Here is a 455879-nt window from a genome sequence, read left to right on the forward strand (position 1 = left end):
CCAGCTCGATGGACTTGCCGTTGACCTTGCCGCCGAAGTCCTCGATGGCCATGCGCGCACCCAGCACGGAGCCCGAGCCACCCGCACCGGAATACGGTCCGCTGGCGTCGTTCATCACGCCGATGCGGATCACGTCGTCCGAGATCTGGGCCTGTGCCGCACCGCCCATGAGGGCGATGGTGGCGGCCACGGCTTGGGCGCTGCGTTGGAATGTCTTGCTGAGGGTCATGGAGGTCTCCGGGTTCAGGGTGGGTTTATTTCTTGACGAAGTCGCAGCCGCCTTCGGTCAGCGGACGGAAGATCTGGTCGGCTGGAATGGCCGCGCCGACCTTGTAGTAGTCGTATTTGCTCTTGGACTCGGACGGCTTCTTCACTTCGATCGGGTAGACCGCGCGCATCACCTGGCCGTCTTCACGGATGGATGCGTTCTTGGTCATGAAGTCGTTGACCGGTGTGGCCTTCATCTTGGCCATCACCTTCGGGCCGTCATCCGTGCCGCCGTCCTTCACGGCCTTCAGGTAGTGCATGGCGGCGCTGTACACACCGGCCTGGATGTAGGTAGGCACCACGCCGTTGTTGCGTTCCATGAAGCGCTTGCTCCAGGCGCGGGTGGCGTCGTCCTGGTCCCAGTAGAAGGGCACGGTGATGTTCAGGCCTTGCGCCACATCCAGGCCCATGGCGGTCACGCTGTTGATGGTCATGCCGAACACGCTGAGCGTCTGGCCACCGCGCGTGAGGCGGAATTCGGCCGCCTGCTTGAGCGAGTTGGACAGGTCTTGCCCGGCGTTCAGGATCACGATGCCCTTGGCACCGCTGGACTGCGCTTGCAGAAGGTACGAAGAGAAGTCGGTCGCGCCCAGCGGGTGCTTCACCGAGCCCACCACACGGCCACCGGCGGCCTGCACGAACTTCGTCGCCTCGGCTTGCAGCGCGGCACCGAAGGCGTAGTCCACGGTGATGAAGTAGAAGTCCTTGATGCCCTTGTTGATCATCAACTGCACGCCCGCCTTGGGCAGCGAGTAGGTGTCCACCAGGAACTGGATGCCCATGGGCGAGCAGGCCTTGCCGGTGAGGTCGGCCGAGACGGTGCCGGCGATCAGGTAGGGCTTTTGCTTTTCGCGCATGAGCGTTTGCACGCCGAAGGCGATGGACGAGGCCGAGCCGCCGATGATGGTGTCGATCTTGTCGGTGTCGAGCCATTTGCGTGCGGCGTTCAGGCCCACGTCGGGTTTGTTCTGGTCGTCGACTTGCAAGATCTCGATGTTCTTGCCGTTGACCTTGCCGCCGAAATCTTCCACCGCCATGCGCGCGGCGAGCACGGAGCCGGGGCCGCCGTTGCCCGAGTAAGGGCCGCTGATGTCGGCCATGACGCCGATGCGCACCGCGTCGTCAGAGATCTGGGCCTGGGCCGCGCCACCCGCGAGAGCGAGGGCGGTGGCCGCAAGAGCGGCGCGCAGGGTTGGGTTGAGGATCGCTGTGTTCTTCGTCTTCATCTTTGTCTCCAGAGGTGTCGGTGTTGAGGGAAGGGAACAGGGAACGGGAACGGGAACGGGAACGGGAACGGAAAAAGGAACGGTCAGGTTCTTGGGTTTCCTGACGGCAAGGCGAGGATCTGCTTGGCCAGAATGTTTCGCTGGATTTCGTTGGAGCCACCAAAGATCGCCGGCATGCGCGAGTCGAGGTACTGCCCCATCACGTCGGTGGCGATGCCGTCGATCACCACGTCGTCCATCTGGCCGCCTTGATCGCCCGCGAGCTGCACCAGCTCGTCGGCGATGCGCTGGTAGGTCTCGGTGCCCCAGACCTTGAGGTAGGACACGTCGGGACCGAGTTCTTCACCGCCACGCAGCAGGCCCATGAAGAGCTCGAACGCGGCCTTGAGGTCGCGCACGTCGAGCACCAGTTGGGCGTAGCGGTCGCGGAAGTCGGCGCGCTCCAGCGCGTTGGTGGCGTCGGCCAGGCGGTCCAGCTGGGCCAGCGCGCCTTCGCACTGGCGCGGCGTGCCAAAGAAGATGCGCTCTTCGCGCAGGAAGGAGTTGGCCACGTTCCAGCCGTCGTCGATGCGGCCCACCACGTTGCTCACCGGCACGCGCACGTTGTCGAAGAAGACTTCGCTGAACTCGCTCTCGCCCTTGAGGTTGACGATGGGGCGCACCTTCACGCCCGGGGTCTTGAGGTTGATCAGCAGGAAGGTGATGCCGCGCTGTTTCGCGCCGTCGACCTTGCTGGTGCGCACCAGGGCAAACATCCAGTCGGCGCCCGGGCCGAGCGTGGTCCAGATCTTCTGGCCATTGACCACCAGCTCGTCGCCCTCGCGGTCGGCGCGGGTGCGCAGGTTGGCGAGATCCGAACCGGCATTCGGTTCCGAATAGCCTTGGCACCACATGATCTCGCCGCTGAGCACGCGCGGCAGGTGGTAGCCGATCTGCTCGGGCGTGCCGTGCATGAGCAGCAGCTTGCCGATGGCCAGGCCGTGGTCGGGGATGCGTGCGCAACCGTAGCGCGCCATTTCTTCGGCGTAGATCACCTGCTTGGTGGGCGAGAGGCCCATGCCGCCGTGTTCCTTGGGCCACGACGGTGCGAGCCAGCCCTGCTTCGACAGGGACTGGTACCAGTCGGAAATGTCGGCGTAGTAGGCGCGCTTCTTCATGAAGCGTTTTTCGGGCGGGTAGTTGGCGGCGATCCAGTCGGCCAGCACGTGGCGGAATTCGTCGTCGGGCAGCTCTGCGACGTCCGTGCCGTCGGCTACCTGAACCGCTGCGCCGCCGTTGAGCGCGCGCGTGCGGCCGTTCTTCTGCAGTTCGTCGAGGAACTGGCCGCGTTGCCACAGCGGGTTGCCCAGCCAGGCCGAAAGCGTGAGGCCGCGCTTCAGGCACAGGCCAATGTCGGTCTCGTCGGCAATGCCCATGCCGCCGTGCAAATGGATCGCGGCTTTGCCCACCAGCAAGGCGGTGCTGGCGGCGCGGGCGCGCGCGGCGCGCAGGGAGAGCGTGCGTTGCGCAGCGTCGCCTGTGCCGTTCCAGTCGAGCAGCGCGTTCTCGGCCGAGGCGCGCGCGAGTTTGCTGTGCATCCACATGTCGACCATGCGGTGCTGCAGCGCCTGGAAAGACGCGATCGGTTTGCCGAACTGCACTCGTTGCGAGGTGTAGGCCACCGTGTCGGCGAGCGCGCGCTCGGCCACGCCCACGAGTTCGAAGGCCGAGGCCAGGCGCGCGAGTTCGATCGCGTTCGCGACAGCTTCACGCACGGCCGGGCCGCTGGCGAGCAGCGCGTCGGCGGGCAAGGTGATGCCGCTGAAATTCACCGCGCCGAAGTCGGTGCCGTCCACGGTTCGGCTGTTCTGCACGATTGGACCCTGGGCACCGGCAGGCACCCAGAACAGCGCGGTCTCGCCGCCGTTCAGCGCCACCACCAGAAAGCCTTCGGCCGCGCTTGCCAGCGGCACGAAGCGTTTTTGCGCGCCGCTCAGTTGCCAGCCCTCGCCCTGGCGTTGGGCTTGCAGTTGCAGGGCGTCCAGATCCAGCGCGCCAGCGGCTTCCTGCCACGCGAGCGCGGCCAGGGTCTTGCCGGTGACCACGTCTTCGAGCAACTGGCGCACGGCCGCAGAGCCTTCGGCCAGGGGCACCAGCGCCTGCACCACCATCAGGCCGCTGGCCACATAGGGCTCGGGCGCGAGGCCACGGCCGAGTTCGCTGGCGATCAGCGTGGCTTCGGCCAGGCCCAGACCATGGCCGCCGAGCGCTTCGGGCACCAGCACGCCGAGCAGCCCGGCGTCGGCCATGTCGCTCCAGACCGCGCGGTCCAGTGGCACGGCCTGGTCGCGCAGGCGGCGCACGCGCGCCGGTGCGGGCTGGCGTTGGTGGAAGTCCTGCACGCTGTCGCGCAGCATGCTTTGGGTTTCGTCGAGAGTGGTCATGGGGTCGGCAATACGAACGCTCAAGCGTTGTCGGTGGGAAGGGTGTGGCCGCGGAATTGCTCGCGCAGCTTGAGTTTTTGCAGCTTGCCGGTGGCGGTGTGGGGCAGGGCGTCGACGAACACCACGTCGTCGGGCATCCACCACTTGGCGACCTTGCCGTCCATGAAGCCCAGCACCTCTTCGCGCGTGGTCTGCTGGCCGGCCTTGGGCACGATCACCAGCAGCGGGCGTTCCTGCCAGCGCGAGTGCGCCACGCCGATCACGGCGGCTTCCTGCACGGCGGGGTGGCCCATGGCGGCGTTTTCCAGGTCGATGGACGAGATCCATTCGCCGCCGGACTTGATCACGTCCTTGCTGCGGTCGGTGATCTGCACGAAGCCATCGGCGTCCAGCGTGGCCACGTCGCCGGTGGCGAACCAGCCGTCGGCATCGAGCACGCTGCCACCTTCGGCGCGGTAGTAGCCGCTGGCCACCCAGGGGCCGCGCGCCTTCAGGTCGCCAAAGGCCTTGCCGTCGTGCGGCAAGGGCTTGCCGTCTTCACCGAAGATTTCCAGGTCCACGCCGTAGATGGCGCGGCCTTGTTTGGCCTGCAGGTCGTAGCGTTGTTGAATGGGAATGCCCTGGTGCTTGTCGAGCAGGGTGCCGATGCTGGCCAGCGGGCTGGTTTCCGACATGCCCCAGGCGTGGATCACGAAGGCGCCGAGCAGGCTGTCGAACTTTTCGATCATGGCGCGGGGGCAGGCCGAGCCACCGACCACCACGCGTTGCAGCTGAATGTCTTTCAGGTTCAGCGAAGCGCGGTGGCGCTCGATGTGGTCGAACAGGCCGAGCCACACGGTGGGCACGCCGAGCGAGAAGTTGCAGCGCTCTTCCTTCAGCAGGCGGTACATGTTCTCGCCCGAGAGGTTGGGGCCGGGCAGCACCAGCTTGGCGCCGCACATGGCACCGGCGTACGGGATGCCCCAGGCGTTGACGTGGAACAGCGGCACCACCAGCAAGACGCTGTCGCGCGCCGAGAGGCCCAGGCCATCGGTGGTGCAGGCGGTGAACGAGTGCAGCACGGTAGAGCGGTGGCTGTAGAGCACGCCCTTGGGGTTGCCGGTGGTGCCGCTCGTGTAGCAGAGAGAAGACGCCGTGTTCTCGTCGAATTTGGGCCAGTTGTAGTCGGGCGAAGCCGCGTCGAGCAAATCTTCATAGCACAGCAGGTTGGGCAGATCCACCTGCGGCATCTGGTCGCGCCGGCACATGGCCACGAAACCCTTGGCGTGCGTGAGCTGCGGTGCCAGGCCGGCGAGCAGGTCGGCGAACGAGGTGTCGAAGAACACATAGCCGTCTTCGGCGTGGTTCAGGATGTAGGTGATCTGCTCCGGGAACAGGCGCGGGTTCACCGTGTGCAGCACGGCCTGCATGCCCGAGACGCCGAAGTACAGCTCGACATGGCGGTGCGTGTTCCAGGCCAGCGTGGCCACGCGGTCACCGGGCTGCACGCCCAGCGTGGTGAGTGCGTTGGCCAGGCGCTTGGCGCGTTGCTGCACCTCGCGCCAGTTGCTGCGGTGGGTGCTACCGTCCACCATGTGCGACACGATCTCCCGCTCGCCGTGGAAGGCGGCGGCGTGGTCGAGCACGCCGGAGAGCAGCAGCTGGTGTTGTTGCATCAGGGCTTGCATGGGGGCCTCTTTCTCTCTTAGTGGTAGCTGCGGCCGCCATCGACCGCGAGCGTGATGCCGGTGACGAAAGACGATTCGTCGCTGCTGAGGTAGAGCGCGGCCAGCGCGATTTCTTGCGGCTCGCCGATGCGTTCGAGCGCGTAGCGCGGGCCCACCTGGCTGTGCAGCTGTTCGGCGGTGTAACCACCGCGCACCATGGGCGTGTCGACCGCGCCGGGGCAGATGGTGTTCACCCGCACCTGCGGTGCCCACTCCATGGCGATGCTTTTGGAAAACGCGATCACGCCCGCCTTGGACGCGGCGTAGGCGCTGCGCTGCTTGAAGGGTTGCAGGCCCTGACCGGACGAGAGGTTCACGATGGTGCCGGCACCGGCCGCACGCATTTCCGGCAGCGCGGCGCGGCAGACGTTGAAGGTGCCGGTGAGGTTCACGTCGATCACGCGCTTCCAGTCGTCGAGCGAGACCTCGTCGGCCCAGTCGGTGTTGGCGATGCCGGCCGCGTTCACCACGCCGTCGAGCCCGCCGAAGGTGCCCACGGCGCTCTGCACCGCGCGCTCCACGGCTTGCGGGTCGGTGATGTCGGCCTCGCAAGCCAGCCACAGCTCGGCGTCACCTGCAAAGTCGGCCGGGCGGTGGCGGTCCAGCGCCAGCACCCGTGCGCCGGCGCGCAGGAAGAGTTCGGCAATGGCGCGCCCGATGCCCGAGGCCGCGCCCGTCACCAGGATGCGCCGGCCCGCGAGCCGGCCGGCGATGCGCGTGTCATCGGGTTGAAAGGGGGGGTGCGGGTGGCTGTGGCTCATATTCAAAAGTTCGGTGGATTTACCAGCCGGCAGGTAAATGACGGTTGCCAAAAAAAGCCATGAGGTTCCTGGTGCATGGCGGGTGGGTAAAGGGGCCGTCAGGCGGCGGCCTTGCGGCGGCGTGCGGGCGGTGGTGCGGGTTCTTCGAGCACCAGGCCATACAGCAGCATGTCCAGGAACTGCTGCATCACCTGGGCGGCGCTGAGTTTGCCGCCGGGCTTGTGCCAACGGGGCATGTGGTTGAGTGCAGAGAGCAGCAGGCGACCGGCCATGGCAGGGTCCACCGCGCGCATTTCGCCAGCGGCAATGCCGTCGACGATGCACTGGCGCAGCAGGCCTTCGTAGCTGTCGCGCAGCTTGAGCGCGGCCATGCGCTGGCCATCCACAGCGGTTTGCCAGAAGGCGTTGGAGCCGGCGATCCAGCGGTCGCGCCCGCTGTCCTGGATGCGGGCCGAGGCTTCCATGAAGGCGCGCACGCGCGCGGTCGGGCCCGTGGCTTTGGCCACTTCGGCCGCCACCTGGTCGTACAGCAGCTGGATGGACTCGAGCACGATGCGGTCGTAGAGCGCGTCCTTGTTCGGGAAGTAGTAGTACAGCGCGGCCTTGGTGATCTTGGCGGCCTCGGCAATGTCGCGCAAAGACGTGCGGTCGTAGCCGTGCTGCGCGAACAGGTGGCGCGCGATCGCGAGCAACTGGTTCTCGCGCGAGTCGAGCGGATCGGGTGACTCCATCGGGGCGGCAGGCTTCTTGGTGGACATGCAGACTTTCTCTCTGGTGTGGGTTCAGTGGACCATCATAGAAAGATCGCGGACGGGAGGGAAATTTCAGCGGCCCTGGTAGACCGGCTTGCGCTTTTCCAGGAAGGCTTTTTGCGCTTCGCGCGCGTCTTCGGTCTTGGACAGCGCGACCGTGTTGCCTTGCTCGTAGCGGTAGGCCTCGCGGGTGGGCATGTGCAGCGTCATGCGCGAAGCTTCCTTGGCCAGGCGCATGGCAATCGGGCTCTTGGACGCGATCTCGCGCGCGATTTCCATGGCGTAGGGCATGAGCTCGTCGGGCGGCAGGCAGGCTTCCACCAGGCCCAGGCGGTAGAGCTCTTGCGCCGAGACCTGCATGCCGGTGTAGAACATGCGGCGCGCACGCGACTGGCTGAAGTGCTTCTGCAAGAAGGTGGCACCGCCGGCCAGGCCGACGTTGATCTCGGGCATGGACACGTAGGCGTTTTCCGAGGCGACCCAGATGTCCGAACCCAGCACCAGGCCGAAGCCCGCGCCCAGCGCCGGGCCGTTGATGGCCGCGATGATGGGCTTGGAGCACTCGACCATCGCGTTGTGGCATTCGCGGGTGAGGCGGTTGTGGCGGCCGTAGGCACCGGGGGTGGCGCTCAGGTCTTTGCGCTCGCGGATGTCGGCGCCGGCGGAGAAGGTCTTGCCCGCGCCGGTGATGACGATGCAGGCCACTTCGGGCATGTCGCTGAGGGCATCGAAGCAATCGATGATCTCGGCGCGCAGCTCGGCGTTCTGGGCGTTGACGGGTGCGCGGTTGAGCGTGACCACGGCCACGCCTTCGTCGATCTGGAGCTGGATGTGCTGGAGGTTCATGGCTTTGTTCCTGTGAAGGTCAGTGCGTGGAGATCAGTGCATCCAGGCACACACCGCCTTGGGTTTGCACCACGAAGGGGTTGATGTCGATGCCGGCCAATTGGTCCGCATGGCGAACCGCGAATTCAGAGAGTTTGCTCAGCGCATCGCACAGCGCGGGCACGTCGTACTGCGGGCCACCGCGCCAGCCCTTGAGCAGGGCCGAAGCGCGCACCGAATCCACCAGCGCCAAACTCTGCGCAGGCGACAAAGGTGCAGACGCAAACGCCACGTCCTTGTACAGCTCCACCGCCGTGCCACCCAACCCAAACATCACCATGGGGCCGAACACCTCGTCCATGTGGATGCCGATGATGGTCTCCACACCGCCGCGCACCATGGGCGCGATCAGCACGCCGTCGATGCGCGCTCCCGGCGCGCGCTCGGCCGCGCGCGACATGATGGTGTCGAAGCCAGCCGCCACCGCAGCGGCATCGGCCAGACCCACCAGCACACCACCCACTTCGGTCTTGTGCGCAATGTCGGCCGAGACGATCTTGGCCACCACCGGGTAGCCCATGGCGTTCGCTGCCGCCACGGCATCGGCCGCGCTGGTGCAGGTTTTTTCGGGCAGCACCGGAATGCCGGCCGCGCCGAGCAAAGCCTTGGCCTGCGTTTCGGTGGCGGCTTCGGGCAGCTTCTGCGTGGCGCGTTCCACGGCCACATCGGCCGTGCGCATCTCACGGCGCAGGCGGGCCATGCGCGCCGCGCCAGCAATCGCGCGCACCGCACGCGTCGGGTCCGCGAACACCGCCACACCGCCGGCTTCCAGGCGCTGCGTCACGCCCTCGTCGGACAGCATCACCACCACCAGCGCGCGCTCGGGGTGCTCGCGGTGGATGGCGATCAAACGGTCTTCGGTGGACTGGAAACGCGCGGGCGACAAGCCCACGTGCGCGAGATACGCGAACAGGCTGCCGTAAGCGGCGTCTTTGCCCAGCATGGCTTCGATGGTGCGCGCCACGCCATCGGGCACGGCCGTGACTTGTGCCGTGGTGTCGAACGGATTCGCCGGCACCGCGTAGGGCAGCAGTTCTTTCAGCGCCGCGTTGGCGCTCTCGGTGAGCGCGGGCAGCTTCATGCCGAGTTCGGTGGCGTTGTCGGCCATGAGAATGCCGATGCCGCCCGAGCCCGTCATGATGCCGATGTTCTCATCGCTCGGCAGCGTGCCGATCACCGCGCACAGGTGCGCCAAGTCCAGCATTTCTTCCACCGACTGCGCGCGGTGCGCACCGCACTCGGCGAACACCGCGTCATACACCGCGTCATTCCCCGCCAGCGAACCGGTGTGGGTGGCGGCAGCTGCTGCGCCCACGTCGGTGCTGCCGATCTTCATGATGATCAAGGGCTTGCCGGCAGCGGCTGCCTTGCGCAACGCGGCGCGCAAACGGTCACCGTCTTTGCAGGCCTCGAGCGCGGCGCAGATCACGCGCGTGTCGGGGTCTTCGGCCAGGTAGTCAATGCACTCGGCCACGTCCACATCGGCCTCATTCCCGGTGGCGATCACGCGCGACAAACCAATGCCGCGCAGCGTGGCCATGCCATAGGTGGCCGAGCCAAACGCGCCGCTCTGCGTGGCCAGGCCGATCACGCCGTGCTTGGGGCGCAGGCCGTTCAGCGCGGTGGAGAAGGTGGCATAAAAATTCTGCGAAGGGTTCAGCAGGCCCAGTGCGTTCGGGCCCACCATGCGCATGCCGGCTTCGCGGCAAATGGCCACCAGACGCGCCTGCAACTCGGCACCGGCCGCGTCCACCTCGGCAAAGCCGGCGGTGAACACCTGCACCGCCTTCACACCCTTGGCCGCGCATTCCTTCAGCGCCGCTTCCACGCCGGGCACCGGCACGGCGATGATGGCGTGGTCCACCGGGCCAGGCACATCGGTGAGGCTGGCGTACGCGGGCAGGCCTTGAATCTCGGCGGCGCCGCTGCGGTTCACCGGGTACAGCTGGCCCTTGAAGCCGGCTTCCAGCAGAAAGCGCAGAGGGCGGCCACCGATGCGCTCGGGGTCGGACGAAGCGCCGATCAGCGCCACGGAACTGGGGAAGAAAAGCGGGTGCAGGGGGTGCATGGGTTCGGCGCGCATGGTGGCAGTGGTCGTCAATGCATTACAGAAGAGCGTGGGTCGTGCCGCCGTCGACCAGCAGCGATTCGCCGGTGACGAAACTGCTTTCGTCGCTGGCGAGGAAGAGAGACGCGTTGGCAATATCTTCCACCTCGCCCAGGCGGCCCAGCGGTGCGCGCGCAATGCGCTTGGCCACCATCTCGGGGTTGACGTTGATGGCCACACCTTCGGTTTTCACCGAGCCCGGGCACACCGCGTTCACGCGGATTTTCTGCGGGCCCAGATCCACCGAGGCCGAGCGCGTGAGGCCGAGCACCGCCGCCTTCACGCCGCAGTACACCATGCCCGAAGGAATGCCCAGGAAGCTCGCGGCCGACGCAATGTTCACGATGGCCCCGCCACCCGAACGCGCCATGGCGGCTGCACCCACCTGAATGCCCCAGACCACCGAGTGAAAACCCGTGCCCGTCATGCGCGCCAGCATCTCGGGGGTGATGGCGTCGATGGGGCCGTAGCGCACCCAGATCGCGTTGTTGACGAGAACGTCGAACCGGCCGTAACGCTGTTCCAAGTCGCCCACCGCCGCTTCGAAGGTGGCGCGTTGTGCCACGTCGCCTGCGTAGGCGTGGGCTTGTGCGCCCTGGTCGCGCAGCGCCTGGGCTGCGCGCTCGGCGTTGTCGCCTTTGATGTCGAGAACGCCGATGGCCGCGCCCTCGGCGGCGAAGCGTTCACAGATAGCGCGGCCGATGCCTTGAGCGCCGCCGGTGACCAAAGCCACCTTGCCTTTGAGCCTGTTTCCCATGTGTTGCTGTCTCCGTGTTTGTAGATTATTCTACCGGCCGGTTAGTAAAACACGATAGCGCTCAAAACCTAGGAGATACCCTTATGTCGACACCGGATTTGAAACAGCAAGTCACCGAACTGATGGACCGCGAAGCGATCCGCGAATGCATGGCGCGCTACTGCCGCGGCATCGATCGGCAAGACGAAGAAGCGCTGCGCAGCGCCTACTGGCCCGACGCCACCGACCGCCACGGCCCCTACCAGGGCAGCGCCACCGGCTTCATCGACTGGGCGCTGAAGAAGCTCGCCAAGGACAGCGAGCGCTCCATCCACAACATTGCCAACATGTCGATCACATTGGCGGGCACGCAGGCGGCGGTGGAGACGTACTTTTTGGCACTGCAGCGCGACCGCGATGCCGAAGGCGTGGCGCAAGAAGTGTTCATTGCCGGGCGCTATGCGGACCGCTTTGAGAAGCGCGGTGAAGAGTGGCGCATTGCGGCGCGCACGGTGGTGTACGACTGGCTGCGCCCCATGGGTGCGGTGCACAAAACCGAGGCCGAACATTTCGGCACGGTGCGCGCGCCGCTGGGTTCGCTGCGCGACAGCGATCCGATTTATGCGCTGCTTGATGCGGTGCAAAACCAGAAGGGCTGAGCTTCAGCTGACCTTCTAAGCAAGGCTGGTTGTTTGACATGGCATTGCCGCAAGCCACCGTCAAGTCGGCCGCGCGCGTGCTGGAGCTGCTGGAGCACTTCCGCACCGTGCGCGCGCCGCGCTCGCTCAAAGACCTTGTGGACGCGCTCGGCTACCCGCAATCGAGCACCACGGCGCTGCTCAAGAGCCTGACCGCCCAGGGCTACCTGAACTACGACCGCGTACAGCGCGTGTACTTCCCCACGCTGCGCGTGGCTGCACTCGGCGAATGGATCGAACCCGCGCTGCTCGGCGACAACGCGCGCTTGCTCGACGCCATGCGCGACGTGCACAACGCGACCGGCGAAACCGTGTCACTCGGTTTGCTGAACGACGTGTACCTGCAGCACGTGCGCATCATCCAGTCCACCCACGCCATGCGCTTCTACACGGAAGAGGGCAGCATGCGGCCAGTGGTCACGTCATCGCTGGGCTGGTTGTTGCTGTCCACGCGCACACCCGAGCAGATCGAGCGCCTGGTGCGCCGCGCCAACATTGCGATTGCCGACCCCGCGCAACGGGTGGACGTGGCAGCGATGGTCAAACGCATCCTGTCGCTCAAAGGCCAGACCCAGATCCACATAGAAGGCATGCCGTTCGCAGACGGCGCGACGATGTGCGCGCTGCTGCCGGTGACGATCCATGGGCAGCCGGTGGTGCTGGGCTTGGGCGGGAGTCTGGAGAGGGTGCGGGAGAACAGGGTGCGGTATGCGGAGGTTTTGAAGGGGGCTGTGGGCGCGGTATAAGGAAGGGGCGGGTTCCATCAAGTTGGGGGGAACTCCGCCGCCCATACCGATGCAACCAAGATTATTTGCGACACATGATCATGGCGGGTTCACGGTTTCCGATCAACGTGATTTCGGGCGCAAATGAGGATGGATCTGCATCCGGCCGATCTCGTCGCTCAACATCTGAGTTGCCTCGATCAGCTGCTCCGGATTCAACTGGTCAGTTGGCGCAGAAATGCTAACGGCCGACTGCCCGTTGGAGGACGGCACCACCATGCCAACGCCCCTCACGCCTGGAAGAGCCCAATCCGGCGTGATGGCGAACCCGCACCGACGGGTTTCTTCGATGGCCGATCGCAACAGACTGCTGTCGGCAGCCAGCAGAGAGCGCGTGGCGCCTTTCGTCCGAAGTCCTTCTTCGATAGCTGCATCGTCCATGGCTGCCAGCAGGGCGAGTCCCGCCGGGCCCGCGCCCAGAGGACGACGCCCGCCGATGCGCAGCAATACCTTGCGGATCGGATAGTCACCATCCACTCGGTCGAGGCAGATGGCATCGAATCCACTCCGACTCATCAAATACACGGTGCCTTTGGTCATTGCGGCCAACCGCAACATGTGCGGCCGACAGCTTGCGACGAGTCCGCCTTTATCACCCGCTGCCAGGCCCAGCTCGAAACTGAGCGGGCCTAGACGGTAGCGGTTGGTGGTGACACTCTGCACCACCATGCGTTCCTTGATGAGGATCAACAGGATGCGCCGAACGGTGGGATGTGGCAGCCCGGTGCTGGCTGCCAGATCCACCAGCCGCGCGCCGCCCGCTCCGTCTTTGGCAATGGCGCGCAGGACATCGATGGCGCGGGAGATTGCGTGCTTTCCAGACTGCTTGTCTTCTTGATCGCCCATTCTTGTCTCCTTGCCAACCGACATCGCGAGCAACTTGCAGCACAGCGTACTCCAATATCGCTGGCGCTCTCACCCCGAGGCGCGCGGGCTACTCGGGAACATAGCCAGCTCGGCGTGCCGCCTCGGTCCAGAACGAAACCTCGGCACGAACCATCGCGGGCAACTCTTCTGGTGTGCCGGCCACGGGGGCCGCGCCCGCCAATCGCACACGGTCCACAAACGCGGGCGACTTTGCCACCGCCAGCAACTCGTGGTTCAGTCGCTGCACGACTGCCGCAGGCGTCTTTGCCGGTGCCCATAGCCCGCCACTGAAAACCGTCAGAAAGCCAGGATATCCGGACTCCGCGATCGTGGGTACATCGGGAATCTCTTCCAGGCGGCGGTTCGCGCCGACGGCCAGGATCTTCATGGCGCCCGAGGCAGCATGGGCGCGAAAAGACGTGATGCCTTCGAATGCCGCCTGGACTTCGTTCGACAGAAGAGCCGTCGTCACGTTGGCTCCGCCTTTGTAGGGGATGTGCTTGACATCAATGCCCGCCGCAGCTTTGAGAGCCTCCATCGACATCATTGCGTTGGGAGCTGCCGATCCATAGTTCAGCACGCCGGGATTCGCTTTGGCATAGGAGATGAATTCAGCCAGCGTGCGGGCAGGGACTTTGGCCCCCACCGCCAGCACGAATGGACCCTGATACAGCGGCGCGATAGGAACGAAGTCGGTCGCCATGTTGATAGGCGGATCCTTCTGAAACACCTTGGAAAGAACAGATCCGCCGACAAACAGCAGTGTGTATCCGTTGGGCTCAGCGTTGGCCACAAAGCGTGCGGCCACGATGGCATTGCCACCTGGCCGGTTCTCCACCACAACGCCCTGGCCCAGGCGCGCAGCCAGCCCTTCGGCGGCTGCCCGGGCAAGCGTGTCAACCGTTCCGCCAGCAGAGTAGGGCACCACAAGCGTGATGGGGCGGGAAGGGTAGGTTTGCGCAGAAGCGGACAGCACGCCTAACGCGCAGGCGAACACAAGGCCCGCGCGCACCAACTGCTTTTTGAGGTTCGTGATCATGTTTTGTCTCCTTTATGGACAGGACGTACAAGGGCTCTGAATTCAGGCGAGCCAGCTGGGCTTGCGCTTTTCCGCCCACGCCAAAGCGGCTTCTCTCGATTCGGGGAGACCGGCGGCAAGGCCCGTGAACAGTTGTTCAAGCCGATAGCCTTCGTAGACCGGCATTTCAAAGGCCAGCGTGATCGACTCGCGCGCCAGACGCATCACGGTAGGTGCTTTGGACGCCATGCGACGGGCCATTGCCAATGCTTGCGGCATCAACTCATCGTGGGGCAAGACCATATGGACGCTTCCGATGCGATGCAGATCTTCGGCCATCATGTGTTCGCCCGTGAGAACCATGAAGCGAACCATTTTCTCCGGCAACAACGTGGCCGCATGGCGAGCGCCTCCCATTGTGCCGACGGTCACCTCGGGCAGGGCGAACTTGGTTCCTTGCGCCGCCATCACGACATCGCAGCACGCAGCCAGAACCAGTCCCGCGCCGATGGCAGAGCCATTGACAGCCGCGATGACGGGCACCGGTGACTTCCGGATTGCCTCAAAGGTGGCGCGGGTGACCGCCGAACGCTGCATGGAAATTTCGAGCGTCTTCTCACCGAGTTCCTTCACGTCGGCACCCGCGCAGAACACGCGGATACCGGCACCGGTGAGCACGACAGCACGAACGTCTGGAAGCTTGTGCAGACCAGCAAAAAGCTCCGTCATGCGTTCGAACATGGCGAGTGTCAAAGGATTCACGGGCGGCCTGTCGATGGTGACAACCATGACGTGTGGATCGACGGTGTCGCGCGTGACGACGAGTTGGCTGGTGGCATCGTTTTTCAATGGGAGGACTCCTGGTTGGTTGAGGGATACAGATCGATCAGCGCGTCCAGCGCAAGCACGCCTTGCCCTTGCGGCAGGACGAGAACAGGATTGAGTTCCAGCGAGCGCAGTCGACCGGTGTTCGTCAGTGCGAGGTCTGAAATAGCCAGCAGCAGGTCGACAAGCGCTTCGATGTCTGCTGGCGATCGGCCGCGAACGCCAGTCAGCAAAGCCGCACCTCGGATGGAAAGCACGAGTGCGCGTGCGTCGTCGCGCCCAAATCCAGCGCGCAACCAGACAACGTCCCCTAAAACTTCGACGAGCACACCGCCCAGGCCGAACATGACCATGGGGCCAAAAACCGGGTCCTGGTGCAGGCCGACGACGCATTCGACGCCGGTGGGTGCCATCGGCGACACAAGGAAGCCGTCGATGCGCGCAGTGGGCACTTTGACGGACAGATCGCGTTGCATCCGCTCAAACGCCTCTTTTAGTGCGGATGGCGTACGCAGATGCAGGGCGACACCGCCGACGTCGCTTTTGTGAGCCAAGTCATGTGACACGACTTTCAGGGCAACGGGAAATCCCTGTCGCAGCGCGGCCGCATCGGCTTCGGCCGCGTTCTTCACCAACTCGGCCGGAATGAAAGAAACGCCTGCACGCTGCAGCACTGCGCGCGCGTCCGCTTCGTTGTAGCGCTCTGCATCCATCTTCGGCATGCCACGGCGAACGGCCACTGGCTGGGCAGGACGATCAAACCCTTCGCGCATCGAGGCCAGGGCGTTCAGGACCCCCATGGCGCGAAGTGGATCCTCATATTGCAGATACCCGGCGGCTTCGTAGGCTGTTGCAAGCTCGGGTTCTCCCGTGACACTGACCATGTGCAGCATGTCGGGGGCACTGGCTGCGGCTTCCTTCATTTGCCGCAGCAGCGGCGTCCGCATCACGGGGTTCGCGGCGATCTGACCTAGAAAAGTAAACATCGTGTCGGCGGGTCGGGCCGCAATCAGTTCACCCATTACCATGCCCACCAGTCCCGGATCGGACAAAAACTGGCCCGTGACATCGACCGGGTTGCGGGTGGATGCGGCAGGGATATGTCCACGAATGACCTCTTGCGCAGAGGCCGGCATCTCCGGCAAAGTGAAACCTCCTCCGACGGCGGCATCGACGGCCAGCGCCGCGAAGCCCCCCGAGGTAGACACCACACAGAGGCGTCGTCCCGCCGGGTAGCGGCGGCGAGCTGCGGCGCGTGCGACGTCAAACATCTCCTCGATGCTTGCCGCGCGGTGCACGGCGTGTCCACGCAAAACGGCGTCGTACATCGCATCGTCACCGGCAAGCGATGCTGTGTGGGAAGCCGCCGCCTCTGCGCCGGCTGTCGTCGTGCCGACTTTCACCAGGATGACCGGTTTGCGCCGCAAGCGCGCCGTTTCCAAGCCCCGCAAGAAGGATTCACTGCGTCGCAGCCCTTCCACGTAAAGAAGAATGCCGTCGACGGTGTCATCTTCGGCGAAGGTCTCCAGAACCTCGCCAATTTCTACATCGACTTCATTGCCGGTGGTCACGAACTGGTTGATGGACAAACCACGCAGGTGGGCCATGGCCAGAAGATTGGAGCCGACGCCGCCGCTTTGGCTGACCAGCGCGAACTGAAACGAACCTTCAATCCGTGTGGGAACTGCGGCGGTGAAACTGAGCCAGGCTCCAACCTCAAGGTTGAATGCGCCCAGGCAATTTGGGCCCAGCACTCGCATGCCGGTTCGTCGGGTCAACTGGGCCAGCAGCCGCTCGTCTTCGCGTCCGGCGCCTCCCGACTCGGCGAAGCCCGCGGAGAACACTACCGCGCCCCGCACACCACTGTCGGCGCACTCTTCGAGCACCCCCATGACGCGTTCTCTCGGAATCGCAAGAATCGCGCAGTCCACAGGCTCGGGCACGCTGCGGATCGAGCGATAGGCCTGCAACCCCTGTATGTTCTCGTGCGTGGGATGAACGGGATACAAACCACCGCGGAACTTCAGGCCTCGCAACTGAGAGAGTGGCCGTCCTCCGATTCGGGATGGGTTGTCGGATGCGCCGATGACGGCGACAGATTTCGGTGAGAGGAGAGGTGAGAGAACACGGCGCATACGCTTGAACAAAAGAGCTGAAGAGACGGCCGCAGTCTAGGACGTGACATGGTTCGGCAGACCGCCTCCCCAGTGCTTCTGTCCGCCTGGTGGACATTGCAGGTTGTGCGTTTTGGAATGTCCAACCTATGGACATTCGCCCGGCAGTTTGGTTGTCACGAGAGCAGTGCCTCGATAGCCTTGCCTCGTGAACAGCACAAACGCATCCGGGTTCGCCATTCGTCCCACTGGCAGCCAGGCCACATCGAAATCTGACCAAGTAAAACCATGTTGACAGGCTTCACCACACCGCTCTCCCCATTGGGCAAGACCAACCTCGCTCCCATGCCACCCTGGCATTTCGTCGGCGACTTCATGGCCATCGAATACTGGGCAGACCCTTCAGCGGTCGCTGCCGTGTTGCCACCTGGGCTAGCACCGGGCACAGACCCTGGCAAATGCGCCATCTTTTTCTCTGACAACCAATATGTCAGTGCCTCGGGCATCGAACGGATCGACCCTTCGGTCAATCAGTACATGGAGTGCTTCATAGCGGTAAGTGCAACGTGGGAGGGCAAGGATGCCGCTGCCTGTCCTTACATATTTGTCGACAACGACAACTCCATGGTTCGCGGCTTGATCCAGGGGATGCCCAAGCAGATCGGAACTGTGCGTATGAGCCGCAGTTTCTCTCTTGAAAGCAAGGCCGCGCCGCACGAGGGCTCTGGGGGACTTTTCGCTGCCACGCTTGCTCACCGAGACCGCCGATTGGTGGAGGCCACGGTGACGCTGGAGAACCAGGTTGACGATGCGCCAAACAGAATGTTGGCCCGCATGATCAATATGCGGTACTTTCCCAACCTTGCCGCCGGTCTGCACCAGCAGCCCGCCGTACATGAGCTGGTGCGACAAAAGGCGCGCGATGTCGCGCGTTCGCCGGTGTGGCGTGGCCAGGCAACGCTCACCATCAACGACTCGCCCTGGCATGAAATGGGCGCATTGAAGCCTGTCAAGGTCGGCCATGGCTTTCGCTACACCTTTGCGATGACGGTGGATGACCTGACGACTGTGCGCGATCTTCGGACGGCAATGCAGAAATGAAGACCGCCGCAACGCTCTCGTCTCAATGCCGGTCACAGGCCCTGCAGGCGCTGCGTGGAATCGTGGGCGAAGCCAACGTATTCGCCTCGTCGGCCGACATGGCGGGCTACCTGACCAGCGCGCGCCGGATCGCGGGGCACGCACTTGCCGTGGTACGTCCAGCCAATGTGTCGGAGGTGTCGCGTGTGGTCAAGCTCGCTGCCGAGCTCTCGCTCACTGTGGTTCCGCAAGGGGGGAACACGGGGTTGAGCGACGGAGCTACACCCGGCGATGAGCGCTCGATCGTCGTGTCGCTCTCGCGAATGAACCGCATCCTCTCCATTGACCCCGTCGGCTACACCATGGCCTTGGAGGCAGGGGTGGTGCTGGCCAACGCACAAGCTGGCGCGCGTGAACAGGGTTTGATGCTGCCGGTCAGCATGGGCTCGGAAGGGTCTTGTCAGATCGGTGGAAACCTGGCCACCAATGCCGGGGGGCGCTCCGTGCTCCGGTTTGGCATGGCAAGACAGTCCGTGCTCGGCCTTCAGGTCGTATTGCCCGACGGCATGGTCTGGGACGGATTGAAAGCGCTGAGAAAAGACAACTCGGGCTACGACTTGAAGCAGTTGTTTATCGGATCCGAGGGAACGCTGGGCATCATCACGGCGGCTGTGCTGCAATTGGTCCCATCACCGCGCGCCACGGCGACGGCCTTCGTCGCTGTCCCTGGACCTCGTGAAGCGCTTCAATTGCTGGCCGGCTTGCGCGCAGCTAGCGGAGATTGCGTCACTTCGTTCGAAGTCATGAACCGGTTTTCGCTGGAGGTTCCGCTTCGACACATGCCTGGCGCTGCAAGCCCTTTCGAACAACTGCCATCATGGGCGGTGCTCGTTCAACTCGAGTCGAGCCGGCCAGGCGATTTGTTGGACGAGTTGCTGGAGCGTGCGTTGGCACAGGCGATGGAGGACGGACTGGCCACGGACGCCGTGCTCGCACAGAACCTTGCCCAAGCCAATGCGTTCTGGCGTCTGCGAGACGAGGGAACCGCGTGGTACTGGAAAGAAGGTGGCTTTCTTCTGCACGACCCTTCGGTGCCCGTGTCGCGCATTCCAGAGTTCGTTCATTTGGTAGAGACCGACGTCTGTCGCCTTGTGCCGGGTTCCCGAGTGAGCGCTTTCGGACACGCCGGTGACGGCAACATTCACGTGATTGTGAGTCAGCCATTGGGGGCTGACCGCAAGGCGTTCATTGCACGACGCGACGACATCCATCACCTGGTGTACTCGGCGGCTGTCGCACTCGGTGGAAGTTCCAGTGCCGAACACGGCATTGGTCGCCTGAAGGTGAAGCAATCGACGTCGCACGCTTCGGAGGAGAAGCGTTGCTTGCTGCGCGCGGTGAAGAACGCCTTTGATCCCACCGGTTTGATGAATCCAGGCGCCATGCATGGCGCCTGCGGTTGAACCTTCAATTCGAAGAATCGGCTACTGGCAGGCGATCTCTTCCCCACGAGGCAGCCACATGGATGTCGATCTTGCAACGCGACCGGCGAAACCGTGTCGCTCGGTTTGCTGAACGACGTGTACCTGCAGCACGTGCGCATCATCCAGTCCACCCACGCCATGCGCTTCTATACGGAAGAGGGCAGCATGCGGCCGGTGGTCACGTCATCGCTGGGCTGGTTGCTGCTGTCCACGCGCACACCGGAGCAGATCGAGCGCCTGGTGCGCCGCGCCAACATTGCCATTGCCGACCCCTCGCAACGGGTGGACGTGGCGGCGATGGTCAAACGCATTCTGTCGCTCAAAGGCCAGACCCAGATCCACATAGAAGGCATGCCGTTCGCAGACGGCGCAACGATGTGCGCGCTGCTGCCGGTGACGATTCATGGGCAGCCGGTGGTGCTGGGGTTGGGCGGGAGTTTGGAGAGGGTGCGGGAGAACAGGGTGCGGTATGCGGAGGTTTTGAGGGGGGCTGTGGGGGCGGTTTAGGCGGGTGAGTACGAAGGACGGGAAGGCATTTGCTATGAAGAGCAATGTTGAACGCTGATCTCTTTGGCTTGGGAGCATTCGATGTGGGTGCAGCGTAAAAGATCTGACTTAAGAAGGGTCAATCGTCGATACAGTCCAGTACATCGAGTGTCACAGCAGATCCTTAGGAGGAGCGAACAGATGCGAGTTTCTGATGCACAAGGTCCTGGAGTCGATGCATGGTTGCTGCATCGGCTTCAGCGTTGGGGGATCGAATCGCTGACCGACATCCAGCAACGTGCGATCGCTGCTGGGGCGGCATCCGGTGAAAGCCTCGTTGTTAGTGCTCCAACTTCATCAGGCAAGACGCTTGTCGGCGAGATCGCCGTGCTCACAGCCCTTCGTGCTGGGGTTCGCGCAATTTACCTCGTTTCACATAAGGCGCTAGCCGATCAGAAGTACCTCGATTTCGTGGCTCGCTTCGGTGAGAATGCCGTCGAGCCGCTGGGCTCGGTTGGTCTGAACACAGGGGACCGAACCGAAGGCGATATCGACGCTCAATTAACCGTTGCGACCTACGAGAAGGCGCTAGGCCTTTTTTTGAGCGGTCAGCTCAGACCGAATAGTGCGCTTGTTGTCGCCGACGAGTTGCAGATTCTTGGTGAGCCCGGCCGCGGACCAGACATTGAAGCGCTTTGCGGGGCCCTACGGCAACGCGGAATCCGACAGTTTTTAGCATTGACCGCGACTGTAGATAACCCGGAAGACATAGCGGGATGGATGGCGTGCAAACTTGTACGCAGCGCGCATCGAGATGTGCCACTGCATCAAGAGGTTTGGTACGGGGGACGCGTTCATCGCACGAAGTTTGGAGATAGCACCGGACAGGAAATTCGTGGCGGAGCAACTGCAACGAACGACATTTTTGCAGTGGTGGACCACTTGCTACGACTTGACCGCGGGCCCGTACTTGTTTTCACGGAGAGTCGTCGCGAGGCGGTCAATCTTGCAAACACATTCGGACAGAGAAGGCCCCGAGTCGGCATTGGTATCGAGCTGGCGCAGCAGCTTGATTTGTTTTCGGAGCCAACAGAGTCGTCCGATCAACTCAGGGAGAGTGCCGAGCGTCGTGTCGCATTTCACACTGCTGACCTGTCACCACAAGAACGCCAGGTTGTCGAGGGTGGCTTCACTGAGGGAAAGTTCGAGGTGTGTTTTTCCACTTCGACTCTTGCAGCAGGAGTGAACTTCCCGTTTCGCACAATTGTCTTTTCAAAGCTGACGTATCGCTTCGGTGACCGGGCAGGGAATCACATCGTGCAGTCCGACTACCGCAACATGTCCGGGCGTGCAGGCAGGCTTGGGATGCATCCCGACGGGTTCTCCGTTCTGTTGCCGCAAAACAATGTCGAACTAGCGCACGCCAACTTGCTCGTGCTTCCCGAAAACGACCGACTTGGCTCGCAGTTGGTGCACCTGAGTATCCGGAAAACGATCCTGACGCTGATCGCGTCTGGGCTGGCCAGCAGTTTTGCCGAGGTCATGACGTTCTTTGAGAACACCCTTTACTGGTATCAAACTCTCAACCGAAATCCTACGAAGCTTGCACTTTTGACGACCGAAAGTCGCGCTGCGGCAGACTGGTTAGCCGCTAATGGGTTGATCCGCGACGAGGCTGATGCATTACTCGTTACACCACTGGGCAACGCAACGGCGGTGTCAGGGCTGCTTCCGGCTACGGCCGTGCAGCTCGCAGCAATGCTACGTACCTTCGGGCCTCGGCTTTCGGCGAGCTTCGATGAGTGGATTCCCGGATTGATCTACGCGGCCTGTGCCAGTGAGGAATTCAGGGCCGAACGGCCGTCGAGATTCTTTCCCTATCCGTCGCAGACTAGCTACGAGTCTATAACGTTCTGGGGCACGAAGTTGCTACCCGTGGCGATCGACCGAAACGACATGAAGTTGGCGCAGTGTGCTCACGCGATCGTTCTCTATTCTGAAGGTCTGGCGGATCGCAAGATCGCGCACGTCGCACGAGTGCCAGGAGGCACTATTCATCGACTTGCACTGGACGTCGCTTGGGTGCTAGATGGTCTACATAAACTTTCAACGGTCCCCGATCTAGGCTGCCCCCAAACGTTGAGCAACCAAATCGCCATGTTGGCTCGTCGGGTCCGATGGGGTGCACCACCAGAGGTGCTGGATGTGTTGCGGGTCGCCGAACGGCATAGCGTACCCGGCTTCGGCAGGCAGCGTGCAATGGGCCTGGTTGCACAGGGTATTGAAACGCTGCACGATGTGCTGTCAACCGCGAAGGAAAAGCTTGTTCAGCTGCTACGAAGCGAGCCGCGTGCTCAAGCGTTGATCGATGCGGTGTCCAGCACAGTAGGACTGGGGCAGAGCAGGCTGTCTTCAGCCCACCGGAAGTCCGGACATGAATTAGGCATTGAGCATCTGGTCAAGGCTTGCAACGATGCCTTAGGCACGGAGTATGAGGAGGCTGTAGCGACCCTTCTAATGGTCGAAGCTGCTTGGGTAGTGACAGTGCTGGACGATGGTAGGCACCCCAACGTGCCAGATCTCCTAGTCACTCTTGGTGCACAGCAGGTTCTGCTGGAATGCAAAACCTGTACTAAGTCGCCCCCACTTATAAAAAAGGAGGAAGCATGGGCCGTCATGCAGAAGGCGGCGGACTTCGATCCCATCATGAGGCGAGTGACCCTCGGCAAGCCAGCGTTCGACGAGACGTCAAAGAAGAAGGCGGCGGCATCAAAGGACATCACGCTGATCGAACACAGCCTATTTATGGAAGGGCTGTTGCGTGTGCATGGCGGCTCGTTGTCTGCAGCCGACTTTATGGCTTGGCTAGGCAGCCCCGGCGTCGCCGAGCTTGAACGGCTCGCCGGTACTCCGACCTATGCCAACAAGTTGTAGCGATCTCACGGGCAACAGGGCACCTATGCCGCCATCGCCTCAGGTAAACCAGTCGACAGTCGATCGCTAAAGAACATAACCTCCGCCCCTGTGTAGCGGCGTTGTGCGGTGTAATTGAGTCCGTATGTGACCGACCTCGCAAATGAATACATCGTCCTGATGGCTTCTGCGTTGTCGTAAGAGACCACCCAAGGCCTGCGAAAACGGGCGCTGGCGAGTAGCTTTGCTATCTGCGCATGGTCATCGTGCCTGTAGAAGTTCCGATACAGGCCAGCACCTTTAACGTAGTAGGGCGGATCTAGGTAGACCAGCGCCTTGGAAGGGAGGAACTGATGGCATCGCAGCAAAAGTTGGCGTGCGTCTTCTTCGTAGACGAAGATTGAGTGGGCGTGTCGGCCGATACGTTCAAGGCGCTTGCACAGCTCGTCGCGCATGAACCGGGCATCGAGACGATAGGCTCCAGCTTGTCCCTTTCCTCCTATAACTCCGCCTTTCAAGATTCCTGACCGATTCGTGCGGTTCATAAACAGAGTGGCAAAGCCGCGATGCAGCTCTGAGGCATTTACATTCTCCAGCATGACCTCGCGCCAGTGATACCAAGCGTCCATGGTCACAGGTTCGTTCGCAACCATGGCAACGAGCTCTCTGGACTGGCGAGTGGCCGCTCTCCAAAACACCGCAACTGCTGGATCCGCATCGTTGATGTGCGTGCGTGTGACCGCCCCCTCTATCAGCAACTCAAGTGCAACGCCTGCCCCTCCTGCGAAGGGTTCTAGATAATCCCCGCCCTCTAGACCATTCGCCTTGATGAGACTAGAGATAAGAGGCGCGAAGCGAGCTTTCCCTCCCGGATAGCGTAGGGGTGTGTAGAGCTTTTTTGAGTACATGGTGCTGAGGTACTTTAGCGATAGAAAGCCTGCTTGGCCAGCCTCACGCAGTCAGTCGCTTTACTGCGGCTTGGATGGTCTGATCGAGCGCACTGTTGAATGCGTCAATTTCGTCCGTGTGGCAGGCTGCCCACTCGCGTACGACGTTCCAACTCTTTAGGGCTGTCCAGTGAGTTTCCCACCAACTTTTGCTACTTACTCGACCGTTACTGCTGCCAGAGTCCTCTGGAAAAAACTTGGCTTGTATACGGTCACCACTGGCATTGGCCGGACCTATGTTTCGCATGGCCTCGTACAGCTGCCCATCGGTTGCACGCGCTACAGCACGCAAAAATCCTTTGATGGTGTTTTCAGGTGACCGATTCGTGCCGCTGGCACCGTGAACGCATGGGAGCTTCAAAATATTGCCGTAGGCCATCATCTTTGCTGGCACTGGAGTATCGCCATCGACTGCAAGCACCCGAGTCCTAAACATCGGATCTACGCTCGGGAACTTGATCATATTGGTGCCGCCGGCGAACAATGGCACGCACTTGATCGTCACACCGTGCCGGCGCCCCAATCTATTTCTGGCTGCTGTCGGCACCAGTTCCGAAAAGAACTGGGCACCTTCCCTGTCTTCGAAGTAGATGAACAGCGTGGGCTTGCGACGTTTGGAAGTCGGAGTGATGTCGGCGCTCAACTCCATATCACTTCGGATAGCGGCTAGCCTTTGATCCTCTGCCAGTCGCGGCTTTCTTGTGTCCACCAGGTAGACAACCGTGTCTGGAGCATTGACATTGCCACCACCGTCAGGATGTATCGCCTCGATCAACCTAGGCGAATGCGTCGTCGCGATGATCTGAAGTTGCAATCGGCCGGCATAGCGCTTCAGAGCGGTGGCTAATGCCGCAATGGCATGAGGATGAAATCCAGCATCTAGTTCGTCAATGATCAGTAGGCCGCCGGCATACGCTGTTCCAGCTTCTCTCTTCAATCTGTTAAATGAGGCCAAAGCGGTAGCAATGCTGCCGAGGCTGTCTTGTCCCACTGAGATTGCCTGCGCGTCATGGTCTTCGTAGCCAGGCTGTGCACTCCTCTTTTTGGAGCCCTTAATGCTTTGCCGGGTAATGTTTGCATTCGGCGTACTGCTCAATATCACGGAGCGGACAAAGTCGACCATCAAAGTGCTGTCGTCTTCGTGCATCTGTAAAGCGGTGCTTTCAACCTCCTTCTCGTCGGCTTCTCCTATCGAAGTCAGTCGTTTGATGCCCAGGTAGATCGCTGGCAGTGGAATCTTTGCGTCGGGTCCTACGGGATCGTCTTCGCTCCGATTTACAGTCCGCGGCACAACTCGTGCCCGTCTGTGCGCACTTCGACGCGTCATGGCACATCGTTTGACAACCTCCACCCCATGCACCGACGCGGTGATCGTCGGACTGCTAGCAGAGTCGGCTTGATTTCTATCAACCTCCTCAAGTCCCAAATAGACAATCCGCTCGATATTTGCGTAGTACGGCTCGCCGAAGTAGCTCCTTGGTCCGCTGTCGGACGTATCACCGAACGTGTTGGCCACGAGGCCGAGAATGGTGGACTTGCCAATGCCGTTGTGTCCAGCAATGAGCGTGAGGCGAGGCGCGAAGGTTATCTCAAGCGCCTGCAGCTTGCGAAACGGCGTCGCACCAAAGCTGATTGATTTCACTTGGATACCAGTTGTGAGCTGCTTCATCAGTCCCTTTCGGCGCGCGGAGGCTCGCTCGGAAGTCGAATGTAACAAATCGGAAACGTGGCAGAGGAAACCCAACTCTGCTGCGATTCGGCTGCAGCTCCGTCGCTATACTGCGCCCGTCAAGTCGAAAAAACTTGATCGGGATTGGTCTCCCTGAATCGCCCCGGGATTCGCGGAGGCTGTTTGGTTTAAGTCAGGCCACCACCTCGGTGTTCTGACTGGCGAGTTGCCGGTAGTAGTTTGCCTCAGCCTCTGCTGGCGGTATGTACCCGATGGGTTCGAGCAGGCGATGGTGGTTGAACCAGGACACCCATTCAAGGGTCGCCAGCTCCACCGCCTCCTTGGTCTTCCATGGCGCTCGACGGTGAATCAACTCGGCCTTGTAGAGCCCGTTGATGGTCTCTGCCAAGGCGTTGTCGTAGCTGTCGCCCTTGCTGCCCACAGACGGCTCGATGCCGGCCTCAGCCAGCCGTTCGGAGTATCGGATGCTGACGTATTGAGAGCCCCTGTCGCTGTGGCATATCAGGCTTCCATCGCGCTCTGGCTGCCGGGCGTACAGGGCCTGCTCCAGCGCATCGAGCACGAAGTCCGTACGCATTGAACTGCTCACCCGCCAACCCACGATGCGTCGGGCAAACACGTCGATGACAAAGGCCACATAGAGCCAGCCCTGCCAGGTCGAGACATAGGTGAAGTCGCTGACCCAAAGCTGGTTGGGCCGCTCGGCCCGGAACTGCCGGTTCACGCGGTCCAGCGGGCAAGGTGCCTTGGCATCACTGATGGTGGTGCGCACGACCTTGCCACGCATCACACCGCGCAGCCCGAGCTTGCGCATCAAGCGCTCGACCGTGCAGCGAGCCACAGACACGCCTTCGCGGGCCAGTTGCCGCCACACCTTGTCGGCACCATAGACCTGCATGTTGGCCTGCCAGACACGTTCAATCTGTGGCATTAGCATCTCGTCGCGCTGCGCCCGGGCGCAGCGCTTGTGGGGCTCTCGCTGTTGCGCAGCGTGCCTTCGATATGCCGATGGGGCGACCTGCAAGACCTTGCAGAGCGGCTCGACCCCGAAGGCATCGCGATGCTTGTCGATGAAGTCCTTCAGGACTTGAGCCGGCGGTCGAGCTCCGCTTGGGCGAAAAACGCGCTGGCCAGCTTCAATATCTCATTGGCCCGGCGCAGCTCCTTGACCTCGCGCTCCAGCTCCTTCATCCGCTGAGCCTCGCTGGTCGTGACGCCCTCACGCACACCGGCATCGACCTCGGCGCGCTTGACCCATTCGTTCAAGGTCTGCGGCACGCAGCCAATCTTGGGCGCAATGGACTCAATGGCCGCCCACAGCGACGGGTACTCTCTACGGTGCTCTTGCACCATCCTCACTGCCCGCTCACGCACCTCGGGCGAAAACTTGTTCGACTTGCTCATGGCTCAATCCTCTCAGAGTGTTGAGCCTCCTCAAAACCCGGGGCGATTCACCCGGTGAAACCGTTGCGGCGAAAGCCGCAGCATCTTTTTTTAACCTTCAGGGTCTGCGGCTTTTCGCTCGTCCGTCAGTTTTGGCGGCTCGGGTGAGGAGCCTTACGGCTCGCCGGTTTTGGCAACGATTTCCCGGTAGACGAACTTGTCCGGGCCGCCGCCCTTCACATCAGAAGGGCGGCGGCATCCCCAACGAGTCGTCTAGGGAGCCACACAGCATGGCAAGCAAGAAACCGGTCCGTTCCACCGCGCAGCAGCAAAAGCAACTGCAACAACACCTGCAGCCCACAAGAGCCCGCAGCCCGCGCACAGCCTCCGCGCAATCCAGCAGCCCTCCACCCAACGCCGCCACCCCACCACCCACGATGGCCCAATGCATCGCCTGGTCGGGCAATGTCCGCGATCACGTGGCCGATCTGTCGGAGGCGTTCATGCCGTATCTCGTGCTGGAGCGTTTCGTGTCGCCTGAGTACGCGGACGAGGTGCATGCCGACGTGCCCGCTTCGCGCGGTGAGCTGGGGGCGATGCTACGCAACTTCAACGCCGCGATCCAGCAGCAGCTGGACATGCTCGCCAATGCCGCCACGGTGTTCGCCGCGCAGATGGCGGGCCAGGGTCAACCAGGCAGTGACAGTCGCAGCGGTTGAGGGGTAGGCCGTCCAACGCGTGCCGACCGCGCCAGCCTCAGGCGTCGGCCGGCACGTAGGTCAGGCGGAGCACGCCTTCGCCCATCGGGTCGTGCGCCACCAGGCGCAGCGGCGGCCGGGGCCCCGCGAAGTACGGCTTGCCCCGCCCCAGCACCACCGGGTGCAGGTAGATGCGGTACTCGTCGATCAGGCCCAGCTGGGTGAGGCTGTGGGCCAGCGTCGGGCCCGCCACTTCGATCTCGCCCTCGTGCTCCCCCTTCAGCACGCGCATCGCGCGCTCAAGACCGTCGTCGCCGCCCACCAGCGTCGCATTCGGCCCCACCGATGCCAGCGTGCGCGACACCACCCACTTCGGCTGCCGGCGCCACACCACCGCAAAGGCCTGCTCGTCGGCACTCCACTCCGGGTGCTCATCGTCCCAGTAGCGCATGACCTCGTACATTTCGCGGCCGTAGATGCTGCCCGCCTGGCCCTCGGCTTCCTGGATGAAGTGGCGGAACAGCGTGGGACCGGGCGCGAAGCCCATGTGGTCCACGTAACCGTCGAGCGACACATTCATTCCGCACACGAACCGGGCCATGCCATTTCCTTTCTTTGCGCGGCGCCACAGCGCGCCGGGTGTTCATTGTCAACGCAGGCCCGCGCAGCAGAAGTGCCCCGCTTTTTTTCGTAGGCAACAGCCTACGCCGTCTTGGGCAGTCGGCCGGCAGCCGAGGGTGATCCGCATGCCTACATTCGGTTGAACAGAATCAACAACTCCTGGACGAAAGGATGCCCCATGTCATTTGCGATCTACATGATTGGATTAGTGTTGGCGCTCGGAGGCGTTGTATGGGGCCTCGTGGTTGCCGGGGTGCCCCATGTTTATATCGGCATCACATGCCTCATCATCTTGGGCGTCGGGGTCATGCTGGCCGTTTCACGCACTCGCCAAAAGGACTAGCCCCTTACAGACTCGGCGCATGCTCCGTCGAAGCCCTGGAACGTTGCGCTACGCAGCGGCCACCAGTTGCATCACCAGTGGGTGGTGTTGACCACGACGCGATCGAATGGCGTGAATCTCCTCCTTGACGGCGTCGCTTGTGCCGAGCAGGCGCAATCCACGCATCAAACCCACATCGTCCGCTCCGAGGCGGCTGACCGGAAACACACCCAGACCACGGGCCGCAAACACCGCCATCAGTGCGCTGTCTTCAAACTCGCCGACGATGCGTGGCCGCACACCGTGGGTTTCGAACCAATGGTCCAGTATCGGGCGCAGTGCCGAGTGGCCCGTGGGCAGCAGAACGGGCAGGTCTGCGAGGTTGTTGGGGAACCGGTGGCGCTCGGCCTTGCCGACCAACCTGGCAGGGCCGTACCAGTCGATGGGTGAATCGACGAGCCGCACGCTGGTGAGGCGCAGGTTGGGGTTGCGTGGCGCGGCCTGACCCGCGAGAACCAGATCCAGGTGGTGCAGAGCCAGCTCGCCAAGGAGCTGCTCAAACTCGCCCTCATGGCAGAGGAGCCGCAGGTTGGGGGTGTTGAGAATGGGCTCCAGCAGCGCATGGGCAGCGAGCTTGGAAATCCCATCGGACAGGCCAACCGCCAGGCGAGCAACCTTGCCGTTGGCCGCTTCTCGCACCTCGTCGGGAATGCCCTGGCCCAGCTGGAAAATCTCCTCAGCACGTGCAAAGGCGGCTTGCCCCGCCTCGGTGAGGGCCACGCCGCGACCCGATGGCTTGAGCAGTTGGTGGCCCAACGCCTTCTCCAGCTCGCGTACCTGCGCACTGATGGTCTGCACCGCCATGTCCAGCCGCTCGGCTGCACGGGCGAAGCCCCCTTCCTTGGTCACGACCCAGAAGTAGTGGAGATGGCGGTAGTTCAGCATAAGGGATCCGCTTCGGAAAAACCGAAGTCTAAATGCGGTTTGCCATGGTTTGTGCGAACTGCATGTTCTTTCAAACTCCCGCTCATTCGCGCACGCGCTGGGCAATGAAATGCCAATGAAAAGCGCGATGCCGTGTTGCTCGGCGTGTTCATGGGCCTCTTGGCCGCGGGCACGGCCGTATCGGCCATTCTCTGAACTTGAAAGCAAGACATGGATCTCCTGCTCCCCTTCCTTGCAGCCGACTTCATGGGCAAGCCCACCTGGGTCTGGCTCGCTTTTGTCGGCATCGTTGTTGCCTTGTTGGCTTTCGATCTGGGTGTCCTTCACAAGGACGACAGGGAGATCGGCGTTCGCGAGAGCCTCTTGCTGTCGGCCGGCTACATCAGCGTTGCGCTCATCTTTGGCGCCTGGGTGTGGTGGTTTCTGGGCGCGCAGAGCGGCATGGATTACTACACCGGCTTCATGATCGAAAAGTCGTTGTCGATGGACAACGTGTTTGTGATCGCGCTGATCTTCAGCTTCTTTGCCATCCCACGGCAGTACCAACACCGTGTGCTGTTCTGGGGCATCCTGGGCGTGATCGTGCTGCGCGCGATCATGATCGCAGTCGGAGCGACCCTGGTCAGCCAATTCAGCTGGGTGTTGTACCTCTTCGGCGGCTTCCTGATCTTCACGGGCATCAAGATGTGGATCATTGCCGACCACATGCCGGACATCGCCAACAACCCGCTGCTGAAATTCCTCAAGCGGCACATACGCGTGACCGACGGTTTGCGCGGCAATGCCTTCTGGGTCCGGGAAACAGACCCCAAGACGGGCAAACTGGCGCGCTTCGCGACGCCTCTGTTTCTGGCCCTGGTGTTGGTGGAGTTTGTCGATTTGATTTTTGCGGTTGACTCGGTGCCGGCGATCTTCGCCATCACCACCGATCCCTTCATCGTCTACACCAGCAACATCTTTGCCATTCTGGGTCTGCGGGCACTCTACTTTGCGCTTGCGGCCATGATCCACCGCTTCAAATATCTGAAGTACGCCCTGGCTCTGGTGCTGGTGTTCATCGGCAGCAAGATCTTCCTGGTCGGCATCATCGGCAAGATCCCGCCTGTGATCTCGCTGAGTGTGACCTTGGGTTTGATCGCCGGTGGCGTGTTCGTATCCTTGTGGAAGACCCGCGGGCAAACCAGGGCAATCTCCGAGGCCACATGACGCCCCCCATCTGCGTGGCTCAGGCGGGCAGCGTGCGGATCCAGTCGATCACGGCTTGCGCAACAGCGCGCGGTTGCTCGCACGGCAACGCATGGCTGGCGCCCTCGATCAGTTGCACCGTCACCTTGTCGTTGCCCAGCACATCGCGCAGTTCGTTGCGCGTCTGGGGTGGCCGCCACGGGTCGTCTGCCGCTTGCAGATCCAGGATGGGCGCGTGTGCCACGGGCCACCACGCGGCCTTCTCTGGCAAGGCGCCTGCCGCGGAAGAGCGGTACGGCGTTTGCGCATGCGGGTACCAGCCAAGCAGCCATGGCCGAGGGTCGTTGCCCGGCGCAAAGAAGCCTTCGCGCAATGCCGCCAGGCGCTCCGCTTCGGGCCGCCGCGGATCGGAGGCGATGGCGAGCGTCTTCGTGGCGTTGCCGGGAAAGGTGTGCGCCGCCGCTGCGGCCACCACCACGCCGCGCACCCACTGCGCCTGAGTCAGGTCGGCCACCCGCGCCACATAGTGGCCAAACGCGTGCCCCAGCCAGATCGCGGGCCGCGCGCCGCCCAGTTGCTGCAAGGCGAACACGGCATCGTCGACGAATGTGGTCAGCGTCACGCCTTCAATGGGGCCGTTGCTCGCCCCCATGCCCCGTGGCCAGGGGCGCAGCACGCGGTGGCCGGCGGCGGCCAGGAAGGCTGCGCATTCGTCGTAGTCGCTGGCATCGCGCTGGGACGACGGCATCAGGATGATCGGCAACGCACCCTCGGGGCCCTCCACGGTCACCTGCAGGGTGTGGTCGCCGTGCGGCAGCAGCACGTTGACAGGGGCGGCGGTGGAATCGGTCGGGTCTGCCATCGGCTTGCTCACTCAATCACTCAATCAATCACTTGCTCATTCATTCGATGCGGATGCCCGACTTGCGGATCACGTCGCCCCAGGTTGCGATCTCGGCCTGGGCGTAGGCCGCGAATTCTGCGGGCGTGCTGCCAATGGCCTCGATGCCTTCGGTCTCCAGGGTTTGTCGAAGCGCAGGTGCATCCAGCGCGCCATTGATGGCCTGGTTGAGCTTGGCCACGACGGCTGCGGGTGTGCCTGCTGGCGCAGCATAGCCCCACCACGCCACGCTCTCGTATTGGGGCAGGCCACTTTCCGCGACGGTGGGCACGTTCGGCAGGCCCGGCCAGCGGGTCTTGCTGGTGACGGCGAGCACCCGCACACGGCCGGCTTTGATGGCCGCCTTGGCAACGGTCTGGGTGGCAAACGTCATGTCGATCTGACCGCCCATCAAATCCGCCATCGCTGGTGCAGCGCCTTTGTAGGGCACGTGCAGCAGTTCGACACTGGCCTGCTGTTTGAGCATTTCCCCCGCGAGATGGGCGGCGCCGCCATTGCCTGAAGACCCATACGAATAGTGGTTCGGACGCTTGCGCGCCAGGTCCAGGAGTTCTTGCAGATTGCGCGCTGGCATGCGCTCTCCCGTCACCACCAACAGGGGCGCGCGGGCGGCGAGGGTGATGAACTGGAAGCTGCGCAACGAGTCGTACGGCAGCTTCGCGACCAGCGTGGCATTGTTGGCATGCGCCGCCGGCACCTGCAGCAAGGTGTAGCCGTCCGCCGGGGCAGATGCCACGGCCTGCGTGCCGATCACGGCCCCACCGCCGGCCCGGTTTTCCACCACAACGGGTTGGCCGAGAAGGGTCTGCAAGCGTTCCGACATGGCCCGGGCCAGAACGTCGTTGATGGCGCCCGGCGCATAGGGCACGACGATGCGGATGGGACGCTGGGGGAAGTTTGTTGCTGCGTCTGCAGACTGGGCCCAACTGCGCGAGCTGGTGATGCCCGCCGAGGCTGCGGCGGCCATCCAGGCTATGGCATTGCGCCGCGTGGTCGTCTGAGCGGTGGGGGTCTGGGGATGGGGTGGGAACATGTCATTTCCTCGGGTTTTTTGGGGCTGCACAGAGGGGGCGGCGCTGCCCCAGCTTGCCGAGGTGATCAACCGCCGCGTCTCAGCGCACTGTAGGCAGCCTGGCGGGCTGGGAACACGCAGTGGCGCGCAATGCTGTATTGCATTTCGGGGTGTTGGCTGCGCAGAAGGCATTGGGGCCGCAAGGCGGTAGCCAATTTGGGCCTGCCTATGATGTGGCCTTCACCACAAGCGAGGGCGGCACGATGGCACACAACCAGACCAGCGCAGAGAACGAGTCGCGCGTCGCCGTTCTGGTGGACTGCGACAACACCACGCCCGAGATCCTGGAATTCGCGCTGCGCGTCGTCGCCCAGTTCGGCCGCGTGGTGCTGCGGCGCGGCTACGGCAACCACTCGACCTTGGCCAACAAATGGCAGGAAGCGCTGGTCCGCCTGGCCTTCACGCCCTGCCTGCAATACCAGTACGCGGCGGGCAAGAACACGTCCGACATCGCGCTTGCGCTGGACGCGATGGAAGCGCTGTTCGACCAGCGCGCCGACACCTTCTGCGTCGTCACCAGCGATTCCGACTTTGCCTACCTCTGCCGCAAGCTGCGCGAACGCGGCGCCACGGTGCACATCGTCGGCGAGGCCAAGAGCCCCGATGCTTTGCGCAACGCGAGCGACCAGTTCTTTGAGTGGGTGAAGCCCGAGCCTGTTGTTGAGCAACCCAAGGCAGCGGCTGCGGCCAAGGCGGACTCCGCAAAGCCCGAACCCGCAAAGCCAACGCCCAAGTTGCGCCCGAGGTTTGTCGTGGAGGCGGTGACGCTGCTGGCGGCCGATTCACCCGAGGGCAAGGTCAGCATCGGCGGCCTGGGCTCGTACCTCAAACGCGCAGACCCATCTTTCTCACCGAAGAAGTACGGCCACTCTGGACTGCTCGACATGCTCAAGACCTACGACTTGCTCAAGGCGCAACAGGAGCCTGGCGGGCATTGGACGGTTCAGCTGGTGGCTGTTGTGAGTTGATGGAGTCGTTTCGCGCTCCGAAAACCAGCACCGCCGAATCGTGCGGCTCCCAACCAAAATACAAGCTTTTCGGTCTGCACACTTCTTCCGGTGTCCAGGTTCCAGTCCTCTAGCGCATCCAATGCGTTGGAGCGCCCTTGCACCAGCGCATCGTCAAGGCCCTTCCAGACCGCCAGCACATTGCGCCGCGCTCTTTCGTAGATGACCGCGTAGTCCATTGGGCTTTCAGGTGAGTTGAGCTGCGTGGTATACGTTGGGTCAATATCCTTCATCCTCGGGCACGCCAAGTTCAGCGCTGTGCTCTCGATCACGGGGTGAATAGTCATGTCCGTCGCCATGTGGGCGGCGAATCCAAGCAGCCACGCCGTTGCCTTGGGCTGTTGGGAGCCCGAGACTTTCAAGCGTTTCGTCACGCAGTCCTGCCGACTCTGCCAATTTTTGGGCGTCGTTGACAACGCAAATGTGGGCATAGGCACCAGGCATCGATCACTCCGGAGATAGGGGGTTGGAAGATTGGCGTTGTTATGTCGGTGACCAGCGTTGCAGTCGAGCCTTTACCTCAGCGTGGGGCAAACGACAACGCGGATGGCTTGAGATACGTGTCATTCCTTCGAGCAGCAGCGAGATGCCCACGGTCCCGCTGGTTTCCATCTGGTCAAGAATCCACAGCAGCCCATAGACCGTGCATTGCTGCGTGGTCGCCTCTTTGCGCAGCAATTGGTCGCCGCTGACGAGCGCATGGTTGGGCCGCCTGGCGCAGCTCAGGGCAAAGCAGTCCGGCAGTGAAAGCCCGGGGCGCGAGGTGCGCAGTTGTTGTGCAAAACCGACCTCGTCGGGTGCCAGCTCCACAACGCCCAAACCGAGTTGTTTGAGCAGGGGGCCGTTCTCGGAGGCGAGCTCTCGGTCGTACAGGAGGTCTGGCACCACCATGGTCAAACCACAAGAAAAGGCAGGCTCCAAGAGTCCGCCGCGTTCCAGGTCGATCAAAACGGAGGTGTCCGAGACCAGAATGATCATGGTTCACCTGGCCGATTGACCCAGCAGCCGCCGGTCCAGCTCACGCACGCTGATGCACAGCAACTCGGCGGCTCGGGCTTCGGAGATGGCGCCCTCCGCCACCGCACGCATGCACAGGCGCTCCATGCGCTGTGGCACTTCGGGGGGCAGCAAATTCGGTTCGGCCGATGCTGGGCCGTTCCAGCCCAGGGCTTTGACTTGAGCCCAGAGTTTCCCGTAGGCTTGCCTGGGCAGAATGCCGAGCTGCGAGCAGCGCACCACCAGAGACGCGATGCTGATCTTGAAGATCTTCTTGAGTTCGGCCAGCTCGCCGATGGAGATGGACGTTCGGTGCTCGCCGAGCAGGCGCAGAACCATGTCTTTTGCCATCAGGAATGCACCTGCAAAGCGGTCTGCCGCCTTCTCTTGCTCGGCGTCGCTCAAACCGCTGAAGCGCAGCACCAGATGCGCCAGCTCGTGCGCCAGCGTGAACCGTTGACGCTCGCCGTTGTGACCCTGGTTCACCACGATGACGGGCACGTCCCCCCGTTGGGGGCTCTGCACAAAGGCCTTGGAGCCCGAGATGTTCTCGGGCAAGTCCAGCGCGATGACTTTCACGCCTTTGTCTTCGAGCAGTTCGGCCATGAAGGGAATCGGATCAATACCCAATTGCCACAGGTTGCGCAGCGCGTCGGCCGCTTGCTCGGCATCCTCGACCCGGCTGATGGCGAACGCCTTGCTGGAAGGCGCGTCCCAGGCTTGGTCCACGCCTGGCAGGAGTTCTTCCAGTTCCAGGTAGCGCTCGACCTGGTCAAGAACGGACGCCTCGACCGCTCGCTCTTCCTTCACCCCGGCGTGGGGTGCCTTTCGAAAGTCCACGCCCGTGAGTTCGATTTGGCGCTGGCTCAGCAGGTATTCCGGAGAGACTTGTAGTGCCTTGGCCAGTGCGAGGAGGACCGTGGAGCTCGGCATCATCTCGTCTCGCTCGTATTTGCCAATCGCCTGTGCAGAGACATGCCCGTTGATGGCTGCCTCCAGGTCGCGCAGAGACAGCCCCAGGGCATCTCGCGCTCTCTTGAGTCGGTTTCCGATCATGGTTTTCTCCGCAGGAATTGGTTTACAGAATAAGTATATATATTATTGTTTGTAAACTTGCGATTGGCAACCGGGATTGCGACGCCCGTGCGGTGCTGGTGTACGTCATGTCTTCACGCACAGAACCCACAAGCCAAAAAAAAAGGAGCGGCACAGCCGCTCCTTGTCATCCCGTTCCGTTCGACCTTGTGATCAGGCCTCCACCGCCTGCCGCGCAGGTTCCTTCACGTGCCCGGCATACCCGTTCGCCGCCGCTGCCGCACAAGCCTCGCGGTACTTGGCGAAACCGCCAATGAACTGGGTCAGCCCCTGCGGCTTGCCTTCCACGTTCGCGCCCACCCACCAGGTCTTGGCCTTGTTGATGAGCGAATGCTTGGCCAGCGAGTGCACCAGGTCCATCCAGTCGTCTTCGGTCTTCTTCGTCGGCTCGATGCTGCCCAGGCCGTTCTTGCGCAGGTGCAGGATGGCGTCGGCGATCCAGTCCACATCGTTCTCGCTCATGCGGATGATGTTGGCCAGCGCCGCCGGGCCGTTGGGGCCGGTGGTCATGAAGAGGTTGGGGAAGCCTTCGAGCATGATGCCCAGGTGCGAGCGTGGGCCGTTCTTCCACTTGTCCTGCACCGTGCGGCCATCGCGTCCCACCACGTCGAAGGCCATGAGTGCGCCGGTCAGGCCGTCGTAACCGGTGGCGAGAATCAGCACGTCGAGTTCGGTCTCGCCCTTCGCGGTGCGAATGCCCTTCTCGGTGATTTCCAGGATCGGGTCCGCGATGCAGTCCATGAGGTGCACGTTGGGCCGGTTGTAGGTTTCGTAGTAGCCGGTGTCCAGGCAGGGGCGGCGCGCAAAAATCGGGTAGCCCTTGGGCTTGAGCGCTTCGGCGGTGGCTGGGTCGGTCACCACTTCGGCGATCTTCCCGCGCACGAATTCGGCCACGTGTTCGTTGGCTTCTTCGTTGAGCATCAAGTCGCCAAAGGTGCCGAGCATGGCCAGGCCGCCTTGTTGCCACGAGTCTTCCAGCAGCGCCATGCGCTGGGCCGGCGTGACGGTGAAGAAACCGCGCGTGGACTGCGGACGGATTCCGCCGATGGGGCTGTTGCGCGCAACCTCGCGAATGGCCGGGTAGTGGCGCTTGACCTCGGCCATGTACTCGGGCTCCATCGGCACGTTGCGCATCGGCATGGTGAAGCTGGGGGTGCGCTGGAACACGAACAGCTCGCAGTTCTGGCGGCCGACTTCCTGCACGATCTGAATGCCGGTGGAGCCGGTGCCGATCACGCCCACGCGTTGACCACTGAAGTCCACCGGCGTGTGGGGCCAGCGGGCGGCGTACATCGTCTTGCCCTTGAAGCGCTCCAGGCCGTCGATCTCGGGCTTCTTCGGCACCGACAGCGGGCCGGTGGCCATGATGCAGTAGGGCGCTTCGAAGGTCTCGCCCTTGTTGGTCTTCACGGTCCAGAGCTGGCGCTCTTCGTCCCACACGGCGCTTTCCACGCGGGTGCTGAACTGGAAGTGGCGGCGCAGGTCGAGGCGGGTGGCGACGAAGTCGATGTAGCGCAGCAGCTCGGGCTGGGCCGCGAACTGTTCGGACCAGGACCATTCCTGCTCGATCTCGGGCGAGAAGGAATAGCTGTAGTCGATGCTGGGCAGGTCCACGCGCGCGCCGGGGTAGCGGTTCCAGTACCAGACGCCGCCCACATCGGTGCCGGCTTCGAAGGCCTGCAGCTTCAGGCCGAGCTTGTTGAACTTGTAGACGGCGTACATGCCGCCGAAGCCGCCGCCGACGATGATGACGTCCAGCTGTGTGACGCCGCCGTTGGCGTTGGTCGAAGAAGGGGTGAGGGTGGCTGATGCCGCCATGCTGCTTGTCTCCTGGAAATGGGCCCCGGCGCTGCCCTCGGTGGGCGTCGGCCACGGGCGGGGGTTGTTCTCTTGCAGAGATCATGGCTCCGATTTTGCCGGCCGGCAAGTTAAATTTATCGACAGCCCTGAATATCACATGCATGGATTTCGGGTGGGCGCTGGCGCGCCCGCCGCCGCCCGGCTGGGGATTTGGCGGTGGTTTCCCCTGTTGTTCGGGGCCTTGGGGCGCAGCGTGTCATGGGAGATTCACGGTATCTACATCGCCCAAAGAAAGAAGCTCCAGCGTGTCGTCCCCGTCCCTGTCCCCACAACCGAATTCGTCTCTGAACCCGCCCACCCCGGGCTCCCGATCCCCAGCCCGCGCCGCGTCAGCGGTCGCCACCCTCTCCCGCCTGAGCCTGCGCACCCAGTTGCTGCTGCTGGTGGTGGGCGTGGTGTTGCTGGGCTTTGCGGTTACCGTGGTGTCGCTCACACGCCAGGCGGGGAACCTGCAGGAAAACACGGCGCTGCTGTATGCCGAGGAGCTGGCGGCGCGCAACGGCGCGCAGGTGGGGGCCGAACTCAACGCCACCATGACCGCCGCCCGCACGCTCGCGCAGGCGCTGGGTGGTTTGAAATCCACGGGGCAGGCCGATCGCATCGAAGCCGATGCGTTGATCCGCAACGTGCTGGAAGGCTCGCCGCAGTTTCTCGGCGTATGGGTGGCGTGGGAGCCCAACGCGTTCGATGGGCGCGACGCCGAGTACGTCGGCATGCCGGGCCATGACGCCACCGGCCGCTACATTCCCTACTGGAACCGGGGTACGGGCACGGCCCAGCTGGAGCCGCTGGTGGACTACGAGAAGGCCGGCGCGGGCGACTATTACCAGTTGCCCAAACGCACGGGCAAGGAAACGCTGATCGAGCCCTACAAGTACACGGTGGCGGGCAAGGAAGTGCTGATCACCACCACCTCGGTGCCGATCGTGGTCAACGGCCAGTTCGTGGGCGTGGCAGGCATCGATCTGCCGCTCTCCAGCCTGCAGGAAAAGGTGCAGGCCATTCGCCTCTACGACACCGGCTACGCCAGCCTGTTCTCCCATGGCGCGGTGTACGTGGGCGACCGCGACGCCGCCCATGTGGGCCAGGCGCTGAGTGCGCCGACCGAACTCGCCGCCCTGCGCACCGCCTTGAGCGAGCACCGCCCCGAGCGCGTGCGTTTCCTGCACGAAGGTTTGGGCACAGAGGTGACCAGCGTCTACGTGCCGATTCGCGTCGGCAACGGCGACTCCTCGTGGGCCTTCGCGGCCACCGTGCCACAAGACCGCATCCTTGCCGAGGTGCGCGCGCTCAACCTCACCGCCGCCGTTCTCGGCCTGGCGTCGATCGTGGCGGTTTCGTTCGGCCTGCTCTGGGCCTTGCAGCGCCTGGTGCTGCGGCCCTTGGGCGGCGAGCCTGCCGAAGCCGTGGCCGTGAGCGCCCGTGTGGCGCGCGGCGACCTCGGCCAACCGGTGCCCGTGAAGGCTGGGGACACCCACAGCCTCATGGCGCAACTGGCGGTGATGCAGAAAGACCTGGCCGGCGTGGTGGGCCGTGTGCGCCGTGGCGCAGAAGCGGTGGCCTCGGCCAGCGCGGAGATCTCGCAGGGCAACCAGGACCTGTCCAGCCGCACCGAAAACCAGGCCAGCGCGCTGGAAGAAACGGCAGCCTCGATGGAGCAGTTGGGCACGGCGGTGGGCCAGAACGCGGGGCACGCGCGCGAGGCCGATCAGCTGGCGCGATCGGCCACGGCGTTGGCCGAGCAAGGCGGCGCGGCGGTGCAGCGCGTGGTCGACACCATGCAGAACATCGACGCAGGCTCGCGCAAGATCGCCGACATCATCGGCGTGATCGACGGCATCGCGTTCCAGACCAACATCCTCGCGCTCAACGCGGCCGTGGAAGCGGCGCGCGCGGGCGAGCAGGGCCGGGGTTTTGCCGTGGTGGCTGGTGAAGTGCGCAGCCTGGCCACGCGTTCGGCACAAGCGGCGCGTGAGATCAAGGACCTGATCGGCAGCAGCGTGCAGAGCGTGGGCAACGGCACGGTCACGGTGAACGAAGCCGGCCAGACCATGCGCGAGTTGATCACCGCCATTCAGCAGGTCTCACGCCTCATGTCCGACATCAGCACCGCCAGCGGCGAACAAAGCGCCGGCGTGGGCCAGGTGGGCGAAGCGGTGGTGCAACTGGACCAGACGACGCAGCAGAACGCCGCGCTGGTGGAAGAAATGTCGGCCGCCGCCCACAGCCTGCGGCAGCAGGCGGATGAGCTGGTGAAGACGGTGTCGGTGTTCCGCCTGGGGGCATAGCCACCCGCTTCTATCGAACCACCGATTCGTCGTAGATCCGGCCCAGCGGAACCGCGTCGCTCTGGACGATGCCTTGCTCGATGTAGTGGCGGCGCATCTTCTCGATGGTGGACACCCGGATGTCGCGGCCCAGAAAGCGGGACAGCTTCACCACGCTGGAGAGCCGGCTCTCCTTGTCGATCAGGGCCGCTGCAGGCCGATGCGATCGATGATGGGCCGTTCCGACTGCGTGATGTCGTGCGCGAACGCGGTGAACTGCTGGCTGCTCATGTACTGGGGATCGATGTCGAACCTGCGCAGCGCGTCGCGGAAGCTCTCCTGGTCCATGGCTTGTTTGAAGGCGTTGTGCAGGCGCTCGACCACCGCCGGGTCGGTGTTGCCCGGCGCGACCAAGCCGAACGGCGCGTTCTGCACGATGGGGTAGCCCAGCTCCTTCAAGGTGGGGACGTTGGGGAAGCGCGGGCTGCGCGTCTCGCCCGCCATCGCGAGCAGGCGCAAAGCCCCCGATTCGACGAGGCTGGCCCAGCTGGGCCCGTCGGCGAGCGACTTCACATGCCCGCCCCGCACGGCCGTCATGGCCTGTGCGCCGCCAGGGAAGGGAACGTGGGTGAGTTTGACGCCCGCGCGCTGCGCCAGGTCTTCCATCGTGAGGTGCGGTGACGACAGGGTGCCGGGCGTGCCATAGGTCATCTCGCCGGGATGCGCCTTGGCGTAGGCGATGTAGTCCGCCAGCGTCTTGATGTCGGACGTGGCCGGCACCGCCAGGCCGAAGGGGTAGGAAGCCAGGCCGATGATGTACTTCAGGTCCTTGACCGGGTCGTAGCTGGTCTTCGTCAGGTAGTGCTGGCGAAAGACCGAGACGGCCACCTGCGCGATGGTGTAGCCGTCGGCCGGCACGGTCTGCATGAGTTGGGCGGGCATCACCATGCCCGCGCCCGGCTTGTTTTCCACCACGACAGCTTGTCCCAGGATGGCGCTGGCGTTGCTGGCCAGCACGCGAAAGGCCGCGTCGGTGGCACCACCCGGCGCGAAGCCCACGAGCAGCCGGATCGGCCGGGACGGGAAATTGTTTTGCGCGCGCGCGGCCGGCGCGATGGCCAGTGCGGCTGCGGCCACGGAACCGCTCAGGAGTTGACGTCGTTGCATGTGAACCTCTCTCTGTCAGGATGTGCGCGCTTCAGACCGCACAGGGTTGATCGGCGGGGTTGAGCGTTGTGCCCCAGGCGTCGTAGCCGTACACGCTGTCGGCGTTGTTGTCGTTGCGCAGCCAGTCGTTCTTGCCCGAGGCCACCTGGATCTGGCTGGCGCGGGGCTTGCGCAGCGCTTCGTACGTTTGCAGTGCGGACGCGCAATCCGGTCCGTCGGCCAGGCAGCGGGCCAGCACCACGGCGTCCTCGATGCCCATGGCCGCACCCTGCGCCATGAACGGCAGCATGGGGTGGCAGGCATCGCCCAGCAGCGTGACGCGACCCCGCGTCCATTGCGCCATGGGCTCGCGCACGTAGAGCGCGGTCTTGAGCACCACTTCGCAGCCGCGCAGGATGTCCTGCACCTCCGGGTGGAACGGCGCGTAGGCCGCGAGCAGTTCTTCCTGCGTGCCCTTGACCGACCACGACTCGTGCCGCCAGCTGTCTTCGCGCGCGGTGGCGAACACGAACAGCTCGCGCCCACCGTGGATCAGGAAGGTGAAGATCTGGCTCGCGGTGTTCGGCCCCCACCACTTGGTGGTCGGCGTCAGGTCCAGGTGGCCGAGCCTTTGCGTGTCGACGATGGAACGGAACGCCACCTGCCCGGTGAAGATGGGTTGGTCGGCGCCGAACAGGTTTTCGCGCACCGCGGAATGGATGCCGTCGGCGCCCACGATGGCGTCGAAGCGGTGGGTCTGTCCGTTGTCGAGCACCAGCTCGGCGTGCTCGTCGGTCTGCGCCATGCGCTGGACCCGGCTGCCGAGGCGGATCTCGACGTCCGAGGCCGCCGTCTCCAGCGCCGACAGCAAGTCCGCGCGGTGCACCGTGAGCTGCGGTGCGCCGTACCGGCGCTCGCCGGCATCGCCCATTTCGAGGTTGGAGGTCACCTCCCCGCTGTCCCAGGTTCGGCTGATGCGCCGGGTCGGGCGAAACGCCGTGGCGCGCAAGGCCTGGCCGACGCCCAGGCCGTCGAGCGCGCGCACGGCGTTGGGGGTGAGGTTGATGCCGGCGCCCACGCGCCCGAACCGGGCCGCCTGCTCGAACACCACGGGCGTGATGTGCAGGCGTTTCAGGGCCAGAGCGGCCGACAGGCCGCCGATGCCGGCGCCCACGATGGCAATGCGAGGAGAGGTCATGTGGTCAAAAGAATGTTTTGAATACGAAATCTTGTTTTGAATGCTAAATTTCTTTCGCGGTGATCGAGATCGGTAAAAACCCTGATCTGGCGTGCATGAGGGCCGCTTTGGCCGGCTTCAGCGTCGATTTCATAGAATCGCTGCGCAACCGAGGCACCCCGCCTTTTCTGGCGTTGCGCCACCGCCCATGAACCCCACGCCCGAGACCCCTTTGCCCCCGACGCCGCCCGCGAGCGATGAGCCGGACAGTGCCGAGGCCGACAAAAGCCCTTATTGGGTGGAGGCGCTGGCCCAGGGACTGGCGGTGTTGCGGGTGTTCGAGTCCGAGCACGGCAGCCTGACCTTGACCGACATCGCCCAGCGCCTCGGCTGGAACCGCGCCAAACCGTTCCGGTATGTGCAGACGCTCGAGCGCCTGGGTTACCTGAGCCGTGAAGAGCCGGGGCGGCGCTACCGGCCGACGTCGTTGACCATGTCGCTCGGGTACGCCTACCTGAGCCGGTTGTCGATGATCGAACTCGCGCAACCCGTGTTGAACCAGTTGAGGACCACGGTCAACGCGTCGGTGCACATGGGGCTGCTGGACGGCAAGGAGCTGGTCTACGTGGCCAATGCCCGCATTCCTTTGCCGACAGCGATCAACATCCATGTGGGTTCGCGCACGCCGGCCTACGCCACCTCTATCGGGCGCATCCTGCTGGCCTATCTCGCACCCGAGGCGGTGGATGCCATCCTGGGCACCGGGCCCATTCCCGCGATGACCCCCAACTCGACCAGCGACCCGGTGGCCTTTCGGCAGATGCTGGCGCGCGCGCGGGTCGATGGCGTCGTGTTCAACGACCAGGAATTCCACCTGGGCGTGCGCTCCATCGCCGCGCCCGTGTTCGACGCGACGGGCCACGTGGTCGCCGGCATCAACGCCACGGCCATGACGCACGCGTTCACCGACGAGGTGGTGCGCGACGCGGTGCTGCCCGCGGTGTGCGCGGCGGCCAGCGAGATCTCCCGGGGGCTGGGGTACGTGAAGGCTTAGCGCGAGCTGCTTGTGTAGATGCGGTTGCGCCCTTCCACGCAGTACGTCTGCGCGTGGAACACCGGCAGGTCTTGCGCGTAGTGCACGCGGTCGAGCAGCACGTAGAGCTGCGGCGCGCGGTTGCTGCGGCCCCAGCCGATGGTGCTGGAGAGCACCGCGTGGTACTCCACCTCGGTGCGGTCGGTGCGCACGCCCAGGCGTTCGAAGATGTCCACGAAGGACATGGAGAACATCGTTTCGTCCACCACCTCGGGGAACAGGCTGTCCAAGTAGCGGTCGTAACCGTAGCTCAGCAACTCGTCGTCGCTGTAGATCGCGCGCTCGGTGTAGAGCAGGCGCGCGCCATCGGGCAATCCGAGCTTCTGCGCTTCCCCGGCCGTGGCCTCGCGGCGCTCCAGTTTGTGCAGCTCGATGCGCGGCGTGCGGCCTTGTTCCCGGATCGATTCGGTGAGCGATTCGAAGTGGCCCATGCCCATCGGCGCCTGCGGTACCGCTGGCGGGCGCACGATGGTGCCGATGCCGCGCTGGATGCGCAACTGGCCTTCGGTCACCAGGCGGCTGATGGCTTCGCGGACGGTGTTGCGCGACACCGCATAGGCGCTGGCCAGCGCGGTCTCGGCGGGTATGGCCTGGCCTGTGGCCCATTCGCCTTCGGAGAGACGCCGCCGCAGGTCATGCGCGAGGCGGTCGGGCAGGGTCAGGACGTCAGTTCGACCCACGACTTGCGCTCCCCGGAAAAGTTCTTGTAGACCTGCTCGCCGGCCACGATGGGCTCGTAGCGTGGTGGCTCGTCCGTCGGCGCGAAGTCGCGCGGGTCGATCACTTGGTGGTAGTTCGGGTGGATGAACAGCGGAATCGAATAACGCTCGCGGCCCGAGCGGTTGATCACGCGGTGCATGGCGGACTTCAGCCGGCCGTTGCTCCAGCGCGTGAGCAGCTTGGCGACGTTGAGCACGATGGCGTTTTCGTCGGGCACCACGGGCAGCCAGTCCTGATCGGGTCCGAGCACTTCGAGGCCACCGTTCATGTCCTGGATCAGCAGCGTGATCAGGCCCTGGTCTTCGTGTGCGCGCACGCCCACGTCGGCGATGTGCTGCACCACTTCCTGGGGCGGGTAGTGCACCACACGCATGTTGGAGTAGGTGTTGCGCGAGACGTTGGCGAAGAAGTCGGCCGGCGCACCGAGATGCAGCGCGAGCGCCCGCAGCACCGATTCGCCGACCTGGAACATGGCGTGGTAACAGGTCTCCAGCCGCTCGCGGAACTGCGGCACATCGGGCCACGGTGTCGCGGCATAGAACGGCAGCGTGAGCAGCGCCGGGTCCACCGGCGGAATCGGGTGGCCCATGCTGAAGGCCTCTTGCCCGCTGGGCTTCTGGCCTGGCTTGGCGTTGTCGAACATCGGCTGGAAGCCGCGGTTGGTCTTGCGTTCCTGGTACGGCGCCTTGGCTTCTTCGCGCTGGCCGAAAAAAGCTTCGGCGGCGGCGAACGTGTCGGCGATGACCGCGCGCGGCACGCCGTGGCCCACCAGCTTCATGAAGCCGTAGTTCTCGGCGGCGCGGCCCATCTCGTGGGCGATGGCCTGGCGCGCGGCGTCGTCATGGCCGAAGAGCGGCGCGATGTCGATGGTCGGGATCGCGTGCGCGGCGGTGGGTGTGTTGCTCATGCGGGGCGTCTCGCTCGCTCAGTTGGCCTTGATGCCGGGGTTGAAGGCGTTGGTCATCATCTCGGCGGCGGGCGCCACCGACTTGATCTGGTCGTACTCCTTGTAGAAGGCCATGGTCTCGTCCCACACCTTGGGGTCCATCCACAACAGGCCGCGCGCCTTGGTGTCGGCGCTCTGGTTCAGCGGGTTCTGCACCTTCATGCGCCACGCGAGTTTGTCGGCGCGCTCGATCTGCTGCGGGTACGCATCGACCAGCTTCACGGCTTCGGCCGGGTTGTCGATGGTGAACTTCAAACCTTTGGCCACGGCGCGCACCACCTTGCGCACCGTCTCGGGTCTTTCTTTGATCATCTTGCCGCTCGTGAAGAGCGTGTCGCCGTACGAGGCCACGCCGTATTTCGAGAAGCGCACCACCTTCCAGGTCTTGCCCTTGAGGTGGGCGGGGGCGTCGGCCTTGGCCGCTTCCAGTTCGACCTGGTAGGTTTGGTTGTGCAGGTGGCCGGTGAAGTAGTCGACCTTGCCGACCAGCAGCGGCTCGGCATTGGCCAGCACGGTCTCGACCTTGATCTTCGACAGGTCGAGGTGGTTGCGCTTGGCCAGGGCCTTGATGAACATCTCGCCGTCGGCCTGGATGCCCACGCGCTTGCCTTCGAGGTCCTTGGGCGTGGGCTCAGGGTCGCCGGGATGGCCCAAGCCGATGTAGACGTAGGGCACTTCCTGGATCAGCGCGCCAATTGCCACCACGTCCACTGGCGACGGTGCCAGCCGCGCCGACATGATGAACGACTGCGCCATCACGCCGAACTGCGCCTGGCCCACGCCGACCGTGGGAATCGGGTTCTTGCCCGGGCCACCGTCGATGAAGCTCACCTTGAGGCCTTCTTCCGCGAAGTAGCCCTTGGCGTCGGCCACCATGAGCGCGGCGTACTGGCCATTGCGCAACCACGAGAGCGCGATGCGGATGTCTTCCGTCGCGGTCTGCGCGGTGGTATTGCTCCAGGCGGTGACGCCGATGGCGAGGGTGAGAACGAGTCGGATGAAAGGCGCACGCATGGTGTGGTTCCTTGAAGATGAGAAAAGGGAAATGGCGTTCGATGACATGCCTCACGGACCGCCGTTGCGCGCGCGCTCGCTCCAGTTGATGCGCGCGCCGATCACCTGCACCAGCATGTAGATCGCGTACGACAACACGGCGGCCAGCAGCGCCACCGCGTACACCTGATCGCCGCGGTACTGGGCCATGGCGCGGTTGATCACGTAGCCCAGGCCTTCGGAAGAAATCATCCATTCCGCCGCCACCGCCACGATGATGCTGGCGCTGCCGGTGATTTCCTGCGCGGCCAGGATGTAGGGCACCGAGTACGGCAGGCGCACCTGGAGGAAGATCTTCCACGGACTCACGTCGAGGATGCGCATGCGGTCCAGCACCACGGTGTCGACCGCCCTGAGGCCGCGCAGGGTGTTGACCAGCACGGGAAAGAAGCCGGCGATGGTGACGATGGTCACCTTGGTCCACAGGCCATCGCCCACCGCCAGCACCAGCACCGAGGCCAAGGCCACGTAAGGCACGTTGCGGATGGTGATGGCCGCGGGCATCAGCAGACGGTTGAAGATCGGCAGCGAGGTGAACAACACCGCCAGGCCAATGCCAACGACGTTGGCGCACACGAAGCCGATGGCCGCCGCGCGCAGCGTGACCACGAGATGTTGTGTGACGAAGTCGGTCTCGTCGGTCAGCACCGCGAGCACCTGTGTGGGGCGCGGGATCACGAATTCGGGCAGGCCCGAGAAGGCGATGGCGAGGTACCACAGACCGAGGATGGAGACAACGGGAAAGGCGATGCGCGAAGAGATCTTCAAGGCCCGCAGCAACAGGGCGCGCGCCGCGTGGGGCGCGGCAACGGCGGGTGGGGTCACGGTGGTGGTGTTCATGCAGCAGCTCTCCAGGGTCCAAACAGCAGGCCGCGGATGCGGTCGGTGATCTCGATGAACTGCGGATCGGTGCGAAACGCCGCCGTGCGCGGGCGCGGCGAAGGCACGGCAATGTCGGCCAGGATGCGGCCCGGCGCGGGCGAGAACACGATCACGCGATCGGCCAGCAGCACGGCTTCGTCGACGTGGTGCGTCACGAACAGCACGGTCTTGGGGCGTGTGGCCAGTTCGCTGCCCAGCCACAGGCCGAGCTCTTCGCGCTTCATCTCGTCGAGTGCGGAGAAGGGCTCGTCCATCAGCAGCACTTCGGGGTCGTGCGCGATGGCCGAGGCGAAGTTCACGCGCTGCAGCATGCCGCCCGAGAGATGGTGCGGCAGCTTCTCTTCGTGGCCCGCGAGCCCGAAGTCGCGCAGCAGCCCGCGCGCGGGCAGGCCGGCGCGGCCCGTCACCTGCTGCGTGAATTCAACGTCGTCCACCGCGCGCTTCCAGGGCAGCACCGCGGGGCGTTGCGACACCAGGCCGAGCTGGCGTGCGCGGCGCACGGTGGCCGGTGGCTGGCCGCCGATGCGCACGGTGCCGCCCGTGGGCTGCTCCAGGTCGGCGACCATGCGCAACAGCGTGGTCTTGCCGCAGCCCGAAGGCCCGACCAGGGCGATGAACTGCCCGGCGGCGATGTCAAGGTCCACCGCCTCGAGCGCGACGGTGGCGCCGAAGCGGCGCGACAGGTTTCTGAGTTGGATGTCGATGGACATGATGTCTGGACGTCCCCAAGAATGGGCGGGTTGTTGGACGTCCAATGTCCATAGCGAGATCCGTGCCACCGAGCCGAGGTGGCACCGCCTTGCCCGTGTTCGCGCGGCGCAGGTGCCGCGCGCCTGCTACAGCACGGAGTGCTGCGTGCCCATCGCGCCACGGGCTGTGCGCTTGCGCGCAGGCGCCGTCTCCTGGGGGGCCAGCACATTCCACAGCAGATACACCAGGACCACGCCCACCACGGAGAAGACCATGGGCGGCAGGTAGATGCCGCCGATGGCCCACAGGGGTTCGGAGGTGCTGGCCACGCAGATGAACTCCGCGGCTTGCATGCCGGTGTAGTGCATGGCGCAGACGGCCAGGCCCATGACCAGCGACGCCACCACCCGATGCCAGAACCGGCGTACGTGAAACGCCAGCCACAGCGCCGCGGCCGAGGCGGTGACCGCGATCGCAAAGGAGAGCAGCACGACCCCGGTGTCGAGCGACATGTCGGCGCGCAGGTTCATGGCGTACATCCCCATGTAGTGCATCACGCACACCCCCACGCCGGCCAGGATGCTGGCGGCAAGCCATCCCGGTTTGTTGAACTGGCCACCCCGGCCGGCCAGGAGCAGGGCAATGCCCGCAATGACCATCGCGGCCAGCAGCGAGAGCAGGGTCAGGAGCCCGTCGTATTGCACCGGCAGGGGAAGCCGGTAGCCCATCATGCCGATGAAGTGCATGGACCAGACGCCCACGCCGCCCAGCGCCACAGCCGCGCCGATCGCCATCGACGTGTTGATCGAACCGTCGCGGCGGTACAGATGCTGGGTGTGGGCCAGGGCCGCGAACGAGCCGAGTACGGAGATCACATACGACATCGCCACCAGCACCATGTCGTAACGCGGCGAAAGAACATCGCCCACCTGGAAGTTCATGACGGTTTCCTCTTGCCTCCTTGTTGGAATGCGCCTGCGCGGATAGGAGACGTTGTACCGACGAAGACGGCCCACGCGGGCCGACGCTGTCGGGCGCCTGCGCGCATGGGCGGATCGATGGTGGTGGGCGAGGTGCCAGCGGTCAATGGCCTAAAGTCGCAATCGGGCGTGACCGAAGGACGGGGAGCCGATGGCCGTGGCGATCGGGACGATCAAAGGCGGCGGCTGTCTCAGCTTGGCGACACCGCGCCCCGCACGGGGTTGCCGAGCACGCCGATGCCGGCGATCTCGACCTCGATGTGGTCGCCGGGCTTCATCCACACCGGTGGCGTGCGCGCCGCGCCCACGCCTTCGGGCGTGCCGGTGGAGATCACGTCTCCCGGCAGCAGCCGCGCGAAACGCGACACGTAGCTCACGAGTTGGGCGATGGGGTAAATCAGCTGCGAGGTGTTCGCGCGTTGCATCTCCTGGCCGTTGAGCCGCGTGACCAGGGTGAGGTTGTTCGGGTCGGGGACCTCATCGGTGCTCACCAGCCAGGGGCCGCACGCGCCGCTGCCTTCGAAGTTCTTGCCCGCGGTCACCGAGTGCTTCTGGAAGTCCCGCACGCTGCCGTCGTTCAGGCAGGTGTAGGCGGCGATGTGGCGCCACGCCTCGTCGGGCGCGATATGGCGCCCCGTGCGGCCGATGACCAGCGCCAACTCGCCTTCGAAATCGAACTGCGTGGAGCCCTGCGGATACTCCAGCGCCTGATGGGCGCCCACCAGGCTGGCCTGGCGGCGGATGAAGAGCGACGGATGGGGTGGCAGCTCGCGGCCGGCCTCGTTCGCGTGGGCGCGGTAGTTGATGCCCACGCAATAGACCATGGCGGTGGCCGTGAGCGGTGGCAGGAGTTCGACCGAGGACAGCAGGGGCAGTCCGCGGGGGCGCTGGTCCAGGGCATCGCCGGCGGCCTGGCCCGCGGCCAGCAACACTTCGGCGAAGTTCGCGGTGTCGGGCAAGCCCTGCAGCGGCACGATGCGTTCGTCCTGCACGACGCCCCAGGCGGCTCGGTTGGAGTGGTTGTAGCGAACAATTTTCATGGGCGCCCTGTGCATGCAAATGTTGGTTGAATATAGGCTAATTGGCTGGAATTTTCTCTAGATCCCACCTACATTGCATGCACCGCTCGCCGCGCTTCGCGGGGGATCTTGAGGAGCCAGCATGACCTACCGTGTTGCCGATGCCTTGACCGATACCCTGCTGCACCACGGAGTGGACCGCGTCTTCAGCGTGCCCGGTGAGAGTTTTCTGCCGGTGTTGGATGCCCTGCTCGACCGCCCGCAGATCGACCTGGTGACTTGCCGGCACGAGGGGTCGGCGGCCTTGGCCGCAGTGGCCGACGCGCGGCTCACCGGGCGCCCTGGCGTGCTGTTCGTGAGCCGGGGTCCGGGCATGTCCAACGCCAGCATCGGTGTCCATGTGGCGCAGCAAGACGCCTTGCCCCTGGTGGTTTTCGTGGGCCAGGTCGATCGCCCGAACCTGGGGAGGGGCGCGTTCCAGGAAGTGGACTACGCGCGCATGTTCGGCGGGGTGGCCAAGTGGGTGGGCTCGCTGGCGCATGCCGACCACGCGGGAGAGGTGGTGGCCCGCGCACTGGCGCTCGCCCAGGCGGGCACGCCCGGGCCGGTGCTGGTCGTGCTGCCCGAGGACGTGCTGGCCGAGCCTTGCGCCACACCCGCGCGCAAATTGGGGGCGCCGGCGCACGCGGCGCCCGTGGCCAAGGAACTGAGCGAGGTCGCGGCCTTCATCGCGGCCTCCCAACGCCCGGTGACGGTGGTGGGTGGCGAGTGCCGCAACACCGGATTTCGAGATGCCTTGCTCACTTTCAGCGAGGCCTGGCAGATGCCGGTGGCCGTGACCAACAAGAACCAGGACCTGTTTGCCAACGACCATCCGCACTGGCTGGGGCACCTGGGCTTCTTCGTCAGTCCGTCGGTGGCGGCGCTGTTGCAGCACGCGGATCTCGTGCTGGCCGTGGGCACGCGCCTGGGCGACGTGACTTCGCAGGGCTACACCTTTCCTGCGCAGCAGCCCACGCCGCAGGCACTGATCCATGTGTATCCGGACGCGAATGCCATCGGCCGGCACTTCTTGACCTTGCAGGCCGTGGTGTCCACCGGCCACGCGTTCCTGCGTGCCATGAACGCCTTGCCCCGTCCGCCCCTGCCCGCCAGATCGGACTGGTTGGCCGAGGTGGCACAGGCACGCGAGGGCGCGCACGGCTGGGACGCGGCGCGAACGCCCGAGGCCGATGTGTTCGGCCACGTGGTGCAAGCGCTGTCGCAGCACCTGGCCCACGACGCCATCGTCGCCCTCGATGCGGGCAACTTCTCTACCTGGGTGCACCGGGTGCTGCGTTTTCGCCGAACACAGCGCCTGCTGTCCGCGGCGTGTGGCGCCATGGGAATGGGCGTGCCGGCGGCGCTGGCGGCGTCCTTGCGTTACCCGCACCGGCAGGTGCTGGCGTTCTGTGGCGACGGTGGTTTTCTGATGACGGGCAACGAGCTGGCCACTGCGGTCGGGCGCCAATTGCCGTTGAAGATCGTCGTGGCCAACAACGGCGCCTACGGCACCATCCGCAGCTACCAGGAACGGCAGTTTCCCCACCGCGTGAGTGGCACGGCGCTGCACAACCCCGACTTCGCCGTGCTCGCGCGGGCCTACGGTGCGGGCGGCTTTCGCATCGGCTCGTCGAGCGAAGCCTGCGAGGAGGTCGCGCGCTTCCTGGCCCATCCCGGGCCGGCCGTGCTCGACGTGGCTTGCGACATCGAGCAGATCATGGCGGCCACCACGTTGTCGGCCTTGCGGCCCAGGACAGCCGCGGTCCATGTGGAGATGGAGCCGGCATCGGCCTGATGGTGGTCTTGCCGAGTGTGTCGGCAACGCCTCTCAAGTCAACGGGCTTTGAACGGCTATTGGGCGTACGTGTGGGATGACGTGACGTTCTGACGAGGAGGCGGCGCGGGGGGCGACCTGGGAAATGCCCCCTCGATCAACGCAAGGTCCACCCGCTTGATCAAGTGTTGATAGTCCCCCACGCGATGCCCTGCCTTCATGAGCGTTTCGGCACTTTCAAAATCGAGCGGGGAAACTTGGAGAAAGGCCTCGGCACGTTGCACAAGATCGGGCACGATGGGTTTGAGCAATATGCAGAGCAGCCTGAAGCACTCCAGCGAGGCCGAGCAAATGGCGTGCAGGGCCTCATGCTCGTCAGGCTTCTTCGCAAGCTCCCAGGGCTTTCTGCTGTCAAAGAAGGCGTTCGTGGCGTCGGCCATCAACATCGTTTCTCGAATGCACTTGCCAAACTCGCGGGCTTCGTACAGCGCTGCCGCTTGCGCCACGAAATCCTGCAACGACCTGACGAGCCGGGCACCGTCTTCATCCATGGACCCAAGGACGCCTTCGAATTTTTTGGCCAGGAAGCCCGAGGAGCGGCTGGCGATATTCACAAACTTCCCGACCAGGTCGGCATTGACGCGCGCCACGAAATCGCTGGCGTTGAAGTCCGCGTCTTCGACGCCGCTGTTGAGTTTGGTGGCTATGTAGTAGCGCATCCACTCCACATCCAGTCCAAGATCGAGATACCGTGTGAGGTCCAACCCATTTCCCCGGCTCTTGCTCATCTTCTCCTTGTTCACCGTCAAGTGGCCGTGCACGAATATCTTGGAAGGAGCCTTCATGCCACTGAAGTGGAGCAAGGCGGGCCAGAACAGGGCGTGGAAGTAGACGATGTCTTTGCCGATGAAGTGAACCTGCTCCATGGCAGGATCGGCAAGAAACTCTTCGTAGGTTTGAGAGGTTCGGGACGGCACATGCCAGTGGTTCAGCGCCTGCCCCTTGTCGAAGTGATTTTTCAAGCTTGCCAGGTAGCCAATGGGCGCATCGAGCCAGACATAGAAGAACTTTCCCGCCTCGCCCGGAATGGGGATGCCGAAGTAGGGTGCATCGCGCGAGATGTCCCAATCGAGAAGCCCTGCGCCAAACCATTCGGACACCTTCTTCAGCATCTCGGGCTGAAGGCTTCCATGCGCTGTCCATTCTTGAAGAAACGGCAGCACCGAGTCTTCCGAGAGCCTGAAGAACAGGTGGTTTGAGCTTCTGAGCTCGGGTCGTGCGCCGCTCAGGACGGAACAGGGGTTGCCCAATTCGGTGGGCGCATAAATGGCACCACAGGCATCGCACGAGTCGCCGTACTGATCGCTAGCCCGACACTTGGGGCAGACGCCTTTGATATACCGATCCGGCAGAAACATCTGTTTGACGGGGTCGTAGAACTGTTCGACCTGCTTGCTGGCGATAAACCCCTTCGCCTTGAGCTTCAAGTAGATGTCTTGAGCCAACTGCTGGTTCTCGGGGCTGTGCGTCGAATGCCAGTTGTCAAAACGAACGTGGAAGCTGGAGAGAAGGGGTAATCCCCCCGAATTCCACGGCTCCGAGAAGTAGAGCTATGCGGCCATGGCCAGCCGCTGTTTCGGGGTGATGCCGCCCAAGGCCATGTTTGGGCGCTCATGGTTGTAGCGCCACATCCACTGCGTGGCGTACTCGCGAACCTCGTCGAGGTCGCTCCAATGGTACTGGGACAGCCACTCGTAGCGCACCGTTCTGTTGAAGCGCTCGACGTAGGCATTCTGTTGGGGCTTGCCCGGCTGGATGTGCTCGATATGAATGCCTCTGGCACTGGCCCAGTTCAGCAACGTGGCACTGATGTACTCCGGCCCGTTGTCACAGCGAATCACGTTGGGCCTGCCGCGCCAAGCCATGATCTGCGCCAGGGTGCGGATCACACGCTGCGAGGGCAGCGAGAAGTCCACCTCCATGCCCAGGGCCTCGCGATTGAAGTCGTCGATCACGTTGAGCAGCCGGATGCTGCGACCGTCCTCCAGTTGGTCGTGCATGAAGTCCATCGACCAGACCTCGTTGCTGTGCTTGGGCACCGTCAGAGGCTCGGGCTTCTCGCGCACCAGGCGCTTGCGCGGCTTGATGCGAAGGTTGAGCTCCAGCTCCCGGTAAACCCGATACACGCGCTTGTGGTTCCAGGGCAAGCCGCGCACGTTGCGCAGGTGCAGGAAGCACAGGCCAAAGCCCCAGTTGCGGTTGTTGTCGGTCAAGCGCAGCAGCCATTGGGCGATCTCGTCGTCCTCAAGGCCGCGACGGGCCTCGTAGCGGTAGCAGGCCTGGCTGATCTGGAATGCCTGACAAGCAGCCCTGATCGACAGCCCGCGCTGGCGCACAGCTTGTTGTGCCATCTCGCGTCGGCGAGATGGCTTCACCACTTTTTTGCGAGTGCCTCCGCCACGACCTCGGCTTTGAGCTTCTCCTCGACATACATCTTGCGCAGCCGCGCGTTCTCCGCCTCCAGCTCCTTCATGCGCGCCATCAGTGAGGCATCCATGCCGCCGAACTTGGCCCGCCACTTGTAGAACGTCGCCGAGCTGATCCCCAGCTCTCGGCAAAGCTCAGGCACCGTTAGCCCCGCCTCCGCCCGCTTGAGTGCGTCGATGATCTGGCTGTCGGTAAATCGCGATTTCTTCATGGTAGAGATTCTCCTGTCAGAGTCTCTACTTCTCAGCTCAATGGTTTTGCGGGGGGATTACCAAGGGGCGCCCGCGTACTCGCAATTTGCGCTACATACTGCTCGGGTGTCAGGCCGGCACGCTCGGCGGCGATCATGATGGGTGCGCCATGCGCATCGTCAGCACAGACGAACTGAACGGAGTGGCCCGCCATTCGTTGCGCGCGAACCCACACATCGGCCTGGATGTATTCCAGCAGATGGCCCAGGTGCAGCTCCCCATTCGCGTAGGGCAAGGCCGTGGTCACAAACAGCTTTCGGGTGGGTGCGTTGGACGGCATGTGATTTCTTCGATGGGGTCGGACGTTAGGGGAGGCTCGTTTTCGGTCGCGCGTTTGTACTACGCTTTCAGCGAAAAAAATCGACCCGTGTACCACCCACCGTATAGAAAAGATCGAGGGTGACCCCCAGTTCGGCGGACATCAATGGATGCCACGAATCTCGCCCCATGAACCCTGCACGACCCACCATCGAAGACCTCTGGAAACGCTTCGTCCTCTTCGCGATCCCGCTGGTGCTCGGCAATGTGCTTCAAGCCATGTCGGGCACTTTGAACACGATTTATGCGGGTCGACTTTTGGGGGTGACGTCCTACGCGGGCATCGCAGTCATCACACCTGTCCTGGTATTTCTCAGCGCCTTCGTCTTGGGTTTTGGCAGCGGTGTGTCGATCCTCGCGGGTCAGGCATGGGGTGCGAAGAATTTGAGTCGGCTTCGGGAGATCGCGGGCTCAGCCCTGTTCGCAGGCATCGCGTTGGGTGTGGCCTTGGCGTTGGTGGGTGTGTGCACCGGTGACCGTGTTCTTGATTGGATGGGCACCTCTAGCGAGGTGTTGCAACATGCCATCCGATACGGACAGGTGATGGTGGGCTCGTTGCCACTCGTGTTCACCACGATCGTCGCGGCCGCATTGCTGCGCGCAACCGGCGACAGCAAGACCCCCTTGGTGGTCCTGGCGATCAGCTCCGCGGTGGTGTTGGTACTGACCCCCGCCTTGATGTTGGGTCAGATCGGGTTGCCTGCCATGGGCGTTTCAAGCGCCGCCTGGGCAACCACGACTGGCACCTGTATAGCGCTGGCATGGTTGGCCTGGCGCCTGAGAAGGCGCAACCATCCACTGGCTCCCAACCTTGCATTGCTGCGCGCCATGTGGCCCAACCCTTCACTGCTTTGGACGATCACGAAGCTGGGCATTCCCACGGGCCTTTTTTTCGTGGTCGGGTCGATGGCCGACGTGGCGTTGATGAGATTCGTCAATGGCTTTGGCACGCATGCGACGGCTTCCTGGGGTGTGGTGAATCAGATCCTGAGCTATGTTCAGTTTCCTGGGCTGTCCATTGCCATCGCAGCTTCTGTATTCACTTCGCAGGCCATTGGGCGAGGCTCGCCGGAGCAGGTGCGGGCGGTGACCCACACCGCTTTGTGGACGAGCCTCGTGCTCTCCAGCATGGGCGCGCTGCTTGCGGTCGCGTTGGGTGGTCAGGTACTTGTTTTCTTCACATCGGACGAGCGCGTCGTCTCGATGGCAAAAGATCTCATCTGGATCGCGGTTCCGGGCAGCGTGATTCTGGGCATCTCAAGCGTTCTCACCGCGGTCATGCGCGCTTCTGGCACGGTGCTCTGGCCAACGCTGATATCCCTCAGCGTTCTTGCGTTTTTCCTGGTGCCGGCCGGGTGGGCCTTGAGCCAGTTTTTCGACGTTGATGGACTGCGCATGGCGTATCCGCTCACCTATCTTCTGGGCTTGGCGCTGCACGCGGGTTTCTTCCACTTTGTCTGGAAGCAAAGGCCACTGAAGAAGCTGATCTAGAACGGGTGAATCTGACCGCATTGCCGCGCACCCGAACACTGGCGCCGTCAGCGCGCAAACACCGGCACGGCCTTGCGGCTGGCGATGCGCCAGCCTGCCGGTGTGCGCACGAAGACGTCTTCGAAATCCCCCACGGCTTCCAGGCAGGCGGTGGGGCTGGTGTCGGCGGCCGTCGCTGCGCCGTCGCGGCGCAAGAGCAAGAAGGCCGTCGTGCCCACGATGCGATCGGGCGACTCGGCGCGCAGCACGATGTTGGAACACACATGGCGCGTCACCATGCCCGGCGGTCGCTTGGCCATGGCTTCGGCCAGCGCGGCATGGCCGCGCAGCACCGCGCCCTTGCGGTCGAACACACCGTCGTCGGTGAACAGGCCGACCACCTTCGGCGCTTCGCCGTGGTCGATGAAATGACAGAACGCGTGGATCAGCGCCTGGCAATCGCCGCGGTCGGCCTCGGGAATGCGCGGCAGGTTCAAGGCGTCGTGACTCATGGATAGTCCCCATTGTTTGCATGCACGTAAGGCGGTAAAACCCGGAAAACCGGCGTCAACCGACCCGATATTAAGCCTGGTGCATGCAATGAGTGGAAAAAGTGGGGTGGACCGCTTGCTCGTCGGAGGCCTGTTGCTCGGGCTCTGGTGGTGGGCGGCGGCCGTCGTCGGGAGCTACTGGATCAGCTCTCCGCTGGAGACTGTGCAACGCCTGTGGGCCCTGGTGGCCACGGGAGGCTTGTTGCGGCACACCGGCTACACGCTGGCGGCGGCGGCGCTGGGCTTCACGCTCGGTGGCGTGCCCGGCGTGTGGTTGCCCATGGCGCTGCGCAAGTGGCCTTTTCTGCAAGAGGTGCTGGACCCTTTCCTCACCGCCGGCTACGGCCTGCCCAAACTTGCGCTGGCACCCCTGTTCATTCTGTGGTTCGGCATCGGCATGGCGTCCAAGGTGGTGCTGGCGGCCTCGGTGGTGTTTTTCATCGTGTTCTTCAGCACCCAGGCGGGCGTGCGCCAGGCCGACCAGCGGCTGGTGCGCATGGCGCGCGTGCTGGGCGCGCGCGAATCGCAGGTGGCGCGCAAGGTGGTCTGGCCAGCGGTGGTGCCCTATGTGTTCGCGGGCTTTCGCATCGCCACGCCGTACGCCATCGGTGGCGTGATCATCTCGGAGCTGGTGTCGTCCAACCGGGGCCTGGGCTATCTGGTGCAGTACGGTGCGATGAGCTACAGCACGCCCGACATCTTCGCCACGGTGGCGGCGATCACGGTGCTCATCGGCGTGGCCACCTGGCTGGTGGGGCGGCTGGAACAGCGCCTGCTGCGCTGGCGGCCTGAAACCACGGGTCTGCGCTCGGGCGGGGTGGCGCCATGACGCTGCTCGAAGTGCAGGCGCTGGGCAAGCGCTTCCCGGCCCACGGCGAGCAGGACGGTCCGTGGGTGGTGCGCGAGCTGTCCTTCGCTTTGCGCGAGGGGGAATTCGTCACCATGCTCGGGCCTTCCGGGGCGGGCAAGTCCACCATTCTCAACATGATCGCGCAGGTGGATGCGCCCAGCGAAGGCCGCATCCGGCTCGCTGGCGAGACCGTGTTCGACGCGGCGGCCCCCACCGCGCTGCGCCCGGGTCTGGGCCGCAGAATCGGCTACGTGACGCAGGACGACAACCTGCTGCCCTGGCGTACGCTGGAGGAGAACGTGCTGTTCGGCCTGGAGATCGAAGGACGCATCGACGAGGCCGGGCGCGCCCGGGCGCGCGAGATGATGCAGGCCGTGGGCCTCACGCACTACGCGGGCCACTACCCGCACCAGCTCTCGGGCGGCATGCGCAAGCGCGCGGCCCTCATTCGCACGCTGGTGTACGACCCGCCCATCATCCTGATGGACGAACCCTTTGGCGCACTCGATGCGCACACGCGCCAGCAGTTGCAGTCGGACCTGCAGGCGCTGTGGGCGCTCAAGCGCAAGACCATCGTGTTCGTCACGCACGACATCGCGGAAGCGGTCGCGCTGGGCGAGCGGGTGCTCATTCTCGAGCGCGCGCCGGCGCGGCTGGTGGCCGAACACGCGGTGGAACTGCCGCGCCCGCGCGTGGTGGATGCGCTGCTGGTCCAGCCCGACTTCGTGCGCCTCTACGACGCGATCCGCGCGCAGGTGAGGTGATGCGGTGAAGGACGCGCTCGTGTCTGGCACCACCGCCGTCGCGCCGCGCGGGTGGTCGCGGCGCCAGGCGGTTCATGCCGCGCGGCTGCTGTTGTGCCTGCTGTTGCTGGGCGCCTGGCAAGCGGGGCACCGCGCGCTGGGCACGACCTACATCGCCGCGCCGCTGGACGTGGCCGAGCGCCTGGTGCAGATGGTGTCCAGCGGCGCGATCTGGCCCCACCTGGGTGCCACGCTGCTGGCGTCGGCGCTCGGTTTCGCGATCGGCTGGGCCTCGGGCTTTGCAATGGCCACGCTGCTCAGCCTCTCGCCGCGCGCGAGTGCCGCTGTGGAGCCCTACGTGCTGTTCGCCATGGGCATTCCACTGTTCGCGCTGATCCCGCTGCTCATCCTGTGGTTCGGCATCGGCATCACGCCCAAGGTGGTGATCGTTGTCTTCATGGTTTTCTTCATCGTCTTCATCACCACCTTCACCGGCCTGCGCGACGTCGACCGGCGCTGGCTCGACATGGGGCGCGTGATGGGCGCCACGCGCGGCCAGTTGATGGCCAAGGTGTCGTTCCACGCGATGGTGCCGCACCTCTTCGCCGGCCTGAAAATAGCAGTGCCGCGTGCGATCTCGGCGGCCATCGTGGGCGAATTCCTGGTGGCCGACAAGGGCCTGGGCTTCACCATCGAACAAGCACGCCAGACCGCCGACCCCGTGGGCGTGTTCACCGGTATCGTGCTCGTGATGGCGCTGGTGATGGCCGCCGACGCGCTCGTGAGCGCGCTGCAGCGCCGTGCCTTGCGCTGGCAACAGAGCATCTCCCTTCTATGAATCCAAGTTCCATGAGCCTTCCCCGATCCACCGCGCCGACCCAACTGGAGAACGTGCTGGCGCAATTGCGCGAGTCCGTCATGCGGGGGCGTTTCGCTCCCGGCGCCCGGCTGGAAGAAAAACACCTGGCCGAACAACTGGGCGTCTCGCGCACGCCCGTGCGCCTGGCCCTGCAATCGCTGGCGCAGGAAGGCCTGCTGGTCTACAACCCGCACCGCGGCTTCCAGGTGCGTGCCTTCACCCGCCAGGAAGTGATCGACGCGATCGACGTGCGCGGTCGGCTCGAAGCTTTCGCGTGCGAATTGCTCGCCACCCGCGGCGTGAGCGACACGCAGGAAGCCACGCTGGAGCAGAACCTGGCCGACACGCGCGACCTGGTGGCCCAGCGCCACCACACGCCCGCCGACGTGGACCGTTGGGCGCAGCTCAACGAGAGCTTCCACCACGAGCTGCTCGAAGGCTCGGGCAATGGCCTGGTGCTGTCCCTGATCGCGCAGATGCGCACCATTCCCATGGCCTCGGCGGGGATCATTCCGACCACCACGAGCAACGTGGACGACATCATGGCTTATGTGCGCGATGCCCTGGGCATGCACACCCTGGTGTTCGACGCGGTGCGCAAACGCCAGCCTGCGCGCGCGCACAACCTGATGCAGGAACACGTGTACCAGGGGCGCGAGCGCATCCTCATGCAGTTGGAGACGCGTGCCCAACAGACCGACGATGCCAGCCCCTGGCACCGCATCAGCGACGCGGTGCCAAAAGATTCGCCACCACGCGAGCGCCGCTTGCGCGCCGTGCCGGGCAAGCCGACCACTTGAGTTCCGCCCTTCATCCCTCAGGAGACTCCATGCCCATGCAACGCCGATCCGCCCTGTTCACCCTGAGCTCGCTGGCACTGGCCGCGGGCGTGTTGCCGGCGCGCGCGCTCGCGCAGGCCGCGTATCCCACGCGTGCGGTCACGGTGGTGGTGCCGTTCCCACCCGGTGGCCCTACCGACGTGGCCGCGCGCCTGGCCGCGCAGCGGCTGGGCGAGCGCCTGGGGCAACCCATCGTCGTGGAGAACAGGCCCGGTGCCCTGGCCATGCTCGGCACCGACCGCGTGGCCAAATCCGCACCCGATGGCCACACGCTCCTGCTGACGCCGCAGAGCCCCATCACCATCGCCGAGCATTTCGAACCCCGCCCGCCGTACAACGCCGCGCGCGATCTGGTGCCGGTGGCGGCCGTGGTCACCTCGCCGGTGCTCGTGCTCGGCGCGGCGGACGGTCCGCCCGACATGCGTGGCTTGGTGGAGAAAGCGCGCGCGAACCCCGGCAAACTGCTCTATGGCGCGCCCGGCCTGGGCAATGAAATGCACCTGACCTGGGAGCTGATCCGCAGCGCGCTGAACATCGATGTCATGGCCGTGCCCTACCAGGGCACGAACCCGGCGGTGCTCGATCTGATGGCCGGGCGCGTGCAGGTGGTGCTGACCTCGCCCTCGTCGGTGAAAGGCCACATCGCCGAACGCAAGCTGCGCGCGCTGGCCACGCTCACGCCGCAGCGGCTGCCCGAGTTTCCGGACATTCCCACCATGGCCGAAGCGGGGCTGCGCGATCTCAATATGCCGGTTGCCTGGCTGGGCCTGCTCGCGCCGTCGGCAACGCCACCTGCGGTGGTCGCGCGGCTGCGCCAGGAGATCGCGCAGATTTCGGCCGAGCCCGCGTACCGCCAGCGCATGACCGAACTGGGCTTCGAGCTGCCCGCGTTCACGCCCGACGCTTTTCCCGCATTGGTGGCGGGCCAGCGCACCCAGTGGGGCGCGTTGATCCGCGCGCAGAACATCCAGATCGGCAAGTAGGGCAGGGCTCAGGCCACGGCCGCCTGCACCGCCGCTCCGCGCACACGCGCGATCAACGCGCCGGGGTCCGCCGGCATCGCATCGCCGCGCCAGGCCACGTGGCCATCGGGCCGCACCAGCACGTGCCGGTGCTGGTAGAGCCGGCGTGCCTCGGGGTGGTCGATGTGCATCTCCCGCATCGGCATGCCCTGCGCGTGCGCGGCCTGCAGCAATGCCGCGCCATGGTGCGACGTGTCGAAAGTGAGCAGCACGAAACCGTCGCCGAACAGATCCAGGATCGAGCGACCTGGTTGCAGCCACACATGCGGCGCGCGCGATCCCGGTGCGGAAGAGGGTTCGTAGTCCGTGGTGCTGGCCGGTCCGCTCGAAGCACCCTCGGCCGCGATCAGGGGCGATGCGTCGTACACGTAGCCCAGCTGGATGCCCATGGAATTCCATTCCTTGGCGCGCCGCTCGCGGATGATCGCGCCCAGCCGCAGGCGGGCCGCTTCGCCCTCGGGCGTGTCGGCTTCCAGGTGCGCTGGCACCGGCAGGCCCGCGTCTTCGGCGTAGTTGCTCGCGGCTTCGTTGACGTTGCGCGTGGCCACGGGGCGGCGCTCGGTGGCGTAGCTGTCCAGCAGCGCATCGCCGGCCCAGCCTTCGAGCGCGGCCTGCAGCTTCCAGCCCAGGTCAACCGCGTCGCCGATGCCGGTGTTCATGCCGAAGCCGCCGCGCGGCCAGAGCAGGTGCGCGGCATCGCCCGCGAGGAACACGCGGCCGTCGCGGAAACGCTCGGCGACCACGCGGTGCCCGGCCCAGGGCTTGGCGCCGATCAGCTCGTAGGCCACCGAACGCCCCAGCGCCGCGCGGATGCGGCGATCCGGATCGAGCGGCTCATCGGGTTGCGCGTAGTTCATCAGGCGCCAATGGTCGTTGCCATCCACCCAGGACAGGTTGGCGCGGCCTTCGGGGTTGACGATGTCCATCATCACGCCCGGGCGCGAGGCCAGCAGATCGCGCAACTCGGCCGAGCGGAAATAGACCGTGATGTTGTGCCCCTCGGCGAACGCGCCTTCCATGGGGATGTCCAGCGCCTTGCGCGTCGTGCTGGCGGCGCCATCGCAGGCCACCAGGTAGTCGGCGCGCACGCGCGCTTTCACGCCGCTGTCGACCTGCTCGGCGTCCACCGTCACGCCCTGCGCGTCCTGCGTGAAACCGGTGACCTGCCAGCCCGCGCAAAGGCCGACCTGCGGGAAGTTTTCCAGGTGCCGCTGCATCACCGGCTCGAACATCATGCGTGGGCACCAGATGCCGCTCTCGGGCGTGATGGCCGCGAGCTCGGCGCGAAAGCCTTCGTTGGTCGGGCGCTCGAAGCACAGCAGTTCGTGGCCGAGCGCGCGCGTCATGAAGCGCACCGTGCGCGGGATGCCGCGCGGAAAACCGGCGCCGCGGATGTCCTCGGCCATGCCCCAGCGGCGCATGTGCTCCATGGTGCGGGCGTTGATGGCTTCGCAGGTCGGGAAGTCGGGCACGCGGGTGCTGCGTTCGATCAGCAGGCAGGCCACGCCGCGTGAGCCCAGTTCGTTGCCCAGGGCCAGCCCGACCGGGCCCGCGCCCACGACGACGACCGGCACGCGCGTCTCCTGGCCTGCGGTCAACGCGGGCCTCGTTGGGCTGTTCATGTCAGGGTTCCTTCTGTGCGATGTCCCAGGCCGATTCGCCAGCGCGCCAGCGCTGCAGCAGTTCAGCCGGCTTCACCGCGTAGCCCACCGGGTTGGCGGCGAAGGCGGGCGACTTCAGGAACGCCACGAAACCCGCTTCGTCGGGGAAGTTCGCCGCAGACAGCTCGACCATGTTCTCGTCGAGGTCCTGGTAGTAGAACGAGGTCGACGGTCCGTGGTTGAAGCTGCGGTAGGGCTCGATGCCGATCGAGGCCAGGCGCTCGTAGCGCGTGAACAGCGACTCGATGTGGTCGTGGCGCAATTGCATGTGGTGCATGCCGCTGGCGCTGTCCGTGGGCGCGAGCCGGGGGTAGTCGAACAGCGCGATAACCTGGCTGTACGGGTACTCGTGGGACACGCGCATGAAGCACAGGCGCAGGTCGGTGGGCAGCTTCTCGTTCAGTTGCTCGCGGCGCTGTTCCCAATCGGTCGGCGTGTGCTCGAAGTACGGCTTCACGCCCAGGACGTGCTGGTACCAGGCCTTCATCTCGTCGTAGCGCGAGGTGCGCAGCACCACCTCGCTCAGGCGCGGCGGTGCCAGGTCGGCGGTGACCGGCGTGTCCTGGGCGGACAGGGAAAGTGCGCTCACGTTGGTCCTCCGAGCGCTTCAGCGCGCGTACTGATTGGTGAACAGGCCGCTGAGGTTGTCGCGCCCTTCCTCGGGCTTGAGCACCCCGGAGACCAGCGCGAACTTCTGGGTGTTCACCAAGGCCGCTTCGCGCGTGAGCGTGTTGGCCGGCGAGCTGGCGCGGATCAGGTCGAACGACTTGTTCAGCGCCTCGGGCGAGAGCTGCGGGAAGCGGCCCTTGATGATGTCCTTGGCCCGTTGCGGCTCGTCCTTCATCATCTTCAAGGCCTCGTTCAGGCCGCTCACCAGCTTGGCGCAGACCTCGCCGGACTTGGCGCAGAAGTCCGCGCGCGTGGCGATGATGTTGGACGCGTAGGGGTTGAGTTCGGGCTGGTCGTCGCGCGGGTTGCGGATGACCACGCGCGCGCCGTCCTGCACCGCCATGGAAATGAACGGCTCACCGAAGATGAAGCCATCGATTGCGCCCGACTTGAGCGAGGACACCATGTTGGGCGGCTGCATCGGGGTGAGGGTGAAGTCGCGGTCGGCGTCCATGCCCACCTTCTTCGCGATCGATTTGATGAACGCGTGCGGCATGCCCAGCGGCGTGTCGATGGCCAGCGTCAGCCCCTTGAGCGCGGCCGTGCGCGAAGCCAGGTTGCCGGTGAGGTTGATCTTGCGCTCGGCCACAGCCTTGGGGCTGAGCACGACTTCCATGAGGAATTCTTCGTGCGTGGTGGCGATGACCTGCAAGGCCTGGCCCCGCGCCGAGGCGCGCAGCACCGAGGTGACGGCAGTGCTGGCGAAGTCGGCGCTGCCCGCCACCATGGCGTTGGTCGCGCCCGGGCCGGCGATCAGGGGCAGCTTCACATCCAGACCGCGCTTCTTCCAGAGATCGGCATCGGCGGCGATGTAGATCGGCGCAAAGATGATGGCGGTGGCCGGCAGGGCCAGCGTGGTGGTGATGGTCTGCGCGGCGACGCCCCACGAAGCCGTCGCGGCCGCGAACACGGCCAACACCCGGGCCCAGCCGGGAATGCATTTCAGATGCGTCATGCCAAAGCTCCTTTTGAACGGAAGTGCGGTTTGAATTGCATGCATAAAATCCAGTATTCGGCATAAAAACCGAATTTGCATTGGTATTTTCGCCTAGATTGCATGCATGTTGGGGCACTCACGAAGGAAACTCGAAGCGCGGCAACCGCCCATGGACCATGAACACGATGAATCGGGGCGATGCTGCACGTGCCCTACCGCGGTGCGGCCCCCGCGATGAACGGCCTGCTCGGTGGACAGGTGCAGGTGATGTTCGATTCGCCCGGCAGCGTGGCGCCGAACCACGACTCCGGCAAGGTGCGCGCCTTGGCGGCCATGGGCAACAAGCGTTGACCCACGCTGCGCATGTGGACTGCGGCCTATCCCCTGATCAAGACCGCCCACGGCGGGCTGGCCTTTGTGATGGCCCTGGCGTGCTTCGCGATGATGGTCTGTATCGCCCGCGCGCACGACCCACTGGGTTTTCTGCGCTTCGCCTGACGCGCGCAGGCGCCCGCGGCGTCAGCGCCAGCCCAGCTCGCCTTGCAGAAACTTCGCGGCTTGCGGGGGCAGGTCGTCACCACCGAAGAAGGCTTCCGTCGGCCGCTCCACGACCAGGTGGCCCGATTGCAGGTAGGCCACGCGCGTGGCCAGCCGCTTGGCCTGGCCGAGGTTGTGGGTGCTCATCACGATCGTGACCCCGCTGGCAGCGACTTCCTCGATCAGCTGTTCGATCTCGCTCTTGGCATTCGGGTCCAGGTTGGCGGTGGGCTCGTCGAGCAGCAGGATGTCGGGATGCTGCGCCCAGGCGCGAGCCAGGCCGAGCCGTTGCTGTTCACCACCCGAAAGCATGCGCGCAGGCCGGTGCAGGTGGCCGAGCAGGCCCACACGCGCCAACGCCTGGCGCACACGCCCTTCGCGTTCCCGCGCGGGCACGCCGGCCAGCCACAGGCCGATCCACAGGTTGTGCCGCACGGAGAGGTGCAGCAGAAAGGTGCGCTGAAACACCATGGCCACGCGCGGCAGGCGCGCTTCAGGTTGCAGCGGCAGGCGCTCGCACCGTCCGGTGTTGGCCACCAGGCCGTGCAGCAAACGCAGCAAGGTGGTCTTGCCCGAACCGTTGGCACCGACGATGACGAGACGGTCTGCGCGCCGCAGCGTCAACGAGACGTCCTGCAAGGCCGTGACCGAGCCCAGCCGCACGGACGCCCGATGAAGCACCACCAGGGGTGTGGGCACGGCGGGCGATGGCGCTCGGGGAATGGGTTCGGGGGGCGCGGCGGGGTTCGTCGCGGCAGGCCCGGCGCGGCGCGCGAAACCGCTCAACAGGTGTACCAGGCCGGTGGCGCCGTTGATGGCACCCACCACCGCCAGCAGCACGAAGCCCAGCGCCAGCGCCAACGCGAGATCGCCCTTGCTGGTTTCCAGCGCGATGGTGGTGGTCATCACGCGCGTGACGCCAGCGATGTTGCCGCCCACGATCATCACCGCACCCACCTCGGCGATCGCGCGCGCAAAAGCGGTGAGCAGGACGGTGGCCACGCCCATGCGATCGTGCACCAGCATGAGCAAGGCCACCGCCAAGGGCCGAGCGCCGAGCGAGCGCAGCTGGTCGCCGCCATCGGCCAGTGCCGCGAGCACCAGCCGCCGGGACAAGGCGGCGATCAGGGGCGTGACCAGCACGCTCTGTGCCACCACCATCGCCGTTGGCGTGAACAGGATGCCCAGTTCGCCCAGCGGACCGGCGCGCGAGAGCAGGAGGTACACGAACAGGCCCACCACCACGGCTGGCAGCGCGAGCAGGGTATTGACCAGCCACACCAGCAGCGCATGGCCGGGGAAGCGCGCGACGGCCAGCCAGGCCCCGAGCAACAGGCCGACCCCTGCGCCGATGGCGCAGGCGGTGGCACTCACTTGCAAGGACAGCAAGGTGATGCGCACGAGGTCTGGGTCCGCGTCGAGAATGAGGCGCCAGGCCAGGCCCCAGCTGTCGGTCATGGTGTTCATGCTTGGACTGCTTTGTACCGCAGTCCGCGAACTTGCCCGATACGCTCAGTTCTCCGCCGTGACAACGGCGTCGGTTTTTTTCGGTGTGGGTTCGGCGTCGAAGCGCTCGAAACCGGTGTAGCAAAGGAAGCTGCGGTGCGCCGCGCGGCCAAAGAGGGTCATGCCCAGGCGCGAGGCCAGGTCGTGGCCCATGGCGGTCACGCCATTGCGCGAGACCACGATGGGAATGCCCATCTGCGCGGCCTTGATCACCATCTCGCTGGTGAGCCGGCCCGTGGTGAAGAAGACCTTGTCGGCGCCGCGCACGCCATGCAGCAGCATCCAGCCGGCGATGGTGTCGATGGCGTTGTGACGGCCCACGTCTTCGACGAAGACCAGCATGCGCGTGCCCTGGAACAGCGCGCAGCCGTGGACCGAGCCGGCGCGCCGGTGCACCGAATCGCGTTGGCGCAAACTGTCCAGAACCCCGTGGAGCTGCGTCTGCGTGATGCGCGCGGCGCGCGCATCGGGCAAACGGATGTCGCCCAGGGCGTCCATCGCATGGCCGAACACCGTGCCCTGGCCGCACCCGGTGGTGACGACGCGGTGCGTGGTGCGCTCCTCCAGGTCGGCCATCCCCGCGCGCGTCGTAACCGCAGCGGCCTCCACCTCCCAGTCCACGCCAATGGCGGTGACGTCCTCCAGCCGCTCGATCAGCCGCTGGTTGAGCAGGTAACCCAGCACCAGCAACTCGGGGCGCGCGCCCAGGGTCATCAAGGTCACCAGTTCGCGCTTGTCGACGAACACGGTCAGGGGCCGCTCGGCGGGAATCTGGATGGCGCGGCGCTCACCGTCGGAGCCGAGGATCTCGATGTTGCGCAGCAAGGGCACGCGGGCGCGCGTCATGCGCGGCGCGCTGGGCAAGGGTGGCGGACCGTCTGCGCCGGCTTCGAAACCGAGGTCTTCCAGGGGGTCGTGCACGGGCGTGGCGCTCAGGGCTTGGCCCCCTCGGCCGCTGGCTTCGTGGTGCTGGGCGGCGTCGTCGCGGTCTGGGGTGGCGAATGCGCGCCGGCCGCTTCGATCGGCTTGGGCGTGTAGCTGAACGCGCCCGGGTCGGTGCACGCTGGCGTGGCCACTGGTGCCTGCACTGTTTTGCCGGCGGCGCGGCTGCGCTCGAAGTAGGTCGCGGCCACACGGTCCATCGACTGGCACAGCTTGTAGGCCGCGACCTTGTCGCTCCAGGCGGTGCGCGCCGCGGTCTCGGCGGCCTTGGCTTTGGCTTCTTCGGACACGGGAGGCAACTTGGCCATCGCGCTACCGGTCGCGAGGGCCAGGGACAGCAAGGTGATCTGGTGTTTCATCGGGTTCTCCGTGTGCTGCCGGCGCGACGGCTCAGGCCTCGCGCGGCCGGGGTGCCGGTTCCTTCGGTGCCGCCGTGCCCGAGCGTTGTGCCGGAATCTTGCCGGCCTGGATGTCCGCGTACCACAGAGCGTGGTGTTCGCGGGCCCAGCCTTCGTCGACATAACCCGTGCGCATGGCCTTGTAGGCGCCGCGCATGCCGATGGTGCCGAGGTAGATGTGGCCGAAGAAGGCGCACATCATCAGGACAGCGCCGATGGCATGGAACAGGTGGGCCACCTGCATGGTGCCGCGCGTGTAGTCCAGGTTCGGCAGCAGTTGGTCGAGCACGACGCCCGAGGCGACCACGGTCAGCCCCAGCACGAAGACGCCGCCCCAGAAAATCGCCTTCTCGCCCGCGTTGAAACGGTGCGAAGGCACTTCCTGGCCCGAGAGCATGCCGCCACCCTTCTTGATCCACGCCCAGTCGCCCTTGCGCGGCAGGTTGTCCTTGATGAAGGTGACGATGATGACCACCAGAGACACCGCGAACAGCGGGCCGACGAAGTTGTGCAGCGTCTTCAGGCCATAGGTGAGCATGCCGAACAGCGTGCTGCCCAGCACCGGCAGCAGGAAGAACTTGCCGAATGCCATGACGATCCCGGAGATCGCCAGCAGCACGAAGGCGATGGCGTTGAGCCAGTGCGCGGCGCGCTCGAATGGCGTGAAGCGTTCGATGCGCCGCCCGCCCTGCGCATGGTCGTGGCCGATCGCACCCTTGGTGAAATAGAAGATTGCGATGGCGACCAGCACGATCAGCATCAACGAGCCGCCGTAGGGGATGATCACGCGGTTGCGCACCTGGCGCCAGGCTTCGCCGGCCGTGGTGAACTCGGAGCCCGGGTAGCGGACGAAGCGCTGGATCAGCACGCCTTTTTCGACGCCGGGCAGGTTCGTCACGCCCGCCGCTTCGCCCGACTCGCGCACGCCGCGCCAGAACGGCGCGTTGTTGCCGGGCTGCGAGCGCGCGCGCGCCGCATTGTTTTCATCGGGCTGGGGTTCGGGCGGCGCGACAAAGCCCGCGGGTGGACCTTTGGCCGCATCCGCGGCCGCAGGCGCGGGTGTCTGCACCTGCGCGCTCGCGATGCCCACCCATGCGGCCAGCAACCAGAGAAACAAGCACCTTTTCATCATGGATGCCTCCACCGGACGTCACGGCGCGATGCGCGTGTATTCGTTCTGCTGACGGTTGCGTTGCCGGATCTGCTCTTCCCAGCTGGCCTTGTCACCGGGCTTCCACCCGGGGGCGTCGAAAGCGGGTTGAGCACCGTTCCATGCCTGAGATTCGCCGGCATTCCTGCTGGCGGTCTGCGCCTTCTCGCCACAGGCGCCGAGCAGTGCCACCAGCAGCACCAGCGCCGTCGCGCAGAACAGCGTTTGCAGCGTGTTGCGTGGATGGGCCATCACTTGCTCGGCTTTCCGTAGGCCGTGCCCCAGCCCCACACTTCGCTGCCCTTGCCCCGTTGCAGCACGCGGGTGCGGAAGATGTCGGCGACGACGTCCCCATCGCCCCCGAGCAAGGCCTTGGTGGAACACATCTCGGCGCAAGCGGGCAGCTTGCCTTCGGCCAGGCGGTTGCGTCCGTACTTCTCGTTCTCGGCGGCACTGCCATTCTCTTCGGGGCCGCCCGCGCAGAAGGTGCATTTGTCCATCTTGCCGCGCAGCCCGAACGTGCCGTTGCTCGGGAACTGCGGCGCGCCGAAGGGGCAGGCATAGCTGCAGTAGCCGCAGCCTATGCAGGTGTCCTTGTTGTGCAGCACCACGCCTTCGTCGGTGCGGTAGAAGCAGTCGACCGGGCACACCGCCATGCAGGGCGCATCGCTGCAATGCATGCAGGCCACCGAGATGCTCTTTTCCCCAGGCTGGCCGTCGCCCAGCGTGACCACGCGGCGGCGGTTCACGCCCCACGGAACATCGTTCTCGGCCTTGCAGGCAGTGACACAGCCGTTGCACTCGATGCAGCGCTCAGCGTCGCAGATGAACTTCATTCGTGCCATGGGTCGGTCTCCTTCAGGTCGCTTTTTCGATCTGGCACACGGTGGTCTTGGTTTCCTGCATCATCGTGACGCTGTCGTAGCCATAGGTCGTCGCGGTGTTCACGGCCTCGCCGCGCACCACCGGCATCGCGCCTTCGGGGTAGTACTTCGCCAGGTCCATGCCACCCCAGCGCCCGGAGAAGTGGAAGGGCAGGAACACGGTGCTGGCGTCCACCCGCTCGGTGACCAGAGCGCACACCCGCAGCCCCTTGAAGTCGGGCAGTGCCGCCATGGGGGGCGTCTTGACCCACACCGCATCGCCGTCGCGGATGCCGCGGTCGTTGGCGGCGCGCGGGTTGATCTCCACGAACATCTCCTGCTGCAGCTCGGCCAGCCAGGGGTTGGACCGGGTTTCCTCGCCGCCGCCTTCGTACTCGACCAGCCGGCCCGAGGTCATGATCAGCGGGAAGGTCTTGCCGATGTCGCGGTTCTTGTCCTGCACCGATTTGTAGAGCGTGGGCAGGCGCCAGAAGGCCTTCTTGTCTTCGTGCGTGGGGTACTTGTCGATCAGGTCGGCGCGTGTGCTGTAGAGCGGTTCGCGGTGTTGCGGGATCGGATCCGGGAAGTTCCAGACCAGTGCGCGCGCCTTGGCGTTGCCAAAAGGGTGGCAGCCGTGGTTCTTCATGGTCACGCGGATGATTGCCCCCGTCGGGTCGGTCTTCCAGTTCTTGCCCTCGGCCGCTTTCTGCTCGGCTTCGCTGAGCTCGCTCCACCAGCCCAGCTTCTTGAGCAGCACGTGGTCGAACTCGGGGTAGCCGGTGGTCAGGTCCGCGCCCTTGCTGTGTGAGCCATCGGCGGCCAGCAGCGAAACCCCTTCGCGCTCCACGCCGAAGTTGGCGCGGAAGTTGCCGCCGCCGTCCATCACGTGCTGGCTGTTGTCGTACAGGTTGGCCGTGCCGGGGTGCTTCATCTCCGGCGTGCCCCAGCAGGGCCATGGCAAGCCGAAATAATCGCCGTCGAGCGAGTAGCCGCTTTCCTTGTCGATGCCACCCTTGGCGCGCAGCGTCTTCACGTCGAAGACGTTCATGTTGCGCATGTGCGCCTTCAGCCGCTCCGGGCTCTGCCCGGTGTAGCCGATGGTCCAGACACATTTGTTGATCTCGCGCAGGATGTCTTCGGGTACCGGTTCGTCCAGGCCCTTGACCTTCTGCATCTTGTAGTTCTTCACCAGCTCCTGGCCAAAGCCCAGCTTCTCGGCCAGCTGGTACATGATCATGTGGTCGCTGCGGCTCTCCCACAGCGGATCGATCACCTTCTCGCGCCATTGCAGCGAGCGGTTGGACGCGGTGCACGACCCGCTGGTTTCGAACTGCGTGCAGGCGGGCAGCAGGTACACCGCGCGGTTCGGGTTCAAATCCTCGGCCTTGCCCGGCATGGCGGCCATGGCCGCCGTGGCACTCGGGAAGGGATCGACCACCACCAGCAGGTCCAGCTTGTCCAGCGCGGTCTTCATCTCCAGCCCGCGCGACTGCGAGTTGGGCGCGTGGCCCCAGAAGAACAGGCCGCGCAGGTTGCTGTCCTGGTCGATCAGCTCGTTCTTCTCCAGCACGCCATCGATCCAGCGCGAGACGGTCATGCCGGGCTTGGTCATCATGCCCGGCGCGTACTGCTGCTTGATCCACTCGAAGTCCACGCCCCAGGTGGCCGCGAAGTGTTTGAACGAGCCCTCGGCCAGGCCATAGTAGCCCGGCAGCGAGTCCGGGTTCGGGCCCACGTCGGTGGCGCCCTGCACGTTGTCGTGACCCCGGAAGATGTTCGCGCCACCGCCGGACACGCCGATGTTGCCCAGTGCCAGCTGCAGGATGCACGAGGCGCGCACCATCGCATTGCCGATGCTGTGCTGCGTCTGTCCCATGCACCACACCAGCGTGCTCGGGCGGTTCTCGGCCATCATGCGGGCCACCTTCAAGGTGGTGGCCTCGTCGACACCGCACACGTCCTGCACCTTGTCCGGCGTCCACTTGGCCAGCACGTCCTCGCGCACCTTGTCCATGCCGTAGACGCGGTTCTCGATGTACTGCTTGTCTTCCCAGCCGTTCTTGAACACCTGGTAGAGCACGCCGAACAGAAAGGCGATGTCGGTGCCCGAGCGGATGCGCACGTACTCGTCGGCCTTGGCCGCCGTGCGCGTGAAGCGCGGGTCGACCACGATCATCTTGCAGCCGGTTTCCTTGGCATGCAGCATGTGCAGCATCGACACCGGGTGGGCCTCCGCGGCGTTGGAGCCGATGTACAACGCGCACTTGCTGTTCTGCATGTCGTTGTACGAATTGGTCATCGCCCCGTAGCCCCAGGTGTTGGCCACACCCGCCACCGTGGTGCTGTGGCAGATGCGGGCCTGGTGGTCGGTGTTGTTGCTGCCCCAGAGCGAGAGCCACTTGCGCAGCAGGTAGGACTGCTCGTTGTTGTGCTTGGACGAACCGATGACGAAGACCGAGTCGGGTCCGCTGGCCTTCTTCAGTTCGAGCATCTTGGCGGTGATCTCCTGCAGCGCCTGGTCCCAGCCCATGCGCTCGTACTTGCCGTTGACCAGCTTCATCGGGTACTTCAGGCGGAACTCGCCGTGGCCGTGCTCGCGCAGCGCCGCGCCCTTGGCGCAATGCGCGCCCAGGTTGATCGGCGAGTCGAACACCGGCTCCTGGCGTACCCACACGCCGTTCTCCACCACCGCATCGACCGCGCAGCCCACCGAACAGTGGCCGCACACGGTGCGCTTGACCTCGACCTTGCCCGTGCCATTGCCGGCCTGGGCCGGGTCGGCGGCCTCGGCCTTCTTCACCAGGGACAACTGCGAAGCGGCCAGCCCCACGCCAACGCCCAGGCCCGAGCGGCGCAGGAAGGCGCGGCGGTCGATGGTGGGCACGGCATGTGCGAGGCCGCGCGCGAGATGGGACACCAGGCCCGAGGAGGTGGACTCGCCGGAGCGGGCGTGTGATTTGCGGGTCAGCAGCATGGTGGTTCGCCTCCTGCTCAGACCTTGGTGGTCTCGTAATAACGCCGGATGTGCGCGGTCAGGCGATACCCATCGGCCGCTGGCGCGTCGGTGGCAGCGGGTGATTCAGGCGACTGAATCACACCCGGCAGAACAGCGACAGCCGCTGCCGCCGCGCCTGCAGCGCCGGCGCCCGCGAAGACGGTGCGGCGTGAGAGCGTGGGCTGGCGCGTGTCGCGCGAGGGGGTTGGCTTTTGCATGTGGCTCACCTCGTTCCGGCCAGTGCCGGTGCTGCGCGGAAATATGTCCGTGCCAGCATAAGCCGTATCGCCCGATGCGTCCACTCAGGGATTGCACCCATGCGCCCAGGCGTGCAAGCGAGGTCTATACTGGGCCGAACAGCTTCATCGACACGCGCCGTCGAGCGCGCACGGGCCCCACGGTGTTCTCCAGCGATTCCCCTCCCGCGTTGCGCGTTGCGGTGCGCATGGACCGACTGCGGCAACCGACCCGTTGGGAGGACTGGCGCTTCACCGTTGCCGAAGTGGTCTTGGACGACGGTCTCTTCGGCGATGCGCAGCGTGTGTTGCGCGACGATGGCCATTGCACCCAGTGGCTGTTCCCGGATCTGCCGGTGACGCTGCACCGCGACGAAGCCGAAGGCTACTACCTCAATCTCTCCTCCGGCTCGCCGGTCTGGTTCGTGATGTGGCGCGCCGACCATGCGGACGCGTCCAGGGCCTGGCCCGAGATCGTCACGCTGTCGTACAACGAAGCCGGGCGCTGGCTCGACGCGCAGGAGCGCGTGGACAACGTCCCGCTCGATGCGCGGGTGCGCGAGGCGCTGCAGCAGTACGTCGATGTCCACTACCGGCCCGAGCCGAAGAAGCGCAAGCGGCCAGCCTCTTTCGTGGCGCCTGAGGACAGGCGTTGACGGCGGTGAACGAGGACAAAGGTTTTCTCTCGCGCTGGTCCCAGCGCAAGGCGCAGGCGCGCCAGGGCGGGGCGCAGACCGATGTGCAGATCGATGCGCAGACCGAAGCGATGTTGCCCGAGACCCCACGCGCGGCACCGGGCCCGTTGGCGCGCGATGAAGACACCCCCGCGCGGGTGCCTGGCGAAGAGCAGCCACCGCCGCCGACGCTGGACGACGTGGCCTTGCTCACGCGCGAATCCGACTATGCGCGTTTCGTGGCGCGCGACGTGAGCGGCGATGTGCGCAACGCCGCGCTGAAGAAGCTGTTCACCGATCCGCACTTCAACGTGATGGACGGCCTGGACACCTACATCGACGACTACAACACGCCCGACCCGCTGCCCGCCTCGATGCTGCGCCAGATGGCCCAGGCGGTCGCCCTGGGGCTGGCGGATCCCGAACCCACGCCGAACCCGGCGTCCACGGCCGGCAACGCACCGGCCGAACCCCAGGCCGCGGACCTCCACGCGGCCGAGACGAAGACCCACGATGAAAACCCTGCTCTGCGATTGCAACCGCTCGATGCCCCTGGACCGCCAGGCCTTGCATCAGGCGCTGGCGAAGACACCGGGCGCCAGCGCTGAAGGCGTTGGCCAGGCACATTCGCTGCTGTGCCGGCGCGAGGCGCCCGCGTTCCAGCGCGCCGCGAAGACGGGCGAAGAACTGCTGGTGGCCTGCACGCAGGAAAGCCGCCTGTTCCTGGCGCTGGCCGAACAGACCGAGGGCGCGCCCACACTGGCCGAGCGGCCCATCCGTTTCGTCAACCTGCGCGAGACCGGTGGCTGGTCGCGCGAGAACGCGGCGGCCACGCCGAAGCTGGCCGCACTCATCGCCGTGGCCCAGTTGCCACCGCCAGAGCCGGTGGCCACGGTGGGCTACCGCTCGGACGGCCGCTGCCTGATCGTGGGTCCTGCCGCGCGCGCCGAGGCCGCGGCAGCGCTGCTCGCCGACCAGCTGGAGCTCACCTTGCTCGTCGACGCGGGCGAGTTGCCGCAGGCGCACGAACGCGTGGTGCAGCGTGGCCGGCTCGCGCAGCTCAAGGGCTGGCTCGGCGCATTCGAAGCCCAGTGGGAGAGCGACAACCCGATCGACCTGGACCTGTGCACCCGTTGCAATGCTTGCGTCGAGGCCTGCCCCGAAGGCGCGATCGACTTCGGCTACCAGATCGACCTGGCGCGCTGCAAGGCGCACCGCGATTGTGTGGCCGCCTGCGACGCGGCCGGCGCCATCGACTTCAACCGCGGTCCCCGAACCGGGCAAGAGCGCTTCGACCTCGTGCTGGACCTGCGCGCAACGCCCGCCTTCATCCAGCACCAGCCGCCGCAGGGGTACTTCCACGTGCCCACCGAAGCGCAGCTCGCGCCCGCCGTGTTCGCCTTGCGCGAGATGGTGGGCGAGTTCGAGAAGCCCAGGTTCTTCCGCTACGAGCAGCGGCTGTGCGCGCACAGCCGCAACGAGCAGATCGGCTGCACCGCCTGCATCGATGTCTGCTCGGCCGAAGCCATCCGCTCCGATGCATCGCTCAAGGGCAAGACCGCTGGCCGTGCGCGCGGCGCCCACGCGCCGCTCACGGCCGGCATCGTGGTCGAGCCGCACCTGTGCGTGGGCTGCGGTGCGTGCGGCACCGTGTGCCCCACGGGTGCGTTGAGCTACGGCTACCCGGGGCCGGTCGACCTGGGCCAGCGCGTGCGCACCCTGCTCAACACCTACCGGGTCGCCGGCGGCCGAGATCCCGTGCTGCTGTTGCACAGCCAGCAGGAAGGCGCATCGCGCATCGAAGCGCTGGGGCGCGCTGCCAGCACGCGCCGCGCGCAGGGTGTGCCTGCGCGCGTGCTGCCGCTGGCGCTGTGGCACAGCGCCAGCGTCGGGCTGGACGTGTGGCTCGGTGCCATCGCCCACGGCGCGAACCAGGTCTGGGTGCTGGTGGGCGAGACGGAAGCGCCGCAGTACCGCCAGGCACTGGCCGATCAGATGGCCCAGGCGCAAGCCATCTTGCGCGGCCTGGGCTATGCGGGCGAACATTTCCGGCTCATGGATGCCCGTGGCGACGTGGCGGCTCTGGACGCCGCCCTGCGTGCCGCACCCGCACAGAGCGTGGCTCGGCCGGCCACCTTCGCGCTGCAAGCCGAGAAGCGCGGCACGCTCGAACTGGCGCTGGCCCATCTGATCGAACAGATGCCCGAGGCCGCCGCGCTGCCCGACGCCATCGCGCTGCCGGCATCGGGCGCGCCTTACGGCAGTGTGTCGGTCGACAGCGCCAAGTGCACGCTGTGCCTGGCCTGCGTGGGGGCCTGCCCCTCGCGCGCACTGGCCGACAACCCCGACCAGCCGCAACTCAAGTTCATCGAGAAGAACTGCGTGCAATGCGGGCTGTGCGAGGTCACCTGCCCGGAGGACGCGATCGAGCTCGTGCCACGGCTGCTGCTGGCCGAGGAAGGCCGCGCGCGCACGCGCTCGCGCGTGCTGCACGAAGCCCAACCCTTCCACTGCGTGCGCTGTGCCAAGCCCTTCGGTACGCTGCGCGCGATCGAGGCCATGATGGCCAAGCTCGGCGGCCACGCCGCCTTCCAGGGGGCCGCGGCCGAGCGCCTGAAGATGTGCAGCGACTGCCGCGTCATCGACCTGTATTCCAATCCCGACGAACAACGCATCACCGACCTGTGAAGAACGATCCTTTCAGCGAAGAAATCGCCCGCGCCGAACTCTATGGCCTGCTCGCGCGCCTGTGGCTCGCGCCGCCCGACGAGGCGCTGCTGCAGCAGTTCCGCGTGGCGGTGACCGTGGCGCCCGAGCAGGGCGGCTTTCTCGAAGCGCCGTGGCAGGCGCTGGTGGAGCAGATGCGCACGGCCACGGTGGCCTCGGCCCAGGCGGAATTCGTTGCGCTGTTCCAGGGCGTGGGCAAGCCCGAGGTGTTTCCCTATGCCTCCTTCTTCCTGGCCGGCTTCGTCAACGAAAAGCCGTTGGCCCAGCTGCGCACCGATCTGGCCGCGCTCGGCCTCACGCGCGATGCGGCGCAACTCGAAACCGAGGACCACGTGGCCTATCTGTTCGAAGTGATGCGCTACCTGATTGCGGGCGACGACGCGGGCGTGAGCAACCTCGAACAACAGCGGCGCTTCTTCCGCAACCACCTGCAGCCCTGGGTGGATGCGCTCTGCCAGGCCGTGCAGGCCCAGCCGGCCGCCAAGCTGTGGAGCGCCATCGCGGCCATGACCCTGGCCTTCGTGCAAGTCGAAACGCAGGCCTTCGACCTGCTCGAAGCATGAACCCCATTTCTCGCGACCAGATCACCGGCCTTGTCCTGGCCGGTGGCCGCGGCAGCCGCATGGGCGGCGTCGACAAGGGCCTGCAGAACCACCAGGGCATGCCGCTGACGCTGCACGCGCTGCTGCGCCTGCAGCCGCAGGTGGGCGCGGCCATGATCAGCGCCAACCGCAACCTCTCGGCCTACGAGGCCATGGGCGTGCCGGTGTGGCCCGATTCCATCGATGGCTACGCCGGCCCGCTCGCGGGCCTGCTGACCGGGCTGGAGCATGTGCAGACTGACTGGCTGGTGACCGTGCCTTGCGACACGCCCAACTTCCCGACCGATGTGGTCGAACGCCTGGCCACCGCCGCCGCCGCGCAGGACGCCGAGATCGCCATGGCCGCCGCGCCCGAGGAAGGCCGGTTGCGCGCGCAGCCGGTGTTCTGCCTGCTGCGCACCGATCTCATGGAAAGCCTCGTGTCCTACCTGAACGCGGGCGAGCGCAAGTTCGACCGCTGGACCGCGAAGCACCGCACGGTGGAAGTGCCGTTCGACGATGCCCAGGCCTTCTTCAATGCCAACACGCTGGCCGAGTTGAGCCAGCTGCAGCGCTGAAGCCAACGCCGATCAGCGCTTGGGCTTCTGGAAACGCCACCAGGGCAGGGCCTGCGTGAGCGACAGCACCTCGCCCGGCCGGTTCGCGCCATAGCCCGGCAGCCGGCCCAGAGCCTGGGCCCAGGCGGGGGAGGCCAGGCGTGCGCGCAACTGGCGTAGCGCCGGGGTTTCCAGGTCGTCTTTCAGGCACAGCAGGTAGTAGTTCTCGTCCACCAAGGCAGAGAAGGCCAGGCCCGCCTCGGCGGCCGCAGCCTCGATGCCGATGCCCACGTCCGCCGCGCCCGATGCGATGGCCGCGGCCACGGCCACGTGGGTGTCTTCGGTGCAACTGGTGTAGCCCGGCACCTGCTCGGGGCGCAGGCCCGCTTGCGCCAGCAGGTGGTCGGTGAGCAGCCGCGTGCCCGACGCCGGCTGGCGCGAGACGAACCGCCAGTGGCCTTTGCGCAGCGCCTGGATGTCCTCGGGCCGCGTGTCGCCGGGCCGCCAGATCCAGCCCTGGCGCCGCCAGTGGCTGCCGATGAGCTTGTGCCGGCCCGGCTGCAACAGCGGGCGCAGAACCGTGGCCATCACACTGTCTGTTGCGGCGGCGCGCGCCACGTGAAAGCCCGCCACGCGGCAGCGCCCATCGTTGAGGGCGCGCAAGGCCTCCTGGCTGCCCGCGAAGCGCAGGCCGATGTGCAGGCCGTCGCGTTCCTCGGCCAGCGTCTGCAGTTGCGGCAGCGCCAGGTCGTGGCTGGCGAAGATCTCCAGCACCTGCAAGGTGGCGTCGTCGGCCAGCGCGAACACGCGCGCCAGCTCGGCGCGCAGCGCCTCCACATGCGGCGTCATGCGCACGCGCGCCTGGCGCTCGGCCCACATGAGGCGCTGGGCAAACGGGGTCAGCCGCGCATGGCGGCCCTGGCCCCAATGCACCAGCGGCTCGCCCAGCACCTCTTCCCAATGCTTGAGCGAACCCCAGGCGTGGCGGTAAGAGCTGTTCTGCGCCCGCGCGGCCGCGCTGATCGAGCCGTGGGCCTGCAAGGCGAAGAGCAGGTCGAAGAGCGGGTTCTCGATCTGCGCGCCCTGCTGTTGGGTAGCGTCGGTGGTTTCGAAGGTGTAGCGCAGATGGATGCCGCGCGAGGCACTGGGCATAGGTCGGAGCAGAGAGCGAGGCGCCAGGCCCCGGGGTGGGTCGTGCGGATCATATCGACCCGCTCCAGCCCGGCGCGCGGCGCGGTGCGTCCCGCAAAGGCCCGGCCGCTCACGCTCACTGTGTCGCGTTCGGGAAGAACAGCTGCTCGCCGCCGATCTTGTAGGCCGCGATGGCCGACTGCCCGGTGGGCGATACCACCCAGTCGGCGAAGGTCTGGGCCAGCGCCTTCTTCACGTGCGGGTGCTTGACCGGGTTCACCACGATCACGCCGTACTGGTTGAACAGCTTCTTGTCACCCTCCACGACGATGGCCAGATCGCCACGGTTCTTGAAGTTGAGCCAGGTGCCCCGGTCGGACAGCACATAGGCGTTGGTGGACGAGGCGATGTTGAGCGCCGGTCCCATGCCGCAGCCACACTCCTTGTAGCCCGCGGGCTTGGCCGTGGCCAGGTCGATCCCCGCGTCCTTCCACTGGCGCAGCTCGGCCGAGTGCGTGCCGCTCTTGTCGCCGCGCGAGACGAAGGGCGAGCCCTTCTCGCCCAGTCGCTTGAGGGCATTGGCCATGTTGTTGCCGCGCGCGCCGGCCGGGTCGGCCTTGGGTCCAATGAGCACGAAGTCGTTGTACATCACCGCGCGGCGTTCGAGGCCAAAGCCTTCGGCGACGAACTTCTCTTCGGCGGGCTGGTCGTGCACGAAGAGCGCATCGGCATCGCCACGGCGTGCCATGTCCAGCGCCTGGCCTGTGCCCACGGCCACCACGCGCACCTCGATGCCCGAGGCCTTGGTGAACTCGGGCAGCAGGTGCTTGAACAGGCCGGACTGTTCGGTGGAGGTGGTCGAGGCCAGCACGATGAACTTGTCTTGTGCCTGGGCCAGCGGCGCGAGCAGCAGCGCTGCAACGAAGGCCAGGAGGGTGGAGCGTGTGCGCAGGTTCATGGTGGTGTGGAGATGGGAGGATCGGAGGGGCAGGGCGAAACCATTCTGGCAGTCCCCTCCCGCTCAAGCTATATGAACGCTTGAGCATAGGTTGCGGTGGCGCGTGGCGCGCGTGCCGCCTCTCCCCTTCAAACGGGGCCGGTGTCGTGGGCTTCGGTGTCGACGCGAAAGCCGAGCTCGCGCAAGGCCTTGCGCGCGGCCTCGGATTGCAGCAAGGCGATGAACGCCTGCACCGGCGCGCGTTCGAGACGCGCCTTGGGCACCACGAAGTCGTAGCGCTCTTCCTGGATCGGCGTGAAGCCCAGGCCGTACGGGTGCGCCACCGTGTCGATCGCCACCCCCCAGTCCGCACGGCCTTGCGCAATGGCCACCGCCACGGCGTTGTGCGACTTGGTCTGCACGCCATGGCCCGGTGGCCGTGCGTCCCCGAGCAGGCGGTCGATCAGAATGCGTGTGCCGCTGCCAGCGTTGCGGTTGACCATGGTGCAGGTGGGGTCCGCGAGGGCTGCGGCCATCGCGGATGCCACGTCGCGCCCTTCGAAGCGCGCATCGCCTTGGCGGTACACCAGGCCCTGCATGCGGCCATAGCCGGGAATGAGCTCGAGTGCGGGTGTGAGCAGCGGCCGGTTGTAGACCCCCGTGGCCGGGTCCATCAAATGGATGCCCGCCACGTCGCACTCGCCGCGCTTGGCGGCCATCAAACCGCCGGTGCTGCCCACGCTCATGGACTTGATGCGCACGCCCTGACGCATCAACGCGCCGGCCAGCCAGTCCAGCCCCACGCAGTGGCTGCCGATCAGAATGAGGTCTGCCGCGTCCAGGCCCTTGCCGAGCAATTGCACCTCGACCGGTGCGCCCGCTTCGAGCATCTCGGTGTGTTGTCCGATGGTGATGAACCCATCGGCCATGCTGAAGGTGGTCACCGAACCCGAGCCCTTGCCCATGGGGTACGCGGTGAGGCCTTCGGGGCCGGGGACCAGGCCCACCAGCAGGTACTCGGTGCGGCCGCGTTCGGAGTTGATGCGCATCGGCAGCGTGGCGGCCTGGTGTTCGCGCGGCGGCTGCAGGGGACGGCCGGCGAACGCGCGGATCACCGGCGCGAGGAACTCGTGAAACGTGAACACCGCCGACGTGGGGAAACCGGGCAGGATCACCACCGGCTTGCCCTGCGTCACGGCCAGGCACACCGGCTTGCCCGGCTTGAGTGCCACGCCGTGCGCGACCACGCCAGGGTCGGTGAGCGCGCCCACGACACGGTAGGACAGATCGCCTTCGCCCTTGGACGTGCCACCCGAGAACACCACCGCGTCGTGCGCCAGGCCGCGCTGCAACGCCGACCTCAGCGCGGCCTCGTCGTCCGGTACCACGCCCAGGTGCACCGGCGTGCCACCGAGCTCCTCGATGGCGGCGCCGATGATGGCGGCGTTGGAGTCGTACACCGCGCCGGTGGGCAAGGGCTGGCCCGGTGCGACGATTTCATTGCCGGTGGAGAACACGGCCACGCGCGGCTTGCGGTAGACGCTCACCTCGGCCAGGCCCAGGGCCGCCAGCACGCCGATCTCGCGCGAGCTCAGCGGCTGGCCGGCGCGCAACACCGTTTCGCCACGCGCGATGTCGCTGCCCGCGTAGCTGACGTTCTCGCCCGCCGTGGCGGCGCGCCGGATCTGCACGCGGCCATCGCCCGCGAGGTCGGTGTGTTCCACCATCACCACCGCGTCCGCGCCGCGCGGCAGCATGCCGCCGGTGGCGATGGTGCTGGCCACGCCGCTGAACACGGGCGCGCGCGGCACCACACCGGGCGCCAGCACATCGTCGGTGAGCGAGAGCTCGCGCTCCTGCTCTTCCATCGCGCCCCAGGTGTCGGCGGCCTGCACCGCGAAGCCGTCGACGTTGGAGCGGTCGAAGCCGGGCACGTCGATGGGTGCGGTCACGTCCACGGCCAGCACCCGGCCCAGGGCCTGCACCAACGCAAGGTTTTCCTTGCCCAGCGGGGTCAGGCTCAAGTGTTCGCGGAAACGCTGCTCGGCCTCGTCCCGCGTGACGACGTGGAGGAATTGCGATTGGGCTTTCACGGGTTCTCGTAGAGATGGACGGTGACGTCGGAGCCGGGGCCATGGCCTTCGCTTTCGGCGGGCACGACCACGAAACCATCGGCACGGGTGGTGCTGCTCAGCATCGACGCGCCCGAGAGCGCAAGCGGCTCCAGGCCTTCGTCGCCCAGCTTCACGCGCACATAGTCGACGCGCCCGACCTGCGAGACGATCTTGCGTGCGACCGTGGCTTGCGTGCGCCGATAGGGCCAGTCGGCGGGCCGGCCACCGAGCAGGCGGATGGCGCGGCCGGCAAAAAAATCGTAGGCACACAGACACGACACCGGGTTGCCCGGCAACAGGAACACCAGCGTGTCGCCCACGCGCCCCATGCCCGCCGGGCTCGAAGGCCGCATGGCAATGCCATGGATCGCAAGTTCACCGGCCTCGGCCAGCAAGCGCGGCGCATGGTCTTCCGCGCCCACGCTGGAGCCGCCCGAAATCAGCACCACGTCGGCCCCCACCGACGAGAGCGCGGCGGCGATGGCTTGCGGCTCGTCGCCCAGGCGCAGGTGCGATTCGATCGTGCCGCCATCGCGCTCGACCAGCCCGCGCAGCATCATCGAGTTCGCGTCGTAGATTTCGTGCGGGCGTTTGGGCTCGCCAGCGGCGCGCACTTCGTTGCCCGTGACCAGGAGGCGCACGCGCGGCCGGCGCACGACCTGCAGATGCGTGAGGCCGAGCGAGGCGGCCAGGCCCGCGTCCTGCGGGCGCAGCCGCCGCCCGGTGCGCAAGGCCGTGGCGCCCAGGGCGATGTCTTCGCCCACGTGGCCCACGTGCTGTCCCGGCGCCACCGCCCGGGTGATGGTGAGCACACCGTCCACCTCGCTCGCGTATTCGGCCGGCACCACGGCGTCCACGCCCTGTGGCACCGGAGCGCCGGTCATGATGCGGACCGCCGAATGCGGTGCGACCGCGCCCTCGAAAGGCCGGCCGGGAAACGCGGCACCCACCACGGGAAATTCGATCGGGTTGTACTCGCCCGCGCCGGTGGTTTCGTGCGCGCGCAGTCCGTAGCCGTCCATGGCCGAGCGGTCGAACTCCGGCACGGCCATGGTCGCGGTGACATCGGCGGCGAGCACGCGTGCGGTCACGCGCTCCATGGGCACGGACTCCGCAGGCAGCGTGCGCGCGCTGTGGTCGATCCAGGCCAGTGCCGTGGCCACTTCCACGCGTTGCGCGAAGCCGCGCATGCGCACATCGGACGGGGCAGGGGAGGAGGGCATCGGGCCAGTATAGGGGCCATGCCGAACCCGCACCTCAGGGTTTGATGGCCACCTTCAGCACCCCATCGCGCTGGTGGGCGAAGAGGTCGTAGGCGGTCACGATGTCTTCCAGCCTGTGGTGGTGCGTGACCATCAGGCCCAGGTCCACCCGGCCCGAGGCCAGCACATTCATCAGTCGGCGCATGCGCTCCTTGCCGCCGGGGCAGAGCGCCGTGGCGATGCGGTGGTCGCCCAGGCCGGCCGCGAAGGCCGACAGCGGGATCGTCAGGTCGCCCGAGTAGACGCCCAGGCTGGACAGCGTGCCGCCCGGTTTGAGAACGCGCAGAGCGGACTCGAACGTGGCCTGCGTGCCCAGCGCCTCGATCGATGCATCCGCGCCGCGTCCGTTGGTGATCTTCATGACCTCGTCCACGACATCGCAGCGCTGGAAGTTGAGCACGACATCGGCGCCCAGCTGCCGGGCGATCGCCAGTCGGTGGTCGTTCCCGTCCACCCCGATGATGGTGGACGCGCCGAGCAGCCGCGCGCCGGCGGTGGCGCACAGACCGATCGGCCCCTGCGCAAACACCACGACGGTATCGCCGATGCGGATGTTGGCGTTTTCCGCGCCCTTGAAGCCGGTGGACATGATGTCGGGGCACATCAGCACCTGCTCGTCGCTCAGGCCATCGGGAATGGGGGCGAGGTTGGCTTGCGCATCGGGCACCAGCACGTATTCGGCTTGCGTGCCGTCGATCAGGTTGCCGAACCGCCAGCCCGCCGTGGCCTTGAAGCCATGGCAGCCGCACAGCCCCTGGGGCACCAGGTAGCTGCCGTCCTGCGACGGTGCGCCATCCTGCGCCGCATAGGAATTGAAGTTGGGGCAGATGGCGCCGGCGATCACGCGCTGGCCTTCGGCGTAACCTTGAACCGCGCTGCCCAGTTTCTCGATCACGCCCACCGGCTCGTGTCCGACAGTGAGCCCCTTGGCCACCGGGTACTCGCCCCGCAGGATATGCACATCGGTGCCGCAGATCGTGGTGGTGGTGATGCGGACCAGCGCATCGTTCGGCCCCACATCGGGGATGGGTTTGTCGACGACTTCGATGCGGTTCTTGTCGACGAATACCGCGGCTTTCATCAAGGAGACCATGCGAGCTCCTGCAAGGTGGGCGTGGGGTTCAGTATCCCGGCCGTACAGCGGAGGTCCCTTGACGCAGATCAAGACGGGCGCGAGGGCGTGGGCCCATCATGAAACCCTGCCCGCGCTGGAAGACGCGGACCGACCACGCATCCTCCTCACCAGAACCGCATGCCAACGTTGATCTCTCTGGGCGGGGCCGGCACCGTCACCGGCTCCAAGCACCTGCTCACCCATGGCGACACACAGCTGCTCGTCGACTGCGGTCTCTTCCAAGGTTTGAAGAACCTGCGCGAGCTCAACTGGGAGCCCTTGCCGGTGGACCCGCGGTCCATCGATGCGGTGGTGCTCACGCACGCGCACCTGGACCATTCGGGCCATCTGCCCAAACTCGTGCGGGACGGGTTCACCGGCCCTATCTTCTCGACGCCTGCGACCGCCGCCGTGGCCGAGCTGATCCTGGAAGACAGCGCCCATCTGCAGGAGAAAGATGCCGAGTTCGCCAACCGCAAAGGTTTCTCCCGGCACCATCCTGCCTTGCCCTTGTATGGCGTGCGAGAGGCGCGACGCGCCCTGCGGGCGTTCGAGCCGGTGCCGCTGCACACGCCAGTGGCATTGCTAGGTGGGGCGACACTGGTGCTGCGCGGAGCCGGCCACATCCTGGGCGCGTCGACTGCGCAGATCGACATCGGCGGGCGGCGCATTGTCTTCTCGGGCGACCTTGGCCGCTATGGCGATGCCGTGATGAAAGACCCCGAGCCCGTGCCCGAGGCGGACTACGTGGTGATCGAATCCACCTACGGCAACCGGCGGCATGAGGACGTGGACCCGGTGGAGGCACTGGGCGCCGTGGTCGAGCGCACGGTCCGAAGGGGCGGCACGGTGGTGATTCCGGCGTTCGCGGTGGGCCGCGCGCAGTCGTTGATCTACCACCTTTGGCAGCTCCGGCAGGCCGGGCGTTTGCCCCACACAGCGGTTTACCTCGACAGCCCCATGGCGGGCAGCGCCAGCCAACTGCTGCACGACCACCCGCGCGACCACAAACTCAAGACCCGGGACTACGAAGCCGCATGCGGCGCAGTGACCTACGTGCGCGATGCGGATGCATCCCATGCCCTGTCGTCCAACCGCTATCCCAAGGTGATCGTCTCCGCCAGCGGCATGGCCACGGGCGGGCGCGTGCTGCACCACATGGTCGCCTTCGGAACGGACCACCGCAACACCATCCTGTTCTCCGGCTACCAGGCGGCGGGCACGCGCGGGCGCGCCCTTCTGGAGGGCGCGCGCGAGGTGAAGATCCACGGCCAATGGATCCCGATCCGTGCGGAGGTGGCCGAGCTGCCGATGCTGTCTGCCCACGCCGACAGCCACGAACTGCTGCGTTGGCTGGGCGGTTTTCGCCGGGAACCGCAGAAGGTCTTCATCGTGCATGGAGAGCCCGATGCGTCGGAAGCGCTGCGCGTGCGCATCGAACGCGAATTGGGATGGGCGGCGGTGGTGCCGCGGCAGGAGCAGGTGTTTCGTCTGTAGACGGAGGCGGCACGGCCGAGCTGCAACCCTGAGTAGAAGCTCCACAAACGTTCTTCAAACCACGGGCCGTTCGCGCCGCCTAAAGTTCTTTCACAGCGCGCGAAGAGGTGCCATGCCGGCACCGCGCACGCCGGAGAACGAGACCGATGGCAAGCTGGCGCGTGGTCGTCACCCAACGCAATTTCGATGCGCAGACGCGCGAGCACCTCGCCGCCCACGGCTGCAACGTGGTCGAAGCCGAACTGCCCGCTGGCCAGGCCGATGCGGATCTGGACGAAGACACCCTGGCGCACCTGCTGCAAGGCGCGGCGGGCTGGATCGTCGGCCATGCGCACGTCACCGACCGCCTGCTGGCCCGCTTGCCGGCGCTGCAGGTGATTGCGCGGCGCGGCGTGGGCTACGAACGGGTCGACACCCAGGCCGTCGCACGCCATGGCAAAGTGGCCACCATCGCCATCGGCGGCAACGACGCCTGCGTGTCCGACCACGCGCTGGGCTTGATGCTGGCCGTGGCGCACCGCCTGCGCGAAGGCCAGCAGCGGTTGGAAACCGGCTCCTGGGCGATCCCGCTGGGCAGCGACCTCTACCGCAAGACGGTGGGCGTGGTGGGCCTGGGGCGCATCGGGCGCGGCGTGGTGCAGCGCCTGCGCGGTTTCGAATGCCGCGTCCAGGTCTGCAGCCCGCGCGTGGATGCGGCCTGGGCGAAGAGCCAAGGCGTTGACGTGGTCGCGCTGACGCAACTGCTGGAAACCTCGGACATCGTCACGCTGCACGCGCCCCTCACGCCCGACACCCGCTTTCTCATCGACGCCGCCGCGCTGGCGCGCATGAAGCCCAACGGCATCCTCGTCAACACCGCGCGCGGTGGCCTGGTGGAAGACCGGCACCTGCTCGCGGCGCTGGAAGCCGGCCGCTTGCAAGGCGCGGGGCTCGACGTGTTCGTGAGCGAGTCCGACCCGGCCTATGCCGAGGTGACGCGCGCCCTGGTCGCGCGGCCCGATGTGGTGGCCACACCCCACGCCGGCGCGTCCACGCGCGAGGCGCTGGACCGCACCAACCGCATCGCGGCCGAGTCGGTGCTTGCGGTGCTCGAAGGCCGCGCGCCGCGGCCGGAATGCGTCGTGGCCGATGGCCGAAACACACATGAAAAAAACCAAGGCCGACTGGCGGCCTGACACCCGAAGGAAGACAAGCAGATGACCGAGCAAGTGAAGATCCTGGTGCCCTCGGGCGCCCTGGGCGCGGGCAACAACCGCGCGCCCGAGCCGTTCGACCGCGGCGTGCGGGAAAAGCCCGACGTGATCGCGGTCGACGCCGGCTCGACAGATTCCGGCCCGCACTACCTGGGCTCGGCCAACCCAAAACCCTCGCGCGCTGTGCTGCGCTCGGAGCTGCGCCAGCTCATGGTCGCGCGTGCCGAACTCGGCGTGCCCCTGATCGTGGGCAGCTGCGGCACCTCGGGCGCCGACAACGGCGTGAACATCATGCGCGACATCTGCGCCGACATCGCCCGCGAACTCGGGCAGACGGTGCGCGTGGCCTGCCTCTACAGCGAGCAATCGGCCGACACGGTGAAGCAGGCGCTGCGCGAAGGCCGCATCCGCGCGCTCCAGCCCGAGCGCCCGATCGACGAAGCGCTGATCGACCGCTGCAGCCACATCGTCGGCCTCATGGGCGTGGAGCCCATCATCCACGCGCTGGAGCAGGGCGCAGACATCGTGCTGGCCGGACGCACCACCGACACCGCGCTGATGGCAGCGGTGCCCGTCATGCGCGGCCTGCCCGCAGGTGCGGCCTGGCATGCCGCCAAAACGCTGGAGTGCGGTGCGCTGTGCACCACGGCGCCCACGGTGGGCGCGGTGTTGGCCACGGTCGATGGCACGGGCTTCACCATCGAAGCGCTGTCCGAAGGCGGGCGCGCCACGCCGCGCACGGTGCACGCCCACATGCTCTACGAGAACGCCGACCCCTTCGTGCTCACCGAGCCCGGTGGCGTGCTCGACGTGACCGATGCCACCTACACTGCGCTGGACGAACGGCGCTGCCGCGTGGAAGGTTCGCACTGGCTGCCGAGCCAGGCCTACACCATGAAACTCGAAGGCGCGGCGCCGGCCGGTTACCAGGGCGTGATCCTCAACACCATCCGCTCGCCGCGCTACATCCAGCGCTTCGAGGAATGGATCAGCACGCTGGAGGCGCGGGTGCGCAAGACCATCGAGGCCCGCCTGGGCCTGAGCAGTGCCGACTACCACCTGCAGTTTCGCGCCATCGGCCGCGACGGCACCCTGGGCGCACTCGAAACCCAAACCGATACGCAGCCCTTGGAAATCGGCGTGATGGGCATCGTCACCACACCCGACGCGGCACGAACGAAGGAAGTGCTGTCCATGCTCAATTCGCCCATGCTGCACTTCGCGCTTCCCGACGACGAGGAGATGCCCACGCACGCCTTCCCGTTCTCGCCCGCGTCGATGGACCGTGGCGTCGTCTACGAGTTCGTGCTGCACCACGTCATGACCGTGAGCGACCCGATCGCGGCCGTGCGCTTCAACCTTGAAACCCTGGGAGTCCCCGCATGAACGGCAGCACCACCGGTTACCACATCCGCTCCAAGAACGCTGGCCCCTTCTGGCTCACGGTCGACATCTTCTGCGACGATGCGGCCACCTACCAGCGCCTGTGCCGCGACGCGCGCCTGGCGCACGCCACCATCGGCACGCTGCTGCGCACCGACACCCCGAGCATCAAGACCTTCCACATCGACGCGCTCAACGTCATCAAGATCAGCCTGCCGCGCCCCGTGGTGCAAGGCGCGCTGGACGACCGCGACATGCACGGCGCCGCCTGGGCCAACCTGGTGCGCGAATCGCTGGCCGCGTAGTGCGTACCAAGACCCTTCAAAGAAACCCGGAGACAAGCCCATGACTTCCCCTCTCGCATCCCCGCAACGCCGCCGCTTGATGCTCGCCGGCACCGCCGCGCTGCTGGCCGCGCCTTCGCTGCGCGCGCAAGGCAGCTACCCGAACAAGCCGGTGCGCGTGATCGTGCCGAGCTCGCCCGGCTCCTCGCAAGACCTGGTGGCGCGCCGCATCGCCATACCGCTGGCGCAGAGCCTGGGCCAGCCCGTGGTTGTGGAGAACGTGGCCGGCTCCGGCGGCATGATCGGCACCGCGCAGATCGTGCGCGCGCCCAAGGACGGCTACACCATCGGCGTGATCTCCAGCAACTTCAGCATCAGCCCCTACCTGTACCGCCAGCCCTTCGACCCGATCAAGGACGTGACCCCGGTGGCCATCCTCACCTCGGGCGCCAACGTGCTCATGGCCAGCCCCAAGCTGGAAGCGAAGAACCCGGCCGAACTGTTCGCGCTCGCCAAGACCCGCACCGGCGACAAGACCCTGACCTACGCCAGCGCGGGCGTCGGCTCCACCCCGCACCTGGCCGCGGCGATGATGGAAATGATGGCCGGCATCGACCTGCTGCACGTGCCCTACAAAGGCCTGGCCTACCAGCCCGACCTGATCGCCAACCAGATCGACATGGGCTTCATGCCGCTGCCCGTGGCCGTGCCCCTGGTGCGCGCCGGTACGCTGCGCGCGCTGGCCGTGACCACCTCGCAACGCGTGCCCACCTTGCCCGACGTGCCGAGCTTTGCCGAGTCCGGCCTGCCGGGCTACGAGTTCGCGGGTTGGAACGCCGTCATCGTTGGCGCGGGCACGCCACCCGCGATCGTGCAGCGCCTCAACAAGGAAGTGCTGGCCGCGCTGCGCACGCCCGACGTGATCAAGTACGCCGAGAACCTGGGCTCGCGCCTGGTGGGCGGCACGCCCGAGGAAGCCGCGCGCTGGGTGGCGCGGGATCTCGATGTGCTGGGCAAGCTCGCGCACCGCATCGGGCTCAAGCCCGAGAACTGAAGCCTCGACACAAGGACGCCATCCAATGACCGACCGCCGTGCCATGCTCGGCGCACTCGTGGGGGCCGCCGGTGCGTCCCTCGCGGGCTGCGCCAGCCCGTCGCCTGCCGCGCCAGCCGCTGCCGCCACGAAGACCGCGCTGTACCGCAACGTGGGCGATGTGCTCGAACATTTTGAAGTCGATGCCGACGCCGCCACGCTCACCCGCCGGGGCGTGGTGCGCCTGCCGGCCGGCCTGCAGTACGCCTGGCCCCACCCTTCGCGCCAGGTGCTCTACGCCACCTCCAGCAACCGCGGTTCCGACCTGCCCGGCGAAGTGCACCACCTGAGCGCCTTGCGCATCGACCCCGTCACCGGCGCGCTGCAAGCCCTGGGCGCACCCGTGCCCTTGAAGGCGCGCTCGATCCACATGAGCGTGGACCGCGAAGGCCACTTCGTGCTGGTCGCCTACAGCGAGCCGGCCGGCGTGTCGGTGCACTGCATCGAGGCCGATGGCCGCATCGGCGATGAAGTGGCGCAGCCCGCCGCGCTCCAACTGGGCATCTACCCGCACCAGATCCTGGCCGCCCCCGGAAACCGCAAGGTGCTGCTGGTTTCGCGCGGGCACAACGCCCACGGCGGCAAACCCGAAGACCCGGGCGTGCTGCACCTGCTGCGCTTCGAGAACGGCGTGCTCACGCCCCTGCAGTCCGTGGCGCCCAACGGCGGCTACGGCTTCGGTCCGCGCCATCTCGACTTTCATCCCACGCAGCCCTGGGTGTTCGTGTCGCTGGAGCGGCAGAACCGGCTCGACGTGTTCCAGCTCGACGGCGAACGCCTTTCCAGCGCGCCGCTGTTCAGCCGCAGCACCCTGGGCCAACCCGACCAAGTGCGCCCGCGCCAGTTGCCCAGCGCGATCCACGTTCACCCCAACGGCTCGGTGGTCTACGTGGCCAACCGGGGGCTGGCGACCGAGCCCTTCAACGGGCGCAACGTGTTCCAGGGCGGCGAGAACACCATCTCCGTTTTTGCGATCCACCCGCGCACCGGTGAGCCCACGCTCATCCAGTCCATCGACACACGGGCCTACCACGTGCGCACCTTTGCGCTGGACGCCAGCTCGCGCCTGCTGGTGGCCGCGTCGATCGCACCCATGAACGTGCGCGAAGGCGACCGCGTCACGGCGGTGCCCGCGAGGCTCTCAGTGTTCCGTGTGCTCGCCGATGGCCGTCTGGAATTCGTGCGCACCTATGGCGTGGCCACCGAGAAGAACTTCCAGTGGTGGATGGGCATGGTGGGCTTGCCGGCCGTTACGTGAGAGGTGCGATTCGGCAAAGACGTGCACGCGCTATGCTCAAACGTCCCAGCAAGGCGCGCCCGCCGGCATGAAGCAACTTGAATTCACCACCCTGAAACTGTTCGCGGCCGTGGCTGAGAGCGGCAGCGTGTCGGCCGCTGCCGAGAAGAGCCACCTCACCATTGCGGCGGTGAGCAAGCGCATCCGAGACTTGGAGCAATCGGTGGGCAGCCAGCTCTTCCTGCGCCACGCGCGCGGCATGACGCTCACCCTGGCCGGCCAGGCCTTGCTGAAATACGCGCGCGAAATCGTCTTCACTGTCGACCGCATGGAAGGCGAGCTGCGCCAGATTGCCAAGGGCCTGGTGGGCACGGTGCGCGTGGCGGCGGCCGGATCGGCCATTGCGCATTTCCTGCCCGAAGACCTCAAGCAGTTCGCCGACCGGCACCCCAACGTGGCGATCGACCTGTCGGAAGAGTCCACCAGCGACGAGGTGCTGGCCGCGCTGGTGGAAGGCCGGGTCGACATCGGCATTCTGTTCGGCCCGTTGGACAACCCCGCGCTCACGGCCTACGAATACCACCGCGACAGCCTGTGCCTGGTGGTGCCGCGCGGCCACGCCTTGGCGCGTTTTCCCAAAGTGCGCTTTGCCGATGCGCTGGTTTACGACTTTATCGCGCCCGCGCGCCGCAGCTCCGTCATGCAGATGCTGCTGGCCCACAGCGGTGGCGCGCTCAAGACGCGCATCCACGTGCGCAGCAACGACGCCATCTGCCGCATGGTCGGCGCGGGCATGGGCGTGGGCATCTGCCCCACCGAATCCGCGCGCGGCTACCGCCGCCCGCACGAGATTCGCTTTCTCGAACTCGACGAACCCTGGGCCCAGCGCCAACTGGTGATCGCCGTGCGCGCGCCCGAACAAGGCCTGTCGGGCGCGGCCCAGCTCTTCCTGGCGCACTGCCGCGACATGGCGCAGCAAGATCGCGAAGCCTCCGCCCCCGTGGCGCCTGCACCATCTTCTTCTTCCGCCAAACCTGTTCGCTGACATCACCGCACCATGACCCGTTCGCCCGACACGACCGCCCCGCGACCCGAAGGCGATTTCGGCCTCATCACCGACCTCGTGCGCGCCCACGCGGCGCAACGCCCGCAAGCCCTGGCCCTGCGCGACGACCGGCGCACCATGACCTACGCCGAGCTCGACATGCTGATGGACCAGGTGGCCGGCAGCCTGCAACGCAGCGGCGCGGCACCGGGTGACGCCATCGCCATCTGCGCTACCAGCTCGGTGCGCTACGCCGCCGTGTTCCTGGGCGCCTTGCGCGCGGGCCTGGCCGTCGCACCCCTGGCGCCCAACACCACCCCGGCCAGCCTGGCCCGCATGCTGCAGGACAGCGCCGCGCGCGTGCTCTTCGTGGACGCGTCCACCGCCGCACAGACCGCAGCAGGGCAGGGCCTGCCCGATGGCTTTGAGCGCATCGCACTCGACCCCGTGGAAGGGGCCGGCGATGGTCCGCGCGTTTTCGAAGACTGGCTGCAAGCCGATGCGCTCCCTGCGCCCGTCGAACTGCGGCCCGACAGCCCTTTCAACATCCTCTATTCCTCGGGCACCACGGGCGAGCCCAAAGGCATCGTGCAGCCGCACGGCATGCGCTGGGCGCACGTGCGGCGCGTGGCGCGCTTCGAGTACGGCCCGGACACGGTGTCGCTGCTGTCCACCCCGTTGTATTCGAACACCACCCTGGTCACCTTCTTCCCCACGCTGGCCTACGGCGGTTGCGCGGTGCTCATGGCCAAATCCGACGCCACGCGCTTCCTGCAACTGTCGCAAGACCTGCGCGCCACCCACGCCATGCTGGTGCCCACGCAATACCAGCGCCTGATGGCGCACCCCGAGTTCGACAGCTACGACCTGTGCAGCTACCGTTACAAGTTCAGCACCAGCGCGCCGTTCTCGGCGGCGTTGAAAGCGGACGTACTGCGGCGCTGGCCCGGCGGCCTGGTCGAGCAATACGGCATGACCGAGGGCGGTGTGTCCTGCATGCTCGAAGCGCACCTGCACCCCGACAAGCTGCACACCGTGGGCCGCCCCATTGCCGGTTGCGACGTGCGCCTGATCGACGAAGACGGTCGCGAGGTAGCGGCAGGCATGGCCGGCGAAATCGTGGGCCGCTCCGCCGGCATGATGAGCGGCTACCTGAACCTGCCCGAGAAGACGCGCGAAGCCGAGTGGTTTTCTTCGGCGGGGGAGCGCTTCATCCGCACCGGCGACATCGGCCGTTTCGATGCCGACGGTTTTCTTTCGCTCATCGACCGCCGCAAGGACATGATCATCAGCGGTGGCTACAACATCTACCCGAGCGACCTCGAAGCCGTGCTCGCGCAGCACCCGGCCGTGGCCGAGGCAGCGGTGGTGGGCGTGGCGAGCGAGGCGTGGGGCGAAACGCCGGTGGCCTTTGTGGTGCTGCGCGAGGGAGGCTCACACCCCGATGAGGCGGAGCTGCTGGCCTGGGCCAATGCGCGGCTGGGGAAGACGCAGCGCATTGCGGCGTTGCGGTGCGTGGAGCGATTGCCGCGCAGTGAGATTGGGAAGGTGCTCAAGCGGGAGTTGCGGGCGGGGTTTGTTGCGCGGGATTCTGCAATCAGCCCCTTGCGCGAGGCTTCAGGCGAAAGCTGATGCCAAGCCGGTTGATCGCGTTCATGGCTGCGATGGTCAGGGTGAGGTCCACTAGGTCTTTCTCGCCGAACACAGCGAGCGCGGCGGCGTAGGCTTCGTCGGATGCGTGGGTTTCGCTCACGCGTGTGACCTCCTCTGACCACGCGAGCGCGGCGCGTTCTTGCTCGGTAAAAAGATACTGGGCTTCGTGCCAGACAGGGATCAGCACCGTCTTGTCGACCGACACACCCTCCTTGAGCAGGTCGCGGGTGTGAATGTCGATGCAGTGGGCACACCCGTTGATCTGCGATACGCGCAGGAAGACGAGATGAATGAGGGTGCTGGGCAGGTTCGTCTCGTTGAGGACATAGTGATGCAGACCGCCAACGGCCTTTGCACCTTCCGGGGAGACGGCGAACCAATTCGCGCGATTCATGACGCTTCATCCTTTCTAGATGGGGTTTTCGACGGCCGGGGATTTGGCCTGTCCCATTCAAGACGGATGACGCCCGCGTGTTGTGACAGATCGGGAGAGGTCTGCTCGCAATAGCAACCGCTATCGCGAGCAATTTCAGAACGTCTTGTTCACCATCACCGCCAAGCTGTCGGCCCGCGTCTTGCTGGTGCCGGTGTAGCTGTACTGGTAGTACAGGTCGATCACCACGGCGTTGCGGAACTGGTAGCTGCTGCCCAGCGCCAAGCGTGCGGTGTTGCTGTTGTTGCGCGTGCCGTCGATCTGGTAGACCACGCCGGGGAGCCGGTTGACAAAGCTCATCTGCGCCACGCCCGTCTTGGCGAAGTCGTGCAGGTATTCGACGCGGACGTAGGGCCGCGCCACGGTGCCGCCTTGCAGGAATACCGTGGTTTCACCGCGCACGCCCAGGGCCAGGCTGGTGGTGGGAATGTCTTGTGCCGAATAGTGCAGGTCGAACGGGCCGCCGCCGTTTTCGGTGGTGGCTTTCAATCGGGTCCGCACGAGATCCAGGCGGGCGTATGGCGCAATCAGCATCTGGCGGCCGCCCATTTCGAACTCGTGGTCGTAGCCGCCGGTGAGCGAAGAGAACCATTGCGAGCCCGAGCGCTTGGAGTAAGCCATCAAGCCGTTGCCGGTGACGAAGCGCCGCGCATCAAAGCTCAGGCTGCCGTAGCCGAGCAGGCCGTCGATGAAGAAGCCGTCGGCCGGCTGGTAGCTGCCGTAGACGCTCAGCGAGTAGCTGTCGCCCTTGCTGCGTGTGCCGTTGCTGCCGATCTTCTGGCGTTCGTACGCAATGCCGCTGCCCACGCCCAGCACCAGCTTGTCGCTGAAGCGCCGGTCGGCGCCCACGGTGATGCCGGCGGTGCTGAAGCGCGAATCGATGTTGCCCTGCTTGCCCAGGTTGACGAGGCCCGCGCTCCACACGTCGACCCCCGTCCCCATCACGTTCTGCTGCGTGCTGTTCAACGGTATGCCGGAGAGCAGCTGCGAGCCGGACGTCTGCGCCACACGCGGATCGGTGGTGCCCTGCATGGCCAGGGGAGAGAGGCGCGGGTGGGTCCCCACCGTGCCGCCCATGCCCATGCCGGTGCCACCGTCGCTCCCGAGGCCCAGCGTGTTGCGCGGTTGGCCGCGCCCTTGCGGTTCACCCGGAGCGAAGGCGCCGGTGTTGGTCGACACCGGCTTGCGCCGATGCAGGCTCTCCAGGCGGTTCTGGACATTGGCCGTCTGCGCGGCCGCAAACCGTCGCGCGGTATCGGCTTGTGCGGTGAGCAGGCCGATCACTTCCGCGTCCTTGTCCGGATCCGGGCTGCAGGTGTTGGTGCCGATGGCGATGCAGCCGGGGCCGTTCATCGTCAATGTGAAAGGCTGTGAGCCCACGTTGGGGATGTTGAAAGCGATCAGCACGCTGTATTGCACGCCGGGCTGCAGGGTCAGGCCGATGCCGCTGAAGGTGGAGGTGAAAGGTGCTGCGCCTGTGGAAAGTGACGAAACCAGGAAGCGCGAATAGACGGACGGCCCGCACGGCGTGGTGGAAGGGGTGAACGTTCCCTGCAGGAAATAGGTGGTGTTCGCCGTCGTCGGCGTGACGACGCTCGCCGTGTAGGTGCCTGCGGTGTCCACCGTGAAGGTGTACAGCTTGTAATTCCATGTGCCGGAGTTGCACATGTTGAAGTTCGTGTTGTCCGTCCCGGCGATATTGGGCGTTTGGGTGATCGCCGCTGCTGCTTCCGCATTGCCGGTAATGGTCACCTTGGCGGCCATTGCCGGCGCGCTGACGGCCAGCCATCCTGCCCCGGCGAGCAGCAGCCCGCTCAATAGACGCGCCAGGCGCCCTCCACGCTGGTCATTCCTCATCATCTGGATCTCATGGTTGTTGGTACTGGGGCAGGCGCACGGGTGTGGGCCGCGTCGGCGAGTCTAGCGACCGATGCGGTGCATGTTCGCGGCGAAATGCACCCGGAAATGGGGGCATTTCTGAGACGCCTGCCGGCGGGATCACTCAAAGTGATCGCGACGACCAAAAATGGGTAGTTGGACGGGGCGCAGGGCCAGTTCGATAGTCCATGTGCAGGAAAGCCGTGCAGGCGGCCCAAGCCTCTGCGCGCCTCCCATAAATCACATATCTGCGGAGTTGCCGCGACACGTGCGTTTGTCTGGTGATCGCGCATGGCCTTGCCCTACGATCGTCCGTTGATGAGCCTTCTTGGGAATTTGGAGCTGCGATGGAACGCATCGGACATGTGGGTCAGAAGACGAGAACGCGCCGTTTCGACGAAGGAAACTTTCGCGGCTACACGGACTATCTGATCGAGAGCGAGCCTGGCGCGCGCCCGGCGCCGCAGGCCTTCCTGGTGCACCAGGCACCCGAGTGGGTGTTGCCGCCGCATTTCCACCTGGAAGAGCAGTTCCAGGTGGTCACGGGCGGGTCGGGCACGCTGGGCAAGCACGCTGTCGCGCCCATCACGGTGCACTACACCTCGCGCGAGACCGGCTACGGGCCTCTCGTCGCGGGGGGCGAGGGCCTGGACTACCTGTCGCTGCGCGCGGTCACCGACCCGGGCGCCTGGTACATGCCCGAATCGCGGGGAAAGATGCGTCCCGGTTTGCGCAAGTGGCAGACCACCATCGGGCCGATCGCGGTCGGGAGTCTCGATGTGTCGCGCGCCGTGTCCCCGGGCGATGTCGAAGTCCTCAGCGCACCCGATGAACATGGCCTGGCCATCTGGTTGCTCCGGCTGCCGCCCGACGGCGCGACGACGGCGCCACCGCAAGCCCTGGGCGGTGGCCGTTTCCATGTGGTCGTGGGCGGATCGCTGAACGCCGCGCACGAAAGCCTGGGCTACGGCGCGGTCGTGTGGCGCGACGCCGCCGACGCGCCCTTGCACCTGCGCGCCGGCGCACAAGGCCTTGCCTTGCTGGTCCTGCAGTTTCCCGCGCAGGCGCTGGAGCCCGAGCCGCGCCGCATGGACGACGCCTGATTCCTCGACGCTTCTCATCCACATCACCGGTGCCCTGGAGGCACCTTCTCTTCACCTCAAGGAAACCCATGGATTACGCCCAATACCAATACCTCAAGATCGATGTCGACGCGGATGGCATCTGCACCGTCACCATGAACCGGCCGGAAGCGATGAATGCCGCGGGCGGCCCCATGCACCCGGAGCTCGAGCGGATCTGGCTGGACATCAACGAAGACCCGCGCGTGAAGGCCGTGATCCTGACCGGCGCCGGCCGGGCGTTTTCCGCTGGCGGCGATTTGAAAGGCATGGCGCAACGCCTGGGCACGCCCGAGAACCTCAAGCACGGCATGGAGGCACCGGCGCGCACGCGCCGCCTGTGGCAGAACATGCTGGAACTGCAACCCCCGCTGATCGCCGCGATCAATGGCGACGCCATGGGCCTGGGCTGCACGCTCGCGCTGTTCTGCGACATCACCGTGATCTCGCAAGAGGCCCGCATCGGAGACACCCACGTCAAGGTCGGCCTGGTGGCGGGTGACGGTGGCGCGGTGATCGTGCCGCTGCTGGTCGGTGCGGCCAAGGCCCGCGACCTTCTGATGCGCGGGCGCGTTCTCACCGGGCAGGAAGCCTGCGACATCGGCCTGGTGTGCCACGCGCGGCCGAAAGACCAGGTGCTGGAGGAAGCGCGCGCGATCGCGCTCGAACTCGCGGCATTGCCCAAGTACGCGGTGGCGTGGACCAAGCTGTCGGTCAACAAGGCGGTGAAAGAGCGCCTGAACATGGTGATCGACGCGTCGATGGCGCTCGAGATGCTGACCATGAACAGCGGCGACCACGCCGAGGCGGTGCGGGCTTTCGTCGACAAGCGCAAGCCGGTTTTCAAGGGCGACTGAGCCGCGTCTCTCTGGAGCAACCACGGCATGGACCCGAACCCGTACAGCCTTGAGCGCCTCCAGGATCGGGCCATGATCCAGGATGTGATCTACCAACTGTGTCGCGCCGTGGACCGGTGCGACACGCAGGCCATCCGCGCGGCCTATCACCCGGACGCCACCGACAGCCACGGTGCGTACGTGGGCGGCGTGGAAGGCTATGTGCGCTTTTCAGAGGAACGGAACAAGACGATTCCATACTCCATGCACCACGTCAGCAACCTGCTGATCGAATTCGCCGGCGACGACCTGGCGCTGGTGGAATCGTATTTGTGGAGCGTGCAACGCTATTCGCCGGAGAGCGCGGCGAGTTTCGCGCAGTTCGCGGGGCCCGAGGCGGCGCGCGAGGTGGCGAGCAAAGGCATCGACTCCTTCGGCTGCCACCGCTACGTGGACCGGTTCGAGCGCCGCGACGGGCGCTGGCGCATTGCCTACCGCACCGTGGTGTTCGACTGGCGCACCTTGCTGCCCCTGCCCGAGCAGGTCCCGGCGTTTCAATCCGACTGGACCGTGGGGCAACGCACCCCACAAGACTGGCTGCTGCGCCAGCGCGAGGCCATGGGGCTGCCGCCGTACCGCGGCTGAAGAACCGTCAGCGGGGCACCTGGATGCTGTGGCGCAAGGGCGCGTAGCGCGCCTCGATGCCGTGCATGCCGGTTGGTGGCAGTGCGTTGGCGAACTGGCGGTCCAGCGCCTCGGCGATGCGCGCCGCGTCCCACGCGGGGTGCTCCATCACCGGCAGCGTGACGGCCGGATGGCTCATCAGCTGGAGCTGTTGGCCATGCACGCGGAACACCTGGCCGTTGACGTGGCGAGAAAGCGGCGAGAGCAGGAACGCGACCACCGGCGCGTTGCACATCGGATCCACGTGGGGCCGACGGTCGATCAACTGGCCCTGTTGGCGCAGGTAGTCGTCGGTGGTGTGCGACATGGCCGTGGTCGCCACCGGCGAGAGCGCGTTGACGCGAATGCCGTGCGCGGCGCCGTCCATGGCCCAGGCATAGGTGAGCGAAGCCACGCCGCCCTTAGAGGCCGCGTAGGCACCGCCCGCCGCCATGCCGGCCTGCGTGCCCGAGGACACGTTGACGATGGCACCATGCCCCTGGCGCTGCATGTGCGTCAGTGCGTGAACGCCGCTGTAGTAGGTGCCCAGCAGGTTGACTTCGAGCAGGCGGCGCGCGCGTTCGCCATCGGTTTCTTCCCACGGGCGCGCGAGGTACATGACGCCGGCGAGGTTGACCAATCCGTCGATCTGCCCATGTTCGGCCACACAGCGTTCGATGGGTTCGCGGGCGGACGCCCATGAGCCCACGTCGCTCGCGCTGGCCGTGACCCTGTGGCCCTCGGCGCGCAGCGACGCGGCGAGTGGCTCCACGGCCTGCGCGTCCCGATCGGCGACCACCAGCGTCGCGCCCACGCCCGCCAGGTACCGGGCCACTGCCGTGCCGATGCCGCCGGCCGCGCCGGTGATGACGATGGACTGGTTCTTCAGGAGATCGCGGTTCATGGGGGCAAGCGTAGGGCGCGCAGCGCGAGGTGCGCAAGGCGGCGGCTCAATTCATCACGGACGTGTTGATGCCTGGACCTGCGAGGCCCCTGCCATCGGGGTATGAACTCCAACCTTCAGGTCGCGCGATGATCGGTGCAACGCCTGCGTCGACGTCGAGGCCCTGGACGGCCTGGTGCGGTATTCAGCGCGCTCAGGTGCCCTGTCACAGCGGGGGCTGTAGACCGCGGTCAGACAACGAAGAGCCCCCGAGTGGCAGAGGCCACCTGGGCGCTGTCTTGCCGAATGCAGGTCAACCCCAGTTTGGGCGCGTGGCCGGTAAACGGCAGCACGGCAATGCCCAGGTCGCCCATCGACCATTGAACCTCGCGCAAGGCGCCGTCGTCCAACCGGATCACACCTTTGAGGCGCAGCAAGGAGCCGCCCTGCAATGCATCAACTTGCGTGTGCAGTGCCGCGAGTGTCAGGGGTGCGTCCAGCGGCACGAAGTGGGCCGAGGTGCCATGGTCCGGTGGCATATGGGCGAGCCAGCGGGGCGTCGGCGTGTGGGGCTGGGCCGTGACCATGGCCAGGGCGCTGCGCCAGTCCAGCGAGGCGTTCCTGGACAAAGCGATGGCTGCGCGCGGATTGAGTGAATGTAGCGCGCGCTCCACGGCGGCGCCGTCGGCCCGATCGCATTTGGTGACGATCAGTGCGTCCGCAGCACCGACCTGCGCCACCGCTTCCGGGTGCGCTTCGATCAGGTCCAAACCGGCCACCGCGCTGACCGCGGTGAAAACACCCGCCAGTTGGTAGCGTTCGCGCAGCAGGGGGACCGTGTCGAAGGCAGCGACCACGGGGCGAGGATCGGCCAGGCCGGTGGATTCGATCACGACCGAGCTGTAGGTGGGGCGGCGCCGGTGCAGACGGTCCCACCAGAGATCGGAAAGAGCCTCTTGCAGCCCGGGCAAGCCGGTGCAACAGATGCACGCGCTCGAGATCAGCGACGCGCTGTCGACCGCCTGGCCCAGCAAGCTGTCGTCCAGGCCCACCTCGCCGATCTCGTTGACGATCAGCGCAGCGTCTTGCAGCGCCGCGTCGCGCAACCACGAGCGCAGCAGGGTCGTCTTGCCGCTGCCCAGGTAACCCGTCATCAACCAGACCGGGATGCGTGTGGCCTTCATGGCGTTTTCAATCCGCGTCGTAACCCAGGCGCGACGAAATCAATTGCGCCGTTTGGGTCACCATGGGAATGATGCCGCGCAGCTTCTGTTTGGTCAGGCGCTGTGTGGGGGCCACGAGGCCCACCGCGGCCAGCACGTTGCCGTTGGCATCGAAGATGGGTGCGGCCACGCCGCGCATGCCGTCTTCGCTTTCCTCGTCGTCGATGGCATGGCCACTCTCGCGCACCTCGCTCAGCAGCCGTTGCAGCTCGGCCTTGCCAACCACGGTGTGCGCGGTACGCGGTTGCAGGTCGGCGCGCAAGGCGTTGGCGATCAGCATGGGCGGGCTGAAGGCCAGCAGCGCGCGGCCTTCGCTGGTGCAGAAGGCCGGCTTGCGCACGCCCAGGTACGAGCGGGGGCGGATGGCGTGCCGGCTCTCGATGTTGCGCAGGTACAGGATCTCGCTGCCGTGCAGCACCGCCAGGTGCACGGTCTCGCCGCTCTGCTCGCACAAGGTGTGCAACAGGGGCGCCGCTTCTTCGGCCACGTCCATGCGTCGGCGCACGAGCGTGCCCATGGAGAAGAGCAGCAGACCCAGGCGGTAGCGCCCGTCGGCTGGGTTCTGTTCGAGAAATCCCTCGGAGACCAGGGTCACCACCAGCCGGTGGATGGTGCTCTTGGCTAGGCCGAGGCGCTTGCTCAGCGCGGTGATGCCCAGTTCGGGCTCTTCGGCCGTGAAGGTTTTCAGCAGCCTCAAGGCCGCTGCCACGGATGAAAGATTGCGGCTCTCGCCGGATTTCTCGGTATTGCTCACTGATGCGGGTTGATGGTCATGTGGATGGCTCCCTCGACGCCGTCACCGACCAACGATCTCAAGGCCAGGTCCGTCTCGTCGAGAGAGAAGGTGTGCGTGCTCATCGCCGTCACATTATGGCGATTGCCCGCGATCAGCTGCAGCGCGAGCTCGACCGAGGCGTAGGAGTGTCCCCGCATGCCTTTGACCGTCAGGAAGTTGGCGATGATCCGGTCGCTGTCGAACTCGGGAATGGGACGCCGTTTCTGGCCACCCAGGATCACAGTGCCCTTCTTGCGCGCCAGTTGCATCGCGCTTGTGACCGAGCCCGGTCCACCCGAGGCGCAATCGATCACGAGGTCGGCCATGCGCCCACCGGTGATGTCGGCCACGGTCTCCAGCAGGTCGTCCTGCTCGATGTCGATGGTGTGGTGCGCGCCCAGTTCGCGCGCCAGCGCGAGGCGGCGGCGATCGGTTTCGTTCGAGAGCCCCGTGAGGATCACGCACTCCGCACCGGCCTCGCGCGCCGCGACCACGCACGCCAGTCCTTGCTGCCCGGGCCCTTGAACGACCACCGTCTGCCCCGGCCCGGCACCACCTTGCAGGTAGGCCCATTCGATGCCGTTGGAGATGGGCAGCGCCAGGGCCGCGTGTTGCGGCGACACGCCCGACGGCACGCGGTGAAACACGGTGTTGGCGTGCAGGTGCTGCACTTGCGCGTAGCCACCCCACAGGCCGGGCGCCACGTTGAGCGCGGTGGCGCCGTAGCGCATGCCGCCCAGGCGCCAGTCGGTCGCGTTGCACAGGCGAAAGTCGCCCGAGCGGCAGTACTCGCAGTGGCCGCAGGGCAGGTACTCTTCGAGCGCCACGAGGTCGCCTTCCTTCACGCCCCAGCGCTGCGCGGCCAGCGCGCCCAGCGTCTCGACATGGCCCACCGTTTCGTGGCCCAGGATCAAGGGGCCGCGCGAGCGCGGCAGGTTCTGGTAGTAGCCCCAGTCGCTGCCGCACACGCCGGTGATGGCCACGCGCAGCGTGCCCGAACTGGCATCGGTCGGCGGCACCTCGATGTGCTGGATCTCGGTGCGACCCACGGCCACGGCCACGGCGGCTCTCACGGAACGTGTTTCGCTCATACCGTGGCGTGTGGTTTGCCGGGCTCCGCGCGCAAGGCCTCGCGCGCGGCTTCCTGGAAGGCCTGGCCTTCGGGCAGCACGACGGCCGCCGAACGCACCTTCTGCATGTGCGGCTCGTTGCCGGGCGGCGCGGTGCCCGACTCGGCCAGCGCGGTGGCCGCCGCGATCAGGCGACGGCGCGCCTGCACGATGCCGCGGTCGGTACCGGTGAGGTGCTCGCGGGTGCGGTCCTGGACCGGGCCCATGCTTTCCTGCAGCGACGAGTCCTGGATGGCAATGCTTTCGACACCGCTGTAGAGCTCACCGGTGCGCTGCTTCGCGCGGTCCATCAGGTAGTCGTTGGACTTGTTGGCCAGGGGAATGTAGGTGCCGGGCACGTACTTGCAATGAATGCCGGCGCCGTTCTTCATGGCCTGCACCTCGCTGTCCTTCAGGGCGCGCGTGGGGTGGTAGTCGAAGCTCCAGGCCCAGCAGTTTTCGTCATCGATGGGCACCCAGAAATGCCCGTGCACCGGATGGTCGCCGCGCGGCGGCACCATGGTGAAGCACGGCATGATCCACGGCGTAATGCGCCAGTAGAGCGAGCCGGGCTCGGCCTTGCGGCGCACGCCGATGAAGAGTCCGCCTTCGGTATCGGTGACCTCGAACTGCGGGCGCAGGTCGTTCATGTTGTATTCGTTGCCCTTGGCGCCTTTGAACAGAGGGTCGGTGTTGAGGCCGCCGCTGTGCAGGAACGAGACGTGGCTCGAATCGATGCCGCCTTCGAGCGCCTGCAGCCAGTTGCATTCCTGAACGCGCTTGGATGTGAAGCTCTGTGCGGCCGGGACGGTCGCGAATTCCCACTCGGGTGGTGGTGGCTGCAGCTCGGGTGGCCCCATGTAGATCCAGATGACGCCGCCGCGCTCGATCAGCGGGTAGGACTTGAGCGCAATGCGCTCGCACAGGCGGCTGCCTTCGGGCTCGGACGGCACGTCCACGCAGCGGCCCGACACGTCGTACTTCCATCCGTGGTATGGGCAGCGCAGGCCGTTCTCTTCGTTGCGGCCAAACCAGAGCGAAACGCCGCGGTGGGCGCAGAACTCGTCCATCACACCCAGGCGACCCTGCGTGTCGCGGATGGCAATCAGACGCTCGCCGAGCAGCTGCACGCGCACCGGTGGGCCGTCGGGTTCGGCCAGCTCTTCCGATAGCAAGGCCGGTAGCCAGTAGCGGCGAAACATCTCGCCCATGGGGGTGCCCGCGCTGGTGCGCGTGACCAATTCGTTCTGCTCTTTCTTCAACATCGGTTTATCTCCTGTTCCATATAAAAGAACGATTTGCCTGTATGTGGAACAATGATAAAGTCATTCGAAGGTCGAAGCAAGCCCCACAATTTTTTGGAGACAAGGATGATTTGCAAACTCTCTTCTTCGCTTTTGTTCTGTGCCGTTGCCATGGGCGCCGGTGCTGTTGGCGCGCAATCCAACGACGTGGCCAACTGGCCCAACAAGCCGGTGCGCATCGTCGTGCCGTATGCGGCGGGCGGCTCGTCCGACACGCTGGGCCGGGCCATTGGCCTGCACCTGCAGACGGCCTTCAAGCAGCCGTTCGTGATCGACAACCGGCCGGGCGGTGGGGGCACGATCGGATCAAGCCAGGTGGCCAAGACGCCACCCGATGGCTACACGCTGGTGGTCTCGGGCATCGGTTCGCACGTCATCGCACCGGTAGAGGTCAAGACCCTCCAGCCGATGACGGACTTCACGCACGTCGCCATGCTGGGCGGCCCCGCCACCGTGCTGGTGGTGCACCCTTCGATGCAGGTCAACACCCTCAAGGAGTTCGTGGCACTGGTGCAGCAGCAACCCGATGGGCTCACCTGGGGATCGCCAGGGCAGGGCACGCACGGCGAACTCATTGGCCAGCTTTTTGCGCAGAGAGCGAAGTACAAGCAGACGCACATCGGCTACAAGGGCGCGGCACCGGCCGTGGCCGATCTGGCGGGCGGCCAGATTCCCGCGGCATTCATCACCTACACCTCGGCCAGCTCCTTCATCCGCTCGGGCAAGATCAAGGCACTGGCCATCACCTCGCCCAAGCGCTCGGACGATATTCCCCAGGTGCCCACGTTTGCCGAACTGGGCTACCCCGAACTGACCGCGACGACCTGGTTCTCGCTGTCCGGCCCGCCCAGCATGCCGCCCGCCCTGGTGGAGAAGATCAACGCGGAAGTTCGCCGTGGCATGAAAAGCGAGCCGGTGCGCAAGCTGATGGCCCAGGAAGGCATCGAGTCGCAGGACTGGGATGCGCCCACGTTCACGCGTTATGTGCAAAGCGAAATAGACCGCTGGACGCCGCTCGTGAAGTCGCTCGGTTCGACCCGCAAGCCCTGATCGCGCACACAAACCCCCACCGATTACGCATGAACAAGCTTCGACTTTCCGTCGCCATGGGCGACTACGACCGCACACGCCCGCTCTTTGATGGGCGCGTCCAGATCGATGGGGTGGACCCCGTCTACATGCTGCTCAACCCGGAAGAGATGTTCTTCCGGGCCATGCGCAGCCAGGACTTCGACATCACGGAGCTCTCGTTTTCGAGTTACCTCGTGAAGCACTCGCGCGGTGAGTGCCCCTATATCGCGGTGCCGGTGTTCGTGTCGCGAGCCTTTCGCCACACGTCGATCTATGTGCGCAAGGACCGCATCCAGCGGCCCGAGGATCTGAAGGGCAAGCGCATCGGACTGCCCGAGTACCAGTTGACGGCCAACGTGTGGGCGCGCGCGATTCTGGAGGACGACCATGGCGTGCATCCATGCGACGTGACCTGGGTGCGCGGCGGCATCGACACGCCCTCGCGGCCCGAGAAAATTGCCTTGCAGCTGCCGCCCGACATCCGGGTGGAAAGCGCACCCGAAGGCCAGACCATCTCGGCCTTGCTCGACCGTGGCGAAATCGATGGCTTCATCGGGCCGCGTCCGCCCAACGCCGTTGCCTTGCGCAACCCGAACATCGGCTGGTTGTTCGATGATCCCACCGCCACCGCCAAGGCTTATTACCAGCGCACGGGGGTGTTTCCGATCATGCACGTGGTGGGCATTCGAAAGACACTGGCCGAGCAGCACCCCTGGTTGCCCATGGCCGTCTTCAAGGCCTTCTCGCAAGCCAAGAGCGCCGCGCTGGAGCTGCTGGGCGACACCTCCGCTACCAAGGTCACGCTGCCTTTCGTCGAAGAACAGCTCAAGGCCGCCAAGTCGGTGATGGGCGAAGACTACTGGCCTTACGGCGTGGCCGCGTCGCGCAGGACGCTGGAGACCTTCGTGCGCCACCACCATTCGCAAGGCCTGTCGGCGCGGCAGATGGAAGTGGCCGACCTGTTCCATCCATCGACCTACGAAACCTACAGCATCTGAGGAGCGGCCACCGCATGACGAATGCCAGCCTGAGCGTGCGGGTCGCCCGCAAGTCCATCGAAGCCCTGGACATCTGCGCCCTTGAACTGGTGGATGCACAAGGCGACGCGCTGCCTGCATTCTCGGCCGGCAGCCATGTCGACGTCCATCTGCCCAACGGGCTCGTGCGGCAGTACTCGCTGTGCAACGACCCGACCGAAAGCCACCGCTACCTCATTGCGGTGCTCAAGGACCCGGGCTCTCGCGGAGGCTCGCGCGCGGTGCACGAGCAGATCCGCGTGGGGGAGACGTTGTCGATCAGCCGGCCGCGCAACCACTTCGAGTTGCAGCCGAACGCCAAGAAGTCGCTGTTGCTGGCCGGCGGCATTGGCATCACGCCCTTGCTCTGCATGGCCGAACGCCTGGCGACGATGCAGGCCGACTTCGAACTGCACTACTGCACCCGTTCGCGCGAGCGCACCGCTTTTCGCGAACGCATTCTTCAGGCGGGCTTCGCATCGCAGGTGCAGTTTCACCACGACGACGAACAGGGTGCAAACCTGGAAGCGCTGCTGGCGCAACCGACGCCCGGTGTGCATCTCTACGTCTGCGGCCCCAAAGGCTTCATGGACGCGGTGATCGGCACCGCGAAGCGCCTGGGCTGGGCCGATGACCAGGTGCACCACGAGTACTTTGCGTCCACGGTGGTGGCGTCCGAGGGCGATGGCGCGTTCGAGATCCAGTTGGCGAGTTCGGGCCGTGTCATCTCCGTTGCGCCGTCCCGTACGGCGGCGCAGGCACTGGCGGATGCCGGGGTGGTAGTGGCCACCTCCTGCGAGCAAGGCGTGTGCGGTACCTGCCTCACGCGCGTGCTCGACGGCCAACCCGAGCACCGGGACATGTACCTCTCGCCTGGCGAGCAGGCGCAGAACAACTGTTTTCTGCCTTGTTGCTCGCGCTCGCTGTCGCCCAGGCTGGTACTGGATCTGTAGTACCTGCTCGCGCACCTCGGTTGAGGCTCAGCGTAGGGCGCGCAGCGCGAGGTGCGCAAGGCGGCGGCTCAATTCATCACGGACGTGTTGATGCCTGGACCTGCGAGACGCCTACCATCGGCACATGAACGCCAACCTTCAGGTGCGCATTCGCCACCTTCCGCGCGACACGGTCGAAGCCGGGCACTTCGAATTGCACGAAGCGCTAGTGCCCCTGCCCGCGGCCGGCCAGGTCCTGGTGCAGCAGCACTTTCTCTCGCTCGATCCTTACATGCGAAAACGCCTGGCGGACGCCTGCGCGGGCCGTGATCCACTGGCGCCAGGCGACGTCATGATGGGGCGCACGGTGGGCCGCGTGGTCGAGTCGCGGGACCCTGCATTTCGTGCGGGCGACACCGTGTTGGGGTGGGGCGGTTGGCAGCGCTACGCTGCCGAGCCCGCACAGAGCTTGCAGAAGGTCGAGCCCGTAGAAGGCGGTTCGCTCTCGGTGCACCTGGGCGCGCTCGGGCGGCCCGGCATCACGGCGTGGCTGGGCGTGGTCTCGGTGGCGCAGTTGCGCGCGGGCGAATGCCTGGTGGTCTCGTCGGCGGCCGGCGCGGTGGGCAGCCTGGCCGTGCAGATGGCGCGCCACATCGGCGCGCGCGTCGTGGGCATCGCGGGCGGGCGCGCGAAGTGCGACGCGGTGGTCGGGCAACTCGGTGCGCAGGCGTGTGTGGATTACAAGGCGCCCGATTTCGCGCAACAGCTGGCGCACGCCACGCCCGATGGCGTGGACGTGGTGTTCGAGAACGTCGGTGCCGGTGTTCTCGATGCCACCTTGAACCGCATGAACGAAAACGGCCGCGTTGCCGTGTGCGGGCTGATGGGGCATTACCACTCCGGCGACCCCTACGGATTCCAGAATTTCGCGCGCGTCCTGGACCGGGCGCTGAAGGTGACCGGCTTTCGCATCGACGCCAACGCGCCCTTGCACGCCCAGGCCCTGGGCGATCTGCGCGCCTGGTTCGGCGCGGGCGTGCTGCGGTCGTGGGAGACGGTTGCGCAAGGGTTGGAGCAGGCGCCCGATGCCTTCGTTTCCATGCTGCAAGGCCGGGGTCAGGGCAAGACCCTGGTGCAAATCATCTGACCCACCATGCCCCTGAGTCCACCCCAAACCCGCTCCCCGATCACTGCGCGCCACATCGTGTGCGAGGGTTTCCGCCGCGACGATGGCCTGTGGGAGGTGGAGGCGCGTCTGGCCGACACCCGCAGCTACGAGGCACCCACGCTGTGGCGGCCGAACCTGCCGGCCGGCGAACCCTTCCACGAGATGGCGTTGCGCCTCGCGTTCGACGACCTGCGCGAGATCCACGAAATCGAAGTGGCCATCGACAGCCATCCCTTTCCCGAGTGCCCGTCGGCCATACCCAACTTCCAGCGCCTCATCGGCCTGCGCATGGGGGCTGGATTCAACAAGGCCGTGCAGGCGCGGGTGGGTGGTGAGGAGGGCTGCACCCATGTGCTGACCCTGATCACCAACATGGCCACCGTGGCGGTGCAGACGCTGGGCAGCCAGATCCGTTGGAACGACCGGGCCAGCGCCGAGCGCGTGTATGGGCTGGACGCGGACGGCAAGCCTCCAGTGGTCGGGGCTTGCAGAGGTTATGGCCGCAGCGGCGAGATGGTGCGCCGCATCTACCCCGACTTCTACATACCTAAGTGAAGAACACCCCCCTGCGCCGCTGACGCGGCTTCCCCCCTCTCTGGCGCGCCTTCGGCGCTTGGAGGGGGGGCGGCATCTCGGGCCGGCGGAGCCGGACCCTTGATGCCTCTGGTCTGAGGCACGCTCGCCGGAGAGAGGGCTGCTGCTGTTTCCCCTTCAGTCCTCCAGTTTGATGTTGGCGGTCTTGATGATGCCCTGCCATTGGCGGATGTAACGGCGCACGATGCCGTCGAGCTCGGCCTGCGTGCTGGGCGCGGCTTCCATGCCAGAGCCTCGCAGCTTGGCGATCACATCGGGTTGCTTCAGCGCGCGGTTGATGTGTTCGTTGAGCTTGGCCGCGATGGGCTGGGGAACGCCCGCCGGCGCGAAGAACGAGAACCAGGTGGTCACGTCGAAGTCCTTCATGCCGAGCTCGATCATGGTCGGCACGTCCGGCAGCGCCGCGGCGCGTTTGGCGCTCGTCACCGCCAGGGCGCGCAGCTTGCCGGCTTTCACGTGGGGCAGCGGGCCGGCAATGCCACTCATCGAGAGCTGGATCGTGTTGCCGAGCAGGTCGTTGGTCAGTTGCGCGGTGCCACGGTAGGGAATGTGGACGATGTGCAGGCCTTGCTCGTGCTTGAACATTTCCATCGTCAGGTGCGTCAGCGAAGCCTGGCCATCCGATCCGTAGCTCAGGCGCGCCGGATGCGTCTTCACGTATTGCAGGAAGCCCTTCATGTCGTTCCCGGGCACCGACGGGTGGGCCACGAGCAGCAGCGGAATGTCGACCGCCTTGGACAAGGGGATGAGGTCCTTCAGGGGATCGAAGGGCACGTCCTTGCGCACGAACGGCGTCAGCGTGACCAGTCCGTTGCCGATCAGGCCGATGGTGTAGCCGTCGCCGCGCGATTGCGCCAGCGCGGTCGTGCCGAGCATGCCGGCCGCGCCGCCGCGGTTGTCCACCACCACGGGTTGCCCCAGGCTCTTCGTCATTTCTTCCGCGATCAGACGTGCCGCAAAGTCGGTGGGACCGCCGGCGGGAAACGGGATGATCATCTTGATCGGTTGTGTGGGAAAGCTGGCGGCCGATTGCGCCTGCGCCCAGGGTGTCAGTGCCAGGCCCATCGCGGCAAACGCGATCCGGCCGAAGGTGCGGCGAAGCATGCGGGAAGATTTCATGGTGTGTCTCCTGGAAGTCGGAATGCGCCGCCATGCTATGTCCGTATCGCCTGTGAGATGCGCGTGCGATCCAAAGCATCACACATGTGCGATTGCGCGCCGCGGCGCATGCGCAGGCGGGATTGGCCGTACGCTTTCGGCCCATGAAACCCATGGACGTCTCCGACGCCGAGTGGCAGGCCCGGCTCGATCTGGCGGCCTGTTACCGGCTCATCGCGCACTACCGGATGACCGATCTCATCTACACCCACGTGTCCGCGCGGATACCGGGCGAAGGCGACGCGATCCTCATCAACCCTTATGGCCTGATGTTCCACGAGATCCGCGCGAGCGATCTCGTGCGCGTGGACCTGCACGGCGAGCCGGTGCGCCAAACGCATGCTCCGATCAACCGCGCCGGCTTCTTCATCCACAGCGCCGTGCACGAAGCCCGGCCCGACATCGCCTGCGTGATCCACACGCACACCACGGCGGGCATGTCCGTGGCGGCGCAAGAGCCTGGCCTCTTGATGCTGAGCCAGCATGCCGCTCGCTTCCATGGCCGGCTGTCGTACCACGACTACCTGGGGGTGGCCGACGACGACGCAGAACGCCGCCGCCTTGCGCACGATCTGGGCGGCAACCTGGTGATGCTGCTGCGCAACCACGGCATCCTGGCCTGCGGGCGCAGCACGCCCGAGGCCTTCATCGAAATGAACTACCTGGAGCGGGCCTGCCAGGCGCAGGTGGCGGCGCAGGCCGGTGGTGTTCCGTTGCGGGTTCTGCCCGACGCGGTGGCGGCCCAGACGGCCGCTCAGTTCGCGCTGGCCCGCGACCGGCGCAAGACCGCCGACGGCAAGACCTTCACGCTCGAATGGGCGGCGCTGACCCGGATGCTCGATCTCACCGACCGCTCCTGGCGCGAATGAATTTTTCCAACATGTCTTCCCCTACTTCACTTCATCTGGAATTGCCCGCGCTGCCGGGCGAACTGCAAGGCCTGCGGCAGGAAGTGCGGCGCTTCGTCGCGGCCGAACGCGCCAGCGGCCTGCTGCCGTACCCCGACAAGATCGGCCTGGGCTTTGCGCCCGACGTCAGCCGGCGCATCGCCGCACAAGGCTGGATCGGCATGACGTGGCCGAAGCGGTACGGTGGCCACGAACGCAGCGCGCTCGAGCGCTACGTGGTCACGGAAGAACTTCTGGCCGCCGGTGTGCCTGTGGGCGCGCACTGGATCTCCGACCGCCAGAGCGGACCGGTGCTGTTGAAGTTCGGCACCGAGGCGCAGAAGCAGGAATGGTTGCCGAAGATCGTGCGGGCGGAGGTGGCGTTCTGCATCGGCATGAGCGAACCCGATTCGGGCTCCGACCTGGCGTCCCTGCGCACCAGCGGCACGCGCGAAGAGGGCGGCTGGCGCGTCAACGGCACCAAGCTGTGGACCACCAACGCCCACCGCGTGCATTGCATGATCGCGCTCATCCGCACCGCGAAGGCCGATGAGAAGAACCGCCAGGCCGGTCTTACGCAGGTGCTCATTCCGCTGGACAGTCCGGGCGTGACCGTGCGCCCGATCAAGAGCATGGTCGGCGTGGAGGACTTCAACGAAGTCAACTTCGACCACGTGTTCGTGCCCGACAGCCATGTGGTGGGCGAACCCGGCAACGGCTGGAACCAGGTCAGCGCCGAACTGGCCTACGAGCGCAGCGGTCCCGAGCGCTGGCTCAGCACCTTCCGCCTGTTGGCCGAGCTGGTGCAGGCCCTGGGCCCGAAGCCGTCCGACGCCGCGCGGGTCGAGGTCGGCCGCCTGTTGGGGCAGCTGATGGCCGTGCGCCAGATTTCGCTGTCGATCGCCAGCATGCTGGAACGTGGCAAGACGCCGACGCTGGAGGCGTCGATCGCCAAGGACCTGGGCACACGGCTCGAACAGGAGATGGTGCGCGCGGTGCGCAACCTGGTGCAGCAGGAGGACCTGTGGTTGCGTGGTGAGCATGCCCACTTGCGCTCGCTGCTGGCCAGCGCGCAGCGCTATGCCCCCGCGTTCACCATCCGGGGAGGCACCGGGGAAATTCTGCGCGGCGTGATCGCGCGTGGCTTGGGTCTGAGGTAACGCCATGGAGATGAGCAAGGAGATTCACGAGACCGCCAGCCGCCTGTTTGGCGACGTCGTCACACCCCACACACAGGAACGCTCGGAAGCGGGTGTGCTCGATGCGGCCACCTGGGAGGGCATGAACGGCATGGGCTTGGGCCTGGTCATGGTCCCGGAGGCGCATGGCGGCATCGGCGGTGGCTTGCCAGAAGCCGCCGCCATTCTGCGCGCGGCCGGCGAGCACGCCGTGCCGGGCCCGGTGCTCGAATGGGTGCTGGGCAATGCGCTGCTGTCGCAAGTGGGCGAAGCGCCGAGCGAAGCACCTTTGGCATTGGCCTTCACCGCACCGGCGCAGGCCATGCTGCGCGACGTGCCCTGGCTGCGCCAGACGCCACGCTGCGTGGTGGTGGGGGACGCGGGGCTGGCCTGGTGCGATGTGCGCGGACTGGTGATCGAAGACGAAGGCCCGGACGCGTCCGGTGAGCCGCTGGCCCGTGCGACTTTGCCCGCCGACCTCGAATGGCATGCGCCGGGCGGCTGGAGCCGCGACGCCTGCCTGCGCCGCGCGGCCTTGCTGCGCGGTGCGCAGATGCTGGGCGCGATGCAATGGTGCCTGGCGCGCACTGTGGCCTACACGCAGGAGCGCAAGCAGTTCGGCCGGGAGATCGGCAAGTTCCAGGTGGTGCAGCAGACCATGGCCGAGATGGCCTCTGCGGTGGTCGCCGCCCAGATCATGCTCGATGCGGCCATCGCCGATCCGGACAACGTGGCCATGGTGGCCGCCGCGCGCTCGCGCCTGGGCGATGCGGCCGACACCGTGTTCGCGCATGCGCACCAGGTGCATGGCGCCATCGGTTTCAGTTACGAGTACGTGCTGCATTTCCGCACGCGCCGCCTGATGGCCTGGCGCGACCAGTTCGGCACGGTGGCGCAGTGGCGTCGGCACCTGTCGGGCTGCTTCGAAGGCGTTGCCGCCGATGGCGTGTGGCCGGTGATCGCCGGGGTTTGAGGTCCCCGTTCTCAACCGCCCACCGCTCGGGCGTACGGCTTGGGCCAGGGCGCAGGCGCGCCCAGCGCCTGGGCCGCGTGCAAGGGCCAGTTCGGATTTCTGAGCATGGCGCGGGCCAGGAACACCAGGTCGGCACCGGCGCTCGCGATGAGTGCTTCGGCCTGTGACGGCTCGGTGATCGCGCCGACCGCGCCGCTGCGCACGTTCGCCTCGGCACGCATGCGTGCCGCGTAAGGGGGTTGGGCACCCGGGCCTCCCGGCGGCGCCGATCCCGGCGCGATGGCGCCGCTGGAGCACACGACGAGGTCGACGCCGTCTTCCTTCAACAGGCGGCCCAGGCGCAAGGCCTGCGTGGGCTCCCAGCCGCCCTCCAGCCAATCGCTCACCGACAGGCGCGCCGCGAGCGCCAGGGTGTCGGGCAGAACCGCGCGCACCGCGCGCGCCACTTCGCGTGCAAACCGCACGCGGTGTTCGAAGCAGCCGCCCCAGGCGTCGTCGCGCTGGTTGGTCAACGGTGACAGGAACTGGTGGGCCAGGTAACCATGCCCCAGGTGCAGCTCGACGTAGCGAAAGCCGGCGGCCACCGCGTGCCGCGCCGCGTGCGCGAATTGCGCGATCGCGCGGGCGATGTCGGCCTCCTGCATCTGCCGGGGCGGTGCGCTGTGCGGCCCGAAGGCCAGCGGCGAAGGCGCTTGCACTGTCCAACCGCCCTCGCCGGGCGGCACCCAGCGCCGGCCCACCCACGGCACCTGGGTGCTGCCCTTGCGCCCCGCGTGTGCCAGTTGCACACCCGCGACCGCACCCTGGGCTTCGATGAAGGCAGCCACCGGCTCCAGCGCGCGTGCGTGGGCGTGCGACCACAGGCCCAGATCGGCCGCTGAAATGCGGGCCTCGGGCGCGACCGCGGTGGCCTCGGCGACCACCAGCGCGGCGCCGCCGGCCGCGCGCGCGCCCAGGTGCACGAGATGCCAGGGGGTCGCCAGCCCGTCGGGTTCGCAGGCGTACATGCACATCGGCGAGACGCCAATGCGGTTGCGCAGCCGCACGCTGCGCAGTTCCAACGGTGAGAAAAGGGCTGGGTTTTCAGGCATGGCCACACCCTATCGCCGCCCCTGGAGCGCCACAAGCGCCACGCGAAATCAACACATGCTTGCGATTGCGTTTCCGGGTGCCCTCAAACGCGGGGTGCGCGCCTACACTGCGCCGAAATCGCACCATGGGCCCGCATGCCAGCCCATGCCCTCTTGACGACAGAACGACCGGAGACCTCATGCAAGCATCGACCCCCTGGCGCATCCGCCACCTTGGCCTGGCACTCGCGTTGGCGCTCTCGCTGGCGCCCGCCCTGGCGCAGCAGACCAGCAGCCCGTTCAACGCGCCGGTGCGCTTCATCGTGCCGTATCCGCCGGGCGGCCCCACCGATCTCACCGCGAGAACCTTCGCGGACAAGATCGCCCGCACCATCGGCCAGCCGGTGGTGATCGAGAACAAGCCCGGCGCGCAAGGTGTCCCGGCCGTGCGGCAGCTGCTGCAGATGCCGGCCGATTGCCACGCGATGTACTTCGGCACCCTGTCGACGCAGGTGGTGTCCCACGTGATCAATGAATTCCGCAAACAGCCCGCACCGTACGACGCGCGCAAGGACCTGGTGCCCGTGAGCGTGCTGGGCGGCTCGCCCTTGGCGATCGTGGCCAGCAAGAAGTCGGGCATCACCACGTACAAGCAACTGGTCGATGCGCTCAAGGCACAGCCCGGCAAGCTGAACTACGGCTCCGACGGCGTCGCCAGCCTGACCCACCTCGGCGGTGAAATGCTCAACCAGGCCGCGGGCACGCAGAGCCTGCACATTCCGTACAAGGGAACGGCCGAGTTCAGCCAGGCCCTGCTCGCGGGCGACATCCAGTTCGCGGTCAGCGGCATCGTGGCCGCGGTCAACCTGTCCAAGCAGGACCGCATCAACGTGCTGGCCATTGCCGGACCCAAGCGCAGCGACCAGCTGCCCAACGTGCCGACCACCGCCGAGCTGGGCGTGCCCGGGGTCGACCTCACCTCCTGGTTCGCGGTGTTCATGCGCGAGGGCACGCCCAAGGCCTGCGTGGACGCGATGTCGCAAGCCATCGTCAAGGCCTCGCAAGATCCCGACGTGGTGCAGCGCATGACCGCCGTGGGCATCGAGCTCGGCATGTCCAACACGCCCGAGCAGTTCGCCCGGCAGATGGAGGGCGATTTCCGCAAGTGGCACAAGGTGGTGGAGCAGGCCGGCATCCAATTTGAAAAGTGAAACCATGACCACGACCACCATGTCCCCTGCGGACAGCGACGACGCCATCTACTACGTACCCGACGGCGCGTTCGACCGCGGCTTGGCCGATGTGCCGCCCCATCTCTTCGTCGAGGAGCAGCGCCGCGCCGTCGACCCGGCGTGCCCGAGCGGCCTGATCGACCTGGACCTCAGCGCCCCACTGGGCCTGGACTTCCCCGCCACCACACCCGCCATGCTCGCGCGTTATGTGGTGGTGCGCGCGGGCGAAAGCGTGAGCCATGTCTTCCAGGCCACGGGTGAAGTGTTCTACGTGGCGCGCGGTCGCGGCGTCACGAGCGCGGGCGACACGCGCTTTGCCTGGCAGGCCGGTGACATGTTCGTGCTGCCCGGCGCGAGCCAGACGCGGCACGAGGCCGCGGAACACGCGCTGCTGGTGTGCTTCACCAACGAACCCGAGCTGTCCTATGCGGGCGCGCGCGCGCCCGAGCCGCAGCACAACCGTGTGGTCGCGCCGGCCTTCTTCAGCGGCGCCATCGTCGACGAGAAGCTGGGGCTGGTGCACCAGCGCACGGGACCTCAGGCGACGGCGGGCAAGTCGGTGATCTTCTCCACCACGCCGTTGGCGCGCATGCGCACCATCCTGCCGTCGCTCACGGCGGCCGTGAACACGCTGGAGATCGGTGGAGACCAACGGCCGCACCGCCACAACGCGGCCGCGTTGACCCTGGCCATCGAGAGCGAAGGCATCCATTCGCTGATCGATGGGCAGCGGCTCGACTGGATTCCGTTCGGGCTCATGGTCACGCCGCCCCAGGCGGTCCATTCGCACCACAACCGAGGGCCCCGGATGATGAAGTCCTTCGTGGTGCAGGACGGCGCGCTCTACTACCAATTGCGAAACCCCGGGTTCAGCTGGACGGCCTGACGCTGCGACCTTTCCATTCAGAACACCAGGAGACATCCCCATGCCGTTCCAACTCAAGCAGTTGCACAAGACATTCTTTGGCGAAATCACCGGGCTCGACCTGGGCCAGCCGCTGGACGAGGCCACCGTGGCCGCCGTCACCGCGGCGATCGACCGGCATGGTGTGCTGGTGTTTCGCGACCAGAACATCGGCGACGGCGACCAGCTGCGCTTCTCCAACTACTTCGGACAGACGCAACGCTCCATCACCGTGCACCGCGAAGAGCAGGCGCGCCGACTCGGACAGGAAGAGCTGAGCGACATCTCCAACCTGGACGAGCACGGCTTTCGCATGGACCGCACCAACCCGCGCCGGCTCTATCAGCTGACCACCATGCTGTGGCACACCGACAGCTCGTTCCGCAACCCGGTGGGCAAGTACACCTTCCTGTGCGCCAAGCGCTTGCCAGCCGAAGGCGGCAACACCGAGTTCGCCGACATGTGCGCCGCGTGGGACGCGCTGCCCGCGGAGCGCCAACGCACCTTGCGGGACTTGCAGGTCCGCCATTCCCTGGCGTATTCGCGCGGCCTGGTCGAGGGTTCGCCACCGCTGGACGAAACCGAGCGGCGCAACCTGCCGCCCAGCGTGCATCCCCTGGTGCGGGTGCATCCAGGATCGAAGCGGCCTGCCCTGTACCTCGCCTCGCACGCCGAGTCGGTGGAAGGTTTGTCCTACGAAGAAGGCCGCAAACTGATCGACGAGTTGATGGCGCACGCGACACGCCCCGAGTTCGTGCACGCACATGTCTGGCGTGCGGGCGATCTGGTGATGTGGGACAACCGCAGCACCATGCACCGCGCCATGCCGTTCGATGAAGACCGCTACGTGCGCGAACTGCGCCGCACCACCGTGGCCGAATCGGCCGATGTCTTGCAAGCCGCTTAAGGAGACACCATGCAAAGACGCATCGCACATTTCCTGGCCGCGCTGGCGCTGCTGGCCCTGCCGCTGTGGGCCGGCGCCCAGGCGACGCCCGCGGCCTGGCCCAGCAAGCCGATCCACCTGCTCGTGCCCTTCCCCCCGGGCGGGCCGACCGACATCACCGCGCGCCTGTACGCCGAAAAGCTCACCGAGCGCCTGGGACAACCGGTGATCGTGGAGAACAAACCCGGACCGAATGGCATCGTGGTCTACAACGCCATGCAGGGCGCGCAAGCCGACGGCCACACCCTGGCCTTCGTGACCATCGGCGGCCAGGTGCTGCAACCGGCGATCCAGCGCTACATGAAAAAGCCGGTCGAGCCCGACGTCAATCGGCTGCTGAAACCCGTGGGCCTGTTGGCCGAGACACCGCTGGTGCTGGTGGTCAATCCCAAGGTGCCGGTGGACAACGTGAAGGACCTGTTGGCCTGGCTGCGTGCCAACAGCGCAACGCTCAACTACGCCTCCGACGGTGTGGGTTCCACCACCCACCTGGCGATGGAGATGTTCAACGACGCGCTGGGCATCAAGGCGGTGCACGTGCCGTTCAAGGGCACCGTGGCGTCCATGAACGCGGTCATGCGCGGCGACGCCCAATACGCCTTCGCCGGCATCCTCACGCCGCTGCAGTTGCACAAGGCCGGCCGGCTCAAGATATTGGCCGTGAGCGGCGGCCAGCCCGTGGCCTCGGTGCCGGAGGCGCCGGTGCTCGCCAGCGCGGCGGGCATTGCGGGCTTCGACGTGTCCTCGTGGTTCGCCATGTTCGCGCCGGCCGACGTGCCCGCCGACCGCGTGGCGAAGTTGAACGCCGAACTGCAAGCCATCGCCCGGCAGCCCGACGTGGCGGCCCGCTTCGAAAGCCTGGGCCTGCAGACCAACCCCATGACGGCCTCGGCGCTGGCCGAGCGTGTGAAGAAGGAGCAGCGCACGTGGGAAGCCGTCATGGAACGCGCTCGGCCCGCGGTGGAGTAAAGGAAGAGCACAGAGCACGTGCGCCGGTCTCACTCCAAACCCTCGGCCAGTGGCGAGTGGGCGTGCCCGCAGAGGGACTCTGCGAATTTGCCCCTTCCCCCGCTGGAGAACTGGGATGGGGGCACGCGCGCCGACAGCACCACTTCAAAACGTGTCCCACCCTACCCTCCTAGAGGGAAGGTGCTCAGAGCGCCGGAAAGTGCGCCGACAGCACGTCCCTCATCGTGGCGATGAGCTCCGTGCGCCGCGCTTTCTGCACTTCGCTGATACCGGCCAGGCCCACCACGAGGGCTTGCCCACCATCGGTCACCGGCAGCGGCATCGCCAGCACCGCGCCACCCGGCGTGACCAGGTCGGTGGTGAAGGCATAGCCCGAACGCCGCACATCTTCCAGGGTCGGCAGCAAGGTGTCGGTGGCGACCGGCGCGCCGCGCCCTGCGGCACGCGCCTCCGCGTTGATGCGGTGGCAGATCTTGCGCACCTCGGCATCGGGCAAGGTGCTCAGCAGGGCGTAGCCGGTGCCGGAGGCTGCCAAGGGCCGCAGCGCGCCGCGCGTGACCTGCAGGCGCGCCATGCTGGTGGCCTGCAGCACGTGGATGTACTGCGCCCACACGCCGTTGCGGATCGCGAGCACCACGGCGTCGCCCGTTCTTTGCTGCAGCTCGTCCATGCATTGCAGCGCAACGCCGCCCATGAACAGTGGATGGTTGACCCAGTTGCCCAGCAGCGCGACACGGCAGCTCGGCATGTAGGTGCGCGCCAGCCGATCGAAGTACAGGTAGCCCATGGCCACCAGGCTGCGCAGCAGCGCCGAGGTGCTGGACTGCGGCAGCTTGAGGATCTCGGAGATCTCGACCACGTTTGCGGGGCGCTGGATCTCGTCGAAGTATTCGAGGATCTGCAGCACCCGGCCGGCGGACTTCACGACACCGTCGGGAAGGTCGGGACGCGAGCCCACGATGTGCTTGTTTTCAGGGGCCCATTTTTTTCGCATGGGCCATGTTACTGCCGAACAAAGTGCATGGATGTGATGTTTAAGCAGCGCCTCTTGCCGCCGCTGCAGGCGGTTCCTACCATCGCCGCATGCCCTTGAATGTCTCTGCCATCCACGCCCATCCCTTCGCCGATGTCGAGCAGTCCCTGTCAGACCGGGATTGCATGCTGTTCGCCTTGTCCGTTGGATTGGGACGCGATCCGATGGACGAGAGCGAACTGCCCTACGTGTTCGAAGACGGCTTGAAGTGCTTTCCCACATTGCCCATCGTCATGGGCCATCCGGGTCCGTGGATGGCCCAGCCGGCACTGGGCATCAACCGCCAGATGCTGGTGCACGGCACGCAGCGCCTGGAGTTGCAGGGCACCTTGTCGCCGGGCCGCTCCTACATCGCTTCGAACCGCGTGCTCGAACTGGTGGACAAGGGTGAGGAGAGTGGCGCGATCATCGTGCTGGAGCGCACGCTGAAGGACGCGCAGACCGGGCAAGCGGTGGCGCGCATCGAGTCGGGCACCTTCTGCCGGGCCGACGGTGGTTTCGGTGGCCAGCGCCAGCTCTCGCGCGACTTTCGCGCGGTGCCCGAGCGCGCGCCCGACGCGTTGCAGGACATGCCGACGGAGCACAACCAGGCCTTGTGGTACCGGCTCAACGGGGACCGCAACCCTTTGCACGCCAGCCCTGCTTTCGCGGCCCGGGCCGGCTTTGAACGGCCCATCCTGCACGGCCTGTGCACCTACTCGGTGGCGGCGCATGGCCTGATGAAACTCCATCCGGGGCGGGCGCTGCGCATGCTCGAAACGCGCTTCTCCAAACCCGTCTATCCCGGCGAGACCGTGCGCGTCGAAGCGTGGCACGAGAACGGGGGCACGGCCTTTCGCGCGCGCGTGGTGGAACGCGGCGCGACCGTGCTGGACCGAGGGTTCGCGGAATTCGCTTGAGGTTTCGTTCAGCGCTCAGCGCTTGGGACGCAGCGCGTCCCATTGCGCGGGTGTCCACTGGAACAGGTCGTCCACGCCGTTCGTGCGCAGGCCCTTGCCGCCGTCGAGGGTGATGATCTCGCCGGTCATGAAGGCCGCCATGTCGGACATCAGGTAGGCATAGAGGTTGGCGAGCTCGATGTGTTTGCCAACCCTGCCCAGCGGGATGTCGTCTGCAGGGTTTGTGGCGCGGCCGGTCTGCAGCTTCGCATCGGCACCGGGCGTGGGGAAGTTGCCCGGGGCGATACCCACCGTGCGGATGCCATGGCGGCCCCATTCCACCGCCAGGCTCTTCAGCAACGTAGCCAGGGCGCCTTTGGCCACCGTCAGCGGCACCATGAAGGGCCGACCGTCTTCGAAACCCGATGCCAATGTGTACAGCAACGTGCCCGGTTTGTCGGCCGCGATCCAGCGCCGGCCGGCTTCCAGCGTCACATAGATCGCGCCGTGCAAAGAGGTCTGCAGCACGGCATCCACCGCGCGAGACGACAAGGCTTCGGTGGGTGACAGCAGGGTGCCGGCGGCGTTGTTGACGACCACGTCGGGCACGCCCCCGGCCCACACCGCCTCCACCATGGCGGCGACGGCGGCCGCGTCGCGGATGTCGCAGGGCGCGGTGCGCACGGGTTGGCGTTGCAGCGCGTTCAGTTCATCGGCCGTGCTCCGAAGCACCTCGGCGCGCCGGCCGCACAAGATCACCTCGGCGCCCAGTTCCACCGCTCGGTGTGCAATGGACTTGCCCAGGCCGGTGCCGCCACCGGTGATCAGCACGCGTTTTCCGGCCAGCAGATCGGGTTGGAACATGCAGGTCTCCTAGTGGCCCCGGTAGCTCGGCTTGCGGCGTTCGGCAAAGGCCGCCCGGGCTTCGCCGTAGTCGTGGCTCAGTGCCAGCAAGGGCTGCAGGCGTTGCTCGGCCGCGAAAGCCTCTTCCAGTGTGTTGCAGCCACCGGTGCCGAGCGACTTGATGGCCGAGAAAGCGAGTGGGGCGATGTGGGCCAATCTCCGTGCTTCCGTGGTCGCGGTGGCGAGCAGCGCGGCGCGCGGCGCGACCACATCGACCAACCCCATGGAAAGCGCTTCGGGCGTGTCGACCGCTCGCGCGCTCAGCATCAGGTGCTGCGCGCGCGCGCCACCGATGCGGCGCGGCAAGGTGTAGAGCAGGCCGGCGTCGGGAATGAACCCGACCTTGCCGAAGGCGGCGCAGAACTGCGCGCCTTCGGCGGCCACCACGGCGTCGCAGGCCAGCACCAGCGACAGGCCCGCGCCATAGGCTTTGCCGTCGACGGCCGCCACCACCGGTTTCGGTGAATGGCAGACCAGCCGCACCAGTTCCTGCAAGCGGCCTATCTTCAGGCGGACCGTGCGGGCAACGGCCTGCGCCTCGGGGCGCGGCGCACGGATGTCGCCCCCGCTGCTGAACACGCCGCCGGCGCCGGTGATCACCACGGCTTCGCAGGCGTCGTCCATGAAGCTGGTCTGCAGCGCTTCGATCAACGCATCGCGCATCTCCAGCGACAGCGCGTTGAGTTTCTCGGGTGCGTTCAGCGCCAGCGTGGTGATGTGTTCGTCGGTCGACTTGGTGATCTGAGGTGCGGTCATGTTAGGTGGAGCTCCTGCTCGCTCAAAACCCGGTTCAATGGGTGATTCATTGTGGCAGTGACCATGGCGCGAACCCCAGGCGCGGCACCAATCAGCACATATGTATTGAATAGCCGATGGCCGCGCGCGGAGCGCCTTGGGCCGCTTTCCCGGTGCTGTAATCGCCCCCGTGCCCACACAGTCCGGGCCACGAGGTCTTCGCATGAATTTGAATTTCAGTCCTGAGCACCAGGCCTTTCGCGCCGAGGTGCGGGACTTCCTGAACACACAGCTTCCGCTGGACATCCGCGAGCGCACCTTGCGCGGGGAGAAGCTGTCCAAGGACGATCACATCCGCTGGCAACGTGTGCTGGCCGCCCGAGGCTGGCTGGCGCATGGCTGGAGCAAGGCGTATGGCGGTACCGGCTGGGGGCCGATCGAACGCTTCATCTGGGATGAAGAGGTGCATCTGGCCGGCGCGCCCCGGCGCAACATACCCGCCATCGACCTGCTGGGCCCGCTGATCATCGAATACGGAACGGAAGAACAGAAGCAACGTTTCCTGCCACCCATCCTCGCGAGTGAGCACTGGTGGTGCCAGGGCTTCTCGGAGCCGCAAGCCGGCAGCGACCTGGCGGCGTTGAAGATGCGCGCGGTGCGCGAGGGCGATCACTACTGGGTCAACGGCACCAAGCTGTGGACCAGCTACGCGCAGGAGTCGAACTGGATCTTCTGCTTGGTGCGCACCTCGCAGGAAGAGAAGAAGCAGGCCGGCATTTCGTACCTGCTCATACCGATGGACCAGCCCGGTGTGACGGTGTCGCCCATCATCACGGTGGGCGGCGTGCACGCGGTCAACCAGGTGACGATCGAGAACGTGCGCGTGCCGCTGGAGAACCGCCTCGGTCCGGAGGGCGCGGCCTGGTCGATGACGCAGTTCCTGCTGTCGCACGAGCGCATCGTCGGCGCCGGCATCGGCGCCTCCACCCGCTATATCGAAGAGGCGCGTGCCTTCGGCCGGCGTACCCGCAGAAACGGTGTTCTCTTGAGCGAACAGCCGCGCTTTCGCGAACGCCTGGCTTCCCTGGAAGCGGAGTTGATGGCACTCAAGTACACCGCCTACCGCGTGCTCGCCGACGAGGTGGCCGGCAAGGCGGAGGCCGCCGTGGTGTCGGTGGTCAAGCTGCGCGGCGGCCAACTGCAGCAGGCCATCACCGAGCTGATGATGGAAGAGGGCGGCCAGCTCTCGTGGCCCGACGTGCTCACGCTGCCCGAAGGCGATCCGGTGGTGCCGCCCGAGGACGCGTACCACGCGCAGCAGGCGTTCGACCGCCGCAAGCTCACCATCTACGGCGGCAGCGCCGAGATCCAGAGAAACATCATCGCCAAGCGCATCCTGCGCGTCTGAGGTTCGACACCGTGGATTTCTCCTATTCCTCCGATCAACAGATGCTGCGCGATTCCGCGCACCGCTATCTGCTGGAACAGTACAGCTACATCCAGCGCGAGAAGATCTTGCGCGCCGGTGGCTACAGCCCCGAGGTGTGGCAGGCCTTCGCCCATTTCGGCTGGCTCGGCGCGGCCTTGCCCGAAGAAGCGGGCGGCTATGGTGGCGGCCCTGAAGAGGCCGCGATCCTGGCCGAGGCGGTGGGGCGGCATCTGGTGCTGGAGCCGTATATCTGGACCGTGGTGGTGGGCGGCGCGCTGCTGCTGGGCAGCGCCAGCGCCGCGCACCGCGACGCCTTGTTGCCCGCCATGGTCGAAGGGCGCCTGCACCTGGCACTGGCCGCGCTGGAGGACGACGTGGGGCAAGGCTTCGCATACGTCGACACCGAGGCCCGGCGCGTGGAGGGCGGCTGGACGCTGCACGGCCGAAAGCCGGTGGTGCCCAATGGCGGCATCGCCGACCTGTTCTTCGTCAGCGCGCGCACTCCCGACGGTGTCGAGCTGTTCCTGGTGCCGCGCACTGCGCCTGGCCTGCGGGTACGCACCTACCGCAGCAACGACGGGCAGACCGCGGCCGAGCTGGTGCTGGAGGGCGTGCGACTGTCCGACGGCGACCGCGTGCAGGACGCCAGCGGCGCGCTGGCCTTGCTGGCGCTCGCGGCCGACCACGGCGCGGCCGCGGTGTGTGCGGAAGTGGTCGGCTCCTGCGCGTGGCTGGTGGAGACCACCTGCGAATACCTCAAGACGCGCGAACAGTATGGCGCGCCGCTGGCCAAGTTCCAGGTGCTGCAGCACAAGCTGGCCGACATGGTCGTGGCGGTCGAGCTGGCCCGTTCCATGGCGCATGTGGCCGCTGCCGCCCTGGGCAAGCCGGCGAACGAGCGCATGCGCGAGGTGTCCGCCGCGCGCCTGCAGGCCATCCGCTGCGCGCGCCTGGTGGGCCGCGATGCCGTGCAGATGCATGGCGGCATGGGCATGAGCCAGGAGCTGGACGTGAGTGCGCATTTCCTGCGCCTCACCATGTCCACGCTGCAGTTCGGCGATGAGGCCTTTCATCTGGAGCGCATGGCGCGCCTGTCTGCTTGATCACTCCCATGGATATGAGAACCCCTGAACCCTCCACGCGCCTGGATGCGCTGTTCGCGCCGCGCTCGATCGCCGTTGTCGGCGCCTCCAACGACTGGCGCCGTTTCGGCGGCCGGGTGCTGCACTACCTGCGGCGCGCCGAATTCTCCGGCGAGATCTATCCCATCAACCCGGGGCGCGACGAAGTGCAGGGCTTGAAGGCCTATGCCGACGTGAAGGCCGTGGGCCGCCCGTTCGATTGCGCGGTGCTGGCCGTCACGGCCGAGGACACGGTGCAGACCATCCGCGACTGTGCCGAGGCCGGGGTGCGGTCGGCCATCGTCTACGGCGCCGGCTTTGCCGAGGTGGGTGCCGAAGGGTTGCGGCGCCAGGAAGAGGTGGTGTCGATCGCGCGCGCGCACGGCATGCGGATTCTCGGACCCAACTGCATGGGGCTGGTGAACGCGCGCGCGGGCGTGTACGCCACCTTTGCCTCGGCGTTCGAAGAGCGCTTTCCCGCGCCGGGGCGCATCGGCATTGCGACGCAGAGCGGGGGTTATGGCGGTTACCTGCTGCAGCACACCGCCATGCGCCAACTGGGGCTGTCCCACTTCGTGGCGACCGGCAACGAAGCCGACGTGGACGTGGGCGAGGCCATGGCCTGGATGGTGCAGCAGGACGAGGTCGAAATCGTCCTGGCCTATCTGGAAGGCGTTCGCCACGCGGACAACCTGCTGCACGCGCTCGACCTCGCGCGCCAGGCGAAGAAGCCGGTGGTGATGATGAAGGTGGGTCGCACACCCGAAGGCCGCGTGGCCGCCGCCTCGCACACCGCCTCGCTCACGGGTGAAGACGCGGTCTACGACGCGATCTTCCGCGAATACGGCGTGCACCGCGCGCGCACCACCGAGGAACTGCTGGACGTGGCCTACGCCTTGAACGCGGGAAAGCGCCCGCTGGGGCCACGCACCGCGGTCATCAGCATCTCGGGTGGCGTGGGCGTGCAGATGGCCGACTTCCTGTCGGACGCCCAGTTGGAACTGGGCCAGGTGCCCGAAGCCACGCAACAGCAACTGCGCGAGATCGTGCCGTACTGCTCGCCCACCAACCCGATCGACATGACGGGCCTGGTGACCGCCAACCACGGCATGCTGGGCCGCAGCCTCGAGCGCGTGCTGGAGAGCGATGCGTTCGACGCCATCATCCTGTTCCTGGGCATCGTGGGCATGGCGCCGAGCATGGCGGGCCCGATCTGCCAGGCCTTGAGCGAGGTGTCGGCCAAGCACCCGGAGCGCCTGCTGATGGTCTCGGTCACCACGCCGCCCGAGCTGCACGAGGTCTATGCGCAGGCGGGCTTCCTGGTGTACGAGGACCCGTCGCGTGCGGTGAACGCGCTGGCCGCGCTGCACCGCTTCGAACAGTTCTTCCGCCAGCCCGCCGCTCGCGCCGAGGCCGCACCGGACTTCGCGCGCGACCTCGTGCCCAGGGACGCCACGTCCTTCAACGAGGTGCAATCGAAACGCATCCTGGCCGCCTGCGGCATCCGCTCGCCCCGCGAGTCCCTGGTGCGCACACCCGAAGAAGCGGCAGAGGCGGCGCAAGGCATCGGCTTTCCGGTGGCGGTCAAGGTGGTCTCGGCCGACATTCCCCACAAGACGGAAGTCGGTGGCGTGGCGCTCGGGCTGGGCGACGCGGCGGCCGTGCAGGCCGCCGTGGCGCGCATGGCCCGCGATATTCCCAAAGCCTTGCCCGAGGCGCACATCGAGGGCTTCCTCGTGTCCGAGATGGTGGTCGGTGGCACCGAGTGCATCCTCGGTGTGCGCAACGACCCGGCCTTCGGCCCCATGGTGACGTTTGGCCTGGGCGGCGTGCTGGTCGAGCTGCTGCGCGACGTGGTCACGCGGCCCGCGCCGGTGAGCCCCGCGCAGGCGCTGGCGATGATGCGCGAGCTGCGCACCTGGCCGGTGCTGGCGGGCTGGCGCGGCGCAGTGCCCGGCGATACCGAGGCCATGGCCCAGGCCATTGCATCGCTGTCGCAACTGGCGATGGCGCAGCGCGATCGCATCGCGGAGATCGAAGTCAATCCCGTGGTGGTGTGCGCCCAGGGCAAGGGCGTGGTCGCACTCGACGCGGTCATCCAGCCGATGCGAAAGGAGGCGCAGCGATGAACGCGCACACCGAGGAAGACCCCGTGTTGCTGTGGGAGCGCGAGGGACCGATCGTGGTGCTCACGCTCAACCGCCCCAAGACCCGCAACATGATCAGCGGCGAGTTGACGGATGCGCTGGTGCAGGCCTGCGGCCGCATCGCGGCGGACGTCTCCATCAAGTGCGCGATTCTCACAGCGGCCGGGCACGTATTCTGCGCGGGCGGCAACCTCAAGGCCATGCACGCCCGCGAACACCACTTTGCCGGCAGCCCGGCGGAGAACCGCGTGTATTACGACAGTGGCGTGCAGCGGCTGGCGCGTGCCTTCAGTGCACTGGACGTACCGGTGGTGGCGGCTGTCAATGGCGCGGCGGTGGGCGCGGGCCTGGACCTGGTGCTGCTGTGCGATGTGCGCATTGCCGTGGACACCACCGTGTTTGCCGAGAGCTTCATCCGCCTGGGCCTGGTGTCCGCCGCCGGTGGCAGCTGGCTGCTGCAACGCCACGTGGGGCCGGCCGCAGCGGCCGAGCTCACGCTCACGGGCGACGATTTCGATGCCCGGCGCGCGCTGCAACTGGGCGTGGTGTCGCAGGTGGTGTCCGTCGAGCAGCTGCTGCCACGCGCCCGCGAGATCGCGCAGCGCATCGCACGCCACCCGGCGCACGCCATCCGCCTGAACAAGCGCTTGCTGCGCGAGTCCCAGACGCAGTCGCTCGAAGGCACGCTGACCCTGGCCGCGAGCATGCAAGGCCTGGCGCAGCACACCGCCGACCACCGCGAGGCCGTGGCCGCCGCGCTGGAGCAGCGCGCACCGAACTACGTCGACAAGTAAGAAGGAAACACCATGATCAATCTGATGGACATGACCGGCCGCAACGTGATGGTCACGGGCGCGGCCCAGGGCATCGGCCTGGAGGCCGCGCGCCTGCTGCACCAGCTGGGCGCGCGCCTCACGCTGGTCGACGCCAACGAAGGCAAGCTGCGCGAAGCGGTGGACGGGCTGGAAAAGGACCGCGTGCTCGCCCTGGGCGGCAGCGTGACGGACCGCGACTTCCTGGGCCGCGTGGTCGACCAGGCGGCGCAGCGCTTTGGTGGCATCCACGGCTTGGTTAACAACGCCGGCATCACGCGCACCGCCATGATCGACAACATGACGGTCGAGCAGTGGCAGCAGGTGATCGACGTCAACCTGACCGGCGTCTTCAATTGCCTGCAGATCGCGGGCACGGAGATGAAGAAGCGCGCCGAGGCCGGCGAGCGCGATCCGGGCGTGATCGTCAACGTCTCGTCCGACGCAGGCCGCAAAGGCACCATCGGGCAGATCAACTACGGCGCGGCCAAGTCGGGCGTGCTGGGTCTGACCATGAGCGCGGCGCGCGAATGGGGTCGCTGGGGCATTCGCGTGAACAGCGTGGCCTACGGCGTGGTGGCCACGGAGATGACCGAGGTGGTGCGCAGCGACAAGTTCAAGGACCGCTACCTGGCGAACATTCCGCTCGCCCGCTTCCTCGACCCCGACGAGGCCGTGAAATCCATCGCCTTCCTGGTCTCCTCGGCCAGCAGCTTCATCACGGGGCAGCACCTGTCGGTCAACGGCGGCTCCCACATCACCGCCTGATCGCCATGCCATTGAATCCCAAGCTGCTCGCACCGGGCAGCATCGCCGTCGTCGGCGCATCCGAAGCCCTGGGCAAGACGGGCGGCAAGATTCTTCATTGCGCGAAGTCGGCCGGTTTCGCGGGGCCGATCTACCCCGTGAACCCCGGTGGTCACGCATCCCTGCAAGGGCTCAAGGCCTATGCCACGCTGGACGATCTGCCCGAGGTGCCCGATCTCTTGCTGATCAGCATTCCCGGTGCAGGCGTGCCGGCGTTGATCGAAGATGCCGCCCGCCGTGGGTGCGCGGGCGCGGTGGTGTTTTCGTCGGACGTGGTGCCCGCCGACATGGCGCGCGCGGTGGACGTGGCGCGCCGCGCGGGCATGAGCGTGCTCGGACCCAACACCGAAGGCCTCTACGTGCCGCAGGCCGGCCTGGCCGCGACCTTTGCCCACGTGGTGGAGGAATGCATTGCCCACCCACCTCCGGCGTTTCCTTCGCGCCGCCGGGTGGCGGTGGTGTCGCAAAGCGGGGGCATCGGCTTTGCGTTGTTTGGCCGTGCCCTGGCCGCGCACCTGGATCTGCGCAGCGTGGTCACCACCGGCAACGAGGCCGATCTGGAGGTGCTGGACTTCGTCGAGCGCCTGGTCGAGCAGGGCGACGCGGGCGTGATCCTGCTGTTCATCGAAGGCCTGAAGGACGCGCGGCGGTTTGCCACAGTGGCCCAGCGCGCGGCCGAGCGGCAGGTGCCCATCGTGGTGATGAAGGTGGGACGCTCCGAAGCCGGCCAGCGCGCGGCGATCTCGCACACCGCGCACCTCGCGGGGGCGGACACGGCTTACGACGCGGCCTTCGAGCGGCACGGCGTGCTCCGCGTCTTCGACGTGGAAGAAATGCTGGCGGCCGCTGCGGCCCTGTCGCTCATGCCCTTCATGACCGGCCACCGCGTGGCGGTGGTGACCACCTCGGGCGGCGCGGGCGGATGGGCGGCCGACCTGTTGTCCGCACAGGGCCTGGAAATTCCGGCCCTGTCGGCTGGGTTGCAGCAGGCCCTGATGGTCCACTTGCCCGCGTATGCGTCGGCGGGCAACCCGGTGGACACCACCGTGGCCGCCACCGAACAGAAAGGCCGCGCGATGTTGGCCGTGATCGAGGCGCTCGCCACCTCGGGCGAGGTCGACGCCGTGCTGCTCAACATGGGCCTGTCGGCCCAGGGCCGCATCGACGGCATGGCGCCCGCCATGCAGCCCTTGCTGGCGCGCTGTGGCGTGCCGGTGCTGTTCCACTCGCACATCACGCCGTCGGCCCAGAACCTGCAGGCGCTGGCGGCCATTGGCGCGCATGGCTTTCCGTCGTTCCGTGCCTGCGCCAGTGGCCTGGATGCCCTGCGCCGCTATGGCCGGTTCCAGCAGCAGCGGGCCACGGCGCAGCCCGGCACCCTGTGCCCCCCACCAGGGCGCTCGCCTTTGCTGGAGCCCGGCGCCTTGGCCGACGGCGTGCTGGGTGAAGCGCAGACCCGCGAACTGGTGTCGCACTACCGCATCCCCATGCCGCCGAGCGCGCTGGTGCAGGACGCGAAAGCCGCGATGGCCGCGGCGCAAGGTATGGGGTTTCCAGTGGTGCTCAAGATCCAGTCGCCCGACATCGCCCACAAGACCGAGGCCGGTGGCGTCGAACTGCACGTGGGCGAAGACACGCTGCACGCGGCCTATGAGCGCCTCATGCGCAACGTGCGCCAGCACGCGCCGCACGCGCGGCTGGAGGGCGTGCAAGTGCAGAAGATGATGCCGCCCGGCCACGAGATGGTGGTGGGCGTGGTGAACGACGCCGACTTCGGCCCGCTGGTCATGCTGGGCTTTGGCGGCATCTACGTCGAGGTGTTGAAGGACGTGGTGTTCGCGCCGCCGCCCATTGCCCATGCCGGTGCGCTGCGCATGGTGGACCGGCTCAAGGCCTCGGCCATTCTGAAAGGCGCGCGCGGCCGCCCGCCGGCCGATCTGGACGCGCTGGCCGGGTTCATCGTCGCCGTCTCGCAACTCGCGGCCGATGCCGACGGCGTGATCGACCAGATCGACTTCAACCCGGTACTCGTGTACCCGAAAGGCCAGGGCGTGGTGGCGGTGGACGCGCTCGTCGCCACCCGACCGAATGCTCTGCAGGAGACGCATTGACATGACACAGAACAACCCAGGCATCGGCATCGACGCCGAGTTCCAGCGGCATCTCGACGAGGGCAGCTTCAAGATCCAGCGCGCGCGGCAGAGCGGGCGCGCCTTCTACTACCCGCGCGTGGCCGAGCCCGGCACCGGCGCCACGGACCTGGAATGGTTCGAACCCAGCGGCCGTGGCGTGGTGTACGCGACCACGGTGGTGCGCGTGAAGCCGCCCGGCGAACCCTACAACGTGGCCCTGGTCGACCTGGAGGAAGGCCCGCGGGTGACGAGCAAGGTGGTGGGCATCGCGCCCGATGCGGTGCGCATCGGCATGCGTGTGCAAGCCCGCATCGATGCGGTGGAGGGGAAGGCCTTGTTGGTGTTCGTGCCGGAGGACGCAGCGACATGAGTGACATGAAATTTCCCCGAGGCAAAACCGCCGTGGTCGGCGCCGCCACCTTCGGCATGGGGGCCGCGCCCGGCTACGAGGCGATCGACCTGGCCGTGCACGCCAGCCTGAAGGCACTGGCCCAGGCGGGCCTGCAGCCTTCCGACGTCGACGGCCTGTTCACCACCTTGCCGCAGGACCCGTTCTCCTCGCTCACCATCGCGGAGTACCTCGGCATCCACCCCAGCGTCACCGACAACAGCCGCACCGGCGGCTCCTCGTTCCAGATCCAGGCCATGTGGGCCGCGTTGGCGCTCGATGCCGGCCTGTGCAACGTGGCCCTGATCACCTACGGCAGCAACCAGCGCTCGGCCGCGGGCGGGCTGGTGGCCAGCGGTGGCACGCCCATCGTCTACGAACACCGCTACAAACCCATGAACCCGCCGTCGTCCTATGCGATGGCGGCTGCGCGCCACATGCACGAATACGGCACCACCCGTGAGCAACTCGCGCACGTGGCCGTGGCCGCGCGCCAGTGGGCCCAACGCAACCCGGACGCGTTCATGCGCGATCCGCTGAGCATCGACGACGTGTTGAACGCGCGCATGGTGTCCGACCCCTTGACCGTGCGCGACTGCTGCCTCGTCACCGACGGCGCTGCCGCGGTGGTGATGGTGCGCGCCGACCGCGCCCGGGACTTGGCCGGCAAGCCCGCGTACCTGCTCGGCTCCGCCTCGGCCACTTCGCACCGCTCCATCGGCAACATGGGCGACCTCACCGTGACCGCCGCGCTCGAGAGCGGCGCGCGCGCCTACGCGCAAGCCGGCGTGAAGGCCAGCGACATCGACGTGGCCTTGCTCTACGACGCCTTCACCATCAACACCATCCTGTTCCTGGAAGACCTGGGTTTCTGTGCCAAGGGCGAGGGCGGAGCCTTCGTGGACAAGGGCGGTATCGCGCCCGGTGGGCGGCTCGCGGTCAACACCAATGGCGGCGGCCTCTCGTGCGTGCACCCCGGCATGTACGGCCTGTTCACCATGGTCGAGGCCGTGGAGCAGGTGCGTGGCACGGCGGGCGAGCGTCAGGTGCCGGGCGCGAAGCTCGCCATAGCGCATGGCAACGGCGGTGTGTTGTCCAGCCAGGCCACGGCAATCTTCGGATCGGAGGAGACGTTGTGAATGCGCTGAAGAACCCGCATGCGTGTGACGCCTGAGCTTCGCGATCACGAAGGCAAGGTCTGGCGCGGCGATGGAAGGCGATAAGAAAACGGGATGCCGCTTCGCTCAATCGGTATTGGACGCACCCGCAGCGCGTCGATACGCTGATGCTCTTTTTTGGAGGGGCAGATGAAAGTGTTGGTGGCCGTGAAGCGCGTGGTGGACTACAACGTCAAGGTGCGCGTGAAGAGCGACGGCAGCGGTGTGGACATCGCCAACGTCAAGATGAGCATGAACCCGTTCGACGAGATCGCGGTCGAAGAGGCCGTGCGCTTGAAGGAGAAGGGCGTGGTGACCGAGGTGATCGCGGTCTCCTGCGGCGTGGCGCAATGCCAGGAAACGCTGCGCACGGCCATGGCGATTGGCGCGGACCGCGCGATCCTGGTGGAGACCACCGAAGAACTGCAACCGCTGGCCGTGGCCAAGCTCCTGAAGGCCTTGGTCGACAAGGAACAACCGCAACTCATCATCCTGGGCAAGCAAGCCATTGATGACGACTGCAACCAGACGGGCCAGATGCTGGCCGCGCTGGCCGGTCTGCCGCAAGCCACGTTTGCGTCCAAGGTCGAAGTGGCCGACGGCAAGGCCAACGTGACGCGCGAAGTCGACGGCGGGCTGGAGACGCTGGCGATCACGCTGCCGGCGGTCATCACCACCGACCTGCGCCTGAACGAGCCACGTTACGTGACGCTGCCCAACATCATGAAGGCGAAGAAGAAGCAGCTGGACATTGTGAAACCCGAAGACCTGGGCGTGGACGTGAAGCCGCGCATCAAGACCTTGAAGGTGAGCGAGCCGCCCAAGCGCGGCGCGGGCATCAAGGTGGCCGATGTGGCCACCCTGGTCGAGAAACTCAAAAACGAAGCGAAGGTGATCTGATCATGACGGTCCTTGTCATTGCCGAACACGACAACGCGTCCCTCAAGGGAGCGACCCTCAACACGGTAAAGGCCGCCGCCGAGATCAGCATGTTCCTGGATGGTCAGGTGCATGTGCTGGTCGCGGGTCACCAGGCCAAGGCGGCGGCCGATGCGGCGGCGCAGATCGCTGGCGTTGCGAAGGTGATCCATGCCGACACACCGGGTCTTGAACACGGCCTGGCCGAGAACGTGGCTGCGCAGGTACTGGCCCTGGCTGGCAACTACAGCCATATCCTCTTCCCCGCCACCGCCGGTGGCAAGAACGTAGCCCCGCGCGTGGCCGCTGCGCTGGACGTGGGGCAGGTCAGTGACATCACCAAGGTGATCAGCACCGACACCTTCGAGCGCCCGATCTACGCGGGCAACGCCATCGCCACTGTGCAGGCCACCGACGCCAAGCACGTGATCACCGTGCGCACGACCGGCTTCGACCCGGCCGCAGCCAGCGGTGGCAGCGCCGCGGTGGAAACCGCCACGGCCGCACTGGCGGATGGAAAAAGCGAATTCAAGGGCAGCGAGATCGCGAAGAACGACCGCCCGGAACTGACCGCCGCGAAGATCATCGTCTCCGGTGGCCGTGCGCTGGGCAGCAGCGAGAAGTTCAACGAGGTGATGACGCCGCTGGCCGACAAGCTCGGTGCGGCCATCGGTGCCAGCCGCGCGGCGGTGGACGCGGGCTATGCGCCCAACGACTTGCAAGTGGGCCAGACCGGCAAGATCGTGGCACCCCAGCTCTACATCGCCGCCGGCATCTCCGGTGCCATCCAGCATCTGGCGGGCATGAAGGACAGTAAGGTGATCGTGGCGATCAACAAGGACCCGGAAGCACCGATCTTCTCGGTGGCCGACTACGGCCTCGAAGCCGATCTGTTCGGAGCCGTGCCCGAGCTCGTGGGCACGTTGTAACGGGAGAGGGCGCATGGCACTGCTTCGCCAATGTCTGCTGGAACTGCGCGCCAAGCGCGCCGACGACCGGCGCGTGGTCATGCCGCTCGATGAGCCGCGCGCCGCACCGGCGAATCAACCCCGGTGGGACCTCGCAACGCCCCCTCCGCTGCCGAGAGCGAAGGCCGGCCGGATGCCATGGCCAGTTCTGTCCGGTTGACCCGACCGCTGGGCACGCGCCGCTTGATGGCGCGCGAGCAGCTCATGGAGCGGCTCATGGCGGCTCGGCACCAGCGCTGCGTGGTCGTGTTGGGGCAGGCCGGTTGCGGCAAGACGAGCACCCTGCTGGCCTGGCGCCAGGCGTTGCTGAGAGCCGATGTCGACGTGGCCTGGTTGTCGCTCGCGCCCGAACACGATCCCTTGCCCGGTTTCCTGCGCGATCTGCTGGCCAGCTTGGCCCAGGTCGATCCGGCGATGGTGCGCGAGGCCACCTTGTTGACCGAAGGCGCACAAGCCGATGCGGAGATTGAGAACGGCATCATTGCGCTGGTCCGGGGCATCGCAGCGCGCCCACGCGAACTGGTGCTAATGCTCGACGACCTGCAACACCTGCGCGATCCCCGCATCTTCCGCGTTGTTCAATGGTTGCTGGACGACGCGCCCCCGCATTTCCACCTGGCCCTGAGCTCGCGCAGCGCCCTGCCGCTGTCGTTCGAGCGCATGCGTTCGCGCCAACGGGTGACCGAACTGGACATGCGCGACCTGCGTTTCAGCGCGCAGGAAACGGAGCGCTACCTTCGCCAGCAGCTCGGCAACATCGATGCGGACGATGCGCGGGCCTTGCACGAACTCACCGACGGATGGGTCGCGGGCCTGCAACTCTTCGCGCTCGACCTGCGGGCCCAGGCCCCCGGTGGGGCGGGCCGCTATGCGCCGGTGCGCGTGCGCGACGCGCAGGCATTCGCCAGCTACTTCGAGCGCGAGGTGCTCGTGCGCCTGGCACCCGCGGAGCTGGAGATGCTGACCCGGGCCTCGATCTGCGCCCGGTTCAGCGTGTCCCTGTGCGCCGCGCTGTTGGACGATGCGCCGTCGCTGCCGCGCGTGCGCGCCAGTCTGGAGCGGCTAGAGGCCGAGAACTTCTTCATCGGCCAGATCGGCAGCGGCGAGCGCGAACCCTGGTACCGGCTGCACCCCTTGCTGCGCGAAGCCTTGCTGGCGCGCGTGCAGGCCTGGCCCATCGAGGAGCAACGCGCGCTGCACGCCGCTGCCTGCCGCTGGTTCGGCGCGCGTGGCGATGTGGAGGGCTCGGTGCTCCACGCCGTGCGCGCGGGCGACATGGCGCAGGCGATTGCGCTGGTGGCGGCCAGCGCCCACGACCTCCTGTCCAGTGGCGAGCTGCTGCAGCTGGCGCAACTCCTGCGCCACGTGCCGGCCGAAGCGATCGTTCAACATTTCGACCTGCACCTGGCCCAGGCCTATCTGGGCATGTATGCCCGCGACTTCGAGGCCTGCGAGGCCAGCCTGCGGCAGATGGAGGCGCGTATCGACTGCCTCGACGCGCGACAGCGCTACGACCTGCTGCTGTTGCGCTGCGCGCTGGCGGTGCAGCAGGATCGGATCGACACCGTGCTGCGGCACCGCGAGGCCCTGCGAGGCATTCCGCCGGACGCGACGGACCTGGCCTGGACCAGCCGTGCCAATCTGCTGGCCCGTACCTACGTCCACGAAGGCGCGCATGAGGCAGCGCGGGAGGTGCTTGCCGGCGCGCAGCACCGCAGCGGCGCCCAGCTCAGTGGCCTGGTGGGGCGTTGCATGCTCGCGGTGAGCCTGGGGCGCCAGGGCCGGTTCAGCGAAGCCGAGCAACTTGCGCGCGAGGTGCTGCGCAGCGCCGAGCAACGAGGGGCTGCCTTCGGCGGCGTGGCCTGCATGGCCACCGCCGTGTTGGCCGATGTGCTCTACGAGATCGGGGAGGTGGAAGCGGCGCAGGCGATGCTGGAGCCGCGCATGGCCGCCATCGAGCGGCTCGCGTTGCCCGGTTTCGTTCTGCACGCGCTGTCCACGCTGTCGCACTGCCACAGGCTGGCCGGCCGCGAGGACGACGCGTTGGCGGCGATCGAGCGGCTCGAAGCCTACGCGCAGCGTTTCGGCTTCGACCGCGTGCTTGCGCAGGCGCTGGGCCTGCGGTTGCGCCACCTGCTGTTGCGCAGCCAGATGGACGAAGCGCTCACCATTCTGCGGCGCTTGGAAGGACTGGCAAAGTCCCACAGCGGCGACCGATCGGCCGCGCGGCAGATCAAGGACGGACTCCAGCGGGCATGCACGGAGATGGCGCTGGATGGTCGCGACCACGCGGCGGCGGTTCTGCTGCTGGAAGCACGCGCCGCGTCGGGCCGTGAACCTGCGGGGCGGGCGTTCGCCGCCTTGCAGTGCCAATGGGCCTTGGCCTGCTTCGAAATGGGCAAGCTGGAGGCCGCGCGCGCGCACCTGCTCGAAGGTGTGCGCATCGGTCATGCCTTTGGCCTGGTGCGCACGGTGCTGGACGTATCACCCGCGATGGCGCAGCTGTTGCGCCGCCTGCTGCCGCGCGAGGATCTGGAGCCGTTGTTGGCTTTTCATGTCGACCGCCTGCTCGCGACGGCCGATCGCAGCTCCGCACGCCCAGGTGCGGGGGCCGCTGCGGTGGCTGTTCCACGTGCGCCGCTGGCGTCGTTGGCGTCGCTCAGCGAGCGGGAATACGAGGTGCTGTCGCTGCTGGCGCAGGCTATGCCCAACAAGAAGATCGCGCGCGTGCTCGACGTATCGCTCGACACGGTCAAGTTCCACCTGAAGAACATCTACACCAAGCTCGGCGTAAGCGCGCGCGACGAGGCCGTGGCGCGCCTGCGCGAGGCCGAAACCCGGGCGCCTACTCCACAAGGGTAGTGCCACCGTGCAGGCCTCTGGCGATCATGCGTGCGTCTCGGGTCGGCAAGCTTGCCCGCCCGCAGGCGAGGCACACCACACAGACACGGAGACACAGATGAATCGCATTGCAAAAGTGGGTATCGCGCTGCTGCTGGGCGCAGCAGCAGGTTGGGCGTCGGCATTTCCCGACAAACCGGTGCGCATCGTGCTGCCCTACCCGGCGGGCGGGCCCACCGACGCGGTCGCGCGCAGCGTGGCCGAGAAGCTCAGCGCCACGTGGGGGCAGCCGGTCATTGTCGAGAACCGCCCGGGCGCCAGTGGTGCGATCGGTACCGAGATGGTGGTCAAGACCCCGGCGGACGGCTACACCTTGCTGCTGCATTCGCCCATCATGCTGTCCACCGAGATGACGCGCCCGACAGTGCGCTACCGCACGCTGAAAGACTTCAAGCCGGTCTCGCTCCTTTTCTCGACGGCGGTGTTCCTCATGGCCAGCAACCAGAACACGCAGGGTGACCTGAAGCCGGTGTTGGCTTCTTCGGCCGCGCGCGCGGGCGAACTGAACTACGGCACACACGGCCTGGGCACGACTGGCCACTACATGGGCCGTCGCCTGGAACGCACGGCAGGCGTCGAGATGACGCACGTGCCCTTCACCGGCGACGCGACCATCCTGACCGCGCTGCTTGGGGGCCACATCAAGCTCGGTATTTTGAGCGGCACCGGCGCACGCAAGGCGTTGGAGTCCGGCAAGGTACGCGGCCTGGCCGTGGCCAGTCCGGAGCGCTCGCCGCTGATGCCCGAGATCCCGACGTTCAAGGAGCAAGGCTTCGCCGGCTTCGACCGCGAAAGCTGGGGCATGCTGCTGGCGCCGGCGGGCACGCCCGATGCCATCGTCAACCAGATTGCCCGCGAGGTCGACCGCATCGTCAAGCAGCCCGAGGTGGTGCAGCAGTTCCTCGGCTTCGGCTTGAGCGCCAAAGGTGGCACGGCAGCGGACGCGTTGAATGTCGTGCAGGGCGACTACGCCTACTGGAGCCGCCTCATCGAGGAGTTCGGGGTTCTCGGGCAATGACGCTCGCCCGGCACCACAAGCATTGGCCACCCGGCGTGCCCCACTCGCTGGCGGCGCCGAACGGCACACTCTTCGACCGCCTGGAGGCGGCCGCTCGGCGGACGCCGGAGAAGACGGCGATCGATTACTACGGTGGTGCCACCAGCTTTCGCGAGTTCCACCGCGCGGTGCTCAACCTCGCGGGCTACCTGCAGCAACACCTGGGCGTGGCGCGCGGCGATCGGGTGATGCTGCTGATGCAGAACTGCCCGCAGTTCGTCATCGGTTTCCACGCCATCCAGCGCTGCGATGCGGTGGTGGTGTCGCTCAGCCCGATGAGCACGTCCGACGAGGTCTGGCATTTTGCCGAAGACGCCGGTGCGCGCGTGATCATCACCACGCAGGAACTGCAGCCGCGCGCCGAGGCGGCGATGGCGCAGGGCCTCATCACCGGCTGCATCGTCGGGGCCTGTGCCGACATGGCGGGCAGCGCCGACGCGCCCGACTTCGTGCGCGAACCGCGCCGGCCCCATGACCGCGCCTTGCGCCCCGAGGTGCACGATTTCGCCGGTGCGCTGGCCGCGGGCATCGAGCCGCGCCCCATGGAGAACCAGGGCGGCGACCTGGCCGTGATCGCCTACACCTCGGGCACCACCGGCCAGCCCAAGGGCGCCATGCTGCTGCACCGCGCCTTCTGTCTCATGGTGGCGCAGCGCTCCCTGTGGTTTGCCGGCTCGGCGGACTGCAGCGACCTGATCGTGCTGCCCATGAACCACGTGGCCGGCATGTGCGCGATGAACCAGGCGGTCTGCGAAGGCCGCACCACCGTGCTGCTGGCGCGCTGGGACGCGGCGGCCATTCCCGCGCTGATCGAGAAACACCGCATCGACCGCTGGGCGGCGGTGACGCCGATGCTGGTGGAGCTGATGGGCCGGCCCGAGTTCGAGCGGCACGACATCTCGTCGCTCAAGCGCCTGTACGGTGGCGCGATCGCGATGCCGGCGGCCGTGGCGCGTGAGGTGGAGCGGCGTTTTGGCGTGCCCTTCATCGAGTGCTACGGCATGACCGAGACCTGCGGCAGCTCGCACATGAATCCGCCGCAGGCGCCGCGCCTGCAGTGTGGCGGCATACCGCAGATCAACGTCGACGCGCGGATCATCGACCCCTCCACGGGCGCCGAGCTCGGGCCCGACGAGCCGGGCGAGATCGTCATGCACTGCGCAGCGCAGTTCGAGGGCTACTGGAACAAGCCGGAGGCCACGCGCGAGGCCTTCATCGAGATCGAGGGCAAGCGTTTCGTGCGCAGCGGCGACATCGGCCATGTCGACGAAGACGGCTACTTCTACATCACCGACCGCTTGAAGCGAATGATCAACGCTTCGGGCTTCAAGGTCTGGCCGGCCGAGGTGGAGCTGTGCCTGGCGGGCCACCCTGCGGTGCAGGAGTCCTGCGTTTTCGGCGTGCCGGACGCGCAGCGCGGCGAGACGGTCAAGGCCCTGGTGGTGCTCAAACCGGCGGTGTCGGACAGCACGGCGCCGCAGGCCCTGATCGAATTCCTGCGCGGCCACCTCGCGGCCTACAAAGTGCCGCGCAGCGTGGATTTCGTGGACGGCTTGCCCAAGACCGCGGCCGGCAAGGTGCGCTGGCGCGAGCTGCAGGAGCAGCACGCCCGTGCCGCCGACTTTTCGACAACCCTTTTGAAAACCCCATGACCTACGGAATCACCGGCTATGGCGCTTACGTGCCACGCCTTCGGATGCAGCGCGCCGCGATTGCCGCGGCCCACCGCTGGATGTCGCCCGGCCTGGCCGCCGGCGCGAAGGGCCAGCGCGCCTTTTGCAGCTGGGACGAAGACAGCATCACCATGGCGGTGGAGGCGGCCCGCCCGGTGCTGAACGCACCGGCGCGCGCCGCATTCCAGTCGCTGACGGTCGCGACCACGCGACCCGCTTTTGCGGACTTGCAGGGCGCGAGCATCGTGGCCGGCGCGCTTGCGATGCCGGCGGCGGTGCGCACGGCCGACCTGGGCCAGTCGCCCCGCGCGGGCGTGAGCGCTCTGCTGGCGCAATGGCGCCTGGCGGATGGGCCGGCGCTCGTCATTGCCAGCGACCATCCCAGCGCCAAACCCGCGAGTGCGCAGGAACTGGGCTACGGCGCAGGTGCCGCCGTGTTCGCGCTCGGCAGCGAAGGCGTGATCGCCGAGCTGATTGGCGCGCACAGCAGCTGGAACCTGTTCGTCGACCACTTCCGCTCGAACGGTTCAAAGCACGACTACCACTGGGAAGAGCGCTGGGTGCGCGACGAGGGCTACGCCAAGATCGTGCCCGAAGCAGTGGCCGCCGCACTGGCTTCGGCCGGTGTCGACGCGGCACAGGTGAAGCATTTCATCTTCGCGTCACCACTCAAGGGCAGCGGCGCCATGGTCACCAAACGCTGCGGCATCGCGGCCGAGGCGTTCGACACGACGCTGGACGAACAATGCGGCTATGCCGGCGCGGCGCACGCCTGCCTCATGCTGGCCGACGCGCTCGAACGTGGCCAGCCCGGCGAAGTGATCGTGCTGGTGGGCTTCGGCCAGGGTTGCGACGTGCTGGTGCTGCGCGCCACCGAGGCCATTGCCGCCTACCGGCCGCGCGGCGGCGTGCGCGCGGCCTTGGCCGACGCGCAGGTACACGGCGACTACCTGCGCATGCTGTCCTACGACAAGGGCATCGAACTGGAATGGGGCATGCGCTCGGAGAAGCCGGTGAAGACCGCGCTCAGCGAGCAGTACCGCTCCTCGGACCAGCTCGGCGCGATGGTGGGCTGCCGGTGCAAGCGCTGCGGCACGGTGCAGTTTCCGCGCCTGGCCTATTGCGTGGGCGAGGGCTGCGGCGCGCCGTCCACGAACAGCGAGCCCGTGCCCTTGAGCGATGTGCCGGCCCAGTTGCTGACCTGCACCGCCGACTGGTTGTCCTACCACCCCGCACCGCCCCTGCACGTGGGTTTCGTGCAGTTCGAGAACGGCGCGCGGGTGCTGATGGAGATCGTTGACGTGGGCGCGACCGCGCTCGACGTGGGCACGCCGCTGCGCATGACCTACCGCGTCAAGGACGTGGACACCGCGCGCGGCTTCGCGCGCTATTTCTGGAAAGCCACGCCCCTGGCGGCGTGAGGAGCACAACACACATGGCAACAGGTATCAAAGACAAGGTCGCCATCATTGGCATGGGCTGCTCGCGCTTCGGCGAACGTTTCGACGCGGGCACGCACGACCTGATGGCAGAGGCCTTCAACGAAGCGCTGCAGGACGCCGGCATCGAGCGCAAGCAGATCGACGCCGCGTGGTTCGGCTCCTGCCTCGACCAGATCAACATCGGCAACTCCGCCATTCCGGCTTCGCTGGCGCTGCGGCTGGACGGCATCCCGGTGAGCCGCGTGGAAAACATGTGCGCCACCGGCACCGAGGCGCTGCGCGGCGCAGCCTACGCCGTGGCCTCCGGCGCGGCCGACATCGCCCTGGCGATCGGCGCCGAGAAACTCAAAGACACCGGCTACGGCGGCCTGCCGCCGACCTACAAGGGCACCTTCAACGACCTGTGGATGCCGCTGGGTTCGGCCCCGGCGGGCTTCGCGCAGCTGGCCGATGGCTACCGCACGCGCTACGGCATTTCCCGCGAAGAACTCAAGCGCGCCATCGCGCGGGTGTCGTGGAAGAGCCACCAGAACGGCGTGCTCAGTCCCAAGGCGCATTTGCGCAAGTCGGTCACCATGGAGCAGATCCTGGGCGCGCCGATGATCGCGGACCCGCTGGGCCTGTTCGACTGCTGCGGCGTGAGCGATGGCGCCGCCTGCGCCATCGTGACCACGCCCGAGATCGCGCGCGCGCTCGGCCGCAAGGACATGGTGACCATCAAGGCGATACAGCTGAGCGTGAGCTCGGGCATCGAGTCGACCACGAACACCTGGGACGGTAGCCACGTGCGCAACACCCGCAACGCCGCCAGCCGCGCCTATGCCGAGGCCGGTGTGACCAAGCCGCGCGAGCAGATCTCGCTGATGGAGGTGCACGACTGCTTCTCCATCACCGAGCTGGTCACGATGGAAGACCTGTTCATCTCCGAACCGGGCCGCGCCGTGCACGACGTGCTCGATGGCTTCTACGACCGCGACGGTGGTGGTGTGCCCTGCCAGGTGGACGGTGGCCTCAAGTGCTTCGGTCACCCCATCGGCGCCTCGGGCCTGCGCATGGCCTACGAGGTCTACAACCAGCTGCAGGGGCGCGCTGGCGAACGCCAGTTGAAGAGCCCCAGCCTGGGCTTGACCCACAACCTGGGCGGTGTGCCGTACCAGGGCGTGGCCGCCGTGAGTGTGTTGGGTCTGCATTGAGCAGCCGCCCTGTGATTTGAACCGTTGAATGGAAAACCGACATGAAACTGCTTGAAGGAAAAGTCATCATCGTGACCGGCGCGGGCGCCGGTGTGGGGCGCGGCATTGCGCGCGAAGCGGCACGCCAGGGGGCCAAGGTGGTGGTGAACGACCTGGGGGTGAAGGTCGACGGCTCCGAGGCCAGTGCCGGCCCGGCGCAGGAGACGGTCGAGTTGATCCAGGCCGAAGGTGGCGTGGCGAGTGCCAGCACCGAGAGCGTGGCCGATTGGACTGGTGCCAACCGCATCGTGCAGCAGGCCATGGACCTGTACGGCCGCGTGGACGGCGTGGTGAACAACGCGGGCAATCTGCGCGACGCGCTGTTCCACAAGATGACCGAAGACGAGTTCGATGCCGTGATCCGCGTGCACCTCAAGGGGAGCTGGAACGTGGCACGCGCGGCCGCGCCGCACTTCAAGGAGCAGCAAAGTGGCGCCTTCGTGCACATGACCTCGACCTCGGGCCTGGTCGGCAACCTGGGCCAGGCCAACTACGCGGCGGCCAAGATGGGCATCGTCGGACTGTCCAAGTCGATCGCGGTGGACATGCAGAAGTTCGGCGTGCGCTCCAACTGCATCGCACCCTTCGCCTTCACCCGCATGGTCGGCAGCATTCCCACCGACACGCCCGAGAAGGCTGCGCGAATGAAGTCGCTGATGACCATGGAGGCCGACAAGATCGCGCCTTTCACGCTGGCGCTGCTGAGCGACCAGGCCAAGGACGTGACGGGCCAGATCTTCGGTGTGCGTAACAACGAGGTGTTCCTGTTCTCGCAGCCACGCCCGATCCGCACCATCCACGATGCCGCCGGCTGGACGGTGCAGGGTTGCATCGAGCGCGCCATCCCGGCGTTCAAGCCGTCGATGGCGCCGCTGGACCTGTCGCGCGATGTGTTCGCCTGGGACCCGATGTAAGGAGGGCGCCGCGTGATCGACCTTCAGCAGTTGCTCGGCCATCCCATACCGCAGGGGAGGCAGAAGCTCTCGCGCAAAGATGCCGCGCTGTATGCGCTGTCGGTGGGCTTCGGGCAGGACCCGTTGGACACCCGGCAGCTGGCCTTCGTGGACCCGGTCAAGCCCGGCATGCCGATCCTGCCGTTCATGGCGGTCGTGCTCGCCCCGAACGGACCCTGGATCGCGGACCCGGCGCTGGGCATCGACTACGGTCGGGTGGTGCACGGCGAGCAGTCGATGCAATTCGAAGCTCCGTTGCCCGCCGACGCGGAGGTCGTTGCGAACCTTCGCGTGGTCCATGTGGTGGACAAGGGCGAGGGCAAGGGTGCGCTGATGGTCACCGAGAAGGAACTGCTCGACGCGGTGTCCGGCCAGCGCTATGCGGTGCTGCACAGCACGTTGTTCTTGCGCGGCAATGGCGGCTTTGGTGGGCCCAGTGGACCTGTGCCCGCCGTGCACGCGCTGCCCGAGCGCGCCCCCGACCACACTGTGGACCTGCCGACACGCTCCGAGCAGGCGCTGGTTTACCGCCTCAACGGCGACTTCAACCCGCTGCACGCCGACCCGGCCGTGGCCGCGAAGGCCGGTTTTTCACAACCCATTCTTCACGGCCTGTGCACGCTCGGCCTGTGCGGCCATGCATTGCTGCGCACGCTGTGCGGCTACGACCCTGCGCGCCTGTCGTCGCTGAGCCTGCGCTTCAGCGCTCCGGTGCTGCCCGGCGACACGGTGCGCGTGGAGCTGTGGAACGACGGCTCCTTCCGAGCCCGCGCGCTGGAGCGCGACACCCTCGTCATCAACAACGGCAAAGCCGGGATGCGGCAACCATGAACCTCGAACTCGACCCGACCCAGGCGGCCTTTCGCGAAGAGGTGCGCGCCTTCATCCGCGACAACCTGCCCGACGACATCCGCCAGCGCCTGCGCCGCGGCCACGCGCCGCGCCAGCAGGATTCGGTGGCCTGGCAGCGCCTGCTCAACACCCGAGGCTGGGCCGCGCCGCACTGGCCCAAGGAATACGGCGGGGCCGGCCTGGACGTGGCGCGCCGTCTGATCCTCATCGACGAGCTCTACCGCGCGCCCGCGCCGCAGCCGATCGGCTTCAACATCAACATGCTGGGCACGGTGCTGCTGCGCTATGGCACCGAAGACCAGAAGCGCTTCTTCCTGCCCAAGCTGGCGAACCTGGACCTGTGGTTCTGCCAGGGTTTTTCGGAGCCGGGCTCGGGCTCCGATCTGGCCTCGCTGCGCACCCGGGCCGAGCGCGAGGGCGATCTCTACCGCGTCAACGGTCAGAAGATCTGGACCACGGGCGCACACCTGGCCGACTGGATGTTCGCCCTGGTGCGCACCGAGCAGGCCGCGCGCAAGCAGGACGGCATCTCCTTCCTGCTGATCGACATGAAGACCCCCGGCATCACGGTGCGCCCGATCGTGTCCATCGATGGCCAGCACCACCTCAACGAAGTCTTCTTCGACGATGTGCGGGTGCCGGTGGGCAACCTGGTGGGCGAAGAAGGCCGGGGCTGGGACTGCGCCAAGTACCTGCTGGTCAGCGAACGCATCTCGGTGGCCAGCATGGGCCAGTGCTGGGAGCGGTTGGACTACGCGCGCGAGCTGGCGAGCCGGCAGATGTGCAATGGAAAGCGCCTGCTCGACGACCCCAAGTTCGGCGGCGAGCTGGCGGTGCTGGGGGCTGAGGTGCGCGCGCTGGAACTCACGGCCTGGCGCTTCCTGCTCGACCCGGACATCGACCGCACGCTGCCCGGCTTCGCGTCGGTCCTCAAGCTCAAGGGCTCGGAGCTGATCCAGGAGATCACCACCTTGCTGGCCCGCGTGTCCGGCCTGAGTGGTCTGGAGCGGCGCAGCGGCGACGGTGAGGCCGCGCTGCACGGCGACGCGGCCACCGTCTCGCGCTACTTCTTCCACCGCGCCACCTCGATCTATGGTGGATCGAGCGAAGTCCAGAAGGACATCCTGGCCAAAACCATTCTGGGTTGACCCACATGAACTTTCAGATCAGCGAAGAACAGCGGCTTTTGTCGGAGAGCCTGTCGCGCCTGCTCGGCGACCGGTATGGCTTCGAGCAGCGCCGCGCCATCGCCGCGTCAGTTGAAGGATGGAGCCCCGAGGTGTGGCGCCAACTGGCCGAACTCGGCGTGCTCGCGCTCGGCATTCCCGAAGCGTACGGCGGGCTCAGCGATGCGGCGGCCGATCGTCTGCCCGTGTTGCAGGCACTGGGCCGTGTGCTCGCGCTGGAGCCCTACCTGTCGTCTGCCGTGCTGGGCGCGACCGCCGTGCTCCAAGCGGGCAGCGATGCGCAGAAGGACGCGCTGCTGCCCACGTTGGCCAGCGGCGATGTGCGCCTGGCCTGGGCGCACGACGAAAGCGGCGAGCGGCACAACCCGACGTGGGTGGAGACACGCGCCACGCGCGAAGGCACGGGTTGGCGGCTCGATGGCCACAAGGCGCTGGTGCTGCACGCGAACGCCGCCAACCACCTGGTGGTGAGCTCCCGCGTGGCCGGGCAGGGCGACGAAGCGCAAGGCCTCGCGCTCTTCCTGGTCGACCCGAAGGCGGCGGGTGTCGCGCTGCGCCATTTCCGCCTGGTCGACGACACGCCTGCGGCCGAGCTGACGTTGCAAGGCGCGGCGGCGCAAGCGATGGGCGACCCGCTGGACGAAGCGTTCCAGCGCGCGGCCATGGGTGCGGTGCGCGATGCCGGCACGGCGGCCGCGTGCGCCGACATGGTCGGGGCGATGGAGACGGCCTTCGAACTCACCACCGGCTACGTGACCACGCGCAAGCAGTTCGGCCGCGCCATTGGCGAGTACCAGGCGATGCGCCACCGCGTCGCGGAGATGAAGGTGGCGCTGGAAATCGCGCGCACCATGGCCATGGCGGCGGCGCTGGCAGTGGACCGAAGCGGTTCGCCCGAGGCCACGACCGAATTGTTGCGCGCCAAGCTGGTGATCGGCCGGCAGGCGCGCCAGCTGTGCCAAGCCGCCATCCAGTCGCACGGCGGCATAGGCATGACCGAGGAGTACGCCGTGGGCCACTGCCTGCGCCGCATCCACGTGCTGGACCAGCTGTTTGGCGACGTCGATGCGCAGGCCGCGCGGCTGGCCCGCATGGGCGCTTGACCGCCGTACTGGAGACACACCCGACCATGTCCCTCACCCTCAGCCTTCAGCGCTCCCTGCAGCAGACGCCGGCCAGAACCGCGACCATTTTCGGCACGCGCCGCCGCAGTTTCCGGGAGCACGGCGACCGCGTGGCCCGGCTCGCTGCGGCGCTGCGTTCGCAGGGCTTGCAAGCGAACGACCGCGTCGGCATCCTCGCGCACAACTCGGACCGTTTTCTCGAATGCATCATGGGCGTGTGGTGGGCCGGTGGCGTGCTCAACCCGGTGAACATCCGCTGGAGCGTGCCCGAGATCGTGTATTCGCTCGACGACTGCGACACGCGCATCCTGATCGTCGACAAGGCGTTTGCAGCGCTGGCGCCCAGGATCGGCGCCACGGCCCGGCACGCGCCGCTGTTCGTCTATGCCGACGACGGCGCAGCGCCACCAGGCATGCTGTCCTTTGAGGACCTGATGGAGCAGCACGAACCTGTGGAAGACGCAGGCCGAAGCGGCAACGACCTGGCCTGCATCATGTACACCGGCGGCACCACCGGGCACCCCAAGGGCGTGATGCAGTCGCACATGAACCTGTGGTCCGCGGCCACCATGCGCCTGTCGGAAACGCCCATCTTGCGCGGCAGCACGTCTCTGCACGTCGTGCCGCTGTTCCACATTGCCGGCCTGGGCCGTGTGGTCATGCAGTCGATCGCGGGCGAATGCCAGGCGGTGCTGCCGGGTTTTGACGCGGGGGCGGTGCTGGAGATCATCGAACGCGAAAGGATCACCGACACCGTGATGGTGCCGACAATGATCCAGGCCGTGCTGAACCACCCGGACTTTGATCAGCGCGACCTCAGCAGCTGGCGGCGCCTGGGTTATGGCGCCTCGCCGAGCGCGAGCGTGATGGTCGAGCAGGCGGTGCAGAAGCTGCCGAACGTCGAGCTGTCGCACGCCTATGGCTTGACGGAGGCCTGTCCGGTGATCTCTTCGAGCGGCCCGGCGCACCACAGCGAAGACGCGCGCAAGAGCGGCCTGTCGCGCTCGGCCGGGCATCCGGCCTTCGGCGTGCTGGTGCGCATCGTTGACGCTGGGGGTCGCGAGGTGCCGCGCGGCGTGGTGGGCGAGATCACCGCACGCGGCCCGAACATCATGTTGGGCTACTGGAACAAGCCCGAGGAAACCGCGAAGGCGTTGCGCGACGGCTGGCTGTTCACGGGCGACGGTGGCTATCTGGATGCCGATGGCAACCTGTTCATCGTGGACCGCATCAAGGACATGATCGTCAGCGGCGGCGAGAACATCTACTCGGCCGAGGTGGAGAACGCCATTGCGCAGCACCCGGCCGTGGCCATGTGCGCCGTGATCGGCATTCCGCACGAGAAGTGGGGCGAAGCGGTGCACGCGGTGGTGGTGTGCAAGCCCGGCGCGGAACTGGACGAGGAAGCCGTGCGCACCCATTGCCGCGAACGCATCGCCGGCTACAAGTGCCCCAAGACGGTGGCGTTCCGCGACGCGTTGCCGCTGTCGAGCGCAGGCAAGATCCTCAAGCGGGACTTGCGCGAACCCTTCTGGGCCCATAGGGGATCGGCATGAGCGCGGCCAGCGAGCGGGAGCGCGCTGCCTTGCGCGCTTCGGCGCTGCGTTTCCCCTGCGGCGAGGCGCCTCCTGTGGGTGGTGCGCTGGAGGTGGCGAGCGGCATTCTGTGGCTGCGCCTGCCCTTGCTCAGCGGGCAGTGCGTCAACGTCTGGGCGTTGCGCGATGGCGATGGGTGGGCGGTCGTGGACACCGGCATGTTCATCGAGCGCGCGGTCGAAGTGTGGCGCCAGTTGCTCGCGCCCGACGGACCGTTGGGCGGCGATCCGGTCACGCGCGTGATCGGCACCCACCTGCACGCGGACCACGTGGGCATGGCGGGCTGGCTGTGCGAGGCATTCGACTGCGAACTGTGGATGACGCGCGGCGAATACCTGCAGGCGCGTCTCCTGCAGAGCCACTGCGAAGCGCCGATGCCCGCGGCAGACCTGGCTTTCTACCGGCGTGCCGGCTGGGACGCCGTGTCGCTCGACGCAGTGCGCCCGATGGGGCGCAACATGTCGCCGCTGCCGGTGCGCTACCGGCGCATCCAGGACGGCGAGTGCCTGCGCATCGGCGATGACGATTGGCAAGTGCTCGTCGGCAGCGGGCATTCGGGGGAGCACGCCTGTCTCTACTGCGTGAAGCGCGGGCTGTTCATCTCGGGCGACCAGGTGCTGCCGCTCATTTCTTCCAACGTGGCGGTGTGGCCAGGCGAGCCCCACGCCAACCCGATGCGCGACTGGCTGGCGTCCCTCGCCAGGATTGCACGCGAAGTTCCGGACGACGTGCTGGTGCTGCCCGCGCACGACGATCCTTTTCATGGGCTGCATGCGCGGCTGGAGCAACTGGCCCGCAAACGCCACCGGGCGCTGGACCAGTTGCGCGATACGCTGTCGCGGGCGGACGTGCGCGTGGTGGACACGTTTGAAACCCTGTTCGGGCGCAAGACCTTCGCCAGTGTCTTCGTGCAGCAGCTCGCCACAGGCGAGGCGGTGGCGTATCTGCGGCTCCTGATCGAGCGGGGAGAGGTGGTGGTGCGGGACGGTGCCGATGGCATTGCGTGGTATCGGTTGGGCGGACAGGGCGTTTGACGGGGAGCACGGCGGATGGACACAGAGAATGGTTTGATGAACCTGCGCGAGGCCACGTTTCACGTTTGCCCCAACGGCGTGGCCGAGTTCACGCACCAGCGGCCCGAAGCACGCAACGCGCTGAGCATGGCGATGCGCCAGGACTACCGCGACATGCTGGAGCGCGTCGAGAACGACCGCGCCATCCGCGCCCTGATCCTCTCAGGCGCGGGCGGCAGTTTCTGCGCGGGTGGCGATGTGAAAGGCATGGCCAACTTGCACGCAGCGGGCGCGCCCGGTGGCGCGTGCCGCAGTCGCATCAGCGCCGACCACCACCGGTGGCTGGACCGCCTGCGCTCGCTGGACGTGCCGGTGATCGCCGCGGTGGACGGTCCGGCCTTCGGTGCCGGTGCGTCGCTCGCGCTCATGGCCGACTTTGTGCTGGCGTCGACGCGTGCCAGCTTCTGCATGGTGTTCGCAAAGATGGGCATGGTGCCGGACTTCGGCGCGTTCCACACCTTGCCGCGTCTGGTGGGGTTGGCCAAAGCCAAGGAACTCATGCTGACAGCGCGGCGTTTTGGGGCACAGGAGGCGCAGGCGTTGGGCATCGTCTACGCGATCCACGAGCCGGCGCAACTGCTCGACGAAGCCCGCCGGCTCGCGGCGCGGCTGGCAAGCGGCCCGCGCGATGCGATGGGCATGATCAAGAATTCGCTCAACCGCAGTTTCGACACCGACTACCGCACCCTGGCGGAGATCGAGGCGCACCAGCAGGCCGTGGCCATGTCATTGCCGTTCCACGCGGACGCGGTGCAGCGCTTCGTGCGCAAAGAGCCGCTGGCCTACGACTGGGACCGCCCGTAGGTGGCGAGATGGCCAGCAGCGCCATGTGTGATCGATGCATGAAGCATCCACGCCGACACTCACCCGAGCACACCCTCTGCCCTCAGGGCGGCCTTGCTGCCAGCGGCGATGGCGCCGTCGATGAAGCCGCGCCATCCTTCGCCGTGGTCACCCTGGCCGAACAGAATGCGACCGCGGTCCTGTTGGAAGTGCGCGTGGTACTTTTCCAGCCAGCCCGCCTTGTAATTGGTCCAGGTGCCCAGACTGTACGGGTCGTTCACCCAATCGTGGCCCATGCATTCCTCGACCTCCATATCGGGGAAAAACGCGCGCGCTGCTTCTTGTACCTGCTCCCTGTCGTTCAAGTCCAGCTTCGTGGCATCGGAGCCGAAGCCGACGTGCAGGCAATGGTCGTCGGCCTTGGCGTAGGTGAAGACAATGTTCAGTGGGAGCTCCGGCCCACCGAGCCCAAGCCGTTTGCTCACGCCACCCAGGTTGCCACGCGTCTTCATCACCACTTTCAACCCCCGACCTGCGTGCCGTTCACCCGCTGCCTGCACCAGCATGGGGTCGAGCGCTGGAGAAAATTCCACGGAAGGCAGCACGTTCATTGGCAACGTCACGATGACGCTGCCGGCGCGAATCTGCTCGCCAGCGTGCGTCGTGACCACGACGTGGTCGCCCTCGTCCGAGATGCCTTGCACGGGCGTGGACAGTCGAACTTCGGGGCGGCCGTCTTTCACCATGGCTTCCAGGAGTGCCGCTGTACCGTCCTTCAACGCGTAGCGGCCGCAGGCGTCGTCCAGTGCGGGAAGGCTGTGTCCCGAAAGAGCCCACCAGCGCGCCACTTCGTTGTAAGAAACCTCGCGGCTGGTGCCGTTGGCCAGCGCGTCCAGGTAGCAGCCGACTGCACTGCGTTGCGGCTCCGCGAGGTCCATCTGGACCAGGCGGTCCCATGCACTCATACCGTCTCGCGCAAACAGGCGCGGCCATGTGTGGTGCGCATCGAAAGGACGCTCCCAAAGCGCCTGGGCATCGGCGAAGTACCGGTTCAATGCCTCGACCACCGGCTGCATCTGCTGGCCACGCAACAGCACACGCTCCCCGCGCACCAGCAGCGCCACCTCTTCGGTGGCGGGATCGACATTGCCCGGCGTCTCTCTGACTTCGAGCCCATAGCGCTCCTTCTCCGCCCAGACAAAGGGCTGGCGCCAGTGGATCCAGGTGCCGCCCAGTTCCACTTTGTGGCCAGCAAGCTGGGTGGTGTACGTGCGTCCGCCGAGGCGGTCTCGCGCCTCCAGCAGCAGGGTGCGCCAGCCGTTCTTTCGGCAATCCCGGGCAGCTGTCACGCCAGCAAATCCACCCCCCACCACGATGATGTCGTGGTCCACATCCGTCTTCGGCTTCATCCATCTTCCTTTCAGCATTTAGTGGCATCGAATCTAGGGGGAAGGCCGAGGCTGCGTTAGCCAGATTCGGCACGGACTGCGCACCGTGATCCTCACACGCCGCCCGCAGTCGGTGCCGATAACGGATAACCGCCTGGCCTTGCTCCGCCCTACATTGGCGATGCACACAAAACAAGGACACAAGCATGAGAGACAAGACGACGGCGCGGCCTCCCAACATCCTGTTCATCCTGGCCGTGCCACTCTTTCAACCAATCCCCAAGTTCCTGGGGGACAGCGACGCGCATCGTCAAGGGATCGGGTTTTCAGGCGCAGTGAATTTTCAGGAGTTCTTGTATGACTGATCGTCGAAGCATGTTGAAGCACACGGTCCATGTGGCTCTCGCCACCCTCGGATTGCCGATGACGGTGCGTGCGGCAGTGGGGGCCACGAAAGTGCTTGTAGGCTTTCCGGCGGGCGGTGGACCGGACGCGGTGGCACGCATCCTGGCCGAGGCGATGAAGTCAAGTTTGACTGGCAACGTGTTGGTCGAGAACCGGGTGGGCGCCGGAGGCCGTCTGGCCATCGATGCGATGAAGATGGTTGCGGCAGGTGGCCGGACCTTGCTCTTGGCACAATCCGGCGCGTTCACGCTCTACCCGCACTTGTATGGCGACAGCCTGAGGTACAAGTTCAGCGACTTTGCGCCAATCGCTCCGCTCGCGACGGCGGACTTCGCCATCATGGTCGGCGTGAATCATCCGGCCAGGACGGTGCGCCAGTTGTTGGATTGGTGCCGCAAGAACCCCAATGAGGCCACCATCGGCGCACCGGCGTTGGGTACCCATATGCACTTCGTTCTCTTGGAGTTGTCCAAGATGACCAGTACCCCGTTTGTCGTCGCCGCCTACAAAGGGGGTGGGCAGCAGCAAATTCAAGACATCGCCGCGGGTGTGCTCCCCGCCGCTATCGCGGTGGCTGGCTCGATTGCATCGTCTCACGCATCTGGGCTGATCCGCGTCCTGGCCACGACCGGTACGACCCGCTCGCCGAACCTGAAGGATGTCCCCACCCTGCGGGAGGAAGGCATCGACATTGTCGCGACGGATGGGGTTGGCCTGTTTGCGCCTTCGAAAACGCCACGCGCGTTGATCGAAAAACTGCACGACACCGTCGTGACGGCCCTAGCCCAAAGTGACGTCCGATCGCGACTGGAGCGGATCGGTTTCATGCCGGCCGAGACAGTGTCGACCACCGAGTTCGCCTCCTTCATCAAGGCGGAGAGCGACCGGTGGGGTGAGACGATTCGTCGATCGGGTTTCAAGCTGGAGAAATGACATGGCAGAGCACGAATTCAATGTATGGGCGTTTGGCGATGCTCACGTAGGTACAGACCTGCGCAAGACTGGCCGCAGGAGTCTTGCCGAAGCGCTGGCGCAGTCTGAGGTCGGGGGGGCGGATGGCGGTCCGAGCTTCGATTGGGACATCGCGCTCAACGTCGGGGATATGTCGGGTGCGCACGGATCGCCGGAAGATGATGAAGGTCAGGAAGTGGTCGACCAATACGGTGCACTGCAAAAGCATGCCCGTGAGGCCGTCTATGACATTTGCGGCAACCACGACCGCAATGCGGTAGGTGAACCGAATGCGCTATGGTTCCGCCGATGGCTGGATCCGATGGGCGAGAACACCGAGACATCGCGAGTCAACGCGCAGCGGCGGCCTTTTGCAGCAGAAGGCACTTGGGAGCGCTACTCGTTTCGAGTCGGCAATCTGCTTTTCCTCATGATGAGTGACGTGAACGAACCCACCCGGAAGATCGGCCGAGGGCTGCTCGGTGGCAATCCGGGCGGCGTGGTCACGGGGGAGACCTTTGCATGGTGGAAGCGGATGGTGGAGTCCAACCCGGATTCAATCATCGTTTCGGCGCATCACTACGTGCTGAAAAACACGACAATGGCTTCGGGTGAGTACGAGGGCTACACGAAGGATGAGAAGGGTTGCTGGCGTATGAAGTACCACGGGTACTACGAAGAAGGCACGCCCAAAGGCGCCTCGTACTTGTATTGGGTGGACAGCAAGCCTGATGCGCAAGCCTTCGAGTCCTACCTCGATTCCCGTCCCGAGGCGGTCGCGATGTGGCTTGGTGGTCACACGCACAGCAATCCGGATGACCGCACCGGCGGGAAATCACACATCGAAACAAAGTGGGGCGTACACTTTCTCAACGTGGCGTCGCTCACGCGCAGCCATGTGTCTCAAAGCCGTCCGCTGAGCCGGTTGATGACCTTCACGGAGGGCAGCGACCTTGTCCGTGTGCGGTGCTATATGCACACGAGCGAGTACGCGCCACAAGGCTGGTACGCGCCGGCAGAGCGCGTTCTGAAGCTGCCGCGTCCGTTTCGCAAGCAGGCAGCAGGTTGAAAATTGCGCCGCCGCTATCGCGCATCCTTGAGGGCAACTTTGAGGGCAGGGGCTTGGACTGATTGACGGAGGAAAGAAAATCATGATCCTCACCCATGTCTCGTCCAGCTTCGAAGACGTGAGCCAGCAGAGCGTGGCCGTCGAGGGTTGGCCGCTCCAGTACGTGCAGATGAGTTCCGGACGCTTCTCCGGCAGTTCGAAGGAAGTGCGTTTCGGCGGGCTCCAGCTGTTTCGCGAGACCAGCAACGCCACGGTGAACCAGTTCGGCGCGTCCCGTGGCAACTGCGTCGTGTTTGGCTATGCCTTGCGTGTGGCGGGGCCTATCGTGGTGAACGGCACTGCCATTTTGCCATCGCACATTGGTGTCCTGCGAGGCGACCGGGAACTCGACGCGATGCAGCCCCCGATGGATCTGATGGTGCTCGCCGTCGACAGCGCGCTGCTCGAAGACCACTTCTTTGCAACCGCGTGCATCGATCTGGACAAATGGGCACGTCATGGGGTTTTGTCGGTGGAAGCGCGCGGTCGGGCTGCGCACTTTGGTGCCGAGTTGCTGGAGGTGCTGGAAGTGCTTTCCGGCGAGCGCGATGGTTGGGATGCCGCCGCCCTGGAGGGGGCGCGCGAGGACCTGCTGGCACTGCTCGTGCCCATTGTCCTGGCCCAACAGAACGAGACGCGGCCCACGCTGTCGGTGTTCGGCCGCGCTCAGATCGTCAGGCGGGCGCGCGAGTTCGTCCTTGACCGGATCAGCGAGCCCTTGCGCGTGAGCGATATCTGCCGGCACTTGCGGGTGTCGCCACGGGCTTTGCAATACAGCTTTCAGGACACGCTCGGCACGAACCCAGTCTCCTACCTCAAGCTGCTTCGGCTCAATGGCGCGCGGCGCGACCTGATCGCCGCCGGCAACAGCGCGTTGCAGGTCAAGGACGTGGTCGCACGATGGGGTGTCTGGCACCTCAGCCGTTTCAGCGCCGAGTACCGCCACCTGTTCGGCGAACTTCCTTCGGCGACCTTGCAAGCGGCCCGCAGCCGGTGCTGATAACGGATATCTGCCCGGCCCGCCCCGCGCTACATTCGCCGGGTGCACACAACAAGGACTCGGCATGAGCGACCAGACGACGCAAAGGCATCCCAACATCCTGTTCATCCTGGCCGACAACCTGGGCTATGGCGAGCTCGGCGTCTACGGTGGCGGTCCGCTGCGGGGCGCGCCCACGCCCCACATCGACGGTCTGGCCGCGGAGGGCCTGCGCTTGACCAACATGAACATGGAGCCGCAGTGCACGCCCAGCCGATCCAGCATGCTCACGGGCCGCCACGCGATCCGCTCGGGCACTTATGCCGTACCGCTGGGAGGCGTGCCGGAGGGCCTGACGCAATGGGAAATCACCTTGCCGAAGCTGCTGTCCGACGCCGGCTATGCCACGGCGCTCTACGGCAAGTGGCATCTGGGGCGCGATGACGGCCGCTTGCCCAACGACCAGGGCTTCGACGAGTGGTACGGCATCCCGAGGACCACCCACGAGACGACCTGGTTGACCTCACCGGGGTACGCACCCGAACTCGTCCGGCCGCAGCACATCATGGAAGGCCGCAAAGGGGAGCCCAGCCGTGAGCTGCAGGTGTACGACATGCAGGAACGGCGCGTGATCGACGCGGAGATCACCCGGCGCACCGTTGCATTCATGGAAGAACGGGCACGCGGGCACCAGCCGTTCTACCTCTTCACAAGCCTGACCCAGCCACACTTTCCCACGCTGCCGCACCCGCGCTTCGCCGGCAGTACAGGCAAGGGCGACTGGGCCGACATGCTGGCGGAGATGGACCACAACGTCGGCGAGATGCTGGCCGCGATCGATCGCCTGGGCTTGCGAGAAAACACCATCGTCATCTTCACAAGCGACAACGGCGCCGAGTTCATCAAACCCTGGGAAGGGTGGGCCGGTCCATGGCGGGGTGCCTACTTCACCGCGCTCGAAGGCGGGTTGCGCGTGCCCTTCATCCTGCGGTGGCCTGGCCAGGTGCCGCCCGGTTTGACCAGTGACGAGTTGGTGCACGGTGTCGATCTGTTCACCACGCTCGCAACGATCGCCGGCGTTGCCATCCCGCAGGACCGACCCATCGACGGCGTGAACCAGTGCGACCTGTTTCAGGGCACCAGCGCCAAGTCAGGCCGTGACGGCTTGCTCGTGTGGGTTGACAACCGGCTCCAGGCGGTGAAATGGCGCAACTTCAAGGCCCACTTCTACCAGCAGGACACGATGATGTCGCCGCCCGAGAAGCTGCCGGTGCCCTTCATCATCGATCTCTACACCAACCCGCGTGAAGAGGAAGGAAAACGTGCCTCTGGCTGGGTGCTGGAACCCATGCTGAAGATGGTTCAGGCTTTTGAGGCGAGCCTGGTGGAACACCCCGCAATCCCCATGGGAACGCCCGACCCCTACGAGCCCCCGCGGCGGTGTCCGTGAGACACGGCGTGCCGCCCTCGTCGGGCATGGTCTGGGTGCCTGGCGGCTTTTGTTCCATGGGCTCCGACGTCCACTATCCCGACGAGGCGCCGGCCCATCGCGTGAGGGTGTCTGGCTTCTGGATGGAGTCCACCGCCGTCACCAACAGCGCTTTCGCGCGCTTCGTCGCTGCCACCGGCTATCGCACGCTGGCCGAGCGCCCCATCGATCCCGCCTTGTTTCCGGGCGCGCCGCCCGAACTGCTCGCGCCCGGTGCGCTCGTGTTCACGCAGCCCACCGGCCCGGTCGCCTGGAAGATGGGCAACTGGTGGTCCTACGTGCCCGGTGCGAGCTGGGCGCATCCGCTGGGGCCCAGCAGCACGATCGCCGGGCTGGAGGAGCACCCGGTCGTGCAGATCGCCTTCGAGGATGCCGAGGCGTATGCGCGGTGGGCCGGGCTTGCGCTGCCCACCGAGGCGCAATGGGAGTTTGCCGCGCGAGGCGGCCTTGTGGGAGCGGAATTCGCCTGGGGCGACGAACTCATGCCGGGCGGCCAGGCCATGGCGAACTTCTGGCAGGGCGAGTTTCCGCACGAAAACCTGTGTCTCGACGGTCATGCCGGGACTGCGCCTGTGCGCGCGTTTCCACCCAACGGCTTCGGCCTCTTCGAGATGACGGGGAACGTGTGGGAATGGACGACGGACTGGTACAGCACGAAGCGTGCGATATCTGCGAGCCGCAAGCCGTGTTGCATACCCACCGATCCACGCGGCGCCATCGCCGAACAGAGCCATGATCCGCACGAACCGGGGATCGGGCGCAAGGTGATCAAAGGCGGCTCCTTCCTGTGCGCTCCCAACTACTGCCGGCGTTACCGGCCGGCGGCGCGACAGCCGCAGGCGGTCGATAGCGCCACATGTCACATTGGTTTCCGCTGCGTGGCGCCTGGGGCGACTTGATATAAGCCCAGGCAGCGCTTCAGCCCATGATGGCTTTGTACTCCAGGAATTCCGCGATGCCGTAGCGGCCGAACTCCCGGCCATTGCCTGATTTGCCGAAACCGCCGAAGGGTGCTTGCCAGTCGAAGGGTGCGCCGTTGATGCGCACGGAACCGGTTCTCAGTTGCCGAGCGATCCGCAACGCGGCGTCTGGGTCGGCAGACCACACATAACCCGCCAGCCCATAGTCCGAATCGTTGGCGATCTGCACAGCGTCTTGTTCGTCCTTGTAAGGAATCATGACCAGAACCGGGCCGAAGACCTCTTCGCGCGCGATCGCCATGCCGTTGTGCACGTCGGCGAAAAGCGTGGGGCGCACATAGAAACCCCGGGTCAACCCCTCCGGACGCCCCAGTCCGCCGACCACCGCGCGTGCGCCTTCGTTCAGGCCCAGTTCAATCATGCTTTGCACCCGCTCAAACTGAGCGGCGCAAGAGACCGGGCCGAGCTGTGTTCCCTCTGCCCGCGGATCACCAACTCGCAGCGAACCCAAGAAGGCTTGCGCGATGCCGACCGCGTCCGCATAGCGCGATTGCGGCACCAGCAGGCGTGTTGGTGCGGTACACGTCTGGCCTGAGTTGAGCATGCAAGCCATGATGCTTTTTGGAATCGCGGCGTTCAAGTCCGCGTCCGCCAGCAGAATGTTCGCGGACTTTCCACCGAGTTCCTGTGTGACGCGCTTCACGCTGTTTGCGGCTGCCATTGCTACCTGGATGCCTGCTCGCGTGGAACCTGTAATCGAGATCAGATCCACGTCGGCGTGCGTGGACAGCGCATGACCCACGCCAGGGCCGTCGCCGTACACCATGTTGAACACACCCGAAGGTAGTTCTGCGGCGTCGCAGATTTCGGCGAAAACACGCGCATTGAATGGCGCCAGTTCAGAGGGCTTCAACACGATCGTGCATCCAGCCGCCAACGCGGGCGCGACTTTGGCTGCCACCTGATTCATCGGCCAGTTCCAGGGTGTGATGAGCGCGCACACGCCGATCCCTTCGCGCACGACAAGGGTGCTGCCGCGCCTATCTTCGAACGCAAATTCGCGCAGCGCTTCGAGCGTGCCGGCCAACTGGGCGAGGCCGGTGGCCGCCTGCACGTCCCGGCACAGCCACAGGGGCGCGCCGATCTCGTCACAGATCGTTTGTGCGATGTCTTCGGCTCGGTCCTTGTATGCCACGACCAGCCGCTCAAGCGCGGCAATCCGCTCTGCAACAGGAGTCGCCGACCAAGCCGGGAAAGCGCGCCGCGCGGCAGCCACCGCGTGATCGACATCGGCCAAGGTGCCGAGTGCGACGCTCCCCAGGTTCTCTTCGGTCACCGGGTTCACCACCGCAATGGCTTGCGAGCCTGGCGAGGCCTCTACCCAGGCGCCGTCCATGTAGAAGTGCTTCAGGTCCTTCATGATCAGTCCGCCTTGGCGCCGGACAGCTTCACAAGCCGCTCGACGACGACCGACTGCGCTTCGAAATCGCGCCGGAACTCCGCAGAAGAGCGGTCCAGGGGATACATGCCGAAAATCTGGAATCGGGCCTTCATGGTGGCGGTCTGAACCGCGGCACGCGCTTCTTTTTCAAGCCGCTGTAGGATCGCGGGCGGCGTCGCTGCGGGGCCGATGAGCCCAGCCCAACCGATCGGTTGGAACTCCGTGTCCGGGAAGCCCGCCTCGGTCATCGTGGGAACATCGGGCATGTCACTCAATCTCTTGTCGCCCAGTATGGCGAGGGCGCGCAAGCGGCCGCTCTGGATGTGCGGTGCGATGGTGCCGGAGGGTGCAACACCCCATGCCACCTGTCCGCCTGCCAGGTCCTGCACCAAAGGCGCATCGCCCTTGTACGCGATGTGCGTCATGTCGAGCTTGCGAGACTGGTCCAGGTAGGCCGACATGAGATGGCCCGCGCTGCCCATGCCATAGGAGCCGTAGTTCACCTTGCCGCGGTTGCCTTCGGCCCAGGCGATGAACTCCTTCATGTTTCGGGCTGAAACGACCTTCGGGTTCACCGCCAGGACCAGCGAGCCCGTGCACAGCGGTGTGATGAAGGCGAAGTCGCGTCGCGCGTCGTACTTTACGTTGGAGTACAGGTACGGGCTGCTGAGCAGCGGAGCGCTCGGCGTGACCAGCAACGTGTAGCCGTCGGCCGGCGCTTGCGCGACGGCCAGCGCGCCCATCATGCCGCCTGCGCCTGGGCGGTTCTCGACAATGATCTGCTGACCCATCTGCTGGCCCATCTGTTGGGCGAGGGCGCGAGCGAGAACATCGGTCGCGCCGCCCGCCGTCCCTGGCACGATGAAGGTGATCGTCTTCGACGGGTAATTCTGTGCCGAGGCCAGCCCGGCGAGGGCGGCGAACGCCACGAAGATCAGGTGTTTGAATTTCATGGGTGACTTCCTTTGAAAACAGGTCGCTCAACGCGGGTCTTGTCAACGTCACGATGGCGTCGCTGCCCCGCCGGGATTTTTCCGGTTCGTCCGTCTTCCGCTTGGCGGTTGACGGCTTCAAATCTAGAGGGAAGACCCAGGCGGCGTTAGCCAGAATCGGCACGGGCTGCTGAACCGCAGCGCGACACGGGTCAAGCCCGTCATACCGCCACAGGGCCCTGCGCCGCGCGCGCCTTCTCCAGCAGGAACTCGATGCAGATGCGCACCGCGCGCGTCTGGTGCCGGTTGGGCAGGTACAGCAGGTAGAGGTGGTTGCCGAAGATGCTCAGGCGGTAGTCGTCCAGGGCGGTCAACACCTCGCCGGATTCGATGGCGTCCTGCACCACGTAGTCGGGCACCAGGCCCACGCCCAGGCCCGCGAGCACGCCCTGGCGCAGAAACGGAAAGTGCTCCGAGAGCATCGTCGGCTCCAGCACCATCTCCTGGCGTTCGTCGCCCTGGTAGGCGCTCAGGCGCAATTGGCGGCCTGTCACGCCAGACGTGATCAGGGGCGCGTTGCGCAGTTCGAGCAGCGTGCGCGGCAGGCCGTGCTGCTGCGCGAAACCGCGCGAGGCGCAGGCCAGGAAGCGCACCGTGCCCATGCTGCGAGCCACCAGCGAGAGCGGCGGCTCCTGCATCACGCGGATGGCGATGTCCACCTCGTCGCGCAGGTTGTCCACGCGGTTCTCGAACAACACGTCCAGCACGATGCCGGGGTACAGGCGCTTGAACTCGATCAGCCAGTCGCTCATGACGATCTGCCCGTAGCCGCTGGGCACGCTGATGCCCACGCGCCCCTGCAAACCCTGGCCCAGGGTGGCGATGGTTTCGCGCGCCGCCAGGATTTCGTTCTGAATGCTGCGCCCATGCTCGTACAGGCGCATGCCCACCTCGGTCGGCTCGACGCGGCGGGTGGTGCGCCGCACCAGTTGCACCCCGACGGCTTTCTCCAGCTGTGTGAGGTGGTAGCTCACGTTGGCGCGCGACATGCGCAGCTTGCGCGCCGCCTGGCTCAGGTTGCCGCTGTCGATGATTTCGACCAACAAGGTCAATGCGTGGGAATCCATGGCGCAATTGTTCTAATTTATTGGACAGTCTGTCAATGATTCATGGGATTGTTAGAAATCGGTGACGTTGTAAGAATGCGGGCTCCCGATTTTTACCCTTGGAGCGTCTCTCCGCATGTCGACCACCGAAACTTCCTCCGCCCCTGTCCATGTCAGCCTGCACGAGGGCGTGCAAGTGGTCCGCATCGACAACCCGCCGGTCAATGCCATCGGCAGCGCGGTGCGCCAGGGCTTGCTGGCCGCAATGGCGCAGGCCGATGCCGACGCGAACGTGAAGGCGGTGCTGATCGTGGGTGCGGGGCGGGCATTCATCGCCGGTGCCGACATCCGCGAATTCGGCCAGGCCCCCGTGCCGCCTTCCTTGCCCGAGGTGTGCCAACGCATCGAAGCCTGCGGCAAGCCGGTGGTGGCCGCCATCCATGGCGCGGCTTTGGGCGGCGGCCTGGAGATCGCCCTGTCCGCCCACTACCGCCTGGCCCTGCCGGGTGCCCAGCTGGGCTTGCCCGAGGTGCTGCTCGGACTGCTGCCGGGCTCCGGTGGCACGCAACGCACGCCGCGTCTCATGGGCGTGAAAGCCGCCACGGGTCTCATGCTCAGCGGCAAGCCGCTGGGCGCGCAGGCGGCCCTGGCCGCAGGCCTGGTGGATCAGCTGTCGCAGGGCAGCGACCCTGAAACCGAGGGCCTGGCCTATGTGCAGGACTTGCTCGCGCGCCAGATGCCAGTGCGCCCCACCAGCGCCACGCTGGGCCGCCTGGCCGACAAGGCCACCGCGCAAGCCGAACTCGACGCTCTCAAGGCCGAGACCGCCAAGACCTCGCGCGGTCTGTTCTCGCCCATGAAGATCATCGAATGCGTGCAGGCCGCGCTGGACATGCCGTTTGCGCAGGGCATTCAGTTCGAGCGCGCGCAGTTCCTGGCGTGCATCGACAGCCCGCAGCGCGCAGGGCTGATCCATGCCTTCTTCGCCGAGCGCGAGGTGGTGAAGGTGCCCGAAGCGCGCGCCGCCGCGCCGCGCCCACTCTCGGCGCTGGCCGTGGTCGGCGGCGGCACGATGGGCGCGGGCATCACCGTGGCCGCGCTCAACGCCGGTTTCCCCGTGACCATGATCGAACGCGATGCCGAGTCGCTGGCGCGGGGCCGTTCCCACGTCGAGAAGGTCTACGACGGGCTGATCGCCAAAGGCCGCATGACGCCCGAGGCCAAGGCCGCCACCATGGCCCGCTACACCGGCAGCACGCGCTATGACGATGTCGCCCCTGCCGACCTGGTGATCGAGGCCGTGTTCGAAAACCTCGAGGTCAAGCAGGCCGTGTTCCGCGAGCTGGACCGCGTGTGCAAGCCCGGCGCGGTGCTGGCCACCAACACCTCGTACCTCGACATCGATGCCATTGCCGCCGTCACGCAGCGCCCGCAGGACGTGATCGGCCTGCACTTCTTCAGCCCGGCCAACATCATGAAACTGCTGGAGATCGTGGTGCCGTCGAAGGTGAGCGCCGACGCCGTGGCCACCGCCTTCGAACTCGCCAAGCGCCTGGGCAAGATGCCGGTGCGCGCGGGCGTGTGCGACGGCTTCATCGGCAACCGCATCCTCGCGGTCTACAAGGAAGTGGCCGAGCACATGGTGGAAGACGGCGCCAGCCCCTACGAGATCGACGAAGCGGTGCGCGGCTTTGGTTACCCGATGGGACCGTTCCAGGTGACCGACCTGGCCGGCGGCGACATCGGCTGGGCCACGCGAAAGCGCCGCGCGGCCACGCGCGATCCGCAGGCGCGCTACGTCGAAGTGGCCGACCGCATCTGCGAACGCGGCTGGTTCGGCCAGAAGACCGGGCGCGGCTTCTACCTGTACCCGCAAGGTGCCCGCACCGGCCAACCCGACCCCGAGGTGCTCGCCATCGTAGACGCCGAGCGCGCGCGCAAAGGCATCGCACCGCGCCGCTTCACGGCCGAGGACATCATGCGCCGCTACATGGCCGCCATGGTCAACGAAGCGGCCAAGGTGGTGGAGGAGGGCATTGCCCTGCGGCCGCTCGATGTCGACGTGACCTTCCTCTGCGGCTACGGCTTCCCACGCCACCGTGGCGGCCCCATGAAGTGGGCCGACATGCAAGGCCTGGACAAGGTGCTGGCCGACATCCGGGCCTTCGCCCAGGAAGACCCGCGCTTCTGGAAACCCGCGCCGCTGCTGGAAAGACTGGTGGCCCAGGGCCAGGACTTCGACAGCCTGAACAAGGCCGCGCCCGCTGGCCGCTGAGCCTCCCTCCTCTTCAAAGCGCCCCATCCCATGGACCTTCAATTCACGCCCGACGAGCAGGCCTTCCGCGAGGAAGTGCAAGCCTTTCTGAAAGACCATTTGCCCGCGCCGCTGGCGCACAAGGTCAAGGCCGGCCAGCGCCTGGGCAAGGCAGACCAGGAGCAGTGGCACGCCATCCTCAACGCCCGGGGCTGGCTGGCCAACCACTGGCCCGAGGCCCACGGCGGTCCCGGCTGGAGCGCGGTGCAGAAGTTCATCTTCGACAACGAGTGCGCCATCGCGGGTGCGCCGCGCATCCTGCCGTTCGGGCTCAACATGCTCGGCCCGGTGCTGATCAAGTACGGCAACGAGGCACAGAAGCAATACTGGTTGCCGCGCATCCTCAACGGCGCGGACTGGTGGTGCCAGGGCTATTCCGAACCCGGCTCGGGCTCGGACCTGGCCTCGGTCAAGACCAGCGCGGTGCGCGGGCACGACGAGCGCGGCGCGCACTACATCGTCAATGGCCAGAAAACCTGGACCACGCAAGGGCAGCACGCCAACATGATCTTCTGCCTGGTGCGCACCGACAAGGAAGCGCGCCCGCAGGCCGGCATCAGCTTCCTGCTGGTGGACATGACCACGCCTGGCGTCGAGGTGCGGCCCATCCGCACGCTCGATGGCGACCGCGAAGTCAACGAGGTGTTCTTCACCGACGTGCGTGTCCCCGCGGAGAACCTCGTGGGCGAGGAGAACAAGGGCTGGACCTACGCCAAGTACCTGCTGACCTACGAGCGCACCGGCATCGCGGGTGTCGGCTTCTCGGTGGCCGCGCTGGAAAAGCTCAAGGCCCTGGCCAGCCGCGCGCGCCGCAACGGCCGCCCGCTCGACCAGGACCCGCAGTTCGCCGCGCGCATGGCACGCGTCGAAATCGACCTGGAGAACATGAAGACCACCAACCTGCGCGTGATCGCGGCCGTGGCCGGCGGTGGCGTGCCGGGCGCGGAGAGCTCCATGCTCAAGATCCGCGGTACCGAAATCCGGCAGGAAATCCTCTCGCTGATCCGCCGTGCCATGGGTCCGTCGGCGCTGCCCTATTCGGAGGCGGCGCAGATCGAAGACGCTTCGGATGCGACCGAAGACGCCGCCGTCACGGCGACCGCCGCGGCCAACTACTTCAACTACCGCAAGCTGTCGATCTTCGGCGGCTCCAACGAAATCCAGAAAAACATCATCGCCAAGATGATCCTGGGCCTGTGAGGCTGTCGCGATGAACTTTGAACACACCGAAGACCGCCGCATGCTGGCGGACACCCTGGACCGCTTCGTGGCCGACCGTTGCGGCTTCGACCAGCGCAACGCCATCGCCTACGGTGAGGTGGGCATGTCGCCCGAACTGTGGGGCCAGCTCGCCGAACTCGGCGCCATCGCGGCGCTGTTTCCCGAGGCCGACGGCGGCCTGGGTGGCGCGGGATTCGACATTGCCGTGGTGTTCGAGTCCCTGGGGCGTGGCCTGGTGGTCGAACCGTTCCTGGGCGCACTCATGGTCGGGCGCGCGCTGAGCGCGGCAGGCACCGAGGCGCAGAAGGCGCTCATCGCCCAACTGATCGAGGGCAGCGCCACCGCCGCGTTGGCGCACGACGAACCCGGCGCGCACCACGAGCTCTCGCGCGTGAACACCCGCGCCAAGCGCCATGCGCAGGGGTGGACCCTCACCGGCGCCAAAGCCGTGGTGTTGCAAGGCATGCAGGCCCAGTGGCTGCTGGTGTCCGCGCGCACGAGCTGCGAAGCCGACAGCGCGCAGGGCATCTCGATGTTCCTCGTGCCCGCCGACGCCGCCGGTGTGGTGCGCCAGGGCAGTGGCCGCATCGACGGCGGTGGCGTGGCCGACATCGCGCTGAACCAGGTGCAAGTGGGTGCGCAGGCCTTGCTGGGCGCCGAAGGCCACGGCTTGCCGGTGCTCGAAGGCGCCGTGGGGTGGGGCGTGCTGGCGCTGTGCGCCGAAGCGCTGGGTGCGATGGATGTGGCCAAACGCGACACGCTGGAATACCTGCGCACGCGCAAGCAGTTCGGCGTGCCCATCGGCAGCTTCCAGGCACTGCAGCACCGCATGGCCGACGTGCTGCTCGAAGTGGAACAGTCGCGATCGGCGGTCATCAATGCCGCCGCCGCCATGGACGCCGAGCGCGTGGTGCGCGAGCGCGCCTTGTCGGCGGCCAAGTTCACCATCGGGCGCATCGGCGCGCGGGTGGCCGAAGAGAGCCTGCAATTGCACGGCGGCATCGGCATGACCTGGGAGCTGCCCTTGTCGCACTATGCCAAGCGCCTGGTGATGATCGACCACCAACTCGGTGACGAAGACCACCACCTGGCGCGCTACATGGCGCTGGGCCACGGGGCATTGGCATGACCCTCACCGATACGCACCACGACGGCATCGACTTCCCGCTCGACGGCGTGCGCGTGCTCGACCTCTCGCGCGTGTTCGCCGGGCCGATGTGCGGCCAGGTGCTGGCCGATTTCGGCGCGGAGGTCATCAAGGTGGAGCACCCGGCTCGGGGCGACGATACGCGCGACTGGGGCATGCGCATCGGCCAGACCGAGACCACCTACTTCAACGGCATGAACCGCAACAAGCGCTCGGTCACGCTGGACCTGCAGACGCCCGAAGGTCTGCAGATCGTGCACGACCTGTTGCCGCAGTGCGATGTGGTGCTGCACAACTTCAAGACCGGCGGCGCCGAGAAGCTGGGTGTGGGCTACGAACAGCTCAGGGCCTTGCGCCCCGACCTGGTCTATTGCGCCGTGGCCGGTTACGACACCAGCGGTCCCGAGGCCAGCCGGCCGGGTTACGACCTGGTGATCCAGGGCGAGGCCGGCCTCATGGCGCTCAACGGCGAGGCCGATCGGCCGCCGCTGAAATTCGGCGTGGCCGTGGTGGACCTCATCACCGGCATGTACGCGGCGCAGGCCGTGCTGGCCGCGCTGTTCCGCCGCGAACGCACAGGCAAGGGCCGGCTGATCGAAATGGCCTTGTACGACTGCGGCCTGTCGGTCACGGGTTACTACGGGCTGGACGCATTGCAGTTGGGCCACGATCCGGCGCGCTTTGGAAACGCCCATCCCTCGATCGTGCCGTATGGCATGTTCGAAGCGGCGGACGGCCCCTTGATCATCGCGGTGGGCAACAACGCGCAGTTCGACAAGTTCTGCCGCCAGGTAATCGGGCGCGCGGACATTGCCGACGATCCGCGCTTTTCCACCAACGTGGCGCGCTCCCGCCACCGGCACGAACTGCTGCCTTTGCTGACCGCGCTGCTGCGCACGTTCGAGCGCGATGTGTTGCTGCAGCGCATGACGGCCACGGGCATTCCCTGCGGCAAGGTGGCCGGCCTGCACGAGGCCCTGACCAGCGAGCGCACGCGCCGTGGCGGCCTGGTGCGGGACATGCCGCACCCCGTGGCGGGCAGCACCCCGGTGTTTGCGCCGCCGTACCGCCTGGATGGCCAGCGCCTGCCCATCCGCAGCGCACCCCCCACGCTGGGCGAAGGCACCCGCGAGGTGTTGCAGCAACTGCTTTCGATGAGCGACGCGCAGTTGCAGCAATTGCAGCAGCGCGGTGTGCTCACACTCCCTTCCACTTCTCAACCAGGAAAGATCCTTTCATGAAAGTTCTCGTCCCCGTCAAACGCGTGGTGGACTACAACGTCAAGGTGCGCGTGAAGAGCGACGGCAGCGGTGTGGACATCGCCAACGTCAAGATGAGCATGAACCCGTTCGACGAGATTGCGGTCGAAGAGGCGGTGCGTCTGAAGGAGAAGGGCGTGGTGACCGAGGTGATCGCCGTTTCCTGCGGCGTGGCGCAATGCCAGGAAACGCTGCGCACGGCGATGGCCATTGGCGCGGACCGCGCGATCCTGGTGGAGACCACCGAAGAACTGCAACCGCTGGCCGTGGCCAAGCTCTTGAAGGCCTTGGTGGACAAGGAACAACCGCAACTCATCATCCTGGGCAAGCAAGCCATTGATGACGATTGCAACCAGACGGGCCAGATGCTGGCCGCGCTGGCCGGTCTGCCGCAAGCCACCTTCGCCAGCAAGGTCGAAGTGGCCGACGGCAAGGCCAACGTGACGCGCGAAGTCGACGGCGGGCTGGAGATGCTGGCGATCACGCTGCCGGCTGTTGTCACCACCGACCTGCGTTTGAACGAGCCACGTTACGTGACGCTGCCCAACATCATGAAGGCGAAGAAGAAGCAGTTGGACGTTGTGAAACCCGAAGACCTGGGCGTGGATGTGAAGCCGCGCATCAAGACGCTCAAGGTGAGCGAGCCGCCCAAGCGCGGTGCGGGCATCAAGGTGCCCGATGTGGCCACCCTGGTCGACAAACTCAAGAACGAAGCGAAGGTGATCTGAATGTCTGTACTCGTCATAGCCGAACACGACAACGCCAACATCAAACCGGCGACCCTCAACACCGTGACCGCTGCAGCCCAATGCGGTGGCGACGTGCACGTGCTCGTGGCCGGGCACCACGCGGCCGAAGCGGCCAAAGCGGCTGCCGCCATTGCCGGCGTGGCCAAGGTGATCCATGCCGACGCTCCGGGCTTCGAACACGGCCTGGCCGAGAACGTGGCCGCGCAGGTACTGGCCCTCGCGGGCAACTACAGCCACATCCTGTTCCCCGCCACCGCCGGTGGCAAGAACGTGGCCCCGCGCGTGGCCGCTGCGCTGGACGTGGGGCAGGTCAGCGACATCACCAAGGTCATCAGCGCTGACACCTTCGAGCGCCCGATCTACGCGGGCAACGCCATCGCCACGGTGCAGGCCACCGACGAGAAGAAGGTGATCACGGTGCGGACGACCGGCTTCGACCCGGCCGCGGCCAGCGGTGGCAGCGCGGCGGTGGAAACCGCCACGGCCGCACTGGGCGAAGGCAAGAGCTCCTTCTTGGGCAGCGAGATCGCCAAGAACGACCGCCCCGAACTCACCGCCGCGAAGATCATCGTCTCCGGTGGCCGTGCGCTGGGCAGCAGCGAGAAGTTCAACGAAGTGATGACGCCCTTGGCCGACAAGCTCGGTGCGGCCATCGGTGCCAGCCGCGCTGCGGTGGACGCGGGCTATGCGCCCAACGACTTGCAAGTGGGCCAGACCGGCAAGATCGTGGCGCCGCAGCTCTACATCGCCGCCGGCATCTCCGGTGCCATCCAGCATCTGGCGGGCATGAAGGACAGCAAGGTGATCGTGGCGATCAACAAGGACCCGGAAGCACCGATCTTCTCGGTGGCCGACTACGGCCTGGAGGCCGACCTGTTCACCGCTGTGCCCGAGTTGGCCAACACCCTCTCTTGAAGTCTTGAGGATCAGGAACGCATCAGGATGATGGCGAGGACGAATCCCGCCATCCACAGGGTTTCGACCACCAGCAAGGCCATGGGCTTCCAGCCGGTGGTGGCGAGTTGTTCGAACGAGGTTTTCATCCCGAGCGCCGCGATGGCGATGATGAGGCAGGCACGGGAAACGTCGTTGAGGCCGCTGGCCACGGACGCGGGCACGGCGCCCACGGAATTGAGGATGACCAGCGCCACGAACACCCACAGGAACCAGGGCACCAGCGGCGGGCCGCTCTTCGACGGCTCGCTGGCGCTGGCCTCGCGCTCGCGCTTGAACAGCACGGACACGATGACCACCACGATGGCCAGCATCGATACCCGGAACAGTTTGACGATGGTGGCGTGGTCGCCCGCGACCGGTCCCAGCGTGTAGCCCGCGCCCACCACCTGCGCCACGTCGTGGATCGAGCCGCCCAGGAACAGGCCGGCCATCTCGGGCGGCAGGCCGAGCAGTTTGGCGATCAGCGGGTAGAGCACCATCGCCACGGTCGACAGGACGGTCACGGTCACGACGACCATGAGGGTGAAGCGTTCGCTGTCCTTGTCGCGCGGCAGGACGGCCGAGATGGCCAGCGCGGCGGAGGCCCCGCAGATGGCCACCGCACCGCCGGAGAGCACCGACTGCGCGCGGCCCAGGCCCAGCGCGCGGCCCAGCAGCACGCCGCACAGCAGCGTGGTCACGACCGCGCCGATGACAATGGCGGCGGTGCTCCAGCCCAGGCTGGCGATCTGGTCGGCCGTGATGCGCGCGCCCAGCAGCCCGACGCCCAGGCGCAGCACGGCTCGCGAACAGAACTCCACGCCGGGGCGCGTCTTGGCATCGTGGCTGAGGTAGTGAAAGGCAATGCCCACGAAGAGCGCGTACAGAAACGGGGGGCCGCCGTACAGGGTGGTGACCAGTGTGGCCGCCATGGCCATCACGCAGGACAGGGCCGTCCCCGGGATCAGCCGCTGCGCCTGCTGACGCCAAGCGATCCATCGGCTCGGGTCTGCGGTGGGGGCGGGTGAGGACGGGGTTTGCACGAAGCTCTCTTTTCTTGTGGATTGCGCCGTGGGGCATGGCGTGTCGATGACCAGATCGTAGGACGATGTCGTAAAAGAAAAAAGCGACTAATATCGGTCGAAATGATCGATAAAACCAATCATTCAATGGGCCAGACCAACGCCAGACTGCGCCTGACGCTGCGCCAGCTGGAGGTCTTTCTGGCCATGGCGCACGCGGGCAGCACCCGCGCCGCGGCCCACCGCATTGCACGCTCGCAGTCCGCGGCCAGTACCGCGTTGGCCGAGCTGGAGGGCGCGCTCGGTGTCGAGTTGTTCGACCGCATCGGCCGTCGCCTGCAGCTCAATGAAAACGGGCGGGCGCTGTTGCCCAGGGCGCAGGCCCTGATCGAACAGGCGACCGAAGTGCAGACCCTGTATTCCGACGAACACGCCGCTCCCATGCGCGTGGCCGCGAGCTTCACCATCGGCGAATACCTGCTGCCCGACCTGGTGTCGCAGTGGACGCAACTCCACCCGCGCAGCCAGATCCAGCTGCGCATCTGCAACACCAGCGAAGTGGTGGAGGCGGTGGCCGCGCTGGAGGTCGATGTCGGTTTCGTGGAAGGGTCTCAGACGCACGCCGACCTGGTGGTGCGGCCCTGGCTGGCCGACGAGATGGTGGTGGTCGCCGCGCCAGGCCATCCCTTGGCGCGGCAGCGCGCGACGCTGCGCCAGCTGGCCGAGGCCACCTGGGTGATGCGCGAACCCGGTTCGGGCACGCGCCAGGTGGCGGACAAATGGCTGCTGAGCCACCTGGGGCAGGTGCACGTGGGCTTCGAGTTGGGCAGCACCGAGGCCATCAAGCGCGTGGTGGCCACCAGCGACGCGCTGGGCTGCCTGTCGCGGCAGGCGGTCGAGCAGAGCGTGGCGGATGGCCGCCTGGTGGTGTTGCGCACCCGCCTGCCCAAGGCGAGCCGCCAGTTGGCCGTCGTGTTGCACCGGGGCAAGCGGCTGGCGCGCGCGACAACCGACTTTCTGGCGCACTGCGGCGCCGCCGAACTGGCACAGTAGACCCCATGAGCAAGGCATTCACACGAGAGAGCGACACCGATGACGACGAGGGTGAGGGCGCGCCCGCCGCAGCGCCAGTACCCGGAGGCAAGAACTACATCACCCGTGCGGGCTACCAGCGCCTGCGCAGCGAGCTGCTGGGGCTGATCGACGACGAACGTCCCAAGATCGTCGAGATCGTGCACTGGGCTGCCAGCAATGGCGACCGTTCCGAGAACGGTGACTACCTGTACGGCAAGAAGCGCCTGCGCGAGATCGATCGCCGCATCCGCTTTCTCACCCGGCGCATGGAGATCGCCGAAGTCGTGGACACGTCGCTGCATTTCGGTGGCGACCAGGTCTTCTTCGGTGCCACCGTGACCTATGCCGACCACGAGGGTGAGGAAACCACCGTCACCATTCTGGGTGTGGACGAAGCCGATAGCGCCCAGGGCCAGATCAGCTGGGTGTCGCCGGTGGCGCGCGCCCTGCTCAAGGCCCGTGTGGGAGACGTGGTGCGCCTCATGGTCCCCGGCGGGGCTCAGGACCTCGAGGTGTTGTCGGTGGACTATCCGGACCCTGCTGAGTCTCAGGGTTTGTAGCGCTGCGCCTTGATCACCGAGGTGGTGCGCTTGAGGTTGCGCAACACATCGGCCAGGTGCTGGCGGTCGCGCACCGCCACCAGGAAGCGGATGTCGGTCGCGGTCTGCGCGGGTTCATCGCCCATGTCCACGTGGGTGATGTCGGCCTCGGCCGCCGCGATGCTGGCGGCCACCCGCGCAAGCACGCCCTTGCCGTTGGTGACCGTGACCACGACGGTGGTGTCGAACTGGCGCACCGGCTCGTCGGCCCATTCGACTTCCAGGAAACGCTCGCCGTCGCGCAAGCGCAGGCGCTTGCCGGTCGGGCAATCGTCCGCGTGCACCACCAGGCCTTCGCCCCGGCCCAGGTAACCCACGATGCGATCGCCTGGAATCGGCTTGCAGCACGGCGCGTACTGCACCGAGGAGCCTTCGCTGCCGTCCAGGGTGACCACGCCTTGCGACACCGATTCGTTGTGCCCACTGCCATAGCGCTCGGTGCTGATGAGCACGGCATCGGGCTTGAGACCCGTCTCGGCCAGCAGCACGGCCAGCTTCTTGCCCACCATGTTGGCGATGCGCTTGCCCATGCCGATGTCGGCGAGCAGTTCGTCGCGCGTCTTGTTGCCGGTGAAACGCAGCAGTTTTTCCCAGGACGCCTGGTACGGGCCGTCTTCCGCCGGCAGCGTGGCAATGCCCTCGGAGCGCAAGGCCTGGCTGAGCATGCGCTCGCCCAGGTCGTGCGACTTCTCCTGCGCGGCGGTTTTCAGGTGGTGCCGGATCTTGGAGCGCGCGCGCCCGGTCTTGACGAAGGACAGCCAGGTCGGGTTCGGCTCGGCCTTCTCGGCGGTGACGATCTCCACCACGTCGCCATTGGCCAGTTCGGTGCGCAGCGGGCGCTGTTCGCCGTTGATGCGGGCCGAGACCGTGTGGTTGCCCACGTCACTGTGGATGGCGTAGGCGAAGTCCATCACCGTGGCGCCGCGCGGCAGCGCCATGATCTTGCTCTTGGGCGTGAACACGTAGACCGCATCGGGAAAGAGGTCGATCTTGATGTGGTCCCAGAATTCGGCGGCGTCGTGCGTCTCCTGCTGAATGTCCAGAAGGGACTGCAGCCACTGCGTGCCCAGGCGTTGCGACGTGTCGCTGTCGGGATCGCTGGCCTTGTACAGCCAGTGCGCCGCGACGCCCGATTCGGCCACCACGTCCATCGAATGGGTGCGCAACTGGAATTCGATGTTGGTGCCGAAAGGCCCGATCAGCGTCGTGTGCAGCGATTGATAGCCGTTGACCTTCGGAATCGCCACGTAGTCGCGAAACTTGCCGGGCAAGGGCTTGTAGAGTTGGTGCAGCACGCCCAGGCCGGTGTAGCAGTCGCTCAACTCGGGAACGATGATGCGAAAGCCGTAGATGTCGGTGACCTGCGAGAACGAGAGGTGCTTGCTGTCCATCTTGCGGTAGATGGAGTACAGCGTCTTCTCCCGTCCCATGATGCGCACGCTCATGCCGTGGCGCACGAAATCGGCCTCCACCTCGCGCTGCACGCGCGCAATGAGGTCGCGCCGGCGGCTGCGCGATTTGTTCGAGGCCTTGGACAGCACCTCGTAGCGCCAGGGATGCAGGAAGCGGAACGCCAGGTCCTGCAGTTCGCGGTAGGTGAAGTTCAGGCCCAGGCGGTGCGCGATGGGCGCATAGATTTCCAGCGTTTCGCTGCTGATGCGCTTCCACTTCGAGCGGGGCATGTCGCCCATGGTGCGCATGTTATGCGTGCGGTCGGCCAGTTTGATCAGGATGACGCGCACGTCCTTGGCCATGGCCAGCAGCATCTTGCGGAACGACTCGGCCTGGTTCTGTTCGCGGGTGTCGAACTCGAGCTTTTCCAGCTTGGTCAGCCCATCGACCAGATCGGCGACCGGCGATCCGAACCGCTGGACCAGGTCTTCCTTGGTGACGCCGCAATCTTCGATGGCGTCGTGCATCAAGGCCGCCATCAGGGCCTGGGCGTCGAGCTTCCATTCGGCGCACTGGGCAGCGACCGCGATCGGGTGGGTGATGTAGGGGTCACCGTTCTTGCGCAACTGGCCCAGGTGCGCCTCGTCGGCAAAGCGGTAGGCCTGGCGGATGCTTTCGATGTCGGCCGGGCTCAGGTAGTCGAGCTTGCCCAGGAGCGCGGCAAAACTGGCCGCAGCGGCGCTCGCGGCCGGGTGTGCCTGCTGCGTGGAAGGCTGAAGGGTGCCGTTGTCAACCTCGGTGCTCATCCTGCTACTTTAGCGCGTGAGCGCATCCCCTCGTTGCAGGCGCGTATAAGCCTGCGCGGCGCACCGATCGCCATGGGCAAAAAAAAACACCGCGATGCGGTGTTCTTTTGTGCCCGAGGGCTCTGCCCAAGTTCAGAGGGGGACCTTCTTGAGCATTTCCAGGCCGACTTTGCCCTCCGCGATTTCACGCAGGGCGGTCACGCCGGGCTTGTTCTTGCTTTCGATCTTGGGCGCGTGTCCCTGGCTGAGCATGCGCGCGCGGTAGGTCGCGGCCAGCACCAGCTGAAAGCGGTTGGGAATCTGTTCCAGACAATCTTCGACGGTGATGCGGGCCATGGGCGTGCCTTTGGAAATATGCGGTGGATCAAAGAATGTTGAGCGCCTTGAAGGTATCGCCGCGGGCGATACGCTGGGCGGCAAACTTGAGCCGCTGGGCGTGGACGATGGCCTTGAGATCAAACAGGGCCCGCTCGAACAACTCGTTGATTATAACGAAGTCGAATTCCCGGGCAGACGACATCTCGGCCGCCGCATTCTTCAGGCGCAGCTCGATGATCTCGGGGGCGTCTTCGGCGCGGCGCTCCAGGCGCGAGCGCAACTCCTCCCAGCTGGGCGGAAGAATGAAGATCAGCACCGCGTTGGGAAAGATGCGCTTGACCTGGATGGCGCCCTGGTAGTCGATCTCCAGCACCACATCCGCCCCTTGGGCCATGCGCTGCTCGATGGCGGTTTTGGAGGTGCCGTAGCGGTTGCCGTGCACCTTGGCCCACTCCAGGAACGCGCTTTGAACGACCATCTGGTCGAAGGTCTCGTTGCTGACAAAGTAGTACTCGCGTCCGTGCAACTCCTGGCCGCGAGGGGCTCGCGTGGTGTGCGAGACCGACGGCACCACGCGCGAGTCGAGCTCCATGAGCGCCTTGACGAGACTGGACTTGCCCGCCCCACTGGGGGCGGCGACGACAAACAGATTTCCGGGATATTCCATGCTTACTCGATGTTCTGGACCTGCTCGCGCATCTGCTCGATGAGCACCTTCATGTCCACCGAGATCCGCGTGAGCTCCAGGTTGGACGATTTGGAGCCCAGGGTGTTGGCTTCGCGGTGCAACTCCTGGATCAGGAAGTCCAGCCGCTTGCCGACTTCGGCGCCTTTTTTCAGCAGCCGCTCGATCTCGGTCAGGTGCGAGTCCAGGCGCGTAAGTTCTTCGGCCACATCGATGCGGATGGCAAACGCGGTCGCTTCCGTGAGGGCCCGGTCCTGAGCGGATTCGGCCGACACGGTGGTTCCCGTGGTCGCTCCGGGTGTGCCCGCGCTCAAGGCTTCGTTCCAACGGTCCAGGAAGCGCTGGCGTTGCTGCGCGACCAACTGCGGGATCAAGGGCTGCGCGGTCTTCGCCAGTTCGCGCAGCTGGCCCAGCCGGTCCAGCAGCATGGCCGCCAGCCGTTTGCCTTCGCGCTCGCGGGCCGTGCTCAGGCCTTCCAGCGCGGTTTGCGCGGTGCTCAGCAAGGTGTCGTTGAACTCGCCCGCCACGCCTTGCTGGCGCGAGGTGAGCTGCAGGATATCGGCCACCGAGAGTGGCGCGGCCGTGGGCAGCCAGGCCCGTACGTTGTCTTGCAGGCCGACGAGCTTCTGCAGGTCCAGGGCGCTGGGCGGGCGGGGCAGGGCGTCGTTGCGGCCCTCGACCCAGGCACGCACCTCCACCTTGCCGCGTTTCAGGCGCGCGCCCAGCATGTCGCGCAGCGCCGGTTCGGCGGCCCGAAGGTCGTCGGGAAGCTTGAAAACGAGGTCAAGGAATCGGCTGTTGACCGAGCGGATTTCAATGCCGACGCCACCGCGCTGTTCGCGGCTGGACTCGGTGCCGGCCGGTGCCGAAGACCCGCTGGAGTGGGCCGTCGCGTAACCGGTCATGCTGTAAACTGCCATGGACTTTGCCCCAATCTGGGTGAGTGAGTGGTCCAAAACAAGGCGTTCCGGAATCCAGCCGAATTATGTCAAAGGTCAAACCCGCCCCGCTGCCCCCGGACACCGTGATCGGTGGTTACCGCATTGTTCGCAAGCTGGCTGCCGGCGGTTTTGGCGTGGTGTACCTGGCGGTGGATACCGAAGGCCAGCAAGTGGCGGTCAAGGAATACCTGCCTTCGTCGCTCGCCTCGCGAGGCCCCGGTGAATTGCTGCCCCAGGTGCAACCGGAAAAGCTTTCGCTGTACCGCCTGGGTCTCAAAAGCTTCTTCGAAGAAGGGCGCGCGCTGGCGCAGATTTCCCACCAGTCGGTGGTGAGCGTGCTCAACTTCTTCCGCGAGAACGAAACCGTCTACATGGTGATGAACTTCCTGGAGGGCGCCTCCCTGCAGGAGTTCATCATCACCGCGCGCGAGCTCAAGAAACAGAAGGTGTTCCGCGAGTCCACCATCCGCTCTCTGTACGACGAAGTGCTGCGCGGCCTGCGCATCGTGCACCAGCACAAGATGCTGCACCTGGACATCAAGCCGGCCAACATCTTCGTGACGGACGACAACCGCTCGGTGCTGATCGACTTCGGCGCCGCGCGCGAAGTGCTGAGCAAGGAAGGCAACTTCATCCGCCCGATGTACACACCCGGCTTTGCCGCACCCGAGATGTACCGGCGCGACTCGTCCATGGGGCCGTGGACCGACATCTACGCCATCGGCGCCTGCATCTACGCCAGCATGCAGGGCTACCCGCCCAACGACGCGCCGCAGCGCCTGGAGAAAGACCGGCTCTCGCTGGCGCTTTCGCGCTTGCGCGGCGTCTACTCCGACAACCTCATCGAGGTGGTCGAGTGGTGCATGTCACTGGACCCGTTGTCGCGTCCGCAATCGGTGTTCGCGCTGCAGAAAGAGCTGAGCCGCGAAACCGAGCGCAGCTACACCAAGCTCACCGTGGCCGAAAAAATGCGGCTGCAGTTCGACAACATCGTCTCGGACAACAAGAAGTCCTTGCGCAAGTCCACCAACGCCGCGACCAAATTTCGATGAAGTTTTCGGTCTACCAGATCAGCCGCCAGGGAGGCCGCGAGCGCAACGAAGACCGTATGGGCTATGTCTATACGCGTGAGTCGGGCCTCTTCGTGCTCGCCGACGGCATGGGCGGACACCCCGAAGGCGCAATGGCCGCGCAATTGGCGCTGCAGACCTTCTCGGCCTACTTCCAGAAGGCCGCGAACCCCACGGTGCGCGAGGTGCCCGAGTTTCTTTCCAGCGCGCTGATGGCGGCGCACCACCAGATCATTCGCTACGCCGCCGAAAAGGGCATGCTCGATACGCCGCGCACCACGCTGGTGGCTGCGGTGATGGAACGTGGCCACGTGCATTGGGTGCACTGCGGTGATTCGCGACTGTATGTCGTGCGCCAAGGCGAAATGCTCACGCGCACGCGCGACCATTCCTACATGGAGCAGCAACAGCACCTGGGGCGCTCCACCGATCACATCAACCGCAATATTCTGTTCACCTGCCTGGGCTCACCCGCCAAGCCGGTGTTCGATCTGTCCGGCCCGGTGCACCTGATGCAGGGCGACCGCGTGCTGCTGTGCTCGGACGGCCTGTGGGGCACGGTGAGCGATGAGGAAATCACGTCCGAGCTGTCCAAGCGGCCGCTCGAACAGGCGGTGCCCGAGTTGGTGGAAATGGCCCTCAAGCGGGGCGGGCCGCGTTGCGACAACGTGACCGTGCTCGCGATGGAGTGGGAGACGGCCGACGAATTCCAGTCCACGCGCGTGACGACGGACGACATCGAGGACGGCGTGTTCCAATCCACCATCCAGTCGGGCGTGCCCGATCCGACCATGGAAGACATGGACGACGCGGCCATCGAGCGATCGATCGCCGAGATCAATGCCGCGATCCGCCGCACGGCCGAACGCAACTCCTGAATTTCTTCTGAGGTTTCCCATGAGCGATACGAACCGACCCGGCCAACGGGCCGCCGATGCTTTGCGCGCCGTGCGCATCACCCGCGACTACACCATCCACGCCGAAGGCTCGGTGTTGATCGAATTCGGCCGCACCTTGGTGCTGTGCACCGCATCGGTGGAAGAAAAAGTGCCACCGCACAAGCGCGGCAGCGGCGAAGGCTGGGTGACGGCCGAATACGGCATGTTGCCGCGCGCCACCCACACGCGCAGCGACCGCGAGGCCGCCAAAGGCAAACAGAGTGGGCGCACGCAGGAAATCCAGCGCCTGATCGGCCGCTCGCTGCGTGCCGTGTTCGACCTGAAGGCGCTGGGCGAGCGCACGATCGCGCTCGATTGCGACGTGCTGCAGGCCGATGGCGGCACGCGTACCGCGAGCATCACCGGGGCCTTCGTGGCGGCGCACGACGCGGTGTCCAAGCTCTTGGCCGCCGGCAAGCTCACCGCCTCGCCGATCAAGGACCACGTGGCCGCGATCTCGGTCGGCATTCTGAATGGGCAGGCCTTGCTCGACCTGGAGTACGTGGAAGACGCCGCCTGCGACACCGACATGAACGTGGTCATGACCGGCGCCGGACACTTCGTGGAAGTGCAGGGCACGGCCGAAGGCGCGGCCTTCACGCGCAGCGAAATGAACACGCTGCTGGGCCTGGCCGAAAAAGGCATTGGCGAACTCGTGGCATTGCAGCGCCAGGCGCTGGGGTTGACATAAATGAAGCTGGTGCTGGCCTCCAACAACCCGGGCAAGCTCGCCGAGCTGCAGGCGCTGTTCGCGCCGCTGGGCGTGGAGCTGGTGCGGCAGTCCGACCTGAACATTCCAGAAGCGCCTGAGCCGCACCGCACCTTCATCGAGAACGCGCTGGCCAAGGCGCGCCACGCGGCGCGCGAAAGCGGCCTGCCGGCGCTGGCCGACGATGCCGGCCTGTGCGTGGAGGCCTTCGGCGGCCTGCCGGGCGTGGACACCGCCTACTACGCCACGCAGTTCGGCTACCCCAAGGGCGACGGCAACAATGTGCGCGCCTTGCTGGAGCAGATGGCCCACGTGAGCGACCGCCGCGCCGCGCTCGTCAGCACCCTGGTGGCCCTGCGCAGCGCGGACGACCCCGAACCCCTCGTGGCCAGCGGCCGCGCACCCGGTCTCATCACGCAGCAGCCCATCGGTGACAACGGCTTCGGCTTCGACCCGGTGATGTACCTGCCAGCCTTCGGCAAGACCTTCGCGCAACTGCCCACCGAGGTGAAGAACGCGAACAGCCACCGTGGTCGCGCGGCGCAGGCCATGCTCGAACTGATGCGCGAACGCTGGTTCGCGCCCGCGCCCACCGACGCGCCATGAGCGAATCCACCGGCGTGCCGATGTCCTGGCCCGGCGGCCCATCGGCGTCGACCAGCCCGAGCGCGGTGGACGCGACGTGGAACGACGTGCGCCACTGGATGCGCCCGGGCACCTTGCAACTGCAAAGCCTGCCGCCGCTCTCGCTCTACATCCACCTGCCCTGGTGCCTCAAGAAGTGTCCCTATTGCGATTTCAATTCGCACGAGTGGGCGGCCACCGCCGCACCCGGAGAGGTCTTGCCCGAAGCCGCATACCTGGAGGCCTTGCGCGCCGATCTCGCGGCTTCGCTGCCGCTGATCTGGGGCCGCACGGTGCACAGCGTGTTCATCGGTGGTGGTACGCCCAGCCTGTTTTCCCCTGAGGCGATCGATCGGTTGATCGGCGATGTGCGCGCCCTGCTGCGGCTGGAGGCCGACGCCGAGATCACGCTCGAAGCCAATCCGGGCACGTTCGAGAAAGACCGTTTCCGCGCCTTTCGCGCGGCCGGCGTGACGCGCCTGTCGATCGGCGTGCAGAGTTTCAACGACGCGCACTTGAAGGCGCTGGGCCGGGTGCATGACCGCGAGCAGGCCATGGCCGCGGTGGCGGAAGCCGCGCAGGCCTTCGACACCTTCAACCTCGACATCATGTACGCGCTGCCCGGGCAGACGCTGGCCGATTGCGAGGCCGACATCCGCACGGCGCTGTCGTTCGAGCCGCCGCACATTTCCATCTACCACCTCACGCTCGAACCCAACACCTACTTCGCCAAGTACCCGCCCGCCCTGCCGCCGGAAGACGAGGCTTGGGACATGCTGGACCGCATCACCGAGCTCACGCGCGAGGCGGGCTTGCAGCGCTACGAAGTCTCGGCCTACGCGCGGGAAGGGCACGCCTGCTGGCACAACACCAACTACTGGCAGTTCGGTGACTACTTGGGCATCGGGGCCGGAGCCCACAGCAAGCTCAGCTTCGCGCACCGCGTGGCGCGGCAGGTGCGCGCGCGCGAACCGCGCCTGTACATGGAGCGTGCCTTGGCCGGCAACGCCGTGGTGAGCGCCGAAGAGGTGCCGCGCAAGGCACTGCCGTTCGAGTTCATGCTCAACGCCTTGCGGCTCAAGGACGGCTTCACCTTGCTCCAATTCATGGAACGCACAGGCCTGCCGCTCTCCAGCATTGCGCCCGCATTGGCCCAGGCAGAACAGAAAGGTTTGATCGCGCGCGACGCCATGCGCGTGTGGCCGACCGAGCGCGGCTTCGACTTCCTCAGCGACCTGCAGGAGCTGTTTCTGGCCGACTGAGCGGCGCGCCCGCGTGCAGTGTGAATCCGACGCGTGTGATGCCGCCGCCGGACTCTGCCATCGGCGTGCCGTCGTGCATGCGCGCGATCGCCGCGACGATCGACAGGCCCAGGCCGTGGTGGGGCTTCGCCAGCTCGCAGCGCGAGGCATCCGCACGGAAGAAGCGGTCGAACATGCGCGGCAGATGCGACGGGTCGATCTCGGGCCCGGCATTCTCCACCCACAGCTGCAAGCCCTGCCGGTCACCGGACGCTTTGGCGATGCGCACGCACAGCTGTGAGTTCGGATGGGCGTATCGGATGGCATTGCCCAGCAGGTTCGACATGGCGCGCTTGACCAGCGGCTCGTCCATGGGCAATCGGGCATCGCCGTCGATGGACACGCTCAGGCCGTGCTCTTCCATGGGGGCTTCGTGGAATTCCACCACCTGCCGCACCACCTCGGCCATGCTGACGGCGGCACCACGCCGGGCCTTGACGCCGCGGTCGGCCTGCGCCAGGAACAGCATGTCGTTGACGATGGCCGCCATGCGTTGCAGCTCCTCCAGGTTGGAGACCAGCGTTTCTTCCAGTTCGGCCACGCTGCGCTCGCGGCTGAGCGCGACCTCGGTCTGGCCGATCAGGTTGGCCAGGGGCGTGCGCAGCTCATGGGCGACATCGGCATTGAAACCTTCAAGCTGGACATAGGTGCGCTCGACCCGTTGCATCAGGCCGTTGAACTGGTCGACCACGGGTTGCAGCTCGACGGCCGGCTCGGCCAATGCAATGCGCTGGCCCATGCGCCGCGCATCGATGGCCTTGGTTTGCGCGGCCAGATCCAGCAGCGGGCGCAAGCTGCAGCGCACACGCCAGAACGTGCCCCAGCCCACGAGCGCCCCGCCGGCCAGCACGGTGCCGATGAGCATCAAGGCCATGCGGCGTGCCGTCTTGGCGTCCTGCGAACAATCGAGCAGCAATTGGCCTTTCAGCGTGCCGCTGGATTGCGTTGGCACCGAAAATTCCATGCCGCGAGCGGTTGACTGTGTGACATCGAAATGGGGCGATGCGTCGCGGTAGAACGCGCTGCCGTCGGCACGCTGGATCTGCACGAAGGTCGAGGGGTTGCGCTCGGCCAGCCAGGCCAGCTTGGTTTTCATTTCGGCCTCGCCGCCTTGTTCGTCGGCGTTGCGCAGCACCTCGACCAGCACGTTGCTGTACTTGCGCAGCTCTTCGTCGTGCTTGGCAATGAAGAGCATCGAGGTTGCGCCATAGATGAACGCCAGCAGCACCCCCAGCCCGATCACGGTTTGCACCGCCAGCAACAGCGACAGACGCCGGCCGATGGAGTAGGTGCATGGTGTCTCCACCGGTTTGTCGACCAGCACCGGCGCGCTGGTGTCCAGTGTGGTGGTGTTCATGCGCGCTCCTCCAGCACGTATCCCATGCCGCGCACGTTGTGCAGCAGCTTGGGCTTGAAGGGATCGTCCATCTTCGAGCGCAGGCGCCGCACGGCGACTTCGACGACGTTGGTGTCCGAGTCGAAATTCATGTCCCAGACCTGCTCGGCAATGGTGGTGCGCGAGAGGATCTGCCCCTTGCGGCGCGCCAGCAGCGCGAGCAGGGCGAATTCCTTGGCGGTGAGGTCCAGGCGCTGGCCGGCGCGCCAGGCTTTGCGGCTGATCAGGTCCATCTCCAGGTCGCTCACGGCCATGCGGGAGGTGGTGGCTTCGGCCACCACGGCGGGGCCCCTGCGCAGCAGCGCAGCGACGCGGGCCAGCAGCTCGGAAAAGGCAAAGGGCTTGACGAGGTAATCGTCCGCGCCCGCTTGCAATCCCTGAACCCTGTCCTCGACCCGGTCGCGCGCGGTGAGCATCAGCACCGGTGTGTTGCGCTTCTCGCGCAGCGCCGCGAGCACACCGAAGCCGTCGATGCCGGGCAACATGATGTCGAGCACCAGCAACTGGTAATCGCCTTCGAGCGCGAGGTAGCGGCCTTCGATGCCGTCGCGCGCCACGTCCACGGTGTAGCCGGCCTCAGAGAGACCGCGCTTGACGTAGTCCGCCAGCTTGGATTCGTCTTCAATGACCAGCACGCGCATCGGGATGACTCGGTGATCGGGTGGAGGAACAAGGCGGCAAAGGCCTTGCGGGAACATGAATTGTCGCGGAATCGCCTTTTTTGCTGGATTACGAATCCGTAATTCTGGCGTTCTGAAAATGACAGACCCGGTTTCTACAGTCTCTCCTGTGCCACACACGACGTGGTGCACAGGTCCTCTCAACAACCCGCTCAAGGAACCATCATGATCCGCTCGACCCGCATCCTCCTGCCCCTCGTTTTGACCGCTGTTGCTGGTGCCGCCATGGCCCAGAGCGCGCCCCTGACCCGTGCCGACGTGCAAGCGCAAGCCATTGCCGCCCGCGATGCCGGTCACTTCGAAAACATGGACACGCCACGACTGGTCGTGCCCACCGGCTTCGCCAAGACCCGTGCGCAAGTGATGGCCGAGACCGCCGCAGCCCAACGCCTGGGCCTGGTGAACAACAGCGAATTCCCCAAGACCGCGACGCCCGAGCAGTCTGAGCAAATCCGTCTGGCAGGCCTGCGCGCCATTGGCCAGACGACCGACCTCGCCCAGAACCCGGCTCAGAACGTCGTGCAGTGATGCGCAAGTATTGTGGCCATCCGGTGGGGTGGCTTGGATGCCCCTGACTGACCTTCCAAGCCATTGCGCCGGATGAGCTGCATCCACTACCTCGTGAGGCGCGGCCTTCAACGGTCTCGCAGTTCGGAAAAGTCGCTTAGCGAAGCCTTGAACGAATCGATCCAGTCCCGCCGCGTGGTGGGTTCGTCGCGCGAGGCCAGCACCAGCAGGGCGTTGACCAGCGTGAACATGACCAGCCAGACGGTCAATGCCACCAGCAGCACGAATTCGAGCGCCACCGTGCCGTTCCAGACCCGGGCGATGCCCAGGAACGCGCAGTAGAACCAAAGGCCGTTGGACAACGACACGCTGGCCGCTACGAGCATCCAGTCACGGCGTTTCCAGCGCGACACCGGCTTGGCCCGGCTGAGCACGGGAAACACCCCCCAGTGCAGTACCAGCGCGTTGAGCGTGAGCACCACCACCAGCGCAATCTTGGCCTGCAGCTTGGGGTTGTTGCTCAAGTAGTCTGGCACTTCCAGCTGATGCAGGGCGATCAAGGCCGCGCCTGTCAGGTACAGCACGACCATGGCCACCGAGACGATGCGGGTTTCCAGGCGCTCGGGCGGTGGAATGACCACACGGTAGCCCACGGCACGCGCGACCAGCCGCAGGTCGGTCAGAACGATGGTGCCGATCGCCGCGCAAGTGGCCAGCAGATGCAGGAAGACCAGCAGGGTGAGAAGCATGGTGTGGCGACCGTTATATACCCGTGGCAGTAGGGCTGGCGCACTGTAGCAAGCACAGTGCCAATATGCAACGCGTGGCGCGGCAAATCCTGCGCAGGGTCAATGCGTGTGGCGCCACTGCGCCACCAAGGGCTGCAAGCCCGACAAATGCCGCACGGCACTGACACCGGTCAGCGCCGAGGGGTATAGCGCGGGGCACGCGCCACCCACCCACAGCGCGGTGGATGCCGGCAGTCGTGCGCGCAGCTCGCGCAGGCTGGTCCGCACGATGGCGGCTTTGTGCAGACTGCTGAAACTCAGCGCCACCACATCGGCCTGATGCGCCCGCGCCGCCTCGGCGATATCGGTCAGCGGCGTCTGCGTGCCCAGCGACACGCAAGTGCAACTCTCCAATGCCAATAGCGCCTCAACCATCAGCAGCCCCAGACTGTGCTGCTCTTGCGGCACGGTGGTGAGCAGCACCTTCGGACCTTGTGGTACAGCCAGAGAGGGGAGCGAGGCAATCGCATGGCGCAGCACACCCGTGATGACTTCGGTGTACAGATGTTCTTCAAAGACTTCAAAGCGCCCCTGTGCCCAGGCTTCGCCTACTGCGGTGGTCAACGGCGCCACCAGATCGATCACGAAAGGCGCAAGCCCCATGCGCAACTGGGCATGGCTGAGGCCCTGCCGAAGGGCGCGTGGGTCGTGCGAGCCAATGGTGTGGAGGAGCTCCTCGACGATTGGATTGTCGGTTGTGTCGGATTTATTTGTCTTGGACAAAAAGCTACGCGGCGTGGGAGTTTGCCGCGCCAACAGCGTCTGTAGTGCAGCGTGATCCAGGCCAACCACCTTACCGGGACGCAGGCCTGTATCCAGCAGCCGAACAATCATTCTCAGCAATTGCACGTGTTCTGCGCTATAGAGCCGGTCGCCCGAGGAATTGCGGGATGGCATGGGAAATCCGTAGCGTCGCTCCCATGCGCGCAGCGTGTCTTTGCCCAGGCCGGTCTCACGCTCAACGGTCGCAATCGGCAAGCCGGTGTCACCGGATACGGATGTAGTGGGGGCTGTCAGCGGGGGTGGGGAGTTCATGCTTGGAGTGATGCAGTTACATAATTGTCTAGGACAAAACGAGTTTTGTCTAGTACATTACGCCACACGGGCCGAGCCACTGTGCGCCAAGGTCCAGCACCACAATCGGAAAAGGCCATGAACGTTGCAGTCATCGGATCGGGGATTTCGGGCTTGGCGGCCGCACACCGTCTGCGTGGGGACGTGCGGGTAACGCTGTTCGAGGCAGGACGCTATTTCGGTGGGCACACCCACACCGTGGATGTGTCCTTGCCGGACGTCCATGGCCAAGCCGTGACGCATGGGGTGGACACCGGCTTCCTGGTGTTCAACGAGCGCACCTATCCCGGCCTGATCGCCTTGCTGAGCGAGCTGCAGGTGCCTACCGCTGCGTCGGACATGTCGTTTTCTGTCCGGGTGCCCGGTGCGGGGGCGCTGGGCGCGGGGGCGCTCGAGTGGAGCGGCTCTACGCTTGCGACGGTGTTTGCCCAGCGGCGCAATCTGCTGCGCCCGCGCTTTTTGGGCATGCTCTCTGAGTTGCTGCGCTTCAACCGACTGTGCACCGCGCTGGCCGATAGAGGCCTGGAGCAGGAATTGGCGCAGCCGCTGGGCGACTTCCTGGACCAGCACGGCTTTGGCATGGCGTTTCGCCACTGGTATTTCCTGCCTATGCTGGGTTGTATCTGGAGCTGCCCGACCGACCAGATGCTGCGCTTTCCCGTGGCCACCATGGTGCGCTTTTGCCACAACCACGGTCTGATTCAGGTGCAAAACCGGCCACAGTGGCACACCGTGGCGGGTGGCGCGCGCCAGTATGTCCAGGCCATCGTGCAAGGGCTGGACGCGCGCCTGGCAACCCCGGTCAGGGCCATCGAACGCAACGCCGCCGGCGTGCTCATCCACACCGGCAACGGTGTGGAGCGCTTTGATGCTGTAGTGCTCGCCGTGCACAGCGACCAGGCCCTGCGCCTGCTGGCACAGCCCAGTGCCGCCGAGCAGCGGGTGCTCGGCGCCATCCGTTACCAGCCCAACCGCGCCGTGCTGCACACCGACACCCGGGTGATGCCCAGGCGCCGCGCTGCATGGGCGGCGTGGAACTATGAGCGCGCGGCAGATGCTGCGCAGGAGTCGGCCCGTGTCTGTTTGCACTACTGGCTCAACCGCCTGCAGCCCTTGCCGTTTGCCCAGCCGGTGCTGGTATCGCTCAACCCGGTGAATCCCATCGACCCCGCGCAAGTGCTGGGTGAATTCGAATACGACCACCCAGTGTTCGACCTGGCGGCCCTGAGTGCGCAAAAACAAGTGCCCCAACTGCAGGGCGCGCAGCGCACCTGGTTTGCCGGCGCCTGGACAGGTTACGGATTTCATGAGGACGGTCTGCAGTCGGGCTACCGTGCGGCAGATGCGCTGCTGGAGCAGATGCGTCATCGGGAGGCCGCATGACCTTTGCCGTCTCCTGCACGGGTGCGCAGATTCATGTACCGCACATTGGCTTCGGCCATGTCTGGCATACCCGGCTGCGCCCGCGCAGGCACCGCTTCATCGTGCCCACGTTTTTCCTGCTATTGCCCATGCGCACGCTGCGCGAGAGGCCCGAGGCCGCAGGGGTGCTCGCGCTCAACCGCGCAGGCGCGTTGTCGTTTCGCGACGCCGACCATGGCGGCGGCATGGGTCCGCAGCACGGTGGCGCACTGGCCTGGCTGGACGGGCTGCTGCAGGCCGAAGGCATCACCGATGCGCAAGGCGAAATCTGGCTGCAGTGCTATCCGCGTGTGCTGGGCTACAGCTTCAAACCGGTGAGTTTCTGGTATTGCCACCGCGCGGACGGCAGCCTGAGTGCCATCGTGGCCGAGGTGAACAACACTTTTGGTGAGCGCCACGCCTACCTGCTCGACCACCCCAGCTATGGCCAGGAGCTGCAGGCGCGCAAGGCATTTCATGTCTCACCTTTCTGCGCCGTCGACGGTGGCTACCGCTTTGAGTTTCGCCGAGGCGGGGCGGATGGCTTGCAATCGGCACAGGTGCGCATCGACTACCACGATGCACAGGGGCCGGTACTGCTCACCGGCATGGCCGGGCGGCTGGAGCCGCTGACCGCCGCCAGCCGCCGTCGCGCCCTGTGGCGCTATCCGCTGCTCACGGTGGGCGTCATGGCCCGCATTCTCTGGAATGCGCTGTTGTTGTGGCTCAAGCAAGTGCCCTTGCACAGCAAACCGCGGGCGCCGGCCTCGCCTGTTTCCAGTTCATCTGCATTCAACGACCGACCATGAACACGAGCACCACAACCTTGCCGCTTCATTTGCCTGCGGGCCTGCCCGCCAGTGCGCGGCACACCCTGCGCCTGCTGCAACGCCTGCAGCACGGCACCTTGCACCTGGAGCTGCCCGACGGCAACACCCTGCAATTGGGCCGGGGCGGCTATCCCCACGCCAGCATGCGCTTGCACGACTGGCGGGTGTTTGCAGCGGTTCTGCGCTCGGGCGACATCGGTCTGGCCGAGGGCTATATCGATCGCCACTGGAGCACACCGCACCTGGCCGACCTGCTGCGCCTGCTGATGGCCAATCGCGACGCGCTGGAGTCGCTCGTCTACGGCGCTTGGTGGGGACGGCTGGCCTACCGCCTGCGCCACTTGCTCAACCGCAACACGCGCTCCGGCAGCCGGCGCAACATCCACGCCCATTACGACCTGGGCAATGCGTTCTACACGCTATGGCTGGACCCGAGCATGAATTACTCGTCCGCCTGGTTCCAGGGAAATCTGGACGGCGACCTGACCCAGGCGCAGCATGCCAAGGTGCGCCGCGCCCTGCAAAGCGCCGGCGTACGGCCGGGCAGCCGCGTGCTGGAGATTGGTTGCGGCTGGGGCGCGTTGGCCGAGATGGCCGCGGGCGAGTTTCAGGCCCATGTGACCGGCGTGACGCTGTCCACCGAGCAACTGTCGTTTGGTCAGCAGCGCCTGCACCAGGCAGGGCTGGCCGAGCGGGCCGAGCTGCGCTTGCAGGACTACCGCGACATCCCGGACGCGCCGTTCGATGCCATTTGCTCCATCGAAATGGTCGAGGCCGTGGGCCAGGCTTATTGGCCCAGCTACTTTGGCACGGTGGCGCGGTTGCTCAAGGCGGGCGGGCGCGCTTGCGTGCAAAGCATCGTCATCGACGACGCGCTGTTCGACCGCTATGTGCAGGGCACGGACTTCATTCAGCAATACGTGTTTCCCGGCGGCTGCCTGCCCAGCCCGGCGCGCTTTCGCGAGGCCGCGCAACAAGCCGGGTTGCGCGTGGTGGAGGAGTTGGCCTTCGGCGCCGACTACGCCGAAACCCTGCGCCGCTGGCATCGCCAGTTCACGCAACAGCACGCCCAGGTGTCGGCGCAGGGCTTTGATGCGAAGTTCTCGCGCACCTGGGAGTTCTACCTCGCGTACTGCGAAGCCGCGTTCGACAGCCGCAATATCGACGTGGTGCAGTTCACGCTGGTGAAAGATTGAAAAAGGGAAACCGCGTGCCATCGATGCACATGCCTTTGCACCACTGCTCACTGCTGAATCGCCTGGCACGCGCCCGTGTGCTGGCCATAGCGGTGGCCCTTGCCTGCGCTGCCGCAGCACCCGATGCGGTTGCGCAAGACCCCGTGGCGCCACCCGCCTTCGTACGCCAGGCGCTGCCCGAGGTCACGCTGTGGGGCCAGGGGCAGTTGCGCTTTCTCGGGCTGAGGATTTACGACGCCCGCCTGTGGGCACGCCATGGGTTCGAGGCCGCCGACTTTGGCGCCCACGCACTGGCGTTGGAGTTGACCTACCACCGCAGCTTTACAGGTGCCTCCATCGCCCAGCGCTCCATCGAGGAGATTGAGCGCCAAGGTGAGCTGGCGCCCGCTCAGGCTCAGCTCTGGCTGAAGGCGCTGGCGGCCCTGCTGCCGGACGTTCAGCCGGGCGACCGCCTCACCGGCCTTTACCAACCCGGCCAGGGCATGCGCCTGTGGCGTGGCCAGCAGGCGCTGGGTGCGATCGACGAAGCCGAGCTGGCGCGCCGCTTCGTGGGCATCTGGCTGTCGCCGCGCACCTCCGAACCCGGCCTGCGCAGCGCCTTGCTGGCGCGCAAGCCAGGAGCCGGGCCATGATCCGCGCCCTGCCGGCGGAGGCCTCGCAAACGCTGTCTTGGCGCGCCGGCCTGGCCTATGGATTGCTGGGACTGCCATTGGCCTTCGCCGCACTGCCACTGTATGTGGTGCTGCCGCATTACTACGCCAGCCAACTCGGCCTGCCGCTGGCCACCGTGGGGGCGTTGCTGATGCTGGTGCGGCTGATGGATGCGGGGGCCGACCCGCTGCTGGGACGCTTGAGTGACGCGATGTATCGCCGCACCATGTCTGTGGTGTTGTGGGTGGCTGGCGCCTCGGCAGTGCTCTTGGGCGGCGGCATGGCGGCGCTGTTCTTTCCGTGGGTGAAGGGGCCGACGGCACTGGCAACGTGGATGGTTGCGGGGCTGTTGTTCACCTGCCTGGCGCACAGTCTGCTGGTCATTGCCCACCAGGCCTGGGGTGTGCGCCTGGGGGGCGACGGCGTGCAGCGCAGCCGGATCGTGTCTTGGCGTGAGGGGCTGGGGCTGGTGGGCGTGGTCACCGCCAGCGCGCTTTCGGTGGCCTGGGGTGCGGGCCCCATGCTGGGGGTGTTCGCGCTGGCACTGCTGGCCGGTTGGCTGGCGCTCTGGCGGGCACCGCGTCCACCATCTGCGACCAAGTCGCATGAAGGGCACGGGCCGCGCCATCTCCAACTCTGGCAACCGCTGACCCAAAAGCCCTTTCGCCGATTGCTGACCGTGTTCTTGTGCAATGGCATCGCCAGCGCCATACCAGCCGCGCTGATGCTGTTTTTCGCCCAGGACCGGTTGCTGGCTTCGCCCCCGCAGATCGCGCTGTTTCTGGTGCTGTATTTCGTCAGCGGTGCGCTGTCCATGCCCGCCTGGCTGCACGTGGTGCGCCGCTTCGGGTTGGAGCGGGCGTGGTTGGCCGGCATGCTGCTGGCCGTGGCCTGCTTCGGATGGGCCGCCGCTCTGCAAGGTGGGCAGGTGGTGATCTTTGCCGTGATCTGCGTGCTGTCCGGCGCTGCGCTGGGAGCCGATCTGGCGGTTCCGGGTGCGCTGCTGGCCTTGCTGGTCGAGCGCCAAGGTTCTCAGGGCGCGCACGAGGGCACCTACCTGGGCTGGTGGAACCTGGCCATCAAACTCAACCTGGCGCTGGCAGCCGGGGCAACGCTGCCGCTGTTGCAATGGCTGGGCTATGTGCCCGGCAGCCAAGACGCACAGGCCTTGCAACGCCTGGCATGGATTTATGCGCTACTGCCCTGTGCGCTCAAACTGATGGCCGCCTGCTTGCTGCATCGGCTGTTGATCGCTTCCAGAAACCCGACCCAAGGAGCTACCCCGTGAACACGCGCCGCCATGTCCTTTTTGCCCTGCTCGCGGGATCGGCCGTGCTCGCGGGGTGTTCCAGCCCTCGGGTCAGCGACTACGCCCAGCAGCAACCCAAGCTGGAGCTCGACCGCTATTTCAATGGCCGCGTTCATGCCCATGGCATTTTTCAAAAGCGCGGCGGTGAGGTAGTACGCCGTTTCACCGTGGTGATGGACTGCCGCTGGAATGGCAACCAGGGCGTGCTGGACGAGGCCTTTGCCTATTCAGACGGCACGACCGAACGCCGTGTCTGGCGTTTGACCAAACACGCAGACGGGCGCTACACGGGGCGCGCCGACGACGTGGTGGGCGAGGCCCAAGGGCAGACATCGGGCAACGCCTTTCGCTGGAACTACACGCTGCGACTGCCCGTGGACGGCAAGACGTACGACGTGCAGTTCGACGACTGGATGTACCTGATCGACGAGCGCGTGATGCTCAACCGCGCCACCATGAGCAAGTTTGGCGTCACCCTGGGCGAAGTGCTGTTGTCGTTCAACAAGGAATAACCAAGGAATGGCGCCATGCCTCTGAACCTTCCCATTACCGACTGGCGCGGCCGACGCGTGTGGCTGATCGGTGCGTCCAGTGGCATCGGGCGTGCCTTGGCAGCCTTGCTGCACGAACGTGGCGCGCAGGTCTGCGTGTCGGCGCGCCAGCAAGAGTTGCTCGACGACTTCGTGCGCGAGCATCCTGGCAGCCAGGCGTTGGCGCTCGATGTGACGGACACGCAGGCAGTCGCCGGCGCGGCGCAACAACTGTTGGCGGCAGCGCCCCTGGACCTGGTGTGTTATTGCGCCGGCCACTACCGCCCCATGTCGGCCCATGCGCTGGATTTGGATGAGTTGTTGCAGCACCAGCGCGTGAATGTCACGGGCGCGCTGCAGGTGCTGGCCGTGGTGGTGCCCGCGCTGCTGCAGGCGGCCGCTGCCGGGCGCACGCCGCACCTGAGCTTGGTCGCCAGTGTGGCCGGATGGCGCGGCCTGCCGCAAAGCCTGGCATATGGCCCCACCAAGGCAGCGTTGATCAATCTGGCAGAAAACCTGTTTCTGGATTTGCGCCCGCAGGGTGTGGGCGTCAGTCTGGTCAACCCCGGTTTCGTCGATACCCCGCTGACGGCGCAAAACCAGTTCTCCATGCCGGCGCTCCTCACGCCGGAGCAGGCCGCCTTGGCCATCGTGCGCGGCTGGCAGCGCGGGCAGTTCGAGCTGCATTTTCCAAAGCGCTTCACAAGTGTGCTCAAGCTGATGCGCTGCTTGCCGTACCGCTGGTATTTCCCCTTGGTACACCGTTTCACGGGGCGCTGAACATGCCGACCTCTCCTGCGCAAACCGACCGGGACCCGCGTGCCACCACCGCCACGCAGCGGCTCATTGCGCTGTACGAGCAGCTCTCGCCCGCGCACCTGGCCACACTGGATGCCTACTATGCGCCTGACGCGCATTTCAAAGACCCCTTCAACGACGTGCGCGGTGTGCCCGCCATCGCGCAGATTTTTGCCCACATGTTCGCGACGCTGGATCAACCGCGCTTCACGGTCACTCAACACATCGTGCAAGGCGACCAGGCCTTTCTGGGCTGGGAGTTCCGCTTTCGCATGCGCCGCTGGCGGCCGCAGGTGGAGCAATGCATCCACGGTGCGACCTTGGTGCGCTTCGACGCCGAGGGCCGCGTGGCACTGCACCGCGACTACTGGGATGCGGCCGAGGAGTTGTACGAAAAGCTGCCGGTGCTGGGCGGTCTGATGCGCTGGCTGCGCCGATCTGCCTCGGCGACGGCCTCCACACAGGATTCCCATCCTCACCGTCCATCATCCTGAGACATCGCGTCGACTCCCGCGAGCTCAGGCCGCCTTTTTTGAGGAGGAGACCGAGCCGCGCCGGCCCCAAACTGCAACCGCAAGAGACACGACGATGAGTGCGGTGGCGATGGCGAAGGTCGTGCGCATGCCGAAGTCAATCGCAGCCGGTGCGACGCGTCCGCCATTCGAGGAACCAGCGGTTGCGGCGAACACCGCCCCCATGGCTGACGCACCGGTGATAAGCCCCAGGTTGCGCGACAAGGTCAACAGTCCCGAGATGACGCCGCGGCGGTCTTGAGGAACATCGGCCATGACGCCCGTGTTGTTCGCTGCCTGGAAGACCGCGTAGCTGCCGGTGATGATGACGATGGGAACGAGGTAGCCTGCGACACCGAAGGACGCGGGAATCGCGACCAGCGATCCGCAGCCGAGTGCCATTCCGATCAAGCCACCCATGCTTGTGACTTGCGACCTGAACCGATCCACCAGCCGGCCGGCCGGTGCACCGGTGAACGCCGCCACAGCGGGGCCCACCGACATCACCAGCCCGACGGCGCCCGTGCTCAAGAGCAAGCCTTGCGAGAGGTAGAAGGGGCCGACAACCAATGTCGCCATCAGCACGGTGGACACCAGGGCGCTCATGATGAGGCTGGCGGTGAGTCTGCGGTCACGGAACATGGCCAGGTGAACCAGGGGGGAATCGGTGCGAGACTCAACAGCCATGAAGGCTCCAACGCCTGCCACAGCGGCAACCAGAAGTGCAATGTTCAGTGGGCCGAAGTTGCCCTTGCCCAGCGTCATCGACAGCGCATAGGCGGCGAGCGTCGCCGCCAGCGTGATGGTGCCGAGGTTGTCGAACCGAGCGGACTTCACCTGTGCGGCGTCAGGGGGCAGAAAGCGCCTTGCCATTGCAATGGCGACGAAGCCCAGGGGAATGTTGATGAGGAAGATGGCTTGCCAACCGAAGCTTGCAATGAGAACACCACCTAGCGACGGGCCAAGGGCGGTGCCCACAGCCGACATCGTGCCCAGCATGCCCATGGCGCTGCCGGTGCGCTCCTTCGGCACAGCCTGCCCTACAAACGCGACCGTGAGGGCGAGCATGGCGGCCGCGCCGATGCCCTGAACGGCGCGCGCTGCGATGAGAACCCAAAGACTCGGCGCTGCGGCGCAAACGGCAGATGCTGCAGTGAACAGCGCCGCGCCGGCCATCAGAAGACGCCGACGACCGACAACATCGCCCAGACGCCCAGCGCTGACAACCAACGTCGTCGTGGCCAGCAAGAAGGAAATGACCACCCATTGGACCTGTTGGACAGGGGCCCCGAACGCATGGGTCAGGGTGGGCAGCGAGATGTTTGCGATGCTGGTGCCGAGGGATGGCAGCAGCATGAAGAGCGAGAGACAGGTGAGCGTCCATGGAGTGGACGACTTTGTGGGGGATGCCTGTTTGGTCTGCAGGGTTTCGGTGGTCATTCAAGGGCCTATGGGTCGTGTTTGGAGAGATGCCGTCAGGTTAGTGATGTGCGTGGTATGGCGGAAGGCGCGTCATTTGCAGTGAGTGGATGCGCTTGACGCCATATCACCGCCCGTGGGATCGTTTGGCATGGCCCATCCAGACCTGAATCTGCTGCTGACCTTGGACGTTTTGCTCACCGAGGGGAACGTCGCCCGCGCTGCGAAGCGGCTTAACTTGAGCGCCTCGGCCATGAGCCGCGCTCTTGCGCGGCTGAGAGAAACGACCGGGGACCCACTCTTGGTGAGGGCCGGGCGTGGCCTGGTGCCCACCCCCCGGGCGCTCGAACTGCGGGAATCGGTCGGCGCGCTGGTTCAGCAGGCTGAAGCGGCGCTTTCACCGGTGAAGGCGCTGGACCTGAAGAAGTTGGCTCGAACGTTCACGGTGCGAACCAATGAAGGCTTCGTCGAGAACTTCGGACCTGCGCTCTTGGCAAGGGTGGACGCGGTTGCGCCTGGCGTTCGGCTGCGATTCGTGCCGAAACCCGACAAGGACACGGGCCCGCTGCGGGATGGCCTTGTTGACCTGGAGACGGCAGTCGTTGGGGCCACCTATGGACCAGAGGTGCGCGTACGGGCTTTGTTCCGTGATCGCTTTGTGGGCGTCGTACGCCTTGGGCATCTCTTGGCAGAGGGGGCGCCGACGGTTCAGGATTACGCCGATAGCAAGCACGTGCATTCTGCGAGGCAACTTGATGAGAAGGGGCCGGTGGATGGTGCTTTGGCTGAGCTGGGGCTGGCGAGAATGATCCGGCTGACGGTGGGAGGCTTCTCAGCAGCTCTGGCGCTCGCACGAGCCACTGACATGGTCGCCACGGTTCCGGAGCGACACACTGGGAACCTGCGCGACGGAATGCATTCGTTCGCCCTACCGTTCGAGGTGCCTCCATTCACAGTCTCGTTGTTGTGGCATCCCCGGATGGAGGCTGACCTCGCGCACCGGTGGCTGCGGGAATGCTTCGTGAAGGCTTGCGGGCGGGACTTGACGTGACCCGTTGAGTCAACTGCGTGGGCTCGTCGCCCCGCCAAACACATCTCGGAGGCTCACTTCGGGGCCTCACCGACGCAGCGAAAGAGTCAAGTCAGTTCTCGCAAAACGCCGTCCGGCATCTACTAAGCCGGGTGCGTGCAAAACATCTAAACCGTCCTCTTCGAAGGCTCAGGCTAAAGGTGCTTCACGTCCGGCGCAGAAGCGTGTCGTAGCGACCGCGGAACTCACAGCGCCTGGTCCGGCCCAACGCAAGCAATCCCAGCTAATTTTCCTCCCGGGAAGAGAGTCCGGTGCGTCGATGGCCCAATTGGAATGCCAGACGATGTTGTAGTCGGTTGGGGCAGGTCGTGCGAACACGCGCGCCCAGCAGCGCACACCGCGTCGCCGGACAACACGTTCGTGTGTGCGAGCGACCGTGGACCATGACAACGATCGGCTTCGTTGTGGGGGACGCGGGCTCGACCAGGTCGCAAAAGAGAGGCCCGGCATCCAGCTGAGCGCAAGATAGTCGCTTTGGCATTTTCCTTGTTTCGTGGCGGGCGACCACAGGCGGCGGAGCCGAGGAACTGCTCGCTTTCAGCTGATGGGCTCGTCAATCACCGGATTCGACAGCTCGCCGATGCCGCTGACTTCGATGGACAAGGTGTCGCCAGCCTTCAGGTAGACCGGCGGCACGCGCTTGTTGCCCACGCCTGCAGGGGTTCCCGTTGAGATGCAATCGCCAGGCTCCAGTCGGCAAATCGTTGAAGCGTAGGCGACCAGATCCTCAAGGCGCCAGGCCATTTCACTGAAGAAGGTGCGCTGCATTTCCTGGCCGTTGACGCGCGTCACGAGTTCCATGCGACCAGGTTCGGCGATGTCGTCGCGCGTCACGATCCAGGGGCCATAAGCGCTAGAGGCGTCGAAGTTCTTGCCCGCGGTGACGCTGTGTGCCTGCCAGTCGCGCACCGAGCCGTCCATGACGATGGTGTAGCCGGCGACGTGCTCCAGCGCTCGGTTGGCCGGTATGTGCCGTCCGGCTTTGCCGATGACGATGGCGATCTCGCCCTCGAAGTCGAAGCGCTCGGACACGCGTGGGCGCTGCAGCGCAACACCGTGTCCCACCATGGCCTGCGGATGTTTGCTAAAGAAGAAAGGATGCTCGGGCGCCGCCTTGCCGGTCTCGGTCTGGTGGTCCTTGTAGGCCCATCCCACCGCGAGCATGCGGGCGTCCAAGTTGGGAATGGGGCGTTCGAAGACAAGTGTGTTCAACGCGGTGGCGGGCTCGGTGTCGGCAGCGCGGCGCGCTGCGTCCAGCGAGGGTGCCGCGAGCAACGCGCGCAGGTCGGCGAACTGGTGACCCAGCGAAGGGGCCAAGTCGACAAAGCCCAGTTCCGTGACGGCGCCGAAAGTGGATACGCCGTTGAGGCGAGCGGTGGCCAGTTTCATGGCGAAATTTCCTGTTGTTTGAAATCGATCTGAACTTCCCGCTGGACGAGTTGCCATCCGTTGTCACCGAGCGCGAGTTGATCGCGGTAGCGACCCATCACATTCGGTCCCGGCAGAGGCGCCGGGCGCTGGGGCGCGCCCTTGAAGTCGTGGCGGTAGACGGTGACGTATGAGTCCACCACCGCGTGGCCGTTGGGCAGAAGGCCCGTGCGCAGATTGCTCAGCACGTGGCGCACGAAGGTGCCGGGGTCGCGCACCTTCATGAAGTCGCGCAGTTGTTCCATGCCGACGAGGTCGCCGTCGTGCCGCTTCCACACGCCATCGGGTGCGAAATGGCGCGACATGGTGTCGATGTCGTTCATGTCGAAACCGTGCGTAAAAGCGAGCACCGTACGTTCGCAGGCGGCGGCCACGCTCGCGTCGGCCGGGTGTGTGGTTGTCATGTCGTTCATTCCGCCTTGATGTTGAGAGACTTGATGAGCGGGCCGTAGCGCGAGAGATCGGACACGATCAAACCGTCGACCACATCGGGCGGCGAACTCATCACGGTGAAGCCAAACTCGCCCAGCCGTTGTCGCGCCTCCGGCGATTGCGCGGCGCGCGTGACAGCCGCATTCAGCGTTGCGATCGTGGATGCGGGTGTCTGCGCCGGGGCAAGCAAGGCGAACCAGAAGGCCATGTCCAGCGCTGGATTGATTTCCTTGAGTTCGGGCAAATCCGGGAAGATCGTTTTGCCCAGCGGCCCACTGCTGGCCAATGCGACAACCTTGCCCGCCTTGATGTGTGGGAGCGCTTCAGCGAGACCGGTGATCACCACACCGATCTCTCCGCCCAGGAGCGCCTGCATGGCGGGCGTGGTCCCCTTGTAGGCCACGTGTGTCATGCGGGTATCCGTGTGCTTGAGGAACAGCTCCATCGCCAGGTGGGTGGTGTGTCCTTGACCGCCGCTGCCGTAGTTCAACCCACCCGGCTTGGTTTTGGCCAGGCGGATCAGATCTGCCGGGGTCTTCACGCCCAAGGAAGGATGGGCGACGAGCACCACGCTGGCTTTTCCCAACAGCGAGATGGGCTTGAAGTCCTTGCGCGGGTCGTAGCTTAAATGGGGATAGATGAACGGGTTGATGGTCAGCAGACTGTCGGTGGCCAACAGCAAGGTGTGGCCATCGGCCGGTGCCTTGGCGACCAGGTCTGCGGCGATGACGCCCCCCGCACCGGGCTTGTTGTCAGGCACCACGGGCTGCTGCAGTGCTTCGCCCATGCCGGTGGCGAAAAGCCGCGCCATCACATCGACCAGCGAGCCCGGTGGGCTCGGCAAAACAAGGCGCACAGGGCGGTTGGGGAAGGCGCTGGCGCCTTGGCCCCAAGCGGTTTGAGTGGCCAGTGCGGCCGCGCCGATCAGCAGGGTTCGGCGCCCGGTGGACCAGGCTGGCAGGGACTTTTTCAGTGGTGTCATCAGTGTCTCCTTTAGGGGTGAAACGAGCGAATTTCAGACCGGCAGCTTCAGCAAGGCTTCATGCGCCTCACCGCTTTGGTAGCGCGCAAGGTAGGTCTGAAAATCCATGTCGATGCCGGACGGATTGCGCTTGAATGCGGCCGAGTCGAAGTAGGCCTGCCATTCGTCAAATGTCGCGAAGTTGTTGCAACAGAGCTCGACGACGTTGCTGTCCGGATCGCGGTAGTAAAAGCTCGTGATCGGGCCGTGGTTGGCGCTGCGGTGTGGCAGCAAGCCGGCGTCGCGCAGAATCACCACGCGTTCCATCAAGTCGTCGAGACCGCCGTGTTTGAACTGCATGTGGTTCAGGCCCGGATCCTTGCCGGGCACCGAGCCAATGCCGGGGATTTCGAACACGGCAAACAGCTGTCCGTAGGGTGTGGCAGCAGCCTCCTTATCCAGAATCATGAAAGACGACCGCACCCGGCTTGCATGCACTTGCTTGCCGCCGTCGCCATGTTGTCCATCGATGGAAACGTCGGGCTTGGGCTCGTTCTCGATCGACCATGGGCGGCCGAGGACGGCGCGGTACCAGTCCTTGATCGCTTGGTAGCGACCCGTTTGCAGCACGATTTCTGCAATGCGCAGCGAGGGCAGATGGGCGGTTGCTTTGGCGAGTTCAGAAAAATTGGAAGGGGGTGAATTTGACATACGTTGGGCTCCTGGTTCTTGCGCGTACTGTGACGTCTATATTTACATATGTCAACATTGTTGTATGTAAGTGTTGACATATAAATGTCGCAGGCCTAGGATGACCACACAAGAGCCACGCAAGGAACAACATGAAGATGAAGGAAATACAGACCCAGGTGCTGATCATTGGCGCGGGCCCCGTGGGACTGGCGCTCGCCAACGAACTGGGCTACCAGGGCATACGCTGTGTGGTGGTCGAGCAAAGCAACGGTGAAGTGCTGTTTCCGGCGGGCGAAGGCATCTTCTCCCGGACGATGGAACACCTGCGGCGCTGGGGTTTTTCGGAGCGCGCCCGCCGCCATTCGGGCTTGCCAGAGCGCTACGCCCTCAATGTCGGGTTCGCAACGTCGGTCACCGGCAAGCTGCTGGCCTTGTTCGAAGCACCTTCCAACGAAGACATGCCGAACATTCAGAACGATTCACCCGAAGGCATATTGATCAGCCCGAAGATGGTGTTTGACCCTTTGCTGCGCCAGGGTGCGGAAGCACGAGAAGGCGTGGACCTGCGCTACCGCACCGAATGCACCGGCTTTGCGCAGACGCAGGAGGGTGTCACCGCGCAAATGAAGGACCTTGCAAGCGGCGAGAAATACGAGGTGCACGCGTCATACATCGCGGCCTGCGACGGCGCGCGCAGCATGGTGCGCAAGCAGCTCGACATTCGGTACCAGGGCTCCTTTGGCGAGGGGCACAACTTCGCCGTGTGGTTCCGCGCGCCGCAACTTCGCGCCCTGCTGGAGCGGCAGTTCGGTTGTTCCTTGTTCCAGTTGCACACGGTCAACACGCCGCGCCGCCCGTACTTCACCGCTGTCGACGGAAGGGACCAATGGCGAATGTCGATGTATATCGAGAAGGGCGACGATCCAGATGCAGTGGCGGCCATCGAAGCGGCCATCGGTGTGCCGATGCCGATCGAGGTCGTGCGCGCGCAGCCCTGGGCTGGTCACCGCGTGGTGGCGGCGCGGTACCGGGAAGGTCGGGCATTTCTGTTGGGCGACGCAGCACACCTGCGCTGGCCCAAGGGCGGCTTCGGCGCGAACACAGGCATCGGCGACGCCGTGGACCTGGGCTGGAAGCTGGCCGCTACCCTCCAGGGCTGGGGAGGTCCGTCGCTGCTGGACAGCTACGAATTTGAACGCAGGCCTATCGCGATCCGCAACGTGAACGAAGCGTCGAACAACCGCACGCTGGATGGCGCCATCGCGCCTGATCCAGCCTTCGACGGCGAGGGCGCCGAGGCGGTGACGCTGCGCCGACATACCGAGAGCCGCATTCACGCCTTGCGTCTGCGCGAATTCCGTACCCAGGGCGTTCAGCTCGGCTACCGATACCGCCAGTCGCCGTTGTGCGCGGTCGATGAAGCCCTCGAACCGCCGGACGATCACATGCTGTACCAGCCGTCGACTTGGCCGGGGGGACGGGCGCCGCATGCCTGGCTGGAGGATGGTCGCTCCACATTGGACCTCTTCGGTCGCGGGTTCGTCCTGCTGTGTCTTGCCGGCAAAGACGAAAATGGGTTGTTCAGGGACGCCGCTGCTGAGCGCGGCGTGCCATTGCGCGTGGAGACTTTTGCCATGGCTTCGCTGCACGCCTTGTACGAAAAATGCTATGTGCTCGTGCGTCCCGATGGGCATGTTGCCTGGCGCGGCGACGGATTGCCAGACGACCCTGGACACGTTCTTGACCTCGCGCGCGGTGCTGCGACTGTGCGGGCAAGGCAGCTAGCGGTTGCCGCCTGAAACGCAGGAGGCGTCTCGCTATTTGCGGGCGCGTTTGCGGATGGCAGCTGCGGCGCGAAAGTCTTTCTGAATCGACTGGTACCACTCGATCATGTAGCGCCGGCTGTCCAGCGCATACCGAATGTTGGCGTAGATGCCCGAGTACTTGCTGGCGGGCGGCGGGGGAAACGCCTGCCCCGATCGTTGTTCGGCGTCGTTCATGTGGCCGTTGATCATTTCGATCTCGGCCTCGGTCATAGCAATCTGTTCATCGAGCACTGTTAGCGCTTCCGATGGTGGCAGCAACCACAAGGAATTGACCTTGGCGTTGAACTCGAGGCGGCGGGTCATGGGGGTGGGTGCGTTGCGCACCCAGTCTTGCAACGCCGTCATGCCGGTGGCCGTGATGCTGTAGATCTTCTTGTTTGGTTTGCCTACTTGAGGCACGTCGCGAAATTGAACCAGGCCCTGGTCGGTGAGCGTTGCCAGCAGTGGATAAATCTGGCTGTGGCTCGCTTCCCAGATGTAGTTGCGCGGCGGACCCATGAACAGCGAAAGGTCATAGCCCGTCTCTTCTGCCTGCGCAAGGCGGCCCAGAATGACATACCCGATGGTGGGGATGCGAGAAGGTTCCTCTGACAGGTTCTTCGCTTGTCCCCTTATCGTCTTGGTGCGAACGGTGCCAGACGTTGCAGGCGCGGTGGTGGTCTTTCGAGCGGGGCGAGGGGACACAGGCATGGACAAATTGGATCACAGATTGCGTTGCCAGGCGCCGGGCTTGTGGTACCGGGCAGCACTGGTCTCGGCCATATCGCGGGCGATCCGCTTCCCATGCCCACCCCAACTGTGCCGAGCGAGCCATGAGGAGACCGATTTCCTAAGTTTTTCTGGCGGGGAAAGAGTGAACGTTTTTGATGAGACGCAAGCGTCAATTGCGAATCATGACTAAAAGCAAAGGCCGCACGGCATCCTCGACAACGCGGTGATTGAAAGCTTCTTCGGCACCCTGAAAGCCGAGTACGTCCATCTCGACAGGCCCGACAGCATTGATGCACTCGAAGCAGGCGTGCATGATTACGTCCACTATTACAACCACGAGCGCATCAAGCTCGGGCTACAGGGGCTCAGTCCGGTGGAGTACCGATTGAGAAGCACCGCCTTGACGGCGGTATCGTGACCGTCCAACTTCTGGGGGCAGTTCAATTCCGGGGCGGTTCAGACGGGCATGAATCGCGGCACAGCAGATATCCAAGGCGGAAGCTGGAGTGCCGGAAGCGGGTCGATGGCGGCTGTGAAGGCGATCGCCCGCAGGCTTGGCGTATCGCCGGAGCAGGGTCGGAAAGAGAGAACGTAGAGAGAACACGGCCAGAGCCGAGAGAAAGCCGTCTGAGAATCTCAACAGAGAGAAAGCGACTATCACGGAACCCGCATGAAACGGGGGTTCGCGCCAAAAAAAAGCCTCAGTGAAACTGAGGCTCCAGACATGCTGGCGGTGGAGGAAGGCGTGAGCGCACTCGTCTCACCGACTTTTGAAGATGTCGATCCTCCAAGAATTGTGAAAAACGAAAGAATGAGCGTGAACTTGCGCTTTGCGGACAGCTTTCAAAAAGGCGCGCGCGCACGCGAATACCACTTGCGTGGAAATGCAGCATTTCTGCGGTATGAAATACTCCCTGCGGTGAGACTGGATACTCGTAGAGGTTCATGGCTCTCCACCGAGAGATTAAATCCGTCACTGCATCGGGTCGCTGCGTGTGTGCGCGGGAGAACGACGTGTGGGAAGGGTAATCCCCCCGAATTCCACGGCTCCGAGAAGTAGAGCTATGCGGCCATGGCCAGCCGCTGTTTCGGGGTGATGCCGCCCAAGGCCATGTTTGGGCGCTCATGGTTGTAGCGCCACATCCACTGCGTGGCGTACTCGCGAACCTCGTCGAGGTCGCTCCAATGGTACTGGGACAGCCACTCGTAGCGCACCGTTCTGTTGAAGCGCTCGACGTAGGCATTCTGTTGGGGCTTGCCCGGCTGGATGTGCTCGATATGAATGCCTCTGGCACTGGCCCAGTTCAGCAACGTGGCACTGATGTACTCCGGCCCGTTGTCACAGCGAATCACGTTGGGCCTGCCGCGCCAAGCCATGATCTGCGCCAGGGTGCGGATCACACGCTGCGAGGGCAGCGAGAAGTCCACCTCCATGCCCAGGGCCTCGCGATTGAAGTCGTCGATCACGTTGAGCAGCCGGATGCTGCGACCGTCCTCCAGTTGGTCGTGCATGAAGTCCATCGACCAGACCTCGTTGCTGTGCTTGGGCACCGTCAGAGGCTCGGGCTTCTCGCGCACCAGGCGCTTGCGCGGCTTGATGCGAAGGTTGAGCTCCAGCTCCCGGTAAACCCGATACACGCGCTTGTGGTTCCAGGGCAAGCCGCGCACGTTGCGCAGGTGCAGGAAGCACAGGCCAAAGCCCCAGTTGCGGTTGTTGTCGGTCAAGCGCAGCAGCCATTGGGCGATCTCGTCGTCCTCAAGGCCGCGACGGGCCTCGTAGCGGTAGCAGGCCTGGCTGATCTGGAATGCCTGACAAGCAGCCCTGATCGACAGCCCGCGCTGGCGCACAGCTTGTTGTGCCATCTCGCGTCGGCGAGATGGCTTCACCACTTTTTTGCGAGTGCCTCCGCCACGACCTCGGCTTTGAGCTTCTCCTCGACATACATCTTGCGCAGCCGCGCGTTCTCCGCCTCCAGCTCCTTCATGCGCGCCATCAGTGAGGCATCCATGCCGCCGAACTTGGCCCGCCACTTGTAGAACGTCGCCGAGCTGATCCCCAGCTCTCGGCAAAGCTCAGGCACCGTTAGCCCCGCCTCCGCCCGCTTGAGTGCGTCGATGATCTGGCTGTCGGTAAATCGCGATTTCTTCATGGTAGAGATTCTCCTGTCAGAGTCTCTACTTCTCAGCTCAATGGTTTTGCGGGGGGATTACCTTCGAGCCTACGATCCTCACGAACGTGCCGCCTGAGGCCATCGTGGCGAGAGAGGAAACCTTCGGCCCGCTCGCCCCTCTGTTCCGGTTCAGCGACGAGGCCGAAGTAGTGGAGCGCGCCAACGACACCGAATACGGCCTCGCCGCGTACTTCTACTCCCGTGACCTCGCTCGTGTCTTTCGGGTGGCAGAAGCCCTGGAGTATGGGATGGTGGGCATCAACTCCGGCGCGATCTCCACCGAAATGGCACCATTCGGTGGCATGAAAGCCTCGGGTCTCGGTCGCGAAGGTTCTAAGTACGGCATCGAGGAGTACCTCGAGATTAAGTACCTGAATCTCGGCCTTTGAGTTCCGTTATTTTTCCATGTCAAGCAGCAGCATTGACCTGCCCCCCCACCAGCCGTACCAGGCTGAAGTTAGTGAAGTCCGTCAACCACCAGGAGAATGACGGATATGAAGAAGAGCAGATTCACCGAGGAACAAATCATCGGCTTCCTCAAGCAGGCCGAGGCCGGCATGCCGATCAAGGAGCTGTGCCGCAACGGCGGATTCAGCGATGCCACTTTCTACAAGTGGTGCGCCAAGTTCGGCGGCATGCAGGTCTCGGAGGCACAGCGACTGCGTGAGCTCGAATCCGAGAACGCCAAGCTCAAGCGGCTGCTGGCTGAGGCGCACCTGGACATGCATGCGCTCAAGAGCGTTCTGGGGGTAAAGCGCTAGCCCCACAGGCCAGACGCGAGGCGGCTGGGCGCATGGTGAGTGAGCACCATTTGTCCGAACGCCACGCGTGCCGTCTTGTGGGGCTATCCCGCGACAGCTACCGCCATCCACCCATGGCGGACCAGGCCACGCTGGATCTGCACGAGAAGATCGTGGAGATCGCGCACGTGCGTCGCCGCTTTGGCACCGGCGCATCCACGACCTGTTGCGCCCGCAGTTTCCCGGCATCAATCACAAGCGTGTGTACCGCCTTTACCGGCAAGCCAACCTGGCCGTGCGCCGGCGCAAGAAGAGCAAACGCCCCATCAACGAGCGCGTGCCGCTGCAGCTGGCACGCACGGTCAACGAGGTGTGGAGCATGGATTTTGTGAGCGACAGCCTCTCGGGTGGACGGCGCTTGAAGTACCTCACGGTGGCCGATGACTTCAGCCACGAGAGCGTGGACATCGTGGTGGACTTCGGTATCTCGGGCCAATACGTCACACGCGTCCTGGACCGCGCTGCGCTGTTTCGCGGGTATCCGAAGGCTGTGCGAACGGACAACGGACCGGAGTTCACCAGCCGGGCATTCATGGCCTGGGCGCAAGCGCATGGCATTCGCCACATCCTGATCCAGCCGGGGCGCCCGATGCAGAACGGCTACATCGAGAGCTTCAACGGCAAGTTCCGTGACGAGCACCTCAACGAGTGCTGGTTCCAGACCCTGCATCAGGCCAGGATGGCCGTGGCGCTCTGGCGAACGGACTACAACGAGGTCAGGCCGCACAGCAGCTTGGGACGCATGCCACCGGCTCGCTTCGCCGAGCTACATCGCCAGCGCGCTGACGATGCAGCTCGATCCCCATCAACTCACCACCCCATCGATTAACCTTCAACCCCGGACTTCCACTTTTGATTGGTACGTCTACAGGGGGCAGGTCAGACGCAGGTGATTTCTGGTTGTTGGCCTACAGCTGCCCTGCGGAGGATTGACCGAGCAGTTTGACGGCACGGCAGTGCACGCAGTTGATCCGGCGTTCTTGCATCCGCATGCATCGCTGATGACGGCCTCTTAAACACGTGTTGCGTCCAGCTCCCTAGATTGCGAAGGTTCTTGAGCGCAGCCACAGGCGCTTTACATCGGCTCGGAAGCGGCCTTGGCCTTTCTGTACGCCGTGGATACGCTGAACGCGCCTTCTAGTGGGTTTGGGCGAGCGCGGTGGTCTGCGTGTGAACCTGTTCTGCCGAAGGAGCAGTTGTCACGTTACCCCTCCTTTTCTTTCCTCTCCCACTCTTCAACACCAAGCTGCTTCATTTTGAAGCGCTCGCGCGTGTGCGTATACCAGCCAGGACTCTCCATGCGGCCCAACAAGTCGAGCTTGCTGGGATCCAAATAGCATTTTTCTGCATTCACTACGGCTTCGTCTTTGATGTGGACCGCAACGACATGCGCCACAAGTATGACGCCCGTGGTATCTACGGGAATCACTTGGTTGAGTCGGCACTCAAGAGCGACTGGACTGCGTTCAATGCGTGGAGGTCGAACCTTTGTAGACGACGTAGTTGCCAATCCTGCCACTTCGAGCTCGTTTACGGTTCGAGGAAACGGGACTGCCGTAGTGTTCATCTCCTCTGCCAGGTCGGAGGGTACCAAGTTGACTACAAACTCGCGACTCGCTTTTATGTTCGCGTAGCTATCTTTCGGTTCGCCACGCTGAAGCCCCATGCCTATACAAATTACAGGGGGAAATCCAGAGAAGAAGTTGAAGAACGAGTAGGGCGCAGCGTTCGGTCGGCCACTGTCATCGCAAGTGACGACCCACGCGATAGGGCGAGGAACGATGCTCGATGCAAGCAGTTTGTAGCTAAGTTTCTGGTCCAACTTATCGATGTCGAAGTACATACGAAATCCGGTGACTTGTGGAAGTAAAAAGTGCCGACAGCTACTTTGCGCAGCGTGCTGACCAAGACATTCGACTGGTTCTAGCGCCATCCTTATCGTGCCTTGAACGTGTACTGGAGAGGTTTCCTTGCCGTTTGAGCGCGGATTGGATGGGATTTCTCACCCTGTTGAGGCGTGTCGACGCGCACTGATCATGACGCCGCTTTACCCGGCCAACCATCTCGCTTGAGTGCCAAGACTATACTACGACGGGTTGTAGACAACAACGAAGTGTCGTACATTATCATCACGTGATTGGTCGCATTGGCAATGCTTGACGGCATTGCAGGCCCTGATCGATACAACCAAAGCGAGGACAAGCATGGATCTAGGACTGGTGGGTAAAGTGGCATTTGTCACTGGTGCGGGCAGAGGAATTGGGGTGGTGACTGCTCAGTACTTGGCGACAGAGGGGGTTGCAGTCGTGACCGTGGACCAAGATGCGGATGCGGCGGAAGCAACTGCTGCAGCAATCAACGCTAGTGGCGGTCGTGCCGTAGGGTTAGGTTGTGACGTAACTCGTGCCGACGAAGTCGTGAGGGCGGTGAACGCTGCCACAGGAGCGTTTGGTCGCCTCGACATCCTGGTGAACAACGCGGGCGTGGTGAAGGACCGCAGTCTCCTGAAGATGGAGGAGGCTGACTGGGACATCGTGGTGGACGTCACATTGAAAGGATCGTTCAACTGCTGCAAGGCCGCCATCCCTGAGATGCACAAGAATGGCTGGGGTCGCATCATCAACATCTCGTCCCGATCAATCTTTGGCAACCCGGGGCAGACCAACTACTCTGCAGCCAAAGCTGGCGTGATCGGCTTCACTCGAGCGCTGTCTCTTGAACAGGCGAAACGTGGAATCACGGTAAACGCAATAGCCCCAGGATTTATCGAGACCGAAGGCATGAAAAGCATTCCCAACTACGACAAGCTGCGCGAGGCGGCTATCCAGAAGACGCCCGTAGGATTCCTTGGAGAACCCCGGGACGTCGCTTCAACCGTTGCCTTCATGGCGTCGGAGCAAGCAAGGTACATATCCGGCACAACTGTGTTCGTGACCGGAGGGAGGTTCTCTTCGTGAGTATCGATGCTAGCGAGCAGGCTGAGCTGAGAACAAGCGTTCGAAGATTCTTGACTCAGAACGTAGTGCCACATATCGAAGTCAGCGAGAGAGATGGGACTTTTCCGTTCGAGCTACTTGCTTCACTCCGCGACTTCGGTTTGGTAGGAGGTCTGCTCTCTGAGTCGGACGGTGGAATGGGCATCGATACCCAGACGTGGGCGATGTTGATGGAGGAGGCTGGCTACTGCTGGCTTTCCATGCGCGTTCTTCTCAGCGGCATACATATCGTCGGCACGATACTGAGTGACCATGGATCTCCGCACCAGAGAGAGCAATTTCTGCGTCCTTTGTTGGAAAACGCGAGAAGGGTCTTCGTCGCAATTTCAGAGCCTGACGTGGGATCCAACGTTTCTGACATCAAGACCAAGGCAGTACTCAACGGTGACCACTACCAGCTATCTGGAACCAAGCTATGGATCACCAATGGCATGAATGCCGACTTTGGCATTGTTGTCGCGCGGACGTACAGCGAGAAGAGCAAGGGAGAGCTCTCACTGTTCCTGGTTGACGCCAACGAAACCGAATTCAGCCGGCGAGGGGTCGAAACGATGGTCCTGAAGTCGACTGGCACGGCCGAATTGAGCTTCGACAACGCGATCGTTCCTGCGGAGAACCTTTTGGGGGGAGAGGGTGAAGGGCTGCGCTTGATCTTGGCAGGGCTCAACATTGGAAGGCTGAATGTAGCGATGGGTGCCGTTGGCGCTGCTCAGCATGCCTTAGATCTGTCGATCGACTACGCAAAGTCCCGTAGACAGTTTGGGCGACAGATCGCGTCCTTTCAGTTGGTACAGAAAAACATCGTCGACATGACGATGAAGGTACAGGCAGCGCGAGCGCTCGGTCAGCTTGCTGCAGCTGCGCTTTCCTCCGGCGCACCATCTCGGTTGGAGTGCTCCATCGCAAAGCTGTATGCCACAGAGGCTGCGCACGAGGTGGCCAACTTGGCTCTTCAAGTTCATGGAGGGATGGGCTACGCCAGCGGTTATCCCATCGAAAGAATCTTCCGAGACACGCGAGGAGGAATGATTCCAGAAGGGACCACCGAGATACAAACGTTGATCATCGGCAGAGAACTGTTGGGCATTTCGGCCTTGACATAAACCATGAAAACCACACTTGAACAACTTCAGAACGCCGTGCTGTACTGGGACGATCTCCCGGTCGGCACGCGCTACACCACCTCGTCACGAACCGTCACAGAAACGGACATCGTCGCGTTCGCGGGCCTCACGGCCGACTACAACCGGGCGCACGTCGACGATGAGTTCGCCAAGACCAGCCACTTCGGCAAGCGCATCGCGCACGGCATGCTGGTCGCGTCCATTAGCGTGGGGCTGAACACCCGGACCATCCAGAACCAGCTGATGGAGAACGCCTTGATCGCCTTGCTGGAGAACAAACTCGCCTTCCCTAAGCCGACGTTCTGTGGCGACACGATCGAGGTCGAGGTGGAAGTGGCCGAGCAGCACACCACGAGCAAGCCCGACAAGGGTGTCATCGTCTTCAAGCGTCGCACTTTCAACCAGCGCCGCGAGATCGTGGTGGACTCCACGGTGACGCTGCTGATGAAACGCCGCCCCCTCGATACCTAAGCAACCATGTCACATTCCTTTTCTGATTTGTCCCGACTCGTTCTCCCCCGGTCCGTCGCGCTTGTGGGCGCGTCCGACCGGCCCGATAGCATCGGTGGGCGCGCGCTGGATAACCTTACGACGCACTCGAAATTCACGGGCCAGCTCCACCTGGTCAACCCCACGAAAACGAGTATCGCGGGCCGCCCGTGTGTGCCATCGGTACTGGACATTGCCGACGCGCCTGATCTGGCTGTGGTGGCGGTGAAAGCCGATGCAGTCCTCCAGGTGCTGGAAGACTGCGGAAGACGCGGCGTCAAGTTCGCCATCGTCTTTACCTCGGGGTTCGGCGAAACCGGTGAAGAGGGCCGGCAGGTGGAGCAGCAGATGCGCGACATCGTGGCTCGCACCGGCATGCGCATCTACGGCCCCAACTGTCCAGGCCTGAACAACATTAACGCTTCGCTAGGCTTCACGTTCTCGCCCGCCTTCCGGTTTGATCGCAAGGCCGGTCCCATCGGTCTGGCGACACAGGGCGGTGGCCTGGGACGCACCTTCGTCCAGGCGATGGAGCGCGGCGTGGGCACGGGTCTGTGGTGCTCAGCCGGGAACGAAGCCGACCTGGAGGTTTCCGACTTCATCCACTACATGGCGGGCGCGGAAGACATCCGAGTCATCGCCACTTGCCTGGAGGGCATCCGGAACGGCCCTCGCTTCATGGAGGCCTGCCTGCACGCGGCCCGCCAGGGGAAGCCCGTCATAGCGATGAAGATTGGCAAGTCCGACTACGGGCGAAAGGCGGCGCAATCGCACACGGCGGCGATCACCGGTTCTGCCGAGGTCAACAGCGCCGTGTTCAGGGAACTCGGGGTGATCGAAGTAGAGGATATCGACGAGCTCGTGAACACCGCATCGGTCATGGCGCGGGGACAGCCGACGGGGCACGAGAAGATCGCGGTGTACTGCTTCTCCGGCGGCACGGCGGCACTGGCCGCGGACAAAGTGGGCTCTGCAGGTCTCACCCTGTCGGCCTTCTCGGACGAGACAACGCGCAGGCTGCGCGCCCAGTTGCCGTCTTACGCGGCGATGGACAATCCTGTGGACACCACGGCCGACGTGCTCAGCAAGCCGGAGATCGGGTACGAGGCGCTCAAGGCAGTGTGCGAGGACCCCGACGTGGGCTTGGTGCTCTACCCTTTCCCCATCGAGTATGGGGCGGTGACCACCAGCGCCGCTGCCAGCGCCGTGCGCGTCCAAGGCGAGGTCGCCACCCCGATCGTGCCGGTCTGGATGAGCGACAAGCTGGGAGGTGGCTGGAACGAGCTGGTCAACGGTGGCCTGATGCCGATGCACTCGGTCAGTGCCGCGGTCCAGTCGATCGCGCGGTACGTGGACCATGGCCGCTGGAAGCAGACCACCTCGCCCGACTGGCGCCCGCTGGCACTGGCCGACCCTGCCTCGCCAGCGCTCCAGACGGAGTTGCCCGCCACCTCGCTGAGCGAGGTGGCGGCGAAAGACATCCTGCGCGCGGCCGGCATCGACGTGCCGCGGTCGCTCACCGTGGACAACGCAGATGGCGCCAGGCAGGCGTTCCAGTCGCTCGGCGCGGGAGCGGTAGCCATGAAGATTGTCAGCACCGAGATCCTGCACAAGACAGACGTAGGCGGTGTCCGCCTGGGCATCTCGTCTGAAGACGCGGCGGCTTCTGCTTACGAAGGCATCGTGGACAGCGTCAAGCGGCTGGCTGGCGGACAGGCCTTCGAAGGCGTGATGCTCGAACAGATGCTCGAAGGTCCCTTTGTCGAAGTCGTGGTGGGCATTCGCCGCGACGAAAGCTTCGGACACCTGTGCACGTTCGGCCTGGGTGGGGTCAGCGTCGAACTGTTCAAGGACGTCAGCCGCCGGCTGCTGCCCATCTCGTTGCCGCGTGCCCACGCCATGATCGCCGAGACCCAATGCGCCCGCCTGCTCGAAGGGCACCGTGGCAAGCCACCGATGGATGTGGAGGCGCTGGCCAGCGCACTGGTGCAGCTCAGCGAGCTGGTGGCCCGGCATCCGGACACCATCGAAGAAATCGAAATCAACCCACTGGCCGTCAGGCCCAGAGAACAAGGCGTCGTTGCCCTCGACGCCGTCATCAGCATCCGTGGAAAGGAACCTTCAGCATGGTAAAGACAGAAATCGGCTACACGACCGTGGACGCCATCACCGTTCGTGGCTTGAACCTGGCCAACGACATCCTGGGCAAGTTCGACTTCGTGGACATGGTGGTGCTCACCACCATGGGGCGCAAGCCTTCCGCCCAGGAGAAGGTGATGCTCAACCTCCTGTTGGTCACGGCGGCGGACCATGGCCTCACCCCCAGCGCGTTGAGCGCGAGGCTGACCTACTTGGGTGCCCCCGAAGCCCTGCAGGGAGCGGTGGCGTCTGGGTTGCTGGGCGCAGGCAGCGTATTCCTCGGCACGACGCAGAATGCGGCCCAGATGCTAATTGATGGGGCACAAGGCCTGTCCGACGCATCGGATGAACAGGCTGTTGCAAAGGCGGCGGCAGACCTCGTGGCCAGCATGAAGGCCGCCCGCAGGCCTGTGTTCGGCGTCGGCCACCCCATTCACGTCAACGGCGACCCGCGCGTGCCCGTGATGCGCGAGATATCGCAAGCGGAAGGCTTCTACGGCATTCACTGGCGCCTGATGGACGCGATCGCCGCCCACCTCCAGTCGCTCGGCAAGCGTCTGCCCATGAACGCGGTCGGCGCGTGCGCCGCCATCATCGCGGACATGAAGCTCGACCCCCTGCTCGGTCGGGGCCTGATGCTGACAGGCCGTTGTGCGGGCCTCGTGGGCCACATACTGGAAGAACGGGCCACCCCGATCGGCCAGGAGCTCTGGGACCTCGTGTTGTCACAAGACCCTCGCAACGAAGTTCCGTGAGGGTTACGTTGGATGGTGTCGCCTCTCACCACGGATCGAGGTAGAGGTGGCCTGTCTCCATTGCCTGGGGCACCCAGCACTACATTATCTTCATCGCACGGAGGTCGTCCTCTTCATAGGCGCGACTTCGCTTGCGGACGTGTGAGGTGGACCTAGGAGGGTCTGAACAAGTATTCGCTGACCTCGGCTAGAGCGGCTAAATACTCCTTTTTGTTCAGTCGGATTCGGCCCACAGGACCCACCACCGAGATAGCCAACTGCTCTGCCCCGATGTTGCCAGCCATCGCAAAGGCAGCGAGGTCTTCCGCGCCCTCGTTTTCGACCAGTGACCACCCGTTCTGCTTGAATTGCGCAATCTGCTTGGAGAGTGCCGGGAGCTCAGTCATCGTGCCGGACGCTAGTTTTCGCATGGGCTTTAGTTTCAACTGCTGCACAGCTTCTGCCGGCGTGCCGAGTGCCAGTATTGCCTTGCCGAGTGCAGAAACATGCAGACTAATCTTCTCCCCCTGCGCCGAGGTGTAGCGGAGGGGATAGCGTCCCTCACAGAATGCCAGTACGTGGACCACCCCATCGACGATCTTTCCGCACAACGTACTCTCACCCGTCTTGTCTCTGAGCATCTCGCAGGCTTCCTCTAGCCAAGCCGTCGTGGTGTCGTTCTTATTGACTTCGGCGGCGACAGAGTAGAGACGACTGGTGGGATAGAGCCGACGGGAGCGCGCGGACTTGGCCAGATAACCAATATCGAGCAAGGTACCCACCAAGTCTGAGCAGCTGCTTTCAGGAAGATTTAGGTGCTTTGCTAACTCGGTATTGGAGAGCTCGCGCTTTTCTCGAGCAAAGACCTCAAACAATGCTAGTGCGCGTGCAGCAGCAGGGACAAATGCAGGCATTCCAGTTCCGAAGTTTCGTAGAAAGTCACATAATAGTCGTTCCACCGAGTTCGCGGTGACCGTCAAAACGTTCCAGGCGGTCTAAGTCCTAGAACAGCGGCGGGATGCGCTGACAACGCATCCGCACTTGCGCAAGGGCACTGTTGACGATTGCGGCATCCTCCTCAGCACGGGCTCAACCGCCGAGATTCAACGAGACGGCAAGCGATATGCAGAGATGCCGACGATTGACTACAGCACGAGTTCAATGAGGTGAGGACCCTTGTGGTCGATGCCAAGCGCAAGCTCCCGATTGAACTCGTCAAGATTGCAAGCACGGCTGGATGTCATGCCAAAGCCTCTCGCAAGCGCTTGCCAGTCAAGTGCTGGATCATCAATGGTCATCATGCGCATTGCGTTGCCGCCTGGTTTTCCTCCCCCAACATTAGCCAGCTCCCCCAGTAGGATCTTGTAACCGCGATTCGAGAACACAACGATGACGATGTTTAGCTGCTCACGAGCCATGGTCCACATGGCGGAAAGGGTGTACATCGCACTACCGTCTGCCTGCAGGAGAATCACTTTGCGATCTGGCACTGCCACCGCCGCGCCCACAGCCTGTGGTAGGCCGAAACCAATCGATCCGCCCATCGGAGATAGCCAGTCGTGCGGAGCTGCGTTCTGGGTAATTGGGGCAAAACCGCGACCCGACGAGACGGACTCATCGACTACAACGGCGTCGTCTGGTATGAAAGCAGCAAGCGATTGAGCTATACCCTCAAGTGTGAACGGGCCCTTCGCAGGAAGCGGGCGAGGTCCTGTAGCCACTTGCAGGGGTGGTGTGTCCAGCGCACCTAGTTCTTCAGCAAGTGCATACAGAGCCTGCTCAATGTCTTCGTCCGCGTTCGCCAGAGTGGTGAGTTGACAATCTGGCTGTGTCAGCACACTTGGCTTCTCCGGGTAAGCGAAGAAGGCGACAGGTGGTTTGGCGCCAATCAAAATTAGATGACGCGTCTCACGGAGCATGGCTACCGCTGAGTCGACGGAGTACGGAATGCGTGCGATGGCCACTCGGCCCACCCCACGCTCCTCCCTGGCACTCTGATATTCAGAAAGTAAGCTGCACCCTGTCTTGGCCGCGATTCGCCCGGCCAGCTCCTTGGCGCGCGCGTAGAGCCCAGCGTCGCCTAGCAACAGAGTGACACCCTCGTTCGCTTGCAAGATTGATGCGACGTTCCGGACAAGTTCTCTGGAGACGGTTGATCGGGGTTGAACGCTTCGTGGAGCTGCCGGGCCATCAGCAGCCTCCCACGCGGTGTTGGCGGGAAGGATCAAGCTTGCGATTCGACCAGGCGGCTGGCAGGCTACTGCGATGGCGTCAGCAGCATCTGCAGCGACAGTGCGCGAACTGGTTGCGCTGCGAACCCAATCCGACATCGGCCGGGCTACTGCTTCCACGTCGGCGGACAACGGTGTGTCGTGTTGCTGGTGATACACCGCATGATTCCCGACGATGTTGACTATGCCCGAGCGCGCCTTGCGAGCGTTGTGAAGATTGGCCAACCCGTTGCCCAAGCCGGAGCCAACATGTAGCAGGGACGCAGCAGGCTTTCTTGCCATGCGGTAGTACCCGTCAGCTGCGCCCGTCGCCACTCCTTCGAACAAGCAGAGTACACAACGCATACCTGACACGCTGTCGAGCGCCGCGACAAAGTGCATCTCCGAGGTTCCTGGATTGGCGAAACATAGTTCCACGCCCCCGTCGACCAGCGTGCGGACAAGACTCTCTGCGCCGTTCATGGTCGTCCCCATCCGTTATGAAAGTGCTCCCTCGCTAGAGCCCGAGTGTTTTGCAACGTCATATCTGCTGTCCTTTCCGATTTGAGACTGGTTTCGATGTCCATTGCATTCTACGATATATCGTTTTATAATTCAACCGTTCGTAGACAACAACGGAGACTTTCTATGCTCAGAAACACTTCAACAATGGGTCGTCTGGCGGCTGCACTTGTCACCGCCGTCTTGTTTACCGCATCTGCTAGTGCTCAAACGCAGGGGCCGTCGCACTCCTACCCTACGCGGGTGATCAAACTTGTCGTTCCCTTCCCTCCGGGCGGTGTCGTCGACACCGGAGCTCGACTGATTGGCCGCAAGCTCTCGGAGCAGTTGGCACAACCTGTGGTGATTGAGAACAAACCAGGCGCCGGAGGGAACATCGGATCAGCCTACGTGGCCAAGTCTGAAGCCGACGGTTACACGATGCTGCTGGGCACGCAGGGTACACAAGTCGCCAACCAGTTTTTATACAAAGCGCCAGGCTTTGACGCAGAGCGCGACCTCGTTTCAGTGCATGACGTATTTGCGGTGCCGAATGTGATCGTCACATCGGACATGTCGATCCGAAGTCTTGAGGAGTTGATCACGAGGGCTAAGGCGCAACCTGGAAAGCTCGCTTACGCCTCACCTGGCAACGGCACCGGCTCGCATCTCACCGCCGAACTGTTTAGTCAGATCACTGGCATCCAGTTGCACCACATCCCTTACCGAGGTAGCGCTGCCGCTATCACCGATGTGTTGGGAGGAAACGTTCCTGTGGCATTCGACTTCGCTGTCACCACAATGCCCCACGTTCAGACGGGCAAGCTTCGAGCGCTGGCTGTCACGAGCGCAGTGAGAATTCCTGCGTTGCCAGACGTCCCCTCAGTGCGTGAGCTAGGCATCTCTGAGGCTGAGTCCACGTCGTGGACGGGTCTCTTCGTCCCGCGAAACACGCCTGTGGCAGTGGTTAAACGACTTGAGACGGCCATGGGGCAAGTTATGCGCGATCCGGAGGTCGTAGGCAGCGTCGTGAAATTTGGTGCTGTGGTCACGAACATGGGCAACCCGCGATTCGTGGACTTTGTTCGATCGGAACGCGTGAAGTGGCAAGCGATCGTGAAACGATCCGGTGCCACGCTCGACTGAGGGTACACACATGAAGATTCGAGAGATTCGCGCCAGGCACCTTCAGATTCCACTGGAAGTGGATGTATTGGGGCCGGCCCACGAAGTCCGCCGATCAGTTTGCTATGTCGAGGTCAAGACGGACTGCGGCATAGTTGGGCATGGCGTAACAGCAATCACTCATGCCGGCGTAGTTGCGACTGCAATCAACGAAGTGGTCGCACCAGCAATCCTGAATCTGGATCCGATGAACCACGAGGCGCTGTGGCAAAAAATGTACTGGTTGTTGTCGCCGCGAGGCCAGACTGGCATCTCGGGACATGCGATTGCAGCCTTAGACACGGCTTTTTGGGACATTAAGGGTAAGTCGCTGCAGCAGCCCATTTGGAAGCTACTCGGAGGAGCGCGTGACAAGGTGCAGCTCTACACCACTTTTGGATTTCATGAGCTCGATTGCGAGAAGTTGGTGGATGCAGCGCAGCGCTGGAAGGCCAAAGGGCACACGCGTCTAAAAATGGAAGTCTCCTACCAGGCCATCCAGCGGCGTGACAGCGGCGCACCCGTGATGGCAACCATTCGTGAGGATGCGCGGCGCATCCGTGCTGTGCGCGAAGCAATTGGTGCTGATGCGGAGCTCTCGATTGACGCGAATTGCAGCTTAGACCTTCTACATGCACTTCAGCTCGCCAACTGGGTTGACGATTGCGATCTTGCATACTTTGAGGAGCCGATCACGCAGAATGACATCCGGCAGATGCTAGAGCTTAAACGTCGCACCGGCATGCTCATAGCTGCCGGGCAAAACGAGGCTTTGCTTTTCCGCTATAGAGACATGATTGATGCGGGTGCAGTTGATCTTGTACAACCGAACTGCGTTCTGGGTGGGGGATTCACGCAATGCGTCAAAGTTGCCGCATATGCAGAAGCTCACAATCTGCCCATTCTCAATGGTGGCGGGTGGCCTTTCCACAACATGCATTTGCACGCAGGGCTCGCCAATGGCTCACTGGTTGAGTATCACCACCTATTTGTGCTGGCGTCCGAGCAGATCTTTCAGGGTCTTCCCGAGCCTGTAGCTGGCTACATCCAACTGCCGGTCGCTCCTGGTCTTGGGTTCGAGCCTCGTCTTGATGCGATTGAAGAGTTCACTGTGTGACACTGCTCACTGAATCTAGAGGCAGGTGACCCGGCGATCCCGCCCCAGCAAACAGTTGAATTGATGGGCGCTACGAACCGCACACTGCCCATGACGCTGACCGTCCGCGGTTAGCATCATGGTGCTGTTGCATTGCGTGCAACGAGTTCTGCTACGCGACAGCGGGTCGCTGCCGCGCGCAGACAAGCTGAGCTGTACGAGGTTGAGAAGCTTCATCTGCCTGAAGCACCCAATTTCACGGCGATGCGGTGGCCGCGTTCAGCTCGCTAGCTAGCGCGCAAGGTCTCCTTCACTGTGTCGGGCCAGTGGGCACACTTAGAATGTGCCCCGATAGCTTCCTCCATCAATAAGGATGTTTTGCCCTGTGATGTATCCGGTGTAAGCACTGCATAGGAATGCGCAACAGTGGCCAAACTCCAACGGCTCTCCGAATCGCCTTGCAGGGATAATGCTCACCCGGCGATCCATGTGTTCGGCTGTAGTGCCGCCTAGACGAGCGACAGCTGCAGAGAACATTTCTGCCATGCGGTCGGTTCGGAATGCCCCTGGAAGCAAATTGTTCACCGTGACGTTTCGGGACGCAAGCTGTGGCGAGCGTGCCAAGCCCGCCACAAAGCCAGTTAGTCCGGAACGCGCCCCGTTGGACAAGCCTAGCTCCTCGATCGGCGCCTTTACTGCACTCGATGTTATGTTAACGATGCGCCCAAATCCTGCCTCGGCCATGTCGTCCACATAGTGTTGAATCAGCTGTATGGGCATCAGCATGTTCAGGCGCAGTGCTGCCAACCATTCGGCTTCTGACCAGTTTCTGAAGTCTCCAGGCGCAGGTCCACCCGCGTTGGTTACCAGTATTTCGGTTGTTGGATGTTGCAGGAAGAGAGTCTCCTGACCTTCAGCGGTACTCAAGTCCGCAACCAGCACTCGTATTGCACTCTCTGGATGCGCTTGTTGGATCTGTGTAGCCGTTCGCTCTAGTTCATCCGCATGTCGAGCTACAAGAGTCACGTTTACGCCTTCTGCAGCGAGAGCGGTAGCGCATGCGGCGCCCAGACCCTTGCTACCACCGCACACGATCGCGTTTTTTCCTGCAATTCCCAGATTCATGCTATTTATCCACGTTCTGATTAAGACTCTTCACCGTCGCCTTGGTGCTTCCAGAAGGCATGCTCTCGGACTTGCTCAATGTTCCGCGTGCCACATAACCGTAAGTCACGAACAATCTCATCCGCCAATATCTCAATCGCTCGTCTGGCACCAGATTCACCCGCCGCTACGGTTCCATACAGGACAGCCCTACCAACAAGAACTGCCTGAGCGCCAAGGGCCACAGCCTGCAATGCGTGTCGACCTCGTCTGATGCCTCCGTCAAGCAAGACCTCTGATCGTCCGCTCACTGCTTTCACTATGTAGGGCAACATGGCAAGTGAGCTTGGACAACCGTCGTATTGCCTTCCCCCATGGTTGGAGACCACCATAGCGTCGCACCCAATGTCGGCTAGATAGGTTGCATCGTCGGGATGCATGACGCCCTTGACGATCAATTTGCGAGGCCAACGATCTCGCACGCGGCGAAGTTGATCCGCGTCCATCGCCGCGTCCGCACTTCGACCAAGCGTAGCCATAGTCCTAGTCGCACTTGCGGCGCTATCCTCATACCCCACCATGTTGCCCATTCGTGGTACTCCCCTCCGCAGCATGTCGAGACTCCACATCGGACGGGATGCGAAGTCTAGGAATCCGCTTGGCGTGAGACGAAACGGTAGACCAAACTGATTGCGTAGGTCGCGTTCGCGCTTTCCTCCTGTGGGCATGTCTAGGGTCACCACAAGCGCTTCATAGTCAGCAGCGTAAGCGCGATCTATGAGCTGATATACAAACTCTCGTTGCTTTAGCATGTAAGGCTGGAACCACAGGCGCCCCCTCGCCGAACGCGCCACCTCCTCAAGCGAGTTGTTTGATGCACTCGACAACGTGTACGGAATGCCTGCCTCACTGGCTGCGCGTGCCAACGCTATGTCTCCATCTGGCCAACCAATGCCCATACCGCCCATGGGAGCCACCACGATCGGATACGCACTCCTGTGCCCCAGAATAGTGGTCGTAGGATCTACCTCGTCAACGGGACGCAAGATGCGGGGCAGCAACGAGGACTTCTTAAACGCTTGATGGTTCGCACCCAGAGTGAGTTCATCCTGGGATCCTCCATCGTAGAAGTCGAAAACAGCGCGGGGCAATCTCTTCTTCGCCGCATTTCTCAGATCCTCGATTGAGTACATGCGTTCAAGCCGAGCGCCCATGGTCATCGCTCCTGAAGATTGAGCTCCTTCACCAACGCAAGCCATCGCTGGTTGTCAAGCTGAAGGTCTGCCTGGAGGTCTGCAGAGGACGAGTACTTCGGCTGAGCCCCTTGTCTCGCCATGTGGTCCGCGATTTCAGGCATCCCGAGAATTGTCTTGAGCGCATTGTTTAGGCGTTGAACCACTTCGTTTGGCATGCCCGCCGGGCCAAGCAATTGAAGTGTCGAAGATACGCCAAACCCAGGTGCTACTTCTGCCATCGGCCGCCATGAACTCTCATTGCTCCACTTGGTCGGATTCATCAGACCTAACACCTTGAGCCTTCCGGCCTTCTCCTGCTCCTCCGCGCCTCCCGCGCTCATTACGGCTAGTGGAACTTGACCAGAGACCAAGTCCGGCAACATGGCCGTGGCCCCTCTGTACGGTACGTGCTCGATGTCCAGTTTGAGTTGCTTCTTGAGAATCTCCATCGACAGATGATGAATTGAGCCTACGCCAGCTGTGGAGTAGAAGTACTTCCCAGGGTTTGCTCTTATCTCGCGAACGAATGCTTGAGGATCAGACGCGGGAAACTTAGGGGACGCAACCAAGATGAGTGCAGCGTTGGAGAGTGGGCTGATTGCACTGAAACGTGAGATGTCCGCAGTGGACCGGTTTAGTTGATGTCGTGCAATGAGCATGGAGCTGCTGCCGAGCAAGAGAGTGTGCCCATCGCGAGCGCTGTCCGCGACGTGTTCAGCAGCCAGAAGTGAGGCCACCCCGGGCTTGTTCTCCACCACCATCGTAATCTTCATGTGCGCGGCCAAGTGGGTTGCGATTAGTCGCGCAGTCTCATCCACGATGCCACCGGGAGTGAAGCCCACGATAAGGCGAACGGGCCGTGTCGGCCAGGCCTCAGCGGCACTAGCGTGAGGCCCAAAGAGTGCTGTTGAACCCATTGCTGCGAGTAGAAGGCGACGCTTCATATGTTTGTCTCCATGTAGTTGGCTGCGAATTGACTGCTTTGCTACGACCACATCACGATGCCGAGCAACACCAGAACGTACGGTGTATCGTATTCAATCACGATATACCGTACAATGCAAGTAGCCTTTTTATCGACGCAGGACACCTCCATGACTTACCCCAACACCCAACTCTTCATCCAGGGCCAATGGCGCAACGCCGCCGCCGGCGAGACGCTGGCGGTCTTCAACCCGGCCACCGGCAAGGAGATCGGGCGCGTAGCGCACGCGCGCAAGGCCGACCTCGACCTGGCGCTGGACGCGGCACAGAAAGGCTTCGAAGTCTGGCGCGACAAGGCACCGATCGAGCGCGCCAGGATCATGCGCGCCGCCGCCGCGCTGATGCGCGAGCGCGCCAGTGCCATTGCCGCGCTGCTGACGCAGGAACAGGGCAAGCCGCTGGCCGAGGCCAAGGGCGAGGCGATGGCGGCGGCCGACATCCTGGAATGGTTCGCCGACGAAGGCCTGCGGGTGTATGGGCGCATCGTGCCCTCGCGCGGCAACCTGGCCATGCGCCAGATGGTGCTGAAAGACCCGGTCGGCCCGGTGGCCGCCTTCACGCCGTGGAATTTCCCGATCAACCAGGTGGTGCGCAAGCTGGCCGCTGCACTGGCCACGGGCTGCTCCATGATCGTCAAGGCACCCGAAGAAACCCCCGCCGCGCCCGCCGAACTGGTGCGGGCCTTCGCCGACGCAGGTCTGCCGCCCGGGGTGCTGGGCCTGGTCTACGGCACGCCGGCCGAGATCTCCAGCTACCTGATCGCGCATCCCGTCATCCGCAAGATCACCTTCACCGGCTCGACGCCAGTCGGCAAGCAGCTGGCCGCGATGGCGGGCCAGCACATGAAGCGCGTTACCATGGAGCTGGGCGGCCACGCGCCGGTGATCGTGGCGGAAGACGCCGACGTGGCGCTGGCGGTGAAGACCGCCGGTGGTGCCAAGTTCCGCAACGCGGGCCAGGTCTGCATTTCGCCCACGCGCTTCCTGGTGCACGAGAGCATCGCGAAGGAGTTCTCAGCCGCGCTGGTGAAGCATGCCGCCGGCCTCGCTGTGGGCAACGGCACGACCGAGGGCACGCAGATGGGGCCGCTGGCCAACCCGCGCCGCGTCACGGCCATGGCCGAGTTCACGAAGGACGCGGTGGATCGCGGCGCGACGCTGGCCACCGGTGGCGAACGCATCGGCGACGAAGGCAACTTCTGGCGCCCCACGATCCTCACCGACGTGCCGCTCGAGGCCCGCGTGTTCAACGACGAGCCCTTCGGCCCGATGGCTGCGGTGCGCAGCTTCAACACACTGGACGAGGCGATCGCCGAAGCCAACCGCCTGCCCTACGGTCTGGCCGCCTACGCCTTCACGCGCTCGCTGAAGAACGCGGACCTGCTGGCGCGCCGCGTGGACGTGGGCATGCTGTGGGTGAACATGCCCGCCATGCCGACCGCCGAAATGCCCTTCGGCGGCCTCAAGGATTCGGGGTACGGCTCCGAAGGCGGGCCGGAAGCCATGGAGGCCTACCTGAACTCGCGCGCCGTGTCGATCATGAACGTTTAAAGCCGACCCACGTAAGATCTCTATCCTGCTGCTTCTTGCAGCAGTGAACCGCCCCGGGTTTCGTGGAGGCCGGTTGGTTTAAGTCAGGCAGCGGTCGCGGCCTGATTGGCGAGATGCCGGTAATAGTTTGCCTCAGCTTCGGCTGGAGGTATGTAGCCGATGGGCTCCAGCAGCCTGTGGTGGTTGAACCAGGACACCCATTCCAGGGTGGCCAGCTCCACCGATTCCTTGGTCTTCCACGGTGCTCGACGGTGGATCAATTCGGCCTTGTACAAGCCGTTGATGGTCTCGGCCAGCGCGTTGTCGTAGCTGTCGCCCTTGCTGCCCACTGAAGGTTCAATGCCCGCCTCGGCGAGGCGCTCGCTGTAGCGGATGCTGACGTATTGCGACCCCCTGTCGGAGTGACAAACCAGGCTGCCATCGCGCTCGGGTTGCCGCGCTTACAACGCCTGCTCCAGCGCATCGAGCACGAAGTCCGTTCGCATCGAACTGCTCACGCGCCAACCCACGATGCGCCGCGCGTACACGTCGATCACGAAGGCCACGTACAGCCAGCCCTGCCAAGTGGAGACGTAGGTGAAGTCCGATACCCAGAGCTGGTTGGGTCGATCGGCTTTGAAGACCCGGTTGACCCGGTCCAGCGGGCATGGTGCCTTGCCATCGCTGATGGTGGTGCGTACCACCTTGCCACGGCGCACACCCTGCAAGCCCAGGCGCTTCATCAAGCGTTCGACCGTGCAGCAGGCAATGGAGATGCCCTCTCGGTTGAGCTGCTTCCAGACCTTGTCGGCGCCGTAGACCTGCATGTTGGCTCGCCACACGCGTTCGATGTGAGGAGCCAATGCACCGTCACGCTGAGCGCGCTGACATCGCAAGGCCGGGTTGCGTTGCTGGGCGGCGTGGCGCCAGTAGCCAGACGGGGCGATCTGCAGCACCTTGCAGATCGACTCGACCCCGTAGGCCTGTCGATGCTGATCGATGAAGCCCTTCAGGACTTCAGACGGCGGTCGAGCTCCGCCTGGGCGAAAAACGCGCTGGCCAGCTTCAGGATCTCATTGGCCTTGCGCAGCTCCTTGTTCTCTCGTTCGAGTTCCTTCAGACGCTGAAGGTCTGTCGTCGTGACACCGGCCCTGGCAGCGGTGTCGATCTCATCGCGCTTGACCCATTCGTTGAGCGTCTGCGGCACGCAGCCGATCTTGGGGGCGATGGATTCGATGGCGGCCCACAGCGAGGGGTACTCGCCTCGGTGCTCCTGCACCATGCGAACAGCGCGTTCGCGGACCTCGGGTGAGAACTTGTTTGACTTCTTGCTCATGGCTCAATCCTCTCAGAGAGTTGAGCCTCCTCAAAACCCGGGGCGATTCAGAACGCAGAGATCCGGCCAGCCTTACCGGAGACCTAAGCGAGACAGCACTTCTTGTACTTCAGGCCACTACCGCACGGACATGGGTCGTTGCGCCCAATCTTCTTGCGAACTGCTTTGCCGCCAAGCAGCGAATCCAATATTGGTTGAGCCGACTGCGGTGCTTGCATGTCCTTTGTCGCCCCGTCCATATCGTCACTTTTGACCCACGGATACGAAAGGGACACACCAAAGCGAACCTTGGTCGACTTCGGATCCATGCATAGCCCGAACCATTTTTCAGACGCCTCCTTGTACTTCCGGCGCTCACAATAGCGTCGCAAGCGGCAGATGGCGACGGAGGCTGGGTCCTCATTGCAGTGGATAGTCAGGCCGGCCTCCGCCGAGTCAAACGCGAGTGTCAAATCGTGGTGGCGATGATCGGTTCTCGCCAATGCACAGATACGGTCGATCGCCCGGCTGGTGTTCTTGACGGTGTCTTCGCTCAGGCTGAGCAGGAGAAATCCTAGATCGATAGTGGCCGCCTCGGGCCGAGCCTCTATGTCCTTGATGATGCGCCCGAGTGTCGTCGCATTGAAGCGGGTGAGAATCCCTGCAGGCGTCGCCGCACCTTCCAACCCGGCGCGTCGGACACCCATGGCGACATCGAGCCCTGCGGTGAAGTCGTCGTTCAGATGCATCATCCCCACGTCGGGGTTCAGCCACAGGTTGTATTTCAGGTGGTACGCAAGTATCGTGAGTTCATGCGACGCGAGCAGCTTTTCGCCGTAGTTGACGCGCCGGTTGAGGTAGGAGAGGTAGTGCAGTGGCGATCGGAGCATCTCCGACATCACGTCGATGGTGAAGACGTCGCAAACAAGTGGCGGCTGAACGCGGTGGAGTGCAACTGTCTTGAGGAACTGACGGGTCTGAAAACTCAAAGCAGGATAGTGGTCGCTGACCACGCAGACGACGTAGATCTCCTCGAGCGTGCGCGGAAGGGTCACCTCTCTCCCGTCGAAAACCTTTAGGCGACGCTTACCGCCGTCGAGGTGCTGGGCGCAAAGGACGGCCTGGTCATATGCATCCTGGACACTCTTCTGGAAATCTGCCCGGATGACCTGATCGTTGCCCTTGCGGGCTTCGAGGGTGAGCCGCTTGGACTTGGACTGAACGACCACAGCGCGATTGCCCCAAATGACAAGCACGTCAATCTCGCCGATCCTGTCCTTTCCATGATAGACGTCGACGTTTGGATAGACGCTGTCTGCTCCGAACACAAGGCGAAGCCGTTCGGCGACGAAGTTTTCAGTGAAGTTCCCGCGATTCCTTGCGAGCGTCGGCAGGTAGGCCTTGTCCTGCGCCATCCAGTAAAACGGCGCGTCGTACAGAGCCTCAGCCAGCGAATAGACCTGCAGTGAGATGAACTCGCCAGTTGGCGTGCGCAGCAACGGCGTAGCTGCCAAGACGTTGAAGTCGTTAAGCGCGTTGAAGCCGGTATTGCGCTCGCCGGGCGGCAGGGCGAGCGAACCCAGAATCCGTTCGACTGTCTCGGGCTGCATCTCGGCTTCGGCGCTGACCTCGGCCACTGACACCGCGAAGAACGGCAACATCGTCCATTGATCCGGGTGCAGTTTCCGCATTTCCTCTCGAAGAGTGCTGAACTTGGCGGCGTGCACGCGCGCGACCGATCTCGTCACGATGGCGGCTTCCGCGATCGAATAGCCGAGGTGCTCTTGCAGCCATGCCGCGTCTGCGGCGTATCGCTTGGCGGCGAGTTCTACGTATTGGAAGTTGTAGGCTGACTCTCCTCCATAGAAGATCGGCTCCCGCAGCGCCTCGGCGCGCTCGAAAGGATTGAACGAGCCGCTCGCGACGGCTTCTGCGGTGAGACCTTGCAGCCAGACGTCGGACAAGGCGTGATGCAACTCTTCGAGCAGCGACTCGCTCGCGTTCAGGTACTCCTGCTGGACGAGAGGTGACGGTAGCGACCAGTCGATTTCCGCCTTTACCATGAGGCCGAGCAGCGTGTTGATCTCTGTCCGAATTAGGCGGGACAGTTCGAACATGCGGTGCATGTCCGCTTCCTTCATCTCTCCAGCGTGCGGGATGATGTTGTCTCGGAAGCAAAGAAACGCTAGGGTGTGGATGTATCCCGGCTTGACGCAGAGCAACCGTAGATCCGCAAAGATCTCAGCCTCCGGGCGCGATTGTTTTGCTTTCATCTATCACTACTGTCCGGTTAAAAGTCGAACAAATTCAATTGGTTAACGGCGTCGGGCATATCGGTCTGGGACGCGTCGGCCTGCAAGGCGCATGAAATCTCGGTTTTCTCGAAGACCGACACCGACAAGATCTGTAGACATGTGTAAAGCGAGACATCGAGTTGAAGCTCCTTCTTGACGATGGCAATGAGCACGTAGGTGGCCACGGCACACCACACCTGCGTCTTCACGGCGTTCTCGCTGTTGCCGAGAAACTTCTTGATGCGCAGATGCTGCTTGATCCATTTGAAGAACAGCTCGACTCGCCAGCGGCTCTTGTACAGCGCGGCGATCGTCAGCGCCGGCAGCGCCGTGTTGTTGGTCAGGAAGATCAGTGTTTTGCCGGACTCGGGATCCTTGAATCGCACACGCCGCAAATGCTCGGGATACTTCTTGGCCGAGTAGTGACCGTTGAGCATGACCTGCTGGTCGCTGATGACGCCAGTGCTGCGGTCGGTGGGTGCCGAGTAGACACGTCTGGCATCCATCGGCGACTTCGCGCGCGTAACGAAGAAGGCGCCAGCCTGGTGCAGCGCATACAGCCGTGCGAAGTCCACATAGCCGCGATCCATCACGTAGAACGCACCGGCCTCGAAACTCAGCATGTCCAGCACGTTCACGTCGTGCAGCTTGCCATCGCTGATGTGGATGAAGGCCGGGATAGCGCCGCGCAGATCCAGCAGCGTGTGCAGCTTGATGGCCGCCTTGGTCGATCGAAACGGTGCCCAGTCGAACAGGCTCAAGCACAGATCGATGGTGCTGGAGTCCAGCGCATAGACCGTGTTGTCCAAGTCGACGCCGAGCGCATCGTTCGCGTACAGCTTGCGTGCGCGCCGGATCAGCAAGGCAGCCAGGTCCGACCAGATGCGCCAGTCGCGCGATTCGTTGGCGTCGGCCAGCGTGGAGCGCTTGACCGCCGAGCGAAACCCCATCGCATACAGCTTGCCGGCATTGGCCGACAAGCTGGCCTCGATGTCGCGCAGACTCTCTCGCCAAGTCAGCTGCGCGAAGGCCATCGCCCGGAACTGCTCGGCGCACGACAGCGCTCGCACACCCGAGTTGCCTCCATGGCGCTGCACGATGCGCGCGAAGCTGGTCCATGGGACGAACTCCATGATCTGAGAAAACAAGGTCTTGCCGATGTGCACGCGCTTCCCCAGAGACAGTCAAGCCCGGGAAAGTACGCGGTTTTGGAAGAGCGAAGTTCAAATCGGCACCAAACGAAATCGGTCTGCAACCCGCGCCAATGCTTGATCTCAGGCTCGGCGCGGACCATTTAACCGGACAGTAGTGTTCATCTATCAAGAATAACGCGCTAGTCGTCCACTGCACAGTCAACTGGAGGCGAGCGCGGCGCGACTAGGGGCGCGTTCAACTTCGGATGGCTATTGAAGGACCGACCAGTTCCGGCTACATCACAGTCCTACGCCGACCTTGAGAGATACAAAGCCTTGAAGCGGGCTGGCCCGAGATATAGCTGGTCAATTCGTATGCAGAATGCTGACATGAACGACCAACAGGAAATCCTTCGAGAGTTGCGCGCCGTCATCGCTGATCAGCAGGAGCTGTTGCGGCTGTGTCTGTATGTCATGACCCAAGGACCTGTTCAGTACAAGTGGCAAACACTCGACAATCGACTTGATGCCGACAAAGTCCGTGCGGCGGCCGGCGTCGCCATGGGTGCGGGACAGTCGATGAACACCCTGGTTATGCTCTCTGAAGACAAGGTGTTGATGGTCCGTGATATGTACGGCATTGCTCGTACGGTGGTCGAGGGATTCATCAACGCCGCCTTCTTCGTAACGCAACCAGTCGATGTTGCTCAGCGCGCACTTCGCCATGTGGAGTACGCCTCTTGGAGGCACCACAACCGCATCATAGGATCAGGCGAGATGATGTTTGCGGTGAACAGCGATGAAGACCCGAAGAAGACGCTTCAGGAAAGGTTCCCTGAGTTTGCGGGTAAGGGCCAAGGTTCTTGGACCACGCTAGATGCACCGAACCGAATTGATCGAATCGGCAAGGAGGTAAGGGCCGCGGGGGGAGCATTCCTTGGCGCATACGGGATGGTCTATGCCGTGTCGTCGGAGATCATTCATGGGTCGGTGTACGGAATGAGCTACTTCTTCACTTCTCACACCAACGACCGTCCCTCGCCTGAATCCTTCCGTCATGGTGTCCAAGAGCAACTGATCAATATCCTGTCGGCGGCATCACACGCGGCTTCAGGGTTCCTTGCAGCGTATGCCAACACCGAGAAGTTTGGCCCCATCGTCCTTGATGAGCATGAGCTGTTCAAGCGCATGTACAAGACGGCGACTGGCGACGAATGGGTTGGAGGTGATGAACCCAAGTAGGCCAAACGCCAAGAGCCCTGCTGTTTGTGTGATTTGGCCCTATCTGAACGCATTCCGAATCGAGCACGCACAGTTCAGATCCATGTTGCACCTGAAGGCTTGCAGCGAATAGCCAACCTATGCCATTGCTCACCTCGGGCTGCTAGCGCGAATGGCCGGACCGAGCCTGCACCAGTCACACGAACCGAAAACCCAACAGACTGCAATCGCTGCACAACCGTCATTTGCGCGTGAGCGGCACCTTCAGTTAAGGGTTGTAGGACGCCCTCCCGCGCAGGCGCGCCGACGACACACGCTGACCACGAAGGGTGGGCGTCCTACAAGCCTCTAGGGAGGAAACCGCGGGGAGCACCCATCTGGGCGTACCCGTTGGCAGCTATGGGGATTTGACAGTGCGCAGTGTTGTTGGCGGTGAAAGCAACTCCACCTGATCAATGCTCGAAGGCGCCACCACAGCGTGCTGTGCGGTTTCGGATGAACAGCTGCAGCAGATCTCGCCGGGGCAGCACTGCAAATTTCTGAGTCGGGCGCAGCTGTCTGCGGCGAGCCGTGGTGAGCCCGCTCCCGACACACTCAAAGTTGCGCATGCCGAAGTGGTCACGGTGGTCCTCGTTGGTGAGGTATGCGAACGGGCTGCCCACGTGCGAACGTCTCGACGATGAGCATCATCGCGCCGCAGTGAACGCACACGAAGGTCGGGCGGATCTGCTCGGCCAAACCGGACCCGGCCTTCTCGGCCCTGGCGCTCGGCGCCTCAGGCATGAGCAGCTGGCGCGCCTGCTCGATGCACTCCCGTCGATGGGTGTTGGCCAGCAGCCCGTAGTGCCGGATGCGGTGGAGTCCGCTGGGCAGGACGTGCAGCAGGAAGCGGCGCATGAACTCCTCGGGCGAGAGCGTCATGGTCTTGTGGCGCGTATGGCCCTTGTCGCGATAGTCCTTCCAGCGGAACGTTACCCCGCGCTCGTCATGCGCCAGCAGGCGCGAGTTGGAGATCGCCACCCGGTGCGTGTAGCGCGAGAGGTAAGCCAACACGGCCTGTGGCCCCGCAAACGGCTCCTTGGCGTAGACCACCCATTCACACTGGCGCAGCGGCGCGAGCCACCGCGCGAAGGCCTTCGGCTCTGCCAGCGCGGTGTGTTGCGAGAAGAACTGCAACTTGCCCGCGCGGTGCTCCTGTTCCAGTGCTTCGAGGAAGCGTCGCCGGAACAGGCGCGAGAGCACGCGCACCGGCAGGAAGAAGCCAGGTCGGCAAGCCACCCAACGTTCGCCGTCGAGCGAGAGCCCGCCACCGGGCACGATGCCGTGGACGTGCGGGTGGTGCGTGAGCGCCGAACCCCAGGTGTGCAACACCAGGGTGGCGCCGATCTGCGCGCCCAGGTGCTTGGGATCGGCGGCGATGGTGGTCAGGGTCTGGGCTGCCACCTCGAACAGCAGGCCGTAGATGACGGCCTTGTTGGTGTACGCGATCTCGCTGATGGGTGCGGGCAGCGTGAAGACCACGTGGAAGTAGTCCACGGGCAACAGATCGGCCTGGCGCGCCTCCAGCCACCGCTGCGCAGCACTGGCCTGGCACTTGGGGCAATGCCGGTTGCGGCACGAGTTGTAGGCGACCTGCAGGCGCTGGCAGTCTTCACAGCGCAGCACATGTCCTCCCAGTGCCGCGCTGCGGCACTGCTCGATGGCTGTCATGACCTTGAGCTGACCCAGGCTCAGGTGGGAGCGCTGGGCTTGCCGCCAGGCCGGCCCGTGGGTGCGGAAGATGTCCGCCACCTCCAGGGTAGCGGTGCCCATGGCGGGCCTACGCGGTGCTCAGTTGCTCCAGCGGGCTGACCACTTCGCGCAGGACGTCGGTGGCGACCTGCACGTAGGTGGCTGTCGTCTCCAGTTTCTTGTGCCCGAGCAGGACCTGGATCACCCGGATATCCACCTTCTGCTCCAGCAGATGAGTGGCAAAGCTGTGGCGCAGGGTGTGCATGGACACGCGCTTGTCGATGTGCGCGGCATCGGCCGCCATATGCACAGCGCGGTTGAGTTGACGGGTTGAGAGGGGTTCGACCGGACTCATGCCCGGGAACAACCAGCCGCCTTCGAGCATCTTGCCTTGCGCGTGGGCCACGCGCCACCAGACCCGCAAGCGCTCCAGCAGCACGGGCGAGAGCATGGCGTAGCGGTCCTTGCTGCCCTTGCCTTGCTCCACGCGCAGCGTCATGCGCTTGCTGTCGATGTCGCCGACCTTGAGCGCCACGACTTCGCTGGCACGCAGGCCCGTGCCGTAGGCCAACGACAGGGCGGTCTGGTGCTTGAGGTTGGCTGCTGCGGCAATCAGGCGCGCCACTTCCTCGCGGCTGAGCACCACCGGCAAGGTGTGTGGCAGGTGTACTGCCTGCATCCTGGCCATGAGTTCGGGATGGTCCAGGGTGATCTCGCAGAAGAACTTCAGCCCGGTGATGGTGGCGTTGAGGGTCGTGGGTGAGGTGCCATGGTCCACCAGGTGCAGCTGGAAGTTGCGCAGATCCTCGACGGTGGCGGTGTCCGGTGGCCGGTGGAGGAAGGCGTGAGCGCACTCGTCTCACCGACTTTTGAAGATGTCGATCCTCCAAGAATTGTGAAAAACGAAAGAATGAGCGTGAACTTGCGCTTTGCGGACAGCTTTCAAAAAGGCGCGCGCGCACGCGAATACCACTTGCGTGGAAATGCAGCATTTCTGCGGTATGAAATACTCCCTGCGGTGAGACTGGATACTCGTAGAGGTTCATGGCTCTCCACCGAGAGATTAAATCCGTCACTGCATCGGGTCGCTGCGTGTGTGCGCGGGAGAACGACGTGTGGGAAGCTCTCTTGATAGGGCTTGGCGTGACGCGTGTACCCGCTCAGATCTGACGCTTACTGGCGAAGCGCAGCCTGTATTGGCTGAAAAGGCGAGTACGACATGGGAAAACGCGAGGACAGGCAAGTGTTCAGATTCGAACGCTGGTCAGCTAAACGCCCCGATCTGAACGCTCAGCCCGACTATGAGACAGTATTCGGCAGGCGCCGCAGACTGCCCTGCGGTGGGCGTCGCAAGAGGCCGCGACGTCTTTCCACAATTCCGGACAGGAGCGAACCGCTAAGGCAGTTCGCGACCCAGGTGGCGCCGCCCTTGTGAATCGACCTCCCAATGCTGCGAAACGTGGCGACTCGGGCGCATCCCCTACCGGACCGTGCTGCGATAAATCATGCCTTTATGGCAATACATGGATAAGAATAAATCATTTCCAAGAATGGTTTTGTCTGAATACAGTGCTTCTCAACCTAAACATGGAGCACCGCAAACAATGGACACTCAGGAGTCTCGATTTAAATTGAGCTGCGATATTGGAGGAACCTTTACGGACTTTTTCCTTGTGGATCAGCGTACCGGTGAAGTGGATTCCGAAAAATGCCTCACCACTCCCTCGGACCCCGCACAAGGCGTGCTCAACGGCATCGACCTGCTTGCAAAACGCCATCCGAACCTGCTGGCAAAAACGGACAGCGTTTTGCACGCAACAACGCTTGTCATCAATGCGTTGATCGAGCGAAAGGGGGCTCGTACTGCGCTGATCACCACCGAGGGTTTCAAAGACGTCCTCGAGATCGGCCGTGAGATGCGGTATGACCTCTACGATATATTTATTACTTACCCGAAACCGCTGGTCCCGCGGCAAATGCGGCTCGAACTGCGCGAGCGGATGAACGCGCACGGAGACATCATTTGCAAGCTGGACGTGGGGCAGGCAGAAGGCCTTGTGACGGCACTCGAACGCGAAGGCGTGGAATCCTTGGCCGTGTGCTTGCTCCATTCTTACGTCAATCCGGCGCACGAGCAGCAGTTGCGCAGCTTCATTGAGGCGCGATTGCCCCGCCTACCGGTATCGCTGTCGAGCGAAGTCCTCCCGGAGATCAAGGAGTACGAGAGGACGTCGACCACGGTGGCCAATGCGTACGTGAAGCCCTTGGTGGAACGCTATATCGACCGACTGGTGAGCCGGCTGCGCGATCAGGGCTTCTCGAAGAAATTGCTGATTATGCTTTCCAGCGGCGGCATGGCGTCTACCGAGACAGTCTCATCCTACCCGGTTCGCATCGTCGAGTCGGGCCCCGCTGCCGGAGCGCTTGCCGCATCGCACGTGGCGGCCGTTGCCGGTTTTTCCGAGAATGTTCTTGCCTTCGACATGGGAGGCACCACGGCCAAAGGCTGTGTGATCCGTAATGGTCAAATCGACATGGCGATGTCGTTCGAAGCGGCCCGAGTTCATCGCTTCAAGAAGGGGAGTGGTATTCCGCTGCGTCTCCCAGTCATCGACATTATGGAGATCGGCGCCGGTGGCGGGAGCATCGCAGCTATCAACGAATTGGGACTGCTCCAGGTCGGCCCGGAGAGCGCGGCTGCTGATCCAGGACCCGCTTGCTACGGTCTCGGCGGCGTCAAGCCGACTGTGACCGACGCCAATGTGGTGCTGGGCTACCTCAATCCGGCGTTCTTCCTGGGCGGAGCCATGAAGCTGGACGCCGATGCCGCGCGAAAGGCGCTTGCGATCGAAGTAGCCGATCCACTCGGCGTGAGCATCGATCAGGCTGCGTGGCGCGTACACGATCTGGTGACCGAGAACATGGCATCGGCGATTCGCGTGCACATGACGGAAAAGGGTGTCGACCCGGAGCGCTTCACGTTGGTGGCCTTCGGTGGCGGTGGTCCAGTCCATGGCTACACACTCGCGCGCCGCCTAGGGGTCCGGCGCTTGCTCGTTCCGCCATCGGCCGGGATTGCCTCTGCGCTGGGCCTGCTTGTCTCGCCGGTTTCGTTCGATGTCGTCCGGACGGTGCGCATTCCCTTGTCCGATCAGGACCTCGAGGCGCGGCTGCTGGCGAGTCTTGGAGAGATGCAGGACGATGGCAAGCGCTCCGTCAAATCTGTGGAGCCAGCGGCGGACGTGCTGTACAAGCGTTTCGCAGAGGTCTCCTACATCGGCCAAGGGTTCTCGGTGAGCGTCGAATTGCCCAATGAGCCCGAGATTACGGGTGCCGACATCAGGGTACGCTTCGAAAGCTCGTATGCGAACTTGTATGGGCAAACCTACGACGAGATGCCAGCGCAGATCGTCAGCCTGCGGACAGTCGCTTTCTGCCCGGCAGCGGACTTTAGGATGGCAGGGCCTCCGAAAAAGCTGAGGCCCGATCTGGCCGTGAAGAGCAAGCGTTCGGTGTTCTCCGCAGAGAAGCGGAGGTTTTGCGAATTCCCCGTCTATGACCGCTACGCCCTCGCTCCTGGAATATCGGTTACCGGACCTGCGCTGATCGAGGAAAAAGAGTCGACGGTCGTCATCGACTTCGGGGGTAGGGGAACCGTCGACCAGCACGGCATTGTCGCCATCACGATCGAGTCGGAAACAATCGCATGACCACAACTACCGTAAATCTCAAGCTCGAAGTCATTTGGGCTCGGCTCGCATCCATTGTCGATGAGGCCGCCACCGCTCTGGTTCGGACCTGCTTCTCCACCGTCATCCGTGATTCGAATGACTATGGCTGCCAGTTGTTCGACGAGAACTACAACCTGATAGCTCAATCGACACTGGGAACGCCTGGTTTCCTTGGCGCTCTACCCCACGCGATGAAACAGATCGGGGCATTGTTCCCTCCAGAAACTTTGTCGCCAGGAGACATCCTCGCAACGAACGATCCTTGGATGTGCACCGGCCACCTCAACGACATCACGGTGGTCACGCCGATTTTTAACGGCTCCAAGATTATTGCCTACGCCATTTGCACGGCGCACGAAGCTGACATCGGAGGCCGAATCGCCGTCTCCGAGACGAAGGAGGTCTTCGAAGAAGGTTTGTTCATCCCTCCGATGAAGCTGGTTGCGGCTGGTGTCGAAGACGCCACCGCTTTCCGCTTTATTCGAGCCAACGTTCGGCAACCGGCCTACGTTGTTGGCGACGTGCGTGCGCAGATTTCGTCCAATGAGGTAATGGCGCGCCGCACACTCGATTTGTTATCCGAATACGGGCTTGCGGATCTGACCGAGGTCAGCGCCCAGATCCTGCAACGAACCAGTTCGGCTGTCGCAGCGAAAATCGCGAACTGCAAAGAGGGCACCTACGTCAGCGAAGCGACGATTGATGCTTACGACGGAAAGCCTGTTCACATCAAAGTGGCCGTTACCGTCCGCGACGGTCGCGTGCTCGTCGACTATGCCGGCACCACGAGCCAGATTGAGCGAGGTGTTAACGTTTGCTACCCCTACACGCTTTCGTACACGGTGTTCGCGCTCAAGTGCGCCCTCAGCCCGCTACTGCCCAACAACGAGGGGGTGTTGCGTCTGATCGACGTGCGCGCGCCCGAAGGGTCGATTCTTAACGCGAAATACCCCGCCCCGGTCAACTCCCGCGCGAGTATCGCCCAGTTCCTGCCGGAGATCATCCTGGGCGCACTCGCACAGGCGATCCCGAGTTGCGCGATGGCAGCCAGCGGCGGTGCACCGATCTGGGTGCAGCGATTCTCCGGCGTTGCAGCTGACGGAAAGAAATTTCTTTTGTTCTGTGCCGCACGCGGTGGTTTGGGCGGCAGATCGACTGCCGACGGTGTCTCCGCTCTGGCCTTTCCTAGCAATACGGTGCCGACGCCCGTCGAGGTTCAGGAAGCCGACGGTCCTGTCATTTTCGAATGCAAGGAACTCACACCGAACTCTGCTGGCGCTGGCGAATTCCGCGGAGGCTTTGGGCAGCACATCGCAATGAAGATTGCCGAAGGAGCCCGATCACCGCAAGGTTCCGTCATTGTCAGCGCAAAGGGAGGCCGCCTGCACTACGCGGTCCCGGGAGTGCGCGGAGGATTGGACGCGCCGCTAGGACGCGTTGCGGTGAACGGCGAGCCCTTCACCGTGTCCGGTCGACAGGTGGTTCTCGGCCCGGGCGATCGCCTCGAACTGCATTTGCCTGGTGGCGGCGGCTTTGGCAATCCCTTGCGACGGGATCCCGAAAGCGTTGCCAGCGACGTCTCCAGCGGCCTTGTCTCCATCGAGCAGGCACGGAACGTGTATGGCGTCGTTTTCTCCCGGCTCGGGCTCGACCGGGCGGAGACCGAGAAGCTGCGTGCTGATCGGATGGCTGCAACTCAATAGGAGAAATCGAATGATCAGATTGCTTTTTGTGCTCTTAGTCGCTTGCCTTCCACCGGCTGTTGCCACTGCGGCCGATCGACTGTTCGTGCGGCCTCTCAAATGGGTTATTCCGTTTCCGGCGGGCGGCGCTGGCGACATGATGGCACGCACACTGGCACCGGATCTTTCTGCCGCCATCGACGTGCCGGTGCTTATTGAGAACCAGGGCGGTGCACAGGGAGCAATCGCATCTGCGACGGTGGCTCGGGCCAAGCCCGACGGGCACACGATATTGCTCGGCTTTCTCGGATCCATGGCGCAAAATCCCTGGGCTTACAACAACATCGGCTATGACCCGCTGACTGACCTCGAACACGTGACGCTTCTCAGCGCGCAGCCACTGCTGATCGCCTCCGGGCCCAAGCTTGGCGTCACGACCCTCCAGGAGATGGTGGCGCTAGCGAGGTCGCGTAGTAAGGCTGCCCCGATCTCCTACGCGTCGACCTCGCTCAATTCAAGATTGACCGGAGTATTGGTGAGCCAGGCCATCGGTGCGACCATGATGGATGTGGCATACAAGGGCGGTGGTCCAGCTCTCAATGACGTACTGGGCGGACATGTAGAGATGATGTATGTTGCCCCTGCAACGGTGCTCGGGCCAGTACGAGACGGCAAGCTCCGCGGTCTCGCCGTGACCGGGCCGACCCGGCTCCCGGCACTGCCGGATGTGCCCACCGTTGCAGAGGCCGGCTTTCCTGCGCTCGAATCCGTGAGCTGGTATTCCATCGCCGCGCCCAAAGGAACGCCCGCAAAATTTCAAGAGCGACTAGCTGCTGAGTTCGCGAAGATCCTGACGAGACCCGAGATCAAGGAAAAACTGCGCGCCGCTGGTTTCGAAGCCCTGACGAGTTCTCCGACAGAAACCGTTCGGTACGTGCGCGCCGAACACGCGCGCTGGGGGAAGATCGTTCAGTCCTCCGGCATCAGCAAAGAGTAAAGGCCTACTAATGAAATCCGAAAATCAAAAACATCCCCAGTTTGCCGAAGTCTTGGCCAACTATGCCGCCGGCCTTCGCTACGAAGACATCCCAGAGCAAGTGAGAGAAAGGGCCAAGGAGGTTTTTCTTGACACCATCGGCGTGGCACTCAATGGTGCGTCCTCCGAGTGGGCCGGTATTGCCCGCTCGGCACGCACCGTGCGTGCCGGCTCCGGCGAATCGTCGGTGATCGGGACTCGCCTGAAAGTGTCGCCGACAAATGCTGCGCTGCTGAACGGTGTCGCTGCGCACGCGTTCGACTTCGACGATGTCCACAACGAGTCCATCACGCATCCTGCGGGTGTTCTTGTTCCCGCCATCCTCGCGGCGGCGGAGGACTCTGGCGCCAGCGGAAAGTCGGCGATCGTAGCGCTCACGGCAGGCTTCGATGTCCTGACACGTGTGGGGATGGCACTAGAGCCGCTGAATCACCGCAAGCGCGGCTTCCACCCCACAGGGACCTGTGGCCCGTTTGGCGCGGCGATCGCGTCTGGGCTGGTGCTGGGGTTGAGCGAAAAGCAACTGGTATGGTCTCTCGGCGTGGCGGGGAGCTGTGCCTCGGGCCTCATGGAGTACTGGCAAGACGGCGCCATGACCAAGCGCCTGCAGGCCGGCCTGGGCGCCTGTCATGGGGTCCTCGCAGCCTCTTTGTCCGAAGCCGGCTTCACCGGACCCGCCAGCGTTTTCGAAGGCCAGAGCGGCGTCTTGGGTGCTTATACCGATGGCGCCAAGCCAGAGCGACTGACGGCCAATCTTGGAACCATTTTTGAGATCGAGAACACGCAGATCAAACTGTTTGCATGTCGCAGTGGGCTGCATACCGCGCTGGCGATCATTCTGCAAATGATCCGCGAACATGGCTTCGGACCGCAGGAGATCGAGGAAATCACGGTAGGTCACATGCGTCAGGAGCGCATGTCTGAAAAAGCCTTCCGGCCGAATACGACGCTCGACGGGCAATTGAGCCTGCCGTATTCGATCGCCGTTGCCTGCTTCGACAAGGCAGCGGGGCCCAGCCAGTACACACCGGAGAAACTGCACAATCCGGAGATCCTCGACCTCGTACAACGCGTCAAGCCCGTGTTCAAGCAAGAGTTCTTCGACTTCTACAAGCGCGACGAAAAGGCTCTCCCCTCCAGTGTAGAGGTAGTCCTGAAGGACGGGCGCCGTTTCTATGAGCGGCAGGACTTCCCTCCGGACGGCCCGAACAATCGTCGCACCCGCCAGGAAATCGTGGACAAGTTTCGCGGACTCGCGGATCCCGTCATCTCGCCGCAACGGGCGGCTGAGCTAGCGACTGCGGTTCTGTCTCTGGAAAACGTTGCCGACCTCAGGGAACTTTCGGCGTACTTGCAAGCCTGACACGGCGGCCCCTGGTCAGTTTCAATTGCGTCTCATCGCCTCCTGAATGTCTGCGCGTGACAGACTGGGGGCGATCAGGCTGATGAGATCGTAGGTATATCCTCTCAGGAAGCTCCCTCTCCTTAGTGTGAGATAGGCGGAAGTGGCAGGAAACAAACCCCGTGCGGGCAAGATTGCAATGTTGCTGTCCTGATCGGGGTCGAGGGCTGTCGACTGGATGATCGAGACGCCTAGACCTGCGGCAACGGCGCCCTTCAGGAAGTCGGCATCCGGGGCACGGATGATGGTGCGGGGGCGGAGACCGGCTTGGCGAAACGAGTCCATCACGGCACGTCCCGCCGCAGCGACCTGCTCATAGCCGACCAGCGGATACCTCGCCACATCCTCGAGTTTGAGCTTCTTGCACTTCGTCAACGGGTGCCCGAGCGGGGTGATGATGCAACGCTCAATGGGATAAGCGGGCAGTGCCACGATGTCATCGGACATGCGCGTCGGAAGCGTGCCCAGCCCGAACTGGCACTCCCCGGACAACACCATGGCCACGATGCCCGACGGCGTCTGCTGCTTAAGCACGAGGTCCACCTCCTCGTAAGTTTTCCGGAATACCTTGATCGCAGGAAGCAGCACATACCGTGCATGTGCATGGGAGGTAGCGATGTGAAGCACGCCCTTAGTCTGTTGAAACCGCTCTGCGGCAATGTCGCCGAGCGCCGTCGAGTCATTCAGCATCCGTCGGGCCAGCACGATCACCTCCTCACCCAATTCGGTGAGCTCGATGATCCGGCTTCTCGAGCGGACGAATATCTCTCCTCCCAGTTCACCCTCGATCAGCGCCACCAATTTGCTAACTGCAGGTTGCGTCGTGCACATCACATCGGCCGCCCGAGTCACGCTGAAGCCGTTTGCGACGATCTCGCAAATGGCCCGAAGTTGTTGCAAAGTCACGGTCCTTACCTCTCTAAAACCATATCCAAATGGCAATGCATGAATGAGAATATACCATCACCTAGACATCCACTCGCGGTAACCTTTCATTGCTCGGAGTCGAGTTTTTGCAGTCGGTTACACGCCGATTTTTGGTCTTTTATCGAAGGAGCCACGCTATGTCGGATACGTCACGTCAGCAAGCTACAAAAGGAAAAGTAGCCTTTCGAAGGTCGTTGTGGTTACGGGTGATGACACTCTTACTGGCAACGCCGTTGCTCGGCGCGCATGCATTTGCTCAATATCCGGATCGCACCATTCGCCTGGTTCATGCGTGGGCCGCCGGATCTGCAACTGACGGCGCTGCGCGCGCGTTCGCCAAAGAACTCGGTGACCGGCTCGGGCAAAGCGTCGTCGTGGATAACAAGCCCGGAGCCGAGGGAATCATCGGCACCGCCTATGTCGCTAAGGCGCAACCCGATGGCTACAACCTGATCGTGACCTCGATGGGAACCATGGTCCTGAATGATCTGCTGCATGCGAAGCTTCAATACAACCCGAGAGAGGACCTTGAGCCACTCGGCTTGTTTGCGAAGTCGTCCTTCATCCTCGTGGCCAGCAATAAGTTTGCTGCAACCAATCTTGACGAGGTCCTGAAGCGCGTGAAGCAGCAACCGGGAGAAGTGTCGATAGGATTGTTCGGTGGCATCACCGACCTCATCGCTTCGGCGCTTTCCGCCGAGACTGGCAGCAAGCTTCTCCACGTCCGGTATCAGGGCGGCGCACCGACTCTGAACGCAGTGCTGTCCGGGGAAGTCAACCTTGGCGTGTTGCCTGCCGCCTACGCAGTACTGCACGGCACCAAATTCCGCGTTATCGGCGTGACCAGTCCAACCCGGCTCAGCTACCTCCCCGACGCACCCACTTTCGCCGAACAGGGAGTTCAGCGGATGGAATTTGCGAACTGGTACGGCGTGCATGGACCACGGGGACTGCCGGAAACGGTTCGATCCGTCTTGCATTCCGCGGTCAAGGAGACTGCCGAGTCGGCCCAGTTCATCGAGCAACTCAAGAGGATGGGCATCGAGCCCGAGTTTCTCAACGCCGAGCAGTTCGCTAAGTTCCTGGCAGCGGAGCGCGTCAAGTACACACGACTCCTCGAAAACTCCGAGCTGCGCCGCCGCTAATAGGGACCTTTGCCGCCTGCACGGCACATTACTGAGAAAGCAAGATTGATGAAATCGGAAGTATTGTTTGAAGCGAACGCCGAAGCGGACATTGTCGTGATCGGCTTCGGCGGCGCCGGCGCCGCGACGGCCATTGCGGCTCACGACATGGGCGCCAAGGTGATTATTCTGGAGAAGGCGCCGAAGGGCCTCGAAGGCGGCAATACGCGCGTTTCAGGTCAGGGCTATCTGAACGTTGATGGAGTCGAAGACGCCGTTGACTATCTGAACGCTCTAGCCGGCAGCGAAGAGTTGCCCCAGAACCATGTTCGGGCATGGGTAATGGAATGCAGTCAGAACAATGACTGGATGCGAAGCATAGGGGCGACGCCCGAGGAGCACCATCACCAACCGGTCGGCATTGAGTTTCCTGAGCTGAAGGGCTCGCAATGCGTCCGAAAGTTCCACCACGGCCCTCGGACAGGCTACTCTCATACATGGGATTTTCTGGCAGGCGCTGTCGCGGAGCGATCCATCGAGGTGCTCTACGACGCGCGCGCGAGCAAGCTCATTCAAGAGGGTATGTCCCGGGAAATTCTTGGCGTTCAGGCAAGCTGCGCCGGCCAGCCCATCACGGTTCGCGCCAGGAAGGCGGTTGTTCTGGCTTGCGGGGGCTTTGAGAACAATCAGTCGATGATTCGCGACTATCTGCCCGGCGTGTCTGCCTGCTATCCCTCAGGAACGCCGTATAACGAAGGTGACGGTGTTCACATGGCGCTGGCAGTCGGTGCCGATCTCTGGCATATGAAAAACTTCGCGGGTCCTTCGATGGCGCTCAAGGTCAACGAATACCAAAGCACCTTTTCGATGACAGCGCTGCATTTCAGCCATGAGCAGCGCGGGGGAATGATTGTGGTCGGTCCCGACGGCCGCCGCTTTACCGACGAAAAGTACAAGACTTTGCACGGTAAGGTCCGCCGAAGTGGGGAGTGGCACACGCTCGCGCTGCCCACAGCCATGTATATGGTGTTTGACCATGCCCTGTTCTCGGATGGACCGATCTACGACAAGGAGCCGCGAATGAACTGGAGTCGTGTGGTCGATCGGTATCAGTGGAGCGACGACAACGTCGCCGAGCTCGACAAGGGGTGGATCAAGAAGGGTGATTCCATCGAGAACCTCGCAGAAGTTCTCGGCCTGGATCCTCAGGCGCTGAAGCGGACATGTGATGAATGGAATGTCATATGCGCCAATGGCCGGGACGACCATTTCGGCCGCACGCGCATGCTGAACCCGATCGAGCGCGGGCCCTTCTATGCAGTTCCGCTCGTGGCCTCGCTGCTCAACACACAAGGAGGGCCGCGGCGAAACGCTCGCGCCCAGGTGGTTGCGCCCGATGGCGAACCGATTCCGCGGCTCTACAGCGCTGGCGAACTGGGATCGATTTTCGGCTATCTATACCAGGGAGCAGGCAACATCGGCGAGTGCCTGGCCACGGGGCGCATTGCTGCTCGCAACGCCGTCAGCGAACCCGTCATCGACTGAGGCCATCAATGGAAGAAACACGAAAGCTGGCGCGGTTCGCCTCTGAACTTGCGTTCGATTCCATCCCAAAGGAAGTAGTAAGCAAGGCGAAGCTGTTGATCCTCGACCAAATCGGCGCCATGCTTGGAGCGGCCACACTGCCTTGGAGCCGCTCGGTGCTGGACTATGTTCTGGACTGGGGTGGCGTCGAGGGAAATTCGACCGTTGCGTACTTCGGCACGAAAACCCGCCTCGAGCTCGCAGCATTCGCAAATGCCTGCTTCGGTCATGGATTCGAGATCGACGACCTTTACGTCCGGGGGCAGTCGCATCCCGGGTGTGTCGTCATTCCGACTGCTATCGCGGCTTGCGAATCCCAGGCTGGTTCAGGGCGCGATCTGCTGACCGCGGTGGTCGCCGGCTACGAGGTCATGGGGCGCATCAATCACGCCATCATGCCTTCCTGTGCCGAAAAGGGCTTCCATGCGGCGACGTCGGTCACCGGTCCATTCGGAGCGGCGATTGCCGCCGGAAAACTACACCGGCTCGACGCCGGCCTCATGGTCCATGCGATGTCGATCGCCGGCAGCCATGCTTCTGGGACCATCGAATACGACCAGGGCGGAGGCAGCGTGAAGCGGGTACATGCGGGGATTGCTGCTGCGGCGGGAGTTCGATCGGTGCTGCTCGCGAAACACGGGATCACGGGGCCTGCGACGATCCTGGAAGGCAAGCACGGAATATGTCACGTGTTTGCGGACAGTTGCGACCTTGGTCGGCTGACTCGCGGCTTGGGCACCGACTTTCCTGTGGTGACGGGCACTGGGTTCAAGGCCTACTGTTGCTGCGCAGGCATGCACTCCGGCATCGAGGCGCTGCAGAACCTGATGTGGAAGCACAGTATGGACGCGGCTGCGGTGAAGTCGATCACCATGGGAACGCACTCGCGCGCGCTGTCCCATATCTCTGCTGAAGCGACGGACATCACGAGTGCTCAGTTCAGCGCCCGCTTTGGCCTTGCAGTTCGCATGCTGCGCGGTGCAAACGGCTTCTCGGAATACACACCAGAAACCCTTAGGGACCCGGCCATTCGGGCGCTGATGGAGCGTATCGCTTTGGAGCGGGATGAGGTCTGCGATAGCGAGTGGCCGAAGACACGAGGCGCGCGCGTGCGGATTGTAATGAGCGACGGCCGCCAGCTCGAGGAAAAGGTGGATTACTACACCGGCATGGAAGAAAACCCGATGAGCGATGACGCCGTGCGTACAAAGTTTATGACGCTGCTGGGCCCGCTGGTTCCCGAGCGCCAGTTGACGGAAATTTTGTCTCTGGTGACGCAGCTCGAGGATGCTCCGGACCTTCTGCCGCTGGCGCGCCTTCTTTGCGTGCCCGACGGCCCACGCGATCAGACGCCGTCGCGACCTTCCCATTGAGTAGTGGAAATGAATCAATCTGAACAGTTCTCCCCCACCGAAGCGCTCGCCACGTTCGGTGCGAATCTCCGCTTCGAAGATCTCCCCACGGGAGTGGTCTCCCGAATGAAAATGAGCCTTCTCGACAGCCTAGGGTGCTGCATTCACGGCGCGACGTTGCCGTGGAGCAGGATTGTGGCGGACATGTGCCTGCGCGAGGATAGCAAACCGGTCGCGACGATCCTGGGACAGGCAAGGCGGTCATCGGCGGCGCTGGCAGCGCTGGCGAATGCCACGGCTGGGCATGCGTTCGAGCTCGACGACATCCACAAGGAATCGGTCGTGCACGCCGGTTCCATCGCGCTTCCCGTAACACTCGCAATGGCCGAAGAGCAACAGGCGATGAGCGGCGCGGATTTCCTGACGGCTATGGTGGCCGGCTATGAGGTGGGGCATCGGGTCGGAAGCGCGGCCACGACAAGTCTCTTTTTCAGAGGATTTCACCCCCAGGGCACTTCGGGCGTCTTCGTCGCGGCCGCATCGGCGGCTCGCGCACTCGGTCTGCCAGCCCACCAGTTTCAGCATGCATTGGGTATCGTCGGCTCTCAGGCCGGTGGGCTGATGGCGGCGCAGGAAGGTGCAATGGTGAAGCGCTTTCACAGTGGGCGCGCCGCGCAAAGCGGGGTATATGCGGCATTCCTGGCGAAGGAATCCTTCACTGGCGTGCTGGACGTGCTGGAGGCGTCCTACGGGGGCTATCTAACCTCATACTCCGACGAGCCGAACGTCGCGCGGCTGCTGTCGGGCCTGGGTGAAACCTGGGAGACGTTGAGCGTCGGATATAAACCCCACGCAAGCGTCACGAGCATCCACACCGCCCTGGATTGCCTCGACGAGCTGATGAAGGAGCATGCCTTCGATGCGGACGCCATAGACCAGATGCAAGTGGGGCTCAGCCGGATGACACACGTCCATTGCGCCTGGCCGTACAAGGCCCAGGGGGTCACGGCGGCTCAGATGAATCTCTTCTATGGCCTGGCCGTCATTGCCATCGACCGCGAGGCATTCACCGAGCAGTATGCGCAGGAACGTCTCGCGGACGAAAGAATCCTGAGCTTCATCGAGAAGATCACCGCCACGATCGATCCGGAGATCGATGCCGAGGGCGCAGCTGCTCGACACGCTTGCAGGCTTCATGTGCAACTCAACGATGGCCGGGCCTTCGAACGATTCAAGGCCGACAGGCATGGGAGCCCGACCAATCCCCTGACCGAGGCAGAAATCGTCAGGAAGTTCGAGCGTGTCGTGGCCAAGTGTGTTCCTGAGGCCGGTTCGCGCCGTATCGTCGATGTGGTGTCCGATATCGAGCGGCTCCCGACGATCGTGCCCCTGATAGACGCACTCAGATTCTGTTGATTCGGTCGCAGAACAGCGCTCCGCGTAGGTGCGGGCAAGATGTGAGTGGCGGCTGCCCCTTGTATCGGCAAGCTCCTGCGTCCATGAAACTGGGGAGTCCGTACGGACTCTCAAACCGCTGTCGCGCTCCCCGGAGCAGTTGCCCGGAGGGTGTGCGACAACACGAAACTAAGCGAGTAAATGTCTACCCGTAAGCAACTCAAGGCTCTGGCCGAGGCCCGGCGCGGTGTGATCGTGCCGGGTGCGTTCAATGCGCTCTCCGCCAAGGTGATCGAAGACCTGGGCTATGAAGCCGTGTACGTCACCGGGGCAGGCGTCACCAACATGTGGTTCGGCATGCCCGATCAAGGCTTCATGGGACTTTCCGAAATCGCTGAGCACACGGCGCGCATCCGCGATGCGGTGTGCGTACCGCTCATCGTCGATGCTGATACCGGCTTCGGCAACGCTCTCAACGTGCGGCACACCGTGCGCACGCTAGAGCGCGCGGGCGCCGACTGCATCCAGTTTGAAGACCAGGTCGCGCCAAAGCGCTGTGGCCACTTCTCGGGCAAACAAGTCACCAGCACTGAGGAGGCGGTAAGCAAGATCCGTGCGGCCGTGGACGCGCGCCATGATCCGGACCTGCTGATCATGGCCCGTACGGACGCCGCCGCCACACAAGGCTTTGATGCCGCTGTCGAGCGTGCGCAGAAGTTCGTCGAGGCCGGTGCTGACATCCTGTTCGTGGAAGCGGTGACGACGGAAGAGCAGATCCGCGCGCTGCCCCAGCGCCTGGGCCCGCCGCAGTTGATGAACATGGTGATCGGCGGTAAGACGCCGATCTTCAATGCTGACGAGCTGAGCCGGTTAGGCTACGGCATCGTGCTCTATGCCAACGCAGCCCTGCAGGCGGCCGTGGCCGGTATGCAGAAGACCCTTACCATGCTGCGCGACGAGAAGGAAGTGCAGGAGTCCAGTGGGCTGGTGGCCTCGTTCGCCGAGCGCCAGCGCCTTGTGGGCAAGCCCGAATGGGACACGCTCGAAAAGCGCTACACCTGATCGCCGTGGGCGGAGCTGACGAGGACATGTACGAGCGCTCAGGGGCATAGTTTGCGGCCTTGTCCTGCATCGCTAGAGAGCTTCGAACCGCGCTCGGTCCAGGCCCGCGTATCTGACGGTTCAGTTGTAGCGACCAACATGGGCGTCCTGCTCCGGCTTTCCCGGCTTCGAGCAAACGTATATCGGAATCCCCGAGTTGGCCTAAACGGGAGGCGGAGGCGTTGTTTACTTTCATAAATTTGCAAGCAGGCCGTCTTATTTGCCCTTTTTCACGAGCTGAGTCATAGGAAGAATCGCCAGACCCTCGCCCATCCTGGAGCACCCATGAGCAACCTTAAGATCCCGCAAAACGCTTCTCAACCCATTCGCATGGACGCCCAGTGGCTGGACGCCCACTGGATGCCGTTCACCGGAAACAGGCAATTCAAGCAGGCCCCTCGTTTGGTCGTGCAAGCCAAAGGCGCCTATTTCACCGACGCCGACGGCCGCAAGATCTTCGACGGGCTTTCGGGCCTGTGGTGCACGGGTCTCGGGCATTGCCGGCAAGAGGTCACCGACGCAGTGAGCCGCCAGGTCGCAACGCTTGACTACTCACCGGCCTTCCAGTTCGGCCATCCGCTGTCCTTCGAGCTGGCCAACCGTCTGCGCGAGCTCACCCCCGACGGGCTGGACTACGTTTTCTTTACCGGCTCAGGTTCGGAGTCGGCTGACACTTCCCTCAAGATGGCTCGTGCCTACTGGCGCGCGAAGGGCCAAGCATCAAAAACCCGCCTGATCGGGCGCGAGAAGGGCTATCACGGCGTGAACTTCGGGGGCATCTCGGTCGGCGGCATTGGAGGAAACCGCAAGTTCTTCGGGCATGCTGTCGATGCCGACCACCTGCCACACACTCTGCTCGCATCCAATGCGTTTTCACGCGGCGAGGCAGAGCTCGGCGGTGAAGCACTCGCCGACCGCCTGCTCGACCTCATTGCACTACACGATGCGAGCAATATTGCGGCGGTCATTATCGAGCCGTTCTCTGGTTCGGCAGGTGTTGTCATTCCTCCGAAAGGCTACCTCAATCGCGTGCGCGAGATTTGCACGGCCAATGACATCCTGTTGATCTTCGACGAGGTGATAACCGGTTTTGGCCGCGCAGGCGCAATGACAGGGGCAGAGGCTTTCGGCGTCACACCCGACATAATGAACGTCGCCAAGCAAATTACCAACGGCGCCCAGCCCTTGGGTGCCGTCATCACCAGCCGTGACATCTACGACACCTTCATGGCTACGGGCGGTCCGGAGTACCTTGTCGAATTCCCGCATGGCTACACCTACTCCGCCCATCCGGTCGCGTGTGCGGCAGGGTTAGCAGCACTGGACATCCTTGTGAAGGAAGATCTCGTGGGGCGCGTGCGCCAAATGGCACCTCATTTCGAGCAGGCCGTGCACGGCCTAAAGGGACAGCCCCACGTCGCCGACATCCGCAACTATGGGCTGGCTGCGGGCATCACGATCACTTCAGCGCCCGGCGAGCCCGCGCGCAGGCCATATGAAATCGCCATGGCATGCTGGAGGAAGGGCTTCTACGTGAGGTACGGGGGCGACACGATCCAGCTTGCACCGCCGTTCATCTCTGAACGTTTCGAAATCGACCGCCTTGTCAGCGCTCTTGGAGACGCACTCAACGAGGTTTGCTAAATTCGTTGTTATATTGCACGGACGGCAATCAACACTATAGCGATCCGGCTCGGCCACTATGCAGTCTCGCGACTGGTGTCTGTTGGGGGCGCGTTGAAGCTTTTGGACTGCCCCCGGTCTAGTAGACAAACCGTCGCCTCAAGCCGAAGCGCGTTCAAACGCTTCGGGACTGACGCCGCCCAGGTGGCTGTGGCGGCGGGTTCGGTTGTAGAACGCTTCGATGTAGTCGAAGACATCGGAGCGTGCCAGGTCCCTGGTCTTGTAAATGCGCTTCTGGATGCGCTCTTTCTTCAGGCTGCTGAAGAAGGACTCGGCAACGGCATTGTCCCAGCAGTTCCCCCGTCTGCTCATGCTCGGCTCGAGGTCGTGGGCTGAACAAAACCGCTTGAAGTCGTCACTTCCGTACTGGCTGCCCTGGTCGCTGTGCACAATGACCCGCTGTTGGGGCTTTCGACGCCACACGGCCATCAGCACAGCGTCCAACGCGAGCTCTCTGCTCAACGAGGGCTTCATGGACCAGCCCACTACCTTGCGGGCGTAGAGGTCCAAGACCACCGCCAGATACAGCCAGCCTTGCCAGGTCCGGATGTAGGTGATGTCGGTGACCCAGACCTTGTTGGGCGCGTCCACCGTGAATTCGCGTTGCAGGTGGTTTGGCGCAATGAGGGAGGGTCTTCCTGCAATCGATCGAGGCTTCTTGTAGCCACGCACAGCCTTGATCTTGTGGCGCTGCATGAGGCGCTCCACACGATGCAGGCCGCAGGTTTCACCCGCCTCGCGAAGATCTGCAAACACCCGCCGAGCACCATAGACGCCGTGACTTGCTGCGTATGAATTTCGAATCATTTCAAGCAGCCGAGCGTCGTCTTTGGCCCGCTCGGACTGCGGGCATTGCAGCCATGCATAGAAGCCTGCGCGCGCCACCTGCAGCACCCTGCACATCAGGCTCAGGGCAAATTCATGACGATGTTCGATCATGAAGCGGTACTTCACTCGGGCTCCCTGGCAAAGTACTGCGCGGCTTTTTTTAGTAGGTCGCGCTCCTCTTCAATGCGGCGCATCTGGGCACGCAGCCGAAGAATTTCGCTCTTGGCCTCCAGCAACTCCTTGGATTGCTGCTCGGACTTGTCTGGCGCAACGGCCTTGACCCACTTGTACAGACTGTGTGCTGACACGCCTAAACGGGCGGCCACATCGGGCACGGTGTAACCGCGTTCGACGACCTGTTTGACTGCCTCTTCCTTGAATTCTGGTGAAAACCTCTGGGTGCTCATCGCACTTCCTCCTATGCTCAAAGGATAGGCGGGGTTTGTCTACCGGACCAGGGGCAGTCCAAGGATAGGCGGGGTTTGTCTACCGGACCAGGGGCAGTCCAGGCGTCAATGCATCGGGTCGATGAGGTGTATGCGTAGGCTGACCGCTTGGTCTTCGACGTGACCTTGAGGTGTGCCAGTCGGTCCTCCGGTTCCGTGAGGAACCGGAGGGGTCACCTTGCTCAATTGGGAGTACGCAGCCGGGTACATACACAGCGTCGTTATCTCGACTTGTTCGAGTGCTCTTCCTTAAACCGCATAACGAGGGCGATAGCCTCGCCCATGATGCCTCGCCGGAAGACCAGAACGCAGATCACAAAAATCAAACCAGTGACGATGGTGACGGACTGGCCCAATGTATTGAACCACTCGACCCGTGTGAAGTTTGCCAGCAGGTGGCCCAAATCGCCAATCTTATTCTCCATCGCCACCACAACCGCTGCGCCGACAAACGGACCCGATAGCGTACCCAGACCACCCAGCAGCGTCATCAGGATCACCGAGCCGGATGAAGACCAGTGCACGTCGGTCAGTGTGGAGAAGCCGAGCACTAGCGTCTTGAGCGAGCCCGCCAAGCCAGACATCGCTGCCGAGATGACGAAGGCCAGCAGCTTGAAGCGATCCACGTCATAGCCCAATGAGATCGCGCGCGGCTCGTTCTCTTTAATGCCTTTCAGGACCTGCCCGAAGGGCGAGTGGACGGTGCGAAAGATAAGCACAAAAGCCGCAACGACGACCAAGAGCACCACGTAGTACATGGTCAGATCGTTCGTCAGGTCCAGCACGCCGAACAACTCGCCCCGCGGCACGGCCTGCAGTCCGTCCTCACCACCAGTGAAAGGCACTTGCAGTGCTATGAAGTACACCATTTGCGCCAACGCAAGAGTGATCATGGAAAAGTAGATGCCCTGGCGCCGGATGGCCAGCACGCCGAACACCGCACCCAACAACGCGCCGGTGGTCGTGCCCAGAACCAGGGCCAGTTCGGGCGCTAGGCCCCACATCTTCATCGAGTACCCTGCAACGTAGGCTGAACCACCGAAGAAGGCCGCGTGGCCGAATGAAAGCAGTCCTGTGTAGCCAAGAAGCAAGTTAAACGCACAGGCGAACAGAGCAAAGCACATCAGCTTCATCATGAACACCGGATAGACGCCAGCGAAGGGTGCGGCCATCAGCGCGAGAAGCAGCAGGCCGTAGCCAAACAAGAACTTATTCATGTCTCTTTTCCGAACAAACCGGCAGGACGGATCAGCAACACAATCACCATAATCACGAAAACCACGGTGGAGGACGCCTCGGGGTGGAACACCTTCGCCAATCCTTCGAGAACGCCCAGGCCCAGACCGGTAAGGATGGAGCCCATGATGGAGCCCATACCGCCGATGACCACTACTGCGAAGACGACAATGATGAGGTTTTGCCCCATCAGAGGCGAGACTTGGAGCACCGGCGTCGCCAGCACACCGGCGAAAGCTGCGAGCGCCACACCGAAGCCGTAAGTTAGTGTGATCAACAACGGCACGTTGACGCCGAACGCCTCCATCAGCCGGGGGTTCTCAGTTCCAGCGCGGAGGTATGCGCCAACTCGCGTCTTCTCAATCAGTAACCAGGTGGCGACGCAAACCGCCAGAGAGACCACGACCACCCAGGCGCGGTATTTTGGCAAAGTCATCAAGCCAAGGTTCAAAGCGCCCGAGAGCTCGTCTGGGGCATCGTAGGCTAGGCCTGCAACGCCATAGACCGAGCGGAAAAGGCCTTCAATCAGAAGAGTCAATCCCAGTGTGAGAAGAAGGCCGTATAGATGGTCGAACTTGTAGATCCGCCGCAGCAGTGTGCGTTCGATCAACATACCAAAGAGGCCAACGGCTACAGGAGCAACCACGAGCATCTTCCAGTAGCCTATTTCGAAGTAGTTCATCGCTATCCATGTGAACACTGCTCCCATCATGAACAGGGCCCCGTGCGCGAAGTTGACTACATTGAGTAGGCCGAAAATGACTGCTAGACCGAGGCTCAATATCGCGTAGAACGAGCCATTCACCAGTCCCAGAATGAGTTGGCCAAGCAGTGACGAAAGAGGGGTTCCGAAGATTTGCACAATGATTTCCCTTAGACGCCCAGCAGTTCATTGAGTACTGGCATCTTGACTTCGAGGTCGGCGGCGCCGAATCGCTCGACGATACGGCCGTGCTCCATGACGTAGAAGCGGTCGGCCAGCGGAGCGGCGAATCGGAAATTCTGTTCCACCATCACAATGGTGTAGCCCTTGCTGCGCAGGCTGCCAATCGCGCGTGCCAGCGCCTTCACGATCACCGGCGCCAAGCCCTCCGAGATTTCATCCAGCAGCAACAGCCGTGCCCCGGTGCGCAGAATGCGCGCCACCGCCAGCATCTGCTGCTCGCCGCCTGACAGACGCGTGCCGGGACTGTTCCGCCTCTCGGCCAGGTTGGGGAACATGGCGTAGATCTCGGACACCGACATCCCCTGTGGGGCGCTCTTCAACAGTGGCGGCAGGAGCAGGTTTTCTTCCGCAGAAAGACTGGCGAAGATGCCACGCTCTTCTGGACAGTATCCGATGCCATGGTGCGCTATGCGGTGTGTGGGCAGGTGAAGGGTTTCATGGCCGTTGACTTTGATACTGCCTTTGCGCGCACCCGTGAGACCCATGATTGCGCGCAGTGTGGAAGTGCGCCCGGCGCCGTTGCGACCAAGCAATGTGACCACCTCGCCGGGCTGCACCACCATGTCTACGCCGTGTAGCACGTGCGATTCCCCGTACCAAGCTTGCAGGCCGTTGATTTCGAGAGCAGGAGCCGTCATGTCGATGCCCCTTGCAACGGCCCGTCCGTCGTGCCCATGTAGGCTTCCATGACCTGTGGATTCTTCGAGACGATGCTGTAGGGCCCCTCTGCCAAAACGGCGCCGCGCTGCAGCACTGTGATCACGTCGGCAATGGTGGAAACGACGCTCATGTTGTGCTCCACCATCAAAATCGTGCGGCCGACCGACACGCGCTTGATCAGTTGCGCCACTCGGTGCACGTCTTCGTGGCCCATCCCCTGTGTGGGCTCGTCCAGCAACATTAGTTCGGGCTTCATCGCCAAGGTAGTGGCTATCTCTAACGCACGCTTTCGGCCGTAAGGCAAGTTCACCGTCAGCTCGTCGGCAACTTCCTCCATGCCGACTTCATTTAGCAGCTCAAGGGCCCTTTTGTTCAACGAAATAAGAGACTTCTCGCTCTTCCAGAAATGGAAGCTGGTGCCGAGCTCACGCTGCAGACCCAGGCGCACGTTCTCCAGCACCGTCAGGTGCGGAAACACCGCTGAAATCTGAAACGAGCGGATGATGCCGCGCCGCGCGATCTGCGCCGGTTGTTCGCCGGTGATGTCATTGCCGTTGAACAAGATGGTGCCTGAGGTTGGCTCCAGGAATTTCGTCAGCAGATTAAAGCAAGTTGTTTTGCCGGCACCATTTGGGCCGATCAGCGCGTGGATGGTGCCTCGTTCAACGCTTAGATCAACTGAGTCGACAGCCCTGAAGCCTCCGAAGGATTTCACGAGGCCGCGGGTTTCAAGTATTGACTTGTTGAAGGCCCTGATCGAGCGGGTCGCTGGCATTGCTGAACTCCCACTCATCACCTTGCCGTTTTCACAATAGGACATTCACTCTCGGAAAGAGGTTTGGCAGTTTCTTGCGGCGGAATCTTTGCAACAACCTTGTACAGATCCCATGGGCCAGTTGACTCTGCGGGCGACTTTGCTTGCACCAGATAAAAATCATTGAGCAATCGACCATCGTCACGCAGCACACCGTTCTTGGCAAAGAAGTCATTCACGGGCATAGATCGCATCCTCGCGGCCACTGTCATGGTCTTGTCGGTGGCCGTATCCCTCACGGCTTTCAAGTAGTGCGATACACCTGAATAGACTGCAGCCTGGGGTTCTGTTGGCATCGCCTTATGGCGTGCGAAGAAGCGTTGACTGAACGCTCGCGTCTGGTCATCCAAATCCCAATAAAACGGAATGGCCACGTTCAGCCCCTGTGCCGCCTTCAATCCCATGCCTCGGACGTCGGTCAGGAAGGTAACGGGTGCCACTACCTTCTGGCCTCCTTTGGTGAGTCCAAACTCTCCCGCTTGCTTGAAAGCCGAAACCAGAAGTTGGCCTGCATCGATCACAGCGACGACTTTGGCGCGCGATGCTTGGGCCTGCAGCACATAGGACGCGAAGTCGATTTCGTTCGTGGGGTGCTTGACAGAACCCACCACCCTTCCACCATTTGCCTCAATGATGCGCGAGGCCTCCGAAACTACGTTTTGACCAAAGGCGGAGTCGGCATAGATGAAGTACCAGGTATCCATGTCTTGCTTGAGCAGCGAGCGCACGGGCCCTGACACCATCGCATATGAATCGTGTAGCCACGAAAATCCCGTGGGTGAACATTGTTTTCCCGTGATTTCGGTTGTTGCCACCGCTGTGTAAATGACGATCTTGGATTTTTCACGTGCGATCTGCTGCACGGCAAGTGCTACCGCTGAATTGCCTACCTCGACCATGAGGTCTACACCATCCACGTCGAACCATTTGCGCGCGATGGTTGCCCCAACGTCAGGTTTATTTTGGTGATCCGCGTAGACAACATCAATGCGCTTGCCAAGGACCGTGCCGCCAAAGTCCTCCACTGCCATGCGCGCCGCTACGACCGACCCTTGACCTTGAAGAGCAGAGTAGGGACCAGACTGGTCATTCAGTATTCCAATCCGCACACTGTCTTGACTAATTTGAGCGATAGCGGACAGCTGGACGCAGCATGCTAGATACGCGACTAAAAGTGCTTTATACCGGCGAGCAAACGCAACAATTGCCAATGAATTTTCAAACATATAACAAACTCCTCAAAAATTGATGAACAGTGCGGACTTGCGGTTTTGCACTAACTTTTGGACACGGGCATGGCACGACGTCGCTCGAGTTCAGCCAAGAACTCCGCTGTATGAGCACCTAGTCGAGGTGGGGGAAGCCCGTCCCCCCCCACACGAACGCCGTCAAAAACGATGGGGTTGGCCGCCACCCGAAGAGTGCCGGTGCGTGGGTGCGGCAAAGACTGGATACCGCCGCTGGCTATGACGTGAGGATCGTTAAACACTTCGGCGACAGTAAGAATGGGGCCTGCGGGAATCCCCGCTGGCAATAGCCGCGCTAACCAATACTCGCGGGACCTGCGGCCCAAGAGTTGGTTGAGGACTTCCCGCAATGGCTCCCGCGCACTCACCCGAGATGCGTTGTCGATAAAGCGTGGGTCCTGGGCCAAGTCGGGTTCATTCAACTCTTTGCATAGGTGACTCCACATCACCTGCGTGGCGCACGCTATGCTGAGAGGACCATCAGCCGCCTGGAATACGCCGTAAGGAGCGATGACAGGATGATCATTTCCCGTACGGCTCGGGGCCTCACCGGAGGACAGATACCGCTGCCCATTGACACCAAGCATCGATACCAAGCTGCTCAGGAGTGCGGTTGATACGTGAGCACCTGATCCGGTATGCGGCCGTGCTGCGAGCGCGGCCAGAATGCCAATGCACAACCAAAGCCCGGCGGTCATGTCAGCGATAGATACGCCAACACGGGTTGGGGCACCACCAGGATCTCCGGTAAGTGACATGAGGCCAGACATGCCTTGCGCGACTTGATCCAGACCCGGCCAATCTTGGTATGGCCCGCCGCGGCCAAACCCCGAAATATCGGCGCATATCAATCGAGGATGGCGTTTGCGCAAGACATCGGGACCGAATCCGATCTCTTCAGCAACGCCAGGCTTGAAGTTCTGAACAAATACATCTGCATGCGAGAGCATGTCCATGACTGCACTTCGCCCACGTTCGCTACGGAGATCGATGGCAACACTGCGTTTATTTCTATTGCAGCTCAAGTAGTAGATGCTTTCTGAGTCGTGAAACGGTCCCCAGGTGCGGGTCATGTCACCGTGTGGTTCGCTCTCTACTTTGTAGACCGTGGCCCCTAGATCACCGAGCACCATAGTGCAGAAGGGCCCTGATAGTGCCCGTGTCAAGTCGACCACGACAACGCCTTCGAGCGGCAGGCGGCCAGAGTCTGGAGAATCAGCGTTCAAGGGATGCCTCGCCTTTTTTCAATTGCCAATCGCGCAGGCTGTGTGCGAGTTCCTCGGTTCCCGCCGATGCATGCACGCGCATTTCTTGCAGTTTGATGACGTTCGCTGCAAGCGCAGCGGGCGCGAGATCGACCAAACGCGACTCGGCAACGGAGGCCGTCAGGTCGCGCACCAGATGCGGCTCAATCCGGGCAGTTCTTGCCGCAAGGTCGCTTACTGCTCGCCCCAGTGACTCTGGTCCATCAAGAACCTGCTGAAAGAAAGGGGAGCTGTGCAATCGCTCCCCCCGCAGCGGCAATCCAGAAAAAAGGAGCCATTGCGCCAGATCACCGCCTAGGCATTTGGCCAAACGCCTTACGCCTCCAGGGTGGTAATGCAGGCCCATACGCGCCGCTGGAATGCTGAGTTCCGCAGTGCGCGTACCCAGCCGAAACCGGCAACTGAGGGCCAGGTCAACGCCACCTCCCCACGCAGAGCCAGCCATCTCTGCGATCGTCGGCAAAGGAAATTTTGCCAAGCGTTCGCATAGGGAGCCGAACGCAAGCACGCGTTCAGCAATCCGGGACGGCTCGCGTGCCAGCTCCCCAAGGTCAAATCCCGCCGAAAACACTTGCGGTAGCCCGGAAACAACCAGGACGCGCGCCGAGGGCGTTGCCTCCACCACGTCAAGAGCTGCATGAAAGTCAATCAGACGAGCGCTGCACACCCGGTTTCGACCAGCGAGGTCGTTCATCTGCAGGCGGAAGACCTCGCCTTTTTGTAAGCTTATAAAATTGCTCATATAAATTTATATAGATTCGATGTGAGTGTATCATGGCGGTTTAAAAATGCGTTATGGAACAATCGCTTGAACGTCAGTACTTACCCCTACATGACATCCCAGCCATGCCAGTCTTCAAGACGCCAACATTCAGCTCGTCCCTCACGAACAGTGCACGTGCAGCTTTGCCTCGGGCAATGTGGTCCTTGGTAGCCAGTTGTGTGGGGAGCGATTGATGGAGCGCTTGAAGGTGTCTCGCGCGCAGACGAGCATGGCTGCGGCTAGTCAATATGGGTTTGGCAGACCTAAGGTCGCGGCAATCACAGCAAAGCCGTGTCTTCTTGTGGCGCTATCCCTCAGCCGTCATTACGACGCCGATCCGAACCGCCGTTCCTCGCTCCATGATTTTTCTTCCAATGAAGGCCTGCAATGAAACAAGGGAATGAACTCGCGATAGCCGTTCAAGTTCGCCAAATGCAGACGCGCAAGCGCACTCCTCGCGAAGTGGTTGACGAGGCGCTCTCCCGCATCAAAGATCGGGAGTCTGAAATCGGGGCTTTTGCGCATTTGGATGCGGAGGCGGTACGCCGGAGGGCCGACGAATGCCCAATTGACCGGTCACTTCCTCTTGCAGGGATTCCAGTCGGTGTGAAGGACAATATCGATGGTGTCGACGGCCCCACAACCTGCGGCTCTTCAATCTATCGGGCCCGAATGGCTCCAATAGACGCTCCCATCGTTTCTGCCCTCCAAAGGCTTGGCGCTATCCCTTTTGGCAAGACGGTATGCACCGAATTTGCAACCTTCACCGCGGGAAAAACCCGCAATCCACACCAACTTGAACATACACCTGGTGGATCATCGAGCGGTTCGGCCGCAGCAGTGGCGGCTGGCTTCCTGCCACTTGCACTTGGCACGCAAACGGCTGGCTCCATCGTTCGTCCTGCTAGCTACTGCGGGGTCGTCGGATTCAAACCAAGTCGTGGGCGCTACTCACCGGGAGGGGTAAAGCTGCTCGCGCACAGCTTTGACACCGTCGGTTGGTTTACCCGTACCGTTTCTGACGCGCGCTACGTGCAATCGGCCCTTCGCGGGGAGTTGGAGGATGGTCGGCTCGCAAGTCGTCTTCCGGTCATCGGCTTGTGCAGGACACCATGGTGGTCGCAAGGCGACATGGCGCTCATGGATCAGGCATTCAAATTTCTCACCCGTGGCCTGAAGGCGTTCGGTATTGGTCATCGCTGGCTCGACGCCCCCCCGGAGCATGCGGCGCTGGTCGAGCATCACGGGACGGTCATGCGGTATGAAGTTGCGCAGTCACTCGGTGCTGAATATGGGCAATTCCGAGAGGAATTGTCCCCGTCTCTACGTGCCCTCATTGAAGAAGGGCAAGCCGTGCGGGCCAGCGCCTATATGCAAGCCTGCGAAGCGATTGACCGCGAATCGGCCATGCTGAGTTCCTGGATGCATGGGCTCGATGCCGTCGTCGTGCCTGCCGTTCCGAGCCCTGCCCCCAGACTCGAACTCGGGACAGGGGATCCCGTCTTTTGCAGGCCCTGGTCTGCGCTGGGTGGGCCAGCGGTCGCGTTTCCCGTCCTCACCATGCCGAGCGGACTCCCGTTCGGACTGCAGGCAGTTGCACCGCGTTATGACGATGAACGCTTGCTCTGGGCCGCTCAATGGCTCGAACGCGCCGTCTCCAATAGCGCATCTCAACCCACCACGCCAATTCACCCGTGACGTTCATAGAGGAGAAACGCATGAATCAAACGCACAGCGGAAAAGCCACTGCATCTTTGAAGGACCGAGCACGCGCTGTGGAAGCAGCGATGGTCGACAAAGGCCTACTTCCGCAAGACTACATCGACGCATTCATCCACAGGTCGGAGAATGATTGGCATCCTAGAAACGGTGCCCAAGTAGTTGCGAAAGCCTGGTCTGAACCAAGCTTCAGGGAGTGGCTGCTGGCCGACGGCAAGGCAGCTTGCGCATCGTTGGGCTACGTCGGACCGGCACATCAAAAGCGTGTAGTGGCACTCGAGAACACTGTGTCCGAGCATCACGCCGTCGTTTGCACGCTCTGCTCCTGCACCGCGTGGCCCGTGCTTGGCTTGGCACCCGATTGGTACAAGGATTTTGAATACCGAGCGCGAGTCGTCCGAGACGCTCGGAAGGTCTTTCGGGAAATGGGGCTCTTGCTCGAATCGCAAATAGCGATTCGCATCTGGGACACCACCGCCGACTCCCGCTACTTTGTGATCCCGCGACGGCCTGATTTCTCTCAGGGCTGGGATGAAGCAGCGTTGGCCGCGATTGTGACCAAGGAATCGATGATCGGTGTCTCGAGCCTATTGCCCGAACAACAAGTTATGCCGGAGGTACGCTGACATGGACGGAATACACGACATGGGCGGGCGCCAGGGCTTCGGGGTTGTTCGATTTCGCCCTGGGAATCCTAGATTTGAGGAACGCTGGCAGGCTTTGAGCTACGGCTTGATGTTGTTTGGTGCGACCCGGCCGGGGGGCTATTCAATGGATCAGCTACGCCACGCAATAGAACGCATGGAACCCCGCCACTACATGGGGGCCACCTACTCCGAGCGGATTCTCACAGGCACGGCCACGCTATTGGTGGAGGCAGGTGTCGTCTCTCACGAGGAACTTGAGGAGCGTGCGGGCGGAGCCTTTCCGCTTGCGGGGGAAACCGCAGCAGGGCGGCTCGCACGGGACAAACAGTGGACGCCACTTGAGCATGGGCAGCAAGTGCGCGTGAAAAACCTGTTCGTCGACGGCCACATCAGGTTGCCTGGTTACGTGCGCGGTCGAACCGGAATTGTTGTAGGCGAGGACGCCCCCTATCCATTTCCAGATGCCGCAGGCCACGGATTGCCGGCCCGCGAAGAACCCACCTACTTCGTTCAATTTGATGCGCGCGAACTATGGGCGGATAGCGACCCGAATGCCAGTGTAACGTTGTCACTGTGGCGCAGCTATTTCGAACCAATCAACCCATAAGTGCTACGGCACGTCTCTTCGGAAAGATGACCTCATGGAAACTCAGGAACCTGGCCAGTGGATACTTTCAACTCATTCGCATCTAGACAAGCTATATGGCTCAACCGTCACCGGTGCACGTGAAAAGGAAGTGGGACACATCCATCCGGTCTATCGTCCATTCATCGAGCACTCCAGCTTTGTGATTATCGGTACTGCTGGGAGAGATAGCACCGATGTTTCACCGCGTGGCGACCCCAAAGGCAAGACCGCATGGATTATGACTCCGAATCGCTTGCTTATTCCGGATCGAAAGGGAAACAATCGCATTGATACGCTGCGTAATTTGGTCGACAACCCGAGAATTGGGCTGCTCTTCATGATATCCGGCGTGAACGAATCACTGCGTGTGAACGGGACTGCCAGCCTATCGGTTGAGCCCGCGCTACTGGAGCTCACCTCCCTGGAAGGAAAGGCTCCACGTTGCGTAATTGATGTGAATATCAATTCGGTGTTTTTCCAATGCCCAAGGGCAGCCATGCGTGGTGGACTTTGGAACCAAGCGGAGTTTGTCCCCCGCAGCAAGTTGCCCTCCGTGGGGCAAATCCTCCACGCACTGGCGGAAGGCTTGGTAAACACAGAAGAGTTTGATCGCACACGCGAGCAAATACTAAAAGAAACTCTTTATTGATCGATGCAAACCGTGCCGAAAGCGTGCCCCGCCGAGAAAACACGGCTAAGCCAGGGTACGCACCTCGACGGCACGGTTACGGCCTTCAAGCAACGGTTGTACGACGCCTGTCACGTCGACCGCTCTCGGCAGCAGTCTTAAGGCACCCCTCTCCTGCCGTACAACCGCGTCGAATCGCTGCCATTCGAATTGCTCACGCCTCGAAATAGTTGCCTGGATCCAAGACTCACCGGCGTCCGGTGAAACGTCGACCCGAGCGATCTCATGCGCGCCCCATGCCCACCCCCAAACAGCGATATCCCCCGAAACAAGCACACTCTGCTCAGCGGGAGAGACGATGATCGCTTCCGGGGCGAGGTCCCAGACGGGTTTAAGTGCATTAGAGCCAGGAATTCGATCGTTGTAGTAGGTGGTGGTGAACAGGCTTTGGCTGCGTCGCTCGGCGACCTCGATTCCGCGCAGCCACTTGACCGAGTTGGTTCCGTAGTGCCCTGGAACCACCAAACGAACAGGTCCTCCGCGAGCGGCCGTCAGCAATTCGCCGTTCATATGCGTTGCCAGCATCACCTCCCCAGCCAGAGCCTTTTCCATCGGCACATCTTTCTCATACGCGGGAACCGATATCCCGTCAAAGACGCCGCCATCGGCCCCACAAGCGATCACGAACTTGGCGCAGCTATCGTGGCCTACCTCCTCAAGAATCTCGCGCAGACTTACCCCGGTCCACTCAACATTTCCGCTTCGATCGGGTGAGGGTTCAAGCGGAAACTTCAGCGGGTTGCCTGCGCATTTGTGGACCGAAACCACAGTTTGTTGGGAAAATCGAAGCAGGTCCGCGTATGCGAGATGCAGTGGCCTTTCCACCAATCCACCGAGGCGCAGAGACCACTCGTTTTGTGCAATATCGGGCAATCCCAGATGTTCAAGCAAAAATAAATCTTCTTCCTTTGTGAGGAAAGAATCCATTTGGCTAACCCGAAGTGGAATATGCCTGAAAGCTCCTATTCGAAGATAATTCATCTGAGCTCGCAATTTTCGTCAAATGGTCATCAAACCGATGTGCAAGCGAAAAAAATGATGCCCCAGGGGATAAATCCTGCAATTTCGGGCAATATGCGGAGCTGATCATGCAATTCAAGTGCTCCCCGACGTGAAAATAAGTTCGGTGTACGCCTTGCCTCCACGACTAATGTGGTGCTGCATGATTTCATCTGCCTGATCGGCGCAACCGGTCATCACAGCGCCAACTATTTTTTCGTGCTCAATCAAAGATTGGTGCAATTGCGATTGAAGTTGAAAGGGGAATGGCCGGTACACGCGCAGGCGATCTCTAATATTTCGAATGTGTTCGGCCAGAAACTCGTTGCGCGACCCAGCGTAAATTATCTCGTGCAGCTCGCGGTTGAGTTCATAGTATTTCGGGTAATCACCAGATTGCGCATGCGCTCGACTGCGCTCCAGTACTGAAGTGAGCGCATCGCGCTCTTCCGGCGTCATTCTCGTGCTGGCCAGACGGGCAGCGAGACCCTCCAATTCCGTCAACACCTCCCACATTGCCACAAGACGTGCGACTGGAATCGCCGCAACAAAGGCACCCAGACGTGGACGCATCTCCAGCAACCCCGCGGTACCGAGTTGAAGCAATGCTTGCCTCACCGGTGTACGAGAGCTTCCGAAGCGTTCCATCAATTCGGCCTCACCAACGCGGTCACCCGGTTTGAGGCGCCCTTCCGAAATTTCTTTTTCGATGTGCTGTCGGACGACGTTCTGGAGATTGTTTTCGTTGTATGCAGGCACTTGAGACATCTCCATTAATGCATGCACAATTGAAGTTTTTAAATGTACAGGCAGCGACTATTGTACATCAGTAAATACCCTATGAATTTAGTAAAAGCCGATCTGTGCTCGAGAGGAATGGCCATGAAGCGCCAACCTGGCCAGCGCGTCACCGAGCTGCCACACGAGAAGATTCTCTGCCCGTGCTGGGTGCATTTGCATTGCCCGACTACACGCGCATCGCCAATTTCTCTTGCGCCCACTTATGCGCCGCAGCCTGAGGCGATATCCCTTGCGCAGCACTTCGGTCCAGTAGCTCAACCACGCGCGACCCAATGAGATCGACCTCGCCCAAGACCGCCTCATGCGTTCCGGTGCCCAGATACTCGCGGGCGACACTGATGATGCCGCCAGCGTTCACCAGAAAATCTGGCAAGTAGAGAATGCCGCGAGCATGCAGCAGTTCGCCATCCTCCGCGATAGCCAGTTGGTTGTTCGCGGCCCCAGCAACCAACGGTGCGCGCAATCGTGCGATGGCGTGCGCATCCATCACGCCGCCCAGAGCACAAGGAGCGAACACGTCGACATCTGAAGCGACGATGTCCTGGGGGTCTACGATCACCGCATCGAACGCATCGCGCGCGGCTTTGGTGCGGCAGGGATCCGTATCCGCGACCCAGAGGCGGGCACCTGCCTCGTGCAACATTCGACTCAGGCTGCCGCCAACGGCCCCCAGCCCTTGCACAGCGATGCGGACGCCTTGCAAGTTGTCGCGCCCGAAGCGCACACGCATCGCCTCGCGAATGCTGACGAACACGCCACGGGCCGTCATGGGCGACGGGTCGCCGCCAAACCCGTCCTCTCGCGGGATTCCGCTGACGTACCGAGTAACCTCCTGCACCGCATGCATGTCATCGGTCGTCGTGCCAACGTCCTCGGCAGTGATGTACTGTCCTTCCAGTGATTTCACGCAGGCCCCGAATGCCCTCAATAGGGCGGCGCGATCCACCTCGGCTGCCGACTTCAGGATGACGGCTTTACCGCCACCGAAAGGCAAGTCAGCCAAGGCGTTCTTCAGGCTCATGCCATGCGAAAGCCGCAGCGAGTCCACTAGCGCGTCCTGAGACCGCACATATGGCCACATGCGACACCCTCCGAAGGCAGGTCCACGCGCCGTGCTATGGATCGCGACGATCGCTTGCATGCCACTAACGGCATCGTGGAACCAATGCACGCGCTCATGCGGCGCTTCGCCGGGGACGGCGAAAACATCATCAGCAGGGTTCGGAGATTTAAACGTATCGATTTTCATCATGCAAATGTTTGCCAAGAGGTTGAAAAGAAAAAGGCTTTCTGAGAAGGCCCTGTTCTATGAGCGGCCATACTTCATCTGCCACACGAGTTGGCATGGGTGTGAGGCGACGAAAAAAATGGCCAGCACTGTCCACGGCGCACCAGAGCGTCGCGCCGCGTTCAGAACTTCTGGGATTGCATGAACCTGTCAAACGTCCCCTCCGTGAAGCGGTACCACATATTCTGTTCGGCACGAAACTTGGCGAAATCTGCGTAAATCTTCTTCCAGGTTGGATTGCTGGCCGACAGCTCGCTATACAGCGCCATGGCTTCCTGGAAGGCGGTCGACATCAAATCCCGGGGGAAAGGGCGCAGCTTTACGCCAGCACCCACCAATTGCCTTAGTGCCCCGGGGTTGCGCGCGTCATACTGCGCCTGCATGGTGAGGTGCGCCTGGGCAGATGCAGCCTCCAGAATCGCTTTGTGCTCTGCAGACAGGGCTTCGTAGGCCTTGGCGTTGATAAAGAAATCGACCTGCGCACTCCCTTCCTGCCAGCCCGGGTAGTAGTAGTAAGGCGCCACCTTGGCGAAGCCCAGCTTCAGATCGTCGTATGGCCCCAGCCACTCCGCAGCGTCTATGGTGCCTTTTTCAAGGGCGGTGTAGATTTCCCCAGCGGGGATGTTTTGCGGCACCGCTCCAAGGCGCGCCAGGATCTTCCCGCCGAAACCGCCAATGCGTATCTTCACGCCCTTGAGGGCCTTTGCACTGCCGAGCTCCTTGCGAAACCAGCCGCCCATCTGACCGCAGGTATTGCCCGCGGCCAGGTTGACTATGTTGTAGCCTGCGTAGAAATCTCGCATCAGCCTACCGCCGTTGCCCTCCATCATCCAGGCCGTCATCTGGCGCGTGTTCAGGCCGAAAGGAATGGCGCAGCCGAGTGCGAAGCATTCGTCCTTGCCAAAGAAATAGTAGGGTGCGGTGTGCGCCGCCTCCACAGATCCTTCCTGCACGGCATCAGCGACGCTCAGCGCGGGCGTCAGTTCTCCAGCCGCATGTACCGAAATTTCGAATTTCCCACCCGACATGGCACGTACCGCCTTGGAGAACACCTCTGCGTTGCCGTACATGACGTCCAATGACTTGGGAAAGCTGGAGGCCATTCGCCAGCGCAAAGCGGGCTGCGCCTGAACAGCGGGAGCAGTCCCCGCGGCTAGCACTCCGACCAGTCCAGCGTGGCGAAAAATAGAACGGCGTTGCATGGGGTGTCTCCTTAGTTGTTGTCGAAAATAGTTGCCGATGAACTCTCGCGGATCAATTGCGCGAGCACAGAAATCCCGGTGTCCATCTGCTCGCGCGTGGCGGTGGCGAACGACAGGCGAACGCATCGCGGATCGGGCGTGTCGACGAAAAAGGCCTCGCCGGGAACGAAGGCCACGCCTAGCTCCACTGCGCGAGGCAGAAGCGCGGCGGCATTAAATCCCGCGGGCAAGCGCAGCCACACGAACATCCCACCATCGGGGCGGTTGAATGCAACATCCAGACCTCGCATCTCGCGATCGAGGGCAGCGAGCATCGCGTCACGCTGGCCGCGGTACAGCGCGCGGATGGCGGACCCATGGTGTTGCAGGAAGCCGCCTTGCAGGATGTCGGCGGCCAGTCGCTGGTTGAAACTGGGCGTGTGGAGGTCTGCTGCTTGCTTGGCCTGCAGCAACTTGGCACGTAGCGCGCGGGGGGCGACTACGAAGCCCAATCGCAATCCAGGCGCGAGTATCTTTGAGAGCGACCCCAGGTAGATGCAGCCCTCGGGATTCAGCGCCGTCAAGGGGAGCGGTGGCGGTTCGCCAAACCACAGCTCACCATATGGATTGTCTTCCAGCAGCGGTAGGCCCATTTCAGACGCCCGCTCCACCAACGCATGGCGTGCGGAGGCGGGCATCGTTCGGCCGGTGGGGTTCTGATAGTTGGGGAGCAGATACAGGAAACGCGCATCCCGAGCTTGGCTAGAAAAAGCATCCAGGTCCAAACCATCGTCGCCACAAGGTAACCCGATAAATTTGGGTTCGCACACGGCAAACGCCTGGAGCGCGCCCAGATAGGTGGGCGTTTCCACGGCGACAGGGGCACCGGGGTCGATCAGCACCTTGGCCAGAAGGTCCAGCCCCTGTTGCGAGCCTGTGGTGATGAGCACTTCGTCAGGCTTGACAGGCCAGGGGAGCGTTGCAGCGATGATCTCGCGCAGTGGTCCATAGCCCTCGCTGGACGCGTACTGCAAGGCGGCGGCACCGTCCTGGCGCAAGACCTTTTCGCAGGCAGCCGCGAATGCCTGGACAGGAAAACTGCTGGGCGAAGGCACACCACCGGCAAAGCTGATGATGTCACGCTGCTCGGTGAGCGATAGCAGTTCGCGGAGCACGGAAGGGTTCATGCGCGCTGTGCGCCGCGCCAGATTCCAGATCATGCAGACTCCTGCTGTTGCTGCTGGGAGGCAATCGCTGTGTATGGCGAGCGAACGTATACGCGTGGCACTCCTTTGCCGACCGTGCAATACACGTCCAGCAAGGGCTGACCCCAATGATGCGCAAACGTTTCCAAGTCGATCTGCGCCGCACCGTCTGCGCCCATCAGCGTCACTACGTCTCCGATGCAAGCGCCAACGATGCCGGTCAAGTCCACGCGAAGCAACTCAGAATGAACGGGTGCAAGCAGGGGCGCTCGCTGACCACGCACCAAGGCATATGCGTCCGGCGACAGCTCGCGTGGGCAGCCATCACTCCAGCCGTAAGGGATGAGGCCAATGGTCATGCCCTCATGCACTGGGAAGAACGGCGTAACCGGCACATTCCCATGAGAGTCAATGCGTTTGACCATGACCAAGCGGCTCTTCAACGACCGCAATCCGGGCCGCCAGGTTCGGCGCCGCGAAGGTATCGCATCGAAAGGAAGGCCACTGATCAGGCGCCCAGGATCCACAGCATTCAAATCCGCCCGAGGATGCGTCAGGAGGATTTCTGAACTCGAGCACATCCGCAGGGGCACGTCGATACCAGCCGCCTCGATGGCGTCCACGGCTTCTACAAAGCAGCTCACCTGCTGTGATGAGCCGTCGAACCGCGGCGCTACGCCATTGAGGTAGGTTGCCAGCGAGTGCCCGTACACACCGGCCAGATGGAGTGTGGGTCGCGCTGCTATGGCGGACGCCACTTCGACGGCATCGTTAGGGAACGCACCGGCACGAAAGCCCCCAGTGTCGATTTTCAGGAACACGTCAAGCCGACCTTCGGCATATTGCGCCCACTGCTCAACTTCCTCGCGAGTGGAGACTGTGATGCTCATGCCATGTCGACTCAGCAATGGTGCGGCCGCCGGTAAACACGTTGGGTACAGCAGCATAGGCAGCGTCACGCCGGCTTCTCGGCAGACGATTGCTGAGTCGATGTTGCCGAAAGTCAAACCATAGGCGCCCATGCGCTCGCATGCTCGCGCCACCTCAACTGCGCCGCAACCAAAGGCGTCACCCTTCAGGCACACAAGCAGTCGCACCTGCGGACCTAGTAGCTCCACGACTTGGCGGATGTTGTGCTCGATGGCCTCGATATCAATCTCGCACCAGGTCGGCCTGCTGTGGCTTCCCCTCGCTTGGTTTTCTAGCATGTTCATATTGGCGCGGACTATAGCCAGCGGAAAACGGAAAGTTAAGCGCTTAGAATCTTTCGGGAGAGGTAAATATTTCTTACTTCAAAATCGGATGCTCGACGTAAACAGGCTTTTTCTGCTGCATCAGTTGTCCTTGCTGGGCACCATATCGCGCGTGGCAAAGTCGCAAGGGCTGACACGACCCGCTGTGTCGCAACAATTGCTCAAGCTCGAGCAAGAAGTAGGCTTGGTGCTGTTTGAGCGATCGGGGCGTGGAGTGCAACTCACCCCCGCTGGCAAGCAGTTGGTGGAACGCAGCCACGAGCTGTTCACGCTCCTGGAGAGCATGGAAGCCGAGGTAGAGGCGAGTAGTCGTCGCGTGTCCGGTCAGGTGCGTATCGGCGCCTTCGGCTCGGCAGTGTTCGGGTTGTTGCCCCTAACGTTGCAGCGCTTGCACCAAGAGCATCCCGGCATCGACATTGACGTGCATGAGATGGAGTCGCCCGATGGCTTGCGGGCCGCAGCTGCAAAGCAGGTTGATCTTGCGCTGGTTGATGATCTGATGGACAGAGCCGCCTTGATTGGTTCGCTGCAAATGCTGCCCTTGTGCGTGGATGAATTCTTGGCAGTGCTGCCCGCCCAGCATCCGCTCGCACACAATGCGCAGCTGAAATTGGCGGATCTTGCGCAAGAACGCTGGGACCTGAACCACGCGTCGCTGGGCTACAACCTATTGCTGCTGAACCAATGCCGCGCTCAGGGCTTCGAACCAAAGGTGCGAAGCAACTGCCGCAACCTGGGCGCGACGCTGGAATTGATCAAGGCGGGCCGGCTGGTCTCGGTACTTCCGGCGATGAACCTTCGCGCTGCTTGCGTCGATGTGCATCTGAAGGTGGTGCGGCTCGTACCACCCATCACACGGCAGATTTTCATCGCAACGGTTCGAGAGAGCTCGCGACGGCCAGTCATTGCTGCGGTGATCGCAGCGCTGCGAGAAACTGCGGGTCATCACTCGTAGTGCCGTCACGCGTTATCTAACATGGCGCGAGCGCTTGTGTGGATCCATTCCCAGCAGGACGCGCGTCGCGCGGGTGTCAACTCATCTTTCGGATCGTTGCGTGGCTTCACGAACGGCTTCGCTGACGATAGCGGCCAACTGCGCTGCAGGTGGTGCCAGCGCACCTGAGTGGCGCAGCATCACCACCGGAATGCTGGGTAGCGGTGGAAGTTTCGCTTGCACCGGATTGAGTACGCGCACGCGCGGGGGCAACTCAATACCGGTGCGCACAGTAACCCCAAGCCCCGCTGCCGTCGCCGCCCATAGGCCACCGAGGTTCGGGCTGGTGAAAGCGCTGCGCCAAGCGATCCCCGCGCGGTCGAGCGCCACGGTTGCGGCTTGGCGGAACAGGCAGGGCGGATCGAAAGCCACGATTGGAAGAGGGCGTTCACATTCCACCCTTAAACCCTCACGCACTCCACCAACCCAACGCATTGGGACGTCTGCAAGGCGTTGCGCAAGCGGCGAGGCTTCCGCGTCTCCCCAAATGACGGCCAAGTCGAGCTTGCCGGATTGCACAGCGTCCGTGAGTTCCCGGTTGCGTGCCACGCGCGCTTCCATCTTTACCTTTGGGTAAGCTCGCGCAAAGCGCGTGAGCACATCGGCCAGCAACATCTCCCCAAAGTCCTCCTGGAGGCCGAGCCGCACCCCTCCTTCCAGCCCCGCCTCTCGCAACGCCATAGCAGCCTCGTCGTTGAGGTCTAGCATCCGGCGCGCATAGCCGAACATCGTTTCACCTGCCTCAGTCAGTACCAGCTGGCGGCCGACTTTTCGCACGAGGGACGTGCCGGCTTGTTCCTCGAGTCTTTTTAGCTGCGCACTGATGGCCGACGTGGACCGCCCAAGTCTGTCGGCCGCCTGCGCAAAACTGCCTAGCTCAATGCCCAGCACAAAGCTGCGCATGGCATCTGTGTCGAAAGTGACTCGTCGTATTGCTGGCATCTTGCAATTATTCACCAACGTCGGCAACGCTTCAGCGCGTGAAGCGTCAACGACTATTTCTTGGCGAGTCGATTCTGAAGATGGGCGCGAAGCCGCCGATGCTACTGTGAAGGCGATGTCGGTTTGCGAGGGGCGCCCTCTTTTCATCTGGACGTATGGCCGTGAACGCCAGTCTCACGTGGCCATCGACGGCTACGAACAGCGTTTTCCAGCCCCTACCGTCGACCGAATCTCGATCAAATCGAGCACATGGCCAAGCTTGAACTCACTATCCCGGTGATGAGAGTGTTCGGCTCACCAGGCGGCGTGAAAACAGCGTCTGAAATCGTCCCAAAAAAGCGGATCCTGTATCCCGAATTATTCGATTTTCAAAGATGCAGACAGCACGAATACTCCGGGGCAACCAAAAGGAGCGTTTTTATGCCGTTCGCACGAATCTCGTTGCTCAGGGGAAAAAGCCCCGAGTATGTCCGCATGCTTGCCGATCGAGTGCATCAAGCCTTGGTGGAAGCCTTTGAGGTACCCCTCGATGATCGTTTCCAGGCGATTCATCAGCACGAGCGCGATGAGCTCGTGTTTGATCAACATTATTTGGGGGGGCCACGTTCAGACAACTACGTGCTGGTCTGCATCACAGCGGGGCGCATGCGCAGCACCAAAGTCAAACAGAGCTTTTATCGCCACTTGACCAATCTGTTGTCGGAGTCACCGGGAGTGCCGCCCGAGGATGTCATGGTGGTGATCAACACAACACAGGCCGACGAGTGGTCGTTCGGGTCTGGCAAGTCGATCGTCGCGGAGGAATGAAATGAAGTCAATTCCATCCGAGCCCGAAGTTCGCGACTGGACAATGCTGGTCGACGGTGAGTGGACGACCAGCGCCGACGGCGAAACCATCCCGATCGAGAATCCTGCCACCCGCAGCGTGTTCGCGCGGGTACCGCGGGGACGCGATGCAGACGTGGATCGCGCAGTAGCCGCGGCCCAGGTGGCGTTTGCTCAATGGAAGCGCGTACCCACCCGCGAGCGCGGTCGCGCACTGCTTCGAATAGCCGACGCTCTAGAAGCACGTAGCGAGGAGATTGCCCGTTTGCTCGCAACCGAAACCGGTAACGCTCTGCGCACGCAGGCGCGCCCCGAAGTGCGCGGAAGCATCGAAATGATCCGATACTTTGGAGGTCTTTGCGGCGAAGCAAAAGGAGAATCCAACGTACCCGTTGAGGGAACAATCAACTACACCGTGCGCGAGCCGCTAGGCGTTGTAGGCGCAATAATTCCGTGGAATTCACCACTGATAGTCGCAGCCAACAAGATTGCACCCGCTATATGCATGGGCAATACCGTGGTGCTGAAGACTGCTGAAGATGCACCTTTGGCCATGCTGGAGATGGCCCGTACCTTCCAAGAATTCCTGCCTAAGGGCGTGCTTAACGTTTTGACTGGCTTTGGCGCCGAGTGCGGCGTCGCGCTTGTGCAGCATCCGGGCGTGGGGAAGCTTACATTCACCGGCTCCACAAATGTGGGTAAGAGCGTGATGCACGCTGCCGCCGAGCGCGTTCTGCCAGTCTCGCTCGAACTGGGTGGCAAGAGCCCCAACATCATCTTTCCGGATGCGGACGAAGACTGGGTGGCCGACGCGACCATCGCGGCTGCACGCGTGACGCGCCAGTCGCAATCCTGCACCGCGGGCACCCGAGTGTTTGTCCACGACTCCATCTTCGATTCTTTCGTATCGCGCATGGCGGAAAAGCTGTCCGCTATGAAGGTGGGAGATCCACTGGACGAGCAAAGTGACATCGGCTCCTTGATCAACAAAAAGCAATTCGATCGTGTTTGCGCATACATCAGCGATGGCCTAGCCGACCCTGCGGCTCATCTGGTCACTGGTGGATTGCCACCGACACAAGGCCCGCTGACCAAGGGTTACTACACCTTGCCCACCATATTCGCCAGCGATTCCAATGATTGGCGCTTAGCTCGCGAGGAGATCTTTGGACCCGTACTTTGCGCCATCCGCTGGCGGGACGAGTCTGAGGTGATCCGAATGGCCAACGATACTCACTATGGCTTGGCCGGATTTGTCTTCAGCCGCGACGTCAACAAGGCACTGCGCACTGCACATTCAATCCAAGCAGGGCTCATCCAAGTGAATCACGGCGGAGCTCCCTACCCGGGCCAATCCTTTGGCGGCTACAAGCAAAGCGGATTAGGTCGCGAGTTCTCCCTGGAAGGGATGCTAGAAAGCTTCACGGTACGCAAGAACATCTGTGTGGTCTTACGTGATTGACCTCAGAGGCGATACATCCGCAACCTTCGCTACGTGTGACCAAAAATAGATGGAGACAGTTATGTTCGGTTCTTTCATACATGGTGCTCAGACTCTTCTTCTCGGAGCGGTTCTGGTCGGCGGCAACGACGCGCAGGCACAGCAATTTCCGGCGAAGCCCGTTCGAGCGGTACTACCGTATTCGGCAGGAAGTGGTCCGGACACTGTGATGCGGCAAATTTCAGAGAACATCGCGCATTCTTGGCGGCAGCCGCTGCTCATCGGAAACAAACCCGGCGCCAACAGTTGGATCGCTTTGCAGGAAGTCAAGCGGGCCGCCGCTGATGGCTACACGGTTTTGGCGGTGGACTCCACGCCCATGACTTTGCAGCCGCACCTGTACAAGCAACTTCCGTTCGATCCTTTGAAAGACTTTGAGCCGATCGCGTCTCTCTATTCGACAGGGTTCTTCGTTGTCGTTCGGGCCGAATCTCCCTGGAAGAACGTATCTGACTTACTGACGGCCACAAAGAAGAAGCATGTGACGTTTGGCAGCTGGGGAATAGGGAGCGTGGCCCACCTTGGACTCGCACAGCTTGAAGCCGCTACAGGCGTAGAGATGACGCACGTGCCGTTCAAGGAGCTCCCCATGCTCTACGCTGCGGTGGCAACCGGGCAGGTTGACTGGACCTTCGGCACCCCAGCAAGTGCGGGTCCGCTCTATCGAGGAGGCAAGGTAAAACTACTTGCGTATGCAGGACCCAAACGCCTGCTTGGTTTTGAAGAAGTGCCAACGATGGAAGAGGCAGGTGGACCTCGGAACTTTGAACTACGCACTTGGCTGGCGTTGTACACGCCAAAGGGAGTTCCGAGTGCCGTTTCAGAGCACATCAGGGCTGATGTAGAGAAGGCATTGGGCAGCCCGGAAGTATTGAAAAGCTTCGCCCTTAACGGCTTTGAATCCTGGACTGAGAGTCCCGAAAGAATCACTGAATTGATCCGGACCGACAGCCGAAAGTACGGCGAAATAGCGAGAAGGGTGAACATCTCGCTGGATTGACGCTTGTCGCACGCGCCGACACCACTCGCGCTGCAGATCGGCTGCAAAGCTGGGTGGGCGATCTGCGAGCCTGTGCGTTCGCCAGCGCCACGCTGATCAACAACGTCCGTGTGATCCCGCACATCGGCCCGCACGACGAATGCCTGCCCGACGACCTCGCCAAAGCACTGCACGTGAGCCTGAAAGCGCGGATACAACTCAGCACAGCCTTCCTGCGCTCCACCTGCATCTGGGTGAAAGCGGGCTGGCGTGGACCGCGCAAGGTGCTCAACATTTCATCCACCTGGGCCGTAGCGCGATGGCCTCGCAAGCACCCTACTGCACCACCAAAGCCGCCAGGACCGCTTTGCACGCTGCGCCACGCTCGACGGGGGCAAGCGAACACGGCGCGGGTCGTCCGCGCCGTGCGTGATCGCCACCGACATGCAGCAACAGCTGCGCAACCCCCTACGAGGAGACATCTGCATGAAAAGCCTGCTGGCATTCGCCCGGCTGATCGACGCGCTCACCGACCGTTTTGCGGTCGTGGCGCGCTGGGCCATCCTGATCGCCTGCGCGATCAGCGCCACGAACGCGGTGGTGCGTTATTCGCTGGACTACAGCTCCAACGCTTTCCTGGAAATCCAGTGGTACCTGTTCGCGGTCTGCGTCATGTTCGGCGCTTCGCAGGTGCTGCGCGTCAACGAGCACGTGCGCGTGGACATCTTCTACGCCATGTACCCCACGCGCACCAAGGTGTTGATCGACCTGGCGGGCCTGTGCCTGTTCCTGTTGCCCCTGACGCTGTTCGTCGCCTACCTGTCGTTTCCGATCTTCGTCAAGATGGTCGTGAGCGGGGAAATGTCGAGCAACTCCGGCGGCCTCATCCGCTGGCCCGCGATGCTCACCATTCCTCTGGGCATGTCCCTGGTCGCGTTGCAAGGGGTCTCCGAAGTCATCAAGCGCGTGGGTTGGCTCATGCACGTGCATGAAATGGACACCCACTACGAAAGGCCTCTGCAATGATCACCATGGAGCAATTCGCCCCCATGATGTTCGGGGGGCTGATCCTCGTCATGCTGATCGGCTTTCCCGTCGCCTTCTCGCTGGGCGCCCTGGGCCTGGCTTGCGGCTTCTTCGCCATCGAGATGGGCTGGTTCCCGGCCTCGTTCATGGGCAACCTGCCGCTGAACCTGTTCGGCATTCTCTCGAACGAGCTGCTGCTGGCCATTCCCTTCTTCACCTTGATGGGCGCCATCCTCGAGAAGTGCGGCCTGGCCGAGGACTTGCTGGAATCGATGAGCCAGTTGTTCGGCCCCAAGCGCGGCGGCCTGGGTTATTCGGTCATCGTGGTGGGCTTCATCCTGGGCGCCATCACCGGCACCGTGGCGGGCCAGGTGATTGCCATGGCGATGATCGCGCTGCCGATCATGATGCGGCACAACTACGACATGCGCTACGCCACCGGTGTGCTGGCGGCGTCCGGCACGATCACGCAGCTCGTGCCACCGTCTCTCGTGCTGGTGGTCATGGCCGACCAGCTGGGCCGCTCGGTAGGCGACATGTACAAGGGTGCGTGGGGTCCGTCGATCCTGCAGGTGCTGATCTTCCTGGCCTATACCTTCATCCTCACCCGTCTGCGGCCCAATGCCTTGCCCGGCATTCCGCTGGAAGCGCGCACCGCCAGCGGCTGGGCGTTGTGGAAGCAGTGCCTGCGCGGCATCATTCCCTCGGCCATCCTGATCTTCGCGGTGCTCGGCAGCATGGGCGGGTTGCCCGGCATCACCCACGCCATCTGCACGCCCACCGAAGCCGGCGCCATGGGCGCGGCGGGTGCCTTCATCCTGGCCGCTCTCCACCGCCGCCTGACCTGGCCGCTGGTGCGCGAAGCCATCACCGGCACCATGCGCATCACCGCCATGGTGGTGTTCATCCTGATCGGCGCGCGCGTGTTCTCGCTCGTGTTCCAGGGGGTGGATGGCGGTATCTGGATCGAGCACATGCTCAGCAGCCTGCCGGGGGGGCAGACCGGCTTCCTGCTGGTGGTCAACGCCTTCATCTTCTTCCTGGCGTTCTTCCTCGACTTCTTCGAGATCGCCTTCATCATCCTGCCGCTACTGGGCCCGGTGGCCGACAAGATGGGCATCGACCTGATCTGGTTCGGCGTGCTGCTGTGCGTGAACATGCAGACCAGCTTCATGCACCCGCCCTTCGGCTTCGCGCTGTTCTACCTGCGCGGCATCTCCGACTCGCTGTTCAAGAACGGCGCCTTGCCCGCCAAGGTGCAGTCGCGCGACATCTACCTGGGTGCGGTCCCGTTCGTGCTGCTGCAGATCCTGTTGGTGCTGATCGTGATCTTCGCGCCGCAGACGGTGACCGTGTTCCTCGACGAGAAGGTGGTCTACGACCTGGACAAGGTCGAGATGCCCGCGGTGGAGGAGGCCGGTGAGGCCGAAGACACCGACATGGAACACATGATGCAAGGCATGGAGGAGAAAACCGAGCCTGCCGCACCCGAAACTCCCCAGGCGCCCGAGAAGAAATGATCTCCCCGGCGTTGAACTCGGTGGAAGGGCGGTCGTTCCCGCGTTCCACCCAGGTGCTGGCCACGGTCGCCGTCGTGGCCTTGCTGGCCAGTGCCTGGAAGGCGCGCAGCGCACTGGCGGCCATGACACTGCCGTCCGAAGTCCTGCTGCTCGCGGGCCTGGCGGCGGTGGTGGTGGTGTGGGGCTACCTCAACATTCTGTTCAGCACCACACGCATCTCCAACGACGCCATTTCGCAGGGCTGGTTGTGGCGCACCAGTGTGCAGTTGCGCGACATTGCACAGGTGAAATTGTTGCGTTTCAAGCCGCTTGACTTCCTGGTGGCACCACGCCTTGTGGTGCGTGCCGGTGCATTGGGCAACACCACCTTCCACATGGCCGACCCGGCCGTGCTGGCGATGGTCGATCTGCTGGTGCACGGGCAGGCCGAACTTGTCGACGCCTGAGAGTGGGAGTCCTCGGGCGCGACCGCGACAGGTCCCGTGTCGGCGATGTTCAGAGCCTGGACTCGCCGCAGCAGGAAGTGGGCGACGAGATGTTAAGCGCTTTCTGTCTTTTATCGTCGATCGTTAACGATCAGGCCCAAGGGCGCCTGCGCGTCCTTGAGCATGCGCAACACGAAGCTGGACTTGCTGTGGCGGATACCTGGAATCTTGTAGAGCTTCTCGCGCAACAGCCGTTCGTAGTCGCGCGTGTCTTTCACAGCGATGCGGATGAAGTAGTCGTAATCGCCCGAGACCAGGTAGGCCTCCATCACCTCGGGTATCGCGGCCAGCACGCGACCAAACTCGAACAGCGTCTCGTCGGTGTGGCTTTCCAGCGTGAGCTGCACGATCACCGTGTCGCGGTAACCCAGGCGCGTGCGGTCCAGTTCGATGCGGTACTGTTTGATCACGCCCTCGGCCTCCAGCCGCTTGATGCGCGTCCAACACGTGGTGGGCGAGAGCTTCACCGCCGCGCCGATCTCTTGCAGCGTGCGGCGCGAGTCTTCCAGCAGCTCGCGCAAGATGGCCAGGTCGTGCTTGTCGAACTGAACCGGTGGTTTTTCTCCGTTTTGGTCGATTTTTCGAATGGTTTTCGCTGTTGTCATGGCATGTGCCACGAATATCGAAGCACATTTTCCTTCCATTCCGAAAAATATGCGCATGAACACCGCCGTCCTTGAAAATCCATCGCCCACCGGCCCCACGGTGACCGCGCGCAACGGCGCCGAGACCTTGCTGGACACCCTCGTCGCCTGCGGCATCGACACCTTCTTCGGCTACCCCGGCGGCGCCGCACTGCCCCTGTACGACGCGTTGCACGGCCAGCCCGCGATCCGCCACGTGCTGGTGCGCCACGAACAGGCGGCGGTGCACGCGGCCGAAGGCTATGCGCGCACCATCGGCCGCCTGGGTGTGGTGCTGGTGACCTCGGGGCCAGGCGTGGGCAACACCATCTCCGGTCTGCTCGATGCCATCAGCGATTCGGTGCCGGTGCTGTGCATCAGCGGCCAGGTGGCCAGCAACGTGATCGGCACGCAGGCGTTTCAGGAGTGCGATGCGCTCGGCATCTCGCGCCCGGTGACCAAGTGGAACCACCAGCCGCGCGATGCGAACGAGGTTGCCGAAGCGGTGCGCATTGCCCTCAGCGGACGGCCCGGTCCGCTGCTGCTGGACATGCCGAAGGACGTGCAACTGCAAAACGTGGACGCCGCTGCCACGCCATCGCCTGCGCCCGAAGTGGTGAGCGCGCCCGCGCTGCCGCCGCCAGAAGCCTTGCAAGCCGCCGCCACGCTCATCGCCCAGGCGCAACGCCCCGTGCTCTACGGCGGTGGTGGCCTGATCAACGCGGGTGAGGCCGCGTGCGAGCGCTTCACCGAACTGGCGCGCGCGTGGCACCTGCCGACCACGCTCACGCTGATGGGCCTGGGCGCCATGCCCGCGTCCGACCCGTTGTTTCTCGGCATGCTGGACATGCACGGCACGGTGGAGGCCAACCTCGCCATGCACCACGCGGACCTCATCGTCTGCGTGGGCGCGCGCTTTGACGACCGCATCACCGGCCGCCTGAGCGACTTCGCACCCGGCGCGCGCAAGATCCACATCGACTCCACGCCGGCAACATCGGCCGCGTGATCCCGGTGGACGTGCCCCTGGTGGGCGACTGCGGTGCGGTGCTCGAAGCGCTCAGCGCCTTGCTGCCGGCCGAACGTCTGGACCCGTGGTGGGTACGCGTCCAACACTGGCGCTCGTCCGACTGCCTGACATGGCCTCCGAGATGGAGTGGGAAATCATGGATAAGTGAAGCGAAGAAAAGTGGTGCAGGGATGATGGTCTGCTGTGCGCTTCAATATCTCGTTTTTTCTTGTCATCCCCCGATATGGCTGCACGAACGCCAAGCAGTCTGACTTGCCGGCGGGCGTTGAGATCAGCGATCTTGGGAAAGCAGCTTTGCCTATGCGGAGGGGTAGCTTTCTCCGAATAGGCGACTGGTGGCTGTAAATCCACGACTCTGTTCGAGACATGCAGACGGAAGTACGGCAGCCCGTGTAGTACGTCTCGTGCAGCCAGCGGCTGTACTCGACCTCTACCTCACTGTTTCATGAGCACTGTCGAGAACGGATTTTCAGTGGCGGCTGGCGCCAAAGCCGTGGTGACCAAGGCCAAACTGCTTGGTGTTCGCCTTGCAAAGGTAACTGGCTCTTTGGAAGAAGTCGGCAGCTTCCGGCGGTGAGTCTGGGTCAAAACGGTATATCCAACAACATCGTGGGCCAGCGCCTTGTCGCTCAGGTCCGTAAAGATCTGGCGCTGAAGATTCTTGCGGCGCCCATCGACGCGCTTGAGCGCTATCGCATGCACAGGCTGATGCCAGTTCTGACGCAGGACGTGGACATGATCAGTGACGTGGCCTTCATGCTGGCCGCGACCATGATCTCTCTGTCAGTGACGCTTGGCTGCTTGGCCTATCTCGCTTGGCTGTCGCTGCCCATGTTCGCGTTGCTGGTGGTGGCGATGCTGCTCGGCGTGGTTGTTCAAGCCAGGGCCCACAGCATCGGCATCTCGGGCTTCTTCAAGTCGCGCGAGGAGGAAGAGTTGCTGCACAAAGCCTATCGCGGCATCAGCGAAGGCGCCAAGGAACTGCGCATGCACCGCGATCGCCGCGCCAGCGTGTACGAAGGGCAGATCGAACGCACTGTCGACGCCATCCGCGACATCAATCGGCGGGCCATCAACATTTTTGTGCTCGCGTCATCTTTCGGCTCGGCGCTGTTCTTCATGCTGATCGCGCTGATTCTGAGTTGGGCTGCGTGGCAACCGACTGACCCGGTGGTGCTCAGTGGTTTTGTTTTGATCCTGCTGTTCATCAAGGGCCCCATGGACCAGATCATCGGCGCCATGCCACGTCTGGGCCGCGCCCGGGTGGCCTTCGGGCGCATCGCCGGCCTGTCTGCCCGCTTTGCCACGCCGGAACCGCACCTGCGCCTGGATTCCGCCGTCACTTCACAGCCGCTGTGCGAACCCATTGAGCTGCGCGGCGTGCGCTATGCATTTGAGGCACCCGAAGGCGGTGAATCCTTCGTTCTAGGACCTGTGGACCTGAAGATCAGCCGTGGAGAGATTGCCTTCATCGTCGGCGACAACGGCTCCGGCAAGACCACCCTTATCAAGCTGCTGCTTGGCCTCTACGCACCGCAGCAGGGCGAACTGATGCTCGACGGCAAGCTCGTGAAGCCAGAGACGCGCGACGACTATCGGCAATTGTTCACCACCGTGTTTCCGACTTCTATCTCTTCGAAGATCTCGTGGTCGGAGAGGAGGGCCGGCAACAGGCGCTGCCCGAGGCCGCCTTGCCCTACTTGCAGCGGCTCGAAATTGCTCACAAGGTGTCGGTGAAGGACGGCGCTTTCAGCACCACGGATCTGTCGACCGGCCAACGCAAGCGCCTGGCGTTGGTGCATGCTTACCTTGAAGGTCGCCCGGTGCTGGTGTTCGACGAGTGGGCGGCTGATCAGGATCCGAGCTTCCGCCATCTCTTCTACACCGAGCTGTTGCCCGAGCTGCGTGCAAAGGGTCACTCGCTTGTGGTCATCTCTCACGATGACCGCTACTTTCACGTGGCCGACCGTGTGATCGTAATGACGGCCGGGCGCATCGCAGAAGACCGTGTTCGCATTCCGTCGGGCGTCGCCGCCTCCGCACCGTTGCCCCTAAGCTGACAAGGAGGGTAGTTCACATCCTTGGTGAAAGGCGCATAGATACAAGGACCTCTCGATTTGGTTTTCTCGAATGACCTTGCCCCCGGAAAACGTATCCCTTGCTGAGTGTTTCAATGCAAGCAAGGAGATCGGAAATGAGCAAGACAGTGCGGGCGCGCTACACGCTGGAGTTCAAGCAGGAAGCCGTGCGCCTGGTGACAGGTGGACGGAGCATCGCAGCGGCTGCGCGCACGCTGGGCGTGGTGGAGCAGACATTGTTCAACTGGGTCAAGGCTGAACGCCAGGGCAAGCTCACAGGGGCCGACAGCAAGGTCGTGAGTGCCGAGCAGATGGAGATCAGCCGTCTGCGGGCGGAACTGGCGCGCGTGAAGATGGAGCGCGACATCCTGGGAAAAGCGACGGCGTACTTCGCAAAGGCGCAGAGCTGAAGTACGCCTTCATCCACCGTCACCGCCAGGTGTGGCCGATCTCGGTGCAATGCCGGGTTCTGCAGGCCGGCATCGCCGGGTACCACGAACACTTCGTTCGCCGTGCCAGCGATGCCCAGCGGCGTCACCTCAGCGACGACGCCCTGCTGGTGCACATCAAGGCGATCCACGCCGAAACGCGCGGCGGCTACGGCTGGCCACGCACGTGGAAAGAACTGCTGGCCAGAGGTATCCGCGTGGGCAAGGAGCGGGTGCGCAAGCTCATGCAACTGCACGGCATCCGGGCCAAAGGCAAGCGCCGCTTCAAGGTCACCACGGACAGCAACCACAGCCTGCCGGTGGCGACCAATCTGCTGGATCGGCAGTTCGACGTGGCCGAGCCCGATAAGGTCTGGGTGGGCGACATCACCTACATCTCGACCGACGAAGGCTGGCTGTTCCTGGCCGTGGTGATCGACCTGTTCAGCCGCCAGGTGGTGGGCTGGTCGCTGCGCGAGGACATGACGCGGGACATCGTCATCGATGCACTGCGCATGGCCTGGTTCAAGCGCCATCCGGGCAAGCACGCCGGGTTGATCTTCCACAGCGACAGGGGCAGCCAGTACGCCAGCGAGGACTTCCGCGACGTCCTGACCGAGTACGGCATCACAGCCTCGATGAGCCGGCGCGGCAACTGCTGGGACAACGCCTGCAGCGAGCCGCTGTTCGGGTCGCTGAAGGTAGAACGGCTGCATGGCCAACGCTTCGTGACACGCCGCCAGGCAAAGGACGAGGTGATTGACTGGGTGCTCTGGTACAACCGGAGCCGGCTGCACTCGACGCTGGCGTACGTCAGCCCGATGCGGTTCGAGAAAGACTGGCATGCGGCTCGGGCCAGGCAAGCCAATTCGTAGTTCGGCTATGGGATACGGATTTCGGGGGCAAGGTCACTTCGCTCTCAAGCGTCACCTGCTGCGCCCATCGCTTTACCGCAAACAGCTCGCTGCGCGCTTTGAGGCATGGCGCCTTTTCACCGGTAGCACCCAAGATCCGTCCGCCGCCTTCTGAGCCTTTGATCCCCTGCAAGCCTTGCGACCTGGCATCGCCAACGTGACAATGCCCTGTTTGGTTGTTGAAATCCACCGCATGTACCTGGCCCCTCCGTGCCGGCAGCTCAACGCTACTTTTCAAAGGGCGCGAGCGGCCTTGTCGGCAAGTTGCCATCAACCCGCTGCGTGAGGTCAATCGTGTGGCCCATCGTCTGGCTACCGGTCCTGTAGAAGTTCAGCGGCTCGGCGGTCTTCGTTTTCTTGCCGGTGAATCCGAAGAGCTTTTCCGGCCCGTGCCAACTTCGACCACTGGCAAAAACGAACTCATAGGTTCCCAGCGGCACGCTAACGCTCACGGTCTCACCCACGCGCAGCGGCACAAGCCCAACGAGCCGCCCGGTCCCGGCCTCGTTGATGCGCACCGCGTGGAGTTGATCGCCTCGCGCTGGTGCTTTGATCGTGAGAGGCGCGCCAGTGGCATCGGGCGCACTGACGTACCACATCACCTGGCCGTGAGGCGGGAAGGGTAGGCCCCCGGCGGGCACCACGAGATATTTGACTGCGAGATAGAGCGCAGCGCAGATGCCGATGGTCCACCACACGATGCGCGACTTTGACCAGCCATTGACGGACGCGGCGCTTCGGTGTCGCTCGTGCATGTAGTCGCGGTCAGTCAGTCCCATACTTTTCTCTGTCAATGCAATAGACGAGCGTAGCAACTTCTGCCACGCGAGGTCGATCCATCATCGGTGCCAGAGCGTCATGACGCGCAATCAATCTGTCGTGTTGTGACCTATTCCGCATGATCGCGCGTCGGTGGCGAACATCGGGGACTATTGGCAGGTCGATGTTCCTAGGCGCCTTACTCGCATAGCGCTAGCATGTTGAGCATGGACCCGGACCAGATCGATATTGCCGAACTTCGCATGTGCATGCGATTGGGACTCGACTTCATCACCTAGCCCAGATCACAGCCGCACGCGATTCGCTGGAGCGTCGGGTACTTCTGGCGCTGTCGGAGACAGACTTATCAGAGATGCCCGAGGGGTGGTCATGGAAACATGCGGCGCATGAAATCGCCGTCCGGGTCTCACTGGCGATCGTTGAGGAAGACGGCAAGTCAGGCTTGCCGTAGCGCTTTATTGGCGACGTGTCTCATCAAGTGAGCGCGCACGCTTTCAAGCAACGCTTCGGGGGTAAGAAGGGGCTCCAATTTGCGCGGAGTGTCTACGCCGAGCTGTGTACCGATGGACAGATCTTGTTGATCTGTCGACATACGAACGTAGGCGGCGGCGATCACTTGCATAAGCACCATCCTTTTTTCAGCGACGCAGGGCAATTTTGCGCTCAAAGTTGTCTGAGCGCGGCCTCGGTAGAGACCTGTTGGCCTGATGCCGGTAGTCTTCGAACATGGCCATCTGGTGGGCCATTGCACTCCGGTCAGAACCTATGCTGAGACACTATGGGTGCAGAAACTGCTCAGGAATGAGCCAGTAAGCCCAGTCCTGCAGCATCTTGCGTCGCTCGGGCAGGAACTCAGCTCGGTTGTATGCCGCGTGAACCTTGTCGTCGGGTGAATGCGCAAGCATGCGCTCGATTGCGTCGGCGCTGTATCCGCCCTCATTGGCCCAGGTGCTGCCCACGGTGCGCAAGCCATGGCCGGTCATCATTCCTTTGTAGCCAACCTGTCGATCAGATAGAGGACCGCGTTCTCGGACATGGGGCGATCAGGCCGCAGATCATTGGGGAACACGTAGTCACTGCCTCGGCTGCACGCCTTGAGATTTTTAAGGATTGTGAGTGCCTGCTTGGGCAGTGGCACGAGATGGTCCTTGCGGCGCTTCATCTTGCCTTCAGGTATGCGCATGCTGGAAGGAGAAGAAGCTCGACGACTCGGTCCGCTCCCCTTGTGGCTTCCGTGTCCATGCGTTGATGAGCACGCCTCTTGAATTTAGACGCGCACTTGCGGTGCTCTGTGCTTCACCAGAACTTCCACGATGGACGTAGCGCTTCTTCCTGCCGTTGCTCCAGTGGGCGCAAATCCAAAGCGTCATAAACGGTGTCGTTCGACGGTGTCGAAAAGCGGCGCCGGACTTCTCGCTCCAGCGCATGCGCGATGCCTCGCGCATGCTTTTCCCCTCGCAGCGCACGCGTTCTCCATTCGTGCGCCTGGGCCTTCAATTCATGGTCTTGCAAGTCTTGTGGTTCCATCGTCGGATGATTGTGCCGTGCATTTTTGGATCTGTTTTGCCCCTCGGTGAAAACCCACCCCTCGCATCCGGCCACCCACACAACTTCACGGCAGAGTGGTTTACATCCGCGAATTCCGACATGAATGCAAGTCAATCCGCGCAATGACGACTGTTCACTACAACTACTCGCGAACGGACTTGAGCCGTTGCGAAGGTAGAGCGTTACTACCCCGGTGCCGCGTTGGCACCGGAGCCTCAAATGAAACGTTCGTCATCAAACCCAGTCAAGTCCAAATTAGTTCTCGCTACACGCCGCCCGACTTCTTCCAAGCCGGTCGCACGCAAAACGTCGCAACGCTCCTCTTCGAAGGTGCCCGTTAAAACGGCTTCGCCGTCACTGCGCAAGCGCGCCGCAGCTCCAGTCAAACCGACCGCGCCTGATCCGTCCCGGAGCAAGCAATCCCAACTGATCTCCCTGTTGGGCGCTGCCTCGGGCGCGTCCATGGCCCAGCTGACATCGCTCACCGGATGGCAACCCCACACGGTGCGCGGCACCATCAGCGGATCTCTGCGCAAGCGCCTGGGACTGAACGTGCAATGCCTCGTGGAAGAGGGTGTGCGCGTCTATCGCATCATGGAGGCCTCGGCTCCATGAGTGCGTTGGATTCGTTGCAGTCGGCTGATCGCGAGTTTCTCGCCTCGCGCTGGCAAGGTTTGTTCAAGTGCGATCCACCGGCGCGCGTGCACATCGGGTTGATGCGCGGCATTTTGGCCTGGCATGCCCAGTGCGAAGCCAGCGGCGTTAAACCGCCTCCATCGCAATCCGTCCCAGTCTTACCCGACCCGGCTGCATCGGGCCGTCCCGCCCCTGGTCTGCGCCAAGGCACCCGTCTGATTCGCGAATGGCGAGGTGCCACCCACGAGGTTCTGGTGATCTCCCAAGGTTTCGAATATGCGGGCGAAACCTACAAGAGTCTGAGCGCCATTGCCCGTGCCATCACCGGCACCCCGTGGTCGGGCCCGGCCTTCTTCGGAGTCAAGCGCTGATGGCGAGCAAGGCATCTTCTGGTACGTCCATTGCATCGGGCTCCCTCGCCATTCCATCTCTGGCCTGTGCGATCTACACCCGAAAATCTTCCGAGGAGGGCCTGGAGCAGGACTTCAATTCGCTGCATGCGCAGCGCGAGGCCTGCGAAGCCTATGTCCTGAGCCAGAAGAGCCTGGGATGGACTCCCATCCCCACCGCCTACGACGATGGCGGCTTCTCCGGCGGCAACGTCGCGCGGCCGGCTCTGAAGCGCCTGATCGCCGATATCGAGGCCGGCCTGGTCAAGGTGATCGTGGTCTACAAGGTGGACCGCCTGACCCGGTCCCTTGCCGACTTCGCCAAGCTGGTGGAGCTTTTCGACGCCATGGGTGTGTCCTTCGTCTCGGTCACGCAGCAGTTCAACACCACCACCTCCATGGGTCGGCTGACTTTGAACGTCCTGCTGTCCTTCGCCCAGTTCGAACGTGAAGTCACCGGTGAGCGCATCCGCGACAAGATCGCTGCGTCCAAGCGCAAGGGCATGTGGATGGGCGGTGTTCCCCCGGTGGGGTACCGGGCCAATGGCCGCACCCTGGAATTGGACGAACCCCACGCCTCCCGCGTCCAGGAGATCTATGTGCTGTACCTGAAGCTCAAGTGCATTCGGCGCTTGAGCGAGGAAGTCCAGGCCAAAGGTTGGTTGACACCGGAACGCGAGAACAAGCGCATCGGCTTTGGCGGTAACAAGGCTTTCAGCCGTGGCCACCTGCACCGCATTCTCAGCAACCCGATCTATGCGGGCATGGTTCACCACAAGGGGGAAAACCACCCGGGGCAGCACACCGCCATCATTGCGACGGAACTCTGGACCGCCGTACAGAAGCGCCTGGAGTCCAACCGGCAAGGACAGAAAACCCAATCCCACGCCCAGAACCCCAGCCCGCTCAGCGGCAAGGTGTTCGATGAAACCGGCCGCAGGTTGATCCCTTCTCACACCACCAAGGGCAAGAAGCGCTACCGCTACTACGTGACCCCGGCCGATGACCCGGGTGAGCCGATCCGTCTTCCTGCGACAGAGATTGAACAGTTGGTCTCCACCGCCATCGTGAACTGGGCGTCCAATCAAAAGCTGGTGCTCGACGCGGTGGGCTGGGGCGATGCCCAGCAGGCGGCTTACGTATTGAAAGAAGCGAAACGGCTCACTTTATCCTTGCAGAAGGGCGTGAACGCGACCCAGACGGTGGCAGCCGGAACGTCTGAGCTGAGGTCGTGCGTGAGCCGGGTTGAGGTGGCGCCGACATGCGTTCGCATCACGCTGGACCTGATCGGCTGTGGACTCCAAAAGGCCGGAGAAGGGCAGGGGGAGGCCATCGTCGACGTCCAGATCGAGCGCAAGCGCAGCGGCATGGCCGTGCGCCTGGTCATTGGTAATGGAGGGCCCGGCAACCAGCAGCAGCGAGATCCCGATCCCGGCCTTGTGGCGTTGATGGGCAAGGCCAAGACGCTGCTCAAGATGCTTACCTTCGGAGGTCAGACGATTGAAACCATCGCCGAGCGGGAAGAGCTCAGCGCGAGGTACGTCAGCCGGGTGATCAACGTGGGCTTGTTGGCGCCGGACATCGTGCAGGCGATCGAACGAGGGGATCACCCCAGCGAACTCAACGCCACGCGGCTGATCACGGCCGTGCCATTTCCGATGGACTGGGCACAGCAGCGAAAGATGCTGGGTATGGAAGCGACGAGCAGCTTCCACGCAGGCATCTAGCCGTTGTCGCTTTGCGCTCGCAGAGCGTCCAGCATCTTGCGGCGGGCTTCCGCTGGCAGGCGGTGATACAGGCGCAGTAACTCCGCCTCATCCTCACGCGCCGCATAGAAGTAGGCGGCGGGGAGTTTCAGAACCTTCGCCAGGGCCACCACCAGGTCGTAGTTCGGTGAGCGCGCGCCGACTTCGTAGCGGTTCATGCGGGCGCTGGCCGACATGGGATCGAGACCGGCCTCGATGCCCAGCCCCTCTTGTGAAAGTCCCACTTCCGTGCGCGCCGCTTTCAGGCGCTTCCCAAACACTGACATTCAAGCCCCAAGAAACACAAAGGGCGAATGGTCTGGTCTAGCGTGAAAACATTTACTACCAAGTTGGTAGCTACAGAGTTAAGCTCGCGACTCCCAAAAACCACTCAAAAGTTTTTCATGTTGAATTTGCCTTTTTTCCTCCGCCCGGGCCGTCGCGCTTTCTTGCTGCTCGCGGCACTTTCGCTCCTTGGCGGCGCTGTCCACGCCCAGACGACTCTCCGTCCCCAGAAGACCGAGCACTACCGGCCATTCGCGATCACGTCTTCCAAGCTCAAGACCGAAATACCGGACACCTTCATTTTTGACAAGCTGATGTGCCGCTCCACCCTCGACAACTTGGCCGAGTTCATGGATATCTTGAAGAACTACGACCTTCTGCGGAGCAATGCGATGGATGGGACCATGTCCATGACGACGTTTCGTGGGCGCCAGGGCGGCAGGCCGGTGGAAGTCTTGCTGGCCGTACAGACCTCGGATCGCAACCTGATGCATGTGCTGGTGGATGGGCAGTTCGCCTTGACCTGCCGTTGAATCCGGAGCGTTCCATGAAAATCAAAAAGAAAATCCTTGGCGCCCTGGTGTTCCTTGCCAGCACCGTGCTCGTGGCGCCTGGCCATGCATGGGCACAAGCATCCGCCCAAACCCAACAGGATCGGTGGAGGATCATGCCAACCGCCACCTTGGGAAGTGACGGCGAGATCTGCATCGGCGCCGCCTGCAAAAAGAAGCAAGAAGACTATGCCGAACAGTTGCTCAAGATTTGCATGTACCGAGACGCAAGCACAGCGGGTTTCTTCACAAGCGGTGAGTGGCGCTCGCACGTGGGCGCGAATTCGCCGCAGCCCTGTCAGGAGGTCTTGTATGCGGATGCGACGCGCAAAGTCATGTACGTCGTGGCGCCGTTCCAGAGCGCAGGGAGCGTGTACTTGGCGGGTCAACCGTATATCTACTGCATCAGCGGCTCACCGTCGCGACCAGGCCTTGCAGCATGCGATTCGGCGTTTTTCACGTGGCGCGACGCGCACTCCACCGGATACAAGGTGGTCAACGTACCGGGCATGCAGAAGGTGGTGCAAGAAGCGAAGGTGTTCGATGCCATTGACCGGCATCTGCAGACGGTGGGCGAACAACAGAAGGCGCAGCAGCGGGCCGAGTACCTGGCCGCGTTTGGGGGCGCTAAGGGTTCGCTGCAGGCGATGAAGCAGTTCGAAGACAAGTACGGGTCAAACGACCCGGACGGACTGATCCTGCAACTCGCTGGCGTCAAGCAAGAACTGCGACTGGAGGAATATCGGACGCGCTTCGCCAGCATGAAGACGATCCCGGAGATCGAGCGGTTCATCGCGGACTACGAGCAAGACGATGTCGGCAAAAAGGTACCAGAGGCTCGTCTGTGGCTGGCGCACGAACGGCAGCTTGAGGCCGATGCGGCCAAGGCGCAGGCTCGGCAGAAGGCCGAAAAAGATGGGACGGCGCGTTTGAGCGAGCTGGAGCGCATGGTGATCTGGTGCAAGCGCGAGAGTGCGGCCGCGCGACGCTCGATTGAGCAGGAGAATCAGATCGGCCGGGTGTCAGGCTTCGTCAACAAGGAGAGATTGCACGCCGCTGGGAAAACCATTGTGTACTGCGAACGAAGTGCACCGAATGACTTCGATGAATACAAGCGGCTTGGGGGGAAGAGGTCGTATGGGGAGTTGCGATGAGACCGAGCAAACCGAGTGATACAGGAGCCGAGTCCCCGAAAGGGCCCCTCAGCGCCCCACATGTCCCGGAACCGAGCGGCCACCCCACGGCCATGACACGACCCAAGCGATCGTTGAGTGACAAGGACCAAGGCTCGGCCATTTCCGAGGAACTGGGCCTTGAGACGACACGGCTGCTGAAGTATTTCAGGGCCTTGTCCCCGAAGAACCAGAATCTTGCCGTCAAACTGCTCAGGGCCCTGTTGAAGACACAGGGACCGACCACTCCATCCTGACCCTATAGGAACAGTCGTGGGCGATGCGATGGGCCACGATGAAGTCGAGACCAAGGCGCATGCTCGTGCGCAGTTCGCTGATGTCGATCTCTTCAAGATGCATGTAGGTGATGATAGCTACTTGGGGAGTTCTCGGGCCTCTCGGTACCTTACTGACGGTCAGCACGGTTCTCGCAGAAGTCGTGGCTATCGCATTGGTGCGCCCCGAGCAGCCTAGTCAAGCGACTTGCCGAGAGTCCGAGACATTCGAGCGCCGCTCTGTGTCAGCCGTCACGAAAAACGGTAAACCTGCAGCGCACCTCATTCCATTTCTAGTAGGGTCCGGAGGCTCTTGTTCACCCGTCTGCCATGGAACCCAGGAATGCTTCAGATCGTAGTCTTCGTTTCATCACTGCTCCTCGCGTCCGTGGCCCACACTGCCGAGCTCTTCTTTTGTCGCGCATACAGCGGTGGGACTTTCTGGGCCAACTCCCATTGCAACAATCATCAGGGCTTGGTCGAACGCATCTTGACGGTGCCCAACGGTATGCGGTTCGATCAGCAGGTGGAACTGGGGCGGCAGAGACTCAATCAGCAACCTCGGACGGTCGAATCCACTACAACCATCATTCAGAATGGGCCGCAGCCTACGCGACGACAGCTGTGTGAGGGATTCAAGGCCCGTGTAGCCCACCTCGATGCACTCGCCAGGCAGCCTCAGAGTGCACAAATGCAAGACTGGATTCGTGCAGAGCGCAAGAAGGTTCGCGACGAGCAGTTCCGCGCTCAGTGCTGAGGGTTTGACAACGTCGTCAATGCTTGTACCACCGATGTGTCCGGAGTCAGCAGGCGAAGCGTCCCCAGCAATGAGCGCGGCGTAAGCAAGACGCACTGACTTTCCCAACCCATGGCGGCGGGCGTGCCCCCAACTCGTTCAGCCAAGTAGTAGCGCGTGTAGGTCGTCGAGCGTTTGACATCGACCAAGTGCCGCAGGAGCCGAACCCGAAGACCACATTCCTCAAAGGCCTCGGTCACCGCAGTGGCCTGCAGGCTCTTGCCGTCGGTACGTCCCTTTGGAAACGTGATCTCATATCCTCCGAACTGATTCGTCGGGCATACCAACCAGATGCGCCCATCGGGCTCTTGGATCACCACGCCCGCTGCCGAAGCCAGGCCCTCGGGTGGATCGAAGGCTGGCTCGTCCACGGTGGACGCTTGAGCCAGCACCTCCCAATCCTGAGCACGTGACGGAGGATCTTTCCAAGTTTGAAACGGCACACCGTTCAACACGAACGGCATGTCACCGTCCGGGATGACCGCTGCGCTGCAATCAGGATCGCTCCAGGTCGAAAGCGAGCTGGGCGTGCTCGACCGAAGAATCGTGACTTGCTTGCCGTCATCGTCCAACTGCGGATGAACGCACGCAACGCCTTTTGAAAAGCCGTACTTACTGATTCCGGAAGAGAACTTGCTGGTCATCGTTGCTGCAGCCGGTACAGCACTGACCAGACATCGTGGTACAGCGCGGAGCGTGGTTGGCCTTGCTGTTTGGCCACCTCATCTTTGAAGTTCGAGTAGTCCATGTTTTCAACGAGGCGAGCCATGGCTTGTGCGACAGCGGCCTGGGGCGCCACGCCTCGGAACTTGTAGTCGTTCACAGCGCTTTCCTGGATCGCGCCCAGCTCTGGCAGAAACTGCGCCTTGAGTGCTTCCAGGTCAGTGCGCACTCGTGCACGCACGGTGAGCGTCTTGTTCTTGATGTCGGTGGGCTTGCGCACCACACTGAAAAATCCCACCGGCGTGATCAGCCACATCGCTTTTTTCCTTCTTTTAGTCAGACAACCATGTCACATCTGCGCGGCAACAGCTAGTGGGATGTCCCACTCTTTGGGACTGGTAGCCTTGGTGTCGTAGAAATGGGCAGTGAGCTGAATGAACCGCAGGAAATCCTTGTTCTCGGTTGCGATCCGGTTGCAGGTTCCCCAGTCCACTTCCAGACGCTCACGGGCCGGAATCTCGATGGCGCTGTCGTCCGCCGGGTTATCAGGGTTGAGGCGGATCACACCGATGCCGTGCAGCTCGTTGAGCAAGCGCAGCTCCGTCATCGCATCGTCCTTGATGTTGACCGCCACCAGGTAACCGTAGTTGGCCCAGCTGGAATTCGAGACGGCCTGGAAGTAATACTCCCGAACCTTGCCGCGTGGCACGTCGACCTTGACCTCGAAGGACCAGAGCTTGGCCTGTTGCGCTCCCGATTTGGCGCTCAGGCTCTTCATCTCATAGCTCCACCCGGCGGCCAACTCTTCTAGTCCCACCATGTCAGGATGCAGCCACCTGTTGCCTTCCTTGCCTTGGGTGTTTGACGACTTCTTCTCGTCGATGCGCTTGGGGAAGATCTTGCGATGGCGAGAGATCAGGAACGTGGCCAGCAACGGGTAGAGCGCGTGTTCACTTTGAATCGAGGGTTCCGCCAATGAAATTGGTTCTGGCTCAAAGACAGACGCCTCCGGCGCCCACCAATAACGGCGGGGCGATTCTTCGGAACGGTGCAGCGTAGGGCATTTCGCCAGCCATTGAGGACCACCGGAGCCAATCTCACCTGCGAGCTGACCGGGCTCCTTACCCGCGAAGCGAGCGGGAAAAGCCAGCTTCAATCCGTCGGCAATCTCGCGGGACTTGAACTCCTGGCCAGGGTGGGATTGCAGGAACTTGATAACGGCATCTCGGAGAGAGAGGACTTTGAGGTTGAGCACGCGCGGAATAGGGTGACGATGTAGATCACCTTATTCTACGAATATCGTAGAGATATAAAAAAGGCATTCTACGAATATCGATGAATGCCTCGATTGTCCGATCCCTCTTCGCTCTTCGGGCGGCGCTTGCGCGCTGCCCGCGGCCGGGCGGGAATTCCCCAAGACAGACTGGGGGTGGCCATCGGGTTGGACGAGAGCTCAAGCAGCGCCCGAATGAGTCGCTACGAGACCGGGGTGCATGAGCCGCCATTCGCCACGGCGCAGAACTTGGCCAAAGTGCTCAAGATTCCGGTGGCGTACTTCTATTGCGACGACGAGCGGCTGGCCGAGTTTTTGATCCAGTACGGAGGTCTCGACGCGGGCCGCAGAAGGAAGGTGCTGTCGGTGGCTGCGGAGCTTAGCGCCGAGATGGAGTGAGCGACTCGGGCCAAGTATCTCCCTTGCACCCTAGGCCGCTTCACAATGCGAGTCCTTGGTCGTAGAAAGCGCTCGATGGCAAGGGACCACCGATTGGGAGGAGGAACAATGGGAGAGAAATCGACGTGCGCCGGACAGCTACGCCAGAGTTCCCAAGCATTTCTTCAATGGGCTTCAACGACACTTTGAAAACGAGACTACGTCCCCACGTCTCTCAGCAGCCCAGATGCCGGCTGGGAGCTGATTGGTTCGTTGAAATCCATTTACATCGGGGTAGGAAGGAACCGGGACCGCGATCGGTTTCGACTGCAGAAGCGATCGCCGATTTCGGCCCTGACGCCCGATCCTGAATGCTATTCAGGTTTGATCCCCGCCTCTGCCGCGGCCTGTTTCCATTTGGAAGCTTCGTACTCGGTAAAGCGCGAGAACTGGGCAGCATCGCGCGCATTGACTGCCATCGACAGCGCCGCAATGCGGGTGCCGACCTCAGGACTCTGCATGGCCTTCTGAACTTCATCGGAGAGGCGCCTGACAACCGCATCTGGTGTTTTGGCGGGTGCCAAAACACCGCACCAGCTTGACATGTCCTTGATGGGAATGCCCAGCTCGGCAATAGTCGGGACGCCAGGCAAGGCACTCAGACGCTGGCCGCCCGTGATCGCCAGGAGCCGGACTTTGCCGGCGTTGTGCAGTTGCTGCGCAGCGCCGGCTGCGGTGATGATGATGGGGACAATGCCGCCAACGACCGCATTGAGCGATGGGGCCGCACCGGGATAGGGAATGGTCTGGAACTTCAGGTTGGCGGTTTTCCTGAGCTCGGCCAAGATGATCTCCTCGATCGTGCCCGAGGTGCTGATTGAGTACTTGTCTGGCGCAGCGTGAATTGCAGCGACCAGTTCCTGAAAGGTTTTGGCCGGAAAGGCCGGGTTCACTCCGATGGCCAGCGGCATATCTACCAGGCCCCCGACTGCCGTGAATTCATCAAGGCGGTAGGAGACCGTCTTGAATGAAGCGAAGTTCAATACCAGCGACGTTCCCGTCACCACCAGCGTGTAGCCATCTGGCGTGCTCTTCGCCACGCTGGAGAGCGCAATCATCCCGTTCGCGCCGGGCTTGTTCTCGACGATGACCGGTTGGCCGAGACCCACTGACAACTTGTCCGCGAGCAGGCGTGAGATAGCGTCGAACGTGCCGCCTGGCGGATACGGCACCACCAGCTTGATCGGCCGTGCGGGGAATTGCTGCGCGCCAGCGTGGAGGGCGAGCGTATAGAGCGGCGTGAGAGAGGCTGCGCGCAAAACGGCGCGTCGGGAAAACGACATGATGTCTCCTTGGTTTGCTATCGTGGTTGCCGGCCAAACGCGGGAGCGAGGCCCTCGCGGGCCCAGGACTGCATGAGCAGCCGGCCGGTGCGGGATTGGGTGACGTAGGCACTTCGCATGTCTGCGCCGCCAAAACAGAGATTTGTTGTTGCGCGGTCGGGGTAGGCAACAAACTCGACGCGCTGCCCCGACGGCGACACAACGGTGATGCCGCCGATGCCAAGAGTGGCCACACAGATGTTGCCGTTCGCCTCCACGGCTATGGAGTCGAAGTTGCAATACTCCGGTGCCACGTAGAGAAGATCGCCCGGTGAGATCGCGGGCCAGGAGCGCAGGGCCAGCTCGCCGGGTGCGACAACCTCGAACCGCCAGAGTCTCGCCGTGAGCGTTTCTGCGACATACAGGCTTTTCCCGTCCGGGGATAAGGCGATGCCGTTGGGCGTGAGCATGGGAAACACCACTTGCCGGATGCACGTTCCGTCGCAGCGCGCGTAGCACACGCCACCGCGCGCGATATGGGTTCCGGAGATCTCGCCGAGGTCGGTGAACCAGAATCCGCCGCTTTCGTCGAAGACGATGTCGTTCGGTGCCGAGAGCGCTGTCCCGCCCACGTCGCGGTAGAGCGTCTCCACCGTGCCGTTCTCTATGGAAACGCGCTGGATCGAGCCGCCGGTATAGTTTTCAGCTCGGCCGTGGGGATAGAGTCCGCCATCCGGGTCCCGGTGCCAGGCCATGCCGCCGTTGTTGCACACATAGAGCTTCCCATCGGGCCCCAGCGCTGCGCCATTTGGTCCACCGCCGACCACAGCTATTGTGGTCACGCGGCCATCCGGCCAGCAGCGGATCACGCAGCCCGCGGCAATCTCAACCACGATGACCGACCCGTCCTGCATCACCACCGGCCCCTCCGGAAACCGCAGCTCGACAGCGAATTCCACGGCTTCGTTGATCATTGGCACGCCTTCCTATCGGCATTCAGGCGCAGGCCTGGCCGCGGCCAAGTAACCCTGACCAACTGCCCCGTGGACGAAAGTGTCACAAAGGCTTCGCGCAGCTCCGCCCCGCCAAAGCAGATATTCGTTGTAAAGGGGTCAGGCAGTGGAACGTGTTCGATGGATTGACCATCGGGTGACACGACTGTGATGCCTCCGTTGAAAAGGGTCGCGACGCAGATGTGTCCACTGTCTTGCACGGCAAGGGAATCAAATAGCTGGAAACCGGGCAGGCCAGCAAGCAATTCCCCTCCATGGGGTCGGTCGGTGACGGCCTGGTGCACGCTTCCCGGACCCGCTATGTCAAATGCCCAGAGGCGTCCGGGAGAAGTTTCCGCCACATAGAGGCGATCACCCCCAGGGGACAGCCCGATGCCATTCGGCGTGTTCATTGGGTAGATCACTTCCACGATCTTCGATCCATCCGGCCATGCGTAGTACACGCCACCGTGGTCCATTGAACGGTCGCGGCGTTTGCCCAGATCGGTAAACCAGAACGCGCCGTGAGCGTCAAAAACGATGTCGTTTGGGCCGCGAAGCGCATGAGGCCCGCACTTGTCGTACAGGACCCGGACCTCACCCGTTTGCGGGTCAACCCGCTGGATGGACCCGCTGATGTAGCCCTGCGCTTGCAGGCCGGGGGTCTGGCGCCCATCGGGGTGGTCGTGCCATTCAAACCCGCCGTTGTTGCAGATGTAATACGCGCCGTCGGGGCCAATCGCCAAACCGTTGGGACCGCCTCCGACGTACGCAACCGTCGACTTCTCGCCAGCTTTGCTGATACGTGTCAGGTTTCCCGAACGAATCTCGACCACCAGGACGGAACCGTCCGGAAGCCAAACCGGCCCCTCCGGGAATGAGAGGCCCTCGCAGATCACCTCCACCCTGAGGGGCGCATGTTGTAGTGCACTACTTGTCATCGCGCGCGAAGTGCTCGTTCATGGCAGGCACGTTCGCCGTGAGGTGCGCGAGCAGCGTCCTCAGCTGCGCCTTGCGTTCTTCGGACAGGCCGCGAAGCAGCAGCTTCTCACGCGCCAGTGCGACCTTGGCGATCTTCTCGTAGAGGCGCTTCCCCTGCGGCGTGAGGAAAACAAGCTTCTCCTTGCCCTGTGGTTCAAGGCGCACGTAACCATGGTCAACCAGCACTTGCATCGCTCGGCTGACGATGGCTTTATGCACTTCCATTTTCTCGGCTGCGAATGTCGCGATGCAGCCGGGGTAGCGGGCGACGATGCTCAGGACGCGCCAGTCGTTGATCCCGACGCCAAAGCGCTTGATGTAGAGATCCGACGCACCAGAGGAAATTCGATTATTCAGAATGTTAAGGAGGTGTGGGACATATTGCGACCGGTCGATGAAGACACTGACCTGCTGGGTCTCTTCTTCGACGTTGGAGGTCTTCTTTTTGCTTGTGCTCATGGGTCTTCCTTCAGAGATCGAGGACCAGCTCGTCGGTGAGCGATCCAGAGCAGCAGATCATCATCGATGAGTTGGCCGCGTGCTCTGCCCGTGAGAGAACGTGATCACGGTGGTCCGGGATGCCGTCCACAACCCGCGTCTCGCACACGCCGCAGACGCCTTCCCTGCAACTGCTTGGAACTTCAACGCCCTGACTTGTCAGGGTCTCCAGGATCGTCTGCCCGGCGCGCACCTCGAAAGATTTCCCGGACCTTGCGAGCGTCACCATGAAGCCACCGTCGGTTGCGGAACGCTCAGCGGCGCTGAAGTATTCGGTGTGTACAGAGGTCGGTGGCGCGTCCTGCGTCGCAGCTTCGAAGTCCGCCAGCATGGCGTGGGGGCCGCAGCAATAGAAATGGCTGCCGGGCCGCCCCGCGCGAACCAGTGCCTCCATGGACATCCGGGTATCGTCCCGCTCGCTTAGCGACAGGTTGATCAAGCCTTTAGATTGCGCCGCCAGCTGTTCTAGGGTTCCCAGAAACGGCGCTGTCGAACGCCCTTTGCACCGGAAGTGCAGTTCCCAGGATCTGCCGGCTGCGGCGAGCTTGCGGATCATGGAGAGGATTGGCGTAATGCCGATGCCACCGGCGATAAAGACCGAATGCGCTGCCGATCCATCTAGATTGAAGTTGTTCCGAGGTGCGCTGATGTCGATCCGGGCGCCGACACGCAACTGCTCATGAATGAATCGCGAGCCGCCCCTGCTCGTCGAACTGGTAGCCACCGCCACGACATACCGTTTGCCGTCGGATTCATTGCACAGCGAATACGACCGTGTGGCAGTGGGCAGCACCAGGTCTATGTGGGCGCCAGGCGCGAACGGCGGTAGTGGCCCTGCATCGCTGCGTTCCAACTCGAACGAGAGTACCCCCTCGGCCTCTTGACGGATCGCCACAACCCGCGCTTCGATCAGCGGCAGCTCAGCACGCATTTTGAAGCGCCGCTGGCTTTCGGATTGCCACGGGCGCCCCGCCGTACCGCCTTCTAACGATCCATTGCGACAGCGCCGAATCGAGGTAAATCGTGTGCGCCTCGAGCCACTCCGCCAATGCAATTCCGAGCCGATGGACGGTAGCGACGTCCTGGACATCCATTGCACATACCTCCCTCACGGATTGGAGTACCGCAGCATGTTCGACGGCATGGCAATCGGCCCCCGAGTGGCCGTGACGCCGCATCGGTTCTTCCTCCTCCGCGAAATGGTCCTCGCAATGCGCGCGGGCTGCCGCAATCGACGCCGCCGCACTGGCGGGGTTCGCTTGCTGTAGTTCATGGATGACCAGCGCAAACGCGCGATGCGTGGCATCGATCGCGGCATGCCCCGTCAGCAACAGCTCTGACCAGACGGTTTCCGACAGAAGACTAGTTTCCATGTCGCTTACCCCAGCTCGCTCTGAGCAACTTTCGCCGCGCTGACGCGGATGGCTTCCTTCAGTTTCTGTTGGTACGTATCGGTCCAGTGCTTGTAGTCCGGCACCACCATTTCGCCGCTTCTGGCGTCGCTGTAGACGAATGGATCCTGAACGCCCGGCGGCTTGGTGCCAGTCGCTGCGAGATCCCGCGCAGCGCGCAGCAGCCGACGCCGGGTCCGCACGATCATCAGGTCGCTGTGCACCAGGTGCTCTCGCGTACGGTCGGCAATGTCACCCATCGATTCGGTCACGGCCACATCCTGTGTAACGATGTCCTTCATACCGCACCAAATCTCATTCGTTCGCTGCGCCTCGCGATCGATCATGTAGTCGTTCTCCTTGTTCTGAACCGCTCGGAAGCGTCCCAGCCAGTCGCTCGTGTTGGGCAGCAGTTCGTGTGGCGCAACGCCTGGAAGCGGCGAGCCGTTCTTCATCGGGATCAGGCCGACGCGCTTCTTCCACGCCACGGTGATGAGCATCATGTGCGTGTCGTCCATGGGGACCCAAGCACGCAGGAAGATGTTGGACTCGAACGGCCCTTGGGGCGCCTGCGTCCAGCACGGGAACAGGAAGTTTGCATACCGCAGATGGGTTTTCCCGTCGTCCGCTGTACGCACGGAGCAGTACGTTGTCCCCCATGGCGCGTCGTCGACCTCCAGGTGAACTGTGCGGTCTCGCACCACATGGCGCATCGGATCGTTTTCGTGAAGGTCTTCCTCATTGACGTTGCCCACGTGAAGAAAGGCCAGATGCGATGTGTCGATATCGCCTTCCAGGGCCTGCAGCCAGTTGCAGTCGCGCTGGGCAAATTCGATGCTGAGCTCGCCCTCATCAATGTTCATGATCTCGAATTTCGGCGTCGGCGGCGCGACCTCCGCGCTCCCCATGTACACCCAGACCAAGCCATTGGCTTCGTGGACCTGGTAGGCCACGGTGTGAACCTTCTCCTTGACATGCTCCTGTTCGGGAATGTTTGGTGCGTCGATGCACGCACCTTCGACGTTGAACTTCCACCCGTGATAGATGCAGCGAAGGCCGCCCTCTTCATTGCGCGCGAAGAACAGCGACGCGGTCCGATGAGGGCAACGGTGGTCCATGACACCGACTTCGCCCGACGGGCTTCGGAAAGCCACAAGCTTTTCACCCAGCAAAAGGAGTCGGACGGGGGAGCCGCCACTTTCCAGCTCTGAACTCTTCATCGCCGGAATCCAGTAGCTGCGCATGAGATCGCCCATCACCGTACCGGGGCCGGTGTGGGTGAGGTCGTGGTTGTCGTTCCGTAGGCGCTCAAGGGCGGGAGAGGTCGTCATGGGTGTACTTCAGTGGTTTGATGAGGTGATTGAGTTGACTCCGGGTCAGTCGATCTGGATACCGGTCTGCGACTTGATGTTCATCCACTCGTCGCTCGACTTTCGCACGACGGCGGCGAACTGTTCGGGTGTGAGTGGCGGTGCGATCTCAAGCGCGTTCGCGAACATCTGTTTCTGGAAATCCGCAGATGCGCTGACGGCATTCACCGCAGCGTTCAGCCGGTTGACGATGGCTTTTGGTGTCTGGGCCGGAGCAAACAGTCCGACGTAGCTCTCGGCCGTGAGGCCCGGCACGCCAAGCTCGCCGAACGTAGGCAAGTTGGGCATGGACTTGGGTCGGCGAGTGCCCGACGCGGCGAGCGCACGGACGCGTCCATCTTTGCTAAGTTCCTGGGCAAGACCCACTGTGACCATGGCTGCGTCAAGGCGGGCTTCCAGCAGGTCCGCAACGATGGGTGCCTCGCCTTTGTAGGGAACGTGAGTGATCTTGATGCCAGCCGCCTTGGCGAACATCTCCGCATAGAAGTGGGAGGCCGAGCCATGCCCGGGTGAGCCAAAGGTGAGCGGCTTTGACGATGCCCTCGCCTGTGCAATGAATAGCTCCAGGCTCTGTGCCGATTTCGGCGGTACCACCCATGCAACCGACCAATCGTACTTGCGGGCCACCGGGATGAAATCGGTGAACGCGTTGTATTTCGCGGTGCTCATCACGACTGGGTTGCTGACCAGCACGGAAGAATTTATGAGGAACGTGTAGCCGTCCGCCGGTGACCGTGCCACGTAGTTCGTGGCGATGAGCGTGTTCGCGCCTGCCCTGTTGTCAACGAGGACAGGCTGCTTGATGATCTGCTCGACATTGCGCGCGAGGAGCCGGGCCACAACGTCCATCTGCCCCCCTGCAGGGTAGGGCACTACGAAGGTGACCGGCCGCGCCGGCCACGATAGTGCCTGCGCTAAACTGGGTTGACTCACCGCTGCTGCCGCAGCCGCAATCATGGCTTTGCGCCGGTTGATTTTCATCATGATCTGGCTTTCTTTCATCGTGACGGTTGATGGTCCTTTTCGGTTGCTATAGCAACCATTGGACGCTTTTTCGTTCATCAGTAGGGCATTGTCTTGTCCATCGGTTGCTATAGCAACTATTCGGATTGTATTTGACTTGCATCGAGCGGGCACTCTAGGGATTACCCTAGATAAGGTCGCGACTCACTCAGGCCACGGCGCTGATTGAGGCCTACGATGTTCGCCTCGTTCGCCGCTTGGTGGATGTCCCGCGTACGCAGACCTACACGCGCTACTACCTGGCCGAGCGCGTGGGCGGCACGCCCAGCGCCATGGGCTGGGAGAGCCAGTGCGTGATGCTGGTGCCTCAGGACAAACTGGCATCCCTGAACCTCAGAGAGCCGGACCGCGTGGTGGTCTCGGCGCTGTGAGGGTCGGGGTAGGAGAAACGAATTCCGGCAGTCTCAAGCGGGTGGCACGGTGCCCTGTGTCTTCAGCAGGGCTTGGAGCAGCTTGACGCCAAGGCTCTGGTTCTTCGGGGACAGGGCCCAGAAGTACTTCAGCAGCAGCGTCGCCTCGCGACCCAGGCCTTCGGGGATGGCAGGGTGCGGCTTTTTGCCTTCCGGTGGAGGTTTGCGCTCGGTCATGGCCGCTGCTCCAGGCGTTGAGTGGGCAGGGCGTGAAGCGCCTTGAATTCGCTGGCACGTATTGCCGATCAGTGTTGTAGCGGCCGAGCACGTACAGGGACACCTTGCCGTTGCGTCCGGGTGGGATGGTGCCCTCGCGAACCCCATCGGCGAGGTTCATCACGAACCTGTCGATCGCATCGGCCAGTTGGTCCTTGCTGTCCACCTGGAACGCCTGGAGCACAGGGCCTTGGGCCGGGGTGACCGAATGCACGCGCTTGACTATTTGAGCGGGGTTTTTCGACACAAATGCACTGGACACGTCGCACAACGCCTGCGGGCAGCGGAAGGTTTGTTCCAGCTTGAGCACCTGGCCGTGGCCAAACCATTCCCGGAAGCCCGTCATCACCGCCACGTCCGCGCCAGCGAACCGGTTGATCGATTGCCAGTCGTCGCCCACAGCGAAGAAGAACCGGCCAGGAGGCTGAACCAAAGCGCGGCACAAGCGAGCCCTGGCGCGAGAGGCGTCCTGGAACTCATCGGCCATCACCAGATCGTATGGCGACTCCACCCGGCCGCTCTCCAGGTGTCCGGCGGCCAGGTTGAGCATGTCCTCAAAGTCGATCCCACCCTCGGCAGCCAGTGCTTGGTCCCAGGCGGCCAAGATTGGGGCGGTGATGTCCAGGAACATCTGGTGGCGGTGCTTGAAGGTGTCCTGGGGCATCGCGTCCAACCGCTGCTGCAGGGCGGGAACGCTCAAGCCGTTGCTCTTGCTGTGGCTCATGAAGGTGCGGATCAACCCTATCAACTCGATTGCTTCCATGGGTTTTTGCACACCTTCGGGAATCTCACGGTCTGGGTTGGGATCGAGCACAACACCGTGAGCGGTTAACTCGCGCTCCAGTCGCTCGAAGCCGTCGCCTTGGCGCAGGCCAGGGGAGGTGGTTTCGAACATTCGCGGCTACGAACGCCCACCAACCAGCAGGGCATGAGTTTGGTATCTGGGTCAATGGCGGTGAACGTGTAGCAATCGCCGAAGCCTTCCGGGTGTTCGTCCTTCACGTTCTTTTCCTTCGCACCGACGAAGGACCAGATTTCATCGCACTCCACGCGCTTGCAAGACAGATTGACCATCACGCGGTCTTGGTAGGCCGCACAGGCTTGGCCAACATCCGCCAGTAGCTTCAGCACCGTGTTCTTGCTCTTGCCCGTGACTCGCGCCGCAGCATTGATGCCCATGCCTTCGGAGAGGATGTTCAGGATGGCTACGCGGTCTTGGGTGGAGAGCTTGTTCATGGGCTGCTTTCTTATAGTTCAGTTTGAATTGAACTTTGTAACATAACAAATGCAAGCATTTTTAGAAAAAATTTATCTTGCATTTTGACCTGATGCTGGGTCAAAATGCAAGTTCATAAACTACCTGATAAACCAAAGGTGCTTGCATGACTAACGAATCCGAAGAACCAACTGGCAAGGCTAAAGGTGGTCACGCCAGAGCGGCAAAGCTCACCAAAGAGCAGCGAAGTGAGATTGCCCGCAAAGGGGCCATGGCGCGCAAAGCAAAGGTCCTTGATGCCGATGGACCCGGGCAAGACAACATCGCTCACGAAGGCACGCTGAAGCTGGGCGATTTCACCGTTCCCTGTTTCGTCACGGGGAGTGGCGAAAGACTTATCGCCAGCAGGAAGATGCAGGAGATTTTGAAAGTCGTGGAGGATGATCCCGACGATCAGCCTGGGGTGCAAAGGCCAGGGACCCGATTCCGCCGTTTTTTGACGAGAAAGTTCTTTAACTCGTTGATTTCACAGGAGGAATTGCAGGACCTCTTTACGCCAGTGCGCCGTCTTTACAAGGGCCGCGTGATCGTCGGATTCAAAGCGGATTCACTCACCAAGTTCTGCAAACTGATGATGCAGGCGAAGGACAAGGATCTGCTGACTACCGAGCGCCAGTCAATCGTCGCCATGCAAGCGAGGGTCCTGTACGACTCCTTTGCAAAGATCGGCCTTGTCGCGCTCATTGACGAGGCCACTGGCTACCAGCAAATCCGGGACCCGAGCGCACTGCGAATGCTCGTCCAGCAGTACATCGCGGCAGAAAAGCGCGAATGGGACAAGCAGTTCCCAGACTCGTTCTATGACGGGCTGAATCGCATCTACAACAGCAAGAAGATGACGACGACGGCAAAGGGCGCGGTGATTCAGAACAGGCCGCAGCACTTCGCAAATTTCACCAGAACCTACGTGTATGAGCCGCTTGAGAACGGTGCGGTACTGGAAGAACTGGATCGCATCAATCCGAAAATGAACGCGAAAGGCACGCGCCGCGACCGGTTTCACCAGCACTTGTCTCAGGGCTATGGCATCGAGAAGCTAAAGCGGCAGGTCCTTGCTGTTGAAACCATCATCGACGTTTCCGATAACGTCGGCCAGTTCAAACGCCTTTACAGCAAGAAATTCGGCACCCCGAAGGGCGGGCAGTTGGATCTGCTTGAAGATTAAGCCGCCTTCTTAGCTTTCTTGGCCGCGCCCTTGTTCACCTTGGGCGCGGTTTCTTTTTGGGGCTTCGGCTGCTGCTTCGGCACTTCGCCCGTCGCCTTGCGCACCACGTCAAACGCGATCTGTGAAAAGTCTTTCTTGGGTATATGGGAAGGCTAGCACGCGGTGCAGTTCGGGGCTAGAGCTTGGTTACTTCTGTGCATTTAAAGTGAACCACTACCCGATATCGCGCCTGCCGAGTTCTTCGTGCACCGCCATACTTTTTTCTTGAGGTCGAAAAGCTGCGCGTACCGGCGAAGTCTGAGCCTATTAGAGACACTGAGAGAGGAAACCGCCAAAAGCCAGAGAAAATTCGCCTGAGAATCTCAGCAGAGAGATCGCGACCGGCCGGGAGCCCGCATGGAACGGGGCTTTGCGGACGAAAAAAAGCCTCAGTGAAACTGAGGCTCCAGACTTGCTGGCGGTGGAGGCAGGCTTGAGCGAACCTGTCTCACCGGGTTCTGGAGATATCGGAACTCCAAAAATTGCGAAAAACGAAAAAATGAGCGTGAACTCGCGCTTTTCGGGCTACCTCTCAAAAGGGCGCGCGCGCACACGAATACCAGTTGCGTGGAGATGCAACATTTCTGCGGTATGAAAGTGTCCCTGCTGTGAGACTGGATACTCGTAGTGGTTAATGCTCCTTCGCCGAAGAGGTTGACGCGTCGCCACGCCGGGCCACTGCGGTTTGTGGGCGGGCTCTCAAGTTGGCTTTCTGCAAGGGCTAGATGTGTGCCAATCAGCCCTGCGGTTCCGCGAGGAACCGCAGGGGGAACCGCAGGGGGAACCGCAGGGGGAACCGCAGGGGGAACCGCAGGGGGAACCGCAGGGGGAACCGCAGGGGGAACCGCAGGGGGAACCGCAGGGGGAACCGCAGGGGGAACCGCAGGGGGAACCGCAGGGGGAACCGCAGGGGGAACCGCAGGGGGAACCGCAGGGGGAACCGCAGGGGGAACCGCAGGGGGAACCGCAGGGGGAACCGCAGGGGGAACCGCAGGGGGAACCGCAGGGGGAACCGCAGGGGGAACCGCAGGGGGAACCGCAGGGGGAACCGCAGGGGGAATCGCAGGGGGAACCGCAGGGGGAACCGCAGGGGGAACCGCAGGGGGAACCGCAGGGGGAACCGCAGGGGGAACCGCAGGGGGAACCGCCTTTTTCCGGATCTCGGGCATTCAGTCGAGCCTGTGAGGAGGTGTCAGCGGCACTCGAAGACTCGTGAAAGTGTCGTCAGCGTCTTCGCAATCGAAGTTTGGTCAGCCCGGCCCGGCAAGCCGGCGTTGATTCATCTGCCGAGCAAATTCTGCGCGGCACTGGAAGGAGGGCAGTAGACGTCCGAACTACTCTGGCTTCAGATCGGTCAACGCCTTGCCGCTCCCATCCATCGCCATCGGAACGGAGTTGTGGATGTGGGTGATTCGCCAACCCGTGTTTTTGCGCGCCATGACGACCGTGGCCCGATACCACATGTCGACGTCACCATCGGTGTTGCTGCCGTGCAGCCGTTGAAGTCCATGCAGAACAGCCAAATCTCCAGACACGGTCACCGTGGTATCGCCCACATCGGTTTGGATGGGCCCTGTCCACGTCTTGAACCATTCCTCCAGGCCCTTGGGGTCCTTCAAAGCATCGAAGCGGTTCTCGAGCGGCGGTGCGAAATCGAACGTGACCGCCTCACCGTCAAAGCAGTGGATGGCCGCCGTAGCATCCTTGCTTCTAATCGCGTTGACATACGCGGCAAAGCTTGCAAGCACCGCATCGCGGTCGTTGGATTGATCGGACTTCGGCATGGAGGGCACCTTCCTGAAAATTGATGTTTCGATGCTCGCACCAAGCCGCAGCAGAGTCCCCTCAGAATCTGCAAGACGCGTAAGGGGGTGTGCACTTTGCGGCAGACGCATGTGGCCGAGAATGTGCTGATCCAAGCTCACCGTCCGGGTGTCGGCTCATTGTTCACTACCGTGGCGAATCTCAGGATGAGGTCGTCAACCTGTGCCGGGTTGGTACCCCGCACGTACGAAGCGCCGCATAGTGTTCGGATCTGGGGGCTATTGGCGAGAGCGTCCACTGTGGCCCGCAGGCACGCTCGCCTTTCAGCACCACTGTGACTTGCATGAGCGCAGGCACGGCAGGCAGGTGTTCGAATCAGAGTGCTTATTCGTTAAGCACTCTGATCCGAACTCTTGTGCGGCGGTAAGCGCAACATTGAGAAAGCACGTGCAACTTTGGGCTGGCTACCGCAAGATTTTTGGGCATCTGTTTTCCTCGCTGCAGTCATCCGCTCTGCGGCACAGAGGGCACGTCAACAACGACCTGAAGACTCGTGAATTCTTGATTGAGATTTCGAAGATGGTTCGGCTCTGAACACTTGTGCGACATAACGGTTCGGATCTGGCCGCTCACGCATGTTGGCAGCGTTCGCGGGGCCTCAAGTAGGGATTCAGCTCGGACTTGCATGGCTGCTTAACGGGGAGGGCGCTGGCTCCGCCGGCGACCTCCAGTGCTTCAAGTCGCGCTCAGCAAAGTCACGACACGGCTCAAGTGATCAAATCTGATCAGAAAAAGCTTGACGTCGAGTACCGCTTTGATTGGTCGTGAGGGTGGAATAGGAAGGGTCTTCCAACAACAGGCCCGCCGCTATGACCCCTTCTGCAATCCATTCCATCCAGCGCGATGTGCAACGCCTGGGCATCAAGCTCTCGGAAGCGCGACGACGCCGTCGCATGTCTCAACGTGCCATGGCCGACCAGACCGGTATGTCCCTTAGCACCGTGCGGCGCCTGGAGCGCGGCGAACCCGGAGTTGCCATCCACGCGCTGTTGAGCGGGTTCAAGGTATTGGAGATCCTGGATGCCTGCATCGGGCTTTTGAGCCTGGGCGAGGACGACGTTGATCAGGGTCGGGCGGCCGAGCTGCTGCCAAAGCGCGTGCGCCAGCCCAAGGCCGGTCGCGACATCTCAGCGCCGATGCGCCGCGGGTCATTTGATGTGGGTTCTCCGGCGCCTGCGGCCGAATTCGGCGCTGGCGTCGCCCAGCCGACTGAAGCCATTTCGCTTCAGCCACAGTTGCCTGTTGACGAGCCGAAGAAACAGGGCAGGGTGGCTGTTGTTAAACCGCGGCAAAGCCACTCTCAAGGGCAGATCGATCTTTTCTCGCTTTGAAGAGTTCGGGTTGAAGGATCGCTTGTCATGGACTCAGTCCTTGCCGCTTTTTGATCGTCACTCCCGGATCCGCCAAGAACCGAGGGAGGAACCAAAAAAAAAAGAAATGAGCTTCGTTGGCGCGTACTGAGGTGCAGGTTGAACGAGGACTGGGATGGACCAATGTCTTCCAATTTCGCGCCTTCTCACTTGTTCGGTGTTGACGAGCCAACAGCACGCGTACTCGAAAGCGCGACACATCCTCCGAGCGTCACAAGCGCGCCCGTCACCAGCACCGCACCACCGATGGTCACGAATCCCACGACAGCACCGTACACAACTGGTACGGCCACTGCCGAGGCGTTGACCATCAGCAACCTCATGCCCATCGCATCCGTCTGCCTGTGTATGGGCGTGACCTCATGCAGCAAGATCATCACAGACGGCTGGACGCCTCCCAGGAGCAGGCCGATGCCGAAGGAACACAGCCCCATTCCAAAGACGCCAGAGGTCAGCGGGTAAATGGCGAGCAGTGCGCCCGCAGTCATCAGCGCGCCGGAAATAAATACCCATTCCTGCACGTACCTCGAGATGTACGGCACCAACAGGCGGCTAACCAAGGCTGCGCAGGAAAAAAGCCCCAGCACCATCGCAGTGGAAGAGGCGCTCAGACCTCTCTCATAACCCATTACGGGAACCATAAAGATACAGAGATCCCAAGAGGCGGTCATCAGCCAGTTCAGCAGCAGGACACGCCGAAATCCGGAGATGCGCCACAACGACCACGTAGACCTTCGAGCCTCCTGGTCTGGCCGACGCGGCGACAGGTCCGTACGGACCGCCAGCGCACACAGGCCCATGCCAATCGGAGCAATCGCCAGAACCAGCAAGGCGACCCGGAAACCGTGTCCATCAATAATTACTCCAGTGATCATCGGACCGAGGAACTGAGAAATCGCGGGCGCAATGGCGAGCCACGCAATGGAATGCTTGCGCTCCATGACATCGCTTGCAACCCTGAGCACATGTCCCTGGATCGCCATGAGCGAGACGCCGACAGCGCCGCCGCTCACGAACGCACTCACGCACAGCGCGGAAAACGAGGGCCGTGCCGCAGAAAGGCCGATGCTCGCGCAAGCGCCGACCGCGCAACACAAAAGCGTCAACCGCAGTCCGCGACGGTCGATGAAACGCGCCGCCGGCAACGCCATGAAGATCTGGGCCAACGCGAACAACGCCAACATTCCGCCGATCTCCGCAGTGCCGTATCCCATGCGCAACGCCAGCAGCGGCGCGGCCATGCGCAGCGCCGACATGGCTGCGTGCAGGCACATGAAGCCTGCAAGGAGGCGGACAAGCTCAGGGGTCCACTTCATCGTCAGGTACTGGCATCCAAGCGCAGTGGCGAAAAGTTCATGACGACCACATGCGGTTGCACGACACGATGCGTTTTACGACCGTGATGTTCTGGTGTCGGAGCGCGATACGTCGCGGTGCGGCAACGCCAAGCGGTGGCGAATGCCTGTCAGCCGTGCTGTGTGGAGGAGGCATGTGGAGGCTTTCAATTGCAGTTCCGAACGCGCAAAACAAATTGTCTTTATAAAAGTTTATTGCTCTTGTACAAAAAAATTATACAGACCGGCCGAGGACATCAACGAGATTTTCTGGCTTGCGCAGTAGAAACCGACCGACAAAGCGTGGGGCGGTGGCCTAGACGAACGCCAGACCCGAAAGAAGATATTATTGCGTATAGACAACAATATTTGGTCTTGACAAAAAACGGACCGCTGGACTACGATTGATCCCACGAGAAAAGCGCATCGCATTCCTTCAAGAAATCAGTCACTTATGAAGCTCTCTTTCGAACCTCTTTTCCCTCTCTTTGGTGTGCGCGTGTCTGGTTTCGACCCGACGGTTCCCATGGACGCAGACACATCAGAAAAACTCCGCAACGCGTTGCGCGACCACCGGCTCCTTCTGATCCGCGGCTACGAACTGAGTGAGGACGATCAGGTTCGTCTGTCAACAGTTGCCGGCAGTCTCACGTACCGAAACTCGGGCAACTACACTGATCCGGACAAGCGCTCCTCGCTCGTCTCAAACGCTCATGACGACGGTATGTTCGGATCGGGGGAGCTGTCCTTCCATTCCGACCTGAGCTTCACAGAGCACATCCTCAAAGCCCGGTCGCTGAACGCGTTGCTGCTACCGCCTCCAACCGAGCTCGGCGGGGAAACGCTGTATGCAGATGTTGAGACCGCGTATGACGATCTTGATGAGGGCATCAAACGGCGCGTGGAGGGCTTGCGGGCTCGATTTGCAGCGACCTACGAGCGCGCTGACGGGACTGAGGTGGTCGAATTTGTACGGCCACTTATCGGCACACACCCAGAGACGGGCCGGCGCTTCATCGCGGCAAGTCGCGCCGTGACGAAAGAAGTCGAAGGAATGGAAAGAAGCGAGTTCCGACCACTTCTCAAACAGCTTTGGGAACACATGGAGCAGCCCAAGTACATCTATCGCCATCGATGGGAGCTCAACGATTGCCTGTTCTGGGACAACATTGGGTTGCAGCATGCGCGAACTCCCTTTGATCCGAATCTGAAGAGAGCGCTGCGGGCCGTCTCCATTGATGAATCATCGGTTGCTGCAAGCTACGCAGCGGCAGTCAACAAAGTTTCCGCTCAGGCTGGTGCCTGACGACGGATCAGGTCGCTGTGGTGCACAACGGCTCGTCCGCTAGATCTTCCGATAGCAGTGCTCGATAAGCCAGCCCAAAGAGGAGACATCCCATGGCAACCCTATCTACTATCGCAAAGCTCTTACTTGCAGCTTTGATGGCACCGTGGATCGCTGCTGGCTCTCTGCACGCGCAGGAGAACTATCCAACAAAGCACATTCAGTTCATCTCCCCGATGACGGCGGGCGGCCCTGGGGATGCACTCTCGCGAGCTGTGGCGACGAGCTTGTCAGCGCGGCTGCATGTGCCCGTGATTGTTCAGAATGTGCCCGGCGCGGGGTCGGCGATCGGTACCGGCACGCTCGCACGATCCGCACCCGACGGCTACACATTGGGGTTGAGCACGGCTGGCACCTTCTCCATCAATCCTTTCCTGTATTCAAAGCTTCCTTACAATGAGGAGAAAGACTTCGCGCCCATATCGCCACTGGTGTCGTAGGCGAACGTGTTGGTGTGTCATCCAAGCGTGCAAGCCGACAACTTGGCTCAACTCCTGGCCTTTGCCAAGGCGAATCCCAACAAGGTGACGCTCGGCTCTGGGGGCGTTGGGACGACAGCGCACCTGGCCATGGAGGCGATCAAACATCTTTCAAATGCGCCCATCCTCCATGTGCCCTACAAGAGCGGTGCTCCGGCGATGACAGATCTTTTGGGCGGCAATGTCTCTTGCATGATCGACGCGCTGGGAACTTCTTTGCCGCGCGTACAAAACGGTAGTCTGAAATCGCTTGCGGTCACAGGCGCGAAGCGGGGCCCGCTACTGCCGAAGGTGCCGACCGTGGCGGAGTCTGGTCTTCCTGGATTTGAAGAGTTTTCAGGGAAGTACTGGATGGGCATCATGGCGCCGGCTGGTACGCCTCAACCCATTTTGGACAAGCTGAATGCGGTGGTGCAAGAGATATTGCGTGACGACGCGGCGCTGCGTCAGAGATTGGACGCACTCGGCTTAGATCCGCTGCCTATGTCGGCTTCGCAGTTTTCCGGATTTCTGAAGGTGGACCGCGATAGCTGGGGTCGTATTGTGAAAATGACCGGAGCGAAGGCCGACTAAAGGACCGGGCGCTCTGCGCTTGCGGACAGCGTGCGGTGGAGTTGCATTTGTGCCCTGCGATTTAGCGGGCTCGCGATTGGAAAGCCTGGTGTTGTGACCAGGTCAGTCGATTCCAGGTTTACAAACTACAAGGAGCGCAGGAGATGAACGCAACTGATAAACGTGCAATGGTTCGAAACACATTGCGAACGCTCGCCAACGCTGTCGCGGTGACCGCAGCACTGGTGACGGGAGCGGCTGCCCAGTCTTACCCATCTAAGCGCTTGACGATCATCGTTCCCTACGCGCCTGGAGGCCAGTTCGACTTCGTCGGGCGCAAACTTGCCCAACTGTTGAGTTCCACTGATCTCTGACCCGAGATTTCCATCGAATGCTGACCCACCCGCTTGTGTGAGCAAAGCAGCTCACGTTGTGGATAAGTGCTTCGTTTTCTCCTTTTCGGACTTGGGTGTGTGGAGCTGCAGCAAAGTGCGCCGCTGTTTGCGCGACTTTGTTGCCTCGATCGATAGCCAGGTTGAAAGTTTGTCGGCGTATGGATCGAGCTTGCTGGAGCTCGCACGCCTGGCGTAGCGGGGCTCTTCATCGCCCGCCCGCAGGTACTTCTTAACGGTGTTGCGAGCCAGGCCTGTACGCCTGGAGATCTCGCGAATGGACATCTGCTCGCGCAGTGCCCAGCGTCTTATGACACTCAGTGTCGCCACGTCTATCACTCCTGAAATCTCCTGCTGCTAAAAGCAGCAGGATAGGGTTCTTACGTGGGTCAGCTTTCAATGGAAATTGATGCTCTAACTGGGTCAGTTTTCAGTGGAAGACAACACCCAACCCCTCAGCGAAAGGATTGGACACCCCGTGGTGGTCGAAAACCGCGCAAGTGTGACCGGGAACGTCGGGGTGGGCGCAGGAGTTCGGGCACCAGCAGATGGCTATACCGTCACGATGATCTCCAATCAGAACATCGTTGCCAATCTTGCTGAGGCGCAGCCCACATTCAGCATTGCCAAAGATCTAGAGCCCGTCACGCTTCTTGCGGAGTACTACACGGCATTGCTTGTCAAGTCTTCGCTCCCTGTCACAAACATGGCAGAGCTCATCGCGCTCATCAAGTCGCAGCCAGGGAAGATCACCCTGGGTAGTGGTGGCATCGGGTCTTCGGGCCACGTCGCAATGGGCTTGCTCACACAAAAGACCGGTGCGGAAGTGCTTCACGTGCCCTATAAAGGTGAGGGGCCCTTGATCGCAGCTTTGTTGGGTGGTGAAGTGGATATGGCTTTCATCACGCTATCAGGTGCCGTGGCGCAGCTGAAAACGGGCAGGGTTAAGGGCCTTGGTATCACATCTGCCAAACGCGTGGCGGCGCTTCCCGATATGCCGACCATCGCCGAGACCGTCCCCGGGTTTTTCCATGCCGCGTGGTTAGGAATGTCGGTTCCGATTGGCACACCACGGGATCACATTGCGTTCCTGTCCAAGGAGCTGACGGCAATCCTTCAAACGGCGGATGTGCATCAGACATTGACGAGCCGCAGCTACGAGATCATCGGCAGCACGCCCGAGCAGTTCCGTCAGAAGATTCAGTCTGAGACTGAAGTTCTGGGCAAACTGGCGAAACAACTCAACCTCAAGAACGAGTAAGGCTGGCGGGTTGCAAAGGAGCCTTGAGCGGAAGTACAAGCTGAACCGCCCCGGGGAGGTTCACATGTTTGTTTCAAGTTGGAGATGTGTGGGTCAGCGAGTGAGCAGTCATCAAGGAAGGTTGAAGTTTCTTGACGAACTGTGAACGGGATCATCATAATGAGCAAACTGGAGATTGTCAATAACACAAAACATTGTGCATAGACAAAAAGTAAATCGACGCTGTAGCGACTTCGACAAGGAGTTTCCCGCTCGCTATTGAAAGAGCTGCGCGTGCGCGTGGTATCTCCGCTCGCGTCTCAAAGATCCAGAACCAGCAGAGGCGTCAAGGAGCGAGAGCAGCAGGGCGTGAACTGGTCGTTTGCGGCTTGCTCTTCGGGACTGAAGTACATGTCTCGATGATCGGGTGTGCCTTCGAGAACCCGCGTGATACAGGTCCCGCAGATTCCTTGCATGCAGGAAGTACCCACATCGACGCCAGCCTCTGCCAAGGCTTCCGTGACGGTCTGTTCGGCTCGAACCGGGATGACCCGCCCAGAGCTAGCCAGTTTGACCTGGAAGCTCCCATCGTCTTCGCGAGGGGCGGCCGCATCCGAAGCGAAGAATTCGTAGTGCAACTGGTCCTCTGGCCAGCCGTTCTCTCGCGCAGTGTCGAGGACTGCATTCATGAAACCTTTGGGACCGCACACGTAGACGTGCGTGCCGGCCTTGGGCGTCTTCAGCAGTGCCGGGATGTCCAACTTGTCTTCCTCAGGGCCGTTGTCGAAATGGAACCGCACTTTGTCGGCGAACCCCGATTGTTGAACGCGCGGCACAAAAGCAGCGCGCTCGGGCGAGCGAGCGCAGTAGTGCATCTCAAATTCACTGTCGATGCTGGCCAGCCGCTCTGCCATGCAAAGAATGGGGGTCACTCCAATGCCACCCGCGAGGAGGAGATGTTGCTGAGCGCCGCTGGCCAGGTGGAAGTGATTCCGTGGCGCACTGATGCGTATCGTGTCACCCGCCTTCACGCGTTCGTGCATCTTGACCGATCCTCCGCGACCTGCAGAGTCCTTTAGAACGGCAATCTGATAGCGGTGGTTTTCGGAAGGGTCGTTGCAGAGCGAGTACTGCCGCGTGGTGCCGTCGACCGTGACGTCGACGTGCGATCCTGCCGAGAATGGCGGCAGCGAGGCCCCGTCTTCCGCCACCAGTTCAAACATGCATATGTCGACTGCCACGAGCGCTATCGAGGCAACTCGCACGTTGATTTCGTTTTGAAACGTATTCATGGGATCCCTGGAATCAAAAAGAAGGGGTGTCGCTGACGCGCGTCTCCAACCTCGCGACCACCCGCCTCTTCAAAGTGATTTTGGTGAAAGGGCGCAATGTCATTGCCGCGGGGTTTGCTTTCAACCCACCATTGTTATTCAGACAGTTGTGGATCGGTGGCGGAGAACCGCTGCAAGTGCCAGGCTGAATCTCCCAACAGCAGGTCGATGCAGAGAAGTCGCTTGAAGTAGTGCCCAACCAGCAGTTCATCGGTGACGCCGATGCCACCATGCAGCTGCACGGCGTTTTCCCCGACGAAGCGACCTGCCTGGCCCGCCTGGATCTTGGCCGCCTCGGCCAGCCTTGAGGCGTGGGGCGATCCGGCGTCGAGCGTATTTGCTGCCATCAACACCAACGACCGCGTCTGTTCGGTGGCCATCAGCATGTCCGCCACACGGTGGCGCAGCGCCTGAAACTCGGAGAGAGGCTTGCCGAACTGCTTGCGCGTCTTGAGATATTCCACCGTGCTACGCAGCACGGCGGACATCGCTCCAACTGACTCGGCTGCAAGTGCGACCATCGCATGATCCATCGCCTGCTGAATGGCGGGAAAGACCAAAACGTCTGCATTGAGCCGCTCTCCGTCCGCTGCACGGACGTTGGAGAAAACATAGTCGCTACAGTGACGCTCATCGAGGGAGATGGCGTCGTGGCGCTCGACACCCTCAGCATGGGCGTTTATGCAAAAAATAGCGTGGTCGGCGTCTTCGGTGCGAGCCAGCACCAGAAGTCGCTGCGCGACTGCCCCATCCAGCACGGCAATTTTTTTCCCGCTGATTCGCCAGCCTTCGCCGTCCTGGCGAGCTTCGCAGCCTGGATGTGTCCAGTCATGGCCCGCCCCTGGCTCCGTAAGAGCGACGGCGAGGCGCAAGCTACCGTCAGCTATGTCGGGCAGCCATTGTTGCTGCTGCTGGAGCGTCGCCGCCGCCATCAGGATCCGCGCACCGAATACCGCGGTACTCCAATAGGGTTCCAGGAGCAGTGCGCTACCGACCCCTTCCATGATGATGGCCGTTTCGCGCGCACCGAGTTCCATCCCACCGAACTGTTCTGGAAGCGCCGCCCCCAACCAGCCCATTTCCGCCATCCGGGCCCATGTTTCTTCCCGGAATGCGCCCTGCTCGCGCGCCGCGCTACGCCAACTCTCGATGCCTTGATGGTCCTGCGCGAAGCGCTGGACGCTGTTTTCCAGTTGTTGCTGGAGTTCGTTTAGTCTGAACTGCATGGTCCCTTATTCCCCGAACGCCAGCTTGGCGATGATGTTGCGCTGGATCTCGCTGGTGCCGCCCGCTACCGTGAGGGCGCGCCAACGCAGATACTCGACCGAGCGACCTGTGGCGTAGGACGGCAGCGGATCATCTTCTCGAGGGGCGCGCTCGGCCTGATCGAGGTCCAGTCGAAGCGCGTGGGGACCCAATGCTTCGAAGTTCAAGCGAGAAAGCCGTTGAGTGAGCTCGGAGCCTCGCAGCTTGAGCACCGAAGACAGCGCTGGTTCGGCGGACCCTTCCAGCAGACGCAAGGTGGTGGCCTCAGCGGCCAGAATGTCGACTTCAAGCTGTGCCACCTGGGTGCGGAAGGCGCCGTCGCGAAGCAGCCGGCCTCCGTGCAACGTGTGGTCTCGGGTAAGACGCTTCAGCCGATCCAGCCTCTCGCGGGCGCGCCCCAGTTCGGCAATGCCGGTTCGTTCGTGCGCGAGCAACGCTTTCGCATACGTCCAGCCGCGTCCCTCCTCCCCAATGCGGTTCTCCACCGGCACAAGCACATCGTCGAAGAACACTTCGTTCGTATGGTGCGCCAGGTCCAGGGTCCTGATCGGCTGAATTCGGATGCCTGGCGTCTTCATGTCGATCAGCAGGAAGGTGATGCCTTCTTGCCGGCGGCCGCTGCTGTCCGTGCGCACCAGACAAAACATCCAGTCCGCCCAATGGGCCAGCGTGGTCCAGATTTTCTGGCCGTTGACCCGGTACTGATCACCTTCGCGGACCGCGCTTGTCGACAGGGCTGCGAGGTCAGACCCCGCTCCTGGCTCGGAGTAGCCTTGGCACCACCATTCGTCCGCGCGAAGGATGGGCCCAAGAAACCGTTCTTTCTGCGCTTCTGTTCCATAGGTATAAATGATCGGACCGACCATCTTGATGCCTTGTGGTTGGGTACGGGGACACGAGGCGCGTGCACATTCATCGTCGAAGATCTGCCGTTGCATGGCGCTCCAGCCCGCACCTCCGTGCTCGACCGGCCAACCAGGAGCGGCCCAGCCGCGCGCGTGTAATTGCTTCTGCCAGAAGCTGTGATCCTCACGAGAGAGGAGGTCGTAACCGCGTTCAACGCGAATGCGCAGCTCGTCCGGTAGTGCCGCCGCGATGAAGGATCGAACCTCCTCGCGGAAGTGCTGCAGTGCGACAGCGCTCTCGGTGCCTGAATCAATCGTCATATATGTTGCCTATACACAAAAGAGTTGTGCTGGACAAAAAAGTATAGAGCATTTGTCGCCCGGCGTCACCCGTTCAATAATTGTCTATACGCAATAAACTTTGCTATTGACAAGAGTGGCATGTCGCATTTACCCTTCACCTCCTTGACGCATCAACGGGATCGTCAACTCCTGCGGACCAGGTCCGCGCATCAAAGAGAAGGTAGACAAGCCATGGGCCTCACGCGAGAAATTTCTGAATTCGTCGTACGAAAATCTGACCTGGATTTCTCCAGCAGAGAGATAGATGCAACGAAGACACTCATCCTGGACGTTATTGGGGCTTGCGTGAGTGCGGCAAAAGAGCCCGTGACGCAGTTCACCACGGACTACGTCAAGGAGAGTGGCGGTGCTGAGGAGTGCAGCGTGTTTGGGCAGGGATTCAAGACCTCGCTTGGCCATGCCGCTTTGCTGAACGGCCTGACGGCGCATGCGCGCGAACTAGAGTCAATCGGTCAATACACCGGTAGCAATCCGTTCACCGTCATCCCGGTTGCACTCGCTGTGGCCGAAAAGTTTGGCCGTTCGGGCAAAGAGGTGATCGAGGCTGTCATTCTCGCCCTTGAAGTTCAAGTGAGACTGGGGATGGCCGGCCCTGGCCTGTTTGATCGTGGCCTGGGGAGCATCGGCAACTACGGCGCCTTTGGGTCCACCGCAGCAGCGGGCCGATTGATGGGTCTCAACGCGGATCAGATGCAGAATGCCTTCGGTATCGCCATCAGCCAGGCGTCTGGTCAGCAGCAGCACACCGGTTACATGACGCACCTTCTTGAGAGTGCGTTCGGCTGCCGAAACGGCGTGACCTCGGCCAGTCTGGCCAAGCGTGGCGTCACAGCCAACCCGAACATGATCGAAGGCAAGCAAGGCTTCTTCGAGGTCTACAGTTCATTCGGGCGAGGCTTCGATTTGAATGGGGTGGCCGAGAAGCTGGGCAAGCCCTACTGCGTCACCGACATTTTCATCAAGAAGTACGGCGCTTGTTTCATGAACCACCGCTCAATGGATGCATTGATGCAGCTCATGCGGCAACATGACATTCACTTCGACGATGTGGAACGCGTGCGGGCCGAAATACCGCCCTTCATTGCAGACCTGCTTCGTTTTGAAGATCCGAAAGACGGTTCAGAAGCCAAGTTCAGCTTGCACCAAGCGCTGGGTTCGATGTTGGTCGACCGTGATCTCCCGCTTCCCTACCTCTATCCGTTCAGCGACAAGGGTGCAGTCGATCCCAAGTACCAGAAGGCGCGTCAGAAGATCGAGGTGATCGAGAACAAGGCAATGACCGGCGGGCGTTCGATGCCCTATACGCAGCCTGTCACGGTGGTGATGAAGTCAGGTCAGGAATACACCGCAGCTGTGGATGCCAAGCAGCTGAAGGGCAGTGGTCATAACCCCCTTAGCCGCGAGGAGTTGTCGCAGCGCCACAAGACGATGACAGAGGAAATTTTGTCCCCGAGCCAGATTCAGCGGACGATCGATCTGGTGGATCGGCTGGACCAACTCGAGTCCATTTCAGAACTGATGCAGGTCGCTACTTTCGGCGAAACGGCGTAAGGCCTGTTCAAAAAGGAGACAAGCAGATGAATAGCAAAAAAAGGCCAGATTTTGGCATCAGCGGGTTGAAGTTCGGTCAATTTGTGACCGCAGTTTCGCTGGCTGCATCATGTGTGGTTAGCGCTCAAGAGGCCTATCCCACGCAATTGATCCGATTTGTTGTGCCTTACACCGCCGGCGGCCCAGCGGATGCCCTCGCGAGAGCGATTGCCCAGCCTCTGGCGAAGGCGCTGAACACGACCTTGGTCGTGGACAACCGCGGCGGCGCAGGGGGAACGCTCGGAACAGGCTTGCTGGCCAAGGCGCCGCCAGACGGCTATACCATCGGACTGGTGACCGCAGGGTCGATGTCCATCAACCCCTTTCTGTACGGGAAGTTACCCTACGACCCTCGCAAGGACTTCGAATTCATTTCGCCCGTGGCTTCGTATGTGAATGCAGTGGTGTGCCATCCCAAGGTACCCGCCAACAACATGGCCGAGTTGATCCGCTATGCAAAGGCGAATCCGGGGGAAATCCGCTTCGGTTCAGGCGGCGTTGGCACCACGGCTCACCTGGCCATGGAGACGGTCAAGCACGTATCTGGAGCGCCTATCCAGCACATTGCGTATCGAGGTGCGGCACAAGCAGTCACAGACCTCATCGGTGGAACGATCTCCTGCATGATCGACGTGCTGGCCACCACTTTGCCCTACGTCCATAGCGGCAAGATCAAGGCCCTCGCGGTCTCTGGCGCCAAAAGGAGTCCACACGCACCCGAAATTCCCACCATGGCGGAATCTGGCCTTCCTGGCTTCGAAGAAGCGTCGGGGCAGTTGTGGATGGGGTTGGCGGCGCCCGCAGGCACACCCAAACCCATCATCGACAAGTTGAACGCGACGGTTCAACAGATCCTTCGGGAGGATCCAACCGTGCGAAAAGCGCTCGAAGTCCAGGGGTTTGATCCCTTCCCTCTGTCGCCTGTTCAATTCTCACAGCACTTGCAGAAGGACTATGAGAGCTGGGGACGCATCGTCAAGGCGACTGGAGCGAAGGCGGAATGACATGGTAGACACCGAAGATCTCCGCGTCAAAAAAGCGGCACGGCCCGTCGGCTTTATCGGTTTGGGCGCGATGGGAAAACCCATGGCACTGTGCCTTCTGAAGGCGGACATTCCCGTCATCGTCTACGACCGGGACGCCGCTCGAGTCGATCAGCTTTGCACTGCCGGAGCAGAAGCGGCCACCAGTTCAATGGAGCTTGCCAAAAGATGCGACCGCATGGTTTGCATCGTCGAGACCGCGGCGCAAGTCCGGGAAGTGATGTTTGGGGAGAGGGGCATCAAAGCCGGGGCGTCGGAAGGCCACCAGGTGCTTGTCATGAGCACCATCGATCCCGATGCGCTTCGCAAGATGGCCGAGGAGAGCGCAGCCTCCGGCATCACCCTCAGGGACGCGCCTGTCAGCGGCAGCACCGAAGGGGCTATCAACGGGACGTTGACGTTTTTCGTCGGCGGTAGCGAGCAAGATGGCCAAGCGTTCGCCGACTGTTTTGCGGCCATGGGCACGCATGTGTTCTACATGGGTGCTCTGACCAAAGGCATCGAGATCAAGCTGTTGAACAACATGCTTGCGCAAGTGAACACGGTGGCGGTGGCCGAAGCACTGGCCATGGCAAGCAAGGCGGGAATGGACCTGAAAACCGTGATTGAAGCCGTGAAGGTCAGCACGGGAAACAGCGCCATTTTCGAGTTGCGCGCGCCGCGGATTCTTGCGCGCAACTTCGCACCGGGTGGCTCCAATGACATTTCATACAAGGACCAGGAGCTGCAAACGGCCTTTGCCAAACGCCTGGGCGTGCCGGTTTTCTTGCCGAGCATCACCCAGCAGGTTTACCAGATCGCCCGAAGTATGAACCTCGGGAAGGAAGACGGTTCGTCCATCATCAAAGTGTACGAAGCGCTCAGCGGAATGGACCGTCAGGCTTAAGGCGTGACATCGATGTCTACAGGAGAAAACATGATTAGCAGTGAGCAAAACGTGTGGCCGGCGGGTGACGTTACCCGTGTCCCTTTTTGGATCTATACCGACGATGAGATCTACCGAAAAGAGCAGGAGTCCATCTATCTTGGCCCCGTCTGGAACTACCTTTGCCTTGAAGCGGAGATCCCCAAAAGCGGGGACTATTGCACCGCCTTCGTTGGCGACATGCCGGTGGTCGTGACGCGTGGGCCGGACGGGGGTGTCAATGCGTTCGAGAACCGCTGCTCGCACCGCGGTTCGTTGTTGGCGCTCAAACAGCGCGGAAATGCAAAGGACTTTGTCTGCGTGTACCACGCGTGGAGACACGACATCAAGGGCAATCTTCTGAGCGTGGCGTTCAGCCGGGGCGTGAACGGCGAGGGCGGCATGCCGCCCGACTTCAATGTGTGCAACCACGGTCCGCGCAAACTGCGGGTGACCACGCTGGGCGGACTGGTGTTCGGAACGCTGTCGGACGAAACACCACCGATCGAGGAATACCTGGGCGAACCCATTTTGGCGAGGTTGAATCGCGTTCTTCGCAACAAGCCCCTTCGCATATATGGCGGTTACACGCAGGTGTTGAAGCACAACTGGAAGCTGTACTTCGAGAACATCAAGGACAGTTACCACTCCAGCATCCTTCACACCTTTTTTGCTACCTTCAAAGTGTCGCGCCTGTCGCAGGGCGGGGGGCTGATCGTGTCCGATTCAGGTGCCCACCACTGCAGCTACTCGCTGGTGCACCAGGGAGGCGCGGACAAAGAATTCGACCAGGAGAAGCTCCGCAGCAACATGGAGCAGGAGTTCAAGTTGCAGGACAAGAGCCTGCTCGAAGTCGAGGACGAGTTCAATGACGACACGCGCGCGCAGGCCGTCACCATCTTTCCTGGCTTCGTGCTTCAGACCGTGCACAACACCATCGCGGTTCGGCACATCCAGCCCAAGGGGCCGAATGAGACACACCTCAAGTGGACCATGATTGGTTTTGAAGACGATAGCGAACGCCTCCAGGACATGCGGATGAAGCAGGCCAACCTGGCTGGACCGGCAGGATTTGTGTCCATGGAAGATGGCGCCATCGGGGGATTCGTTCGACGGGGAAGTGCAGCTGCAGACAAGGAGTCGACCGTCGTCTTGATGGGTGGAATGAGCACCAGCAGCTCGAATTCGCGCGCCACGGAAGGAGCCATCCGCGGGTTCTGGAAAGCTTACCGTTCCTATCTGGGAATCTGATGATGAACGACACCACTACCGACCGAACTTCCCTCAGCGCAGCTCTGGCTGAATTAATGGAGGACTACGCCCGCGCGATTGACCGTGATGAGCTTGAGCGTTGGCCAGACTTCTTCGAAACCAAGTGCATCTACAAGGTGACCAACCGCGAAAACGTGGCGGCTGGTTACCCGATTGGCGTGATCTATGCGAATTCGCGCGCGATGCTGCAAGACCGCGTCATGTCCCTGCGCGACGCGAACATCTACGAGGACCAGTGCTACAGGCACTTGCTTGGGCGCCCGTTCATCACGCACACGGACGGCGACACCGTTCACGCAGAGACGAGCTTCCTTGTCATGCGGACCATGCAGGATGGCGTCACCTCCGTGTTTGCCACGGGGAGCTATCACGACGTGCTGAGCGTCACAACGGAGCGCATCCGTTTCGTCGAGCGTATTGTGGTGTGCGACAGCGCGCGCATCGACACGCTGATGGCGTTGCCACTTTGATCTCTGACGCTGTGAACGAACAAGCAAACCAAGCCAGCGCGCTACAGCAGCGATGGAGTGCCCCTCCACGCTTTAAGGACAAGATCATCATCATCACGGCGGCTGCCGCAGGCATTGGTGCTGCCACGGCACGCCGTATGGCCAGCGAAGGGGGTCGGATCATCGGTGTGGACACGGATGCGACCTCTCTTGCCGCATTGATCGCTGAGTTGCCTGGCAAAGCCGGTCGGCATGCGCCCATGGTGGTGAACTGCCTTGACGAAGCTGCCGTCATGCAATGCGTGCGCCAGACTGTGGAGTTTTCTGGCGGACGCATTGATGTTCTTGTGAACGGCGTTGGCGGATCGACCCTCAAGGCTTTGCCAGCAGGGGGAACCGACCGGATGGCGCTGGAAGACTGGAACGCTTTGTTGAATTTCAACCTCACGCCAACCTTCCTTTTCTGCAAGCACGTGATGCCCGTCATGATGGCGCAACGCGCGGGGAAGATCGTGAATCTTTCCTCGATCGCCGGTCGTGGTGAGGACGCGAGCGTCGGCAATGCGGCCTACAGCACGGCCAAGGCTGGCGTCAGCGTCTTCACCAAGCGCCTGTCCCGCGAGATGGCGGCGTATGGCGTAAATTGCAATGCCGTTGCGCCGGGCGCCACGCAGACGCCGCGCATCTTGCGGTACTACGATTCGCAAACGCCAGAGGTTCGCGCGCAGGCCATGGAGAAGACGCCGCTGGGTCGTATGGCAACGGCCGAAGATCAGGCCAATGCCATTGCTTTTCTTGCTTCGAACGACGCCGACTTCATTACTGGCGTGGTCCTTGATGTGACGGGTGGACATTGAGGGGCGCATTGTTGGCAATTTCTGAGGTGCTGACACGGCGGTCTAAAAGATCAAACGAATGAATCATTTATCTCCCCCCACACAAGCTTCTCTGGAGAGCACATGGATCTTGGCCTGACAGGAAAGACCGTGGTGATCACGGGCGGCAGCGCTGGTGTTGGCCTTGCGTGCGCCGAATTGATGGCGTCCGAAGGATGCCACGTCGCCATCGTGGCGCGGGATGGCACACGTCTCCGGGAAGCGGCAACGTTGCTCACCGCCCGCACGGGCCATGAGGTGCAGGCCATCGAAGCAGATCTCTCTTCTTTGGCTGGTGTGGAACAGATGATGGCGAGTGCCGAGCGATTGCTTGGTCGCATCGACGTCCTCGTGAACAACGCAGGCGCGATCAGAGGCGGGGACTTCCTGAGCACACCCGACGCCCAGTGGACGGAGGACTGGAATCTGAAGTTGTTTGGGTATGTGCGAACGGCGAGGGCCGTTCTTCCGTTGATGAAGCGGCAAGGTGGCGGCTGCATCATCAATGTGATTGGCGCGGCGGCGCGCCAGGTCAGCCCGACCTATCTTGCGGGCGGCGCTGCGAATGCCGCGTTGGTCAACTTCACCAAGGGATTGTCCGATGTAGGTGCACCGGATCAGGTCCGGGTTAAGGCCGTCTCGCCGGGGGCGGTGCGCACCGAGCGCTGGGACCGCATCACTGCGGCGGACGCGAAGGCAGAGGGCCGATCGGTTGAGGAAGTGCGTGCGGAGCGGCTTGCCACATACCCGCTTGGGCGCATCGTCACACCGGAGGACGTAGCCAATGTGGTCTGCTTTCTGGCTTCCCCTCGTGCAGACATGCTGAACGGCTTGACCGTCACCGTCGATGGTGGCTGGAGTCGAGGCGTCTATCCTTGAAGATGCCAAAGGCACTTGTCAAAGCGGATTCGAACGCGACCACTGTCGCCGCAAGTCGCGTGCACCCGTCTGGACACCGCGAGGTCCCTGCCGTGCGCCGTGCTTGCGCCGTCATGTGGTTGCTGGCGCGCCATCCGGACGGTATTACCTTGTCGAGCGTCGCCCGAGAACTGGACATTCTTCCGAGCACCTGCCTGCATATTTTGCGCGAACTTGGGGTCGGCCGACTGGTCGCCTACGATGCGATCGCCAAGGTGTACCGACTGGGGAGCGGCGTGCTTTCATTGAGCAGCAGGTTGACGCAGCAGAACCCGTTCGTCCAGGTGGCGCAGCCGCATCTCAACCGGTTGTCGCGCGAATTCGAAGTGGCCGCGTCGGCGCAGGAACTCGATGGTGACAGCGACATGTTGGTGGTCGCAGCCGCTGCGGTGCAGAGCGGGAGGCCTTCGCCTGGCGGAAGGACGCCGCTCCTCATAGGTGCCTCCGGCCGCGTGATGGCTGCTTACGGGGCCTTGGGCGAAACGGAACTTCGCCGCCGCTTCGCCCGACTCGGTTGGCAGGATCCGCCGGAACTCGAACAATGGCTGAGAGACGTCCGCGACGTTCCGGTCGCCGGTCATGCTGTCGATGATGGCAACTTTCGCAAAGGCATCACGGCCATTGCTGCGCCTGTGTTTCACGCCGACGGCAGCGTCACTCGCACGATCAGTGTCACCGCCGTGAGCGCCCAGCTCGCATCGCGTCAACGCAAACAACTCGCCGAAGCGGCCAAAGTCGCGGCTGCGCAAATCACGAACGCGCTCCGTTGAACCGGGTACAAAAAATATGCAACACCAGAATCTTCTGATTGACGATGCCGATGGCGTGAGGACGTTGACCATTCACCGTCCAGAGCGACGCAATGCCATGGATTCCACGCTGGCCGCGGCCTTGCTCAATGCGCTGCGGGAAGCTGACATGGCGCCAATCGTGGGCGCGGTACTGCTGACCGCCACCGGTTCGGTGTTCTGTGCCGGGGCAGACCTTGGCGAGTTCAAGGGAGAGAGGGCCGACCCCGATGCGGAATCACGCCGCAGCGACCTGTTTCTCGAACTGCAGCTTGCCTTTGAGCAGATCCGAGTGCCGGTGGTCTGTGCGCTGACGGGTGCTGCAATTGGAGCGGGTGCGTCGATCGCCATAGCCGCTGACCTGACGGTAATGGGCGAGGGCGCGCGGCTGGCTTACCCAGAGATCGTTCACGGCATGGTGCCCAGCTTGGTGATAGGCCATTTGCAAAAGCGCATAGGGCGCAAGCAGGCGTTCGACCTGTTGGCGACAGGCGATCCGGTGTACGCGCCACAAGCGTTGGCACTGGGTCTGGCCAGCCGAGTGCTGCCGGATGCCGATGTTCTGGAGGGCGCCAGGACACTGGCGCGCAGCCTCGCCAGTCGGGATCGGCGCACCATGCGGGAGACCAAGGAGCTCTTTGTCACCACCCTCCCGCTGTCGCTGCCGGATGCGCTGCGCGCAGGACGCGAGGCGGGGCGCATGCGCCAGGCGAGAGCCGCACAAGCGGCGCTGCAAGCACAAACCTGATGCGTCGCAAGACCGTCGATTTCTACCAACAGGAGACTGAACAATGAAACCTCTCGCCGGTGTGCGGGTTATTGAAGTGGGCGCCGTGGTGCTCGCACCATACGCAGCAAGCCTGCTCGCCGACATGGGCGCGACCGTTGTCAAGATCGAGCCGTTGGAAGGCGATAGCACGCGCAGTCTGGGACATGCCGAGCATCCTGGCATGGCCTCTCTGTTTCTGAACTGCAACCGTGGCAAGCAAAGTGTTGCCATGGACCTTCGACAGCCTGAGGCGCTGGCTGCACTTCGCAAGCTGGTGGCGCAGAGCGATGTGTTCCTGCACAACATGCGCGCTGATTCCGCCGAACGACTGGGCATCGGCTACGAGGCGCTGCGAGAGCTCAATCCGAAGATGGTTTACTGCGCCTCATATGGTTACGGCGCCGCGGGCCGTGGCGCGAGACGGCCTGCTTACGACGACATCATCCAGGCTGGGTGCGGCATCGCGTCGATCAAGGGCCGAGTCGACGGCCAACCTGCCTACGCGCCCACCATCATTGCCGACAAGACCACCGCGTTGTTCGTGGTCATTGGCATCATGGGTGCCTTGATGGAGCGAGTGCGTACCGGCGAAGGGCGGCAGCTTGAAGTGCCCATGCTGGAGACGATGACCCACTTCATGAGTGTCGAGCATCTCAACGGGCTGACTTGGGAGGAGCCGCGCGCTCCATCCGGTTACCTGCGCCTGCTCAATGCCTTCCGCCGTCCTCACCGGACGCTCGATGGCTACCTGGCGGTGATGCCGCACAGCGAGAGTCAATGGAAGAAATTCTTCACGGCCGTCGGCCGGGCCGACGTGCTCAGCGACCCGCGCTTTGCAACCGCCAGCGACCGGTCACAAAACATCGAGGCGATGTACATCATCGTCAGTGAAGTGCTGCCAACCCGTACTTCCGCGGAATGGGTTGAGCTTTTTACAGAGCACGATGTGCCGTACGGACCTGTGAATTCGCTGGAAGATCTGACGAAGGATCCGCACTTGGCCGACGTCGGCTTCTGGCACCAGGTGGAGCATCCGACCGAGGGAACGCTGCGTGTCCCCTCGTTCCCCGTGCGCGACGGTGGACCGCGTGGTGACGCAACCCCATCGGCTATCGCGCCCGGGCTCGGTCAGCACACCAGAGAGGTGCTGCGCTCGGTTGGCTACAGCGAAAGCGAGATTGACACGCTCATCACCAGCAAGGCGGTCAGAGCGGCGACGGCTTGATGCTGTCGGCGCTCAAACTACCAAGGACCATCAGCATGTCGGACCAATTCGAAACAATCACCTACACCGTTGAACGTGGGCGCGCCCGCATTGCGCTGAACCGGCCCGAGAAGCGCAACGCCATCAGCGTCCAGATGCAGCAAGAGCTGGAGTCGGCACTGTGGTTCGCGGACGACGACACACGTGTGCATTGCGTCGTACTCAGCGGCAACGGCCCGGAATTTTGCTCCGGCTACGACTTGGGGCAATACGAGGGGCCAGCCGCATCGGGTACGCAGAACCGTCGAGGGCGAAAATCCATCGATGACGACGCATGGCGGCTCGAAGCGGCCCAGCGTTGCAGGATGGCCCTTTTTGACATGCACAAGCCGGTGATTGCGCAGGTGCATGGCCGCTGCCTCGCGGGTGGCACCGACCTTGCCCTTTTATGCGATCTGGTGATCTGCAGCGACGAGTCGCGCTTTGGGTTTCCGCCTGCACGTGCACAAGGGTCGCTCCCGAGCCACATGTGGCTCTACCATTTGGGTCCGCAGTGGGCCAAGCGCCTTCTGCTGACTGGCGACTCTCTGGGTGGCAAAGACGCCGCAGCGCTTGGACTGGCACTGAAGTCGGTACCGCAAGAACGGCTTTCCGAGGAAGTCGATGCCCTGGCAGACCGTCTGGAGCTGGTGGACGTCGACCTGCTGTCGTGCAACAAGCGCATTGTCAACATGGGCCTGGAGTTGATGGGCGCACGAACTCTGCAGCGCATGGCTGCCGAGATGGACGCGCGTGGCCACTTGGCGAAGAGCCGCGAGGAGTTCAGAAGCAATGTTCAGCAATATGGGTTGAAGGAAGCGCTTCGATTGCGTGACGGCCCGTTCGGCGACGATTTGATTCAGCGATAAACGTGGGGTATGAAAGCCAGGGTCGCTCAACTACCGTTTCGTACTTTTGTCTACACGCAACCATTTTGCTAATGTAGGTAAACTCGCAAGAATGCCACGTTCAAATCCAGAGAGCATCGGAGCCAAAACGACACCCGCAGGGCGACATAGGGAAGTTCCCGCCGTGCGCCGTGCCTGTGAAACGCTCTGGCTGTTGGCGCGACACCCCGAGGGCCTGCCTCTGTCTCGCGTTGCCCGTGAGCTGGACATTATTCCCAGTACCAGCTTGCACATCCTGCGCGAGCTCGGCGTCGGGCGTCTGGTCACACACGATGCAAACACCAAGTTGTACCGCCTCGGGAGCGGCGTCCTTTCCCTCGGACGCGAACTAACCCAACAGAATCCGTTTGTTCAACTGGCTCAGCCTCATCTGAGTCGACTATCGCGCGACTTTGAAGTCGGTGCTTCCGGCCAGGAAAGAGATGGCGAAGACGAGATGGTCGTCGTGGTGGCTGCGTCGGTGACGCCGGGCGATATGGTGTCGCCCGGTGGACGTACCCCATTGCTGATCGGGGCAACAGGTCGCCTCATGGCAGCGCTCGGCGACTTCGACGAGGCCGAACTGCGGCGCCGGTTCTCAAAGCTGCGGTGGCAAGACGCCCCTACTGTGAAGGTCTGGCTGGAAGAGGTGCGTGGCGCAAGAAGCACTGGGTATGCCGTTGACGAGGGCCACTTTCGAAAGGGGATTACCGCTATTGCAGCCCCTGTTCTCAATGCGGACGGGAGCGCGGCAAGAACCATCAGCGTTACCGGCATTAGCGCCCAGCTGGACGACGCCAAGCGAAAGAAGCTGGCGCTAGCCGTTAAGAACGCCGCAGCGGAGATTACCCGCCTGCTGCGATGAGCTTCGCGGGCCGGCGCTTACGACCTACCGTTTGATGGTGCGAAGCTTTTGATGAAGGGCGCGCTCACGCTGGTTGGCTTCTGAACCCAGAACTGATACATACCGATAAAGGTTGAGCGGTTTTCAGATTCGTACTGATGCCAACGATCCAGGTCGAGAACGGCTTCCTGCTCTGGAAAGCGTGCGCGCAATTCGCGCACAATGGAAGGCTCCACTGTTGAATTTCGCCGATCTGTGACCCTAGATTTCCATCGAATACTGACCCACCCGCTTTGTGAGCAAAGCAGCTCACGGTGTGGATAAGTGCTTCGTTTTCTCCTTTTCAGACTTGGGGCTTGCAGAGCTGTTTTTGAACCGATAGCTATCGTTTCCTGTCTCCAGAATATGGCACCGGTGAGTCAGCCGATCCAAGAGCGCAGTCGTCATCTTCGCATCCCCGAAGACGCTGGACCATTCCCCGAAGCTCAGGTTAGTGGTGATCACGACACTGGTTCTCTCATAGAGCTTGGACAGCAGGTGGAACAGCAGGGCACCTCCCGACTCGCTGAAGGGCAGGTAGCCCAGTTTGTATGGAGCTGCAGCAAAGTGCGCCGCTGTTTGCGCGACTTTGTGGCCTCGATCGATAGCCAGGTTGAAAGTTTGTCCGCGTAGGGATCGAGCTTGCTGGAGCTCGCACGCTTGGCGTAGCGGGGCTCTTCATCGCCCGCCCGCAGGTACTTCTTAACGGTGTTGCGAGCCAGGCCTGTACGCCTGGAGATCTCGCGGATGGACATCTGCTCGCGCAGTGCCCAGCGTCTTATGACACTCAAAGTCGCCACGTCTATCACTCCTGAAATCTCCTGCTGCTAAAAGCAGCAGGATAGGGTTCTTACGTGGGTCAGCTTTAAATGGAAATCGCTGCTCTAACTGGGTCAGTTTTCAGTGGAAGACAACACGCGCAGATCGGCTCGATCTGCAGTTGCAACAGCGCACGCTCGAACTGCGTGGGCTTGGTGTCCTCGGGGTCGGACTTCGTAAAGATGCCGTGGCGGTCGCTGTACAGGGCCAGCGGCACGCCATGGCGCTGCACCAGGGCGTGCAGCACTTGCAGGTAGCCCTGGGTGGTCTCCTGCGCGAAGAACTGCGCGCCCAGCACCCGGCCACTGGCGTTGTCGATGAAGGCGATCAGGCAGCACTTGCTCGAGCGCCCCTCGAACCAGTCGTGGTGGCTGCCGTCGATCTGCACCAACTCACCCACGCACGGGCGTCTGGCACGCGGGCTGTGCACGCGCTGCGCGCGCCGCCGCTGGGCTTGCCACAGCCCGGCCTGGATCATCCAGCCGCGCAGCGTCTCCACGCTGAAGCCAAAGCCGTGCTCACGCTGCAGGTACTCGTGGGCCAGTTGAGGTCCGAAGTCGGCGTAGTGCTAGCGCACCAGATCAACGCAGTGCGCTTGCTGCGCTTCATCGATGCGCCGGTTGCTGCGCTGGCCTTGTCTGCGCGAGACCAGCCCTTGCGGACCCGCTTCGCGCACCCGGCGAACAGTCGCTTGATCTGGCGTACGGACACCCCCAGTTGCTGCGCCGCCTGCGACTGCGACAGTCCGCCTGACTGCAGACGCCTGAGCACCTCCAGACGCTGCACTTCCTTCTGACTCATCAGCTTGCCCTTTGCCTCCACCTGTGTCCTCCACATCCATCGAAGGGGACACTTCTACTTGGTGCAAAGGGGACATTACTGTCTTGGGGCCACAAGCCCATCGTGCCAACGGCGCAGCGTCTAGACTCTCCGCCATGGATGATCGACTTCGCCTGTCCGAATTCAAATTGCTCTTCGCGCTCGACGCGCTGATGAAAGAGCGCAATGTTACGCGCGCAGCGCGTAGCCTCGGTATCAGCCAGCCTACCCTTTCGGAGGAGCTGGCGCAGTTAAGAAAGTTGTTTGGCGATCAGCTGCTGGTGCCCACGACGCGGGGCCTTGCGCCTACGCCTCGCGCCCTGGAGATTGAGGCATCGTTGAGAAGGACGATGCAAGAACTGGAATCTATCGTTCGCCAGCAGTCCAGCTTTGATCCGGCCATCTCGGAGCGCACCTTCGTAGTCGCCATGACGGACTATGGACATCATGCGATCGTGGCGCCCTTGATGCGAGTGGTACGTCAGCAGGCGCCTCACGTAAAAGTCGTGTTCATCCCTTTTGTCGCAGGGATCAAGCTTGCCGAGCTCGAGTCCGGCAACATCGATCTGGTCGTCGCGATGCGCCAGTTCCTTCCCGAAGCACTTAAATCCTCGGTGATCCTGGCGGATCGCCACGTCGTTATTCAGCGGCGAGACTCTTCGCGCAGACCCGAGCCACCCTCGCTAGAAGCGTATTGCGCAATGGATCATGTGATCGTGACGCTTGAGGAACCATATCTGAGGACGGCCATCGACCAGCAGCTCGACCGCATGGCCATGCGCCGCAATGTCGTTTCATCGGTGCCGGCCTACAGTGCCATCGGCGCGCTGGTGGGCAACACCGACATGGTGGCGACGATCCTTCAACGCGTCGCGCAATCGCTGGGGACGAGCTTTCTGGTACACCCACTGCCCTTTCCCACGCCCGAATTTCTGTATGCCGCAGGTTGGCATCCGCGCCATCACGACGATCCGGGCCATAGCTGGCTGCGCAAGACCCTGGCGCACGTGATGGCGCAGCCGCCGGAGCCACCGGGCGCTGGCGACGACTGATCAGCGCGCGCTCCAGACAGGCGCGCGCTTTTCCAGGAACGCTTTGGATGCTTCCTTGGAATCCGCCATCGACGAGGCCAGGGTCGTGAAAAGTTGCTCGACGCGATAGCCCTCTGTCAGGGGCATGTCCTCCGTGAGGTTGATCGCCTCCTTCATCAGGGCGACCGCAGTCGGACTGTTCTTCGCGATGTCTTCGGCCAGCGCCAGCACCTCCGGCATGAGCCGATCGGGGGCAGTGATCTCGTGGATGCCGCCAAAGCGCCACAGCGTGCGTGCATCCACGCGGCGACCCGTGAGCGCCAGGTAGCGAACCATTTTGTCCGGCACGAGCCGCGCCATGTGGCGCGCACCGCCCATGACGCCGACCAGCACCTCCGGCAACGCGAAGGTCGCAGCCTCCGAGGCCACGACAATGTCGCAGCAGGAGGCAACCACAACACCCGCACCGATCGCGGGGCCGTTGACGGCGGCAATCACTGGAATCGGGCAACGCCGCACCGCATCGAACAAACCGCGGGACACGACGGAGCGCGCCATCTGGATTTCGGTGGTTCGTTCCGCAAGCTCCTTCACGTCGGCGCCAGCGCTGAAGTTCTTGCCGACGCCCGTCAACACGACGCACCGGGCGTTTGGATAGTTGTCCACCAGAGTTGCGAACAGATCGCGCAGGCTGCGCATCAATTCCAGGCTTAGCGCGTTGACGGGTGGGCGATCTATGTGGACGACGAGTACATGGCCCGCCGTGTCGTGAGCTTGAACGCGCGGTCCGGTGACGGGAGTTGAAGAGTGCATGTTGGTGTCCTTCGTTGTTCTGTAAACCGCGCATGCTAGATGCCATTGAGCGTGGCGAGCACACCTTCGCTGCCTATACCGGGTATAGGCGCCACAAGCTTGGCTTCGCCAACATCGCTCGATATAAACAGGGCACGAAGCAAGGGATGGCCGAACTTGCTCAATAAAACATGGAGACAACAATGCGCACAAAGCTTTTTCGGCTGTTGCCGATGCTCGCCCTGAGCCTGTTGACGATTGACGTTGCCACGGCACAGGAATACCCGACGAAGCCGATCACTATCGTTGTTCCGTTCGGCGCAGGTGGGACCACCGACATCGCGGCGCGCCTTATCGCCTCGCACCTGACGGATGCGCTAGGCACGCGCGTCCTGGTCGACAACAGGCCCGGTGCCTCCACGATGGTGGGTGCAGAGCACGTCGCGAAAGCGCCGGCTGACGGGTACACGCTGCTGATGGCGGCTGCATCGACCTTCTCGACGAACCCTCATCTGTATCGAAAAATCAAGTACCGGCTGGAGGACTTCGATCCGGTGAGCCTGGTCTCCAAGGTGCCGTTCGTTCTCAACGTGTCGTCGCAGATTCCAGCGCGGACGATCGATGAATTCGTGGCTTGGGCCAAGATGCAGCCGCAAGGCGTCACCTACGCGACCACCGGGGTTGGCACGAGCAACCACATTACCGGCATCCTGGTGGCCAATGCGCTGGGCATTCGCATGGTCGACGTGCCGTACAAAACGAACGCAGCGGCCAATGTGGATCTCATCGGCGGACGGGTGCATGCGCAGCTCGACGCGCTCGCCAGTGCCCAGCCACTGCATGTCGAAGGCAAGACGCGCATCCTGGGTGTGCTCGACAGCCAACGCTGGCAGGGAATGCCCGACATCCCCACTTTCGTCGAAAAGGGCTACAAGGCCGAAGGCGCTTCATGGTTTGCACTCATGGCGCCGGCCGGGACGCCGGCCCTCGTGATGCGCAAGCTGTCAGGGGCGCTGTCCAAGGTCATGGCCATGGAGGATGTGAAGGCCAAGCTGCTGGCTGGTGGACAGCTGCCCGTGTCGATGTCTGCCGACGCCACGCTGCAGTTCATCAAGGCGGATCACGAGCGCTGGGGCGCGGTCATCAACGGCGCGGGCATCCAGCTCGACTGATCAAGACATGCGAGACATCACAGTAAATCATGACGCTGCAGCGCAGGCCGCAAGCACGGAAGTTCATACCAGCAAGCGTTCGGGGCCGCTCACCGGCATGGTGATCGTCGAAGTTGGTGGCGGGTACGCGAGCGCCTATTGCGCCAAGCTGCTGTCTGACTTCGGCGCTGCGGTCTACAAGCTCGAACCGATTGGCGGGGCGCCCGAGCGCCTGCGAGAACCGCTGCTGGACACAGGCCAGGGCGTCGGTGCGAATCCGTTCCAGGCGTGGCTGGACGCGGGAAAGCACAGTCTGTGCATCGACCCGGCGAACGAAGCAGACGTAAGGCAATGGGAGGCCCTGGCAACAAGGGCTGATGCTGTGGTCGACAGCCGTGCGATTGAATCGCACGGATTGCATGCACTGCAACTGCCTGCCCATGCTGCGCCTGTTCATCTGCGCTTCACCTGGTTCGGTGCCGACGGACCGAGAGCGGACCACCCGGGGGCGGATTTCGTGAGCCGCGCTGTGGCAGGCCACGTCAAGATGACCGGCGCCGCCGAAGGACCTCCGGTGGTGGTGGACGCGCCACATGGCCAGCTCATTGCCGGCACGACCGCGTTCTCTGGACTGCTCGCCGCACTCTGGGCGGCCACCCCCCCGCGCACGATCGATCTGTCGGTTGCTGAGTCCACCGTGGTGCTGGCCGAATATCTGGTCGCGCAATGCGTGGGCGAAGGTATGCCGGAGCGGCGATACGGCATCAACCGGTTCGCGCCCAATTTTCCGTTGGGGATCTACGCGTGCAAGGAAGGCCATGTGGGTGTCTCCGTGGTCACGCCCGCGCAGTGGCAGAGCCTGTGCGGCCTCCTTGGCCGTCCGGACCTCGGCATCGACCAGGGCCTGCGGCTGAACATGGACCGCATGTGGCAGGCCGATCGCCTTGACGACATCTTTCGCCCTCTGTTTCTGAATCACACCGCACAAGAGTGGTTCGCGCAAGCGCGGGCCTGTCGTCTGCCAATCGCTATCGTGCCGGACATGGAAACGCTGCTGGAGCAAGACGTTCACCGCGAACGCGGCTCGTTCGGCCTTGTCCATGCGGGCCAGAAATCCTTCGTCGCACCTGTGGCACCACTCACGCTGACGGAAACGCCTGCGAACTCTGAGGGCCGTACACCCGAGGCAGGTTCATGCAAATCCGTCCCGCAGGGGCCCGCGAAGAAGGCGCCAGTGCAGACATTGATGCCGGGTGACGCGCTGCCGCTTTCCGGGTTGCGCATCCTGGACCTCACCATGGGCTGGGCCGGCCCACTGGCGACGCGCCAGCTCGCCGATCTGGGTGCAGACGTTGTCAAGATCGAGTCGTGCCGGTATCCGGACTGGTGGCGTGGCGTTGACTTTACCGACGCGTCCATCGAGGCGCTCGCGCACGAGAAGACGGTTCGCTACAACATGCAAAACCGCAACAAGCGGGTCATCAATCTGGATCTCACGGATGCACGCGGCATCGACATTTTCAAGCGCTTGCTGCGCGATGCGGACGCGGTCGTCGACAACTATTCCAGCGGCGTCATGCGCAAGATGGGGCTGGACTACGACAGTCTGAAGGCCGTCAATCCGGGCGTTATCGCGATGTCGATGCCTGCGTTTGGGTCCCACTCGATGTGGAGCGATCTGCGGGCCTACGGCTCCACGTTCGAGCATGCATCCGGCATGCCGACCATCGTCGCTGCTCCAGGCGAAATTCCCACGATGAGCCATCAGGCCGTTGGCGATCCGATCGGCGGTCTGAATGCGGCGGCTGCGCTTTTGACCGCGCTGCATGCGCGCCGGCGTAGCGGACGAGGACAGTTCATCGATCTCGCGCAAGTGCAGTGTCTGCTCCCGTTGCTGGCTCCCTGGATCGTTCACCAGTCGGCCTTCGGCCATTGGTCGCCTGGCGAGCGCGTGTCGGCGCAGTCCGCTTACTTTTCCCAGTGCGTGCGGTGTGCGGGCGACGAACAGTGGCTAGCGGTCTCCGTCGAGACCGAGGCACAGTGGCAGGCCTTGTGCCAATGGCTCGCGCCGGACGACCGAGTCGATGTCACCGCGACTGCCCAGGCGCAGGGCGCGCTCGCTGGCAGGTTGGCGGCTATGGCGTTGGACGATGCTGCGAAAGCGCTGCAGACCCTAGGCGTGCCTGCAGAGCCGGCCTGGTTTCCATCCGAATTGGTCAACGACGCGCACCTGCGTGCGCGCGGGTTTTGGCAGGTGTGCGAACGTGCTCACATCGGACCTCACGTCCAGGCATCGCTTCCGCTCAGGCTGGATGGCCACTACCCGCCAGTTCGCCGGCCGGCGCCACTTTTCGGTCAGCACAACGAGGAAATTCTCTTGGGTGAGCTGGGTGCAACGCGCGACGAACTGTGCGCATGGCTGGACGCCGGCGTTGTCGGCGACCAGCCGCTGCCTAGTCGAGCGGTTGTGGCCGCCACGGCGACGCGCGAGCGAACGACGACTTCCACAAATTGAAAGGGGCTGCGATGGGTTCAAATGAGCTTGAAGGCCAAACGGCCATCATTCTGGGTGGCGCCAACGGCGTGGGCATGGCGTGCGCCGAACTGTTTGCGCGGGCCGACGCACGCGTCCTGGTCGCTGACATCGACGCTGAGTCAGGCCGCAGACTCGCCGATCGCCTGGATGCATCGGGGCAGCGTGTGCGCTTCGCCACCTGCGACGTCCGTGATCTGGACGCTGTCCAGGCGCTGGTCGACCGCTGCGAAGTTGAATTGGGCGTGCCCGATGTCGGCCTCTATGCCACGGGCATCATCAAACCGGCACCTTTCCTGGACCTCACCGTCACGGACTTCGACCTGGTCATGGACGTCAACCTCCGGGGTGCGGTGTTCTTCTTCCAGGCGCTCGCCCGGCGCCTGGTGAAAGCAGGGCGTGGAGGCAGCCTGGTGAGCATCAGCTCTGTCGGGGGCCAGGTGGCTGGCGACAGCACGCACGCGTACGGCACGAGCAAGGCCGGGTTGATTCATTTGGCCAAATCAATGGCGGTTTCGCTCGCACCCTATGGCATCCGCGCAAACAGCGTGGGCCCGGGTGGGGTCGCCACCGCGATGCAGGCCCATCTGAGTCCGGAGGAGCGACATGCATCGCTGTCGCGCACGCCAATGCTTCGGCTGGCGCGACCCGAGGAGATCGCACAGGTTGCGCTGTTCCTCGCCAGCGAAGCGTCGAGCTACGTCACGGGGCAGACGATCTTTGCCGACGGCGGGCGGCTGGCGCTGCACCGCACGGTGAAGGTGCCGCAATGAGCGAGGGCCGGATCGCTGCTGAGATGTTGGCCGATCATCCTGGCATTCTCATGGTACGCGTCGAGAATCCGCCATTGAACGTCATGAGCCTTGATCAGTACAGGCTGCTAGCAGAGACCTTCGACGGCCTGGAGGATCGCAAGGACGTTCGGTGCGTGGTGCTCACTGCCGCCGGCGAGAGGGCTTTCATCGGTGGCGCGGATCTTCGCCAATTGGTGGACCGCACGCCTAAACTGATGCTAGAGCGGGGCAAGTGGGCGCGCCGCGCCTTCCATTCTGTGCGCGATTGCGGTGTTCCCGTCGTATGCGCGGTCAATGGGTCGGCGGTCGGTGCGGGGCTGGTCATCGCCTCTGTGTGCGACGTCATCGTCGCCAGCGACAAGGCGAAATTCGCTTTGCCCGAAATCACCGTGGGCCTGCTCGGTGGTGCCAAGCACCTGTCGCGCATCCTGCCTGAGAAGCTGGTGCGGTGGATGGCGTTGACCGGCACGGCGGTCGATGGCGAATTCATGCGCCAGCACGGGGCGGTGCATTCGGTCGTCCCGGTGACCGAGGTGTTGCCCTGTGCATTGGCGATTGCCGCCCGAATTGCGCAGCACAGCGGGGCTATCTCGCGGCTACTCAAGGATTGCCTGGATGTGAGCGACGAGCTGCCCTTGCGCGAGGGCTTCCGCCTCGAGCAGTTGTTCACTGCCCTGGTCAGCGGAATGCCAGATTCGGCTGAGGCCGCCAACGCCTGGCTCGAAAAGCGCGCGCCGCGATTCGAGTAGCGCGCGTCCGTATTTCCCAAATTAACCAGGAGACCACCATGAAGATGAGAGCTCGATGGGCCGCAGCCCTGCTGATGGCAACGATGGCGTGCGGCAGCTTCGCACAAGGCTACCCTAACAGGCCGGTGAGGATTGTTGTGCCGTTCGCCCCAGGCGGCGGGACCGACCTCATCGCGCGCGACTTGGCCGAAGGCTTGCGCGAGCGGCTCGGACAGGCCGTCATAGTGGAGAACAAGCCGGGCGCCGGCACGATGCTTGCCACCCAGTACGTCGCTCGCGCACCTGCTGATGGCTACACGATACTGCTGACTTCAGCGTCGTTCCTGATCTCGCCTCACGTCTACGCCAAGCCGTTATACGACCCGATCAAGGACTTCGAGCCGATCACACAGATCAGCACTGACTTCCATATCTTCGCTGTGAACCCCCGCCTGGTGCCTGCGCGCACCATGCGCGACTTCATCGCCTTTGCCAAGGCCAACCCCAAGAAGATCAGCTTCGCAACCGCCGGTACGGCGTCGTCGCCGCATATCGAGGGCGAATGGCTCAAGACCGTCACAGGCATCGACATGACGCACATTCCGTACCGGGGAAGCTCGCCGGCCGCCGCGGCGCTGCTCGCTGGAGACGTCCAGGTGCTGGTAGATGCGCTGGCCACGACGCTGCCACACATCAAGACAGGCTCGATGGTGGCGCTCGCCGTGCCTCATGCACGCCGCTCCCCCTTGTTGCCTGACGTACCCACGGTGGCCGAGTCGCTAAACCTGCCGGACTTCCAAGTCGACATCATGAATGGATTGCTCGCACCAGTGGGTACGCCACGCGAAGCGATTGACCGCATCCAGCAGGAGGTGGCCCGTGTGATCGCACAGCCCGACATTGCCGCGCGCTTCAAAGCGCGCGGCCTGAGCGCCGTCGGATCGACGCCAAGCGAATTTGGCGGCTTCCTGCGCTCGGAAAACGCCAAGTGGCAGAAGCTGGCCAAGGACTTATCGATCCAGGTGGAGTAGCCCATGGCCAACGGAAGGCTGGAAGGCAAGATCGCGTTCATCACCGGGTCGGCCGCAGGCATCGGCAAGGCGGCAGCACGGCTCTTCGCGCAGGAGGGCGCGAGCGTCGTTGTAGCGGACGTCAACGCCGATGCGGCGCAAGCCGTCGCGGCGCTGATCCATGAAGCCGGTGGGCAGGCCCTGCATGTGCATTTGGACGTTACCAGCGAGGACAGTGTCATTGCTGCGGTCGAGGCTGCCATGCAGAAGTATGGTCGGATCGATATCCTCTACAACAACGCGGGCGCGTCCTTCGTGGGCGATTCGCGCGTCACGCGGACTTCGCTCGAAGAATTCCGTCGCACGATCGACCTCAATCTGACGGGCACATGGTTGTGTTGCAAGCATGTCATTGCACGGATGGAAGCCACCGGCGGCGCAGTGGTCAATACCTCATCGGCTGCAGGACTCATCGGCGTGCCGGAGCTGGACTCCTACACCAGCTCCAAAGGCGCGATCTTGGCCTTGACGCGGTCCATGGCGGTCGAATACGCGCCCGCGCGCATCCGCGTCAATGCGGTTGCACCCACCTCGGTGACCACCGAACGCGTGCTGGAGCTGTACAAGCATCGGCCGCCCACCGGCCTTCGGGCCAAGAACCTGCTGGGACCGGCAACTCCTGAAGATGTTGCGCATGCCGCGCTCTTTCTGGCAAGCGATGATGCACGGGTAATCACCGGTGTCGTCTTGCCGGTGGATAGCGGTGTGACGATGTGCTAGACAGCATGGTTGCACATAGACGACCCGCATCAGCGAGATAGCAGGCCGCGCAGAAGCCGCGCGGTCTGCTGCGGGTCTTGCAGCAGGAAGTGGTGGTGGCCTCCTGGAAATTCGTGCAGCCGCGCGTCGGTCTTGTGCGCCATCTCCGCCACGATCCAGCGAGCACACTGCTCGGAGACCAGGCTGCTGCTGCCGCCTCGCACGTAGTCCACCCGGCGTGCATGCGTGCCGCGGAGCATTTCGACGCCCAAGATCTCCTCGCTGACGCGCAAGCCGGATGTGAACTTCCAGCGCCACCCATCGGCGTGACGCCGAAGGCCAGTTTCCACCACGTGGCGTTTGACGAAGACGGGAATCTCGACGTCGCTTGGCCGGAACCGATACCTTGCCAACGCTTCCTGCGGATTGGCGTAGAGCTTTGATTCGCCCAACGGTGGGCCTTGCCGGGGCATCTCGCCCGGTGCGTTGACGTACGAGTCGAGCATCACGAGGTGGTGGATCGCCCCACGTCGAAGGCCGCTGGCGCGCAATGCCCGTGAGCCGCCATAGCTGTGCCCGACGACCGTGGCGGACGGCAACTTCAGAAAGTCGAGGGCATCGAGAACGTCCAGCGCCAGACTTAGCGGCGACACATCCGGCCCGGCTTCGCTGTCGCCCATGCCGGAAAGATCCATGGCGGCCACACGCCATCGATCGGTGAGCTGCGGTGCGATGGGCGCCCACCAATTCGCGTGCGCCAGGTAGCCGTGCACCAGCAAGACGGCAGGCTTTTCCACGTCTTGCCAATTCCAGGTCAGCAGGTGTCGGCGTTGACCACGCGTGCGGTAGAAGACGCTTTGTCCCGGCTGCTGCACCGCAGCTGAGAACCACGCGGGCACTGCCGGTCGGTCGATGTCATTGGATTCGTGCATGTTGCGATTGCGCGGCGAAAGCCGCGCTGGAAAGGGATGGTCTCTACTGGTTGCGCCACTGCGCCGGCCGTTTCTCGATGAATGCACGAGCACCTTCGTGCGCATCATCCGAGCGGAGGATGGCATCGAGCGCGGGGCGCTGGCGGGCGAACATTTCGTCTTCCGGCCAAGTGTGCGAATCGACGATGACTTGTTTGGTGGAGGAGATGGCGAGCGGTCCGTTGGAACCGATCTCGCAGGCCAGCTTCCTGGCCGCATCCAGCGCACGGCCAGGAGGAACGAGTCGATTGATGAGCCCATATTGCCTTGCTGCCGGCGCTTCAAGGAAGCCTCCCGTCAGACACAACTCCATGGCAATGTTGAACGGAATGCGGCGTGCCAGACGGAGGACGCCCCCGCCGCCAGCCATGAGTCCTCGCTTGACCTCTGGCAGTCCGAACCGCGCGGTCTCTGACGCCACCACGAGATCTGCAGCCAGCACGATTTCGAAGCCTCCCGCCAGCGCGTGGCCCTCGACGGCCGCGATCAGGGGCTTGCGGATACGCCGTTCGGTGATCCCGGCAAAACCGCCGCCGGGAACCCGTGGCAGCGCGCCCTCGGTGAACGCCTTGAGATCCATGCCTGCGCAAAAGTCGCCACCGTCTCCAGTAATGACGCATGCAGAGAGTTCAGGCCGAGCTTCAAGCTCGTCGATGGCGGAGGAGATTGCGCATGCCATCTCGAAGTTGACGGCATTTCGCTTGTCCGCGCGTTGGAGTCGGATGATTTGCAGGGCGCCTTCTTGCGCCACGTTGACCCAGGGTTTCATGCGCCAAATCTAGGGGAATACGCATCCAGGTGTCAATGAGTGGCCATCGTCGCCATCCGCGAAATGCAAGCCGGATCGGTCAAATCGTCGCTTTCGAAAAGAAAAACTTTGCACTTGCTAGAACGACGTAGCACCCGACTGCGTGCAGGCGTGTCTACCATCGCGGTCGACCTGAATGAGCGCTGTGATGCCAACGAAAACAGAGACAAGCGAATTGATATTTATCAACTGCCTTCAAATCCGGATCGCGCCATGGAACTGATTGAAAACGCGCACGAGCGGGCGTTCCGTTCAAGCGTTCGGGAATTTGTGGCGAACAAGTTGCCTCAGGATCTTCGCGACAAAGTGCAGTCGTTCAAAAGGCTGGAGCGCGCCGACTATGTGCGCTGGCACAGCATCATCGCGGAACAGGGATGGAGCGGGCCGAACTGGCCGCGCGAGTATGGCGGCCCGGGATGGAATGCGATCGAGCGAAAAATATTCGATGAAGAATGCTTTGTCGCTGGTGCGCCTCGCCTGATTCCCCACGTCAACATGATCTGCCCCGTGCTGCACCGCTACGGCAGCCCAGCGCAGAAGGAACGGTTCATCGATCGCATTTACAGGCTGCAAGACTGGTGGTGCCAGGGCTATTCCGAGCCCGGGGCGGGGTCCGACCTGGCGTCCCTCAAAACGCGGGCGGTCCGGGAGGGCGATCACTACATCGTCAACGGACAAAAGACCTGGACGACGTGGGCGCATTGGGCCGACTGGATGTTCTGCTTGGTCAGAACGTCCCCTACAGGCAAGCCACAGGCTTCGATCTCCTTTTTGCTGATCGACATGAAGACGCCGGGTCTCACAGTGCGGCCGGTGATCTCGGCCGATGGAGCGCACGATCTCAACGAGGTGTTTTTCGACGACGTCAAGGTGCCTGTGGAGAACCTGGTAGGCGAGGAAAACCAGGGATGGACGATTGCCAAGTTCTTGTTGGCGCATGAGCGAACCGATCTTGCCGGGGTTGGGCTGTGCAAACGGTTTCTCCAGTTCATCCGTCGCGCGATAGTGCCGCTCTTGCAGGAGCAGCCTCGGCCGGCGGCAACGACCCGTCTGATCGAGCGCTACCACCAGCTCGAAATGGAAGCGGTAGCCCATGAGTGGACGGTGCTGCGCGTGCTCAGCGGCGACGACCGCGGCGAGACCGCTTCAGCAGCCGCGTCGATCCTGAAGATACGCAGCACCGAGCTCCAGCAGGCTATGACAGCGCTGATGGTGGACTGCGCCGGACCGGGTGGCATGCGCTATCTGAGCGCCGCGCGCGAAGAGGCTTGGCATGGCGAGATTCCTGGGGGCGATCTGCACAACGCGCTGGTCGCGCATTACCTCGACTGGCGCAAAGTCACGGTCTTTGGCGGGACCACGGAAGTGCAAAAGAACATCGTCGCAAAAACACTTCTTGGACTTTGAACGATGAATTTTTCTTACGACGAAGAAGAGACCTTGCTGGCCGACACAGTGACGCGCTGGGCCGACAAGGAATACGCGGCACAAGCCAATGGAGACGCGAAGGCCATTGCACTCAGGCGCTGGGCAACGCTGTCGGAGCTCGGCCTGGCAGGACTGCATGTTCCGGCCGAACTCGGCGGCCTGGCCCGTCCCGCAACTGATGCATTCATCGTGATGCAGGCCATCGGCCGGCGCTGTCTGGACCAGCCCTTCATCAGCAACAGCCTGGTCAGCGCGACACTCCTGGCCAGGACGGCGGGCGAACCGGTTCGTGATCGTTACCTGGGTGAGCTGATCGGGGGCAGTCGCACCTTCGCGCTCGCCATGGTTGAAGACGAGCCCTCGTTCCGCTTCGATCAACCGCGAACGCGTTGCGTCGACGGTCGGCTGTATGGCGGCAAGTCTGCGGTGATCGACGCGGACCTTGCAAAGACATTGATCGTGACCGTGGCGGGCGAACGGCCTGGACAGATCAGGCTGGCTCTCGTCGATACCGACGCACCGGGCGTGCGCCTGTCGATGCTGCCGACCATCGATGGTCGGCGTGCGGCAGAAGTCACATTCGACGGCACCGAGGTGCGCGTGGACCATTGGCTCGAAAGCCGCGGCCCTGATGCACCCGCGGAACTGTTGGACGAAGCGCTGGACCGTGGCCGCGCCGCGCATTGCGCGGAGGCCAGCGGGCTGATGAACCGATTGTTCGATCTCACGGTAGAGCACCTCAAGTCGCGCACGCAGTTCGGCCAGCCGCTCGGCAAGTTTCAGGCGCTGCAGCACCGCGCGGTCGAGATGCTGGTGCTGGCCGAGCAGGTGCATTCGATGGCCTTGCGCGCGGCGGCTGGCATCGACGGCGATTCGCCCATTGAGCGCAGAAGCGCGGTCTCGGCTGCCAAGGCGCTGATCGGCCAGCACGGCCGCCAGATGGGCGAATGGGCCGTTCAGCTGTTCGGCGGTATGGGCGTGACGGAAGAACTGGAAGCCTCGCGCTGCTTCAAGCGCCTGTTGGCGATCGATCTCACTTGGGGCAACGCGGGCTATCACGCGGACCGCTATGCGGCATCGTCCGCGCACGTCGGAACTTTCTCTCTTGAGGCCATTGCATGAACCCGATTTCCTCAGAACGGGCGGTGTACCGGCGCAGCGATCTCGTCCGGCTGCTGGAGCCGAAAAGCATCTGCATTGTGGGTGCCTCGTCCCGTGAAGGCGCCTTCGGCGCGCTCACCCAGGCGAACCTTGCCGGCTATGACGGCGAGATCTTGTTGGTCAACAGCCGGTACGAATCGATCGGTGATCAACGGTGCTACCCATCCATCCGCGCGTTGCCGCGCGTGCCCGACTGCGTGATCCTGGCCGTCGGCCGGGATGCCGTCGAGGGCTATGTGCTGGAATGCGAGGAGCTCGGTGTGGGCGGTGTGATCGTGTATGCCTCTGGCTATGCCGAGACCTCGCTGCCCGGGCGGGCCGAACTGCAGCAGCGTTTGTCGGCGATTGCGGCGCGAAGTGGCGTGCGCATCCTCGGGCCCAACTGCATGGGGCTTGCGAACTATGCGGCCGAGACGATTCTGTCGTTCGTGGCGTACACCCCGGGGGGCGTGCCTCGGCCGGTCTCAATCGGCGTGGCCAGCCAGTCGGGCGCGCTGTCGAACTCGCTGGGCCAAGCGGCCGAGCAGGGCGTGTCGTTCAGCCATGTGCTCAGCACCGGCAACGCGTGCGACGTGGACGTGGCCGACCTCGTGGCCTACCTTGCCGAAGCACCGCACTGCCGCGTGATCGCCTGCGTCTTCGAGGGACTTGCGCAACCGCGTCGGTTGCTGGAGGCCGCCCAAATCGCGTGGGAGGCGGGACGCCCGCTTGTGGTCTGCAAGATCGCGACGGGCCAAAGTGGCGCCGAAGCCGCGGCTTCGCATACCGGCGCCATGGCCGGCTCCAACGAGGCCTACCGCGCGGCTTTCGAGAGTGTCGGCGCCATCATCGTCGACCGCTACGAAGACATTCTGGAAGTCGCTGGCTTCTTCGCCAAGGCGCCGGCTCCTTTGGCGCAGGGCGTGGCGGTCATCAGCACGTCGGGCGGCGCGGCCATCATGTCGGCGGACGCGGCTGAGGCCCGCGGGGTTGCCATGCCGCAGCCGCGGGCGGAGGCAACGCGCGTGCTGGAAAGCCGTATTCCGGATTTTGGTTCCGCACGCAATCCCTGTGATGTCACGGCGCAAGTCATGGCCGATCCTGAGTCGCTGGAGGCTTGCGCCCACGCGCTGCTGGCGGACCCCGCGTTCGGCGTGCTGGTGATGGCGCAGCCACAGGCCTACGAGTTCGCTGTGCCACGCATTGCCTCTGTGGGTCGGCTGGCGCGGGCCGAAGGAAAAATGGCCTGCAATGTGCTCGTGTCACAGTGGCTTTCCGGCCCGGGCGCACGCGAGACGGACATGAACGACAGCGTGGCGCTGTTCCGCTCAATAGACCGCTGCTTTGCCACCATCAAAATGTGGCAATCGCACCATGCCATGCGGGTGAGCGGGCTCGCTCCATCCTCCTCGCGCGATGAATCGCTGCAGGCGTCCAAGGACCACGCTTGCGCTCTGCGCCTGCTTGAAAACTCGGCCGAGAACGTCTTGACGGAACGCACCGCCAAGGCCTTGCTCGCGACCTACGGAATTCCGGTCGTGCAGGAGCACCTGGTGCAAGACGCCGCGCAGGCAGCACGCGTAGCGGCATCCATGGGTTGGCCCGTGGTGCTCAAGGCCGAGTCACCCGATCTTCCTCACAAGACAGAGGCTGGCGTGGTGCAGTTGAATCTGCGCGACGAAGCCCAGGTGCGCGAGGCACACGCGCTGATCGAGAAGCGTGCCCGTGCCGTCGGGCCGCACGTGCGCCTGCAGGGCATCCTGGTGCAGCAGATGGTGGAGCAGGGGCTTGAGATCATGGTGGGCGCCCGGCGCGATCCGCTGTTTGGTCCGCTGATCGTGGTCGGGCTCGGCGGCGTGATGGTCGAGCTGTTGAGCGACACCGTGGTCGCGCTCGCCCCGGTCACGCACAGCAACGCGCTCGCGATGTTGCAGCGCCTCAAGGGCGCGGCCTTGCTGCGCGGATTCAGGGGCAGCGAGCCGGTCGACGTCGATGCCCTGGCCGATGCGATCGTTCGGGTGTCGTTGCTTGCCGCTGACTTTCCCAACGACATCGTCGAGATCGATGTCAACCCGCTGATCTGCACGGGCGGCCGGATCGTCGCCGTCGACGCGCTGGTGATTCGAGAGGCGTTCGATCGCCGCACCGCCGTGCCACCGCAATCTGTGCTCGTGCTTTCCGCCTGAACTTCATCCCATCAGTCCAACAAGGAGACAACCATGACCCACTCGCCTTCCAGACGCAACGTGATTGCAGCGCTTGGAGCCGCCGCTGCAGCTTCGTATGTCCCCGCCGCCTTTGCGCAGAAATATCCGGACAGGAAACCCATACGCCTGATCGTTCCTTACGCGGCTGGCGGATCGCTGGACGCCATGGCGCGCGAGCTCGGCACGCGGCTGGCAACGGTGCTCGGGCAGACCGTTCTGATCGAAAACAAGCCGGGTGCCAGCACGATGATTGGCTCACAGCAGGTGGCGCGTTCGGAGCCGGACGGCTACACCCTGCTCGTTGCCTCGTCTTCTTTCGTCACCGCGCCGATGGTGTACCGCAAGCCACTGCACAAGATCGAGGAGTTTGCCCCGATCACCCAGTTCGGCTTTGACAACCACCTGATCGTGGTCAACCCGTCGGTGCTGCCCGTGAACAACCTGGCCGAACTGATCGCGCGTGCCAAGGCCAATCCCGGCAAGATCACCTGCGGCACAGCGGGCACCGGCACATCGCCGCACCTGGAGGCCGAAGAGTTTCAGCAGATGGCGGGCATCAAGCTGCTGCACGTTCCGTTCAACGGGAGCGCTCCAGGGTTGACCAATCTGGTGGGAGGGCAGATCGACATGATGTTCGACGCGTTCACCTCGGCGGGGCCGCACATCCGCGCCGGCAAGGTGCGCGCACTGGCGGTGACGGGCGCCAACCGGCTAGCCGAACTCCCAGATGTGCCCACCGTGTCGGAGTCGGGCATGCCGCAATATGTGCGCGGAGCCTGGGATGGCCTGTTCGCCCCGGCCGGAACGCCCCCTGACGTGATCGCACGCCTTCACAGCGCGGTGACCGAGATCATCAAGGACCCGCAGCTCAAGCAGACCTGGGCGCGCCGCGGCCTCGAGACGGTGCAGAGCACGCCGCAGGAATTTCAGCGCTTTCTTCAGCAGCAGGTTTCCATCACGGGCAAGCTAGTGAAGGATTTGTCGCTCCAACTCGAATGACGCGGGAAAGCACTGAGCCATGAAAATTGACGGAAAAATTGCAGTGGTCACCGGCGCCGCTCACGGGATCGGAAACGCCATCGCGGTGAATCTTGCAGAGGGCGGGGCGGTTCTGGCGCTCATGGACCGCGACGCGTCGGCCTTGGCCGACCTGGCATCGCAACTGCGGGGCAGTGGCGCCCGCGTAGAGACCTACGTAGTCGACTTCACGCGGCGCAATGAGATCGACCAGGTCTTCAGCGCCATCCACCGCGATCTCGGTCAGGTTGACATCCTGGTCAACAACGTGGGCCACAGCCTGCGCGAGGCGATGGCGCCGTTTGAAACGGTGAGCTCCGAAGCATGCGATCTGATGCTGGACGTGTGCCTGAAGCCCGCGATGGCTTGTTGCCAGCACGTGATTCCGGGGATGAAGGCCCGCAAAGGCGGAAAGATCATCAACATCTCGTCGGATTCGGCTTTCGTCGGGCCGTTGCAGAACGCGCCGTATGCGGCGGCCAAAGCCGGCATCATCGGATTCACACGCGCTATCGCCCGCGAGCTGGCCCCGTTCCACATCAACGTGAACACGGTCGCGCCGGGCTACATCCGTACCCGGGCCATGGACGCGCATCCGCAGGCGGCCATCGACCGGATCGTTGAGCAAACCCCTCTTGGCATGCTCGGCGACCCCGAAGACATCGCCCACGCCGTGCGCTTCTTCGCCAGCGCGGCAAGCCGGTTTGTCACAGGCCAGACCTTGATCGTCAATGGCGGCCGCTGGTTCAACTGACCTCGGAGAAGCATGATGGAAAACAACATGGGACTGCGCGGCAAGGTCGCGCTGGTCACGGGAGCTGCTCGTGGCATCGGAGAGGCCGTTGCGCGCCAGATGGCGCAGGCGGGCGCCTCGGTCGTGGTGGCCGATGTGCGCGAAGCGCTGGGTCTGTCCCTTGCGGCGGAACTGGAGAACGCGCTGTTCGTGCACCTGGACGTCGGCGACGAGGTGGAATGGGGACGCGCTGTCAACCAGTGCCAATCGCGGTATGGCCGCATCGATGTGCTTGTCAACAGCGCAGGCATCTTCCATACCGCGCCGATCGCCGATACCTCGTTGGCGCTTTTTGAACGCATCGTCCGCGTCAACCAGACCGGCACATTCCTGGGCATGCGCGCGGTGCTGCCCGCGATGAAAGAGCGCGGCGGTTCGATCGTCAATATTTCTTCAACCTCTGGGCTGCGCGGCAACCAGAACTCCGTGGCCTACGGCGCAAGCAAGTGGGCGGTGCGCGGGATGAGCAAGGTGGCAGCCGTAGAGTTCGGACAGTACGGCATTCGTGTCAACTCGGTGCATCCGGGTTTGATCGATACACCCATGAACCACGAAGAGATGGGCCATGACCGGATTCGGGAGGTCGGTGCGTCCGTGCCGCTGGCCCGCGCGGGCCGTGCGGAAGAGGTGGCGTCTGTGGTTGCATTTCTCGCGTCCGACGCCGCAGCCTACGTCTCTGGCGGTGAGTACACCGTCGATGGCGCGATGTCGGCCGGTGTCTTGAGGAGCCGGTTCTCGGCTAAATCGACGCAGTAGCGCGCAGGCGATCTCATATGAAATCGCGATAGGGTTCGCGCCAAACGATATTGGACGCAGACGGGTCGCCGACATAGGCTGCCCTGCGTGCCAGGAACGGCCCGTCTGTACTGATGCAGATTCGCTACTGAGAACACCATAGGATCCTCAATGTCTGTGCTTGAACTGACCCGTCATTCGGCGACCGCCGTCCTGACCCTGAACCGCCCGGCGCAGCGCAACGCGCTGGATCTCGAACTGCGCGCCGCGCTCGATGTCGCCATTTCCCAAGTCCGCGACGACCCGGAGATCAAGGCGATCGTGCTCACAGGGGCGGGTGGCCACTTCTGCGCAGGCGGCGATGTTCGCGCCATCACGGAAGGCGCGCAAGGCGCGCGCGACATCTACGAGGGGCGCGAGCGCTTGCGCAAGATGCATCGTTGGTTCGACGAATTCGTGAACCTGGAGAAACCTGTCATTGCGGCTGTGGACGGTGTGTGCTTCGGCGCTGGCCTTTCGCTGGCGCTGGCCGCCGATTTTGTGTTGGCCACGCCACGAGCTTCGTTCTGTGCCGTCTTCGCCCGGCTGGGCTACGTGCCGGATCTGGGCGCGATGTACCTGCTACCGCGCGCCGTCGGTCTCTCCCATGCAAAGGAACTGGTGTTCAGCGCGCGTGTCGTGCAGGCTGCCGAGGCCCAGCGCCTGGGCCTGGTGCATCGACTGAGCGATACCGACGTGCTGCAAGACGCGCTCGAACTCGCATCGCGATTCGAGCATGCACCGTCGGGTGCGCTGGGTCTGGCCAAGGCGGTCATGAACCGAGCCTTCGAGTCGGACCTGCCCAGCGTGCTGGCTCAAGAAGCCATGGCACAGGCGATGGCGCGGGAGAGTGGTTTCCACCAAGAGGCTGCCCGGCGCTTCCTGGCCAAGGAGCCTGCGCTCTATACCTGGCCGCAAGACAAGCGATGAAGGAAGGCACCCTTGACGGGGTGCCGGCAATATTCAGCGACCCGTGAAAACGGGACTGCGCTTTTCTGCGCGGGCAGTGACCGCCTCGCGATGGTCCGCTGTCGAGGCCGTGACGGCCAAGTGGGACGACACCATGTCCAGGTGTGTCTTGAAGTCTGTTGCAGCACTCGAGACGGCGAGTCGCTTCATCATCCGGGTCGCGACCGTAGGTCCGGAGGCCATGCGCAGTGCCACCTCCATGACTTGAGGCATCAGTTGGTCGGCGGGGTATACCTTGTTGACGAGTCCAATCCTCTCGGCTTCTCCTGACTCGATCCACTCGCCCAACCAGAGGATTTCGAGCGCCTTCGACAGCCCGACGATGCGAGGAAGCAACCACGCGCCGCCAGAGCCTGGCACGAGCCCCATCTTCACGTAGGTTTCAGCAAAGCGCGCACCTTCTGCACAGAATCGGAGGTCGCCGAGCAAGGCCAGATCAAGCCCAGCGCCTACCGCCAAACCATTGATGGCGGACAAGAGGGGCTTGTCCAAAGCCGCGGCTGCAAGTGGCACCTGCTGCACATGTTCCCAAAGCCAGGCCTTCTGGTCGGACGCTTGCTCTTGGGCGCCTTTGCCCATGGCCTTCGTATCTCCGCCGGAACAAAAGGCTCTGCCGGTGCCCGTCACGATCACTGCTTTGCAGCGCTCGTCGCGCGCGCACTCGCGCAAAGCCTCGGCCCAGGCGTCAATCATCGAAGGCGTGAAGGCGTTGAGAAGTTCCGGACGGTTCAGGGTGATCGTTGCGACCCCATCTTGTTGATCGAAGAGCAGTTCTTGGGACATGCTGATATGAAGAAATTCGGCGGGTCTTGGCAAAGGCCCGTCGGAGTAGATGAAAATAGGGTGACCGAGGGAGGCGAAACAGAGGAGAAACGTTATTGCTTCTCGACGCCAGCGCGCTCGATCACGACCTTCCAACGGGCGGTTTCGCTTCGCAGGAATGCTCTGTATTCTTCGGCGCTTCCCCCGTAAGGTTCAGAACCACTGGCCCGCAGCTTGTCCAGGAACGCCTTGTCTTTCAAGGCGTGGTTGGCCGCTTGGTTGAGCTTTTCGACGATCTCTGGCGGCGTGTTCAGCGGCGCCATGATGCCCGTCCAGGCCGTCAGCGCCACATCTTTCAACCCTGTTGCCTCACTGACGGTCGGCACGTTCGGCATCAAGGGCGACCGGTTCGCCGAGGCGATGGCCAAGGCATTCATCTTCTTGTCCACGGCGAAAGGTTGCACGGTATTGATGGTCCTCATCAACACCTGAATGTTCCCGCTCATCAAATCTGTATACGCCGGCATTTGTCCTTTGTAGGGCACATGCTCGAATTTCATGGCGAGCAAATTGGCAAGCAATGCAAAAGCCAAGTGGTCAATGGTCCCTGCGCCGGACGATCCGAAGTTCATCTTGCTCGGGCCCTTCGCGGCAAGAGCCATAAGCTCAGGAAGCGTCTTGGCCGGTACTGACGGCGAGCTTGTCAAGACCAGGGGCACGCCGGAGGTCCGAACGACAGCGGTCAAGTCTTTGAGCGGGTCGTATTTGGCGTTGTTGGAAAGCAGGTGCTGCAGGACCAGTGAGGACGTGTTGAAGAGGATCGTGTAGCCGTCGGGCGGCGCAGCGATCACCGTCGTGGTGGCCAGCATTCCGCCGGCGCCCGCCTTGTTGTCCACCACAACAGCTTGACCCAACACATCGCCCATGTGCGCAGCGAACTGCCTCGCCGCAACGTCGGTAGGGCCGCCTGGCGCAAAGCCGATCACCATCCGTATCGGGCGCGAAGGGTAGGGATCGGCCGCGGTGGCGGAAAGCGACGCAAGCAGGAGCGCGAGCACCACGGAAAGTCGTTTCATTGTGATCATCTCGGGCAAGTCATTTTTGGAGAAGCGGTGGTTGAACCGGCCATCTTCAAATCGAAGAAAGGCCGGGACCGGTACGCAACAATTGCGGTCCGACCACGGTCAGATGCGTTCGATGACGGTGGCAGTCGCCTGGCCGTGACCAATGCACATCACCTGCATGCCGAACTGGGCACCTGTTGCTTCCATGCCGTGAAGCATCTTGGCCATCAAGCCCGCACCGCTTGCACCCAGTGGATGTCCATGCGCGATCGCGCCGCCCCATGGGTTGACCTTTTCCATGTCGGGTTTGTACTCGATTGCCCAAGCAAGGACTACGCTGGCGAAAGCCTCATTGATTTCGAACCAGTCGATGTCCGCGATGGACAAGCCTGCCATCCGCAACGCCTTCTCGGTCGCCGGAATGACGCCCGTGAGCTGCATCACCGGATCGGAGCCCACCACTACGCGTGCGCGGAATCTGGCACGCGGGGTGAAGCCGTCGGCCAGCGCGGTCGCGCGGTCGGCGACCAGCACGGCGGATGCGCCGTCTGAAATCTGGCTGGCGTTCGCGGCCGTGACGACGCCGGTACCGGGCGCGCGGAACACCGGATTCATGGTCGACATCCGGGCCGTATCGATGTTGGCCCGGATACCCTCGTCCTTGACCAGATCGATGGGATTGCCTTCAGGATCGACACCTCCCACTTCGATGAGTTCCTTGTGGTGACCCTCGACGGCGGCAAGTTGTGCTCTTCGATGGCTCTCGATCGAAAATTCGTCCACCTGCGATCTGGAAATCTTCCAGTGGTCTGCGATGCGTTCCGCGCTTTCCACCTGGTGAACGAGGGCGTGGTGCAGAAAGAGGTCGGGGTTGAGGTCTTCGAACCCGGTGAAGTCCTTCTTGCCCAAAGTCAGGTCAAGGAACATCGGCACGCGGGTCATGCTCTCGACGCCACAGCCAATCGCGTACTTCATGTCCTCCGCGCTCACCGCCTGGGCGGCGAAATGAACGGCTTGCTGACTGGAGCCGCACATGCGGTTGAGCGACACGCCTGCGATAGACGTCGGAAAGCCCGCCAGCATCACGGCGAGGCGCGCGACGTTGGCAGACTGTTCGCCCGCCTGGCTGACGGAACCGGCAATGACATCCTCGATCTTGCCGGCCGGTAGTCCCGCCCGTTGAACCAGGGCCTGGAGCGTTCCCGCCAGCAGGCTGTCCGGCCTGTGGTCGCGCAACACACCTTTTCGCTTGCCGAACGGCGTGCGCACCGCCTCGATGATCACCGCTTCAGACATATCAAATTCCTTCCAAAGATTCCAACAACGGGCATGCGCCGTATCGGCAACGCGCGCCCTCAGCTGGTGCGCTCGATCTGTGGCGTGTTGCTCGCCGCGAAGCGGCACGCGTCACACCTCATTTTTCAAAGACTCGACGCGCGTCCGCGTTGCGAGCAAATTCCACGATCGACGTGCCTGCGTCGATCACAGCCTTGCCCACGACCTTGTGCCAATAAGACTCCGAACCGTGGGCGATGCGCCATTCGTGCAGGCGCCGCGTGTGGAGCTGGAGGTTGAACTCCTGCGTCACCCCGATGGCGCCGTGCACCGCATGGGCAATGGCGGCCACCTTGGTCACGGTTTCGCTGGCAACGGCCTTGGCAATGGCGGCAGGCAGCAGGCCAGGAGCATTTCCACTTCCCTGAAATGCCGCCTCTGCCGCCACCCTTGCGGCGACGACGTGTTCGGCCATCACGGCCAAGTTGTGCTGAATCGCCTGGAATTTTCCAATGGGCCTGCCGAACTGCGCGCGATCGTTTCCGTATTGCAAGGTCATTTCGAACGCAACGCTCATCGCGCCGACCATGAGGCAGGCATGCAGGGCTGCGCCGTACGCTGCATGTGCGTCATCGCAACGCGCCACACGAACCGGTACGGCGTCTTTGCCAAAGATCAGCGTGGCCACCTGGCTGCGATGAACGCCTGAAGCCCGGCGTTCGGCGTGGCGGCAATCGAACAGCAGCAAGTCCTTCCCATCATCGGCCAACACATGGTCTGCCAAGACGCCGAACGGAACCTGTGGGCATTGCCAGCCGGTCGAATCCTTGAGGACGGCCGGTGCCATGGTCAACAGCCCGGGCGGTGCATCGTCAATCAGCGCGCGGGCCACGAGACTCTGCGCGATGGGGAGCGGCACAGCGTACCGACCCAGCAACACCAGGATGCGGAACTGGTCCTGCAGCGACAAACCCGCTCCGCCTGCGGCTTCCGGTGCGAACAGCTCCAGGAATCCGGCGTCGGCAATCGCTGTCCAGATGGGCAAAGGGCTTGTCCCCGCTTCGACCCGACGCACAGCGTCGGGCGAACAGTGGTCACGAAGGATGTTTTCAAGTGCGTCTGTGAACATGGTTTTCTTTCAACGCAGACCCAGACCGCGCGCAATCATGCCGCGCAGGATTTCGCGTGTGCCCCCGCGCAACGAGAAGGTGGGAGAAAACTGACTGAGGTAGGCGCAGGCGCGCACGAGTTCGTCGTCGAGCCGATCCGCAGGGTCAGAACCCAACAGGCCCTCGATGATGGCCGGTGCCATCTGCTCGAACTCGGTGCCTGCGTCTTTGACCACCGCGGCCTCCACCAGCGGAGTCTCTCCAGCCGCAAGCCGCGCGGTCACGGAAAGCGACATCTCCCGCAGGGCGGTCAGCTGCGTGGCGAAGCGCCCGATCGTCTCCACATGCGCATCGAGAGTGCCGCGCGTGCGCAGTTTTTCGATCCAGCAATCGATCAGCACCACACTCGAGTACAGCCGCTCGGGCCCACTGCGTTCGAACGCAAGCTCGGCGTTGACTTGAGACCAGCCAGCGCCCTCGGCACCTACGAGCGCGTCGTCGCTCAACAAGACATCATCGAAGAGCACTTCGCAGAAGTGAGCGTCTCCGGTCATATCTTCGATCGTGCGGACCACCACACCGGGCAGCTGCAGATCGACAATGAACTGGGACAAACCTTTCTGGCGGTCTTCAACCGTTCCCGAGGATCTCACCAAGGCGATCATGTAGCGGCAATGGTGTGCGTTGGTCGTCCAGATCTTGCTTCCGTTGAGCTTCCATCCACCGTCGACCTTGGTGGCCCGCGTGCGCACACTCGCCAGATCGGAGCCCGAGTTCGGCTCGCTCATTCCGATACAGAAGAACGCTTCACCGGCGGTGATTTTGGGCAGGTAAAAGTCCTTTTGAAACGGACTGCCGAAGCGCAGGATCAGCGGCCCACTTTGCCGGTCCGCCACCCAGTGGGCCGCCACCGGCGCGCCCGAGGCCAACAGTTCCTCCACCAGCACGAATCGGTGGAACGCGTCCAGCTCAGCGCCGCCGTATGCCTTGGGCAGCGTCACACCCACCCAGCCTCGCTGCGCGAGTTTGCGGCTGAAGGCCGGGTCGGCAGCGACCCACGAACGCGCTCTTGCGTCTGCGGGTGCGGACGGCGCCTCTGCAGCGAGGAAGTCGCGCACTTCGACGCGGAACGCTTCAGCCGCTGCGGGCATGCGCGCGATGTTGAAATGGTCAATGAAGCTGTTCATGGCTGTGCCCGTTCAGAAGGGGATTCGGGTGGAGCGAAATCACGGAACGACGCCCGTCCACGGTCCAGCACGACCAGCTTGCGAGCGTCGACATGTGCACGGAAAGCGTATTGGCCCTGGCCTTCTTTCCAGATGTCGAAGCGCAGCGTTTCTCCGGGAAACACAGGCTTGGAGAACCGCACTTCCAGCATACGCAGAGGCGCGCTCTGAACGCCTGCGCGCAACAGAGCGTGCCCTGCGATCCCGAACGAACAGAGTCCGTGAAGAATCGGGCGTGGGAACCCTGCTTTTGCAGCGAAGGCGGGGCTCGCATGCAGCGGGTTACGGTCGCCGTTGAGCCGGTAATACAGCGCCTGGTTCAAGGCCGTTGGCATCTCGACGGATACGTCGGGCGGGCCCTCGGGAAGCGGGGCGAACTCGCGCATCGACTGTGGGTTTCCGCCGAATCCGCCATCGGCTCGGCAGAACGTGGCGTTTTCCAGCCGCGCGAACACCCGACCCGTCGATTCGTCCGTGAGCGTGCGCTCGGTGACAAAAATCGCACCCTTGTCGGCGCCCTTGTCTGTGACTTCGATGTTGCGGTGGTGGACCAGCAAAGAAGCGTCGGGTGGCATCAGACTGTGAATCTCGATGCGCTGCGTCCCGTGCACGATCATGCTCGCGGTGATGCCAAGACCCGGATGCTTGTACCAGGTCCCGGGGTGGCCCAGCACCACAGGCATGGTTGGAAATGTGCGGAGGTCTTCCTCGAACACATACCCGAGCTCGTCCTCTCGCATGGGGTCGCTGCCCAACCCGATGGAAAGGGCGTAGAGCATGCAGTCGGTATCGGTAAGGGTTTGCCTCACTGGGGGGAAATGAAAGCCTAGAACGGCCTCTGAATTCATGGGCACAGCCGAACCTCCGCAAAAAATCGTGTCACGCTCATGGGGCTTAGGTGGATTTCAGCGCGATGAGTGCATCAACGCCCACAATGCGGTCGCCGCTGCAAATCAGCGGGTTCACGTCCAGCTCGGCAATCAGCTCGCGGTGGTCGTGCGCGAAATCTCCCACGCGGCAAATGATCTTCGCCAATGCGTTCACGTCCACCGGCGCACTGCCACGGAATCCCTCAAGCAGTGCGAATCCCTTCAGTCGACGAAGCATGCCGAGTGCCTCGATTTCGCTCACCGGCGCCAGTGCCACGGCACTGTCCCGCAACAGCTCGACCATGATCCCGCCAAGCCCCACGATGACCAGCGGGCCAAACATGGGGTCGATGCGCGCGCCGACAATGACCTCCACACCTTGCGGGACCATTTCCTGTATCAGAACGCCGTTGATGTCCTCGGGGCGTGCGACCTTCAACGCATTGGCCATCACTTCGTCATACGCGATGCGCAGGGCAGCCTCGTCGCCGATGGACAGCCTGACGACGCCAGCCTCTGTCTTGTGCGGAATGCGGGCGGACTCGGCCTTGAGAACGACCGGGTAGTGTCCCTTGGCGGCAGCAATGGCGGCCTCGACAGATGCCGTCAACACGTCGGCAATCATCGGAATGCCATACGCTGCGAGCAGCGCCTTCGCCGGTCGCTCGCTCAGCACAGACCCTTTGGTGGACGTCAGCGCACCTGCGGTCTTGGCGTGCAAGTCGCGCGGCGTCGCGGACGCTGCGGGTACCTGGAGAAGGGTTTGCGCGTCGCTCCACCGCCGCCAGCGTGCCAGCGTGGCGAAGCAGTTGCCCATCGAACGAAACATGGCCACCTTGTCGCCAGCATCGGCCGTGCGAGACCCCGGGCCCTCGTGCCACATGGGCAGCCAGACGATGCACACCGGCTTGCCCATGTCGCGAGCCAGATCGTTCAACAGCTCGACGCGCGATACCACCGGTTCATAGGCATAGGGAATCGGAACGACGAGAGCACCATAGGCTTCATCCCCCACCAGGGCGCCTGCGGCCTTTCTGAAAGGGACTGGATCGCTGACGACCTGCGCGGTCACGTCACACGGATTGCGCGCCGACCCGAACTCGGGAATCAGACCCAGCAACACCTCGGTCGTTTCGGGCGCTGGCTGGGGCAGCGGAACGCCGTGGATCTCGGCCTTGTCCGCAGCCATGATGGCCGCTCCGCCCGATGTCGACAGCACGGCGACACCCGGGCTTGTGCAGCGCCCGGCCTTGGCGAAGAACGCGGCTGTCTCCAGCAGATCCTCGTAGTCGTCCACCACGACCGCTCCCGACTTCTCGAAGGCCGCGGTGTAGGCGTCGTTGGCGCCGGCCAGTGAGCCGGTGTGCGACAGCGCGGCAGCAGCACCCTGTTCGCCGGTGGCGATCTTGAACATGATGACCGCCTTGCCCGCGCTGCGGGCAAGGGTGCACGCCTCGATCATCCGCATCGGCTCGGGCATGCCTTCGAAGAGGCAGGCGATCGCCTTGCAACTGGGCTCTTCGGCCAGATAGGCGACGTAGTCCGCCACATCCACGTCCGCAGAATTGCCGCACGTCAGGACATGGCTGAGGGCCACGCCGTGCTCAACCGCTTGGGCCAGCGCGAAGCCGAGCGCGCCGGATTGGCTGACGAGGCCAACCGGCGGAGCGCCGGATTCGCCTACGCGCATCGGCGTGAGAAAGGTGCAAAGAGCGCCCAGGCTCGAATTCACGATGCCGATGTTGTTCGGCCCGACAAGGCGAACGCCACCGCTGCGGGCCTTCTCGACAATGCGGGCCTGCAACTCCACGAACGGCGGACGGCCCATCTCCGCGAAGCCAGACGCATAGACGATGGCACCGCCAGCACCTACGCGGCAGCACTCATCGACGATGGCTTCGACTTCGTCTCTCGGCGCGGCGATGATGACCAGATCGGGGCTATCCGGCAGTTCGGACAAGGAGGCAAAACATGTGTGTCCTGCGACTTCGCTGTAACGGCTGTTGACGGGGTAGAGCTTGCCTTGGTATGCGGCGAGGTTCTCGAACACGCGCTGGCCGAAAGCGCCGGGGCGGTTGGAGGCGCCCACAATGGCGATGCTGGCGGGATGTACAAGCCGATGCAGATCGGCGTGGCGGTAGAGAGGGCGCGGCATAGACAAGCCTCGATCAGAAGCCGATGTGGTAACCACCGTTGATCGACAGATGCTGGCCTGTGATGTACGACGCTGCAGGGGAGAGCAAGAAACACACAGCCGGCGCCACCTCTTCCGGTGTTGACCAGCGGCCCATCGGAATCTGGGCGAGATAGGTGTCTTTGAATTTCTCGCTACGCGCCATTTCCGTCATGGGCGTCTCGATCACGCCAAAACAAACACTGTTGACGCGAACGCCGAAGCGGGCCCACTCGCGAGCGGCGCTCATCGTGAGACCAAGCACGCCCGATTTGGCGGCTCCATAGTTGATCTGGCCAACGGTGCCCCGCCGTCCTGCGTCCGACGACACATTGACGATTGCACCAGGCGCCGTGTCGCCGGCCTTTGCTTTGGCGACCAGCTTGCGCCCCACCGCTTGCAGGAACAGGAACGACCCCGACAGGTTCACGTCGATCACGGACTGCCATGCCTCATAGGACATCTTGTCGATCATGGCGGTGCGGGTGATGCCGGCGTTGTTGACCAGACAGTCGACAGTGCCGAACTCGGCAACCGTTCTTTCGACGGCGTCTGTGGCGAACTCGGGCTTGGACACATCGCCCGCGATGGCAATGGCGCGACCGGCGTGCCCGCTGGCTAATTCGGTCAGCGCCGCCTCGTTCCTGTCCACCATCGCCACATTGCCGCCGAGCATGAGAACCTGCTCCGCGATGCCGCGACCGATGCCTTGGGCCGCCCCGGTAACGATGACCGTGCGGCCTTCAAGGTTCAACGGATTCTTGTTCATGAATATCTCCTTTTTTGTGAGTCGCCGATGCTATATGCGACCGCATTTGCCTGTCAATGTTTTACTGAACGATCGTTCTGTAATTTAACGATCGTTCAGTGATAACCCTTATACTAAAAGAGCCGTGCGGTGCAACAATCAGCGCATCGCGACCGCTGTCGCGTCACGTTCCCGCGCCGCGTTCATACGACGCGGCGCACGGCCCCACACACCACCACCGCTTGACCCCATGGATGCATCCGTGCCTTTATCCGAATCGTCGATTCCACGCCCTGAAAAGGAATATCTGGCGTTTCTCGCTCAGGGGCGCTTCATGATTCAGCGCAGCCGCAGCAGCGGCCGCTGTGTTTTTTATCCCCGCATCGCCGAGCCGGGCACGGGTGCCACAGACCTGGAGTGGATTGCTGCGAGTGGCAATGCCACGGTGTATGCCGCCACGGTGAACCATCCGAAACCGCCTACGCCGGACTACAGCGTGGTGCTCGTGGACCTTGAGGAAGGCCCACGCATGATGTCGCGCGTTGAAGGGCTTGCGCCCTCCGAGGTCAAGATCGGACTGAAGGTCAAAGCCCGCATCGTCAAGGAAGGTGAAGGCCACATCGTGGTTTTTCACCCCGCCTGATTCAACGCAATCCCACTAGCGAAAGAACGACGTGAAAGACGCATTCCCCCGCGGACAAACCGCCATCGTTGGCGCCGCCACCTTCGGCATCGGCGAAGCCCATGGGCTTGATTCGATCGACCTCGCCGTCGGCGCGGGCCTCAAGGCCCTGCAGATGGCGAACCTGCAACCCAAGGACGTGGACGGCGTTTTCGTCTGCCTGCCTTCCGACTTCCTGTCGGGACTGTCGGTGTCCGAGTATCTCGGCATCCAGCCCCGCTTCACGGACAACAACCGCACCGGTGGTTCCGCCTTCCTGACCCATATTCAGACGGCGGCGCTGGCCCTCGCCGCGGGGCAATGCGACGTGGCGCTGATCTGCTACGGGAGCAACCAGCGCACTGGTGCCGGCAAATTGGTGAGCGCGCAGAAGCCACCCTACTTCGAAGCGATGTACAAGCCGAACATGCCCGTGTCGGCGTATGCATTGGCGGCGTCTCGTCACATGCACGAATTTGGCACCACGAGCGAACAGCTCGCCGAGGTTGCCGTGGCGGCGCGTCGGTGGGCTCAGAAGAATCCGGAAGCGTTCACGCGTGATGCACTGTCCATCGAAGACGTTTTGAAAGCGCGAAGGGTTGCGGATCCGTTGGGGGTGCGTGACTGTTGCCTGGTCACGGACGGTGCCGCTGCGATCGTGATGACACGGGCCGACCGAGCGGCTGACCTCGTCAAGAAGCCGGCATACGTTCTGGGTACCGCCGCCGCCACCACGCACCTGAATATTTCCGCCATGCCGGACCTCACGGTCACTGCCGCAAAGCAATCGGGCGCCCGCGCATTCGCGCAGGCCGGCGTCGCTCCGAAAGACATCGACGTGGTGGAGCTGTACGACGCCTTCACGATCAACACGATCCTGTTTCTGGAAGACCTGGGCTTTTGCAAAAAAGGCGAGGGCGGCGCCTTCGTCAGCGGGGGCCGGATCGCACCAGGCGGCGAACTGCCGGTCAACACCAATGGTGGCGGCCTGTCGTGTGTGCACCCGGGCATGTATGGTTTGTTCACGGTGGTCGAGGCCACGCAGCAATTGATGGGGCTTGCCGGTGAACGGCAAGTGCACGGTGCCACGTTGGGCTTGGCGCACGGCAACGGGGGCACGCTCTCCAGCCAGGCGACCACCATTCTCGGTACGCGCGAAACCCTATGAACACGGAAGACGGTATCGAATCCATGCTGCTCGATGGAGCAGATGGATTTCTGAGTACGGCGCATTCGCCGTCGCGCGCCCGCCGCGTTCGCCGAGGCGAGCCTTCCGACAGCGCGGACGTGTGGCGTGGAATGGCCGAATGCGGCTGGCTCGCCATGACACTGCCCGAGTCGATGGGCGGCTCGGATCTGGACGTCGGCAGTGCCGCAGCTTTGGCGATGCGGCTGGGCGGCGCGCTGCTGCCCGAGCCTTTCGCCGAATGTGCGATCGCGCCCGCTACCCTGGCGCGGCTCGCCCAGGGCGCTGCTCCAGCCCAGGCACTTGCAGACGGACTTGTGAGCGGCTCGGTGCGCCCTGCGTTGGCTTGGCAATCGGCGGCGGGTGAGATCGAAGCGCCGTGGCATGCGACCTTGAGCGCGGATGGGCGTGGGTGGCGCTTGAACGGGGGGTTTGAAGGTGTGGATGCCGATGCCACGCACTGGATCGTGACCGGGATTGCCGACGGCGAACCCCTGATCGCCGTCGTGCCGGCGCAAGCAGACGTGCAGCGGCGCTTGCAGCGCTGCGCCGATGGCACCTCAAGCGCCAGCATCCAGTTCGCCAATACCGCCATTGGGGAGACTGCGGTGCTGATGCGCGGCGACGCGGCGCGCGACGCCATCACCGCGGCCCTTGGGGATGCACGTCTGGTGCTGTCGGCGCAGCTTGCCGGTATCGCAGAGGGTGCACTTGCCATGACCGTCAGCTATCTGCAGCAACGCGTGCAATTCGGTCAGCCCATATCGTCGTTTCAGGCCATCCGCCATCGTGTGGTGGATCTGAACATGCAGAAGCGCCTTGCATGTGCATCGTGGGGTCACGCGCGAAAAGTGCGAATGGTGGAAGGCGCCCTGACGACAGCGAGTATCAGCGCCGTCTCTGCGGCCAAGGCCCGATGCGCCGAAGCAGCGCTTCTGATAACCCGGGCCGCCATCCAGCTGCACGGCGCGATCGGCTACACCGAAGAGGCCGATATCGGCCTGTTCCTGGACGCCGCGCTGAAGCAGGCGTCGCGCCTGGGCAACGCACCCGCCCACCGGCGGCGTTTCGCGGCACTCACGCTGAGCGATGCTTTGGCACCGGGAGCAACCGCATGAGCAAACACACCGTCATTTCAGGTGCAGACCTCGATGCGATGAATGAGCAGCAGTTCGCTGCGCATCTGCGCGCCTTTCTCGAAAAGGCCTACCCCGGTGAGTGGCGTCGGCCGGTGGTGCTCCGCGTGCGTGGAACGGACGAGCGGCGCTGGTTGAAACAGCTGAATTCCCATGGCCTTCGCGCACCGGGTTTGCCACGCGAACACGGAGGCATGGGCTTGTCCCTGGACAAGCAGCTCGTCTACAAAGCCGTATTTGACGCCTACGGCGCAGCGCGCGTGCTGGACGTGGGTGGCACGCTGCTAGCGCCAGTGCTGATCCGTTACGGAACGCCGGCGCAGAAAGGTCACTACCTGCCGCGTATTCTTTCCTGCGAAGACATGTGGTGCCAAGGCTACTCCGAGCCGGGCGCGGGTTCCGATCTCGCCAGTTTGCGCACCTCCGCTGAGCGGCGGGGCGATGTGTTCGTGATCAACGGACAGAAGATCTGGACCAGTCACGCGACGACCGCCAGCCATATCTTTGTCTTGGCGCGCACAGGCAAGTTCGAGAAGAAACAGCAAGGCATTAGCTTCATCCTTTGCGACATGCAGACGCCTGGCATCACGGTGCGTCCCATCGTCAACATGGCGGGCGATGACGAGTTTTGCGAAGTGTTTTTCGACAACGTGGAGGTGCCAGTTGAAAACCTCGTGGGCGAGCTGGATCAGGGCTGGACGGTGGCGAAGAGTCTCCTGGGCACCGAACGCCTCATCAACGGAAGCCCGGTGCTTGCGCAGCAGACCTTCGACTATCTTCTGCGCATGCTGAAGTCTTCGCCAGACATGCGCCTTGCAGCAGTGGCGGACCAACGCCTTGCCCAGATCGCTTGCGACCTGCACGACGCGGGTGCGCTGTACAAGGAAATTTGCGCCTCGGCGCTCGCCAACACCGCCGAAGATGCCGACTATTCGGTTCTAAAGGTGTTGTCGACTGAACTCTTCCAGCGCACGGCCGACCTTGTCACCGACCTGGCCAATGAGCGCGGCGGCAGCGCCGGCGAGTGCGACTTCGGCGACTGGCAGTTGGACCTGCATCGGCTGTCCATGATCGCCCGCCCCGGCACCATCTATGGCGGCACCAACGAAATCCAGCGCGACATCCTATCCCGCGCCATGTTCTCCGCGGGTCGCTAACGGCCTGCCTTTCACCGACAGCACCTTAACCGTAAAACATAGGAGACATCTTCATGAATCGATTTCTAAAGAGCGCGCTTTTGCGCACGGGTACCGCGGTGGCCTGTACCTTGATCGGCTTCGGCGCGCAGGCGCAGGGGTTTCCCAACAAGCCGATCACGATCGTCGTTCCGTATGCCGCAGGGGGGCCAACCGACATCACGGCGCGGCGGCTCGCAGAGGGAATGGGCAAGACGCTTTCGACAACGGTGCTGGTCGAAAACCGTCCGGGCGCTGCAACCACACTCGGCGCCGCCTATGTGGCCCGTGCACCGAAGGACGGCTATACCTTGCTGATGGCGCCCGGTTCTACCACGTCGATCAACCCATACATCTATAGCAAACTGACGTACAAGTTCGAAGACTTCGCACCGGTGTCGCAGGTCTCGCGGCAAGGGTTTGCACTCACCGCAGCGCCCAACGTGCCTGTGAAGAATATGAAGGAGTTCGTTGCCTGGGCCAAGAGCAAAGACTCACCCGTCACCTACGCCACGACCGGAACGGGGAGCCTCACCAACATCCTGGGCGAATGGGTCGGGCGCACCCTGGGCGTCAAGATGACCGAGGTGCCTTACAAGGGTACCGCCGCAGCGTATGCCGACCTGCTCGGTGGGCGTGTCGACATCAACGTCGAAGGCCTCTCCAGCGCCATCACGCTTCACAACGCGGGCAAGATGAAAGTGATCGGCGTGATGACCGAGGAGCGCTCGCCACAGATGCCGGAGGTCGGGACGATGGGGGAAGCGGGCTATCCCAAACTCATCGCTTACACGAACTTCGGCTTGTTGGCGCCTGCCGACACACCCACAGACGTCATCAAGAAGCTGCACGCTGGCGTGGTTGCTGCTGTCGCGGACGCCGAGTTCACGGCGAAGCTAGCCGCCGGTGGCGAACAGGCCGTTTCGTCGAAGAGTCCCAAACAGTTCGGCGATTTTCTCAAGTCCGAGTACGTGCAATGGGGTGAGATCGTCAAGCCCCTGAACCTGAAACTCGACTGAAACACCCCAAGGAACTCACAGTGCCCGGACCTCTCATTGGACTCAAGATCCTCGACCTGACCACCGTCTTGATGGGTCCCTTTGCCACGCAGATCCTGGGAGATCTTGGCGCTGATGTGGTGAAGATCGAACCGCCGGAGGGAGACCCCGTGCGGCACCTCGGTCCCATGCTGAACCCCGGCATGAGCGCCTGCTTTCTGCACGTCAATCGCAACAAGCGAAGTGTCGTTCTCGACCTGAAGACGGTCGAAGGGCGAGAAGCGGCGCTTGATTTGGCGAAGGACGTGGACGTCTTCATCACCAATGTGCGACCCGCGGCCATGGCGCGCTTGAAGCTTGAGTACGAAGCGGTTTCATCCGTCAACCCCGGCATTATCTACATCGCGCTCGTGGGCTATGGGCAGGACGGCCCCTACGCGGACCGCGCCGCCTATGACGACATGATCCAGGCCGTGTGTGCCATCCCTTCTTTGATTGCGCAGGTCGGCGACGGCGTGCCACGGTACGTCCCTCTCGCCATCGTCGACCGCGTGGTGGGGCAGGCCGCTGCCACTGCCATACTTGCAGCGGTCGTGCACAAGATGAAGACGGGGCGCGGCCAATACGTTGAAGTCCCGATGTTCGAGACGATGGTCCCCTACGTGATGGCCGAGCACTTGTCGGGGCACACTTTCAGGCCTCCGGTCGGCGAGCCGGGGTACAGCCGGCTGTTGGCCACGTCGCGCCAGGCTTATGCGACTCTGGACGGGCATGTTTGCACGATTGTGTACACCGACAAACAGTGGCGCTCTTTTTTTGCGCTGATCGGACAGCCGGACCGCTTCGCCACCGATCCGAGACTCGCCAACCTCAGTGCGCGCACGAGCCACATTTCGGATCTGTATGCCGATGTGGCGGCAGCGCTCAAAACAAAGACGACGGCCTACTGGATTGATGCGCTAACAGAGAACGACATTCCGGTTATGCCCTTGCACAACCTACTGTCGATTCAATCCGATCCTCACCTGCAAGCGGTCGACTTCTTCCGCACGGTGGAGCATCCGACGGAAGGGCTAATGATCGAGATGGCGCCGATGGGCAAATGGTCCGACTCAGCGCCGGATGCACCCTTGCCAGCACCGACGTTGGGTCAGCACACGGCAGAAATATTGCAGCGCAAGGCCCATAAACATGAAAACTGATCCATCGGACAGCCAGTCCATCGCCATCACGCGGCCCCGAGACGGCATCGTGTTGCTCAAACTCAACCGCGCCCCGCGCATGAATGCGTTCACGGTTGGGATGATGCAAGAGATGCACAACGCGATTGACACCATTGCTGTCGATCGTTCTCTGCGGGCGCTCGTCATTGCGGGAGAGGGCCCAGCGTTCTGCTCCGGCCTGGACTTGAAGGCCCTGCCACCTGCACTGCTGGGCACCTCTGCCTCGGTGGTCGCATGGACCGAAATTCAGCAGCTTTTCTCGGGCATGTCACGCAAGCTGCGAGCGCTCGACCAGGTGGTGATCGCCGCTGTGCAGGGTGCGGCGGTTGGCGCCGGATTCGCGATGGCGCTGGCCGCCGATATCCGCGTGGCGGCGCGTTCTGCGGCGTTCCACATTGGCGCAGTCAAGATCGGGCTGTCGGCGGGTGAATGCGGCATCAGCTACCACCTGCCAAAGATAGTGGGGAGTGCGCGGGCCTTCGAACTGATGCTCACTGGCCGGCCGCTGCTGGCAGACGAGGCCGAGCGCATCGGCCTGGTGGCTTCGGTAGTGGAAGAAGCCGCTCTGGTCGAGTCTGCGCTGGAGCTGGCGACCCAGGTGCTGCGGAACAGTCCCTATTCCACCCGCCACACCAAACAACTGATGTGGGCCAACCTGGAAGCCCCCAGCCTGGAGGCCGCGCTCCAGCTGGAGGACCGCACCCAGGTGATGGCCTTGCAGACCGCCGACTTCCGCGAGGCCGTTGCGGCGTTCACGGAAAAAAGACCGCCCCATTTCAACGGAACATGATATGCAGACCTCTCCAGATTCAATGGTTCTCTTGAATCGCCAGGACGGTGTCGCGACACTGAGCCTGAACCGGCCGGCTGCCTTGAATGCGCTGAACGTGCCGCTGGCAGAAGCGTTGCTTGCCGCGTGTCGCGAGATTGCCGAGGATGGCACGACGCGTGCGGTGATCTTGCGCGGGGAAGGCCGTAGTTTTGGCGTCGGTGGTGATCTCGCCGCATTGCGCGATGGTGGGCCCGACACGCCGATCGAGCTGATCGGTGCGATGCACGAGTCGATCAAGATTTTGTCTGGCCTCGATGCACCGGTCATCGCGTCTCTGCACGGCGCCGTGGCGGGAGGCAGCTTGAGCCTGTCGCTTGCCTGCGATCTCGCCATCGCCGCAGAAGGCACCAAGTTCAACCTGGCCTACGCGAATGTCGCGGCGAGCTGCGACGTGTCGGGCTCCTGGAATCTGCCGCGCGTGGTGGGTCTGCGCAGAGCGCTCGAAATCGCTCTTTTGTGCGAGACCTTCGATGCGGCAGAAGCCTTGCGCCTGGGCATTGTCAACCGGGTGGTGCCTGCAGATCGTCTTGGCAAGGAAACGCTGGACTTGGCCCGACGCCTGGCTGCCGGCCCGACACGGGCCTACGGGCGAATCAAAAAACTGATGCGCCAATCCTCGGAGACGGCATTTCCGAACCAACTCGATGCTGAACGCGACGCCTTCGACGCATCTGCACGCACCGATGACTTCAAGGAGGCCTTGGCAGCGTTCTTCAACAAACGCGCGCCGACCTTCCAAGGCCGCTGAGCGCCACGGCCTCAGCGATCTTGATTTGCTTTCCGGCGAAACGCCAGAACCATGTAAGGACAACAATGAAAACCCGCATCACTGAAATGCTTGGCATCCGCTACCCGATTATTCAGGGGGGCATGATGTGGGTAGGGCGAGCTGAACTCGCCTCTGCCGTCTCCAATGCCGGGGGTTTGGGCGTCATCACCGGACTGACACAACCCACGCCGGAAGCGCTTGCCGCAGAGATCGAACGCTGCCGCTCGATGACGGACAAACCGTTTGGCGTCAACCTCACTATTCTTCCCTCGGCCAATCCTCCGCCTTACGAAGCCTATCTCGACGTGATCATTGCCAGCGGCGTCAAGATCCTGGAGACCGCCGGCAACAATCCCAAGGAATTCATCAAGAAGGCGAAAGCTGCCGGAATGAAGATTGTTCACAAATGCACAGCCGTGCGCCACGCGCTTTCTGCAGAGCGCAACGGGGTCGATGCCGTTTCAATTGATGGCTTCGAATGCGCCGGCCATCCCGGTGAAGACGACATCGGCGGTTTGGTGCTCTTTGCTGCGGCCGCTGATGCGCTGAAGATTCCCGTCATCGCATCGGGTGGCATCGCTGACGGGCGTGGCATGGCTGCGGCGCTTGCGTTGGGCTGCGAAGGGGTCAATATGGGAACCCGGTTCTGTGTGACCGAAGAAGCGCCTATCCACCAAAACATCAAGGAAGCCTTGGTAGCCGCGGGCGAACGCGACACGAACATCATTTTCCGCACGCTGCACAACTCCGGCCGCGTTCTTAAAAATGCCATATCCGACGAGGTCATTGCGATCGAGCGCCGCCCGGGCGGATGCGAGTTCAAGGACATTCACCATCTGGTCACGGGCGCCCGAGGTCGTGCCGCACTCGAAAGCGGCGACGTGAATGCCGGCTTGATATGGGCGAGTCAGACCATCGGCCTTGTCCGCGACATTCCCTCTTGTGGCGAGCTAATCGAGCGCATGGTCGGCGAGTGCCGGACAGCTATGCAACGACAACATGCCGCGCTCGTAGAATGAGGCCGATAGACCGAGGAACCATGCTCCTGCCGGGCCCACATCGAACCATTTGTCCAGGACATGAGTTTGCAAACCGCAGCACCCAACATCAAGCTAAGGACCGCACGGTCCCGTCCCAAAAACTCGAAGGAAATCTTGCTGGGCATCGCCGCCAAGCTTTTCCGGGAGAAGGGATACAAGGGAACGTCCATTCGGGACATCGCCAGTCGGGCCAAAATTGAACCGAGCGCTATCTACTATCACTACGCGTCTAAGGAAGCGTTGCTCGACGCGGTGCTGGAGCACTCGATCCAGGGGTTGTTAAACGAGGTTCAGGGTGCGCTCGATCAGCTGCCTGCAGAGGCTACTTCTCGTGACCGGATCCAGGTTGCCATGGCAGCCCATCTGAGATCCAACATCGCACACGGTGACTATGCGCTGGCGAGTCGCCGACTGATGGGAGAAGTGCCTCCTGCCATGCGGCGCAAGCACGCCGCAACGAGGGCGGAGTACGGTGCCTATTGGGAATCTCTCTTTCAGGAAGCGGGTCGAGAAAACGGCATCCGGGAAGATATGCAACTTGGGCTCGCTCGGATGTTTCTAATGGGTGCATTGAACTGGGCCAGCGAATGGTTCGACCCCAAGAAGAAGTCACCCGAAGACCTCGCTGACATTTTCTGCGGCATCCTCTTTGATGGGATGGGGCCCAAAGCGCCGGTTTCGGCTGCTGGACGAAAGCGTATGTCTGGCCTTTGAGCGTGTAGCAAGGCAAGGAAAATCACACTTCCATGATGGTTTGCTTTGGCGGTGTGCCAACTGTCGGAGCCGATCGTACGATCGCAGCCGTTGCAAACAACCTGCTCTGGTGGAACCTGCGCTGCGTGCCGTCGCAATGCCATGAACCACACCTCTTCCACCAAGCCCATGCGCCGCACGGCCCTGCGGTGTGCCAGTATCATGCCGGCGTTGGCTCTGCTTCATCCCGTGTGCAGGGCGGGGCCCTCGGCCGCCACGCGGTCAGCGCCGGAGCATGCACTATGCGTTTCCGGAAGCCGGCTGTGGTCCTATCGTTGCGGGACCCGGAGGTCTCTGGTACCTCACGCTGCGAACCGTCCACGACATCGGTTCCTGGCATTTGCCGAAGTGGTGCGAAAAGCTGCGCATGGGCCTGCGGAAGCAGCATGGGGGGCCAAGCGGAAGTGGCCGGCACGCCCCAAGAACTTGCGAAGCAGGAGGTCATCCCCTGACGACACGGGACTTGCCGCGTGGATGTGGCGAGTTCCTCCAGGAACCCGAGCGCAACCGCAGGCGGACGAGGGCGGTGTCGACTGCTTCTACGTGGTTGGCGCTGGGACGTCCACACTGAATGCGAATGGAAAACCGTTGCAGATGCATTTACTGGTCTTCGTGACGGCCAACGAAGCACCTCCTATCATCGAGGCTGGCCCTGACGGGGTACAGGTGCTCATGTTGCCGTTCCCCGCGCCACCCTTGCCCTTTCCTGGGGTTAAGCGCTGGTGTCAGAGAGGGGCGATCGGGTACTGCGATGAGCGCGCTTGCAGTCTGTAGCATTCACTTCTCCACGAACTGTTCTCCGACAAACGGGTGAGGTTAGTTCTCGAGCATTATTGCTGCTCTTCGTCGCTTCCGTCAGCGGAAACTGCCAGCATTGACGTGTCGTGCTGCTTGTTGTCTTCCACTGAACATTCACCCTAGTTCAGAGTCGGCGGAATTCAACAATTTTTGTTTCTGCTTCTTTGACATCGCCTGAGTGACGTAGTGGGCATGGCGGTGCAGCAGCGTGGCCAGGTGCCTGGCAGCCGGCAGCAGGGGCGAGTCAGCGAGCCGAAACAGGCTAATGGTGTAGTGCGGAAGGATCTCGACGACGGGGATGGCGCAGAGAGCCCGGCACAGTGGCTCGCCCTGGATCGTGGCGCGAGGCAATGCGCAGATCAGGTCGGTGCGCATCAGCAACGTGTAAATGGCCGCCATGGACTCCGACCGAACCATCATTCGGGGCACCGGCAGGCCGTGCTCGCGGAACGCGTCCGCGATCGCGGCACCAGGGCCTTGTTCGAACGGGCCGGTGCCTATCCATTCCGCCTCCTGCAGATCTGCGAGCGAGGTGGCGACCCGCAGCGGGTTCTGCAACCCGCACGCAATTATCAGATCGTTTTCGAACAGCGGCTCAACCAGCACATCCGAGTCGAGACCCACGGCGGGCACCGGCCCAACGGCGATGTCCATCTTGCCTTCGCGCAGTCTCGACAGGTGCGCGTGAAACAGCCCCTCGGAGAGTTGCACTTGTACGCCGGGTCGGTCGCGGCGGAACTGCGCCAGCACGTCTGGCAACAGCATCGTGGCGGGCGTCGCAGAAGTGCCGATGGACACGCTACCGCCCTGACTGCTCAGCATCTGGCCGATTTCCTCGCTGGCTCGGCGCACCTCTGAAGTAATGAGTTGGGCCCGGCGAAGAAAGGCGATGCCGTACTCGGTGAGTACGGCGCCACGCGTCGTGCGTACCACGAGGGCCACATGCAGCTCGTTCTCCAACCGGGCCACGCATTGCGTCAAAGCGGGCGATGTCAGGCCGCGCAGCTTCGCCGCAGCGCGAATGCTCCCGGTCTGCGCGATGGCTTCAAAGTTTTCAATGTCGGACAGCTTCAAGATGTGCGGGTATCTAATTGTTTTTCGGATTGTGACAGGATGCCAACGTTCACCAGAGATTTGTTCCGAGGGAAGAGAAAACGTCCGTTTGTTTGAACGAAAATCGCTGAACAATCAGTAGAGCGGTCCGCGCAAGCTGTTGGCATCTCCCCCATATCCGGTCGCTTCTAAACTGGAGTTGGGCGGCTTTCCAGCTGTTGATCTGACCTCTTTTTGACGAACTCACTCGGGGTCAGGTGGCCGAGTGAGCCATGCGGACGGTGATGGTTGTAGTCGTGCTGCCAAGCCTTCAATTTCTCACGCGCATCCTGCATCGTAATGAACTCGTTGACGTTCAGAAACTCATCACGCAAACGACCGTTGAATGCCTCGATGAGCCCGTTGTCCGTGGGCTTGCCAGGACGTGTGTAGTCGAGCTTCACGCCTCGGCGCCAGGCCCATTCATCGAGTGCCTTGGATGTGAATTCCGTGCCGTTGTCTACGGTGATCGCCTTGGGTCATCCACGCTGCAGTGCAGCCTCGTCCAGGTCCTTGCCGACGCACCGGCCGGTGAGCCGGAAGTTGGCCTCTAGAGTCACACTCTCGCGACTCCACTGATCGGTCACCGTGAGCACCCGGAATGCCCGTCCGTCTGACCCTGTACCCGGACTTCCACTTCTGATTGGTACGTCTACAGCGGGCAGGTCAGTAGAGCGCTACTTTTCGATTCACATCGAACCGTCAACTTCGGTTGCGCTGCAAGTCAATTCTTGCAATCACGACGATTTACCACGGTTACTCCAGACATGACTTGAGCGGTTTTTAACGTAGAGCGTTACTACCCCGGTGCTGTGTTGGCACTGGAGTCTCAAATGAAACGCTCTCCTTCGAGTTCAGCCAAAATCAAATCAGTTCTCGTTAAACGCCGCCCGGCTCCTGCCAAGCCGGTCGCACGTAAAACGTCTAAACCTTCGGCGTCGGTGGCACCGGCCAAAACTGCTTCGGCTCCGGCACGGAAGCGAGCCGCCGCGGCAGTCAAATCTTCCGCGCCGGCCCCGGCCCAAAGCAAGCAATCCCAGCTGATATCCCTACTGAGCGCCGCGTCTGGAGCGTCGATGGCCCAACTTACCGCGCTCACCGGTTGGAAACCCCACACGGTACGCGGCGCCATCAGCGGATCTCTGCGCAAACGCCTGGGACTGGACGTGCGATGCCTCGTGGAAGAGGGTGTGCGCATCTATCGCATCATGGGGACGTCGGCCCCATGAACGCGCTGGAATCATTGGAGTCTGCCGATCGCGAGTTTCTCGTCGCGCTCTGGCAAGGCTTGTTCAAGTGCGAGCCGCCAGCGCGCGTGAGCATCGGGTTGATGCGCGGCGTGTTGGCCTGGCATGCGCAGTGTGAGGCCAACGGAATCAAACCGTCGCCCTCGAATCCCGAACCTGTTGCTACTGTTCACACCGCTCCTCCACTCCTTCCGGGCACCCGCCTGCTGCGCGAATGGCGAGGCGCGACGCATGAAGTTCGGGTCATACCCGAAGGGTTTGAATACGCTGGAGAAACCTATAAAAGCCTGAGCCGTATTGCCCGCACCATCACCGGTACCCCCTGGTCCGGCCCTGCGTTCTTCGGAGTCAAACGCTGATGGCGACTAAGGCATCCTCAGCGTCATCCGCGTCTTCTGTTTCCCACGCCGCGCCCTCCGTGGCCTGTGCGATCTACACCCGCAAGTCCTCCGAGGAAGGCCTGGAGCAGGACTTCAATTCGCTGCACGCGCAGCGCGAGGCTTGCGAAGCTTTTGTCTTGAGCCAGAAGAGCCTGGGATGGACCCCTATCCCCACCGCCTACGACGATGGCGGCTTCTCCGGCGGCAACGTCGCGCGTCCCGCCCTCAAGCGCCTGATTGCCGACATCGAGGCCGGCCTGGTCAAGGTGATCGTGGTGTACAAGGTGGACCGCCTGACCCGGTCTCTGGCCGACTTCGCCAAGCTGGTGGAGCTTTTCGACGCCATGGGAGTGTCCTTCGTCTCGGTCACCCAGCAGTTCAACACCACCACATCCATGGGGCGGTTGACCTTGAACGTCCTGCTGTCCTTTGCGCAGTTCGAGCGCGAAGTCACAGGTGAGCGGATCCGCGACAAGATCGCGGCATCGAAACGCAAGGGCATGTGGATGGGCGGGGTTCCCTCGGTGGGCTACTGCGCCAACGGCCGCACCTTGGAGCCGGAAGAGCCCTATGCCACCCGCGTCCGGGAGATCTATGCGATGTACCTCAAACTCAACTGCATTCGTCGGTTGAGCGAGGCCGTTCACGCCAAAGGCTGGCTCACCCCAGAGCGGGAGAACAAGCGCATCGGCTTTGGCGGCAACAAGGCGTTTAGCCGCGGCCACCTGCACCGCATCCTCAGCAACCCGATCTATGCAGGCATGGTCCACCACAAGGGCGAGAACCACCCTGGGCAACATACCGCCATTATCAATCTCGAACTCTGGACCGCGGTGCAAAAGCGCCTGGAATCGAACCGGCAGGGACACAAGACCCAGTCTCACGCCCAGAACCCGAGCCCGCTCAGCGGCAAGGTGTTCGATGAAACAGGACGTCGGCTGATCCCATCTCACACCACCAAGGGCAAGAAGCGCTACCGCTACTACGTCACTCCAGCCGATGACCCGGGAGACCCGATCCGTCTGCCAGCGGAGGAGATCGAACAGGTGATCACCAAAGCCATTCTGAACTGGGCGGGCAACGACAAGCAGGTGCTGGATACGGTGGGGTGGGGCGATGCCCAGCATGCGGCCCATCTGCTGAAACGGGCCAGGCGGCTCTGTCTCGCGTTGCAGAAGGGCGCCAACGTGGCAGAGGCAGTATCGAAAAAGTCAGAACGCACGTTTGCGCTGAGGTCCTGCGTCAATCGAATCGAGGTGGCGCCGAAATGCGTTCGCATCACGCTAGACCTGATTGGCTGTGGATTGCAAGAGGCTGGGGCAGGGCAGGGCGAGGCCACCATCGAAGTCCAGACCGAGCGCAAACGCTGCGGCATGGCCGTGCGGTTGGTCATCAGCGATGGCAGTCCCGCCCAGCTTCAACAACGCGAGCCCGATCCAGGGCTGGTGGCCTTGATGGCCAAGGGGCGGACCTTGCTGAAGAAACTGACCTTTGGCGGTCAGTCGATCGAGGCCCTCGCCGAGCAGGAGAAGCTCAGCGCGCGTTATGTCAGCCGGGTGATCAACGTGGCCTTGCTGGCGCCGGACATCGTGCAGGCGATTGAGCGGGGCGATCACCCCATTGAGCTCAACGCCACGCAACTGATCACGTCAGTGCCGTTCCCGATGGACTGGGCGGAGCAACGCAACATGCTGGGTATGGGGGCCAGCGTGGTCGCCGGCTCCGCGGCCGGCGCAGTTCAGTGAAGGCGCGAATGCAATGACTACAACTCGGAGAGCAACGCCAGAGCTACGGCGCGTTGCGGTGCCGTCAACCGGTGGAACTTCAACAAGAGCGTTGCCTCGTCGTCTGCTGCGGCATAGAAATAGGCCTCAGGGACGTCGAGCACCGTCGAAAGGCGGTGGACCATCGTGTAGTCGGGCGCATGTTTCCCGCGCTCGTACTGGTTCATCCTGGCGCTCGCAGACATCTCATCTATTCCAGCCAAGACGCCGAGGCGCTCTTGAGAAATCTTGGCTGCTAACCGGGCAGCTTTAAGCCTCTTCGCAAAAACCGACAACACGTACCCCAAACAGAACTAGCCGGGGATCGTCTTGTTATCTCGTACGCTTTACACTAAGGATTACTTAGTATTTGGCGTTTTACTCATCGCAACGGAGCAACCCATGACATACCGACTTGCAGCATGTACACGCGGCCTTGATGGCCACACCGCAACCCATCGGCCCGTGAGGGCCAACGTTCCGAACGCTCGGGGGATCTTGTTTTCCAAGTATTTGACCCCCGCAATCAGGTGGGGGTTGGCCCATGGGCTGGTCAAACGTGCCCTCTGGGCCGTGTGGTGCGGCTTCGCTCTAGCGGTACTCGCAGGGTGCGAAGGCGAGAGCCGGTCAACAACGCCGGCTGCGGAGGGCACACAGCCCGTAGCTCAGGCGTCGGCGCCTGCCCAGCCGCCGCCAGAACCAGCAAAGGTGTCTCCAGAGGCCAAGGAGCGCGCCGAAGCGTTGGAGTGCATGAAGACTTGCCACGGGCGTCTCACAGAGGAAGGGAATGCGACGCCACTTCCGCTTGGAAACTCGTTTGCCGAGGCGCTGAGTTCAGACAGCAATCTGCTACAGCGTTTCCTTCAGGTTGCTAAAACGCTGCCGTTCGATCTACAGCCTTTGGACGGAGTCGATCTTTTGAACAACCCGAAGATGCCGCTGCAAAGTGCTGATCCGATGACCATTGAAAGTGGCGGCGCCTTGTACCAGGTTTGGGGAACCGTGAACTATCAAGCCAATGGCGTTAAGTACAAGCCGGTCGGATACGTGGCCAGGGCAAATTACCTCTACGGCGCGTTGTCCGTGATGGTTGATGTCAAGACTGGATCCATGGTCGTCACCTATCGCGACAGCTCCCACTTCTTTGTGCGTGGCGAGGAAAACTCTGGTGTTGCCATCGCCCACCACATAGCCCGTGAGATCTACGAAGAGCGCAAGAACAACGACCACTGGCGTCTTACGTCGGACAACGAACTCGCATTTCCATTGAACGACGAACACCTCACCCTCGCCACGAATCGGATGTACCAGATCGCCGCGGTCTACAAAAATGGGAATGCGCTCGAACTTGCGCGCTTGTCGCTCAAGTCAGTCCTTCCGACACCAGATCCGTCCACCGTGTGGTTCTCTGCAAACCGCTCGCACAGCGAGTGCTTCGAAACCCGGGGGCCGGCGCACAAGCTCAGCGAACTCAACGGCTTTCAGGGCTTGCGCACGAGCGAGTTCAAAGACGCTGCGGGAAGGCTGGAAAAAGTTGAAGTGATCAAGGAAGACGGTCGAGGATCCGAAACGGTCTGGACGTACTACAAGAATCAATCGCTCTGCGTTGAGCAACAGGTGAACGTGGGCAACAGACTCGCAGACAAATACCGATAGCTCAAGCCCGAACTTGGTCATCGCCTCCGACGAGGATCAGATTGTTGCTTGAGCTTTGGCTATGGCCGCGCGCTTGCCCAGCTTCATAGCCGACTGAATTCTCAGAAGGGCACCAGCCCTCGGCTGAGCCTTGCCTGTCTCCCATTTCCAAACCGACAAGGTCGAAGCTTCAACGAGACGGCCCATTTCGCTTTGCGTGATGCCAAGACCCTTGCGAAACTCTGCGAAAGCTTCGTGATTGAACGAACCGAGCGAACCTACGGGCGAGCGTGCAGCAGGCGCCGTCGGGGCGGGCGCCGGTGGCATCACGACGGCAGCGGTCTTGTGGGTCACGCGCTCGGCACGGAACAAGCGCCCTTGTAGCGCGCGAAGCTCGCGCTTGAGGCTGGCGATGTCGCTGCGCTGAGCCGTGCACGTCTTGCGCAACGCGTCGAGTTCACCTTTTAGCTCTTTGCGAGCGACGCGGGCAATCTCTTTTTTAAGGGAGTCGGCAAAGGTTTTCATGGCCCACATACTACGGCCAGACGATATCGAACGAAAAGCCGACGTTTCAATTTGCCGCTGAAAGCGCAGTCTCCAATACCAACTTGTCCGCGGCCGCCAGGCGCAGCGATGCCATTTGAGAAACGGGAACGAGCAGCACGCACTGACTCTCCCAACCCATGGCTGCAGGCGTACCGCCCAGCCGCTCTGCCAAGTAGTAGCGGGTGTAGGTCTGGCTGCGTTGAATATCCAGAAGATGTTTGAGCAGCCGCACGCGAAGGCCGGATTCTTCATATGCTTCTACGAGCGCTGCGGCCTGCAGACTTTTCCCATCGGGGCGGCCTTTGGGAAACGTCACTTCGTATCCGCCGAATTGGTTCGTCGGGCCTACCAACCAGAAGCGGCCATCGGGCTCCCGGATGACCACCCCAGCAGCGGGCGCGAAGCCCTTGGGAGGATTGAAGGGTGGGTCTTCGGCGAGCGACGTTTGAGCCATTTCCTCCCAGCCTTCAGCGCTTGTTGGCGCATCTACCCAAGGCGCAAACACAACGCCCTTTAGCGCCGAAGGCATCTGTCCGCCGGGCAAGATGGCACCTGTGGCCGTGGCATCGCTCCAAGCCTCAAGTGGTGTTGCCTTGCTGGGCCGCCGGATGATGACCGCCTCGCCGGCATCACCCGGTTGAGGATGGATGCTCGCGCCTGGTGGAAGGTGCCCAGTCTTAAGCGCGCTGGTCATTGCTGTGGCCGCTGCAGCTTGTACAGCACCGACCAGACGTCGTGGTACAGATCTGCCCGCGCTCGACCCTGGCGCTCGGCCACTTCGTTTTTGAAATTGTCGTAGTCCAGATCTTCGACAAGGCGCGACATGGCCTCGGCTACCGCGACTTGCGGAGCCACAGCTCGAAACCGGTAGTCGTTCGTCGTGCTCTCTTGAATCGCACTCAGCTCAGGCAGGAACTGGACTTTCAGAGCTTCCAAGTCCGCGCGCACCCGTGCTCGCACAGTCAACGTCTTCTTTTTGATATCGGTGGGCTTGCGCACCACGCTGAAAAATCCTACAGGGGTCACCAACCACATTGCTCATTTCCCCATCTCTGTTTGTCCAACCATGTCATACCTGTGCGGCAATATCTAGTGGGATGTCCCACTCTTTGGGGCTGGTCGCTTTGGTGTCGTAGAAATGCGCCGTGAGCTGGATGAACCGCAGAAAATCCTTGTTCTCGGTGGCGATTCGATTGCAGGTTCCCCAGTCCACCTCCAGGCGCTCACGGGCCGGAATCTCGATCGCGCTGTCATCGGCCGGGTTGTCGGGATTGAGACGGATGACGCCGATGCCGTGCAGCTCGTTGAGCAAGCGAAGCTCGGTCATCGCATCGTCCTTGATGTTGACCGCCACCAGGTAGCCGTAGTTGGCCCAGCTGGAGTTCGAGACCGCCTGGAAATAGTACTCACGGACCTTGCCGCGCGGCACGTCGACCTTCACCTCAAAGGACCACAGCTTGGCTTGCGGAGCGCCGGACTTGGCGCTCAGGGTCTTCATCTCGTAGCTCCATCCCGAGGCCAGTTCTTCCAAGCCCACCATGTCAGGGTGCAGCCACTTGTTGCCTTCCTTGCCTTGGGTGTTCGACGACTTCTTCTCGTCGATGCGCTTGGGGAAAATCTTGCGGTGCCGGGAAATGAGGAAAGTGGCAAGCAGTGGGTAGAGCGCGTGCTCACTTTGAGCCGGGGCTTCCACAACTGGAGGCACGGGGATGGGATCGGCCAACTCGATGGAAGAAGCTTCCGACGACCACCAATAGCGCCGCGGCGCTTCCTCTGAGCGATGCAATGAAGGGTATTTCACCAGCCACTGAGGTCCGCCCGCACCGATCTCGGCGGCGATCTGCGCTGGGTCCTTTTCCGCGAAGCGAACGGGAAAGGCCAGCTTCAACCCGTCGGCCAGCTCGCGGGACTTGAACTCCTGGCCAGGGTGGGATTGCAGGAACTGGAGGACGGCATCTCGGAGAGAGAGGACTTTGAGGTTGAGCACGCGTGAAAAGGCGATCGATGTAGATCACCTTATTCTACGAATATCGTAGAGCAATAAAAAAGGCATTCTACGAATATCGATGAATGCCTCGGTTGTCGGATCCTTCCTCGCTCTTCGGGCGGCGCTTGCGCGCTGCGCGCAGACGAGCGGGAATCCCTCAGGACCAGCTTGGGGTGAGCATCGGGTTGGACGAAGGTTCAAGCAGCGCGCGCATGAGCAGGTACGAGACCGGTGTGCATGAGCCGCCATTTGCGACCGCGCTGAACTTGGCCAAAGTGCTCGAGGTGCCGGTGGCGTACTTCTATTGCGACGACGACCGGCTGGCGGACTTCTTGATTCAGTACGGAAGTCTGGACGCGCGTCGCAAGAACAAGGTGCTGGCGCTGGCTGCGGAGTTCAGCTCCGAGATGGGATGAGAGGAATCTATCAAGTGCCTTTCCTTTCACAGGTGCCCGCTTCGTACTGATCGCCGAAGCTGCAGTGCTCCGCAGGTGAGCGCAACGTTAGGCCCACTCCACCTCCACATGCTCGGGCTCTTCGTATGAACTTCGACCTCGCCGCCGTTCTGCCACTCCTCACGCCGAAGGCGATAGCTTGGGCAGAGGAGCGGGAATCCGAGATACTTCTCTCTGGCAAGGCCCTTCCGGAGGAGGACTTGGCGCTCGCTATGCAAGTCGGCGTTGCCAATCCAGAAAAGATTCGCCTGGTATTCGTTACGCATCTTCCGCTGCCGGCCGATCCAATGCTTCGCCAAGCCGCATTGGCAACTGGCCTACTTGGTCCAAACATGATCGGTCTAACTCTCGGCTACGGCATCTACATATGCAATGGTCACAACTCTGCGCGCCTACTCTCGCACGAGTGCCGTCACGTTCACCAATACGAACGGGCGGGGTCCATCGCTACCTACTTGCCCAAGTACCTTCAGCAAATTGTGGAGTTCGGCTACACCGATGCGCCGTACGAGGTCGACGCCCGTGCACATGAAGCAGTCACCTAACGTCTTCTGGCGAAGCCCATGTCGAATATTGGGTGACTGTTTCGCAGATGTACGACGCTGCTGCTTACCGAGAGCAGGCGAAGGAGCCACATAGGTATGGGACAGCGCGCCCCTGCAGAGTGGATTTCGAATCCCAAGACCACTTCAGACTGCAAGGGGCGTGCATTCGCAGCTGTTGAGCGGCAACTGTGACCCGCAAAGCGATCACACGAGTATCGACAAGGTTGATGTCAGCTGCACAGCTTTGACCAATGACATGTTGCAGGGGCCGTCGCGTCCAAGTCGGGCCATTCGGCCTATGGTCCCGCTGGTGCAGCGCTAAGGGCCGGGCCGCTGCGCAATTGATCGAGTACTGCCTGAAGCCGAGCCAGTAGGTCGTCGTAGGTGATGATGTCAACGATCCCTTTGGAATCGCGGCGCAGCACTTCGAACTCGCGTCTCTGCGCCTCTGACAGCGTGTTACTGCGCCCCATGATCACAATGCCTGAGGGATTGATGATCCTGATCTTGAAACCCGCTGGCAGGTCGGAATTTAGTAGCTCGGTCAAGTAGTCCTCACCTTTCCCTCCCCACCGGCTTAGATGCCTCAGGTAATGCGTGACCTGACCCATCGCGCCGACCAAGTCTCGCATTGGCAGGTGGTGGTCGCGGTAGCGCGCCGGCAGCATGATGGGCTTGCCCATCGGCTTCTTGATCTCGATGACGTCGACGTTGCCGGACGCATCGACCAAGAGGATGTCGATGCGCCGCCAGGTGGAGGCGTCGGCGTCGAAAAGCCTGACCTCTGTGAAGGCCTTGATGTACCTAGGATTCAGCAGCAGGATGATCTCCACAATCTCCAATTGCCACTGCGCCTCCGACGTCCCGGCCTCATTGGTCAGCATGGCCTGCAGCCGGTCCAGAGCAAAGGCGTATTTGGCGACGTCGAACTTGCGAAAGGATTCCTCCAAATTCGGAGCGGTCGCGGCAGTGCGTTTGTCGACATAGGCATTTAGCAGCGCTTCCGCGTCGACTGCTGGCTCGGTGTATTGGCGAACCACGGTGTCGACGCGTGCCTGGACATAGCGGCGTAATTCGTATGGCGTCGGGAACTGGTTCAGCAGTCGTTCATATTCAGCGATCGGGATGGCATCTGGGTCTGGCCCGCCGATGACGATGCGCTCAAGGCCGAGGCCCTGGACAACGCCGAGGATGGACACCTTGCGCTCTGCGCTGAACCATTTCCAGTCAGGTTGCGCATCCCGATGAAGCAGGACAGGTGTCTCAAAACCTAGAACCTCCGGCTTGAACCGGAAGTACTCGCCTTCTGCCGTCGCGATGGCAAACACCAATCGATCGTCTTCTGCCCACAAGATGTCATCGTCATCGCTGGCCGCATCTTCTGCAGAGTTCTCGACGAGATCCTGCGACGTGAGGTGGAACGTGCCCTTCACCAGCAGCTCTTCGCCGCGCTGGAACCTTTCGCGAACCCAACTGGTGTCATCGCGTGGCCGGTAGACAAGGCGGAACTCGTCATCGAATATTTCAAATTCGACAGCAGGCTTGGTCATAGGCAATCCTAGAAAAAGGGGTTTCTCCGCATCTAGCAGCCCATGGGAAGCAATCGCGCTTGGAGTTTTGACCTGTCGGAGTTTTCCGGGGGAAGGTCAGCTGGGTTGCAGACAGTCTTGCTACGGGATGAACGGCTGCAGATGTCGATACCAAATATTGAGTGTCCAAATCGCATCCGGTAGCAGTGCTTAGGGATTGACTCTGTGCGACAGCGAGTCTCCTTGCGGTATGTGCCTCGCGCCGCTAGGCTGCCTTTTTTTGCATGTCGGCGATTAGCTCCAGCCGCGGCGAGCCAGCGAGCGAGTCGCGCTTCAATTTAAGTGCGTCGATCATGGTTTGGTTGGTCAGCAGGAAATTGTCAAGCAACGTATACCAGTTGAGCACGAAGCGCTTCATGCGTGCGTCGTCGCTGACCAAGCCAGGAAATCCCTTGGCGACTTGGCCCTGCATGCGGCTGCGAATCTCTGTATCCGTCTCGGATATCTTGCGCCCGATCAGAATGAGCTCGAAGTGCATCGCATCGCTGCTGCCAAACTCCGGGTGCTTTTTGATGAGCTGCGCGTAGCCATCGAGCTGCTGAAGGTGTTTGTAATTGAGCGCGATGCTTGGCCGCTTGATCTCCACCACGATACATCGATAAATCTTGCGGCCCATCGAGTCGTGGTGTGAAACTTTGCGGGCGAGGAACAAATCCGGCTGCTTTCTAGCGCCGTCGATGGTTGTGGATTCATCCGTGCCCAAGTCGTCCAAGGTGATGTCGTCGATCCCCTTGACCGCGTCGCGAAGCGACTTGGCGATCTTGGTGAACGTATCCTCCTCGGCTCCAAGCGTCTCGTAAGAGCTACCGAAAAGCCAAGTGTTGGCCTCGATGATGCCCTGCAAGTCCGGCGTTTCAAGCGTCTCCAAATAGTGGTCGTTCATCAGCGTCCGCAGCTTGTCGGCTACCTCGTGCCTTCGGCGGAGAACTTCGATCGCCGACACTATGCTTTGCAGCGACACACTCTGGAGCTGCTTTGCGAATAACTTAGTCGAGACGTCGTCGAGCTCCAACACGCTGTTGAGCACCTCGAAGATCGCGTCGTTCTCGTTGGAGACCGCCAGTTTGTCGAGGAGTCGTACAAAAATCTTTTTCTGGCTTTTTTTGAGCGACTTCAATGTCGTCGGATCGGCCGTGTAGATTGCGCGCAGGATGCTCTTGGTGTTTTCAAACCGCCACTTCTTGTAGTCTTCCGGTAGGCCGGCGTACGTCGGAAAGACGCCGTCGGCGACGTAACCTTCAATCTCTCGATCGAACTGCTTGCGCAGGAAGTCCTCATACACGGACTTGGTGATCTTGTTGAGTTCGCGCGCCACCTTTCGCCATGTCTCTGACTCGAAGCCTGTCGCGTCCGGGCTAGCTAAGTCACCTCCGCTCGGCATGAAGTCGTCTACCCACTTTGAGCCGACGTAGATGCTGGTGTGGAAGTTTCCCTTGTGGTTGAACGTGCTCAGCTTCTTATCAACCGTCTTGCCCGACGAGTTCAAGAGGTAGACGTAAGACTTCTCAGAGCCTGGTTTTAGATCCCAGCGAAGGACCGACACCTCGAAGTCATGGCCATCGATGGAGAGCTTGCGCGACGTGAGGTCGTGCGACGGTACCGCCACCTCAGCTCCATTGAGGCGGAGCCTCTTCGCGGGGTTGAGCGCAAGGAACCAACCGAACTCGATGGACAGCAGCTTGCGAAGTTCCGCGGTCGTAGGCAGCGGGGCATGTAGGTTGGGCAGCTCCACGGTCGTGCCGGTCTTGCCCAAATCCAACCCTTTCGGCAATGCCGACGGCTCCACTGAACGGCCCTCATAGTTTGTGAGCGTCGCGCCGTTCACTTCGATTCGAGCGGGCCCCGACCCGGCGGCATTCGTCCACCAGATGGCCCGCTCGGCGAGTCTATGGAAAGACAGTCGGCCACGACCATGCGAGCCATGCGTAGTTGCGTCCTCCTTCTTACTGGAGTCGTTGAACCGGCCAAACGTTTCGGCGTGCGTTTCGAGCTCGATACCTTCCCCATCATCGGAGACATCCAATCGGGTCGCGCCGCCCATCGGGCCCTCGTCAACAATCACTTCGACGTTGGGCGCCTTAGCATCGAAGCCATTCCAAGCCAGCTCAGAGATCGCGCGCCACGGATCGGTGGTTCGAAAATGCTTCTTGATCCCCTCCCCATTGATCTCTGTCTTTCCTGAGATTTGTCGAGTCGCCATGCTAAGTCTCTTGTTTGTTCGTCTTGCCCGCGCAAGGTGCGGGCGAGTTCAGCATGCAGTTTAGTAGCCTCGAGTGTTGCGACGACGAAAGCCGACTCTTGATCCTCCGGGTAAGAATGCCTGGCGACGGGAGACTGCATCGAACGCATGGCGCGGCATCTCTATGGCGGTAGTGGCGTGGGCATCACTTCTTTCCCGGCGATCCGGTTGGCGACTGGACGACGGCATAGACTGCCTGCGGCCGCTCAGCTTTTCGACTGAACGACTGATCCCGTCAAGAGCTGCCCGTCACTAGCTGCTGATGACGATCGAAAACGACGAGGAGCAGGGCTGTCTTCGCACAGCAATTCGCTAACTTGCGACCGCCTTCTGAAGAGTGCAGGCACGAACGAATTCGCGGCCGAAAGGAGTTTGGTCCACTACGGAAAGCGCTCCTACGCCGCCCCAGGCTGACGCAGATCCAATGAGCCCCAAGCGAGCCAGGTTTCCCAAGGCCACCATCACCTCATCTGAGGGCTCCGGGTGTGAAGTGGGGTGCTTGGTGCCGTCCGGGATAGGCTCGAACGTTACTGCCATGGGCAGTTTCGCGGTTCGGATCGCCTTGCCACCTTCGCGCGCTTGATCTACGGAGTAGATGACCTGCAAGGCATGGGCGTCCAATGGTTCGAGCTCTGCTAGTACAGACACGAACGGTCGCTGAACTTTTACGCCACTCGCGGCGTTGCTGAAGTTTAGGAGCAGGTTCACCCAACGCTCTTGAAGTCCTTCGTCTTCTGCTAGCGAAGCAGCTTCCAGCAGAGGCACCAAGACAGACATTGGCGGGTCGCTCAGCGGAACGTCGTATCCCAGTTCCGCCAGCTTCGCCTCTGCCTTCCTCTTGAGGGCCATCTGGTTGGACCAACGACGATAGCGCAGGTTGTCCGTCCAGATGCCCGCCTGCTCGGTGAGCGGCTGCCGAATGAACTCGCCGATGAAGCTGCCGAGTCCTCGCCCGGCATCGACAGCTTTTCCGGAAGCTTTCGCAACCTCCTGGGTCGCTTTCGCCCATTCGTCAGTCATGAACCCTCACCGCTATTCAAGGAACTCTTTCCACAAAACCCACCAGCATTGGCCGTAACGGTCAACACAGGCGCCCTAGGAAGCAGCCGGCAGGTCGATACCCTGCACCTTTGATACCGCCACCGAGAGCTTGTATTCGAAGAGCTCGACATCCTTGATGGAGGCACAGGCCAGTCGGATGTCTTCTGACATCGTGCGACAGACGATGATGCCGCGCACCCGTTGCCCCTGTTCTGCGAGCTCTAGGCGAACCCAGTTCATGTAGCGCAGAAGCTGCCCGACAACCCGATCGTAGCCGCGGGAGACTTTGAGCTCGATCACCACGATGGCGCCTTTAGCGTCCTGGGCAAGGATGTCGATTCGTCGACCATTTCCGGCGTCGGCCTCAATCACCTTGAGATCCTCGTTCTCGTAGAGTTTCAACCCTGCTTCGATCACCTCCAGGTTCTTCGCGAGGTAGTTCTGCAGGTCCTTCTCAAGCAGAAACTGGGTTGCGCCAGAGGATAGTTCAGAAGCCTCCTCGTCACCGTCCGCCAGATCGGCGGCGGTGCTAGCCGCCTCCTGAAGCGCGACATCACCCTCTACCATCTCGTGAATGGGAGCCGGGTCCTTGCCAGACTCATACAGACGGAACTGGCCTGGTCCAACCTTGAAGAGCAGGTCATCCTCCTCGCTCATAGAGGGGTGATGCAATCGGTTCTTGTCGTTTGTGGAGCACAGGATCAGGTTAGCGAAGATTCCTCTTGGCTTAAGCAGCGGGTAATTTTGTGCGAACCACTCCAGCGCCCTCGACGTCGTGAAAACCTGTCCTGGCTTCAGCTCCCAGGCCTCGACCATGTCTTTGATGAGTGCCTTTGCAGACTTCTCGTAGATCCTGCTTCCCATGTAGGAGTCACCTTAGATAGATTGGCAGTTCAGAAATTCGATCGATGACGCCTAAGGCTATCCGAAAAACCCTGCAGATAATGTCTGCGTCAATGTCGCGAGCCTTGCCGGGAACGGCGTCTTGAAAGTACTCCAACCAAATGACATCGGACCACTACGGCCGCAATGGACTCCAGCTTATCGCGCGAAGTGGCAAGCGCGCACGGGTGTCGAAAGTGCTGGCCTCAGGTCTCGAGAAGTTCGTCCGGATTGCCGCCCAAGTTCGCGATGAGGCGGTGTCGCGCATCGGTGGCGGCGGCAGAGACGACGGGAATGTCCGGGCGCTCGGCCCCTTTCCAGTCAATGTGCTGGCTCAACTCCAGGCGCCCGTCGACGGCGTTCTGGTTGGCGATGGCAGCGCGTTGCAACAGCTCGGCCAGATGGACTTTGCCTTCGGCTACGGCGCACATGATCCGTTCGTAGTCGGTGATGTCCACCACGAAGATCTGGTTGAGCGGCATGCGCTCGGCGCCGGGCGTGTCGCTGGAGAAAAGGGGGATGTCCGGCATGAGCTTCTGCGTGCCCTCTCCGCTGACCAGCAACAGGTCCCGGCTGGTGATCACCATGAGGAAATCTTTCTCTGCCCCCGCGAAGCCCGGGTGAAGCGTGCTATCCGGCTGGCGCACGCTGTGCGCCACCTGCAGGCCCTGCTGGATGGCTTTGCGCACGCGCTTGATCTTGTCGCGCAACAGATTGGGGTCGTCTTCAAGAATGACGTCGTCGTGGAAATGACTCAGCTTCGCTTCGATGAAGACGTTGCAGCTACCGAAGGGAATGGCCACCTCGACCGCATTCCCCAGCTGGCCGCACTGCGCGCGGTAGGCCGCTTCGGTAATGCCCTGCGGACAGGCGTTCATGGCCAACTCGGTGACGTAGCTCTCGAACACCTTGCTGTACGTGTCCGGGTAGTCCTGTCCCAATGCGTTCAGGCGAAGATGCACCGCGTTTTCGAGCCCGCGCGTGAACACCACCGGGTGCCACAGCTGAAAGCGCCCGTCCTGCAAGCGCAGAAGAGGGAAACGCTGCAGGTAGGGGAACTCGTTGAGTTCGGCCATGCCGCGTGTGCGCTTTGCCGCTTCGGCCTGCAGCTCATCGCGCAACTCGCCCATGTTGCGGGCGAACAGCCGGAGAAACGTGTCTAGGTCTGCGCCGTAGTGAGGCGAGAGTGGCGCGAGCACGTTCGTCTCCAGAAAGCGCTCCTGGTCCTGCAGGAACGAGAAAACGGCCATCGCTAGGTCCGCATACCGCTCTGGCTGCATCCCCATCGCTTGCACAAACAGGTCGCGCGCGCGGTGATTTTTCGGCAGTCGAGCGATCAGTGCCGGCCAGCGCAGGAAGCTCCAGCTGGGACGCCGCTGAAAGTCGAACTGCACGTACATGATGCGCCGCATCAGTCGCCATAGGCCGCCCGCGGCCGCGTATGTCTCTCTGTCTTGCTGGCTGGTGTCCCACAGCTTCTGCATTAGGGCGAGGTGCTGCCGGATAGTGTAGGACTGGTCCTGAGGCGCGAATGCCAAAGGCACGCGCTTGTCCTGGAGCGCCCACTTGACCACAAGCAAGTGCAGCCACGGCATGCTCTTGACCATCTCTAGGTGGTTGCCGTGTTCCTTCCACAGCTCGGCAAGCGCCACCTTCACCACGGCATGCGCACCGTGCCGGCGAACCACATTGATGACCTCGCCGTAGACCTTCTCGATGCCGGGGCGGCGCACCGGTGCCGCGGACTGCACCATGCGCGCATACAGAGGGGCGGCGAAGACGGGGAGGGTGGATTTGGAGGGAGGGGTGACCACAGGCAGGTTTCGCGAGATGGCGCCGCGAGCGGCCTAGGCTAAGGCGCGGAAAACAAGATCGATGCGATTGTGGCCGCTCGGCGCTGGCTGTCGAGTCGCACAAAGCCCCGAAAGTCTGATTCAACCAAATCAAAGTCTAGCAAGCGGCTGACCAACGGGTTAAGCAAATGAGCGACCGCTCTGCAACCAATAGCGACAGTTCGCCCGCGATGAGCGAAGGACGGCATTCGCTGCCAAGCCGACTTCTAGGGCAAATTCTGAGGCACCAACAGCGGCTGCGAAGCCGCGCGACCAAAGGGTTCGGCGTCTCGCCGAAGTGCGGTCGGAAAGAGAAACAGTGAGAGAACTTGGCCTGAATCCGAGAGAAAGTCGCCTGAGAATCTCCATAGAGAGAAACGGATGGCTCCGGAGCCCGCATGAAACGGGGCATTGCGCACGAAAAAAAGCCCCTGCAAAGCAGAGGCTCCAGACTTGCTGGCGGTGGACCTAGGTTTTGGCTAACCCCTCTCAGATGTGAAAAACCAATGTTAGTGAGCGTAAACATGAGGTTTTTTGCCGGTACATATAAAAAAGGGTGCGCGTGCGCGTGGGCGCGCGCAAAAACGAAATTGGGGCAACGAGTGTGCAGGTGACTCCGGGCCAGGTTGACGCCTGGTGGGCATGCGGCCCGGGAGTCCGACGAATCGCCGTACCCCTTGACGGCGCGTGGCATGCATCAAAACTTTTTTGTTGCGGCAACTTGAGAATGAGGTGCACAAGGAAGGGATGCAGGCGTGGAACCCAGGCCTGTTCAGGGCGTGCACAGCGGCCTTCAGGCACGTTAGATCGGCTCGCCTGTGGGGCGGCCTCCATCCCTCCGACAAATGCCGCCTGGGCGCCTCGTTGCGCCTTCCTGCCTGGGCCTGTCGTTGCCATGGGCGTCCGCCCAGTTCACGCCGTATGGGCTGTTGGTGTGGTGGGCGCGTCGTGGACGTGAGTCTGCCGAATCCCCAAGGCCACGCTCGTATTCCCGCAATCGTTCAGATCTGAAAGCCGGCGATGGCGATCTCCTCGGGCAGATGCGGGACCGATGTCAGATCTGACATCACCGGGTGTCAAGGTTCAGATCTGACATGAACTTGCTGCGAGAGCCCGCACCTGGATCGAATCTGCGCCAGGACAGCGGCCGCGTGGCATGTCAGATCTGAACGGGGGATGGCAGCGCCGGCTTTCAGATCTGAACGACTTGCGGATCGGCCAAGCAGCGCATGCCTCAAAAATGAGGCAGCCCCTTCGGCATGCGGCTTCGCGGTTCTCCCGTGGTCACTCCTGCGGGACCGCATCGATGTTTAGCAGCCTTGGAAGGTGATGTGTTGCGTTGAGGCTACGCGCCAAAAATCGCCTGCTCTAATTGCTCTAATACGTCGATGTCGCTGCGTGTTCGTGGAACGGCTGCGGCGTGTGCGGTTCAAGAAAGGGAAGGGTCTGTGTCTGACTTGCTGTGCGAAGAGGGCTGATTTTTCATCTGAAATTGGGATGGTGAGGAAGGGGTTGAGGAGTCGTGATAGTTCAATTGAGGGACTCAAACAACGGAGCATCCTCATGCACCCTCTCAAAGATTTCATCGCTCCTCGCGCACTCAAGCAGATCGGCGCCCGCATCGCGAAGGCCAGGCGGCTGCGCGGCTGGAGCTGTGGCGAGTTTTCCGGCCAGGTGGGCGTTTCCGTCAGCACGGTCCATCGCATCGAGCAAGGCGACCCAGGCGTTGCCACGCGCTCCCTTGTGAATTGCCTGGTGGTCTTGGGAGTCTTCGAAGATCTCGACAGCAGTTTTCAAGAAGACCATGCCGCTCTTGAGCAGGCCAGGTGGGACGGTCCAACAGCAAAGGCGAGGTCGACCCCGGCCGCGAGCATGGAAGCGTGCAGCCCTGACGCCACCGATTTGCGTCCTTTGCCCCCGGAGGCTCAACTGCTGTTTCCCGCGGTGTGGCCGCGGGACTGTCCCGAAGAGCCTCTGGCGGTAACGCTTGGCAAGCAGGGATTGCCGGTGGGCGAACTGCGCATCCACAATTCCGGCAAGGCGATGGTTTCTTCTTTTCGGCACGTGCGGAGCTGGTTGGCACATGAGAACTTTTTCTCTGTCTCTCCGGAACTGAGCAGCACGCTCGCACCTCACTGGCGCAAGTCTGCGCGCCCGGGAGGCTGCCATGTCTTCGGTGCCTTGGCCGACACGTTGCCGCGCGGCTTTGGCCTGCGCGTAATCGAGAAAGCCCATGCGCGGGGCCTGCTCGAGCGTCGGTCGTCGGACGCGTTCAGCCCTTTGGAAGAACTCGTCATTCACCTGGACGCCTGCCGAAAAGGTGCCTTGCGCGTTCGGTCGGCCTCCTGGTCCTCCCTTGCTTTGCTCGCCAAGAAGATTCAGTTGCCGGGCCTCTCACAGCTTGGCGTGGTGAGCGCGGCGATCAAAGCCTTCGAGGAGGGGTGCGAGGATGAAGAGCAGCTGCTGATGCTTTTGAGGTGTGCCACCTCCTTGGGCGGTTCACAACCCCACTGCTCGTGGACACAAGAAGATGGGCGGCTCGCCATTGCCAAGTTTCCCAGCATCCATGACCGCTATTCCCTCGCCAAGGTCGAGATGCTCGGGATGCAACTGGCCAAGGCCGCCGGCATCGACGTGGTGGACGCGAGGTTGGAAGACGTCCAGGGCGCACCCGTTCTGGTGTCACCGCGCTTTGATCGAGTCGAGGATGGCGGGCGCAAGCACTGCGTGGGAGCCCGAGGTTTCTTGCTCGCGGAAGAAAACGACGAAGTGACCTATCTCGACCTGCTCGAGGCCATGCGGCACCACTGCAAGGATTTTGAGGCAGATGCGCTCAAGCTCTGGCGCCGCTTGATGTTCTGCCTGCTGATCAACGTGCCGTGCAGCCACTTGGAGAAGATTGACTTTCTGTTCGTGGAGAAGAAGCACTGGCGTCTGGCCCCGGCCTATGGCATTCGGCCGCGCGTGGGTGCTGAGGTGGTGTCCCGTGACGGTGAGGTCCAAGCGCTTTTGGAGGCCTCTGCGGCCTTTGGCATTCATCGCGCGGATGCGCTGACCTACTTGCGCGATCAGCTGAAGGTGCTCAAGGGCTGGAAGGCGATCGCGGAGGATTCCCGTATCGGAATGAGTGTCGAGGAGGTTGAGTTTTTTTCGACAGACATTTCTCGGATTGAGAGTTTTTCAGCGTAGGGGGACGAGCTTGTGGGAAGTGGCGCGCTCGGCGTGCCGGGGTTCTTCGTCACCCCGCTCCCAGATACTTCTTCACCGTGTTGCGAGCCATGCCTGCATGCGCAAAGGTTTCGCGGATGAACATTTGCTCGCGCAGTGTGCTGCGGCACTCCGTCCATCCTGTTGCGCCGAACGACACGCGTGACGGCAGGTTGGGAAGGGTTTATACCTACATACCTTTCGGTATTGGAAAAATACCATAAAGGAAGTTCATCCTACTTATTGGTATCATTCGAGGGTGCTAGAGCTTCGTCACTCTCGCCCATTTCTCTGGAGCGTCACTATGCCTTCGATCATTGTCCCTGTCCCCGTCGCGCTGCCATCCAAAGGGAGCCGTTTGCCCGCATCGAAGGAACGCGCATGAGCCAGGAAGCATGGCACCGTTGGGGCCCCGATGACGAGCGCGGGGCAGTCAACCACATCGGTCCGGAGCAAGTCCGGCATGCCACCACGCTGGTACGGACCGGTGAGGTGCTGCGTCTGGCTCAACTTCTCTCACCTAAAACGCCGGTTCCGTCGCACCGCTGCGGAATGCAGCACTTTATGGGCCGCGATGGTGGCGACTACGCGGTTGCCAGTAGTCGCCGCCCGGGCGGCTTTCAATTCGCGGAAGACACGGTGGTGATGCCGCTGCACATAGGTACCCATGTCGATGCGCTGTGCCACGCCTGGTATGACGACACGCTCTACAACGGCTATCTCGGCGACTCCATCCGAAGCACCACGCGCGCGCAGCGCCTGGGCGTCGAGAAGATGCCGCCCATCGTGACACGGGGTCTGATGCTCGATCTCGTGCGTCTCAAAGGCCGTGTTCTGGACCCGGGCGAGTCCATCGGCGTGGCCGACCTGCAGGCGGCGGCTCAACAGGCCGGCGTGGACCCTGGCAAGGGGGACGCCGTGCTGTTGCGCACGGGGTGGCTGGAGTCTCAGCAGGGCGTTGAAAGGGTGTCATTCGATACCGAACCCGGCATCGACGAGGAAGCCGGCCTGTGGCTGGCGCGCCGCGATGTGGCCATCGTGGGCGCCGACAATTTCGCCGTCGAGGTGCTGCCCTTCCCGAGTGGCAAGGTCTTTCCGGTGCACCAGCGGCTGATCCGTGACTACGGAATTCCATTGCTCGAAGGTCTGATGCTCGACCCACTGGTGGCCGCTGGCCGTTCCGAGTTCCTGTTCGTGGCCAGCGCGCTGCCCATTGTGGGCGCGACGGGCAGTCCTTTGTCTCCAGTGGCGGTGCTCTGAATGTCCCAGGCCAAAAAACGTCCTCTTGAAGGCATCCGCGTTCTGGAGATCGCCTCCATGATCTTCGGTCCGCTTGCCGGGCAGTACCTGGGTGACATGGGTGCCGAGGTGATCAAGCTGGAGCCCCCGGAGGGCGACCTCACACGCCACATCGGCCCGCGCCGCTCCGCGCGAATGGGTTCGTTCTTCCTCACCAGCAACCGCAACAAGCGCAGCATCGTGGTCGACCTCAAGCGTGCGGAGGGCATGGAGATCCTCCAACGCCTGCTGGCGCAAACCGACGTGCTGATCCACTCAATGCGCAGCCCCGCCGCGACGCGACTGGGACTGGACTACGCCGCTTTGGCCGACAAATTTCCGTCCCTGGTCTATTGCCACGTCACGGGTTACGGCAACGATGGCCTATATGCTGGAAGGCCGGCTTATGACGACATTATCCAGGCCGCCTCCGGGCTGGCCATGTTGCAGACCGTGGTCAGTGGCCAGCCGCGTTTCATTCCCACCATCGTGGCCGACAAGATCAGCGGATTGCACGCGGCGTACGCCATCATGGCCGCGCTGATGCATCGCGCAGGCACCGGTGAGGGACAGCAGGTTGACGTGCCGATGTTCGAGACCATGGCCGCATTCAACATGATGGAGCACCAATGGGGTCACACCTTCGAGCCGCCACTCGGTCCGATGGGGTATGAGCCGGTGAGTTCTGCCGCGCGCCGACCCTACAAAACGCAGGACGGCTATTTGGCCCTGCTGCCTTACTCCGACTCGCACTGGCGACGATTTTTCGAGTTGGCAGGTGCGGCACAGGTCATGGAGGACCCACGCTTTGCCACTTTCGCCGAGCGGCAGAAAAACGTGCAGCTGGTGTGGGCCGAAATTGAGCGCCAGGTCGGCACCAAGACCAATGCCGAATGGTTGCAGCTGTTGTCGGCCGAAGACATTCCGTTCTCGGTGGTGAACCGCCTCGAAGACCTGCCCAACGACCCGCACCTCGACAGCGTGGACTTCTGGCAGATTCGCGAACACCCGACCGAGGGCGCGATGCGCATGCCCCGCAGCCCGATGCAGCTGAGCGCCTCGCCCGCCGACATCACGCGGTTGCCGCCCAACCTGGGTGAGCACGGCGCAGACATTCTGCGCGGCTGTGGCTATAGCGATGCCGAGATCGAACGTTGGACCCTGCCCGGTGGCGTCTGCGCCGCCGCTAAATGATTGCCCGAGACCATGATTCCACGCACTTTGTTTTCACCGGAGCACGAAGCCTTTCGCGACACCGTTCGCCGCTTCATTGCGGAGCACGTCACGCCTTTTCACGCCGAGTGGGAAAAGGCGGGTCAGGTGCCACGCTCCTTGTGGCTCAAGGCCGGTGAACTCGGCCTTTTGTGCTGCAACGTACCGGAGGAGTACGGTGGCATGGGCGGTGATTTTCTGCACAGCGCGATCCTGATTGAAGAGATGGCCCGCGTGGGCGCCACCGGCCCGACCTTCTACCTGCATTCGGACATCGTCGCTCCCTACATCCTGGACTTCGGCACCGAAGAACAGAAGCGCCATTGGCTGCCGCGCATGGCCACGGGCGAAGTCGTGGTGGCGCTGGGCATGAGCGAGCCGTCCGGTGGGAGTGATGTGCAGAACATCCGCACGCAGGCCATTGCCGATGGCGACGAATACGTCATCAACGGCCAGAAGGTGTTCATCACCAATGGCCACAGTGCCGACCTGTTGGTGCTGGCCTGCAAGACCGATCCCAAGCAGCGCGCCAAGGGCGTGAGCCTGATCCTGGTGGAGACCGACCGCGCTGGCTTCACTCGCGGGCGCAAGCTGGAGAAGATGGGCTGCAAGGCACAGGACACGTCCGAGCTGTTTTTTGCCGACCTGCGCGTGCCGAAAAGCAGCTTGTTGGGCACCGAGGGCGGTGGCTTCGGCATCCTGATGACGCAGCTCGCGCAAGAGCGCCTGGTGCAGGCTATTCGAGGCGTCTCCAGCGCCGAGGCCGCACTTGAATGGACACGCGAGTACACCGCCGAGCGCAAGATGTTTGGCCAGACCCTGGCCGACTTCCAGAACACGCGCTTCACGCTCGCCGAATTGCACGCACAGGTGTTGAGCCAACGAGTGTTCGTGGACCGCTGCATCGAACTGCACCTGCGCGGCGAGCTCGACTCGGTCGACGCGGCGGCCTGCAAGCTCGTCACGACCGACTTGCAGTTCAAGGTCATGGACCAGTGCCTGCAATTCTTCGGCGGCTGGGGCTACATGTGGGAATACCCGATCGCCCGTGCTTTCGCCGATGCGCGCATGTGCCGCATTGGCGGCGGCACCGCCGAGGTGATGAAACAGATCATTGCTAACACTCTGCTCCCCAAGCGTCGACGCGATGCCTGAAGAGCCTTTCGATTTCACCGTTTTACACAGTAGGAGACACACCATGTACAAGATCCGCCGCACCTTCATCCAGGCCACCGTGCTGGCTCTCGCCCCCATCGCCCTGAGCGGCCATGCGCAGGAGGTGAACTACCCTACCTCGACGGTAAAAATCATCGTGCCCTTCTCCGCGGGTGGCGCGGCCGATGTGCTGACGCGGCAGTTGGCCGAGAACCTGCGCGCCAAGCTCGGCCAGAGCTGGGTTGTGGAGAACCGCACGGGAGCCGGCGGCAACATCGGCATGGAGGCCGTGAAGACTGCCGCACCCGATGGTCACACAGTGTCTTCGGCCACCATCGGCACCTTGTCGATCAACCAGTTCCTGTTCTCCAACCTGTCTTACAACCCCGCGGCCGATTTCGTCTACGTCTCCAAAATCTGGGAGAACTGCAACGCCTTCGTCGTGGCGACATCGCACCCCGCCAACACCGTCAAGGAGTTCCTGGACTGGGCCAAGGCCAAGCCCAACGGTGTGACGTTCGGCTCGGCGGGCGTGGGCACCACACCGCACCTGGCCGGCGAGCTGTTCCGCGTGCGCACCGGCATTCAGGCGACGCACATTCCCTACCGCGGCGCGGCGCAGTCCATGCCGGCCCTCATGTCCGGCGAGACCGACTTCGCGATCGACAACATCGCCAGCTACACGCCGCTCATTCAGGCCGGCCGCGTCAAGGCACTTGCCGTCACCTGTCCTCAACGCTGGCCCACCATGCCCAACGTGCCGCTTATGGCCGAGGCCGGCGTGCGCGACTTTGTGGTCACCTCCTGGGGCGCTTTCGTGTTGCCTAAGGGCACTCCCATGGCGATTGCGAACAAGTTGTCCAACGCCATCAAGGACATCGCCAGCGACCCTGCTGTGAAGGAAAAATTCCTGGCCACCGGTGCACTCGCCGTCTCCAGCACGCCCGCCGAGACGGCTGCCTTTGCCGAAAGCGAACGCACGAAGTGGCGAGAGGTGGTGCGCATCTCAGGTGCGAAGCTGGATTGAACCAATGACGACTCTGGACCAGCACTCGCCGCAGGCCAGGCTTGGGGCCGAACGATCGCCACTCGCCATCGGCAAAGCACCCCGGGGTGAGCGTCAGCGCGTGGCCGTCATCGGCGCCGGCGCTGCCGGGTTGTGCGCCGCCCGGCACTTGCTGGCGCGCGGCATCGAGGCGGTCGTCTTTGAACACGGCAGTTGCATCGGCGGCCTCTGGGCTTACGACAACGACAACGGCTCTTCTCCGGCGTATCGCTCTCTTCACCTGAACTCCGAAGCCCGGGTCACGGCCTACCGCGACTTCCCGTTCCCCGAAGGTGGTCCGCTCTACCCGGATCACCGGCAGGTGCGGCGCTACCTCGAGTCGTACGCCAACACCTTCCACGTCACGCCCCACATCCGCTTCAACGCCCGCGTGGACGCGATCACGCCGGAGGGCGACAACTGGAGCGTTCGGCTGCACAACGGCAGCACCGACAGCTTCAATGCCGTGGTGATCGCCAGTGGTCACCAGAACGTGCCCTCTCACCCGGTCTGGCGTGAGCAGTACACCGGGGAATACCTGCACTCGCACAGCTACCGAGTGCCCGAGCCCTTCCGCGATAAACATGTGTTGGTGGTTGGCATGGGCAACAGTGCCGTCGACGTTGCCGCCGACATCTGCGTCGTCACCGCGTCCACCACCATCTCCGCACGCTCGCCCGTGTTGATGATGCCTCGCATGCTGTTTGGCGTTCCGACCTCGCGCGTGCTGGGCAAGCTGGAAAAAAAATGGATGCCGTGGCCGGTGCGGCGCACCATCCGCGAGCTGCTCACCTGGACTGTGCACGGGCGCATGGAGCAATGGGGTTTCACCACGCCCAAGACGCGCACGCATCCGACAAGCCATCCCAGCCTGATGTCACATTTCGTGTGGGATCGCATCAAGGCCAAGCCCGGCATCGAATCCGTCCAGGGGCAGGAGTTCCGCTTCACCGATGGCAGCACGCAGCGTTTTGACGCCGTCATCGCCGGCACGGGCTACCACGTGGAGCTGCCCTTCCTGGCGCCCGAACTGCGCCCGCTCGAAGGCCACCGGCTCAAGCTCTTCCTGCGTGTGGTGCACCCTGAGCAACGCGGCCTGTACTTCATGGGCCTCTTCAACGTGGCCGGCGGTGGCAACATCCGCATGATGGACGACCAGGCCGAGTGGATCACCGAACTCGTCAGCGGCACCGAGGCCCGACCCGATGCCGCCGACATGCAACGCGTGATGGCCGAGGAACAGGCGTTCCTGCGCAAGCATTACCCGAGCAGCCCGCGTTACGCACTGGAACTGGACCCGGTGTTCTACCGGCGCCAGGTCGAGCGCGAACGCCAGCGCGCCCGCGCAGCGGCCGGCCGCCGCCCGGTCGGCACACCTTCAACCCAGCAACCCGAGTGAGAACGCCTTGACCCTGCGCGACAAAGCCTGTGTAACGGGCATTGGAGAAACCGCCTACTTGCGCGGCTCGACGAAAACGGCCGTCGAACTGCAGTTCGAATCGTCGCTCAAGGCCATCGCCGATGCGGGCCTGCGGCCACCGGACATTGATGGCGTCATTCCCGTGGGCATCGTCAGCGCCACTGCCGAAGACTTCATTGACAACTTCGGCATTCCCGACCTGCGGTTCTCCGCCGTGGTCCCGCACGGCGGCGCCAGCCCGGTGATGGCATTGCAATGCGCTGCCGCTGCGGTGGCTGCCGGCGTGTGCAACCACGTGCTGATCACCTTCGGGCGCAATGTCACGGCGGCGGCCAACAACAACAAAGCCGGCGCGCGCATTCACACGATGCCGCAGTTCCACTACGTGACCGAGTTCGAGTACCCCATGGGCGCCATCTCGCCAGCGCAGTTGTACGCGCCCATGGCGCGGCGCCACATGGAGCTTTACGGCACCACCATCGAACATTTCGGTGAAGTCGCCGTGGCCTGCCGCGAGCACGCCCTGCTCAACGACAACGCCGTGATGAAGAAGCCCATCACGCTGGAAGACCACCGCCACTCGCGCCTGATCGCCGATCCGTTTCGCTTGCTCGATTGCAGCCTGGAGAGCGATGGCGGGGCGGCCGTTGTCGTCAGCTCTGCCGAGCGCGCGGTGGATTTGCGCCACCGTCGGGTCTTCATCTCCGGTGTCGCCGCCGGGCACCCCGATTCGCCGGCCTCGATTTCGCAACGCCCCGACATGACCAGCCTGGGTATTGGCAAGGCCGCACCACGCGCTTTCCAGATGGCCGGCGTGACCCACGCCGATATCGACGTGGCAGAGATCTATGACTGCTTCACCTATGCCGTGATCCGCCAGTTGGAGGACATGGGGTTCTGCGCCAAAGGCGAAGGAGGGCCCTTCGTTGCAGGTGGGCGCCTGCGCCTGGGCGGTGAGCTCCCCACCAACACCCACGGTGGCTTGCTGTCGCAGGCGCACGTCTGGGGCCTCAACCATGTGGTCGAACTGGTGCGGCAGCTGCGCGGCGACGCTGGGCGTGCCCAGGTCCAGGGCGCGGAATGCGGGTTGGTCACGGGCTACGGTGACATGGGCGATGGCGCACTTGCCATCATGAGAAGGGAATGAACATGACAACGGACTCCAGCGCCCCGCGCAAGCCTCCCCAACAGGGCACAACCCTGTCCGCCCCATTCTGGGAAGCCGCCCGCGAGGGTCGGCTGGTGATTCAGCGTTGCTCCGATTGCGGCCAGCTCCGCCACTATCCCCGCCTGTTGTGTAGCCGCTGTTTTTCGGACCGCTGCGACTGGGTGGAGGCATCGGGCGAAGGCACCGTGCACAGCTGGACCGTGGCGCACCATGCCTTCCATCCAGCCTTTGCCGACGAGCTACCCTACACCTTGGTCACCGTGGATCTCAAGGAAGGTGTGCGCGCTTTGGGACGCTGGCGAGAAGGGAGCACACCGCGCCTGGGTTTGGCGGTGCGAGGCGGGTTCGAGCCGCGCGAAGACGGCGTGGATCTGGTCTTCCAGGCCGTTGCCGGGTAAGGGCACAAATGCGGAGGCTATACTGAAATGATGAAGACTCCAGCCGCTGCGCCACCTCGAAAAAGAGCTTCCTCAACCAGCCGCACCGCCTCCCCAGGCAAGGCCCGCGCCGCGGCCCCGGTCGCCAAACGCTCGTTGACACCCGAACCTGAAACCATTCGCGATGCGGTCTCGCGGCTCAAGCGCGAACGTATCATCTCGGCCGCCACGCAGATGTTCTATTCCAATGGCCTGGGTAACACCACGCTGGAGGCGGTCGGTGAACAGCTCAACGTCACCAAGCCTTTCATCTATTCCCATTTCAAGTCGAAGAACGACTTGCTGGCCGAAATCTGCTCCCGTGGCATCCGCGCCTGGCTGGACGTTCTGGACCGCGTGGTGTCCTCGCAAGGCGGGCCGACCCACAAGCTGCGGACACTGGCGCACGAGCTGATGCTTGCCGTGATCGAAAACCAGGCCCACATCGCCATCTACACGCGGGAGGAAAAACACCTCTCTGAAGACAGCCGGGAAGGCATCAACGCGATGCGTCGCGATTTCGATCGCAAGTTCTGCGCGCTGCTGGATGAAGGCGTGGCTGCTGGCGAGTTCAGCGTGAGCGATGTGCAGATCACGTCGCTGGCCATTGGCGGCATCCTGAGCTGGTCGTACGTGTGGTACCGCCCGGAGGGCCGGTTGAGCCCCGAGCAAACCGCCAACACGGTGGCCGATCTGGTGCTGGCCCTGGTGCAAGCCAAAGCCGCGTAACGCTGCACGCTCAGCCCAACACAGCGCGTAGACGGCCGCGCCACAGCTGGCATTCACAGGCTCAGCGCAACAGGCGGATGCCGGCGCGCTCCCGGTCCCAGACAGCGCCGAGATCCGCTTGCATCTGCGCCTGTAGTTTGTACTTTTCGACCTTCTGGTTCATGGTCGTGGGCAGCGCAGCCACGAAGCGCACATAACGCGGCACCATGAAATAAGCCATGTGCGATGCGCAGTGCGCGATGAGCGCTGCTTCGTCAAAGGACGCACCCTTGCACAACACCACCGCGACGCCGACTTCCTCGTCGCCGTCCACGGTTGTGATCGGAAATGCCGCCGCCATGTCCACAGCGGGGTGCGTTTGCAGGATGTGCTCGACTTCATAGGCCGAGATGTTCTCGCCACGGCGGCGGATGCAATCCTTTTTGCGATCGACGAACCACAGATAGCCATCCGCGTCGCGTCGGCCCCGATCACCGGTGTGGAACCACTGGTTGCGGTGGGCCGCCGCGGTGGCTTCCGGCATTCGAAAGTACCCGGTGGCCGCGCGCCAGGGTTCGCGCGCACGCACCACGATTTCACCGGTGACACCGGCTGCGCACTCGTGGTCATCGTCGTCAAAAATCTTCACCTCGAACGCACTGCGAGGAAGGCCGATGGAGCCCAGCTTGCTGCGTGGCGCGTCCATGGTGAGCGAGGTCACCGTGCCGAAGTCGGATAGGCCGTAGTTGGTCACCGCGCGCAGGCCAAAACGGGCTTCGAATGCGGGCGTGTTCATCGGGAGCGGCGACATGCTGACCAAGCGCAGCGCATGGTCGGCATCGCCCGGCCGAGCGGGCTGCGACCACAGAAAGGCGGTCATGGCACCCAGCAGATTGGTGGTCGTCGCCCCGCACGCGCGCACCTCGTCAAAGAACCCCGAGGCTGAGAAACGATGGGCCAGTGCCACCGAAGCACCCGCCACCAACGCGGTAAGCGTGGACGTGAGGAGGGCGTTCACATGGAACAAGGGCAGACACACGTAGAACACATCGTCGTTGCGATAGCCATGCGCTTCGATGCCGCCCGTCCCATACGTCAACGCACTGCCGTGGGACACCATGCTGGCTTTGGACGGGCCGGTGGTGCCGGAGGTGTACGCCAGCAGCAGCAGATCGTGCATGGCCGCGGTGTCGAGCACCATCGACCCATCGGAACGCGCGTCAGACAACGGTGCGTCAGGCACCGCCTGCGCAACCAACCCCGCTGCGGCGCTCCGGTTGACCAGGGTCGTCCGAACGGAGGGCAATTCCGGCAGCACCTCGTGCAAGCGCTCCACCAGGTGCTGGTCCACCACGACCACTTCGGCGCTCGCGTGTCCCAGGTAGTGGCGCAACAGCGCACCGCGTGCTGCGGTGTTGACCGGCACGTGCACGGCACACAGGCGCGCCAACGCAAAGAAAACGCCAAGATGCTCGGCGCTGTTGTCCATCAGAACGCCGACAGGTGTGCCACGGCGCACACCTTGGGCATGCAGGGTCGCCGCGATCTCGGCGGTCCATTGCCAGAAGCTGGCGTAGGTCCAGCGCCGACCGCTCGAGACCTCAGTAAGAAAAAGTTTGTCCGGCGCGCTGGCCGCTTGCCTGGCCAGCACGCGCGGAATGCTGAAGTCGCGTGGCGTTGCGCACGCCAGCTCACTGGCCACGCGAGAAGATGCGTGCGTCATTCCATCTTGATTCCACGTTCCTTGATGAGCTTGCTCCAGCGGGGCTTGTCGTCACGGATTTTTTCTCCCAGCACCTGGGCTGAGCCGCCGTTGATGGTGCCACCCATGCCCACGATCTGGTCGCGCACCTCGGGTGCGTTCAAAGCCTTGTTGGCTTCTTCGTTCAAGCGCCGGATGATGGCGGGCGGGGTGGCAGGCGGGGCAATGATGGCGAACCAACTGGATGCCTGGACACCCGGGAAACCCGCCTCGGCGATCGTGGGCACATCGGGAAGGGATGGCAGGCGCTGCGGCGCGACCAAGGCCAGTGCGCGCAGGCGGCGCTCCTGGATCATTTTGGTGCTGGTGGTCACGGTGTCGAAGTACACCGGGATGTGTCCGGCAATGACATCGGTCAATGCGGGTCCGCCGCCTTTGTAGGGTACGTGCACGAGCTGTATGCCCGCTTCCTGCTGAAACTGCTCGTGCACCAGGTGGGTCACGGTCGCGTTCCCACCCGAAGCGATGGACACCTGCTTGGGACGTGCCTTGGCGTCAGCCACCAGGTCGGCCACGGTCTTGTAGGGCGAGTTGACGTTGGTGACGAGCACCATCGGCGTGGTCACCAGCAACGCCACGGGCGCCACGTCTCGGGCGGCGTCAAAGTGTGAGTTGGGGATGAGCAAAGGCGCCGTGGCAAATGCGCTGGCTACAACGCCGATGGTGTACCCATCGGGCTCCGCTTTGGACACCGCCTCGGCCCCGATCAACCCACCGCCGCCGGGCCTATTTTCCACCACCAACGGCTGGCCCAGCGCGACGGCCATCTTGTTGCCAATGAGCCGCGCCAACACATCCGTGAGACCCCCAGGCGCCGAGTTGACGAGCACGCGAACCGGCTTGTCGGGATAGCTCTGCGCGTGCACCAACGGTGCAGCAAACGCGAGGGCGACAGCACCCGCAACACAGAGCGCAACACGGCGCGCCGTCGGGGCCCGCTCACAAACAAGATGGTTGAACATTTGAAATGTCTCCTTGGTTGAAAGCCCGTCACCGCTGGCTTTGATCGGCTCTATTTACTTGGTAGTATCTTATAAGTACTTAAAAGTAGGAATACCAATCGATCGGTAAAAACCCGGTGTTCCGACGGGCGTCAGAAGCACCTGCGAAACGACCCGCTCAACCGATCGCACCCGCTTGACGCGCTGCTGCCACCGCCTCGGGTGTCATCCAGTCCTGCAGGATGTCGGCGGCAGTCTCGGCGCGCCATGGCACGAAGGGCGTGGGCATGGCGCTCGGCGTGCGCGAAAAGCGGGGTGCGGGTGCCGGCTGTGTCACGCCCTCCACCTCCACATAGGTGCCGCGCTCGCGCAGGTGCGGGTGCAGCGGGGCCTCATCGATCGAGAGCACCGGCGCGAAGCACGATTCGGTGCCCGCGAAGACGGCGCACCATGCGTCACGCGTGCGGGTTGCAAAGCGCGCCGCAATGCGTTGTTTGGCATCGGGCCATTGTGAGCGGTCCCATTGCGAGGCGAGCAGATCGGGGAGGTCGAGCACGCGCAGGGCCTCGTTGTAGAACTTGGTCTCGACCGCGGCCAGCGTGACGTAGCGCCCATCGCTGCAGGCATACACGTCGTAAAACGGCGCGCCCGAGTCGGTGATGTTGGTGCCGCGCTGGTTGCTCATCATGCCGGCCGCGAAGGTGCCATGCGGCTGCGTCATCAGGTTGGCCACGCCGTCCACCATGGCTGCATCGACCACCTGGCCGCGGCCGCTGCGCTGTGCCTCGAACAGCGCCGCCAGCACCCCCATGACGAGGTACATCGTGCCGCCGCCAAAATCGCCCACCAGGTTGATCGGGATGGCCGGCGGTTGGCCGGCTCGGCCAATGGCATGCAGCGCGCCGGTGAGCGCGATGTAGTTGAGGTCGTGGCCCACGTCCTGTGCCATCGGGCCCTCCTGTCCCCAACCCGTGATCCGGCCGTAGACCAGGCGTGGATTGCGGGCGAGGCAGGTATCGGGCCCGAGGCCCAGGCGCTCCGTGACACCGGGGCGAAAGCCTTCGATGAGCACGTCGGCCTGGCCGACCAGATCCAGCACGAAATCGACGCCCGCGGGTGACTTGAGGTCCACCGCGACCGCGCGGCGGCTGCGCAGCAACAGGTCGAACTTCGCCGGGCGCGGCACGCCCAGGCCGCTGGGGTGTTGACGGTCGACGCGCAACACGGTGGCACCCATGTCTGCGAGCAACATGGCCGCCATGGGCCCGGGGCCGATGCCCGCGAGCTCGACCACCTTCACACCGTGCAGGGGGCCCATGGGCTCAGAACGGCGCGTGGTCACGGCCGAGGATGTCGCGCGCGATGATGCCCAGGTGCACTTCGCGTGGGCCGTCGGCCGACTCCATGCCCAGGCAGTCGCGCAGGCGCTGCTCGTGCGGCAGATCCTTGGCCCAGCCGTAGTGTCCGTTGAGCCGCATGCAGGTGTAGAGCACCTCGTTGGCCACCTTCACGCCCCACCATTTGGCCATGGACGATTCGGCGTCGTGGCGCTGGCCCTTGTCCTTGAGCGACAGCGCCTTGTAGCAAAGCATGCGGGCGGCTTCGAGTTGCGTGGCACAGATGGCGAGCTCCTGCGCGACGCCCTGCCACTGCGAGGCCGACTTGCCCATGATCTGCCGCTGCTTGAGGTAGTCCATCGTTTCCTCGAGCGACTTCTGCGCCGCGCCGATGCATGCCAGCGGCACGAAGTTGCGGTTGTAGCCAATGATGGTCATGGCCCAGATGAAGCCTTCGTTCTCCTTGCCGACCATGTTGATGTCGGGGATGCGCACGTTGTCGAAGAACATGCTGCCCCCTCGGTCCAGCTTCTGCCCCATGCGTTCGAAGTTGCTGGTGGAGAGGCCGGGGGTGTCGGTGGGCACGCAGAAGAACGACAGGCCGCGCGGACCCTTGCCGCCTGTGCGGGCCGACACGAACACCACCTTGGACACGCCGGTGAACGTGATCGACGTCTTCTCGCCGTTGAGCACCCAGTGGTCGCCGTCGCGCACCGCGCGCGTCACGATGTTGCCGGCGTCGGCGCCGCCGCGCGGCTCGGTAAAAGCCAGCGACATCATCTCGCCGTTGGCGATGCGCGGGATCCATTCCTTTTGCAGCGATGGATGCAGCGACGACGCCATCTCGCCCAGGTGGATGGCGTTGGAGATGATGTAACGGATCTGGTGATCCGCCCGACCGATTTCTTCGCAGATGATGCCGCAGTCGACAAACGAGTAGCCCTGGCCGCCGTACTCTTCGGGCAGGCGCAGCCGCAACAGGCCCACGTCGACAATCTTCTTCATGTACTCGGGTGTGAGCCATTCACCGGTGCGGTCCCAATGCTGGTATTTGGGTGCGAGCTCTCGCTCGGAAAATTCGCGCACCGAGTCGCGGATCATGATCTGTTCGTCGCTGAAGCCGAAGTCCATGTGATGGTTCCTGGGGTTTAAAAGTCAAGTAAAGAAGAGTCGGCGCGCACGCTACGCCTTCGCGTGATCGGGACCCGTGAACCACGGGCCCATGATGGGGTGCTTCCAAGGCGAATAGCCTTCTTCCTGGTAGGCCTGCGGGCCCAGGCGGAAATGGCGCGCGGCCTGCAGGCTTTCGATGGCCGGCAGGTTGGGGTCGTAGAACGCGTCGGGGCGTTGCGGTCGCGGCCCGGCTTTGGACACGTGGCCGAAGGTCGCATGGCCCAACATGCGCTCGAGCATCCAGACGCAGTCGATCAAGCGGCCCATGTCGACACCGGTGGGAATGCCCATGCCTTCGAGCATGTGCAACAGGTCTTCGGTGGGCGCCATGCCCGACGCCATGCCGTTGCCGCAGTACTGCCCGCCACCCACGCCGCCCAGCGTCCCCTCGATCAACACCGTGTCGCTTGCGTCCATGTGGCGCAGCGCTGCGTAGATGCTGGGCATCGCCATGCCGCGCGCGTCGTGCATGTGCAAATGGAAATGCCGAACCGATGGCCAGCGGCGGCGGATCTCCGCCATGTCCTGCTCCATCTCGTGGGGCAGGCAGAAACTCTGCGAGTCGTGCAGGCCGATTTCGAACACCTCCATGCCGGCCGCCTGCAGCGCATCGATCTGCTGCTGCAACGACCACATGCGGTACTCGCGCGAAAACGGACCCAGAAAGTTCGAGCCCCACGCCGACGCAATGGCGGCCCGGGCGCGGCGGACACCGCGGGCCTGGGCATCGGCAATGGCCTCGCCCCAGCCTTGCATGCCTTGTTCTATCGAGCGGTTCATGTTGCGCCGCTGATGAACATCGCAAATGTCCTGGAACAAGGTGCACACGTCTTCCTCGACCGTGAGCGGCGGCGAGAACTCAAGCGCCTTGACTTGCGCGCGCCGGTTGTGCGTGAAGGTGAGGTACTCCACGCCGGGACGCGGCCGAAAGCTTCGCAGCAGTTGCTCGAACGCTTCCATCTGCGGCACGTAGCGGGGGCTGACGAAGGCGCCCACCGTGATGCGCCGCAGGCCGGTATCGGACAGTGCCTCCAGAAGTTCGACGCGGTCGGACAGCGGGATGCGGCGGTCGGCAATGCCGAAACCTTCGCGCAGGATTTCTTCGCTGTAGACGACGTGTGGGCGGTTCATCGAGTGGGGAAATTTTTAAATGTCTACCTATTATGCGATTGCCGATAAAATAGTCAACCAATTTGAAAATCAGCGTTGCACCGTACGGTGGTTGGCGACGGAGAATCAACCAACGGATTGAACGCGCGTCTGCCTGTCGGGCGCGATGATGGAGACCACATGAAGCCACTCACCGGCACCCGGGTGCTCGACTTTTCCACCATCTTTGCGGGTCCCCATTGCGGGCAGCTGCTGGCCGACTACGGGGCCGATGTGGTCAAGGTGGAGCCGCTCACCGGGGACGATTCGCGCCACTGGCGCCCCTTCCACACCGGCCAGTCGGGTTCGGGGACGCTGTTCCTGGTGGTGAACCGGGGCAAGCGCAGCATCGCCATCGATCTCAAGCATCCCGAGGGCCGTGCATGGGCCCAGCGCCTCGCGCTCGGCGCGGACGTGCTCATCCAGAACTTCAGTGCCGGTGCCATGGAGCGACTGGGCCTGGGCCACGCCGAACTGCGCGCGGCCAACCCGCGACTGGTCTACTGCACCATCTCCGCCTTCGGTGAGCAAGGGCCTTTGGCCCGCACGCGTGGCTACGATCCGATGATGCAAGCCTTCAGCGGCATGATGAAAATTCCGGGCGAAGGCGAACCGCCACCGGCCCGCATCAACATTCCCCTGATCGACTTCACCACCGGACAAAACGCGTTCTCCGGCATCCTCGCGGCGCTGCTGCAGCGCGAGCGCACGGGCGATGGCGCGCATATCGAGGCCTGCCTATCGGACTCCGCGGTGTCACTGCAGGCTTGGGGATTGCAGCGAGCCTGGGCCGCCGAAAACACAAACGCACCCGCCGCCTCGGCGCGCGCGATGTCCGACAACGTGCCCTACGAATCCCTGGAGGCTGCGGATGGTTGGGTGTTCGTCGCCTGTGGCAACAACCGGCTCTGGCACAACTTCTGTCAGGCGATCGAACGTGCCGATCTGGCGAGCGACCCTCGCTTCGTCGAAAACGCCGACCGGCGCGCCCACTACGACGACCTGATGGTGATCCTGCGCCCTCTTATCGCCGCGCAGACCCGTGGCCATTGGGAAGCCGCTTTCGCACGCGCGGGCGTGCCGTTCGCACCGGTTCATACCTTGGCCGAACTGGCCGTGCACCCGCAGGTGCGGGCCAGCGGCATCGTTCAGGAATACGACAGCGCCGAGTTCGGCCGGGTGCGCACCGTGGCCCGTGCTGTGCGCTTTGACGGGCAAGTGGCCACGGTCGGCCAGCCGCCCCCGGGGCTGGGCGCGCACACGCGCGAGCTGCTGGAAGAACTGGGTTGCAGCCCGACCGAGGTGGATCGGCTGCTCGCTCAGGGCGTCGTTGCCGCACCCGCGCGTTGATTGGTTGGCGGCATTGGCTCAGCGAGCCGGCGCGGTTTCTTCCAGGAAGCCTGCGGTGACCGCCCCATTGATCTTGCAGTCAATGAAGATGGGGCCGTCGGGCGCCGCCAAAAGAGGTGCCAGCGCCAGGATCTCGCCGACCGTGCGCACCGTCGCGGTCTGGAACCCGAAGCCCGCTGCGATGGGTGCGTAGTCCACCTGCGGGAACTGCGCCACCGACACCGCCATGTTGCGTTGGCGCAAGTAATGCAGCTCGGCGCCATAGGCCCCATCGTTCATCACCACGATCACCATCGGAATGCCCTCGCGTGCCACGGTCTCGAGTTCGCCCAGCGTCATGAGGAAGGCACCGTCGCCGATAAAGAGGACGGTCACGCGTTCGGGTGCGCCGTGCGCGAAGCCCATGGCGGTGCCGAAGCCCATGCCGATGGAGGAGAAGTCGCTCGCCTGCTTGATCTGGCCCGGACCGGGCACGTGTACGTAGGGCGCCATCGAGAGAAAGTTGCCCGCGTCGTACACCACGTTGCGCTCGCGCGGCAGCGCGCGGTCGAATGCAATGCCCGCGCTGCGCGGGTCCACCGTGCTCGCTGTATGGCTGGCTTCGAAGTCGGCCTCGGGCCGGTAGCGGGCCAGGGCATCGCGCACCGACGGTGCGTGCATCGGCCGATCGGCTTCGCCCCGCGCGGGCAAGAGCGCGAGCAAGCGATCGGCCACCTCGCGCGCATCGCCCACAACGCCCACGTCGCAATGCAGCCACCGGCCGACGGCCTCCCGCGAGACGTCGACCTGCACCAGCGTCGCTGTCTCGGGCAACGATGTTCCCTGGCTGCTGGTGCGCTGGTTGAGTCCGGCGCCGAATGCGATCACGCAATCGGTCTGGTCGATCAGCCGCCGGCCCGCGCCGTGCGAAAAGGAGCCGAGCACACCGCAGTCGAAGGGATGGCCACGGAACATGTCCTTGGCCTTCATCGTGGTCGCCAGAACAGCGCCCAGATGTTCGGCCAGCTGCACGAGGGTATCGCGCGCGCCGGCGCGGTGCGCGCCCGCGCCAGCGAGGATGAGCGGGCGGCGCGCACGTGCGATTTGCGTGGCCGCGGCTTCGAGCGCGGCGGCGCGTGGAGCCGGTGGACGTGCGGCGGTGCCCGTCGATGGCGCATCGACCAGCGCGGTGGCGGGCGTGCTGCCGTTGAGGACGTTCATGGGCAGCAACAAGGCCATGGCGCCCTGGTGCGCAGACGCATAGGCATGCGCCAACAACTGCGGTGCCACGTCGGCATCGTCGAGGCTGACATGCCGCACGCCGGCGGCACGCAGAACGGCCACGCTGTCGAGCGCCTTCGTGTCGGGCCCCAGAGCATTGGGATTGAGCGGCGCGCCGCTCGGCGCGCCCATCATCAACAGCACAGGCGAGCCGGTCTTGCGTGCATAGACGATGCCGTGCAGGGCGTTCGCCGTGGCAGGCCCGCGACCCACCAGCGCGATGCCCAGCCTGCCACTGGCGGCTGCGTAGCCCTCGGCCATGGCCACGGCACAGTTCTCGTGGCGAGCGCCGATGAAGCGCACCCCCGCGCCGTCCAGGCTGGCGATCAGCATGGCCGTCTCGTCGCTCATGAGGCCGAAGACGCATTCCGCACCCAGGCGTTGGAGTTGCAGGGCCAGGGCCTCGTAGGTGGGGATGCGGTCGCGTGTGGTCATGGGGGGCTGCGCCGGTCTGCGGCGGAAGGGTGGTGGATCTATTAATATATAACCAATTAAAAAGCGCTTCAATCGGGACTTCTCCATGCACGCCAAAACCTCTGCCGCTTTGCGTCCCGCTGCTTCGTTGGTGGTGGTGCGCCCCGCCGCCGCGGGCTCGGGACTGGAGCTGCTGTTGCTGCAGCGCGCTGAGCGCGGCGACCAGAACAGCGGCGCCTGGGTCTTTCCCGGCGGTCTGGTCGAGCGCGATGAGGCGAGGGCAGGCGCCTGCTGCGATGGTTTGGACGACATGGCTGCCAGTGCTCGGCTGGGTGTGCCGGCCGGTGGTCTCGATTTCTTCCTGGCCGCCGTGCGCGAGTGCTTCGAGGAAGCGGGTCTTCTGTTTGCCCGCGACGCGAACGGTGCGTCGGTCGCCATCGGCAAAGAACTCGAGACCGCGCGCGGCCCGCTGCGCGAACGCACGCTGGATTTCGCCACGTTTTGCGAGCGGGCGGGCCTGTCTCTCTCGATGGATGGTCTCTCCTACATGGCGCACTGGGTCACGCCCGTCGGCATGCCCAAGCGCTTTGACACACGCTTCTTTCTGGCCGTCCAGCCGCCGGGGCAGATCGTCTCGCACGATGGTGTTGAAGTGGTGGACCATGTGTGGCTGTCACCGGCGAGCATCCTCGCCGCTGGCAACGCGATGCGCTTGCTGCGTGTGACGCGGGCCATCATCGAATTTCTCTGCGGGTTCGAGGGTGTGGGCCCGCTGATGCGATGGGCGCAGTCGGAGCGCGTGGTGCCGAGCGTGCACCCACGCCGATGCCGGGATGCCGATGGCCCGAGCACCGTGCTGCCGGGCCACCCTGCCTACGACGAGCTGGGCCTGCTGGACCCGTTGGGCCTGGGCACAGCCGGGTGCACGCTGCGCCCGGGAGAGGCCGTGGACCTGTTGCCGGGCCTGCAGCGCCTGGCAGGCGAGGGCGAAGCGCCCCACCGGTACCGCATCGGGGTTGCCGATCCGGAGGGCGTCGACATCGAAGTGCATTTTGACGAACACGGTGAACCCTGCGCCACTTCCACGACCGGGCTTGAGCCCGTGCCGCTCGGCGATGGCAGACGCGCCTGGTTGCTGCGCGGCGTGGGCATTCTTTTTGCCGGCCCGTCGTTGCCACCCGGGGCACCGCTGCCGGAGGCCTTGCGCGGTGTGGTGCGGGCGGTTGCGCGCGGCCACGGCTTCCTGGCGTCCGTTGAATCGTTGCAATAATGGCTCTCATGCCCAACTTGCCCCGCCGCGCCAACAGCACGCCCGACAAACAACTCAAAGCCGCAGAACGCGTGGCCGCCGAGATCCGGCACCAGATCGTCGCCGGGCGGCTCAAGCCCGGGGACAAGCTGCACCCGGAGAACGTGCTGCAAGTCGAGTTCGAGATTTCTCGCCCGACCATGCGCGAGGCGCTGAGGCTGCTCGAGTCCGAATCGCTGATCAAGATCAGCCGCGGCAAGCACGGCGGCGCACGGGTCAGTGAGGTGGATGTGAGCGCCGTATCGCGCCAGGTCGGGGTGATGCTCCAGATTGCAGGCACCACCTTGCAAGACGTCTGGCTGGCGCGCACCATCATCGAGCCACCCGCGGCGGGGCTGCTCGCCCTGCGCTGCGAGGAGCACGTGTTGCACGAACTGGAAGCGAACATCGCGCAGGCCAAGGAGGCCGCCCGCACCGACCTGATCCGCTACGCCGACCTCAGCGCGGAGTTCTCGCTGCTGATCACGCGCCATTGCGGCAACAACACGCTGCACCTGCTGGCCTCCTTGATCTACGACATCATCCGCCGCCAGCACGAGCACGTGACCGAACGCACCATCACGCGCACCAGCGTCGACGCACTGCGCCAGGAAAGCATCAAGAGCCGGGAGACCGCGGTCGCGATGATGCGCAAAGGAAATTCTGCTGGCGTGCAGAAATTCTGGCTGCGGCACCTCGAACACATGCGCGACCTGGTGCTGGCCGCCTACGACGGCCCTGCCACCATTGATGTGCTCGCCACCGGCCGGCGGCCTCGGCCGGTGGGCAGCATGCGTAGGCCTACTTGAAGGTCCCAAGCCTTTTCGCCAGCGCGCCGGCCTTTTCGTATTCGGACTTGAGGTCGGCCGCGAACTGAACGTTGCTGACGGCCAAGGGCTGTGCTCCCTGAGCCGCGAGCTTGGTCTGCACCTCCGGCACACCCATCGCTTGGTGGATCATGTCGGCCAGCACCGCAATCACCGGCTCGGGCGTTTTGGCCGGTGCGACGAAACCGTACCAGACCGGCGTGGGCGAATAGCCCCGCACCGAAGGTTCTTCGGTGATCGCCGGCACGTCGGGCAAGAGCGGCGAGCGCCGCTGGTCCAGCACGGCGACCGCGGTCGCGCGACCCGACTGGATGTGCTGCGACACCAACGGCACAACGACGGGGAAAACCGTGAGCGTGCCACCAATCAGGTCCGTCATCGCCTGCGAAGTGCTCTTGTAGGGGATTTCAGGAATATCCAGTTTCGCCGCCTGTTTGAAGAGCTCCATCTCCTGCTGGCTGATGGTGCCAGGGCCTGACGAACCGTAGTTGAGCTTGCCCGGGTTGGCGTGCGTATACGCCACGAACTCCTTCACGGTCTTGATCTTCAGGCTGGGCGACACCGCCAGCACCAGCGGAATCACGGCCACCTTGGCCACCGGGACAAAGTCGTTGACCGGGTGGTAGGGCGGATTCGAACTTTGACTGGGAACGATCACCATCGGATTGGCCGCGATCAAGATCGTGTAGCCATCCGGCGCGGCCTTGGCCACTGCCTGGGTACCGATGAGGCTGCCGCCGCCTTCCCGGTTTTCCACGATCACGCTCTTGCCCGTTTTGTCGGTGATGCTCTGCGCAATCACGCGGGCGATCACATCGCTTCCAGTGCCGGCCGAGTACGGAACCACGATGCGAATGGGTCTGTTGGGGAAGTCGTTCTGCGCCAGTACGGTGTGTGGCCAAACCGCCAGTGCGGTGGCTGCCGCAGTGGCCGCCAGCACCCTGCGGCGCATGGATGAAAGCCCGTTTTCATCCATGCGGAATTTCGACTCGCGGTCTTGGCTCATCCTTGTCTCCTTGTGCGGTCCGCGGCGCGGACCATGTTTAAATATCTACCCATTATTCATGGACAGTTTAAATAGTCAACCATTAAGAGTGCCGTGGCCCGCAGCCGATCGACGCCAGGCACCCGTGTTGGCGCGCCGCGCGCAATAGCATTGATCTTTTGCCCCTTTGAAAGACGCATCCACATGAAAAACACCCTCTCTTTGGCCGAGCAACTGACAGGATTTGTGGGCCGCCAAGGTGCGGCCATGGTGTCGCCGGACCCGGTCAACCCGGCCATGATTCGCCATTGGTGTGCCGCGTTGGGCGATGAGAATCCGACCTATGCCGAGACCGGCACCGCGCCTGCGGCGATGCTGCAAGTCTGGACGATGCCGGGCTGGAAGCCCGTCTCGCCGGGCCCGGACGCGGTGGCCGACCTGTATGCCTGTCTGGATGCACGAGGTTACACATCGATCGTGGCGACCGACAGTGAGCAAGACTACTTGCGCCCACTGCGACACGGCGAGACTGTCACCGCCACCAAGACGATCGTTTCGATCTCCGACGAGAAAACCACCGGATTGGGGCGGGGCTTTTTCATCACCTCGCACATCGACGTCGTCGACGCGCGGGGCGATCTGGTGGGTCGACAGCTGCATCGGGTTTTGAAGTTCAAACCCCCGCAGACGCCCATTGTCGCGCCGACGACGGCACCGGCAGCCGCACCCGTCGCTGCGCCGCCCGCGCAGCGGCAGCAGCTTCCTCGCTGGTCCATCGCGCTGGACCGCAGCACCATCGTGGCCACCGCCATTGCCACGCGCGACTACCAACCTGTTCATCACGACCCGGACCATGCCCGTCGCAGCGGCTCTCAGGACATCTTCATGAACATCTTGACCACGCAGGGCCTCGTGGCACGGTTTGTCCTGGATTGGGCCGGGGCGGGCGCAGTGCTCAGGCGCACCGCCATCCGGCTCGGCGCCAGCAACTATCCCGGAGACACCATGGAGATGAGCGGCGAGGTGTTGTCGCGCCACCCTGCGGCGGGCGGCGGGGAAGACGTCGAAGTGGGAGTGCGCGGACGCAATCGGTTGGGCGACCACGTCAAGGGGGCCGCCGTGGTGACGATCCCACCGGCGAAGGCGGCACCGTGAAGCCCAAGCGACCGCAGCACCAACGCCGCGTCACAAACACGCCAAGACTTTCTCGACCACGCTGCGCACCCACGCGCAGCGCCATCGACGCTCACTGAGCAGGCGAGCCCCGTACGCCGCGCGCTGCGGTGCCGAGTTCGTCCAGGATCTCGCGCGTGTGCTCGCCCAGCGCTGGCACTCCGCGCGACAGGCCGCTGCCCTGTCCATCAAACAGAACTGGCTGGCGGATATGGCGCTGACCTTCGTGCTCCACGACCAGACCGCGCGCCTGCACCTGCGGGTGGTTGAGCACACCGTCTCCTCGTTGCACCGGCGCGAACGCAATGCCCGCAGTGGTCAATTGCTCGCACAAGGCGTCCAGGGTTCGGGTTCGAATGGCGTCTCGCAAACGGGGCACGATCTCTGCCCGTCGTTCGCTGCGCACGGCATCGCCCAATACGGCCAGTTCATTCAGTTCAAGAATGCCGCAGAGCGCCGCCCACATATGGTCTTCGCCGGCGATGCTCAGCGTGAGTTGTCCGCCGTTTGCCGTGGCGAACACGCCGTAGCCCGGGTCTTCCGGCGGCAGCGGGCGCACCGGCAGCTGGTTCATGCCCGGCACCAGGAAGGGCGTCATCCAGCTGACCATGGCATCGAGCATGGACACGTCCACGCTGCATCCGTCGCCGTTCTTGTTCCGTCCGACCAGCGCAGTGGCCACGCTCAATGCGGCAAACATGCCCGACGCGATGTCCGCCAGCGGCAAGACGGGCAGCGTGGCTGTTTCCTCGCGGCCCGAAGGCACGCTCACCATGCCCGCCACCGCCTGGATGCTCAGATCGTGGCCGGCCACTGCGGCCATTGGCCCGGTCTGGCCGAACGATGAGATCGAGACATAGATCAGCGAGGGCTTGCGTGCGCGCAAGGCCTTCGAGTCCAGGCCGAGGCGCCCCATGACGCCGGGACGAAAGCCCTCCATCACCACGTCCGCCGTGTCGACGAGTTCCAGAAATCGGGCGCGTTCGCTGGGCGACTTAAGGTCCAGCGCGATCGAGCGCTTGTTGCGGCCGAGCGAGGCGAACAGCCCGGGATGCCGACGCGTGGGGTCACCGCTTTCCGGGCGTTCCACGAGGATGACATCGGCGCCCAGATCAGCGAGCAGCAAGGTGGCGTAAGGGCCCGGGTACTGTTCTGCCAAGCTGAGGACACGCACGCCAGCGAGAGGAGGCGACGCCATGGATGAGCTCCTTGCTTTCTTGTTGGGATGTAATGGTACTTGTGAGTATACTATTTATACCGATAGGAGGTAATAAGTGCAGGAGTCGACCTTTTCAGCATGCCAGTCGCGAGTCGCCCGTCCTGTCCGCCTTCGGCATAGCTAAACGGAGACATCCTCTATGACACAAGAAGTTCTGGTCGAGCATGACGGCGGCATGGTCGTTGTCACCATCAACCGTCCGGGTCAAAAAAATGCCGTGAACCGAGCGGTGTCCTACGGCGTGTGCGCGGCTTTCGACGCGATGGACGAACGCGACGATCTGCACATTGGCATTCTCACCGGCGCCGGTGGCAATTTCTGCGCCGGCATGGACCTCAAGGCCTTCTTGGCTGGGGAGTCGCCGCGAGTGGAAGGGCGCGGTTTCCTGGGCATTGCGTTCATTCCGCCACGCAAGCCACTGATCGCCGCCGTCGAAGGCTACGCGCTGGCGGGTGGATTTGAATCGGTCCTGGCCTGCGATCTCGTCGTGGCGGCTCGCGATGCAAAGTTTGGCTTGCCCGAGGTCAAACGCGGCCTGGCCGCCGCTTCTGGTGGGCTGCTGCGCTTGCCACGCCTGATTCCGCAGCGCATCGCGATGGAGATCGCGCTGACCGGCGACCACATTTCCGCCGAACGCCTTTTCCAGTACGGCCTGATCAATGCCCTGGTGGAGCCGGGCCAGGCACTGGAGCAGGCCAAGCAACTGGCCCGTCGCATCCTCGTGAATGCGCCGCTGTCGGTAGCCGCGAGCAAACGCGTCATCGTCGAACAGCGCGACTGGCCGATTGCCACGATGTTTGATTCCCAGGACGCCATCACTACCGCTGTGCTGGCCTCTGAGGATGCGCGTGAGGGCGCGCGTGCTTTTGCCGAGCGGCGCACACCGCGCTGGCAAAGCCGGTGATCTTGGTAGGCTGATACAGCCCACTGGTGGGCCGTATCAGCCTACTGGGGCGCGCCACTCTGCAGCAGAAGGCCCCGTGTCTGCGGATGCGCGACGTTCGCGATCAATGCACGTCGCTCCTGGAGCGTGGTGGCGCGTATGTCCGCCGCACCGTGTTCGGTGACGATCACGTCGACATCGCTTTGCGCCGAGGTGACGTAGGTGCAACGCGGCACGATGCGGCTCTTCGCACCGCGCCCCGTGGTGGCCGGCATCGCGAGAATCGCGAGCCCACTTTCCGAGCGGCGCGCGGCCCGGAAGTAGTCGGTCTGGCCACCGACCGCGCCCACATAACGTTCGCCCAGGAACTCCGCGTTCACCTGGCCGCACAGGTCGACCTCGATCGCCGAATTGATCGCCATCAACGGCGACCCGGGAATGGGCAGGACGAGCTGCGTTGCCGGGGCGAAGCCGAGGCCGCCCTCGCGCGACAAAGAGGCGTAGAGCGATGAACTGCCGACCACCAGGGCCGTGAGGCACGCATCCGGGGTGGTGTCGAGGGCGCCGCTGTCCAGCAGATCCAGATACCAATCGCCCACCAGACCCGACCGAATCTTGAGGTCCCGGCGCTGCTTCAGCGCACCGGCCACCGCGCCCGCAAGGCCACCGATGCCGAGTTGCAGCGTCGCGCCATCGGGCACCAGGCTTGCAACGTGGCGCGCGACCTGCCGTTGCACCTCGGTAGGCTCCTCGGCGGGCGATTCGAGCAAGGCGTCGTCGCTCTCGCGGGCCACCACCACGCGGCTGCTGTGCAAGCGGCCAACGCCGCGCGTCATCGGCATGTTGGCATTCACCTCCACCACCACGACACGCGCTACCTGCACGGCGTCCCACACGTAGTCCAGCGTACAGCCCAGGCTGTGGTAGCCGCCGGCATCGGCAGGAGACACCTGCAGCAGCACCACATCCACCGGCAGTTTTCGTGAGGCGATGAAGGACGACAACTGCGGCAGCGAGGCCGGCATCACCCGTGCGCGTTGGCGAGCCACCAGCTTGCCCACGGTGCCCAGGCCGCAATAGGTGCTCACGCGCACGGCGTCGGGCACGTCGCCTCCCCAGGCCGGGTTGAGCGAGAGGCCGCAGAACACGTTCACTGAACCCAGACGTGGCGCCAGTTGGAAGAGCTCTGCGATCAGGCCGACCGGTTCGCCAGCGGCCTGGCCCACGGCGATGTGGTCGTCCGGGCGGATCAACTCGGCCAAACGTGAGGACGTCATGCGGTACCTGTCCGGCAAAGAGCCAACGCCTTCATGATGGCGATTTGAGCTGCAGATGTTCCGGCAGCTTGCCCGCGATGGTGAGGGTCATGCTGCCCATGCCTTCGCTGACTTCGCCGTCGAAGTCGGCCACCAGGCCCACGGGCTGGATGCGGTGCCAGTGGTCCTTCTGCGTGCCATCGGGATAGCCGATCTTCGAGGCGTGCGAGACGTCCCACACATCCGACTCCAGGTGGCTTTCAGCGCGGTACGCACCCAGACCCTTGCCGTCGTTGTAGCCACCGCTATAGCCCAGGCCCTGCATGGCAATGGAGGAGCCGCGCGCATCGGCGCTTACGCGCAGCAGCCGACCATCGTCGAAGGTCACTTTGAGGCCGGCGCGGCGAAACCGCCGCGTGCCTTCGTGCAAGTCCACCTCGAGTTCGATCTTCGTCGCGTGGTGCATCGCTTGCGTGCGTCGGTCGGTGACCACGCCGGTGGTGTAAGGCACATCATCGCCCCGGCCCGAGAACAGCAGCGAGCCGCTCATGGTGTCGGTGGAGAAGAAGAGGAAGGACATCACGTGGCCCTTTTCGGCAAGAGCCACCTTGGGCCCCGTGACAGGTTCGGGCACGCCCATGCCGCGCCGCACACCCCAGGAGTGGTCGCGACACGCCCACCACCGATCGATCTCGATGCGTTTGCCCTCGACCTCCAGCCAGCCACTGGCCACGCCGATCTGGTCGAAGCGCCGGTAGTCCTCCACGGTTCTGCTTTGCAGCCGGGTGTAGTGCGGATGCTCTTCGTGCGCGGGTTCGACGCATTCCCAACGGATGTCGCCATGCAGTGCGTGCTCGCCCGGTGCGATGCTGATGTCGAACGACTTCAGCGCTTCCACCAGCCGGATGCGCAGAGGTCCACACACGGTTTCGATGTCGCCTTTGAGCGCGCGCGACACCCGCAGGTTGTATTGCCGTCCGTCGACGACCATCACCGCGCCGCCGTCCATCACGCCCATGTTGCGGTAGGCACCCATCGTGATCTGGATCGCCACGCGGCCGTCCGAAGAATAGATGGCGAACCAGTAGCGGTCGAACCAGCGCGGATCGCTGGTCCAGACGTGATCGAAGGTGGTGGGCAACTGGTGCCAGAGCGTGTCGTCGAGCGAGGTCAGCATGGGTCTAGGACTTCTTTGCAATAGGAGCGGGGGTGGGGGCGGTTGCCACATAGCGCATCGGCACGCGGGAAGCGCGCTCGGTCATGTGGCGCACGATGGTGCTGTGTTGTTCGGGCTTCAGGTCTTCACTGCACACCGCCTGGGCCAGGAGCGCGCGCAACTGGTGGTTTCGCAGATCCAGGGCCCTGGGGTCGACGGCGTCGGGTTCGGGTTCGCTCAGGGCGCGCTCCACCTGCACCGCCAGATCACCCGGCACCGAGCCACGCAGTGTTGCCAGTAGCTGAGCGGTGGCCTGGTTGTCATCACGCAGGAAGCCGGGCACGGCCGGCAGCGCCCCAGTGAGCATGCGAAGGTTGGCGACGAGACCATCCAGAATGGTTCGAGCCAAAGGATCGACCACGCACGGCGCCACCACGGTCTCAAGAATGCGGCAGGTGCCTTGCAGCTGGTCTTCAGCGGTTGGTTTCATCGGCCCGCCTTTCTTGCGGTATAGCGGGTTGTGGGTGGTGCGGTTCGCTGTGCTCGGTCCGCTTGACGTGTGCTCACGGTGCCGCCTCCATCATCTGGAGCATGGGTCGGAACAACCAGGAGGGCGTCTGGAACACCCGGTTGTAGCGCCCTGCCACGAACTCCGCCACGGCCGTCAACTGGATCACGGACAGCTTCCAGCAAGAAAATACGTTCCACCAGAGCAGATCGGCTTCAAGCACCTGGCGGCCTGTGAGTTCGCGGTAGGCATCGACGATCTGTTGACGTTCCCAATGACCAGGGATCTGGTGCTCGCGCTTGCGGACCGGGTTTGTGACCCAGCCCAAATCTTCCAGCGGGTCGCCCAGGTGCGCGGTTTCCCAATCGAGCTTGGCGGAAATGCTTCCCTCATGGATCAGTGCATTGCCCGGCTTGAAATCGCCATGCACCAGCACGATCGCCTCGGCCTGCGGCGCGCGGCGCTTGAGCCAGGCCAGCACGTAGTCCAGCTCGGGTTGTGGTTCGAGTTGTGACTTGCGGTACTCGGCCTCCCAATGCGAGAGTTCGCACAGCGAAGGCGCAACGTCGGGCAGGCCAAGGCTGTCGGCCAAACCCAGCGCTTGCCAGTCGACCGCTTGAATGTCCGTCATCAACCGGATGAAATCCTGCGCGAGCGACAGCCGCGCTTCGAGGGGTTGCGCGCCGTTGAGGACCATGTAGTCGCACGCCCCAGGCATGCGTTCCATCACCACCGAGGGCGTGCCCAGCCAGCACCCTTGCTCGTCCATCCAGTGCACCTTTGGAGCCGGCACGTTCGTCTGTGCCAGCGCCTGCAAGACGGCGAACTCGCGCGATCTTTCGGTGTTGAGAAGCGTCCCCGCGGCATCCCGCATGAGCATCAAAGGATGGGTGTGCGACCCCGCCGCGTCGTGCCACTTCGCATCGAAAGACCAGTTCTCGCGCGAGAGGCCACCCGCGCTGCGGACCAGGCCTTGCAGATCGATGTCGCGCGCCGATGGTATGGCGTTGAGGATCAAGCCTTTCAATCCCCGGACGACTTGCGCCACGCGGTCGGGTTGCTCGGTGTCCATGGGAGACAAGTCGTGTGTGCGTTGTGTGGCCGTCATGAGAGGAGGGTGTGCAGGTTCATCTTCTGCACTTTGCCGGTGGTGGTCAGCGGCAACTGCGACTCGGTGGTGAGGTGGAAACGATGCGGCACTTTGTAAGCCGCCATTTCGCGAGAGCAAAACGCCTTCAGTGCTTCGTCGCTCGGCGCTTCACCGGCCTGGGGAACGATGATGGCGACCAGGGCCTCGTCCAGCGTGGGATGAGGCACGCCGATCACATACGCCACGCGCACGGCGGGGTGGCGCATGAGCACCTCTTCCACTTCGGCGGGCGCGATGTTGATGCCGCCGCTCTTCACCATTTCCTTCAACCGGCCCTTGTAGGACAGGCGCCCGCTGGCATCGAGCAGGCCCATGTCTCCGGTCCGGTAAAAGCCGTTTTCGTCGAACGACTCGGCCGTTTTCAGTGGGTCCTTGAAGTATTCCTTCACCAGCGGCCCTTGGACACGGATTTCGCCCACTTCACCTTCGGGCAACGGCTCACCGGATTCCATGTGGCAGATGCGCAGCGTCACGCCCGGTAGCGGCTTGCCCACCGTGTTCAGCCTTACCTCGAGTGGGTCGTGCGCGTCGGTGACGGTGCAATTGCCGTAGGTTTCGCTCAAGCCGTACACGTTGCAGATGTCGCGTGCGCCGAGCTCAACCGCCCGCATCACCTGCGCAGGCGTGCCGATCATGGCACCGCTGCGCAGGCTGGACAGGTCGTGCCGATCGCGCGTGGGATGCTCCCACAGGGCTTGCACGATGTTGGGCGTTCCATAGAGGATGGAACACCGTTCGCGCTCGATCAAAGCCATCGCCTCGCCCGCGTCAAAGCTTTCCTGCAGTACCACGCAGCCGCCGTGTGTCAACAAGTTGGGCACGGCATTCACGATGCCGAAGCTCCAGAACAAGGAGACGGCCAGCCACAGCCGGTCTTCGTGGGTGACGTGTTGGCGTTCGCCAATGTGAAAGGCGTTGCGGATCCATTTCTCGTGTTGCAGCAGGATGCCCTTGGGCGCTGCTGTGGAGCCCGAGGTGTAGAGCAGCATGGCGACATCGTCGGGCGCTGTGGCTTGAGCGGCCGCATCCACCTGCGCTTGTGCAACGCCATCGCCGCGCCGCAACATCTCGTCCCATTCACACTCTCCGGCCGCGGCATCGATAGGGAGGGGCGCCGCCGGATCTGTGCCCAGCCACACGGTGAATTGCAGCTTCGGAAGCTGCTCGCGTGGCAGTTCATTCAGCATCGCGCGAAAGTCCTGGCGCCGCAGGCGGTCCGTGGCAATGAGGCAGCGCACTTCGGCATGCGACAGGGTGTATTCCATCTCGCGCGCAGACGACCAGGTGTTCAGGCCGACCGACACCGCACCGATCTGCTGCACGGCCAGGAAGGACAGCATCCACTCGGCGCGGTTGCCCATCAGGATGGCGACGTGATCGCCACGGCGGATGCCGAGCGCCAACAGACCGCGCGCGACGCGGTGCACCTCCGTTTGCAGCTGCGCATAGGTGTACCGCCGCCTGCCGTCTACCAGCGCCTCGCGCGAGGCATGGCGCGTGGCTTGTTCCTGCAACAGTTGCGGGATCGTCTTGCTTTCAGGAATTTTCATGTCACCACGGCGAGAAAGTTTAAACGTGCAATTTTCGAAAACTCGAAATACAATCCATAATCTCGAAAATTTTAACCAAGCCGTGCGTTATCGGCAAGCGGTTTTTCCCCGTCCTTGAAGAGGAACCATGAGCCCGGATCGATACCTCAGAACGTTTGACATCCTCAAGCTCCTGGCCGAGCGGGGCACGCCATTGCGATTGACCGAAATCAAGCAAGCGTTGGATCTGCCGGTCAGCAGCTTGCACAACATGCTCCAGACCATGGTGACCGCCGAAGTGGTGATCCTCGATGACGACCTGCGCTACGCGGTCGGGCCACGCGCCGTGTCGCTGGCCCTGCGCACTGTCCAGTCGTTGGACGTGCGCACGCTCGCACGCCGTCCTTTGCAGGAGCTTGCCCGGGAGATCGGTGACGACGTCTACCTTGGTGTGCGTATTGGCCAACGCGTGCTCTATGCAGACCGTGTGCTGGGCACGCAACGCGTCTCGCTGGACATCCGGCTCGGCCAACCGTTGATGCTGCACGCCACTGCGACGGGGAAGCTGCTCGCTGCTCACGATCCGCAATTGAGCGCCAAAGCGCTGGCAGGCAAGTTGCCCAAGAGCACGCCTCACACCATCACCAACCCGCAGCAGCTGCAAAAGGAATATGACCACATCCTGGCACAGGGTTTCGCGAAGAGCGATCAGGAGTCTTACGAAGGCGTGGTGGGGTACGCCGTGCCGATACGCGGCGGCACCCAAAAGGTTGAAGCGGCGGTGCACGTGTCCGTGTTGGCCGGCCGCGCGACAAAGGCGCACGAACGTGCGTTGCTGGCAGCGGCGCGCACGTGCGCCGCACAGATAGAAAAGTTGCTGGGTAACGAGGTGTCAGTCGCCGCGTTCGAACGATGAGCACTGTTGTGCCATGTCGACGATGTTTCGCAGCACCGTCGGCGACATGTCGCTGCGCCATGCGATGACGAATTGAATCTTCGACGTCGTCTCGTGCGGAAACAGCGGGACCAGTTCGGCGCGCGCGATGTGGTCGCGCACCAGGATCTCGGGCAACAGCGCGGTACCGGCGCCCGTGGCGATCATGGCGATCAACGACATGATGTGGTTGCAGGTGTTGATGCGCGCCGATTCAATGCCCCATTCCTCCAGCATCGACATCGTCATGTTGTGGCTGGCGGAGGGATACGAAAGCGACCAGATGGGCTGGCGTGACACGATCTCTTGCGGTGTCGCTGCATCCTGGAGCGCCTGACGCATCAAGGGCGAGGTCATCCACATCATGCGCACCGAGCCGAGCGGCATGGAATGCACGTCCTTGGCCACCACAGGCCCGGCCAGCAGCGCCACATCCGTTTTGCCGTTCGACAGCTTGGCGTTCATGGAGGTGGTGAGATCGACGTCGATCTCGTACGACACACGCGGCATGAGCTGGCGCAACCGCGCCATGAAGACCGGAAACCAGGACAGGGCCGCGATTTCGCCAGCTGCCATGCGCACCGTTCCCGTCATCGACGCCGGGTTGTCGATCTGGCCGACCGCACCGTCCAGGCGGCGCAGCAGGGGCTCCACGAGCTGTACCAGGTCCCTGCCTTGCCAGGTGAGCTCCATGCGCCGTCCCTGGCGCTGGAACAGCTTGACGCCCATCACCGATTCAATGTCTCGGATGCGCGCTGAAATGGCGGGCTGCGAGGCATGCATCTTCCGCGCTGCCGCGGCAAAGGTGCCCAACTGAGCGATGCAGCAGAGCGTTTCGAGGTTGAGCAGAGTGACTCTTGACATGGCGTGCGGACGATTCTATCGACCGTCGGCACCGCCTTCCGAATGCAGCGATGGCGCGGATGCCGCGGTGCTATGGCCTCGCGCCGGGCGCACTGTCCGCGTGGCCAATGGCGCCGTGGGATTGCAGTTCGACAATGTCGGAACGGCCGAACCCCAACGATTCCAGGATTTCGGCAGTGTGTTCACCCAGGCGGGGCGGCAGGCGGTGCACTCCCGTCGGCGAGGCGGGCATGTCGATCGGGTTGCGTGGCACTCGTAGCCGCCCTTCGCTGGGATGCTCGCGCTCCTCCCAAAAGCCGGTCGCCTGGAGGTGCGGATCGGCGAGCAAATCCTCCAGCGAATTCACGCGCCCGAAAGGAACGTCGGCTGCTGTCAGCAAGGCGATCCACTCGTCGGTGGTCTTCTTCGCGACTTGCCGGCCCACCTCGTTCCAGAACCCGGTCTGATCGGACTGGCGCGCAGCGTGGTTGCTGTAGCGTGGGTCCGCGGTCAAGGCCGGGTCGCCAATCGCAGCGCAAAAGCGGATCCACTGGGCATCGTTGTAGGGCAGAACGCAAAGGTAGCCGTCCGCTGTTTTGAACGGGCGCCGGGCCGCCGTGCTGACCGGCGGGTAACCCATGCCCGCCAGCGGCGGCACGAAGCTCTCGCCCCATTGGTGCTCGATCATGTTGAAGGCCACCATGGTCTCGAACATCGGCACGTTGACTTCCTGCCCTTCCCCGGTTCGCTCGCGGTGCACGAGTGCGGTGGCGACCGCGAACGCGGCGTGCAACCCGGTGATCTTGTCGGCGAGGATGGACGGTACGTAACGCGGCTCCCCCGACACCACCGACTGCAGGGCCGCCAGGCCCGACGTGGCTTGCGCGACGTCGTCATACGCCGGCTTGCCCGCGTAAGGGCCTTCGTCAGAGAAGCCCTTCACGTGACAGAGGATGATCGACGGTTGCAGCGCGCGCAGCCGCTCGTAGTCGAGGCCGAGTCGCCGCGCCGCATCGGTGCGGATGGAATGGAGAACGACGTCGGATTCGCGCACGAGCCGCTCGAGCACGGCTTGCGCAGCGGGCTGCTTCAAGTCAAGGCAAATGCTGCGCTTGTTTCGGTTGCTACCCAGAAAGAAGGCCCCCATATCGGCCGATTGGCGCGGGCCGATGCGGCGGGTGAGGTCCCCCTCAAGGGGTTCGATCTTGATAATGTCGGCCCCCATGTCGCCTAGCGCCTGGGTGGCCATGGGCCCCACGATCATGGTCGCGAGATCGAGTACGCGGATGCCATCAAGGGCGCCCGTTTTCTTTTCAGAGGTATTCATCGGTAGAAAAAGTGGAAGGGTTCAGCCCAGACCGGCCCAGATGCCGTCAAGATCAGAAGCCGCGGTACCCGTGCGCAACGTGAGCGCCGTGCAATAGCGTCCGGCGTTGAAGATCAGTGGTTCGCCGTCCCCATAGGCGAGGCGGTGCACCCGGCCGACGAACAGCAGATGATCGCCGCCGTCGACCGTGCTGTCGATGCTGCATTCGAAGCGCGCGATCACGCCTTCCAGCAAGGGCGAAGCGCCCACACCCACGCCGACTTTCAGCCCCGCGAACTTGTCTTCGCTGGGCGTGGCGAAGCGGTGGGACATCTCGGCCTGGCCCGCGGACAGCACGTTGATCGCAAAGTGCCCCGATGCCAGGAACCCGGCCAGAGAAGGCGAGCGTCGGCTGATGCTCCACAAGATGAGCGGTGGGTCCAGTGACAGCGCAGAGAACGAGTTGGCGGTAAGCCCTTCGCGCTTGCCGTCGGGCGCCTGCGTGGTAATGACCGTCACCCCGGTTGGAAAGCGACCGAGTGCGTTGCGGATCTGCCGCGTATCGTGCGCCTCGTCCAGCGATATCTCTTGCAGCTCCATTGCGCTCAGGTAGCCAATTCGGTCGGTTGGGTGACCGCTGGCATGACCTTCTCTGCCATCAGACGCATGGAGTTGCGGGCCAGCTCGCCGTCCTTCCAGTCAACGCCGGCGTACAGCAACGTGCCGAAGTCACCGACCTCATCGCGAAAGGCGTGCAACTGGTCAGCAACACTGGCAGGCGAGCCATGGATCATGAGTTTGCCCATCACCTGCTCAAGCGTCACGCTGTCGTCGCTCTGTTTCGGATCGGCCTTGAAAACACCGAGTGCACCGCGTCGCTTGAGTTTTCCGAACAGCGAACGGTAGTAGTAGTAGTAAGGACCGTCGGTGCCCATGGCGTAGCGCGCGGCCGTTGCGTCGTCCTTTGCCACGAACACGGTCTTCGCGATGCGCCAGTTCGCTGGATCGGGCGCGCGAGCGGCGCGTTCGCATCCTTCGACATACTTCGTCCAGTGGCTCTTGACCCATTGGGGCATCAGGAAGTTGGCCGAGATCGGATCCCAGCCGCGCGCAGCGGCTTCCGTGATGCCTTGTGAAAAGGGTGCCACGGCGGTGACCACGATGGGTGGATGGGGTCGCTGAAGCGGCTGTGGGATGGTGCCCATGCCGGTCTCCGCTATGTACGTGCGCTCTGTCGAAATGTTCCAGTACGTGCCTTTGATGTTGTACGGCGGCGAAGAGCTCCAGATCTTGAGCAAGGTGTTAATGGCTTCGAGAAACATTGCCGGACGCGGAAGATCGTGGTTCTCGAACACTTCCGCATCGGAGGGGAGCGCACCGGGGCTGATGCCCAGGATGAAACGACCGCCCAGCAGATGGTCGAGCATCGCGATGTGGGCAGCGATGGCGGCCGGGTGGTAGTTGGGCATGTTGATGGTGCCAGTGCCCAGCTTGATCTTTTGGGTCGCATCGACCAGCGTGGCCAGGAACATGGCCGAGGAGGTGATGTTCTCTTCGGGGTCGGTGGCGTGCTCTCCGACATAGCCTTCGGTAAAGCCCAGTTGGTCGGCGAGCACAAAGGCCTCGCGGTCCTCGCGCAGGGATTGCTGCCAGTCTTTGCCGATGGGGTGCATGGGCATGGTGAAGAAGCCGAGCTTCATGTTGTCTCCTTGTGCGACAGGTTGAAACGCATCGAAGCGTGGTGCCGAAAAAGGCGCCAGTCTAGGCCGTCTCATGTCGACAGAATAGACACTTATTTGGATCACGAAGCTTCAGAATTTGCGATGGTTTCAGGCTTGACCTGACGCGTGCTCGACGCTTATGGTTGTGCCCGTTTCGCCGCTGATGACACCTGCGACGATTGCCGGCAAAGGCCGCGCGAACCCGCTTCGACATATCGAAAAGAGAGAGAGACAAGTTGATCCAATCACAAACCCTCGAGAGGGCACGCCCCGGCACGCGACCTCTGGAAAAACCCACCTTTGTGGGCCATGTCACCGACTTCATCACGTCGGGTGGCGAGCATGGGTTGCCGCGCCCGCAGTCCTTCCTGGTGGAGCAAAGCGCCCATTGGACTTTGCCCATTCACTTTCACACGCAGGACCAGTTTCAGCTGTTCGTCGGCGGACGCGGCCACATCGGCCGCCACGCGATTGGACCCGGGTGCGTGCACTACGCCTCGGCGCACGCCGGGTATGGGCCGCTGGTGTCTGAAGCCGAAGGGGTGGCCTATCTCACGTTGCGGCTGGTGTCTGACACCGGCGCCTGGTACCTGCCGGAACAGCGAGAGCATCTCAAGAGGGGCGTGAAGAAGCGGCAGCAGCATGCCGAGCCGGCTTCGCCCATCGATGCGAATGCGCTGCGCACACTCATCGAACCCACGGCCGAGGCCGTCATCCCCTGTGACGCGTCGGGCCTGGCGGTCTGGCTGCTGCGCCTTCCTCCCGGACGCAGCGCACCAACCCCTGTAGCAAGCGCGCCAGGGGCAGGGCGCTTTTACGTGCTGATGCAAGGCGAGCTCCGACTGCAAGGCGACACCCTGCGCGGATTGGCAACGGTGTTCGTTCCAAAAGAAGAAACCTTCGATCTCGAGGCCGGCAGCGAGGGCGCCGAGATCATGGTGTTGCAGTTCCCGGCCGAGGCGCTCATCCGCACGTCCAACGCGAACACCTAAGGCATTTCGATTGACTTCCACCATCCAGAAGGAGACAACATGACACAGCAGACCTCTCACGACACCGACGCTCACGTTTCTCGCCGCACCCTGTTAGGGAGCGCAGCAGCGACCGCGATCACGCTCACATTCGGCGGCCATGCGCTTGCGCAAGGCCACGATGCGCCACTCAAGATCGCTGTCGGCTTTCCCCCTGGCGGCTCCGGCGATCTTTTTGCCCGCATCCTCGCGGACGCGTTGCGCGAGGAAATCTCGCGCCCGATCGTGGTGGAGAACAAGCCCGGCGGCGGTGGCATGACCGTTGCGGTCGGCTTCCTGCGCGCGCCCAAAGACGGCACGCAATTGATGCTGGCCACCGGTTCCACGGCGATCGCGGCGCCTGTGTCGCGGGCCAAGCCGCCCTACAACCCGGTCGAGGATTTTCAATGGATCGCGCTGTTGTCCAACGCGCCCTTCGTCATCGCCGTGAATGCCGCCTTGCCCGTGAACACGCTTCCAGAACTGGTGGCTTACTGCAAGGCACGGCCCGGTGCGCTGTCCTATGGCCACGCGGGGCTTGGCACCACCGTGCACTTGGCGGCTGAACTTTTCAAGGACCGCGCCGGCATCGCCGTGCAAGACATCGCCTACCCTGGGAGTGCGCCCGCCATCACCGACACCATTGCCGGCAACGTGCAGTTCATCGTTGAGACCACTGGCACATTGGGCCCCCACCAGAAATCCGGGCGCTTGCGCATCATTTCCTGCATGGCCGAACAGCGCGAGGCGATTGCCCCGCAAGTCCCCACGTCGCGCGAAGCGGGCTACGATCTGATCGCCGGGACCTGCAATCTTCTGGCCGCGCCACAAGGAACGCCGCCGCAAGTCATCGAGCCTATTGCACAGGCCGTGGTCCGCATCATGACCAAGCCCGCGATTCAGGAAAAACTGATGCAGCTGGGCATCACCCCCATCACGCGATCGGGGCCACAAGAGGCGCGGGCATTCGTCACCAGTGAAGTGGCCCGCTGGAGTGCCGTGACCAAGAAACTGGGCATTGCCCTTTGAACCCTATCTATGCGTACACCTATCTGTGAAAAGCTCGGATGCGAGCTGCCTATCTTTGCGTTCTCCCATTGCCGCGACGTGGTTGTCGAGGTCACCAAGGCGGGTGGCTTCGGTGTGCTGGGCGCGTCCACGTTCTCGCCCGAGCAGCTCGAAGCGGAACTGCGCTGGATCGACCAGCACACGGACGGCAAGCCGTACGGGATCGATGTGATCATTCCGACCGCCTATGACAAGCAAGCCGAGACGTCCACCGAGGATCTGGCGCGGCTCATCCCACAGGAGCAGCGCGACTTCATGAACCGGCTGCTCGCCGACGCGCAGGTGCCCGAGTTGCCTGCGGAGGAACGCGAGCGCGTCCACCAGGAGATCGTGACCGGCCGCGGGGCCATGACGCCCGACGGCGCAAGGCGCTTGTTGCAGGTCGCGCTGGCGCATCCCCAGGTCCGTTTGGTCGTCAGCGCGTTGGGATCGCCGCCGCCCGATGTGATGGCCGAGCTGCGCTCGCGCCACATCATTGTGGGCGCGATGTGCGGCAAGGCGCAACACGCGGCGAAACACAAGGCGGCCGGCGTCGACCTCATCGTCGCGCAGGGCACGGAAGCCGGTGGCCACACCGGCGAGATCGCCACGATGGTGCTGGTGCCGCAGGTGGTGCAGGCGTGCGGCGACGAGGTCGCCGTGCTGGCCGCAGGCGGGATCGCCACCGGCGCGCAGATCGCGGCCTCGCTCGCGCTGGGAGCGCAAGGCGTGTGGTGTGGCACCGTCTGGCTGGGCACGCGCGAGAGCGAACTGGACCCCTTCGAGAAGGAGGTGCTCTTCGCGGCGGGTGCGGACGACACTGCGCGCCGCAAGGCACGCACCGGGAAGACGGTGCGCATGCTCAAGAGCCAGTTGTCGGAAGCCTGGGAGAGGGACGACGCTCCCGACTATCTGCCGACACCGTTGCAAGGCATTCTTTACAACGAGGCGCACGCGCGTGTCGTGCGCGCGCAGCGCAAGGAGCTCTATTCGTTTCCTGCGGGCCAGGTCGTTGGCATGGTCAACGAGGAGAGTTCGGTGCGCGACGTGATGTACCGGATGCAACTGGAGTATGTGGAAGCCATTGAGCGCCTTGTTCGGCTGCAGGGGGAGGCGTGATGTTCTTCCAGCCCCAATCCGCCGAAGCGAAGGAAGCCTACGACAGCGGGCAGGTCCAGGTCGAGTTCGGCAATGGCCTTGTCATCATCACCATCAACCGACCAGAAGTCCGCAACAGCGTCAACCGTGCGGTCTCGTATGGCGTGTGCGAGGCCATCGACGAACTCGACAGGAACCCCGAGTTGCGCGTGGGTATCTTGACGGGGGCGGGTGGCAACTTTTGCGCGGGCATGGATCTCAAGGCTTTCCTGCGCGGGGAGCAGACCCGGGTGGATGGCCGAGGCATCCTGGGAATCGCACTCACGCCGCCGCGCAAGCCGGTGATCTGCGCGGTGGAAGGCTATGCGCTCGCGGGCGGTTTCGAATCCGTGCTGGCATGCGACCTTGTGGTTGCTGCAAAGGATGCCCAGTTCGGCTTGCCAGAGGTCAAGCGCGGGCTGGCTGCTGCGGCCGGCGGGCTTCTCCGGTTGCCGCGCGTGCTGCCGAAGAACGTCGCCATGGAAGTCGTGCTGACGGGCAACACGATTGGCGCGCAAAGACTCCACCACTTCGGGGTGGTGAATGTTCTGAGCGAACCGGGTGAGGCGCTGGCCGACGCGCGGGCCCTCGCTTTGCAGATCGTGGCGAATGCACCGATGAGTCTTGCCGCGAGCAAGCGCGTGATGGTGGAGCAACAAGATTGGCCGCTCGACGACATGTTTACGCGGCAGAAAGCGATCACCGATCCGGTTCTTTCCTCCGAGGACGCACAAGAGGGCGCGCGTGCGTTTGCGCAGAAGCGGCCCGCGAGGTGGATGAACCGTTGACCACGGCGTGGCACGTTCTCGAAAACGGCATGCATGCACGGCCAGCGACGCGCCCGGCCGCGATGCCCCTAGGCCTTGCGTCGCGGCGCGGCTTTCACCGATTTTTTCACCACCACGGCGTCTTCGCGGGGTGCATCCACCGGCTTGCGCCAGATGCCGGAGAAGGTCGTGATGGTGGTGCGCAGCAGCGATTGCAACGAACCCTCATCGGCATCGAACCAACCCACCGTGCGGTTCAATGTGCCAAGGATGAGTGGGCGCAACATGCGCGGTTCGATGCCGGGTTCGAGGCAGTCCCCTTCGACGGCTTCCTGGATCAAGCTCCGCCAGAAATCGCTGTAGCGCTCGCGCATGGGCTGAATGACGGCGTAAACCTCGGCCGGCAGTTTGATACGAGACTGCGCGTTCGTCGACGTGAAGGGCTTGTTCGAGTGCAATGCGGTGAGGTGTCCTTCAATGGCGGCCTCGATGCGCATGCGAGGTGACGCATTCTCGGGCAGGTTGCTCAGCTGGGCATTCACCGAATCGAAAATGACATCGACCGCCATCCGGATGATTTCTTCATAGAGCCGGTCCTTGGACGCGAAGTAGTAGTAAACCGTCGACGACCTGATGCCCGCCATCGTCGCGATTTCACGGAGGCCGGACTCGGCGAAGCCCTTCGTCGAGAACAGAATGGCGGCCTCGCGGAGAATGATTTCACGGGCGTTGGCCGGCCTGTCGGGATCCGCAGGTTCCAACGTCGTGGCGTGTGCTGCCGTTGCCCGCTTGGGCTTGGTCACTGTGTTTTCCATCGCACCATTGTCATGGAAGTCGACTCAGGCCACGACGCCCCGTTCGTGCCATTGCTGGATTTGTGCTGGATCGAAACCCTGCTCCTGCAAGATCTCGTGCGTGTGCTGTCCGGGTGTGGGCGGTGGACGCTTGATCGATGGCGTGCTCCGGCTGAAACGCGGGGCGGGCGCGGGCTGCAGCACGCCGTGCGCTTCGACAAGCACTCCCCGCGCCTGGATGTGAGCGTGTGATGAAGCCTCGTGCGCAGCCAGCACCGGCGCAACGCAGGCATCGCTGTGTCCCAACGCCTGCATCCATTGGTCCCGCGTCCGCTGGCGAAACGCGGCTGCGAGCCGGGCGCGCAAAATCGGCCAGACGGCAGGGTCGTCCCGGTCGCGAAGTGCGGTGTCGTTGCCAAGCCCGGTCTGCTCCAGCAGCTCCTGGTAGAAGCGGTTCTCGATCGCGCCGACCGAAACGAAGAGACCGTCGCTCGTTTCATAGACCCCATACCAGGGCCGACTGCCGTCGAGAAGGTTGCCCCCACGGTGTGGTGCCCAGTCGCCCGTGGCCAACCGCCCGAACACACTGGTCAACAAGTGCACGGTTCCGTCGACGATGGCTCCGTCGACCACCTGGCCCTGGCCGCTGGTGCGCGCCTCGAGCAGGGCGCAGAGGATGCCGAACGCAAGGTACAGCGCACCGCCCCCGAAATCCCCGACAAGGTTCAGTGGCGGAACGGGGGGGCCGTTGGCGTTGCCGATGGCGTCGAGCGCACCGGTCAGCGCGATGTAGTTGATGTCATGTCCCGCCGTCTGCGCGAGCGGGCCGTCCTGGCCCCAACCCGTCATGCGCCCATACACCAGCAGCGGATTCACGGCGTGGCACTCCGCTGGGCCCAGGCCGAGGCGTTCCGTCACGCCCGGTCGAAAACCTTCGACCAGGACGTCGGATTGCGCCACCAGCTTTTTCACCAACGCCACGCCTTCGGATGTCTTCAGGTCGATGGCAATCGAGCGGCGGCCCCGGTTGAGCAACTGCGACGCGGGATCCGAAGCGACGCCGATGTCGGCGGGTCCGGTTCGATCCACCCGCAGCACCTCTGCCCCCATGTCCGCCAACAGCATGCAGCAGAACGGGGAGGGACCAATCCCCGCCAACTCGATCACCTTGACGCCGGCCAGTGGGCCGCTCGATTTCTCATGCATATCTGCCTTTCTCGCTTGCGTTGCAAAAATCCGTGAGGTACATTATGCCTATCGAACGATCGTTAGATAGATTTGATGTCCACCAACCACACACCTACCCCGTCTTTAACCGCCGAACTTCAGGCTTATGTCGGACGGCGAGGCGCCCCCGTTTATGCGTGGGACCGCGTGAACGAAGCGATGGTCCGCCAATGGTGCGAGGTGTTTGATGTCGACTTCCCGCCGTTCCTGGACAGGCAGGCTGGCGCGCGAAGCGGCCACGGTGGGTTGATCGCGCCCGCCACCATGCTGCCGGTGTGGCTCATGCCAGGGCTGCGCAACCGACGTCCGGAAGGCTCCGATACCGCAGACCCCCGAGACATCATGAAAGTCCTCGAGCGGGAAGGCTTTGTCGGCATTCTGGGCACCAATACCGAACAGGAATACGAGCGCCCCTTGCGACCGGGCGAGCTCATTTCCTGTGTGCACTCCGTCGAAGCGGTCAGCGATGAGAAGCAGACGCGCATGGGCTCCGGGCGGTTTGTCACATTCCTTCAGGAGTTCTTCGACGAGGACAACAAGCCCGTGGGCGTGATGCGCCTGCGCATACTTCGGTTCAGGCCGCTCGTGGTGCCACCTGCTCGCCCGTCGCCTCCGCAACCCGCGATCAATCAGGACACCGCTTTCTTTTGGCAAGGCCTGAAATCCGGGCAGTTGCTGATCCAGCGGTGCACGTCTTGCGGCGTGTTGCGACACCCGCCCGGTCCGGCCTGTACCGAATGCCATGGCCTTGACTGGGACACGGTCACGTCGAGCGGCCGGGGCAAACTGTTCTCGTTCGTGGTGATTCACCAGCCCAAGCACCCCGCTTTTGACTACCCATTGCCCGTTGGCCTGATCGAGCTGGAAGAGGGCACGCGCCTTGTCGCGCCCATCCAATGCACCGACGCTTCGTCGCTGCGAACCGGGATGCCCATGGCAGTCTTCATCGAATCGGTGGATGGCGAAGACCGGTTGCCCTGGTTCCGACCCGTGAGCGAGGTCTGAACATGAACTTTGAACTCACTGGCGATCAGACCGCCGTTGTCGACCTGGCGACCTCGCTGTTTCGCGAGCATGGCTCCGATGACCACATACGCGCGCTCCACGAGAAGGACGCGTCCATCGACCGCCCGTTGTGGCGCAAGCTGTCGGAGACCGGGCTGCTGTCGATTGCTTTGCCGGAGGCGGCTGGTGGGGCGGGCATGGGCATGCTCGAACTGGGTTTGGTGCTCCAGCAGCAGGGGCGCTTTCTCGCGGCAGTGCCCTTGTGGACGCATGCGCTGGCAACACTGGCAGTCGGGACGCATGGTGTGCCCGCTCTGCGCGAAAGTGTTCTGGCCACGTTGCTGTCAGGCGAGCGACCTGCCGCCATCGCGACGGAGCTGGATGCACGCGCGGGCCTGACCGCCACCCCGTCGCAGCAGGGTTGGCTGCTGGACGGCGAACTGCCCAGCACGCTGCTGGAGCCATGGCATGGGTTCCTGCTGGCGCTCGCAACGACCCCACAGGGAAGACGGCTTTTTCTGCTGGACCTGCAACACGTCGCGCCCGAGCGCACGAGCGGTCGCCTCACCGATCTGCAGACGGTGTGCACGCTGAATTTTTCTCGGGTCTTCGTTGCACAGGACTGCGTGCTGGACGCGCCGGCGTTGGACTGGCTGTGGCCGCGAATGGCGTGCTGTGTTTCGGCGCTGCAACTGGGCGTTCTGGAGGAGGCCTTGAGCCGCGCCGCTGCCTACGTCAGCGAGCGGCATCAGTTCGGACGCCCATTGGGTAGCTTCCAGGCTCTGGCGGTCCGCGCGGCCGATGCGTACATCCAGGTCGAACTTCTGCGTTCGGCGCAACTGCAGCTGGCATGGCGGATCGATCAAGGTTTGCCGTGCGAAGCCGCTGCCCGGGTCGCGAAGCACCAAGCCAGTCAAGCGGGCCACATCGTCGGACATACCGCCCAGCACTTCCACGGCGGGGTCGGGGCCGACCTGCAGTACCCGATTCATCGCTTTTATCTCAAGAGCCAGGCGCAGTCGCTGATTGCTGGTGGCGCCGAGGCCCAGCTGGCGCACATCGGGCGTGCCCTGGCCGACACCGACATTGCGGAGTACATCCATGAGTAAGCGATCCATGCGCGTCGCCGACGCGCGTGTGGGCCAACAGCTGCCTCCACTGAACATTCCGGTGACCGTCACATCGGTCGCGGCCGCGGCCATCGCCACCCGTGATTACCAACCCGTACATCACGACATCGAGCGCGCCCGCGCGCTGGGCAGTGAGACGGTCTTCACCAGCACGCATACCGCCACCGGCTATCTGGAGTGGCTGGTGTTGGCATGGGCAGGGCCGGGGGCGTTTTTGCGCAGTCTGAAACTGCGGCTGGGCGTTCCCAACTACGCAGGCGACACGCTGCACCTGCAGGGGCAGGTGACCGCGGTGGACATCGCTCTTGGTCGGGTGCATGTCGAGGCCATCGGGTCCAATTCGCGTGGCCAGCACGTGACGGCTGAACTGGTCGTCCAACTGAAGGGAGATGGCGGTGAATGACGTCTTTGGCGGCAAGGTCGCGCTGGCCGGAATCGGTGCAACGGAGTTCTCGAAAAACTCGGGCCGCACCGAAATGCGGCTCGCTGTTGAAGCGTGTCTCGCCGCATTGGAAGACGCGGGGATCGAACCCGCAGAAGTGGACGGCATGTGCACGTTCACCATGGATCACAACCCCGAGATGGATGTGCACCGCCTCATTGGCGGAAAGGAGATGACCTTCTTCTCGCGCATCGACTACGGCGGTGGAGGCGCTTGTGCCCCCGTCATGCAAGCCGCCATGGCGATTGCCAGTGGCGCCGCCCATGTGGTGGTGTGCTACCGCGCCATGAACGAGCGCTCGTGGTACCGGTTTGGCGCTGGAACGCCGTTGGCCAATGCGCCATCCACGCCCACCTTCATCGCGGCGAACCACTACGCCTGGTACTTGCCCGCCGCGTTGAGCACACCGGCCTCCTTCGTCGGCATGGCCGCGCGCGTGTACATGGAGAAGTACGGTGTGACGAGCGAAGACTTTGGCAGGGTTTCGGTTGCAGCCAGGGCGTTTGCAGCCACCAACCCGAATGCGTTTTTCCACGGACAGCCGATCACCTTGGCCGATCACCAGGCGTCGCGCTTCGTGGCCGAGCCCCTTCATCTGCTGGACTGCTGCCAGGAAAGCGACGGCGCGGTCGCGATCGTCATCACCTCGCTGGAGCGCGCGCGCAAGCTGCGCCACAAGCCGGCGGTTGTGCGGGCCGCTGCGCAGGCCAGCGCGCAAGGCCAGCATCGGCTCACCAGCTTCTACCGCGAAGATATCGCCCACCTTCCCGAAATGGGCATGATCGCAAGGCAACTCTATGCCCAGAGCGGTTTGGGGCCACGCGACTTCCAGACGGCCATCCTGTATGACCATTTCACCCCCTATGTGCTGGAGCAATTGGAAGAGTTTGGCTTTTGCGCACGCGGCGAAGCCAAGGATTTTGTGCGATCGAACGAACACGCCCGTGGTGGCACGCTGCCCATCAACCCCAATGGCGGACAACTCGGTGAGGCGTACATCCATGGCATGAACGGCATTGCCGAGGCCGTGCGCCAGATCCGCGGCACCGCCGTCAACCAGCTTGCCGGTGTCGAGCACATCCTGGTGACGGCGGGCTCGGGCGTGCCCACCAGCGGCATCATCCTCGGGCAGGATTGAGGACCCCTATGCGATTTCAATTCACCGAAGACCAAAGGGCCTTGCGCGAGGACATCAGGGCGTACTTCGGCGCCCTCATCACGCCGGCGCTCAAGGAGGATCTGCGTGTTCATGCGGCCACACCGGTCTACAAGGAAGTCATCCGCCAGGTGGGGCGCGACGGGTATCTGGCCGTGGGATGGCCCGAGGAATACGGGGGGCGAGGGTATGGCCCCATCGAGCAACTGATCTTCGTGCAGGAAGCGTTGCGGGCCGGTGCGCCCATTCCCTTCGTGACCCTGAGCACCCTGGGCCCTACCTTGATGGTCCACGGGTCGGCCGCGCAGAAGGCGCGGCTGCTGCCCGGCATTGCGTCGGGGGAGCTGCATTTCGCCATCGGATACACCGAGCCGGGTTCGGGAACGGATCTGGCAAGTCTCAAAACGCGTGCGGTGGTGTCTGACGACGGCTTTCGCGTGAGCGGCAGCAAGATCTACACGAGCCATGCCGAGGGTGCCGATCTGATATGGCTGGCAGCGCGTACCGACCCCGAGTCGAAAGCGCACAAAGGGATTTCCATTCTGCTCGTCGACACCAAGTCCAAGGGGTTTTCAATGACCCCGATGGAGACCGTGGCAGACATGCATACCAACGTCACTTACTACGACGACGTGTTCGTTCCAAACGACATGCTGGTGGGCGAACTGCACGGCGGCTGGAAACTCATCACCTCGCAACTGAACTACGAGCGCATCGGCATTGCGGCGCGTGGCATCCATGGCGAACAGCTTTTCCGCCGCACGCTGGAATGGGCGCGCACGGGCCACACCGGTCAGCGTGCGATCGATGACCCCTGCGTGCAGCGTCTTCTCGCCAGCGTGTATGCGCGGCTGGAAACCCTTCGCATCATGAATTTGCGCCTGGCCTGGAGCCTGCAAGGCGCACAACCGGATCCGGCCTATGCCTGTGCCGCGAAGGTGCATGGTGTCGAGAGCCTGGTCGAGACTTGCCGCGACTTGCTGCAAGTTCTCGGACTCGGCGGACTCGTGCGCCACGGGAGTGAGGCGGCGTTGATTGCCGGCGATGTCGAGGCGCAATACCGGCGATGCCAGATCAACACCTACGGTGGTGGGAGTGGCGAGGTCATGCGCGAAATGGTCGCCACCCGGGGGCTGCACATGCCCCGAACCTCGCGATAAGGGCAGGTGCGCCGATGAACGCTCAAGATGCCTTGTTCTCGCAGCTTCGCGTGGTGGAAGTCGGGAGCTTTGTCGCGGGGCCTGCCGCGGCCACGATTCTGGGTGATCTGGGCGCCGAGGTCCTGAAGATTGAGCAGCCCGGGCAGGGGGATCTGTGGCGCCATCAGTACCGTCGACCGGAGCTTCCGCAGGCATCCACCAACTACCTCTGGCTGTTGACAGGGCGTGGCAAGCAAAGCGTTGCCATCGATCTGAAGACGGCAGAGGGGCGCCAACTGCTTCACCGCATTTGCACGCAAGCCGACGTCTTCATCACGAACCTGCCTGTTCCTGCGCGCACGGGGCTGGGTGTGGACTATCAAACGCTTGCAGCGCTGAACGCCCGGTTGGTCTATGCCTCTTTCACAGGGTACGGTGAACAAGGAGACGAGAAGGACGAAGCCGGTTTCGACACGACCGGATGGTGGGCCCGATCGGGGCTGATGGACCAGTCGCGTTCGGACCCCGAAGCGCCACCTGCCAAGGCCCCGGCCGCTTCTGGGGACCATCTCTCTGCGTTGTCGATTTTCGGTGCGATTGTCAGCGCGCTGTATCGGCGCGAACGGACGGGCCTGGGCGGGTACGTCGGATCCTCGTTGTTGGCCAACGGCGCCTGGCAGAACGCTGTGTACATCCAGGCGGCGCTGGCCGGCGCGGAGTTCCGCCCTATCCGCAAACGATCGGAAAACTGGAACCCGCTGAACATTCACTACCTCTGCAGTGACGACCGCTGGTTCATGATCACCATCAATCCCGCGCACCAGGCCCTGCATTGGAGCGCGTTCGCCGCGGTCGTGGAGTGTCCGGACTTGCTGACCGATTCGCGCTTCAACACGTACGACGCAAGGCTCAAGCACAGTGTCGAACTTATTCGACGGTTGGACGATGCGTTTGTGCGGCGCACCGCCGACGACTGGAAGCAGCGGTTCAAGGGCACCGGCATCGTGACCAGTGTCGTGGCACGTGCACAAGATGCACCGAACGATGAGCAGATGAAAGCGAACGGAATCCTCGTCGACCTTGAGGGCGTGCCAGGCGTGCCAACGACGGTCGCCAGCCCCTTCTTCATCCATGGCGAAAACAAACGCGTGGCGACCCGGGCACCCGACGTGGGCGAACACACCACCGCCGTGCTCAAGCAGCTTGGCCTCAGCGCAGAAGACATCACCCGTCTGCAAGACGCTGGCATCGTGCAATCGCGAGACAGATGAAGCTTTTTTTGCAGCCCCAAGACCAGGAGACACCCATGACAAAAAATGCCTTTCGCCGCCGGGCGATTGCGAGCCTGTTGCTCGCGACCCTATTGACCCAGACGCCAACATGGGCGGAGGAATTCCCGTCACGCCCGTTGCGGATTGTGGTGGGCTTCGCGCCCGGCGTCGGTATGGAAGTCAGCACCCGGCTGCTTGCCGAGCAGATGGGCAAGGAGCTTGGTCAGCCCGTAATCGTGGAGAACAAGCCGGGTGCTGCCACGATGATCGCGGCAGCGCAGGTTGCTGCCGCCGCGAAGGACGGCTACACACTGTTGATGCTGAACAACCAGACCGCGAACAACGTCCTGCTCTACAAAAAAGTGCCTTACAAGAACAGCGACTTCACGCCAGTGGCCGGTGGCGGCGTCGTGTCGATGGTCATGGCCGTGTCGAAGACGGTGCCCGTGACGACGGGCCGAGAGTTTCTCAAGTACGCAAAAGACAACGACGGAAAACTGTTCTATGGCTACTGGGGTGCCGGCGGGAGCCCGCACTTGCTGGCCGCACGGCTGGCCTCGTCCACCGGGCTCACGCTTCAGGGCGTGGGCTACAAGGATGCAGGCCCTGCGACGGCAGATCTGGCATCCGGACGGATTCAACTCTTCTTTACCTCGGTGACCCACGGCCTGTCCATGCTGAAAGCAGGTACCGCGAACATCGTGGCGGTCGGCACGCCCGAGCGTTTGCCCAGCATGCCCAACGTCCCCACTTTCTCCGAGTCCGGTATCGACGGAATGCCCAACCCATGGTGGGGCTATGGCGTGCCGGTTGGCACGCCCCCCGCCGTCATTCAGAAGCTTGAGCAGGCCATAAAGGCGGCGGTAGAGTCGCCCCGCTATCAGGCGATGTTGGCGAGCACTGGGTCGATCCCAATGCCCGTGAGCAGCCCGGCCAAGTTCCAGGAGTTCATCGAAAAGGACCAGGAAAAATGGGCCGCCGCGATTCGCCCGCTCAAACTGGAACTCGACTGATACGACCGGCATGCAGCACAACATAAGGAGACCACATATGAAACGCAGATCCTTGCTGGAGTTCCATCTTGCCCTGCTGGCCGCAGGCATCACACCGGTCGTCTCGGGGGCGCAGACCTGGCCCACTCAGCCCATACGTCTGGTGTCCCCTTCGCCTCCTGGCGGCGCGGCCGATGTCGCGACGCGATTGATCGCCAAGCACCTGGCGGAGCTCCTGGGACAGGCGGTGTTGGTCGACAACCGACCCGGTGGCAATGGCGTGGTAGCGGGGCTTGAGGCGCTGCGCGGGGGCAAGGACGGGTATTCGATCTTCATGGGCAGCACGACAACCTTGGTGGCCAATCCCTACCTGATGAAGCAAGTGCCCTTCGAGCCGGCGACCGACCTCGATCCCATCGCATTGGTCGCTTCTTTGCCCTTTGTTCTGGTGGTCAGTCCGTCGTTGCCCATTGCATCGGTGAAAGAACTGATTGCGTATGCAAAGGAACGACCGGGGAAGGTGACATTCGCCAGCGCTAACGCGACGAGTTTTGTGGCCGCGTCGACCTTCAATCAAAGGGCCGGGATCGAGATGCTCAACGTTCCCTACAAGGGCGCTCCCGCATCGCTGACCGATATGGTCGGCGGACGGGTCGACATCTCCTTTGTCGATTTTTCGTCGGCGCGCACATTCATCGAGTCCAAACGGCTGCGTTTGTTGGCGGTGACATCGGCGAAGCGGTCTCCTCTGATGCCGCAAACGCCCACCATCGCAGAGTCGGGGCTTGCCGGTTACGACGTCGTGGGTTGGACGGCGATGTGCGCCCCTGCCGGTGTAGATCCCGCCATCGTCCAGCGGCTGAACCGGGAGATGCAGAAAATTCTGTCTCGCAAGGACGTTCAGGAGCAACTTGCTGCGCTCGGGCAAGACGTTATCTTGGGCACGCCCGACGAATTTGCGTCGTTCATGCGCACCGAGCGTCCCCGGTGGGGCCGGATGATTCGAAATGCCGGCATTTCAGCCGAATGAAAAAGGGCTTGAGCGAATGACAGGCTCCGCAATATCTGAACTTCTCTGCGCGCGCCACAGTTGCCGCGCTTTCTTGCCGGAGCCCGTTCCACGCCCGCTCGTCGACCGCATCTTTTCGACGGCGCAGCGCACAGCATCGTGGTGCAACGCGCAGCCTTGGCATGCCACGGTGGCCTCCGGAGAGGCCCTTGAGCGGCTCCGGACCTTGCTTCTTCGTCGATTCGATGAACAACACCCGGCAACGCCGGACCTCGCGTTTCCATCGGCATATGTTGGGCGCTATCTGGACCGCAGAAGGCAATGCGGTTTGCAGCTTTACGAGTCTGTGGGAGTCGGGCGACACGACACGCAAGCCGCGATGCGCCAGTCGCGGGAGAACTTTCGATTCTTCGGCGCTCCGCACGTGGCTGTCATGACGACCCACGCCCAACTCGGTGTTTATGGTGCCGTGGACGTTGGCGGTTTTGTGCAAGTTCTGATGCTTGTCATGCAGGCCCACGGCGTAGCTTCCATCTGCCAGGCGGCGCCAGCGGCCTATGGCAACGAGGTGAAGGGGCTGCTCGGGATTGATCTGAGCCGCCAAATGGTTTGCGCCGTCTCCTTTGGCTACGAAGCGGCAGCCCATCCGGCCAATTCATTTCGCACGCAAAGAGCCTGCACCGATGAGGCCGTTACCTGGATCAACGACTAGCGGGGTCGTCCCGTGACAGACCTTTTCGGGTCTTCATGACGCGGTGCTGGCCAACCGCTTGCGTTCCTGGTCGAACGCTTCGAGCACAAACGGGGCGGGGATCGCGCCGTTGATCTTGCAGTCGATGAAGATGGGGCCCTGCGGTGCGCTCAGCAAAGGAGCCAGCGCGCGAAGTTCCTCCAACGTGCGCACTGTTGCGGTCTGAAATCCGAAAGTAGCCGCCACAGGGGCGAAATCGATATCAAAGAACTGGGACTTCGCCACGGGCATGTTGCGCTCTTTGAGGTAGTGCAATTCGGCGCCATACGCGCAATCGTTCATGAGCACGATGACCAGTGGGATGTCTTCGCGCGCCACGGTTTCCAGCTCGCCCAAGGTCATGAGCAAGCCACCATCACCTATGAAAAGCACGGTTGTTTCGTCTGGCCGCGCTTTCGCGAAGCCCAGCGCGGTGCCAAAACCCATGCCGATCGATGAGAAATCGGTCGTTGCCTTGAAGTGCGCCGGACCTGGAACACCAAAGTAGGGAACGACCTGGAAGAAGTTGCCGGCGTCATACACCGCGTTGCGCACCTGTGGAAGCAGGACATCCAGCTCCAGCGCCAGGGTGCGCGGGTCGATCGTCCGTGGCGTGCTGACCGACGTGAACTCGCTGGCCAGATCGAACGACTGCAACGAATGGCGCAGCGCGTCCGAATGCAGCGGCTTCTCCTCGGCCGAGCGTTCGGGCAGCAGTGCCAGCAATTGCTCAGCCGCATCGCGCGCATCGCCGACCACGGAAACATCGGCTGCCCACCAGCGACCAATGTGGCTGCGGTCACGGTCCACCTGAATCAACGGCACGCCGGCAGGGATGGCATCGCCGAAGCTCGTGGTGCGCTGATTCAGGCTGGCGCCGAATACCAGTACGCAGTCGGCCTGATCGAAGGCGCGCCGACCCGCACTGTGCGAAAACGAGCCGATCAGCCCAGCGTTGAAGGGATGGTCGCGAAACATGTCCTTGGCTTTCAGCGTGGAGGCCAGGACGGCGCCGATCCGATCGGCCAAACGCATCACAGCGTCTCGCGCGCCGGACTCATGAGCGCCCAGGCCGCAGATGATGAGCGGCTTGCGACTTGCTGCCAGCAGCGATGCGGCGGCGGCGAGGGATGGTCTAGCTGCTGGAGAGGCAGCGGGCGGAGCGGGCGCAACTGGAGCTTGCTCCGCTTCATCGATATCGATGTGCATCTGCTGCACGTTCGTTGGCAGGAGCAGCACCGCCGCGCCATCCTGAGCGGCGCTCAGCGCCTTCGCCAGCGTTGCTCGCGCGCTGGCAGGTTCGTTCGCTGTGAACACGCGAAAGCCGGCTGTTTGCAGCACCGCTTGCGAATCGAAGCCTTTGGAGTCCGGGCCGAGCGCGTTGGGTTTGGTGGAGCCCGTGGGCGTACTGCCCATGATGATCAGAACGCGCGCCCCGCTGCGTTGAGCGAACATCGCACCGTTCAGGGCATTGGCGGTTGCCGGACCGCGCCCGACGATGGCGATGCCGACTCGACCGGTCGCGCTGGCATAGCCCTCTGCCATGGCAACGGCATTGTTTTCATGGCGCGCGCCGTGAAAGGGTATGCCCAAAGAGTCAATGGAAGACACGAGCAGCGCAGTGTCGTCGCTCATCAGTCCAAAGACGGCTTGGGCTCCTGCGGTTCGGATGTCGAGGGCGAGAATTTCGTAAACGGGACGGCGGTGTTTCATCTTCTGTCTTGCCAAAAATAAATGCGAGGCCTCTTGGCCTCGCACGGAAGTGCCACGGTGGCGCTGGCTCACTTGACGTCAGCTGCGTCCATCACGATGTTCGAATCGACCCATGCGCCGTTCTTGATCTCCATTTGAAGGACTGACGTCAATCCCAGATGGCGATCGGGACTGAACGTGACGGGCGGGAAAATGCCTCCGTCATGGTTGCGGAACTTGTAGAGCGCGTTGTAGAAGCTGTCGTGCGTCAGCGGACCCTGCACTTGTGACACGGCCTGCAGAAACAGCTTGGTCTGGCCATAGCTGAACAATGAGACAAAGTCTGGCTGTGCGCCCGGGACATACTTTTCCAAGGCGGCGCGGTACTCCTTGATGGCAGGGGAGTCGCCAAACGGCGAGCGTGTCCAGGAGATCGCCTTCACGCCGTTGACAGCCGGACCGCCTCGCTCGATGGTCTTCTGGGTGACGATGGGCGCCCATGCGTAGACGGGCAGCTTCACACCTTGATTGGCCAGTTCGCGCGCCAACGCGGCAAATTCGGCCTCGGTCTGCATCGCAATGATGGCGTCTGGCTTCTTTTGCATGATCTGCAGTGCGATCGGCGTGTAATCCTGCGTGGGCAGTTTGACGCCCAGCATTTCGATGCTTGCGCCGGCGGACGCGTTCTTGAAAGCAGGTTCTGCGGCCGCGGCGGCCTTTGCAAAGGTGGCTCCTTCAATATGCACCACGATGACCTTCTTGCGACCCTCTTTCGCGGCCCACTGTCCCAAGACTTTCGCCATGTCTTCGTACAGCACCTGCATCCCGAAGAGGCCTTTGCGCGGTGGTGAAAACCATTCTGTCAGACCGCCATAAGGGCCGAAGATGGGTGTTTTCTGCTGTTCCAGCAGATACGGAAGCGTGGCGGCGACTTGCGCGTTGCCATTCGAATTGATGAGCGCAAAGATTTTGTCGGACGACACCATCTTGCGTGTGACCGCAATCGCCTGGGGCGTGGAAAACGCGTTGTCCTCGGCCACGAGTTTGATCTGCCTTCCGTTGACGCCGCCTTTTGCGTTGACCATTTTGACGTAAGCGTCGGCACCGTCACGAAGCGGAACACCATAGATGGCCAGTGGTCCCGTGGTCGAATTCATTTGCCCGATGGTGAGCGATTGCGCCGTGACGCCGGGCGTTTCCTGAGCCTGAACAAGATGGGCGAAAGAAAGCAAGCTCGCTGCGGCGCTGAGCAGAACGGGTCTGAAGATGGTTTTCATGGTCTCTGGGTCTCTGGTGGGGGTTTTCAGGCCGTCGGATTCCGCGCCGCGGCGGCGACTTCGGGATGGAATGTGTCACCGTCCCAACCGGGCGGTGGGTCACACGGAACTGTGCCGATGGCTGCCGGCACCGACACCTCAATGATTTCGAAGAAGTCGGATGTATGAATCTCGTTGTGGCGAAAGCCGGGTGGGATGAAAAGCGAGCCGCCTTCCTCGATCTTCTGGGTGGTGCCGTCTTCAAACTGCAGCTCGATCCACCCTTGCAACACATAGACCAACTGCTGCTCGCACTCGTGGTAGTGCCAGCCCGTGGGCTTGGACATGCCTTGGGTCGCGAATTGCACATCGGCGCGCATGCTGCCGTTGCTCGCGGCAGTCACACCCAGATCGCGGTATTTGAAGAATTTGCGGCGGCCCTCTTTGAAGGGCGCCGATTCTTTGCTGGCCACCACGAATTTCATGTCGGACAGCCTCCGCGGCCTGGACACCGAGTCTGACTGCTGCTCCGAAGATGGACCTTGAACGGGGGTATGGATCATTGTCAAAATCTCCTTTCAACCTTGCTGACGCGTTGTAGTGGGGGTGCCCATCAATCGATGGCGGTGCCGACGTATCCCGAACGCAGCGCCTCAGCGACTGCGGCGCCATCTGCTGGACCGGCGTACGAGATCTTTCCTCTCTCCAGCACGTGAATGGACTGGGCAAAACGAATGGCGTGGGTGGCCTGCTGCTCTATGACCATGACTGTCACGCCCTGCTGGTTCAGTGCCGTCAGGACCTCATAGACCTTCTCGATGAGAATCGGTGCGAGTCCCATCGATGGCTCGTCGATCAACAGCATTTGAGGATCGGCCATCAAGGCACGGGCGAGTGCGAGCATCTGCCGCTCGCCACCGCTCAGCATGCCTGCCTGACGCGTGCGCATGCCGTCGCGCAATCGCGTGGGCAAAATCTCGACCACTTCATCGAGGCGCGCCTTGATGCGAGAGCGGCCAAAACCCGCACCATAGCCACCGAGGACCAGGTTTTCTTCGATCGTCAGCTGACCAAAGAGGCGACGGCCTTCAGGCACCAAACAGATGCCTGAGCGAACCAGACTTCGCCCCCGTGCCGATGCTTTCGTGGACGTAACACCCTCGTAGAGCAGGCTGCCCGATGTCGGCCAAAGCACGCCGCTGAGAATTTGCGCCAAGGTTGACTTGCCCGCTCCGTTGGGACCCAACAACGCACAGAACGAACCCTTTTCGATCGTCAATGACACACCGTCCACGGCCAAGACGCCGCTGTAGCGGTGCACGATGTGGCGAGCGTCGATCATCATGGGCCGCGCATTCCCCGTTGTTTCCCTGGTTGGCAATGGCAATGGCAATGGCAATGGCAATGGCACGGCGTCAGGCACTCTGCACCTCATAAGTCGTTGATTCGACAGCTGCTGTCACCAGTGGGGCGGATCCAAAATACGCGCGCTGCACCTCCGGATGGCTTTGGATCTCGCGCGGGCTGCCTGTGGCGATGACTTGACCGAAATCCAGTACCACCACATGGTCCGAAATGCTCAGAACTTCTTGCACCGCGTGATCGATGATCAGGATGGATACACCCGCGGATTTCATGCCGCGCAAGATGGCTCGAAGCTCGCGTGTCTCGTCTCCATCCAGACCAGAGAACGGTTCATCCAACGCCACGACCGATGGCCCCATCGCAAGAATGCGACCGATGTCGGCCACTTTCTGAATACCGAAGGGCAGTGCCTCCGGAAACTGTTCCGCCACGTCGAGAAGCCCCAGTTCTCCAAGAATGCGCTCGGTCAAAACAGAGGCTTCCACCGGCGACACATCGGTGCTTGACGCGCGCTTTCTCATGGTCGCGGCGAGCAGGACCATTTCACGTATGGTCAGTTCGCCAAACAGCTCGGCATGTTGAAACGTGCGTCCGAATCCCAGTTGCAAACGCCGGTGCGCGGGATGTGCGGTGAGCTCCTCGGTGCCCAGCTTCATGGCTCGGCAGCTGCTCGGCAACACGTACCCGCTCAATGCGTTCAAGAGCGTTGTCTTGCCTGCGCCATTGGGTCCGATGAGTCCAACCGCAGAGCCAGGTTCAACGCGAAGCGACACGTCCTGCAGCGCCTTGAGACCGCCGAATTCCACACAGAGTCCGTCAATGGCGAGTGCGCTGGACGATCTGGGCATCAGTTCAGCGGCCAGTGCTGCGATGCGCCGCGATGTGGCTTCGTCCACATGGCGTGCGTGATCTGCACCGTTTGAACTGCCGCCCTGCGCCTGGGGGGACTTCGACTTTCCCGTGAGCAGTTGCAACAAGCTGGGCACAATGCCACGCGGCAGAAAGAGCAACACGATGATCATGCCCAGTCCCAGTGCAAAGGCGGATGCATCTCGCAGACCGCGGGCGAACTCGGGAACGAAGACCACGAAGCCTGCCCCGACGACCGCTCCGAGGAAACTTGAGATCCCGCCAATGACGGTGGCCGCGATCAGCATCACGCCATGGTCGAGGTTGTAGGTCTCAGGCTCAAGGTACCCAATGGTGACGGCACCCGCCACGCCAGCAATCGCCGCAATGGCCGCACTGAAAGAAAAGGCCAGAGCGTTCTCTCGAGCCGGCACCAGACCCAGCGATGTGGAGGCCATGCGATGGCTCTTGACGGCCCGCCAACGGCGGCCAATGGCGCCCTTGATGACCACGTCAGAAGCGATGAATACGATGACCGCCAGCGCGAGCGTCAACCAAAGGGCATCCGAACTCCCGATCGAACGACCTAGGAGCCAGGAGTGCATGGGACCCATGGGCATACCTTGGTCGCCCCCTGTGAATGCCATGAGACGCCCCACCACCTCCAACCCCGTGAGTGCGACGGCCATCGTCAACAGGCCGAAATAGAGAATCGAAAACCGTCCCGCGCTCAGTCCAAGCAAATAGCCCACGGCGGCGGCGAGAACGGCGACCACTGGCACGATGACTTCCACCGGCACGTTCATCGCCGCGAGGTTGGCGCAGAAGTAGGCGCCAAGCGCGATGAAGGCGGTGTGCCCCAAGGACCATATGCCCGCCGTGCCCGCCAGGATCGAAATGGCGAGCACCGCGATGGCATTGAAACCCACGGTGGCCACCAGAATGCGTCCGTAGTCCGTGAGGCCCGTCGCCATGAGCGCGACAAGTCCTGCCGCACCCACGATCAGAAGCCGCCTACCCGTCGGGCCGTTCGCGGCATGTCGCAATGATGGTGTTCTCACTACACGCGCTCCTTCTTCAACGCCCCAAGAACGCCCGCTGGACGCAAGAACAGGATGACCACGATCACACCGAAAACGATGGTGTCCCGGAAGTTTGCAGACACGTATCGTCCGGCAATGTTGTCGAGCATCCCGATCACGAAACCCCCGACCACCGCACCGGGCATGCTTGTAAGACCGCCGAGAAAAACGCCTGCAAACCCGCGAAACAAAGGATGGTGCGCCAGCGTCGGGCTCAACGCAGACTCGGCTGCGATGAAGAAAATTGCCAGGCACGCGAGAGAGCAACCCAGGAACCAGGCGAGCAGCGCCAGTCTTCCTGCATCCAGGCCGATCATTCGAGCCGCAAACGGATCCTCTGCGCCCGCACGCATGGCCGCGCCCAGCGCCGTGCGCGCGAAGAACCAGCCAACGACCCCCATAGCGGCCAGCGCAAGACCCGCAGCGACCAGCTTGTTCCAGCTGATGGCGACCCCCGCCAACACAAGCGAGCCTTCGATCAATGTCGGGAAACTAATCGCCTGGTGCCCCCAGATGGCGCCCACCAGCGCTCGAATGACCAACCCCAGACCGATGGTGACCACCAATGCAATGAACACGATGTTCTTTCGGTGCCCCAGCGGTTGAATGAGGAGCTTTTGTGTTGCCATGCCGACCACCCCGGCCGTGAGCATGGCCATCACCAATGCAATCGTCATCGGTGCGCCTGCACCAATGGCGACTGCTGCGAGATAGACCGAAAGCGTGCCGGTGTCGCCGATGGCGAAATGCACCGTGTCGGTGGACCGGAAAATGATCACGATGCCCAATGCCAGCAAGGCATAGGCGGCGCCGCTGGCCAGACCCGAGATCAAGATGGGAACGATATCCAACATCGATCGCCTTCAAAGAGCCGAAGCGCGCGCCAGGAGTTCTGTGTCGTCCTCAATGCCAAGATGAGCGACAGCATTGTTCTCTTTGGCACGTCGGTAGTAGTCCTCGGGGCCAATGCGCACTTCTTTGCCTTGGGCATCGAATCCCACCACGTGACCATGAATCACTGCGACGCCAACGAAGCCGTCTGGCGATGTGGGCTCATGCACAGTGCCTGGTGGCTCATAGAGGTAGCCACCGGCATAAATCATGTCGGCCGTACCGCTCTCGGCATCCTCGTAACCGAACGAGCCCGACATCAAGTACAGCTCCACAGGTTTCAGATGCTGGTGAATGGCGAGCTTGGTTCCCTTTTCTACTTTCACGAGAAGGGTGCAGCGTTCTCCTGCGAAGTCCAACAGCTTGTAATCCACGCCATTCAAGAAAAATGATGTCCAGGGGATGGTGTTCGTGTCGGTGAATCGGTTTCCCTTTTCCTTCTTCGCCTTGAGCGATCCAGATTTCGCGTCACTGATCATGTTCATATCCTGTTCCTTTTGTTCCGTAGAGAGGCCGAAAACAAGGTCCGTCGTCCGCTGCAAAAAGAGCATTTGCTGACCCGGATATACCGTATAGTACCGTTGCTATACCGGTGGGTAATAGGGGTTTGTACCACCGCTGCCCGACATCTGTTTTCTTCTGGGCGCGCCGATGTACGGCGTGGATAGTTGAATGCAATCACACGATCTGAGACGCCATGCACATGCGTAAAGCCCTTGTCCATCACGATCAAAAAGGAGGGGTGCTGCTTGATGAGCAAGTGGCCATCGTCACGGGTGGCGCCTCTGGCATCGGAAAGGCCATCGCCGCACTGCTCTGTGCAGATGGCGCGAGCGTGCATGTGATCGACCGCGACGAGGACGCACTCGGTGCCGCCGTACGCGATCTGAAGAGGCTCGGTGGAAGCTGTACGGCACATGGCTTCGATCTGCGCAACCATTCGCAGATTGCGGATCTCATCACCCGGATCCACGCTCAGTCCGGCCGCGTGAATATCCTCGTCAACTCCGCCGCTGTGATCGATTCCGGCCGGACGCTTCTTGACATTGACGTGGAAAGTTGGGATCTGGTCCACGACGTCAATCTGAAAGCACCGCTTCTGCTAATGCAAGCGGCCGCCAAACGCATGGTGGCCGGGGGACAGGGCGGTCGCATCGTCAACGTGACGTCGAGTTCCGCGTTCCGTGCGGTCATGGCCTATCCTGGCTACGCGAGTTCGAAAGCCGCGTTGACACAACTCACAAGAACAGCGGCGAGCGAGCTGGGTCCCTACAACATCAACGTGAACTGCGTGGCACCAGGAATCACCGTGACACCGCTCCTCGATGGAATCAATGGACTCGAGGGTGCGCAGCGGCTGTCAGAAAGTGGTCCGCTTGCCAATTTGCTGCAACGTCCGTCCATGCCGGACGATGTTGCCGAGGTTGTCCGGTTTTTGTGTTTGCCCGGTAGCCGGCAAATTACGGGGCAGACGATTCACACAAGCGCTGGTGCTGTGGTCTGAGGTCTCCGGCGTCGCCGGTACTCACCCGGCTGAATGCCATTCCATCGCTTGAAGGCTCGGTGGAAGGCGCTGGCATCGTTGAATCCCAGAGACGCACCGATGTCGTCCACATTCACGTTGCTGTTGCAAAGCTGGTCGATGGCCAGATCATTGCGCAATTGATCCTTGATGGACCTGTAGCTGCATTTCTCGCTGTCCAGGCGTCGACGCAACGTGGTCGCTGAAATCCCGAACTCCCTCGCAAGGCTGTCGAAGACGGGCCACGTGTCGGGGCCCTCGGCACCCGAGCGCAGACGCTTCCTCACCCGAGCACCCCAGCTTTCTTCATTGCGGTATTTGAGGAATACGGACTGAGGCGCAGTGCGAAGAAATGTTTGCAAGCTTGCAGGCGTTTGCGCAACTGGGGACTCCAGGTCTGCAACGTGAAATCGCATGCACGTCTGCGTGGCATCAAAACGCACGTCGCTGCAGTACATGAGACGGTACTCCTGCGCGTGATCAGGCCTTCTGAACGCAAAATCCAGGCGCACGATTTCGACGCGGCGACCGACAAGCCAACACATCAGCCCGTGAATCAGAACGAGCATTGTTTCGTCGGCAAAGCGACGGTCTGCCTCGTCTGCGATGCCATTGGAGAGCCACACAGTGGCTTCGCCTTTCTCAAGCCGGAGTTGCCCTTTCATCTCGTCCAGGAAGAGAGAGAGGCCACGCAGAATCCGCCTCAGTGCTCGATCGAGATTGGGGCAGGCGAGCGCAGCTTGGGACAGCAAGGCAAAACTGCCCACTTTCATGCGGCGGCAGTCCAGACCAAAGAATTCATCATCGAGTGCTTGAGCGACCGCCAGCCAAAGCACAGAAAAACTGTTGGCGGGAACGCGGGCATTGCGTGCGCTCAGCAACCCCTCTGAAATGCCCGCCGTGCCCAGAACACGCGATCGGTCGTCCGCATTGAGGTGGCGGATGGCCGCGTTCACAAAATGGATGGAAATGGTGTGTTTTTCGATGGTGTCCATCTTGCAATTCGAATCTTCCGGGTCGTGAAATTATGCGGGGAACATGGCAAAAACCGCCACGCCCGTGAATGGGATTCACATGGCTCCGGGGCTTCAGGCGACATACAGTCAAGCAGGAGATTTCAGTTCATGAGCAACCTGTCCGCCGAATACCAGGCCCTGGCCAACTACCGCCCCACGCACAAGGTGCGTTTCGTCACCGCCGCCAGCCTCTTTGACGGGCACGACGCGGCCATCAACATCATGCGGCGCATCCTGCAGGGCATGGGCGCCGAAGTGATCCACCTCGGCCACAACCGTTCGGTCGACGAGGTCGTCACCGCCGCGTTGCAGGAAGATGCACAAGGCATCGCCATCAGCTCGTACCAGGGTGGGCACGTCGAGTACTTCAAGTACATGGTGGATCTGCTCAAGAGCCGCGGCGGCGAACACATCCAGGTGTTCGGCGGTGGCGGCGGTGTGATCGTGCCGTCTGAGATCCGCGAGCTGCAAGACTATGGCGTGGCGCGCATCTACAGCCCGGAAGACGGTCAACGCATGGGCCTGGCCGGCATGATCGGCGAGATGGTGATGCGCTGCGACCGCGACCTCAGCCCTTATGCGCCCAAGGCATTGGCGGCAATCGTTGGCCAAGGCGAAATGAACTGGCGCGCGCTCGCCCAGCTCATCACGGTGCTGGAAAACGGCAGCGCCGACCAAGCGATCGTGAAGGCCTTGCGCGAACAGGCCCAGACGAAGAAGGTACCCGTGCTCGGCATCACCGGCACGGGCGGCGCAGGCAAGTCCTCGCTCACCGACGAACTCATCCGCCGCCTGCGCCTGGACCAGGACGACCGCCTGCGTGTGGCGGTGATCTCCATCGACCCCTCGCGCCGCAAGAGCGGTGGCGCCCTGCTCGGCGACCGCATCCGCATGAACGCGATCAACCCTTGGCGAGAGGGCCAACGCGTCTACATGCGCAGCCTGGCCACGCGCGACTTCGGCAGCGAGATCAGCGCGGCGCTGCCCGACGTGATCGCCGCTTGCAAATGCGCCGGCTTCGACCTCATCGTGGTCGAAACCTCGGGTATCGGCCAGGGCGATGCGGCGATCGTGCCGCACGTCGACGTGCCCATGTACGTGATGACGCCCGAATTCGGCGCGGCCAGCCAATTGGAGAAGATCGACATGCTCGACTTCGCGGCCTTCGTCGCCATCAACAAGTTCGACCGCAAGGGCGCGCTCGATGCCTTGCGCGACGTGTCCAAGCAGGTGCAGCGCAACCAGGAAGCCTGGAGCACGCCGCCGGACCAGATGCCGGTGTTCGGCACCATGGCCGCGCGCTTCAACGACGACGGTGTGACCGCGCTGTACCAGGCGCTCAAGACCAGGCTGGGCGAGCTCGGCCTGCCGCTGCAAGAGGGCCGCCTGCCCACCGTGGGCGTGCGCCACAGCACCAACCAGACGCCCATCGTGCCGCCGGCGCGCACGCGTTACCTGGCCGACATCAGCGACACGGTGCGCGGCTACAAGAAGAAGGCCATCGAACAATCGCGGCTGGCGCGCACGCTGCAGCAGCTCAGCGCCACGGCGCAGATGCTGCGCGCGGACAAGCCCGACCGCGCGCGTGCCGCCGAGGCCGTGGACGATCTCGTGCAGGCCCGTTCGCTGGAGCAAGACCCGTCGGCCCGCAAGCTGCTCGGGCAATGGCCCGACATGCAGAAGGCCTACGCGGGCGACGAGTACGTGGTGAAGATCCGCGACAAGGAAATCCGCACCGCACTCACCACCCAAAGCCTTTCGGGCACGGTCATCCGCAAGGTCGCGCTGCCGAAGTACGAAGACCACGGCGAAATCTTGAAGTGGCTCATGCTCGACAACGTGCCCGGCAGCTTCCCCTACACCGCCGGCACCTTTGCATTCAAGCGCGAGGGCGAAGATCCCACGCGCATGTTCGCGGGTGAAGGCGATGCCTTCCGCACCAACCGCCGCTTCAAGCTGCTCTCCGAAGGCATGGCGGCCAAGCGCCTGTCCACCGCGTTCGACTCGGTCACGCTCTACGGCAACGACCCCGACCCGCGCCCGGACATCTACGGCAAGGTCGGCAACTCGGGCGTCTCCATTGCCACACTGGACGACATGAAGGTGCTGTACGGTGGCTTCGACCTGTGCCACCCCGCCACCTCGGTCTCCATGACCATCAACGGCCCGGCGCCGAGCATTCTCGCGATGTTCATGAACACCGCGATCGACCAGAACCTGGAGAAATTCAAAGCCGAGAACGGCCGCGAGCCCACCGACACCGAAGCCGCCAAGATCCGCGAGTGGGTGCTGGCCAATGTGCGCGGCACGGTCCAGGCCGACATCCTGAAGGAAGACCAGGGCCAGAACACCTGCATCTTCTCCACCGAGTTTTCGTTGAAGGTGATGGGTGACATCGCCGAGTACTTCGTGCACCACGACGTGCGCAACTTCTACTCGGTCTCCATCTCCGGGTACCACATCGCCGAAGCCGGCGCCAACCCGATCAGCCAGCTCGCCTTCACGCTCTCCAACGGCTTCACCTTCGTGGAGGCGTACCTGGCGCGCGGCATGCACATCGACGATTTCGCGCCCAACCTGAGCTTCTTCTTCAGCAACGGCATGGACCCGGAGTACACGGTGCTCGGCCGCGTGGCGCGGCGCATCTGGTCGGTGGCCATGCGCGATCGCTACGGCGCGAACGAGCGCAGCCAGAAGCTGAAGTACCACGTGCAGACCAGCGGCCGCTCATTGCACGCGCAGGAAATCCAGTTCAACGACATCCGCACCACGCTGCAGGCGCTGATCGCGATCTACGACAACTGCAACAGCCTGCACACCAACGCCTTCGACGAGGCCATCACCACGCCGACCGAAGACAGCGTGCGCCGTGCCATGGCGATCCAGCTCATCATCAACCGCGAATGGGGACTGGCCAAGAACGAGAACCCGAACCAGGGCGCGTTCATCATCGACGAGCTCACCGAGCTGGTCGAAGAAGCCGTGCTGCAGGAGTTCGAAAAGATCGCCGAACGCGGTGGCGTGCTGGGCGCGATGGAAACCGGCTACCAGCGCGGCAAGATCCAGGACGAGTCCATGCACTACGAGATGCTCAAGCACACGGGCGAATACCCGATCGTGGGCGTGAACACATTCCGCAACCCGCACGGCGATGCGATCCCCGAAACGCTGGAACTCGCGCGCTCGACCGATGACGAGAAGCAGAACCAGCTGCAGCGGCTGGCCGACTTCCACGCACGCCATGCGACCGAATCACCAGTCATGCTGCAGCGACTGCGCCAGGCGGTGATCGAGAACGGCAACGTGTTCGAGGTGCTGATGGACGCGGTGCGTGTGTGCTCGCTCGGTCAGATCACCAGCGCCTTGTTTGAGGTGGGCGGGCAGTACCGGCGCAACATGTGAAAACGCTGCGGCTCGCAGGTCGATGAAGCGACTCTCGCGCAGCCGCCGCTTTCGCCAGCCAGGAGCATCTGTCGGCATGCTCTTGAGTCAAATCCCAGAAACTCTCCCTCATCCCTTATGACAAGTACGAACACCCGCGATATTTTTGTCGTCGCAGCCGCACGAACGGCCATTGGCACATTCGGAGGTTCACTCAAGGAGGTTCCTCTTTCGACGCTCGCCACGGTGGCGGTCCGTGCGGCGCTGCGACGCAGCGGTGCCGAGCCGGCGGCGGTGGGCCATGTCGTCATGGGCAACGTGATTCCGACCGAACCTCGTGACGCATACCTGGCGCGCGTTGCCGGGATGGATGCAGGCGTTCCGCAGGAGACACCCGCATTTAACGTCAATCGCCTGTGCGGCTCCGGCTTGCAAGCGATCATCTCGGCGGCGCAGGTGATTCGCCTTGGCGAAGCCGAGGTTGCCATTGGCGGTGGCGCAGAGTCGATGAGCCGCGGGCCCTACATTCTGAACTCGGCCAGATGGGGCGCCCGGATGGGCGATGTGCAGACGACCGATTACATGTTGGGCATACTGCACGATCCTTTTCACCGAATCCACATGGGCATCACGGCCGAAAACGTCGCCCGGCGAGAAGGCATCACCCGCGACATGCAAGATGCGCTGGCTGTGGAAAGTCAGAAGCGCGCAGAGCATGCCATCAAGGTGGGTCGCTTCGAAGAGCAAATCGAACCGGTGGAGATCGAGAGTCGCAAAGGTATGGTGGTGTTCGACACGGACGAACATGTACGCGCCGGCGCCACGCTGGAGCAATTGGCCGGCATGAAGCCTGTCTTCGAGAAGCAAGGCACCGTCACCGCAGGCAATTCTTCCGGCCTCAACGATGGCGCAGCGGCCGTTGTGCTGGCCAGCGACGCCGCGCTGAAGGGCGGACAGCTCAAGCCGATGGCGCGTTTGGTGAGTTACGCTCACGCCGGCGTCGACCCCCAATTGATGGGGCTTGGTCCCGTACCCGCGAGCCAACTGGCGCTGCGGCGCGCAGGACTCAAAGTCGCTGACATGGATGTGATCGAATCCAACGAAGCCTTTGCCGCCCAGGCCTGCGCGGTGTCGCGTCTCTTGGACTTGGATCCGGCCAAAGTAAACCCGAACGGATCGGGCATTTCACTCGGGCACCCCGTAGGCGCCACGGGTGCGATCATCGTCACCAAGGCGATCCATGAGTTGCAGCGCGTGGGCGGTCGCTATGCGCTCGTCACCATGTGCATCGGGGGTGGTCAAGGGATTGCCGCTATTTTTGAACGAACATAAAGCACCTTATCCAGAGACACACGAAACAATGGCTTCCCCTCCACCGACTTCTTCCCTCGTCCTCGGCCGCGAAGGCGCGGTTGCCACCATCACATTCAACCGACCTCGATCGCTGAATGCCGTCGACGTGCCGATGGCGCAGGGCTTCTTGGCTGCGGCCCAAGAGATTGCCGCCGACAGAAGCGTGCGCGCGGTGCTGATGCGAGGTGCGGGCAAGGGCTTCATGGCCGGTGGCGATCTCGAGTTGCTGCGGGCCGACCCCAAGGGTGGCGCGGCAGCCCTCATTGGCCCATTGCACGCAGCGTTGAAAGTGCTCGCGGCCAACGATGCGCCAGTGGTCGCGCAAGTGCATGGTGTCGCGGCAGGGGCGGGGTTGAGCCTGATGCTGCAGGCCGACTTCGTGCTGGCGGCCGAGGGCACCCGCTTCAACCTGGCGTACGTGAATATTGGCACCAGCTGCGATGTCGGCGCGTCCTGGTCGTTGCCACGCCATGTGGGCTTGCGGCGCGCCCTGGAGATTGCGTTGCTGGGCGACACGGTGGATGCGGTGGCTGCCGAGCAGATGGGTCTGATCAACCGGGTGCTGCCTGTGGACGCGTTGCCGGGCGAAGCGATGGCGCTGGCGCAACGGCTTGCTGCTGGTCCTACCGTCGCGTTGAGCCAATTGCGCCGCCTCTTACGCAACAGTCTGGATCGCGACCTCGAAACGCAATTGGACCTGGAAGAGAAGGGATTCCAGGTATGCGCGGCGAGCTCAGATTTCTGCGCCGGTGTTGATGCATTTTTTGCTGGCGTGAGGCCGGTGTTCAGCGGCACCTGAAATTTTTCAGTTCTCCTTTGTCTTGATGTTTTTTGCTTGGTCATCTCCTGTTCCAGTCATTTTGTGTTTTTAGGTAAAGCAATCATGACCATTCACCACGGGTACTCCAGATAGAACTTGAGCCGCCGGGCAGGTAGAGCGTTACTACCCCGGTGCCGCGTTGGCACCGGAGTCCAGAATGAAACGCTCTTCCTCAAGCACAGCCAAATCCAAGTCAGTTCCCGCAAAGCGCCGCGCGCCGTCCAAGCCCAAGACTGCGAGCAGGCCGACCAAGGCCTTTGCTGCCAAGTTCTCTGCCAAGCCCCTGGTCAAGGCCGCTGCTAAGACTGCGCGCGCCTCGCAGAAGTCGGCTCCCGCAGCTGATCCTTCTGCCGTCCTCGATCCCTCGAAGTCGAAGCAATCCCAGCTGATCGCCCTGCTTGGCGCGGCATCGGGTGCTTCCATGGTCCAGATGACGTCGCTCACCGGGTGGTTGCCCCACACAGTGCGCGGCACCATCAGCGCGGCCTTGCGCAAGCGCCTGGGACTCAACGTCCAGTGTCAGATGGAGGAGGGCGTGCGCATCTACCGCATCGCTGGAGCAGTGACCCTATGAGCGAATCCATGAACGATGTGACGTCGCTTCAGTCCGCCGACCGCGACAGCCTGGTCGAGCAGTGGAAACGCGCCTTCAAGTGCGAACCCCCTGCGCGATCGAACACGGGGTTGCTGCGCCGCGTGCTCGCCTGGCACGCCCAGTGCGAGGCCAACGGCCTGAAGCCCCTGGCATCCATTTCCTCAGTCCAAGGTTCTGCCGCGTCCGCTTCTTCCATCGCTCCCGCGTCCTCCACCGTCCCCATCTCAGCTCCCACTCCCACTCCTACCCTCAGCCCCGGCACACGCCTGCTGCGCGAGTGGCGAGGCAACACCCACGAAGTGCGCGTGGTGGCCCACGGCTTCGAATACGCCGGCCAGTCCTACAAGAGCCTGAGCCGCATCGCCCGCACCATCACCGGCACCCCCTGGTCCGGCCCCGCCTTCTTTGGACTCAAGAACTGATGGCGACCAAGGCTTCCCTGTCCAACCCCGTCCTTCCTCCCACCCTGGCCTGCGCGATCTACACCCGCAAGTCCTCCGAAGAAGGCCTGGAGCAGGATTTCAACTCCCTGCACGCCCAGCGCGAGGCCTGCGAAGCGTTCGTGCTGAGCCAGAAGAGCCTGGGCTGGTCCCTCATCCCCACCGCCTACGACGACGGGGGCTTCTCCGGCGGCAACGTGGAGCGCCCCAGCCTCAAACGCCTGATCGAGGACATCGAGGCCGGCAAGATCAAGGTGATCGTGGTCTACAAGGTCGACCGCCTGACCCGCTCCCTGGCCGACTTCGCCAAGCTGGTCGATCTCTTCGATGCCAAGGGCGTGTCCTTCGTCTCGGTCACCCAGCAGTTCAACACCACCACCTCCATGGGGCGGCTGACCTTGAACGTGCTGCTCTCCTTCGCCCAGTTCGAGCGGGAGGTGACCGCAGAGCGCATCCGCGACAAGATCGCCGCCTCCAAGCGCAAGGGCATGTGGATGGGGGGCGTGGCACCTGTGGGCTACCGGGCCAAGAACCGCACCCTGGAGTTCGAGGAACCGCACGCCAGCCGGATCCGGGAGCTCTATGCCCTGTACCTGAAGATCAACTGCCTCACCCGCTTGACGGAAGCGGTAGAAGCCAAGGGCTGGCTCACCCCGCAGCGCGAGAACAAGCGCCTGGGCTACGGTGGCAACAAGAAGTTCAGCCGTGGGCACCTGCACCACATCCTGCGCAACCCGATCTACGCGGGTTTGGTGCACCACCAGGGAGAACACCACCCCGGCAAGCACCCGGCGCTCATCGAGATGGCGCTCTGGACCAAGGTGCAGGAGCGCCTGAAGGCCAACCGGCAGGGGGTCAAGGGAGCGAGTCCAGCCCAAGGCAAAGCGCTGAACCCGAGCCTGCTCAACGGCAAGGTGTTCGATGAAACCGGGCGAAGGCTGGCTCCGAACCACGCGATCAAGAACAAGAAGCGGTACCGGTACTACTCGACGCCGGCGGATTCGGTGGGGGCGCCAGTGCGCCTGCCGGCGGTGGAGGTCGAGCAGTTCGTGATCCGGGCGATCGTGGACTGGGCGTCCAGTGATATCCGGGTGCTGGATGCGGTGGGGTGGGGCAGTGCCCAGGAGGCGGCACGGGTGCTGGAGGAGGCCCAGAAGCTCAGCCGCGTATTGCAGGAGATCGACCAAGGACTCGCTTCAAATCCTCCCAAGCCAGGTCCGAACTATGGAGCGTTGCAAGAATGCGTGAGCCGGGTGGAAATCGCCCCGGCCTGTGTGCGGATCACGCTGGATCTAGAAGGTTGTGGCTTGCGGCAGGCAGATGAACACGGGAAGGCCGAAGCGAAGAGTAGGGCGGCACCCGTCATCGAAGTCCCAGCCGTGCGCAAGCGCTACGGTATGGCGGTGCGTCTGGTCATTGGAGAGAACGGACCGATGCTGCGCAAGCGAAAACCCAACCGCAGCCTGGTCTCGCTGATGGAGCGAGGCAAGAGCTGGCTGCAAAGGTTCACCCTGGACGGCAAGTCGATCGAAGACATCGCCGAGCAGGAGAAGCTCAGTCCGAGGTATGTGAGCCGGGTCCTCAACGTCGCGTTGCTGGCGCCGGACATCGTGCAGGCCTTGCAGCAAGGGGAGCACCCACTGGAGATCACGGCCACACGCTTGATCACGTCAGTGCCTTTCCCCGCGGACTGGAGTGAGCAGCGTCAGATGCTTGGGATGACCACCATCACCGACAAGCCAGTATCAGAAAGCCACTCTATACCTTGGGCTTCATGAACTTCTTGTAGTTGCGCAGGGGTCTAGTCGTTATTGCCCTGCGCTCGCAATCCGTCTAACACCTTGCGGCGGGCTTCGGACGGTAGCCGGTGGTACAGGCGCAGCAATTCGGCCTCATCGTCTTTCGCGGCGTAGAAATAGGCTGCCGGTAGCTTCAGCACCTTGCCCAGGGCGACCATCAGATCGTAGTTCGGAGCGCGCGCACCAACCTCGTACCGGTTCATGCGGGCACTCGCAGACATCGGATCCAGGCCGGCCTCAATGCCCAGCGCCTCTTGCGAGAGTCCCGCCTCTGCACGCGCCGCCTTCAAGCGCTTTCCCAAAACCGACATTCAAGCCCCAAGCAACACAAAGGGCAAATCGTCTGGGTTAGCGTGAAAACATTTACTACCGTATTGGTAGTCATCGAGTTAAGCTCGCGACTCTTTCAACCAAACAAGAACGCTTCCACCATGAATTTGCTTTTGCTTAGCCGGACTCATCGAACTATTTCCTCGCTCTGCGCATCGCCTTCCGCCTCATTCCAGGCTGCACTTTTGACCCTGGTGGTCCTGAGCGGACCAGTTCTCGCCCAAGAGCGCGCGCGGCAATGGTTCTCGCCGAACAGGAGCTTTAGCGAGTGCTTCTCCTCGCGTTCGCCTGCGGAGCGGATCCGGATGATTCAGGACGAGGGCAGACATGCGCGCGTCAAAGAGCTGCCAAACGGATCTGTCGAAGTGGCGGTGAGGAGCTCGGCCTCGACCGAGGAAGTCTGGACCTACTACCCCGATGAGCGAACGTGCGTGGCGCAGCTGCCGCGCTCGCAAGCGGTCCCTTCGCGCTACGAATGACGCTTCATCTCAAACGAGCGTGGTTGGAGGGAGCGGCGCTGAAGGCGTTTCCTGGCTGCGCGTTCGTCTTGATGCCTGTTGTCTGCGCCGATTTCCATGCATGCAGGCAAGTAGGTCTGTATTGAATTCTCTTTTGTGGTGGTGATGAAAATGAAAAAACTGGTCGTCGTGATGGTGGCGCTGCTGCTGCTGGCTGCATGCAGCGGTGAAGGTGTGGGTTTGAGCTGGGGCTTCGGCGCAGGCGCTTCTGAGTCGATTGAACGTGATGCCAAGGTGGTGGACGCCGCCGAGTACTTCAAAAACCTGCCTCAGTACGAGGGGCAGACGGTGTACCTCTATCTTCGTAAAGTGATGGGATCTCAGGTTGAAGAGTCGGTGAGGAGCATGGATCACCGCGACACGAGCGAATATGGCTTTCTCAAGCCCAGCAAGAAGATCTTGGCGAGCTGGCTGAGTGCGGGGTTCGAAGATGAAGCCAGCTACACCGTGACGTTCAGGGTGACAGCGAGAGATGATTCCGCGGGGAAGAAGCTCTTCTACGCGATCGAGTTTGATCGATTCATCGTCAACTCTGAGGACGGCTGCATGTTCCTGGATGACGAGACCGCAGCGCCCCTGGAGCTGAAGAACGGTCTTCCCTCGGGACGGGCCAAGCGGCCGTTTGCGGCAATTGTTCCGAACTTCGAAGCGGTGAGCCTCTACCCGGAGAAGTACGTGGGCAAGCGGATGTTCTCGTCGATCAGGGTGTTCAAGAAGGACTTCAGGACCTTCAACGACAAGTACTGGATCGTGAAGGAAGGCGACCTCAAGGTGCTTCTTCCCAAAGCCGTCATCGAGCGAAAGATGCCCGTGATCAACGACTTCTTCACCTCGCAGTTTGTCGGCAAGCTCGAATCTTCCAGCGATGGCTTCACGCTCACCATCGAAGATCTTTGGGTTCGATGGTGAGCGTGAAGTCATCGAAGACTTTTGGATTCGATGAGGTCTTCATCGCAAAGAGCTCAGAGCCCCTTGTCGCGCACCCGTTTGCAGATTCATTGAGAAGCATGAAAGTCCTGACCTTCTCCACCCTGTTCCCCAACACCGAGAGACCCCACCATGGCATTTTCACGGAGACGGCTCTCAAGCAGATCAACCAGACAGGCCATGTGGAGTCCGTCGTTGTGGCCCCAGTGCCGTGGTTTCTGTTCAAAAACGCCAGGTTTGGAAAGTACGCCGCCTTTGCTCGTATCCCAAAGGAGGAAGTGCGCATTGGAACGCGGGTCCTGCACCCCCGGTACCTTCTGCCACCCAAGGTCGGCATGCACATGGCGCCTTTCTCTATCGCTGCGAGCTGCCTCAGAACTCTGGAGGACTTGATCGATGGTGGTTTTGACTTCGATGTCATCGATGCGCACTACTTCTATCCCGACGGTGTTGCGGCGGCGCTCCTAGGCAAGTACTTTAAGAAACCCGTTGTCATCAGTGCGCTGGGCACGGACATCAACCTCATTCCTCAGTTCCCACTGGCTCGCAAGATGATCCTTTGGGCCGCTGAGAACGCGTTTTCCCTGGTCTCCGTGTGCGAGGCACTGAAAACCGAGATGGTGAAGATTGGGGTGGCCGAGCCCAAGATCCAGGCGCTGCGCAATGGTGTCGACCTGGCGCTGTTTCGTCCGGTGGATCGGCAAGCGACTCGCCAGCGGTTGGGTATCGCTGGGTTCACCGCCATCTCGGTGGGTCACCTGGATCCACGCAAGGGCCACGACCACATCATCTCTGCACTGCCCCACGTTCCCGACGTGAACCTGCTCATTGTCGGCAATGGCCCGGATGAGAAGAAGCTCAAAGCGCTGGCGGTAGTCGAGGGCGTGAATGATCGTGTGCGGTTCCTGGGTGCGTTGCCGCAGGAGAGGCTTCGGGAGTACTACGGCGCCTGTGATGCGCTGGTCCTGGCATCGAGCCGTGAGGGGTGGGCAAATGTCTTGCTCGAATCGATGGCCTGCGGCACGCCGGTGGTGGCCAGCAACGTCTGGGGCACCCCGGAGGTCGTGCGCGATAAGGCTTGCGGCGTCCTCATGCCCAGTTTGTCGCCGCTTGGCGTGGTGCGGGGGATTGAGGCCTTGAGGAGGAATTACCCGGACCGCGGAGCAACGCGCGCCTATGCGCAAGGGTTCAGCTGGGGAGAGACCGCGCAACGCAAGGTCGAATTGTTCAGGAAAGCCGTTCAGGTCGATGGGCGCCCTGCCCAGAGTTAGATCAGAAAAAAATTGTTCTTTCTTTTGAGGAGACCCCATGTTTTCAGCAGCGAGAGTCGCGGAAGTGCGTCTGCAGTTCGAGACCCAAGGATTTGTTCATTTGAAGTCGGTCATTCCCCCTGACATGCTCAATCGCGCCAAAACCGCCTTTGATGTGGCGAGCGATAGACACTTTGAGGAATGGCGTCGTGGGGCGCAGGCGGGAACCGACGAGTCGCGGTTCTTTGATATCCCCGACATCCTGGATCAGGACGATGTGTTCATTGACCTGGTTGATCTGCCCACCACCTTCCCGCTGCTGGCGCACCTGGTCGGAGACGATATCCAGCTGAACCACACCAGTGCAAGGCTGTTCTACCCTGGCCCCACGTTCACCAGCCCGTTTCACTCCGATCTGGACAACGTGCTGGGCTTCAGCCATGCGCACACGCTCAACTTCCTGGTGAAGGTGCACTACTTCGTGGAGGATTTGAGTGCAGAGCGAGGGTGCCTGGCGTTCATACCGGGGAGCCATCGGTATCCAGGCAACTATCCAAAGCCCAAGCACCTGGATGAGACCTCACCTGCGGTGGTCAAGATCGTGCCGCGCGCGGGGGATGCGGTGATCTTCAACACGCACGTCATGCACATGGCGCTGGACAACAAGAGCGAGACGGTCAGGAAATCCATCATCTACGCGTACTCGCACTACTGGATGAAGCACTACAGCAGTGCCGTTCCCAGCAATCTGGAGCGGTTCTCCAACAACAAGCAGCGCAAGCAGCTCTTCGGGGTGGACGAGCCGGGTGTGCCGCATTTCGATCGCAGGCTGGGTTTGAACAAGGAGAGGCCGACGTTCAGCACGCTTCTTTCTGCGAGCAAGCGCTTGATCAAGAGAGCATTGCCCAAGCGGTCGCATGTGCCTCAGTAGCCTCGGCCCCCAGTGGATAGAGTGAGGCGACTGGGATCTCGGTCCAATTACCCAGTCGATGCGGCCTGGGCTATGGCCGCGCGGTTGCCCAGCTTCATGGCCGATTGGGTACGGAGCAGGGCGCTCGCACGCGGTTGAGGGAATGCTCGTCGCTCCACCTTGCGAGCCCGTGTTCGACGAAAGGATGATTGTCTTCATGGTTCGAACGGGGGGCCGCCCGAGCAGACACGAGGTCGAGCTACCCGAGCGCCACTACGAGCTCCTGCAAGGCCATTGGTGGCGCGCCGTAGCTCACAAGCCGAACGTCTAGGTCGAAGTTCGCCACCTTCTTTACCGCGCGCTGGATGGCCGAGTGGATCCAGCGCTCGTCGTTGCCGAAAGCACCACCACCCAGGAGCGTGAGCAGCACGATGTTCGACGCGCCGCGCCGGGCGTTGAGTACCGCCTGCAGCATCGTCGCCTCGTAGGCAGCGTCGAGCACCAACTTCGCGAAGGCCTGCCAGTGTTGTCGTGGCACCGAGCCGTAGGCCACGGGGAGCGCAGAGCAGAACGCCTGGCTTACAAGCGGGCCAGGCGTGGTCGCGACGTCGGTCACTTCGACGTCGAGATGTACGCCGATCCGCAGCTTGCCGGCGAGAGCGTCGGTCTGGTTGGCATGAGCGTCACGCAGGTGGCCGGCGATCAAGTCGAGGCCAGTTCGGGTGCACAGCGCGTAGCCGTTGCGCCAGGTCCAGAGGTCGCCGATTGGCCGGACCAGCCTCGCGCTCAGCTCGGCGCCGAGATCAGCGAGTCCGTCGATCTGGCGTTCGGCTGTCTGGCCGATCTGGTCTCCAACGGGAGCGAAATAGTTGCGAAAGATCGTCGCAGCGCCCGCTGCGATCGCACATGCTGGGCCTTGTGTGCGGTCGTGCTCGTACCGGGTCACGCCATCTTCCGGCGTCACGCTGGGTCCGACCATCTCTAGGGTGTTGAATTGGCTGGCGACCTGAAAAAGTGCTCCCGCGTAGTCCGGCCCCCTGTGCAATTGACGCACGTCGGCCTTGATGAGGCTAGCGCGCACCTTGCCCATGGCGCCTGAGCCAGCGGCAACCTGCTCGCGCAAGCCGGCCAGCGAAACCATCTCAAAGGTGCCGATGCCGAAGGTACGACCGTTACTCTTGGAGCGAAGGGTACTGCCGTCAAGCTCCAGCAGATTGCGGGTTTCGTGATAGTTGCTTTCCTCAAAGCCGGTAAGGCGCTCGAACCAGTTCATTCTGCTTCAGTGGCGAATCCGTTGACGGGAGCAGTGTGCCCGGACGTTGTGCTGAAGTCGACAGCTTTTCAAAGCCCACGCTCGCGAGGGGCCGGTCCGACTCGCGATTCGTTCAGGCCGCAGCTCTTGCTTTGGCAATCGCGGCGCGCTTGCCCAGCTTCATGGCGGTCTGAATCCGAAGAAGGGCGCCTGCACGGGGTTGCGCTTTGCCTGTCTCCCATTTCCAGACGGAAAGCGTCGAGGCCTCGACCAGACGGCCCATTTCGTCTTGAGTGATGCCAAGTCCCTTTCGGAAGTTGGCGAAGGCCTCGTGATTGAAAGCACCGAGTGAGCCGACGGGCGAGCGCGTGGCTGGTGCCGTGGGTGGCGGGGCAGGGGGAAGCACGACGGCTGCGGTCTTGTGGGTCACTCGCTCTGCGCGGAATAGGCGACCCTGTAAGGACTTCACTTCTCGCTTGAGGCTAGCAATGTCCGAGCGCTGAGTCGTGCTGGTCTTGCGCAACGCGTCGAGTTCGCCCTTGAGCTCTTTTCGAGCGATGCGGGCGATTTCTCTTTTAAGGGATTCTGCAAATGAGGTCATGACGCCATCCTACGGTCTAACTATGTCGACGGCAAACGGTGTGTTTTTTTGAACCACGTCAGCAGCTTCTGCTCTCGGATCAACTTCTCTGGGATCCAGCTCGCGACAAAAGCTCTTGCGCCCTTACGCTCCTCTGACACATGATCATTGCCAGCTGTCAGAACCTACTGCCAATTTGCTGCCCGAAGGATGGTGCCTATGCTGGTCAATGCTGCCGCGTACGTTCGCATGTCCACCGACCAACAGGATCTGTCCATCGGGACCCAGCTTGATGCAATAGAAGCCTACGCGAGCGCGAATGCGCTCGAAGTGATGAGGCTTTACAAGGACGAGGGACGCAGCGGCCTCGCAATCTCCAAGCGCGAAGGCATGAAGCAGTTGCTTCGCGACGTGATGGACGAGCCGCGGCCATTCGATGTGATCTTGGTGTATGACGTCAGTCGGTGGGGCCGCTTTCAAGACGTGGACGCAGGGGCGTACTACGAATACACCTGCAAGCTGCACGGTGCCAAGGTTGTTTATGTCCAAGAGCGATTCGGTGCGGACGACGATCCGATGACGGCGCTCATGAAAGCCATGCAGAGGACGATGGCGGCGAAGTATTCCCGCGATCTTGGCGTGAAAACAAGAGCGGGTCAGGACCGTGCCGTCAAGCTC

General features: G+C 63.2%; 417 protein-coding genes, 15 pseudogenes and 2 other annotated features (2 of these 434 running past the window's edge). Of the genes and pseudogenes, 234 read left to right on the forward strand and 198 right to left on the reverse strand.

The genetic code is table 11. The features are described 5' to 3' along the window. The 9 genes from F9K07_RS06140 to F9K07_RS06180 all read right to left on the reverse strand — a co-directional run. Positions 1–229 carry the 5' portion of an ABC transporter substrate-binding protein gene (locus tag F9K07_RS06140; protein ID WP_159590394.1) on the reverse strand. 1004 nt of this gene lie to the left of the window's left edge, so the window shows 229 of its 1233 coding nt (coding positions 1–229); its start codon is at positions 227–229; its stop codon lies beyond the left edge, outside the window. Between the two features lie 25 nt (positions 230–254). Next, positions 255–1493 (reverse strand): ABC transporter substrate-binding protein, encoded by a 1239-nt coding sequence (locus F9K07_RS06145; RefSeq protein WP_159590396.1) that lies wholly within the window; start codon positions 1491–1493, stop codon positions 255–257. An 83-nt stretch (positions 1494–1576) separates the two neighbouring features. Further along, positions 1577–3916: an acyl-CoA dehydrogenase gene (locus F9K07_RS06150; RefSeq protein ID WP_159590398.1), complete on the reverse strand. Its 2340-nt coding sequence runs from the start codon at positions 3914–3916 to the stop codon at positions 1577–1579. 20 nt (positions 3917–3936) lie between these two features. Beyond that, positions 3937–5583: a 3-(methylthio)propionyl-CoA ligase gene (locus F9K07_RS06155; protein ID WP_159590400.1), complete on the reverse strand. Its 1647-nt coding sequence runs from the start codon at positions 5581–5583 to the stop codon at positions 3937–3939. 17 nt (positions 5584–5600) lie between these two features. Continuing rightward, complete coding sequence (locus F9K07_RS06160) at positions 5601–6383, reverse strand: SDR family NAD(P)-dependent oxidoreductase (RefSeq protein WP_159590402.1); 783 nt, start codon at positions 6381–6383, stop codon at positions 5601–5603. 98 nt (positions 6384–6481) lie between these two features. After that, positions 6482–7141 (reverse strand): TetR/AcrR family transcriptional regulator, encoded by a 660-nt coding sequence (locus tag F9K07_RS06165; protein ID WP_159590404.1) that lies wholly within the window; start codon positions 7139–7141, stop codon positions 6482–6484. A 66-nt stretch (positions 7142–7207) separates the two neighbouring features. Further along, complete coding sequence (locus F9K07_RS06170; protein ID WP_159590406.1) at positions 7208–7981, reverse strand: enoyl-CoA hydratase/isomerase family protein; 774 nt, start codon at positions 7979–7981, stop codon at positions 7208–7210. A gap of 19 nt (positions 7982–8000) precedes the next feature. Continuing rightward, a complete protein-coding gene (locus tag F9K07_RS06175) occupies positions 8001–10103 on the reverse strand; it encodes an acetate--CoA ligase family protein (RefSeq protein WP_236581806.1) in 2103 nt (700 codons plus the stop codon). Positions 10104–10125: 22 nt separating this feature from the next. After that, positions 10126–10884: an SDR family NAD(P)-dependent oxidoreductase gene (locus F9K07_RS06180; protein ID WP_159590408.1), complete on the reverse strand. Its 759-nt coding sequence runs from the start codon at positions 10882–10884 to the stop codon at positions 10126–10128. A gap of 83 nt (positions 10885–10967) precedes the next feature. On the opposite strand from F9K07_RS06180, the gene F9K07_RS06185 reads away from it, so the two are divergent. Further along, positions 10968–11522, forward strand: a complete 555-nt coding sequence (locus F9K07_RS06185; protein WP_201451522.1) for a nuclear transport factor 2 family protein — start codon at positions 10968–10970, stop codon at positions 11520–11522. A gap of 38 nt (positions 11523–11560) precedes the next feature. Beyond that, positions 11561–12307, forward strand: coding sequence for an IclR family transcriptional regulator (locus F9K07_RS06190; protein WP_236581809.1), 747 nt, complete (start codon positions 11561–11563; stop codon positions 12305–12307). A 102-nt stretch (positions 12308–12409) separates the two neighbouring features. On the opposite strand, the gene F9K07_RS06195 is transcribed toward F9K07_RS06190, so the two are convergent. From F9K07_RS06195 to F9K07_RS06210, 4 genes are all read right to left on the reverse strand, one after another. Continuing rightward, positions 12410–13192: an IclR family transcriptional regulator gene (locus F9K07_RS06195; RefSeq protein WP_159590410.1), complete on the reverse strand. Its 783-nt coding sequence runs from the start codon at positions 13190–13192 to the stop codon at positions 12410–12412. A gap of 88 nt (positions 13193–13280) precedes the next feature. After that, positions 13281–14252 carry a Bug family tripartite tricarboxylate transporter substrate binding protein gene (locus tag F9K07_RS06200; RefSeq protein ID WP_159590412.1) on the reverse strand — a complete coding sequence of 324 codons (972 nt, stop codon included), beginning with the start codon at positions 14250–14252 and terminating at the stop codon, positions 13281–13283. A 42-nt stretch (positions 14253–14294) separates the two neighbouring features. Beyond that, positions 14295–15080, reverse strand: a complete 786-nt coding sequence (locus tag F9K07_RS06205) for an enoyl-CoA hydratase-related protein (RefSeq protein WP_159590414.1) — start codon at positions 15078–15080, stop codon at positions 14295–14297. Next, entirely contained in the window at positions 15077–17191 is a 2115-nt protein-coding gene (locus tag F9K07_RS06210) for an acetate--CoA ligase family protein (protein WP_159590416.1), read from the reverse strand. Before F9K07_RS06210 ends, F9K07_RS06205 begins: the two co-directional genes overlap by 4 nt. Before the next feature lie 267 nt (positions 17192–17458). Between F9K07_RS06210 and F9K07_RS06215 the strand changes: the two genes are divergently transcribed. The 4 genes from F9K07_RS06215 (at position 17459) to F9K07_RS06230 (ending at position 23154) form a co-directional block, all read left to right on the forward strand. After that, the gene (locus tag F9K07_RS06215) at positions 17459–18271 is read left to right on the forward strand and encodes an acetoacetate decarboxylase family protein (RefSeq protein ID WP_159590419.1); all 813 of its coding nucleotides are present in this window, start codon (positions 17459–17461) and stop codon (positions 18269–18271) included. Next, positions 18268–19713, forward strand: a complete 1446-nt coding sequence (locus F9K07_RS06220; protein WP_159590421.1) for an FAD-binding oxidoreductase — start codon at positions 18268–18270, stop codon at positions 19711–19713. Before F9K07_RS06215 ends, F9K07_RS06220 begins: the two co-directional genes overlap by 4 nt. 24 nt (positions 19714–19737) lie before the next feature. Further along, on the forward strand, positions 19738–20241 hold the full coding sequence (locus F9K07_RS06225) for an IclR family transcriptional regulator domain-containing protein (protein ID WP_442907432.1): 504 nt from the start codon (positions 19738–19740) through the stop codon (positions 20239–20241). A gap of 180 nt (positions 20242–20421) precedes the next feature. Continuing rightward, the gene (locus F9K07_RS06230; RefSeq protein ID WP_159590425.1) at positions 20422–23154 is read left to right on the forward strand and encodes a DEAD/DEAH box helicase; all 2733 of its coding nucleotides are present in this window, start codon (positions 20422–20424) and stop codon (positions 23152–23154) included. 23 nt (positions 23155–23177) lie between these two features. Here the strand turns inward: F9K07_RS06230 and F9K07_RS06235 are convergent, their stop codons facing one another. The 3 genes from F9K07_RS06235 to F9K07_RS06245 all read right to left on the reverse strand — a co-directional run bounded on the left by F9K07_RS06235 (position 23178) and on the right by F9K07_RS06245 (position 27174). Continuing rightward, positions 23178–24041, reverse strand: a complete 864-nt coding sequence (locus F9K07_RS06235; RefSeq protein ID WP_159590427.1) for a DNA adenine methylase — start codon at positions 24039–24041, stop codon at positions 23178–23180. Positions 24042–24084: 43 nt separating this feature from the next. Further along, on the reverse strand, positions 24085–25749 hold the full coding sequence (locus F9K07_RS06240; protein ID WP_159590429.1) for an AAA family ATPase: 1665 nt from the start codon (positions 25747–25749) through the stop codon (positions 24085–24087). A 193-nt stretch (positions 25750–25942) separates the two neighbouring features. Beyond that, positions 25943–27174, reverse strand: a protein-coding gene (locus tag F9K07_RS06245) for an IS3 family transposase (RefSeq protein WP_442907340.1) whose coding sequence is annotated in 2 segments (ribosomal slippage) — positions 25943–26883 and positions 26883–27174 — 1233 coding nt in all. Because the reading frame shifts where the segments join, the coding sequence is not laid out codon by codon here. Then, positions 26780–26896, reverse strand: a sequence feature (AL1L pseudoknot). It overlaps the preceding gene by 117 nt. Positions 27175–27443: 269 nt before the next feature. Here F9K07_RS06245 and F9K07_RS06250 point away from each other — a divergent pair. After that, positions 27444–27872, forward strand: a complete 429-nt coding sequence (locus tag F9K07_RS06250) for a hypothetical protein (protein ID WP_159590433.1) — start codon at positions 27444–27446, stop codon at positions 27870–27872. 37 nt (positions 27873–27909) lie between these two features. On the opposite strand, the gene F9K07_RS06255 is transcribed toward F9K07_RS06250, so the two are convergent. After that, the gene (locus tag F9K07_RS06255; RefSeq protein ID WP_159590435.1) at positions 27910–28452 is read right to left on the reverse strand and encodes a dihydrofolate reductase family protein; all 543 of its coding nucleotides are present in this window, start codon (positions 28450–28452) and stop codon (positions 27910–27912) included. Between the two features lie 411 nt (positions 28453–28863). Further along, a complete protein-coding gene (locus F9K07_RS06260; RefSeq protein ID WP_159590437.1) occupies positions 28864–29739 on the reverse strand; it encodes a LysR family transcriptional regulator in 876 nt (291 codons plus the stop codon). Between the two features lie 210 nt (positions 29740–29949). On the opposite strand from F9K07_RS06260, the gene F9K07_RS06265 reads away from it, so the two are divergent. After that, positions 29950–30945 (forward strand): TerC family protein, encoded by a 996-nt coding sequence (locus F9K07_RS06265; protein WP_159590439.1) that lies wholly within the window; start codon positions 29950–29952, stop codon positions 30943–30945. A gap of 19 nt (positions 30946–30964) precedes the next feature. Here the strand turns inward: F9K07_RS06265 and F9K07_RS06270 are convergent, their stop codons facing one another. Continuing rightward, positions 30965–31798, reverse strand: a complete 834-nt coding sequence (locus F9K07_RS06270) for an alpha/beta fold hydrolase (RefSeq protein WP_159590441.1) — start codon at positions 31796–31798, stop codon at positions 30965–30967. A 28-nt stretch (positions 31799–31826) separates the two neighbouring features. Next, positions 31827–32858 (reverse strand): tripartite tricarboxylate transporter substrate binding protein, encoded by a 1032-nt coding sequence (locus F9K07_RS06275; protein ID WP_159590443.1) that lies wholly within the window; start codon positions 32856–32858, stop codon positions 31827–31829. 242 nt (positions 32859–33100) lie between these two features. Here F9K07_RS06275 and F9K07_RS06280 point away from each other — a divergent pair, with 242 nt between their 5' ends. After that, on the forward strand, positions 33101–33865 hold the full coding sequence (locus F9K07_RS06280; RefSeq protein WP_159590445.1) for an NYN domain-containing protein: 765 nt from the start codon (positions 33101–33103) through the stop codon (positions 33863–33865). On the opposite strand, the gene F9K07_RS06285 is transcribed toward F9K07_RS06280, so the two are convergent. The 4 genes from F9K07_RS06285 to F9K07_RS06300 all read right to left on the reverse strand — a co-directional run bounded on the left by F9K07_RS06285 (position 33841) and on the right by F9K07_RS06300 (position 37813). After that, entirely contained in the window at positions 33841–34278 is a 438-nt protein-coding gene (locus F9K07_RS06285; protein WP_159590447.1) for a hypothetical protein, read from the reverse strand. The genes F9K07_RS06280 and F9K07_RS06285 overlap by 25 nt on opposite strands. A 109-nt stretch (positions 34279–34387) precedes the next feature. Beyond that, entirely contained in the window at positions 34388–34882 is a 495-nt protein-coding gene (locus F9K07_RS06290) for a hypothetical protein (RefSeq protein ID WP_159590449.1), read from the reverse strand. 3 nt (positions 34883–34885) lie between these two features. Beyond that, positions 34886–35956 carry a helix-turn-helix domain-containing protein gene (locus F9K07_RS06295; RefSeq protein WP_159590451.1) on the reverse strand — a complete coding sequence of 357 codons (1071 nt, stop codon included), beginning with the start codon at positions 35954–35956 and terminating at the stop codon, positions 34886–34888. 192 nt (positions 35957–36148) lie between these two features. Beyond that, entirely contained in the window at positions 36149–37813 is a 1665-nt protein-coding gene (locus F9K07_RS06300) for a flavin-containing monooxygenase (RefSeq protein WP_159590453.1), read from the reverse strand. A 287-nt stretch (positions 37814–38100) separates the two neighbouring features. Between F9K07_RS06300 and F9K07_RS32180 the strand changes: the two genes are divergently transcribed. Continuing rightward, positions 38101–40143, forward strand: coding sequence for a methyl-accepting chemotaxis protein (locus tag F9K07_RS32180; RefSeq protein WP_159590455.1), 2043 nt, complete (start codon positions 38101–38103; stop codon positions 40141–40143). A gap of 10 nt (positions 40144–40153) precedes the next feature. On the opposite strand, the gene F9K07_RS06310 is transcribed toward F9K07_RS32180, so the two are convergent. From F9K07_RS06310 to F9K07_RS06320, 3 genes are read right to left on the reverse strand one after another with little or no spacing between them, the layout of a single operon-like run. Next, the gene (locus F9K07_RS06310) at positions 40154–40297 is read right to left on the reverse strand and encodes a hypothetical protein (RefSeq protein WP_159590457.1); all 144 of its coding nucleotides are present in this window, start codon (positions 40295–40297) and stop codon (positions 40154–40156) included. 26 nt (positions 40298–40323) lie between these two features. Then, on the reverse strand, positions 40324–41289 hold the full coding sequence (locus tag F9K07_RS06315) for a tripartite tricarboxylate transporter substrate binding protein (RefSeq protein ID WP_159590459.1): 966 nt from the start codon (positions 41287–41289) through the stop codon (positions 40324–40326). 31 nt (positions 41290–41320) lie between these two features. After that, positions 41321–42466, reverse strand: coding sequence for an FAD-dependent monooxygenase (locus F9K07_RS06320; RefSeq protein WP_159590461.1), 1146 nt, complete (start codon positions 42464–42466; stop codon positions 41321–41323). A gap of 187 nt (positions 42467–42653) precedes the next feature. Here F9K07_RS06320 and F9K07_RS06325 point away from each other — a divergent pair, with 187 nt between their 5' ends. Further along, complete coding sequence (locus F9K07_RS06325) at positions 42654–43499, forward strand: IclR family transcriptional regulator (protein WP_159590463.1); 846 nt, start codon at positions 42654–42656, stop codon at positions 43497–43499. Here the strand turns inward: F9K07_RS06325 and F9K07_RS06330 are convergent. The 7 genes from F9K07_RS06330 to F9K07_RS06360 form a co-directional block, all read right to left on the reverse strand. Next, entirely contained in the window at positions 43496–44218 is a 723-nt protein-coding gene (locus tag F9K07_RS06330) for a GntR family transcriptional regulator (RefSeq protein WP_159590466.1), read from the reverse strand. The two genes, F9K07_RS06325 and F9K07_RS06330, sit on opposite strands and share 4 nt — an antisense overlap. Continuing rightward, on the reverse strand, positions 44197–45165 hold the full coding sequence (locus F9K07_RS06335) for an isopenicillin N synthase family dioxygenase (protein WP_159590468.1): 969 nt from the start codon (positions 45163–45165) through the stop codon (positions 44197–44199). Before F9K07_RS06335 ends, F9K07_RS06330 begins: the two co-directional genes overlap by 22 nt. Before the next feature lie 18 nt (positions 45166–45183). Further along, positions 45184–46218, reverse strand: coding sequence for an ABC transporter substrate-binding protein (locus tag F9K07_RS06340; RefSeq protein ID WP_159590470.1), 1035 nt, complete (start codon positions 46216–46218; stop codon positions 45184–45186). A gap of 51 nt (positions 46219–46269) precedes the next feature. Continuing rightward, the gene (locus tag F9K07_RS06345) at positions 46270–47097 is read right to left on the reverse strand and encodes an ABC transporter permease (RefSeq protein WP_159590472.1); all 828 of its coding nucleotides are present in this window, start codon (positions 47095–47097) and stop codon (positions 46270–46272) included. After that, positions 47094–47849 carry an ABC transporter ATP-binding protein gene (locus tag F9K07_RS06350; protein ID WP_159590474.1) on the reverse strand — a complete coding sequence of 252 codons (756 nt, stop codon included), beginning with the start codon at positions 47847–47849 and terminating at the stop codon, positions 47094–47096. Before F9K07_RS06350 ends, F9K07_RS06345 begins: the two co-directional genes overlap by 4 nt. A 126-nt stretch (positions 47850–47975) precedes the next feature. Beyond that, positions 47976–48770 (reverse strand): MHYT domain-containing protein, encoded by a 795-nt coding sequence (locus tag F9K07_RS06355; RefSeq protein WP_159590476.1) that lies wholly within the window; start codon positions 48768–48770, stop codon positions 47976–47978. Positions 48771–49000: 230 nt separating this feature from the next. Further along, positions 49001–49849, reverse strand: a complete 849-nt coding sequence (locus F9K07_RS06360; protein ID WP_159590478.1) for a fumarylacetoacetate hydrolase family protein — start codon at positions 49847–49849, stop codon at positions 49001–49003. A 121-nt stretch (positions 49850–49970) separates the two neighbouring features. Between F9K07_RS06360 and F9K07_RS06365 the strand changes: the two genes are divergently transcribed. Continuing rightward, positions 49971–51665, forward strand: coding sequence for a thiamine pyrophosphate-dependent enzyme (locus F9K07_RS06365; protein WP_159590480.1), 1695 nt, complete (start codon positions 49971–49973; stop codon positions 51663–51665). 56 nt (positions 51666–51721) lie between these two features. Here the strand turns inward: F9K07_RS06365 and metG are convergent. The 3 genes and pseudogenes from metG to F9K07_RS06380 all read right to left on the reverse strand — a co-directional run. Then, positions 51722–53200 (reverse strand): annotated as a pseudogene (gene metG, locus F9K07_RS06370) (methionine--tRNA ligase); the annotation flags it as partial. A gap of 54 nt (positions 53201–53254) precedes the next feature. Continuing rightward, positions 53255–54342, reverse strand: a protein-coding gene (locus F9K07_RS06375; RefSeq protein WP_159590482.1) for an IS3 family transposase whose coding sequence is annotated in 2 segments (ribosomal slippage) — positions 53255–54090 and positions 54090–54342 — 1089 coding nt in all. Because the reading frame shifts where the segments join, the coding sequence is not laid out codon by codon here. Positions 54343–54407: 65 nt separating this feature from the next. After that, a pseudogene (locus F9K07_RS06380) lies at positions 54408–54662 on the reverse strand (class I tRNA ligase family protein); the annotation flags it as partial. Positions 54663–54829: 167 nt separating this feature from the next. On the opposite strand from F9K07_RS06380, the gene F9K07_RS06385 reads away from it, so the two are divergent. Further along, complete coding sequence (locus tag F9K07_RS06385; RefSeq protein WP_159590486.1) at positions 54830–56191, forward strand: MATE family efflux transporter; 1362 nt, start codon at positions 54830–54832, stop codon at positions 56189–56191. 47 nt (positions 56192–56238) lie between these two features. Here F9K07_RS06385 and F9K07_RS06390 read toward each other — a convergent pair whose 3' ends face one another. Then, positions 56239–56682: a nuclear transport factor 2 family protein gene (locus F9K07_RS06390; protein WP_159590488.1), complete on the reverse strand. Its 444-nt coding sequence runs from the start codon at positions 56680–56682 to the stop codon at positions 56239–56241. Between the two features lie 106 nt (positions 56683–56788). On the opposite strand from F9K07_RS06390, the gene F9K07_RS06395 reads away from it, so the two are divergent. Genes F9K07_RS06395 through F9K07_RS06415 form a run of 5 tightly spaced genes read left to right on the forward strand, consistent with a single transcriptional unit; the run spans position 56789 to position 60995 of the window. Further along, positions 56789–57550 (forward strand): ABC transporter permease, encoded by a 762-nt coding sequence (locus F9K07_RS06395; RefSeq protein ID WP_159590490.1) that lies wholly within the window; start codon positions 56789–56791, stop codon positions 57548–57550. Continuing rightward, positions 57547–58335 (forward strand): ABC transporter ATP-binding protein, encoded by a 789-nt coding sequence (locus F9K07_RS06400; protein WP_159590492.1) that lies wholly within the window; start codon positions 57547–57549, stop codon positions 58333–58335. The genes F9K07_RS06395 and F9K07_RS06400 overlap by 4 nt, the downstream gene beginning before the upstream one ends. Positions 58336–58354: 19 nt before the next feature. Next, a complete protein-coding gene (locus F9K07_RS06405) occupies positions 58355–59152 on the forward strand; it encodes an ABC transporter permease (RefSeq protein ID WP_159590494.1) in 798 nt (265 codons plus the stop codon). An 11-nt stretch (positions 59153–59163) separates the two neighbouring features. Beyond that, positions 59164–59973, forward strand: coding sequence for a GntR family transcriptional regulator (locus F9K07_RS06410; protein WP_159590496.1), 810 nt, complete (start codon positions 59164–59166; stop codon positions 59971–59973). 35 nt (positions 59974–60008) lie between these two features. Then, on the forward strand, positions 60009–60995 hold the full coding sequence (locus F9K07_RS06415; RefSeq protein WP_159590498.1) for a Bug family tripartite tricarboxylate transporter substrate binding protein: 987 nt from the start codon (positions 60009–60011) through the stop codon (positions 60993–60995). An 8-nt stretch (positions 60996–61003) separates the two neighbouring features. Here F9K07_RS06415 and F9K07_RS06420 read toward each other — a convergent pair whose 3' ends face one another. From F9K07_RS06420 to F9K07_RS06430, 3 genes are read right to left on the reverse strand one after another with little or no spacing between them, the layout of a single operon-like run. After that, a complete protein-coding gene (locus tag F9K07_RS06420) occupies positions 61004–62656 on the reverse strand; it encodes an FAD-dependent monooxygenase (RefSeq protein ID WP_159590500.1) in 1653 nt (550 codons plus the stop codon). Position 62657: 1 nt separating this feature from the next. After that, positions 62658–63284 (reverse strand): VOC family protein, encoded by a 627-nt coding sequence (locus F9K07_RS06425; protein ID WP_159590502.1) that lies wholly within the window; start codon positions 63282–63284, stop codon positions 62658–62660. Positions 63285–63302: 18 nt separating this feature from the next. Beyond that, positions 63303–64319 carry an ABC transporter substrate-binding protein gene (locus F9K07_RS06430; RefSeq protein ID WP_159590504.1) on the reverse strand — a complete coding sequence of 339 codons (1017 nt, stop codon included), beginning with the start codon at positions 64317–64319 and terminating at the stop codon, positions 63303–63305. 180 nt (positions 64320–64499) lie between these two features. On the opposite strand from F9K07_RS06430, the gene F9K07_RS06435 reads away from it, so the two are divergent. Next, positions 64500–64652 carry a tripartite tricarboxylate transporter substrate-binding protein gene (locus tag F9K07_RS06435; protein WP_159590506.1) on the forward strand — a complete coding sequence of 51 codons (153 nt, stop codon included), beginning with the start codon at positions 64500–64502 and terminating at the stop codon, positions 64650–64652. A gap of 12 nt (positions 64653–64664) precedes the next feature. After that, entirely contained in the window at positions 64665–64799 is a 135-nt protein-coding gene (locus F9K07_RS32050; protein ID WP_268894744.1) for a hypothetical protein, read from the forward strand. Between the two features lie 21 nt (positions 64800–64820). Here F9K07_RS32050 and F9K07_RS32250 read toward each other — a convergent pair whose 3' ends face one another. The 8 genes from F9K07_RS32250 to F9K07_RS06480 all read right to left on the reverse strand — a co-directional run bounded on the left by F9K07_RS32250 (position 64821) and on the right by F9K07_RS06480 (position 72910). Then, entirely contained in the window at positions 64821–66305 is a 1485-nt protein-coding gene (locus F9K07_RS32250) for an ABC transporter permease (RefSeq protein ID WP_159590508.1), read from the reverse strand. Positions 66306–66350: 45 nt separating this feature from the next. Further along, on the reverse strand, positions 66351–67190 hold the full coding sequence (locus F9K07_RS06450; RefSeq protein WP_159596840.1) for a formate dehydrogenase accessory sulfurtransferase FdhD: 840 nt from the start codon (positions 67188–67190) through the stop codon (positions 66351–66353). A gap of 86 nt (positions 67191–67276) precedes the next feature. After that, positions 67277–67645, reverse strand: coding sequence for a hypothetical protein (locus F9K07_RS06455; protein WP_159590510.1), 369 nt, complete (start codon positions 67643–67645; stop codon positions 67277–67279). A 31-nt stretch (positions 67646–67676) separates the two neighbouring features. Beyond that, a complete protein-coding gene (locus F9K07_RS06460; protein ID WP_159596841.1) occupies positions 67677–68813 on the reverse strand; it encodes a formate dehydrogenase subunit gamma in 1137 nt (378 codons plus the stop codon). Between the two features lie 21 nt (positions 68814–68834). After that, a complete protein-coding gene (locus F9K07_RS06465) occupies positions 68835–69086 on the reverse strand; it encodes a hypothetical protein (protein ID WP_236581810.1) in 252 nt (83 codons plus the stop codon). Then, entirely contained in the window at positions 69086–69679 is a 594-nt protein-coding gene (gene fdh3B, locus F9K07_RS06470; RefSeq protein ID WP_159590512.1) for a formate dehydrogenase FDH3 subunit beta, read from the reverse strand. The genes F9K07_RS06465 and fdh3B overlap by 1 nt, the downstream gene beginning before the upstream one ends. 13 nt (positions 69680–69692) lie before the next feature. Further along, a complete protein-coding gene (locus tag F9K07_RS06475; RefSeq protein WP_159590514.1) occupies positions 69693–72671 on the reverse strand; it encodes a formate dehydrogenase subunit alpha in 2979 nt (992 codons plus the stop codon). Between the two features lie 17 nt (positions 72672–72688). After that, positions 72689–72910 (reverse strand): formate dehydrogenase, encoded by a 222-nt coding sequence (locus tag F9K07_RS06480; protein ID WP_159590516.1) that lies wholly within the window; start codon positions 72908–72910, stop codon positions 72689–72691. Between the two features lie 182 nt (positions 72911–73092). On the opposite strand from F9K07_RS06480, the gene F9K07_RS06485 reads away from it, so the two are divergent. From F9K07_RS06485 to mobA, 5 genes are read left to right on the forward strand one after another with little or no spacing between them, the layout of a single operon-like run. Continuing rightward, complete coding sequence (locus F9K07_RS06485; protein ID WP_268894745.1) at positions 73093–73584, forward strand: DUF3305 domain-containing protein; 492 nt, start codon at positions 73093–73095, stop codon at positions 73582–73584. A 5-nt stretch (positions 73585–73589) separates the two neighbouring features. Next, the gene (locus F9K07_RS06490) at positions 73590–74210 is read left to right on the forward strand and encodes a DUF3306 domain-containing protein (protein WP_159590520.1); all 621 of its coding nucleotides are present in this window, start codon (positions 73590–73592) and stop codon (positions 74208–74210) included. Continuing rightward, positions 74116–76290: a 4Fe-4S binding protein gene (locus F9K07_RS06495; protein ID WP_201451523.1), complete on the forward strand. Its 2175-nt coding sequence runs from the start codon at positions 74116–74118 to the stop codon at positions 76288–76290. The genes F9K07_RS06490 and F9K07_RS06495 overlap by 95 nt, the downstream gene beginning before the upstream one ends. After that, positions 76287–76892, forward strand: a complete 606-nt coding sequence (locus tag F9K07_RS06500) for a TorD/DmsD family molecular chaperone (protein WP_159590522.1) — start codon at positions 76287–76289, stop codon at positions 76890–76892. The genes F9K07_RS06495 and F9K07_RS06500 overlap by 4 nt, the downstream gene beginning before the upstream one ends. Beyond that, entirely contained in the window at positions 76889–77488 is a 600-nt protein-coding gene (mobA, locus tag F9K07_RS06505) for a molybdenum cofactor guanylyltransferase MobA (RefSeq protein ID WP_159590524.1), read from the forward strand. The genes F9K07_RS06500 and mobA overlap by 4 nt, the downstream gene beginning before the upstream one ends. A 12-nt stretch (positions 77489–77500) precedes the next feature. Here mobA and F9K07_RS06510 read toward each other — a convergent pair whose 3' ends face one another. The 5 genes from F9K07_RS06510 to F9K07_RS06530 form a co-directional block, all read right to left on the reverse strand. Continuing rightward, a complete protein-coding gene (locus F9K07_RS06510) occupies positions 77501–78619 on the reverse strand; it encodes a substrate-binding domain-containing protein (RefSeq protein ID WP_159590526.1) in 1119 nt (372 codons plus the stop codon). A 115-nt stretch (positions 78620–78734) separates the two neighbouring features. Beyond that, a complete protein-coding gene (locus F9K07_RS06515; RefSeq protein ID WP_159590528.1) occupies positions 78735–79556 on the reverse strand; it encodes a substrate-binding domain-containing protein in 822 nt (273 codons plus the stop codon). 128 nt (positions 79557–79684) lie between these two features. Next, entirely contained in the window at positions 79685–81628 is a 1944-nt protein-coding gene (locus F9K07_RS06520) for a molybdopterin biosynthesis protein (RefSeq protein WP_159590530.1), read from the reverse strand. Then, positions 81625–82872: a molybdopterin molybdotransferase MoeA gene (locus F9K07_RS06525; protein WP_236581814.1), complete on the reverse strand. Its 1248-nt coding sequence runs from the start codon at positions 82870–82872 to the stop codon at positions 81625–81627. Before F9K07_RS06525 ends, F9K07_RS06520 begins: the two co-directional genes overlap by 4 nt. A 34-nt stretch (positions 82873–82906) precedes the next feature. After that, entirely contained in the window at positions 82907–84004 is a 1098-nt protein-coding gene (locus F9K07_RS06530; RefSeq protein WP_159590532.1) for an NAD(P)-dependent alcohol dehydrogenase, read from the reverse strand. Between the two features lie 159 nt (positions 84005–84163). On the opposite strand from F9K07_RS06530, the gene F9K07_RS06535 reads away from it, so the two are divergent. The 8 genes from F9K07_RS06535 (at position 84164) to F9K07_RS06570 (ending at position 93389) form a co-directional block, all read left to right on the forward strand. Continuing rightward, complete coding sequence (locus tag F9K07_RS06535; protein ID WP_159590534.1) at positions 84164–85522, forward strand: MBL fold metallo-hydrolase RNA specificity domain-containing protein; 1359 nt, start codon at positions 84164–84166, stop codon at positions 85520–85522. A gap of 146 nt (positions 85523–85668) precedes the next feature. Then, the gene (locus tag F9K07_RS06540) at positions 85669–86697 is read left to right on the forward strand and encodes a phosphoglycerate dehydrogenase (protein ID WP_159590536.1); all 1029 of its coding nucleotides are present in this window, start codon (positions 85669–85671) and stop codon (positions 86695–86697) included. Positions 86698–86718: 21 nt separating this feature from the next. Next, complete coding sequence (locus tag F9K07_RS06545; protein WP_159590538.1) at positions 86719–88101, forward strand: acyclic terpene utilization AtuA family protein; 1383 nt, start codon at positions 86719–86721, stop codon at positions 88099–88101. Further along, on the forward strand, positions 88098–88403 hold the full coding sequence (locus F9K07_RS06550; protein ID WP_159590540.1) for a DUF4387 family protein: 306 nt from the start codon (positions 88098–88100) through the stop codon (positions 88401–88403). Before F9K07_RS06545 ends, F9K07_RS06550 begins: the two co-directional genes overlap by 4 nt. 40 nt (positions 88404–88443) lie before the next feature. Beyond that, positions 88444–89436, forward strand: a complete 993-nt coding sequence (locus tag F9K07_RS06555) for a Bug family tripartite tricarboxylate transporter substrate binding protein (protein WP_159590542.1) — start codon at positions 88444–88446, stop codon at positions 89434–89436. Positions 89437–89461: 25 nt separating this feature from the next. Beyond that, on the forward strand, positions 89462–90733 hold the full coding sequence (locus tag F9K07_RS06560; protein WP_236581816.1) for a lactonase family protein: 1272 nt from the start codon (positions 89462–89464) through the stop codon (positions 90731–90733). Positions 90734–90800: 67 nt separating this feature from the next. Then, positions 90801–91757, forward strand: coding sequence for a LysR substrate-binding domain-containing protein (locus tag F9K07_RS06565; protein ID WP_159590544.1), 957 nt, complete (start codon positions 90801–90803; stop codon positions 91755–91757). 12 nt (positions 91758–91769) lie between these two features. Further along, positions 91770–93389 (forward strand): class I adenylate-forming enzyme family protein, encoded by a 1620-nt coding sequence (locus F9K07_RS06570; RefSeq protein WP_159590546.1) that lies wholly within the window; start codon positions 91770–91772, stop codon positions 93387–93389. Here the strand turns inward: F9K07_RS06570 and F9K07_RS06575 are convergent. Together F9K07_RS06575 and F9K07_RS06580 are read right to left on the reverse strand one after the other, a co-directional pair. Further along, positions 93355–93804, reverse strand: coding sequence for a carboxymuconolactone decarboxylase family protein (locus tag F9K07_RS06575; protein ID WP_159590548.1), 450 nt, complete (start codon positions 93802–93804; stop codon positions 93355–93357). The two genes, F9K07_RS06570 and F9K07_RS06575, sit on opposite strands and share 35 nt — an antisense overlap. Before the next feature lie 135 nt (positions 93805–93939). Beyond that, positions 93940–95703, reverse strand: a complete 1764-nt coding sequence (locus F9K07_RS06580) for an autotransporter outer membrane beta-barrel domain-containing protein (protein ID WP_159590550.1) — start codon at positions 95701–95703, stop codon at positions 93940–93942. Between the two features lie 365 nt (positions 95704–96068). On the opposite strand from F9K07_RS06580, the gene F9K07_RS06585 reads away from it, so the two are divergent. The 3 genes from F9K07_RS06585 to F9K07_RS06595 all read left to right on the forward strand — a co-directional run bounded on the left by F9K07_RS06585 (position 96069) and on the right by F9K07_RS06595 (position 98323). Next, positions 96069–96824 (forward strand): hypothetical protein, encoded by a 756-nt coding sequence (locus tag F9K07_RS06585; protein ID WP_159590552.1) that lies wholly within the window; start codon positions 96069–96071, stop codon positions 96822–96824. A 68-nt stretch (positions 96825–96892) separates the two neighbouring features. Then, positions 96893–97699, forward strand: a complete 807-nt coding sequence (locus tag F9K07_RS06590; RefSeq protein ID WP_159590554.1) for an enoyl-CoA hydratase/isomerase family protein — start codon at positions 96893–96895, stop codon at positions 97697–97699. A gap of 27 nt (positions 97700–97726) precedes the next feature. Further along, complete coding sequence (locus F9K07_RS06595) at positions 97727–98323, forward strand: nuclear transport factor 2 family protein (protein ID WP_159590556.1); 597 nt, start codon at positions 97727–97729, stop codon at positions 98321–98323. Positions 98324–98330: 7 nt separating this feature from the next. Here F9K07_RS06595 and F9K07_RS06600 read toward each other — a convergent pair whose 3' ends face one another. The 5 genes from F9K07_RS06600 to F9K07_RS06620 form a co-directional block, all read right to left on the reverse strand. After that, a complete protein-coding gene (locus F9K07_RS06600; RefSeq protein WP_159590558.1) occupies positions 98331–99245 on the reverse strand; it encodes an SDR family NAD(P)-dependent oxidoreductase in 915 nt (304 codons plus the stop codon). A 230-nt stretch (positions 99246–99475) separates the two neighbouring features. Beyond that, positions 99476–100408 carry a CobW family GTP-binding protein gene (locus F9K07_RS06605; protein ID WP_159590560.1) on the reverse strand — a complete coding sequence of 311 codons (933 nt, stop codon included), beginning with the start codon at positions 100406–100408 and terminating at the stop codon, positions 99476–99478. Positions 100409–100415: 7 nt separating this feature from the next. Further along, a complete protein-coding gene (locus F9K07_RS06610; protein ID WP_159590562.1) occupies positions 100416–101201 on the reverse strand; it encodes an IclR family transcriptional regulator in 786 nt (261 codons plus the stop codon). Further along, entirely contained in the window at positions 101198–102313 is a 1116-nt protein-coding gene (locus F9K07_RS06615) for a zinc-dependent alcohol dehydrogenase (RefSeq protein ID WP_159590564.1), read from the reverse strand. The genes F9K07_RS06610 and F9K07_RS06615 overlap by 4 nt, the downstream gene beginning before the upstream one ends. Beyond that, positions 102310–103596, reverse strand: a complete 1287-nt coding sequence (locus F9K07_RS06620; RefSeq protein WP_159590566.1) for an aromatic ring-hydroxylating dioxygenase subunit alpha — start codon at positions 103594–103596, stop codon at positions 102310–102312. Before F9K07_RS06620 ends, F9K07_RS06615 begins: the two co-directional genes overlap by 4 nt. Positions 103597–103701: 105 nt before the next feature. On the opposite strand from F9K07_RS06620, the gene F9K07_RS06625 reads away from it, so the two are divergent. From F9K07_RS06625 to F9K07_RS06645, 5 genes are all read left to right on the forward strand, one after another. Then, the gene (locus tag F9K07_RS06625) at positions 103702–104685 is read left to right on the forward strand and encodes a Bug family tripartite tricarboxylate transporter substrate binding protein (RefSeq protein WP_159590568.1); all 984 of its coding nucleotides are present in this window, start codon (positions 103702–103704) and stop codon (positions 104683–104685) included. A gap of 29 nt (positions 104686–104714) precedes the next feature. Beyond that, positions 104715–105704: a PhnD/SsuA/transferrin family substrate-binding protein gene (locus tag F9K07_RS06630; RefSeq protein ID WP_159590570.1), complete on the forward strand. Its 990-nt coding sequence runs from the start codon at positions 104715–104717 to the stop codon at positions 105702–105704. Positions 105705–105718: 14 nt separating this feature from the next. After that, positions 105719–106675, forward strand: a complete 957-nt coding sequence (locus F9K07_RS06635) for a PDR/VanB family oxidoreductase (protein WP_159590572.1) — start codon at positions 105719–105721, stop codon at positions 106673–106675. A gap of 124 nt (positions 106676–106799) precedes the next feature. Beyond that, a complete protein-coding gene (locus F9K07_RS06640; protein ID WP_159590574.1) occupies positions 106800–107801 on the forward strand; it encodes an NADP-dependent oxidoreductase in 1002 nt (333 codons plus the stop codon). A 6-nt stretch (positions 107802–107807) separates the two neighbouring features. Beyond that, positions 107808–108377, forward strand: a complete 570-nt coding sequence (locus tag F9K07_RS06645) for a DUF2889 domain-containing protein (protein ID WP_159590576.1) — start codon at positions 107808–107810, stop codon at positions 108375–108377. A gap of 156 nt (positions 108378–108533) precedes the next feature. Here the strand turns inward: F9K07_RS06645 and F9K07_RS06650 are convergent, their stop codons facing one another. Further along, positions 108534–109535: a Bug family tripartite tricarboxylate transporter substrate binding protein gene (locus F9K07_RS06650; RefSeq protein ID WP_159590578.1), complete on the reverse strand. Its 1002-nt coding sequence runs from the start codon at positions 109533–109535 to the stop codon at positions 108534–108536. 143 nt (positions 109536–109678) lie between these two features. On the opposite strand from F9K07_RS06650, the gene F9K07_RS06655 reads away from it, so the two are divergent. From F9K07_RS06655 to F9K07_RS06665, 3 genes are read left to right on the forward strand one after another with little or no spacing between them, the layout of a single operon-like run. Beyond that, positions 109679–110443, forward strand: coding sequence for a class II aldolase/adducin family protein (locus F9K07_RS06655; RefSeq protein WP_159590580.1), 765 nt, complete (start codon positions 109679–109681; stop codon positions 110441–110443). A gap of 11 nt (positions 110444–110454) precedes the next feature. Beyond that, on the forward strand, positions 110455–111621 hold the full coding sequence (locus F9K07_RS06660; protein WP_159590582.1) for an acyl-CoA dehydrogenase family protein: 1167 nt from the start codon (positions 110455–110457) through the stop codon (positions 111619–111621). Between the two features lie 4 nt (positions 111622–111625). Beyond that, entirely contained in the window at positions 111626–112612 is a 987-nt protein-coding gene (locus F9K07_RS06665) for an acyl-CoA dehydrogenase family protein (protein ID WP_159590584.1), read from the forward strand. 11 nt (positions 112613–112623) lie between these two features. Here F9K07_RS06665 and F9K07_RS06670 read toward each other — a convergent pair whose 3' ends face one another. Next, positions 112624–113703, reverse strand: a complete 1080-nt coding sequence (locus F9K07_RS06670; RefSeq protein WP_159590586.1) for an oxidoreductase — start codon at positions 113701–113703, stop codon at positions 112624–112626. Positions 113704–113882: 179 nt separating this feature from the next. On the opposite strand from F9K07_RS06670, the gene F9K07_RS06675 reads away from it, so the two are divergent. From F9K07_RS06675 to F9K07_RS06690, 4 genes are read left to right on the forward strand one after another with little or no spacing between them, the layout of a single operon-like run. After that, on the forward strand, positions 113883–114893 hold the full coding sequence (locus tag F9K07_RS06675; protein ID WP_159590588.1) for a Bug family tripartite tricarboxylate transporter substrate binding protein: 1011 nt from the start codon (positions 113883–113885) through the stop codon (positions 114891–114893). Positions 114894–114897: 4 nt separating this feature from the next. Next, positions 114898–115800: a hypothetical protein gene (locus F9K07_RS06680; protein WP_159590590.1), complete on the forward strand. Its 903-nt coding sequence runs from the start codon at positions 114898–114900 to the stop codon at positions 115798–115800. 40 nt (positions 115801–115840) lie between these two features. Further along, on the forward strand, positions 115841–116725 hold the full coding sequence (locus tag F9K07_RS06685; RefSeq protein WP_159590592.1) for a TauD/TfdA dioxygenase family protein: 885 nt from the start codon (positions 115841–115843) through the stop codon (positions 116723–116725). A 9-nt stretch (positions 116726–116734) separates the two neighbouring features. Then, complete coding sequence (locus tag F9K07_RS06690; protein WP_159590594.1) at positions 116735–117733, forward strand: Bug family tripartite tricarboxylate transporter substrate binding protein; 999 nt, start codon at positions 116735–116737, stop codon at positions 117731–117733. A gap of 184 nt (positions 117734–117917) precedes the next feature. On the opposite strand, the gene F9K07_RS06695 is transcribed toward F9K07_RS06690, so the two are convergent. Next, positions 117918–118727, reverse strand: coding sequence for an IclR family transcriptional regulator (locus F9K07_RS06695; RefSeq protein WP_159590596.1), 810 nt, complete (start codon positions 118725–118727; stop codon positions 117918–117920). A gap of 89 nt (positions 118728–118816) precedes the next feature. Between F9K07_RS06695 and F9K07_RS06700 the strand changes: the two genes are divergently transcribed. After that, positions 118817–119665 carry a MaoC/PaaZ C-terminal domain-containing protein gene (locus F9K07_RS06700; protein ID WP_159590598.1) on the forward strand — a complete coding sequence of 283 codons (849 nt, stop codon included), beginning with the start codon at positions 118817–118819 and terminating at the stop codon, positions 119663–119665. A gap of 15 nt (positions 119666–119680) precedes the next feature. On the opposite strand, the gene F9K07_RS06705 is transcribed toward F9K07_RS06700, so the two are convergent. After that, entirely contained in the window at positions 119681–120508 is an 828-nt protein-coding gene (locus F9K07_RS06705) for an SDR family oxidoreductase (RefSeq protein ID WP_159590600.1), read from the reverse strand. 9 nt (positions 120509–120517) lie between these two features. Continuing rightward, positions 120518–121303 (reverse strand): enoyl-CoA hydratase/isomerase family protein, encoded by a 786-nt coding sequence (locus tag F9K07_RS06710; protein ID WP_159590602.1) that lies wholly within the window; start codon positions 121301–121303, stop codon positions 120518–120520. A 202-nt stretch (positions 121304–121505) separates the two neighbouring features. Between F9K07_RS06710 and F9K07_RS06715 the strand changes: the two genes are divergently transcribed. The 23 genes from F9K07_RS06715 (at position 121506) to F9K07_RS06825 (ending at position 149054) form a co-directional block, all read left to right on the forward strand. Further along, the gene (locus F9K07_RS06715; protein WP_159590604.1) at positions 121506–122690 is read left to right on the forward strand and encodes an acyl-CoA dehydrogenase family protein; all 1185 of its coding nucleotides are present in this window, start codon (positions 121506–121508) and stop codon (positions 122688–122690) included. Between the two features lie 41 nt (positions 122691–122731). Continuing rightward, positions 122732–123814 carry an acyl-CoA dehydrogenase family protein gene (locus tag F9K07_RS06720; protein WP_159590606.1) on the forward strand — a complete coding sequence of 361 codons (1083 nt, stop codon included), beginning with the start codon at positions 122732–122734 and terminating at the stop codon, positions 123812–123814. 14 nt (positions 123815–123828) lie between these two features. Then, a complete protein-coding gene (locus F9K07_RS06725) occupies positions 123829–125961 on the forward strand; it encodes an acetate--CoA ligase family protein (protein WP_159590608.1) in 2133 nt (710 codons plus the stop codon). Further along, a complete protein-coding gene (locus tag F9K07_RS06730) occupies positions 125958–126773 on the forward strand; it encodes an enoyl-CoA hydratase-related protein (protein WP_159590610.1) in 816 nt (271 codons plus the stop codon). The genes F9K07_RS06725 and F9K07_RS06730 overlap by 4 nt, the downstream gene beginning before the upstream one ends. A gap of 12 nt (positions 126774–126785) precedes the next feature. After that, complete coding sequence (locus F9K07_RS06735) at positions 126786–127559, forward strand: SDR family NAD(P)-dependent oxidoreductase (protein ID WP_159590612.1); 774 nt, start codon at positions 126786–126788, stop codon at positions 127557–127559. 5 nt (positions 127560–127564) lie between these two features. Further along, positions 127565–129709, forward strand: a complete 2145-nt coding sequence (locus F9K07_RS06740) for an acetate--CoA ligase family protein (protein ID WP_159590614.1) — start codon at positions 127565–127567, stop codon at positions 129707–129709. A gap of 1 nt (position 129710) precedes the next feature. Beyond that, positions 129711–130100 (forward strand): Zn-ribbon domain-containing OB-fold protein, encoded by a 390-nt coding sequence (locus F9K07_RS06745; protein WP_159590616.1) that lies wholly within the window; start codon positions 129711–129713, stop codon positions 130098–130100. Then, positions 130097–131257 (forward strand): thiolase, encoded by a 1161-nt coding sequence (locus F9K07_RS06750; protein WP_159590618.1) that lies wholly within the window; start codon positions 130097–130099, stop codon positions 131255–131257. The genes F9K07_RS06745 and F9K07_RS06750 overlap by 4 nt, the downstream gene beginning before the upstream one ends. Before the next feature lie 168 nt (positions 131258–131425). Next, positions 131426–132175: an electron transfer flavoprotein subunit beta/FixA family protein gene (locus F9K07_RS06755; RefSeq protein WP_159590620.1), complete on the forward strand. Its 750-nt coding sequence runs from the start codon at positions 131426–131428 to the stop codon at positions 132173–132175. A gap of 2 nt (positions 132176–132177) precedes the next feature. Beyond that, positions 132178–133122, forward strand: coding sequence for an electron transfer flavoprotein subunit alpha/FixB family protein (locus tag F9K07_RS06760; RefSeq protein WP_159590622.1), 945 nt, complete (start codon positions 132178–132180; stop codon positions 133120–133122). Between the two features lie 13 nt (positions 133123–133135). Further along, positions 133136–133321, forward strand: a complete 186-nt coding sequence (locus F9K07_RS06765) for a hypothetical protein (RefSeq protein WP_159590624.1) — start codon at positions 133136–133138, stop codon at positions 133319–133321. Then, entirely contained in the window at positions 133300–136023 is a 2724-nt protein-coding gene (locus F9K07_RS06770) for a LuxR C-terminal-related transcriptional regulator (protein ID WP_159590626.1), read from the forward strand. Before F9K07_RS06765 ends, F9K07_RS06770 begins: the two co-directional genes overlap by 22 nt. Before the next feature lie 97 nt (positions 136024–136120). Continuing rightward, a complete protein-coding gene (locus F9K07_RS06775) occupies positions 136121–137080 on the forward strand; it encodes a Bug family tripartite tricarboxylate transporter substrate binding protein (protein ID WP_159590628.1) in 960 nt (319 codons plus the stop codon). Beyond that, the gene (locus F9K07_RS06780) at positions 137077–138771 is read left to right on the forward strand and encodes an AMP-binding protein (protein ID WP_159590630.1); all 1695 of its coding nucleotides are present in this window, start codon (positions 137077–137079) and stop codon (positions 138769–138771) included. The genes F9K07_RS06775 and F9K07_RS06780 overlap by 4 nt, the downstream gene beginning before the upstream one ends. Continuing rightward, positions 138768–140213, forward strand: coding sequence for a 3-oxoacyl-[acyl-carrier-protein] synthase III C-terminal domain-containing protein (locus F9K07_RS06785; protein ID WP_159590632.1), 1446 nt, complete (start codon positions 138768–138770; stop codon positions 140211–140213). Before F9K07_RS06780 ends, F9K07_RS06785 begins: the two co-directional genes overlap by 4 nt. A gap of 14 nt (positions 140214–140227) precedes the next feature. Continuing rightward, positions 140228–141427: an acetyl-CoA acetyltransferase gene (locus tag F9K07_RS06790; RefSeq protein ID WP_159590634.1), complete on the forward strand. Its 1200-nt coding sequence runs from the start codon at positions 140228–140230 to the stop codon at positions 141425–141427. A 41-nt stretch (positions 141428–141468) separates the two neighbouring features. Continuing rightward, positions 141469–142380, forward strand: a complete 912-nt coding sequence (locus tag F9K07_RS06795; protein ID WP_159590636.1) for an SDR family NAD(P)-dependent oxidoreductase — start codon at positions 141469–141471, stop codon at positions 142378–142380. Positions 142381–142392: 12 nt separating this feature from the next. Continuing rightward, positions 142393–143250, forward strand: coding sequence for a MaoC family dehydratase (locus F9K07_RS06800; RefSeq protein WP_159590638.1), 858 nt, complete (start codon positions 142393–142395; stop codon positions 143248–143250). Continuing rightward, on the forward strand, positions 143247–144419 hold the full coding sequence (locus F9K07_RS06805) for an acyl-CoA dehydrogenase family protein (protein WP_159590640.1): 1173 nt from the start codon (positions 143247–143249) through the stop codon (positions 144417–144419). Before F9K07_RS06800 ends, F9K07_RS06805 begins: the two co-directional genes overlap by 4 nt. Positions 144420–144424: 5 nt before the next feature. After that, positions 144425–145561 carry an acyl-CoA dehydrogenase family protein gene (locus F9K07_RS06810; RefSeq protein WP_159590642.1) on the forward strand — a complete coding sequence of 379 codons (1137 nt, stop codon included), beginning with the start codon at positions 144425–144427 and terminating at the stop codon, positions 145559–145561. Between the two features lie 26 nt (positions 145562–145587). Further along, complete coding sequence (locus tag F9K07_RS06815) at positions 145588–147138, forward strand: long-chain-fatty-acid--CoA ligase (RefSeq protein ID WP_159590644.1); 1551 nt, start codon at positions 145588–145590, stop codon at positions 147136–147138. Further along, the gene (locus F9K07_RS06820; RefSeq protein ID WP_159590646.1) at positions 147135–148211 is read left to right on the forward strand and encodes an MBL fold metallo-hydrolase; all 1077 of its coding nucleotides are present in this window, start codon (positions 147135–147137) and stop codon (positions 148209–148211) included. The genes F9K07_RS06815 and F9K07_RS06820 overlap by 4 nt, the downstream gene beginning before the upstream one ends. 36 nt (positions 148212–148247) lie before the next feature. After that, the gene (locus F9K07_RS06825; RefSeq protein WP_159590648.1) at positions 148248–149054 is read left to right on the forward strand and encodes an enoyl-CoA hydratase/isomerase family protein; all 807 of its coding nucleotides are present in this window, start codon (positions 148248–148250) and stop codon (positions 149052–149054) included. A 59-nt stretch (positions 149055–149113) separates the two neighbouring features. On the opposite strand, the gene F9K07_RS06830 is transcribed toward F9K07_RS06825, so the two are convergent. Beyond that, positions 149114–150442: a flavin monoamine oxidase family protein gene (locus F9K07_RS06830; RefSeq protein WP_159590650.1), complete on the reverse strand. Its 1329-nt coding sequence runs from the start codon at positions 150440–150442 to the stop codon at positions 149114–149116. A gap of 185 nt (positions 150443–150627) precedes the next feature. On the opposite strand from F9K07_RS06830, the gene F9K07_RS06835 reads away from it, so the two are divergent. The 6 genes from F9K07_RS06835 to F9K07_RS06860 all read left to right on the forward strand — a co-directional run bounded on the left by F9K07_RS06835 (position 150628) and on the right by F9K07_RS06860 (position 156252). Further along, a complete protein-coding gene (locus F9K07_RS06835; protein WP_159590652.1) occupies positions 150628–150786 on the forward strand; it encodes a hypothetical protein in 159 nt (52 codons plus the stop codon). Beyond that, positions 150779–151759, forward strand: a complete 981-nt coding sequence (locus F9K07_RS06840; RefSeq protein ID WP_159590654.1) for a Bug family tripartite tricarboxylate transporter substrate binding protein — start codon at positions 150779–150781, stop codon at positions 151757–151759. Before F9K07_RS06835 ends, F9K07_RS06840 begins: the two co-directional genes overlap by 8 nt. A gap of 1 nt (position 151760) precedes the next feature. Beyond that, entirely contained in the window at positions 151761–152846 is a 1086-nt protein-coding gene (locus F9K07_RS06845) for a metallophosphoesterase (RefSeq protein ID WP_159590656.1), read from the forward strand. An 82-nt stretch (positions 152847–152928) separates the two neighbouring features. Further along, positions 152929–153885, forward strand: a complete 957-nt coding sequence (locus F9K07_RS06850) for a helix-turn-helix domain-containing protein (RefSeq protein ID WP_159590670.1) — start codon at positions 152929–152931, stop codon at positions 153883–153885. 64 nt (positions 153886–153949) lie between these two features. Continuing rightward, positions 153950–155314 (forward strand): arylsulfatase, encoded by a 1365-nt coding sequence (locus F9K07_RS06855; RefSeq protein WP_159590672.1) that lies wholly within the window; start codon positions 153950–153952, stop codon positions 155312–155314. After that, positions 155305–156252 carry a formylglycine-generating enzyme family protein gene (locus tag F9K07_RS06860; RefSeq protein ID WP_201451524.1) on the forward strand — a complete coding sequence of 316 codons (948 nt, stop codon included), beginning with the start codon at positions 155305–155307 and terminating at the stop codon, positions 156250–156252. The genes F9K07_RS06855 and F9K07_RS06860 overlap by 10 nt, the downstream gene beginning before the upstream one ends. A 19-nt stretch (positions 156253–156271) precedes the next feature. Here F9K07_RS06860 and F9K07_RS06865 read toward each other — a convergent pair whose 3' ends face one another. The 3 genes from F9K07_RS06865 to F9K07_RS06875 all read right to left on the reverse strand — a co-directional run bounded on the left by F9K07_RS06865 (position 156272) and on the right by F9K07_RS06875 (position 159773). Next, the gene (locus F9K07_RS06865; RefSeq protein ID WP_159590674.1) at positions 156272–157693 is read right to left on the reverse strand and encodes an aldehyde dehydrogenase family protein; all 1422 of its coding nucleotides are present in this window, start codon (positions 157691–157693) and stop codon (positions 156272–156274) included. A gap of 2 nt (positions 157694–157695) precedes the next feature. Continuing rightward, complete coding sequence (locus F9K07_RS06870) at positions 157696–158667, reverse strand: Bug family tripartite tricarboxylate transporter substrate binding protein (protein ID WP_159590676.1); 972 nt, start codon at positions 158665–158667, stop codon at positions 157696–157698. A gap of 200 nt (positions 158668–158867) precedes the next feature. Continuing rightward, entirely contained in the window at positions 158868–159773 is a 906-nt protein-coding gene (locus tag F9K07_RS06875; protein WP_159590678.1) for a LysR family transcriptional regulator, read from the reverse strand. 115 nt (positions 159774–159888) lie between these two features. On the opposite strand from F9K07_RS06875, the gene F9K07_RS06880 reads away from it, so the two are divergent. Genes F9K07_RS06880 through F9K07_RS06905 form a run of 6 tightly spaced genes read left to right on the forward strand, consistent with a single transcriptional unit; the run spans position 159889 to position 167357 of the window. Continuing rightward, a complete protein-coding gene (locus F9K07_RS06880) occupies positions 159889–162027 on the forward strand; it encodes a 3-hydroxyacyl-CoA dehydrogenase NAD-binding domain-containing protein (protein ID WP_159590680.1) in 2139 nt (712 codons plus the stop codon). A 30-nt stretch (positions 162028–162057) separates the two neighbouring features. Then, positions 162058–163266 carry an acyl-CoA dehydrogenase family protein gene (locus F9K07_RS06885; RefSeq protein WP_159590682.1) on the forward strand — a complete coding sequence of 403 codons (1209 nt, stop codon included), beginning with the start codon at positions 162058–162060 and terminating at the stop codon, positions 163264–163266. A 10-nt stretch (positions 163267–163276) separates the two neighbouring features. Then, a complete protein-coding gene (locus tag F9K07_RS06890) occupies positions 163277–164416 on the forward strand; it encodes an acyl-CoA dehydrogenase family protein (protein WP_159590684.1) in 1140 nt (379 codons plus the stop codon). Continuing rightward, positions 164413–165675 carry a CaiB/BaiF CoA transferase family protein gene (locus F9K07_RS06895; RefSeq protein WP_159590686.1) on the forward strand — a complete coding sequence of 421 codons (1263 nt, stop codon included), beginning with the start codon at positions 164413–164415 and terminating at the stop codon, positions 165673–165675. The genes F9K07_RS06890 and F9K07_RS06895 overlap by 4 nt, the downstream gene beginning before the upstream one ends. Then, the gene (locus F9K07_RS06900) at positions 165672–166421 is read left to right on the forward strand and encodes an electron transfer flavoprotein subunit beta/FixA family protein (protein ID WP_159590688.1); all 750 of its coding nucleotides are present in this window, start codon (positions 165672–165674) and stop codon (positions 166419–166421) included. The genes F9K07_RS06895 and F9K07_RS06900 overlap by 4 nt, the downstream gene beginning before the upstream one ends. Beyond that, entirely contained in the window at positions 166422–167357 is a 936-nt protein-coding gene (locus tag F9K07_RS06905) for an electron transfer flavoprotein subunit alpha/FixB family protein (RefSeq protein ID WP_159590690.1), read from the forward strand. An 11-nt stretch (positions 167358–167368) separates the two neighbouring features. On the opposite strand, the gene F9K07_RS06910 is transcribed toward F9K07_RS06905, so the two are convergent. After that, positions 167369–168373 carry a YeiH family protein gene (locus tag F9K07_RS06910; RefSeq protein ID WP_268894758.1) on the reverse strand — a complete coding sequence of 335 codons (1005 nt, stop codon included), beginning with the start codon at positions 168371–168373 and terminating at the stop codon, positions 167369–167371. A 150-nt stretch (positions 168374–168523) separates the two neighbouring features. Between F9K07_RS06910 and F9K07_RS06915 the strand changes: the two genes are divergently transcribed. Together F9K07_RS06915 and greB are read left to right on the forward strand one after the other, a co-directional pair. Beyond that, positions 168524–169453, forward strand: a complete 930-nt coding sequence (locus tag F9K07_RS06915; protein WP_159590692.1) for a LysR family transcriptional regulator — start codon at positions 168524–168526, stop codon at positions 169451–169453. A 5-nt stretch (positions 169454–169458) separates the two neighbouring features. Further along, positions 169459–170034: a transcription elongation factor GreB gene (gene greB / locus F9K07_RS06920; RefSeq protein WP_159590694.1), complete on the forward strand. Its 576-nt coding sequence runs from the start codon at positions 169459–169461 to the stop codon at positions 170032–170034. Here greB and F9K07_RS06925 read toward each other — a convergent pair. The 4 genes from F9K07_RS06925 to F9K07_RS06940 form a co-directional block, all read right to left on the reverse strand. Next, entirely contained in the window at positions 170022–172271 is a 2250-nt protein-coding gene (locus tag F9K07_RS06925) for a RelA/SpoT family protein (protein WP_159590696.1), read from the reverse strand. The two genes, greB and F9K07_RS06925, sit on opposite strands and share 13 nt — an antisense overlap. Positions 172272–172403: 132 nt before the next feature. Next, entirely contained in the window at positions 172404–172607 is a 204-nt protein-coding gene (rpoZ, locus tag F9K07_RS06930) for a DNA-directed RNA polymerase subunit omega (RefSeq protein ID WP_137922257.1), read from the reverse strand. A gap of 28 nt (positions 172608–172635) precedes the next feature. Beyond that, a complete protein-coding gene (gmk, locus tag F9K07_RS06935) occupies positions 172636–173256 on the reverse strand; it encodes a guanylate kinase (RefSeq protein WP_159590698.1) in 621 nt (206 codons plus the stop codon). A 2-nt stretch (positions 173257–173258) separates the two neighbouring features. Then, on the reverse strand, positions 173259–174194 hold the full coding sequence (locus F9K07_RS06940) for a YicC/YloC family endoribonuclease (protein ID WP_159590700.1): 936 nt from the start codon (positions 174192–174194) through the stop codon (positions 173259–173261). Positions 174195–174259: 65 nt separating this feature from the next. Here F9K07_RS06940 and F9K07_RS06945 point away from each other — a divergent pair, with 65 nt between their 5' ends. The 5 genes from F9K07_RS06945 to hemW all read left to right on the forward strand — a co-directional run bounded on the left by F9K07_RS06945 (position 174260) and on the right by hemW (position 178818). Continuing rightward, a complete protein-coding gene (locus tag F9K07_RS06945) occupies positions 174260–175267 on the forward strand; it encodes a serine/threonine protein kinase (RefSeq protein ID WP_066268004.1) in 1008 nt (335 codons plus the stop codon). Beyond that, positions 175264–176163, forward strand: coding sequence for a PP2C family protein-serine/threonine phosphatase (locus F9K07_RS06950; RefSeq protein WP_159590702.1), 900 nt, complete (start codon positions 175264–175266; stop codon positions 176161–176163). Before F9K07_RS06945 ends, F9K07_RS06950 begins: the two co-directional genes overlap by 4 nt. A gap of 19 nt (positions 176164–176182) precedes the next feature. Then, the gene (gene rph / locus F9K07_RS06955) at positions 176183–176914 is read left to right on the forward strand and encodes a ribonuclease PH (RefSeq protein ID WP_159590704.1); all 732 of its coding nucleotides are present in this window, start codon (positions 176183–176185) and stop codon (positions 176912–176914) included. Further along, on the forward strand, positions 176915–177538 hold the full coding sequence (rdgB, locus tag F9K07_RS06960) for an RdgB/HAM1 family non-canonical purine NTP pyrophosphatase (protein WP_159590706.1): 624 nt from the start codon (positions 176915–176917) through the stop codon (positions 177536–177538). A gap of 98 nt (positions 177539–177636) precedes the next feature. Next, positions 177637–178818, forward strand: coding sequence for a radical SAM family heme chaperone HemW (hemW, locus tag F9K07_RS06965; RefSeq protein WP_236581978.1), 1182 nt, complete (start codon positions 177637–177639; stop codon positions 178816–178818). On the opposite strand, the gene F9K07_RS06970 is transcribed toward hemW, so the two are convergent. Further along, positions 178784–180214: a heavy metal sensor histidine kinase gene (locus tag F9K07_RS06970; protein WP_159590708.1), complete on the reverse strand. Its 1431-nt coding sequence runs from the start codon at positions 180212–180214 to the stop codon at positions 178784–178786. The genes hemW and F9K07_RS06970 overlap by 35 nt on opposite strands. Next, positions 180211–180894 (reverse strand): heavy metal response regulator transcription factor, encoded by a 684-nt coding sequence (locus F9K07_RS06975; RefSeq protein ID WP_159590710.1) that lies wholly within the window; start codon positions 180892–180894, stop codon positions 180211–180213. Before F9K07_RS06975 ends, F9K07_RS06970 begins: the two co-directional genes overlap by 4 nt. A gap of 204 nt (positions 180895–181098) precedes the next feature. Between F9K07_RS06975 and F9K07_RS06980 the strand changes: the two genes are divergently transcribed. Then, on the forward strand, positions 181099–181461 hold the full coding sequence (locus F9K07_RS06980) for a DUF4148 domain-containing protein (RefSeq protein WP_159590712.1): 363 nt from the start codon (positions 181099–181101) through the stop codon (positions 181459–181461). Between the two features lie 107 nt (positions 181462–181568). On the opposite strand, the gene F9K07_RS06985 is transcribed toward F9K07_RS06980, so the two are convergent. Both F9K07_RS06985 and F9K07_RS06990 read right to left on the reverse strand, forming a co-directional pair. Further along, positions 181569–182189: a hypothetical protein gene (locus F9K07_RS06985; protein ID WP_159590714.1), complete on the reverse strand. Its 621-nt coding sequence runs from the start codon at positions 182187–182189 to the stop codon at positions 181569–181571. A gap of 99 nt (positions 182190–182288) precedes the next feature. Next, positions 182289–183263 carry a MerR family transcriptional regulator gene (locus tag F9K07_RS06990; RefSeq protein ID WP_159590716.1) on the reverse strand — a complete coding sequence of 325 codons (975 nt, stop codon included), beginning with the start codon at positions 183261–183263 and terminating at the stop codon, positions 182289–182291. A gap of 117 nt (positions 183264–183380) precedes the next feature. Between F9K07_RS06990 and F9K07_RS06995 the strand changes: the two genes are divergently transcribed. From F9K07_RS06995 to F9K07_RS07030, 8 genes are read left to right on the forward strand one after another with little or no spacing between them, the layout of a single operon-like run. After that, the gene (locus F9K07_RS06995) at positions 183381–184685 is read left to right on the forward strand and encodes an NAD(P)/FAD-dependent oxidoreductase (RefSeq protein ID WP_159590718.1); all 1305 of its coding nucleotides are present in this window, start codon (positions 183381–183383) and stop codon (positions 184683–184685) included. Then, positions 184682–185512 (forward strand): DUF1365 domain-containing protein, encoded by an 831-nt coding sequence (locus F9K07_RS07000; RefSeq protein ID WP_159590720.1) that lies wholly within the window; start codon positions 184682–184684, stop codon positions 185510–185512. The genes F9K07_RS06995 and F9K07_RS07000 overlap by 4 nt, the downstream gene beginning before the upstream one ends. After that, positions 185509–186729 (forward strand): SAM-dependent methyltransferase, encoded by a 1221-nt coding sequence (locus F9K07_RS07005; protein WP_159590722.1) that lies wholly within the window; start codon positions 185509–185511, stop codon positions 186727–186729. The genes F9K07_RS07000 and F9K07_RS07005 overlap by 4 nt, the downstream gene beginning before the upstream one ends. A 29-nt stretch (positions 186730–186758) precedes the next feature. Next, on the forward strand, positions 186759–187361 hold the full coding sequence (locus tag F9K07_RS07010) for a chalcone isomerase family protein (RefSeq protein ID WP_159596849.1): 603 nt from the start codon (positions 186759–186761) through the stop codon (positions 187359–187361). Continuing rightward, positions 187358–188668: an MFS transporter gene (locus F9K07_RS07015; protein ID WP_159590724.1), complete on the forward strand. Its 1311-nt coding sequence runs from the start codon at positions 187358–187360 to the stop codon at positions 188666–188668. Before F9K07_RS07010 ends, F9K07_RS07015 begins: the two co-directional genes overlap by 4 nt. Continuing rightward, entirely contained in the window at positions 188665–189201 is a 537-nt protein-coding gene (locus F9K07_RS07020; protein WP_159590726.1) for a DUF3833 domain-containing protein, read from the forward strand. Before F9K07_RS07015 ends, F9K07_RS07020 begins: the two co-directional genes overlap by 4 nt. A gap of 15 nt (positions 189202–189216) precedes the next feature. Next, a complete protein-coding gene (locus F9K07_RS07025; RefSeq protein ID WP_159590728.1) occupies positions 189217–189999 on the forward strand; it encodes an SDR family NAD(P)-dependent oxidoreductase in 783 nt (260 codons plus the stop codon). Positions 190000–190001: 2 nt separating this feature from the next. Continuing rightward, positions 190002–190511, forward strand: coding sequence for a nuclear transport factor 2 family protein (locus tag F9K07_RS07030; protein ID WP_159590730.1), 510 nt, complete (start codon positions 190002–190004; stop codon positions 190509–190511). Positions 190512–190535: 24 nt separating this feature from the next. On the opposite strand, the gene F9K07_RS07035 is transcribed toward F9K07_RS07030, so the two are convergent. Beyond that, positions 190536–191969, reverse strand: a complete 1434-nt coding sequence (locus F9K07_RS07035) for an MFS transporter (protein WP_159590732.1) — start codon at positions 191967–191969, stop codon at positions 190536–190538. Between the two features lie 130 nt (positions 191970–192099). Here F9K07_RS07035 and F9K07_RS07040 point away from each other — a divergent pair, with 130 nt between their 5' ends. Next, positions 192100–192999: a LysR family transcriptional regulator gene (locus F9K07_RS07040; protein ID WP_159590734.1), complete on the forward strand. Its 900-nt coding sequence runs from the start codon at positions 192100–192102 to the stop codon at positions 192997–192999. 576 nt (positions 193000–193575) lie between these two features. On the opposite strand, the gene F9K07_RS07045 is transcribed toward F9K07_RS07040, so the two are convergent. The 4 genes from F9K07_RS07045 to F9K07_RS07060 are packed head-to-tail and all read right to left on the reverse strand — an operon-like array spanning position 193576 to position 196570. Next, positions 193576–194427 (reverse strand): fumarylacetoacetate hydrolase family protein, encoded by an 852-nt coding sequence (locus F9K07_RS07045; protein WP_159590736.1) that lies wholly within the window; start codon positions 194425–194427, stop codon positions 193576–193578. Beyond that, positions 194424–194870: a nuclear transport factor 2 family protein gene (locus tag F9K07_RS07050; protein ID WP_159590738.1), complete on the reverse strand. Its 447-nt coding sequence runs from the start codon at positions 194868–194870 to the stop codon at positions 194424–194426. The genes F9K07_RS07045 and F9K07_RS07050 overlap by 4 nt, the downstream gene beginning before the upstream one ends. A 5-nt stretch (positions 194871–194875) precedes the next feature. Then, positions 194876–195880, reverse strand: a complete 1005-nt coding sequence (locus F9K07_RS07055) for a Bug family tripartite tricarboxylate transporter substrate binding protein (protein ID WP_159590740.1) — start codon at positions 195878–195880, stop codon at positions 194876–194878. 33 nt (positions 195881–195913) lie between these two features. Then, positions 195914–196570 carry a VOC family protein gene (locus tag F9K07_RS07060; protein ID WP_159590742.1) on the reverse strand — a complete coding sequence of 219 codons (657 nt, stop codon included), beginning with the start codon at positions 196568–196570 and terminating at the stop codon, positions 195914–195916. 131 nt (positions 196571–196701) lie between these two features. On the opposite strand from F9K07_RS07060, the gene F9K07_RS07065 reads away from it, so the two are divergent. Next, positions 196702–198351, forward strand: a complete 1650-nt coding sequence (locus F9K07_RS07065) for an FAD-dependent monooxygenase (protein WP_236581820.1) — start codon at positions 196702–196704, stop codon at positions 198349–198351. Between the two features lie 18 nt (positions 198352–198369). Here F9K07_RS07065 and F9K07_RS07070 read toward each other — a convergent pair whose 3' ends face one another. Beyond that, a complete protein-coding gene (locus F9K07_RS07070; RefSeq protein ID WP_159590744.1) occupies positions 198370–199068 on the reverse strand; it encodes a PadR family transcriptional regulator in 699 nt (232 codons plus the stop codon). A 229-nt stretch (positions 199069–199297) separates the two neighbouring features. Between F9K07_RS07070 and F9K07_RS07075 the strand changes: the two genes are divergently transcribed. Beyond that, a complete protein-coding gene (locus F9K07_RS07075; protein WP_442907433.1) occupies positions 199298–199507 on the forward strand; it encodes an IS3 family transposase in 210 nt (69 codons plus the stop codon). A gap of 644 nt (positions 199508–200151) precedes the next feature. Here the strand turns inward: F9K07_RS07075 and F9K07_RS07080 are convergent. Further along, a protein-coding gene (locus F9K07_RS07080; RefSeq protein WP_159590482.1) for an IS3 family transposase occupies positions 200152–201239 on the reverse strand; the annotation gives its coding sequence in 2 pieces (ribosomal slippage) (positions 200152–200987 and positions 200987–201239; 1089 coding nt in all). 50 nt (positions 201240–201289) lie between these two features. Here F9K07_RS07080 and F9K07_RS07085 point away from each other — a divergent pair. Both F9K07_RS07085 and F9K07_RS07090 read left to right on the forward strand, forming a co-directional pair. Further along, positions 201290–201649 (forward strand): annotated as a pseudogene (locus tag F9K07_RS07085) (aldehyde dehydrogenase family protein); the annotation flags it as partial. Between the two features lie 105 nt (positions 201650–201754). After that, a pseudogene (locus F9K07_RS07090) lies at positions 201755–202889 on the forward strand (IS3 family transposase). Between the two features lie 375 nt (positions 202890–203264). Here F9K07_RS07090 and F9K07_RS07095 read toward each other — a convergent pair. Next, entirely contained in the window at positions 203265–203903 is a 639-nt protein-coding gene (locus F9K07_RS07095) for a flavin reductase family protein (protein ID WP_159590748.1), read from the reverse strand. A 361-nt stretch (positions 203904–204264) separates the two neighbouring features. Here F9K07_RS07095 and F9K07_RS07100 point away from each other — a divergent pair, with 361 nt between their 5' ends. From F9K07_RS07100 to F9K07_RS07120, 5 genes are read left to right on the forward strand one after another with little or no spacing between them, the layout of a single operon-like run. Continuing rightward, positions 204265–205017 carry an SDR family oxidoreductase gene (locus F9K07_RS07100; protein WP_159590750.1) on the forward strand — a complete coding sequence of 251 codons (753 nt, stop codon included), beginning with the start codon at positions 204265–204267 and terminating at the stop codon, positions 205015–205017. Further along, positions 205014–206159, forward strand: a complete 1146-nt coding sequence (locus tag F9K07_RS07105) for an acyl-CoA dehydrogenase family protein (RefSeq protein ID WP_159590752.1) — start codon at positions 205014–205016, stop codon at positions 206157–206159. The genes F9K07_RS07100 and F9K07_RS07105 overlap by 4 nt, the downstream gene beginning before the upstream one ends. 3 nt (positions 206160–206162) lie before the next feature. Further along, positions 206163–206651 (forward strand): MaoC family dehydratase, encoded by a 489-nt coding sequence (locus F9K07_RS07110; protein ID WP_159590754.1) that lies wholly within the window; start codon positions 206163–206165, stop codon positions 206649–206651. Positions 206652–206657: 6 nt separating this feature from the next. Continuing rightward, positions 206658–208802: an acetate--CoA ligase family protein gene (locus F9K07_RS07115; protein WP_159590756.1), complete on the forward strand. Its 2145-nt coding sequence runs from the start codon at positions 206658–206660 to the stop codon at positions 208800–208802. Continuing rightward, a complete protein-coding gene (locus F9K07_RS07120) occupies positions 208796–209563 on the forward strand; it encodes a citryl-CoA lyase (RefSeq protein WP_159590758.1) in 768 nt (255 codons plus the stop codon). The genes F9K07_RS07115 and F9K07_RS07120 overlap by 7 nt, the downstream gene beginning before the upstream one ends. Before the next feature lie 152 nt (positions 209564–209715). Here the strand turns inward: F9K07_RS07120 and F9K07_RS07125 are convergent, their stop codons facing one another. Both F9K07_RS07125 and F9K07_RS07130 read right to left on the reverse strand, forming a co-directional pair. Further along, positions 209716–210456 (reverse strand): IclR family transcriptional regulator, encoded by a 741-nt coding sequence (locus F9K07_RS07125; protein ID WP_159590760.1) that lies wholly within the window; start codon positions 210454–210456, stop codon positions 209716–209718. A 231-nt stretch (positions 210457–210687) separates the two neighbouring features. Next, positions 210688–212235, reverse strand: coding sequence for an acetolactate synthase large subunit (locus F9K07_RS07130; protein ID WP_159590762.1), 1548 nt, complete (start codon positions 212233–212235; stop codon positions 210688–210690). A 282-nt stretch (positions 212236–212517) separates the two neighbouring features. On the opposite strand from F9K07_RS07130, the gene F9K07_RS07135 reads away from it, so the two are divergent. Together F9K07_RS07135 and F9K07_RS07140 are read left to right on the forward strand one after the other, a co-directional pair. Continuing rightward, positions 212518–213399: a Bug family tripartite tricarboxylate transporter substrate binding protein gene (locus F9K07_RS07135; protein ID WP_159590764.1), complete on the forward strand. Its 882-nt coding sequence runs from the start codon at positions 212518–212520 to the stop codon at positions 213397–213399. Between the two features lie 10 nt (positions 213400–213409). Beyond that, a complete protein-coding gene (locus tag F9K07_RS07140; protein WP_159590766.1) occupies positions 213410–214534 on the forward strand; it encodes a mandelate racemase/muconate lactonizing enzyme family protein in 1125 nt (374 codons plus the stop codon). A 315-nt stretch (positions 214535–214849) separates the two neighbouring features. On the opposite strand, the gene F9K07_RS07145 is transcribed toward F9K07_RS07140, so the two are convergent. Genes F9K07_RS07145 through F9K07_RS07155 form a run of 3 tightly spaced genes read right to left on the reverse strand, consistent with a single transcriptional unit; the run spans position 214850 to position 217796 of the window. Next, complete coding sequence (locus tag F9K07_RS07145) at positions 214850–215638, reverse strand: SDR family NAD(P)-dependent oxidoreductase (RefSeq protein ID WP_159590768.1); 789 nt, start codon at positions 215636–215638, stop codon at positions 214850–214852. Positions 215639–215658: 20 nt separating this feature from the next. Further along, the gene (locus F9K07_RS07150; protein ID WP_328794025.1) at positions 215659–216876 is read right to left on the reverse strand and encodes an alpha-hydroxy acid oxidase; all 1218 of its coding nucleotides are present in this window, start codon (positions 216874–216876) and stop codon (positions 215659–215661) included. After that, positions 216834–217796, reverse strand: coding sequence for a Bug family tripartite tricarboxylate transporter substrate binding protein (locus tag F9K07_RS07155; RefSeq protein WP_328794026.1), 963 nt, complete (start codon positions 217794–217796; stop codon positions 216834–216836). Before F9K07_RS07155 ends, F9K07_RS07150 begins: the two co-directional genes overlap by 43 nt. A gap of 150 nt (positions 217797–217946) precedes the next feature. Between F9K07_RS07155 and F9K07_RS07160 the strand changes: the two genes are divergently transcribed. Then, on the forward strand, positions 217947–219386 hold the full coding sequence (locus F9K07_RS07160) for an NAD-dependent succinate-semialdehyde dehydrogenase (RefSeq protein ID WP_159590774.1): 1440 nt from the start codon (positions 217947–217949) through the stop codon (positions 219384–219386). Positions 219387–219469: 83 nt separating this feature from the next. On the opposite strand, the pseudogene F9K07_RS07165 reads toward F9K07_RS07160, so the two are convergent. The 3 genes and pseudogenes from F9K07_RS07165 to F9K07_RS07175 all read right to left on the reverse strand — a co-directional run bounded on the left by F9K07_RS07165 (position 219470) and on the right by F9K07_RS07175 (position 224140). Then, a pseudogene (locus F9K07_RS07165) lies at positions 219470–220701 on the reverse strand (IS3 family transposase). Beyond that, positions 220304–220420, reverse strand: a sequence feature (AL1L pseudoknot). (Overlaps the previous pseudogene by 117 nt.) Positions 220702–220784: 83 nt before the next feature. Then, positions 220785–222953 (reverse strand): nuclease-related domain-containing protein, encoded by a 2169-nt coding sequence (locus tag F9K07_RS07170; RefSeq protein ID WP_159590776.1) that lies wholly within the window; start codon positions 222951–222953, stop codon positions 220785–220787. Positions 222954–222970: 17 nt separating this feature from the next. After that, a complete protein-coding gene (locus F9K07_RS07175; protein ID WP_159590777.1) occupies positions 222971–224140 on the reverse strand; it encodes an IS4 family transposase in 1170 nt (389 codons plus the stop codon). A gap of 357 nt (positions 224141–224497) precedes the next feature. Between F9K07_RS07175 and F9K07_RS07180 the strand changes: the two genes are divergently transcribed. Further along, positions 224498–225349, forward strand: coding sequence for a DUF5677 domain-containing protein (locus F9K07_RS07180; RefSeq protein WP_159590778.1), 852 nt, complete (start codon positions 224498–224500; stop codon positions 225347–225349). A 597-nt stretch (positions 225350–225946) separates the two neighbouring features. Here the strand turns inward: F9K07_RS07180 and F9K07_RS07185 are convergent. Both F9K07_RS07185 and F9K07_RS07190 read right to left on the reverse strand, forming a co-directional pair. Then, a complete protein-coding gene (locus F9K07_RS07185; protein ID WP_159590779.1) occupies positions 225947–227140 on the reverse strand; it encodes an IS91 family transposase in 1194 nt (397 codons plus the stop codon). Positions 227141–227147: 7 nt separating this feature from the next. Beyond that, positions 227148–227900, reverse strand: a pseudogene (locus F9K07_RS07190) (tyrosine-type recombinase/integrase); the annotation flags it as partial. Between the two features lie 763 nt (positions 227901–228663). On the opposite strand from F9K07_RS07190, the gene F9K07_RS07195 reads away from it, so the two are divergent. Genes F9K07_RS07195 through F9K07_RS07210 form a run of 4 tightly spaced genes read left to right on the forward strand, consistent with a single transcriptional unit; the run spans position 228664 to position 234871 of the window. Then, positions 228664–230769: a hydantoinase/oxoprolinase family protein gene (locus tag F9K07_RS07195; RefSeq protein ID WP_159590780.1), complete on the forward strand. Its 2106-nt coding sequence runs from the start codon at positions 228664–228666 to the stop codon at positions 230767–230769. Then, on the forward strand, positions 230766–232493 hold the full coding sequence (locus F9K07_RS07200) for a hydantoinase B/oxoprolinase family protein (RefSeq protein ID WP_159590781.1): 1728 nt from the start codon (positions 230766–230768) through the stop codon (positions 232491–232493). The genes F9K07_RS07195 and F9K07_RS07200 overlap by 4 nt, the downstream gene beginning before the upstream one ends. 10 nt (positions 232494–232503) lie before the next feature. Then, positions 232504–233469: a Bug family tripartite tricarboxylate transporter substrate binding protein gene (locus tag F9K07_RS07205; protein WP_159590782.1), complete on the forward strand. Its 966-nt coding sequence runs from the start codon at positions 232504–232506 to the stop codon at positions 233467–233469. A gap of 10 nt (positions 233470–233479) precedes the next feature. Next, the gene (locus tag F9K07_RS07210) at positions 233480–234871 is read left to right on the forward strand and encodes an MmgE/PrpD family protein (protein ID WP_159590783.1); all 1392 of its coding nucleotides are present in this window, start codon (positions 233480–233482) and stop codon (positions 234869–234871) included. Between the two features lie 21 nt (positions 234872–234892). On the opposite strand, the gene F9K07_RS07215 is transcribed toward F9K07_RS07210, so the two are convergent. Beyond that, positions 234893–235816 carry a LysR substrate-binding domain-containing protein gene (locus F9K07_RS07215; RefSeq protein WP_159590784.1) on the reverse strand — a complete coding sequence of 308 codons (924 nt, stop codon included), beginning with the start codon at positions 235814–235816 and terminating at the stop codon, positions 234893–234895. Positions 235817–236046: 230 nt separating this feature from the next. Between F9K07_RS07215 and F9K07_RS07220 the strand changes: the two genes are divergently transcribed. The 6 genes from F9K07_RS07220 (at position 236047) to F9K07_RS07245 (ending at position 244037) form a co-directional block, all read left to right on the forward strand. Then, positions 236047–236982 (forward strand): Bug family tripartite tricarboxylate transporter substrate binding protein, encoded by a 936-nt coding sequence (locus F9K07_RS07220; protein ID WP_159590785.1) that lies wholly within the window; start codon positions 236047–236049, stop codon positions 236980–236982. Between the two features lie 48 nt (positions 236983–237030). After that, the gene (locus F9K07_RS07225) at positions 237031–238506 is read left to right on the forward strand and encodes an FAD-dependent oxidoreductase (protein ID WP_159590787.1); all 1476 of its coding nucleotides are present in this window, start codon (positions 237031–237033) and stop codon (positions 238504–238506) included. Positions 238507–238514: 8 nt separating this feature from the next. Beyond that, the gene (locus F9K07_RS07230) at positions 238515–239918 is read left to right on the forward strand and encodes an MmgE/PrpD family protein (RefSeq protein ID WP_159590788.1); all 1404 of its coding nucleotides are present in this window, start codon (positions 238515–238517) and stop codon (positions 239916–239918) included. Between the two features lie 9 nt (positions 239919–239927). Next, the gene (locus F9K07_RS07235; protein WP_159590790.1) at positions 239928–241313 is read left to right on the forward strand and encodes an MmgE/PrpD family protein; all 1386 of its coding nucleotides are present in this window, start codon (positions 239928–239930) and stop codon (positions 241311–241313) included. Positions 241314–241493: 180 nt separating this feature from the next. Continuing rightward, the gene (locus tag F9K07_RS07240) at positions 241494–242354 is read left to right on the forward strand and encodes an isocitrate lyase/PEP mutase family protein (RefSeq protein WP_159590792.1); all 861 of its coding nucleotides are present in this window, start codon (positions 241494–241496) and stop codon (positions 242352–242354) included. Positions 242355–242678: 324 nt separating this feature from the next. After that, a complete protein-coding gene (locus tag F9K07_RS07245) occupies positions 242679–244037 on the forward strand; it encodes an aspartate aminotransferase family protein (RefSeq protein ID WP_159590794.1) in 1359 nt (452 codons plus the stop codon). Between the two features lie 138 nt (positions 244038–244175). Here the strand turns inward: F9K07_RS07245 and F9K07_RS07250 are convergent. The 8 genes from F9K07_RS07250 to F9K07_RS07290 form a co-directional block, all read right to left on the reverse strand. Then, positions 244176–245311, reverse strand: a protein-coding gene (locus F9K07_RS07250) for an IS3 family transposase (RefSeq protein WP_201451459.1) whose coding sequence is annotated in 2 segments (ribosomal slippage) — positions 244176–245059 and positions 245059–245311 — 1137 coding nt in all. Because the reading frame shifts where the segments join, the coding sequence is not laid out codon by codon here. A gap of 260 nt (positions 245312–245571) precedes the next feature. Continuing rightward, entirely contained in the window at positions 245572–246567 is a 996-nt protein-coding gene (locus tag F9K07_RS07260) for a branched-chain amino acid ABC transporter permease (RefSeq protein ID WP_159590800.1), read from the reverse strand. Beyond that, positions 246564–247448 (reverse strand): branched-chain amino acid ABC transporter permease, encoded by an 885-nt coding sequence (locus tag F9K07_RS07265; protein ID WP_159590803.1) that lies wholly within the window; start codon positions 247446–247448, stop codon positions 246564–246566. The genes F9K07_RS07260 and F9K07_RS07265 overlap by 4 nt, the downstream gene beginning before the upstream one ends. A gap of 11 nt (positions 247449–247459) precedes the next feature. Beyond that, the gene (locus F9K07_RS07270) at positions 247460–248170 is read right to left on the reverse strand and encodes an ABC transporter ATP-binding protein (RefSeq protein WP_159590806.1); all 711 of its coding nucleotides are present in this window, start codon (positions 248168–248170) and stop codon (positions 247460–247462) included. Continuing rightward, positions 248167–248967 carry an ABC transporter ATP-binding protein gene (locus tag F9K07_RS07275; protein ID WP_159590809.1) on the reverse strand — a complete coding sequence of 267 codons (801 nt, stop codon included), beginning with the start codon at positions 248965–248967 and terminating at the stop codon, positions 248167–248169. The genes F9K07_RS07270 and F9K07_RS07275 overlap by 4 nt, the downstream gene beginning before the upstream one ends. A 17-nt stretch (positions 248968–248984) precedes the next feature. Next, positions 248985–250232 carry an ABC transporter substrate-binding protein gene (locus tag F9K07_RS07280; protein WP_159590812.1) on the reverse strand — a complete coding sequence of 416 codons (1248 nt, stop codon included), beginning with the start codon at positions 250230–250232 and terminating at the stop codon, positions 248985–248987. Positions 250233–250282: 50 nt separating this feature from the next. Next, positions 250283–251479 (reverse strand): CaiB/BaiF CoA transferase family protein, encoded by a 1197-nt coding sequence (locus F9K07_RS07285; protein ID WP_159590815.1) that lies wholly within the window; start codon positions 251477–251479, stop codon positions 250283–250285. Beyond that, positions 251469–252260 (reverse strand): enoyl-CoA hydratase/isomerase family protein, encoded by a 792-nt coding sequence (locus F9K07_RS07290; RefSeq protein ID WP_159590818.1) that lies wholly within the window; start codon positions 252258–252260, stop codon positions 251469–251471. The genes F9K07_RS07285 and F9K07_RS07290 overlap by 11 nt, the downstream gene beginning before the upstream one ends. Before the next feature lie 408 nt (positions 252261–252668). Between F9K07_RS07290 and F9K07_RS07295 the strand changes: the two genes are divergently transcribed. From F9K07_RS07295 to F9K07_RS07310, 4 genes are read left to right on the forward strand one after another with little or no spacing between them, the layout of a single operon-like run. Then, a complete protein-coding gene (locus F9K07_RS07295) occupies positions 252669–253979 on the forward strand; it encodes an amidase (protein WP_159590822.1) in 1311 nt (436 codons plus the stop codon). A gap of 20 nt (positions 253980–253999) precedes the next feature. Beyond that, positions 254000–254626 (forward strand): nitrile hydratase subunit alpha, encoded by a 627-nt coding sequence (locus F9K07_RS07300; protein ID WP_159590825.1) that lies wholly within the window; start codon positions 254000–254002, stop codon positions 254624–254626. Position 254627: 1 nt separating this feature from the next. After that, positions 254628–255254, forward strand: coding sequence for a nitrile hydratase subunit beta (gene nthB, locus F9K07_RS07305; RefSeq protein WP_159590828.1), 627 nt, complete (start codon positions 254628–254630; stop codon positions 255252–255254). Positions 255255–255288: 34 nt separating this feature from the next. Then, positions 255289–255924, forward strand: a complete 636-nt coding sequence (locus F9K07_RS07310) for an MSMEG_1061 family FMN-dependent PPOX-type flavoprotein (RefSeq protein WP_159590831.1) — start codon at positions 255289–255291, stop codon at positions 255922–255924. Between the two features lie 45 nt (positions 255925–255969). On the opposite strand, the gene F9K07_RS07315 is transcribed toward F9K07_RS07310, so the two are convergent. The 6 genes from F9K07_RS07315 to alr all read right to left on the reverse strand — a co-directional run bounded on the left by F9K07_RS07315 (position 255970) and on the right by alr (position 262651). Beyond that, entirely contained in the window at positions 255970–256890 is a 921-nt protein-coding gene (locus F9K07_RS07315) for a molybdopterin-dependent oxidoreductase (RefSeq protein WP_159590833.1), read from the reverse strand. Between the two features lie 168 nt (positions 256891–257058). Continuing rightward, the gene (locus F9K07_RS07320; protein WP_159590836.1) at positions 257059–257721 is read right to left on the reverse strand and encodes a GntR family transcriptional regulator; all 663 of its coding nucleotides are present in this window, start codon (positions 257719–257721) and stop codon (positions 257059–257061) included. 208 nt (positions 257722–257929) lie between these two features. Continuing rightward, positions 257930–259015 carry a Leu/Phe/Val dehydrogenase gene (locus F9K07_RS07325; protein WP_159590839.1) on the reverse strand — a complete coding sequence of 362 codons (1086 nt, stop codon included), beginning with the start codon at positions 259013–259015 and terminating at the stop codon, positions 257930–257932. Between the two features lie 158 nt (positions 259016–259173). Then, positions 259174–260253, reverse strand: coding sequence for a TRAP transporter substrate-binding protein (locus tag F9K07_RS07330; protein WP_159590842.1), 1080 nt, complete (start codon positions 260251–260253; stop codon positions 259174–259176). Positions 260254–260264: 11 nt separating this feature from the next. Continuing rightward, complete coding sequence (locus tag F9K07_RS07335) at positions 260265–261452, reverse strand: aminotransferase-like domain-containing protein (protein ID WP_159590845.1); 1188 nt, start codon at positions 261450–261452, stop codon at positions 260265–260267. Further along, entirely contained in the window at positions 261449–262651 is a 1203-nt protein-coding gene (gene alr / locus F9K07_RS07340) for an alanine racemase (protein WP_159590848.1), read from the reverse strand. The genes F9K07_RS07335 and alr overlap by 4 nt, the downstream gene beginning before the upstream one ends. A gap of 88 nt (positions 262652–262739) precedes the next feature. Here alr and F9K07_RS07345 point away from each other — a divergent pair, with 88 nt between their 5' ends. Then, positions 262740–263645 (forward strand): LysR family transcriptional regulator, encoded by a 906-nt coding sequence (locus tag F9K07_RS07345; protein WP_159590851.1) that lies wholly within the window; start codon positions 262740–262742, stop codon positions 263643–263645. Between the two features lie 81 nt (positions 263646–263726). Here F9K07_RS07345 and F9K07_RS07350 read toward each other — a convergent pair whose 3' ends face one another. Further along, a complete protein-coding gene (locus F9K07_RS07350; RefSeq protein WP_236581822.1) occupies positions 263727–264587 on the reverse strand; it encodes a LysR substrate-binding domain-containing protein in 861 nt (286 codons plus the stop codon). A 175-nt stretch (positions 264588–264762) separates the two neighbouring features. Then, positions 264763–264861: pseudogene (locus tag F9K07_RS31760) on the reverse strand (IS481 family transposase); the annotation flags it as partial. A 14-nt stretch (positions 264862–264875) separates the two neighbouring features. Here F9K07_RS31760 and F9K07_RS07355 point away from each other — a divergent pair. The 6 genes from F9K07_RS07355 to F9K07_RS07380 all read left to right on the forward strand — a co-directional run bounded on the left by F9K07_RS07355 (position 264876) and on the right by F9K07_RS07380 (position 270923). Beyond that, entirely contained in the window at positions 264876–265433 is a 558-nt protein-coding gene (locus F9K07_RS07355) for a tautomerase family protein (RefSeq protein WP_236581823.1), read from the forward strand. 1 nt (position 265434) lies between these two features. After that, positions 265435–266913, forward strand: coding sequence for an aldehyde dehydrogenase family protein (locus tag F9K07_RS07360; RefSeq protein WP_159590854.1), 1479 nt, complete (start codon positions 265435–265437; stop codon positions 266911–266913). A 61-nt stretch (positions 266914–266974) separates the two neighbouring features. Further along, positions 266975–267952, forward strand: coding sequence for a Bug family tripartite tricarboxylate transporter substrate binding protein (locus tag F9K07_RS07365; RefSeq protein WP_159590857.1), 978 nt, complete (start codon positions 266975–266977; stop codon positions 267950–267952). A 465-nt stretch (positions 267953–268417) separates the two neighbouring features. After that, positions 268418–268957 (forward strand): TRAP transporter small permease subunit, encoded by a 540-nt coding sequence (locus F9K07_RS07370; protein WP_159590860.1) that lies wholly within the window; start codon positions 268418–268420, stop codon positions 268955–268957. Beyond that, positions 268957–270477, forward strand: a complete 1521-nt coding sequence (locus F9K07_RS07375) for a TRAP transporter large permease (protein WP_159596854.1) — start codon at positions 268957–268959, stop codon at positions 270475–270477. Before F9K07_RS07370 ends, F9K07_RS07375 begins: the two co-directional genes overlap by 1 nt. Further along, a complete protein-coding gene (locus F9K07_RS07380; protein WP_159590863.1) occupies positions 270474–270923 on the forward strand; it encodes a hypothetical protein in 450 nt (149 codons plus the stop codon). Before F9K07_RS07375 ends, F9K07_RS07380 begins: the two co-directional genes overlap by 4 nt. Positions 270924–271033: 110 nt before the next feature. On the opposite strand, the gene F9K07_RS07385 is transcribed toward F9K07_RS07380, so the two are convergent. Beyond that, the gene (locus tag F9K07_RS07385; protein ID WP_201451526.1) at positions 271034–271567 is read right to left on the reverse strand and encodes an Lrp/AsnC family transcriptional regulator; all 534 of its coding nucleotides are present in this window, start codon (positions 271565–271567) and stop codon (positions 271034–271036) included. Positions 271568–271616: 49 nt separating this feature from the next. Between F9K07_RS07385 and F9K07_RS07390 the strand changes: the two are divergent. From F9K07_RS07390 to F9K07_RS31765, 5 genes and pseudogenes are all read left to right on the forward strand, one after another. Beyond that, positions 271617–272734: pseudogene (locus tag F9K07_RS07390) on the forward strand (thiamine pyrophosphate-binding protein); the annotation flags it as partial. A gap of 326 nt (positions 272735–273060) precedes the next feature. Continuing rightward, entirely contained in the window at positions 273061–273192 is a 132-nt protein-coding gene (locus F9K07_RS32055; protein ID WP_268894746.1) for a hypothetical protein, read from the forward strand. A gap of 17 nt (positions 273193–273209) precedes the next feature. Continuing rightward, positions 273210–274675, forward strand: a pseudogene (locus F9K07_RS07395) (cyclic peptide export ABC transporter); the annotation flags it as partial. A gap of 134 nt (positions 274676–274809) precedes the next feature. Then, positions 274810–275996 (forward strand): IS3 family transposase gene (locus tag F9K07_RS07400; protein WP_201451527.1). Its coding sequence is split into 2 segments (ribosomal slippage): positions 274810–275065 and positions 275065–275996, totalling 1188 coding nucleotides; the frame shifts between segments, so codons are not numbered across the junction. A 34-nt stretch (positions 275997–276030) separates the two neighbouring features. After that, positions 276031–276150, forward strand: a pseudogene (locus F9K07_RS31765) (IS6 family transposase); the annotation flags it as partial. Positions 276151–276262: 112 nt separating this feature from the next. Here F9K07_RS31765 and F9K07_RS07405 read toward each other — a convergent pair. The 5 genes from F9K07_RS07405 to F9K07_RS07425 form a co-directional block, all read right to left on the reverse strand. After that, positions 276263–276814 (reverse strand): hypothetical protein, encoded by a 552-nt coding sequence (locus F9K07_RS07405; RefSeq protein ID WP_159590866.1) that lies wholly within the window; start codon positions 276812–276814, stop codon positions 276263–276265. Between the two features lie 437 nt (positions 276815–277251). Then, a complete protein-coding gene (locus F9K07_RS07410) occupies positions 277252–277437 on the reverse strand; it encodes a hypothetical protein (RefSeq protein WP_159590869.1) in 186 nt (61 codons plus the stop codon). A 154-nt stretch (positions 277438–277591) separates the two neighbouring features. Next, complete coding sequence (locus F9K07_RS07415) at positions 277592–277801, reverse strand: hypothetical protein (RefSeq protein ID WP_159590872.1); 210 nt, start codon at positions 277799–277801, stop codon at positions 277592–277594. Beyond that, positions 277798–277998 carry a hypothetical protein gene (locus tag F9K07_RS07420; protein WP_159590875.1) on the reverse strand — a complete coding sequence of 67 codons (201 nt, stop codon included), beginning with the start codon at positions 277996–277998 and terminating at the stop codon, positions 277798–277800. Before F9K07_RS07420 ends, F9K07_RS07415 begins: the two co-directional genes overlap by 4 nt. Positions 277999–278111: 113 nt before the next feature. Continuing rightward, a complete protein-coding gene (locus F9K07_RS07425; RefSeq protein ID WP_159590878.1) occupies positions 278112–278342 on the reverse strand; it encodes a hypothetical protein in 231 nt (76 codons plus the stop codon). A gap of 240 nt (positions 278343–278582) precedes the next feature. Between F9K07_RS07425 and F9K07_RS32060 the strand changes: the two genes are divergently transcribed. From F9K07_RS32060 to F9K07_RS07440, 3 genes are read left to right on the forward strand one after another with little or no spacing between them, the layout of a single operon-like run. Beyond that, positions 278583–278978 carry a DUF3489 domain-containing protein gene (locus F9K07_RS32060; RefSeq protein WP_159590881.1) on the forward strand — a complete coding sequence of 132 codons (396 nt, stop codon included), beginning with the start codon at positions 278583–278585 and terminating at the stop codon, positions 278976–278978. Next, a complete protein-coding gene (locus tag F9K07_RS07435; protein WP_159590884.1) occupies positions 278975–279370 on the forward strand; it encodes a DUF2924 domain-containing protein in 396 nt (131 codons plus the stop codon). The genes F9K07_RS32060 and F9K07_RS07435 overlap by 4 nt, the downstream gene beginning before the upstream one ends. Next, positions 279370–281115 carry a recombinase family protein gene (locus F9K07_RS07440; protein ID WP_159590887.1) on the forward strand — a complete coding sequence of 582 codons (1746 nt, stop codon included), beginning with the start codon at positions 279370–279372 and terminating at the stop codon, positions 281113–281115. The genes F9K07_RS07435 and F9K07_RS07440 overlap by 1 nt, the downstream gene beginning before the upstream one ends. On the opposite strand, the gene F9K07_RS07445 is transcribed toward F9K07_RS07440, so the two are convergent. Next, the gene (locus tag F9K07_RS07445; RefSeq protein ID WP_159590890.1) at positions 281112–281420 is read right to left on the reverse strand and encodes a helix-turn-helix domain-containing protein; all 309 of its coding nucleotides are present in this window, start codon (positions 281418–281420) and stop codon (positions 281112–281114) included. The two genes, F9K07_RS07440 and F9K07_RS07445, sit on opposite strands and share 4 nt — an antisense overlap. Positions 281421–281537: 117 nt before the next feature. On the opposite strand from F9K07_RS07445, the gene F9K07_RS07450 reads away from it, so the two are divergent. After that, positions 281538–281951: a hypothetical protein gene (locus tag F9K07_RS07450; protein ID WP_159590893.1), complete on the forward strand. Its 414-nt coding sequence runs from the start codon at positions 281538–281540 to the stop codon at positions 281949–281951. Between the two features lie 14 nt (positions 281952–281965). Further along, positions 281966–283123, forward strand: coding sequence for a hypothetical protein (locus tag F9K07_RS07455; RefSeq protein ID WP_159590896.1), 1158 nt, complete (start codon positions 281966–281968; stop codon positions 283121–283123). A gap of 1040 nt (positions 283124–284163) precedes the next feature. Here F9K07_RS07455 and F9K07_RS07460 read toward each other — a convergent pair. The 3 genes from F9K07_RS07460 to F9K07_RS07470 are packed head-to-tail and all read right to left on the reverse strand — an operon-like array spanning position 284164 to position 286130. Beyond that, positions 284164–284856 carry an NUDIX hydrolase gene (locus F9K07_RS07460; protein WP_159590899.1) on the reverse strand — a complete coding sequence of 231 codons (693 nt, stop codon included), beginning with the start codon at positions 284854–284856 and terminating at the stop codon, positions 284164–284166. Beyond that, on the reverse strand, positions 284853–285191 hold the full coding sequence (locus tag F9K07_RS07465; RefSeq protein ID WP_159590902.1) for a hypothetical protein: 339 nt from the start codon (positions 285189–285191) through the stop codon (positions 284853–284855). Before F9K07_RS07465 ends, F9K07_RS07460 begins: the two co-directional genes overlap by 4 nt. 33 nt (positions 285192–285224) lie before the next feature. Beyond that, positions 285225–286130: an HrgA protein gene (locus F9K07_RS07470; protein ID WP_159590905.1), complete on the reverse strand. Its 906-nt coding sequence runs from the start codon at positions 286128–286130 to the stop codon at positions 285225–285227. Positions 286131–286214: 84 nt separating this feature from the next. On the opposite strand from F9K07_RS07470, the gene F9K07_RS07475 reads away from it, so the two are divergent. Next, positions 286215–286547 carry a helix-turn-helix domain-containing protein gene (locus tag F9K07_RS07475; protein ID WP_159590908.1) on the forward strand — a complete coding sequence of 111 codons (333 nt, stop codon included), beginning with the start codon at positions 286215–286217 and terminating at the stop codon, positions 286545–286547. 353 nt (positions 286548–286900) lie between these two features. Here the strand turns inward: F9K07_RS07475 and F9K07_RS07480 are convergent, their stop codons facing one another. From F9K07_RS07480 to F9K07_RS07515, 8 genes are read right to left on the reverse strand one after another with little or no spacing between them, the layout of a single operon-like run. Further along, positions 286901–287869 (reverse strand): Bug family tripartite tricarboxylate transporter substrate binding protein, encoded by a 969-nt coding sequence (locus tag F9K07_RS07480; protein WP_159590911.1) that lies wholly within the window; start codon positions 287867–287869, stop codon positions 286901–286903. A 17-nt stretch (positions 287870–287886) separates the two neighbouring features. Continuing rightward, on the reverse strand, positions 287887–288822 hold the full coding sequence (locus tag F9K07_RS07485; protein ID WP_159590914.1) for an SMP-30/gluconolactonase/LRE family protein: 936 nt from the start codon (positions 288820–288822) through the stop codon (positions 287887–287889). Beyond that, positions 288819–289781: an SMP-30/gluconolactonase/LRE family protein gene (locus F9K07_RS07490; protein ID WP_159590917.1), complete on the reverse strand. Its 963-nt coding sequence runs from the start codon at positions 289779–289781 to the stop codon at positions 288819–288821. The genes F9K07_RS07485 and F9K07_RS07490 overlap by 4 nt, the downstream gene beginning before the upstream one ends. Then, positions 289771–290280, reverse strand: coding sequence for a MarR family winged helix-turn-helix transcriptional regulator (locus tag F9K07_RS07495; protein ID WP_159590920.1), 510 nt, complete (start codon positions 290278–290280; stop codon positions 289771–289773). The genes F9K07_RS07490 and F9K07_RS07495 overlap by 11 nt, the downstream gene beginning before the upstream one ends. A 10-nt stretch (positions 290281–290290) precedes the next feature. Then, complete coding sequence (locus F9K07_RS07500) at positions 290291–291250, reverse strand: PDR/VanB family oxidoreductase (RefSeq protein ID WP_159590923.1); 960 nt, start codon at positions 291248–291250, stop codon at positions 290291–290293. Continuing rightward, the gene (locus F9K07_RS07505) at positions 291240–291692 is read right to left on the reverse strand and encodes a bacteriohemerythrin (protein WP_159590926.1); all 453 of its coding nucleotides are present in this window, start codon (positions 291690–291692) and stop codon (positions 291240–291242) included. Before F9K07_RS07505 ends, F9K07_RS07500 begins: the two co-directional genes overlap by 11 nt. Before the next feature lie 5 nt (positions 291693–291697). Further along, positions 291698–293041 carry a Rieske 2Fe-2S domain-containing protein gene (locus F9K07_RS07510; RefSeq protein ID WP_159590929.1) on the reverse strand — a complete coding sequence of 448 codons (1344 nt, stop codon included), beginning with the start codon at positions 293039–293041 and terminating at the stop codon, positions 291698–291700. A 45-nt stretch (positions 293042–293086) separates the two neighbouring features. Beyond that, the gene (locus F9K07_RS07515) at positions 293087–294142 is read right to left on the reverse strand and encodes a Bug family tripartite tricarboxylate transporter substrate binding protein (protein ID WP_159590932.1); all 1056 of its coding nucleotides are present in this window, start codon (positions 294140–294142) and stop codon (positions 293087–293089) included. Between the two features lie 161 nt (positions 294143–294303). Here F9K07_RS07515 and F9K07_RS07520 point away from each other — a divergent pair, with 161 nt between their 5' ends. Then, a complete protein-coding gene (locus tag F9K07_RS07520) occupies positions 294304–294474 on the forward strand; it encodes a hypothetical protein (protein WP_159590935.1) in 171 nt (56 codons plus the stop codon). Positions 294475–294507: 33 nt separating this feature from the next. Here the strand turns inward: F9K07_RS07520 and F9K07_RS31775 are convergent, their stop codons facing one another. From F9K07_RS31775 to F9K07_RS07530, 3 genes and pseudogenes are all read right to left on the reverse strand, one after another. Further along, a complete protein-coding gene (locus F9K07_RS31775; RefSeq protein ID WP_236582087.1) occupies positions 294508–294690 on the reverse strand; it encodes a hypothetical protein in 183 nt (60 codons plus the stop codon). A gap of 427 nt (positions 294691–295117) precedes the next feature. Continuing rightward, positions 295118–295624, reverse strand: a pseudogene (locus F9K07_RS31780) (UvrD-helicase domain-containing protein); the annotation flags it as partial. Beyond that, positions 295558–295965, reverse strand: coding sequence for a helix-turn-helix domain-containing protein (locus F9K07_RS07530; RefSeq protein WP_201451529.1), 408 nt, complete (start codon positions 295963–295965; stop codon positions 295558–295560). The gene F9K07_RS07530 and the pseudogene F9K07_RS31780, both read right to left, overlap by 67 nt. Positions 295966–296111: 146 nt before the next feature. Here F9K07_RS07530 and F9K07_RS07535 point away from each other — a divergent pair, with 146 nt between their 5' ends. Continuing rightward, on the forward strand, positions 296112–297170 hold the full coding sequence (locus tag F9K07_RS07535) for a P63C domain-containing protein (protein WP_159590938.1): 1059 nt from the start codon (positions 296112–296114) through the stop codon (positions 297168–297170). Between the two features lie 1373 nt (positions 297171–298543). On the opposite strand, the gene F9K07_RS07540 is transcribed toward F9K07_RS07535, so the two are convergent. After that, the gene (locus tag F9K07_RS07540; protein ID WP_159590941.1) at positions 298544–298993 is read right to left on the reverse strand and encodes a YybH family protein; all 450 of its coding nucleotides are present in this window, start codon (positions 298991–298993) and stop codon (positions 298544–298546) included. An 849-nt stretch (positions 298994–299842) separates the two neighbouring features. Between F9K07_RS07540 and F9K07_RS07545 the strand changes: the two genes are divergently transcribed. Then, positions 299843–300364: a helix-turn-helix domain-containing protein gene (locus F9K07_RS07545; protein WP_159590944.1), complete on the forward strand. Its 522-nt coding sequence runs from the start codon at positions 299843–299845 to the stop codon at positions 300362–300364. Positions 300365–300549: 185 nt separating this feature from the next. Here the strand turns inward: F9K07_RS07545 and F9K07_RS07550 are convergent, their stop codons facing one another. Next, entirely contained in the window at positions 300550–301719 is a 1170-nt protein-coding gene (locus F9K07_RS07550; protein WP_159590947.1) for an MFS transporter, read from the reverse strand. A 472-nt stretch (positions 301720–302191) separates the two neighbouring features. Between F9K07_RS07550 and F9K07_RS07555 the strand changes: the two genes are divergently transcribed. From F9K07_RS07555 to F9K07_RS07570, 3 genes and pseudogenes are all read left to right on the forward strand, one after another. Continuing rightward, a complete protein-coding gene (locus F9K07_RS07555) occupies positions 302192–303043 on the forward strand; it encodes a TauD/TfdA dioxygenase family protein (protein WP_159590950.1) in 852 nt (283 codons plus the stop codon). 215 nt (positions 303044–303258) lie between these two features. After that, positions 303259–304134: pseudogene (locus tag F9K07_RS07565) on the forward strand (Bug family tripartite tricarboxylate transporter substrate binding protein). Between the two features lie 143 nt (positions 304135–304277). Continuing rightward, complete coding sequence (locus tag F9K07_RS07570) at positions 304278–304487, forward strand: hypothetical protein (RefSeq protein WP_159590959.1); 210 nt, start codon at positions 304278–304280, stop codon at positions 304485–304487. Positions 304488–304586: 99 nt separating this feature from the next. Here F9K07_RS07570 and F9K07_RS07575 read toward each other — a convergent pair. Beyond that, a pseudogene (locus F9K07_RS07575) lies at positions 304587–304844 on the reverse strand (IS21 family transposase); the annotation flags it as partial. 94 nt (positions 304845–304938) lie between these two features. Between F9K07_RS07575 and F9K07_RS07580 the strand changes: the two are divergent. After that, positions 304939–305766, forward strand: coding sequence for a Bug family tripartite tricarboxylate transporter substrate binding protein (locus F9K07_RS07580; protein ID WP_268894747.1), 828 nt, complete (start codon positions 304939–304941; stop codon positions 305764–305766). A 299-nt stretch (positions 305767–306065) separates the two neighbouring features. Here the strand turns inward: F9K07_RS07580 and F9K07_RS07585 are convergent, their stop codons facing one another. From F9K07_RS07585 to F9K07_RS07595, 3 genes are all read right to left on the reverse strand, one after another. After that, positions 306066–307037 (reverse strand): PDR/VanB family oxidoreductase, encoded by a 972-nt coding sequence (locus tag F9K07_RS07585; RefSeq protein ID WP_159590965.1) that lies wholly within the window; start codon positions 307035–307037, stop codon positions 306066–306068. A gap of 134 nt (positions 307038–307171) precedes the next feature. Continuing rightward, positions 307172–308302 carry an acyl-CoA dehydrogenase family protein gene (locus tag F9K07_RS07590; RefSeq protein WP_159590968.1) on the reverse strand — a complete coding sequence of 377 codons (1131 nt, stop codon included), beginning with the start codon at positions 308300–308302 and terminating at the stop codon, positions 307172–307174. Positions 308303–308308: 6 nt separating this feature from the next. Next, positions 308309–309508, reverse strand: coding sequence for an acyl-CoA dehydrogenase family protein (locus F9K07_RS07595; protein ID WP_159590971.1), 1200 nt, complete (start codon positions 309506–309508; stop codon positions 308309–308311). 213 nt (positions 309509–309721) lie between these two features. Here F9K07_RS07595 and F9K07_RS07600 point away from each other — a divergent pair, with 213 nt between their 5' ends. The 12 genes from F9K07_RS07600 to F9K07_RS07655 all read left to right on the forward strand — a co-directional run bounded on the left by F9K07_RS07600 (position 309722) and on the right by F9K07_RS07655 (position 321153). After that, on the forward strand, positions 309722–311101 hold the full coding sequence (locus tag F9K07_RS07600) for an MmgE/PrpD family protein (protein ID WP_159590974.1): 1380 nt from the start codon (positions 309722–309724) through the stop codon (positions 311099–311101). Positions 311102–311127: 26 nt separating this feature from the next. Further along, positions 311128–312144 (forward strand): Bug family tripartite tricarboxylate transporter substrate binding protein, encoded by a 1017-nt coding sequence (locus F9K07_RS07605; RefSeq protein ID WP_159590977.1) that lies wholly within the window; start codon positions 311128–311130, stop codon positions 312142–312144. Between the two features lies 1 nt (position 312145). Further along, entirely contained in the window at positions 312146–313069 is a 924-nt protein-coding gene (locus F9K07_RS07610) for an NAD(P)-dependent oxidoreductase (protein WP_159590980.1), read from the forward strand. A gap of 30 nt (positions 313070–313099) precedes the next feature. After that, positions 313100–314338, forward strand: coding sequence for an aromatic ring-hydroxylating oxygenase subunit alpha (locus tag F9K07_RS07615; protein WP_201451530.1), 1239 nt, complete (start codon positions 313100–313102; stop codon positions 314336–314338). 2 nt (positions 314339–314340) lie between these two features. Further along, on the forward strand, positions 314341–314829 hold the full coding sequence (locus F9K07_RS07620) for an aromatic-ring-hydroxylating dioxygenase subunit beta (protein ID WP_159590986.1): 489 nt from the start codon (positions 314341–314343) through the stop codon (positions 314827–314829). Between the two features lie 11 nt (positions 314830–314840). Beyond that, on the forward strand, positions 314841–315665 hold the full coding sequence (locus F9K07_RS07625; RefSeq protein ID WP_159590989.1) for an SDR family NAD(P)-dependent oxidoreductase: 825 nt from the start codon (positions 314841–314843) through the stop codon (positions 315663–315665). Positions 315666–315767: 102 nt separating this feature from the next. Continuing rightward, positions 315768–316562, forward strand: coding sequence for an SDR family oxidoreductase (locus tag F9K07_RS07630; protein ID WP_159590992.1), 795 nt, complete (start codon positions 315768–315770; stop codon positions 316560–316562). 2 nt (positions 316563–316564) lie between these two features. Next, positions 316565–317371, forward strand: coding sequence for an IclR family transcriptional regulator (locus F9K07_RS07635; protein ID WP_236581980.1), 807 nt, complete (start codon positions 316565–316567; stop codon positions 317369–317371). Between the two features lie 16 nt (positions 317372–317387). Further along, on the forward strand, positions 317388–318137 hold the full coding sequence (locus tag F9K07_RS07640; RefSeq protein ID WP_159590994.1) for an enoyl-CoA hydratase/isomerase family protein: 750 nt from the start codon (positions 317388–317390) through the stop codon (positions 318135–318137). Between the two features lie 43 nt (positions 318138–318180). Next, a complete protein-coding gene (locus F9K07_RS07645) occupies positions 318181–319383 on the forward strand; it encodes a CaiB/BaiF CoA transferase family protein (protein WP_159590995.1) in 1203 nt (400 codons plus the stop codon). Between the two features lie 35 nt (positions 319384–319418). Further along, the gene (locus F9K07_RS07650) at positions 319419–320270 is read left to right on the forward strand and encodes a crotonase/enoyl-CoA hydratase family protein (protein WP_159590996.1); all 852 of its coding nucleotides are present in this window, start codon (positions 319419–319421) and stop codon (positions 320268–320270) included. A 265-nt stretch (positions 320271–320535) separates the two neighbouring features. Further along, positions 320536–321153 carry an IclR family transcriptional regulator gene (locus F9K07_RS07655; RefSeq protein ID WP_159590997.1) on the forward strand — a complete coding sequence of 206 codons (618 nt, stop codon included), beginning with the start codon at positions 320536–320538 and terminating at the stop codon, positions 321151–321153. Positions 321154–321441: 288 nt separating this feature from the next. Here F9K07_RS07655 and F9K07_RS07660 read toward each other — a convergent pair. From F9K07_RS07660 to F9K07_RS32255, 4 genes and pseudogenes are all read right to left on the reverse strand, one after another. Further along, positions 321442–321720 (reverse strand): annotated as a pseudogene (locus F9K07_RS07660) (ATP-binding protein); the annotation flags it as partial. Continuing rightward, positions 321717–321980, reverse strand: a pseudogene (locus tag F9K07_RS07665) (IS21 family transposase); the annotation flags it as partial. The pseudogenes F9K07_RS07665 and F9K07_RS07660, both read right to left, overlap by 4 nt. A gap of 56 nt (positions 321981–322036) precedes the next feature. Continuing rightward, a complete protein-coding gene (locus tag F9K07_RS07670) occupies positions 322037–322489 on the reverse strand; it encodes a hypothetical protein (protein ID WP_159590998.1) in 453 nt (150 codons plus the stop codon). Next, positions 322465–322827 (reverse strand): helix-turn-helix domain-containing protein, encoded by a 363-nt coding sequence (locus F9K07_RS32255; RefSeq protein ID WP_442907398.1) that lies wholly within the window; start codon positions 322825–322827, stop codon positions 322465–322467. Before F9K07_RS32255 ends, F9K07_RS07670 begins: the two co-directional genes overlap by 25 nt. 98 nt (positions 322828–322925) lie before the next feature. Here F9K07_RS32255 and F9K07_RS07680 point away from each other — a divergent pair, with 98 nt between their 5' ends. Further along, positions 322926–323861, forward strand: a complete 936-nt coding sequence (locus F9K07_RS07680) for a LysR family transcriptional regulator (RefSeq protein WP_159591001.1) — start codon at positions 322926–322928, stop codon at positions 323859–323861. Here F9K07_RS07680 and F9K07_RS07685 read toward each other — a convergent pair whose 3' ends face one another. Then, positions 323862–324653 carry an enoyl-CoA hydratase-related protein gene (locus tag F9K07_RS07685; protein ID WP_159591003.1) on the reverse strand — a complete coding sequence of 264 codons (792 nt, stop codon included), beginning with the start codon at positions 324651–324653 and terminating at the stop codon, positions 323862–323864. A 212-nt stretch (positions 324654–324865) separates the two neighbouring features. Between F9K07_RS07685 and F9K07_RS07690 the strand changes: the two genes are divergently transcribed. From F9K07_RS07690 to F9K07_RS07715, 6 genes are read left to right on the forward strand one after another with little or no spacing between them, the layout of a single operon-like run. Next, on the forward strand, positions 324866–325804 hold the full coding sequence (locus tag F9K07_RS07690; protein ID WP_159591005.1) for a Bug family tripartite tricarboxylate transporter substrate binding protein: 939 nt from the start codon (positions 324866–324868) through the stop codon (positions 325802–325804). 7 nt (positions 325805–325811) lie between these two features. After that, positions 325812–328298: a CaiB/BaiF CoA-transferase family protein gene (locus F9K07_RS07695; protein WP_159591007.1), complete on the forward strand. Its 2487-nt coding sequence runs from the start codon at positions 325812–325814 to the stop codon at positions 328296–328298. 11 nt (positions 328299–328309) lie between these two features. After that, positions 328310–329089 carry an SDR family NAD(P)-dependent oxidoreductase gene (locus F9K07_RS07700; RefSeq protein WP_159591009.1) on the forward strand — a complete coding sequence of 260 codons (780 nt, stop codon included), beginning with the start codon at positions 328310–328312 and terminating at the stop codon, positions 329087–329089. Then, positions 329086–329859 carry an enoyl-CoA hydratase-related protein gene (locus tag F9K07_RS07705; RefSeq protein WP_159591011.1) on the forward strand — a complete coding sequence of 258 codons (774 nt, stop codon included), beginning with the start codon at positions 329086–329088 and terminating at the stop codon, positions 329857–329859. Before F9K07_RS07700 ends, F9K07_RS07705 begins: the two co-directional genes overlap by 4 nt. Positions 329860–329897: 38 nt before the next feature. Continuing rightward, positions 329898–330869, forward strand: coding sequence for a tripartite tricarboxylate transporter substrate binding protein (locus F9K07_RS07710; protein ID WP_159591013.1), 972 nt, complete (start codon positions 329898–329900; stop codon positions 330867–330869). 3 nt (positions 330870–330872) lie between these two features. Continuing rightward, the gene (locus F9K07_RS07715; RefSeq protein WP_159591015.1) at positions 330873–331628 is read left to right on the forward strand and encodes an SDR family NAD(P)-dependent oxidoreductase; all 756 of its coding nucleotides are present in this window, start codon (positions 330873–330875) and stop codon (positions 331626–331628) included. A 29-nt stretch (positions 331629–331657) separates the two neighbouring features. On the opposite strand, the gene F9K07_RS07720 is transcribed toward F9K07_RS07715, so the two are convergent. Next, positions 331658–332539, reverse strand: coding sequence for an alpha/beta fold hydrolase (locus tag F9K07_RS07720; protein ID WP_159591017.1), 882 nt, complete (start codon positions 332537–332539; stop codon positions 331658–331660). Between the two features lie 43 nt (positions 332540–332582). Then, positions 332583–333347 (reverse strand): crotonase/enoyl-CoA hydratase family protein, encoded by a 765-nt coding sequence (locus F9K07_RS07725; protein ID WP_159591019.1) that lies wholly within the window; start codon positions 333345–333347, stop codon positions 332583–332585. Positions 333348–333599: 252 nt separating this feature from the next. Between F9K07_RS07725 and F9K07_RS07730 the strand changes: the two genes are divergently transcribed. The 7 genes from F9K07_RS07730 to F9K07_RS07760 all read left to right on the forward strand — a co-directional run bounded on the left by F9K07_RS07730 (position 333600) and on the right by F9K07_RS07760 (position 341675). Further along, a complete protein-coding gene (locus F9K07_RS07730) occupies positions 333600–334793 on the forward strand; it encodes an acyl-CoA dehydrogenase family protein (protein ID WP_159596856.1) in 1194 nt (397 codons plus the stop codon). Positions 334794–334796: 3 nt separating this feature from the next. Then, entirely contained in the window at positions 334797–335936 is a 1140-nt protein-coding gene (locus F9K07_RS07735) for an acyl-CoA dehydrogenase family protein (RefSeq protein ID WP_159591021.1), read from the forward strand. Further along, on the forward strand, positions 335933–338140 hold the full coding sequence (locus F9K07_RS07740; RefSeq protein WP_159591024.1) for an acetate--CoA ligase family protein: 2208 nt from the start codon (positions 335933–335935) through the stop codon (positions 338138–338140). Before F9K07_RS07735 ends, F9K07_RS07740 begins: the two co-directional genes overlap by 4 nt. Positions 338141–338173: 33 nt before the next feature. Next, complete coding sequence (locus F9K07_RS07745) at positions 338174–339160, forward strand: Bug family tripartite tricarboxylate transporter substrate binding protein (RefSeq protein WP_159591026.1); 987 nt, start codon at positions 338174–338176, stop codon at positions 339158–339160. Positions 339161–339203: 43 nt separating this feature from the next. After that, entirely contained in the window at positions 339204–339932 is a 729-nt protein-coding gene (locus tag F9K07_RS07750; protein WP_159591028.1) for an SDR family NAD(P)-dependent oxidoreductase, read from the forward strand. 12 nt (positions 339933–339944) lie between these two features. Next, on the forward strand, positions 339945–340727 hold the full coding sequence (locus F9K07_RS07755; protein WP_201451531.1) for an SDR family NAD(P)-dependent oxidoreductase: 783 nt from the start codon (positions 339945–339947) through the stop codon (positions 340725–340727). A 150-nt stretch (positions 340728–340877) separates the two neighbouring features. Then, on the forward strand, positions 340878–341675 hold the full coding sequence (locus F9K07_RS07760; protein ID WP_159591030.1) for an enoyl-CoA hydratase/isomerase family protein: 798 nt from the start codon (positions 340878–340880) through the stop codon (positions 341673–341675). A 33-nt stretch (positions 341676–341708) separates the two neighbouring features. Here F9K07_RS07760 and F9K07_RS07765 read toward each other — a convergent pair whose 3' ends face one another. The 8 genes from F9K07_RS07765 to F9K07_RS07800 form a co-directional block, all read right to left on the reverse strand. Continuing rightward, complete coding sequence (locus tag F9K07_RS07765; RefSeq protein WP_159591032.1) at positions 341709–342497, reverse strand: enoyl-CoA hydratase/isomerase family protein; 789 nt, start codon at positions 342495–342497, stop codon at positions 341709–341711. A 92-nt stretch (positions 342498–342589) separates the two neighbouring features. Then, on the reverse strand, positions 342590–343561 hold the full coding sequence (locus F9K07_RS07770; protein ID WP_159596858.1) for a Bug family tripartite tricarboxylate transporter substrate binding protein: 972 nt from the start codon (positions 343559–343561) through the stop codon (positions 342590–342592). Between the two features lie 99 nt (positions 343562–343660). Beyond that, positions 343661–344836, reverse strand: coding sequence for a thiolase family protein (locus tag F9K07_RS07775; protein ID WP_159591034.1), 1176 nt, complete (start codon positions 344834–344836; stop codon positions 343661–343663). A gap of 118 nt (positions 344837–344954) precedes the next feature. Next, a complete protein-coding gene (locus F9K07_RS07780; RefSeq protein WP_159591036.1) occupies positions 344955–345944 on the reverse strand; it encodes an acyl-CoA dehydrogenase in 990 nt (329 codons plus the stop codon). Positions 345945–345953: 9 nt separating this feature from the next. Next, a complete protein-coding gene (locus tag F9K07_RS07785) occupies positions 345954–347111 on the reverse strand; it encodes an acyl-CoA dehydrogenase family protein (protein ID WP_159591038.1) in 1158 nt (385 codons plus the stop codon). Then, complete coding sequence (locus F9K07_RS07790) at positions 347108–347998, reverse strand: MaoC/PaaZ C-terminal domain-containing protein (protein ID WP_201451532.1); 891 nt, start codon at positions 347996–347998, stop codon at positions 347108–347110. The genes F9K07_RS07785 and F9K07_RS07790 overlap by 4 nt, the downstream gene beginning before the upstream one ends. A gap of 46 nt (positions 347999–348044) precedes the next feature. Beyond that, positions 348045–350174: an acetate--CoA ligase family protein gene (locus F9K07_RS07795; protein WP_159591042.1), complete on the reverse strand. Its 2130-nt coding sequence runs from the start codon at positions 350172–350174 to the stop codon at positions 348045–348047. A gap of 13 nt (positions 350175–350187) precedes the next feature. After that, positions 350188–350961 (reverse strand): SDR family NAD(P)-dependent oxidoreductase, encoded by a 774-nt coding sequence (locus F9K07_RS07800; RefSeq protein ID WP_159591044.1) that lies wholly within the window; start codon positions 350959–350961, stop codon positions 350188–350190. Between the two features lie 229 nt (positions 350962–351190). Between F9K07_RS07800 and F9K07_RS07805 the strand changes: the two genes are divergently transcribed. From F9K07_RS07805 to F9K07_RS07850, 10 genes are all read left to right on the forward strand, one after another. Then, positions 351191–351583 (forward strand): Zn-ribbon domain-containing OB-fold protein, encoded by a 393-nt coding sequence (locus F9K07_RS07805; RefSeq protein WP_159591047.1) that lies wholly within the window; start codon positions 351191–351193, stop codon positions 351581–351583. A 31-nt stretch (positions 351584–351614) separates the two neighbouring features. Next, complete coding sequence (locus tag F9K07_RS07810) at positions 351615–352769, forward strand: thiolase (RefSeq protein WP_159591050.1); 1155 nt, start codon at positions 351615–351617, stop codon at positions 352767–352769. Continuing rightward, positions 352766–353905, forward strand: a complete 1140-nt coding sequence (locus tag F9K07_RS07815; protein WP_159591053.1) for an acyl-CoA dehydrogenase family protein — start codon at positions 352766–352768, stop codon at positions 353903–353905. Before F9K07_RS07810 ends, F9K07_RS07815 begins: the two co-directional genes overlap by 4 nt. Beyond that, positions 353902–355080, forward strand: coding sequence for an acyl-CoA dehydrogenase family protein (locus F9K07_RS07820; RefSeq protein ID WP_159591056.1), 1179 nt, complete (start codon positions 353902–353904; stop codon positions 355078–355080). The genes F9K07_RS07815 and F9K07_RS07820 overlap by 4 nt, the downstream gene beginning before the upstream one ends. Positions 355081–355133: 53 nt before the next feature. Next, the gene (locus F9K07_RS07825) at positions 355134–356117 is read left to right on the forward strand and encodes a Bug family tripartite tricarboxylate transporter substrate binding protein (RefSeq protein WP_159591059.1); all 984 of its coding nucleotides are present in this window, start codon (positions 355134–355136) and stop codon (positions 356115–356117) included. A gap of 20 nt (positions 356118–356137) precedes the next feature. Beyond that, the gene (locus F9K07_RS07830) at positions 356138–357298 is read left to right on the forward strand and encodes a CaiB/BaiF CoA transferase family protein (RefSeq protein WP_159591062.1); all 1161 of its coding nucleotides are present in this window, start codon (positions 356138–356140) and stop codon (positions 357296–357298) included. A 49-nt stretch (positions 357299–357347) separates the two neighbouring features. After that, positions 357348–358109, forward strand: a complete 762-nt coding sequence (locus tag F9K07_RS07835; protein ID WP_201451533.1) for an enoyl-CoA hydratase/isomerase family protein — start codon at positions 357348–357350, stop codon at positions 358107–358109. A 22-nt stretch (positions 358110–358131) separates the two neighbouring features. Continuing rightward, positions 358132–358899 (forward strand): enoyl-CoA hydratase/isomerase family protein, encoded by a 768-nt coding sequence (locus F9K07_RS07840; protein ID WP_236581982.1) that lies wholly within the window; start codon positions 358132–358134, stop codon positions 358897–358899. A 65-nt stretch (positions 358900–358964) separates the two neighbouring features. Continuing rightward, positions 358965–359939, forward strand: a complete 975-nt coding sequence (locus F9K07_RS07845; RefSeq protein WP_159591071.1) for an NAD(P)H-dependent flavin oxidoreductase — start codon at positions 358965–358967, stop codon at positions 359937–359939. Between the two features lie 60 nt (positions 359940–359999). After that, entirely contained in the window at positions 360000–360674 is a 675-nt protein-coding gene (locus F9K07_RS07850; RefSeq protein WP_159591074.1) for a TetR/AcrR family transcriptional regulator, read from the forward strand. Positions 360675–361625: 951 nt separating this feature from the next. On the opposite strand, the gene F9K07_RS07855 is transcribed toward F9K07_RS07850, so the two are convergent. Together F9K07_RS07855 and F9K07_RS07860 are read right to left on the reverse strand one after the other, a co-directional pair. Next, a complete protein-coding gene (locus tag F9K07_RS07855; RefSeq protein WP_159591077.1) occupies positions 361626–362585 on the reverse strand; it encodes a LysR substrate-binding domain-containing protein in 960 nt (319 codons plus the stop codon). A gap of 167 nt (positions 362586–362752) precedes the next feature. Continuing rightward, entirely contained in the window at positions 362753–363007 is a 255-nt protein-coding gene (locus tag F9K07_RS07860; protein ID WP_159591080.1) for an integrase core domain-containing protein, read from the reverse strand. A gap of 429 nt (positions 363008–363436) precedes the next feature. Here F9K07_RS07860 and F9K07_RS32065 point away from each other — a divergent pair, with 429 nt between their 5' ends. From F9K07_RS32065 to F9K07_RS07875, 3 genes are read left to right on the forward strand one after another with little or no spacing between them, the layout of a single operon-like run. Next, positions 363437–363832, forward strand: a complete 396-nt coding sequence (locus F9K07_RS32065; RefSeq protein WP_159591083.1) for a DUF3489 domain-containing protein — start codon at positions 363437–363439, stop codon at positions 363830–363832. Continuing rightward, positions 363829–364209, forward strand: a complete 381-nt coding sequence (locus F9K07_RS07870) for a DUF2924 domain-containing protein (protein WP_159591086.1) — start codon at positions 363829–363831, stop codon at positions 364207–364209. The genes F9K07_RS32065 and F9K07_RS07870 overlap by 4 nt, the downstream gene beginning before the upstream one ends. Beyond that, positions 364209–365975 carry a recombinase family protein gene (locus tag F9K07_RS07875; protein ID WP_159591089.1) on the forward strand — a complete coding sequence of 589 codons (1767 nt, stop codon included), beginning with the start codon at positions 364209–364211 and terminating at the stop codon, positions 365973–365975. Before F9K07_RS07870 ends, F9K07_RS07875 begins: the two co-directional genes overlap by 1 nt. 17 nt (positions 365976–365992) lie before the next feature. Here F9K07_RS07875 and F9K07_RS07880 read toward each other — a convergent pair whose 3' ends face one another. Next, positions 365993–366292, reverse strand: coding sequence for a helix-turn-helix domain-containing protein (locus F9K07_RS07880; protein ID WP_328794029.1), 300 nt, complete (start codon positions 366290–366292; stop codon positions 365993–365995). Between the two features lie 409 nt (positions 366293–366701). Between F9K07_RS07880 and F9K07_RS07885 the strand changes: the two genes are divergently transcribed. Next, on the forward strand, positions 366702–367649 hold the full coding sequence (locus F9K07_RS07885) for a hypothetical protein (RefSeq protein WP_236581830.1): 948 nt from the start codon (positions 366702–366704) through the stop codon (positions 367647–367649). A 36-nt stretch (positions 367650–367685) separates the two neighbouring features. Here the strand turns inward: F9K07_RS07885 and F9K07_RS07890 are convergent, their stop codons facing one another. Genes F9K07_RS07890 through F9K07_RS07905 form a run of 4 tightly spaced genes read right to left on the reverse strand, consistent with a single transcriptional unit; the run spans position 367686 to position 370161 of the window. Then, positions 367686–368153, reverse strand: a complete 468-nt coding sequence (locus F9K07_RS07890) for a helix-turn-helix domain-containing protein (protein WP_159591098.1) — start codon at positions 368151–368153, stop codon at positions 367686–367688. A 46-nt stretch (positions 368154–368199) separates the two neighbouring features. Further along, complete coding sequence (locus tag F9K07_RS07895) at positions 368200–368868, reverse strand: NUDIX hydrolase (RefSeq protein WP_159591100.1); 669 nt, start codon at positions 368866–368868, stop codon at positions 368200–368202. Next, positions 368865–369209, reverse strand: a complete 345-nt coding sequence (locus F9K07_RS07900) for a hypothetical protein (RefSeq protein ID WP_201451534.1) — start codon at positions 369207–369209, stop codon at positions 368865–368867. Before F9K07_RS07900 ends, F9K07_RS07895 begins: the two co-directional genes overlap by 4 nt. 34 nt (positions 369210–369243) lie before the next feature. Then, positions 369244–370161: an HrgA protein gene (locus F9K07_RS07905; protein ID WP_159591103.1), complete on the reverse strand. Its 918-nt coding sequence runs from the start codon at positions 370159–370161 to the stop codon at positions 369244–369246. An 83-nt stretch (positions 370162–370244) separates the two neighbouring features. On the opposite strand from F9K07_RS07905, the gene F9K07_RS07910 reads away from it, so the two are divergent. After that, positions 370245–370577 carry a helix-turn-helix domain-containing protein gene (locus F9K07_RS07910; protein ID WP_159591106.1) on the forward strand — a complete coding sequence of 111 codons (333 nt, stop codon included), beginning with the start codon at positions 370245–370247 and terminating at the stop codon, positions 370575–370577. 125 nt (positions 370578–370702) lie between these two features. Beyond that, entirely contained in the window at positions 370703–371161 is a 459-nt protein-coding gene (locus F9K07_RS07915; protein ID WP_159591109.1) for a hypothetical protein, read from the forward strand. Positions 371162–371457: 296 nt separating this feature from the next. Here F9K07_RS07915 and F9K07_RS07920 read toward each other — a convergent pair whose 3' ends face one another. The 5 genes from F9K07_RS07920 to gapS1 all read right to left on the reverse strand — a co-directional run bounded on the left by F9K07_RS07920 (position 371458) and on the right by gapS1 (position 378726). Further along, positions 371458–372711 (reverse strand): Shedu immune nuclease family protein, encoded by a 1254-nt coding sequence (locus F9K07_RS07920; RefSeq protein WP_159591112.1) that lies wholly within the window; start codon positions 372709–372711, stop codon positions 371458–371460. 244 nt (positions 372712–372955) lie between these two features. Continuing rightward, positions 372956–374950 (reverse strand): ATP-binding protein, encoded by a 1995-nt coding sequence (locus F9K07_RS07925; RefSeq protein ID WP_159591115.1) that lies wholly within the window; start codon positions 374948–374950, stop codon positions 372956–372958. Positions 374951–375301: 351 nt separating this feature from the next. Beyond that, complete coding sequence (locus tag F9K07_RS07930) at positions 375302–376009, reverse strand: Abi-alpha family protein (protein ID WP_159591118.1); 708 nt, start codon at positions 376007–376009, stop codon at positions 375302–375304. Positions 376010–376084: 75 nt separating this feature from the next. Beyond that, on the reverse strand, positions 376085–376894 hold the full coding sequence (locus tag F9K07_RS07935) for an endonuclease NucS domain-containing protein (protein WP_159591121.1): 810 nt from the start codon (positions 376892–376894) through the stop codon (positions 376085–376087). Between the two features lie 224 nt (positions 376895–377118). After that, positions 377119–378726, reverse strand: a complete 1608-nt coding sequence (gapS1, locus tag F9K07_RS07940; protein WP_159591124.1) for a GapS1 family protein — start codon at positions 378724–378726, stop codon at positions 377119–377121. A 1581-nt stretch (positions 378727–380307) separates the two neighbouring features. On the opposite strand from gapS1, the gene F9K07_RS07945 reads away from it, so the two are divergent. The 9 genes from F9K07_RS07945 (at position 380308) to F9K07_RS07985 (ending at position 390374) form a co-directional block, all read left to right on the forward strand. Continuing rightward, the gene (locus F9K07_RS07945) at positions 380308–381933 is read left to right on the forward strand and encodes a HipA domain-containing protein (protein WP_159591127.1); all 1626 of its coding nucleotides are present in this window, start codon (positions 380308–380310) and stop codon (positions 381931–381933) included. A 399-nt stretch (positions 381934–382332) separates the two neighbouring features. After that, on the forward strand, positions 382333–383211 hold the full coding sequence (locus F9K07_RS07950) for a cyclase family protein (protein WP_159591130.1): 879 nt from the start codon (positions 382333–382335) through the stop codon (positions 383209–383211). Continuing rightward, positions 383212–384423, forward strand: a complete 1212-nt coding sequence (locus F9K07_RS07955) for a CaiB/BaiF CoA transferase family protein (RefSeq protein ID WP_159591133.1) — start codon at positions 383212–383214, stop codon at positions 384421–384423. Between the two features lie 12 nt (positions 384424–384435). Next, a complete protein-coding gene (locus F9K07_RS07960) occupies positions 384436–385596 on the forward strand; it encodes an acyl-CoA dehydrogenase family protein (RefSeq protein ID WP_159591136.1) in 1161 nt (386 codons plus the stop codon). A 43-nt stretch (positions 385597–385639) separates the two neighbouring features. Then, positions 385640–386623 (forward strand): Bug family tripartite tricarboxylate transporter substrate binding protein, encoded by a 984-nt coding sequence (locus F9K07_RS07965; RefSeq protein WP_159591139.1) that lies wholly within the window; start codon positions 385640–385642, stop codon positions 386621–386623. Positions 386624–386627: 4 nt separating this feature from the next. Further along, positions 386628–388040: a flavin-containing monooxygenase gene (locus tag F9K07_RS07970; protein ID WP_159591142.1), complete on the forward strand. Its 1413-nt coding sequence runs from the start codon at positions 386628–386630 to the stop codon at positions 388038–388040. Between the two features lie 7 nt (positions 388041–388047). Then, entirely contained in the window at positions 388048–389208 is a 1161-nt protein-coding gene (locus tag F9K07_RS07975; protein ID WP_159591145.1) for a thiolase family protein, read from the forward strand. Next, positions 389205–389627 (forward strand): Zn-ribbon domain-containing OB-fold protein, encoded by a 423-nt coding sequence (locus F9K07_RS07980; RefSeq protein ID WP_159591148.1) that lies wholly within the window; start codon positions 389205–389207, stop codon positions 389625–389627. Before F9K07_RS07975 ends, F9K07_RS07980 begins: the two co-directional genes overlap by 4 nt. 135 nt (positions 389628–389762) lie before the next feature. Further along, the gene (locus F9K07_RS07985) at positions 389763–390374 is read left to right on the forward strand and encodes a TetR/AcrR family transcriptional regulator (RefSeq protein ID WP_159591151.1); all 612 of its coding nucleotides are present in this window, start codon (positions 389763–389765) and stop codon (positions 390372–390374) included. 61 nt (positions 390375–390435) lie between these two features. On the opposite strand, the gene F9K07_RS07990 is transcribed toward F9K07_RS07985, so the two are convergent. The 5 genes from F9K07_RS07990 to F9K07_RS08010 all read right to left on the reverse strand — a co-directional run bounded on the left by F9K07_RS07990 (position 390436) and on the right by F9K07_RS08010 (position 396697). Next, complete coding sequence (locus tag F9K07_RS07990) at positions 390436–392076, reverse strand: AMP-binding protein (protein WP_159591154.1); 1641 nt, start codon at positions 392074–392076, stop codon at positions 390436–390438. Beyond that, positions 392073–393077, reverse strand: a complete 1005-nt coding sequence (locus F9K07_RS07995; protein ID WP_159591157.1) for a Bug family tripartite tricarboxylate transporter substrate binding protein — start codon at positions 393075–393077, stop codon at positions 392073–392075. Before F9K07_RS07995 ends, F9K07_RS07990 begins: the two co-directional genes overlap by 4 nt. A 157-nt stretch (positions 393078–393234) precedes the next feature. Beyond that, complete coding sequence (locus tag F9K07_RS08000; RefSeq protein ID WP_159591160.1) at positions 393235–394374, reverse strand: CaiB/BaiF CoA transferase family protein; 1140 nt, start codon at positions 394372–394374, stop codon at positions 393235–393237. A gap of 4 nt (positions 394375–394378) precedes the next feature. Beyond that, positions 394379–395524 carry an acyl-CoA dehydrogenase family protein gene (locus F9K07_RS08005; RefSeq protein WP_159591163.1) on the reverse strand — a complete coding sequence of 382 codons (1146 nt, stop codon included), beginning with the start codon at positions 395522–395524 and terminating at the stop codon, positions 394379–394381. A gap of 51 nt (positions 395525–395575) precedes the next feature. Then, positions 395576–396697 carry a citramalate synthase gene (locus F9K07_RS08010; RefSeq protein ID WP_159591166.1) on the reverse strand — a complete coding sequence of 374 codons (1122 nt, stop codon included), beginning with the start codon at positions 396695–396697 and terminating at the stop codon, positions 395576–395578. A 159-nt stretch (positions 396698–396856) separates the two neighbouring features. Between F9K07_RS08010 and F9K07_RS08015 the strand changes: the two genes are divergently transcribed. Further along, positions 396857–398065 carry a CaiB/BaiF CoA transferase family protein gene (locus F9K07_RS08015; protein WP_159591169.1) on the forward strand — a complete coding sequence of 403 codons (1209 nt, stop codon included), beginning with the start codon at positions 396857–396859 and terminating at the stop codon, positions 398063–398065. A gap of 18 nt (positions 398066–398083) precedes the next feature. Here the strand turns inward: F9K07_RS08015 and F9K07_RS08020 are convergent, their stop codons facing one another. After that, complete coding sequence (locus F9K07_RS08020; protein ID WP_159591172.1) at positions 398084–399760, reverse strand: thiamine pyrophosphate-binding protein; 1677 nt, start codon at positions 399758–399760, stop codon at positions 398084–398086. 85 nt (positions 399761–399845) lie between these two features. Here F9K07_RS08020 and F9K07_RS08025 point away from each other — a divergent pair, with 85 nt between their 5' ends. Then, positions 399846–401009, forward strand: coding sequence for an NUDIX hydrolase (locus F9K07_RS08025; RefSeq protein WP_159591175.1), 1164 nt, complete (start codon positions 399846–399848; stop codon positions 401007–401009). An 8-nt stretch (positions 401010–401017) separates the two neighbouring features. Continuing rightward, positions 401018–401836 (forward strand): FadR/GntR family transcriptional regulator, encoded by an 819-nt coding sequence (locus F9K07_RS08030; RefSeq protein WP_159591178.1) that lies wholly within the window; start codon positions 401018–401020, stop codon positions 401834–401836. Here the strand turns inward: F9K07_RS08030 and F9K07_RS08035 are convergent. Further along, a complete protein-coding gene (locus F9K07_RS08035) occupies positions 401829–402860 on the reverse strand; it encodes a Bug family tripartite tricarboxylate transporter substrate binding protein (protein WP_159591181.1) in 1032 nt (343 codons plus the stop codon). The two genes, F9K07_RS08030 and F9K07_RS08035, sit on opposite strands and share 8 nt — an antisense overlap. 183 nt (positions 402861–403043) lie before the next feature. Between F9K07_RS08035 and F9K07_RS08040 the strand changes: the two genes are divergently transcribed. Further along, positions 403044–403994: a MaoC family dehydratase gene (locus F9K07_RS08040; protein WP_159591184.1), complete on the forward strand. Its 951-nt coding sequence runs from the start codon at positions 403044–403046 to the stop codon at positions 403992–403994. Between the two features lie 91 nt (positions 403995–404085). Here the strand turns inward: F9K07_RS08040 and F9K07_RS08045 are convergent, their stop codons facing one another. Beyond that, positions 404086–405210, reverse strand: a complete 1125-nt coding sequence (locus tag F9K07_RS08045) for a CaiB/BaiF CoA transferase family protein (RefSeq protein WP_159591187.1) — start codon at positions 405208–405210, stop codon at positions 404086–404088. 160 nt (positions 405211–405370) lie between these two features. Here F9K07_RS08045 and F9K07_RS08050 point away from each other — a divergent pair, with 160 nt between their 5' ends. Beyond that, entirely contained in the window at positions 405371–406135 is a 765-nt protein-coding gene (locus tag F9K07_RS08050) for a crotonase/enoyl-CoA hydratase family protein (RefSeq protein ID WP_159591190.1), read from the forward strand. Positions 406136–406176: 41 nt separating this feature from the next. Here F9K07_RS08050 and F9K07_RS08055 read toward each other — a convergent pair whose 3' ends face one another. From F9K07_RS08055 to F9K07_RS08075, 5 genes are all read right to left on the reverse strand, one after another. Next, entirely contained in the window at positions 406177–407391 is a 1215-nt protein-coding gene (locus F9K07_RS08055; protein WP_159591193.1) for an acetyl-CoA hydrolase/transferase C-terminal domain-containing protein, read from the reverse strand. Between the two features lie 31 nt (positions 407392–407422). Continuing rightward, on the reverse strand, positions 407423–408547 hold the full coding sequence (locus F9K07_RS08060; protein ID WP_159591196.1) for a hypothetical protein: 1125 nt from the start codon (positions 408545–408547) through the stop codon (positions 407423–407425). A 4-nt stretch (positions 408548–408551) separates the two neighbouring features. Further along, complete coding sequence (locus F9K07_RS08065; RefSeq protein WP_159591199.1) at positions 408552–409016, reverse strand: hypothetical protein; 465 nt, start codon at positions 409014–409016, stop codon at positions 408552–408554. A 73-nt stretch (positions 409017–409089) separates the two neighbouring features. Then, positions 409090–410142: a phosphotransferase family protein gene (locus F9K07_RS08070; RefSeq protein ID WP_159591202.1), complete on the reverse strand. Its 1053-nt coding sequence runs from the start codon at positions 410140–410142 to the stop codon at positions 409090–409092. Continuing rightward, positions 410139–411734, reverse strand: a complete 1596-nt coding sequence (locus F9K07_RS08075; RefSeq protein WP_159591205.1) for an AMP-binding protein — start codon at positions 411732–411734, stop codon at positions 410139–410141. Before F9K07_RS08075 ends, F9K07_RS08070 begins: the two co-directional genes overlap by 4 nt. A gap of 127 nt (positions 411735–411861) precedes the next feature. Between F9K07_RS08075 and F9K07_RS08080 the strand changes: the two genes are divergently transcribed. After that, positions 411862–412629 (forward strand): IclR family transcriptional regulator, encoded by a 768-nt coding sequence (locus F9K07_RS08080; RefSeq protein ID WP_159591208.1) that lies wholly within the window; start codon positions 411862–411864, stop codon positions 412627–412629. Here the strand turns inward: F9K07_RS08080 and F9K07_RS08085 are convergent. The 4 genes from F9K07_RS08085 to F9K07_RS08100 form a co-directional block, all read right to left on the reverse strand. Beyond that, on the reverse strand, positions 412606–413511 hold the full coding sequence (locus F9K07_RS08085; RefSeq protein WP_159591211.1) for a LysR family transcriptional regulator: 906 nt from the start codon (positions 413509–413511) through the stop codon (positions 412606–412608). The genes F9K07_RS08080 and F9K07_RS08085 overlap by 24 nt on opposite strands. Before the next feature lie 70 nt (positions 413512–413581). Then, positions 413582–414817, reverse strand: a complete 1236-nt coding sequence (locus F9K07_RS08090) for a CaiB/BaiF CoA transferase family protein (RefSeq protein ID WP_159591214.1) — start codon at positions 414815–414817, stop codon at positions 413582–413584. A 21-nt stretch (positions 414818–414838) separates the two neighbouring features. Next, complete coding sequence (locus tag F9K07_RS08095; protein WP_159591217.1) at positions 414839–415396, reverse strand: flavin reductase family protein; 558 nt, start codon at positions 415394–415396, stop codon at positions 414839–414841. A gap of 5 nt (positions 415397–415401) precedes the next feature. Continuing rightward, positions 415402–416496, reverse strand: a complete 1095-nt coding sequence (locus tag F9K07_RS08100; protein ID WP_159591220.1) for an LLM class flavin-dependent oxidoreductase — start codon at positions 416494–416496, stop codon at positions 415402–415404. A 200-nt stretch (positions 416497–416696) separates the two neighbouring features. Between F9K07_RS08100 and F9K07_RS08105 the strand changes: the two genes are divergently transcribed. The 4 genes from F9K07_RS08105 to F9K07_RS08120 all read left to right on the forward strand — a co-directional run bounded on the left by F9K07_RS08105 (position 416697) and on the right by F9K07_RS08120 (position 420499). Then, positions 416697–417509, forward strand: a complete 813-nt coding sequence (locus tag F9K07_RS08105; RefSeq protein ID WP_159591223.1) for a hypothetical protein — start codon at positions 416697–416699, stop codon at positions 417507–417509. Positions 417510–417548: 39 nt separating this feature from the next. Further along, positions 417549–418556 (forward strand): Bug family tripartite tricarboxylate transporter substrate binding protein, encoded by a 1008-nt coding sequence (locus F9K07_RS08110; protein WP_159591226.1) that lies wholly within the window; start codon positions 417549–417551, stop codon positions 418554–418556. 78 nt (positions 418557–418634) lie between these two features. After that, positions 418635–419693 (forward strand): nitronate monooxygenase, encoded by a 1059-nt coding sequence (locus F9K07_RS08115; protein WP_236581835.1) that lies wholly within the window; start codon positions 418635–418637, stop codon positions 419691–419693. Beyond that, positions 419693–420499, forward strand: a complete 807-nt coding sequence (locus tag F9K07_RS08120) for a crotonase/enoyl-CoA hydratase family protein (RefSeq protein ID WP_159591231.1) — start codon at positions 419693–419695, stop codon at positions 420497–420499. Before F9K07_RS08115 ends, F9K07_RS08120 begins: the two co-directional genes overlap by 1 nt. A gap of 68 nt (positions 420500–420567) precedes the next feature. On the opposite strand, the gene F9K07_RS08125 is transcribed toward F9K07_RS08120, so the two are convergent. Continuing rightward, positions 420568–421293 carry a TetR/AcrR family transcriptional regulator gene (locus tag F9K07_RS08125; protein WP_159591234.1) on the reverse strand — a complete coding sequence of 242 codons (726 nt, stop codon included), beginning with the start codon at positions 421291–421293 and terminating at the stop codon, positions 420568–420570. A 24-nt stretch (positions 421294–421317) separates the two neighbouring features. Then, positions 421318–422478, reverse strand: a complete 1161-nt coding sequence (locus F9K07_RS08130; protein WP_159591237.1) for a CaiB/BaiF CoA transferase family protein — start codon at positions 422476–422478, stop codon at positions 421318–421320. Positions 422479–422553: 75 nt separating this feature from the next. Between F9K07_RS08130 and F9K07_RS08135 the strand changes: the two genes are divergently transcribed. Genes F9K07_RS08135 through F9K07_RS08175 form a run of 9 tightly spaced genes read left to right on the forward strand, consistent with a single transcriptional unit; the run spans position 422554 to position 431355 of the window. Next, positions 422554–423504 (forward strand): bifunctional MaoC family dehydratase N-terminal/OB-fold nucleic acid binding domain-containing protein, encoded by a 951-nt coding sequence (locus F9K07_RS08135; RefSeq protein ID WP_159591240.1) that lies wholly within the window; start codon positions 422554–422556, stop codon positions 423502–423504. Positions 423505–423506: 2 nt separating this feature from the next. Beyond that, complete coding sequence (locus F9K07_RS08140; protein ID WP_159591243.1) at positions 423507–424613, forward strand: acyl-CoA dehydrogenase family protein; 1107 nt, start codon at positions 423507–423509, stop codon at positions 424611–424613. Further along, positions 424606–425037 carry a MaoC/PaaZ C-terminal domain-containing protein gene (locus F9K07_RS08145; protein WP_201451535.1) on the forward strand — a complete coding sequence of 144 codons (432 nt, stop codon included), beginning with the start codon at positions 424606–424608 and terminating at the stop codon, positions 425035–425037. Before F9K07_RS08140 ends, F9K07_RS08145 begins: the two co-directional genes overlap by 8 nt. Then, on the forward strand, positions 425030–426214 hold the full coding sequence (locus F9K07_RS08150; RefSeq protein ID WP_442907400.1) for a lipid-transfer protein: 1185 nt from the start codon (positions 425030–425032) through the stop codon (positions 426212–426214). Before F9K07_RS08145 ends, F9K07_RS08150 begins: the two co-directional genes overlap by 8 nt. Positions 426215–426222: 8 nt before the next feature. Beyond that, positions 426223–427392, forward strand: coding sequence for an acyl-CoA dehydrogenase family protein (locus tag F9K07_RS08155; RefSeq protein WP_159591249.1), 1170 nt, complete (start codon positions 426223–426225; stop codon positions 427390–427392). 14 nt (positions 427393–427406) lie between these two features. Next, positions 427407–428642 (forward strand): CaiB/BaiF CoA transferase family protein, encoded by a 1236-nt coding sequence (locus tag F9K07_RS08160; protein ID WP_159591252.1) that lies wholly within the window; start codon positions 427407–427409, stop codon positions 428640–428642. 35 nt (positions 428643–428677) lie between these two features. Next, positions 428678–429655, forward strand: a complete 978-nt coding sequence (locus F9K07_RS08165; protein WP_159591255.1) for a Bug family tripartite tricarboxylate transporter substrate binding protein — start codon at positions 428678–428680, stop codon at positions 429653–429655. A gap of 37 nt (positions 429656–429692) precedes the next feature. Beyond that, positions 429693–430664: a Bug family tripartite tricarboxylate transporter substrate binding protein gene (locus F9K07_RS08170; protein WP_159591258.1), complete on the forward strand. Its 972-nt coding sequence runs from the start codon at positions 429693–429695 to the stop codon at positions 430662–430664. A 16-nt stretch (positions 430665–430680) separates the two neighbouring features. Then, positions 430681–431355 carry a nitroreductase gene (locus F9K07_RS08175; RefSeq protein WP_159596861.1) on the forward strand — a complete coding sequence of 225 codons (675 nt, stop codon included), beginning with the start codon at positions 430681–430683 and terminating at the stop codon, positions 431353–431355. A 33-nt stretch (positions 431356–431388) separates the two neighbouring features. On the opposite strand, the gene F9K07_RS08180 is transcribed toward F9K07_RS08175, so the two are convergent. The 7 genes from F9K07_RS08180 to F9K07_RS08210 form a co-directional block, all read right to left on the reverse strand. Further along, entirely contained in the window at positions 431389–433158 is a 1770-nt protein-coding gene (locus F9K07_RS08180; protein WP_236581836.1) for a thiamine pyrophosphate-binding protein, read from the reverse strand. Beyond that, positions 433155–434342: an ABC transporter substrate-binding protein gene (locus F9K07_RS08185; RefSeq protein ID WP_159591264.1), complete on the reverse strand. Its 1188-nt coding sequence runs from the start codon at positions 434340–434342 to the stop codon at positions 433155–433157. Before F9K07_RS08185 ends, F9K07_RS08180 begins: the two co-directional genes overlap by 4 nt. Positions 434343–434368: 26 nt before the next feature. Beyond that, positions 434369–434806, reverse strand: coding sequence for a cupin domain-containing protein (locus tag F9K07_RS08190; protein ID WP_159591267.1), 438 nt, complete (start codon positions 434804–434806; stop codon positions 434369–434371). A gap of 128 nt (positions 434807–434934) precedes the next feature. Then, a complete protein-coding gene (locus tag F9K07_RS08195; protein WP_159591270.1) occupies positions 434935–435666 on the reverse strand; it encodes an ABC transporter ATP-binding protein in 732 nt (243 codons plus the stop codon). Between the two features lie 70 nt (positions 435667–435736). Beyond that, a complete protein-coding gene (locus F9K07_RS08200) occupies positions 435737–437509 on the reverse strand; it encodes a branched-chain amino acid ABC transporter ATP-binding protein/permease (RefSeq protein WP_159591273.1) in 1773 nt (590 codons plus the stop codon). A gap of 86 nt (positions 437510–437595) precedes the next feature. Further along, complete coding sequence (locus tag F9K07_RS08205) at positions 437596–438471, reverse strand: branched-chain amino acid ABC transporter permease (protein ID WP_268894748.1); 876 nt, start codon at positions 438469–438471, stop codon at positions 437596–437598. Positions 438472–438480: 9 nt separating this feature from the next. Further along, complete coding sequence (locus tag F9K07_RS08210) at positions 438481–438993, reverse strand: cupin domain-containing protein (protein WP_159591279.1); 513 nt, start codon at positions 438991–438993, stop codon at positions 438481–438483. 212 nt (positions 438994–439205) lie between these two features. On the opposite strand from F9K07_RS08210, the gene F9K07_RS08215 reads away from it, so the two are divergent. After that, the gene (locus F9K07_RS08215; protein WP_159591282.1) at positions 439206–440012 is read left to right on the forward strand and encodes an SDR family NAD(P)-dependent oxidoreductase; all 807 of its coding nucleotides are present in this window, start codon (positions 439206–439208) and stop codon (positions 440010–440012) included. On the opposite strand, the gene F9K07_RS08220 is transcribed toward F9K07_RS08215, so the two are convergent. Then, positions 439985–441025 (reverse strand): AraC family transcriptional regulator, encoded by a 1041-nt coding sequence (locus tag F9K07_RS08220; protein ID WP_159591286.1) that lies wholly within the window; start codon positions 441023–441025, stop codon positions 439985–439987. The genes F9K07_RS08215 and F9K07_RS08220 overlap by 28 nt on opposite strands. 129 nt (positions 441026–441154) lie before the next feature. Between F9K07_RS08220 and icmF the strand changes: the two genes are divergently transcribed. From icmF to F9K07_RS08250, 6 genes are all read left to right on the forward strand, one after another. Next, a complete protein-coding gene (gene icmF / locus F9K07_RS08225) occupies positions 441155–444448 on the forward strand; it encodes a fused isobutyryl-CoA mutase/GTPase IcmF (RefSeq protein WP_159591290.1) in 3294 nt (1097 codons plus the stop codon). 117 nt (positions 444449–444565) lie between these two features. Beyond that, positions 444566–445759, forward strand: a complete 1194-nt coding sequence (locus tag F9K07_RS08230; RefSeq protein ID WP_159591293.1) for an acetyl-CoA C-acyltransferase family protein — start codon at positions 444566–444568, stop codon at positions 445757–445759. A 28-nt stretch (positions 445760–445787) separates the two neighbouring features. Further along, complete coding sequence (locus F9K07_RS08235) at positions 445788–446579, forward strand: enoyl-CoA hydratase/isomerase family protein (RefSeq protein ID WP_159596862.1); 792 nt, start codon at positions 445788–445790, stop codon at positions 446577–446579. A gap of 178 nt (positions 446580–446757) precedes the next feature. Then, positions 446758–447174 carry a DUF3489 domain-containing protein gene (locus F9K07_RS08240; RefSeq protein ID WP_159591296.1) on the forward strand — a complete coding sequence of 139 codons (417 nt, stop codon included), beginning with the start codon at positions 446758–446760 and terminating at the stop codon, positions 447172–447174. An 8-nt stretch (positions 447175–447182) separates the two neighbouring features. Continuing rightward, positions 447183–447617: a DUF2924 domain-containing protein gene (locus F9K07_RS08245; RefSeq protein ID WP_159591299.1), complete on the forward strand. Its 435-nt coding sequence runs from the start codon at positions 447183–447185 to the stop codon at positions 447615–447617. Continuing rightward, positions 447617–449413 carry a recombinase family protein gene (locus F9K07_RS08250; protein WP_159591302.1) on the forward strand — a complete coding sequence of 599 codons (1797 nt, stop codon included), beginning with the start codon at positions 447617–447619 and terminating at the stop codon, positions 449411–449413. The genes F9K07_RS08245 and F9K07_RS08250 overlap by 1 nt, the downstream gene beginning before the upstream one ends. Positions 449414–449436: 23 nt before the next feature. Here F9K07_RS08250 and F9K07_RS08255 read toward each other — a convergent pair whose 3' ends face one another. Then, positions 449437–449745, reverse strand: a complete 309-nt coding sequence (locus F9K07_RS08255) for a helix-turn-helix domain-containing protein (protein WP_159591305.1) — start codon at positions 449743–449745, stop codon at positions 449437–449439. A gap of 648 nt (positions 449746–450393) precedes the next feature. On the opposite strand from F9K07_RS08255, the gene F9K07_RS08265 reads away from it, so the two are divergent. From F9K07_RS08265 to F9K07_RS08275, 3 genes are all read left to right on the forward strand, one after another. Then, on the forward strand, positions 450394–451191 hold the full coding sequence (locus F9K07_RS08265) for a hypothetical protein (protein ID WP_159591311.1): 798 nt from the start codon (positions 450394–450396) through the stop codon (positions 451189–451191). A 98-nt stretch (positions 451192–451289) separates the two neighbouring features. After that, positions 451290–452480, forward strand: a complete 1191-nt coding sequence (locus F9K07_RS08270; protein WP_159591314.1) for a glycosyltransferase family 4 protein — start codon at positions 451290–451292, stop codon at positions 452478–452480. Between the two features lie 37 nt (positions 452481–452517). After that, complete coding sequence (locus F9K07_RS08275; protein WP_159591317.1) at positions 452518–453390, forward strand: phytanoyl-CoA dioxygenase family protein; 873 nt, start codon at positions 452518–452520, stop codon at positions 453388–453390. A gap of 238 nt (positions 453391–453628) precedes the next feature. Here F9K07_RS08275 and F9K07_RS08280 read toward each other — a convergent pair whose 3' ends face one another. Together F9K07_RS08280 and F9K07_RS08285 are read right to left on the reverse strand one after the other, a co-directional pair. Beyond that, the gene (locus tag F9K07_RS08280) at positions 453629–454642 is read right to left on the reverse strand and encodes a hypothetical protein (RefSeq protein ID WP_159591320.1); all 1014 of its coding nucleotides are present in this window, start codon (positions 454640–454642) and stop codon (positions 453629–453631) included. A 112-nt stretch (positions 454643–454754) separates the two neighbouring features. Continuing rightward, positions 454755–455222, reverse strand: coding sequence for a helix-turn-helix domain-containing protein (locus F9K07_RS08285; protein WP_159591323.1), 468 nt, complete (start codon positions 455220–455222; stop codon positions 454755–454757). A gap of 198 nt (positions 455223–455420) precedes the next feature. On the opposite strand from F9K07_RS08285, the gene F9K07_RS08290 reads away from it, so the two are divergent. After that, on the forward strand, positions 455421–455879 hold the 5' portion of the coding sequence (locus F9K07_RS08290; RefSeq protein WP_159591326.1) for a recombinase family protein. The gene runs 1035 nt beyond the window's last position; 459 of the gene's 1494 nt are visible here — the first part of the coding sequence; the start codon lies at positions 455421–455423; its stop codon lies beyond the right edge, outside the window.

It is taken from the genome of Hydrogenophaga sp. BPS33, from assembly GCF_009859475.1.
Taxonomy (GTDB): Bacteria; Pseudomonadota; Gammaproteobacteria; order Burkholderiales; family Burkholderiaceae_C; genus Hydrogenophaga.

Bases quoted from the DNA above. Each gene is read 5' to 3' on its own strand.
- F9K07_RS06300 (WP_159590453.1), bottom strand. From the start codon at position 37,813: ATGGCGGCATCAGCCACCCTCACCCCTTCTTCGACCAACGCCAACGGC.
- F9K07_RS06735 (WP_159590612.1), top strand. From the start codon at position 126,786: ATGATCAATCTGATGGACATGACCGGCCGCAACGTGATGGTCACGGGC.
- F9K07_RS06320 (WP_159590461.1), bottom strand. From the start codon at position 42,466: ATGACCTCTCCTCGCATTGCCATCGTGGGCGCCGGCATCGGCGGCCTG.
- F9K07_RS07350 (WP_236581822.1), bottom strand. From the start codon at position 264,587: ATGCGCAGCTTTGTGCTGGGCATTGAGCTAGGCAGTTTTGCGCAGGCG.
- F9K07_RS06530 (WP_159590532.1), bottom strand. From the start codon at position 84,004: ATGGTCTCCTTGATGAAAGCCGCGGTATTCGTCGACAAGAACCGCATC.
- F9K07_RS06825 (WP_159590648.1), top strand. From the start codon at position 148,248: ATGAACCTGCGCGAGGCCACGTTTCACGTTTGCCCCAACGGCGTGGCC.
- F9K07_RS06820 (WP_159590646.1), top strand. From the start codon at position 147,135: ATGAGCGCGGCCAGCGAGCGGGAGCGCGCTGCCTTGCGCGCTTCGGCG.
- F9K07_RS07760 (WP_159591030.1), top strand. From the start codon at position 340,878: ATGTCTGTGCTTGAACTGACCCGTCATTCGGCGACCGCCGTCCTGACC.
- F9K07_RS06335 (WP_159590468.1), bottom strand. From the start codon at position 45,165: ATGAGCAACACACCCACCGCCGCGCACGCGATCCCGACCATCGACATC.
- F9K07_RS07055 (WP_159590740.1), bottom strand. From the start codon at position 195,880: ATGACACCACTGAAAAAGTCCCTGCCAGCCTGGTCCACCGGGCGCCGA.
- F9K07_RS08040 (WP_159591184.1), top strand. From the start codon at position 403,044: ATGAAAAACACCCTCTCTTTGGCCGAGCAACTGACAGGATTTGTGGGC.
- F9K07_RS07620 (WP_159590986.1), top strand. From the start codon at position 314,341: ATGAACGACACCACTACCGACCGAACTTCCCTCAGCGCAGCTCTGGCT.
- F9K07_RS06220 (WP_159590421.1), top strand. From the start codon at position 18,268: ATGAAGACCGCCGCAACGCTCTCGTCTCAATGCCGGTCACAGGCCCTG.
- F9K07_RS08080 (WP_159591208.1), top strand. From the start codon at position 411,862: ATGAGCCCGGATCGATACCTCAGAACGTTTGACATCCTCAAGCTCCTG.
- fdh3B (WP_159590512.1), bottom strand. From the start codon at position 69,679: ATGGCACGAATGAAGTTCATCTGCGACGCTGAGCGCTGCATCGAGTGC.
- F9K07_RS07240 (WP_159590792.1), top strand. From the start codon at position 241,494: ATGTCTACCCGTAAGCAACTCAAGGCTCTGGCCGAGGCCCGGCGCGGT.
- F9K07_RS07330 (WP_159590842.1), bottom strand. From the start codon at position 260,253: ATGCAACGCCGTTCTATTTTTCGCCACGCTGGACTGGTCGGAGTGCTA.
- F9K07_RS06540 (WP_159590536.1), top strand. From the start codon at position 85,669: ATGGCAAGCTGGCGCGTGGTCGTCACCCAACGCAATTTCGATGCGCAG.
- F9K07_RS06315 (WP_159590459.1), bottom strand. From the start codon at position 41,289: ATGCAACGACGTCAACTCCTGAGCGGTTCCGTGGCCGCAGCCGCACTG.
- hemW (WP_236581978.1), top strand. From the start codon at position 177,637: ATGCGCCCGGGCACCTTGCAACTGCAAAGCCTGCCGCCGCTCTCGCTC.
- F9K07_RS07850 (WP_159591074.1), top strand. From the start codon at position 360,000: ATGAGTTTGCAAACCGCAGCACCCAACATCAAGCTAAGGACCGCACGG.
- F9K07_RS08215 (WP_159591282.1), top strand. From the start codon at position 439,206: ATGCACATGCGTAAAGCCCTTGTCCATCACGATCAAAAAGGAGGGGTG.
- F9K07_RS06180 (WP_159590408.1), bottom strand. From the start codon at position 10,884: ATGGGAAACAGGCTCAAAGGCAAGGTGGCTTTGGTCACCGGCGGCGCT.
- F9K07_RS06275 (WP_159590443.1), bottom strand. From the start codon at position 32,858: ATGTTCCCACCCCATCCCCAGACCCCCACCGCTCAGACGACCACGCGG.
- F9K07_RS07745 (WP_159591026.1), top strand. From the start codon at position 338,174: ATGACCCACTCGCCTTCCAGACGCAACGTGATTGCAGCGCTTGGAGCC.
- F9K07_RS07780 (WP_159591036.1), bottom strand. From the start codon at position 345,944: ATGTTCACAGACGCACTTGAAAACATCCTTCGTGACCACTGTTCGCCC.
- F9K07_RS06845 (WP_159590656.1), top strand. From the start codon at position 151,761: ATGGCAGAGCACGAATTCAATGTATGGGCGTTTGGCGATGCTCACGTA.
- F9K07_RS07570 (WP_159590959.1), top strand. From the start codon at position 304,278: ATGAACGCAACTGATAAACGTGCAATGGTTCGAAACACATTGCGAACG.
- F9K07_RS31775 (WP_236582087.1), bottom strand. From the start codon at position 294,690: ATGACCGAGCGCAAACCTCCACCGGAAGGCAAAAAGCCGCACCCTGCC.
- F9K07_RS06525 (WP_236581814.1), bottom strand. From the start codon at position 82,872: ATGCCCTCCTCCCCTGCCCCGTCCGATGTGCGCATGCGCGGCTTCGCG.
- F9K07_RS07155 (WP_328794026.1), bottom strand. From the start codon at position 217,796: ATGAAGCGTCGCCTTCTACTCGCAGCAATGGGTTCAACAGCACTCTTT.
- F9K07_RS08155 (WP_159591249.1), top strand. From the start codon at position 426,223: ATGCGATTTCAATTCACCGAAGACCAAAGGGCCTTGCGCGAGGACATC.
- F9K07_RS08285 (WP_159591323.1), bottom strand. From the start codon at position 455,222: ATGACCTCATTTGCAGAATCCCTTAAAAGAGAAATCGCCCGCATCGCT.
- F9K07_RS07900 (WP_201451534.1), bottom strand. From the start codon at position 369,209: ATGTGGTTGGTGACCCCTGTAGGATTTTTCAGCGTGGTGCGCAAGCCC.
- F9K07_RS07245 (WP_159590794.1), top strand. From the start codon at position 242,679: ATGAGCAACCTTAAGATCCCGCAAAACGCTTCTCAACCCATTCGCATG.
- F9K07_RS06510 (WP_159590526.1), bottom strand. From the start codon at position 78,619: ATGCCCAGTGCCTCGCGCGGCATCCATCTGCGCTACACCTTCGAAACC.
- F9K07_RS06645 (WP_159590576.1), top strand. From the start codon at position 107,808: ATGCCCCTGAGTCCACCCCAAACCCGCTCCCCGATCACTGCGCGCCAC.
- F9K07_RS07200 (WP_159590781.1), top strand. From the start codon at position 230,766: ATGACCACAACTACCGTAAATCTCAAGCTCGAAGTCATTTGGGCTCGG.
- F9K07_RS07455 (WP_159590896.1), top strand. From the start codon at position 281,966: ATGAAAATCAAAAAGAAAATCCTTGGCGCCCTGGTGTTCCTTGCCAGC.
- F9K07_RS06895 (WP_159590686.1), top strand. From the start codon at position 164,413: ATGACCCTCACCGATACGCACCACGACGGCATCGACTTCCCGCTCGAC.
- F9K07_RS06585 (WP_159590552.1), top strand. From the start codon at position 96,069: ATGGAACGCATCGGACATGTGGGTCAGAAGACGAGAACGCGCCGTTTC.
- F9K07_RS07380 (WP_159590863.1), top strand. From the start codon at position 270,474: ATGATCTCCCCGGCGTTGAACTCGGTGGAAGGGCGGTCGTTCCCGCGT.
- F9K07_RS07485 (WP_159590914.1), bottom strand. From the start codon at position 288,822: ATGATCAACGAAGCCGTGGAATTCGCTGTCGAGCTGCGGTTTCCGGAG.
- F9K07_RS06985 (WP_159590714.1), bottom strand. From the start codon at position 182,189: ATGCTTCTCACCCTGCTGGTCTTCCTGCATCTGCTGGCCACTTGCGCG.
- F9K07_RS06580 (WP_159590550.1), bottom strand. From the start codon at position 95,703: ATGATGAGGAATGACCAGCGTGGAGGGCGCCTGGCGCGTCTATTGAGC.
- F9K07_RS07720 (WP_159591017.1), bottom strand. From the start codon at position 332,539: ATGCACGAATCCAATGACATCGACCGACCGGCAGTGCCCGCGTGGTTC.
- F9K07_RS07610 (WP_159590980.1), top strand. From the start codon at position 312,146: ATGGTAGACACCGAAGATCTCCGCGTCAAAAAAGCGGCACGGCCCGTC.
- F9K07_RS07740 (WP_159591024.1), top strand. From the start codon at position 335,933: ATGAACCCGATTTCCTCAGAACGGGCGGTGTACCGGCGCAGCGATCTC.
- F9K07_RS07605 (WP_159590977.1), top strand. From the start codon at position 311,128: ATGAATAGCAAAAAAAGGCCAGATTTTGGCATCAGCGGGTTGAAGTTC.
- F9K07_RS08090 (WP_159591214.1), bottom strand. From the start codon at position 414,817: ATGAATACCTCTGAAAAGAAAACGGGCGCCCTTGATGGCATCCGCGTA.
- F9K07_RS07770 (WP_159596858.1), bottom strand. From the start codon at position 343,561: ATGATCACAATGAAACGACTTTCCGTGGTGCTCGCGCTCCTGCTTGCG.
- F9K07_RS07355 (WP_236581823.1), top strand. From the start codon at position 264,876: ATGGCCAAGCTTGAACTCACTATCCCGGTGATGAGAGTGTTCGGCTCA.
- F9K07_RS06635 (WP_159590572.1), top strand. From the start codon at position 105,719: ATGACGAATGCCAGCCTGAGCGTGCGGGTCGCCCGCAAGTCCATCGAA.
- F9K07_RS06990 (WP_159590716.1), bottom strand. From the start codon at position 183,263: ATGAACTCCCCACCCCCGCTGACAGCCCCCACTACATCCGTATCCGGT.
- F9K07_RS06725 (WP_159590608.1), top strand. From the start codon at position 123,829: ATGAGAACCCCTGAACCCTCCACGCGCCTGGATGCGCTGTTCGCGCCG.
- F9K07_RS06885 (WP_159590682.1), top strand. From the start codon at position 162,058: ATGGACCTTCAATTCACGCCCGACGAGCAGGCCTTCCGCGAGGAAGTG.
- F9K07_RS06155 (WP_159590400.1), bottom strand. From the start codon at position 5,583: ATGCAAGCCCTGATGCAACAACACCAGCTGCTGCTCTCCGGCGTGCTC.
- F9K07_RS32050 (WP_268894744.1), top strand. From the start codon at position 64,665: ATGTGGACTGCGGCCTATCCCCTGATCAAGACCGCCCACGGCGGGCTG.
- F9K07_RS06865 (WP_159590674.1), bottom strand. From the start codon at position 157,693: ATGAAGGACCTGAAGCACTTCTACATGGACGGCGCCTGGGTAGAGGCC.
- F9K07_RS07870 (WP_159591086.1), top strand. From the start codon at position 363,829: ATGAACGCGCTGGAATCATTGGAGTCTGCCGATCGCGAGTTTCTCGTC.
- F9K07_RS08220 (WP_159591286.1), bottom strand. From the start codon at position 441,025: ATGGACACCATCGAAAAACACACCATTTCCATCCATTTTGTGAACGCG.
- F9K07_RS07100 (WP_159590750.1), top strand. From the start codon at position 204,265: ATGGATCTAGGACTGGTGGGTAAAGTGGCATTTGTCACTGGTGCGGGC.
- F9K07_RS06555 (WP_159590542.1), top strand. From the start codon at position 88,444: ATGACTTCCCCTCTCGCATCCCCGCAACGCCGCCGCTTGATGCTCGCC.
- F9K07_RS07805 (WP_159591047.1), top strand. From the start codon at position 351,191: ATGGATGCATCCGTGCCTTTATCCGAATCGTCGATTCCACGCCCTGAA.
- F9K07_RS06200 (WP_159590412.1), bottom strand. From the start codon at position 14,252: ATGATCACGAACCTCAAAAAGCAGTTGGTGCGCGCGGGCCTTGTGTTC.
- F9K07_RS07765 (WP_159591032.1), bottom strand. From the start codon at position 342,497: ATGTCCCAAGAACTGCTCTTCGATCAACAAGATGGGGTCGCAACGATC.
- F9K07_RS08230 (WP_159591293.1), top strand. From the start codon at position 444,566: ATGACAAGTACGAACACCCGCGATATTTTTGTCGTCGCAGCCGCACGA.
- F9K07_RS07725 (WP_159591019.1), bottom strand. From the start codon at position 333,347: ATGAAACCCTGGGTCAACGTGGCGCAAGAAGGCGCCCTGCAAATCATC.
- F9K07_RS07015 (WP_159590724.1), top strand. From the start codon at position 187,358: ATGATCCGCGCCCTGCCGGCGGAGGCCTCGCAAACGCTGTCTTGGCGC.
- F9K07_RS06515 (WP_159590528.1), bottom strand. From the start codon at position 79,556: ATGAACCTGCGCACACGCTCCACCCTCCTGGCCTTCGTTGCAGCGCTG.
- F9K07_RS07370 (WP_159590860.1), top strand. From the start codon at position 268,418: ATGAAAAGCCTGCTGGCATTCGCCCGGCTGATCGACGCGCTCACCGAC.
- F9K07_RS07445 (WP_159590890.1), bottom strand. From the start codon at position 281,420: ATGTCAGTGTTTGGGAAGCGCCTGAAAGCGGCGCGCACGGAAGTGGGA.
- F9K07_RS07405 (WP_159590866.1), bottom strand. From the start codon at position 276,814: ATGGGACTGACTGACCGCGACTACATGCACGAGCGACACCGAAGCGCC.
- F9K07_RS06240 (WP_159590429.1), bottom strand. From the start codon at position 25,749: ATGAAGCAGCTCACAACTGGTATCCAAGTGAAATCAATCAGCTTTGGT.
- F9K07_RS07205 (WP_159590782.1), top strand. From the start codon at position 232,504: ATGATCAGATTGCTTTTTGTGCTCTTAGTCGCTTGCCTTCCACCGGCT.
- F9K07_RS07475 (WP_159590908.1), top strand. From the start codon at position 286,215: ATGCCTCGATTGTCCGATCCCTCTTCGCTCTTCGGGCGGCGCTTGCGC.
- F9K07_RS07590 (WP_159590968.1), bottom strand. From the start codon at position 308,302: ATGCAGTTCAGACTAAACGAACTCCAGCAACAACTGGAAAACAGCGTC.
- F9K07_RS06260 (WP_159590437.1), bottom strand. From the start codon at position 29,739: ATGCTGAACTACCGCCATCTCCACTACTTCTGGGTCGTGACCAAGGAA.
- F9K07_RS06890 (WP_159590684.1), top strand. From the start codon at position 163,277: ATGAACTTTGAACACACCGAAGACCGCCGCATGCTGGCGGACACCCTG.
- F9K07_RS08265 (WP_159591311.1), top strand. From the start codon at position 450,394: ATGAAAAAACTGGTCGTCGTGATGGTGGCGCTGCTGCTGCTGGCTGCA.
- F9K07_RS06675 (WP_159590588.1), top strand. From the start codon at position 113,883: ATGCAAGCATCGACCCCCTGGCGCATCCGCCACCTTGGCCTGGCACTC.
- F9K07_RS07415 (WP_159590872.1), bottom strand. From the start codon at position 277,801: ATGATGACCGGCCATGGCTTGCGCACCGTGGGCAGCACCTGGGCCAAT.
- F9K07_RS08195 (WP_159591270.1), bottom strand. From the start codon at position 435,666: ATGATGATCGACGCTCGCCACATCGTGCACCGCTACAGCGGCGTCTTG.
- F9K07_RS08100 (WP_159591220.1), bottom strand. From the start codon at position 416,496: ATGAAGCTCGGCTTCTTCACCATGCCCATGCACCCCATCGGCAAAGAC.
- F9K07_RS08185 (WP_159591264.1), bottom strand. From the start codon at position 434,342: ATGAAAACCATCTTCAGACCCGTTCTGCTCAGCGCCGCAGCGAGCTTG.
- F9K07_RS06210 (WP_159590416.1), bottom strand. From the start codon at position 17,191: ATGCGCCGTGTTCTCTCACCTCTCCTCTCACCGAAATCTGTCGCCGTC.
- F9K07_RS07160 (WP_159590774.1), top strand. From the start codon at position 217,947: ATGACTTACCCCAACACCCAACTCTTCATCCAGGGCCAATGGCGCAAC.
- F9K07_RS06290 (WP_159590449.1), bottom strand. From the start codon at position 34,882: ATGATCATTCTGGTCTCGGACACCTCCGTTTTGATCGACCTGGAACGC.
- F9K07_RS06360 (WP_159590478.1), bottom strand. From the start codon at position 49,849: ATGAAAATTGTTCGCTACAACCACTCCAACCGAGCCGCCTGGGGCGTC.
- F9K07_RS06950 (WP_159590702.1), top strand. From the start codon at position 175,264: ATGAAGTTTTCGGTCTACCAGATCAGCCGCCAGGGAGGCCGCGAGCGC.
- F9K07_RS06715 (WP_159590604.1), top strand. From the start codon at position 121,506: ATGAATTTGAATTTCAGTCCTGAGCACCAGGCCTTTCGCGCCGAGGTG.
- F9K07_RS07845 (WP_159591071.1), top strand. From the start codon at position 358,965: ATGAAAACCCGCATCACTGAAATGCTTGGCATCCGCTACCCGATTATT.
- F9K07_RS06590 (WP_159590554.1), top strand. From the start codon at position 96,893: ATGGATTACGCCCAATACCAATACCTCAAGATCGATGTCGACGCGGAT.
- F9K07_RS07555 (WP_159590950.1), top strand. From the start codon at position 302,192: ATGAAGCTCTCTTTCGAACCTCTTTTCCCTCTCTTTGGTGTGCGCGTG.
- F9K07_RS08250 (WP_159591302.1), top strand. From the start codon at position 447,617: ATGGCGACCAAGGCTTCCCTGTCCAACCCCGTCCTTCCTCCCACCCTG.
- F9K07_RS32065 (WP_159591083.1), top strand. From the start codon at position 363,437: ATGAAACGCTCTCCTTCGAGTTCAGCCAAAATCAAATCAGTTCTCGTT.
- F9K07_RS06650 (WP_159590578.1), bottom strand. From the start codon at position 109,535: ATGAAATCTTCCCGCATGCTTCGCCGCACCTTCGGCCGGATCGCGTTT.
- F9K07_RS07710 (WP_159591013.1), top strand. From the start codon at position 329,898: ATGAAGATGAGAGCTCGATGGGCCGCAGCCCTGCTGATGGCAACGATG.
- F9K07_RS06265 (WP_159590439.1), top strand. From the start codon at position 29,950: ATGGATCTCCTGCTCCCCTTCCTTGCAGCCGACTTCATGGGCAAGCCC.
- F9K07_RS06255 (WP_159590435.1), bottom strand. From the start codon at position 28,452: ATGGCCCGGTTCGTGTGCGGAATGAATGTGTCGCTCGACGGTTACGTG.
- F9K07_RS06850 (WP_159590670.1), top strand. From the start codon at position 152,929: ATGATCCTCACCCATGTCTCGTCCAGCTTCGAAGACGTGAGCCAGCAG.
- F9K07_RS06670 (WP_159590586.1), bottom strand. From the start codon at position 113,703: ATGCCTGAAAACCCAGCCCTTTTCTCACCGTTGGAACTGCGCAGCGTG.
- F9K07_RS07140 (WP_159590766.1), top strand. From the start codon at position 213,410: ATGAAGATTCGAGAGATTCGCGCCAGGCACCTTCAGATTCCACTGGAA.
- F9K07_RS08095 (WP_159591217.1), bottom strand. From the start codon at position 415,396: ATGGAGCTGCAAGAGATATCGCTGGACGAGGCGCACGATACGCGGCAG.
- F9K07_RS08030 (WP_159591178.1), top strand. From the start codon at position 401,018: ATGCCCAACTTGCCCCGCCGCGCCAACAGCACGCCCGACAAACAACTC.
- F9K07_RS08045 (WP_159591187.1), bottom strand. From the start codon at position 405,210: ATGGCGTCGCCTCCTCTCGCTGGCGTGCGTGTCCTCAGCTTGGCAGAA.
- F9K07_RS06190 (WP_236581809.1), top strand. From the start codon at position 11,561: ATGGCATTGCCGCAAGCCACCGTCAAGTCGGCCGCGCGCGTGCTGGAG.
- F9K07_RS07775 (WP_159591034.1), bottom strand. From the start codon at position 344,836: ATGTCTGAAGCGGTGATCATCGAGGCGGTGCGCACGCCGTTCGGCAAG.
- F9K07_RS07935 (WP_159591121.1), bottom strand. From the start codon at position 376,894: ATGGGAAGCAGGATCTACGAGAAGTCTGCAAAGGCACTCATCAAAGAC.
- F9K07_RS07050 (WP_159590738.1), bottom strand. From the start codon at position 194,870: ATGACAACCACACACCCGGCCGACGCGAGCGTGGCCGCCGCCTGCGAA.
- F9K07_RS07875 (WP_159591089.1), top strand. From the start codon at position 364,209: ATGGCGACTAAGGCATCCTCAGCGTCATCCGCGTCTTCTGTTTCCCAC.
- F9K07_RS08200 (WP_159591273.1), bottom strand. From the start codon at position 437,509: ATGGCGACGGGCCTCACGGACTACGGACGCATTCTGGTGGCCACCGTG.
- F9K07_RS07300 (WP_159590825.1), top strand. From the start codon at position 254,000: ATGAATCAAACGCACAGCGGAAAAGCCACTGCATCTTTGAAGGACCGA.
- F9K07_RS06325 (WP_159590463.1), top strand. From the start codon at position 42,654: ATGAACCCCACGCCCGAGACCCCTTTGCCCCCGACGCCGCCCGCGAGC.
- F9K07_RS07945 (WP_159591127.1), top strand. From the start codon at position 380,308: ATGCACCCTCTCAAAGATTTCATCGCTCCTCGCGCACTCAAGCAGATC.
- F9K07_RS06720 (WP_159590606.1), top strand. From the start codon at position 122,732: ATGCTGCGCGATTCCGCGCACCGCTATCTGCTGGAACAGTACAGCTAC.
- F9K07_RS08055 (WP_159591193.1), bottom strand. From the start codon at position 407,391: ATGACGTCCTCACGTTTGGCCGAGTTGATCCGCCCGGACGACCACATC.
- F9K07_RS07630 (WP_159590992.1), top strand. From the start codon at position 315,768: ATGGATCTTGGCCTGACAGGAAAGACCGTGGTGATCACGGGCGGCAGC.
- F9K07_RS07345 (WP_159590851.1), top strand. From the start codon at position 262,740: ATGCTCGACGTAAACAGGCTTTTTCTGCTGCATCAGTTGTCCTTGCTG.
- F9K07_RS06980 (WP_159590712.1), top strand. From the start codon at position 181,099: ATGATCCGCTCGACCCGCATCCTCCTGCCCCTCGTTTTGACCGCTGTT.
- F9K07_RS07735 (WP_159591021.1), top strand. From the start codon at position 334,797: ATGAATTTTTCTTACGACGAAGAAGAGACCTTGCTGGCCGACACAGTG.
- F9K07_RS06685 (WP_159590592.1), top strand. From the start codon at position 115,841: ATGCCGTTCCAACTCAAGCAGTTGCACAAGACATTCTTTGGCGAAATC.
- F9K07_RS06760 (WP_159590622.1), top strand. From the start codon at position 132,178: ATGACGGTCCTTGTCATTGCCGAACACGACAACGCGTCCCTCAAGGGA.
- F9K07_RS08020 (WP_159591172.1), bottom strand. From the start codon at position 399,760: ATGACCACACGCGACCGCATCCCCACCTACGAGGCCCTGGCCCTGCAA.
- F9K07_RS08240 (WP_159591296.1), top strand. From the start codon at position 446,758: ATGAAACGCTCTTCCTCAAGCACAGCCAAATCCAAGTCAGTTCCCGCA.
- F9K07_RS08135 (WP_159591240.1), top strand. From the start codon at position 422,554: ATGTCCACCAACCACACACCTACCCCGTCTTTAACCGCCGAACTTCAG.
- F9K07_RS06655 (WP_159590580.1), top strand. From the start codon at position 109,679: ATGAAACCCATGGACGTCTCCGACGCCGAGTGGCAGGCCCGGCTCGAT.
- F9K07_RS07680 (WP_159591001.1), top strand. From the start codon at position 322,926: ATGGATGATCGACTTCGCCTGTCCGAATTCAAATTGCTCTTCGCGCTC.
- F9K07_RS07980 (WP_159591148.1), top strand. From the start codon at position 389,205: ATGAACATGACAACGGACTCCAGCGCCCCGCGCAAGCCTCCCCAACAG.
- F9K07_RS07585 (WP_159590965.1), bottom strand. From the start codon at position 307,037: ATGAATACGTTTCAAAACGAAATCAACGTGCGAGTTGCCTCGATAGCG.
- F9K07_RS07315 (WP_159590833.1), bottom strand. From the start codon at position 256,890: ATGGATTCTTTCCTCACAAAGGAAGAAGATTTATTTTTGCTTGAACAT.
- F9K07_RS06150 (WP_159590398.1), bottom strand. From the start codon at position 3,916: ATGACCACTCTCGACGAAACCCAAAGCATGCTGCGCGACAGCGTGCAG.
- F9K07_RS08165 (WP_159591255.1), top strand. From the start codon at position 428,678: ATGACAAAAAATGCCTTTCGCCGCCGGGCGATTGCGAGCCTGTTGCTC.
- F9K07_RS06175 (WP_236581806.1), bottom strand. From the start codon at position 10,103: ATGCGCGCCGAACCCATGCACCCCCTGCACCCGCTTTTCTTCCCCAGT.
- F9K07_RS07125 (WP_159590760.1), bottom strand. From the start codon at position 210,456: ATGCCTGCATTTGTCCCTGCTGCTGCACGCGCACTAGCATTGTTTGAG.
- F9K07_RS06660 (WP_159590582.1), top strand. From the start codon at position 110,455: ATGTCTTCCCCTACTTCACTTCATCTGGAATTGCCCGCGCTGCCGGGC.
- F9K07_RS08210 (WP_159591279.1), bottom strand. From the start codon at position 438,993: ATGAACATGATCAGTGACGCGAAATCTGGATCGCTCAAGGCGAAGAAG.
- F9K07_RS07645 (WP_159590995.1), top strand. From the start codon at position 318,181: ATGAAACCTCTCGCCGGTGTGCGGGTTATTGAAGTGGGCGCCGTGGTG.
- F9K07_RS07965 (WP_159591139.1), top strand. From the start codon at position 385,640: ATGTACAAGATCCGCCGCACCTTCATCCAGGCCACCGTGCTGGCTCTC.
- F9K07_RS06390 (WP_159590488.1), bottom strand. From the start codon at position 56,682: ATGAGTCACGACGCCTTGAACCTGCCGCGCATTCCCGAGGCCGACCGC.
- F9K07_RS06345 (WP_159590472.1), bottom strand. From the start codon at position 47,097: ATGAACACCACCACCGTGACCCCACCCGCCGTTGCCGCGCCCCACGCG.
- rpoZ (WP_137922257.1), bottom strand. From the start codon at position 172,607: ATGGCCCGCATCACCGTCGAAGATTGTCTGGAACAGATTCCCAACCGC.
- F9K07_RS07700 (WP_159591009.1), top strand. From the start codon at position 328,310: ATGGGTTCAAATGAGCTTGAAGGCCAAACGGCCATCATTCTGGGTGGC.
- F9K07_RS07545 (WP_159590944.1), top strand. From the start codon at position 299,843: ATGACCCCTTCTGCAATCCATTCCATCCAGCGCGATGTGCAACGCCTG.
- F9K07_RS07705 (WP_159591011.1), top strand. From the start codon at position 329,086: ATGAGCGAGGGCCGGATCGCTGCTGAGATGTTGGCCGATCATCCTGGC.
- F9K07_RS07615 (WP_201451530.1), top strand. From the start codon at position 313,100: ATGATTAGCAGTGAGCAAAACGTGTGGCCGGCGGGTGACGTTACCCGT.
- F9K07_RS32055 (WP_268894746.1), top strand. From the start codon at position 273,061: ATGAGCACTGTCGAGAACGGATTTTCAGTGGCGGCTGGCGCCAAAGCC.
- F9K07_RS06235 (WP_159590427.1), bottom strand. From the start codon at position 24,041: ATGTACTCAAAAAAGCTCTACACACCCCTACGCTATCCGGGAGGGAAA.
- F9K07_RS06185 (WP_201451522.1), top strand. From the start codon at position 10,968: ATGTCGACACCGGATTTGAAACAGCAAGTCACCGAACTGATGGACCGC.
- F9K07_RS07460 (WP_159590899.1), bottom strand. From the start codon at position 284,856: ATGACCAGCAAGTTCTCTTCCGGAATCAGTAAGTACGGCTTTTCAAAA.
- F9K07_RS08005 (WP_159591163.1), bottom strand. From the start codon at position 395,524: ATGGACTTCGGCTTCAGCGACGAACAGATCATGATCCGCGACTCGGTG.
- F9K07_RS07530 (WP_201451529.1), bottom strand. From the start codon at position 295,965: ATGAACAAGCTCTCCACCCAAGACCGCGTAGCCATCCTGAACATCCTC.
- greB (WP_159590694.1), top strand. From the start codon at position 169,459: ATGAGCAAGGCATTCACACGAGAGAGCGACACCGATGACGACGAGGGT.
- F9K07_RS07535 (WP_159590938.1), top strand. From the start codon at position 296,112: ATGACTAACGAATCCGAAGAACCAACTGGCAAGGCTAAAGGTGGTCAC.
- rph (WP_159590704.1), top strand. From the start codon at position 176,183: ATGAGCGATACGAACCGACCCGGCCAACGGGCCGCCGATGCTTTGCGC.
- F9K07_RS07195 (WP_159590780.1), top strand. From the start codon at position 228,664: ATGGACACTCAGGAGTCTCGATTTAAATTGAGCTGCGATATTGGAGGA.
- F9K07_RS07275 (WP_159590809.1), bottom strand. From the start codon at position 248,967: ATGCCAGCGACCCGCTCGATCAGGGCCTTCAACAAGTCAATACTTGAA.
- F9K07_RS07335 (WP_159590845.1), bottom strand. From the start codon at position 261,452: ATGATCTGGAATCTGGCGCGGCGCACAGCGCGCATGAACCCTTCCGTG.
- F9K07_RS07955 (WP_159591133.1), top strand. From the start codon at position 383,212: ATGTCCCAGGCCAAAAAACGTCCTCTTGAAGGCATCCGCGTTCTGGAG.
- F9K07_RS07235 (WP_159590790.1), top strand. From the start codon at position 239,928: ATGAATCAATCTGAACAGTTCTCCCCCACCGAAGCGCTCGCCACGTTC.
- F9K07_RS06775 (WP_159590628.1), top strand. From the start codon at position 136,121: ATGAATCGCATTGCAAAAGTGGGTATCGCGCTGCTGCTGGGCGCAGCA.
- nthB (WP_159590828.1), top strand. From the start codon at position 254,628: ATGGACGGAATACACGACATGGGCGGGCGCCAGGGCTTCGGGGTTGTT.
- F9K07_RS06570 (WP_159590546.1), top strand. From the start codon at position 91,770: ATGACCCGTTCGCCCGACACGACCGCCCCGCGACCCGAAGGCGATTTC.
- F9K07_RS07840 (WP_236581982.1), top strand. From the start codon at position 358,132: ATGGTTCTCTTGAATCGCCAGGACGGTGTCGCGACACTGAGCCTGAAC.
- F9K07_RS06385 (WP_159590486.1), top strand. From the start codon at position 54,830: ATGAACCCTGCACGACCCACCATCGAAGACCTCTGGAAACGCTTCGTC.
- F9K07_RS07150 (WP_328794025.1), bottom strand. From the start codon at position 216,876: ATGGCTTGCGTTGGTGAAGGAGCTCAATCTTCAGGAGCGATGACCATG.
- F9K07_RS07540 (WP_159590941.1), bottom strand. From the start codon at position 298,993: ATGCCGAAGTCCGATCAATCCAACGACCGCGATGCGGTGCTTGCAAGC.
- F9K07_RS08065 (WP_159591199.1), bottom strand. From the start codon at position 409,016: ATGAAACCAACCGCTGAAGACCAGCTGCAAGGCACCTGCCGCATTCTT.
- F9K07_RS07960 (WP_159591136.1), top strand. From the start codon at position 384,436: ATGATTCCACGCACTTTGTTTTCACCGGAGCACGAAGCCTTTCGCGAC.
- F9K07_RS06400 (WP_159590492.1), top strand. From the start codon at position 57,547: ATGACGCTGCTCGAAGTGCAGGCGCTGGGCAAGCGCTTCCCGGCCCAC.
- F9K07_RS06430 (WP_159590504.1), bottom strand. From the start codon at position 64,319: ATGACGCATCTGAAATGCATTCCCGGCTGGGCCCGGGTGTTGGCCGTG.
- F9K07_RS06680 (WP_159590590.1), top strand. From the start codon at position 114,898: ATGACCACGACCACCATGTCCCCTGCGGACAGCGACGACGCCATCTAC.
- F9K07_RS08010 (WP_159591166.1), bottom strand. From the start codon at position 396,697: ATGAACCGCCCACACGTCGTCTACAGCGAAGAAATCCTGCGCGAAGGT.
- F9K07_RS06355 (WP_159590476.1), bottom strand. From the start codon at position 48,770: ATGAACTTCCAGGTGGGCGATGTTCTTTCGCCGCGTTACGACATGGTG.
- F9K07_RS07695 (WP_159591007.1), top strand. From the start codon at position 325,812: ATGCGAGACATCACAGTAAATCATGACGCTGCAGCGCAGGCCGCAAGC.
- F9K07_RS06795 (WP_159590636.1), top strand. From the start codon at position 141,469: ATGAAACTGCTTGAAGGAAAAGTCATCATCGTGACCGGCGCGGGCGCC.
- F9K07_RS07685 (WP_159591003.1), bottom strand. From the start codon at position 324,653: ATGCACTCTTCAACTCCCGTCACCGGACCGCGCGTTCAAGCTCACGAC.
- F9K07_RS07270 (WP_159590806.1), bottom strand. From the start codon at position 248,170: ATGACGGCTCCTGCTCTCGAAATCAACGGCCTGCAAGCTTGGTACGGG.
- F9K07_RS06625 (WP_159590568.1), top strand. From the start codon at position 103,702: ATGATTTGCAAACTCTCTTCTTCGCTTTTGTTCTGTGCCGTTGCCATG.
- F9K07_RS06805 (WP_159590640.1), top strand. From the start codon at position 143,247: ATGAACCTCGAACTCGACCCGACCCAGGCGGCCTTTCGCGAAGAGGTG.
- F9K07_RS06755 (WP_159590620.1), top strand. From the start codon at position 131,426: ATGAAAGTGTTGGTGGCCGTGAAGCGCGTGGTGGACTACAACGTCAAG.
- F9K07_RS07025 (WP_159590728.1), top strand. From the start codon at position 189,217: ATGCCTCTGAACCTTCCCATTACCGACTGGCGCGGCCGACGCGTGTGG.
- F9K07_RS06705 (WP_159590600.1), bottom strand. From the start codon at position 120,508: ATGTTCCAACCCGATCTGCTGGCCGGAAAACGCGTGCTGATCACCGGT.
- F9K07_RS32255 (WP_442907398.1), bottom strand. From the start codon at position 322,827: ATGTGGAGGACACAGGTGGAGGCAAAGGGCAAGCTGATGAGTCAGAAG.
- F9K07_RS07825 (WP_159591059.1), top strand. From the start codon at position 355,134: ATGAATCGATTTCTAAAGAGCGCGCTTTTGCGCACGGGTACCGCGGTG.
- F9K07_RS07325 (WP_159590839.1), bottom strand. From the start codon at position 259,015: ATGATGAAAATCGATACGTTTAAATCTCCGAACCCTGCTGATGATGTT.
- F9K07_RS07715 (WP_159591015.1), top strand. From the start codon at position 330,873: ATGGCCAACGGAAGGCTGGAAGGCAAGATCGCGTTCATCACCGGGTCG.
- F9K07_RS08000 (WP_159591160.1), bottom strand. From the start codon at position 394,374: ATGGGCCCCCTGCACGGTGTGAAGGTGGTCGAGCTCGCGGGCATCGGC.
- F9K07_RS07480 (WP_159590911.1), bottom strand. From the start codon at position 287,869: ATGTCGTTTTCCCGACGCGCCGTTTTGCGCGCAGCCTCTCTCACGCCG.
- F9K07_RS07490 (WP_159590917.1), bottom strand. From the start codon at position 289,781: ATGACAAGTAGTGCACTACAACATGCGCCCCTCAGGGTGGAGGTGATC.
- F9K07_RS06460 (WP_159596841.1), bottom strand. From the start codon at position 68,813: ATGAAAAGGTGCTTGTTTCTCTGGTTGCTGGCCGCATGGGTGGGCATC.
- F9K07_RS06640 (WP_159590574.1), top strand. From the start codon at position 106,800: ATGAACGCCAACCTTCAGGTGCGCATTCGCCACCTTCCGCGCGACACG.
- F9K07_RS06975 (WP_159590710.1), bottom strand. From the start codon at position 180,894: ATGCGCGTGCTGGTCATTGAAGACGAATCCAAGCTGGCGGACTACGTC.
- F9K07_RS07040 (WP_159590734.1), top strand. From the start codon at position 192,100: ATGGCCCATCCAGACCTGAATCTGCTGCTGACCTTGGACGTTTTGCTC.
- F9K07_RS07295 (WP_159590822.1), top strand. From the start codon at position 252,669: ATGAAACAAGGGAATGAACTCGCGATAGCCGTTCAAGTTCGCCAAATG.
- F9K07_RS07230 (WP_159590788.1), top strand. From the start codon at position 238,515: ATGGAAGAAACACGAAAGCTGGCGCGGTTCGCCTCTGAACTTGCGTTC.
- F9K07_RS06165 (WP_159590404.1), bottom strand. From the start codon at position 7,141: ATGTCCACCAAGAAGCCTGCCGCCCCGATGGAGTCACCCGATCCGCTC.
- F9K07_RS32250 (WP_159590508.1), bottom strand. From the start codon at position 66,305: ATGAACACCATGACCGACAGCTGGGGCCTGGCCTGGCGCCTCATTCTC.
- F9K07_RS07495 (WP_159590920.1), bottom strand. From the start codon at position 290,280: ATGAGCACAAGCAAAAAGAAGACCTCCAACGTCGAAGAAGAGACCCAG.
- F9K07_RS08170 (WP_159591258.1), top strand. From the start codon at position 429,693: ATGAAACGCAGATCCTTGCTGGAGTTCCATCTTGCCCTGCTGGCCGCA.
- F9K07_RS08235 (WP_159596862.1), top strand. From the start codon at position 445,788: ATGGCTTCCCCTCCACCGACTTCTTCCCTCGTCCTCGGCCGCGAAGGC.
- F9K07_RS07595 (WP_159590971.1), bottom strand. From the start codon at position 309,508: ATGACGATTGATTCAGGCACCGAGAGCGCTGTCGCACTGCAGCACTTC.
- F9K07_RS06995 (WP_159590718.1), top strand. From the start codon at position 183,381: ATGAACGTTGCAGTCATCGGATCGGGGATTTCGGGCTTGGCGGCCGCA.
- F9K07_RS06750 (WP_159590618.1), top strand. From the start codon at position 130,097: ATGAGTGACATGAAATTTCCCCGAGGCAAAACCGCCGTGGTCGGCGCC.
- F9K07_RS06690 (WP_159590594.1), top strand. From the start codon at position 116,735: ATGCAAAGACGCATCGCACATTTCCTGGCCGCGCTGGCGCTGCTGGCC.
- F9K07_RS06700 (WP_159590598.1), top strand. From the start codon at position 118,817: ATGCCCTTGAATGTCTCTGCCATCCACGCCCATCCCTTCGCCGATGTC.
- F9K07_RS07440 (WP_159590887.1), top strand. From the start codon at position 279,370: ATGGCGAGCAAGGCATCTTCTGGTACGTCCATTGCATCGGGCTCCCTC.
- F9K07_RS06710 (WP_159590602.1), bottom strand. From the start codon at position 121,303: ATGACCGCACCTCAGATCACCAAGTCGACCGACGAACACATCACCACG.
- F9K07_RS06785 (WP_159590632.1), top strand. From the start codon at position 138,768: ATGACCTACGGAATCACCGGCTATGGCGCTTACGTGCCACGCCTTCGG.
- F9K07_RS08110 (WP_159591226.1), top strand. From the start codon at position 417,549: ATGACACAGCAGACCTCTCACGACACCGACGCTCACGTTTCTCGCCGC.
- F9K07_RS07435 (WP_159590884.1), top strand. From the start codon at position 278,975: ATGAGTGCGTTGGATTCGTTGCAGTCGGCTGATCGCGAGTTTCTCGCC.
- F9K07_RS08070 (WP_159591202.1), bottom strand. From the start codon at position 410,142: ATGACGGCCACACAACGCACACACGACTTGTCTCCCATGGACACCGAG.
- F9K07_RS06455 (WP_159590510.1), bottom strand. From the start codon at position 67,645: ATGAAACACCAGATCACCTTGCTGTCCCTGGCCCTCGCGACCGGTAGC.
- F9K07_RS06630 (WP_159590570.1), top strand. From the start codon at position 104,715: ATGAACAAGCTTCGACTTTCCGTCGCCATGGGCGACTACGACCGCACA.
- F9K07_RS08270 (WP_159591314.1), top strand. From the start codon at position 451,290: ATGAAAGTCCTGACCTTCTCCACCCTGTTCCCCAACACCGAGAGACCC.
- F9K07_RS07365 (WP_159590857.1), top strand. From the start codon at position 266,975: ATGTTCGGTTCTTTCATACATGGTGCTCAGACTCTTCTTCTCGGAGCG.
- F9K07_RS06230 (WP_159590425.1), top strand. From the start codon at position 20,422: ATGCGAGTTTCTGATGCACAAGGTCCTGGAGTCGATGCATGGTTGCTG.
- F9K07_RS07930 (WP_159591118.1), bottom strand. From the start codon at position 376,009: ATGACTGACGAATGGGCGAAAGCGACCCAGGAGGTTGCGAAAGCTTCC.
- F9K07_RS06560 (WP_236581816.1), top strand. From the start codon at position 89,462: ATGACCGACCGCCGTGCCATGCTCGGCGCACTCGTGGGGGCCGCCGGT.
- F9K07_RS06915 (WP_159590692.1), top strand. From the start codon at position 168,524: ATGATCGATAAAACCAATCATTCAATGGGCCAGACCAACGCCAGACTG.
- F9K07_RS07185 (WP_159590779.1), bottom strand. From the start codon at position 227,140: ATGGGCACCGCTACCCTGGAGGTGGCGGACATCTTCCGCACCCACGGG.
- F9K07_RS08175 (WP_159596861.1), top strand. From the start codon at position 430,681: ATGACAGGCTCCGCAATATCTGAACTTCTCTGCGCGCGCCACAGTTGC.
- F9K07_RS06970 (WP_159590708.1), bottom strand. From the start codon at position 180,214: ATGAACACCACCACACTGGACACCAGCGCGCCGGTGCTGGTCGACAAA.
- F9K07_RS07290 (WP_159590818.1), bottom strand. From the start codon at position 252,260: ATGAGCAATTTTATAAGCTTACAAAAAGGCGAGGTCTTCCGCCTGCAG.
- F9K07_RS07890 (WP_159591098.1), bottom strand. From the start codon at position 368,153: ATGAAAACCTTTGCCGACTCCCTTAAAAAAGAGATTGCCCGCGTCGCT.
- F9K07_RS07925 (WP_159591115.1), bottom strand. From the start codon at position 374,950: ATGGCGACTCGACAAATCTCAGGAAAGACAGAGATCAATGGGGAGGGG.
- F9K07_RS06925 (WP_159590696.1), bottom strand. From the start codon at position 172,271: ATGAGCACCGAGGTTGACAACGGCACCCTTCAGCCTTCCACGCAGCAG.
- F9K07_RS06480 (WP_159590516.1), bottom strand. From the start codon at position 72,910: ATGCAAAAGCCAACCCCCTCGCGCGACACGCGCCAGCCCACGCTCTCA.
- F9K07_RS07450 (WP_159590893.1), top strand. From the start codon at position 281,538: ATGTTGAATTTGCCTTTTTTCCTCCGCCCGGGCCGTCGCGCTTTCTTG.
- F9K07_RS06605 (WP_159590560.1), bottom strand. From the start codon at position 100,408: ATGAAGGCCACACGCATCCCGGTCTGGTTGATGACGGGTTACCTGGGC.
- F9K07_RS06550 (WP_159590540.1), top strand. From the start codon at position 88,098: ATGAACGGCAGCACCACCGGTTACCACATCCGCTCCAAGAACGCTGGC.
- F9K07_RS08275 (WP_159591317.1), top strand. From the start codon at position 452,518: ATGTTTTCAGCAGCGAGAGTCGCGGAAGTGCGTCTGCAGTTCGAGACC.
- F9K07_RS06790 (WP_159590634.1), top strand. From the start codon at position 140,228: ATGGCAACAGGTATCAAAGACAAGGTCGCCATCATTGGCATGGGCTGC.
- F9K07_RS06145 (WP_159590396.1), bottom strand. From the start codon at position 1,493: ATGAAGACGAAGAACACAGCGATCCTCAACCCAACCCTGCGCGCCGCT.
- F9K07_RS07990 (WP_159591154.1), bottom strand. From the start codon at position 392,076: ATGACGCACGCATCTTCTCGCGTGGCCAGTGAGCTGGCGTGCGCAACG.
- F9K07_RS06730 (WP_159590610.1), top strand. From the start codon at position 125,958: ATGAACGCGCACACCGAGGAAGACCCCGTGTTGCTGTGGGAGCGCGAG.
- F9K07_RS07360 (WP_159590854.1), top strand. From the start codon at position 265,435: ATGAAGTCAATTCCATCCGAGCCCGAAGTTCGCGACTGGACAATGCTG.
- F9K07_RS07795 (WP_159591042.1), bottom strand. From the start codon at position 350,174: ATGCCGCGCCCTCTCTACCGCCACGCCGATCTGCATCGGCTTGTACAT.
- F9K07_RS06350 (WP_159590474.1), bottom strand. From the start codon at position 47,849: ATGTCCATCGACATCCAACTCAGAAACCTGTCGCGCCGCTTCGGCGCC.
- F9K07_RS06195 (WP_159590410.1), bottom strand. From the start codon at position 13,192: ATGGGCGATCAAGAAGACAAGCAGTCTGGAAAGCACGCAATCTCCCGC.
- F9K07_RS07600 (WP_159590974.1), top strand. From the start codon at position 309,722: ATGGGCCTCACGCGAGAAATTTCTGAATTCGTCGTACGAAAATCTGAC.
- F9K07_RS08120 (WP_159591231.1), top strand. From the start codon at position 419,693: ATGTTCTTCCAGCCCCAATCCGCCGAAGCGAAGGAAGCCTACGACAGC.
- F9K07_RS06880 (WP_159590680.1), top strand. From the start codon at position 159,889: ATGTCGACCACCGAAACTTCCTCCGCCCCTGTCCATGTCAGCCTGCAC.
- F9K07_RS07790 (WP_201451532.1), bottom strand. From the start codon at position 347,998: ATGAATTCAGAGGCCGTTCTAGGCTTTCATTTCCCCCCAGTGAGGCAA.
- F9K07_RS06770 (WP_159590626.1), top strand. From the start codon at position 133,300: ATGGCCAGTTCTGTCCGGTTGACCCGACCGCTGGGCACGCGCCGCTTG.
- F9K07_RS08245 (WP_159591299.1), top strand. From the start codon at position 447,183: ATGAACGATGTGACGTCGCTTCAGTCCGCCGACCGCGACAGCCTGGTC.
- F9K07_RS08205 (WP_268894748.1), bottom strand. From the start codon at position 438,471: ATGTTGGATATCGTTCCCATCTTGATCTCGGGTCTGGCCAGCGGCGCC.
- F9K07_RS07115 (WP_159590756.1), top strand. From the start codon at position 206,658: ATGTCACATTCCTTTTCTGATTTGTCCCGACTCGTTCTCCCCCGGTCC.
- F9K07_RS06835 (WP_159590652.1), top strand. From the start codon at position 150,628: ATGAGAGACAAGACGACGGCGCGGCCTCCCAACATCCTGTTCATCCTG.
- icmF (WP_159591290.1), top strand. From the start codon at position 441,155: ATGAGCAACCTGTCCGCCGAATACCAGGCCCTGGCCAACTACCGCCCC.
- F9K07_RS06450 (WP_159596840.1), bottom strand. From the start codon at position 67,190: ATGACGCGCGCCCGCGTGCCCTTGCTGCGCAACATCGAGATCCTCGGC.
- F9K07_RS08075 (WP_159591205.1), bottom strand. From the start codon at position 411,734: ATGAAAATTCCTGAAAGCAAGACGATCCCGCAACTGTTGCAGGAACAA.
- F9K07_RS07010 (WP_159596849.1), top strand. From the start codon at position 186,759: ATGCCTTTGCACCACTGCTCACTGCTGAATCGCCTGGCACGCGCCCGT.
- F9K07_RS07800 (WP_159591044.1), bottom strand. From the start codon at position 350,961: ATGAACAAGAATCCGTTGAACCTTGAAGGCCGCACGGTCATCGTTACC.
- F9K07_RS06945 (WP_066268004.1), top strand. From the start codon at position 174,260: ATGTCAAAGGTCAAACCCGCCCCGCTGCCCCCGGACACCGTGATCGGT.
- F9K07_RS06250 (WP_159590433.1), top strand. From the start codon at position 27,444: ATGGCAAGCAAGAAACCGGTCCGTTCCACCGCGCAGCAGCAAAAGCAA.
- F9K07_RS06745 (WP_159590616.1), top strand. From the start codon at position 129,711: ATGACACAGAACAACCCAGGCATCGGCATCGACGCCGAGTTCCAGCGG.
- F9K07_RS08130 (WP_159591237.1), bottom strand. From the start codon at position 422,478: ATGCATGAGAAATCGAGCGGCCCACTGGCCGGCGTCAAGGTGATCGAG.
- F9K07_RS06575 (WP_159590548.1), bottom strand. From the start codon at position 93,804: ATGAATCGCGCGAATTGGTTCGCCGTCTCCCCGGAAGGTGCAAAGGCC.
- F9K07_RS07180 (WP_159590778.1), top strand. From the start codon at position 224,498: ATGAACGACCAACAGGAAATCCTTCGAGAGTTGCGCGCCGTCATCGCT.
- F9K07_RS06215 (WP_159590419.1), top strand. From the start codon at position 17,459: ATGTTGACAGGCTTCACCACACCGCTCTCCCCATTGGGCAAGACCAAC.
- F9K07_RS07820 (WP_159591056.1), top strand. From the start codon at position 353,902: ATGAGCAAACACACCGTCATTTCAGGTGCAGACCTCGATGCGATGAAT.
- F9K07_RS06565 (WP_159590544.1), top strand. From the start codon at position 90,801: ATGAAGCAACTTGAATTCACCACCCTGAAACTGTTCGCGGCCGTGGCT.
- F9K07_RS06875 (WP_159590678.1), bottom strand. From the start codon at position 159,773: ATGGATTCCCACGCATTGACCTTGTTGGTCGAAATCATCGACAGCGGC.
- F9K07_RS06340 (WP_159590470.1), bottom strand. From the start codon at position 46,218: ATGCGTGCGCCTTTCATCCGACTCGTTCTCACCCTCGCCATCGGCGTC.
- F9K07_RS06595 (WP_159590556.1), top strand. From the start codon at position 97,727: ATGGACCCGAACCCGTACAGCCTTGAGCGCCTCCAGGATCGGGCCATG.
- F9K07_RS07420 (WP_159590875.1), bottom strand. From the start codon at position 277,998: ATGCGCATACCTGAAGGCAAGATGAAGCGCCGCAAGGACCATCTCGTG.
- F9K07_RS08190 (WP_159591267.1), bottom strand. From the start codon at position 434,806: ATGAAATTCGTGGTGGCCAGCAAAGAATCGGCGCCCTTCAAAGAGGGC.
- F9K07_RS08085 (WP_159591211.1), bottom strand. From the start codon at position 413,511: ATGTCAAGAGTCACTCTGCTCAACCTCGAAACGCTCTGCTGCATCGCT.
- F9K07_RS07550 (WP_159590947.1), bottom strand. From the start codon at position 301,719: ATGAAGTGGACCCCTGAGCTTGTCCGCCTCCTTGCAGGCTTCATGTGC.
- F9K07_RS07950 (WP_159591130.1), top strand. From the start codon at position 382,333: ATGAGCCAGGAAGCATGGCACCGTTGGGGCCCCGATGACGAGCGCGGG.
- F9K07_RS06435 (WP_159590506.1), top strand. From the start codon at position 64,500: ATGCTGCACGTGCCCTACCGCGGTGCGGCCCCCGCGATGAACGGCCTG.
- F9K07_RS06615 (WP_159590564.1), bottom strand. From the start codon at position 102,313: ATGAGCGAAACACGTTCCGTGAGAGCCGCCGTGGCCGTGGCCGTGGGT.
- F9K07_RS07110 (WP_159590754.1), top strand. From the start codon at position 206,163: ATGAAAACCACACTTGAACAACTTCAGAACGCCGTGCTGTACTGGGAC.
- F9K07_RS07505 (WP_159590926.1), bottom strand. From the start codon at position 291,692: ATGGAAACTAGTCTTCTGTCGGAAACCGTCTGGTCAGAGCTGTTGCTG.
- F9K07_RS08160 (WP_159591252.1), top strand. From the start codon at position 427,407: ATGAACGCTCAAGATGCCTTGTTCTCGCAGCTTCGCGTGGTGGAAGTC.
- F9K07_RS07755 (WP_201451531.1), top strand. From the start codon at position 339,945: ATGATGGAAAACAACATGGGACTGCGCGGCAAGGTCGCGCTGGTCACG.
- F9K07_RS07280 (WP_159590812.1), bottom strand. From the start codon at position 250,232: ATGTTTGAAAATTCATTGGCAATTGTTGCGTTTGCTCGCCGGTATAAA.
- F9K07_RS06545 (WP_159590538.1), top strand. From the start codon at position 86,719: ATGACCGAGCAAGTGAAGATCCTGGTGCCCTCGGGCGCCCTGGGCGCG.
- F9K07_RS08025 (WP_159591175.1), top strand. From the start codon at position 399,846: ATGCACGCCAAAACCTCTGCCGCTTTGCGTCCCGCTGCTTCGTTGGTG.
- F9K07_RS07310 (WP_159590831.1), top strand. From the start codon at position 255,289: ATGGAAACTCAGGAACCTGGCCAGTGGATACTTTCAACTCATTCGCAT.
- F9K07_RS08035 (WP_159591181.1), bottom strand. From the start codon at position 402,860: ATGAGCCAAGACCGCGAGTCGAAATTCCGCATGGATGAAAACGGGCTT.
- F9K07_RS07145 (WP_159590768.1), bottom strand. From the start codon at position 215,638: ATGAATCTGGGAATTGCAGGAAAAAACGCGATCGTGTGCGGTGGTAGC.
- F9K07_RS08145 (WP_201451535.1), top strand. From the start codon at position 424,606: ATGAGTAAGCGATCCATGCGCGTCGCCGACGCGCGTGTGGGCCAACAG.
- F9K07_RS07260 (WP_159590800.1), bottom strand. From the start codon at position 246,567: ATGAATAAGTTCTTGTTTGGCTACGGCCTGCTGCTTCTCGCGCTGATG.
- F9K07_RS06475 (WP_159590514.1), bottom strand. From the start codon at position 72,671: ATGCTGCTGACCCGCAAATCACACGCCCGCTCCGGCGAGTCCACCTCC.
- F9K07_RS06620 (WP_159590566.1), bottom strand. From the start codon at position 103,596: ATGTTGAAGAAAGAGCAGAACGAATTGGTCACGCGCACCAGCGCGGGC.
- F9K07_RS07000 (WP_159590720.1), top strand. From the start codon at position 184,682: ATGACCTTTGCCGTCTCCTGCACGGGTGCGCAGATTCATGTACCGCAC.
- F9K07_RS06855 (WP_159590672.1), top strand. From the start codon at position 153,950: ATGAGCGACCAGACGACGCAAAGGCATCCCAACATCCTGTTCATCCTG.
- F9K07_RS06160 (WP_159590402.1), bottom strand. From the start codon at position 6,383: ATGAGCCACAGCCACCCGCACCCCCCCTTTCAACCCGATGACACGCGC.
- F9K07_RS06170 (WP_159590406.1), bottom strand. From the start codon at position 7,981: ATGAACCTCCAGCACATCCAGCTCCAGATCGACGAAGGCGTGGCCGTG.
- F9K07_RS06415 (WP_159590498.1), top strand. From the start codon at position 60,009: ATGCAACGCCGATCCGCCCTGTTCACCCTGAGCTCGCTGGCACTGGCC.
- F9K07_RS07815 (WP_159591053.1), top strand. From the start codon at position 352,766: ATGAACACGGAAGACGGTATCGAATCCATGCTGCTCGATGGAGCAGAT.
- F9K07_RS07120 (WP_159590758.1), top strand. From the start codon at position 208,796: ATGGTAAAGACAGAAATCGGCTACACGACCGTGGACGCCATCACCGTT.
- F9K07_RS32060 (WP_159590881.1), top strand. From the start codon at position 278,583: ATGAAACGTTCGTCATCAAACCCAGTCAAGTCCAAATTAGTTCTCGCT.
- rdgB (WP_159590706.1), top strand. From the start codon at position 176,915: ATGAAGCTGGTGCTGGCCTCCAACAACCCGGGCAAGCTCGCCGAGCTG.
- F9K07_RS06410 (WP_159590496.1), top strand. From the start codon at position 59,164: ATGAGCCTTCCCCGATCCACCGCGCCGACCCAACTGGAGAACGTGCTG.
- F9K07_RS07220 (WP_159590785.1), top strand. From the start codon at position 236,047: ATGACACTCTTACTGGCAACGCCGTTGCTCGGCGCGCATGCATTTGCT.
- F9K07_RS06905 (WP_159590690.1), top strand. From the start codon at position 166,422: ATGTCTGTACTCGTCATAGCCGAACACGACAACGCCAACATCAAACCG.
- F9K07_RS07130 (WP_159590762.1), bottom strand. From the start codon at position 212,235: ATGAACGGCGCAGAGAGTCTTGTCCGCACGCTGGTCGACGGGGGCGTG.
- F9K07_RS07920 (WP_159591112.1), bottom strand. From the start codon at position 372,711: ATGACCAAGCCTGCTGTCGAATTTGAAATATTCGATGACGAGTTCCGC.
- F9K07_RS06295 (WP_159590451.1), bottom strand. From the start codon at position 35,956: ATGATCGGAAACCGACTCAAGAGAGCGCGAGATGCCCTGGGGCTGTCT.
- F9K07_RS07640 (WP_159590994.1), top strand. From the start codon at position 317,388: ATGCAACACCAGAATCTTCTGATTGACGATGCCGATGGCGTGAGGACG.
- F9K07_RS07060 (WP_159590742.1), bottom strand. From the start codon at position 196,570: ATGTCAAATTCACCCCCTTCCAATTTTTCTGAACTCGCCAAAGCAACC.
- F9K07_RS06740 (WP_159590614.1), top strand. From the start codon at position 127,565: ATGCCATTGAATCCCAAGCTGCTCGCACCGGGCAGCATCGCCGTCGTC.
- F9K07_RS07510 (WP_159590929.1), bottom strand. From the start codon at position 293,041: ATGACGACCTCTCCCGCCCTTGAGCGCCTACGGAACGACAACCACGAC.
- F9K07_RS06765 (WP_159590624.1), top strand. From the start codon at position 133,136: ATGGCACTGCTTCGCCAATGTCTGCTGGAACTGCGCGCCAAGCGCGCC.
- F9K07_RS06870 (WP_159590676.1), bottom strand. From the start codon at position 158,667: ATGAAATTCAAACACCTGATCTTCGTGGCGTTCGCCGCCCTCGCCGGG.
- gmk (WP_159590698.1), bottom strand. From the start codon at position 173,256: ATGGAATATCCCGGAAATCTGTTTGTCGTCGCCGCCCCCAGTGGGGCG.
- F9K07_RS06830 (WP_159590650.1), bottom strand. From the start codon at position 150,442: ATGAAGCCGAAGACGGATGTGGACCACGACATCATCGTGGTGGGGGGT.
- mobA (WP_159590524.1), top strand. From the start codon at position 76,889: ATGAACCCCATTTCTCGCGACCAGATCACCGGCCTTGTCCTGGCCGGT.
- F9K07_RS07730 (WP_159596856.1), top strand. From the start codon at position 333,600: ATGGAACTGATTGAAAACGCGCACGAGCGGGCGTTCCGTTCAAGCGTT.
- F9K07_RS07045 (WP_159590736.1), bottom strand. From the start codon at position 194,427: ATGAAACTGGCCACCGCTCGCCTCAACGGCGTATCCACTTTCGGCGCC.
- F9K07_RS08125 (WP_159591234.1), bottom strand. From the start codon at position 421,293: ATGGAAAACACAGTGACCAAGCCCAAGCGGGCAACGGCAGCACACGCC.
- F9K07_RS07650 (WP_159590996.1), top strand. From the start codon at position 319,419: ATGTCGGACCAATTCGAAACAATCACCTACACCGTTGAACGTGGGCGC.
- F9K07_RS07070 (WP_159590744.1), bottom strand. From the start codon at position 199,068: ATGCCTGTGTCCCCTCGCCCCGCTCGAAAGACCACCACCGCGCCTGCA.
- F9K07_RS07500 (WP_159590923.1), bottom strand. From the start codon at position 291,250: ATGCGTGCTGAGCTGCCGCTGATCGAAGCGCGGGTTGTGGCGATCCGT.
- F9K07_RS07465 (WP_159590902.1), bottom strand. From the start codon at position 285,191: ATGTGGCTGATCACGCCGGTGGGATTTTTCAGTGTGGTGCGCAAGCCC.
- F9K07_RS07035 (WP_159590732.1), bottom strand. From the start codon at position 191,969: ATGACCACCGAAACCCTGCAGACCAAACAGGCATCCCCCACAAAGTCG.
- F9K07_RS07095 (WP_159590748.1), bottom strand. From the start codon at position 203,903: ATGTACTTCGACATCGATAAGTTGGACCAGAAACTTAGCTACAAACTG.
- F9K07_RS07065 (WP_236581820.1), top strand. From the start codon at position 196,702: ATGAAGATGAAGGAAATACAGACCCAGGTGCTGATCATTGGCGCGGGC.
- F9K07_RS06900 (WP_159590688.1), top strand. From the start codon at position 165,672: ATGAAAGTTCTCGTCCCCGTCAAACGCGTGGTGGACTACAACGTCAAG.
- F9K07_RS06665 (WP_159590584.1), top strand. From the start codon at position 111,626: ATGGAGATGAGCAAGGAGATTCACGAGACCGCCAGCCGCCTGTTTGGC.
- F9K07_RS08280 (WP_159591320.1), bottom strand. From the start codon at position 454,642: ATGAACTGGTTCGAGCGCCTTACCGGCTTTGAGGAAAGCAACTATCAC.
- F9K07_RS08140 (WP_159591243.1), top strand. From the start codon at position 423,507: ATGAACTTTGAACTCACTGGCGATCAGACCGCCGTTGTCGACCTGGCG.
- F9K07_RS07895 (WP_159591100.1), bottom strand. From the start codon at position 368,868: ATGACCAGCGCGCTTAAGACTGGGCACCTTCCACCAGGCGCGAGCATC.
- F9K07_RS07170 (WP_159590776.1), bottom strand. From the start codon at position 222,953: ATGAAAGCAAAACAATCGCGCCCGGAGGCTGAGATCTTTGCGGATCTA.
- F9K07_RS06695 (WP_159590596.1), bottom strand. From the start codon at position 118,727: ATGCGAAAAAAATGGGCCCCTGAAAACAAGCACATCGTGGGCTCGCGT.
- F9K07_RS06495 (WP_201451523.1), top strand. From the start codon at position 74,116: ATGAAAACCCTGCTCTGCGATTGCAACCGCTCGATGCCCCTGGACCGC.
- F9K07_RS07690 (WP_159591005.1), top strand. From the start codon at position 324,866: ATGCTCGCCCTGAGCCTGTTGACGATTGACGTTGCCACGGCACAGGAA.
- F9K07_RS06365 (WP_159590480.1), top strand. From the start codon at position 49,971: ATGACCTACCGTGTTGCCGATGCCTTGACCGATACCCTGCTGCACCAC.
- F9K07_RS07910 (WP_159591106.1), top strand. From the start codon at position 370,245: ATGCCTCGGTTGTCGGATCCTTCCTCGCTCTTCGGGCGGCGCTTGCGC.
- F9K07_RS07005 (WP_159590722.1), top strand. From the start codon at position 185,509: ATGAACACGAGCACCACAACCTTGCCGCTTCATTTGCCTGCGGGCCTG.
- F9K07_RS07970 (WP_159591142.1), top strand. From the start codon at position 386,628: ATGACGACTCTGGACCAGCACTCGCCGCAGGCCAGGCTTGGGGCCGAA.
- F9K07_RS06780 (WP_159590630.1), top strand. From the start codon at position 137,077: ATGACGCTCGCCCGGCACCACAAGCATTGGCCACCCGGCGTGCCCCAC.
- F9K07_RS06420 (WP_159590500.1), bottom strand. From the start codon at position 62,656: ATGAACAGCCCAACGAGGCCCGCGTTGACCGCAGGCCAGGAGACGCGC.
- F9K07_RS07425 (WP_159590878.1), bottom strand. From the start codon at position 278,342: ATGGAACCACAAGACTTGCAAGACCATGAATTGAAGGCCCAGGCGCAC.
- F9K07_RS06815 (WP_159590644.1), top strand. From the start codon at position 145,588: ATGTCCCTCACCCTCAGCCTTCAGCGCTCCCTGCAGCAGACGCCGGCC.
- F9K07_RS07225 (WP_159590787.1), top strand. From the start codon at position 237,031: ATGAAATCGGAAGTATTGTTTGAAGCGAACGCCGAAGCGGACATTGTC.
- F9K07_RS07995 (WP_159591157.1), bottom strand. From the start codon at position 393,077: ATGTTCAACCATCTTGTTTGTGAGCGGGCCCCGACGGCGCGCCGTGTT.
- F9K07_RS08015 (WP_159591169.1), top strand. From the start codon at position 396,857: ATGAAGCCACTCACCGGCACCCGGGTGCTCGACTTTTCCACCATCTTT.
- F9K07_RS06600 (WP_159590558.1), bottom strand. From the start codon at position 99,245: ATGAACCGCGATCTCCTGAAGAACCAGTCCATCGTCATCACCGGCGCG.
- F9K07_RS07515 (WP_159590932.1), bottom strand. From the start codon at position 294,142: ATGAACGAAAAAGCGTCCAATGGTTGCTATAGCAACCGAAAAGGACCA.
- F9K07_RS07915 (WP_159591109.1), top strand. From the start codon at position 370,703: ATGAACTTCGACCTCGCCGCCGTTCTGCCACTCCTCACGCCGAAGGCG.
- F9K07_RS07210 (WP_159590783.1), top strand. From the start codon at position 233,480: ATGAAATCCGAAAATCAAAAACATCCCCAGTTTGCCGAAGTCTTGGCC.
- F9K07_RS06465 (WP_236581810.1), bottom strand. From the start codon at position 69,086: ATGGCCCATCCACGCAACACGCTGCAAACGCTGTTCTGCGCGACGGCG.
- F9K07_RS07785 (WP_159591038.1), bottom strand. From the start codon at position 347,111: ATGAACAGCTTCATTGACCATTTCAACATCGCGCGCATGCCCGCAGCG.
- F9K07_RS07410 (WP_159590869.1), bottom strand. From the start codon at position 277,437: ATGCAAGTGATCGCCGCCGCCTACGTTCGTATGTCGACAGATCAACAA.
- F9K07_RS07635 (WP_236581980.1), top strand. From the start codon at position 316,565: ATGCCAAAGGCACTTGTCAAAGCGGATTCGAACGCGACCACTGTCGCC.
- F9K07_RS06840 (WP_159590654.1), top strand. From the start codon at position 150,779: ATGACTGATCGTCGAAGCATGTTGAAGCACACGGTCCATGTGGCTCTC.
- F9K07_RS06940 (WP_159590700.1), bottom strand. From the start codon at position 174,194: ATGGCAGTTTACAGCATGACCGGTTACGCGACGGCCCACTCCAGCGGG.
- alr (WP_159590848.1), bottom strand. From the start codon at position 262,651: ATGAACATGCTAGAAAACCAAGCGAGGGGAAGCCACAGCAGGCCGACC.
- F9K07_RS06535 (WP_159590534.1), top strand. From the start codon at position 84,164: ATGCCAACGTTGATCTCTCTGGGCGGGGCCGGCACCGTCACCGGCTCC.
- F9K07_RS07385 (WP_201451526.1), bottom strand. From the start codon at position 271,567: ATGACAACAGCGAAAACCATTCGAAAAATCGACCAAAACGGAGAAAAA.
- F9K07_RS08050 (WP_159591190.1), top strand. From the start codon at position 405,371: ATGACACAAGAAGTTCTGGTCGAGCATGACGGCGGCATGGTCGTTGTC.
- F9K07_RS08255 (WP_159591305.1), bottom strand. From the start codon at position 449,745: ATGTCGGTTTTGGGAAAGCGCTTGAAGGCGGCGCGTGCAGAGGCGGGA.
- F9K07_RS07030 (WP_159590730.1), top strand. From the start codon at position 190,002: ATGCCGACCTCTCCTGCGCAAACCGACCGGGACCCGCGTGCCACCACC.
- F9K07_RS08060 (WP_159591196.1), bottom strand. From the start codon at position 408,547: ATGCTGACCTCGCTCGACGACACGCTCTGGCACCAGTTGCCCACCACC.
- F9K07_RS06810 (WP_159590642.1), top strand. From the start codon at position 144,425: ATGAACTTTCAGATCAGCGAAGAACAGCGGCTTTTGTCGGAGAGCCTG.
- F9K07_RS06280 (WP_159590445.1), top strand. From the start codon at position 33,101: ATGGCACACAACCAGACCAGCGCAGAGAACGAGTCGCGCGTCGCCGTT.